The following is a 456435-nucleotide window of genomic DNA, read 5'->3' as shown; positions in this document are numbered from 1 at the left end:
TGGTCGCCGATGAAGTACGCGGCCTGGCCCAGCGCACGCAGACATCGGTGGAAGAAATTCGCCAGGTCATCGAAGGCCTGCAGCAAGGCACCCAGGATGTGGTGGACGCCATGCACGAAGGCCGACGCCAGGCCCAGGCCAGCGCCTTGGGCATGGAGCAGGCATTGCCGGCCCTGCAACGCATCGGCGAAGCGGTGGCCGTGATCAGCGACATGAACCTACAGATCGCCTCGGCAGCCGAAGAGCAGAGCGCAGTGGCCGAGGAAGTGAACCGCAACGTGGCGGGCATTCGCGACGTTACCGAATCGCTGGCCGGCCAGGCCGACGAGTCAGCGCGGATCAGCCAGGCCCTGAACCGGTTGGCCAACCAGCAGCAGGCGCTGATGGAGCAGTTCCGCGTCTAACCTGTCAGGGCCACTGCGCCTTAACGCGGGCATGCCTGCAAACAGGTCCCTACAGGCAGTACAGCATCATGGATTTTACCGAGCCCAATTTATGCAAACCCCAACCCGCCTCCCCTTCTTCGACCTCACCAGCGAACAGGGCCTGCTACGTACCTCAATCGCCGTTACCCTGTTCATCGCTCTTATCGGCATCGCTTTCGGCCTGGCCTCTGGCTCGTTCTCCATCGTCTTCGATGGCGTCTACTCGCTGGCCGACGCCAGCATGAGCGGGCTGTCACTGGTGGTGGTCAGGCTGATCACCGCGCATACCACCAGCGTGCAGATGTCGCGCAAGCTGCGCGAGCGCTTCACCATGGGGTTCTGGCACCTTGAGCCGATGGTGCTGGCGCTTAATGGCATCATCCTGAGCAGCGTGGCCATCTATGCACTGATCAATGCCGTCAGCAGCCTGCTGCAAGGCGGGCGTCACCTAGAGTTCGGTATCGCCATGGTCTACGCGCTGCTGACCGTCATCGCCTGCGTGACCATCGCCGTGGTCGAGGCCCGCGTTAACCGCAAGCTGGGCTCGGATTTCGTGCGCATGGACGTCAAGGGCTGGGTGATGTCAGCCAGTATTACCGCCGCCCTGCTGATCGCCTTCTGCTTTGGCTACGCCGTGCAAGGCACGCAATGGGAGTGGGTGTCGCCATACATCGACCCGGCGGTGCTGGCGTTGGTGTGCCTGGTGATCGTGCCGCTGCCGATGTCGGTAGTGCGCCAGGCGCTTTCGGAAATATTCCTGGTGACACCGGGCGACCTCAAGCTGCATGTGGATGAAGTGGCCAAGGCCTTCGTCGAGCGCCACGGGCTGCAGTCGTACCGCGCCTATGTAGCCAAGGTCGGGCGCTCGCGGGAAATCGAGCTGTACTTCATCGTGCCGAAGAGCATGGCAGCGAAAAGCATCGATGAATGGGATGCGTGGCGCAACGAGATCGGCGATGCGGTGGGTGGCGAAGGGCCGGACCGCTGGCTGACGGTGGTGTTTACCGGCGACCCGGAGTGGGCCGAATGAACTGCCGTGCTGCCAAAGGCCGATCATGAACCCGGGCCATTTGCTATGATCGCGCAAAACTTGGCGGAGCCGGATGCATGCTTAACCCCCTGAAAATCATCAAGGAAAATCGCTACAAGAGGTTGGTCAGGGCATCAGGCGGAAAACTTGCAGGCGGCACCGACACCTTCAGCAAGGGCGCGCAAGCCCACATCGAGGCCCCGGTCCAGCTCGGGCATATTCGTATCGAGGCGGGCAACCTGAGCATCGGCGCCCACACCTACATACGCAGTGACTGCACGCTGTCGCTGGTAGCCTCGATCGGTCGGTTCTGCTCGATCGGGTCTGGCTGCACCCTCGGCCAGGAAAAGAACACGCATCCCTCGGCCTGGGTAAGCTCCCACCCGTTCCAGTACGAAAACAATCGGCTTCGCTACGACCCGGAGATTGCCTACGCCAACATTGGCCATGACGTATGGATAGGTGCTGATGCCACCGTGCTTGAAGGCGTGACGGTGGGTACAGGCGCGATCATCGCCACACGGGCGCTGGTCACACGGGACGTGCCACCTTATGCGATCGTAGGCGGCAATCCAGCCAGGATCATCCGCTTTCGCCACCCCGACGACCTGATCGAACGGCTGCTGGCGAGCAAATGGTGGGAGCTGGAACTCGACACGCTCAAATCACTGCCGCTCGACAACCCTTCACACTTTCTGGATGCCCTCGAAAACCTCGGGCCGACAGCGCCGGCCAGCTACAAGATACTGAGGCTGAACAAACGCAGCGCGACCCAATTGTAGGTCGAGGGCTGCGTCGCAGCCCTATCGCGACACAAGGCTGCTCCAGCAGGTGGGCGTGACAAGCGACTGACCGAGTCCGGCCAACCGGAAACGAAAAAGCCCGCCACCGTTGCCGGTAGCGGGCTTTGACGTACTGCATATGGTGGGTCGTGTAGGATTCGAACCTACGACCAATTGGTTAAAAGCCAACTGCTCTACCAACTGAGCTAACGACCCGTTGGATGGCGCGTATAATACTGATTTCTAACGGGAAATCAACACCCCACCATAACTTTTTTTAAAAATATCGCGTTGGGTCTGCCACACCGGCTGCCTTGAAGCCGTCGGCACGCAGGCGGCAGCTGTCACATTTGCCGCAGGCACGGCCGTCATCGTCGGCCTGGTAGCAGGAAACGGTCAGGCTGTAGTCCACGCCACGCGCGATGCCAGCCTGCACGATCTGCGCCTTGCTCATGTTCTGCAGCGGTGCCTGGATGCGGAAGCCCTGCCCTTCGACACCGGCCTTGGTCGCCAGGTTGGCCATGCGCTCGAAGGCTTCGACGAATTCGGGGCGGCAGTCCGGGTAGCCGGAATAATCCACGGCGTTGACACCAATGAAGATGTCGCGGGCTTCCAGCACTTCTGCCCAGCCCAGTGCCAGGGACAGGAACACGGTGTTGCGCGCCGGCACGTAGGTGACCGGGATGCCTTCACTCGGGGCTTCTGGTACGTCGATGCTGCTATCGGTCAATGCCGAGCCGCCGATGCCGTTCAGGTTCAGGCCAATCACCTTGTGCTCGACCGCACCCAGGTCGCGGGCGACCCGTGCTGCGGCGTTCAGCTCGGCGCGGTGACGCTGGCCGTAGTCGAAGCTCATGGTGTAGCAGCTGTAGCCTTCGGCCTTGGCCATGGCGACCACGGTGGCCGAGTCCAGGCCACCGGACAACAGGATTACTGCGCGTTTCTCGCTCATGTGTAGTTGCTCCTCAACGTCCGGGTTCGTCGTTCCACAGCAGCTTGTGCAGCTGCAGCTGAAAGCGCACAGGCAGGTTGTCGGCGACAATCCAGTCGGCCAGCTCGCTGGCGTTCAGCTGGTGGTAGCTGGGCGAAAACAGCACCTCACCGGCACGCTCGGCCAGGTTGTACTGAATGAGTTTGGAAACCGCCCAGTCGTAGTCCTCGCGGGAACAGATGACGAACTTGACCTGGTCATTGCGGGTCAGCTGCTCGATGTTCTCGTAGCGGTTACGGTGCGACTCCGCGGAGCCAGGGGTCTTCAGGTCGAGCACACGGCTGACACGGGTGTCGGTGCCGGAAATATCCAGCGCACCGCTGGTTTCCAGGGAAACCTCGTAACCGGCGTCGCACAGGCGCTGCAACAGCGGCAAGGCATTGGGCTGGGCCAATGGCTCGCCCCCGGTGACGCAGACGTAGCGCGGCTTGAAGCTGGCGACCTGCTCAATGAGCGAATCAAGGGTGCGAAGGGTGCCGCCGCTGAAGGCGTAGGCACTGTCGCAGTACTGGCAGCGCAGGGGGCAACCGGTGAGCCGCACGAATACCGTGGGCAACCCAGCCGTTCGCGTTTCACCCTGCAAAGAGTAAAAGACTTCGGTGATGCGTAATGTGTCTTGCATGCGCGCCACGGGCGTGACAGCTAAACAGGCTGTCCGCCTCCGTCAGGCACTGTCGCGGACTCGACATAGCGTTATCCGCAACAGCGTGTTTAGTAAAAAGGGCAATGATTCTAACGAAAAAACCCGCGACTGGCGCGGGTTTATTTCAAACGGTCTGGCTCAGAGCTTCTGCAGGTCACGTTGGGCCAGCTGCGCGGCAGAAGTGCCGGGGTACTGGCTGATGACCTGCTGCAGAATGCCCTTGACCTTGTCGGTGTGCCCCATGCGACGCTCGACGTCAGCCAGCTTGTACAGCGAATCCGGCACCTTGCTGTGCTTCGGATACTTCTGGCTGACCTGGGCGAAGGCCTGGCTGGCGGCTGGCAGGTCGCCCTTGGCCAGGTTTACTTCACCCAACCAGTACTGGGCATTGCCGGCGTACTGGCTGTTGGGGTATTTGCGCAGGAAAGCGCCGAAGGCCTGGCTGGCCTTGTCGAAGTCTTTCTGCTTGATCAGGTCGAAAGCGGCATCGTAGTAGAGCTTTTCTTTCGCCGGATCACCGGGCTCGCTACTGGCGGCCGGTTGTTGTGCAGCAGCACCTGCTGCTGCATCGGGGGCGGCATTCGATGCACCACCACCGGAGGAATTGTCAGGGGTCGCGGCAGGCGCGGCGCCACTGTTGATGCGACGGTCCAGGTCCTGGTAACGCTCCAGGTTTTCCTGCTTCATGCGCGACACATCGTTCTGCAGCTCTTCGATGATGCCTTGCTGGCGGGAAAGCTGATCCTGCATCTGTTGCAACTGCATGAACAGCTGGCCCTGTGCAGAGGCAGGGGCCGAAGCCCCTGACCCGGCATAGGCGCCGCTCGTGCCATAACCCGCAGGCGGATAACTGCCTGCGTTGTCATCAACTACAGGAACCTCAGCCCAGGCCGCAAGCGGCAGGCTGAGTGCGAGGACGGTTACTACACGGCGGCCCATACGCATGAGAACTTACTTACGCAGTTCTACGCGACGGTTCTGAGCCCAGGACTGCTCGTCGTTGCCAGTGGCAACCGGACGCTCTTCACCGTAGGAAACCAGTTCCAGCTGAGCAGGGGAAACGCCCTGCAGAACCAGGTAGCGCTGAACGGCCTTGGCACGACGCTCACCCAGAGCCATGTTGTACTCGCGGGTGCCGCGCTCGTCGGTGTTACCTTCCAGAACAACGCGGTTGCCGTTGGCTTTCAGGTCCTTGGCGTGAACGTCCAGAGCGCGCATGGCTTCTGGCTTCAGGTCCGAGCTGTCGTATTCGAAGTAGAAGGTGGTGATTGCGCGCAGAGCAGCTTCTTCGCTCAGGGAGCCGTCAACAGCACCAGTGTTGGCACCGTAGCCAGCGTTCGGGTCTACAGCAGCGCCTTCGCCTGCGTTGTCACCGCCCTTCGAGGAGCAACCTACAGCTACGGCCATGGCCAGAGCCAGCGCAGCAAATTTACCAAACTTCAGCATTTCCATCGTGAAACTCCTAATGAAACCCCAGTGTGTTAAGCAAAAGTATTACGCCGCAATCAGTTCAGGTAAGGGGACCAGGACGGTTCTCTGACTTCGCCTTGAGCGGTAGGAAGTGGGAGCCTCACGCGTCCATTAAGCGACACGAGCATCAAGACTCCCCGGCCCTGCTGGCGGGTGGCGTAGATTAGCATGGTGCCGTTTGGCGCAACAGTGGGAGACTCATCAAGACTTGTCTCGGAGAGAATCTTTACACTTCCGCGCTGCAAATCCTGGGCCGCCACCTTGAAGTTGGTGAAGCCCTGCTGGCGATGGATCATCACCAGGGTCTTTTCGTCCGCCGACAGTTTCGGGTTGGCGTTGTAGTTACCGACGAAAGTTACACGCTCGGCTCCACCGCCACCGACCGACTGTTTGTAGATCTGCGGCTTGCCGCCACGGTCGGAGGTGAAATACAGGGTGTTGCCGTCCTTGCCCCAGAACGGTTCGGTGTTGATGCCCGGGCCTGCGGTGACGCGGCTGATCTGGCGCGAAGCCACGTTCATCACGTAGATGTCAGGGTTACCGTCCTTCGACAGCACGAACGCCAGGCGGGTACCGTCCGGCGACCAGGCTGGCGCGCCGTTCAGGCCTTCGAAGTTGGTGACCTGCTCACGGCGGCCGGTGTCGATGTGCTGGATGAAGATGCGTGGGCGCTTCTGCTCGAACGAGACATAGGCGATACGCTTGCCATCCGGCGCAAAGCGCGGCGACAGGATCGGTTCCCGCGATTGCAGCAGGGTAACAGCACGTGCACCGTCGTAGTCCGAACGCTGCAGGGTGTAGCGGGTGTTGTTGGTGGAGAAACGCTCGGCGGTCACGTACAGCATGCGGGTGGAGAACGCACCCTTGATGCCGGTGAGCTTCTCGAACGACTGGTCGGAAATGTAGTGGGCCATGTCGCGCAGCTGGTCGACACTGCCGGCCACGCTGCCGGTCAGCACTTGCTGCTCGGTGGCGACGTTGAACAGCGCGTACTGCACCTGCAGGCGACCACCCGACGGCACGATGCTGCCGACCATCACATACTGCGCGCCCAGTGCTTTCCAGTCCCGGAAGATCACTTCGCTGGCCTGCGACGGCTGGCTGATCATGTTCTGCCGCGGAATCGGCGAGTAGTAGCCGGAGTTGCGCAGGTCATTGCCGATGATGTCGGCCATGTCTTCCGGCAGCACGCTGCCGCCCTGCAGACCGAACGGCACTACCGCGATGGGCGTGGCCCGGTCGCTGCCGCTGGTGACCAGGATGTTCTTTTCCTCTGCCACGGCCATGCCTGCCACGCAGCACAGCATGACCAGCAGCCCTCTCAGACGTTTAATCACAACGCTAGATCCTCAGGTGTAAATGTCATCTTGAACGAACGATATTGGTTGAAATCGCTCGGCTTCATACCCTGCATTTCGGTCAGGCGACCGATGTTCTTCACCGCTGCCACCGCCCGAACTGTCGTACGGGCCGTCACCACTTGACCGGGCCACGCTGACGTTGGTGATGGTACCGTCCGGCAACATGTTGATCTGCAGGACTACCGTCATGCCCTTGCGCGCGGAAGGCGGACGTGCCCAGCCCTCAGCCGCGCGCAAGCGGATCAGGTCGTCGAAGTCGCCGGCCACCTGGTCACCCTGTTCGTCGGCCAGCGCCTGCTGCCGTTCGGTGGTGTCGGACAACAGCTCGGCCAGAGCCTGGGCCTTCTTGTCTTCCGCCGCCTTGCGGGCCGCTTCCTGTGCCTTTTTCTTCTGGGCGTCTGCAGCGGCCTTCTTCTTGGCCTCTTCAGCAGCCCTTTTCTTCGCTTCCTCGGCCGCCGCTTTCTTCTTGGCGTCCTCGGCTGCTTTCTTCTTGGCCTCTTCGGCCGCCTTTTTCTTGGCATCCTCGGCGGCTTGTTTCTTCGCCTCTTCAGCGGCCTCTTTCTTGGCCTCTTCTTCGGCTTTTTTCTTGGCTTCTTCCTCGGCCTTTTTCTTGGCGATGTCAGCCTGCTGCTTCTCGGCGGCCTTCTTCGCCTCCTCGGCCTTCTTGGCTTCGGCGGCTTTCTTGGCCTCGGCAGCCTTGGCGGCTTCGGCAGCGGCCTCGGCCTTCTTGGCTTCGGCAGCCTCGCGGGCCTCTTCGGCCTTTTGAGCGGCGTCGGCTTTCTTTTGTTCCGCGGCCTTCACGGCCTCCTGCTCGATCTTCTTCTGTTCCAGCTGCTCGACCTCGGTCTGGCGCGAAGCGGTTTTCTTCGCTTCCCCGGCAATCTTCTGATTGGTCTGGGTGGTTGCCTGGCTCTTGGACTTGAGCTGGTACAGGGTAGCCTGGACGATCGGCTTGGAGGGCGGCAGCTCGGGCGTCATGGCAAAACTGACGAACAGCAAGGCAAATACCAGCACATGCAGGCCGATGGCCCAGACACTGGGCCAGAAGTAGCTTTCCGAGGCGGATGGCTCTCGCTGTTGCATCAGGGCGCCTCGGTAATCAGGCCAACGTTACCGACACCGGCCTTCTGCAACCCGCCCATGGCACCCATGACCGCGCCATAGTCGACAGCCTTGTCGCCACGAATGAACACCTGGGTCTGCTTGCCCTGGTCACGGCCGGCGGCAATGATCTTGGTCACGGCGTCGGTCATTGCAGGCAAGGTCATGGCCTTGTCCATCTGCTTGTCGGTATCGACTTCGCTGCCGAGGTTCCAGTAATAGGTCTTGTCGGCCTTGATGGAGATGGTGAGGATCTGGACGTTGTTGTCCTGCGGCAAGGCTTCGCTGGAAACCTTGGGCAGGTCGACCTTGACGCCCTGGTTGAGCATGGGCGCCGTCACCATGAAGATGACCAGCAGCACCAGCATCACGTCGATGTAGGGCACCACGTTCATCTCGGCGACGGGCTTGCGTTTGTGGCGAACTCGGGCCATGGGCTTCTACCTGATTACTCTTCGCTGGTGTGCACTTTGCGGTGCAGGATCGCCTGGAACTCGTCGGCGAAGGTGTAGTAACGACCGATCAGCACTTCACTGCGGGCCGAGAAGCGGTTGTAGGCGATGACCGCCGGGATTGCCGCGAACAGGCCGATGGCAGTGGCGATCAGCGCTTCGGCAATACCCGGGGCGACCGTGGCCAGGGTGGCCTGCTGGGCGCTGGCCAGGCCGCGGAAGGAGTTCATGATGCCCCATACGGTACCGAACAGGCCGATGTACGGGCTGGTCGAACCGACGGTGGCCAGGAACGGCAGGCTCTGCTCGAGCTTTTCTTCCTCGCGCGAGATGGCCACGCGCATGGCCCGGGCAACGCCCTCCATGACCGCGTCCGGGTCAACCCCCGGCTGCTGGCGCAAGCGCGAGAATTCCTTGAAGCCGGCACGGAACACCTGCTCGACACCGGAATCCGGGTCCGGGTTGCTGCCTGCCTGGCGATACAGCTTGGACAGGTCGATGCCCGACCAGAAGCGCTCCTCGAAGGCATCCAGCGCACGACGACCGGCGCGCAGCATGGTGCTGCGCTGGAAGATCATGATCCATGATGTGACCGAGGCGGCCACCAGGGTCAGCATTACCAGCTGTACCAACACGCTGGCATTGCTGACCAGACTCCACATGGAGGTATGGTCGACGACGTTAGCTTCCACGCTTATTCTCCTGCATTCGATTGATTACCCGAGCCGTCCGCCGCAAAGGCGTCGCGCAGCTCCGGGGGTATGGCTCGGGGTTTGAAAGTGTCGGCGCGCACGGCGGCCACCAGGAACTGCCCTTCGCAGAGCAGCGTTTCATCCTTTTCCCGCCAGACCTGTTGCACGAAGCGCAGGCTGGCTCGATTGAGTTCAGTAACATGCGCGGTGACCCGCAGCTCGTCGTCCAGGCGCGCCGGCGCGTGGTAACGCGCTTCGCTGGAATGGACCACGAACAACAGGTTTTCCCCGGCCAGCTGCGCCTGGGAAAAGCCCAGGTGGCGCAGACGCTCGGTGCGCGCACGCTCCATGAATTTCAGGTAGTTGACGTAATACACCACGCCACCGGCATCGGTATCTTCGTAATAGACGCGACAACGGTGTGCGAACGGTTCCAGGCCATTTTGCGCGCGCATACTCTAGTGCTTACTCCTCAGCTTGCCAATCCGCTGTGGCAACTGTTTTTTCTTCATTAATGTCTTATTGCCAGCGCACCCTCGGCGTGCCAGCGCTAGGACCACGAAAAGCCGTTTTCGATCTGTCAGTCGTCGCCCGTTTCGGAAAAATCCCCACCCTCCCCCAGGCGTCCTGGCACATTCAGGCCGAAGTGCAGGTAGGCATGCCGGGTGACCACGCGGCCACGCGGGGTACGCATGATGTAGCCTTGCTGGATCAGGTACGGTTCGAGCACATCCTCGATGGTGTGGCGCTCTTCGCTGATGGCGGCGGCCAGGTTGTCCACCCCCACCGGGCCCCCATCGAACTTCTCGATCATGGTCAGCAGCAGGCGGCGGTCGGAATGGTCGAAACCGCGCTCGTCGACATCCAGCAGGTTGAGTGCCATGTCGGCTACGGCCTTGGTGATCTGACCCTTGCCGCGCACCTCGGCGTAGTCGCGCACGCGGCGCAGCAGGCGGTTGGCAATACGCGGTGTTCCACGGGCCCGGCGGGCGATCTCGTAGGCGCCCTGGTCCTCGATGGCCAGACCGAGGATGCTGGCCGAGCGACTGACAATGGTGGCCAGGTCCCTGTCGCTGTAGAACTCCAGGCGCTGGACGATACCGAAGCGGTCCCGTAGCGGGTTGGTCAGCATGCCGGCACGGGTGGTGGCGCCGACCAGGGTGAACGGTGGCAGGTCGAGCTTGATCGAGCGGGCCGCCGGCCCTTCGCCGATCATGATGTCCAGCTGGAAGTCTTCCATTGCCGGGTACAGCACTTCTTCGACGACCGGTGACAGCCGGTGGATCTCGTCGATGAACAGCACGTCGTGCGGTTCGAGGTTGGTCAGCATGGCTGCCAGGTCGCCCGGGCGCTCGAGGATCGGCCCCGAAGTGCTCTTGACCGACACGCCCATTTCCTGGGCGATGATGTTGGCCAGGGTGGTCTTGCCGAGGCCCGGCGGGCCGAAGATCAGGGTATGGTCAAGTGATTCGCTGCGGCCACGGGCGGCCTGGATGAACAGCGCCATCTGCTCGCGTACCACCGGCTGGCCGATGTACTCGTCCAGCCGCAGCGGGCGGATCGCACGGTCCTGGACTTCTTCACGGTCGCGGCCACTGGCGGCGATCAGGCGGTCGGCTTCGATCACTTGGTAATCATCCCTTTCAGGCTGCGGCGGATCAGTTCTTCACTGCTCAGGCCGGCCTTGTCCTTGATCGCCGCGATCGCCTTGCTGGCTTCCTGCGGCTTGTAGCCCAGCGAGACCAGGGCGCTGACGGCATCCGCCTCGGCCGTGGAGGTGCTGCTGACCGGCAGCGGCCCATCGGAAACCAGGGTGAACATGGCCGGCGAGGTTTCCCAGGCCTTGAAACGATCCTTGAGTTCGACCAGCAGGCGTTCGGCAGTCTTCTTGCCGACCCCGGGCACGCGTACCAGCGCCGAAGCATCCTGAGCCTGCACACAACGCACCAGCTCGTCGACTTCCAGACCGGACATCAGCGCCAGCGCCAGCTTCGGCCCCACGCCATTGAGACGGATGAGCTCACGGAACAGCTCGCGCTCGCGCTTTTCGGCAAAACCGTAGAGCAGGTGGGCGTCTTCGCGCACCACCAGGTGGGTGTGCACGGTAACGGTTTCGCCTACCTTGGGCAGACGGTACAGCGTGGTCATGGGCACTTCCAGTTCATAACCCACGCCGTTGACGTCGATAATCAGGTGCGGCGGCTGTTTCTCCGCCAGGGTGCCGCGCAAACGTCCAATCACGTTCCGATCCTTCCTCTCGGGGAGCCGGTCAACGACCGCTCAACCCTATCAGCAAATGCAGCGGGTGCATGCATCACCCGCACAAAATGTGTATCAGGGCATGAAGCGCCTACAGACGCAAGCGCCCGCCGCGTCGCCGCGCCGTGGCCAGGCCATGCGGCACCAGGCTGGAGCGGGTATGCGCATGGCACAGGGCGATGGCCAGGGCATCGGAGGCGTCGATCTGCGGCTTTTGCGTCAGTTTCAGCAGGTGCATGACCATCATCATCACCTGTTCCTTGTTGGCCCCACCGGTGCCGGCTACGGCCTGCTTGACCTGGGTGGCGCTGTATTCGGCGATTTCCAGGCCGGCTTCGGCGGCAGCGACGATGGCCGCGCCACGGGCCTGCCCGAGCTTGAGCGCCGAGTCGGCGTTACGCGCCATGAATACCCGCTCGATGCCCATGGTCACCGGGCCGTGCTGGGCGATGATTTCGCCCACGCCACGGAAAACGATCTGCAACCGCTCATGCAACTCGCCGCTGCCGGTGCGAATGCAGCCCGACGCCACGTACTCGCAACCGCGGGCGGTCTGGCGCACCACGCCATAACCGGTGATGCGCGAGCCGGGGTCGATACCAAGAATCAGAGTCATAGCGCCTGCGTGTTCAAATGTACCGGCCTATTCGCGGGCAAGCCCGCTCCCACAGGCACCGCAGCAGGTTTAAGGCCTGGTGCGGTGCCTGTGGGAGCGGGCTTGCCCGTGAATAGGCCCGAAAGGCCAAGCAAAAATCTTAGCCGAGTTTTTCCATGACCTCGTCGGAGATCTGGGCATTGGAATAGACGTTCTGCACGTCATCCAGGTCTTCGAGCATGTCGATCAGCTTGAGCACTTTCTCGGCGCCGTCCTGGTCAAGTTCGGCACTGGTGGTGGGCTGCATGACGATTTCTGCGTCAGCGGCCTTGAACCCCGCCTCTTCCAGGGCGTTGCGCACGGCGTAGAAACTGTTGAACGAGGTGAACACGTCGAACGAGCCATCGTCATTGGCCACCACGTCGTCGGCATCGGCTTCCATCGCCGCTTCCATCAGGGCGTCTTCTTCCACGCCCGGCGCGAAGCTGATCTGCCCCTTGCGCTCGAACAGGTAGGCCACCGAACCGTCGGTGCCGAGGTTGCCGCCGCACTTGGTGAACGCATGACGCACGGCGGCCGCGGTGCGGTTGCGGTTGTCGGTCATGGCCTCGACCATGATCGCCACACCGCCCGGGCCGTAGCCTTCGTAGCTGAGTTCTTCGACGTTGTCGCTTTCGTTGGTACCAGCACCACGAGCCACGGCGCGATCGATGATGTCACGGCTCATGTTGGCGCCCAGGGCCTTGTCCAGTGCCAGGCGCAGGCGCGGGTTGGAGGCCGGGTCAGGGCCGCCCTGCTTGGCAGCGACCGTCAGTTCGCGGATCCACTTGGTGAAGATCTTGCCTCTCTTGGCATCCTGGCGCTCTTTGCGGTGCTTGATGTTCGCCCACTTGGAATGACCAGCCATAACGACTCCGAATCCTTTGAATCACAAACAGCCCCGCCCCTGTACGGGGCGGGACGGGAAATTGCCTGCGCCGAAACGCAAAGGCGCATCCCTGTGGATGCGCCCGAGGACCGCTTACTCGACCTTGGCCTGTTCGCGCAGTCGGATGTGCAGCTCGCGCAGGGCCTTGGCGTCGACCAGGCCAGGGGCCTGGGTCATGACGCACGCGGCGCTCTGGGTTTTCGGGAAGGCGATCACTTCACGGATCGACTGGGCGCCGGTCATCAGCATGACCAGACGGTCCAGGCCGAAGGCCAGGCCACCGTGAGGCGGCGCACCGAACTTCAGGGCGTCGAGCAGGAAGCCGAATTTCTCTTCCTGTTCTGCTGCTTCGATGCCCAGCAGGCGGAACACGGCCTGTTGCATTTCCTTGCGGTGGATACGGATCGAACCGCCACCCAGTTCGGTACCGTTCAGGACCATGTCGTAGGCACGCGACAGGGCTGCGGCCGGGTTGGCCTCGAGCTCTTCCGGGGTGCACTTCGGCGCGGTGAACGGGTGATGCAGCGCAGTGAAGCTGCCGTCTTCGTTCTCTTCGAACATCGGGAAGTCGACCACCCACATCGGCGCCCACTCGCAGGTCAGCAGCTCGAAGTCGTGGCCCAGGCGGATACGCAGCGCGCCCAGGGCTTCGCTGACCACCTTGAACTTGTCGGCACCGAAGAACACGATGTCGCCGTCAACGGCACCAACGCGGTCGAGGATGGTATTGAGGTTGGCCTCGGGGATGTTCTTGACGATCGGCGACTGCAGGCCTTCGACGCCCTTGGCGCGCTCGTTGACCTTGATGTAGGCCAGGCCCTTGGCACCGTAGATGCCGACGAACTTGGTGTACTCGTCGATCTTGCTGCGCGGCATGCTGGCACCGCCTGGCAGACGCAGGGCGGTAACACGGCACTTCGGATCGTTGGCCGGGCCGGCGAACACCTTGAAGTCCACGTCCTTCAGCTGGTCGGCAACGTCGACCAGTTCCAGCGGAATGCGCAGGTCAGGTTTGTCGGAACCGTAGCGGCGCATGGCTTCTTCGAAGGTCATGTGCGGGAATTCGCCGAATTCCAGATCCAGCACTTCCTTGAACAGCTTGCGGATCATGCTTTCGGTCAGGCCCATGATCTCGCTTTCATCGAGGAAGCTGGTCTCGATGTCGATCTGGGTGAATTCCGGCTGGCGGTCGGCCCGCAGGTCTTCGTCACGGAAGCACTTGGCGATCTGGTAGTAGCGGTCGAAGCCAGCGACCATCAGCAGTTGCTTGAACAGCTGCGGCGACTGCGGCAGGGCGAAGAAGCTGCCGGCGTGAGTACGGCTTGGCACCAGGTAGTCACGCGCGCCTTCCGGGGTGGCGCGGGTCAGGATCGGCGTTTCGACATCGAGGAAGCCGTTTTCGTCGAGGAAGCGACGGATGCTGCTGGTGATGCGCGAGCGCAGGCGCAGCTTGTCGGCCATTTCCGGGCGACGCAGGTCGATGAAGCGGTAGCGCAGGCGGGTTTCCTCGCCGACGTCGGAATATTCGTTGAGCGGGAATGGCGGGGTTTCCGCTTCGTTGAGCACGTTCAGCTGGTAGCCGAGAATCTCGATGGCACCGGACGCCATGTTGGCATTCACCGCACCCTCAGGGCGCTTGCGCACCTTGCCGGTGATCTGCACGACGTATTCGCTGCGCACGCGGTCGGCCGCGGCGAAGGTTTCGGCGCGATCCGGGTCGAACACGACCTGGGCCATGCCTTCGCGGTCACGGATGTCGAGGAAGATCACCCCGCCGTGGTCGCGGCGACGATGGACCCAGCCGCAAAGGGTGACTTCCTGGCCGTCCAGGCTCTCGTTCAGTTGGCCGCAATAATGGCTGCGCATCATGATGGTGGTTTCGCTTCTCGTGATTCGTGTATTCGGTGGAGGCCTTGGCCGCCCGGAGGGCTAATACTGCAAGACCCGGTCACAGCATTCAACTCAGTCGGCCTTGTCGCCGCCTGCCAGATTCTTTTTCGCCCCGGTCTTGAAGTCGGTTTCGTACCAACCATTACCGCTCAGGCGGAAGCCTGGCACCGACAGCAGCTTCTTCAGCGCCGGCGCCTGGCAGGCCGGGCAATCGGTCAGCGGCGCGGCGCTGATCTTCTGCAGCACTTCCATGCGGTGCTCGCAGGATGCACATTGATAGTCATAAAGGGGCATGGGTGTCTCTCGTCAACCATAACGCTGGCTGCCGGGGCAGCAAAAAGCGCGATTATATATGGTTAGCAAGCACTGCGCAGCCCGCCAGGCGATCAGCGCACACTGGGCGGGTCCTGCAGCCAGGCGACACAGATCACCCGGATCAGCCCGCTGAAGTTGCGCACCCCACCCTGGCGCAGGTGCACTTCGCGGTCGACGTAGGACAGCACGGCGCTGACCGAACAGCGGTTGGCCGCAGCGATGCGTTCGAGAATACCCCAGTAGACGGCTTCCAGGCGCAGGCAAGTGGAAAAACCGTTGAGCCTTACCGAACGCGACACCGGCTGGGTCTGCTGCATGTCGAAATCCGCCTTGAACGGATCGATGCACTGTTTACCGGGCCAGCGCCCCTGGCCAGCCACACGCTTGCTCGCTTGCATCATGCGCCACTTCTCCTCGTCACAGGTAGCAGGTGGCCTATGAAGCGCTGACGAGCGCGGTTAGAGCAGCGGCAAAATCTTCCTGATCAGAATCACCAAGTATGCGGGATATGCAGGAGCGACTCATCGCGACAGGAGGCCGCTCCTACCCACAGCGCAACGATTACTTGCCGTCGAGCAGCACCCGCAGCATCCAGGCAGTCTTCTCATGCACCTGCATGCGCTGGGTCAGCAGGTCGGCAGTCGGTTCGTCACTGACCTTGTCCACCACCGGGAAGATGCTGCGCGCGGTACGCACCACAGCCTCCTGCCCCTGTACCAGCTGGCGGATCATCTCGTCTGCGGGTGGTACCCCTTCCTCCTCCTTGATCGAGGAGTGCCGCGCATAGAAGGCATAGGACCCCGGCGCCGGGAAGCCCAGGGCGCGAATGCGCTCGGCGATCGAGTCGACCGCCAGCGCCAGCTCGTTGTACTGCTCCTCGAACATCAGGTGCAGGGTGCGGAACGACGGGCCGGTGACGTTCCAGTGGAAGTTATGGGTTTTCAGATACAGCACATAGGTGTCCGACAACAGACGGGACAACCCATCGACGATGGACTTGCGATCTTCTTCACTGATACCGATATCGATTGCCATGAAGTTCCCCTTTCCATAAGGCTTGAGACTCAAGCGGGTGCCGACCACTTTAGCAACACTTGTCGCAGGGCGCATGCGACATGGCGCAGCACAGCGCTTGGCAGCCTGTGGTTTGAGTAGCCTGCGGCTTTACTGTTAAATAGGCAGTGTGCCACCCGTGCGGACTGCCATTGCCGGGTGCATAGGCCGGCCTGTCACGTGTTCGCGCGCCATACCTCAATGCGCACCGTGCCGCCGGCTCTTCCTGTGACCAGCCTTATCAACTGTGAGCCTACCCATGTTCAAGATCGTCCATCTGGTGACGGGCGTGGCAGCCTTGCTGCTATCGTTCATACCCAGCCTGAAAACCGATGCAAGTCCTTTCCTGCAACAACCCGACGCGGTCTACCTGGCCCTGTTCGGTCTGCTCAACCTGATTCTTGCCCCGGTGGTGCCTCTGTACTACCGGGGCGCCCGCCAGCAGTTGCAATACCTGGCTTGCGCCTTGCTGGTGGTGGCGGTGGTACTGCAGACCCTGACGGTGCTGGCACGCCCGGAAATGGGCAACCTGGCCGCGCTGGTCTGCGCAGCCCTTGCCGTGGCGGCACACCTGGCCGCAGGCCTTGCCCGCAGCGCGCGCAAGGCACGCACCAACCAGCCGGCAACGCAGGAATCGGGCAACCGTGATACCGGTACCGTCAAGTGGTTCAACACATCCAAAGGCTTCGGCTTCATCTCCCGCGATTCGGGTGATGACATCTTCGTGCACTTTCGCGCCATTCGCGGTGAAGGCCACCGCATCCTGGTCGAAGGCCAGCGCGTGGAGTTCTCGGTGATGCACCGCGACAAGGGCCTGCAGGCTGAAGACGTGGTCGCTGTCACCCGCCGCTGATCATCTGCGACGGTCACTTCCTGTGGAGGCGGGCTCGCCCGCCCCACAGGGTTGCTGCTCATCCAGCGGTATCGGCTTCAATAATGAGGCGGCGGCGCCTCCTCCCCGTCATTGCCGTACTGGCCGACCATCTCTTCGTAACGCTTGATCAGCTCGGCCATCTGCAATTGCAGCCGCTCGATAACCCGCGCCTGCTCGACCACCACATCATTCAGCGCCTGGATGGTGTCATCCTGGAATGCCTGACGGGTTTCCAGCTCGACCATTCGCATTTCCAACGACATATCAGGCCTCTACATACCCATCGAGTTTCAGTTCACGCAGACGCTGGCGTACGGCTTGTACTTGCTCGTCGGTATAGGCCACTGCCGGGCACTTGCCCCACACCGGCGCAGGCCAGGCGGCGTCGTCGCGCTGGCGCACGATTACGTGCATGTGCAACTGGCTGACCACATTACCGAGGGTGGCAACGTTCATCTTGTCGGCCTTGTAGCTCGCCTTGAGCGCCTCCGCCAGGCGGGTGGTTTCCTGCCACAACTGCTGCTGCTGCGCCGCATCCAGCTCGAACAGCTCGCTGATACCGGCGCGCTTGGGCACCAGGATGAACCACGGGTAGTTGGCGTCCTTGCTCAGTAACAACTGGCACAGCGCAAACTCTCCCAACACCAGGGCATCCTGCTGCAAACGCGAATCGAGGACGAACACGGCAAATCTCCTTCAGGCAACACCCACCCGCTACGCGCGGAGTACAAGCCTGCAAGGATACCTTGCACGTTCCCGGTAACACAGCGCTACTTTTCGCACCAAAATGAGGCCTGCCGTGCCCCGCCCACCACACTGGCCACCCCACAAATGACTCTGGTTGAACTAGTTGCGGTAACACATTCATTTTCATGACAGCTTTTTTGTTTTTAATGATTCTCGACTGCGATATGTCCGGAACCAGCCCCGCCCCGTGTTTTCGGCGCTTTCCGACCCTCGGTAGCGGGTTTTGTGAAAATTTCATGAAGTGTTGCGTATTTTGAGCACGCTTGTTGCATTCCCTTCACGCCAAGTCGGCACGACATCTGCTATGGCAGTTGAACGCGACAAATGACACAGCGGCATTGGTTACCAGGGAGTTTCCCGCGCCGGAATTGCATCAACCGATGCAAGACGACGATGGAAACAACGCTGGCGTTGTACGGCCCATAACCGGGGCGTGATTTGCGACATGGAAACACCTGAAAGCGACATGATAAAAAAGTTCCGTAAAGGATGCTTATAGCCATATCGCCAACAACAGTCAGCGTGCTATACATTTTCGCCGACATAACAAGAAAGAGCTGCACCATATAACTAGAACAGATGGCGCAGCGGTACTCTTCCTAAAAACCAAAGGAGCAAATCACGATGCGCGTGATGAAGTGGAGCATGATCGCCCTGGCCGTTGCGGCAGGGACCTCGCAGTTGGCTTTGGCCTCGTCCCAGGACGAGTCCAAAGGTTTCATCGAAGACAGCAAGCTGAACGTCAAGACCCGCATGCTGTACTTCAGCCGTGATTTCCGTAACAACGAAGGCGGCCAGAGCCGTCGCGAAGAAACCGGCCTGGGCTTCGTCGGCACCTTCGAGTCCGGCTTCACCCAAGGCACCGTAGGTGTTGGTGTCGACGCCATCGGCATGCTCGGCCTGAAACTGGACAGCGGCAGGGGCCGCGCCGGTACCGGCCTGTTCCCGACCGGCTCCGACGGCCGTTCGCAGGACGATTACTCCAAGGGCGGCGGCGCGGTCAAGTTCCGCATCTCCGACACCGTGCTGAAAGTGGGTGACCAGTTCACCGCACTGCCTGTCTTCGCCACCGACGACAGCCGCCTGCTGCCAGAAATCGCCCAGGGCACCCTGATCACCAGCAACGAGATCGAAGGCCTGACCCTGCACGCTGGTCACTTCACCAGCCTGACTGCCCAGGAGCAGACCAACCGCGACAGCTTCGGCCTGAAGGAAGCCAACGTAGTTGGTGGTACCTACGCCTTCACCGACAACCTCAGCACCAGCCTGTACTACTCGAAGGTTGAAGACTACTGGCGCAAGTACTACGCCAACGTCAACTGGGCGCTGCCAATCTCCGACAAGCAAGGCCTGGTGTTCGACTTCAACATCTATGACACCAAGAGCGAAGGCTCGGCCGAATACCGCGCCTTCGACGGTGACAAGCTGGACAACCGCGCGTTCAGCCTGTCGGGCGCCTACAACATCGGCGCTCACACCTTCACCCTGGCCTACCAGAAAGTCACCGGCGACGGCGACTATGGCTATGGTATCGACGGTGGCGGCACCATCTTCCTGGCCAACTCCGTGGCCCGTTCCGACTTCAACGCCGAAGACGAGAAATCCTGGCAGGCTCGCTACGACCTGAACTTTGCCGAATACGGCATTCCAGGCCTGACCTTCATGACCCGTTATGTACGCGGTACCGACGCCAACGTCGCCGGCACCAGCAACGGCAAGGAATGGGAACGCGACATCGACATCAAGTACGTACTGCAGGAAGGCCCGGCGAAAGACCTGAGCTTCCGCGTGCGTCAGGCCACCTACCGCTCTTCCGACGGTGTCTACTACGATTCCCCGTCGATCGACGAACTGCGCCTGATCGTGGAGTACCCGCTGAGCATCCTGTAAGCCTGGCTTGCAGTGCCCCGCAGCTGAAAAAGCCCGGCAATCACGCCGGGCTTTTTCTTGGCTGACAAGCGCCACGCCCTGGGGCATCCTGTACGCCTGCGTTTCCCCCCCGTACAATGCGGGGTCATTTCAATGTCTTAGGCAATCGACACGGCTCACCATGCGCACCAGTCAATATTTGCTCGCCACCCAGAAAGAAACCCCTGCCGACGCAGTGGTCATCAGCCATCAGCTCATGCTGCGTGCCGGCATGATCCGCAAACTGGCCTCCGGCCTGTACACCTGGCTGCCGATGGGCTTGCGGGTGATGCGCAAGGTCGAGGCCGTGGTGCGCGAGGAAATGAACGCCGCCGGCGCCCTGGAAGTGCTGATGCCCAGCATCCAGCCCGCCGAACTGTGGCAGGAATCCGGCCGCTGGGAACAGTACGGCCCCGAGCTGCTGCGCCTGAAGGACCGCCACCAGCGCGACTTCTGCGTCGGCCCGACCCACGAGGAAGTGATTACCGACCTGGCCCGCAACGAGCTGTCCAGCTATAAACAGCTGCCGCTCAACATGTACCAGATCCAGACCAAGTTCCGTGACGAGATCCGCCCGCGCTTCGGCCTGATGCGCGGCCGCGAGTTCATCATGAAGGACGCCTACTCGTTCCATGCCGACCAGGCTTCCCTGCAGGAAACCTACGATCGCATGCACCAGGCGTACACCAATATCTTCACCCGCCTGGGCCTGGACTTCCGCCCAGTGCAGGCCGACACCGGCTCCATCGGTGGCAGCTACTCGCATGAATTCCACGTGCTGGCCGAGTCCGGCGAAGACGACGTGATCTTCAGCGACAGCTCGGATTATGCCGCCAACATCGAGAAGGCCGAGGCCATCCCACGGGAAACCGTGCGCCCTGCGCCTACCGAGGAGTTGCGCCTGGTTGACACGCCGAACGCCAAGACCATCGCCCAGCTGGTGGAAAACTTCGGCCTGCCAATCGAGAAAACCGTCAAGACCCTGATCGTGCACGGCGCAGAGCCAGGCAAGCTGGTTGCGCTGATCGTTCGTGGCGACCACGAACTCAACGAAATCAAGGCCGCCAAGCTGGAACAGGTGGCCGACCCGCTGGTCATGGCCAGCGACGCCGAACTGCGCGAGGCCATCGGTGCCGGCGCCGGTTCGCTCGGCCCGCTGAACCTGCCGCTGGAAATCATCATCGACCGTTCGGTTGCCCTGATGAGCGACTTCGGCATCGGCGCCAACATCGACGACAAGCACTACTTCGGCGTGAACTGGGAGCGCGACCTGCCGGTTCCACAGGTGGCCGACCTGCGTAACGTGGTCGAAGGCGACCCAAGCCCGGACGGCCAGGGCACCCTGGTGATCAAGCGCGGTATCGAAGTGGGCCACATCTTCCAGCTGGGCACCAAGTACAGCGAGGCGCTGAAGTGCCAGGTACTCGGTGAGAACGGCAAGCCTGTCACCCTGGCCATGGGCTGCTACGGTATCGGCGTGTCCCGCGTGGTCGCCGCTGCCATCGAGCAGAACCATGACGACAAGGGCATCATCTGGAATGACGCCCTGGCCCCGTTCCAGATCGCCCTGGTACCACTGCGTTACGAAACCGACGTGGTCCGCGAGGCGACCGACAAGCTGTACGCCGAATTGACCGCCGCCGGTTACGAGGTGCTGCTGGACGACCGCGACAAGAAGACCAGCCCCGGCATCAAGTTTGCCGACATGGAGCTGATCGGCATCCCGCACCGCATCGTCGTCAGCGATCGCGGCCTGGCCGAAGGCAACCTGGAATACAAGCACCGCACCGAACAGGACGCCCAGGCATTGCCACTGGCCGAGGTGCTGAACTTCCTGCAGGCACGCGTTCGCCGCTGATAACCAATGCACGAGTGATCATGTACAAGCGAAGTACCTTTACCCTGGGGGGCGCCGCACTGTGCGGCGCCCTGCTCGTCAGCGGCTGCGCCAACCAGATGTCCCAGCGCAGCGACCATGAGGAGCGCGTCGAGCGCAAATTGCTCGAGCACACCCTGCAGATCGATGTCGGCGAGCCGAAGGTGATGGAGCTTCCGCAACGACGTGTGCGCGTGCATGAGCAGCAGCGCTTCGAAGTCACCGAGTTCGAAGTTACCCGTCGCTATGACCGCTACACGCCCTACCAGCCCTGGCGGGAGATCTACGAGATCCCGTTGGGGGCAGTGGCCGTGGTGGCAGGCGTCGGCGCCAACGTGGTCAACGTCTTCGCCCTGGGCAACCTGCCGGAAAGCATTACCCACGACTGGCTCAGCTACGGTGTGGACGGGCTCAACCCGTTCATGAACGTGCCTTCCAACGGCCGTGCCCAGCAGAACCTGGCCGGAATCAGCGAAGTGCAGAAAGGCAAGCGCGAAGAGTCCACCAGCGTGCCCTGGAGCGAGCGTCTGGTCGAGGTCAAGGCTGGCAAGGCCACCCACGAGCTGACTACCGACAGGAACGGCGTGTTGCGCCTGAACCTGCTCGACAGCCCGTTCTCCGAGCAGAATCTCAATCACATCGGCACCCTGCACCTGCAGGTGGTCGACGAGGACAACGCCGTTCGTGGCGATGCCAGCCTGCTGGTCAGCGCCACCCTGCGCAACAAGCTGCTCGAAGCCCACGAACTGATCTTCGATGACCTTGAGGACGACGACGTCAGCCAATGGGTGCATCGGGTCAAGCGCTTGTCTGAACTGGGGCTGGAAGAAGAAGCCAGCGAAATGGAACAGAGCCTGATCGAACTGACCCGCAACGATCCGGAGCTGCAGCAGGAGTTCCTGCAGTCGCTGACCAAGGCCACTGGCCGGTTGGTGGCTGATCCAGGCGTGCAATAGCCGGCACCATGCGTTGCCTTGCAGGAGCGGCCCATCGCGACACCAGGCCGCTCCTGCAAGGGACCGTACCTGATCACGGCTGCTTATCCAGGCGGGAACAGCTCCAGCTGCTCATGCGCCCCACGCAAATCGCGCAACCTCACCCCCACCCCCAGCAAGCGCACCGGCTTGCCGCCGCGGGCAAAGGCCTGCCCCAGCAACTGCCGATAACTGTCCAGGTCCCGACCGGCCCCCGCCTGCTCCAGGGTGGTCTGGCTGAAGTCATGGAACTTGACCTTGACGAAGGGTTTTTCCGGCCGGTAACTGCTGTCCATACGGGCGATGCGCTCGTTCAGGCTTTCCAGCAGCTCGGGCAGCCGTACCAGGCAGCTGGCCAGGTCCGGCAAGTCGGTGTCGTAGGTGTTTTCCACGCTGACCGACTGCCGCCGGCTGTCATTGTGTACCGCACGCTCATCGATACCGCGCGCCAGCCCCCATAACCGTTCGCCAAAACTGCCGAACTCGCGCACCAGTGCCAGACGCGACCAGCCGCGCAGCTCAAGGCAGGTCTCGATACCCAGCCGCGCCAACTTGTCTGCTGTTACCTTGCCCACCCCGTGCAACCTGGCCACCGGCAAGGCGGCAACGAATTCCTCCACTTCGCCCGGGGTTATCACGAACAGGCCATTGGGCTTGCGCCAGTCACTGGCGACCTTGGCCAGGAACTTGTTCGGTGCCACGCCAGCCGAGACGGTAATATGCAGGGTGCGGGCGACACGCCGGCGGATATCCTCGGCAATGCGCGTGGCACTGCCCGAGTACCACTGGCTGTCAGTCACATCCAGGTACGCCTCATCCAGCGACAGCGGCTCGATCAGTTCGGTGTAGTCACGGAATATCGTGTGGATTTCCCGCGAGGCCTCCCGGTAGGCCTCGAAGCGCGGCTTGACGATCAGCAGGTCGGGGCACAGCTTCAGCGCATGCCGCGAGGACATGGCCGAACGCACACCGTAGGCACGCGCCTCGTAGTTGCAAGTGGCGATCACCCCACGCTGGTCAGGTGAGCCCCCTACCGCCATGGGCCGCCCGGCCAGGCGCGGGTCGTCACGCATCTCGATCGCGGCGTAAAAGCAATCGCAGTCAACGTGAATGATCTTGCGCAAGGACATGGATGCTCGTCAGCACTGTAAATTCATACAGATAGTATCGCATGCGACTGGCAGTGTGCAGCCGGTAGGCAGCCGAGCGCGATGATCGGGCTGAAAGCCCCGCCGCGCCTGAGCTGAACCCCAATATCCGAACGCTAAGAGTTTGAACAGGAAAGGTTTTTTTTAAAAGATGCTTGACAGCCACGGTTAAATCCGTAGAATTCGATCTCACAGGCGCGGGATGGAGCAGCCTGGTAGCTCGTCGGGCTCATAACCCGAAGGTCGTCGGTTCAAATCCGGCTCCCGCAACCAGATTCGAGAAAAGGCCACTGTTCACACAGTGGCATTTTTCTTTTGCCTCGAACAAAGCGCTCGAAGAAATATCAAAAAAATCAACGACTAGCGCTTGACAGCCACTCTGGAAACTGTAGAATTCGCCCCACTGACGCGGGATGGAGCAGCCTGGTAGCTCGTCGGGCTCATAACCCGAAGGTCGTCGGTTCAAATCCGGCTCCCGCAACCATATTCGTCAGAACAAACCCCGCCTGTGTAACAGCAGCGCGGGGTTTGTTGCTTTTCCCTTCCCTGTTTTCGGCGCCCCGTATTTACCCGTCTTCCATTCAGCCCGCGCGCTTGAGAGCGCGTACCGAGGATGAACTATCTTTAACCCGCCCAGGCCGCTGCAAGCGGCTGAGGCCGGAGTAACATTGGATACGTTTTTCTAAGGGACATTCACTTGGCCACACCTTTCCCTCACCTCGCGCTGCATGCCCGGGGCAATCCATGACTTCGCACAACCCCGACAACCCGGCCGCACTCGCCTCGGCACTGCCCGGTGCCGTGCAACGTCTGCCCTTGCTCGAACGCCTGAGCCGCTATCGCCAGCCCATCGGCCTGATCGTGACCCTGGTATTGTTCACCATGGCCTTGATTGCCTGCCGCCACCTGCTGAGCGAGCTGGACATCCATGCCTTGCACGATGCCATGCTCAGCGTGCCAGCCCAGTCATTGCTGGGCGCCTTGCTGGCAACCGTGCTCGGTTTCGTGATCCTGCTGGGTTACGAATGGTCGGCCAGCCGCTATGCCGGTGTGCAATTGCCAGCACGCAGCCTGGTGCTGGGCGGTTTCAGCGCCTTTGCCATCGGCAACGCCATTGGCCTGTCGATGCTGTCCGGCGGCTCGGTGCGCTACCGCCTGTATGCGCGCCAGGGGGTAGGCGCAGGCGAAGTGGCGCGGATGACCGTGTTCGCCAGCCTGTCACTGGGCTGTGCGCTGCCGCCCCTGGCTGCCCTGGCGACCCTGAGTGACCTGCCGGCGGCCTCGGCCGCGCTGGGCCTGGCGCCTGGCTTGCTGGCGGCCATCGCCACAGTTGTGCTGGTGCTGTGTGGGGTGATGGTGGTTGGCCTGTACCGCCGTCGCCTGGCCGAGCAACCCGTGGCCGACAACCTGCTGGTACAACTGGGCCGCCGCACACTGCGTCTGCCGGGCGCCCGCCTGGCCGCCCTGCAATTGCTGATTACCGCGCTGGATGTCGCCGCTGCGGCGACCGTGTTGTATCTGCTGCTGCCCGCAGCACCACCGTTCGGCGCCTTTGTCCTGGTGTATCTGCTGGCCCTGGCCGCAGGCGTGCTCAGCCATGTGCCAGGCGGCGTCGGGGTGTTCGAAGCGATCCTGCTGGCCGCCTTTGCCGACCAGCTTGGCGCGGCACCGTTGGCAGCGGCCCTGCTGCTGTATCGGCTGATCTACGTGGTGCTACCGCTGCTGCTGGCCTGCGTGTTGCTGCTGGCCAACGAAGCCCGGCGCCTGCTGTTCACACAACAGGCCATCAAGGCGGCTTCCGGGCTGGCGGCACCGGTGCTGTCGATTCTGGTGTTCCTGTCCGGGGTGGTGCTGCTGTTCTCCGGGGCCACGCCCGAGATCGACACGCGTCTTGAGCACATGGGTTTCCTGGTGCCGCACCGTCTGATCGATGCCTCGCACTTCGGCGCCAGCCTGATCGGGGTATTGTGCCTGCTGCTGGCCCAGGGCCTGCGCCGGCGCCTGTCCGCCGCCTGGCTGCTGACCACCGTGCTGTTGCTGGTTGGCGCCCTGCTGTCGTTACTGAAGGGTTTTGACTGGGAAGAGGCCTGCCTGCTGACCTTCACCGCCGCCCTGCTTGCCCTGTTCCGACGCTCCTTCTACCGCCCCAGCCGCTTGCTGGAGCTGCCGTTCTCGCCAGTGTTCCTGGTGGCCAGCGCCTGCGTGGTCGGGGCATCGGTGTGGCTGCTGCTGTTCGCCTACCAGGATGTGCCCTACAGCCATCAGCTGTGGTGGCAGTTCACCCTCGATGCCGACGCCCCGCGTGGCCTGCGCGCCGCCATGGGCAGCGCCCTGCTGCTGGCGGCCGTGGCCCTGACCTGGCTGCTGCGCACGGCACCGCCCGTGATTCACCTGCCTGATGCACAGGAACTGCAACGGGCCAACCGCATTCTGTTGGCCTCTGACCAGCCCGATGGCGGCCTGGCCCTGACCGGCGACAAGGCGCTGCTGTTCCACCCGGGCGACAACGCCTTCCTCATGTACGCACGTCGCGGCCGTAGCCTGGTGGCCCTGTATGACCCGATCGGCCCGGCCCAGGAGCGCGCCGAGATGATCTGGCAATTCCGTGACCTGTGCGACCTGCACCACGCCCGACCGGTGTTCTACCAGGTGCGTGCTGAAAACCTGCCGTTCTACATGGACATCGGCCTGACCGCGCTGAAACTGGGCGAAGAAGCCAGGGTCGACCTGCACCGTTTCGACCTGGAAGCCAAGGGCAGGGAGATGAAGGACCTGCGCTACACCTGGAACCGCGGTGGCCGTGACGGTTTGAGCCTGGAAATCCATGAACCCGGCCATGCCCCACTGGCAGAGCTGAAGGAAATTTCCGATGCCTGGCTCGGCGGCAAGAACGTGCGCGAGAAAGGCTTCTCGCTGGGACGCTTCAGCCCCGAGTACCTGCAGCACTTCCGCATCGCCCTGATCCGCTTTCAGGGCCGCCCGGTGGCCTTTGCCAACCTGCTGGAAACCCACAGCAAGGAGCTGGCCAGCCTCGACCTGATGCGCGCACATCCCGAGGCCCCGAAGCTGACCATGGAATTCATGATGATCGGCCTGATCCTGCACTACAAAAGCCACGGCTACACCCGCTTCAGCCTGGGCATGGTACCGCTTTCCGGCCTGCAGCCGCGGCGTGGTGCGCCGCTGACCCAGCGCCTGGGTTCACTGGTGTTCCGCCGCGGTGAGCAGTTGTACAACTTCCAGGGGCTGCGACGCTTCAAGGACAAGTTCCAACCGGACTGGGAACCCCGCTACATGGCCGTGCCGGCCGGGCTCGACCCGCTGGTGGCACTGGCCGACACCGCCGCCCTGATCGCAGGCGGCTTGACTGGATTGGTGAAACGTTGATGACCCGACGCTTTTGGCTGTACCTGCTGACTCCCCTGCTGCTGGCCGCCCTGGTGGGGGCGCTGGCGTTCTGGCTGTGGACGCGCCCGGCCCCCGAGGCGCGCCTGGAGCAACTGAGCATCAATGACACCGCGATCACCCGTGTGACACCAGGCGTACACCCCAAGGCCCGGGTGGTCATAGCTGTCCCGCGGGACCAGGCACTGACCGACAAGCAGCTGCTCGACCTGGCCAAGTCCGGCGAAGCGCAACTGGTGCAGGTGTTGCTGCCGGCCAATGACTGCAGCAAGCAGCAGCAGGCCATGAGCCAGGCCCTCGCCCAGTTGCCCCAGCAGCCGACCCTGGTCGCCGGTATCGGCCCGGGCGCGGCCCAGGCCTGGCGCTGGCTGGCCAGCCAGAACGACGACAAGGCCCGGGCGATTTCGGTGGATTTCAATCTCGAACAACCCGGTTGCCAGGCCCCGCTGCCAAAATCGGCCGCCCATGGCCACTGGAATGTCGCCTGGAACGACAACCCGGATGACGCCAGCGCCGCCTTCGTGCGCGACCAGGCCAATGCCGAAACCAGCATCAGCGACTACGACATCCACCTGCCGCAGGTGCTCAGGGCGCAGCTGACCCAGGCCCTGGTCGGCCACGACGGCAACGCCCTGGCCATCCCGGTGGTCGAGGTGCCTGCCGGGCAGACCACCGACACGGTCACCCTGTTCCTCTCGGGTGACGGCGGTTGGCGCGACCTGGACCGTGACGTGGCCGGGGAAATGGCCAAGCTGGGCTACCCGGTGGTGGGCATCGACACGCTGCGCTACTACTGGCAACACAAGACCCCGGAACAAAGCGCCGCCGACCTGTCCGAGCTGATGCAGCACTATCGGCAGAAATGGGGTACCAAGCGCTTCGTGCTGACCGGCTATTCGTTCGGCGCCGACGTGTTGCCGGCGATCTACAACCGCCTGCCGGTCGAAGACCAGCAGCGCATCGACGCGGTGATGCTGCTGGCCTTTGCCCGCAGCGGCAGCTTCGAAATCGAAGTCGAGGGCTGGCTTGGCAAGGAAGGCCAGGAAGCACCGACCGGGCCGGAAATGGCCAGGTTGCCGGCATCCAAGGTGGTGTGCGTGTATGGCGTCGAGGAAACCGACGAGAGCGGCTGCACCGACAAGACGGCGGTCGGCGAGCGTCTGAAACTGCCAGGTGGGCACCACTTCGATGAAAACTACCCGGCGCTGGCCAAGCGCCTGATCGACGAGATCGAGACGCGCCAGGGCAAGTCGAGCGTGGCGGCACAGAACTGATAGCCCTGAAGGGTTCACTCGCGGGCGCGCCTGCTCACACTGCCACTGGCGCCGCGCTCACCGGTACAGCCAGTGCCAGCCACCGCACCGCCTGTTTCGCGGATAAATCCGCGAAACAGCTACATGTGAGTGCCTGCGCCTGCCCTGAAAATCAGATCTCGACCTGCGTCCCCAATTCGATCACCCGGTTCAACGGCAGGTTGAAGAAGCGCAGGTTACCGTTGGCATTCTTCAGCAGAAACGCGAACAGGTTGCCCCGCCAACGCGACATGCCCTCCAGCCGCGATGCGATCACCGTCTCGCGGCTGAGGAAGTAGGTGGTGCGCATCGGGGTGAAGTCCAGTTCGTCCAGGTGGCACAGGCGCAACGCCGCCGGTACATCCGGTTCATCCATGAAGCCGAAGTGCAGCAATACGCGGAAGAACCCTTCACCATAGGCCTCCACCTCGAAACGCTCCTGCTCCGGCACTCGCGGCCGATCCTCGTTGACCACCGTCAACAGCACCACCTGGCTGTGCAGCACCTGGTTATGCAGCATGTTGTGCAACAGCGCATGGGGTACGGCATCGGAGCGCGCCGTGAGGAACACCGCCGTGCCTTCGACCCGGTGCGGCGGCTGGATGCGGATACTGCTGATGAACAGCTGCAGCGGCAACGCGCCTTCGTCAATACGCTCCACCAGGATCTGCTTGCCGCGCTTCCAGGTGCTCATCAACAGGTACAGCACACCACCTGCCAGTACCGGGAAGGCACCGCCCTGGACGATCTTCGGCACGTTGGCGGCAAAGTACAGCCCATCGACCAGCAGGAAACCCACCAGGATCGGCACCGCCAGCACGGGCGGCCATTTCCACAGCAGCAGCATCACCGCCGAAACCAGGATGGTGGTCATCAGCATGGTACCGGTCACCGCCACGCCGTAGGCCGCCGCCAGCGCGCCGGACGACTCGAAACCGAGCACCAGCAGTACCACGCCGACCATCAGCGTCCAGTTGATCGCGCCGATGTAGATCTGCCCCTGTTCGTCGCTGGAGGTGTGCTGGATCTGCATGCGCGGGATATAGCCCAGCTGGATGGCCTGGCGGGTCAGCGAAAACGCCCCCGAGATCACCGCCTGCGAAGCGATCACCGTGGCCATGGTCGCCAGGCCGACCATCGGCAGCAGCGCCCAGCCTGGCGCCAACAGGTAGAACGGGTTGCGTGCCGCCTCCGGGTCCTGTAGCAGCAATGCGCCCTGGCCAAAGTAGTTGAGCACCAGCGCTGGCAGCACCAGGGCGAACCAGGCCCGGGCAATCGGCTTGCGGCCGAAGTGGCCCATGTCGGCATACAGCGCCTCGGCACCGGTCAGCGCCAGCACCACCGCACCGAGAATGGCAACGCCCATGCCGGGGTGAACCACGAAGAAGTTCACTGCCCAGGCCGGGTTGAACGCCTTGAGCACTTCCGGGGATTGCGCGATGCCATACACCCCCAGCGCGCCCAGCGCCACGAACCAGGTGACCATGATCGGGCCGAACAGCTTGCCGATCTTCTCGGTGCCGTGCTTCTGCACCAGGAACAGCGCTACCAGTATCACCAGCGAAATCGGCACCACCCAGTGGTCGATGCCTTCGAACGCCAGGCCCATGCCCTCCACCGCCGACAGGACCGACACGGCCGGCGTGATCATGCTGTCGCCGTAGAACAGCGAAGCGCCAATCAACCCGCACACCACCATCAGCGTCTGCAAACGCGGATAGGCCGCCGTGGCCCGCCGTGCCAGTGCGGTCAGCGCCATGGTGCCACCTTCGCCCTGGTTGTCGGCACGCAGGATGAACATCACGTACTTGAACGACACCACCCATAACAATGACCAGAGGATCAGCGACAGGATCCCGAGTACGCCGTCATGGTTGACCGGCACCCCGTAACCGCCGGTGAAGACTTCCTTGAGGGTATATAACGGGCTGGTACCGATATCGCCATAAACCACCCCGACCGCTGCCACCAGCAGGCTCAGCGACCGCGTCGCGCCCTGCTTCCCCTCGTGCCCGCCCTCGGCGTGACTGCTTGCCTGAACCATCGACCACTCCCGCAGACGGCCTTGTAGACCTTTGCCATTCATCGTTCCTGCCCAGGCTGAAATGCAACCTGACGCAATGGCGCGAAGCATAGCGCAGCGTTCGTCGCATTTCTGCTGGTCAAGCGACTCGGCGCTCGCTAGAATTGCGCACTTTTTGATCAGAGGCGCCAAAAGCGCCCGTCAAGATCGCCCCCGATTCCGGTCGGGCGACCTGTATTCGATACCGAGGTTAGTCATGTCCACCACGCCCGCCACCCCCAAGGTAGGTTTCGTAAGCCTGGGTTGCCCGAAAGCCCTGGTCGATTCCGAGCGCATCCTGACCCAGCTGCGCATGGAAGGCTATGAAGTCGTGCCCACCTATGAGGACGCCGACGTCGTGGTGGTCAACACCTGCGGCTTCATCGACAGCGCCAAGGCCGAGTCGCTGGAAGTGATCGGTGAAGCGATCAAGGAAAACGGCAAGGTCATCGTCACCGGCTGCATGGGTGTCGAGGAAGGCAGCATCCGTGACGTGCACCCGAGCGTGTTGTCGGTCACCGGCCCGCAGCAGTACGAGCAGGTGGTCAACGCCGTGCACGAAGTGGTACCGCCGCGCCAGGACCACAACCCGCTGATCGACCTGGTACCGCCACAAGGTGTCAAACTGACCCCGCGTCACTATGCGTACCTGAAAATTTCCGAAGGCTGCAACCACAGCTGCAGCTTCTGCATCATCCCGTCGATGCGCGGCAAGCTGGTCAGCCGCCCGGTGGGCGAAGTGCTGAGCGAGGCCGAGCGCCTGGTCAAGGCCGGGGTCAAGGAGATCCTGGTGATTTCCCAGGACACCAGCGCCTACGGCGTCGACGTCAAGTACAAGACCGACTTCTGGAATGGCCGCCCGGTCAAGACCCGCATGCTCGAGTTGTGCGAGGCCCTGAGCAGCCTGGGCGCCTGGGTGCGCCTGCACTATGTATACCCGTACCCGAACGTCGACGACGTGATCCCGTTGATGGCCGCCGGCAAGATCCTGCCGTATCTGGACATCCCGTTCCAGCATGCCAGCCCGAAAGTGCTCAAGGCCATGAAGCGCCCGGCGTTCGAGGACCGCACCCTGGCACGCATCAAGCACTGGCGCGAGCAATGCCCGGAGCTGGTGATCCGCTCCACCTTCATCGTCGGTTTCCCGGGCGAGACCGAGGAAGACTTCCAGTACCTGCTTGACTGGCTGACCGAAGCCCAGCTGGACCGCGTGGGCTGCTTCCAGTACTCGCCGGTGGAAGGCGCCCCGGCCAACGACCTGGGCCTGGAAGAAGTACCGGACGAGGTCAAGCAGGAGCGTTGGGATCGCTTCATGGCGCACCAGCAGGCCATCAGTGCCGCCCGCCTGCAACTGCGTATCGGCAAGGAAATCGACGTGCTGATCGATGAAGTCGAAGAACAGGGCTCGGTTGGTCGCAGCTTCTTCGACGCACCGGAAATCGACGGCAGCGTGTTCATCGACGGCGATCATGGCTTCAAGCCAGGCGACAAGGTGCGTTGCCGCGTGGTGGATGCCGACGAGTACGACCTGTGGGCTGAACCGGTCTGACCCAGCGGCAGCACGAAAAGGCCCTGTTCCGGCTGCCGGAGCAGGGCCTTTTTGCATCAGGGCAGCGGGTAAGCGCTGACTGACGGTTGGCCTGCTATGTTGTCAGGGTACCCTCGAGGAATCCTGCCCATGCATTCGACAATGACGTTGCAAACCCCGCGCTTGAGGGACTACGACGAACTGGTACAGGTGTGGGAAGACTCGGTACGCGCTACCCACGACTTTCTTCCTGAGGGCTACATCCTGTTGCTGCGCGAACACGTGCTGCGCCGCTACCTCGATGCGGTGATGCTGGTCTGCTGCAAGGACCGCCAACGCATCTGTGGCTTCGCCGGGGTCGCCAGCGGGCGCGTGGACATGCTGTTCGTCGCACCGGATTACCGCGGCAAAGGGGTTGGCAAACGCCTTCTGCACTATGCGATCGATGAGCTGAATGCCGAGCGCCTGGACGTCAATGAACAGAATTCGCAGGCCCTGGGCTTCTACCTGCATGAAGGTTTCGAGGTGATCGGCCGTTCGGCGACCGATGGCCTGGGCCAACCCTACCCTTTGCTGCACATGCGCCTGCGCAAAATGGCGTAAATGACACAGATTCCCAGCCCCTCTGGCGCGCAGGCAGGTACAATGCACGTCTTTCCCTGCCTTTGCGAAACCCCCGTCATGTCCGAACCCGTCCGCCTGTCCAAACGCCTTATCGAGCAACTCGGCTGCTCCCGCCGCGAGGCCGAGCTGTATATCGAAGGCGGCTGGGTCACGGTCGATGGCCTGGTGGTCGAACAACCGCAGTTCAAGGTCGCGCAGCAGTGCGTCGAGTTGCTGCCTGGCGCCCGCGCCGAAACGCTGGAGCCGGTTACCCTGCTGCTGAACCAGCCGGCAGGCATGAGCAGCGAAACCGCCCGCGACGAAATGAACATGAGCAACCTCAGCGAGGCCCATCGCGAAGGCGTGCGCGCCCTGCACGGGCACTTTGCCCGGCAGGCCTGCGTGGCTCCGCTGGAACCTGGTGTCAGCGGCCTGCAGGTATTCACCCAGGACTGGCGGGTAACCCGCAAGATCGACGCCGACCTGCGCCGCCTGGAGCAGGAGTTTATCATTGAAGTACGCGGCGAGACCACGCCCCAGGCGCTGGAACGCCTGGCACGCGGTGCCACCCGCAATGACCGCGAGCTGCCCAGGGCCAAGGCCAGCTGGCAGAACGAGACCCACCTGCGCATGGTCCTGAAGAACCCGCAACCAGGGCAGATTGCCGAGCTGTGCGCGTACCTGCGCCTGGAGCTGCTCAGCATGCGCCGCATCCGCCTGGGCGGTGTGTCGATGGGCAAGCTGCCGCTGGGCCAGTGGCGCTACCTGGCCGCTACCGAACGTTTCTAAGCAATACGCCGCGCCCGCAGGCGCGGCACCTGAACAGGATTCTGCAGCAATGAACCACAACGACGTCCTGCGCAGCTTGCGCTACATGCTCAAGGTGAACGACGCCAAGATGGCCGAGATCATCGGGCTAACCGGCCTCGAGGTGCATCCCCTGGTGCTGGCCACCTACCTGAAAAAGGAAGACGAGGAAGGCTTCGTGCGTTGCCCGGAGCGGGTCATGGCGCACTTTCTCGACGGCCTGGTGATCCACCGCCGTGGCAAGGACGACAGCCGCCCGCCGCAGCCGATCGAACTGCCGGTAACCAACAACCTGATCCTGAAGAAGCTGCGGGTAGCCTTCGAACTCAAGGAAGATGACCTGCATGCGATCCTCAAGTCAGTCAACTTCCCGGTCAGCAAACCCGAGCTCAGCGCACTGTTCCGCAAGGTCGGCCACGACAACTATCGCCCGTGTGGCGACCAGTTGCTGCGCAACTTCCTCAAGGGCCTGACCCTGCGCGTACGTGGCTGAGCGGTCATGCAGCATACGGTTGCTCCGGTCGGAATCGTCCGCTCCTGTTTCAAGGAGAAGTTCGCCATCCCGCGCCAGCCGCAGCTAGCACCTGCCGCTCGCGGTGTGCTCGAGCTGTTGCCGCCGTTCGACCAGGGTGATGCGGTCGCGGGCCTGGAGCAGGTCAGCCATGTCTGGCTGCTGTTCCTGTTCCACCAGGCGCTGGAAGACAAGCCACGCCTGAAGGTGCGTCCGCCGCGCCTGGGCGGCAACAAGAGCATGGGTGTGTTCGCCACCCGTGCGACGCACAGGCCCAATGGCATCGGCCAGTCGGTGGTGCGCCTCGAGGGCGTGGAGCCCGGGCGCCTGCTGCTGTCCGGGATCGACCTGCTCGATGGCACGCCGGTGCTGGACATCAAGCCCTATGTGCCCTACGCCGACAGCATCGCTGGCGCCAGCAACCAGATGGCCAGCGAAGCCCCCGCCGCGATCACCGTGCAGTGGAGCGACGCTGCCCTGCCCCAGGCCCGCGAACATGCCTTGCGCCTGGGGGAGCCGGTGGTGGAGCTGATCGAGCAATGCCTGGCGCAGGACCCACGGCCGGCCTACCAGGTGCCGGCGGCGGAGCGGGTGTATGGGGTGAAGTTCTGGGATGTGCAGGTGCGCTGGCATTACCCGCAGCCGGAGGTGATCCGGGTGCTGGAGGTGGTGCCCGCCTGATCTCGGAGCTGGCTGGACGTGGCCGCTTCTACAAAGGGGCCGCGCAGGCACGAAAAAGGCGACCCTGGGTCGCCTTTTCGTTTTACTGTACCGCGATCAACGAGCCGGGCCTTCAGCAACGCCCAGGTCGTCGGTCGGACGGTTATCGACCAGTGGCGAACCACCGGAGGCCAGCTCCGAGGCCAGCTTGTCGTTGTCCATTTCCTTGACCCACTTGGCCACGACCACGGTAGCCACAGCGTTGCCCACCAGGTTGGTCAGGGCGCGGGCCTCGGACATGAAGCGGTCGATGCCGAGGATCAGCGCCAGGCCGGCAACCGGCAGGTGGCCGACAGCCGACAGGGTGGCAGCCAGGACGATGAAGCCCGAACCGGTCACGCCGGCAGCACCTTTGGAAGCCACCAGCAGCACCAGCAGCAGGGTGATCTGGTGGGTGATGTCCATGGTGGTGTCGGTGGCCTGGGCAATGAATACCGCAGCCATGGTCAGGTAGATCGAGGTGCCGTCCAGGTTGAACGAGTAGCCGGTCGGAATGACCAGGCCAACCACCGACTTCTTGGCACCCAGGCGCTCCATCTTGGCCAGCATGCGTGGCAGGGCCGATTCCGAGGAAGAAGTACCCAGCACGATCAGCAGTTCTTCACGGATATAGCGGATCAGCTTGAGCACGCTGAAACCATGGGCGCGGCAGATGCCGCCCAGCACCACCAGCACGAACAGCAGGCAGGTGATGTAGAAGCAGGCCATCAGGTAGCCCAGCTGCACCAGCGAACCAACGCCGTACTGGCCGATGGTGAAGGCCATGGCACCGAAGGCACCGACCGGGGCCAGCTTCATGATCATGTTGATGATGTTGAACATGACATGGGCGAAGCGGTCGATCAGGTCCAGCACCGGCTTGCCGTAGCTGCCCAGGCGATGCAGGGCGAAGCCGAACAGCACGGAGAACATCAGCACCTGCAGGATATCGCCGTTGGCGAAGGCGCCGACCACGGTGTTGGGAATCACGTTGAGCAGGAAGCCGACGGTGGTCTGCTGTGCGCCGGCGGCGGCATAGGCGGCCACGCTGCTGGCGTTGAGAGTGTTGACGTCGATGTGCATGCCAGCGCCCGGCTGGACCACGTTGACCACTACCAGACCGATGATCAGGGCGATGGTGGAGACGATTTCAAAGTACAGCAGCGCGTAGCCGCCCGTCTTGCCGACCGACTTCATGCTCTGCATGCCGGCGATGCCGCTGACCACGGTACAGAAGATGATCGGGGCGATGACCATCTTGATCAGTTTGACGAAACCGTCACCCAAGGGTTTGAGGGCGACGCCGGTTTCCGGGTAATAGTGGCCGAGCAGAATGCCGATGGTGATGGCGACCAACACCTGGACATACAGGGATTTGTACAGCGGCTGACGTGTCGTCATGGCTAAATTTCCTCAAGTGTGCCGGTTCACCCTTCCCAGGGCGATGCGGCACCTGAATCGCTAACCCTCCTGCACCTGGAGGGATTTGTCGTTGTGTTCGAGCTGCCTGGGCAGGCCTCTGCGAAGATCGATAGCAAGGGTGGTGCCAAAATGCCCAGCAAGGGTGCAGGTGCCGTATTTGCTGGGGAGAAATGCCCAACGACGGGGCGATCTGGCTGAGCAAGGCTGGCGGATTTCCGCCCGGTGGCGGGATTTGTACAGGGGGAGGTGGCGGGAATCCGCCCGTTGGGGGTTGCCTGTAGCGGCCCTTTCGCGAATGAACCCGCAAAAGGGCCGCTACAGGCGAGCGCTCAATCCAGGTGGAAGGTGATCCTGAACGCCGCGCCGCCCAGTGGCGAGTCGCCCAGGCTCAACGCCGCGTCATAGCTGTCGACGATGTCCTTGACCACCGCCAACCCGATGCCCTGCCCCGGGTGCTGGCTGTCGAGCCGCTCGCCGCGCTCCAGAATACGTTCACGCTGATCGGCCGGCACCCCTGGTCCATCATCCTCGATGCACAAGGTCAACTGCCCCGGCGCCTGCTCCAGGCTCACCCGCACCTGGCCCAGGCTCAGGCGGTAGGCGTTTTCCAGCAGGTTGCCCAACAGCTCGAGCAATGCCCCCTGCTCCATCGGCACCTGCGCGGCCTCGGGCACCTGCAGGGTCACGCTCACCCGCTTGTCGCGGTACACCTTGGCCAAGGTGCTGCACAGGCTGTCGAGCAGCGGTCGCAGCAACACGCGGTGGCGCACCAGGCCGCTCTTGCGCAGGCTGGCGCGTTGCAGTTGGTAGTCGATCTGCTGGCTCATGCGCTCGATCTGGCTTTGCAGCACCCGCGCCTGCTCGCGTTCGCCGCTGCGCTGCTGCAGGCTTTCGCCCACCCCTTGCAGCACCGCCAGCGGCGTCTTCAGGCTGTGCGCCAGGTCATCGAGCGAATCGCGGTAACGCTGGCGCTGCTCGCGTTCGCTGCGCAGCAGGCGGTTCAGCGAGCCGGTCAGGCGCAACAGCTCACGCGGGTGCTCACGGCTCAGGCCATCGCGCGCACCCGCCTCCACCTCGTCCAGTTCGCGACTGAGCCGGCGCAACGAGCGCAGGCCCCAGGTCAGCCCGGCCCACAACAGCACCAGCAGCACCAGCAAGGCCGCGCCAAAACCGAGGTAGAGCTTTTCGCGCAGGCCGTCGAGGGTATGCTGGTACTCGCGCACCGGCTGCAGGGCGACAATACTGTAGGCCGCGCTCTGGCCGCCCAGCAGCTTGATCTCGACATCGTAGACGAAGAACTCCTCGCCATCGGCCTGGCGAATGCGCGCGAACTCATTGCCGCGGCCATCGTAACGCGGGTGATAGTTGACGTTCTGCGCGGCGGTGGCCCGCGACTGCCAGACCAGGTTGCCGTCGCGATCGAAGATATAGCCAAGCAACCCGGTGTACGGCAGGTTGTAGCGCTCGTCCGGCAGCAGCGTCGGCATCTGTAACTGGCCATGCTCGATGCGCGCGGCGGAAATCAACGTGGTCACATCCGAGGCCAGGCGTTGCTCGATCGATTCCTGCAGGGCCAGGCTGAAGGCCTTCTGCAAGGCCGGCAGCAGCGCCAGCATGAACAGCAGCGCCAGCACCGCAGCCGCGAGCATCAGGCGTACCCGCAGGGAACGGATCATCGGCAGCGCTCGGTGAACAGGTAACCCAGGCCGCGCACGGTGTCGATGGGCCTGAAGCCGCGCTCGCCCTCGAGCTTGCGGCGCAAGCGGCCGACCAGCACTTCGATGACATTCGGGTCACGCTCCTCGTCCCCCGGGTAAAGCTGCTCCATCAGGCGGTCCTTGGCCACCACTTGCTGGTGATGACGCATCAGGTATTCGAGGATGCGGTACTCGTATGCGGTCAGGGCCAATGGCTGGGCGTCAAGGGAGGCCTGCTTGCGGTTGAGGTCGAGCACCAGGGGGCCGGCGGCGATGGTTGACTGGGTGAAACCGCTGGAGCGACGCAGCAAGGCATTCAGGCGTGCCTCAAGCTCCTCGAACTGGAACGGTTTGACCAGGTAATCATCGGCGCCGGCGGCCAGGCCTTCAACCTTGTCTTGCCAGTTGCCACGCGCGGTGAGGATGAGAATCGGGAAGGTCTGGTCCTGGCTGCGCAGGCGGGTGATCAGCTCCAGGCCGCTGATGCCGGGCAGGCCGAGATCGATGATGGCCAGGTCGAAATGGTACTGCCCGGCCTGGTACAGCGCCTCCTCGGCATTGCCTACGGCCTCGACCACATGGCCGCTTTCGCCCAGGCGGGTAAAGAGGTGATGGCGAAGCAAGGCTTCGTCCTCGACCACCAGCAGTTTCATGTGCAGCTCCTTGTCGTATTGCCTGTGCCGGCCCTTCGCGGGCGTGCCCGCGAAGGGCCGGCACAGGATAACCCGGCTCGCCCGTCAGAACTTGTAGGAAGCCGCCAGGTAGGTCTGCGCGCTGCTGGTCAGGCGTAGGGTGCCGTCTTTCGGCCCGCCATGCGCGCCCACTTCGGTGGCGGCATTGCTGCGCAGGTAACGATAGCCCAGCTCGACCGAAGCCTTGTCGGTGATGTCCTGGATGACGCCGGCCTGCAAGCCGTAGGCGTATCCGTAGTCGGTATCGCGGCTCGCACCTGGCGAGTCCTGGGTCAGCTTGGTCACGCCCAGGCTGCCACCACCGAACAACCTGGTGGTATCGCCCACCGGCAGGAACAGGTCGTAGCTGCCCAGCAGGTTTTCCTGGCGCAGCTTGAGGCCGCTGTGCTCACCCGAGACGTTGTCGTAGGTCATGTAGTAGCGGCCCTGGTCATTGAGCTTGCCCAGGCGCACCCCCCAGGTGTCATCCTTGCCGATGATGCCGTCGGCGTCGAGGTGGTCGGTGTTGCGCTGCAGCAGGCCGGACTTGCGAACCTTGTCGCTGGTCTGGCCGTAGGTCAGGCTGGCGAAGCTGTCGTCGGCGGCCTGGGCAGAGGTGATGCCGGCGGCGCAGACGGCCATGGCGGCAAGCAGGGTATTGAAGGTTTTCATGGCTGGATACTCCAGTTGGGTGCGCTGTTTCGGTCTGGAAGCTAGAGTAAGCAGGACACCCTGAACCGCGACTGAACCCTGGCTGAACACTGGCTGAACGAACCGTTTGCAGAAACAAGGAGTAGTGACCATGCGTGTCCTGCTGGCCGTGACCCTGATGTGCAGCGCCGCCCTCGCCCAGGCGGCGGTACAAACCCGCGAGATTCCCTACCAGGACGCCGACGGCAACCGGCTGGTCGGCTACTACGCCTATGACGACGCCGTCGAAGGCAAACGCCCCGGCATTGTCGTGGTGCATGAATGGTGGGGGCTTAACGACTACGCCAAGCGCCGTGCCCGCGACCTGGCGGCGCTGGGCTACAACGCGCTGGCCATCGACATGTATGGCGATGGCAAGCACACCGAGCACCCCGCCGACGCCCAGGCATTCATGGCCGAGGCGCTGAAGGATCCGAAAGCCGCCGAACGCCGCTTCGATGCCGGGGTTGAACTGCTGAAACTGCAGCCCAATACCAACAAGCACCAGCTGGGGGCGGTAGGCTACTGCTTCGGTGGCAAGGTGGTGCTGGATGCCGCGCGGCGCGGTGAGAAGCTGGACGGCGTGGTGAGCTTCCACGGCGCGCTGGCCACGCAGACCCCGGCCAGGCCTGGCGTGGTGAGGGCGGATATCCTGGTCGAACATGGTGCGGCAGACAGCATGGTGACCCCGCAGCAGGTAGCAGCGTTCAAGGCCGAAATGGATGCGGCGAAGGTCAACTACCAGTTCGTCAGCATCGACGGGGCCAAGCACGGCTTTACCAACCCGGACGCCGACCGCTTGAGCCATGGCGAGCATGGCGGGCCGGATATCGGCTACAGCAAGGCGGCGGATGAAAGCTCCTGGGCGGACATGCAGGCGTTCTTCAAGAAGGTGTTCAAGTAAACAATACGAGGGCTGCATCGCGGCCCCCCTTACGCTCCCATCTCCCACGCTGCCGCCTCGGCTGGCACAATAGCCCCCATGAATACACTTCCTGCCTGCTGCGCCCCCCTCCAGCACCACTGGCCCCTGCCGCGCCCATTGCCTGGCGCGGCGCTGGTCAGCTGCGCCTTCGACCCCACTCGCCTGGCACCCGACGACTTCCAGCGTGCCGGGGTGGTGCCAGGCCCCAGCCTGCAGCGCTCGGTAGCCAAGCGCCAGGCCGAGTACCTGGCTGGCCGGGTCTGTGCCCGCGCTGCACTGCAGCGCCTGGACGGCCGTGACTACGTGCCCGGCACCCACGAAGACCGCTCGCCGATCTGGCCTGCCGGCATCCACGGCTCGATCACCCACGGCCAGGGCTGGGCCGCCGCCGTGGTCGCCGCCGAAGACAGCTGCCAGGGCCTGGGCCTGGACCAGGAAGCGCTGCTGGACGATGAGCGCGCCGAACGGCTGATGGGCGAGATCCTCACCCCCCCCGAACTCGAACGCCTGGACCGCCGCCAGCTCGGCCTGACCGTGACCCTGACCTTCTCGCTGAAGGAAAGCCTGTTCAAGACCCTCTACCCGCTGACCCGCCAGCGCTTCTACTTCGAACACGCCGAAGTGCTGGCGTGGTCCGCCGACGGCCTGGCCAGCCTGCGCCTGCTCACCGACCTGTCGCCGCAATGGCGGCATGGCACCAAGCTGCTGGGCCAATTCTGCCTGCAGGATGGCCACCTGCTCAGCCTGGTCAGCGTCTGATCGTTACACGGGTGGCTGCTGCCGTGGCCAGCTCAGGCTGAAGCAGGCACCGCCCAGCGCGGCACTGCGCCCAACCGTGGCCCGGCCGGCGTGCCAGTAGATGATGCGCCGCACGATCGACAGGCCCAGGCCATGCCCGCCCGAGGCCCGGGTACGGCTGTCATCGAGCCGGGTGAACGGCGTGAAGATGCGGTCCCAGAAGCCCTCCGGGATCCCCGGGCCGTCGTCCTCGACATCGATGCGGCAGCGCTGTTGCCCCAGCTGATAGCTCAAGCGCACCTCGGCCTCGGCATGGCGCATGGCGTTGCCTACCAGGTTCTGCAGAGCCCGGTGCAGGTAACGCGGCTCGGCCTCGACCCAGGCGCCTTCAGCATCGGCGCCGTGGCATTCACCGCGCAGTACGCGTATTCCAACGCGCAGCGGTGCCAGCTCTTCGATCACCCGATCTAGCAAGGCATCCAGGTCAATCCGCGCGAACTTCAGCGCAGGCGCGCCCTGCTCCAGGCGGGCGTAGGTAAGCATCTCGTCGACCAGTTTGTCGAGGTCCTGGATATCCCCGTCCATGCCCGCCAGATGCTTGGCCCGGGCCTGCTCGGTGGTGGCACCTTCGAGCATCTCCAGGCCAAAGCGCAGGCGTGCCACGGGCGTGCGCAGCTCATGGGAAACCGCGCGCACCAGCTCGCGCTGCATGGTCAGCGAGCGCTGCAGGTGCTCGGCCATGCCGTTGAACGCTGCCGCCAGGCGTCCTACCGAATCGGCATCATCGGTTGGCACGCGGGTGTCCAGGCTGCCCTGGGCAATGCGCGTGGCAGCCACCTCCAGGCCGGAAACGCGCCGCTCCAGCTGACGCACCAGCAGGTAGACCACCAGGCCGATCAGGCACAGGCCGAGGAAGGCGATCAGGATCAGCAACTGCGGCGGATATGGGTTGAGCTGGTACAAAGGGCCAATTTCCAGTACCCAGGGCGAACCGGCCAAGCCGGCGAACACGCGGATCGAGTCGCCATCCTTGCCCAGCGCCATCACCGTATCGCCCTCCTCGACCCGGCGCCGCTGGTCGTCGTCCAGGCTTACCCGCTCGATGCGCTGCAGCGCCACGCCAAAGCCAAAGCCCTTGTCGCGCTTGAGCTGCTCCAGGCGCTGCTGCTGTTCTGTCACCGGGTAACGCACCAACTCGTCGGCCAGCAGGTACAAGGTAGCCCGCGCCAGTTGCTCGCTGACCTGCTTGACCTCGGCGACCAGCAGCAAGTCCTCTTGGCCAACCTTGCGCAATATCCTTGCGGCATGCGGGCCGGTCTTCTCGACCACCACCAGGCCGCGGCCCAAACGTGCCCGCTGGCCGCCATCAAGAGGGTGCGCAGTGGTTGGCTGCAGGGCCAGCGGCACGCCGAGCAGGCGCTCCCAGATCAGCAGCGAGCGCTTGCGCTCGGTGTCGTTCTGCAATGCCAGGTTGTCGGCCATCAGGCTGAAGGTTCCCTGGGCCAGGCGCTCGCGATGCTGGGCGGCACGCACCTCGTTGACCAGGTGCAGGCTCAGCGCCCCGAGCAGGGCCACCAGCACCAGCACCGCCAGCATGCCGCCGTAGATGCGCAGGAAGATCGAGTTGTTCATGACACCTCGCCGACGAACAGGTAGCCCTTGCTGCGCAGGGTCTTGATCAGCCTTGGCTGGAGCGGGTCGTCGCCAATCTTGGGGCGGATCTTGGAAATGCGTATGTCGATGGAACGGTCCTGGCCGTCGTAGCCGACGCCGCGTAGCGCGGTGAAAATCTGCTCGCGGGTCAGCACCCGGCCGGCGTTGCTGGCCAGCAGCCAGAGCAGGTCGAATTCGGCGCCGGTCAGTTCGATCAGCTGTTCGCCCAGGTGTGCCTCCCGCAGCCGGTTGTCGATGCGCAGTGCCCCGAAGGCCAGCGCCTGGCGTTTGTTGTCCGCTGCCTCGCTGCGGCGCAGCAGCGCCTGGATATGCGCCAGCAGCAGGCGTGGGCGCACCGGCTTGCACACGTAGTCATCGGCCCCCAGGTCCAGGCCCTGCACCTGGTCGAGTTCGTCGCTGCGGGCGGTGAGCATGAGGATCGGGCCGGGGTACTGGCTGCGCACCCGCCGGCAGATGCTCAGGCCGTCTTCGCCGGGCAGCATGAGGTCGAGGATGACCAGGTCGGGCTGGCTGTCGACGATGCGCCGAGCCGCGCGGGCGCCATCGCCTTCGACACTGACCTCGAAGCCGTTGGCCTGCAGGTACTCGGCAGTGAGCTCGGCCAGGCGCTGGTCGTCTTCGACGATGAGGATGCGGGGTAGGGTTTGGTCCATGCGCAGGCCTTCTTTGTTCTTGGGATCGTGTCAGGGCGGCTGAGAGTATGACTGTAGATGTATGGGGCCTGCGAGATCGAGCGCCGCCCGCGCGGCGCTCGCTCTGACAGGCGCCAGGCAGCTACAGACATACACCTGTAGCCCGCTCGACTGAACCGTTTTTTGTGATACGGTTCGCGCCCGAAAAATTATGCGCCGGGGCGCCAGAACGCAGAAAAATACTGCAAACCACTTGGCACAAGGCCTACAGCGAATACCCACCATTCACTCACAAAGTACGCACAAGTTATCCACAAGCGATCGCCTTGCAAAGCCCCGGATACCGCATTATCTTGTATCCCGATCGCAGCGAACCACTAGATATTGGGGTTCGTGCAAAATCACACACAAAAGTCAACCCGCAAAATCAAGCGATTTTTCGGCTGAACTTCAAGTGATTCCAGCAGCCAAACCGCTCCTGCGGAGGCGACCGAGGCAAGCCCTTCCAGGGCCTTGTTCGGGTATGGGTGAGGCAGGCCAGGCCTGGCATCCATCAGCAACAGTTTTTGGGCACGGCCCAGAACCTTTGACTTCGGCCAGGGAGCGGCAAGCCATTGCCCCTTATTCCTGAGTCTGTCCCGAAGTCGGTACGCCCGTGCGGGCGGATGCGCATGCGTTTGCGCAGCCCCTGCCAGGCCATCGAGCAAGTGGACGGAACGGTGGGCGCCCAAAAGGCGCCTGAACAATATAGAAACTGTGGAGACACCCACCCATGCAAACCGATACGACTCGCGAGAACCCGCAGGCCAAGGTGCCGCAGGCCGCCGATTCCACCCAGGATCTGGCTGCCACCGCTCCCGGCCAACTGCGCGTGATCAAGCGTAACGGCACTGTCGTCCCCTACACCGACGACAAGATCACCGTGGCCATCACCAAGGCGTTCCTCGCAGTTGAAGGCGGTACCGCCGCCGCTTCGTCGCGCATCCACGATACCGTCGCGCGCCTGACCGAGCAGGTCACCGCCACGTTCAAGCGTCGCATGCCATCGGGTGGCACCATCCACATCGAAGAAATCCAGGACCAGGTCGAACTGGCCCTGATGCGCGCCGGCGAGCAGAAAGTCGCCCGTGACTACGTGATCTACCGCGAGCAGCGCGCCAAGGAGCGTGCCACCCGCGTCAACACCGAAGCCGTGGTCGAGCCGCACCCAAGCATTCGCATCACCCTGGCCGACGGCAGCCTGGCGCCGCTCGACATGGCCCGCCTGAACACCATCATCAGCGAAGCCTGCGAAGGCCTGGCCGAGGTCGATGGCGACCTGATCCAGCGCGACACCCTGAAGAACCTGTACGACGGCGTGGCCATCAAGGACGTCAACACCGCCCTGGTGATGACCGCCCGTACCCTGGTCGAGCGCGAGCCGAACTACTCGTTCGTCACCGCCCGCCTGCTGATGGACACCCTGCGCGCCGAAGGCCTGGGCTTCCTCGGCGTCGCCGAGAGCGCCACCCACCACGAAATGGCCGAGCTGTACGCCAAGGCGCTGCCGGCGTACGTCGAGAAAGGCGTCGAGTTCGAGCTGTTGGACCCGGCCCTGAAAGGCTACGACCTGGAGCGCCTGGGCAAGGCCATCGACCACGAGCGTGACCAGCAATTCACCTACCTGGGCCTGCAGACCCTGTACGACCGCTACTTCATCCACAAGGATGGCGTGCGCTTCGAGCTGCCGCAGGTATTCTTCATGCGCGTGGCCATGGGCCTGGCGCTGGCAGAGAAAGACAAGGAAGCCCGCGCGATCGAGTTCTACAACCTGTTGTCGTCCTTCGACTACATGGCCTCGACCCCGACCCTGTTCAACGCCGGTACCCTGCGCCCGCAGCTGTCCAGCTGCTACCTGACCACCGTGCCGGACGACCTGTCGGGCATCTACCACGCGATCCACGACAACGCCATGCTGTCGAAATTCGCCGGTGGCCTGGGCAACGACTGGACCCCGGTACGTGCACTGGGCTCGTACATCAAGGGCACCAACGGCAAGTCGCAGGGCGTCGTGCCGTTCCTCAAAGTGGTCAACGACACCGCCGTTGCCGTCAACCAGGGTGGCAAGCGCAAGGGCGCCGTGTGTGCCTACCTGGAAACCTGGCACCTGGACATCGAAGAATTCATCGAGCTGCGCAAGAACACCGGTGATGACCGCCGTCGTACCCACGACATGAACACCGCCAACTGGATCCCTGACCTGTTCATGAAGCGTGTCTTCGATGACGGCAAGTGGACCCTGTTCTCGCCTTCGGAAGTGCCAGACCTGCACGACCTGACCGGCAAGGCCTTCGAAGAGCGCTACGAGTACTACGAAGCCCTGACCGAGTACAACAAGATCAAGGTGTTCAAGACCGTCCAGGCCAAAGACCTGTGGCGCAAGATGCTGTCGATGCTGTTCGAGACCGGCCACCCGTGGCTGACCTTCAAGGACCCATGCAACCTGCGTTCGCCGCAGCAGCACGTGGGCGTGGTGCACAGCTCGAACCTGTGCACCGAAATCACCCTGAACACCAACAAGGACGAGATCGCGGTCTGCAACCTGGGCTCGATCAACCTGCCGAACCACATCGTCGACGGCAAGCTGGACACCGCCAAGCTGCAACGCACCGTGAACACCGCCGTGCGCATGCTCGACAACGTGATCGACATCAACTACTACTCGGTGCCGCAAGCGCGTAACTCGAACTTCAAGCACCGCCCGGTCGGCCTGGGCATCATGGGCTTCCAGGATGCGCTTTACCTGCAGCACATTCCGTACGGTTCCGATGCTGCCGTCGAGTTCGCCGACAAGTCGATGGAAGCGGTCAGCTACTATGCGATCCAGGCGTCCTGCGACCTGGCCGACGAGCGCGGTGCCTACGAGACCTTCCAGGGTTCGCTGTGGTCCAAGGGCATCCTGCCGCTGGATTCGCAACAGATCCTGATCGAGGCCCGTGGTGCCAAGTACATCGACGTCAACCTGGAAGAGTCCCTCGACTGGGGCCCGGTACGCGAGCGCGTCAAGAAAGGTATTCGTAACTCGAACATCATGGCCATCGCGCCGACCGCGACCATCGCCAACATTACCGGCGTGTCGCAGTCGATCGAGCCGACCTACCAGAACCTGTACGTGAAATCGAACCTGTCGGGCGAGTTCACCGTGATCAACCCGTACCTGGTCCGCGACCTGAAGGCCCGTGGCCTGTGGGACTCGGTCATGATCAACGACCTGAAGTACTACGACGGTTCGGTGCAGCAGATCGAGCGTATCCCGCAAGAGCTGAAGGACCTGTACGCCACCGCGTTCGAAGTCGAGACCAAGTGGATCGTCGATGCCGCCTCGCGTCGCCAGAAGTGGATCGACCAGGCCCAGTCGCTGAACCTGTACATCGCCGGCGCTTCGGGCAAGAAGCTGGACGTGACCTACCGCATGGCCTGGTACCGTGGCCTGAAGACCACCTACTACCTCCGTGCCCTGGCCGCGACCAGCACCGAGAAGTCGACCATCAACACCGGCAAGCTCAACGCCGTTTCCAGCGGCGGCGACAGCGCCCCGGTCCAGGCAGCCGGCCCAGCGCCAGTGCCGAAGGCCTGCGCGATCGACGAGCCTGACTGCGAAGCCTGCCAGTAAGGCCTGAGTGCCGCGCGGGGTGCCTACGGGTGCCCCGCGCGGCATTTTTGTATCCGCGTCCCGAAGAAACCTTGCCCTTTGCCCTGCGCTCGCGCGGTTCGGTAAAAGAACAGGACCACTCAAAAAGGACGTAACCCATGGCGCGGAAAAAAGTGGCAACTCGCAAGATCGGCCGCAATGCGGAAACCGGCCGCTTCACTTCGGTGGAACAGGCCCGCAAGCATCCCAAGACGCACATTGTCGAAACGCTGCATAACCCTCGCAGTTAACACCGCCAATGGAGCGACCTTGTGTCGCGATGGGGTGCGAAGCGTCCGGGGATGGCAGTTCCGCCACACGAATCTTCGAGGCCGCCTTGCGGACCTTATCGCGGCACAAGGCCGCTCCTACAAAGATCGCGCCAACCCCACATCCTGTGCCCGGAAAATAAATAGGCACAACATATAGTGCCTTCTACATTTTGCCGCTACACTTCCTCCCCGTACCCCATGACACCCGCTTGGTGAACGGATGCACGCCAGACCGGTCGAAAAAGTTACCCTCGCCTGCCAGACACGCGTCCCGATCGAAGGCGAATTCCGGTATACTGCGCCCCCTCTGAAAAGGGCACCTATCAATTGTCCCTGGCCCCTCCGAGAGGCCTGGCCAGGTACAAGCCAGAACACACCCGATGTAACGAGAGTCAGCCTCTCGAGCTGTCCATTCGCCGTAACGGCCTTGCGTCAGGCATCACATTCTTAACATCCAACCGGTTGCCCCGGGGCAACCCTCAAGCAGGAGCCAAACCATGCTGAGCTGGGACGAATTCGACAAGGAAGACGGCGAAGTCGCCGCCAAAGGCAATACCCCTGCGCAGGCCGCTGCCGCTGCCACCCTCGACAAGCTCGACAGCGCCGGTGGTGCTGCCGCCCTGGAAGCCCGTGCCGCCAGTGCCGACGACTCCGACGCGGTCAAACGCGCCAAGGCTGCCCTGAACGACCTCGACATCGCCGAAGGCCTGGCCGAGCTGGAAGGCTCCAGCGCCCGCGTTCGCGTTGACGAAAAGCGCATGATCAACTGCCGCGCCGACCTCAACCAGCTGGTCCCGTTCAAGTACGACTGGGCCTGGCAGAAGTACCTGGACGGCTGTGCCAACCACTGGATGCCGCAAGAGGTCAACATGACCGCCGACATCGCCCTGTGGAAGAGCATGGACGGCCTGACCGAAGACGAGCGCCGCATCGTCATGCGCAACCTCGGCTTCTTCTCCACCGCCGACTCGCTGGTGGCCAACAACCTGGCCCTGGCCGTGTACCGCCTGATCACCAACCCGGAGTGCCGCCAGTACATCCTGCGCCAGGCCTTCGAAGAGGCGATCCACACCCACGCCTACCAGTACTGCATCGAGTCGCTGGGCATGGATGAAGGCGAGATATTCAACATGTATCACGAGATCCCGTCGGTGGCGAAGAAAGCCGCCTGGGGCCTGAAGTACACCCGCGCCATCTCCGACCCGGAATTCAACACCGGCACCGTCGAAACCGACAAGGAGCTGCTGCGCAACCTGATCGCCTACTACTGCGTGCTGGAAGGCATCTTCTTCTACTGCGGCTTCACCCAGATCCTGTCCATGGGCCGCCGCAACAAGATGACCGGCGTCGCCGAGCAGTTCCAGTACATCCTGCGTGACGAGTCGATGCACCTGAACTTCGGTATCGACGTGATCAACCAGATCAAGATCGAGAACCCGCACCTGTGGGACGCGGCGATGAAGGAAGAAGCCACCCAGATGATCCTGCAAGGGACCCAGCTGGAGATCGAATACGCCCGTGACACCATGCCACGCGGCGTGTTGGGCATGAACGCCGCGATGATGGAGGACTACCTCAAGTTCATCGCTAACCGTCGCCTGACCCAGATTGGCCTGAAGGAAGAGTACCCGGGGACCACCAACCCGTTCCCGTGGATGAGCGAGATCATGGACTTGAAGAAAGAGAAGAACTTCTTCGAGACTCGTGTGATCGAGTATCAGACTGGCGGGGCGTTGAGCTGGGATTGATAATCCTAGCGAAGCATAGAGAAGGCTGCCGATTGGCAGCCTTTTTTTATTGGCAGGAAATAAAGTCGAAGAGGAAGCTTCCTGCAAGGCATGTCCCGGAGAACCGGCATTTGCGTTGGTGGCTGACGCATGAGGTGGTGGCCGTGCCACGACTGAGGATGCGGGATATGCCGGTGGTACTGGCAGGGAAGTGGAACAACTGCCGCCGGTAGAGAAGCCGAAATTGAGTTGGCGGGAATGTGCGTAGCGGGCGCTGCGGTTGCATGGGGTTTAACCGCCGGGTTTGCCTGGGCGGGCCTCTTCGCGGGTTGAACCCGCTCCCACAGGTACTGCGATGGCTTAGAGTTAACGCTGTACCTGTAGGAGCGGGCTTGCCCCGCGAACACCGGCGTAGCCGGTGCCATAGCGAGGCCTTGAGTTCATCCTCCAAGCGGTTGTTGATCGAGGCCATGGTTCAAGATGTCCGCCATTACGATACATTTGTCCCGCTACTTCCCCTCCCCAACCGGCTCCACCCGCTGCACCACGATCTGCATATGGGTCGCCATATCCGTCAGTATCACCTCCCCGTCCTTGTACTCCGGGGTGATCATCAGCGAGCGGACAAAATGCTCGTTGCCACCTTCGCGCTTTTGCACGTTCTCGAACGCCACGATGATCGTGTCGTTGCGCCAGTTGCTGATATCGAAACCGCCCGCAGCAACGAATTCGCGAATGTCGCGCTCGTCATTGAACACATTGGCCGGCAGGATCAGCAGGCGGTCCTTGAGAAACACCTGGTAATACTGGCGAGGCCCCACCGGCCAGTTCTGCTCCACCACGTGCTCGATGCGCCAGTGATGGACGTTGTTCTCATAAACCACCACGCGCTCGACCTTGTGCCCGTTGCAGGCAACGAGCAAGGGCAATAGCAAAGCAGCGAACCCGCTACGTATTCGGCGCACATTCATTCACAAGCCTCGCTAAAGCAGCGTTGAGCCATCATTTGCCGGCTTTCCCCGCCTGGCGGTTGGCCCTGCGGGTTTCCCGGTAGCCCACCAGGCGCACGCGCATTTCCCGGTAGCGCTGGGTATTGATGACCAGCAAGGCCAGCAGCCCGAACAGCAGAACCGAGACGTAACCGCCCATGTGCGGCCGGTAGCCGTAACTGGGCAACGCAGCCAATACGGCCAGCCCGTTCAGCCCGATCAGCCCCCACAAGCCCCAAGCGTAGCCACGCACCAGGGCGATATGCGAAGCGGCGCTGACCATCCCTGCCAGCGCCAACACCAGCACCGATAGCGGTCGTTCAGGACTGCGCAAATAAGTGGAGAACACCAGTGAAACACAGCCGCCAATGGCAAAGCAGGACAGCATGAACTCGGCAATGAACACGCCGAAATAACGGGAAAGGAATGCTTGCAATTCCTGGCCATGGGTCATTCGTCAATTTCCTCGTAAAGCCCCACGGCAACCGACTGCACGAAGCTACTGCTGGCAAAACCCGACAAGCCGCCAATCGAGTCCTTGATCAAGGTACGCGTGGCGTGCTGGATTTGGGTAGGGGTGAAACGCTTGATCGCGGTACCCGCCGCCTGCTTCAGCTTCAGCTGCTTGGCGGTGAGCGACGGGTGCCTGATCTGCAGAAGTTCCTCGGCCAGGGCCTTGCGCTGCTGCCGCGACAGGCTCTGGAACAGCTCTCTCCAGCCCTTGCCGGTCGCCGCCTTGCGTGCCTGCAGGAAACGCACGGTGTTCAGGCTCGATGCGCCCACACCGGCCAGCGCTACGCCGTCGAGTATGCTCATTACCGTCTGGACCGTGTCATTACTGTCGAGCCAGTCGTTCTGCCCAGGGTCGAACACTTCGTTGAACACCCGGTACCCGCCCATCATGCACTGCCCGGTCCCTGCCGCTGCGGCGGCATAACCGACTGCCGTCAATACCATGCTGGCACCGGCAGTGAAGGGTACGGCAATGGTGCCGCTGAACATGACGACCCAACCCAGATAGGCCGACAGGCAACCCAAACTGGCGTTCACGGCCTCTGCCATCACCTTGCGCTCACGTGCGCCGGTCTGCAGCTGAGTCATGAACTGTTCAGGTGACTTGTAAGGTGGCGCCTCCTGCAGGATCACGCGCTTGGGTGCGATGCTGCAGATCGGCTTGAATTCGCGCAGGACGATCACGTTGTACTGGGCATCGATGTAGACAACACCCGCGCCAACGATACCCGGGTCGGAATCGATGGCCCTGAACAACTTCTGCTGGTCGACGGTCAACAGCAGCCGCTGGCGGGCCATTTGCTGCTGGTAGCCGCCGAGGACGCCGGACATCAGGTCGGTCACGACAACTCTCCTTGATTCGAAAAGCCGCTGCGCCGGCCCACGCACGCCCCGTGCAGGTCAGGCGACCTGCCTGGGGCGGCACGTGCACCGGCGCAAGCGCAACGGAGCGTGGGTTACACGTTCGGGCAAGGCACCGGCGCCCAGTCACCCATGTCGGGGCTGCGGCACATCTTGTTGACCTGGTCGACGCCAGCATTGGCCACCTGCTGGGCCTCGGCTTTCTTGGTCGTGGCCTTCTGCAGGGTCTTCTCGGTGGCGACCGCCTCTTGCGGCACGTTCTTGTTCACCTTCACGGCCTGGGTCTTCTTCTTGCCAGTGGTGGTCTTCGGCGGTTCAGCCACGGTCGCTACGTCAGTACGGGCCACACCAACCTGCTTGAGGTCCTGCTCGTAGGCCTGGGTGTAGTTGTCGAGGTTTTCCGCGACCCGGCCGTTGACGGTGGCCAGCAGCTTGTTCGACTCCTGCAGGCCCGAGACGATCTCGGCCAGGCGCTTGCGCCCTTCGGTGTCGTTGATGCGGTTGGCCTTGCGGCCTTCGATCAGGCTGGTGAACTCACGCTGGTAGCAGGTCTGCGAAGCCTTGGCATAGGCCGTGGTGCGATCCAGGTCGGCGGCGCTCTTGTCGATGTCGGTGGCGTACGAGGCAATGCGCTGCTTGTCGTCGCTGATCTGCTTCTGGCGCTCGGTGTAGTAACCGGCCGCGCCGCCCACCAGGGCACCGCCCGCCGCACCGATGGCAGCGTTACGGCCGCGGTTGTCGCCGTCGACCAGGGCGCCGGTCAGGGCACCGCCGAGGGCGCCGATAACGGCGCCGGTCGCTACCGAGCGGGTCATGTCGCCGTCGGTGGCGCGCAGGTGCTGCACGGGCTCGTAGCAGCTCGGGTAGTATTCGACCTTGGTCGTGGCACCCACCTTGGACACGGGTGAGCTGGAGCAGCCCGCCATCAGGACAGTGCTGAAACCTGCGGCGAGCAGCAGGGCGGAACGGGCATGGGAAGCCGTGAAGATGGTCTTGAACATGTCACTCTCTCACGTGGGTGGTTAAAACGGGGGGCCTCATGCCACCCCGCGCTTGCGTCAGGCAGAAGCCACTACGAAGGCCGCGCGGCGGCCGATGCCAGGAGCTCCTTGAGGATCGTCGCCGGGTCGGCCCGCCGGTTCTGGCGGTACTCCCCAACGTGGCGAACGAACAGGGTCGCGCGGCTCACAAGGCTCTGGCCCAGGACCGGCTTGCGATTGAGTTCTTCCTTGACCCGCTGGAACTGCGCCTGGATCACCGCATCGGTGTAGCGCGTGCCGCTGGCCAGGTTGTCGATGTAGATCGCCACCGCGCCATCGAGCGCAGCGCGGCCGTTGCTGATGGCCGCGGCATACATGCGCACGCTGGTCTGGTCGCCACGCGCCTGGGCCTCGGCCTGGGTGTTGCGCAGGTTGGTCAGGCGGATGTTGTAGTTGTTGATGGTCTCGGCCACCAGGGCGGCGGACTGGATCAGGTTGCCGGCCGCCTCTTCGCGCTGGCGGCCGATCAGCGACACGCTGCGCTTGAGCTCTTCGTTGACCAGCCCCAGCTCGGCCTGCTGGCGCGGGTCGGTGGTGGCGGCGATGATGCTGTCCAGGCGCTTGGTCGGGTCCTCGGCGGCATCGATGTCGTCGGTCAGGCTGGCCAGGCGCCCTTGCTTCTGCCACTGCTCGAACAGTTCCTGGTAACGCGAACGGGGCGCCGACAGCGCCCCGATGGCCACCCGGAAGCCAGTGGTCTCGTTGCGCTGCTCGGTACCGTCAGCACCAAACAGCGGGTACTCGCGGCGCATGCCGGTGAACAGCGTGCCCTCACCTTCGAGGTAGTTGCCGCCCTTGACCACGAAGCCGCCATAGGCGCCCTGCAGGCGGCCGGCATGCACCAGCTGGAACGACTCCTGGACCATTTCCGCAGCATTGCCGATCACGTCGAACAGCCCCAGCGGGTTCGGCAACCGGGTGCCGATCGGCATCAGCCGTGCCGCCTGCCCGGTGCCGCCAGCCACCTGGTTGTACACCGCCCAGTCGCTGAGCGGCCCATCGCTGTCACTGCCCTGGACCTTGCGCGGGAACAGCCGCCCTTCCAGTTCCTGGCGGCTTACCGCAGAACCGCCACGGGCAGCGAACTCCCACTCCACTTCCGTGGGCAGGCGCACGAAGCCGATACCGCCGTCCTCGGCCTTGCCGCCCCGGCCACTGACCGGCAGCAGGTCGCGGTGATACTTGAGCAGCCAGGCGCTGTAGACCGCGACAAAGCGTTCGGCCTCGAAGCGCGACAGCTTGACCTTGGGCAGGCGCCCGGCCGCCGTGGTGTCGGGCTGGCAGGCCGGCGCCGCCTCGCCGCCGGCCAGCGCCTGGGCCTGGGCCATTACCTGGGCATACTGGCGGGCGCTGACCTCGTACTTGCCAATGAAATACATCATCGGCTTGAGCGGGCCGGCCTGGTCGAGCTTGGGCAGGCCGGGGGCAACTGCCTTCTGCCACTCGGGCGACAGGTCCTGGAGGCTGAACTGGCCATTGATGAAGTCACGCCGATAACCGGAAATGAACGACTGTTGGTAGCCGGCCTCGCCTTCGCTGAACGGGTAGCCTAGGTTGACCTCGCGGTCGTCCAGGCTGCCCTGGGCCAGTACATAGACGCTGCGCAGCACCAGTTCGCCGCCGCACGGTAGCGGCAGGCTGACGTCACCGGGCAGGGGCTTGGGGTTGTCCAGCTTGCTGGTATCGACCGCCGCTGCCGGGGCGCTGGCCGCAGCGGTGTCGACTGGCTTGGCCGGTCTGGCTGGCAGCTCCTCGGCGCCCGGCGAACAGGCCGCCAGGCCCAGCGTGGTCAGAAGCAGGGCCGCAGCCCCGAGGCGAAGTTCAGACATCACGGATTCCTTGGCTGGCATCGATGCGCGTCACTCGCCAGCCGCCCACGGCAGCAGCGGCGGCGCTGGCCAGCAGCACCGCAGACAACGCAACGAAGTAATGCATCGGCAACAGGCGGCTGGCGTACTCGCCGGGCACCTGGGTGAAGATCCGGTTGAGGCCCTGCTCGGCCAGCAGGTACAGGCCGCCGGCAGCTGCCGCCGCCAGCACGCCGCTGTACAGCGCCTGCAGCACCACGAACAGCAGCAGCGCGGCCGTACCGAACCCCAGCAGGCGCAGCACCGCCAGCTCGCGCTGCTTGCGCTGGACTGCCGCCACCGCGCCAGCGGCGATCGCGGCCACGGCGCCGGCCACGGCGAGGCTGGTGATGATCCAGAACACCAGGTCGAGGTTGCGGCTGAGGGCCTGCACCTGGGCGATCTGCGCCGCCTGGGTCGATACCAGCCATTTGCGTTCGGCAAAATAGGCGCGCAGCGGCTCGACATCGGCCAGCCCCCGGGCATACAGGCGAAACGCCGGGTAGATCCGCCCGGCATCGCTGCCTGCGGCCTCGCCAGGCCAGCCCAGCGCCGGCACAGCGCGCCCGTCGCGGTAATCCTCGACCGCTTCGAGCAGGGCCAGCGAAGCGAACAGGCCATCGCGCTCGAACGCCGCCAGCGGCAGCACCGCGGCCACCTGCAGGCGCGTCTGGCGCCACTGCACCTGGCCGGCCTGCTGGCGGCTGAAGCTGGCCTGCAACTCATCACCGGCAGCGGCACCGAGCTTCTCGGCAGCGGTGAAACTCAATACCACCTGCTGCAGGCCCTGCGGTGGCGGCACCTGTTGCAGCAAGGGGTCACCGGCAGCGGTTGGCAGCATCTCGACAGTCACCGCGCGCCCTCGGGCAGGCAGCAACAGCTCGGCGGTGGCAGCAATCTGCCGGGTTCGCGCAATGGCGAAGGCGACGTCTGGTCGCTGTGCCAGGGCGTGGATGAAATCGGCATGGAAACGGCCACCGCCCAGGGGAGTGATTTCGCGCACACTCGGGTCGCGTTGCAGCCGCTCGGTCAGGCTGCCGACCAGGCCGAACTTGAGCCCGAACAGCACCAGCAAGGGGGCGATCACCGCAACCAGTGCCAGCACGCTGCACGCCGACAGCCGCGCATCGTTGCGGTAGTCCTGCCAGGCCAGGCCGGCGATCAGCCACGGGCGCATCAGACGGCCTGCGCCAGGCTGGCAGTGACGCCGCCGTCGGCATCGCGCCGGCAGGCCATGCGCAGCACGTTCAACCCGGCCCGGCGCGCCAATGCTTCATCATGGGTGGCGAGCACGCAGGTCACCTGGCGAGCCTGGGCCTCGCGCAGCAGCAACTGCATGACCCGCTCGGCGTTCACCGGGTCCAGCGCCGCAGTAGGCTCGTCGGCCAGCAGCAACGCCGGTGCATGCGCCAGGGCCCGGGCGCAGCTGACCCGCTGGCGTTGCCCCAGCGACAACGCGGCAGGCTTCTTGGCCAGCTGGTCATGTACATCCAGCGCCTCGGCCAGGCGTTCGACACTGCCGTCCTCGCCCAGCCCCAACAGCTGCCGGGGCAGGCGGATATTGCCACGCACATCGAGGAAGCCGAGCAAGCCGCCGGCCTGCAAAACATAGCCCAGCTGGCGGCTGCGCAGCGCCGCCAGCTGGTCGAGACGGCGCTGGCGCCACAGGCCAGCCACATCGTAGCCAGCAAAGACGAAGCCCTCGGCGGCATCCGGCGCCAGCACCAGCGCCAGCAGGTCGAGCAAGGTACTCTTGCCGCAGCCGCTGGGGCCGACCAGCGCCACCCGTGCCCCAGCCGCCAGCTGCAGCCGATCGATCTGCAGGCTGTAGCGCTGGGCACCCTGCCCGCGCGTCTTGCGCACCCCGTGCAGGCTGATCATCACGGCAGCGTCGACAGCGGTACACGGTACAGGGCATCGCCCGGCTCGGCCTTGCCGAAGCGCACCCAGTTGGCCATGTCGTTGTGGAAGGTTTCGTACAGGCGGATCTTCGAGTCCAGTTCGTCGATGAAGTCCTCTTGTTCGGCCACCGACAGCGACAACCACAGGTCCTCGGTCATGCTCAGCGACTTGCTGCGGTATGGCAGGCCTTCGAGGTATTCGCCCAGGACCCCGCCCTGGGCCAGGTTGGCGCCTTTGCGCAGGGCACCCGGATCGCGGCTCATGTAGGCACTGGCACTGGCAATCTCGTTGAAGAAATCACCTGGCGAACTGCGGGTCTTGCGCGCGGCGTCGACGATCAGCTTCAGCGATTGCTGCAGGTCATTGAGCTGCAACTTGGTCAGCATCACGCACACCTGCAGGCTCGGCAGTGCCGGGTTGGTCAGGTCGCGGTCGGCGGTCCAGGCACTGACCAGCTGCGGCGCCTGGCTGGCAGCATGCCGGCCGAGGAAGTCCATGTGCATGGCGTAACCGATCGCCTGCGACTTGGCCGCCAGGCTGGCGCCCGTGGCCAACCGGGGTACCGGCTGTGGCTGCTGCTGACGCACCTGGTGCGCCAGCTCGGCGAAGGTCGAGCCGATTTCGCGCACGCGCTCGCCAAAGGCGCCTACATCGCCGCCCGGCACGCCCACGTACAGGTCGCCGATCTGCGGGTTGCTGTCGGCGGTGAGCACGCGGTACTGGCTTTCGGCCGAGCCATGGTTGTTCACCCCGGCCGGGGTGCGCAGGTGCAAGGCGTAGATCTTGATCTGCTTGCTCAGCGCGGCCTGGCGAACCTCCGCCTCGTTCATCTGGGTGCTGCTGTACGGGTCGTTCTTGCGCAGGGCGCCAGCATCGCTGACCAGCAGGACGATGCGCCCGCCATAGCCCGACCAGTCCATGCCTTCCACGGCCTGCATCACCCCGGCAAAGGCATCCTCATTGAACGAGTGGCTGGAAACGCTGGTGGCCTTGACCTGCGACGCGGCCTTGAGGAAGCGCGCCGGGTCGCGGCCCTCCTCCAGGCTGACCAGGGTCTTGCTCAGGTAGTCCAGGCCCGGGGTACGCTTGACGCTGTTGCGAAAGCCCACCAGGCCGAAGCTGACGTTGTCCAGTTCGCCACGTGCGGCCAGTTGCGCCTGCAGTTCGCTGACCACCTGGCGCACGCGGTCGATGTAGGGTTGCATCGACACCGAGGTGTCGACCACCAGGACGATGCCGGTACGGAAGCGGTTGTCCGTCGCCACCGCCGCGCCGGCAGCCGTGGCCGCCTGGCTGCGGGCGCTGCTGCCAGGGTCGATCGAGGCGACGTTGAGCAACTGCACCGGCTGGCCGTCGGCGCCGAAGCTTTCCCGGTAGTCGAAGATCGGCATCAGGTAGAACTGGTTCTGTGGCACCGCGCTGGCGGCCGGCTCCAAGGCCAGCACCTGAGGTACCTGGTCGGGCTGGTTCTGCGCCTTGAGCAGGTCGGCGCGGGCCTTGCCGGTGTCGTCGAGCAGTTGCTGCAGGTCCTCGGCCTGGCGCATGAACATCACTGGCGAACGGCCGGAACGCTCGGTGAATTTCAGCACCAGGCTTTGCTTCCAGTCGCTGGTTTGCGCCGCCGGCAACCAGCCGTCGCGCTGGCCGCTGCTGGAGGCGCCCACTTCCAGCCATGGCTGGCCGTCGATGTCCTTGCGCTGGTACACGTACAGCACCGAGAAGGCCGGCAGCGGCTCACCCGCGCTGTCGCCGGGGCGGGCCAGCAATTGCGCTTCGGGTTTGCTCAGCACGCGTTGGTACAGGGTTTTCTTGCCTGGCATCAACAATGGCCGGCCGTCTTCGCTGGCAGCTGGCGGCGGCGCGGTCGGCGCCAGCGGGTTGCTCGCGGTTTGCGCCAGCGGTGGTTGCGCAACCGGCTGCTCATTGCCAGAGCGCAACCAGAAGAAGGTCGCGCCCAGGCCCAGCGCCACGGCGATTGCCACGGCCAGCAGGGCCTTGGCCGGCTTGCCCGGGGCAGGTTGCGGCGGCGCAGCGGGCCGGGTCGGCTCCGGCTTTGGCGCAGGTGCAGGCGCAGCGACCGGCTTTGCCGTAGCCTGCGGGATATCGATGGACACCGGTGTCAGCCCACCCAGTTCTGCCTTGCCCGCCAGCGCGCCCGGCACCGGCCGAATCACCGTGCGCTCCGCGCTGTCGGCTGGCAGGCGGTCGAGGGCAGCCAGCAACGCCGCGGCATCGGCGAAGCGTAGCTCAGGGTCCTTGGCCAGCAGCCCGCGCAGGATGTCCTGATAGCGCCCATGCTCGATGGGCAGCTCCGGCAACGGCTCGGTCAGGTGGGCCAATGCCGTCGACAAGGCATCGTTGCCCCGGTACGGCAGCTCGCCGACGAGGATCTCGTACAGCACCACCCCAAGCGCATACAGGTCGGCGCGGCCGTCGATGTCCATGCCCCGCGCCTGCTCCGGGCTCATGTAGCTCGGGGTGCCGACGGCGAAGCCGGCCTGGGTGAACTGGGTGCGGTCATCCAGCGACTTGGCGATGCCGAAGTCGGAGAGCACCGCCGTGCCGTCGGCACGGAACAGGATGTTGGCCGGTTTCACGTCGCGGTGCACCAGCCCCTGGGCGTGGGCATAACCCAGCGCCTGGGCGATCTGCCGCACGTACAGCAAGCCCTGCTCAGGGGTAAGCCCGGCAGCGATGCGCTCCTTGAGGGTCCCGCTGGGCAGGTACTCCATGGCCATGTAGTACAGCTCACCGACATTACCGATGTCGTGGATGGTGGCAATGTGCGGATGCGCCAACCGCGCCAGCGTGCGCCCTTCGCGCAGGAAGCGCTCGCAGAAGGTAGGGTCGGCGGCAAGGCTCGCGGCCATTACCTTCAGCGCTACCTTGCGCTGCAGGGAGCGCTGGGTGGCCAGGTAGACACTGGCCATGGCGCCCTGGCCAATCTCGCTGTCGATGTCGAATCCGGGGATCTGCATGTTCAGGGTGCTCATCAATTCGCCTTCACCACCACCGCGGTAATGTTGTCGGGGGCGCCACGGGTCAACCCCAGGTGCACCAGGCTGCGGACCACCTGGTAGGGATCGGCGTGGCCGAGCACGTCGGCGATCTCGTGGTCTTCGGCAGTCTTGTTCAAACCGTCGCTGCACAGCAGGTAGGTATCGCCGGGTTGTACCTGCACGCTCACCGCCTGCAGTTCGAGCTGGTCTTCCACGCCGATGGCGCGGGTGACGATGTTGCCGCGCGGGTGCACGCGCGCTTCGGCCTCGTTGAGCAGGCCGCTGTCCTGCAGTTCCTGGACATAGCTATGGTCATGCGACAGGCGTTCGATGCGGCCATCGCGCAGGCGATACAGGCGGCTGTCACCGGCCCACAAGCCCACGGCCCGGTCGCCGCGTGCGGCCAGCAGCACCACCGTGCTGCCCATCATCGCCACGCCCCGGCGCAGGGTTTCGTCACGCACCACGCGGTTGACCCGGGCCAGGGTGTCGCGCAAGGCCTGGGCGAAATCTTCCAGCCCATCGATGAGCGGCAACTGGCGCAGGCTGTCCACCGCCAGGCTGCTCACGTAGTCACCGGCGGCATGCCCGCCCATGCCGTCGGCAACGGCCCACAAGCCATCCCCGGTCAGCTCCAGGCAGGCGTCTTCGTTGATCTTGCGGACCATGCCCACATGGCTGTAGCTGGCCGCGCTGTAGTGCACACGGTTCATGCGGGTTGCGCCTCGCTGCCGAGCAGGAACGCGGCGAACTGGTCGCTGCCCGGCAGGCCCTGGCTACGTAGCAGGCCAGGTGCGATTCGCTCGCTGCCCTGCCCCCACCACAGGCTCATGCCCTGGCAGGCGCATTCGGCCAGCGCCAGGGCCCGGCCCTGCGGGGTAACGCCGTCCAGCCGCTGCAACCCGCCCACGGTCACACGCGGCCCCTGCAGCAGCGGCCTGGCCTGGCTGAACGGCTGCAAGGCCGCCTCGAAACGCTCGAAGGACGCATCCGCTTCAAGCGTGCCCAGCAACGCTGCCTCGACAGCTTCGAACCACTCATCGGCACCGCCGACGATCCCTGCGATCGCCACGCCGGGTTCCAGTACCTGCGCCACGCTCAGCGGAAAGTACCGCCCGACCCGGTCGATGCTCGGCATCAGTACGCCGACCACCGCATCCGGGCCACACACCCCGGGTGCCAGGGCAAAGCGCCACAAAGGACTGACCAGGTAGGCCTGCAGCCAGCCCTCGCCAAGCGCCTGCTGGCTGGCCTGGATACCGGCGGCCAGCCACTGGTCCCAGGGCTGGATGAAGGTCTGCGGCAAGCCGCGGCTGACGAAGTCGCCGCGGCAGGCCAGTTTTCCGTAGAAACCGACGTCGTTCACAGATGCTCCGGCAGGCTGAAACCGCTGACCACTCGGCTGCGGAACGGGTTGAAGGCACTGCTGGCGCGCAGCTCGTAGGACACACTGGCACCCTCCACGCGCAAGCGCAGGTTGAAGCGCTCTGGCGAGCTGCCGGCCACCAGGTCGGACTGATCGAGCAGGCGGAACCACGCCCATGGGCCTTCCACCGTCAGCCCCGAACGGCCGCTGGCCGCTGGCGGCGCGATCGACAGGCGGACCACGCCGATGCTGTTGGGGTTGGGCCACTGCAGCGCCACCGGGCGGCTTGGGCCATGGTCGTAACTGACTTGCTGGCCGTCGAGGTCGAGCAGGAACTGGGTGATGCTCGCGTCCATCGCCACCGGCTTGAGTTCGAAACGTACGCTTGGCTGCAAGCCGTTGCCGCTGCGGAAGAAGGCATCGCGGATGCTCGCCGCGCGCTGGAAGGTATACAGCACGTTGCTGCCGATGCCCAGCTTCTGCGCCGCGCCCGGCTGCCAGCTCCATGGAGTGCTCGAGGTATTGACGTAGGGCTGCAGGTACTTGCGGAAGTAGTTGTCCATCACCCCGCCGACGCCGAAGAACTGGCCGAAGTCTTCCAGCGTGGCGTCACGGGCACTGCCGGCCACCAACGGGTAGCGGCCGCTGAGCGACTGGCGGTAGACATTCAGCACTTCGCTCGCCCAGGCAGCATTGAGCTGGTTGCGCACCCCGCCCATGACGATGCCGTGGGTCGAGCCAAGTACCGAGCTGACCAGGTTCTGTACCACCCTGGGCTGGCGTGCCGCGCCCAGGGCCACCCGTTGCGCCGCAGCCTGGGCCTGGTTCTTGGCCTCGCCGAGCAAGGCGTCGCCGCTGGCCCCGACCATGGCGCTGACCTGCACATAGAGCGCATTGAGGTCGGTGAGCAAGCCGTCGATAGCGGCGGGCTGGCCTTCGCCGCTGCCAACCAGCGTGGCCAGCTCGGCGAAGTGCGCGGTCACCGGGTCCTGCGTGCGTGCAGCGGGGCTGTCGACCGGCAGCGGCGCGTCGCCGAGCAACCCGCCAAGGCGCTGGCGCAACTGGTCGACACCGGCCTGCTGGGCCTTGTCCTGGGCCTTGTCGAGGGTGGTCGGCTGCGCCAGGTTGGTTTCACGGGCCGCCGCCTGCAGCAGCAGCTTCATCGGCGAGGTCGGCCCGGACAGCACGCGCAACACGTCAGCGGCCTGGCCGACACTGGTGATCGGCACGAAGTCCAGGTCGTCGAGCAGGGCATCCCAGTGACGGATGTAATCCTGGTAGTAGAGCTGCTGCACATCGTCGGCCAGGCGCCGGGCATCGCCCGCCTCGCCCGGCGCGCGGCCCAGTACCCAGCGCTCCTCGGCCAGGGTGGTGCTCTGCGCCAGGCTGGCGGCGAGAAATACCTGGCGGTAGCCCTGCACGGTGAACAGCCCCGACAACGGCTCGCTCAGCGGCTTGCCGCTCTTGAAACGAAACACCAGGGCGGCATCGCGCCCGGCAGCGTCGCTGACGCGGAAGTCGTCGACCCCGCCTGGCAGCTTCTGGCGCTTGACCCGGTCGTACACCCGCTGGGCTACCGGCAGTTGCTGCAACTGGCGACGGGTATCGTCGATCAGGCGCTGGTCCAGGCGTGCATTCGGCGGGCGTTTCTCGAACAGCGCCGCCAGGTGCTGCTCCAGGGCCTGACGCAGGTCAGGCGCCAGGTCGCGAGGCAACTGGCGCTCCCAATCGAGGGTGATCCAGGCCTTGATGAAGTCCGGGTCGTAGTGCTCGGCATCGGCCAGCATCAGGTAGGCCTTGAGGCCTTCGTAAAGGTAATCGGATGGCCCGCCGGCATACAGCTGCTCCTCGATGCGAGTGACCAGGCGCGGGGCGAAGATGGCGATCAGCAGCTTGCGGTACAGGCTCTGCGATTCGCTTTCGAGCATGTCGCCCTGGTACAGGCCCAGGCCCTCGGCCCAGCTGGGTGGATCGTCGGCCAGGTGGCGCACGGCGTTGAGCAGCGGCAGCACGTCGACCACGTTGCGCTGCGCGGGGCTCAGGCCTTGCACGCTTTTGCCCAGCGGCTGCAGGCGGCTGTCGACCTCGGCGATGTATTGCTGGTTGGCGCGGTAACTGAGAGTCCACAAGGTGCCGACCAGCAGCACCAGCGCCACGCTGAGGGCCAGCGCTCCCCGGGCGATCCACCGGCGCCGCTGCTCCACCTTGGGGTTGCTGCCAACCAGGCCGCGCTCGGCGAAGGCCACCGCCGTGAACAGCCGCTCGATGAAATAGCTGCGCCCGCTACCGCTCTGGCGTGCCAGGTGCGCACGGTCCAGGCCCATGCTCTGGGCCATGCTGCCGATCAGCCGGTCGATGGGGCTGCCTTCCTGGGTGCCGCTGGTGAAGTACACACCGCGCAGCAGCGCCCGCGCCTCGAAGGCGTTGGGCTTGAAGATGCCGTCGAGGAACAGCTTGAGGTTGCCACGCAGGGCGGCGAACTGCTGCACGAAGCCGTAGATCAGGTCGCGCCGGGCCGGGTCGCGTTCCTGTTGCAAGCGTTCGACCAGGCGCTCGCCGAGGCGCTGTTCGAGCAACCCGAACTCGTTATCGAACTGCGCCAAGGGGCCGTCACCGCCCTGTTCGAGGGTGTCCAGCGGGAACGTCATGCCCCACACCTGGGCCCGTTCGTCCTTGCCCAGGTTGTCGAAGAACTCCATGAAGCCCGGCACCAGGTCGAGCTTGGTCAGCATCAGGTACACGGGGAAGCGCACGCCCAGCTGGCTGTACAGTTCCTGGATGCGCGCACGGATCGCCGCGGCATGGGCGGCGCGCTCGGCATCGCTGCCCAGCAGCAGGTCGGACAGGCTGATGGCGATGAACGCGCCGTCGATCGGGCGGCGCGAGCGCTGGGTCTTGAGCAGGTCGAGAAAGCCCAGCCAGGCCGCCTTGTCGACCTGGGCGTGGCTGTCCTGGGTGGTGTAGCGGCCGGCGGTGTCGAGCAGCACGGCCTGGTCGGTGAACCACCAGTCGCAGTTGCGCGTGCCGCCGACACCACGGATGGCGCCCTCGCCCAGCTGCGCGGCCAGCGGGAAGTGCAGCCCGGAATTGACCAGCGCGGTGGTCTTGCCCGAACCGGGCGGGCCGATGATCACATACCACGGCAGCTCGTACAGATTGCGCCGTTCGTCGCCGCCCAGGCGGGCTTTCTTCAGCAGGGCCAGGGCCTCGTCCATGCGCTGGCGCAGCGCCGCCAGCTCTTCGCTGGTGGCCACGCTGGCAGGGTCGGGGGCGGTCTCTGCGGCCAGGCTCTGCATGACCTTGGCCGCCTGTCGGCGTGCCTGCACGATGCGCCAGGCGCGGTAGCCACCCCACAGGGCGAACAGCAGGATGATCAACAACCAGCGTGGCGCCGGCGGCGCCAGCATTTCCAGCAACGGCCCGACGAACCAGATGATCAGGCTGAGGGCAATCAGGCCCAGAAGCGGGATTACCCAGCGAATGACAAAACTGAAAAACGCCTTCACTCGACGCCCTCCGCCAGAACGGTGATTTCAACCCGGCGATTCTTCGCCCGGCCCTGCGCGGTGTCGTTCGACGCCAGCGGCTCGGTGTCGCTCAACCCTTGGGCACTGAAGCGCTCGGGTTGCCCGGTGCGCGCGGCGAGGATGCCCTTGACCTCTTCGGCGCGCGCCTGCGACAAGGCCCAGTTGGACGGGAAGCGCAGCGTGGCGATGCGCTGGTTGTCGCTGTGCCCGGTGACCCGGACGTTGCCCTTGACCTTGGCCAGCGCCTCGGCAATGCGCAGCATCAGCGGCTGGAAATCGCCCTTGATGCTGGCGCTGGCGCTGGCGAACAGTTCGTCGCCGCGAATGGTCACCACCGAACGGTCGACCGCGTCTTCGACGGCGACCCGGCCGGCCTTGATGTCCTCGGCGAGGAACCCGGCCAGGCGTGGGCGCTCCACCGGCTTGGGCTGCACCACCGGGCGGTCCATGGCTTGCACCGGAATTTCACCCAGCGCATGGATACCGCGGAACACCGGCTCGGCATCGGCAGCCAGCTTCAGGCGCAGGCCGAACAACAACAGCAACAGCAGCGCCACGGCCACTGCCAGGCCCACCCAGGGCGGCACGAACTGGGCCAGGCGGTCACGGCTGACCGTCACCCCGCGCCAGTGCGGCGAGAGTTCGCGCTCACGCTCGCCACGGGCACTGCGGATCGCCGCCGCGGTGCGCTCGCGCAGCGCTTCGAGCTGGGCACGGCCATCGTTCATGACCCGGTAGCGGCCTTCGAAGCCGAGGCTGGTGCACAGGTACAACAGCTCCAACAGGTTGAGGCGTTCGCGCGGGCTCTGCAGGCAGTGCTCCATCAGCTGGAACACCTTCTCACCGCCCCAGGCCTCGTTGTGCACGGTGATCAGCAAGCTCTGCCGGCTCCAGTCGCTGGCACTGCCCCACGGCGTGCTGAGCACCGCCTCGTCCAGCGCAGTACACAGCGCGTAGCGCGCCAGCAGCACCTCGTTGCGCACCACCCCAGCGGCTTCGGCGCGGGTTTCGAACTGGCGCAGATAGGCCAGCAACTGCGCGCGCAGGCTGGCCGGCGCCGAGTGCGCGATGGTGTTGCGCAGGCGGGTAAGCAAGGCCAGCAATGGCCCGGCCGCCTGCTCCAGCGGGTTGAGGCCGACGCCCTGGCCAGGCGCCAGGGGTTCGGCTGGCACCTGCAATGACGGCTGCGGCGCTGCCGCGGCAGGCTGCGGGGCCGCGCGGCCACCGGGGCGCGGCATGAACTGGGTACGGTCGTTGGCCTGCGGATCGTCCGGGTGCATCGCGGGTTATCCTCGAATGGCCCAGAAGGCCAGGCTCAGGCCGGGGAACTCACCGGCGACGTAGAAGGCAAAGCCACCCGAGTGCTGCAACTGCTTCCAGTGCTCGCTGCCCCGGTCGAGTTCGAAGTAGGTGGAACCGGCATGGAACGGAATCTGCCGTGGCGCCACTGGCAACGGCAGCAGGCCGATGCCCGGCAGTTGCAGGTTGACCAGGTCGCGGATGTGCTCCACCGAACCGATCTTGCTCTGTTGGCCGAAGCGGCTGCGCAGGGTCTCGCTGGGGACGTCGGCGCGCACCACCAGGATGAAGCTGGCGCTATCGAGCAGGCTGCGGTCGGCGAGCATGCCCACGTGGATGCCGTAGGCCTTCTCGACGATGGGAATGGCCACCGCCTTGCTGTCGATCAGCGTCGACAAGGCTTCGCGCAAGGCGGCCATCACTGGCGCGAAGGTCGCCGCCAGGTCGTCGTGCTGATAGACCGGGAAGCTGTGTGGGCGCCGGCCATCACGGGTGAAGGTGGCGAACTCGCCGGCCAGCGCCACCAGCTCGCTGTACAGCCGCTCGGGGTGCAGCGGGCTCAGCTGGTTGAGGTGTTCGACCAGCGGCTGGGCGCGGTTGACCAATTGCAGCAGCATGAAGTCGGCAATTTCCGACGCGCCGCCATTGGCCGAGGCGACTACCCTGCCAGCCAGTGCTTCGCCACGCTGGTGCAACAGGCCCAGCAACTCGCCGCAGAAACCGGACAGCTGCTGGCTGGCCGCCACGTCGAGTACCGGCGGGATGTAGCTGTCATCCACCACCAGCGCGCGGTCGGCGCGTTTTTCGCGGATGCGCAGCATGCCGAGGGCAGCGTAGTCGCTCAGGCCGTCCTCGCTGCGCAACAGGCGCAGGGCGCGGCTGCCGAGAGCCAGCGGGGCACGGTTCTCGAACGGCGCGTTGTCGTCACGCACTTCGCTGACCCGGCTGATGTAGCGGGCGCCAGCCACGGCCTCGCCTTCGTCGACGGTGTCGCGGGCCCCGGCCCGCTTGAGCGGCAGCCCCAGGTACAGCACGCCGTCGCGCAGGTCGTCGGGCACTTCCAGCGCTGCCGGCGGCAGGTCGTCGCGGGGGATGTCGAACGGCGTGCCGTCGGGCAGCAGGCCGCGAGCGCTGAGAATCGCCACCTTGCCCTGGGCCAGCAGGCCTTGGTCGAGCAGCAGTTCGGAGAAGCCCCAGGCGGCTACGTTCAACGGGCGGCTGCGGGTATCGACCAAGTGTTCGAGGTAGCGATCATGCTGTTGGAAGTGCTGGGTCGTGATGAACATGCCTTCCGACCAGACCACGCGATTGTTCCAGGACATGGGGACTCCGATTGCCTAGCGGGCAGGTTCAGGTTGGGGGGTGGCCACGGCGCTGCGCACAGCGCGCACATCGAGGCTGATCTGATAGTCGCGCGGCGGCACTGGCAACACGCTGCGCCACTGGGCCTGGTCAATCTCGCGATAGCCGACCACCAGGCCGACCTGGCGAGTGGCGGCATCGAGCGGACGCTCGAGGCGCAATTGCCCGCCCGGTTGCAGCAGCACTTCGTCCTGGTCGATCAGGTCGGCGCCGAGGGTGGCCTGGGCGCGCTCGGCCAATGCGAAGTAATCGGCACGGGCGAAGGCCGCGCTGTTCTTCAGCTCGTACAGGCGCACTCGTACCGGTGCAGGCGCGCCGCCAGGGCCCGGGTTGAGCCCGGCGGCGGCAGTGAAATACAGGGTCACGGCCTGGCTGGCCGGAGCCTTGTCGGCGACGGGGGCAACGGCCTCGTCCTTGCTGCAGGCGCCGAGCAGCATCAGGCTCAGGGCCGCGACCAGTCGTGTTGCTTTCATCCTTGTCCTCATGACGTACGGTGGTCTTCCCGGGCGTGCTCAGCTACGTTGCAAACGGCTGCTGTGGGCCTCGTAGGCGCGGGCGAATTCGCGGCCGAACAGCTCCTGGAAATCATCTTCGGCCTCGCGGGAGATTTGCCCGTAAAGCTCGGTGAACTGCTGCCAGCAGTGCGCCTGGCGCGAGCCACCGAACAGCTTGGCCAGCCCGGCCGCAGGTGCCAGGCGCTGCTCCAGGCGCGCCGGCTGGAAACAGTCGAGCAGGTGCTTGATCGCCGCCTGCACCCCCGCCATCACCGCCAGCTGGTGGGCGCGCAGGTCATCGAAGCTCTCGCGCACGGCCTGGTCCGGCGCCAGGAACGCCTGGTTGCCGTGACGCAGCAACAGCAGCAAGGCCTCGTCGGCATTGGGCGCGAATTTCAGCGGGTTGTTCTGCACCGGGGCGATGGTCGTCTGCTGCATGCGAAACTCGCCCTTCAGGCTGCTGCGCGCACGCAATACGTCGAGCAGGCCCTCGACCATCAAGCGGTAGCTGCGACCGATGGCCTCCATTTGTGCGGCGGCATCGCCGGCGTCGATGCGCAGGTGCTCGATACCAGCGCCACGCAGAAATGCCTGCAGCAACGCGTCGCTGGTCGCGGCCGCAACAGGCGCTGGCGCGCCCGCTGCGCTCGCCGTCGGCTGTGCTGGAACTGCCGGTGCGGCTGGCACCTGCGGCGCCGTCGGTATCGGTGGCAAGGTCGCTGCTGGCGCTGGCACCACGGCTGGCGCCGGTGCCGGGGTCGAGCCGAGCAGGTCCCAGTCTTCCGGGATCATCCCCGGCGCTGCCGCGGCGGCCGGCGCAGCCGGGATCACCGGGGTTGGCGGGCGGAAGTCGTGCTGCTGGGCAGGTACATGGTCAGGCTGGCTGGCTGGCGGCACGCTCGCGGGGCCAAGGAAGTCAAAAATGTCAGGTAGCGTGTCATGGTTCGACGCGCCTTGCAGAAATGCTGCCGGCGCACCGGAAATCGCCGGGGCGGGGACGACCGGGGCGGCTACCTGATTGGCCATCAGCGCTTCGAAACTGTGCGCCTGGGGCTCGCCATCGAGGCTGCCGGGCAAGCTCGCGTCGATGCGCGCCTGAATCTCGTATTCACCGATGCGGATAACTTCGCCATCCATCAGCGGTTCACTGTTACCGCGACGCAAGCGAATACCGGCGCGAATTAATTCCACACCGTTCGTACTGTCATCGGTTAAATAATAGCGCCCATCCTTGAACTGGATCACGCAATGCCTGGCCGACACCAACCGCTCCGGGTCGGGAAGTACCCAGTCGTTGTCCGCCGCACGGCCAAGCGTGATGGCACCGGTTTCCAGCCGCATCTCCGGGCATTGCCCCGGGGTAATCTTGTGGTAACTGGTTATAGTTAGGCAAAGTGCCATCATGCCTCCTTGCATCCGTTTTAAACGTCGATCCATCCATTTGAGGTATTTTCCGCAGCCACTCAAATATTGCTGCACCCCTTGATTCTCGGGGGTTTCGCGCAAAGCACCGACTATACGACGGGTATGCAACGCCACTGCCGAGGCCAGCCGAAGGGAACCGGACGAGCGGTGCTCGGTTACTGCCAACGAAGTCACAAGTGACACTCGGGGACGCGTAGCTTACCTTGACACTCGCGAATAAATAAACCATAAATGCGCAACTTCGAAGTGCCAAAACAATATCACTGTGATATCACGCCGGCACTCTTTGGAAAGTTTGTGCGCCAGTTCACACTTGCAACTTCGCACAACAACACGCCCTCACCAAGGGCCGATAGGGAGATCGAATTCTGGTGAACGCATCGCCGTTGCTCGCCGCTGTTTCCGCTGACTTCCCCTGCGGCGATGACCTCGAATATGACGCCGAGTTTCTGCAACTGGAGCGTGACGCCCAGGGCCGCCCCGAGCGCGTCATGGGCGACGCCATCCAGCCCGCCGAACCGCCACAGTGGCGCGATATCGAGCAAGCCAGCACGACCTTGCTGCAACGCAGCAAGGACCTGCGCATCACCCATTTCCTGCTGCAGGCCAACCTGGCCCTGCACGGCCTCCCGGGGCTGGCCGCCAGCCTGGAGCTGATCCGCGACCTTCTCGCCGAGTACTGGCTGCACCTGCACCCGCAACTGGACGCTGCCGACGACAACGACCCCACGGTACGGGTCAATGCCCTGGCCGGCCTCACCTGCGATACCAACATCGCGCTGCTGCGCGATGCCGTGCTGGTGCGTTCGCGCGCCTTCGGCCCGGTCACCCTGCGCGCGGCCCTGCACGCCGCAGGCGTGCAGCATTTCGCCAGCGAACAGCTCAGTGCCGAGGAACTGGCCGCCGCCCTGCGTGACGCCGACGCCGACCAGTTGCAACAGTGCCAGGAGGCGCTGCGGCTGGCCCGCGAGGCGGTGGACGCCATCGAAAGCCGGGTCAACGACCAGGTCGGGTCGGACCGTGGCATCGACCTGTCGGCCCTGCGTCAGCCGCTGCGCCAGGTGCAGCAGGTGCTGGCTGACTACTGCCCCGACGGCGCCGGCCCGGCCGCGCAAACCGTTGACGCGCCACCCGCCGGGCACGATGACCCGCAGCCGGTGATCACCAGTGCCACCCCGACCGCACGGCCCGCTGCCCGCCCTGGCGAAGTCAACAGCCGCGAAGACGTGCAGCAGAGCCTTGACCGCCTGCTGCAGTACTACGCCCGCCACGAGCCATCGAGCCCGCTGCCGGTGCTGCTGCACCGGGCGAAGAAGCTGGTCAATGCCGATTTCGCAACCATTGTTCGCGACCTGATCCCCGATGGCTGGTCGCAATTCGAGAACCTGCGCGGCCCCGAGGACAACTGACGTCCTCGGCCCGCCTCAACACCGACGCCCGCAACGAACAGCGCCGCCGCATCGGCGACCAGGAGGAACAACGTGGCGAAAGACAGCTCCCAGAAATTCATCGCGCGCAACCGTGCGCCACGGGTGCAGATCGAATATGACGTCGAACTCTACGGCGCCGAGAAGAAAGTCCAGTTGCCGTTCGTCATGGGCGTGCTTTCGGACCTGGCCGGCAAGCCGGCCGAGCCGCTGCCCGCAGTGGCCGAGCGCAAGTTCCTGGAAATCGACGTCGACAACTTCGACTCGCGCCTGAAGGCGATGAAGCCCCGCGTGGCTTTCAACGTGCCCAACGAACTGACCGGCGAAGGCAACCTGAGCCTGGACATCACCTTCGAGAGCATGGACGACTTCAGCCCGGCCGCCGTGGCACGCAAGGTCGATGCCCTGAACCAGCTGCTGGAGGCCCGCACCCAGTTGGCCAACCTGCTGACCTACATGGACGGCAAGACCGGTGCCGAGGACATCATCCTCAAGGCGATCAAGGACCCGACCCTGCTGCAGGCCCTGGCCAGCGCGCCGAAACCCGTCGACAACGAGCCCAAGGCCTGAGGAGACAGCCCATGAACGACCCACTGCGCGACGCCCAGGCCCAGCCGGCCGCTGCCACCCAGGACCCGAGCGAATTCGCCAACCTGCTGCTGCAGGAATTCAAGCCCAAGACCGAACGTGCCAAGGAAGCGGTCGAAAGCGCCGTGCGTACCCTGGCCGAGCAGGCCCTGGCGCAGACCAACCTGGTGTCCAACGATGCCATCGGCTCGATCGAGCAGATCATTGCCGCCATCGACGCCAAGCTGACTGCCCAGGTCAACCAGATCATCCATCATAACGACTTCCAGCAACTGGAAAGCGCCTGGCGTGGCCTGCATTACCTGGTCAACAACACCGAAAGCGACGAGCAGCTGAAGATCCGCGTGCTCAACGTGTCGAAGACCGACCTGCACAAGACCTTGAAGAAATTCAAGGGTACCGCCTGGGACCAGAGCCCGATCTTCAAGAAGCTGTACGAGGAAGAATACGGCCAGTTCGGCGGCGAACCCTATGGCTGCCTGGTCGGCGACTACTACTTCGACCAGTCGCCGCCCGACGTCGAGCTGCTGGGCGAGATGTCGAAGATCTGCGCCTCGATGCACGCGCCGTTCATTGCCGCCGCCTCGCCGACCGTGATGGGCATGGGCTCGTGGCAGGAACTGAGCAACCCGCGCGACCTGACCAAGATCTTCACCACTCCGGAATACGCTGGCTGGCGCTCGCTGCGTGAGTCCGAAGACTCGCGCTACATCGGCCTGACCATGCCGCGCTTCCTGGCACGTCTGCCGTACGGTGCCAAGACCGACCCGGTCGAAGCGTTCGCCTTCGAAGAAGACACCGATGGCGCCGACAGCAGCAAGTACACCTGGGCCAACGCCGCCTATGCCATGGCCGTGAACATCAACCGCTCGTTCAAGTACTACGGCTGGTGCTCGCGCATTCGTGGCGTGGAGTCGGGTGGCGAGGTGCAGGGCCTGCCGGCGCACACCTTCCCCACCGACGACGGTGGCGTGGACATGAAGTGCCCGACCGAAATCGCCATTTCCGACCGCCGCGAAGCGGAGCTGGCCAAGAATGGCTTCATGCCGCTGCTGCACAAGAAGAACACCGACTTCGCGGCGTTCATCGGCGCCCAGTCGCTGCAGAAGCCGGCCGAGTACGACGACCCGGACGCCACCGCCAACGCCAACCTGGCCGCACGCCTGCCGTACCTGTTCGCCACCTGCCGCTTCGCGCACTACCTGAAGTGCATCGTTCGCGACAAGATCGGCTCGTTCAAGGAAAAGGACGAGATGCAGCGTTGGCTGCAGGACTGGATCCTCAACTACGTCGACGGCGACCCGGCGCACTCCACCGAGACCACCAAGGCCCAGCACCCGCTGGCCGCGGCCGAAGTCGTGGTCGAGGACGTCGAAGGCAACCCGGGTTACTACAACTCGCGCTTCTACCTGCGCCCGCACTACCAGCTCGAAGGGCTGACCGTGTCGCTGCGCCTGGTATCGAAGCTGCCTTCGGCCAAAGGGGCCTGACAGCCCTCCGGGGCTGCCTGACAGCCCCAACTGCACCCAACCGCCAACCTGACGCGCAATACCGAGGACATCATGGCTGTAGATATTTTCATCAAGATCGGCGACATCAAGGGCGAGTCCCACGACAAGGGCCACAAGGACGAAATCGACGTGCTCAACTGGAGCTGGGGCATGTCCCAGTCCGGCAACATGCACATGGGTAGCGGTGGCGGTTCGGGCAAGGTCAACATCCAGGACCTGTCGATTACCAAGTACATCGACAAGTCGACCCCCAACCTGATGGCCCACTGCTCCAGCGGCAAGCACATCGACAAGGTCAAGCTGACCGTGCGCAAGGCCGGCGGCGAGAGCCAGGTCGAGTACCTGATCATCAACCTCGAAGAAGTCATCATCAGTTCGCTGAGCACCGGTGGCTCGGGCAGTGACGACCGCCTGACCGAGAACGTGACCCTGAACTTCGCCAAGGTCACCGTCGACTATCAGCCGCAGAAAGCCGACGGCACCAAGGAAGGCGGCCCGATCAAGTACGGCTGGAACATCCGTTCCAACGTCAAGATCTGACCAACCGCGCCTGCGCCGCCTTGGCTGGCGCGGGCGCCTTTTCGTACCCTCACCCGCTCACGGTGAAACCCATGGCCAAGCCTTCTTTCATCAACCTCTGGAATGCCTACCCAACCGACTCCTCGCCTTGCGACGGTGGCTGGGACAACCAGTGCGCCATTCGCATGAGCATCGCGCTCAATGGCGAACATACCATCAAGGTGAATGCCGGCACCTACAGCGACCCCCGCTGTGCCCATGGCCATGCCCGGGGCGCCGAGTCGCTGGCCAACTGGCTGTGGAGGCACCATCTCGGTGCCCCGCTGCAACTGAGTGGTAGCGCGAGCGACCGCCTCAAGCTCAGCGACAAGCGCGGCATCATCTTCTTCAAGGACTGCTTTGCCCGTGCCGGGCAGGCATTCGACAACCGTACCGGCGATCACATCGACCTGTGGGACAGAGGCCGGGTCACGGGCTATTTCGCCGACCAGGCCCATCGTTCCAAGGCCGTCTGGTTCTGGGAGCTGAAATGAACCGTGTGCGCAAAGCCCTGCCGGCCCTGCTGGTCGCGTTCGCCCTGAATGCCTGTGCGCAGGCCCCCGCTCCGTCGTCGAGCATGCCGCCTGAAGTCTCCCTTGGCGGAAAACAGCTGGCGCTGGTGAGCCACGAGGGCCGCTGCGCACTGCGCCAGGCCGACGCTTCGCTGCTGCAACTGGACATGCCCTGGCCCTGCCAGCTCAGCCCCGAGCGCGAGGGCGGCAAGCCTCGCGTGGAGCAGTTCAATGGCGCGCAGATCATCATTGTCAGCCATGTGCAGGCAGACCCGTCGCAACCCGGCCGTTGCGCTAGCCAGTACCAGGCCGTGCGCCAGCTGGGCGAGCGCCTGGAGGCATCCATCGTGGCCCATGGCGGCAGCTGTTCGAACGGCCCTGTAGACCAGAAGAACTTCGTGGGGCTGTTCGAGTGGTAGCCGATATCGCCGCCCGCGACCGTCTGCAGCCCTCGCTGCTGGACCGTCTGACCGACGACGACCCGGGCAACCCGCAGGAGGCCCCGGACAAACGCGTGCTCAGCCTGCACCAGCTCAAGGCCTCGGTCCTGCGCGACCTTGCCTGGTTGCTCAACACCACCTCGCTGCTGGACAGCGCCGCCACCCTGGGCACCCCGGCCGGTGCGTCGGTGATCAACTACGGCCTGCCGGCCCTGGCCGGCAACAGCGCCTCGAACATCGACCTGGCCGCCCTGGAGCGCATCATCCACCAGGCCATCGCCACCTACGAGCCACGTATTCTCGCCCATACCCTCAAGGTGCGTGCCCAGGCCGCCCCCGGCGAGATGAATGCCAACGCCCTGAGTTTCGAGATCGAGGGTGACCTGTGGGCCCAGCCGGCGGCCTTGCCGTTGCTGCTGCAGACCGAGGTGGACCTTGAGTCCGGCCACGTCCGCGTGGCCCCGGCCGAACGCCGGAGGCGTGCATGAACCCGCGCCTGCTGGAGCTGTACAACCAGGAACTGCAGCACATTCGCGAAAGTGCCGCGGAGTTCGCCAAGGAGTACCCGAAGATCGCCGGGCGCCTGACGCTGTCCGGGATCGAGTGTGCCGACCCTTATGTCGAGCGCCTGCTCGAAGGCTTCGCCTACCTTACCGCACGGGTGCAGCTGAAGCTGGACGCCGAGTACCCGACCTTCACCCACAACCTGCTGGAAATCGCCTACCCGCACTACCTGGCGCCGACCCCGTCGATGACCGTGGTACAACTGCAGACCGACCCCGACGAGGGCTCGCTGGCCGCCGGCTTCCGCCTGCCGCGGGACAGCGTGCTGCGCGCCAACCTGGGACGCAACTCGCAAACGCCGTGCGAGTTCCGCAGCACCCAGGACGTTACCCTGTGGCCCTTGCAGGTGGCCCGCGCCGAGTACTTCGGCAACCCCGGCGCGGTGCTCGGGCGCCTGGCCGGCAGCGTGCCACAGGCCCGCGCCGGCCTGCGCCTGACCCTGCGCAGTGGCGCCGAGCTGCCGTTCTGCAGCTTGCCGCTCAGCCATTTGCCGCTGTACCTCAATGGCGCCGACGAGACGCCGTTCCGCCTCTACGAGCAACTGCTGGGCAGCGCCTGCGCAGTGTTCGTGCGCCAACCCGGCGCCGACTGGGTAGAACGCATTCCGCTCGAACAGGCGCTGCGCCCGTGTGGCTTCGACGACCGCGAAGCAGCGTTGCCGGTGGTGCCCCAGGCCTTCCAGGGCTACCGCCTGCTGCAGGAATACTTCGCCCTGCCGCAGCGGTTTTTGTTCGTCGATTTCACCGGGCTGGAGCGGGCGGTCCAGCGCTGCACCGGGCAGACCCTGGAAGTGCTGGTGTTGTTCGAGCGTTTCGAGCAAAGCCTGGAGAGCAGCGTCGGTGCCGGCCAGTTCGTGCCGTTCTGCACCCCGGCGATCAACCTGTTCCCACGGCGCGTCGACCGTCTGCACCTGACCGATCGGGTGCATGAACACCACGTGATCGCCGACCGTACCCGGCCCACCGATTTCGAGATCCATTCGCTGCAGCGGGTTACCGGCCACGGTACCGGCCCGGACCAGGAATTCCTGCCGTTCTACGCCGTGCGCGACCCGTCGCGCTATGGCCGTGACCAGGCCTACTACATCGTGCGTCGCGAGCCGCGAGTGTTGTCCAGCGACCAGCGCCGCAACGGCACGCGCTCCAGCTACATGGGTAGCGAGACGTTCATCAGCCTGGTCGACGGCCAACAGGCGCCCTACCGCCACGACCTGCGCCAGCTGGGTATCAGCGCCTTGTGCAGCAACCGCGACCTGCCCCTGTTCATGAACGTTGGCGACGGGCGCAGCGACTTCAGTCTGGCCGACAGCGCACCGGTCGCTGGTGTGCGTTGCCTGGCCGGTCCCAGCCGGCCCAAGGCCAGCCACGCCCATGACAACCGTGCCTGGCGCCTGATCAGCCAGTTGTCGCTGAACTACCTGTCGCTGGCCGAGCACGGCCAGGGCGCCGCCGCCCTGCGCGAATTGCTGCGCCTGTACGGCGACCCGCAGGACAGCGCGCTGAACCTGCAGATCGACGGCCTGCGCGAGGTCAGCAGCAAACCCTGCACCCGACGCCTGCCGATGCCCGGGCCGATCGTTTTCGGGCGTGGCCTGGAGATTACCCTGACCTTCGACGAAAACGCCTTCCGCGGCACCGGCGTGTTCCTGCTCGGCGCGGTGTTCGAACGGTTCCTGACCCGCTATGTGTCGATCAACAGCTTCACCGAAACGGTACTGCGCACCAGTGAACGTGGCGAGATCATGCGCTGGGCGGCAAAACCGGGGCGCAGGCCGACCTTATGAATACCTTGCAGGCCATGCAGGACGAGCCGTGGGCGTACGACTTCTTCCAGGCGCTGCGCCGCCTCGAGGCGCAGTACCCCGAGCTGCCACGCTTCGGCCATTCGCTGCGCCTGGCCGACGAGCCGGTGCGCCTGGGCCAACGCCTGGACTGCGGGTTCGCCCCGGCGACCTTGGCTTCGGTAAGCGCCGACGGCGAGCAGCCGGCGCGCCTGGAGCAGTTCTTCTTCGGCCTCGGTGGCCCCAACGGGCCGTTGCCGCTGCACCTCACCGAATACATGCGCGAGCGCCAGCGCAACCATGCCGACGCGACCAGCAAGGCGTTCCTCGATGTGTTCCACCACCGCCTGCTGAGCCTGTTCTACCGCGCCTGGGCCGAAGCACGCCCGACGGTCAGCCACGATCGCCCGGGCGACGACTACTGGGCCGCGCGCCTGGCCGCGCTCAGCGGCCGTGGCCAGCCGGAACTGCAGGGCCAGGGCGCGTTGGCCGACACCGCCAAACTGCACTGGTCCGGCCACCTGAGCGCGCAAACCCGCTACCCGGACGGCCTGTGCAGCATCCTGGCCGGGTATTTCGGCGTGCCGGTGAGCCTGGAAGAATATGTCGGCCAATGGCTTGAACTGCCCGAACGCAGCCAACTCGGCGTACGCGCCAACCGCCTGGGCGTGGACCTGTGCCTGGGCCGCTACGTCTGGGACCGCCAGCACAAGTTCCGGCTGTGCCTCGGCCCGCTCAGCCTCGACCAGTACCACGCCCTGCTGCCCGGCGGGCGGGCGTTCGTCGAACTGGCGGCATGGGTCGCCGAATACCTGGGCCAGGAACTGGACTGGGATCTCAACCTGATCCTCGCGCAGGACCAGGTACCTGCGTTGCAACTCAATGCCGGCCAACGCCTGGGTTTCGATACCTGGCTCGGCCACCCTCCGCACGATGCACGCGACCTGAAGCTGGCCCGCTATTATGCCGACCAGCCGGCCGCCGCCCACCACACAAGGAACCAGGACCATGGGTGAAATCAGCCGCGCCGCGCTGTTCGGCAAACTCAACAGCATCGCCTACAAGGCCATCGAGGCCGCCACGGTGTTCTGCAAGCTGCGGGGCAATCCCTATGTCGAACTGGTGCACTGGTTGCACCAGTTGCTGCAACTGCAGGACAGCGACCTGCACCGCATCGTGCGCCAGTTCGATGTCGAGCCGGCGCGCCTGGCGCGCGACCTGACCGACGCTCTGGACCGGCTGCCACGCGGTTCGACCTCGATCACCGACCTGTCCTCGCAGGTGGAAGAGGCGGTCGAACGTGGTTGGGTATACGGCAGCCTGATGTTCGGTGAAAGCCAGGTGCGCAGCGGCTACCTGCTGGTCGGCATCCTCAAGACAGCAAGCCTGCGCCATGCCTTGCTGGGGCTGTCGGGCGAGTTCGCCAAGCTCAAGGTCGAGGCGTTGAGCGAGCGCTTCAGCGAATACGTCGGCGACTCGCCGGAGAACCATCTGGGCGCCACCGACGGCTTCAGTGCTGCGCAGCCTGGCGAGGCCAGCGGCGCCGTGGCGCCGGCAGCGATGGGCAAGCAGGAAGCGCTCAAGCGCTTTACCGTCGACCTGACCGAACAGGCCCGCAGCGGCAAGCTCGACCCGATCGTCGGCCGTGACGAGGAGATCCGCCAACTGGTCGATATCCTCATGCGCCGCCGGCAGAACAACCCGATCCTCACCGGTGAAGCCGGTGTCGGCAAGACCGCCGTGGTCGAAGGCTTCGCCTTGCGTATCGTCGCCGGCGACGTGCCGCCGGCACTCAAGGACGTCGAGCTGCGCAGCCTGGACGTCGGCCTGCTGCAGGCCGGCGCCAGCATGAAAGGCGAGTTCGAACAGCGCCTGCGCCAGGTGATCGAGGATGTGCAGGCCTCGCCCAAACCGATCATCCTGTTCATCGATGAAGCCCATACCCTGGTCGGTGCCGGTGGCGCCGCCGGCACCGGCGATGCGGCCAACCTGCTCAAGCCGGCACTTGCCCGTGGCAGCCTGCGCACGGTAGCGGCAACCACCTGGGCCGAGTACAAGAAGCACATCGAGAAAGACCCGGCCCTGACCCGCCGCTTCCAGGTTGTGCAGGTGGACGAGCCGAGCGAAGCCAAGGCCCTGCTGATGATGCGTGGGGTGGCCTCGACCATGGAACAGCACCATCAGGTGCAGATCCTCGACGAAGCCCTCGAGGCCGCGGTCAAGCTGTCGCATCGTTACATCCCGGCGCGCCAGCTGCCGGACAAGTCGGTGAGCCTGCTCGATACCGCCTGCGCACGCGTGGCCGTCAGCCTGCACGCGGTGCCGGCCGAGGTCGACGACAGCCGCCGACGCATCGAGGCACTGGAAGTCGAACAAGCGATCATCGCCCGTGAAGCCGCCATTGGCGTGCCCACCGGGCAGCGCCAGGCCCAGGCCGACAGCCTGCTGGCCGAGGAGCGCCAGCGCCTGGCCGCCCTGGAAAGCCGCTGGGCCGAGGAAAAGGCCCTGGTCGACCAGCTGCTGGCCACCCGCGCCCAACTGCGCGAGCAAGCCGGGGTGGTCGACCAGGACGCTGCCGTGCCAGGCAACCCTGAGCTGCGCGAAACGCTTGCCGACCTGCAGCAGCGCCTGAGCGCCCTGCAAGGCGAGAACCCGCTGATACTGCCGACCGTGGACTACCAGGCAGTCGCCTCGGTGGTAGCCGACTGGACCGGGATTCCGGTGGGGCGCATGGCGCGCAACGAGATCGAGACCGTGCTCAACCTCGACAGCCTGCTGGCCAAGCGCATCATCGGCCAGGACCATGCGCTGAGCATGATCGCCAAGCGCATCCAGACCTCCCGCGCCGGCCTCGACAACCCGAACAAACCAATAGGCGTGTTCATGCTCGCCGGTACCTCCGGGGTGGGCAAGACCGAAACCGCGCTGGCCCTGGCCGAGGCGTTGTACGGCGGTGAGCAGAACCTGATCACCATCAACATGAGCGAGTTCCAGGAGGCCCACACCGTCTCGACCCTCAAGGGCGCCCCACCCGGCTACGTCGGTTACGGCGAAGGCGGCGTGCTGACCGAGGCCGTGCGCCGCCGGCCGTACAGCGTGGTGCTGCTGGACGAGGTGGAAAAGGCCCACCCGGACGTGCACGAGATCTTCTTCCAGGTGTTCGACAAGGGCGTGATGGAGGATGGCGAAGGCCGCCAGATCGACTTCCGCAACACCCTGATCCTGCTCACCACCAACGCCGGCACCGAGCTGATCGCGCGCACCTGCAGCGACCCGCAGGCCCTGCCCGACCCGGAGGCGGTGGCCAGCCAGCTACGCCAGCCGCTGCTGGAGATCTTCCCGCCGGCGCTGCTCGGGCGCCTGGTGACCATTCCCTACTACCCGCTCAGCGACGCCATGCTCAAGGCCATTACCCGCCTGCAGCTGGAGCGCATTCGCAAGCGCGTGGAAGGCACGCACAAGGTCGGCTTTGCCTACGACGACGAGGTGGTGGAGCTGATCGTCTCGCGCTGTAGCGAAACCGAAAGCGGTGGCCGCATGATCGACGCCATCCTCACCAACGGCCTGCTGCCGGACATGAGCCGCGAATTCCTCACCCGCATGCTCGAAGGCAAGCCGCTGGCCAGTGTGCGCATCAGCCGCCGCGACAATGACCTGCACTATGACTTCGGCGCAGCCGACTGACAGGACCGACCATGCTGTTCACGCAGTTCACGCGCCTGGCGCAGATCAACAGCCCGTTGGGGCCGGACAAGCTGATCCTGGCCGAAATGGGCGGCAGCGACGAGCTCGGCCGCCTGTTCGACTATGAGCTGCAGCTGACCAGCGACGACCCGGCCATCGACCTCAACGCCCTGCTGGGCAAGCCGATGAGCCTCAGCGTGCAGCTGAGCCTCGGCACGTCACGTTACTTCCACGGCATCGTCGCCCGCTGCAGCCAGTCGGTGGACCGGGGCCAGTTCGCCAGCTACCGGGTCACCCTGCGCCCGTGGCTGTGGCTGCTGACCCGCACCAGCGACTGCCGCATCTTCCAGCACCTGAGCGCGCCGCAGATCATCAAGCAGGTGTTCCGCGACCTGGGCTTTTCCGACTTCGAGGATGCCCTCAGCCGTAGCTACCGCGAACGCGCATACTGCGTGCAGTACCGCGAGACCAGCTTCGACTTCGTCAGCCGGCTGATGGAAGAAGAAGGCATCTACTACTTTTTCCGCCATGAAGCGCAGCGCCACGTGCTGGTGCTGGCCGATGCCTACGGCGCGCACCCGCAGATGCCTGGCTATGAAAGCGTGCCCTACTACCCGCCGGACGGGCAGCATCGCGAGCGTGACCACATCAACGACTGGCACCTGGCCCAGGAAGTGCAGCCAGGGTCGCTGGAGCTCAACGACTACGACTTCCAGCGCCCCAGCGCGCGCATCGACGTGCGCTCGGCCATGCCGCGCCCGCACCAGGCCGGTGATTACCCGTTGTACGACTACCCCGGCGCCTACCAGCAAAGCCAGGACGGCGAGCACTACGCGCGCACGCGCCTCGAGTCGCTGCAAAGCCTGCACGAGCGGGTCGAGCTGCGCGGCAATGCCCGCGGCCTGGGCAGCGGCCACCTGTTCAGCCTCAGCGGTTTCACCCGCCAGGACCAGAACCGCGAATACCTGATCGTCGGCGCACGCTACTACGTGCATCAGGAGCGCCTGGAAAGCGGCACCGGCAGCGGCGCCGCGCAGTTCGAGAGCAACCTCAGCTGCATCGACGCCCAACAGAGTTTCCGCCCGCAGGGCAGCACCGTGCGGCCGATCGTCAAGGGCCCGCAGACCGCCGTGGTAGTCGGCCCCGCCGGCGAGGAGATCTGGACCGACCAGTATGGCCGGGTCAAGGTGCACTTCCACTGGGACCGCCACGACCAGTCCAACGAGAACAGCTCGTGCTGGATCCGCGTATCGCAGGCCTGGGCCGGCAAGAACTGGGGCTCGATGCAGATCCCGCGCATTGGCCAGGAAGTGATCGTCAGCTTCCTCGAAGGCGACCCTGACCGGCCGATCATCACTGGCCGCGTGTACAACGCCGAACAGAGCGTGCCCTACGACCTGCCTGCCAATGCCACGCAAAGCGGCATGAAGAGCCGCTCGAGCAAGGGTGGCAGCCCGGCCAACTTCAATGAAATCCGCATGGAGGACAAGAAAGGCGCCGAGCAGTTGTACATCCATGCCGAGCGCAACATGGACACCGTGGTCGAGCAGTCCGAGACACTGGCCGTCGGCATCAACCGCACCCAGACGGTGGGCATGCTGGAAACCATCACCATCGGCCAGGACCGCATCCGCGCCGTGCGCCGCGACGACATGTTGCTGGTCGGTGCCAGCAAGACCGACAGCGTCAGCACCAGCTACCTGATCGAGGTCGGGGAAAACCTGCGGCTGGTCTGTGGCAAGAGCGTGATCGAGCTCAACGCCAGCGGCCAGATCAACATCAGCTGCGAGCAGTTCAGCTTCCATGCCAGGCAGAACGGCGAGATCAATACCGACGGCACCCTCGACCTGAACGTCGGCAGCGGTGCGCAGACAGCACCCGACAACCAGGGTGTGAAAAAGACCATCGACGACTCGGTGAAGGCGATCTTCTCCGGCTCCGACCAGTAACGAGACCTGTCATGAGTTATCGCGTCAACGAATTCCGCCTGGCCCTGCCCGATGCCGCCGTGCAGGACAGCAGCATCAACATCCTGCGCTTCGAGGCCCTGGCCACCTCGCTGATCATCAGCCGCAGCCTGCTGGCCGAGGGCGAGACCCTGCAGAGCAATTTCGACGGCCAGTTGCAGCGCCTGCAGCAACAGGTCAAGGACCTGCGCATGCAGCCGGCCCAGGCCGTGCAGGTGGGTGCCGGCCAGGCGATCGCCGCCATCGAACTGAGCAGCCAGTTCAGCAAGGGCCAGGAAAAGGTCCACCAGTACCAGCTGGCGCTGGTGCTGCCCGGCACGCGCAAGATGTTTGCCCTGAGCTACGTCAAGGCCAGCCCGCTGGGCGCGGCCGAAGCGGCGCACTGGGCAGCCATCAAGCAGTCGCTCGACTTCGACAACCTGGGCTGAGCCTGAGCCATGTCCGACGCTTTGTGGGCCGCCCGCGAAGGCGACGCGCTGATGCACACCTCGATAATGGCCGACATCGTCGGCGGGGTGCTGGAAATTGCCGCCACCGTGGCCATCGGCGCCCTGGCCACTGCCGCCGTGGCAGCGGCATTCGGCCTGACCGTGGCCACCGGCGGCCTGGGCTGCTTCGTGCTGGGCGCGGTGGTCGGCCTGGTGGTCGGCGTGGTCATGGCCAAGACCGGTGCCGATACGGGTTTGAGCCGATTATGCGAGGGCATCGGCAACTTCCTGTTCCCGCCATCGGTGCAGGCCACCATCATCAGTGGCTCGTCGGACACCCGCACCAACGGCAAGCGCGCGGCGCGCGCGGCCGGCATCGTCACTGGCCCGCCGGCAGCGCTGGAGCAAGCCGGTGCGGAAGGCGCCGAGGCCCAGGAGGAAAGCTTCCTGGACATGGCCAAGGGCTTCTTCTCGCAGATGTGGCGGCCGACCGTGGCCACGCCCGCCGCCAATACCTTGCCGGTACCGGACGACAAGGTCCTGTGCAGCAAGCACCCGCCGATGCCACCGCAGTATCTGGCCGAGGGTTCCAGCAAGGTGCTGATCAATGGCCACCCGGCCTGCCGTAGCGGTGACCGCAGCACCTGCGAGGCGGTGATCGTCGATGGCGGCCTGGTGTCGAACAACGTGCGCATCGGCGGCGAGCCGATCGTGGTGCGCGAGATTCGCAGCGGCAAGACGCCCGGCATCGGCCTGGCGGTGACCGCATTGATGCTGCTGCGCGGGCGTGGCGGCAAGTTCTACAGCAAGTTCGGTTGCATGTTGGTGGGCGGCGTGAGCAGCGTGGTTACCGGCCAGGTGACCAGCGCCCTCACCCAGGCCATGGCCGGTTCGCCCAACCCGGTACATGCAGCCACCGGGGGCAAGGTCCTGTGTGGCGAGGAAGACCTCGACTTCACCGTGCAAGCCACCCTGCCGATCGCCTGGCAACGCTTCTACAACAGCCACGACGAGCGTGTCGATGGCCTGTTCGGCGCGGGTTGGAGCCTGCCCTATGAAGTTTCGGTGCAGGTCGATGCAGACGACCGCCTGGTATTGGTCGACGAGCAGGCGCGCCGGGTGGACATGGGCATCATTACCCTGGGCGATGCGGTGTTCAGCGTCGGTGAAGGGCTGAGCGTACGCCGGGCGCACAACGGCGAACTGCTGACCGAAAGCCGCGAAGGCGAGTATCGGCTGTTCCAGCCAACCCCGGGGCGGCCCGATCGACTGCGCCTGAGCCAGATCGGTGATCGCAATGACAACCGGATCTACCTGGACTACGACCAGCAGGGCCGCCTCTGCCAGTTGCGCGACACCTTCGACCAGGTGCGTGTCAGGCTCGGCTACAGCGAGCAATGGTCGCGGCGGGTGAGCCACATCGACTTCCACGCGGCGAGCGGCGAATCGCAACGGCTGGCCAGCTATGGCTACGACGCCAACGGTGACCTCGCTCAGGTACAGGATGGCGCAGGCCAGCCGCTGCGCAGCTTCGCCTACGACGCTGCCCGACGCATGATCGAACACCGTACTGGCGGCGGCCTGTGTTGCTACTACGAGTGGGCGCAGCATGAGGACGGCTGGCGGGTGGCGCGGCACTGGACCAACGGTGGCGACAGCTACGCCTTCGAATACGATGTCGCCGCCGGCATTACCCGGGTGACCGACAGCCTTGGCCGCGTTGCCGTGCGCCACTGGAACCAGCAGTACCAGATCACCGCCTATACCGATGCCCTTGAGCGCACCTGGCGCTTCGAATGGAATGACGAGCGCCAGCTGCTCGCGGCCAGCGACCCCATGGATGGCCGCTGGCAGTTCTTCTACGATGAGTCGGGCAACCTTGCCGAGACCGTCGACCCGCTGGGGCGTAGCGAGTCGACCGAATGGCTCGAACACTGGTCGCTGCCGCGCAGCCAGACGGACCCGGCAGGGCAGCGCTGGACCTTCGCCTACGACCAACGGGGCAACTGCACGCGCCAGACCGACCCGTTGGGCCAGCACACCCGCTATCGCCATGACAGCCAGGGCAACCCTGTCGAAATCATCGATGCCAACGGTTCCAGCCGCCACCTGCGCTGGAACGAACGGGGCCTGCTGGTCGAACAGCGGGACTGCTCCGGCTACCTGACCCGCCTCGCCTACGACCCCTTGGGCCATCTGCAATCGATTACCGACGCCCAGGGCGAGCGCACCGACTACCGGCATGACGACAAAGGCCGCTTGCGCAGCGTGACCTTGCCCGATGGCCGCAGCGAAACATTCGCCCTCGATGCCAGCGGCCTATTGGCCCAGCACATCGACACGGCAGGCCACGTGACCCAATACCGGCGTAACCGCCGTGGCCAGTTGCAGCTGCGCATCGATGCGCTCGGTCGACAAGTCCGCTACCACCATGACGACTATGGGCGCCTGCTTGCGCTGTACAACGAAAATGGCGAGGCCTACGGTTTCGAATGGGATGCAGGCGACCGGCTGATCGCCGAGCGCGATCTGGACGGTGGCCTGCGGCGCTACCAGTACGACCCGCTGGACAATCTTGTCCAGGTCACCTTCCTGCCTGCGCCGGGCAGCGACGAGGCACCCATCATTCACCGCATGGCCTATGACGCAGGCGGCCGCCTGCTGACCCGCCATACCGATGAGGGACGCACCGACTACTGCAACGACCCACTGGACAACGTGTTTGCGATCCGTCGTACCACTGTGGATGGCCAGGTAGAGGAACTGGGCTTCGCCTTCGATGCGCTGGGCCAGTTGCTCGAGGAACACAGCGCGCAGGGCAGCGTGCAGTACCAGTATGACCCGCTCGGCAATCTCACCCGCACGCGAGTACCCGACGGCCGCTGGATCAACCGCCTGTACTACGGCAGCGGGCACCTGCACCAGATCAACCTCGATGGCCAGGCGGTGTGCGATTTCGAGCGTGACCGTGTTCACCGGGAGACGCTGCGCCTGCAGGGCAACCTGGCGATTCAACGCCAGTACGACCGTGGCGGACGCCTGCGCACCCTGCTCCGTCGCCCGGCAGCGCAGCCCAGCCGGCTGCCGGCGCCAGACCAGCAGCGGTACCAGTTCGACGCCGCCGACCAACTGGCCGTACGCGAGGTGCAGCACCCCGGCAACGGGTATCTGCAGGTTTATCAGCATGATGGCTGCGGCCATGTCTTGGGCCGTCAGGACAGCCCCGCCGGCCAGCGCGAAGCGTTCCGCTACGACCCGGCCGGGAACCTGCTTGACCCGCTGGCGGCAGGCGCCGGGCTGGTCCGGCACAACCGCGTGCTCACCTTCGAGGACAAGCGCTATCGTTACGACGGTTTCGGCCGCCTGGTGGAAAAACGCAGCCGCCGACGCGGTACTCAGCATTTTCGCTACGACGCCGAGCACCGGCTGGTCCAGGTGCGCAACCTGCAACCTGGGCGGGAACGCATCATCGACATGCGCTACGACCCGATGGGCCGGCGCACCGAGAAGATCGAATCGACGCTCGACGGCCAAGTGGTTGGCCGCACCCGTTTCAGCTGGAGTGGCCTGCGCCTGCTCGGTGAGCAGCACAATGGCCGGCAGGCGTTGTACCTGTACGAAGACGATGGCCATGAACCGCTGGCCCGGGTGGATGGCCAGGGTGCTCATCAGCAGGTGCTGCATTACCACAATGACATCAATGGCCTGCCGGAACAGTTGACCGATGACACCGGCGAGGTCGTGTGGTCGGCGCGCTACCTGAGCTGGGGTGCAAGCTGGGATGAACAGCGGGCCAGCCGTCTGCCGGAAGATCAGAACCTGCGCTTCCAGGGCCAGTACCTGGACCGCGAAACCGGCCTGCACTACAACCTGTTCCGCTTCTACGACCCGGAGATAGGCCGCTTTACCCAGCCAGACCCAATCGGTTTGGCCGGTGGTTTGAACCTTTACGAGTATGCACCGAACCCATTCACGTGGATTGACCCATGGGGGCTGCTCAAGGAAGGCGAAACCGCAGGTTATGGTGCCAAGGCGCACCGTGGCGATGGCCTTGAAGCCCATGAAATTCTGCGTAACAAGTTCTTGCAGGATGCCGGCCTGGCACCGAAAGGACGCCGGATGCGCGGCAACCCTTCGATTGCCCTGACGCCCAAGCATCATGACCAGGTGCATGCCGCAGAGAACCGGTTGCGCAAGGCAATGGGCCTCAAGCCTAACCAGATGCTCAAAAGCGGCAAGCTTGAGATCCGCCTGATGTCCAAGGCCATCTACCAATCGCTGGTGACTCAGGGAGATGTCACAATCCAACAACTCAGAACGGCCCGGCGCTACGCCAAGTCGTTCGCCAAAAGCAAAGGGTGTTACTAGCCATGAAGAAAATCGTGTTGTCCCAACAAGACCGCGGCTTCGGCCAGATCGGTGGTGCGCCTTTGCTCAAGGACCCTTCCTTGTGGCCGGCCAACCCGCAAACCGGTGGGTTGATGACGCCCATCCTGACCCTGACCGAACAGTTCCAACCGGCCCGGTTCGTCCCGCCAGGCATGGCTATCACGGTTTTCCTCGCCGTCGAGCAACAGCAGGACGGTGGCTTCAGCCGCCCGCTCCAGCGTCGCTATACAGTCAATCAGCAGTCGGAACTGCAGAACGTCATCAACGCCGGCTTTGCCCGGGTCATCCTGCATGAGCTCGCCAGCCAGCCACTGGAGCCCAGCAATCCCCCCTTGCTGCTGGAACGAGCGTTCATCGACTTTGAAGAAATGACTGACGAGGAGCATGACGAGGAGCATGAGGACGAGGACAGCGGGATCGGCCTGAGCAAACCCAGCGGCCGCCCCTGCTGGCTGCAGGACCCGATCTACGAACCACAGCGCTACATGTTCATGATGCAACTGGTGGACGCCGACGTGGCCGAAGCCAGCCCGCAGCATGCTGGGCTGTTCGGCGAAGGCATTGGTTATCTGTTCGTGGACATGCAGGCGCGCCGTGGCAAGGAAGGCGACGACGCCGGTTTCTTCTTCATTCAGTTCACCTGAGCCATGAAGATTATATTCACCGAAGAAGACAAAGGCCTCGGGCAAGTGGGAGGCAGCGTCCGCATGGACGACCCAGGCTTGTGGCCTCTGGCGCCCGACACCCAGGAGCCGATGACGCCTCTGTGTACGGTCACGGAAAACTTCCTGCCGGCTAAAATCTTTCCGCCCGGCATGGCTGCCACGGTATTCATCACAGCTCGAAAACAGCGCGCCGGCGGCTTCAAGCAGTCTGTTGTCAACCGCTACTCACTTCATGAGCAAGCGGAGCTACCCGGTATCCACAATGGTTATGCACGGTTCATTCTCCACCGGCTGTGTGAGGAGGAGTTAACCGCCCCGCCTGGAACGCTCTTGCTGGAGCGCCGTTATATCGACTTCGAGCCAATGACCGAAGAGGAGTTCGCCGAAGAGCACGATGACGAGGACTCCGGTCTGGGCATTAGCAAGCAACTCGGTCGAGCAGCCTGGATGCAAGATCCCATTTATGTTCCAAGCCGGTACTTGCTCCTTTTGCAACTGACCGACTATGAAATCAGCCGCTGGGCTCCCGAGCAGGAAGGGGTCTTCCTGGATGGCATCGGTTACATCTATCTGGACAAGCAAGCCCGGCGGAAAAACCAAGGCGACGAAGCCGGGTTCTTTTTCGTTCAGTACGCCTGAACGGCCGGCCAGGATCAGCCGCCAGCTATGAACATCTACCATATGGACAACCTGCCAACGCCTTGGGGAGACTGGGGCGCGGTACTGCTCCAAGGCATGATTGCCTGGGATGAAGACACCGATGTGGACAGCATCAGGCGCGCCGGGCCGTACACGCCGCCTGCGTATATCCGCTCGGGCTCGCTGGTGCTCACCCAGCCGGTCAAGGAAGCCCTGGAACGAAGCGGCCTGAAAGGCATCAGTCGGTATGAGCACCTGGAAAAAACCCACATCGTGCAGCTTGACTGGCTGCACTGGGATACCCGCAAGCCCATCACCGATTACCTCGAGCTGGAAGGTGGCCCGACCTCGATCATCGACTGCCTGCCGCATGACCCGGAGCTTGCCGCACGCATGCCGGCGTATTGGCAGGCATTCGTCGTGGGCAAGCTCAACCTGCTCAAAGACCCACGGCACGAACCTGCCGACCTCGGCCAGTATCTCCAGGTGCTCAAGGCCGACGAAAAAGCCGATTTCTTCAAAGGGGATGTCTATCGCGGGTACTTCCTCAGTGAAAGAGCCAAAGCGTGGCTGGAACAGCAATGTCCTGGTTGCTTTACATTCACCCTGCTGCACGACGCGGAGCGTTGACAGCCCCGCTGGCGCTTGCTAATAATCGCCCACAGTTGTACGACAACACATAACAAAAACAACAATCCGTGGACGAACCCATGTCGGCACTCACCCCGCTGTATCCCCGTCTAATGCACCCTCCTGTTGTCCTGGCCAGCTGGCGTAGGCCTGCAAGTACCTAGCGCCCGGTAACCGCGTATCCACCCCCGGCCCTGACCGGCCCGTCACCTACCCGTCCTCGCCGCAGGCCGCTTGCGCGTGCCCGACGGACGGGTTGCCACACCCTTAGGGAGCACAACAATAATGAAAATCTGCCAAACCCTGCCCTTCGCCCTGCTGGGTGCGGGGGCCATCGCCAGCCTGCCGGGCACCAGCTTCGCCGCCGGTCTTGTCGACGATGCCAAGGCCACGCTGGGGCTGCGCAACTTCTATATCAACCGCAACTTCACCAACCCTGGCAACCCGCAGGGCAAAGCCGAGGAATGGACGCAAAGCTTCATCCTCGATGCCCGCTCTGGGTTTACCGAAGGGCCGGTCGGGTTCGGTGTGGACGTGCTGGGGCTGTGGTCGGTCAAGCTCGACGGCGGCGGTGGCACCTATGGTACGGCGCTGCTGCCACGCCATGACGATGGCAAGCCGGCAGATGACTATGGCCGCCTGGCGGTGGCGGGCAAGCTGCGGGTCTCGAAGACCGAACTGAAGGTTGGTGAATGGATGCCGGTGCTGCCGATCCTGCGCTCGGATGACGGGCGCTCGTTGCCGCAGACCTTCCGTGGCGGGCAGGTGACCTCCAACGAGATCGCCGGGCTGACCCTGTACGGCGGGCAATTTCGCGGCAACAGCCCGCGCAACGACGCCAGCATGGACGACATGAGCTACGGCGCTGGCGTGTCGGACCGCTTCAACTTTGCCGGCGGCGAATACAAGTTCAACCAGGACCGTACCCTGGTAGGGTTGTGGAACGCGGTACTCAAGGACGTCTACCAGCAGCAGTACCTGCAACTGAGCCACAGCCAGCCGCTTGGTGCCTGGACCTTGGGCGCCAACCTGGGCTACTTCCATGGCGACGAAGACGGTTCCGAACGGGCCGGCGAACTGGACAACAAGACTTACTCAGGCATGTTCTCGGCGAAGTACGCCGGCAACACCTTCTGGGTCGGCCTGCAGAAGGTCGATGGCGATACCTGGATGCGGGTCAACGGCACAAGTGGCGGGACCCTGGCCAACGACAGCTACAACTCCAGCTTCGACAATGCCAACGAGCGTTCATGGCAGGTACGCCATGACTTCAACTTCGTCACCGTGGGGGTGCCGGGGTTGACCTTGATGAACCGCTATATCAGTGGCCGCGATGTTCACAGCGGTGGCGAGACCGACGGCAAGGAATGGGTGCGCGAGACCGAGCTGGCGTATGTGATCCAGAGCGGGCCGTTCAAGGATCTGAGCGTGAAATGGCGGAACTCGTCGATTCGGCGGGATTACAGCAACAACGAGTTCGATGAGAACCGGTTGATCTTCAACTACCCGTTGTCGCTGCTGTGATGTGTGATTGACAACCACCTGAAGCAGCCACAATAATCAGCCAAGTCATACGACAACTTACAACAATCACAAAAAGAGCCGGCCATGACCACCACTCCCTTCAATCGCCTGCTGCTCACCGGAGCGGCAGGCGGCCTGGGCAAGGTCCTTCGCGAACGCCTGCAAGGCTACGCCGAGGTCCTGCGCCTTTCCGATATCAAGCCCATGGCACCCGCTGCGGGCCCGCATGAAGAAGTCATCGTCTGTGACCTGGCCGACAAAGCGGCAGTGCATGCCCTGGTCGAGGGCGTGGATGCCATCCTGCACTTTGGCGGCGTTTCCACCGAGCATGCTTTCGAAGACATCCTCGGCCCGAACATCTGCGGCGTGTTCCACGTGTACGAGGCAGCCCGCAAGCACGGCGTCAGGCGCATCATCTTCGCCAGTTCCAACCACACCATCGGTTTCTACCGCCAGGACCAACGCATCGACGCGCATTCGCCGCGCCGTCCCGACAGCTACTACGGGCTGTCCAAGTGCTACGGCGAAGACCTGGCCAGTTTCTATTTCGACCGCTACGGCATCGAGACGGTCAGCATCCGCATCGGCTCCTCGTTCCCTCAGCCACAGAACCCGCGCATGCTCTGCACCTGGCTGAGCTATGACGACCTGGTGCAACTGATCGGGCGCGGTCTGTTCACGCCCGATGTTGGCCACACCATCGTCTACGGCGCATCCGACAACCGCACCGTATGGTGGGATAACCGTCATGCCGCGCACCTGGGCTACCAGCCCAAGGACAGTTCCGAAACCTTCCGCAGCGCCGTGGAAGCCCAGCCGGCGCCTGCCGCCGATGACCCGAGCATGGTCTATCAGGGCGGTGCCTTCACCGCGGCAGGCCCGTTCGACTGACCCTACGCATGCCAGGAGGCAAGGCCATGAACTGCGAACTGATCGTCGACGCCCGCAATGGCACCGGCGAAAGCCCCGTGTGGCACCCCGACGAACAGGCCCTGTACTGGGTCGATATTCCTGCACGCCAGTTGCACCGCTGGCAGGCGGCCGATGACGTGCATCAGGTCTGGCAAGCCGATGAGATGCTCGCCTGCATCGCCCGCAACGGCCAAGGCTGGGTGGCCGGCATGGAAACCGGCATCTTTGCGCTGCGGGCGAAGGCTGACGGCAGCCTGGACAAGCGCCTGCTCGGCGGTGTGCAGCACGCCCAGGCCGGGATGCGCTTCAACGATGGCCGCTGTGACCGCCAGGGCCGCTTCTGGGCCGGCAGCATGCTACTGGACATGCAGCAAGGCGCCCATGTCGGCGCCTTGTACCGGCTTGACGGCGAAGGCCGGCTACACCTGCAGCAGGACGGCATGATCGTGCCCAATGGCCTGGCGTTCAGCCCTGATGGCCGGCGCATGTACCTGTCCGACTCGCACCCCAGCGTGCAGAAGATCTGGGTGTTCGACTACGACATCGACAGCGGCACGCCACATGGCAAACGGCTGTTCGTCGACATGCGCGGCTACCCCGGCCGCCCTGATGGCGCCGCGATCGACCAGGATGGTTGCTACTGGATCTGCGGCAATGACGCCGGCCAGATCCACCGTTTCACCCCCGACGGCCGCCTCGACCGCTCACTCAGCGTACCGGTGAAAAAGCCGTCGATGTGCGCCTTTGGCGGCGCCAACCTGGACACCCTGTACGTCACCTCGATACGCCCCACCGACATCGACCTCAGCGACCAGCCCCTGGCTGGTGGGGTGTTTGCCCTCAGCCCTGGCACCAAGGGCCTGGAGGAGCCTGCCTACCGGGGCTGAGCCCCATGCCGCCCGATACTTGCACGCCCGAAACCGGATAATAAAAACCACGGAGTTTCACCATGACGTTCAAACGCAAACTGCTGCTCGCGGTACTCCCTCTCGCCTTCAGCCTGCCCCTGCCCGCCTCGGCGCTGGACATCAAGTTCGCCGAGATCCACCCGGCCGGTTACCCGACCGTGGTCGCCGAGCAGAACATGGGCGACAAGCTGGAGCAGGCCAGCAATGGCGAGATCACCTTCAAGATGTTCGCCGGCGGTGTGCTGGGTTCGGAAAAGGAGGTCATCGAACAGGCGCAGATCGGCGCCGTGCAGATGACCCGCGTCAGCCTGGGGATCGTCGGCCCGGTGGTGCCGGACGTGAACGTGTTCAACATGCCGTTCGTGTTCCGAGACCATGAGCACATGCGCAAGGTCATCGACGGCGAGATCGGCCAGGAAATCCTCGACAAGATCACCAACTCCGACTTCAACCTGGTGGCCTTGGCCTGGATGGACGGCGGCTCGCGCAGCATCTACACGAAAAAGCCGGTGCGCAGCCTGGAAGACCTCAAGGGCATGAAGATTCGCGTGCAGGGCAACCCGCTGTTCATCGACATGATGAACGCCATGGGCGGCAACGGCATCGCCATGGACACCGGCGAAATCTTCAGCGCGCTGCAGACCGGGGTGATCGACGGCGCCGAGAACAACCCGCCGACCCTGCTCGAACACAACCATTACCAGAACGCCAAATACTACACCCTGACCGGCCACCTGATCCTGCCGGAGCCGGTGGTGATGTCGAAGACCACCTGGAACAAGCTCACCCCCGAGCAGCAGGCATTGGTGAAGAAGGTGGCACGCGAGGCGCAGATGGAAGAGCGCGTTCTGTGGGACGCCAAGTCCGCTGCCAGCGAAGAGAAGCTCAAGGCCGCCGGTGTCGAGTTCATCAGCGTGGACAAGAAGCCGTTCTACGACGCCACCGCGTCGGTACGCGAAAAATACGGCGCGCAGTATGCCGACCTGATGAAGCGTATCGACGCCGTCCAGTAACCGCGGCCCTTCCCGAACGACTTCGGCAGTGCGGGCCCCGCCCTGCCGCTTTGGTGATGCCCATGAAAAACCTTGTCCTGCGTGTGAACGACACGCTGTACCGCAGCTGCATCTGGGTCGCCGGCCTGTCGATCCTGGCCATGTCGCTGATCATCCCCTGGGGCATCTTCGCCCGTTACGTACTGGGCACCGGCTCGAGTTGGCCCGAGCCGGTAGCCATCCTGCTGATGGTGGTATTCACCTTCGTCGGTGCCGCCGCCAGCTACCGGGCCGGGGCGCACATGGCAGTGGGCATGATCACCGAGCGCCTGCCGCCAGTGCCGCGTCAACTGGTCGCGCTGCTGGTGCAGGTGCTGATGATCCTGGTGTGCGTGTTCATGGCGTACTACGGCTTCAAGCTGTGTATCACCACCTGGAACCAGTTTATGGCGTCGTTGCCGGGTGTGCGGGTGGGCATGACCTACGCGCCGATCCCGATTGGCGGGGTGCTGACCCTGGTGTTCGTGGTGGAAAAACTTCTATTGGGCGATCAGAGCCACCGCAAGGTGGTGCGCTTCGAGCAGCTTGAAGAAAACGAAGGAGCGGCATAGATGGATGCGTTGATTCTGTTGGGCAGTTTCGTAGCGCTCATCCTGCTCGGCATGCCGGTGGCCTACGCCCTGGGCCTGTCAGCGCTGATCGGCGCCTGGTGGATCGACATACCGCTGCAGGCGATGATGATCCAGGTGGCCAGCGGGGTGAACAAATTCTCGCTGCTGGCCATTCCGTTCTTCGTGCTGGCCGGTGCGATCATGGCCGAGGGCGGCATGTCGCGACGGCTGGTAGCCTTCGCCGGGGTGCTGGTGGGCTTCGTGCGCGGTGGGCTGTCATTGGTCAATATCATGGCCTCGACGTTCTTCGGGGCGATTTCCGGCTCGTCGGTGGCGGACACGGCGTCGGTGGGCTCGGTGCTGATTCCGGAAATGGAGCGCAAGGGCTACCCGCGTGAATTCTCCACGGCGGTTACCGTCAGTGGCTCGGTGCAGGCGCTGCTGACACCGCCCAGCCACAACTCGGTGCTGTACTCGCTGGCTGCCGGCGGCTCGGTGTCGATCGCCTCGCTGTTCATGGCCGGGGTGATGCCGGGGCTGCTGCTGAGTGCGGTGATGATGGGCCTGTGCCTGTTGTTCGCGAAAAAGCGCAACTACCCGAAGGGTGAAGTCATACCGCTGCGCCAGGCGCTGAAGATTGCCGGTGAGGCGCTGTGGGGGCTGATGGCCATGGTGATCATCCTCGGTGGCATTCTGACGGGCGTGTTCACCGCGACCGAGTCGGCGGCTGTGGCAGTGGTGTGGTCGTTCTTTGTGACCATGTTCATCTACCGCGACTACAAGTGGCGCGACCTGCCCAAGCTGATGCACCGCACGGTACGGACCATCTCTATCGTGATGATCCTGATCGGCTTCGCTGCCAGCTTCGGCTACGTGATGACGCTGATGCAGATCCCGTCGAAGATCACCACGGCATTCCTGACCCTGTCGGACAACCGTTACGTGATCCTCATGTGCATCAACTTCATGCTGTTGCTGCTAGGCACGGTGATGGACATGGCACCGCTGATCCTGATCCTCACGCCGATTTTGCTGCCAGTGATCACCGGCATCGGCGTGGACCCGGTGCACTTCGGCATGATCATGCTGGTCAACCTGGGCATCGGCTTGATCACGCCGCCGGTAGGGGCTGTGCTGTTCGTCGGCTCGGCCATCGGCAAGGTGAGCATCGAGTCGACGGTGAAGGCCCTGCTGCCGTTCTACCTGGCGCTGTTCCTGGTGCTGATGGCAGTGACCTACATTCCGGCCATTTCGCTGTGGCTGCCAGGTGTGGTGCTGTGACCGGAAAGCGGGCAAGGAGCCTTGCATGGGTGTGACCGAAGTGCATCTGCACGACCGCCTGACCCGCCTGAGCCTGGCCCCGGAACTGGGCGCCAGCCTGGTCAACTGGCAAGTGAAGGCGACCGGCCAGGCATTGCTGCGCCATTCTGATTGCGACGCGCTGGCCAGCGGTTCCCCACGCCGCCTGGCCTGCTACCCGCTGGCGCCTTGGTCCAACCGCGTCGGCGAGGGTGGCTTTGCCCGGCCCGGGGGCTGGCAGGCATTGGCGCCGAATACCACGCATGATCCCTACCCGATCCATGGCAGTGCCTGGCAGCAGGCCTGGCAGGTAGCCCGGCACAGCGAACGGCATGCGCGGCTGACGCTGCGCAGCGCAGTACCCTTTGCCTACCAGGCAGCGCTGGACATTCATCTGGATGAAGGCGCCCTGCAGCTGGACCTGCAGGTTACCCATCTGGATACGCAGGCGACCTGGTATGGGTTGGGGCTGCATCCATACTTTCCCCGATACCCCGACACCAGGCTGTATGCGCCAGCGCATAAGGTGTGGCTGGCAGACATGGGACGCTTGCCTTCGTATCAGGCGCCGGTACCTCATCGATGGTGTTTCAATACGATGGGGGTTTTGCCGGAGGCGATCGTTGACCACGCCTTCAGTGGCTGGCCGGGAGAATGCGTGATCGAACAACCCAGCGCCGGCTACCGACTGGCGTGCCGTGCCAGCGGCGCGCAGCACTTCCTGTTGTTCTGCCCGCAAGGGCAAGGTTTTTTCTGCTTCGAACCGGTCAGCCATCCGGTCAATGCGCACCACCTGCCGGGGCGGCCGGGGTTACGCCTGTTGCAGCACGGAGAGGCGATGAGCCTGACATTCACAATGCAGTACCAGGCGCTGTAGGGGTGCTGGGGTATCAATCCAGCTGCTGAGCCCTCAGCGCCTGCGCCAGCATGTCGATGAACGCCCGGACCTTGGCCGAACCGTACTTGCTCTCCCGGTGCAACACATGGATCGGCCAAGGCGCCTCCTCGTACTCGGCCAGGAGCACCTGCAGCTGCCCACTGGCCAGTTCGTCCGCGACCTGGTACGACAGCAGGCGGGCAATGCCCAACCCGCCACTGGCGGCGGCGATCGCCCCGTCATTGCTGGTAACGGTCAAGCGGGGCTTCACGCGCACCAAGGTCGGTTCCTCGGCCACCCCGAAGCGCCAGCCGGCGCGTGGCGACAGGTTGGTGGTGCCGATCACCGCATGCCCGGCCAGGTCGGACGGGTGCTTCGGCACGCCATGGCGCGCCAGGTATTCGGGAGAGGCACACAGCATGCGCCGGACCCTGCCCACCCGCAGCGCTTTCAACCCGGAGTCGGGCAAGGGGCCGATGCGAACGGCCACATCCATGCCTTCTTCGACCATGTTGACGATGCGGTCGAGGAAGTACGCGGATACATCCACTTCAGGGTACTGCTGCAGGTAACGGACGATACACGGCATGACGAATTTCTTGCCGAACAGGATGGGCGCGGTGACGGCCAGGTCGCCCTTGGGCGTCGAGTTGATGCCGGCGGCAGCTTCGTTGGCCTCGTGGATGCTGGCGAGGATATGCCGGGTGTCTTCCAGGTAGCGGCTACCGGCTTCGGTCAAGCGGACGCTGCGGGTGGTGCGCAGCAGCAACTTGACTCCGAGCTGTTCTTCCAGGGCGCTGACGGCGCGAGTGACCGCAGCCGGGGAAATGTCCAGGCGCCGAGCAGCGGCGGCGAAGCTTTCCAGTTCGCCGGTGGCGACGAACACCTTCATCAGGTGGATCTGGTCCATGCGGGCTCCTGGTGGGCATGAGGTGCCGGGATTATCTTTCATCTGGGCGTTTTCTGCTGCCTGTTGCGGCCACGGGCCGCGCCTGCAACAGCCCGCGGAAGAAGCAGGCGAATCAGGCATCCAATATCAACGCTTGCCCGCCTTCTTCCACCTTCGCCGGCACGGCACAACAGATCAGCACCGAACCGGCTTCCGGCAATTCGGCCGGCGGGTTCGGGTAATGCACCTGGCCACTCACCAGCCGGGTCTTGCAGGTACCGCACGATCCGCCTCGGCAACTGAATTCCGGGGCCAATCCGCGTGCCTCGGCCAGCTCCAGCAGCGTGCCGCTACCGGGCGCCCAGCGCGCCTCCTTGGCCGAAGCGGCAAAGTATACTGGCACCGGCTCGCTGGCCGCAGGCGGCTGCTGCAGGCTGGGCTGGCCCGCGTCGGTGTGCCGCCGAAGCGTCGAAGGGCCGAAGGCTTCGGCGTGGATCCGCGCATCCGGTACATGCACCCCGCGCAGCCCCTCATACAACTGCTGGGTAAAACTGCCCGGGCCGCACAGGTAGAAATCGTAGTCGCCCAGCGCCAGCGTTGCCTTGACCTGCTCGATCCCCAGCCGACCAGCGAACTGGTAATCACGGCCGATCAGCGCGTGCTCTTCCGGCTGGCTAAGGGCACGGTGCACCTGAAGCAGGCCGCCGGCTTGCTGTCGCAAGCGTGCCAGTTCCTCAGCAAACGGCAGGTCAGCCAGGCTGCGCGCGCCATGGAACAAGTGGACGGGCCGTGCCTGCCCCTTGCTCAGCTGCTCGCGCAGCATGGCCAGTAATGGCGTGATTCCCACTCCCGCGCCAATCAGCACCAGCGGCCGGGTGCTGTGCGGGTCCAGCACGAAGCTGCCCATCGGCGCGCGTACATTCAGCACATCGCCGGCGCCAATGCGCTCATGCAAGTGCCGCGACGCCGGGCCCTGGGCTTTGACGCTGATGCGCAGGTAGCGGTCGGAAGGCGCGCTGGACAAACTGTAGGTGCGGATCAGCGGTGCCTCGCCAGCGAACTGCAATTGCACCGGCACATGCTGCCCCGCGGCAAAGGTCACCTTGCTGCCGGCAGGCGGTTCCAAGTAGAACGATCGGATATCGCGGCTTTCCTGTTCTACCCGCAGCACACGCCACGGCTGCCATTGGCGCTGCTGCTGACGTTGTTGCAGGCGCGCTTCGGCCTCTTCCCAGGTGCCGGTCGCCAGGCTGGTCGGCGCATATTCCTTGAATGCCCAGCGCAGAGACACGGCAGCCGGGCGCCACACCACCTGCTCGACATCCAGCGTCCACAAGCGCTCGGCGCCCTCGAACGCCTGGCTGGCGGGGTTGTCCAGGAGGATTTCGGTGCGTCCGTAGAGCTGCAACACATTGCCCTTAGCGAAGTCGATGAACAGCAACCCTGCGCGTGGGTTCACCAGCAGGTTGCCCAACGTGTTGAAATGCAGGTTGCCGGCATAGTCGGGAATGGTCAGGCGGTTGCCTTCGACCTTGATGAAGCCAGGCCGGCCGCCACGGTGGGAGACATCCACCGAACGCTGGCCATCGCCATGCTCGATATAGCTGGCGACAAAAAAAGTGTCGGCTGCCCGGATCATGCCGACAGCCGCTGCATCCAGCATCGCCGCATCGACACGCCCCTGGGCGGGCTCGACGACGCGCGTGTACTCGCGCAACTGGATGTACTGCGGGCAGTTGCCGAACGACTGCTCGACCGTAACCTGCAGTGGGCCGTTGCCACCTTGGTGGATCTGCCCGTTGAGGCGGTTGCGCCGACGGGTGTGCAGTTCGATCCCCAGCAGGCCGACTGCTTGCCCGGCACTCAGCCCGGCGCTAGCGGGGTCGTCTGCCGGCAACTGGGTGTCGATCGTCAGCTGCCGAGGGTCCGGCGAGCTGACGAAGCCTTCCGGCCCTTCCAGCACGGTCGCCCAAGGGCGGCCCTGGGCATCCACGCTGGCGGCGATCATGAACGGCAGCTGATGATAGAAGGTACGATGCTGCTCGGGCATGTAGTCGCGAATCACCTTCTGCCCGAACGCCTCCATGCGCTCCGCGACACCGACCTTTTCCTGCAGGGTTTTCTCGCCCGCGTGCCAGGGCGAGGGGCGGTGGTCCGGGTTCTGTTGCATGGCGGCGTTCCTCGTCGTGGCGAAGTGTCAGGCGCTGGTCTGCAAGCCGATCACGGTACGCGGCATCGGTACGAAGCCCGGCAGCGCCTCGACCCTTGCCAGCCAGTTGCGTACGTTGGCATAGGGCTCCAGCGACACGTTGCCTTCTGGTGCGTGGGCGATGTACGAGTAGTTGGCGATGTCTGCGATGGTCGGGGTATTACCCGCCAGGAAGGGTGCCTTGGCCAGTTCGGCGTCGATCACCTTGAGCAAGGTGTGGGCGCGGGTAATCACTTCATCGGTATTGAATGAAGCACCGAATACCGTCACCAGGCGGGCGGCGGCAGGGCCGAATGCCAGCGGGCCGGCAGCCACCGACAACCAGCGTTGTACGCGGGCGGCGGCGGCAGGCTCCTCGGGCAGCCAGGTGCCATTGCCATACTTCTTCGCCAGGTAGACAAGGATGGCGTTGGAATCGGCAATCACCGTGCCGTTGTCATCAATGACCGGCACCTGGCCGAACGGGTTCAGCGCAAGGAAGTCGGGCTGTTTGTGCGCACCTTTGGCCAGGTCGACGAGGACCAGTTCGGTAGGCAGGTTCAGCAGCGAAAGCATCAGCTCGATGCGGTGGGCGTGGCCGGACTTGGGGAAGTTGTAAAGCTTGATCGGGTTCGACATGGGCTTGGCTCCTGGTCAGCTCCGGGGTGGGCTGATGGAGCACATGCTGCACGGGTTCGCCTGGCAACAGAATCAGTGCGCCAGGGAAACCATAATTTCGCCTGGCGGAATAATCGTGGCACAGGCGCCGACCAGAGCCCCCGCAAGCATCCGCCTCAGGGCACCCGCTGGATTCAGTGCAGCTTGAAGTACCGGAATAGCCCGCGTGCAGCCTCGACCACCTGCGGTACGCAGGCCTGGATGTCGTCTTCGCTCATCTGGTCCAGCAGCTCGAAGTTATCCTCCAGCCCATGCAGCGAAATGGCCTTGAGCAACTGGTCCTGCTCCGCAGGCAGCGGCTTCCAGCCAGCGACCTGAGTGCCGCGCATGTAGCCAAAGCACCACTCCTCCATCACGATCACCATGCCCTGCTCGCCTTCGCTTTCCTCGAACAGCGGCTCGAACCGATCGATGTCATCACCCAGTTCTTCCGCCACCTGGTTGGCGTAGCGCAGCATCAACGCCGTATAGGCCTCTTCGTGCGCCGGTTTCTTGAATTTCGGCACCTTGCCACCTGCCACCACGGGCAGCCATTGCTCCGGGGTGACGGTGACCGGTGAGCTGGCCAGTGCGGTGAAAAAACCATTGAGCTCGGCCAGGTTCAACACCGAGTAATCGTTGCCGTAGGTGATCAGCAGGTCTTCAAGGCGGTCGAGTTCTTTTTCGCTGAGGGCGGGTAGCATGGGTGGACATCCTGGGAAGCAAAAGTGTGTGCACCCTAGCACAGAACCGCCCAAGGGCTGCCCGCGGTTGTCGTCCCGCGGGCAGTTTGGTCAGCCTGGCAACAGGCTGTGCAGCAGGTGCTGCCTGCCGCTACCGATCAGCAACCACAAGAGAATGCGACACTTGCGCGGGCAAAGCTGCCCGGCCATGTGTACACCTTTGCCTTGCAGGTCGACCTCGCCTCCGGCAAAGCCATAGGTGGCGCGGGCTGTAGGGCCGCTGCCTGTGCGGGTGGCGACGAGCACCGGCAAGGCGGGCACCAGCGTATCCAGCACCTGGGCCCAACAAGCGGAAACATGCCCTGCGCCAAATCCGGCAATGACCAGCCCCTCGTAACCGAGCGTGGCAACCGCCTGTAACAACGCCGTATCCGCGTCCAGGCAGGCTTCCAGCAGTGCAACGCGATGTTCGGTGCGTTGCGGTAGCGGCAGTACCTCCCGCCGTGTAGCCGGTTGGCGATAGACCACCGCGCCCTCGACGACATCGCCCAGCGCGCCACCACCGGGCGACTCGAATGCAGCCATCGACAGGCTGGCGGTCTTGCGCACCCTTGCGGCGCTGTGGACCTGTTCATTCATCAACACCAATACGCCGCGCCCACGGCTGCCCGCCGCCAGGGCAACTTGCGCCGCACCCAGCAGGTTGGCCGGGCCGTCGCAGCCCGGCTGGCTGGCCGCGCGCATGGCACCGGTCATCACGACTGGTGCATCGAACGGCCACAGCAGATCGAGGAAATACGCCGTTTCCTCAAGGCTGTCGGTTCCTTGGGTCAGAATTACCGCCTGCGCTCCACGCTCTACCTCTGCGTGCGCCCAGGCCAGCACCTCAAGCAGCGCCGCAAAGCCCAGCGAGGCACTGGGCAGCAGGCCCAGCGTGACCATTTCAAGCTCGGCCATCTCGCGCAGTTGCGGCACGCTTGCCAGCAATGCGTCGCAACCAAGCCTGGGCACCACCGCGCAGCCATGGGCGCTTGCCTGCATGCTTGCCGTGCCCCCCAGGCTGGCAATCGACAGCTTGGGCAGATGCGTTTGCTCGCTCATGCTGCACCTCCCGCAAACCAGCCAACCAGCGGCACGATCCCCAGCGTACTGATGGCCATCGACAGCACATTTCCAATGTAGCCATGCATGTAGGCCGGCAAACGCTGGGTAATGGCCGCTGCCAATGGCGGAGCTACCAGCGCGCCCAGCACTGCGCTGCCCACCACTACTTGCCAGCTACCGCCATGGGTGAGCACGGCGGCCGGGACGATCGAGACGATGGGGATGTAAGTGGGATACCAACCGCGCGCCTGCCATTGACCATGCCAGAGCAGAACCCCGACCAATGATGCCAATGCCTGGCCGGCAACCATTGGTATCAGCAGCAGCGACCCGTAGGCCGGCGCTGCCGGGGCCAGCAGGTAAGCCAGAAGCACGCCCAGCAGCAGCCCGAGACTGGCCAGCTCATTACCGAAGAATGGCGCTTCGCTGAAATCGGCCAAAACCCGTCGCAAGGTCCAGACAACGCCGTAATCGGGTTGCGCAGCAACGGGGTCGCGTACTGCAGGCTTGTGGCTGTGCCGCACCCATGACGGAAAGCGCCGGCACAGCATGAACGCCACCAGGCTTGCCAACGCCATGCCACTGACGTTGCCGATTACCACCGGCAGCTGCAGCGGATAACACAGGTAGTTGACCATCAACAGACTGGCCGGGGTGACCAGCAACGCTCCCAGCAGTGCGCCGCTGAGCGTGACCCGCCAGCCCGCGCCGTACAGCAGCACCATGGCTGCCGGCAACGATACGAAGGCAACGAAGGTCGGCTGCCAGGTGCCACTGGCCAAGGTCCAGCCCCAGAACGCGTGGCTGAGCAGCAGGCCCAACAGCGAGCTGGTAAACACCCATGGCCATAGTCCGCTGCCATAGCAGATGGCAAAACCCTGCCAGCGATATCCGTGCACATGGGCCAGGTGCGCCAGGCAAGCCCCCAGCAGCAAGCCCAGGGCGGGCAGTTCGTGCTTGTAGAACGCCACCTCACTGATATCACCGACGATCCAGCGCAGCCGGCTCAGTGGCTGATCGACTGTCGCCGCCAGTTGCGTGTAGTCCGGCCATTGGCCGTGGGCGAGGCTGGCAGCCAGTGCCCCCAGCAGGCTGACGAACAGCACCAGGGGCAAATGCTTCCGATCCAGAGCATGCAAGGTTTTCATGTGCCACCTCCTCAACGCGGCATTGCGGCATGCAGGCGGTAACCAAGGGTCGCGTCATAGAGATCGGTACGGCGGTCCCGAGGCAGGTCGTTGAGGCTGTTCCAGATCGGTGCCGAGCGGGCATTGCTGAGGTCGACATCGGCGAAGACAATGCTCTCCTCTTCGGCACTGGCCACCTCGCCGATGGGCCAGCCATTGCTACCGGCAATCAACGAACAACCGAGGAAGCGCCCACCCCGCTCATGGCCTATGCGGTTGGCTGCGGCAATGTAGAGGTTGTTGACGTGTGCCGCGGTCATGGTCAGGTAGGAAGCCATGCAGCGCCCCGTGTCATCGAACAACGGTGGTGGGGTCCACACCCAGTTGTTCAGGCTGCAGATGATATCGGCACCTTGTGCTGCCATCAGCCGTGGCACTTCAGGGAACCAGATGTCCCAGCAGATCAGCAGGCCGATACGCCCGAGCGGTGTCTCGAATACCGGAAAACCCAGGTTGCCAGGGGTGAACCAGAGCTTCTCCTGATTCCATAGGTGGGCCTTGCGGTAATGGCCTAGCAGGCCTTCAGGGCCGAACAGTACGGCACTGTCGTAGAGCTTCAGCCCGTCGCGTTCGGCAAAACCTGCGGCCAGGTAGACCTGATATTCCCTGGCAAAATCCGCCCAGGCGTTCAGGCTGATACCTGCCTCTAGCGTTTCGGCGTGGGCATAGGCTTCTGCGCGGGTGTGGAAGGTGTAGCCGGTGTTGGCCAGCTCAGGTAGCACGATCAGGTTGGCGCCTTCTTGCGCGGCGCGACGGGCCAATGCCAGGCCTTTGCTCAGGTTGCCGTCGCAATGCTCAAGCCCGACCTGCGGGTCGTATTGAATGACGGCGATGCGAACTGGACTGACGGCGGGACAGTGTGCAGACATGGCAGCTTCCTTCTTGTGGTTGTTTTGGAAGGACGCCAGTAAAACGGGGCTGGGCTGGGGAGCGACAGTCAGGACACTCCCACCAGCTCGAAGGAAAGGAAGAGAGACATTGTAGGAATGGCCCTACAATCAACACGCTAACAGCCTTGGATCCTGACTTGATAATGCGGGTAATGGTCCAGGGTGAAACCACCGTGAAACTGTGCTGATGTTCTATCGCAAAGGTTGATCACGACATCCACAGCCGTTCGTAAACACGGCTCGGTCCAGCCGGCGTCAACAGAGAAGGACTCTCCAGCCAGATACAGGCCTGACAGGGCGCTGAAATCGCGGTTGTATTTCATCAGGTTTACCGCATCGTAATAAGTGCCTGCCCGGTACAGCTTTGCACATCCCAAGGCGTTCTTATCTGTCATCCACCGTTGTATGCGGATGTTGCGAGTGTCAATGTAGGGTGATATGGCCTCGCCTATGTTGCTACACCGCAGCAGAATTCGATCAAGCTCGTTCACGCATTTCTGCCCCAACTGCGCGTCGGAAAACGCGGCCAGCTTCGTTGCATCGTCCTCCCAGGTATAACTCAGCAGGATGCAGTCCTCTGGATAATTATCGTTGTATCGATAGGCATACACGTCGTGGACAAAACTGTCGGTTACCAGGATCTGGGGCAAAGCCGACTTACGGTCGAGGAAGCGCTTGCTCAGCGGAGCATAGACCTTGCAGCTGGTCTCCCAATGGGCATGCTTCCAGGCATCCACGATTGTCTGCGGCAGGATCTGTCGATTGAAACCGTCAAGCCGGATGTTGGTTTCGATCAACCACGACGGGGTAGTCAGGATCACACTGTCGAAGTCTTCGTAGTGGAGGCTTTCTTCAAGCGGATCGCTGCAGTGCCAACGATAACCGACCCGCAACTGACCATTCTCCAGTTTCTGCAACGAACAGACCGAGGTGTCGGTGAGTAGCCCATCCTCTCGTTGCAACAGGTGGTCGTACAGCGAGGTGCCGCTCAGTCCGATGTCTAGAAACATAAGACTTTCATCCAGCGCCGCGAGCCCGATATAGGCTGGCCCCTGAAACATCAACCCTCTGCTGTCCGGGACACGGCTGGCTTCGAGGTGCGGTGCCGCATAGGGCACGCCCTCTTGATCAACACGCCCATGTACCAACTGCAAGTGGCTACTGAAGCCAAAGATTGCTGTACGCAGCGGATACAGGCAACAGACGTCATAGAACGCTCCCCAACTGCCATCTCCAATGCCGATCGCATAGAAGATTGCCGATTCGTCGCTGCTCATGCCCAACCCACCAAAGTCTCCAGGCTTTGCTGGATCCCAAGCCGCAAGGGCGGGTAGATGCACCAGTTCTCTAAACGATAACCGGTGATAGCGTTCAACGATGGCCGACCACATCGACTCCCAGCCACAAGTGCCATAAACCGTAGCGATACGCTCGGCGAAACGCGTCGCAAAATGGTGCCACTTGTCATAGACCTGTTGAAGTATCGGGGTGGGTGGGGGTGTATTGCCTTCCGGGTTACGCCAGATCAGCAACGCAGGATCGCCACCACCCTCCAACTGGCCATCACGAAGGTATATCCCCGTGGCATTGACCCACGGCGTCCCCGGATTCGGAAAATCGGAAATGCGCAGGTCGAACAGCTTGGCGTAGTAGGCCATAAGCGAGTGCCCGTCTTTTGGGGCTTCACCAGTCCTGTTGAAAAACGGCATGCGCATGGCCCCCATTTCGAAAGGGGTTGCCGGCTGCTTGTGATTTCCTGTGCTGTTCACCAAGGTCAGGTGACGCCCACCCACACGCTGGGACTGCTCGATCAAGGAGACCCGGGTAAAGCCGCAGCGCAATAGTTCTCGAGCCGCAGTCAGCCCGGTAATACCAGCACCGACGATGCAGATTCGGTGGTCTGGCTGGGTGGCTCGTGCAACGCCTCCTTCCTGTTCGATCAGACGGCGGTAGTCAAAGCAGAGATCAGGAGGGTTGGGGTAACGTGCGGCCCACGGTTGCATGGGCAGGGAGGGCTCGATGGCGAGGTCTGCAGGATGGTTGTGTGTTGAACCGATGGTCATGTTCGTGTGCTCTTCATGGGTTGAAGAACCGAGCATGAAAAATTACCCAATGGGTAAAGGGGTTATTGATTACCACCAGCCGGCAGCCACAGGATCGGAGATATCTGTGGCTGCCGGAGAGCCATCAACTGGACTGTTACGCTTTACACCGCCAGCGCGCGCTCACGCAGCTCGCTGTTGAGAATGCGGTCGTTTTCGCTGTAGTCGACCGGGCAGTCGATCACGTGCACGCCCGGGGTCTTGATGCAGTGCTCGAGCAGCGGCAGCAGGCCGTCGGCGCTTTCCACGCGGTGGCCGTTGGCACCGTAGGCTTCGGCGTACTTGACGAAGTCCGGGTTGCCGTAGTCCAGGCCGAAATCGGTGAAGCCCATGTTGGCCTGTTTCCAGCGGATCATGCCATAGCCGTCGTCACGCAGGATCACCACGGTGATGTGCATGCCCAGGCGTACTGCCGTTTCCAGCTCCTGGCTGTTCATCATGAAGCCACCGTCGCCGCACACCGAAATCACCGGGCGGTCCGGGTGCACCAGGTGCGCCGCCATCGCCGATGGCAGGCCGGCGCCCATGGTCGCCAGGGCGTTGTCCAGCAGCACGGTGTTAGGCTTGTGCGCCTTGTAGTTGCGGGCGAACCAGATCTTGTAGATACCGTTGTCCAAGGCCACGATGCCTTCGGACGGCAGCACACGACGGATGTCGGCCACCAGGCGCTGCGGGTAGACCGGGAAGCGGTTGTCGTCGGCGCCTTCGGCGATCTGCGCTTCGTTGGCTTCGCGGATAGCCATCAGGCGGGTGAAGTCCCAGTGCGAGGTGTCGTTCAGCGCTTCGCCGATCTGCCAGACGGCGTTGGCGATGTCACCGATCACTTCCACCTGTGGGAAGTACACGGCATCGACTTCGGCAGAGCGGAAGTTGATGTGGATGACTTCGGTGCCGCCACGCACCATGAAGAATGGCGGCTTCTCGATCACGTCGTGACCGATGTTGACGATCAGGTCGGCGGCCTCGATCGCGCGGTGAACGAAGTCGCCGGACGACAGCGCAGCGTTGCCGAGGAAGCGCGGGTGGCGCTCGTCGACCACACCTTTACCCATTTGCGTGGTGATGAACGGGATGCCGGTCTTGTCGATCAGTTGCTTGAGGACCTTGGCGGTCATCTTGCGGTTGGCGCCGGCGCCGATCACCAGGATCGGGTTGCGCGCGTTCAGCAGCTTCTGCACGGCCGCCTCGACGGCCTTGTGCTCGGCCAGTGGTCTACGGTGCAGGCTCGGTGGGATCGGCAGGCTGTCGGTCTGCTCGGCAGCGATGTCTTCCGGCAGCTCCAGGTGCACCGCACCCGGCTTTTCTTCTTCAGCCAGGCGGAACGCTTCGCGCATGCGCGCAGGGATATTGTCAGCCGAGGCGAACTGGTGAGTGTACTTGGTGATGGGGTCCATCATGCCGCACACGTCGATGATCTGGAAACGGCCCTGCTTGGACTTCTTGATCGGTTTCTGGCCGGTGATCATCATCATCGGCATGCCGCCCAGGAAGGCGTAGGCGCTGGCGGTAACCAGGTTGGTCGCCCCGGGGCCGAGGGTGGACAGGCTGACGCCGGTCTTGCCGGTCAGGCGGCCGTAGGTGGCAGCCATGAAACCTGCGGACTGCTCGTGACGGGTCAGGACCAGCTTGATCTTCGACTTGCGCAGGGATTCCAGCAGGTCGAGGTTTTCTTCACCGGGAATGCCGAATACATACTCGACACCTTCGTTTTCCAGGCATTGCACAACGACATCGGCGGCCTTGGCCATCTTGCTTGCTACCTCAAGTGATGGGACGGTGGAAGTCCGGAAATGCGCAGCACGGTACGCTGGCATCGCTTGGCTCAGGGCCAGAAGTACCCCGAATCAAAGTCTTGACGAAGGGTCGGTGCGGAAAAGTCACGCTGATGTGGCAGGAATGTTGTCGAGCACTGGAGGAGCGCGTCTTTTTTGCGCCACAAAGACAAAACCCCACCTGCATACGCAGATAGGGGTTTTGCGAAATGAATCTTGACGATGACCTACTCTCACATGGGGAAGCCCCACACTACCATCGGCGATGCATCGTTTCACTGCTGAGTTCGGGATGGGATCAGGTGGTTCCAATGCTCTATGGTCGTCAAGAAATTCTGTTGCCAGAAGGTCCTGGTAGACACTCCAGCGAATCCGGATATGTGATGTTCGTGGTTCGTTGCGAACTTTCGGTTCGTATCATCTTCACCACCGCAATCTGCGTCGGCAAATTGCTTGGGTGTTATATGGTCAAGCCTCACGGGCAATTAGTATTGGTTAGCTCAACGCCTCACAGCGCTTACACACCCAACCTATCAACGTCGTAGTCTTCGACGGCCCTTCAGGGAACTCAAGGTTCCAGTGAGATCTCATCTTGAGGCAAGTTTCCCGCTTAGATGCTTTCAGCGGTTATCTCTTCCGAACATAGCTACCCGGCAATGCCACTGGCGTGACAACCGGAACACCAGAGGTTCGTCCACTCCGGTCCTCTCGTACTAGGAGCAGCCCCTCTCAAATCTCAAACGTCCACGGCAGATAGGGACCGAACTGTCTCACGACGTTCTAAACCCAGCTCGCGTACCACTTTAAATGGCGAACAGCCATACCCTTGGGACCGGCTTCAGCCCCAGGATGTGATGAGCCGACATCGAGGTGCCAAACACCGCCGTCGATATGAACTCTTGGGCGGTATCAGCCTGTTATCCCCGGAGTACCTTTTATCCGTTGAGCGATGGCCCTTCCATACAGAACCACCGGATCACTAAGACCTACTTTCGTACCTGCTCGACGTGTTTGTCTCGCAGTCAAGCGCGCTTTTGCCTTTATACTCTACGACCGATTTCCGACCGGTCTGAGCGCACCTTCGTACTCCTCCGTTACTCTTTGGGAGGAGACCGCCCCAGTCAAACTACCCACCATACACTGTCCTCGATCCGGATAACGGACCTGAGTTAGAACCTCAAAGTTGCCAGGGTGGTATTTCAAGGATGGCTCCATGAGAACTGGCGTCCCCACTTCAAAGCCTCCCACCTATCCTACACAAGCAAATTCAAAGTCCAGTGCAAAGCTATAGTAAAGGTTCACGGGGTCTTTCCGTCTAGCCGCGGATACACTGCATCTTCACAGCGATTTCAATTTCACTGAGTCTCGGGTGGAGACAGCGCCGCCATCGTTACGCCATTCGTGCAGGTCGGAACTTACCCGACAAGGAATTTCGCTACCTTAGGACCGTTATAGTTACGGCCGCCGTTTACCGGGGCTTCGATCAAGAGCTTCGCTTGCGCTAACCCCATCAATTAACCTTCCGGCACCGGGCAGGCGTCACACCCTATACGTCCACTTTCGTGTTTGCAGAGTGCTGTGTTTTTAATAAACAGTCGCAGCGGCCTGGTATCTTCGACCGGCATGGGCTTACGGAGCAAGTCCTTCACCCTCGCCGGCGCACCTTCTCCCGAAGTTACGGTGCCATTTTGCCTAGTTCCTTCACCCGAGTTCTCTCAAGCGCCTTGGTATTCTCTACCTAACCACCTGTGTCGGTTTGGGGTACGGTTCCCAGTTATCTGAAGCTTAGGAGCTTTTCTTGGAAGCATGGTATCAACCACTTCGTCGCCTAGAGGCAACTCGTCATCAGCTCTCGGCCTTGAAATCCCGGATTTGCCTAAGATTCCAGCCTACCACCTTAAACCTGGACAACCAACGCCAGGCTGGCCTAACCTTCTCCGTCCCTCCATCGCAATAACTGGAAGTACAGGAATATTAACCTGTTTTCCATCGACTACGCTTTTCAGCCTCGCCTTAGGGACCGACTAACCCTGCGTCGATTAACGTTGCGCAGGAAACCTTGGTCTTTCGGCGTGCGAGTTTTTCACTCGCATTGTCGTTACTCATGTCAGCATTCGCACTTCTGATACCTCCAGCAAGCTTCTCAACTCACCTTCACAGGCTTACAGAACGCTCCTCTACCGCGTCATCAAAGATGACACCCGTAGCTTCGGTGCATGGTTTGAGCCCCGTTACATCTTCCGCGCAGGCCGACTCGACTAGTGAGCTATTACGCTTTCTTTAAAGGGTGGCTGCTTCTAAGCCAACCTCCTAGCTGTCTAAGCCTTCCCACATCGTTTCCCACTTAACCATGACTTTGGGACCTTAGCTGACGGTCTGGGTTGTTTCCCTTTTCACGACGGACGTTAGCACCCGCCGTGTGTCTCCCATGCTCGGCACTTCCAGGTATTCGGAGTTTGCATCGGTTTGGTAAGTCGGGATGACCCCCTAGCCGAAACAGTGCTCTACCCCCTGGAGTGATACATGAGGCGCTACCTAAATAGCTTTCGAGGAGAACCAGCTATCTCCGAGCTTGATTAGCCTTTCACTCCGATCCACAGGTCATCCGCTAACTTTTCAACGGTAGTCGGTTCGGTCCTCCAGTCAGTGTTACCTAACCTTCAACCTGCCCATGGATAGATCGCCCGGTTTCGGGTCTATACCCAGCGACTAAACGCCCTATTAAGACTCGCTTTCGCTACGCCTCCCCTATTCGGTTAAGCTCGCCACTGAATATAAGTCGCTGACCCATTATACAAAAGGTACGCAGTCACCTAACAAAGTAGGCTCCCACTGCTTGTACGCATACGGTTTCAGGTTCTATTTCACTCCCCTCTCCGGGGTTCTTTTCGCCTTTCCCTCACGGTACTGGTTCACTATCGGTCAGTCAGTAGTATTTAGCCTTGGAGGATGGTCCCCCCATGTTCAGACAAAGTTTCTCGTGCTCCGTCCTACTCGATTTCATTGACAAGAGATTTTCGTGTACGGGGCTATCACCCACTATGGCCGCACTTTCCAGAGCGTTCCACTAATCTCAAACCAACTTAAGGGCTGGTCCCCGTTCGCTCGCCACTACTAAGGGAATCTCGGTTGATTTCTTTTCCTCAGGGTACTTAGATGTTTCAGTTCCCCTGGTTCGCCTCTTGCACCTATGTATTCAGTACAAGATACTCAGCTTGTGCTGAGTGGGTTCCCCCATTCAGAGATCTCTGGATCACAGTCTGTTTGCCGACTCCCCAAAGCTTATCGCAGGCTACCACGTCTTTCATCGCCTCTGACTGCCAAGGCATCCACCGTATGCGCTTCTTCACTTGACCATATAACCCCAAGCAATCTGGTTATACTGTGAAGACGACATTCGCCGAAAATTCGCATGTTGCTCTTTCGAGCAGAACTCACAAATTTTACCTTAGCCTGATAACCAGCAGTGAAACTGGTCATCAGTCTATATCTATCACATATCCGAATTTTTAAAGAACGATCTGACAAAAGCCAGAAATCAACATTCGATGCGAATGTTCATTTCTGAGTTTGATCAAGTGCAACAATTTCACAACAGCAGAAAGTGGTGGAGCCAAGCGGGATCGAACCGCTGACCTCCTGCGTGCAAGGCAGGCGCTCTCCCAGCTGAGCTATGGCCCCGTATTCTACGGCTGAACCATGTAATGGTAGGTCTGGGCAGATTTGAACTGCCGACCTCACCCTTATCAGGGGTGCGCTCTAACCAACTGAGCTACAGACCTATAACAGGGTCACGTGCAACATCGTCTTTTACAATGAATCAAGCAATTCGTGTGGGAGCTCATCAGCAGGCTGATGTCGTCGATTAAGGAGGTGATCCAGCCGCAGGTTCCCCTACGGCTACCTTGTTACGACTTCACCCCAGTCATGAATCACACCGTGGTAACCGTCCCCCCGAAGGTTAGACTAGCTACTTCTGGTGCAACCCACTCCCATGGTGTGACGGGCGGTGTGTACAAGGCCCGGGAACGTATTCACCGCGACATTCTGATTCGCGATTACTAGCGATTCCGACTTCACGCAGTCGAGTTGCAGACTGCGATCCGGACTACGATCGGTTTTGTGAGATTAGCTCCACCTCGCGGCTTGGCAACCCTCTGTACCGACCATTGTAGCACGTGTGTAGCCCAGGCCGTAAGGGCCATGATGACTTGACGTCATCCCCACCTTCCTCCGGTTTGTCACCGGCAGTCTCCTTAGAGTGCCCACCATGACGTGCTGGTAACTAAGGACAAGGGTTGCGCTCGTTACGGGACTTAACCCAACATCTCACGACACGAGCTGACGACAGCCATGCAGCACCTGTGTCAGAGTTCCCGAAGGCACCAATCCATCTCTGGAAAGTTCTCTGCATGTCAAGGCCTGGTAAGGTTCTTCGCGTTGCTTCGAATTAAACCACATGCTCCACCGCTTGTGCGGGCCCCCGTCAATTCATTTGAGTTTTAACCTTGCGGCCGTACTCCCCAGGCGGTCAACTTAATGCGTTAGCTGCGCCACTAAAATCTCAAGGATTCCAACGGCTAGTTGACATCGTTTACGGCGTGGACTACCAGGGTATCTAATCCTGTTTGCTCCCCACGCTTTCGCACCTCAGTGTCAGTATCAGTCCAGGTGGTCGCCTTCGCCACTGGTGTTCCTTCCTATATCTACGCATTTCACCGCTACACAGGAAATTCCACCACCCTCTACCGTACTCTAGCTCGCCAGTTTTGGATGCAGTTCCCAGGTTGAGCCCGGGGCTTTCACATCCAACTTAACGAACCACCTACGCGCGCTTTACGCCCAGTAATTCCGATTAACGCTTGCACCCTCTGTATTACCGCGGCTGCTGGCACAGAGTTAGCCGGTGCTTATTCTGTCGGTAACGTCAAAACAGCAAGGTATTAGCTTACTGCCCTTCCTCCCAACTTAAAGTGCTTTACAATCCGAAGACCTTCTTCACACACGCGGCATGGCTGGATCAGGCTTTCGCCCATTGTCCAATATTCCCCACTGCTGCCTCCCGTAGGAGTCTGGACCGTGTCTCAGTTCCAGTGTGACTGATCATCCTCTCAGACCAGTTACGGATCGTCGCCTTGGTGAGCCATTACCTCACCAACTAGCTAATCCGACCTAGGCTCATCTGATAGCGCAAGGCCCGAAGGTCCCCTGCTTTCTCCCGTAGGACGTATGCGGTATTAGCGTTCCTTTCGAAACGTTGTCCCCCACTACCAGGCAGATTCCTAGGCATTACTCACCCGTCCGCCGCTGAATCAAGGAGCAAGCTCCCGTCATCCGCTCGACTTGCATGTGTTAGGCCTGCCGCCAGCGTTCAATCTGAGCCATGATCAAACTCTTCAGTTCAATACTGCTTGGGTTTTTAAGAAACCCTAAACTTGGCTCAGCAATCTCAAATGACTATGTGATTTCTCGCATGGCCACTTGTGATGCTGATAATCTTTGTGACTATCAGTCCGTACTCACAAGCACCCACACGAATTGCTTGATTCGATTTGTTAAAGAGCGTTTGGTCAAGAGCGTTTCGTCTCAACCGAGGCGCGCATTCTACGCTTTCCTCACTGGCTGTCAAGCGTTTATTTTGAAGTTTTTTACATCCGGTTTCTTTCGAAACCTTTTAACTTCAACAGCTTACCGCCTACCCCGAAGCGTTCATCGCTGCGAGGAGGCGAATAATACGCGCTTTGAAATCAGAGTCAACACCTTGATCTAAAAACTTTTTTGCAGCGCCGGCGGCATGCCGGCAACTAATGGAAGCGCCGCGAATCTGTAGAGGAACACCCCAACGGAGCGGAGCGGCCATGAGCGATGCGCAAAGCGAGAAAACCCCGGGCCTGTCGGCGGATGAAGAGCAGGAAGTCAGCCTGAACCAACCGCCGCGCGCAGCAGTGTTGCACGAGATCATTCGTTACCAGGGCGATCAGGAACTGGAGCGTACCCTCGCAGCACTATGGTGGTCAGCCCTCGCTGCCGGATTGTCCATGGGACTCTCGCTCATGGCCATGGGCCTCTTCTACGCCCGGCTTCCGCAAGGTGAAAGTTCTCAGGTGGTCGCCAGTATTGGCTACAGCGCCGGCTTCCTGGCCGTGATCCTGGCACGTCAGCAACTGTTCACGGAAAACACTCTGACCGCCGTCCTGCCCGTCATGACCGCCCCTACCCTGGCCAACTTCGGGCGCCTGTTGCGGCTGTGGAGCGTGGTACTGCTTGGCAACCTGGCCGGCACCCTGCTGGTGGCCTGGGTCATGCTGGAACTGCCGATCTTCGACAGCAAGACCGACGTTGCCTTCCTCGAGGTAGGCCGCAAGGTCATGCAGAACGACATCAGCCAGATGTTCGCCAAAGGCATCGTGTCGGGCTGGATGATCGCCACCATGGTGTGGATGATTCCGTCGATGGAACACGCCAAGATCTGGATCATCCTGATGATTACCTACCTGATGGCCCTTGGCGACTTCACCCATATCGTGGTCGGCTCGGTCGAAGTGTCCTACCTGGTGTGGGCCGGCGATGAAACCTGGCGCAGCTTCTGGCTGGAGTTCGCCCTGCCAACCCTGGCCGGAAACATCATCGGTGGCAGCTTCATCTTCGGTTTGATCAGCCATGCGCAGGTGCGCAGCGACAGCGGCAAGTCGCCTTCGCGCTTACTGGAAGACAACCCGGCAGGCGCCCGTCACCGCAAGAACGGCCAGCAATGAGCCGAAACGCGCTCGTTCACCAGGTTGCCTGCAATTTTGCCGGCAGCCAGCTGCCGCGCTCAAGCTGGCGCGGCAGGACAGCGGTTTCCGCCTGAACGGCTTGCACGTGGAAAAGCGTGATGCAGGACCACGAGCATCTGCACATCGACCTCGGCCACATCGGCTTCCAGCTGGAGCAATCCGCTGCCGGGTCACCAGTTGTTGCATGCGGTGCCGCCGCCGCTGGCCGGGGCTTTGCTGATACTGCGCCTGGTCATGTTGTACCTGTTTCGCCATGTCGCGCAGTCCGCGGGCGATCGCCCGCCCCGTGTAACGCGGTCGCTACGGGCGTTTCAGCAAGGTTGTTGCAGGCTGCGCTCGGCGACGATCTCCGGCAGGTCGCGGCGGCGCATGTAGGCACGCAGCGGCTCACCGATGTTCAAGCGGTCATCCATATGTTGTTCAAACAACAGCGCCAGCCGTTCGCGGCACAGCGCCATGCGCTGCCCCTGCGTGGGTCGCCAGACAAACTCGCCACAAGGTGTGATGCTGGCATCGGCCACGTCCATGCCGAACGCGTCTTCGGAAAAACGCACGATATGCACGCCACGCTTGCCGTTGTACCCGACAAAGCCCTTGAGCTGGTCGGCAGCGTTGCAGATGTCCTGGGAAGTGATGGCCATGACGTAACCTCGCAATCAAATTGAAAGATACGCACGCCTGGCGGGGAAGAGTCGCCTCTGCGGGCGACTGGTGGGCGAAAGCCTAACGCAAGCCGCCACACGGCTGCCATGGTTTTTAACCAATCAGTGGCCGCCATCGACCTGCGAGTGCAGCACCTCGCCCAGCCATTGCATGAATACCTGCACCCGGCGCGGCACGTGCCGTTGCCGGGCATACAGCAGTGATACCGGCATGGCCGGGGCCTGCCAGTCTTCCAGCACAGAAACCAGCTCGCCGCGCTTCAGGTGCTCGGCCACGCCCACCGCCGGCACCTGGATCAGCCCCAGCCCGGCCAGGCAGGCGGCCGAATACGCCTCGGCATTGTTGACCGTCACCACACCGGCCATGGCCTGGTAGCGAAGCTCATTGCCATGCTGGTATTCGAAACCGGCACTGCGCCCGCCCAGGTTGCGCACATAGTGCACCAGCTGGTGCCCGGCCAGGTCCTGCAGTGTGCGGGGCACGCCGTAGCGGGCCAGGTAGGCGGGGCTGACACAGTTGCGCATGCTCAGTTGCCCGACCGGCCGCGCCGCTACATCCAGATCATGCAGGGCGCCGATACGCATCACGCAGTCGAAGCCTTCGCGCAGCAGATCGACCTGGCGATCGGTGCAACTGAGCTCCACCTCCAGGCGCGCAAAGCGCTGTAGAAATTGCGGCAGCTGCGGGATGATGACCCGACGCGCCATCATGGTCGGCAGGTCGATGCGCAGGCGCCCGGCCAGCTCGGCATCGTCAGCGCAGAACAGGCTTTCGATCTCCTCCATGCCCGACAGCAAGTCCTTGCTGCGTTCGTACAGCAAGGCACCATCCTGGGTCGTTCGTACCCGCCGTGTGGTCCGGTTGAGTAGCTGCGTACCCAGCATGCGTTCCAGCATCCTCACCTGCTCCGACACGGTCGAACGCGGCAGCCCCAGGCTTTCCGCCGCCAAGGTGAAACTACTGACTTCACTGACCCGCACAAAGGTACGCAACAGCTCCAGCTTGTTCACTTAAACCTCCAACTATCCGGTTTTACCGAACAGTATTTCCATATTTGCTGGATTTAACAGCAATCGGCTGACCAATAACCTGTGCTCATCCACCCACAGGAGGTTTTCGCCATGACCCGCAAGATCGCCCTCATCACTGGCGCCAGCCGCGGCCTCGGCCGCAATGCCGCCGAACACCTGGCCGCACGCGGTATCGACGTGATCGGCACCTACCACAGCAAGGCGGAGGAAGCGCAGGGCGTGGCCGCCCGCCTGGAACAGGCAGGAGTCAAGGCAGCCATGTTGCAGCTGGACGTTGGTGACAGTAGCAGTTTCGCCGACTTCGCCCAGCGTCTGGAAAGCACTCTGCAACAGCAGTTTGGTCGCGAGCGTTTCGACTTTCTGCTGAACAATGCCGGCATCGGTCTGAATGTGCCGTACACCGAGACCAGCGAGGCGCAGTTCGACCAGTTACTGAACATTCAATTGAAAGGCCCGTTCTTCCTTACCCAGCGCCTGTTGCCGCTGTTGGTGGATAATGGCCGCATCATCAACATCTCCACCGGCCTGGCGCGCTTTGCCCTGCCGGGGTATGCCGCCTACGCCGCGATGAAGGGGGCGATGGAAGTGCTGACCCGCTACCAGGCCAAGGAACTTGGCGCACGCGGCATTCGGGTGAACATTCTGGCGCCGGGGGCAATCGAGACCGATTTCGGCGGGGGCGTGGTAAGGGACAACCGCCAGGTGAATGAATACATTGCTGGCAACACGGCGCTCGGGCGGGTGGGCTTGCCGGATGATATCGGCGCGGCGATTGCGCTGTTGCTGGAGGACGGGAATGGCTGGATAACCGGGCAGCGGCTGGAGGTGTCGGGCGGAATGTTCCTCTGAAACGGGAAATTGGGGGCCGCGTTGCGGCCCATCGCGACGCCAGCCCGCTTCTGCAGCAATACGAAAACCACTGCGCAACGGCCTCGGGGCCTACTTCTGCTCCTCATGCACCTGCACACTCGCCGTCATCCCGGCACTCAGTGCTACGCCCTGCGGTACTTGGTCCAGGCGAATACGTACCGGGATGCGCTGCGCCAGCCGCACCCAGTTGAAGGTCGGCTCCACCTCCGGCAGCAGCTGGCTGTCCGGATTGCTGTTGCGGTCGGTGATGCCGCGGCTGATGCTTTGCACATGCCCTTGCATCGGTTCGCCCGCCCCCATCAGCCAGACTTTCACCGTGTCCCCTACGCGAATGCGCGGTAGCTTGGTTTCCTCGAAATAGGCCTGGATATAGAAGGTTGAATCATCCACCAGCGCCATCACCGACTCCCCGGCGTTCACATAGTTGCCTTGGGCCAGCCGCAGGTTGGTGATATGCCCGCTGCGAGGTGCGCGCACCTCACTGCGCGCCAGGTTGATCCTGGCAATCTGCAACTGTGCCTCGGCTTCGTGCAATTCGCCACGTGCGATGGCCGCGTTGATCTGGGCGTTCTCGCGTAGCTCGGCACTGATCGCCTCTGGCCCAAGGGCAGTCCGCCGGGCAGCCTCACGTTCGCGCAAGCGCAACTGTTGGGCGCGGGTCTCGGTCACTGCGCTGGCCTGGTCGAAAGCCGCCTGGAAGCGTTCGCGGTCGATGGTCATCAGCAGGTCACCTGCCTTGACCTGTTGGTTGTCATGCACCTTGAGCTCGCGTACCCAGCCCGATACGTCGGGGGCAATCACCACCACATCGGCGCGCACCCGGGCGTCACGCGTCCAGGGCGTGAGCATGTAGTACTGCCACAGCTGGTAGCCGGCGAACACGGCCAGGGCCACCACACACAAGGTCACCAGAATACGTACGGCCGCACGCATCGAAACACTCCTTTTATAGAGTTCCCAGCAGTCGCACCACCAGGAACAACACACAAACGAACAACGCCGCATCGAACAGCGCTTCATGCCAGATCCAGCGCCCCAGCGGCGTGGCCTGCACCACCAGGCGCAGCACGCCGGTGAGCACCAGCGCCAGCAACACATAGACCAGGAACGGGCTGAACAGCACGCCGCCGACTTCCCATTCACGCAATCCCATGGGCTTCCTCCTGCCAGTGGCACCACTTGCGCCAGCTTTTCTGCAATTGCAACACTGCCCCTTCGGCCAACCGCAGCGGGTCGCTCGAGGGTTGCCGGCGCAGAGCACCTATGAATGCCTCACTGGTGGCGTCCAGATTATGACCACGCCCGGGCGCCGGCCCCTTGGCCAGCACCGCTTCCAGCTGCTGCAGATAGTCGCGCTCGGCCTGGCCCAACGGGGCCTGGGCAACGGCCAGGCACATGCGCAGATGTACCAGCTCATCACCGATATCCAGCCCGTGCAGGCCGTCATCCCAGCGCTTGCGCTCGCTATCGGGCAGTTCGCCGGCATGCCGCGCCAGCTGCATCAGACGGTCGGCCATACGCCCACCGAACCAGGTGTCGGCACCGCGCAGGTCGCGCCGGGTCAGGCGCGCCAGGTCACTCTGGGTCGCTGCACGCAGGCGCCGGCCCAGCCAGGCAGGGTGGCGAAATACCAGCAAGCGGAAGGCCATTACCGCGGCTGACACACCGACCAGCATGGCCAGCGCGCTGTTGAGCAACGTGGCCACACCGAACTGCATGGCATTAAGCGGCGAAACCAGCACGATGAAGTGCAGGCAATAGGAGGTAGCGGTGGCCCCGGTGCGTGGATGCGCCATGCCCAGGGCACCCAGAAACAGCGGCACGCCCATGCCCAGGCAGAGCATCGCGAAGCTGCTCCATTGCGGTAACAGTATCTGCCCGACCAGAAACGCGGCAGGAATCGCCAGAAAGATTCCGCGCAAAAAGCTCAGGCCGATCTGGGCGCCATTCTCGCGGCTGGCGAACAGGCTGCACACAACACAGGTCAGCACCAGCCCTCCCGGTGCTGATGGCCACGCCGTGGCCAGCCAGAAGCCGCTCATTACCAGAAAGGCCAGCGCACTGCGTGAGCCGAACAGCAAGGCCAGCGACCAGTCACGATGCACTGCCAGGCCCTGGGCCACATCTTTCGGCGCCCTGCCCGCCTCCACATCCTCCAGTGCCTGGCTGGCGGCCATGGCGTAGTCCAGCAGCAAGGCCATGCGCGCCAGACAGTAGTGCTCGGTCGAACTGATCTGTTCATCGTGGGCTGCATCCCAGAGGCGCTGACGCAGCACCAGCAGGCTGGGCGAGTCGGGCTTGCCGAGCAACGCCCGCACCTGCTCCAGCCAAGGCGCCAGGCGTCCGGCCTCGTGTTCGTCAAGTTGTCGCCATTGTCGGCGCACCGAGCGGGAAATGCGCAGCAGTACCATCAGTTTCTGGCTCAGGCCACGAATGGCGCGGGCACGCTGGCGGCCACGGCTGCCTTCGAACCAGGCGTGTTCGCGCTGGCTGTCGATGGCAACGATACGCCCCAGGCTCTCCAGCAAGCCTTTGCGCGCCTCATCCTCACCGCCCAGCATGGCACTCGCAGCCTGCAGGCCATTCTGCCAGGCCTGGCGGGCCTGCCCGCTCAGTTGCTGTTCGACGCGCATGGGCCAGAGCAGAGCACTGCTGGCGGTGGCACAGAAGATTCCCAGGCAGATCTCGGTGCAGCGTGCGACGGCCTGGTCGAACACCTGCAACGGGTGGTCAATGGCCGGCAAGGCGATGATCGCGGCGGTGTAACCGGCCAGCACGAAGGCATAGGCCCAGGCGCTACGCAATTGGGTGGAAGCGGCGGTGCACAGGGCCAGCCACAGCGCCAGGGTAAGCAGGAACAGCCACGGGGCCTGGGCGAACAGGCCGATGAACAGCACCGACATGAGCGTACCGACCAAGGTCCCCGCCAGCCGCGCCAGGCCCTTCTGCACCACCATGCCCGACAGCGGTTGGGCGACGATGAAGGCGGTCATCAATGCCCAGGCCGGTTGTTCCAGGCCCCAGCGCATCGCCAGCCACAATGCCAGGCCGCCACCAAACAGGGTCTTGATGGCGAACTTCAGGGCGAGGCTGCTGGGGGCGAACAGGGCCTGGAGGGTGATAGGCACGAGGCGGACCTTGCGGGGATGACTTGTTCAAAGATAGACAACGAGAGAAAGAATAAAGCGAAACCTATTAATTAGCTAGCTAATCATCTTTGTGGTTAAAAGCTTTTCCGCTTCGGCCTTTTCCAGAACCAGCCAACTCTCACGGACTCGCGCCCCTGGTGGCGCCAAATCGCAGGCAAAAAAATGGGCGACCGAAGTCGCCCCAAATGCCTTGCGTGCTCGTGTACCTGGAAGGTCAGCGCGGCTTGCGCTTGTGCGAGTCCTTCCAGATGAAAATGCCCAGACCGGCAAAGAATGCAAACATCAACCCGACCGTTACCACCCCGGCGATAACCACATTGTCGAAGAACATGCTGGCCTCCCCATTCGTCTGCCGTTATCCGATGGGTGCACGTTAACCAATGTCAGGGGCGGAAAAATTGATCGGTGTCAATAGTGCCCGGGGCCGGGCACGCAAGGCGGGTGCAAGGTTGACCTGCATCAAGTTTCAGCGCTTCTTCGGCTTGCCCTTGGGTTTCTTTTTCTTGCTGGTGCTCAATGGCAGGGCCTGTTCGAATGCGTTGCGCATTTCGTTCAGGCGCTTTTCCTTGAGGTCATGGACGCGCTTGGCGCGTTCGGCATCGAAATCGATGAGGTTGTCTTGGCTCATGGGTGGGCTCGACGATCAACTGAGGCTTGCATGATGAAGCCAGGCGCAGACGCTGACCAGCCCCACGTCAGACTTCGATATCCACCAGCAGCCCCTGGCGTTCATGCTCGCCCATCAACGGCGCTACCGGCACGGTGTTGTCGGCGTTGACCTCATCACCCGGCATCGCGCTGTAGCGCTCGTCGCTGCCCTTGTGCCGGCGTTGCTGGCGACGCTGCTCTTCGCGCAGCAGCAGCGCCTGCTCCTGCGGGTCCCGCTGGCGCTTGAGGTCGATGGCACTTTCCCCGGATGCAGGCTGCGCCGGTACCACCGGTTTGATATCGGGGGTCGGCTTGACCGGATCCTGTTGTGAAGTCACCGGAGCGGCGCTGAGCGGAATGATCGGTGGCAACATGGACGTTCTCCTATGCCCTCTGTATCGGCAGGCGCAGACTTACCTTGAAGACATGGACAAGTTTTATTCAGCTTCGTCGTCAGGGTCGTCGTCGGCTGGTGCGCTGACCTCGCTCCAGGGCCGCTTGTACACCTGCTGCCAGACCTTGTCCAAGTGCTCGCGCAGCACCTGCGGTGCTGCCTTGAGCGAGGCGCTGTCCGCACGTTCACCGCCGATCGGCTCTTCACCTGCCGGGGTGATCAGCGACTGGCCGGTGATGGTGTAACTGGCCTGCCCTTCGCGCATTTCGATGGCGATGTCGTGCGGGTCGATGCCGCCGCCGCAGAAGGCATGGCTGGCGACCGTAACCTCGGCGACACCGTCCTTGTTCAGGTCGCTGACATCGCTGACGTCGTTATAGAAATCCACATCCAGATCCAGGCCCGGGCAGCTGGTTTCCTGTTCGATCTGCCAGCGCGCCTTGAACGCGTCGTTTTCGGCACTACGCCCGTACAACGTGGCCTTGAGTACTACTTTGTCCACTTCCTGTTCGCTTTCCGGGTCGCTGGCCTGGCCATCGCTACGGCTCAGCACCAGCAGGCCTTCACCGTTGCGGTCACGAAAATGCACGCTCTTGATCGGCGTCTGCACGCCCAGCACTTCGAGCTGCTCCATCGGGATGGCAGGCAGGGGCTCGAAGTTTTTCTGCTCGCAGGCGACCAGCAGCACCAGGCTGCCCACGGCTATCGAAGTACGCAACCAGCGGTGCTTGGCAGACATGGCGATCCGAAGCCCTCTTCAGCAACACGGTATGGGCGATGAAACGACTAGACTGTTGCATGGCCTGTGGAGGCCTGTTGCGGCATTTGCGCATCTTTCGGTGCGCTCGGCACTTTGGTCCGACCGGCCGATCCGTTAACATAATCGGCTTTTTCATCGCGGGAGTTCAGGCAGTATGGCGCAGCAGTATCAACCGGGGCAACGCTGGATCAGCGACAGCGAAGCCGAGCTCGGCCTGGGTACCATCCTGGCGCAGGATGGCCGTCTGTTGACCGTGCTCTACCCGGCCACTGGCGACACCCGTCAGTATTCCCTGCGCAATGCGCCGCTGACCCGCGTACGTTTCTCGCCCGGTGACCAGATCACCCACTTCGAAGGCTGGAAGCTCACCGTGCGCGAGGTCGAGGACGTCGACGGGCTGATGGTCTACCACGGTCTGGACGGGCAGAACCAGCCGCGCACCCTGCCGGAAACCCAGCTGTCGAACTTTATCCAGTTCCGCCTGGCCAGCGACCGCCTGTTCGCCGGGCAAATCGACCCGCTGTCGTGGTTCAGCCTGCGTTACAACACCCTGCAGCACACCAGCAAGCAGATGCAATCGGCGCTGTGGGGCCTGGGCGGCTGCCGCGCCCAGCCCATCGCCCACCAGTTGCACATCGCCCGCGAGGTGGCCGACCGCAGCGCGCCACGTGTCCTGCTGGCCGACGAAGTGGGCCTGGGCAAGACCATCGAGGCCGGCCTGGTGATCCACCGCCAGCTGCTGTCGGGCCGCGCCAGCCGCGTGCTGATCCTGGTGCCGGAAAACCTCCAGCACCAGTGGTTGGTGGAAATGCGCCGTCGCTTCAACCTGCAGGTGGCGCTGTTCGACGCCGAACGTTTCATCGAAAGCGATGCCAGCAACCCGTTCGAAGATGCCCAATTGGCGCTGGTGGCCCTGGAATGGCTGGTCGACGACGAAAAGGCCCAGGACGCGCTGTTCGCCGCCGGCTGGGACCTGATGGTGGTCGACGAAGCCCACCACCTGGTCTGGCACGAAGATCAGGTCAGTACCGAATACGGCCTGGTCGAACAATTGGCGCAGGTGATCCCGGGCGTTCTGCTGCTCACTGCCACCCCCGAACAGCTCGGCCAGGACAGTCACTTCGCCCGCCTGCGCCTGCTCGACCCCAACCGGTTCCATGACCTGGCGGCCTTCCGCGCCGAGAGTGAACACTATCGCCCGGTGGCTGAAGCCGTTCAGGAACTGCTCGACGAAGGCCGCCTGTCACCCACGGCCCACGCCACCATCCAGGGCTTCCTCGGCGCCGAAGGCGAGGCCCTGCTGGCCGCCGTCAGCGACGGCGATACCCAGGCCAGCGCGCGCCTGATCCGCGAGCTGCTCGACCGCCACGGCACCGGCCGCGTGCTGTTCCGCAACACCCGTGCGGCCATCCAGGGTTTCCCGGAGCGTCAGCTGCACCCTTACCCGCTGGCTACGCCCGAGCAGTACCGCGACCTGCCAGCCGGCGAGCATGCCGAGCTGTACCCGGAAGTCGCCTTCCAGGCCCAGGGCGAGGTGGCCGACGACGAGCGCTGGTGGCGTTTCGACCCACGCGTCGACTGGCTGATCGACACCCTGAAGATGCTCAAACGCACCAAGGTGCTGGTGATCTGCGCCCATGCCGAGACCGCGATGGACCTGGAAGACGCCCTGCGCGTGCGCTCCGGCATCCCGGCCTCGGTGTTCCATGAAGGCATGAGCATCCTCGAACGTGACCGGGCCGCTGCCTACTTTGCCGACGAAGAGTTCGGCGCGCAGGTGCTGATCTGTTCCGAAATCGGCAGCGAAGGCCGCAACTTCCAGTTCGCCCATCACCTGGTGATGTTCGACCTGCCAGCGCATCCGGACCTGCTGGAACAGCGCATCGGCCGCCTCGACCGTATCGGCCAAAAGCACACCATCCAGTTGCATGTCCCTTACCTTCAAGGCAGCCCACAGGAACGCCTGTTCCAGTGGTACCACGAAGGCCTCAACGCCTTCCTCAATACCTGCCCGACCGGCAACGCCCTGCAGCACCAGTTCGGCCCACGCCTGTTGCCGCTGCTCGAAACCGGCGAAAGCAAGGCCTGGGATGCACTGGTGGCCGATGCCCGCAGTGAGCGCGAACGTCTGGAAGCCGAACTGCATACTGGCCGTGACCGCCTGCTGGAGCTGAACTCCGGCGGTGGCGGTGAAGGCCAGGCACTGGTCGAGGCCATTCTCGAACAGGATGACCAGTTCGCCCTGCCGATCTACATGGAAACCCTGTTCGACGCCTTCGGCATCGACAGCGAAGACCATTCCGAGAACGCTCTGATCCTCAAGCCGAGCGAGAAGATGCTCGACGCCAGCTTCCCGCTGGGTGACGACGAAGGCGTGACCATTACCTACGACCGTGGCCAGGCGCTGTCACGCGAGGACATGCAGTTCCTCACCTGGGAACACCCGATGGTGCAAGGCGGCATGGACCTGGTGCTGTCCGGCTCGATGGGCAACACCGCCGTGGCGCTGATCAAGAACAAGGCGCTCAAGCCGGGTACCGTGCTGCTTGAACTGCTGTTCGTCAGTGAGGTGGTGGCGCCGCGCAGCCTGCAACTGGGCCGTTACCTGCCACCGGCTGCTTTGCGTTGCCTGCTCGATGCCAACGGCAACGACCTGGCTTCCCGCGTGGCCTTCGAAACCCTCAACGACCAGCTCGAAAGCGTACCGCGCGCCAGCGCCAACAAGTTTGTCCAGGCCCAGCGCGACGTGCTGGCCAAGCGCATCAGCAGTGGTGAGGCCAAGATCCTGCCGGCCCACGTCGAGCGCGTGGCCGAAGCCCAGCGCCGCCTGGCGGCGGAAGCCGACGAAGAGCTGGCCCGCCTGGTCGCGCTGCAAGCGGTCAACCCGAGCGTGCGCGACAGTGAGATCGAGGCGCTGCGCAAGCAGCGTGAAGAAGGCCTGGCGATGTTGGAAAAAGCGGCCCTGCGCCTGGAAGCCATCCGCGTGCTGGTGGCAGGCTAGCCTGCCAGGTCACCCAGCGGGGTGATCAACCCTTGCTGCGGTACAGTTCGACCAGGGTCGCCGGGTCTTTTTCCTGGTAGCCCTGGCTTGCATGCAAACGCATCAGTTGGGCAGCGAGGCCACTGAGTGGCGTCGCCGAGCCTTGCTCGCGGGATAGCTTCACCGCACCATCAAGATCCTTGAGCAGCGTACGCACGTGCCATTTGATCGGCTCGAAGCGGCTTTCGGCCATCTGTGGCGCGAGGATCTGCAGTGGCCTGGAATCGGCAAAACCGCCAGCCAGTGCTTCGGCAATCAGGGTCGCATCCACCCCCGACCGTTCGGCCAATGCCACCACTTCGGCGATGACCAGGGCATTGCAGGCCACGATCATCTGGTTGCAGGCCTTGGTTACCTGGCCTGCCCCCACCGCGCCCATGTGCGTCACGCGCTGGCCCAGTACCTGCAGCACAGGGCGCGCGCGTTCCAGGTCGGCCGCCGCGCCACCGACCATGATCGCCAAGCTACCGGCTTCGGCACCAGGTGTGCCGCCAGATACTGGCGCATCCAGCCACGCCATGCCGCACAGCGCCGCCAGCTCGGCGGCCATCTCCCGCGTCGCGGTCGGATCAAGGCTGGAGAAATCGACCAGTAACTGGCCGCTGTGCCCGCCCAGGGCAATGCCTTGTTCACCGAACACTACCTCGCGCACGACAGCGGTGTCGGCCAGGCACAGCAACACCATATCGCTGTTGCGGCACAGTTCGGCTGGGCTGCTGGCCAGGCGCGCACCAGCGGCGACCAGGGCGGCGCACTTGTCCGGGCTGCGATTCCACACCGTCAGCGTGTAGCCTGCGGCGAGCAGGCGCCGGCACATGGGCAACCCCATCAGGCCGATCCCGGCGAACCCAAGCGAAGGTAGTTCAGTGCTCATCATCACTCCTGGCTAGTTCGAAGATTATCCTGGCTACACGGTTGCGCTTCACCTGGCAGACTGGTGCGCATTACGCATCCCGTAAACTGTTACCGCCACGCCGAATTGTTACTTACCTCTACCCGTGCTGAGCGCCTTCGAGCACCATAACGGAGCTGCTGCGCATTTTCGCGCACCAAAAATGATCACGCGTTGGCCGGACGCTTCACCTGGATCACGATGAACGGCGAAACCACCACCGCCCAGATCTCTGGGTCGCGGCTTTGCAGGTCCTGAGCCTGCTCGGCAGTCACCAGGCCGACAGTGCCATCACTACGCCACTTGGCGAAGATCTCGCTGCGATTCTCGGCCATCGCCTCGGCAACGGTGATCAGGTCCAGGCTTGGGTCGACCCAAATCAGGTCACCTTTGGCCCAAAAACGCTCCAGTGCTTTCCACTCGATGGTTGCCGTCTCGCCAAGCAGTTTGGCATAGAGGGTGCTTGTGTGATCAGTCATGGGCCGTTTCCGCAAAAGTCGATCAATAAAAAGGCCGGCATTTTTGCAGAAAAACCCGGTTTCAAATATGTAATTTGGTCGATCGATCCCGATTTTATGGGGCGGGATCATAGATACAGGCAGATTGATGGCGCCTTTTTGTATCTTTATGTCGACCAAGCGACAACCCAGGAAACAGGCACTTTTCGAACGCTTTTCAAGCGCTTGAACAGCGCTCTACACTGTACCGGTACAGTTCCGGGACATGTTCCGGGGGAAGGTGGGCTTGCGCGTTGGCATGGCCAGCCGCGAATCCCGCCCGGTCTGTAGCCCTGGCCGCCAGGACTATAAGAATTACAACAGAATGAGTGGAGCACTATGATCAAGATTTCCAAGCTGTTCGCCGCAATGGTCCTGGCCGGGGTAGCCAGCCATTCGTTTGCCGCCGATACCATCAAGATCGGGATTGCAGGTCCCAAGACCGGCCCTGTGACCCAGTACGGCGACATGCAGTTCATCGGCGCCAAGCAAGCCATCAAGGATATCAACGCCAAGGGCGGCGTCGATGGCAAGATGCTCGAAGCCAAGGAATACGACGACGCCTGCGACCCCAAACAGGCCGTGGCAGTCGCCAACAAAGTGGTCAACGACGGCGTCAAGTTCGTCATCGGCCACCTGTGCTCCAGTTCTACCCAACCGGCGTCCGACATCTACGAAGACGAAGGCGTGATCATGATCACCCCGGCCGCCACCTCGCCGGAAATCACCGCCCGTGGCTACAAGCTGATCTTCCGCACCATCGGCCTGGACAGCGCCCAGGGCCCGGCCGCCGGGAACTACATCGCCGACCACGTCAAGCCGAAGGTGGTCGCGGTGCTGCACGACAAGCAACAGTACGGTGAAGGCATCGCCACCGCGGTCAAGCAGACCCTCGAGCAGAAAGGCACCAAGGTTGCCGTGTTCGAAGGCCTGAACGCCGGTGACAAGGATTTCTCCTCGATCATCCAGAAGCTCAAGCAGAACAACGTCGATTTCGTCTACTACGGCGGCTACCACCCGGAGCTGGGCCTGATCCTGCGCCAGGCTCAGGAAAAAGGCCTGAAAGCCAAGTTCATGGGCCCGGAAGGTGTGGGTAACGACTCCATCTCGCAGATCGCCCAGAACGCCTCCGAAGGCTTGCTGGTGACCCTGCCGAAGTCGTTCGACGCCGACCCCGAGAACAAGGCCATCGTCGATGCCATCAAGGCTGACGGCAAGGACCCAAGCGGCCCGTTCGTGTTCCCGGCCTACTCGGCTGTGGAGCTGATCGCCCAGGGTATCAAGCAAGCCAAGTCCGAAGACGCCGAGAAGGTGGCAGAGGCCATCCACGCCGGTTCCTTCAAGACCCCGACCGGTACCCTGTCGTTCGACGACAAAGGCGACCTGAAAGACTTCAAGTTCGTGGTCTACGAATGGCACTTCGGCAAGCCGAAGACCGAAGTCTCCCCTCAGTAACTGCGTGACTAATAGCTGACCTAGGAGCCCACTGTGCGAGCAGTGGGCTTTGTTTTACGAGGTTCATGGGCCTGATCCCCGCGATCCGGGGGCGGGTTCACCTGAAAATCTTAAAACCGTCACCCGCGGTTTCCTGGCCGTACCCGCGCCAGCGAAATGCAAATCAGGTTTTTAGGAGCGCTGTAATGCCTGAGATCTACCATTTCTTCCAACAACTGGTTAATGGATTGACCATTGGCAGCACCTATGCCTTGATCGCCATCGGCTACACCATGGTGTACGGCATCATCGGCATGATCAACTTCGCCCACGGCGAGGTGTACATGATCGGTTCCTACGTGGCTTTCATTGCCCTGGCGGGCCTGGCCATGATGGGTATCCATTCGCTGCCGATCCTGATGACCGTCGCCTTCGTCGCGACGATCTTCGTCACCAGTGCCTATGGCTACAGCATCGAACGGGTTGCCTACCGCCCCCTGCGCAACAGCAACCGCCTGATCCCGCTGATTTCCGCCATTGGCATGTCGATCTTCCTGCAGAACACCGTCTTGCTGTCGCAGGACTCCAAGGACAAGTCCATCCCCAACCTGATCCCCGGAAGCTTCTCCTTCGGGCCAGGCGGTGCTGAAGAAGTACTGATCAGCTACATGCAGATCCTTGTGTTCGTGGTCACCCTGGTGGCCATGACCTGCCTCACCCTGTTCATCTCCCGTTCCCGCCTGGGCCGCGCCTGCCGCGCCTGCGCCGAGGACATCAAGATGGCCAACCTGCTGGGCATCAACACCAACAACATCATCGCCCTCACCTTCGTCATCGGTGCCGCCCTGGCGGCGGTGGCGGCTGTGCTGCTGAGCATGCAGTACGGGGTGATCAACCCCAACGCCGGTTTCCTGGTGGGCCTGAAGGCCTTCACCGCGGCGGTGCTGGGTGGCATCGGCAGCATCCCGGGCGCCATGCTCGGCGGGCTGGTGCTGGGCGTGGCCGAAGCGTTCGGTGCCGATATCTTCGGCGACCAGTACAAGGACGTAGTGGCATTCGGCTTGTTGGTTCTTGTCCTGCTATTCCGGCCGACCGGCATCCTGGGCCGCCCGGAGGTTGAAAAAGTATGAACAGAAATCTCAAACAGGCGTTCTTCAGCGCCTTGCTGGTCTGGGCCGTGGCCTTCCCGGTGCTGGGCCTGAAACTGAGCATCGACGGCATCAGCCTGGCGGTGCACAGCCAGGGTTCGTTCACCATCAGTATCATCGCCGTGTGTTCGGTGTTGATGTTCCTGCGCGTGCTGTTCGACAAGCAGTGGAGCGCGGTGATGGGCCGCCGTTCGGATCGCAAGCTGATCCCGCCGGCCGTCAGCAACTACCTGACCCTGCCGAAGACCCAGCGCTACGTCATCCTGGGCCTGATCGTCGCCGCGCTGGTGTGGCCGTTCTTCGGTTCGCGCGGTGCGGTCGACATTGCCACGCTGATCCTGATCTACGTGTTGCTGGGCCTGGGCCTGAACATCGTGGTCGGCCTGGCGGGCCTGCTCGACCTCGGCTACGTCGGTTTCTACGCCGTCGGTGCCTACAGCTACGCGATGCTCTCGCACTACCTGGGCTGGAGCTTCTGGGTGTGCCTGCCGATCGCCGGTCTGATGGCCGCTACCTTCGGCTTCCTGCTCGGCTTCCCGGTGCTGCGCCTGCGCGGTGACTACCTGGCGATCGTGACCCTCGGTTTCGGCGAGATCATCCGCCTGTTCCTGCGTAACCTCACCGACTGGACCGGCGGCCCCAACGGCATCAGCAACATCCCCAAGCCGGAGTTCTTCGGCCTGACCTTCGAACGCCGTGCCGCCGAGGGCATGCAGACCTTCCATGAGTTCTTCGGGCTGGAATACAACTCGATCAACAAGGTCATCTTCCTCTATCTGGTGGCCCTGCTGCTGGCCCTGCTGGCGCTGTTCGTGATCAACCGCCTGCTGCGCATGCCGATCGGCCGCGCCTGGGAAGCCCTGCGCGAAGACGAGATCGCCTGCCGTGCGTTGGGCCTGAACCCAACCGTGATCAAGCTTTCGGCGTTCACCCTGGGTGCCTGCTTCGCCGGTTTCGCCGGCAGCTTCTTCGCCGCGCGCCAAGGTCTGGTGACCCCGGAGTCGTTCACCTTCATCGAGTCGGCGATCATCCTCGCCATCGTCGTGCTCGGCGGCATGGGCTCGCAGCTGGGCGTGATTCTCGCGGCCATCGTGATGATCCTGCTGCCCGAGCTGATGCGTGAGTTCAGCGAATACCGGATGCTGATGTTCGGTGCGCTGATGGTGTTGATGATGATCTGGCGTCCGCAAGGCTTGCTGCCTATGCAACGACCACACATGGAGCTGCATCGATGAGCCGTGAAATTCTGCAAGTCAGCGGCCTGAGCATGCGCTTCGGCGGCTTGTTGGCGGTCAACGGCGTGGGCCTGACCGTCAAGGAGAAACAGGTGGTGGCACTGATCGGCCCGAACGGTGCCGGCAAGACCACTGTGTTCAACTGCCTGACCGGCTTCTACAAGCCCAGCGGCGGCACCATCCTGCTCGATGGCCAGCCGATCCAGGGCCTGGCCGGCCACCAGATCGCCCGCAAGGGCGTGGTGCGGACCTTCCAGAACGTGCGCCTGTTCAAGGAAATGACCGCACTGGAAAATCTGCTGATCGCCCAGCACCGCCACCTGAACACCAACTTCTTCGCCGGCCTGTTCAAGACCCCGAGCTTCCGCCGCAGCGAGAAGGAGGCCATGGAACGCGCACAGTACTGGCTGGAAAAGGTCGCCTTGACCGAATTCGCCAACCGTACCGCCGGCACCCTCGCCTACGGCCAGCAACGCCGCCTGGAAATCGCCCGCTGCATGATGACCCAGCCGCGCATCATCATGCTCGACGAACCGGCAGCGGGCCTGAACCCGAAGGAAACCGAAGACCTCAAGGCTCTGATCGCCTACCTGCGTGAGTCGCACAACGTCACCGTGCTGCTGATCGAGCACGACATGAAACTGGTGATGAGCATTTCCGACCATATCGTGGTGATCAACCAGGGCACCCCCCTGGCCCATGGCACGCCGGAAGAGATCCGCGACAACCCTGATGTGATCAAAGCCTACCTGGGGGAAGCGTAAATGCTGAAGTTCGAGAACGTTTCCACCTTCTACGGCAAGATCCAGGCGCTGCACAGCGTCAATGTGGAAATCAACCAGGGCGAGATCGTCACCCTGATCGGTGCCAACGGTGCCGGCAAGTCGACCTTGCTGATGACTCTGTGCGGCTCGCCGCAGGCGCACAGCGGCAGCATCAAGTACCTGGGCGAAGAACTGGTCGGCCAGCCGTCCTCGCACATCATGCGCAAGAGCATCGCGGTGGTGCCGGAAGGCCGCCGCGTGTTCTCGCGCCTGACTGTCGAGGAAAACCTGGCGATGGGTGGATTCTTCACCGACAAGGGCGATTACCAGGAGCAGCTGGACAAAGTGTTGCAACTGTTCCCGCGCCTGAAGGAGCGTTATATCCAGCGGGGCGGCACCATGTCCGGTGGCGAGCAGCAGATGCTCGCCATTGGCCGGGCACTGATGAGCAAGCCCAAGCTGCTGCTGCTTGACGAGCCTTCGCTGGGCCTTGCGCCAATCATCATCCAACAGATCTTCGACATCATCGAACAGCTGCGCCGTGATGGCGTGACCGTGTTCCTGGTGGAGCAGAACGCCAACCAAGCGCTGAAGATCGCAGACCGGGCGTACGTGCTGGAAAACGGCCGAGTGGTGATGCAGGGGACCGGTGAAGCACTGCTGACCGACCCGAAGGTGCGCGACGCGTACCTGGGGGGATGATCGAAAAAAGGGCCTTCGGGCCCTTTTTCATGCCTGCCAGGCATGTAATGCCTGCATCCGCAAGAGGCCGGCACAGGCAACCATTAGCTTGAGATCAGCCGCCAGCCTGAGTAACGTGGCCAGCTCTTTGGCAAAGATTCTGCGGAGCCCGTCCCATGCGCCTCACCCCTACCCTGCTGCTCAGTGCCCTGCTGCCCCTGTTCGGTGGTTGCCAGTTCATGGCCGCCGCCCCCAGCGACCCGAACATCGGCACCACACGCATGCAGGGTGAACTGCGCGCCGCCGGTGGCCAGTTGCTGTTCAAACCATGCACTGAAAACCGTACCTTCGTGATCAACGACGTTGCTGCTACCGGTATCCTGCAAGAGGCTGCAAACCTGGCCAAGGACGCCAACGACAAGCTGTTCGCCGACGTCCGTGGGCGCCTCACCGGCAGCAAGCAGGCGAGCAACGACGGCCAGCTCGAAGTGCGCCAACTGTATCGCCTGGAACCTTCCACCCGCGCCTGTGAAGACCCCAACTTCAAGCAGCTGACGCTGCGCGCCACCGGCCACGAACCGGAATGGGACATCAAGGCCAGCGGCAAGGGCATGGTGCTCAACCGCGTCGGCAAGGACCCGCTGCCCCTGCCATTCCTCGAAGAAGAAGTGCCCGGCGGCGGCCTGACCCTGACGAGTGAAGCCAACAGCCAGCACGTTGAACTGTGGGTCGCCCCGCAACGCTGCCTCGATGGCGCCACTGGCGCCGTGCGTCACCTGCGCGCCGAATTGCGCATCGACGGCCAGACCCTGCGCGGCTGCGGTTACTTCGGTGGTGCGCGCGACAACTGATCGCCGGGTGCTTTTATCCTGCCAGTCGGGGCGGCGAACAGCTTATACTTGGCGGTTTGTGTAAAGCCGCCGGCCGCCCATGGCCGGGATACTGGACCCTGCCATGCTACGAATCACCGAACTGAAGCTGCCCCTGGACCATCCCGACGAAGCCCTGCGTGAAGCCATCGTCCAGCGCCTGGGCATCCGCGACGAGCAACTGCTCAGCTTCAACCTGTTCAAGCGCAGCTACGATGCGCGCAAGAAGAACAGCGAACTGCTGTTCATCTACACCATCGACCTGGAAGCCAGCAACGAAGCCGAACTGCTCAACAAGTTCGCCGACGATCGCAACATTGGCCCGGCGCCTGACGTGACCTACAAGTTCGTCGGCCAGGCCCCGGCCAACCTGCAGGAGCGCCCGATCGTGGTCGGCTTCGGCCCATGCGGCATCTTCGCCGGCCTGCTGCTGGCCCAGATGGGCTTCAAGCCGATCATCCTCGAACGCGGCAAGGAAGTGCGCCAACGCACCAAGGACACCTGGGGCCTGTGGCGCAAGAGCGTGCTCAACCCCGAGTCCAACGTGCAGTTCGGCGAAGGCGGCGCCGGCACCTTCTCCGATGGCAAGCTGTACAGCCAGATCAAGGACCCGCAACACCATGGCCGCAAAGTGCTGGAAGAATTCGTCAAGGCCGGTGCGCCGGACGAAATCCTGTACATCAACAAGCCGCACATCGGCACCTTCCGCCTGACCGGCATGGTCGAGCAGATGCGCCAGGACATGATCGCCCTGGGCGCTGAAGTACGCTTTCAGCAGAAGGTCACCGACCTGCTGATCGAAGATGGCCAACTGACCGGCGTGGTGCTGGAAAGCGGCGAGCAGTTGCACTCACGCCACGTGGTGCTGGCCCTGGGTCACAGTGCCCGCGATACCTTCCGCATGCTGCACGCCAAGGGCGTGTACATGGAAGCCAAGCCGTTTTCGGTGGGCTTCCGTATCGAGCACCCGCAAACGCTGATCGACAAGGCGCGCCTGGGCAAATACGCCGGTCACCCGAAACTCGGCGCCGCCGATTACAAGTTGGTCTATCACGCCAGCAATGGCCGCTCGGTGTACAGCTTCTGCATGTGCCCAGGTGGCACCGTGGTCGCTGCCACCAGCGAGCCAGGCCGGGTGGTGACCAACGGCATGAGCCAGTACTCGCGTAACGAGCGCAACGCCAACTCCGGGATCGTCGTTGGTATCGACCCTGAGCGCGACTACCCCGGCGGCCCGCTGGCCGGCATCGAGCTGCAGGAGCGCCTGGAAGCCCACGCCTATGTGATGGGCGGCAGCAACTATCAGGCCCCGGCGCAACTGGTGGGTGACTTCGTCGCCGGCCGGCCATCGACTGCGCTGGGCAGTGTCGAGCCATCCTACAAGCCGGGCGTGACCCTGGGCGACCTGGCGCCGAGCCTGCCGGCCTTCGCCATCGAAGCGATCCGCGAGGCATTGCCGGCATTCGACCGGCAGATCAAGGGCTACAACCTGCACGATGCGGTGTTGACCGGGATCGAGACACGCACCTCGTCGCCGTTGCGCATCACTCGCGGTGATGACTTCCAGAGCCTGAACCTCAAGGGTCTGTTCCCGGCGGGTGAAGGGGCCGGGTATGCGGGTGGGATCCTGTCGGCAGGTGTCGATGGTATTCGCATTGCCGAGGCGGTGGCGCGGGATATGCTCGGCCTCTGACCACTCCCGGCCTACGAGGGCGTTTTCTCAGGCAAACCGCGAAAACGCCCTCATAAACGCCAGAGAAATCCGAAAACCATCAGATTTCCCCTACTCCATCTTTCCCATTCTGCATCTAGGCTTGCTCCAGCCCAGCCCAGCCCAGCCCAGCAACAACATATAACAAAAAAGAATATAGTTTTTGTTTGAAAGCATATCTTCACAGGCTAGGGTGTACGCCCGTTCCATCCGTAACTGCCCATGGAGAGCCCATAGCCCGTGCGTAGCCTGTTAACCCGTTTCCTGCAGCTCGAAGCCGCCAGCGGCCTGCTGCTGATCGCCGCGGCCGTACTGGCCCTGATCATCAACAACTCGCCGCTGTCCTACCTGTACAGCGGCCTGCTCGACGTGCCCGTCGCCGTTCAGGTCGGCGCTTTGCAGATCGCCAAGCCGCTGCTGTTGTGGATCAACGACGGCCTGATGGCGCTGTTCTTCCTGCTCATTGGCCTGGAGGTCAAGCGCGAAGTGGTCGACGGCCACCTGTCCAGACCGTCCCAGGTGATCCTGCCGGCTACCGCCGCCGTGGGCGGCATGGTGGTACCGGCATTGATCTACTGGTTCATCAACCGTGATAACCCGCCAGCAGTGGCCGGTTGGGCAATCCCCACCGCTACCGACATCGCCTTCGCTCTTGGTGTGCTGGCCCTGCTGGGCAAGCGCGTGCCGGTATCGCTGAAACTGTTCCTGATGACCTTGGCAATCATCGATGACCTGGGTGCGATCATCGTTATCGCGCTGTTCTATTCGGGCACCCTGTCGAGCGTGTCGCTGCTGCTGGCAGCGGCGTGCCTGGTGGTATTGGTGGCGATGAACCGGCTTGGCGTGGTCAAGCTGGGGCCTTACATGATCGTGGGTCTGGTCCTGTGGGTCTGCGTGCTCAAGAGCGGCGTGCACGCCACGCTGGCTGGCGTTGCCCTGGCGCTGTGCATCCCGCTGCGCACTGGCCATGGCGAACGCTCGCCATCGCACGCTCTGGAACATGCCCTGCACCCGTGGGTCGCCTATGCCATCCTGCCATTGTTCGCCTTTGCCAATGCCGGTGTTTCGCTGGCTGGCATGACCGTAGACAGCTTCACCCACCCGGTGCCGCTGGGCATTGCCGTCGGGTTGCTGCTGGGCAAGACCGTCGGGGTCTTCGGCCTGACCTGGGTCGCCGTCAAACTGCGCCTGGCTGCGTTGCCAGCAGGCGCCGGTTGGGGGCAGTTGCTGGGCGTGGCGATCCTGTGCGGCATCGGCTTCACCATGAGCCTGTTCGTTGGTTCCCTGGCCTTCGTGCCAGGCAGCAGTGAATACGCCGGAATGGACCGCATGGGTATTCTTACCGGTTCGTTCCTTGCTGCCGTGCTCGGCTACGCCGTAACCGCCATGGCCAGCCGCAAGCCCAGCGCAGGCTGACCTGGCCACTACATGAAAAACCCCGACTGGCGTGCAGCCATGTCGGGGTTTTCGTTGCTGCGCGAAATCAGTGCGTGACGCGGCTGGTACCGTCGACAGTCATGATGCGCACGCGGTCGCCAACGCGGAAGATTTCGTTCTCCTGCACGGCCTGGACATAGGCACGCATGCTGCCGTCGTCCTCACGTACGGTGATTTCCACGCCCTGGGTGCGGGTCAGGCCTTCTTCGGCTGCAGAACCGGCCAGGCCACCGGCTACAGCACCGATCACGGCGGCGACGATGCTGCCACGGCCACCACCCACGGCACTACCGGCCACGCCACCAACGATGGCGCCAGCACCACCGCCGATCGGGGTTTTGGTACCCTCGATCTTGACCGGGCGCAGGGATTCGATGGTGCCCATACGCACGGTCTGCACGCGGCGGGCCTCATCACGGGAGTAGCTGTCACCGGTCAGGCTAGAGGCACAGCCACCCAGCAACAACGACATGGTGGTGAAGGTCGCCACCAGCAAAGCGGATTTACGCATGGGTAATGTCTCCATAAGTCAGGTGCTCATTAGACGCTGCACGTTGACGACTGTCACGGTACAAGCGCAATAAAATTGTTTTTATTCAGCCGAGGTACAGCCAGCGTGGCTGTGCCAATGCCTTTTCAAGTGAGACCAAGGATAGCCATGGATTACTTCATCGTCGTGGTCACCACCCTTGCAGGGTTGTATTTCCACGGATGGTTGTATGTGCGCATGCGCCGCTGGATAGAGCGTGACCTGGCGTTGTCGCTGGCCGGGGCGGACCCTGGCAAGCGGGCGTACATGTTGCAAAAGCTGGAACAGGCACGGAGCGAGAAGGTTGGGCGCAAGCAGTTGGCGGTGTGGCTGCAGCGCGAGGCGGCGGAGTATACGGGGTAGCCTGATTGATTGGCGGGGCTGCTGCGCAGCCCATGGCCGCACAAGGCCGCCCCTGCAGGGAACAGTAAGGGAGGCGATACCGGCCGGTGGCCTGAAAGGCCGCAAGGCGGCCCCGGAATGTCAGGGTGCCAGGCGCTCGCGCAGCCATTGCCCATCAACCAGCCGGTAGTTCAGCCGGTCATGCAACCGGCTGGCCCGGCCCTGCCAGAACTCGATTCGCCCAGGCAGCAAGCGGTAGCCACCCCAGTGTTCCGGGCAATGCGGCTGGGTGTCGGAGAAGCGTGCCTCGGTAGCCTTGACCAGACCTTCCAGTTCCTCACGCCCGGCAATCACCCGGCTCTGCGGCGAAGCCCAGGCCCCCAGGCGGCTACCCAGAGGGCGTACCTGGTAGTAGGCGTCCGATTCCTCGGCTGTGACCTTTTCCACCCGCCCTTCGATGCGCACCTGACGTTCCAACGCCGGCCAGAAGAAGGTCATGGCGGCGTAGGGGTTTGCCAACAATTGCTGGCCCTTGGCGCTGTCGTAGTTGGTAAAGAAGGTGAAACCATGCTCATCGAGCCCCTTGAGCAGCAACACGCGGCAATGGGGGCGGCCGTCGGCATCGACGGTGGCCAGAGTCATGGCATTGGCTTCCACCGGGGCCTGCTCGGTTTTCACCGCATCGGCGAACCACTGGTGGAACAGGGCGAACGGCTCCCCCGGGGCCTGGGCTTCGGCCAGGCCATCACGGGTGTAGTCGCGGCGCATATCAGCCAGGGATTGGGTCATTGCTGCGTTCCTTGACGATCAGTTGGTCTTCGCAGGGCTGTTGACAGCTACTTTCTTGTCAGCGGTAGCTTTCTTGGCCGCAGGCTTGGTTGCCGCGGCCTTTTTCTTGGCGGTGGTCTTGGCTGGCGTCTTGGCCTTGGCCTTGGCTACAGGCTTCTTCGCCGCAGCCTTGGCCGCCGGCTTGCTGTCAGCAGCCTTGGCGGCTGGCGCCTTGGTATCCTGCACCGCCACCATCGACGCGGGTACCGGGGCCGGCGCCGCCTGCTGGTACTTGGCCAACAGGGCAACCATGGTGTTCTGCGGGGTCAGCAGCATTTCCACACGGCGGTTCAAGGCGCGGCCCTCGGCACTGTCGTTGGCGGCGCGCGGCATGACCGAACCCATGCCCTTGAGGTTCAGGCGGTCACGCTGCAGGCCGCTGAGGCGGAAGATCGCCGACACCGAAGCGGCGCGCTCCAGGCTGAGCTTCTGGTTGGCGGCAGCGACACCGCTGCTGTCGGCATGGCCGAGCACCAGAACGGCGGTCTTGGCGTCGCCTTCGACGGTCTTGGCCACGCGGGTAATCGGGCCCAGTGTCATCGGCAGCAGCATGTTCGGGCGGTCAGGGTTGTACGAGCCGTCCACCGGAATGGTCACGGCCAGCACGTTGTCACGACGCTCGAGCTCCAGCTTGCTGCCCTTGATCGCTTCCCGCAGCTTGGGCTCGTATTCGTCGAGCCAGGCCTGGGTGGCCTTCTCGTCGATCTTCGGTACTACCGGGCCCTTGGTCTGCTTCTCTTCAGCACCGAATGGCCACCACCAACGGCTGGCACTTTCGGACTTGGCGTCGGCCTTGGCGACGTCTTCAGTCACGGCTTGCTTCACTTCCTGCTCGGCAACCTTGTCCGAACCGAAGGGCCACCAGCTCGAGCCGCTGTCCTTCGAGGCGTCCTGGGAGTGACTGGCGCAGCCGGTAACGGCGGTCAGGCACAGGGCGAGTGCTAAGGTTTTATGTGAAGACATCAGCGATACACCATGAAATAGAAAGAAATTTTGCCTACACACTTCAGGCGTTGGCATTGAGGATAGTCAAAGGCATGAGGCAACACCCGCATTACCCGATCAAAGGCAACTTGCAAGTACACGCACCAGATGCTGGGCTCGCGGGTCCATCAGCACGTAAGGGCCAAGGGTATTGACCACGAAGCCGAAGGCCACGTCGTGCTCCGGGTCGGCGAAACCGACCGAACCGCCGGCGCCAGGGTGGCCGAAGGCACGAGCGCCGAGACCAAAGGTGGCATTGGCCACCTGGGGCTGGTCGAGCATGCAGCCCAGGCCGAAACGGGTCTGGGTGAGCAAGGTGCGGTCCTGGCCGAGGCTGTGTTCGCGGGTCAGTTCATCGAGCAGTTCGGATTCGAGCAGGCTGCCATCCAGCAGCCCGGCATAGAAGCCCGCCAGGCTGCGCGCGTTGCCATGGCCATTGGCCGCCGGCTGTTGCATGCGCCGCCATTCCGGCTTGTTGGTGCTGGTCAGGATCGCCGGTGGGTTGGTAAAGGCACGTGTCGACAGCGCCTCGGGCTCACGCATGGTGACCTGCAGCAGGCGCTGCGCCGCTGCATCCCCGGGGTTGCCCTTGCCACGGGCGATATGCGCCACGCGGTGGAACTCCTCGTCCGCCAGCCCGACATGGAAATCCAGCCCCAGCGGGCGCGCGGTACGGGCCACGATCGAGTCACCAGGGCCACGGCCGTCGGCACGACGGATCAGCTCGCCGATCAGCCAGCCGTAAGTAATGGCGGCATAGCCATGCTCGGTGCCAGGCACCCACCAGGGCGTCTCGGCAGCGAGGGCATCGACCATGGTTTGCCAGTCGTACAGGGCCTCGGCTGGCAGCAACTCGCGGATGGCCGGCAGGCCGGCGCGGTGGCTGAGCAGTTGGCGCAGGGTAATCGCCTGTTTGCCAGCCTGGGCGAACTCGGGCCAGTAGTTGGCCACCGGAACATCCAGGGCCAGCTTGCCCTCGCCGACAAGCTGCAGGGCGGTTACAGCGGTGAAGGTCTTGGTGCAGGAAAACAGGTTGGCGATGGTGTCGCTGTGCCAGGCCTGCTGGCCATCCTTGTCGGCACTGCCGGCCCACAGGTCGACAACGGTTTCGCCACCGACCCGGATGCACAGCGCGGCGCCACGCTCCTGGGGATCATCGAACAGCGCAGCGAACGCTTCACGCACCGCTTCGAACTTCAGCTCATAGTGACCCTGGATCTGCACCCGCTGTTCTCCGTACGACCATTTCCGAAAAATGGTGTGCATTGTTTCAGTAGTTTGGCGTTTTGCAAACTGGCTTGGGCTGGGTGGTCGCGACGAATGGTGCAACGCACCACGCCCCCGCAGGAGCGGCCTCGTGTCGCGATGGGCTGCGTAGCAGCACCGGGATGAAGCGTTGGCGCGGAGAGTGGCTGGACCGCTTTGCGGCCCTTTCACCACCCAAGGCCGCAACTGCCCAGGCCTGGCCGACCTATGGGGCAGGCTTTTCCAACTCGGCGCGCAGCTTGTCCATGGCCTGCAGGTTGCTCTTGCGCACGGCCTCGACAAATCCCGGATACGGCATATCGGTGATTGCCACCAGGCCGAGGTGACCGTTTTCACCGTCGATCAGCCGCCCGCTGGCCGGCTGATCGAGGTACTGGAACCAGTGCGCGCCGACAATCATCGGCTGCGCCAGCGCCGCCTTGAGGAAATTGCCGTAGGCCGGGCCACGGTCTTCTTCCCGCGCCAGTTCCAGCGGCCCCGGCCAGAATGGGCCGCGATCACGCGAGCCGAACTGGAATTCGGACACCAGCACCGGCTTGTCCAGCTCGACCAGGCTGGCGAAGTCGTAGCCATCCTGCGGCTTGAGGGTATAGAAGTTGAAGCTGAGCACATCGCAGAATTCGGCGCAGGCCTTGATTGCCTCGGGCGTGCTGACGGCATAACGGCCACCCAGTAGCAAGTGATTCGGCGCATGCCACCTCAGCGAGTCGGCAATGGTCTTGAAGTAGGTATCGGCAAATACCTTCTGGAAATATTGGTAGTCGCGCTCGATCTCCGGGTGCTCGGGGTTCGGCAGCGGTGCTTCGAAGCCTGGGTCCTCCATCAGTTCCCAGGCGGTCAGTTCGATACCCCAGGCTCTGGACAGGCCTTCCTGGTTGCGATACTTGTCGCGCAGCTGCTTGAGGAAAGCGCGCTTGGCTGGCACATCGGTAGTCAGGCGCAACGTGCCGTAAGCCAGCCCGTAACGGGCCTTGGGGTCACTGCCAGGGGCGGCCCACGCCAGTTCATTGTCGGCGAAATAGCCGATCAGCCATGGGTCGTCACGGTGATCGCGGGCGGCAATAGCCACGGCACGCTCGGTGGCCATGGCAAAACGCGGGTCGAACGGGTCGGGCATGCGCCCCCACCAGTCCATGCCGGTGCTGATGCTGGCGTAGTCGCCCACGATCGACAGCGGCAAGGTGTACGGCATGCGCCTGGCCTGGCCCAGGGCCGGCTCGCTCCAGTTGCCGAGCGTGTTGAAACCCCAGGCTTGCAGGCGATCGAGCGCGTGCCCCTGCCAACGGGCGGCATCCAGCACCAGCGGTGGGCAATTGGCCGGTTGCCCGTCTGTTGCGGACGGGCAGGGTTTGCCATAGGTGCGTTGCAGGTTGGCAGCATAGAAGTCGAACCAGCGCCCCTGCTTGAAGTTGCGCCCTTGCGACGAGGCATTGCCGTCGTCGTTGTTGCCTTCGCCATAAAAGGCGGCCAGCGCATCACCTGTACCCGGCAACGCCTTGAACATGCCCTCACGCCCGGTGATGTAGGTGCGCCCGCCATCGGCGGCGACGGCATTCACCCCCAACGAGTAGAAGGGGTGCCCGTCCGGTGTTACCAGGTACCAGCGGCCATCGCGTTTTTCGGTGCGGAAGAAGCCTTTGGCCTCGAACGCCGGCCCGGCCAGCAAGCCACCGTAGGCATCCAGTTGCTGCTTGCCACGGTCTGCCAGCCAGCCCTTGAGCTGTTGCTGCTCGCGCGCGTCAGCCGCCTTGAGCTGTTCGTCATTGACAACCTTTTCTGGCCAGTTGCCACGAGTGGACTGGCCATAGGCGTCGATCAGCTCATGGTAGGCCGCCTGGTAAGCCCGGTCGTCATCCTGGATGCCCACCCGCTCGATCAACAAGCTTTGCGCCACCTTGGGGCTGGGGATGCTCAAGCTGACCGAGGCCACTTGCTTGAGGTCTACAGCACCGGCGCTGCTGGCCAGCAACAGGCGCTGGCCATCATGGTTCCAGGGCATTGGTGGGCCGGCGCGCATGCCCTGACTGAGCGGCGAGCTGGCCATCAACGGTACCATCACGGTCTGGGCGGGGCCGGCCGGCAAGTCGATGCGGCTGGTCAAGGTGCGGCCATCACTGCCCTGCACCGTGACGTCCAGGGTCAGCGCCCAATCCATTGCGCTTTGCAGGCGCATGGTCAGGAACTGCCCAGCGGACCAGTCCCACACCCCGCTTTGCGGGCTCAGGCGCAGCGTCGGCCGCTGGGCCGGGTTGAACACCACACGCCGCAATACCTCGCCTTCAGCCGTCTGCTCCGCATTGTACTGCGGCAGGCCGGCATCCTCGGTCAGCACATTGACCACCGAGGCCGGGCGCACGAAGCTGAATAGCGTCTGCTGCCCCGCCAGCAAGGGTGAGCTGAACAACAGGGCGAGAACGGCGGGCAGGGTGCGGCTGGCCATAAGGCTTGGGCTCTCCTTCAGGGCCCTCATGGCCCACGACTGAGGAATGGACAACGCGCCGGAGCAACTGCTCCGGCAGTCAGGAAATCTCCCGCCGGAACGGCGGCAGCGCATTGAGAATAGCCTTGCCGTAGCGCTGGGTGACCAGGCGCCGATCAAGCAAGGTGATAATGCCGCGATCCTGTTCGGTTCGCAGCAGACGGCCGCAGGCCTGGATCAGCCGCAGCGAGGCATCGGGCACGGCAATTTCCATGAACGGGTTGCCACCGCGGGCCTCGATCCATTCCGCCAATGCTGCTTCGACCGGGTCGTCGGGAACGGCGAAGGGAATCTTGGCAATCACCACGTGTTCGCAATACGCCCCCGGCAGGTCGACCCCTTCGGCAAAGCTGGCGAGGCCGAACAGTACGCTGTGCTGGCCGTCGTCGACCCGCGCCTTGTGCTTGTTCAGGGTTTCCTGCTTGGACAGGTTGCCCTGGATCAGCACCAGTTTGCGCCAGTCACGGTCCAGCCCATCGAAAACGTCCTGCATCTGCTTGCGTGAGGAGAACAGCACCAGCGCGCCACGGGCCTCTTCCACGATATTCGGCAATTCGCGGATGATTGCCGCGGTATGCGCCGCTGCATCGCGCGGGTCGGCCTTGAGGTCGGGTACCCGCAGCAGGCCGGCATCGCCATGCACGAACGGGCTGGGTACCACGCAGGTGACTGCGTCACGCGGCAAGCCCGAGCGCATGCGGAAGCGGTCGAACTTGCCCAGCGCGGTCAGCGTCGCTGAGGTCACCAACGCGCCGTGGGCAACGTTCCACAGGCTACGACGAAGCATGTCGGCGGCCAGGATGGGGCTGGCGTTGACCTCGATATCAAACAGTGCCCCGCTCTCGGCCAGGGTCAGCCAGCGCGCCATGGGCGGGCTGTCTTCCGGGTCTTCGGCGGTAAAGGCCGTCCATAGCTCCCAGTTGCCCTGGGCACGGGTTACCAGGCTGCCGAACAGCGGGTACCACTCCTCAGCCTGGTGGCTGGCGATGCCGATGTTGACCTCACCGTCCATGCCTTCCTTGAGCAGGTCGGCCAGGCGGGTGAACAGGTCGTTGAGACGGGCAAAGCCCTTTTTCAGCTCGATGCCCACTTCGCGGATCTGCTCCGGCACCACACCGCCTTCGAAACGGTAGCGCGGGCGCTCACGGCCTTCGTTGTCCTCGCCGGGGCGGAAATCGGCGACCTGCTCGCACAGGGTGAACATGAACTGCTGCTGGGTACGCACTTCCCGCGCCAGCTCGGGCACCTGCTCGATGTACTTGCCCAGGTCGCCGGGCAGCGGGTGCTGGGCCAGCAGCTTGGTCAGGTTCTTGGCGGTCTGCTCCAGCCAGTCGGCAGTGGAGCGCAGGCGTGAATAGTGGGCGAAATGGCCGATGGCCTTGTCTGGCAGGTGGTGGCCTTCATCGAAGACATACATGGTGTCGCGCGGGTCGGGGAGCACCGCACCGCCGCCCAGCGCCAGGTCGGCCAGGACCATGTCGTGGTTGGTGACGATCACGTCGACCTTGCCCATGCCTTCGCGCGCCTTGTAGAAAACGCACTGCTGGAAGTTCGGACAATGGCGGCCGGTGCACTGGCTGTGGTCGGTGGTCAGTCGCGCCCAGTCCTTGTCTTCCAGGGCTTCGGGCCAGCTGTCGCGGTCACCGTCCCAGCGGTTGCCGGCAAGCTTCTCGATCATGCTGTTGAACAGCTTCTGGCTGCGCTCGTCGACTTCGATGTGGAAGCCTTCCTCCTCGAACAGCTGGGCGGTGGCCGACTGAGCGTGGCCCTCCTGCAGCAGGATGTCGAGCTTGGACAGACACAGGTAGCGGCCCCGTCCCTTGGCAAGGGCGAAGCTGAAGTTCAGGCCGCTGCTGCGCATAAGGTCGGGCAGGTCCTTGAAGACGATCTGCTCCTGCAGCGCCACGGTGGCGGTAGCGATCACCAGGCGCTTGCCGGCGGCCTTGGCGGCCGGAATGGCAGCCAAGCTGTAGGCCACCGTCTTGCCAGTACCGGTGCCCGCCTCCACTGCCACCACGGCAGGCTCGCCGGCACGGCGGCCTTCGTCATCGCACGCGATGTCGCCGAGCACCTTGGCCACTTCGGCGATCATCAGGCGCTGGCCATAGCGTGGCTTGAGGCTCTTGGCTTCGAGAAAACGCGTGTAGGCGCCCTGGATGGTGGCTTTGAGTTCGTTGCTGATCATGGTCTGCAGGCGCCCGGCGGGCTGGATATATTTTCAGTGTTTCGCATGGGGCGGCTATCATACCCCGCTATTGCCCTTTATGCCGCATGGAGATCCGGATGCTCGCCTTTGCCCTGCCCTACACATTGCATGTCCTGGCCGCCCTGGTGTGGGTGGGCGGCATGTTTTTCGCCTGGCTGGTATTACGCCCGGCAACGGTTGCAGCCCTTGAAGGGCCTGCCCGGCTGCGCTTGTGGGTGGAAGTTTTCCGACGCTTCTTCGCTTGGGTCTGGCTGGCGGTGGCGATTTTGGCGATAAGTGGTATCGGCATGTTGCACATGCGCTTCAGCGGCTTCGAGACTGCACCGAAGTATGTGCAGGTGATGATCGGCGGGGGCATCGCCATGTTTGCCCTGTTCATGCGCATCCAGGCGTTGCTGCTGCCGGAACTGAGGGCGGCGGTGCAGGTCGAGGACTGGCCGGCGGGTGCGGCAGTGCTGGGGCGGATTCGGCGGATGGTGGGGATCAACCTGCTGCTAGGCCTGGTGGTGGTAGCTGTGGCCAGTTCGCGGCTGATGATCTGAGACTCTGCGCTACCCTGCAGAAGCGGCCTTGCGCAGCCCCTCGCGACGCAAGGCCCCTCCTACAAGGGAATACGGTGAGGCTTCACAGGCGCTGCAGGATCAGTTCGTGCGGTACACCAGGCAACCAGCACCAGACTACGCGTTTCGCGGCGCCTCCTGCACACGGGGAATGGACATGACATGGAAGATACCCGTCAACAGGATCTGCAGGCGATCGAACCAGCGGTGGCTGCGCCCGCGCAGGCTGCCATTGAAGAACAGCACTTCGAGCAGATGCAGGCCCAGCAACGTGATGCCGGCCGCGTTGATCAGCAGATTGAAGGGCAAGGGTTGCGGCATCAACTGATTGAACAGCACAACGCCCCAGAAAGCGACAGTCAGGAACTTGCCCAAGCCCAGGATGAACCTCATATCCCGCCCCCATGGATTGTTGTTATGTCAAGCCGGCCCGTCCGAGCGGACCGTGCGGACCGTGCGGACCGTGCGGACCGTGCGGACCGTGCGGACCGTGCGGACCGTGCGGCCAACATTAACCGCAATATCAAGACAGGCGCCAGCACCACTCAGTCGAGGTGCAGTTCCACCCGTCGGTTGCGGGCGCGGCCCTGCTCGCTTTCGTTGTCGGTGAGCGGCTCACTCTCACCGCGCCCCTGGCTGGTGACCTTGCCCGCCTCCAGCCCTTGGCTGATCAGGTAAACGGCCACGCTGCCGGCGCGGCGTTCGGAAAGTGCCTGGTTGTAGCTGTCGGAGCCTACGTTGTCGGTATGCCCGACCACGCTGACTCTGGCCACCGTCGGTGAACCGAGTTCAGCCACCAGGCCTTGCAGGCGCTGCTGGGCCGCCGGGGTCAGCTCGGCGGAATCGAAGGCGAACATCACCGCGCCGTTGTCATCCAGGATGATCACCTCCGGCGAGGGTTCAGGTTCAGTGGCAGGTGGCGATGCGTGGTACACCTTCAACGGACAACCCATGTGGTCGACCGCAGTGTTTGCCGAGGTATCGCGGCAACGATCGCGGCGGTCGAAAATGCCGTCGCCATCTTCGTCGCCATCCTGGGCGTAACAGATCAGCCCCCCGGCAATGGCGCCAAGGGCACCACCACCCGCCGCCCAGCTCGAACTTTCGATGGCGCCCAGGCCACCACCGACCAGGCCGCCGAGCAGGCTGCAGAGGGGCCAGGTATTCTGGTTGAGCGGCGCGCGGCCATCGCTGTGGGTGGCACAGCCCGCAAGCAGGCTGGCAGCCAGCAACAGCGGCAGCGCCGCCTTCGACGTCACACTCATGCTGAATGCTCCAGTGTCATTGGCCACCGACGGCTGACCGCCGTTGAAGGCATGCCCGTGCCACTGCTCAAGGCACGGGCGCATACCGCCCTACCGCTGGATCTTGATCTCGGTACGGCGGTTCATGGCACGCCCCTCGGCCGTGGCGTTGTCTGCCACCGGCTGGGTTTCACCGGCGCCCGCAACCGACACGAAGCTGCTGCGCGGCACGCCGCTCTGGACCAGGTAATCGGTGACCGAGTGGGCGCGGCGCTCGGACAGTTTCTGGTTGTAGTTGTCGGAACCGACGCTATCGGTATGGCCGCTGACGCTCAGGCGGGCGGACGGTGCTTCCTGTTTCAGGCGGGTGGCAATGGTATTGAGGCGCTCCTTGTCGCTGGCGGTCAGGCGCGCGGAATCGAATTCGAAGTGCACATCGCGGATGACGATGACTTCTTCCTTCTGCACCACCACTTCCTCGACCACTGGCGCCGGCTCAGGCGGGCAACCATTGGCGTCCACCTGCACGCCGCGCGGGGTGCCGGGGCACTTGTCGCGGCTGTCCGGCACGCCATCGCCATCCTCGTCGCCATCGCCATGGGCCCAGCAGTAGCCTGCCGCCAGGCCACCGCCCAGCAATGCGCCCCAGCCAGCCCAGCTGGAACTTTCGATAGCGCCCAGGGCGGCGCCGCTTACACCCCCGACGGCGGCACATTTCGGCCAGTCGGTCTTTTGCAAACCTGCACAACCAGTCAACACACTGGTGAGCAGGACCAGGGGTATCGCTGTGCGTACTATGCTCATTTCATTGCTTCTCCTAGGGGGAATCGGCATAAGGCCGATCTCTCGGAGTAAAGACCGCGCATTCGATCCCTGCCAGCAATAAGCCACGACGCGGTCACATGCCTCTTTGCCCACACGCTGTGGCCCGCTAGTCTTGGACGACTTGAAGAGGACTTGCAATGAACGACCGCTTTTCCCAGCGCACCCCGCAGCAGGCCCTGGCCGCCCTGCTCGAGCGCTTCACCCCGCAACGCCTGCTGCTGGTGGGCACGCGCTTTCCGGCGCTGGACGCCTTCGCCCAGGCGCACCCTCAGGTGACCATCGCCACCGCAGCCCCTGGCCCGCTGCCGGTCGAACTCGCGGCCCAGCGCTTCGACCTGGCGCTGCTGGTGGACTGCCTGGAGCATCTACCCAAGCGCACGGGCCTGGAACTGCTCGGCGGAGTGCGCAATCTCAATGCCAGCCGGGTTGCAGTGCTGGCCGACCTGGCAGCCTGTGGCTGGCAGGACACCGACTTTTTCGCCCTGGCCATGTCGGCCAGCGAGAAATTCTGCCGTGACGAGCAGGTCTTGAGCCTGTTCACCTATGATCTACATGACTACAAGCAGGTACCGGACTGGCTCAACGCCAAGTTCTGGGCCAACCCTGAAAACTTTGGCAAGTACTGGTGGTGAAGATGAGTGTCTCGGTCTGCCCTTGCGGCAGTGGCAACCTGCTCGACGCCTGTTGCGGGCACTACCATGCCGGCACCCCGGCGCCCGATGCCCAGGCGCTGATGCGCTCGCGCTACAGTGCCTATGTGCTGGGCCTGGTCGACTACCTGGTGGCCACCACCCTACCGGCCCAGCAAGCCGACCTGGACCGTGCCGCCATGGCCGCCTGGAGTGCCCAGAGCACCTGGCTCGGCCTTGAGGTCGAAACGGCGGAAGTGTTGGGTGGCCAGCCTGAGCATGCCTTTGTGACCTTCACCGCACGCTGGCACGATCACGAGGGCGATCACCAGCACCGCGAACGCTCGGCCTTCGTCCAGCATGCCGGGCGCTGGTACTTCATCGACCCTACAGTCGGGCTCAAGGCCGGGCGCAATGACCCCTGCCCCTGCGCCAGTGGCCAGAAGTTCAAGAAATGCTGCGCCAGCTACGTGGGTAGCTGACCATGATCGCCCGCGTCCGCCTGCTGCTCGGCCCGCTGCTCGCCTGCCTGGCACTGCTGGCGGGTTGCAGCAGCTGGGGTGGCGGCGATTGGCGCGAACCCGAGGTACGCCTGGTCGAGGTCGAGACGGTGAAGGCCCGGTTGCTGGAGCAGGAGTTCGTGCTGCACCTGCAAGTCGACAACCCCAATGACAGCCGTCTGTTCATCCGCAACCTGTCGTACGCCATACGTCTCAACGACCTGCTGCTGGTGCAGGATGAAGCCAGCCTGTGGCGCAGTGTCGGCGGGCATGGCCGACGGACTTTCAAGATCACCGCGCGAACCAACCTGTGGCAGCACCTGAAACCTTTGGCCAAGCTGCTCAAGAGCGGGCAGCCGCTGCATTACAGCCTGCAGGGTGAACTGGCTACCGGGTTGCTCCTGCATCGGGACCTGCACTTGTCGCGCAGTGGTGAGATAATCCCCGGCGATCATCACCCGGAGTAACCCCGCAATGTCCCAGCAACCCCACGTCCATGGCCCTGACTGCAACCATGATCATGATCACCACCACGATCATGGCCACGTCCACGGCCCGCACTGCAACCACGGCCACCAGGAACCAGTACGCAACGCCCTGAAGGACGTTGGCCGTAACGACCCCTGCCCGTGCGGTAGCCAGAAAAAGTTCAAGAAGTGCCACGGCGCCTGACCTGAACTGCCGCTGCGCGCCCCGGCTCCGGGCCGCGCAGTACGTAGCCGACGGCCATGAGCAGCACCATGCACAGTGCCATGCAGATGGCATTGGTCGCGTCCCAGCCGACCGTGTCCAGCAACAACGACGGGCTGAAAGCGCCAACGGTCGCGAACAGGGCAATGGCCAGGTCGTTCTTTCCCTGCATCTGCATGGCTGTCGGGCTGTTCTGCAGCGCTTGCGCCAGCAACGCCCCGCCGCCCACGTAGGTCAGGTTCCAGCCCAGGCCAAGGGCGATCAACGACAAGGTCATCATGGCGTAGCTGTGCGACCACAGGTTCATGGCCGCGCAGCCGATCAACAGCCCCAGGCCGGCGCTGATGGTCGCCCTGATCCCAACCTTGTGGATGATCGCGCCCGTGAAGAACGAGGGTGCGAACATGGCAACCACATGCCACTGAATTGCCAGGCGCACGTCGGAGAAGTCCTCCCGCATGTGTTCCATGTGCAGGGAAGCCTGGATCATCAGCAGATTCATGATCCCGTATCCCAGCGCGGCGACTGCCATGGCCAGGGCCAGCACCGGGCCGAGCGGTGCGGCATTTGCGCCGGCCGGTTTTTCCACCTGCTCCAGGCTGGCCCGTGCGGCATCGCCGGGCAGGCAGGCCGCGACCAGCAAGGACATTGCCGCGAGGCCAAGCAAGGCGGCGTAACACAGCGCAAACAGTGGATAGCCGCCAACGTCGCGGAGCCATTGGGTGAGTGCCGGCCCGACCACGGCGGCGATCACCCCGCCCGCCACAACCAGGGAAAGCGCTTTGGGCTTCAGCTGTTGCGCCAGGTCGTCGGTAGCGGCGAAGCGGTTGAAGTTGGCGAACGCAATGTAGATACCCAGCGCCGAATGGCTGATCACCAGCGTCGCGAAGTGCTGTTCCTGCACGGCCAGGTAACCGCTGATACCGGATACAGCCAGCGGTATCGAGCCCAGCATGAATGCCCGCTTGCGACCGATACGGCTCATCAGCCTGGAGACCGGGTAAGTGGCCAGCATCATGCACAGGAACTGGAAGCCGTAAGGCACGGTGGACCAGGTGCTGGCAGGCGCCAGCGCTGCCCCGACAGTGGCGGCCATGGTCACCGACATGACCGCAGTCGTCAGGTTGATCGATTGCGCCGTGAAATACAGGTAAGTGCGCCGCGGAAGTGTGCTCGACATGGCATGTGCTCAGGTAGGTGGACGGTCGCTTATCCGGCACCCTGCTACGGCGCCGACGGGTGCATGGTGGCACCTGCCGGGCCCTGAGATGCAAACAGCAGACGCACTTTTGGGTTAACTGTTAGACTGTTTTTTCTAACAGCCGGCGGACACGCCATGCGCCCGAACAACCTGCATGACCAACTGAAACAGCGTCTCGAAGCCGGTGAGTGGCTGCCTGGCCAGCGCATGCCGTCCATCCGCAAGCTGAGCGCGGCGGCCGACTGCAGTTACCACGATGTCGTCTCCAGCTATGCCAGGCTGGTCAGCGAAGGTGTGCTGACCGCCATCCCAGGCCGCGGCTACTATGTCGCCTGCGGCAGCCGGCAGCCTGGTGCATCAGAGACTGGCCCTGCCGAGTCCCCGGCAAGCATGGCCGACGACCCATTGTTCACGCTGCTGCAAAGTGACCGGCGCTACACCAAGCTCGGCAGCGGCTGGCTGCCACCGGCCTGGCGGGACACCGAGCTGCTGGCCAAGGCGATACGCCGCACCGCGCGGCTGGAGCAGAGTTCGCTGGCGGAATATGGCGACATCCAGGGCTACTTGCCCATGCGCAGACAACTGTGCATGCACCTGCAGCGCCTGACCCGTATCGAGGCCCGGCCAAGCCAGTTGCTGACCACGTTGGGTGCCACGCAAGCGCTGGACCTGGTCGCGCGGTTGCTGATCAAGCCAGGCGACGCTGTATTGGTCGACGAGCCCGGCAATGGCAACCTGATCAAGCTGATCCAGCTGGCAGGTGGCCATGTGCTCGGCGTGCGGCGTACCCAGGACGGGCCGGACGTGGCGGAAATGGAAGCCCACCTGGGCCGGCACAAGGTCAAGGCGTTCTTCTGCAACAGCAACTTCCATAACCCGACCGGCGGCAACATCAGCCCGCACATTGCCTTCCACATTCTGCGCCTGGCCACCGAGCACGACTTCCTGATAGTCGAGGACGACGTGTATGGCGACTTCAGTCCCGGCGTACGCCAGACTCTTGCCGAACTGGATAACCTCGAGCGGGTGATCTACATCGGCAGTTTCTCCAAGTGCCTGTCCGCTTCGCTGCGCGTAGGCTACATCGCCTGTTCGGCTGCGCTGATCGAACCCCTGACGCGCCTGAAGCTGCTGACCTGCGTTGCCGTGCCGGCGTTCTGCGAACGCTTCGTCAACACCATCCTCTCCGATGGCACCTACGCCCGGCACATGAAAGACCTGCAGCAGCGCCTGATCCGGCAGCAGGCCCAAACCCAGCAGTTGTTGCGGGCGCGTGGCTGGCAGTTCGACGTAACGCCACAGGGCGGCATGTTCCTGTGGGTCTATCACCCCGCCGTGGCCGACCTGCAACCTTTCATGCAACGCCTCGAGCAACACAAGGTGATGTTGATGCCAGGCTCGGCATTTGCCGTCAGCCGGGCCTATCAAGGCCATGCGCGCATCAATTGCACGCATTTTTCCGACGCTGTGGCCCTGCATTTCAAGGTTTCAGCCGCCCCTGGCAAATAAAGCGCCCGGGGACCTTGCACGGCGCCTGCGCGCTTACTACCTTAGCGCCTTTCCAAACCCGCCACGCCTGCAGGAGCCCTTGTCATGGCCGCCCCCGCCTTTCCTTCCTTCCGCCCGCGGTTCGCAACCGCTGCCACGCTGCTCGGCATGCTCGGGCTGGCCGGCTGCCAGACGGGCGGCTATCAGGACAGCGTACCACCGGCCAGCGGTGTGCAGCCGCTCAAGGGCCTGGCACAGAACGTCTCGGTACGGCGCAACGCCATGGGTGCGCCTTTGATCGAAAGCAGCAGCTTCCATGACGCCCTGTTCAGCCTGGGCTACGTGCACGCCGGTGACCGCATCGAACAGATGGTTGCCATGCGCCTGCTCGCCCAAGGCCGCCTGGCCGAGCTGGCCGGCAGCGACGCGCTGGACATAGACCGGCTGATGCGCGCCGCCAACCTCAAACAGAGCGCCGCTCAGCAGTACGCCGAAGCGTCACCACGGCTCAAACGCTTTTTCGAGGTGTATGCACGCGGGGTCAACGCTTACCTGTTCCGCTACCGCGACAGGCTGCCCGCCAGCCTGGCCAGCAGTGGTTATCGCCCGGAATACTGGAAGCCCGAGGATTCGGCACTGATCTTCAGCCTGTACGCCTTCAGCCAGTCGGTGAACCTGCAGGAAGAACTGAGCGCCCTGGTCCTGGCGCAGAAAGCCGGCAGCGACAAGCTGGCCTGGCTGTTGCCCGGTGCCCCGGACGAGCCGTTGGCCGAAGCCGAGCTGGACAAGCTCAAGGGCCTGAACCTGGCCAGCCAGTTGCCCGGCCTGCCAGCCTTGGCCGCCGCCAGCCAGAAGCTGGCCGACCTCGGCCTGCTGGGCAGCCCCGGCTCGGCCAACCTGGCCCTGGCGCCGCAACGCAGCCGCAGTGGCAAGAGCCTGCTGGCCAGCGACAGCCGCGCCGCCTGGGCCCTGAGCCCGGTGCAGATCCATACCGGCAAGTACCAGGTCGCCGGGCTGTCGTTGCCCGGCCTGCCAATCGTGCTGGCCGGATACAACGGCAAGCTGGCCTGGAGCAGCAGCGCGGTCATGGCCGACAACCAGGACCTGTATCTGGAGCAACTGCGCCACCAGGGCAGCCAGGTGAGCTATCTGGCCGACGGCAAATGGCTACCGGCCCGCGCTCGTAGCGAAACCTTCTTCGTTCGCGGCCAGCGCCCACTGCGCGAAGTCCTGTACGACACCCGCCACGGCACCCTGCTGGCGCAACCGGGCAATGCCAGCCTGGGCCTGGCGCTGAACCTGCCGCAGTTCAAGGAGGATCGCAGCCTCGACGCGCTGTTCGACCTGACCCGCGCCCAGAACGTGGAGCGCGCCTTCGACAGTACCCGTGAAGTGACTGCCGCCGCCCTCAACTTCGTCTTCGCCGAGCCCGAGCACATCGGCTGGCAAGTCAGCGGCCGCTACCCCAACCGCCGCGAAGGCCAGGGGCTGTTGCCATCGCCGGGCTGGGACGCACGCTACGACTGGGACGGCTTTGCCGACCCGATGCTGCACCCTTACGACCAGGACCCGCCAGCCGGCTGGATCGGCCACGCCAACCAGCGCAGCCTGCCGCGCGGCTATGGCATGCAACTGTCCAGCACCTGGTACTACCCCGAGCGGGCCGAACGCCTGGCGCAGTTGGCCGGCAATGGCCGCCATGACAGCCGCAGCCTGATGGCCCTGCAGAACGACCAGGTCACCCTGCTGGCCGACAAGCTCAAGCAGGTGTTCGACGCCCCTGGCATGGCCCAGCCGCTGAAGCAGGCGATCGATGCCCTCCCCGCCGCACAGCGTGACAAGGCCCGCGAAGCACTGGCTCGGCTCAAGGCCTTCGATGGCCGCCTGAGCCCGGTGTCGGCCGATGCCGCACTGTACCAACTGTTCCTTCAGGAAGTGGCGCGACAGACCTTCCTCGACGACCTCGGCCCGGAGTCCGGCGCGGCCTGGCAGGCCTTCGTCAGCAATGCGCGGATGTCATTCTCGGCGCAAGCCGACCACCTGCTGGGGCGCGACGACAGCCCGCTGTGGGACGACCGCAACACCCCGCAGAAAGAAGACAAGCCGGCCATCCTGGCCCGAAGCCTGGCCGGCGCCATCGATGCCGGCACCACGCAACTGGGGGCCGATCGCCGCGCCTGGCAGTGGGGCAAGCTGCACCAGTACCGCTGGCCAGCACCGACCTACCATGGCCTGGGCGATGCCATCCACCGTTCGCCGCAGCCCGCCGGTGGTGACTTCACCACCCTGGCCTTGACGCCCTACGCCTGGGGCAGCGACTTCGATGCCCGCCTGCCGGCCTCGGCACGGATGATCGTCGACTTCGGCCAGGCCGAGCCGTTACAGGTGCTGACCAGCAGCGGACAGTCCGGCAACCCGGCCAGTGCCCATTACGGTGACGGGCTGGATGCCTGGTTCAAGGGGCACTTCATGAGCCTGCCGCTGCAGCAGCGGAACTTCGGGCAGGCGTATGGCAACCAGCGTTTGACGCTGGTGCCCGGTCGCTAGGGAGCAGTTCCCGCTTACCCGCAGCAACCCAGCTACCTAGCATCCTCGGTGTCGCACTGTTCCCGGACAGCTGCGGCAGTTTTTCCATCAAGAGGATGACCAACATGACTACAGAAACCCTGAAAATCGAGATTTCCTGGCCTGATACCCTCAAAGTTCCTGCTGGCGCCACCGTCAATGCCCAACTTTGGGTAGGTACCGCCAACGCCGACTACTGCATGATCAGCGACGGAGATGCCAGCGCCCCTGCGGTTACTTCACCAGCCACCCTGGAAATCTCTTATGACACCAAGGACCTGCTGCCAGGCAGCGCCGAGACCACATGGGATTACTTCCGTACTGCCCCCTACCTGATGCATGATGGCAAACGCCTGAACATCTCCCGCATTGCCAAGATCACTATCGAAGAAGCCCGAAAATCAGGCTGGAAGATCGCTATTGCCTGACGCGGTACGGGCAGCCCTCCAGAGGGCTGCCTCACACATCGAACTTGCCGCGGCCCTCGGCACTCTGAGCTAGCAAGCCCTATTGCAGACGTTGAGCCATGGACCTCGTCATCGCCCGCCCCGAAGGCCTGTACTGCCCGCCCGGTGATTTCTACATCGACCCGTGGCGGCCCGTGGACCGAGCTGTGATCACCCATGGCCACGGCGACCACGCCCGCATCGGCAATGGCCATTACCTGGCCGCCAGCCCTGGCGCCGGCATCCTGCGCAGCCGCCTCGGCCAGGACATCAACTTGCAGACCCTGCCCTACGGCGAACGCCTGCTGCACCATGGCGTTACCCTGAGCCTGCACCCGGCCGGGCATGTCCTGGGCTCGGCGCAGGTGCGTCTGGAGTACCAGGGCGAGGTCTGGGTCGCCTCCGGTGACTACAAAGTGGAGCCGGACGGCACCTGCGCACCGTTCGAACCGGTGCCCTGCCACACCTTCATCACCGAATCGACCTTCGGCCTGCCCATCTACCGCTGGCCCAGCCAAGGCGAAATTTTCTCCGGGATCAATGCCTGGTGGCGCGCCAACTGCGCACAGGGCAAGGCCAGCGTGCTGTTCTGCTACGCCTTCGGCAAGGCCCAGCGGATCCTCCACGGGCTGGACGCCAGCATTGCCCCGATCCTTGTGCATGGCGCCGTCGAGCCGCTCAACCGGGTATATCGGGAAGCTGGCGTCTACTTGCCAGAGACCCGCTACGCCGGTGATATCCCGCGCAACGACCCGCTGCTGCGCCAGGCGTTGGTCCTGGCCCCACCATCGGCCGGTGGCAGCAGCTGGATGCGCCGTTTCGGTGATTACAGCGATGCCTTCGCCAGTGGCTGGATGCTGTTGCGTGGCACCCGCCGACGGCGCGGGGTGGACCGTGGCTTCGTACTCTCGGACCATGCCGATTGGCCGGGGTTGCTATGGGCCATCGGCCAGACCGGCGCGGAACGGGTAATGGTCACCCACGGGTCAGTCAACGTACTGGTGCGCTACTTGAACGAACAAGGCCTCGATGCTCGGGCCTTCGCAACCGAATACGGCGAGGAAGATGACGCTGTCGCCACGGAGCCAGGCGCATGAAAGCGTTTGCCGACCTGTACCTGAGGCTGGATGCAACCACCTCCAGCGCCGCCAAGCTGCAGGCCTTGCGTGACTACTTCAGCAACGCCCCGGCTGAGGATGCCGCCTGGGCCGTATACTTCCTGGCCGGTGGTCGCCCTCGCCAGCTCGTGCCAACCCGGGTGTTGCGCGAGCTGGCCAGTGCATTGGCGGGGCTGCCGGACTGGCTGTTCGAGGAAAGCTACCAGGCCGTTGGCGACCTGGCCGAAACCATTTCCCTGCTGGTGCCGGAAAGCCACCACGTGAGCGACGATGGCCTGGCCTATTGGGTCGAACAGCATCTGCTGCCATTACGTGGTCTGCCAGTCGAACAGCTCCAGCAACGCCTGCCACCGCTGTGGGCAAAGCTGGACCGCCCCAGCCTGATGCTGTGCCTGAAGCTTATCACGGGGAGCTTTCGCGTTGGCGTATCGAAGCTGCTGGTCACCCGTGCCCTGGCACAACTGGCCGGGCTGGATGCCAAACGCGTGGCCCAGCGCCTGGTCGGCTACACCGACATCAGCCACCGCCCCTCCGCCGCCAGCTACCAGCATCTGGTCGCCCCGGCATCAGACGATGAACATGGCCAGCGTGGTGGCCAGCCCTACCCGTTCTTTCTGGCTCACCCGCTGCAAGTGCCGAGCGAACAGTTCGATACGCTGCTCGGCCCACCGAGCGAATGGCAGATCGAATGGAAGTGGGACGGCATTCGTGCCCAGGTGGTCAAGCGCGAAGGCCAGCTATGGGTCTGGTCGCGTGGCGAGGAACTGGTCACCGAGCGCTTCCCCGAGCTGCACAGCCTGGCGCAGACACTACCCGACGGGGTCGTGCTCGATGGCGAGATTCTGGTGTGGAAGCCGGGCAGTTCGGCGGATGAACTGGCGGTACAGCCCTTTGCCCTGTTGCAGCAGCGCCTGGGCCGCAAGACCCTGGGCAAGAAACTGCTGAGCGATGCGCCGGTAGTGCTACAGGCCTACGACCTGCTGGAATGGCAGGGCGAGGACTGGCGCAGCCGGCCGCAGCACGCGCGCCGCCGCCAGTTGGAGCAGGTGCTTGAGGAGCACCCATTGGCACCCGTGGTGCTCTCTCCCCTGCTCGAGGGCGCGGACTGGGCCGACCTTGCCCGCCAGCGCGAACAGTCACGCAGCCTGGGGGTGGAAGGCTTGATGCTGAAGCAGCGCGAGGCCTTGTATGGCGTAGGGCGAACCAAGGACATGGGCACCTGGTGGAAGTGGAAGATCGACCCGTTCAGCGTCGATGCCGTGCTGATCTATGCCCAGCGCGGCCATGGCCGGCGGGCCAGCCTGTACAGCGATTACACCTTCGCCGTGTGGGACGCGCCGGCCGGCACGCCGGGGCGGGCGCTGGTACCTTTTGCCAAGGCCTACTCAGGGCTCAGTGATGAAGAGATGCGCAAGGTCGACGCCATCATCCGCAAGACCACGGTCGAAACCTTTGGCCCGGTGCGCAGCGTGACGCCGACGCTGGTATTCGAATTGGGCTTCGAGGGCATCGCCCTGTCCCGCAGGCACAAGAGCGGCATTGCCGTGCGCTTTCCGCGGATGCTGCGCTGGCGGCTGGACAAGCCAGTCGAAGAGGCGGATGACCTGGCGACCCTGCAGGCACTGCTGGCTTGAGACGATTCGGACCGCGAAAAAGCCCGCGCGCTCACCCTGCAGGTAGCGGATGAGGCGCAGTCACGGAATCTATGCTTCTATCTGTGTGCCGACCCGTGTCGCAGACCGTTTTCGCCACGCAATCAGGACGACCATGCACCATTCAACCCACGACCTGCTCTCCCCCGTTCCGGGTATCACCCGCCAGTTGCACAGCTTCCACTACGGCCCCCGTGGTGGCGGCAAGGTGTATATCCAGGCCTCGCTGCATGCCGACGAACTGCCCGGCATGCTGGTGGCCTGGCACCTCAAGCGCCGCCTGGCCGAACTGGAACAGCAAGGCCGCCTGCTACAGGAGATCATTCTGGTGCCGGTGGCCAACCCGGTCGGCCTGGAACAGGTACTGCTGGATGCACCGCTGGGGCGTTTCGAACTGCAAAGCGGCGAGAACTTCAACCGCAATTTCGTCGACCTGTCGGACAGCATCGGCGACCAGATCGAAGAACACCTGACTCAAGACCCGGCCCATAACCTCGCCCTGATCCGCGAGTACCTGCGCCGCGGGCTGGACGCACACCCGGCGCGCACACCGCTGCAGGCCCAGCGCCTGATCTTGCAGCGCCTGGCCTGCGATGCCGACATGGTGCTGGACCTGCACTGTGACTTCGAGGCCGTGGAGCATCTGTACACCACGCCAGACGCCTGGCCGCAGATCGAACCGCTGGCGCGCTACCTGGGCGCGCAGGCCAGCCTGCTGGCCACCGACTCGGGCGGGCAGTCGTTCGATGAATGCTTCAGCCTGGTCTGGTGGCAGTTGCAGCAGCGCTTCGGCAAGCGCTTCCCGATCCCGCTGGGCTGCTGCTCGGTGACGGTCGAGTTGCGTGGCCAGGCCGATGTCAGCCATGAGCTGGCCAGCAAGGACTGCCAGGCGCTTCTCGATTTCCTGACCCACACGGGGGTCATCGAAGGTGCCGCCACTGCTCTGCCTGCCTTGCGCAACCCTGCTACGCCACTGGCCGCGGTCGAGCCTGTGATAGCGCCGTTGGGCGGGCTGCTGGTGTACCACGCAAAGCCTGGGCAAACCCTCGAGGCTGGCCAACTGATTGCCGAAGTCATCGACCCGCTCAGCGACCGGGTGACTGCCGTGCGCAACCACCAGCCAGGCCTGCTGTATGCGCGCAGCGTACGGCGCATGGCTACCGCTGGCATGGTCATCGCCCACGTGGCCGGCGCGCAGGTGTGCCGCAGCGGCTACCTGCTGGCTAACTGACCGGGTAAAACCATTGCAGCTGGCGGGTTGTCTGTAGAGACACAGCCCGCCAAGGACCCATGCCCCATGCCCGCCGCCACCGACCTCGCCAACGCCTGGTTCGCCAAGCGTGGCTGGAAGCCGTTCGCTTTCCAGCGCCGTGTCTGGGCCGCCGTGGCACGCGGCGAATCCGGCCTGCTGCATGCCAGTACCGGCGCCGGCAAGACCTACGCGGTATGGCTTGCCGCGCTGCGTGCCTTCAAGGCCGAAGCCCAGGGGCGACAGGCTGCGCCGTTGCAGGTGCTGTGGGTGACGCCGATGCGAGCCTTGGCCGCCGATACCGCCCGTGCCCTGCAGGCGCCGCTGGACGAGCTCGGCTTGCCGTGGAGCGTGGGCGTGCGCAGCGGCGATACCGGCAGTGCCGAACGTGCCCGCCAGGCGCGGCGCCTGCCCAGCGTGCTGGTCACGACACCCGAAAGCCTGACCCTGCTGCTGACCCGCGCACAAGCCCACAACGACTTCGCCACATTGCGCCTGGTAGTAGTGGACGAATGGCACGAACTGCTGGGCAACAAGCGCGGGGTACAACTGCAACTGGCCTTGGCACGCCTGCGCCGCTGGCGCCCGGGCCTGCCCACCTGGGGCCTGTCCGCGACCCTTGGCAACCTGCAGCATGCACTGGATGTATTGCTGCCTCAGGGTGGTTTGCTGGTACAAGGCCGGCAGGACAAACCGCTGCTGGTCGATACTCTGCTACCAACCGCCATCGAACGCTTCCCGTGGGCCGGGCACATGGGTTTGAAAATGCTCGACCAGGTCAGCCGGGAGATCGATGCCAGCAGCAGTTGCCTGGTGTTCACCAACACCCGGGCCCAGGCCGAACTCTGGTACCAGGCCCTGCTCGAAGCCCGCCCCGACTGGGCCGGGCTGATCGCCCTGCACCATGCCTCACTGGCCCGTGAAACGCGTGACTGGGTCGAGCGCAGCCTCAAGCAGGGCAGCCTGAAAGCGGTAGTCTGCACCTCCAGCCTGGACCTGGGCGTGGACTTTCTACCAGTCGAGCGCGTGCTGCAGATCGGTTCGGCCAAGGGCATTGCCCGCCTGATGCAGCGGGCCGGGCGCTCCGGCCATGCACCGGGGCGACGCTCGCGGGTTACCCTGGTGCCTACTCACAGCCTGGAACTGGTAGAGGCAGCCGCCGCCAGGCGGGCCCTGGCCGCCGGGCACATCGAGGCCCGCCATTCGCCACGCCTGTGCATGGACGTGCTGGTGCAGCACCTGGTCAGCATGGCCCTGGGCAGTGGCTTTCAGGCCGAACTGCTGCTCGAAGAGGTACGCAGCACCTGGGCATTTCGAGCGTTACGCGACAGCCAGTGGCAATGGGCGCTGGACTTCGTCTGCCATGGTGGCAGCTCGCTCAGCGCCTACCCCGACTACCAGCGCGTCGAGCGCCAGGCCGACGGCGTTTACCAGGTTGCCAGCGAACGCCTGGCTCGCCGTCACCGCATGAGTATCGGCACCATCGTCAGCGACGCCAGCCTGCAGCTCAAGTACTGGAGCAAGGGCGGCGGCGGCAAGGCGCTGGGCAGCGTCGAAGAAGCGTTCATCGCCCGTTTGCGCCCTGGCGATACCTTGGTGTTCGCCGGGCGTGTGCTGGAACTGGTGCGAGTGGAGAACATGACCGCCTACGTGCGCCGCAGCAGCGCACGCAAGGCGGCGGTTGCCCGCTGGAATGGCGGCCGCATGCCGCTTTCCAGCGAACTGGCCGACGCCCTGGTCGAGCAACTCGATGCAGCAGCGCACGGGCACTTCGATGGCCCGGAGATGCGTGCAGCACGGCCGCTGCTGGCCTTGCAGGCCCAATGGTCGGCGCTGCCTTCCGTCGACACCTTGCTGGCCGAAACCTTCAGATCCCGCCAGGGCTGGCATCTGTTCCTGTATCCGTTTGCCGGGCGCATGGCCAACCTGGGTCTGGCCAACCTGATTGCCTGGCGGGTGAGCCGCTTACAGCCGCTGTCGGTTTCGATCGCCGTCAACGACTATGGGTTCGAACTGCTCAGCCCCAGCCAGGTGGATTGGGCGACCCATCTGCCGCAGGCGCTGGCTACCGAGCACCTGCTGGACGATGTGCTGGCCAGCCTCAACGCGGGAGAAATGGCATTGCGGCGTTTCCGCGAGATTGCCCAGATTGCCGGGCTGGTATTTGGCGGCTACCCGGCGGCTCAGAAAAGCCTGCGGCAGATCCAGGCTTCCAGCGGACTGTTCTACGAGGTTTTCCGCAAGCATGACGCTGGCAACTTGCTGCTGGGCCAGGCGCGGGACGAAGTGTTGAATGAAGAACTGGAGATCGAGCGCCTGCATCGGCAATTGTTGAAAATGGGGCGGTTGCGGCTCGACCTGCAATTGCTGAAGCGGCCGGGGCCGTTGGCGTTTGCCTTGCTGGTGGAGGGCATGCGCGAAACCCTGAGCACGGAGAAACTGGCGGACCGGATTGCACGGATGGTCGCCGAACTGGAAAGTGCAGCGGGTGCTGGTGAATGACCGGTCTACTACCCATCGAGCACTGTGGCCAGCAGCTCTGGCTGCTTCCCGACAAGGCCATCTACTGGCCAGCACGCCGCGCCCTGCTGGTGGCGGACCTGCACATCGGCAAGGCCGCAAGCTATCGCGCCTTGCATCAACCGGTACCGCGTGGCACCACCACAGCGACGCTTGCCCGTCTGGATGCGTTGTTGGCCGCACATGCATGCGAGCAACTGATCGTCCTGGGCGACTTCCTGCATGCGCGTGCAGCGCGAGCGCCAGCGACGCTGGCCAGGCTACAGGCGTGGCGCGAACGACACCGGACGCTGAGGATCGTGCTGATACGCGGCAACCATGACCACAACGCCGGCGATCCACCCGCTTCGCTCGGTATCGAAGTGATGGACGAACCCTGGCTGCTGGAACCCTTCGCGCTACAGCACGAACCGCGACCTCACCCGACCCACCCGGTACTGGCAGGCCATGTCCACCCGGTCTTCGTCCTGCGCGGCAAGGCGCGGCAGCGCCTGCGCCTGCCGTGCTTCCTGGTCGATGGCCAGGTGAGCCTGCTGCCGGCGTTCGGTGAATTCACCGGGGGCTGGGAAATCGCCGCCCCTGCCACCAGCCGCGTGTTCCTGGCCGGTGCAGGGCGTGTCTGGGCGCTTTAGCGACGTTCAGGCGACGGGCCCCGGAGGCGGTTCGTCAGGCAGGGTCGGCTCGCCCGGCTCCATGGGCTGGGTCTCGCCCGGCCCCGGCGGCTGTGGTGTATCGGGGTCAGGCTGGTGGGGTACGCCCCCCGCCTGCATCGGCAGCGGGTGCGCCAGCAGTGACCAGGACAACAACCCCACCTGGTTGGGCTGCAGGACTGCCAGCTTGGCACTGATTGCGGGATGGAGTTTCATTGGCTGCTCCTGACAAGGCCGCTGCGCATCGTGCGCACCGGCATTACCTGTTGGAGTGCCAAAGGCGCGGGTAATTCCCCGCGCCTGTCGGCTCAGGTACGCGGCAGGGTGACGCCACGCTGGCCCTGGTACTTGCCGCCGCGGTCCTTGTACGACACCTCACATTCTTCGTCGGACTGCAGGAACAGCATCTGCGCCACGCCTTCATTGGCGTAGATCTTCGCCGGCAGCGTGGTGGTATTGGAGAACTCCAGCGTCACGTGGCCTTCCCACTCGGGCTCCAGCGGGGTGACGTTGACGATGATGCCGCAGCGCGCGTAGGTGCTTTTGCCCAGGCAGATGGTCAGCACGTCACGTGGAATGCGGAAGTATTCGACGGTGCGCGCCAGGGCGAACGAGTTCGGCGGGATGATGCAGACGTCGCTCTTGATGTCGACGAAGCTACCGGCATCGAAGTTCTTCGGGTCGACGGTGGCCGAATTGATGTTGGTGAACACCTTGAATTCGTCGGCGCAGCGTACGTCGTAGCCGTAGCTGGAGACGCCGAAGGAAATCACCCGGTTGTCCTGTTCGCCGCGCACCTGGCGCTCGACGAACGGTTCGATCATGCCGTGTTCCTGCGCCATGCGGCGAATCCACTTGTCCGATTTGATGCTCATGGCGGGGTGTCCTAGAAGGGTTGCGAGGGGGAAAAACCAGACGCGCATCTTACCGGTCCCTGCGCCCAGGTTAAAGTTCCACGCCTCATCCCGCGTCGGGCGGGGGTTGCGCCGCCGTCGATCCGAATTCGCCTAAAGCGCCTTCTGACCATTGGCAGGTTGCGGAAAGTGGGGTAAGGTGACGCCACTGTGCTGCACGTGACACCGAGAATCTCTAGTTTGATGCACGATCCTGATCGGCCCATCGCTGAATTTTCTGCTCTCTTTGCGCTCAGTCCCGGGCAGGGTTTTTCCTGACCGTTATCAAATTGTCCAAGGAGACAGAAAAATGTCCAACCGTCAATCCGGTGTTGTTAAGTGGTTCAACGATGAGAAAGGCTACGGCTTCATCACCCCTCAGTCGGGCGATGACCTGTTCGTGCACTTCAAAGCCATCCAAGCTGACGGCTTCAAAACCCTGAAAGAAGGCCAGGCTGTTACTTTCGTCGCTACTCGCGGCCAGAAAGGCATGCAGGCTGAAGAAGTTCAGATCGCCTAAGTCGATCGAAGCTTTCTGGCTTTCAAAAAACCCGCCTTCTGGCGGGTTTTTTCATGCCTGAAAAACAGACCGAGGCGCCTGGCCTCGGTCTGGCAGGTCAATCCTCGCTGACGGTAATGCTCGGCATCGCGGGTGCAGCCGCTTCCTGCAGCACGATCCGCGCCCCTACCTGGCGCGCCAGTTCCTGGTAGACCATGGCGATCTGGCTTTCCGGTTCGGCGATGGCGGTCGGCTTGCCATTGTCCGCCTGCTCGCGGATGAGCATCGACAGCGGCAATGATGCCAGCAGGTCGACGCCATATTGGCTGGCCAGCTTCTCGCCACCGCCTGCGCCGAACAGGTGCTCGGCATGGCCACAGTTCGAGCAGATGTGCACGGCCATGTTTTCCACCACCCCCAGCACCGGGATATTGACCTTGCGGAACATCTCCACGCCCTTCCTGGCATCCAGCAGGGCCAGGTCCTGCGGGGTAGTGACGATGACCGAGCCTGCCACCGGCACCTTCTGCGCCAGGGTCAGCTGGATATCACCGGTACCCGGCGGCATGTCGATCACCAGGTAGTCCAGGTCGTCCCAGGCGGTCTGGGTCACCAGTTGCAGCAGCGCACCGGAAACCATCGGCCCGCGCCAGACCATCGGTGTGTTGTCGTCGGTAAGAAACGCCATGGACATCACTTCCACGCCATGCGCCTTGATCGGCACGAACCACTTCTGGTCACGAATCTGCGGGCGGGTGCCTTCGGCGATACCGAACATCACGCCCTGGCTGGGGCCGTAGATGTCGGCATCGAGAATACCCACCCGCGCACCTTCGCGGGCCAGGGCCAGGGCCAGGTTGGCCGCGGTGGTCGACTTGCCCACCCCGCCTTTGCCCGACGCCACGGCGATGATGTTCTTGACGTTGGCCATGGCCGGTACCTGGGCCTGGGCCTTGTGCGCGGCGACCACGCAGTCGATCGACACCAGGGCACCGCTGACGCCCTCGAGGTTGCCGATGGCGGTCTGCAGCACCTGGGCCCAGCCATTCTTGAACAGCCCTGCGGCATAACCCAGCTGCAACTGCACGCTGACCTGCCCGCCCTGGATATCGATGGCGCGCACGCAGCCGGCGCTGACCGGGTCCTGGTTCAGGTAGGGGTCGGTGTACTGGCGAAGCACGCCTTCGACGGCGGCACGGGTGACGGCACTCATGGAGACTCCCATTGGCAAACTGAATGTCAAACAGGCGCCTATCCTAACCCGTCAATCGTCAGCAGATGTGCATGCGGGGTGAAATATCTTCGCCAGCCCTTTATAGTGGCCGATCAACCTCATTTTTACCCCGTCGCCAGATAAGTAGCCGAGCCACCATGTCCGAGCCACGTCAGATTCTCGTCACCAGCGCCTTGCCCTATGCCAACGGATCGATCCACCTTGGCCATATGCTCGAGTACATCCAGACAGACATGTGGGTCCGCTTCCAGAAGCTGCGTGGCAACCAGTGCATCTATGTCTGCGCCGATGACGCCCACGGTTCGGCCATCATGCTGCGCGCCGAGAAGGAAGGCATCACTGCGGAACAGCTGATCGCCAACGTCCAGGCCGAGCACAGCAGCGACTTCGCCGACTTCCTGGTCGATTTCGACAACTTCCATTCCACTCACAGCGAAGAGAACCGTGAGCTGTCGAGCCTGATCTACACGCGCCTGCGTGAAGCCGGGCACATCGCCACCCGCTCGGTGACCCAGTACTTCGACCCGGAAAAGGGCATGTTCCTGGCCGACCGCTTCATCAAGGGCACTTGCCCCAAGTGCGCGGCAGAAGACCAGTACGGCGACAACTGCGAAAAGTGCGGCGCTACCTACGCCCCGACCGAACTGAAGAACCCCAAGTCGGCCATCTCCGGAGCCACCCCGGTACTGCGTGATTCCCAGCACTTCTTCTTCAAGCTGCCGGACTTCCAGGCCATGCTGCAACAGTGGACCCGCAGCGGTACCCTGCAGGACGCGGTGGCCAACAAGCTGGCCGAATGGCTGGACTCGGGCCTGCAGGAGTGGGACATCTCCCGTGACGCGCCGTATTTCGGCTTTGAGATCCCGGGCGAGCCGGGCAAGTACTTCTACGTGTGGCTGGATGCACCGATCGGCTACATGGCCAGCTTCAAGAACCTCTGCGCACGCCGCCCGGAGCTGGACTTCGATGCCTTCTGGAACGAGGGCTCCAAGGCCGAGCTGTATCACTTCATCGGCAAGGACATCGTCAACTTCCACGCCCTGTTCTGGCCGGCCATGCTCGAAGGCGCGGGTTTCCGCAAGCCGACTGCTGTCAACGTCCATGGCTACCTGACGGTGAACGGCGCCAAGATGTCCAAGTCGCGTGGCACCTTCATCAAGGCCCGCACCTACCTCGACCACCTGCAGCCCGAATACCTGCGTTACTACTACGCGGCGAAGCTGGGCCGTGGCGTCGATGACCTGGACCTGAACCTGGAAGACTTCGTGCAGAAGGTCAACTCGGACCTGGTCGGCAAGGTGGTCAACATTGCCAGCCGCTGCGCCGGTTTCATTCACAAGGGCAATGCAGGGGTGATGGTGGCTGGCGATGCCGCACCGGAGCTGACCGAAGCCTTCCTGGCGGCCGCCCCGTCGATCGCCGAGGCCTATGAAGGCCGCGACTTCGGCCGTGCCATGCGCGAGATCATGGCGCTGGCCGACCGCGCCAACGCCTGGATCGCCGAGAAGGCGCCGTGGTCGCTGGCCAAACAGGAAGGCAGGCAGGATGAGGTACAGGCCATCTGCGCACAGGGCATCAACCTGTTCCGCCAGCTGGTCATTTTCCTCAAGCCGGTACTGCCGGTGCTGGCTGCCGACGCCGAAGCCTTCCTCAACGTGGCTCCGCTGACCTGGAACGACCACCTGTCGCGCCTGGAAAACCACCAGCTGAACCCGTTCAAGGCGCTGATGAGCCGCATCGAACCCGCCAAGGTCGAAGCCATGGTCGCCGCCAGCAAGGAAGACTTGCTGGCCGCCGAAACCAAGGCCCCGGCCGGCAACGGCGAACTGGCCAAGGACCCGCTGTCGGCGGAAATCGAATTCGATACCTTCGCTGCCGTCGACCTGCGCGTGGCCCTTATCGTCAAGGCCGAAGCCGTACCGGGTGCCGACAAGCTGCTGCAACTGACCCTGGACATCGGCGACGAGCGCCGCAACGTGTTCTCGGGCATCAAGTCGGCCTACCCTGACCCGTCCCAGCTGGAAGGTCGCCTGACCATGATGGTGGCCAACCTCAAGCCACGGAAGATGCGCTTTGGCGTCTCCGAGGGCATGGTCATGGCGGCGGGCCCTGGCGGTGAAGAAATCTACCTGCTGAGCCCGGACAGCGGCGCCAAGCCAGGCCAGCGCATCAAGTAACCGCACCTGCCGGGGCTGCTGTCCAGCCCATCGCGACACAAGGCCGCCCCTCCAGGAGGTCACGTTTCCCTGAAGGAGCGGCCAGTGTCGCGATGGGCCGCAAAGCGGCACCCACAGCGCTCCACCCAACCCGGACAATCGCCACGATTCCCGCTATCGTCATGTCATGAGCGATTACCTTCTGGTCCTGATCAGTGCCTCGCTGGTCAATCACCTGTGCCGGTCACCCAGGCCGTGCTCCAGGCTGCATCTGCATGTACATGGCCTTGCCTGCGCTCTGTGCATCGCCCTGGGTGTGCTCGGTGCGCGGCTATTGATGCCGCTGCTGGTTGGAGACCTTGAGCTGTTCCTGCTGTTGCCCTGGATGGCGCTGCTCGCCTGGGGGTTGCCCTGGCTACTGGCACGCTGGCAACCCGCCTGGCCAGTGGTGCAGCTTCCCGCGCTGCTGTCGAGCAATGCGGTAGTGCTCGGGCTGATCCTGCAACAGGCAAACGCCGAATACACAGTGTTCGCCACCTTGCTGCAAGGGCTGCTGGCCGGCGGCAGCTTCTGGCTGGCACTCGTGATGTTCGCCGACCTGCGCCAGCGCTGCAGCCATGCCGCGATCCCGGGCATCCTGCGCGGCCTGCCAGTCGAACTGCTCGCTGTCGGGGTAATGACCCTGGCATTTTCCGGCTTCAACGGGTTGTTCAGCCAATGAGCGTCAGGCCTGATCCACGGCTGCGCACCAGCATGGGCCTGGTGTTGCTGGCATGCGTACCGGGCTTGCTGGTTCTGACGTGGCTGCACGGCTGGGGGCTGCTGCTGAACATGGGGCTGTGTGCCGGTGCTGCACTGCTGTGCGAAGCACTCCTGGTGTTGCTGCGCGGGCAACCGCCGGGCACGGCGCTGAGCGACGGCAGCGCTCTGGTGACTGCCGTACTGCTGGCTGCCGCCCTGCCCAGCCTGGCGCCGTGGTGGCTACCGGTGACTGCCGCCAGCGTGGCCATCGGTATCGGCAAGCAGGCCTTCGGTGGGGTCGGGCACAACCCGTTCAACCCGGCCATGGTCGGCTATGCCTTCGTGCTGCTGAGCTTCCCGTTGCAAATGAACCATTGGCCCGGACCGGCACCCGGCCTGCTCGACAGCCTGCAACAGGTCTTCACCGCTGGCGACCAGATCGATGCCTGGGCCCGACCAACACTGCTCGACGGCCTGCGCCACAACCGCAGCCTGACCATCGATGAGCTGTTCGCCAGCCATCCAGGCTTTGGCAGCATGGGTGGGCGAGGCAACGAATGGGTAAACCTGGCGTTCCTGCTCGGCGGCCTGTTCCTGCTGCAGCGCAAGGTAATCAGCTGGCATGCGCCGGCCGGCTTGCTGGCAGGCCTGTTTCTGTTCAGCCTGCTGGCCTGGAACGGGTCGGGCTCGGACTCAAACGGGTCCCCCTTGCTGCACCTGTTTTCCGGCTCGACCATGATAGCGGCGTTTTTCATTGCCACCGAACCTGTGTCCGGCCCACGACATGAGCGGGCCAGACTGCTGTTCGGCGTCGGCGCGGGGGTGTTGATCTACCTGATTCGCACCTGGGGCAGCTATCCGGATGGCACGGCGTTCGCCATCCTGTTGATGAACCTTCTGGCGCCCAGCCTCGAACGCCTGGCGGCGCGACGCCAGCAGGCTGCCCCATGAGTCGCCTGGTTCGTGATGCCGGGCTGTTGCTGATGGTTGCAGCACTGGCGTTGTCGGCTACCTTGGCCTGGCGGCACTGGACCAGCCCGACCATCGTCGACGCTGCAAAACAGCTGCAGAGCCGTGAACAGCTGGCGGTGCTCCCTGACGGTAGCTACGACAACCAGCCACTGGACCACCCGCTGCCGACGCCCGTCGCACAACGGCCAACCAGCCGTATCCTGGCAGCGTATCGGGCCGAGCTGGCGGGAACCCCGACCGCCATCATTGTCATCACGCGGACTCAAGGCTATGCCGGCCCGATCGTGCTGAGCATCGCCATTGCCACAGACGGTCGGCTGATCGGCAGCCAGGTGGTCGAACAACAGGAAAGCCCCGGGCTGGGCGCTCGCCTGGGGGACGCGCAAGTAAATTGGCTGCAGCAGTTCGCGAATCGGCATTTGGGCAACCATTGGGCCCTGCGACGTGATCACGGTGACTTCGACCAGTTGAGCGGCGCAACCGTGACTTCTCGGGCCGTGATCAGCGCGCTGCAGGAGGCTTTGAGTTATTTCGACGAGCAGCGCAGCGTGCTGCTGGAGGGCACCACGCATGAATAGGTTCCATCTGTTGGGCGCAAGCCTGGTGCCGCTGCTGGGTGCCAGCCGGACACTGAGCGAAGGCGCCACCATTGGCGTGTGCGCGGTGCTGATGGGCGGCCTGCACCAGTTAATGCTGACGCCCCTGCGCCACAGGCTGGCCAGCTGGGCGTTCACGCTGGCCAGCCTGCTGCTGCTGGCAGCCCTGGCCAGCTGCTTGCAACTGGCGCTGCGGGCATGGTGGCTACCAATGGCACTCGCCCTCGGCTACTACCCCGCTCTGCTCTGCCTGCAATGCCTGGCCACTGATCACATGCTGCCCAACCACGGGCGCTGGCGCCTGCTTGCAAGGTACCTTGCCGCGGTGCTGGGCGCCTGCCTGCTGCTCGGTGCCGGCCGGCAATGGCTAGGCGAAGTTGCTGGCCTGCACCTGGCCAGCCTGGCACCCGGTGCGCTGATACTGCTCGGACTGCTGTTGGCCTTGTACAATCGTCTGCGTACGGGCCCTGCCCACCCACGTCGTCAAGGAACGCCCTGATTTCATGAATGCCGCCAAACGCCTGGAGATCTTTCGCAGGCTGCACGAAGACAACCCCGAGCCGAAGACCGAACTGGCCTACACCACGCCATTCGAGCTGTTGGTTGCCGTCACTCTGTCCGCGCAAGCCACTGACGTGGGTGTCAACAAGGCCACTGCCCGCCTGTTTCCGGTCGCCAACACCCCCGAAGCCATCCATGCCCTGGGGGTCGAAGGCCTGAGCGAGTACATCAAGACCATCGGCCTGTATAACAGCAAGGCGAAAAACGTCATCGAGGCCTGCCGGCTGCTGATCGAGCGCCATGGCAGCCAGGTGCCGCAAACGCGCGAAGCCCTGGAGGCGCTGCCCGGAGTGGGCCGCAAGACCGCCAACGTGGTGCTCAATACCGCGTTCCGCCAGCCGACCATGGCGGTGGACACGCATATCTTCCGGGTCAGTAACCGTACCGGCATCGCGCCGGGCAAGACGGTGCTGGAGGTGGAGAAAAAGCTCATCAAGTTCGTCCCGAAGGAATATTTGCTCGACGCCCACCACTGGCTGATCCTGCACGGTCGCTACGTGTGCCAGGCCCGAAAGCCACGCTGCGGTAGCTGCCGGATCGAGGATTTGTGCGAGTACAAGCACAAGACTTCCGACGATTGATTCGATAGGCGAAAACCACCCTTAACGATTGAAAAAATCTTTTTTACCAGCGTCTGCTTTCTGGTTATAAGGACGGCCAATGGCCCCTTGGCTTGGAGCGACTCATGAGTAGCGATAAAGACGACCTGTCGATCGAAGATGATTTTGTTGCCGCAGAGGATGAAGCGGAGCCCGTGGTGGAAATTGCGAAGACCAACCTCAGCAAACGCCGCACCATCGATAACATGCTGGAAGAAAGGCGCCTGCAGAAACAGCTGGCCGATTTCGACTACGACCTGTAGGTCCAAGGCCTTCAGCGCTGGCAAAGCCTCCTGGCTGGAGGCTTTACGGCCTGGCGATCAATTCAGGCCCTGACGTTGCGCCAGTTCGATAAGGTCGACGAGCGAGCGCGCATTCAGCTTCAGCAACAGGCGTGACTTGTAGGTACTGACCGTCTTGTTGCTGAGGAACATGCTATCGGCAATCTCCTTGTTCGTACGCCCTCGTGCCAACTGTTGCAACACAGTCATCTCGCGCGCCGAGAGGCGGTTGACCATATCGGTCTCGCTTCCTCCTCCCTTGCCACGTGACGCATGCAGAGCCTGGTTGGGGAAGTAGCTGTAGCCCGACAATACGGCCTTGATGGCGCTCAACAGCTCCGTGAGTTCCTGCTGCTTGCATACATACCCTGCCGCCCCTGCCTGCATGCAACGCATCGAGAAGTTGCCAGGTGCCTGCGATGTCAGCACCAGCACCTTGCTGCCCGGGCTGAAGGTTGTCATGCGGGTGATCACCTCCAGGCCGTCCAGTTTGGGAATGCCGATATCCAGCACCACGATATCCGGCAGGTGTTGCCGCGTCAGCTGCAGTGCAGCCACGCCGTTGTCAGTCTCCGCGACGACGTCATAACCATGCCGCTCCATCAGCATGCGTACGGCCAGGCGTATGACCGGGTGATCATCCACGATAAGCACTTTATTCATGCGATATCCATTCATTGTTCTGCTTTGGCACGCCACGATAACCGACAGAACGCCGGATGGCGCGACGAATTGCCGAAGAAACAGATGAACAGATAAAACCTACAACACTTACAGAAATTTCCTACACATAACTACTACGCCTGTAACAACAAACTTCCTGAACCAGGAAGTAACTACTATTGGCCATCTTTCAACGCACGCCTATTCACGGCAACGCTTCCCTTTGAAGTTTCAATCCGGGCCTTGAAAAATCCTCGCCACCGCGCGGGACAGCGCTGATTCGTCGCCTGGGAAACAGTCCAGTCTTTAGTTGAGCGGCATAGTAAGGCAACAATGGGGTGAAAACGCCGGAGACAGCCCTCATGCCCGAAAGACAACCTGTCGCCCCGCTGACGATCATTGCCATCTTCGCGGGCATCATCGAATCCTCCGCACTTGCTACCTTGCCGTTTCTCAGCGAAGCCAGCCAGAACCTCTATACGTGGTTTCTGGTTGGATTTCCGTTTTTTCTGACAGCACTGTTTTTTCTGACACTCAACTTCAACTACAAGTCGTTCTACAACCCGTCGTCGGATAACACGGCAAGCGATACTCCATCTACGCAAAGTACCAGAAGCACGCCAAGCGCACCTCACAAGCTCAGCGAGGCCGAACATGGCGAACCTGTCACGATCATGTTTTCCGGGCCCGATGCTTACCGGTTGATGGAACAACAACTGCTGCGTGCACTGGCCCAACCGCTGCAAACACCCAGGACATGGCGCTTTTGCAACCTGGATAAACGCCAGTGTGCACAATTGTCGGTCAGCCCGCTGGAGGAAGATGCCACGCCCCAGGGCGAATGAGCGCAGCAGGTTTCCATCAGGCAAAAAAAACCCCGGCTGGGCCGGGGCTTCCGTGGCATACGCCAGCAATCAGAGCAGCGAACGGCCCTTGTTGGCGGCAATGCGCATACGCAGTGCGTTGAGTTTGATGAAGCCGGCAGCGTCCGCCTGGTTGTAAGCGCCGCCATCTTCCTCGAAGGTGGCGATGTTGGCGTCGAACAGCGAATCGTCCGACTTGCGGCCAACCACTGTGACGTTGCCCTTGTACAGCTTCAGGCGCACCACGCCGTTCACGTTGACCTGCGAGGCGTCGATCATCTGCTGCAGCATCAGGCGCTCCGGGCTCCACCAGTAACCGGTATAGATCAGGCTGGCATACTTCGGCATCAGCTCATCCTTCAGGTGAGCGACTTCGCGATCCAGGGTGATCGACTCGATGGCACGGTGGGCCTTGAGCATGATGGTGCCGCCAGGGGTCTCGTAGCAACCACGCGACTTCATGCCGACGTAACGGTTCTCGACGATGTCCAGGCGGCCGATGCCGTTGGCACCACCGATGCGGTTCAGGTCGGCCAGCACGGTGGCCGGGGTTTTCTCGACGCCATCGATGGCAACGATGTCACCGTTGCGGTAGGTAAGCTCGATGTAGGTCGCCTGGTCCGGGGCGTTCTCTGGCGAAACGCTCCAGCGCCACATGTCTTCCTCGTGCTCGGTCCAGGTATCTTCCAGGACCCCGCCTTCGTAGGAGATGTGCAGCAGGTTGGCGTCCATCGAGTACGGCGACTTCTTCTTGCCGTGGCGTTCGATCGGGATACCGTGCTTCTCGGCATAGTCCATCAGCTTCTCGCGGGACAGCAGGTCCCACTCGCGCCATGGGGCGATGACCTTGACGCCTGGTTTCAGGGCGTAGGCGCCCAGCTCGAAACGTACCTGGTCGTTGCCTTTGCCGGTTGCGCCGTGGGAGATGGCGTCAGCGCCGGTTTCATTGGCAATTTCAATCAGGCGCTTGGCGATCAGCGGGCGGGCGATGGAGGTACCCAGCAGGTACTCGCCTTCGTAGACGGTGTTGGCGCGGAACATCGGGAACACGAAATCACGCACGAACTCTTCGCGCAGGTCGTCGATGTAGATCTCTTTGACGCCCATTGCCTGGGCCTTGGCGCGGGCCGGCTCGACCTCTTCACCCTGCCCCAGGTCTGCGGTGAAGGTCACCACTTCGCAGTTGTAGGTATCCTGCAGCCACTTGAGAATCACCGAAGTATCAAGGCCGCCGGAATACGCCAGTACGACCTTTTTTACGTCCGCCATGCCATCACTCCACGGGGTTGTACGGAAAAGCGTCGATTCTAACGACCTTGCGAGTAAATTTACAGTGGGGCGACAGCTTCTGACGACAAAGCGACAGGAACTGTCGGAAGGGCGACGGCATATGCGACAGGAAATGTCAGGGAGCCTTTGTGCCCGCCGCCGGGCTGGTTGGTGCCGGGGCCGGAGCCACGGCTTGCGGTGTCGGCTCAGCCGGCTTTTCCACCGGTTTCTCGACCACCGCGACCCGATCCAGTTCAATGTTCACGCGACGGTTACGCGCCCGGTTCGCCGCGCTGTTGTTTTTTGCCAACGGATAACGCTCGCCATGGAAGCGCACACTGATCTGCTCTTCCGGCACGCCATTGGCCTTGAGGTAATCAGCCACCGCCAGTGCGCGGCGGCGCGACATGTCACGGTTGGTCAGGCGGTTGCCGCTGTTGTCAGAATGGCCGTTGAGCTCGACATGGTTCACTGTCGGGTCGGCCTTCATGTAGTCGAGGATCACATCCAGCCGTGCCTTGGCCGATTGATCCAGTTCAAAACCGCCGCCAGGGAAGCCGACCTGGGTCTGGCGCACCTGGTCATAGTTCATTGGCAGCAGCTTGCCGGCACAGGCCTGGTAGTCGCTGTAGGCCTTGGCAAAGCTGACCGGCAACACTCGCACTTCCATCGGCCTGCCCGCCTCGCCGGCATAGTTGCGCACCACGGTGCTGCGGCCGTCGAGCAGACCATTGATCAGCCGGCTGGCCTGGCCCTGCGACGAGCTGAACAACACGCCAGTGCGGGCCATGCGCACGCTGCCCAGGTTGATGTCGCTGCGCCCGGGTTGCCACGGTGCAGCGGCTGCCAGCAAGGTAGCGGTGCCGGCGCCCAGCGCGTTGCTGTCCGAACGCAGCTGGAACACCGGCTGTTCGCCCGCTCGGCGCACGAACTCACCAGTGCCAAAGCCGTCGATCGGCTGCACCAGCCGACACTCGAACTGGTCACCCTCGACCTTCCAGGCGATATTTTCCATGCGCGTCTGGAAGGTCAGCGCACCAGCCGGCAGACTGGCGAACAGGGTCAATAGGGCTAGGTAACGCTGGCGCACGGGCGGCTCCACAAATTCTGACGGCTTACCTGCAGGCTATCGGACGCCAGCCGGAAAACTTGATAGCCGTGCTCCACCCAGGGATTTCCGGTAGCATTGGGGCTTGAGTTCGACCCGCCTGGAATCCCCAATGTCCGATCGCCTGACCCTCCTGCGTCCCGACGACTGGCACATCCATCTGCGCGATGGTGCCGTCCTGCCCCATACCGTTGGCGACGTGGCGCGTACCTTCGCCCGTGCCATCATCATGCCCAACCTGGTTCCACCGGTTCGCAATGCCGTCGAAGCCGGCGCCTACCGTGAGCGCATCCTGGCCGCCCGGCCGGCCGGCAGCCGCTTCGAACCGCTGATGGTGCTGTACCTTACCGACCGCACCAGCCCTGAGGACATCCGCATGGCCAAGGCCAGCGGCTTCGTGTACGCCGCCAAGCTGTACCCGGCCGGCGCTACCACCAACTCCGACTCGGGCGTGACCAGCATCGATAATATCTTCCCGGCCATCGAGGCGCTGGCGGAAGTCGGCATGCCTCTGCTCGTGCACGGCGAAGTGACCCGCAGCGAGATCGACGTGTTCGACCGCGAGAAGCGCTTCATCGACGAACACATGCGCCGTGTGGTCGAACGCTTCCCGACGCTGAAGGTAGTATTCGAGCACATCACCACCAGCGATGCCGCCCAGTTCGTCACCGAGGCCCCGGCCAACGTCGGCGCGACCATCACCGCGCAACACTTGCTGTACAACCGCAACCACATGCTGGTCGGCGGCATTCGCCCGCACTTCTACTGCCTGCCGATCCTAAAGCGCAACACCCACCAGGTGGCGTTGCTGGACGCTGCCACCAGCGGCAACCCGAAGTTCTTCCTGGGTACCGACTCGGCCCCGCATGCCCGCCATGCCAAGGAAGCTGCCTGCGGTTGCGCCGGATGCTACACCGCCTACGCGGCCATCGAGATGTACGCCGAAGCGTTCGAACAGCGTAACGCGCTGGACAAGCTGGAAGGCTTTGCCAGCCTGCACGGCCCGGCTTTCTACGGCCTGCCGGCGAACACCGACACCATCACCCTGGTTCGCGAAGAATGGACTGCCCCGGACAGCCTGCCGTTTGGCGAGCAAACCGTAGTCCCGCTGCGCGCCGGCGAAAAACTGCGCTGGCGCCTGCTGGAGGAGAACGCGTGAGCGAAGACCTGTACGAAGACGAACTCGATACCCAGGGCAGCAGCGGGTCGCGTCACCCGATGGCCGAGCGCTTCCGCGGCTACCTGCCGGTAGTGGTGGATGTGGAGACCGGTGGCTTCAACAGCGCTACCGACGCCCTGCTGGAAATTGCCGCAGTCACCATCGGCATGGACGAAAAGGGCTTCCTGTTCCCCGAGCACACCTACTTCCACCGGGTGGAACCGTTCGAAGGCGCCAACATCGAGCCAGCCGCACTGGAGTTCACCGGGATCAAGCTGGATCACCCGCTGCGCATGGCGGTGAGTGAAGAAAGCGCGCTGACCGACATCTTCCGCGGCGTCCGCAAGGCGCTCAAGGCCAATGGCTGCAAGCGGGCAATCCTGGTCGGCCACAACAGCAGCTTCGACCTTGGCTTTCTCAATGCAGCGGTGATGCGCAACGACCTCAAGCGCAACCCGTTCCACCCGTTCTCCAGCTTCGACACCGCTACCCTGGCAGGCCTGGCCTATGGCCAGACCGTACTGGCGCGGGCCTGCCAGAGCGCCGACATCGACTTCGACGGGCGTGAGGCGCACTCGGCGCGTTACGATACAGAGAAGACCGCTGAGTTGTTCTGCGGCATCGTCAACCGCTGGAAAGAGATGGGCGGCTGGCGCGACTTCAACGATTGAGCCCGTAATCGCGGGAACCCCGCGAAGAGTCCGGCACAGCACGGCAAAAAAAACCGGCCACCAAAGGGCCGGTTTTTCATGCGCGCGGCAATTACAGCTTGCCAGCGTTCTCGCTCAGGTAAGCAGCAACGCCTTCTGGCGAAGCGCTCATGCCCTTGTCGCCTTTCTTCCAGTTGGCAGGGCAGACTTCGCCGTGCTCCTCGTGGAACTGCAGGGCGTCGACCAGACGCAGCAGCTCGTCCATGTTACGGCCCAGTGGCAGGTCGTTGACGATCTGCGAACGGACAACACCGTTGGTGTCGATCAGGAAGGCGCCACGGAAGGCCACGCCGCCTTCGGACTCGACATCATAGGCTTTGCAGATTTCGTGGGTCATGTCGGCAGCCAGGGTGTACTTGACCTGGCCGATACCGCCGTTGTTGACCGGGGTGTTACGCCAGGCGTTGTGAGTGAAGTGCGAGTCGATCGACACACCGATCACTTCGACGTTGCGCGCCTGGAAATCAGGGATGCGGTTGTCCAGGGCGATCAGCTCGGACGGGCAGACGAAGGTGAAGTCCAGCGGGTAGAAGAACACCAGGCCGTACTTGCCCTTGATGGCCGAAGCCAGGTTGAAGCTGTCGACGATTTCGCCATTGCCCAGCACAGCCGGCACGGTGAAATCGGGGGCTTTCTTACCAACGAGTACGCTCATTGTAATCTCCTGATGAGGGTGAAAAACGTTTGCCGGGGCCAGACGGGCCTGCCCGACATCCAACAAAGGCCAACCATCATACACGGCTTCTGGTGACAGGCCGACTCCAACGACGAAGTAACCGCCGGTCGCTCAAGCGCAGGCGTTCCAGAAACTCCTTTGACAAGCATTCTCATTAGCATTAAGCTCCACCCCATCGAGCCCAGCAACGATGGTCAGCCTCTATGTATGTGTGTCTTTGTGTCGGCGTTACCGACGGACAGATCCGCGATGCGATCTACGAAGGATGCTGCAGTTACAAGGAAGTGCGAGCCGCGACCAATGTCGCCAGCCAATGTGGCAAATGCGCCTGCGTGGCAAAGCAGGTGGTGCGCGAAACCCTCACCGAGCTTCAGGTCAGCCAGGCCGCCCTGCCCTACCCGGTAGAATTTACCGCCGCCTGAAACCCAGAATTCGAAGAACCGGACCTAGTGTCCGGTTTTTTTATGCCTGAAATTCAATAGGTTAGCGTTCCAACGCGGTTCACAAACATTCTTATTCCTATTAATTTTCATTTATTATTCAACAACTTAGGTTTGACACACCTGGGTATCAGGCTCAAACTTCAGTGTATTGGCACACTTCTACAGGGCAGGAACCCGACATGAAAGGCGACGTAAGCGTCATCCAGCATCTCAACAAGATCCTCGGAAACGAGCTGGTCGCGATCAACCAGTACTTCCTGCACGCACGCATGTACGAAGATTGGGGCCTGAACAAACTCGGCAAGCATGAGTACAAGGAATCCATCGACGAGATGAAGCACGCTGACAAATTGATCAAGCGTATTCTTTTCCTCGAAGGAATCCCCAACGTCCAGGACCTGGGCAAGCTGCTGATCGGCGAGCACACCAAAGAGATGCTCGAATGCGACCTGAAGATCGAACAGAAAGGTTTGGCCGATCTCAAGGCAGCCATCGCACACTGCGAAACCGCTGGCGACTTCGGTTCGCGTGACTTGCTCGAAGATATCCTCGAGTCCGAGGAAGAACACATCGACTGGCTGGAAACCCAGTTGGGGCTGATCGACAAGATCGGTATCGAAAACTACCTGCAGTCGCAGATGGGCGAAGAATAAATAATTCGGCGCATGAAAAAACCCGCAATCAGCGGGTTTTTTCATGCTTGCGGAATATCAGGCTTCAGAAGCCTTGGCCTTGGCAGCCGCTTCCTTGATCAGGGTCTGCAGCTCACCCTTCTCGAACATTTCCAGCATGATGTCGCTGCCACCAACCAGCTCACCGGCCACCCACAGTTGCGGGAAAGTCGGCCAGTTGGCGTATTTGGGCAGGTTGGCGCGAATTTCCGGGTTCTGCAGGATGTCGACGTAGGCGAACTTCTCGCCACAACCCATCACGGCCTGCGATGCACGCGCAGAGAAGCCACACTGCGGGGCGTTCGGCGAGCCTTTCATGTAAAGCAGAATGGTGTTGTTGGCAATCTGCTCTTTGATCGTTTCGATGATATCCATGTAGCACCTCGGCTTAACTTTCCGACGCGGTCGTCGGCACGGTGAGGCATTGTAACGGAAAGCCGAGCAGCATGCTCGGCCTTACCGTCCCCTACGCGGCCTCTATCTGCACCGGTACGCCATTGAGCGCGGCATTGCCGGAAACAGGGTCACGCAGGCGCTCGTCGGTGAGGTCGTTTGCGCTCACGCCCGGTTGCGCCCGGGCCACCTGCAGCTGCACGCCATGGCGCGCATGGCCAAAACCGTGGGGCAGGCTGACTACGCCAGGCATGATGTCGTCACAAGCCTGTACTTCGACCTCCAGCGTGCCAGTGCGCGAGCGAATACGTACCCGCTGGCCATCCTGCAGCTGCCGCTGCTGCAAGTCTTGCGGGTGCATCAGCAACTGGTGGCGCGGCTTGCCCTTCACCAGACGGTGGAAGTTGTGCATCCACGAATTGTTGCTGCGCACGTGGCGGCGGCCTATCAGCAGCAGTTGGTCTGGCTCCGGTGCGGGCTGCTGCGCCAGGCGCTGCAGGTCATCCAGGAGCACCTGCGGCGCCACCTCGACTGCCTTGCTGGCAGTCTTCAGGCGCCTGACGAGGTTGCCACGCAATGGCCCCAGGTCAAGGCCGTGCGGGTGCTGGTCGAGGGTATCCAAGGAAAGCTGCCAGGGGGTTGTTTCGCCATATGGCCCCTTGCGCAAGGCCAGGTCGATCATCTGCGCCGGTGCCAGGGTTGGCTTCAATTCAAGTTCGGCGCGCCTGGCAAAGGCCTGCGCCAGGCCGACGAAGATCTCCCAGTCGTGCAATGCCCCTTCCGGCTTGGCCAGGATCGCGCGATTGAAACGGGTCACATTGCGCACTGCCAGCAGGTTGAACGTGGTGTCGTAGTGGTCGTTCTCCAGCGCCGAAGTCGAAGGCAGGATCAGGTCGGCATGGCGGGTCGTCTCGTTGATGTACAAGTCGATGCAGAGCATGAACTCCAGCTGCTGCAGCGCGTCATCCAGCTGGCGGCCGTTAGGCGTGGACAACACCGGGTTGCCGGCGACCGTCACCAGCGCACGCACCTGCCCATCGCCTGGAGTGAGGATTTCTTCGGCCAGGGCCGCCACCGGCAGCTCGCCGGCGTATTCCGGCAAGCCCGACACACGGCTTTGCCAGGCGTTGAAATGGCCACCGGAGGTAGTCGCCACCAGATCGACTGCAGGTTCGGTGCACAACGCACCGCCTTGACGGTCAAGGTTGCCGGTCACCAGATTGATCAATTGCACCAGCCAGTGGCAGAGGCTGCCGAAAGCCTGGGTCGAGATGCCCATGCGGCCGTAGCACACGGCCTTGTCGGCGGCGGCGAAATCCCGAGCCAGTTGGCGGATGACTGGCGCAGCGATGCCACAGTGCGCGCTCATGGCCTCGGCGCTGAAGGGTGCGATCGCTTCGCGCACTTGTTGCAGCCCCGCGACCGGCAAATGCGAGCCGCGGGCCAGGTCCTCTTCGAACAGGGTATTGAGCAAGCCGCACAACAGCGCCGCATCCCCGCCCGGGCGGATGAACAGGTGCTGGTCGGCCATGGCCGCGGTTTCGCTGCGCCGCGGGTCCACGACCACCAGGCGCCCGCCACGGGCCTGCAGGGCCTTCAGGCGTTTTTCCACATCCGGCACGGTCATGATGCTGCCATTGGAGGCGAGCGGATTGCCGCCGAGGATCAGCATGAAGCCGGTACGGTCGATGTCCGGGATCGGCAACAGCAGGCCATGGCCATACATGAGATGGCTGACCAGGTGCTGCGGCAGCTGGTCCACAGAGGTAGCAGAAAAGCGGTTACGGGTTTTAAGCAAACCGAGGAAGTAGTTGCTGTGGGTCATCAAACCGTAGTTGTGCACGCTCGGGTTGCCCTGGTACACCGCCACGGCATTGCGCCCGTGAGCCTGCTGGACCGCCCACAGCCTGTCGGCGGCGAAGGCGAAGGCCTCTTCCCAGCCGATGGCCTGCCAGCGCTCGCCTACCCGCTTGTGCGGCTGGCGCAACCGGTCAGGGTCGTTCTGGATATCCTGCAAGGCAACCGCCTTGGGGCAGACATGGCCGCGGCTGAACGGGTCCAGGGGGTCGCCCTTGATCGAACTGATCAGCGCCTGCCCACCTTCCTCATGGCTGACCTCGATGTTCAGCCCGCAGATCGCTTCGCACAGGTGACAGGCACGGTGATGCAGGGTCTTGGTCATGGCCGCCTCTGCCTTGTTGTGATGGACGAACCGCGACTATGCGCCTGGGCCCGGTTCCCGACCAGCGCACTTCGCGGCATGAATCCACCGACATCATGCACACGATTTGCGACAGCCATTTGCCAACCTGCCAGCAAGCCGTGTACAACCCTCTGTAGCAAATAAAAAACAGCACTGCCCGTCGGCCAATACACTCCTGGCAACACCCTTGGCCACCGAGCGACTGTTTCCCCTCTTGGCTTCAGGCGACATTTACTTATAGTATTGCGCCTTTCCCTATTTCGTCCGCCTCCGTGCGGCTTACGCCGCAGGTCACTCCCGTTGTCAAAAAAAACCATACGGTCGACCTGCATACCGTTGCAGATAAGGTAGTCAATCATGAGCGCTAGGCACTTTCTCTCCCTGCTGGACTTCACCACCGACGAATTGCTCGGGGTGATCCGCCGCGGCATCGAGCTGAAGGACCTGCGCAAGCGCGGCGTGCTGTTCGAGCCCCTGAAGAACCGCGTGCTGGGCATGATTTTTGAAAAATCCTCGACACGCACCCGGGTGTCGTTCGAGGCCGGCATGATCCAGCTCGGCGGCCAGGCCATCTTCCTGTCCCCGCGCGACACCCAGCTGGGCCGCGGCGAGCCGATCGCCGACAGCGCCATCGTGCTGTCGAGCATGCTCGACGTGGTGATGATTCGTACCCATGCCCACAGTACCCTTACCGAGTTCGCCGCGAATTCGCGCGTGCCGGTGATCAACGCCCTGTCCGATGAGTCGCACCCCTGCCAGCTGCTGGCCGACATGCAAACCTTCCTCGAACAGCGCGGGGCGATCCAGGGCAAGACCGTGGCCTGGATCGGCGACGGCTTCAACATGTGCAACTCGTATATCGAGGCGGCCAGGCAGTTCGACTTCCAGCTGCGCATCGCCTGCCCACAAGGTTACGAGCCGGACCCACGCTTCATGGCCATCGGCGGCGACCGCGTGCAGATCGTTCGCGACCCCAAGGAAGCCGTGCGCGGCGCCCACCTGGTGACCACGGATGTCTGGACTTCGATGGGCCAGGAGGAGGAAACTGCACGGCGCCTGGCGCATTTCGCGCCTTACCAGGTCACTCGCGAACTGCTCGACCTGGCGGCACCCGACGCCCTGTTCATGCACTGCCTGCCAGCCCATCGTGGTGAGGAAATCAGCCATGACCTGCTCGACGACCCACGTTCGGTCGCCTGGGCCCAGGCTGAAAACCGCTTGCATGCACAGAAGGCCCTTCTCGAATTCCTTGTCGAACCGGCTTACCACCACGCATGAGTCAACCCCTACTGCTCAACCTGCGCAACCTCGCCTGCGGCTATGGCGACCAGCGCATCGTCCAGAACCTCAACCTGCACCTGAACGCAGGCGACATCGGTTGCCTGCTGGGGTCCTCCGGTTGCGGCAAGACCACCACCCTGCGCGCAATCGCCGGTTTCGAGCCGGTGCACGAAGGCGAGATCCAGTTGGCCGGCGAGGTCATTTCCCGGGCCGGCTTCACCCTGGCCCCGGAAAAGCGCCGCATCGGCATGGTGTTCCAGGATTACGCACTGTTCCCGCACCTGACCGTGGCGCAGAACATTGCCTTCGGCATCGCCAAGCACCCGCGCCAGGCTGAAGTCATCGACGAGATGCTCGAACTGGTCAAGCTGGGTGGCCTGGGTGGGCGCTACCCGCATGAACTGTCCGGTGGGCAACAGCAACGGGTCGCACTGGCCCGCGCACTGGCCCCAGAGCCACAATTGCTGCTCCTCGACGAGCCGTTTTCCAACCTTGATGTCGAGCTGCGCCGGCGCCTGAGCCATGAAGTTCGCGACATCCTAAAGAGCCGTGGCACCAGCGCCATCCTGGTTACCCATGACCAGGAAGAAGCCTTTGCCGTCAGCGATCAGGTCGGCGTGTTCAAGGAAGGCCGCCTGGAGCAATGGGATACCCCCTACAACCTCTACCACGAGCCGCAGACGCCGTTCGTGGCCAGTTTCATCGGCCAGGGTTATTTCATCCGTGGGCAGATGAGCAGCCACGAGGCGGTCAATACCGAACTGGGTGAACTGCGCGGCAACCGGGCCTACATCATGGCCCCGGGCAGCTGGGTGGATGTACTGCTGCGCCCTGACGACATCGTTCATGCACCTGGCAGCCCATTGCAAGCCAATATCGTCGGCAAGAGTTTTCTCGGGGCATCGACCCTCTACCGCCTGCAACTGCCCACCGGCAGCCAGCTGGAAGCGATATTCCCCAGCCATAGCGACCATCAGGTCGGTGACGATGTAGGGATTGCGGTGAAGGCCGACCACCTGGTGCTGTTCCCGGTACCGGGCAGTGTGGCGGCACAGTTGCCGCAGCAGGAGAATGGTGTTCGTCGGTACAGTTCGGCGACCTGATACAGCGTTTGGGGCCGCCTTGCGGCCCCAGGTTTCTCAGCCCCGACCAATACCGGCAAACTGGCCCCGGGTATATTCGGCCAATACCGCCGCCGCCAGCTCTACCTCCAACCCACGCCGCCCAGCACTGACATGGATGGTTGCAAACTGCCGCGCCGAATCGTCGATAAAGGTGCGCAGGCGCTTCTTCTGCCCCAACGGGCTGATGCCACCCACCAGGTACCCGGTAGCCCGCTGTGCCACCGCCGGGTCGGCCATCTCGCACTTCTTCACCCCGGCAGCATGGGCCAGGGCCTTGAGGTCCAGCGTGCCGACCACCGGCACCACCGCCACCAGCAACTCGCCCTTCTCGCTGCTTGCCAGCAGGGTCTTGAACACCTGCTGCGGATCGAGTCCTAGTTTTTCCGCCGCCTCCAGGCCGTACGACGTCGACTTGGGGTCATGTTCGTAACTGTGCACACGGTGTTCCGCGCGGTGTTTCTTCAACAGGTCTAGGGCGGGGGTCATGCAGGGGCTCCGGTCAGAACGGCTCGGCGGCTACTTTAGGGTAATTCCCGCAGCGCAGCCAGCGTATGGCAAACGCGCCCGTCTAGCACGGCATCCGCACCTCAAACAATCAGCCATATCGTGACCGACCGTTCACTTTCGACCTTTGACATCAGCGTTTCTTGTCTATATTTTTTCGTTTCTGAATAAATGATGCCCTTTTAAGGTGCGTTTCCCACATCAGCCTGGGTTCAATGGGGATAGACTCCGGGCTTTGCTGTCGAGCGCCACGCGCCTCACAACAAAACAAAAACGAGGTCATACATGACGACTGCTCTACGCCAACCCACGCTGTCCAGCCAGTGCCTGGCCGAATTCCTCGGCACCGCCCTGCTCATCTTCTTCGGTACCGGCTGCGTCGCAGCGCTCAAGGTCGCGGGCGCCAGCTTCGGCCTGTGGGAAATCAGTATCATCTGGGGTGTAGGCGTCAGCATGGCGATCTACCTTACCGCCGGCATTTCCGGCGCACACCTGAACCCGGCAGTGAGCATTGCCCTTACCCTGTTCGCCGGTTTCGACAAGCGCAAGCTGCCCTTCTACATGTTGGCCCAGGTGTGCGGCGCATTCTGTGGCGCGGCGCTGGTCTACACCCTGTACAGCAACCTGTTCTTCGATTTCGAACAGGCCCACGCCATGTTGCGCGGCAGCGAAGCCAGCCTCGAACTGGCCTCGGTATTCTCCACCTACCCGCATCCGTCACTGTCCACTGGCCAGGCGTTCCTCGTCGAAGTGATCATCACCGCCGTGCTGATGGCCGTGATCATGGCCTTGACCGACGACAACAACGGCCTGCCGCGTGGCGCCATGGCTCCCTTGCTGATTGGCCTGTTGATCGCCGTGATCGGCAGCGCCATGGGCCCGCTGACCGGCTTCGCCATGAACCCGGCCCGTGACTTCGGGCCAAAACTCATGACCTTCCTGGCCGGCTGGGGCGAAATCGCCTTCACCGGCGGTCGGGACATGCCTTATTTCCTGGTTCCGGTGTTCGCACCGATAATTGGCGCCTGCCTGGGTGCCGCGACCTATCGCGGCCTGATCGCCCGGAACCTGCCGACAGCAGCCGCCATGGAAGCTGAGACAAACGACAATCGCCAGGGCGATACTCAAGTCAACTGATGCCGGCACCATGCCCGCCCTGACCCCCCAATTGCGCAAGGCCTACGACCATGAAAGACACCCAGGATAAGAACTACATCATCGCCCTGGACCAGGGCACCACCAGTTCACGAGCGATCATTTTCGACCGTGACGCCAACGTGGTGGGCACCTCCCAGCGTGAGTTCGCCCAGCACTACCCGCAGGCGGGCTGGGTCGAGCACGACCCGATGGAAATCTTTGCCACGCAGAGCGCAACCATGGTCGAGGCGCTGGCCCAGGCAGGCATCAGCCATGCCCAGGTGGCTGCGCTGGGTATCACCAACCAACGCGAAACCACCGTCGTGTGGGACAAGGAAACCGGCCGCCCGGTGTACAACGCGATCGTCTGGCAGTGCCGCCGCAGTACCGAGATCTGTGCCCAACTCAAGCGTGACGGCCATGAAGCCTACATCCGCGAGGCCACCGGCCTGGTCACCGACCCGTACTTCTCCGGTACCAAGCTGAAGTGGATCCTCGACAACGTCGAAGGTGCACGCGAACGTGCCGAGCGCGGCGAACTGCTGTTCGGCACGGTCGATACCTGGCTGATCTGGAAATTCTCCGGTGGCAAGGTACATGTGACCGACTACACCAACGCCTCGCGCACGCTGATGTTCAACATCCACAGCCTGCAGTGGGATGAGCGGCTTCTGGAGATCCTCGGCATCCCGCGGCAGATGCTGCCCGAAGTGCGCCCGTCCTCCGAGGTGTACGGCCACACGAAAAGCGGTATTGCCATCGCCGGTATTGCCGGCGACCAGCAATCGGCGCTGTTCGGCCAGATGTGCGTCGAACCGGGCCAGGCCAAAAACACCTATGGCACCGGCTGCTTCCTGCTGATGAACACCGGCGACCAGGCGGTAAAGTCGTCCCATGGCCTGCTTACCACCATCGCCTGTGGTCCGCGCGGCGAGGTGGCCTACGCCCTGGAGGGCGCGGTGTTCAACGGCGGCTCCACCGTGCAGTGGCTGCGTGACGAGCTGAAGATCGTCAACGATGCGCTGGATACCGAATATTTCGCCAGCAAGGTCAAGGACAGCAATGGCGTGTACCTGGTGCCGGCCTTCACCGGCCTGGGTGCACCGTACTGGGACCCGTATGCCCGCGGCGCGCTGTTCGGTCTGACCCGTGGCGTGAAGGTGGACCACATCATCCGCGCCGCGCTGGAGTCGATCGCCTACCAGACCCGCGACGTGCTTGATGCCATGCAGCAGGATTGCGGCCAGCGCCTTTCCGAGCTGCGCGTGGATGGCGGCGCAGTGGCCAACAACTTCCTCATGCAGTTCCAGGCCGACATCCTGGGCACTTGCGTGGAACGCCCGAAAATGCGCGAAACCACTGCGTTGGGTGCGGCCTACCTGGCGGGCCTGGCCTGTGGATTCTGGAGCGGCCTGGACGAGTTGCGCGACAAGGCCATCATTGAGCGCGAGTTCAGTCCGCAGCTGGATGAAGCGCAGAAGGAGAAGCTGTATGCCGGCTGGAAAAAGGCGGTCGAGCGCACGCGCGACTGGGAAGACCACGAGGCTTGATTGCCCATCAACAGGATGACGCGGTCTCTGTAGCAGCGGGTCTGGTGTCGCGATAGGGCCGCGCAGCGGCCCCGCCCTTTCAGCTTTGCAGCTATGCTCCACGGCCAGCCCGACAGTCCACTGGCCGTAGTTCGCGTCCTGCGGCATCATTGCAGCATTTGTCCGGCAGCCCCAAAGGACCGCCCATGAATCTGCCCCCTCGCCAACAACAAATTCTCGAACTGGTACGCGAACGCGGTTACGTCAGTATCGAGGAAATGGCGCAGCTGTTCGTCGTCACTCCGCAGACTATCCGCCGTGATATCAACCAGCTTGCCGAACTCAACCTGCTACGCCGTTACCACGGCGGCGCCGCCTATGATTCGAGCATCGAGAACACCGCCTACGCCATGCGCGCCGACCAGATGCGCGACGAGAAGCAACGCATCGCCGAAGCCGTGGCTCGGCAGATTCCCGACCATGCCTCGCTGTTCATCAACATCGGCACCACCACCGAATCCATCGCCCGCGCACTGCTCAACCACAACCACCTGAAAGTCATCACCAACAACCTGCATGTCGCCGCCATACTTGCCGCCAAGGATGATTTCGAAGTTCTGGTGGCGGGGGGCACGGTGCGTCGCGATGGCGGCGTGGTCGGCCAGGCCAGTGTCGACTTCATCAACCAGTTCAAGGTCGACTTTGCCCTGGTGGGCATCAGCGGCATCGACGAAGACGGCAGCCTGCTCGACTTCGATTATCAGGAAGTGCGGGTTTCCCAGGCCATCATCGCCAATGCCCGGCAAGTGATTCTCGCCGCCGACTCCAGCAAGTTCGGGCGCAATGCCATGGTACGCCTGGGCTCGATCAGCCTGGTCGACTGCCTGGTGACCGACCAGGCGCCAACCCCCGCGCTGACGCAACTGCTGAACCAGTACAAGATCCGCCTCGAGGTGGTGTGAGGGCCACTGAGCGCATGCCATGAGCCTTTATGTCGCCTGTTAGTGCGAACGCCGCCCGCGCGGCGCTTGTTTTTACAGGCGCTGCAAAACCCAAACCGATCGCCAACATCTTCGTAAATGTTCACTTTATTGTCATCTGATCAGTTTTTTCTATAAAGACTGACTGGCGACCGCCTTTCCATTGCGCTAGTATTTTCGAAAACGAACATCAATGTTCATATTCGATGTGAACAGTGCCCAGGAGGCCTTGCCCGTGTCCCAGCCCGTTTCGTCCCAGCCCCCGCTCGCCGACTGCTATGACCTCGCCGTGATCGGCGGCGGCATCAATGGCGTGGGCATCGCTGCCGACGCCGCCGGGCGCGGCCTCAAGGTATTCCTCTGCGAGAAGGACGACCTGGCCCGGCACACCTCCTCGGCCAGCAGCAAATTGATCCACGGCGGCTTGCGCTACCTGGAGCACTATGAATTCCGCCTGGTGCGCGAAGCATTGGCCGAACGCGAAGTGCTGCTGGGCAAAGCCCCGCACATCGTCAAGCCGATGCGCTTCGTGCTGCCGCACCGCCCGCACCTGCGGCCGACCTGGATGATCCGCGCCGGCCTGTTCCTCTACGACCACCTGGGTAAGCGCAAGCGCCTGGGTGCATCGCGCAGCCTGCGCTTCGCCCCGGGCTATCCGCTCAAGCCGGCTATCACCCGCGGCTTCGAGTACGCCGACTGTGCGGTCGATGACGCCCGCCTGGTGGTGCTCAACGCCATGGCGGCGCGCGAACACGGCGCGCATATCCACACCCGTACCCGCTGCTTGCGCGCCGAACGCGTGGACGGCCTGTGGCAGGTGCAACTGCAACATGCCGATGGCAGCCTGCAGAGCATTCATGCCCGCGCCCTGGTCAACGCCGCTGGCCCATGGGTAGCCAGTTTCATCAAGGACGACCTCAAGCTCGATGCTCCTTACGGCATCCGCCTGATCCAGGGCAGCCACATCATCGTGCCGCGCCTGTATGACGGCGAGCATGCCTATATCCTGCAGAACGAAGATCAACGTATTGTCTTCTGCATTCCATACCTGGAGCGCTTCACCCTGATCGGCACCACCGACCGCGAGTACAGCGGTGACCCGGCCAAGGTAGCGATCACCGAGGAAGAAACCGACTACCTGCTCAAGGTCGTCAACGAACATTTCAACCAGCCGTTGAACCGTTCCGACATCCTGCACACTTACTCGGGGGTGCGCCCGTTGTGCAACGACGAGTCGGACAACCCGTCGGCGGTGACCCGCGACTACACCTTGGCGTTGTCGGCCAGCCCTGGCCAGGCACCGCTGTTGTCGGTATTCGGTGGCAAGCTGACTACTTACCGCAAGCTGGCCGAATCGGCCATGGCCGAGCTGAAGCCGTTCTTCGAAAAAATGCGGGGCAGCTGGACAGCCACAGCACCGCTGCCGGGCGGCGAGCAAATGAGTACAGCGCAAGCACTGGTAGACCAGCTGTTGGCCCGCCACGGCTGGCTGGCGGTGGATATCGCCAAGCGCTGGGCGGTCACTTACGGCAGCCGCGTGTGGCAATTGCTCGATGGCGTCAACGGCCCCGAAGACCTCGGCCAGGCGATCGGGGGCGGCTTGTTCGGCCGCGAAGTCGACTACCTGTGCGAGGTCGAATGGGCCACGGAGGCCGACGATATTCTCTGGCGCCGGACCAAGCTTGGGTTGTTCACCAGCGAGGCCGAACAACGGGCATTGCGCGAATACCTTCAGCTCAGCCAGGCGCAGGGCGGCCAAGGCCGCGCCGCTTGAGGGACTGCTGCCGGAAGTTCAGTCTTCCGGCAACCCATGGGCGGCACGGGCCAATGTGCGAATCAGCCGCCGTTCAGCTTCAAGCAGCTCATCCCGGAGCTCATTGCTGCCCATCAGATAAACCAACTCGCCAGTGTCCTCGGCACGCGCTTCGAGCTGCGCCAGGCGTTCATAAAAGGGCTCTACCAAGCGCTCGAACCGATCAGCGTGGCGCCGCCTCACATGCGCCTCCCAGAAGTCCTGGGTAGCCAACGCTTCGCTGAGCGCCGTGGGGTTTTCGGCCCGCCTCACCTGGATACGCGCTGCGTTGAGGTCGGCATTGCTTACACCGCTGTGGCTGCGGTAGTGCATCGAGCGCGGTTGCGGTGGTAATTGCAACGTGTCGGCCAGATTCACCCGGTATGTCAGGTAAACTTCAAGTTCATCGACGAACAACCCGGGCTCAGCGGTCATTCGCTGCACGTGGCGGGCTGCGATCCGATCGAGCTGATCCAGGCGGTACAGGGAACGCCCGAGCCGAACCAGGGCAGCCTGTGCACCTTCGTCAGGCAAGTCGCGGGTCAGCTTGACCACCGAAGCACGTGTTTCGAGCTGGCTGAGCGTCCACAGCAGGCGATCCTCACACGTACGCGGCCCACTGGCTTGTGCAAACAGCACGCTACGCACGTCAGTATCGTATGCACAGGCTTCGATAATTTCCCACACCCGCGCCCGATAATAACCAGGGTGACGTGCCAGATCGGAGGAATGAGCGAGATCAGCGAGAAAGCGGAAAAAGTCACGGGCTCCCGGCTCCTCCTGCAGCCCGGTCCAAAGTGCCTCGCGGTGAGCGCGCAGCGCCCCGGTGGCGCCTGCCAGCCATTGCTGGCGGATTGTCTCGTCAACCAGCGCATGGCGGTAGGACAGCCCTCGCCCCCCTTCCTGCGACGACGCTGAGCTATCGCTGAGTTCCGACTCGTTGAAATCCTCCAGCGCGTTGTCGTGCAAGGCCATGCGCCGAATGCGCTCGCGCAAGCCAACGAGCTCCACGCGCAACTGGCGCAACTGGTTATCTCGAAAATCAGTAAAACCGCGCCATGGAGTCTGCACCCTCGCAGGCAGATCCTCCAGGCCAGTGTTGCGCAACGACAGCTCGCGCAACCTCGGCAGCCCACTGACAGTGGGTGCCTGGCCAAGCGGATTGTTATCCAGATGCAAGCGCTCCAGGCGCGTCAGGGCCGATAGACGTGCGTCACCCTGCGCATCAAGGACGATTCGATTGTGGCTCAGACGTAACTCACGCAGCTTGACAAGCCCCTCCACCCCAACAGGAATCATCGACAGCCGATTGCCGCGCAAGTCCAGTTCAACCACGTTGGGGAAGCGGCTGACAAAGGCTTGCTGCAATTCTTCAAGCCCCAGGCCTCGCAAGGTCAGCTGGGTGACATGAGAAAAATCCAGGCCAGGTGGCAGCTCGGGCAAGCTGCCCACTCGGGCGCCTTCGACATGCAGAATATAGCCATCCTCTGTGCCCATATTGCTTTTGCGCCGCCAGCAACGACGCAGCCGGCTAGCCAGGCGTCTGCGGCGCAAGCGATCCAGTGGTCCGCCTGCCTGCTGCTCCCAACGGCGCAAGCTTTCCCGCAAGGCCGCCAATTGTGTACGCAGCGCAGCGAAGTGCCCCCAGGGCTCTATGCCACGCGCGCGCAGGTCTGCAAGGAACCTGTCGTATTGCGCATCGCTCATGGTTGGATAGATCTGCCGTATCCCCCGCCGCAACGCTTGGCCAGAGCTCTCGGCGCGTCCGCTCAGCGGGTAGCCCGCACGTCCGTCACCCAGTCGCACCAGAGGCCGAACTCGACCTAACGGTGGTGCCAGGCCGATCATGGCCGCGGTGCTGTCGCGCGATTGCGCCGCTTGGCGGGCCAGGTCCATGTGCCATTGTCCGGCTGCGTCGGTTTCGCTGTGCGCCCCCTCGACCAAGGCTTGCAAGGTTGCCAGCAGATCGCCCGGAGCTTGGCCTGACTGTTCAATTCGATATCGGTCGGCCTGCTTGACGATGACTAGCAGTCGCGATGCATCAGGCTCGCCGCTGGATGCGAGCTTTACCCCACTACCATGTGCCTCGCGGATTTCCACGCGGGTGTCTGCAGGCCATTTGCCGCTTCTGTAGCAAAGCGCCAACGCCAGACGCTCGCAGTCGTCGTTGACTGCTTGCGCCTGTAGCAATCCTGCACAGGCACGGTCCAGCCGGCTATCTCGCACAGCCCAACGTGCCTGCTCGGCAAGTGCCAACGGCACACGTTTTCGCTCGATCAGGCGCTCTACCAGGGCGTCGTCCGCCAGTTCGAGCAGCTCATTGGCGCAGCGCGAGGTCAGCCCGGGAAAATCCCGCATGAGCAGGAGCGCGCCCTCTTGCGCGTGCGGTTGACGTAGCGCAAAGAGCTCCTCGAAGGCAGCGCCTTTGACCCTTGGAAATTGCTCGTGCAGACGAAACCGCAGCAGGGCGTCAAGCAGGCGTGCTGGAGGCTTTGCGCCTTCCAGGTGCAAGCGTCTCAGGCGCGCCTGATCATGACCGGTGATCAACGACAACTTCTCGGCAAGCTCGTCCGGTACCTCGGCCAAGGCACTGCCCAGGCGGCGCAGCAGATGCCCGCTACCTTGCCAATGGTGAGGGCTCTCCAGGTCATGCCGCCAGCCTCCGACCTCGTTGTGCTCCAACACGATCGGCTGCGCTTCGCTACGCGACGGGTGGCACAGCACCCAACCTTCGGCGCGTTCCTCGACGACATAGGTGGCGTCATGCAGGCGCATGCGCTGTACGCCCTCCAACGTCTCGCGCTGGCCAATTCCCAGGTCGCTGTCGGGCAAGGCATACCCTGGTAAGTCCGTTTGACACAAACGTATCGCACCATCGGATGTGCACACCGGCGTCAGGGCGTCGACAGCCGCTACACGCCTGAGCGCATTGCCTGCCAGTTCAGCGCCCGCAGCGAACACAGCGCCGCCGACCACGACTTCGGCGACCGCAAACATATGCTCCAGCGCTGCCTGGCGATCACCGATCTGCCAATCCTTGTATCCCTCATAGATATCTTCCACGACCTGCTCGGCTGTGAGGGCAAGCATCATCCAGCCCAGTGCAGGCACGAACAGGCCGGCAAGGCCGAGCAGGTCGAGGCCAAACTGTTTGTATGCGGTCAAGCGTCGACGGCGGTCCAGTTCATCCACCGCTTCGGTGGGTACCGCCAGCACCGCTGCATCGTCAAACCATTTTGCCAACTGCTGACTGCGCAAATGGGCGAACAATGGCGTATCCAGCGCCAGGTTCCGGCCATCGAGCTCAGAAGCTTCGGGCCCGGCTGCGTGGCGTTTTTTCAATGAATAACTGAATTCAACCCGGTCGCGCTCGCCGATAAAGCGACTGAAATAACGAGCGTAGTCCTGGCTTCGCAGCTTTTGGCACAGCGCCTGGTACAACGAAGCCCAGCCGTCATGGCGTTGCACCGGCGTCTGTGGCTCATTTGGCAGCCAGGCGATGACGCTGTCGACCTCTTCCATCCCGGAAAGCCGGACTTCAACAGTCACCACTCCCTGGACAGGCTTACCCAGCAGGTACAATTGCCGTGGAATCACTGTGGCCGTATCTGCCGGCACGATCGGTTTGGCAGCGCACAGTGGCAACATGCGCAGGTAGCTGCGCTCGTCAATATGCCCCTTCAGCAGCGCAAGGCGCACGGCGACCTCCAACCGTGCGCGCAACGATTCTTCCAGCAGCCTGTCGACCGATTCCCGTGCTGCATCCGGGTTGCCAGGTTGCAGCTTCTGGCGCAGCAAAGCCTGGTAACGCTGGCCGATGTCCAGCTGCCGACAAAGATGAGCGAAGCGCTCGAAACTCATATTCAACGGTGCTTTGTCGGGCCCTAGTAGCCTTGCCTCGCGAAAGATGCTGGGCGTTGTCTCGCTTTCGTGAAAGTTCTGCAGGGCTGCCGACAGCAGATCATGGGCCATCACCTGTTTCACCTGGGGGGGCGGCAACCTCGGCGAGGCGGTGGGCAGCGTGATCAACGTGACGACCTTCAATGTCGACTTGTTCACGTCGATACCGTTCAAAGGCGTCCCTGCCAGTGCCTGCTGCAGCAGCCCGCTGGCGAACGTGTCGAGAGAGGGAATGGCATGCCGCAACTGGGCGACCTGATGGTCAATGGCCTGTTCGTGCAACATGGCACGACGGAGTGCGAGCAAGTGGTCTTGCGAGGCCGCGCAGATCCAGGCTGGCAGGCCACGGGCGATCAGGGCGTCAACGGAGTCGGAGCGAATCAACTGAGGCATTGGTGGATCTCTTGACAAAAGAAGCCCAGCAGAGCACCCACGCGCCGCAACCAAACGGTAATTAAGTCTTGCTGCCGGCCATTCCCTTTGCGCACCCAATCGGATTACCGAACGAGACGTTTCAACCCATACGGATTTCCGAACGCATGGTTACGCCTCAGCTCGCCTAAAAAGGTTCATCCGCTTGTTTTATCAAGGGGTATGATCGATATCGGGAGCTTGGCACGACTCATGCTCTACACTTGGAGCCGAATGCACTCGCTTCTTGCTGTATTCGTTGAACGAAGAGTCCGCCAACGGCTCCATAAAAAAAACAAACACGTCGAGGAAAATTTGATGCGCATCGTTCGTCAATTGCTGGGCGCCGCCATCGCGGCTGCCGTGATCGCTTCGCCGGCCATGGCCGAAGAGCTGACCGGCACCCTGAAGAAGATCAAGGACTCGGGCACCATCACCCTGGGCCACCGCGACTCCTCCATCCCGTTTTCCTACCTGGCCGGCAAACCCGAGCCTGTGGGCTACTCGCATGACATCCAGCTGGCTGTCGTCGAGGCCCTGAAGAAGCAACTGGGTACGGACATCAAGGTCCGCTACAACCTCGTCACCTCCCAGACCCGCATCCCGCTGGTGCAGAACGGCACTGTGGACCTCGAGTGCGGCTCTACCACCAACAACGTCGAGCGCCAGCAGCAAGTCGGCTTCTCGGTCGGCATCTTCGAAGTCGGTACCCGTCTGCTGACCAAGGTCAAGGATGGTCAGCCAGCCTACAAGGACTTCGCGGACCTGGCCGGCAAGAACGTGGTGACCACCGCCGGTACCACCTCCGAACGCATCCTCAAGGCGATGAACGCCGACAAGCAGATGAAGATGAACGTGATTTCCGCCAAGGACCACGGTGAAGCCTTCAACATGCTGGAAAGCGGCCGTGCCGTAGCCTTCATGATGGACGACGCCCTGCTCGCCGGCGAAATGGCCAAGGCGCGCAAGCCGTCGGACTGGGTCATCACCGGTACCCCTCAGTCGTACGAAATCTATGGCTGCATGGTGCGCAAGGATGACGCAGCGTTCAAGAAAGCGGTGGATGACGCCATCATCGCTTACTTCAAGTCGGGCGAAGTCAACAAGAGCTACGACAAGTGGTTCCAGCAGCCGATCCCGCCAAAGGGCCTGAACCTGCAGTTCCCGATGAGCGAAGAGCTGAAGAAACTGATCGCCGAGCCGACCGACAAAGCCGCCGACGAGAAGAAATCCTGACCCCCAGCCTGTGGCCTGTAGCGCTGCAAAGCGCGAATTAAACCGGCAGGCCACCCGTTAGTGTCTAACCTTTCATCCGAGGGCGGTGTGCCCTCGGATGTTGGAAGGTGCCCGTGAAACAACCGTCTGAGGGGAAATCCCGATGAATTACAACTGGGACTGGGGCGTGTTCTTCAAGTCCACCGGCGTGGGCAGCGAAACCTATCTGGACTGGTACATCACCGGTCTGGGCTGGACCATCGCCATTGCCATCTCTGCCTGGATCATCGCCTTGCTGCTGGGTTCGATCCTGGGCGTCATGCGTACCGTGCCGAACCGTCTGGTATCAGGCATCGCCACCGCCTATGTCGAACTGTTCCGCAACGTGCCGCTGCTGGTGCAACTGTTCATCTGGTACTTCCTGGTGCCAGACCTGCTGCCAGAGGGCCTGCAGGAATGGTTCAAGCAGGACCTCAACCCGACCACTTCGGCGTTGATCAGCGTAGTCATCTGCCTGGGCCTGTTCACCGCCGCCCGTGTCTGCGAACAAGTGCGAACCGGTATCCAGGCGCTGCCCCGCGGCCAGGAAGCCGCTGCCCGCGCGATGGGCTTCAGCCTGCCGCAGATCTACACCAATGTGCTGCTGCCGCAAGCCTACCGGATCATCATTCCGCCGCTGACCTCGGAATTCCTGAACGTGTTCAAGAACTCCTCGGTGGCGTCCCTGATCGGCCTGATGGAGCTGCTGGCACAAACCAAGCAGACCGCCGAATTCTCGGCCAACCTGTTCGAGGCCTTCACCCTGGCCACGCTGATCTACTTCACCCTGAACATGGGCCTGATGCTGCTGATGCGCATGGTCGAGAAGAAAGTCTCGGTGCCCGGCCTGATTTCCGTAGGGGGCAAATAAATGGACATGGATTTCAGCGAAATCATCCCGGCCCTGCCCGCCCTGTGGGAAGGCATGGTCATGACCCTGCAATTGATGATCATGGGCGTGATCGGCGGCATCGTGCTGGGAACCATACTGGCCCTGATGCGCCTGTCGTCGAACAAGCTGCTGTCGAACCTGGCCGGTGCCTACGTCAACTACTTCCGCTCGATCCCGTTGCTGCTGGTCATCACCTGGTTCTACCTGGCGGTACCGTTCGTGCTGCGCTGGATCACCGGCGAGGACACCCCGGTCGGGGCCTTCACCTCGTGCGTGGTGGCATTCATGATGTTCGAGGCCGCGTACTTCTGCGAAATCGTCCGTGCCGGCGTGCAGTCGATCTCCAAGGGCCAGATGGGCGCGGCCCAGGCACTGGGCATGACCTACGGCCAGACCATGCGCCTGATCATCCTGCCCCAGGCCTTCCGCAAGATGACCCCGCTGCTGCTGCAGCAGAGCATCATCCTGTTCCAGGACACCTCGCTGGTATATACCGTGGGCCTGGTGGACTTCCTCAACTCGGCACGCTCCAACGGTGACATCATCGGGCGCTCCCATGAGTTCCTCATCTTCGCCGGGGTCGTGTATTTCCTCATCAGCTTCTCCGCTTCGTGGCTGGTCAAGCGCCTGCAAAAAAGGATCGCCGTATGATTTCCATCAAGAACGTCAACAAGTGGTACGGGGACTTCCAGGTACTGACCGACTGCAGCACCGAGGTCAAGAAAGGTGAAGTGGTGGTAGTCTGCGGCCCGTCGGGCTCGGGCAAGTCCACCCTGATCAAGTGCGTCAACGCCCTGGAGCCGTTCCAGAAAGGTGACATCGTGGTCGACGGCACCTCGATCGCCGACCCCAAGACCAACCTGCCCAAGCTGCGTTCACGGGTTGGCATGGTGTTCCAGCATTTCGAGCTGTTCCCGCACCTGTCGATCACCGAGAACCTGACCATCGCCCAGCGCAAGGTGCTTGGCCGCAGCGAGGCGGAAGCGACCAAGAAGGGCCTGGCCCTGCTCGACCGCGTCGGCCTCGGTGCCCACGCCAAGAAGCACCCCGGCCAGCTTTCCGGTGGCCAGCAACAGCGCGTGGCGATCGCCCGCGCCCTGTCGATGGACCCGATCGTCATGCTGTTCGACGAGCCGACCTCGGCGCTGGACCCGGAAATGGTCAACGAAGTACTGGACGTGATGGTCGAGTTGGCCCATGAGGGCATGACCATGATGTGCGTGACCCACGAAATGGGCTTCGCCCGCAAAGTGGCCAACCGCGTGATCTTCATGGACAAGGGCAACATCATCGAGGACTGCCAGAAGGAAGACTTCTTCGGTAACCCGAGCGCCCGCCACGAGCGTACCCAGCACTTCCTCAGCAAGATCCTGCAGCATTGATTTTGCTTCATTGAACCGGTCGGCGCCGCTGCCCTTTCCGGCAGTGGCGCTGGTCGTGACAAGGCCACTGTGATGAAATGCGATCCTTCGCTTCTTCTCCCTGCCAAGCCTGCCGTGAAATCCCGCCTGCTTCGTCAATTGCTGTTGCCGCCGCTGATCATCCTGTTGATGGTCGGCCTGGGGTTGGCTGGCTACCTGATCAGCGAGAGCAACGGCATCCGCATCCTCAGCGAAAATGGCGAGCGCCAGCTGGAGCTGCACGCACGCACGGTCGAAAGCGAAATCAGCAAGTACACTTACCTGCCGAGCCTGCTCGAACTGGAAGACAGCGTCTCGCAGTTGCTCACCGACCCTGACGGCGGTTCGCGTCAGACCGTCAACGAATACCTCGAAGGCCTGAACCGGCGCAGCCGCAGTCGGGCTATCTTCGTGCTCGACACCAATGGCCGGGTGCAGGCCACCAGCAACTGGCGTGATGCCGACTCGTTCCTCGGCGAGGACCTGTCGTTCCGCGCCTATTTCCAGACTGCCGTACGCGGCGAGCCCGGGCGCTTCTACGGCATCGGCAGCACCACCGGCGAAGCCGGCTACTACTTGGCCCATGGCCTGGAAGAGCACGGCAAGATCATTGGCGTGGCCGTGATCAAGGTGCGCCTGGATACTCTCGAAGAGCGCTGGCAACGTGCCCGCCTGGAAGCGTTCGTCAGCGACGAGAACGGCATCATCATCCTTTCCAGCGACCCGGCGCGGCGCCTGAAGTCGGTGCGCCCGCTGACCCCACAGATCAAGGAGCGGCTGGCGCGCAGCCTGCAATACTACTGGTGGCCGCTGAACGAGTTGCAACCGCTGGCCCGGGAAATCCTGGCCGATGGCGTGGAAAAACTGACCTTCCCGGCCAACAGCGAAACCGCACAGGGCAAGACCCGCGAGATGGCCTACCTGGCCCAGACCCGGCGCCTGGCCGATACACCCTGGCACTTCACCCTGCTGACCCCGTTGCAGGACCTGCGCCGCGAATCCATGGTGCAGGGTATCCTGGTGGGCGTGGCGTTCGCCCTGCTGGCGATCCTCGGCATTGCCTGGAACGAGCGACGCAAGGTGATCGCCACCCGCCTGGCAGCCCGCGAGGCGCTGCAGGAAGCCAACAGCCAGCTGGAGCGACGGATTGCCGAGCGCACCGCCGACTTGCGCGCCAGCAACGAACGCCTGAAGGGCCAGATTCGCGAGCGCCGGCATGCCGAGCAGACCCTGCGCCACGCCCAGGATGAACTGGTACAGGCTGGCAAGCTGGCCGCCATCGGGCAGATGTCCACCAGCATTGCCCATGAACTGAACCAGCCGCTGGCGGCGCTGCGCACCTTGTCCGGCAACACCGTGCGCTTCCTCGAGCGCGGGGCGCTGGAAACCGCGAGCACCAACCTGCGCACCATGAACGACCTGATCGACCGCATGGGCCGCATCACCGCCAGCCTGCGCTCGTTTGCCCGACGCAGCGACGACAGTGGCCAGGCCTCGCTGGCCAAGGCGGTCGACGCCACCCTGCAAGTGCTGGCCAACCGCATCAGCGCCTGCCACCTGCAGGTGCACAGCCAGTTCGAGGATCAGCAACTGGCGATTGACCAGACCCGCCTGGAACAGATACTGGTCAACCTGATCGGTAATGCCCTGGATGCCATGGCGGCGCAGCCATTGCCGCAATTGTGGCTCGAAGGTGAACTGCAGGGTGACAAGTACCGTTTACAGGTGCGCGACAACGGCCATGGCATCGACAGCGAGGCGCGCAAGCACCTGTTCGAACCTTTCTTCACCACCAAACCGGGCGAACACGGCCTGGGCCTGGGCCTGACCCTGTCGGCGAGCCTCGCCGCCGCCGCCAAGGGCAGTCTCAACGTCGAGCATCCCGCCAGCGGCGGTACGGCCTTCATCCTGGCCCTGCCACTGGTCTCCCCCCCTAGCGAACCGGCAGAGCACCCATGAACCAAGCGCCCCTTACCGTCCTGATCGTCGAAGACGACCCGCATGTGCTGCTCGGCTGCCAGCAGGCGCTGGCCCTGGAAGACATCGCCTGTGAAGGCGTAGGCAGCGCCGAGCAGGCGCTGGAACGCATCGGCGACGACTTCGCCGGCATCGTCGTCAGCGATATCCGCCTGCCGGGCATAGATGGCCTGGAGCTACTCAACCGTCTCAAGGCCCGCGACCGCAGCCTGCCGGTGGTGCTGATCACCGGCCACGGCGATATCGACATGGCCGTCGGTGCCATGCGCAACGGTGCCTACGACTTCATGGAGAAGCCATTTTCTCCCGAGCGGCTGGTCGACGTGGTGCGCCGCGCCCTCGAACAGCGCGGGCTGTCGCGTGAAGTGGTGGCGCTGCGTCGCCAGCTGGCGGAGCAAAGCAGCCTCGAGGGGCGCATCATCGGCCGCTCGCCGGCCATGCAACAGCTGCGCGAGCTGATTGCCAACGTGGCCGATACCTCGGCCAACGTGCTGATCGAAGGCGAAACCGGCACCGGCAAGGAACTGGTCGCCCGCTGCCTGCACGATTTCAGCCGCCGCCACGGCCAGCCGTTCGTGGCCCTGAACTGTGGTGGACTGCCGGAGAACCTGTTTGAAAGCGAGATTTTCGGCCACGAGGCCAACGCCTTCACCGGTGCCGGCAAACGGCGCATCGGCAAGATCGAACACGCCAATGGTGGCACGCTGTTCCTCGACGAAGTGGAAAGCATGCCGATCAACCTGCAGATCAAGCTGCTGCGCGTGCTGCAGGAACGCACCCTGGAGCGGCTGGGTTCGAACCAGAGCATTGCGGTGGATTGCCGGGTGATCGCTGCGACCAAGTCCGACCTGGATGCCATGGGCCAGAGCGGCCAGTTCCGCAGCGACCTGTACTACCGGCTGAACGTGGTGACCCTGGAGTTGCCGCCGTTGCGCGAGCGCCGCGAAGATATCCTGCAACTGTTCGAACACTTCCTGCAGCAGTCGGCCCTGCGTTTCGACCGTGAGATACCGACGCTGGACAGCCAGACCCTGTCGCGCCTGATGGCGCACGACTGGCCGGGCAATGTGCGCGAGTTGCGCAACGTGGCCGAACGCTATGCCCTTGGCCTGCCGGCGTTCAAGAAGGGCCCCAGCGGCGGCGCCAGCCAGGGCTTGGGCTTTGCCGAGGCGGTGGAAGCGTTCGAGCGCAACCTGCTCAGCGATGCGCTGCAACGTACAGGCGGCAACCTCAGCCAGGCCAGCCAGGAGCTGGGCATGGCCAAGACCACGCTGTTCGACAAAGTGAAGAAATACGGCCTCGGCTGACCTCAAACCGCAACGGGAAAGACAACGTGGATCTGCTTTTCAAGGCCGCACTCGGTGCGGGTGTGGTAGTGCTGCTGGCAGTGCTGTCAAAAACGCGCAACTACTACATCGCCGGGCTGGTACCGCTGTTTCCCACCTTTGCCCTGATCGCCCATTACATCGTCGGCAAGGGGCGCAGTATCGCCGACCTGAAGACCACCATCCTGTTTGGCATGTGGTCGATCATTCCGGACTTCGTGTACCTGGCGACCTTGTATGTACTGGTCGACCGCATGCGCCTGGAGGCCTCGCTGGCCCTGGCCACGATAGCCTGGCTGATGGCCGCGACCGTGCTGGTGACCTTGTGGGTGCGGATGCACTGACGCAGGCCTTGCAGGAGCGCACCAGCATTGAAGGATGGAAATTCACAGCCCTGCGATGTGCGTGACATCCTGCCGGTGCGCCTGCAGGTAGGGCAACACCGCCCCCAGCAACGGCGCCTTGAACGGCTCCTGGAAGCGGTGCGCCAATCCTGGTATCAAACGCAACTGGCTACCTTGAATATGTGCCGCCAGATGCACGCCATGCATCACTGGCAGCAGTGGATCGGCGGTGCCGTGCACCACCAAAGTAGGCAGCCGTAGCTGGTTGAGCAGCTCGACACGGCTCGGCTCGGCCAGTATCGCCATGATCTGACGCTTGGCCCCCTCGGGGTTGAAGGCGCGGTCGTAGGCCTCCGCCGCCTGTTGCAGCAAGGCGGCACGGTCATCTGCCACCTCAGGGCTGCCCAACGCAGCCAGCAGGTCGGCCTGCTGCTCGATGGCCACTTCGCGGCTCGCTGCGCTGCGCCGGGCCAGCAGTTGCACCAACGCCGGAGCCGGCGCCGGCAACCCCGCCGCCCCGGAACTGGACATAACCAGCGTCAGGCTGCGTACACGCCCCGGCGCCATGGCTGCCAGGTGCTGGGCGATCATGCCACCCATGCTGACCCCCAACACATGGAACTGGCGCACCCCCAGTGCGTCCATCAGGTGCAAGCCGTCGTCCGCCATGTCGCTCAGGGTATAGGGCGCAGCCACCGGTAGCCCCAGCTTGTAACGCAGCAGTTCGACCGTGAGGTTGGCCGACGCTGGCAGCTGGTTCCAGCGTGACAGGCCGACATCGCGGTTGTCGTAGCGAATCACCCGAAAACCCTGGCGGCACAACGCCTCGACCACGTCGTCCGGCCAATGGATGAGCTGCCCGCCCAGGCCCATGACCAGCAGCAAGGCAGGGTCGCGGGGCGCGCCGACGCTCTGGTAGACCAGGCTCACCGCCCCCAGCTCGGCGCGCTGCACCGGCACCCGGGCATCACAGTGCTGCTCGGCGAAGCCAGCAGGTACGCCGAGCACGAAGAAAACAAATAGCCAAAAAGCCCGCATGAAAGAAATACCAGAATGCAGATCCCCAGTAGAGCGCGATTCTGATGAATTCTGTTCGGGCGCGCTGCCACAGTTCGGTGACAGTTTGATGACGCCCGCCAGGCGGTGTGACCAATCGCCCGGTCGACAGCGTTTGCAACATGAGGGAAACTCAACTCATACCTTGTCTTCCCAAATAGAATCACCGGAGTCGGCTGTGCTGGAGATCCGTCACCTGAAAACCCTTCATGCCCTGCGCGAGGCCGACAGCCTGGTGGAGGCGGCCGAACGCCTGCATCTGACGCAGTCCGCACTTTCGCACCAGTTCAAGGAGCTGGAAGAGCGCCTGGGCATGCCGCTGTTCGTGCGCAAGACCAAGCCGATCCGCTTCACCAGCGCCGGGCTGCGCCTGCTGCAACTGGCCGATGCCACCCTGCCGCTGCTGCGTGGCGCCGAACGGGACATCGCCCGCCTGGCCGGCGGCACCGCCGGGCGCCTGCACATGGCCATCGAATGCCACAGCTGCTTCCAGTGGCTGATGCCGACCATCGACCAGTTCCGGGATGCCTGGCCGGAAGTGGAACTGGACCTCGCCTCCGGCTTTGCCTTCGCCCCGCTGCCGGCCCTGGCCCGTGGCGACCTCGACCTGGTGGTGACCTCCGACCCGGTGGACCTGGCGGGTATCACCTACGTGCCACTGTTCACCTACGAGGCGATGCTGGCGGTGGCCAACCAGCATCCATTGGCCAGCAAGCCCTATATCGTGCCGCAGGACCTGCTCGACCAGACGCTGATCACCTACCCGGTAGAGCGTGACCGCCTGGATATCTTCACCCGCTTTCTGGAGCCAGCCGACATCGAGCCGGCCGCCGTACGCACCTCGGAGCTGACGGTGATGATGATGCAACTGGTGGCCAGCGGCCGGGGCGTGTGTGGCATGCCGCACTGGGCGCTGCACGAATACAGCTCGCGCGGCTACGTCAAGGGCAAGCGCCTGGGCGAAAAAGGCCTGTTCGCCACGCTTTATGCCGCGGTGCGCACCGACATGCTCGATGCGCCGTACATGCGTGACTTCCTGTTGACCGCCAAGGACACCTCGTTCGCCACCCTCGATGGCGTCAGCGCGGTGCGTTGAGCGCCTGGTGGTACATCGGCAGGATCAGGTCGCGGGTCAAGGGGGCCAGCGGCATGGTGGGTGTCTGGTCAGCGGCCAGCCATGCCACCTCTTCGATTTCTGCAGCCGGGACCACGGCTGCGGCGCTGTCGACACGGAACAGTTCGGCCTGCACCTCGAAGCCGGGCTCGTTGGCGGCTGGGGCGCTGAACTGGCCCAGGTGCACCGCCTGGGCCGGGTCGATGCGCAGGCCCAGTTCCTCATGCAGCTCGCGCACCAGGGCCTGAACCGGGGTTTCGCCAGCATCGATCTTGCCGCCGGGTTGCATGAAGGCCTGGGTGCCGCGCTTGCGTACCAGCAGGGTACGGCCCTGGGGGTCGATGAGCAGGGCGGCGGCGATGCGGATGGTGTTGGGCATGGGTTCGGCTCACTTGAATCAGGGGCCGGGGAGAATCCCATGGGGCGGTTGTACTGACAAGGCCAAGGTTTCCTCTACCGGCCTGACGAACGGCCCCTTGCCAACCCGCCCCGCACCCGCCATAACCACCACATGAACCTGCCCGCCAAACACCACCCGGTGCTCGAACGGTTCCACCCCGCCGTGCGCACCTGGTTCCGTCGTCACTTCGCCACGGTGACCGATGCCCAGGCACAGGCCTGGCCGTTGATCCATGCAGGCCAGTCAATGCTGCTGGCGGCGCCGACCGGCTCAGGCAAGACCCTCAGCGCATTCCTGGCCGTGCTCGACGAACTGTTCCGCCAGGGCCTGGAGCACCAGGGCGGGCTGCCTGCACAGACCCAGGTGGTTTACGTTTCGCCCCTGAAGGCGCTGTCCAACGATATCCGCCTGAACCTGCAGGCCCCGCTCGAAGGCATCAGCCAGGCCCTTGTCGAACAGGGCCTCAGCGCCCCGCGCATCACCACGGCCGTGCGCACCGGCGATACGCCACAAAAGGAACGCGCCGCCATGCGCAGGCTGGCACCGCACATCCTGGTGACCACACCCGAATCGCTCTACGTGCTGATGGGCTCGGCTTCGGGCCGCGAGGGCCTGGCCAGCGTGCACACGGTGATCGTCGATGAGATCCACGCCTTGGCTGGCAACAAGCGCGGCGCCCACCTGGCATTGACCCTGGAGCGTATGCAGGCCCTGTGCCGGCGACCACTGCGGCGCATCGGCCTGTCGGCCACGCAACGCCCGGTCGAGCGGGTGGCGCAATTCCTGGTCGGCACCGGGCGTCCCTGCGCACTCGTCGATGTTGGCCATGCACGGCAGCGCGACCTGGCCATCGAAGTGCCTCCGGTACCGCTTGGCGCGGTAATGGCCACCGATGTCTGGGGTCTGGTCTACGACCGCCTGGCCGCGCTGGCACGGCAGCACCGTACCACCCTGGTGTTCGTCAATACCCGGCGCCTGGCCGAACGCATCACTCGCCACCTCAGCGATCGGCTAGGCAAGGAGGCGGTGGCCGCGCACCACGGCAGCCTGGCCAAGGAGCTGCGCCTGGATGCGGAGCAACGCTTGAAACGTGGCCAGTTGCAGGTGCTGGTGGCCACCGCGTCGCTGGAGCTTGGCATTGACATCGGCGACATCGACCTGGTCTGCCAGATCGCCTCGCCAGGCTCGATCGCGGCCTTCCTGCAGCGGGTTGGCCGCGCCGGCCACCAGGTTGATGGCGTGCCCAAGGGGCGACTGTTCCCGACCTCGCGCGATGACCTGATCGAATGCGTAGCCCTGCTCGACTGCGTCCGCCGCGGCGAGCTGGACGAACTCCATATTCCCCGGGCGCCACTGGACGTACTCGCCCAGCAGATCGTTGCCGAGGCCAGCAACCAGGCGTGGCACGAACAGGCCTTGTACGACTGCCTGCGCCAGGCCACGCCCTACGCCGAACTTGACCTGCAACACTACCAGGGCCTGCTGCGCATGCTCGCCGAAGGCTATAACGGCCGTCAGGGCGTACGCAGCGCCTACCTGCACCGCGACGCGGTCAGCGGCACCTTGCGCGGTCGCCGTGGCAGCCAGCTGACCGCTCTGACCAGTGGCGGCACCATCCCCGACAATGCCGACTACGCCGTGTTGCTCGAGCCACAGGCGCTGAACATCGGCAGCGTCAACGAAGACTTTGCCGTGGAAAGCATCGCCGGCGATATCTTCCAGCTCGGTAACGCCTCCTATCGCATCTTGCGCGTGGAACCGGGCCGGGTGCGGGTGGAAGATGCGCAAGGCCTGCCGCCGACCATTCCGTTCTGGCTGGGCGAGGCGCCCGGGCGAAGTGACGAGCTGTCTGCCGCAGTGGCACGGCTGCAGGCGCAGATCGACCAGCGCCTGGCGCAGGCCGGCGGCAACCTGGCCGCAGTGCTGGCGTGGTTGCAGGAAACCTTCGACCTGGGCGAGGACTGCGCCAGCCAGCTGCTGGACTACCTGGCCCGCACCCGTGAAGTGCTGGGTGCCTTGCCCTCGCAGGAGACGCTGGTGATGGAGCGCTTCTTCGATGAATCCGGCGGTACCCAGCTGATCATCCATTCCCCCTATGGCAGCCGCATCAACCGCGCCTGGGGCCTGGCGCTGCGCAAGCGCTTCTGCCGTACTTTCAACTTCGAGTTGCAGGCAGCCGCCAGCGAGGACGCCATCGTGCTGTCGCTGTCCACCAGCCACAGTTTCGAGCTGGACGAGGTGTGGCGTTACCTGAACAGCCGCAGCGCCGAACCGATCCTCGTCCAGGCCCTGCTCGATGCGCCGTTGTTCGGCGTACGCTGGCGCTGGAACGCCAGCGTGGCCATGGCCTTGCCGCGCTTCGTCGGCGGCCGCAAGGTGGCGCCACAGATCCAGCGGATAAAGAGCGAAGACCTGGTAGCCGCCGTGTTCCCCGACCAGATCGCCTGCCTGGAAAACATCGCCGGCGAGCGGCAGATTCCCGATCACCCGCTGGTCGAGCAAACCCTGGATGACTGCCTGCACGAAGCGATGGACAGCGAAGGCTGGCTGGCACTGCTACGGCGCATGGAAAGCGGCTCGGTGCGCCTGCTGTGCCGCGACCTGCCGGCGCCTTCGCCGCTGGCTTCGGCCATTCTCAATGCCCGGCCCTATGCCTTCCTGGATGACGCCCCGCTGGAAGAACGGCGTACCCAGGCCGTGCTCAGTCGGCGCTGGAACGAGGTACACAGCGGCGACGACCTGGGCGCGCTGGATGCCGAGGCGATTGCTGCGGTGGCCGCGGAGGCTTGGCCGCAGCCCGCTAATGCCGACGAAATGCATGAAGCGTTGATGGGGCTGGGCGCCATCAGCCAGGACGAAGTGCGGGAAAACGCCAGTTGGGACATGCTATTGCGCCAGTTGGCCAGAGCCGGGCGGGCCATGCGCCTGGTAGAAGAAGGGCTGTGGCTGGCGCGCGAACGCTTGAGCCTGTTGCACACGCTGTACCCCGGTGCCCGGCTGGAGCCGGCGCTGGCGGTTTTACCCGGCTTCGCTCAGGCTACCGACGCGGACGACGCGCTTGCCGAACTGCTGCGCGCCCGTCTCAGCGGCCACGGCCCGCTGACCCAGGCACAGATCGCCGCACCGCTGGGCAAGCCGGCGCAGGCCATCGAACAGGCCCTGGCCCGTCTGGAAGCCGAAGGCTATGTACTGCGCGGCCATTTCAGCCCGGGCACAAGCGACCTGCAGTGGTGCGAGCGCCATTTGCTGGCGCGCATCCACCGCTACACGGTCAAACGCCTGCGCCGGGAAATCGAGCCGGTCAGCCTGCAGGACTTCATGCGCTTTCTGTTCGACTGGCAGCACATGGCCGATGGCCACCGCCTGCGCGGACCGGCCGCCGTTGCCGAGGTGCTGGGCCAGCTGCAAGGCTTTCCGAGCGCGGCTGGCGCCTGGGAGGCTGAACTGCTGCCGGCCCGCATCGAGGACTACAGCCCGCACTGGCTCGACGATGCCTGCCGCAGCGGGCAGTTTGCCTGGAGCCGCCTGGCGACGACGGTGTCGAGCAGTACCTTGTCCAGCACGCCGCTGGTGCTGCTACCACGCCAGCACCTGAACGTATGGCGCAGCCTCGCCCCGGTGCCCGCCCTGGAAAGCCTCGGCGCGCGGGCGCAACGCGTGCACGAAGTATTGCAGGCACACGGCGCGCTGTTCTTCGAGGAACTGATCCAGGATGCCCACCTGCTGCCCAGCGAACTCGAGACGGCCCTGCAGGAGCTGGTGGGCGCCGGTCTAGCCGGGGCAGACAGCTTCACCGGCCTGCGCAGCCTGATCACCCCGGCGGCGAAGCGCACATCCCGCAACAGCCGACGTGGCCACCCGCCGCTGTCCAGCAGCATGTCCGATGCCGGGCGCTGGGCCTTGTTGCGCCGCGGTGAAGTGGAAGAAAGCCAGCGCCTGGAGCACATCGCCCGGGCCCTGTTGAGACGCTATGGTGTGGTCTGCTGGCGCCTGCTGGACCGCGAAAGCGACGTGCTGCCGCCATGGCGCGAGCTGCTGCGTTGCTACCACCGGCTCGAGGCGCGCGGCGAGATTCGTGGCGGGCGCTTCATCGCCGGGCTGGCGGGGGAACAGTTCGCCTTGCCGGAGGCGGTAGCGCAGCTGCGCCAGGTACGCCGCCGCGAGCAGGACGGGGCGCTGGTAGCAGTGAGTGCCAGTGACCCGTTGAACCTGATCGGGTCATTGTTGCCGGGGGCGAAGGTGCCGGCGGTCACTGGCAACCGCCTGCTGTATCGCGATGGGGTAGCGGTGGCAGTACGGGTGGCCGGACGCTATTCGTTCCTGGTCGAGGCGCCAGCCCAGGAGCAGGAAAGCTGGCGGCAGAAACTGCTGCGCGCCCCGCGTTGAAGCGTTGCCAGGACCAATCTGCAGCGACGCGGGAATGCTTCTCGCTACCTCGATTTAATTTTGCACAGCCTTGCAACTTGGCTATGGTCGGGGTTTGCCCAGGCCCCGAGCCTGACCGCGCCATCGCAAGGACCCTGTATGAGCCTGTCACTTCTCAGCCGCTATGCCTTTTTCGCCGCCTGTGTGCTGTTCACCCTGGCGAGCCTGCCGTTCATCCACCATGAATGGTTGTGGCCACTCACCCTGACCAGCGCCGTCCTCAGCCTGATCGGCCTGTTCGACCTGCTGCAGCAACGCCATGCGGTGCGTCGCAACTACCCGATCCTGGGCAACATCCGCTACCTGGTCGAGGCCATTCGCCCGGAGATCCGCCAGTACCTGCTGGAGGCCGACAGCGATGCCCTGCCGTTCTCGCGTGCCCAGCGCTCGCTGGTGTATGCGCGGGCGAAGAACGAAGCCTCGGACAAACCCTTCGGTACCCTGATCGACGTGTACGCGTCCGGATTCGAGTTCATCGGCCACTCCATGCGCCCGGCGCCACTGGCCGACCCGGCAAGCTTCCGCGTTGTGGTCGGCGGGCCGCAGTGCAGCCAGCCGTATTCGGCGTCGATCTTCAACATTTCGGCCATGAGCTTCGGCTCGCTCAGTGCCAACGCCATTCGCGCGCTCAACCAGGGCGCCAAGCTAGGCAATTTTCACCATGACACCGGCGAAGGCAGCATCAGCCCCTATCATCGCGAACACGGTGGCGACCTGGTCTGGGAACTGGGCAGCGGCTACTTCGGCTGCCGCACGCCGGATGGGCGCTTCGACCCCGAACGTTTCGCCGCCCAGGCACGCAGCCCGCAGGTGCGGATGATCGAGATCAAGATGAGCCAGGGTGCCAAGCCCGGCCACGGCGGCATCCTGCCCAAGCACAAGGTGACCCGGGAAATCGCCGAGACCCGTGGTGTACTGATGGGCGAAGACTGCATTTCACCGTCACGTCACAGCGCCTTCTCCACCCCCATCGAGATGATGCAGTTCATCGCCCGGCTGCGTGAACTGTCTGGCGGAAAACCAGTGGGCTTCAAGTTCTGCCTGGGCCACCCATGGGAGTTCATGGGCATCGCCAAAGCCATGCTGGAAACCGGCATCCTGCCCGACTTCATCGTCGTCGATGGCAAGGAGGGCGGCACCGGCGCCGCGCCGGTGGAGTTCACCGACCACATCGGCGTACCGTTGCGCGAAGGCCTGCTGTTCGTGCACAACACGCTGGTCGGCCTGAACCTGCGCGACAAGATCAAGCTTGGCGCCAGCGGCAAGATTGTCAGCGCCTTTGACATCGCCAGCGTGCTGGCCATCGGTGCCGACTGGGCCAACTCGGCGCGCGGCTTCATGTTCGCCATCGGCTGTATCCAGTCGCAGAGCTGCCACACCAACAAGTGCCCGACCGGCGTGGCCACGCAAGACCCGCTGCGCCAGCGCGCGCTGGTGGTGCCGGACAAGGCCCAGCGGGTATTCAATTTCCACCACAACACCTTGCGTGCGCTGGCCGAGATGCTCGCGGCAGCGGGCCTGGAGCATCCAGCACAGCTGGAAGCCAAGCACCTGGTGCGGCGCATCTCCGCTACCGAGATCAAGCTGTTCTCGCAGATGCATGTGTTCCTGAAACCGGGTGAACTGCTGACCGGCGAGGTGAATGGCCAGTTCTATTCGCGCATGTGGCAGCTGGCGCGCGCGGACAGCTTTGAACCGAACAGTGAAATGGCGGCCTGATGGGTTCCTGGGGCCGCAAAGCGCCCCCAGGAACCCTGGATCAGGAAACCGTGCCTGCCGCGCCCTGCGCTTCTTTCGGCGCCAGGCGCAAGGCGTAGTACAGCACCGTCAGCAGCACCAGGAACGCCGGGCCGATATACAGCGCCACGCGGGTATCCTCGAAGTACGCCATCAGGCCAACCACCAGCACCAGGAAGGCCAGGGCCAGGTAGGAGCTAAGCGGCCATAGCCACATACGGTATTGCAGTGCGTTGCGCTCGGCGCTGCCGAGGCCGGCGCGGAACTTCAATTGCGCCAGCAGAATCATGACCCAGGTCCAGATCGCACCAAAGGTGGCGATCGAAGTCACCCAGACGAAGACCTTCTCCGGCACCAGGTAGTTGGCCAGCACGCCCAGCAGCAGCGCGCCGATCGACAGCAGCAGCGCATTGCGCGGCACGCCGTTCTTCGAGGTACGGGCGAAGGCGGCCGGGGCCTGGCCGTTCTGCGCCAGGCTGTAGAGCATGCGCCCGGTGCTGAAGATGCCGCCGTTGCACGAGGACAGCGCGGCGGTAATCACCACGAAGTTGATGATGCCGGCGGCGGTCTTGATGCCGAGGCGTTCGAAGGTCATGACGAACGGGCTGCCCTGGCTGCCGATTTCGTTCCACGGGTAGATCGACAGGATCACGAACAGCGCACCGACGTAGAACAGCAGGATGCGCCAGAACACCGAGCCGATGGCGTGCGGAATGGTCTTCTGCGGGTTGCGTGCTTCACCAGCGGTCAGGCCGATCATTTCCACGCCCAGATAGGCGAACATCACCATCTGCAGCGACATCAGCACGCCGGTCACGCCGTTGGGCATGAAGCCGCCGTTGCTCCACAGGTTGGAGATACCCACCGCTACGCCGTCATTGCCCAGGCCGAAGGCAATGATGCCAATGCCACCAAGGACCATGGCGATGATGGTGACGATCTTGATCAAAGCGAACCAGAACTCGAATTCACCGAACGCCTTGACCGCCACCAGGTTGACCGCGCCCATGCTGCCCAGCGCCGCCAGGGCCCAGATCCAGCGCGGTACGTCGGGGAACCAGATGCCCATATAGATGGCTACCGCGGTAATCTCCGCCACGCAGGTCACCAGCCACAGGAACCAGTAGTTCCAGCCGGTAAGGAAGCCCGCCAGCGGGCCGAGGTAGTCCTGGGCATAGCGGCTGAACGAACCGGCGACGGGATTGTGCACGGCCATTTCACCAAGGGCGCGCATGATCACCAGAATGGCCAAGCCACCGATGATATAGGACAGCATGATGGCGGGGCCGGCCATTTCGATGGCTTTGGCCGAACCGAGGAAAAGACCGACGCCGATACAGGCGCCCAGCGCCATCAGACGGATGTGCCGTTCGCCCAGTTCACGCTTGAGCGGGCCGCCATCAGTGGCCTGGCCGTGGGCAGGGTGGTTGCCGACTGGCATAGCAATACAACCTCGTTTTGTTATTGGATTTGACCTTCGTGCAGCACCGGCCAGGCCGATAGGCCGAGCGTTGGCTTGCCGAACTGGCCTTGTGGGCCGGCTCGAGTGCCGGAATAGAGCGTCCGGCAGGTCGAAGGGGCAAGCAGTATAGGAACACCGCTGTAGGGATTTTCGCTATATATACCGAAATAATCAGCGAGTTTTCCGGGGCATACGGCGGTCTTGGACATCGCCGCCTGGCACCATAGCAACATCGTCCGACGAAGAAACCCACACCAAAGCCGCATAGTCCCAATGCACTTTTCTCGGCTTCCTACAAATTTTTCACCTGCCCCGCTCAACGTCTAAGCTTCAGACAAGCAAGACGAAAACACTTGGCCGGATAGAAGACTATGGGCGCACTGTGGCAATCGGAACCAACCAGAACGGAAGCACCCGACCTACCTCCGGCCGAGACGCCACAACCCAAGTCCCCCCGTCAACGCCGGCTATGGTGGCGGCTGATCATTCTTATCCTGCTGGTGGCGCTGGTGGCCATTGGCTTCGCTGCGTACGACGAGTTCCGCACCTCCAACCTGCAGTCGCGGGAATTCAGCAAGCTGGCCACTACCCTCACCTATTCGCTGCAGCCAGGCCCCAGCGATGCCATCGTCTACCCTGGTGAAGGCCCGTTTGACAAACGCCTGGGCTACAGCGCCCTGGGGGAGTTCCTGCCGCGCCTGCTCAAGCGCGACTACCTGATCAGCGAGCAGGTGCGGTTCTCGCCGGCGCTGATGAACTACGTCGAGCATGGTTTGTTCGCCCCTTACATCGAGAAGATCCAGGCCGGGCTATCGATTACCGACTGCCGCGGCGACACGCTGTACCAGTACAAGTACCCGCAATACCTGTATCCGGACTTTGCCGCGATACCGCCGGTAATGGTCAACAGCCTGCTGTTCATCGAAAACCGCGACCTGCTCGACACCAAGGACCCACGCAACAACCCGGCCGTGGACTGGCCGCGCTTCGCCAAGGCTGCCTATAGCCAGGTGGCCAAGTACCTGGCCTTGCCCGGCCAGTCCGCGGGTGGCAGCACCCTGGCTACGCAGCTGGAAAAGTACCGACATTCACCGGACGGCCTGACCGTCTCGGGCGCCGAAAAGATTCGCCAGATGATTTCTGCCAGCGTGCGAGCCTACCAGGGTGGCCCCGACACCACCGAGGCACGCCAGCGTATCGTGCGTGACTACCTCAACAGTGTGCCGTTGTCGGCAGTGCCAGGGCATGGCGAAGTGCATGGCATGGCCGAAGGCCTGCGGGTGTGGTACGGCGCCGATTTCGACCAGGTCAACCAGGCCCTGATGTCCACCGCCAGTGACCCCGAAAGCATGGCCGCGCGCGGTCTGGCGCTGCGCCAGGTACTGTCATTGATGATTGCCCAGCGCCGCCCCTCGCACTACCTGTCCAAGGGGCGGATCGAGCTGGCGGAGCTGACCGATGCGCACATTCGCGTACTGGCTGCCAACAAGGTCATCGAACAGCCGCTGGCCAACGCCGCACTGGCCAGCAAGGTGGTTTACCGCGACTGGGTAGCGCAACCGACCATCGTGCCGATCGTCACCAACAAGGGCATCAGCCTGGCGCGCAACCGCCTGGCGGCCATGCTCAACCGCCCGTTGTACGACCTTGACCGCCTCGACCTGTCGGCCACCAGCACCCTGCAGGCTGACCTCCAGGTACAGGTCAGCCAATACCTGAAGAACCTTGCCGACCCCGCGTTCGCCGCACAGATTGGCCTGATTGGTGAGCGCCTGCTGACGACCAAGACCACCGACCAGGTGAGCTACAGCTTCACTTTGTTCGAGCGCACTGCCGATGGCTCGCGGGTGCGGGTGCAAACCGACAGCACCGACCAGCCTTTCGACATCAACGAAGGCAGCAAGCTGGAGCTGGGCTCCACCGCCAAGCTGCGCGTGCTCACCACCTACCTGGAAATCATCGCCGAGCTGCACGACAAATACGCCGGCAAACCTGCCGCCGAGTTGAAGAAAGTCGAAGTCGCCGAACTCGACCGCATCACCCAGTGGTCGCTGGAATGGCTCGCGCAGAACAGCAAGAACCAGAGCCTGGACGCCATGCTCGATGCCGCGCTGGAACGCAAGTATTCGGCCAACACCGGCGAAGCCTTCTTCACCGGTGGGGGTATGCATGTATTCAACAACTTCCGCAAGGAAGACAACAGCCGCAACCCGACCCTCAAGGACGCGTTGCGCGAATCGATCAACCTGCCGTTCATCCGCCTGATGCGCGACCTGGTGCGTTACGTGACCTACCAGCAGCCATACAACCGCCTGCCGTTGCTCAAGGACGACAGCGACCCGCGCCGCCAGGAATACCTGGCCCGTTTCGCCGACAAGGAAGGCACCAACTACCTGATGCGCTTCTGGAAGAAATACCAGCGCAAGACCTCGCAACAACGCCTGGACACCTTCCTCGACAGCATGCGCGTCACCCCGCAACGGCTGGCTGCGGTGCACCGCTACCTGTTCCCCGAGGCCGGGCAGGAAACCTTCAACGCCTTCGTCCGCGCCCACCTCAAGGGTGACAAGGCCGCCCTGGGCAAACTGACCGACGGCCGGCTGTCGGAGATGTACGACGCCTACGGGCCGGGCAAGTATGACTTGCCTGACCAGGGCTACATCGCCAAGGTGCACCCCCTGGACTTGTGGCTGCTCGGCTACCTGCTGAAGAACCCCAGCTCGACCTTGACTGAAATGGTCAATGCCAGCCGCTTCGAACGCCAGGAGGTGTACGGCTGGTTGTTCAAGAGCCGCCACCAGGGGGCCCGCGACAGCCGCATTCGCACCATGGTGGAAATCGAAGCATTCCTCGACATTCACCAGCGCTGGAAGCGTGTGGGCTATCCCTTCGACCACCTGGTGCCCTCGCTGGCCACTGCGATCGGTAGCTCGGGCGACCGCCCCGCCGCCCTCTCCGAACTGGTAGGCATCATCCAGAACGACGGTGTACGCCTGCCGACCTTGCGCATCGACACCCTGCATTTCGCCGCCAACACGCCGTACGAGACCAAGCTGATCACCGACCCGGACCGGGGCGTGCGGATCTTGCCGGTGGAAGTGGCGCGCGCCCTCAAAGGCGCCATGTCACAAGTGGTGGATGCAGGCACTGCGCGGCGTATTTCCGGCAGCTTCAAGTTGCAGGACGGTACGCCGCTGGTCATGGGCGGCAAGACCGGTACCGGTGACAACCGCATCGAAAGTTTCGGCGCCGGTGGCCGCCTGATCGGCTCGCGTTCGCTCAACCGTACCGCCACGTTCGTGTTCTTCCTGGGCGACAACCACTTCGGCACCTTGACCGCGTTCGTGCCCGGGCGCTCGGCGGAAGCATTCACGTTCACTTCGGCACTGCCGGTGCAGGTGCTCAAGGGCATGGCCCCCATCCTCCTGCCATACCTGCAACCAGGTAATCCGAACGAGTGCAGAGTGCCGCAGGTGGCAGCGCAGCGCGGCCAGTCGGACAAAAGCACATCGAATAATTAGATGATAATCATCCGCAGTTATGGCTTGTCTTCAGATATATCTTGAGTAATATCTTACGATATATCGCAAACGACGGAGCCCAGCCCCCATGCGCGAACATTCCCCCCACGACCTGTTCGAGCGACGCCCCGGCCGCGGCGAACGCGGCCCACGCGTATTCGCCCCTGGCGACCTCAAACTGTTGATGCTGGCCCTGCTTGCCGAGCAGCCCGGCCACGGCTACGACCTGATCCGCCAGATCGAGAATCTGTTCGATGGCAGCTACAGTCCAAGCCCCGGTGTGATCTACCCAACGCTGAATTTCCTCGAGGAGGCCGAGCTGATCGCCGGCCAGGTGCAGGGCAGCAAACGTCTCTATGCCATCACCGATGCCGGCCGCACCGCCTTGGCCGAACAGGCTGTTGCCCTGGATGGCGTACGCATGCGCATCGAGGTCAGCAAACGCGCCCTGCGCGGCCACGACCGCCCGCCCGAGATCCACGAAGCGGTCGGCAACCTGCGCCATGCACTGCACATGCACAGTGGCCGCTGGACACCGGAAGAAATCGAGCGGGTCCGCGAGCTGCTCAACCACGCCGCCAAAGCCATCGCCTCCGGGCCGACCGAGCCTGTCAGGGAGACACCCCATGAGTGACACCATCTATCGCGTCAATCACGAGATCCGCCAACGCCGCCTGCAGGTATTGCGGGTCACCGAACTGACCCCACGCATGCGCCGTATCACCTTGGGCGGGGCCGAGCTGCAGGGCTTCACCAGCGTGGGCAGCGATGACCACATCAAACTGCTGTTCGCCGAAACGCCCGAGCAAGCGCAGAGCATCGAGGCCCGTAGCCTCGGCAAGGACGGCGGCGCACGGCCGACCATGCGCGAGTACACGCCCCGGCGCGTCGACCTGGTGGCCAACGAACTGGACATCGATTTCGTGTTGCACGGCGACGGCCCTGCCTCGACCTGGGCCGCTCAGGCCGCACCCGGGCATACGCTGGACATCGCCGGGCCGCGGGCGTCGATGGTGGTGCCGGATATGTTCGACAGCTACTTGCTGATCGGGGACGAAACCGCTATTCCGGCCATTGCCCGCCGGTTGGAGGAATTGCCCGCAGGTCGCCAGGTGCTGGCGCTCATCCAGATCGAGGACGAACAGGAACGCCAGCCACTGCCGAGCAAGGCACAGGTGGAGGTGATTTGGGTACGTCGGCACCAGGAGGACCTGCTGGCCCTGGTGAAGAACCTGAGCTTGCCGCCAGGCCGGTTGTACGGCTGGGTGGCACTTGAGAAAACCCTGACCCGCCAGGCCAAGGCGCTGTTGCTGGAAAAGGGGGTACCTGAAAATGCACTGAAGGCCGCGGCCTACTGGCGTGCCGATGGGACTGTGGACGACGACTGAAGGGTTGTCGCCGGTCCTGGCGTCTTCGCGGGCAAGCCCCCATGCGCACGCGCAAGCCTTGGCTCCTGCGCTTTTCCTTCAGGAGCGGGCTTACCCGACTGATGGCCGGCGCACGCCGATCCACCGATCCAGCCCCAACACCACAAGCCCGATGCCCCAGAACCCCGCCAACACGCCGAGGGCGTTGAGCAGCACCTGCGCATATCCCAGGCCCGCCACATCGATGAACGGGTAGGCGTACACGCCAATCTCGCTGCCGCGCCACAACGCATAGGCAAAATATACCGCCGGGTACAATGCCCAAGCCGCAAGGTGCCATAATCGCAGCGTGCCCTTGGGCGTCTCAACCCACCAGTACAAGGCAAACAGCGCCGGCATCACGTCGTGCAGCAACTCGTCCGCCAGCCACTGCCAACCCTGCGGTTGCCACAAGTGGCGCAGCAACACGCTGTAAGCCAGCGCCACCAGGACGATACTGGTGACCACCGCCGAACTCACTGACGGCGAGAGGAAAAAGCGTTTGCCAGCCCCTTCGCGACCAAACGCTGCGTAACTCAGCACCGTCGCCACCAAGGTATTGGTCAATACAGTGAAGTAGCCGAATACGTTGATCAGGCCGCCAATCAGGCTGGCCTGTTCCTGCCAACGCGCCAGCAGCACCAGGTACACCTGCACGGTCAGGCCGAACCAGCCCAGCACGGCCATGCCGGTCAGCCAGGGACGGCGCGGCATGTCAGGCGTTGCGCTGCAGTTTCACGTACAGCTGCTCCACTTTTTCCCGCGCCCAGGGGGTCTTGCGCAGGAAGGTCAGGCTCGACTTGATGCTCGGGTTGCTCTTGAAACAACGCACATCGACGCGCTCGGCCAGGCCCTGCCATTGGTAGTGCGCCACCAGTTCAGTGAGGATCTGTTCAAGGGTCTTGCCGTGCAGCGCGTTGTGTTGGGCCGTGCTCATGCCAGTGCTCCGTGGGAAAGATGCGCACCTTACACGAGTGTAGTGGCGGGCGGGATCAGTCGTATCAACTGAAAAACCGCTGGCCAGGGACAAAAGCGGTGTGCTGAAATTAACATGTTATGTTGTAACATTACATAAGCACTCGCCAAGGAACGCCCCATCCCATGCTGTACACACCGCTTCGCCTCTCGCCCCTCGCCGTCGCCCTCTGGCTGGCCGCCTCGCCCGGCCAGGCCGTCGAACTCGAACCTCAGGTCATTACCGCCAACCCGCTTGGCAACCGACAACTGGCCGCCCCCGCCACCGTGCTTGAAGGTGACGACCTGCTGCAACAGCAGCACGGCAGCCTCGGTGAAACCCTGAACAAGCAGCCTGGTGTCGCTTCGACCTGGTTTGGCCCTGGCGCCAGTCGCCCGGTAATCCGAGGCCTGGACGGCGATCGCATTCGCATCCTGCGCAATGGCGTCGGCGCCCTAGACGCTTCGTCGTTGTCCTACGACCACGCCGTACCGCTGGACCCTGTCACCGTCGATCGGGTCGAGATCGTGCGCGGTCCGGCCGCCCTGCTCTACGGCGGTAACGCAATCGGTGGCGTGGTCAACACGTTCGACAACCGCATCCCGGACGCCCCCATCGATGGCATCCACGGTGCCGGCGAACTGCGCTACGGTGGCGCCGACACCACCCGCAGCAGCGCCGGCAAGCTTGAGGCTGGCAACGGTGCCTTCGCCCTGCACCTGGATGCCAATAGCCGCCAGTTCAATGACCTGCGAATCCCCGGTTACGCCCGCAGCTCCAAGGTGCGTGACATGGACGAGCCGGGCAGCAAACATCGCCTGGAAAACAGCGACGGCCGCCAGGACGGTGGTGCGGTGGGTGGCGCCTACCATTGGGACCACGGTTATGCAGGCCTGTCGTACAGCCGTTACGACAGCAACTATGGCTCGGTGGCCGAGCCTGGCGTGCGCCTGGACATGCAGCAGGATCACTATGCCTTCGCCAGCGAACTGCGCGACCTCGACGGCCCGTTCAGTTCGGTCAAGGTCGATGCTGGCTACACCGATTACGAACACCGCGAAGTTGAACAAGGCGAGGTCCATACCACCTTCAGGAACCGGGGCTACGAAGCACGCATCGAAGCCCGCCACCAGCCGCTCGGGCCGGTGCAAGGCGTGGTCGGCGCACAGGTCAGCCGCAACCAGTTCTCCGCCCTGGGTGAGGAGGCTTTCGTCCCGCACACCGACACCGACAGCCTGGCGCTGTTCATGCTGGAGCAGTGGCAAGCCACCGAGCGCCTGAACCTGAGCTTGGGCGCCCGCATGGAGCACACCCGCGTGGACCCGGACGCCAAGGGCAACGAGAACTTCCTGGCAGCCGACAGCGCCAGCAGTTTCAACGCATTCAGCCTGTCTTCAGGGGCGGTGTACCAGCTCGACCCGGTCTGGTCGCTGGCCGCCAACCTTGGCTACACCGAACGCGCCCCGACCTTCTACGAGCTGTACGCCAATGGCGCCCACGTGGCGACGGGTGCCTTCGAAGTCGGCGATGCCGGCCTGAACAAGGAAAAAGCCATTTCCACGGACCTGGCACTGCGCTTCGACAATGGTACCCACAAGGGTAGCGTCGGGCTGTTCTACAGCCACTTCCGCAACTACATCGGCCTGATCGGTACCGGTAACCTGCGCGAGGGTCATGATCATGACCATGACGAAGATGACCATGACCACGATCATGGCCACGACGGCTTACCGGAATACCAGTATCAAGGCGTGCGGGCGCGCTTCTATGGCATCGAGGCCCAGGACCGTTGGCAACTGCTGGAAAACCGTTACGGCAGCTTCGCACTGGAACTGTCGGGCGACTATACGCGGGCGAAGAACCTGGACAGTGGCGAGCCGCTGCCCCGCATCGCCCCACTGCGCCTGAACAGCGGCCTGGTCTGGGAGCTGGACCGCTGGCAGGCGCGAGTGGACGTGCAGCACGCCGCATCGCAGCATCGCAAGCCGGCCAACGAAACCAGCACCGATGGCTACACCACGTTGGCGGCGAGTGTCGGCTACCGCTTCGACATCGGCCAGAGCCAATGGCTGGCGTTCATCCGCGGCGAGAACCTGACCGACCAGACCGTGCGCTATGCCAGCTCGATCCTGCGGGATATCGCGCCGGCCCCTGGGCGTAGCGTGCAAGTCGGGCTGCGTACCTCCTTCTGAAATAGCGGGGCGCCTTGCGCCCCGATCGCCGGCAGAGCCCCTCCGCCGTCAATTGTTACCGGCAGCGGAATAATCCACTGCGACAATTTGTCTTTTTTTCTTGCAACTTCCCCTATATCCTCCGCGCCGCAAGCTGAAACGCTTCATTTGACTGATCCTGTCGCCATTTCCATCGAGGGCCCTGCCCTTCGATGCGCTTGCCGTTTATTCGATAATCAGAAGATAGCGCTATCTCATGTTCCAACTGCCCAAAACCTGTTACATCGGCCTTGCCCTCAGTGCCTTGGCAATCCCCGCCACTGCCAGCGATATGTTCGCCAGCGACTCCCCATGGATGCTCGGCGACTGGGGCGGTAGCCGCAACGAATTGCTGGAAAAAGGCTATGACTTCACCCTCGGCTACACCGGCGAGATGGGCAGCAACCTGCACGGCGGCTACGACCACGATCGCACCGCGCGCTACAGCGACCAGTTCACCTTCGGCAGCCATCTGGACCTGGAGAAGATCCTCGGCTGGCACGACAGCGAATTCCAGCTGACCATCACCGAGCGTTACGGCGACAACATCAGCAACGACCGTATCAACGACCCACGCGTCGGCGGTTTCACCTCGGCCCAGGAAGTCTGGGGCCGTGGCGAAACCTGGCGGTTGACCCAGATGTGGATCAAGCAGAAGTACTTCGACGGCGCGCTGGACGTGAAATTCGGCCGTTTCGGCGAAGGCGAGGACTTCAACAGCTTCCCCTGCGACTTCCAGAACCTGGCCTTCTGCGGCTCTCAGGTAGGCAACTGGGTCGGTGGCATCTGGTACAACTGGCCGGTCAGCCAATGGGCCCTGCGCGTACGCTACAACTTCAGCGACGCCCTCTACGCCCAGGTCGGCGTGTTCGAGCAGAACCCCTCCAACCTCGAATCGGGCAACGGCTTCAAGCTCAGCGGCAGCGGCACCCAGGGTGCGGTGATGCCGATCGAACTGGTGTGGAGCCCACGGGTCAATGGCCTTGAAGGGGAATATCGCGCCGGCTACTACTACAGTAATGCCAAGGCACAGGATGTTCTCAAGGACAACAACGGCCAGCCGGCAGCGCTCAGCGGCGCCAGCTACCGCAGCAGCTCGAGCAAGCACGGCTTGTGGCTCGGTGCGCAGCAGCAGGTGACTTCGCTGGCGTCCGACCAGTCGCGTGGCCTGAGCCTGTTCGCCAATGCCACGGTACACGACAAGAAGACCAATGCCATCGACAACTATGTGCAGGCTGGACTGGTATTCAAAGGGCCCTTCGACGCCCGCGCCAAGGACGACATCGGTTTCGCCCTGGCCCGTGTGCACGTCAACCCGGGCTACCGCAAGAACGCCCGCCTGGCCAACCAGGCCGCCGGCCTCGATGACTACGACAACCCTGGTTTCCTGCCCGTACAGGACACCGAGTACAGCGCCGAACTGTACTACGGCATCCATCTGGCCGACTGGCTCACGGTACGCCCCAACCTGCAGTACATCCGCCACCCGGGCGGGGTGTCGCAGGTCGATGACGCCCTGATCGGCGGCCTGAAGATCCAGAGCACTTTCTAACCCCCTTTTTGACCTGACGGAGAACCTGAGATGAGCACTGAAGGTGCCAACACTGGAAGCCGCTGGCTACCGCGCCTGATTGGCGCGCTGCTGTTGCTGATGGGCCTGGCCTTGCTGGCCGGCGGCATCAAGCTGAGCCAGCTGGGCGGATCGCTGTACTACCTGATCGCCGGTATCGGCTTTGCCCTGGCGGGCATCCTGCTGCTGGCCCAGCGCCGCATCGCCCTGGGCCTGTACGGCCTGATACTGCTGGGCAGCACCGTGTGGGCCCTGCTCGAAGTGGGCCTGGACTGGTGGCAACTGGTACCGCGCCTGGCCATCTGGTTTGCCATCGGCGTGGTGCTGCTGCTGCCTTGGGCACGACGCCCGTTGATCGGCCCGGCCAACAAGGCCAATACCGCGTTGCTCAGCGTTGCCGTGGTGGCTTCCGGCGCTTGCGCCCTGGCCAGCCAGTTCACTCACCCGGGCGAAGTGTTCGGTGAACTGGGCCGCGACAGCAGCGAAATGGCCAGCGCCGCACCGGCCATGCCTGATGGCGAATGGCAGGCCTATGGCCGTACCGAGCATGGCGACCGCTATTCGCCGCTGCGCCAGATCACCCCGCAGAATGCTTACCGCCTGGAAGAGGCCTGGCGTATTCGCACGGGTGACTTGCCAACCGAAAACGACCCGGTGGAGCTGACCAACCAGAATACCCCGCTGAAGGTCAACGGCATGCTCTACGCCTGCACGGCGCACAGCCGCCTGCTGGCCCTGGACCCGGACACCGGCGCGGAAATCTGGCGCTACGACCCGCAGGTCAAGAGCCCGGTCGGCACCTTCAAGGGCTTTGCCCACATGACCTGCCGTGGCGTTTCGTACTATGACGAAAACCGCTATGTCAGCCGCGATGGCAGCCCGGCCCCGAAAATCTCCGACGCCGGCCAGGCCGTGGCCCAGGCCTGCCCACGCCGTCTGTACCTGCCCACGGCGGATGCCCGCCTGATCGCCATCAACGCCGACAACGGCAAGGTCTGTGAAGGCTTTGCCAACCAGGGCGTGATCGACCTGACCACCGGCATCGGCCCGTTCACCGCTGGCGGCTACTACTCCACTTCGCCGGCCGCAATCACCCGCGACCTGGTGATCATCGGTGGCCACGTCACCGACAACGAGTCGACCAACGAGCCGTCCGGCGTGATCCGCGCCTACGACGTGCATGATGGCCATCTGGTGTGGAACTGGGACAGCAACAACCCGGACGACACCAAGCCCCTGGCCCCCGGCAAGATGTACAGCCGCAACTCGGCGAACATGTGGTCGATTGCCAGCGTCGACGAAGACCTCGGCATGATCTACCTGCCGCTGGGCAACCAGACTCCGGACCAGTGGGGCGCCAACCGTACCCCAGGCGCGGAGAAGTACAGCGCCGGCGTGGTCGCCCTCGACCTGGCCACCGGCAAGGCCCGCTGGAACTACCAGTTCACCCATCACGACCTGTGGGACATGGACGTCGGTAGCCAGCCGACCCTGGTCCACCTGAAGACCGATGACGGCGTGAAACCGGCGATCATCGTGCCGACCAAGCAAGGCAGCCTGTACGTGCTCGACCGTCGTGACGGTACGCCGATCGTACCGATCCGCGAAATCCCTACCCCGCAGGGCGCGGTCAAGGGCGACCACACCTCGCCGACCCAGGCCCGCTCCGATCTCAACCTGCTCGGCCCTGAGCTGACCGAACAGGCCATGTGGGGCGCCACGCCGTTCGACCAGATGCTGTGCCGTATCCAGTTCCGCGAGCTGCGTTACGAAGGCCAGTACACCCCGCCATCCGAGCAAGGGTCGCTGGTCTACCCAGGTAACGTCGGCGTGTTCAACTGGGGCAGCGTGTCGGTCGACCCGGTGCGGCAACTGCTGTTCACCTCGCCCAACTACATGGCCTTCGTGTCGAAGATGGTCCCGCGTGAGCAGGTGGCCGCAGGCAGCAAGCGCGAAAGCGAGACCAGCGGCGTGCAGCCGAACACCGGCGCTCCTTACGCAGTGATCATGCACCCGTTCATGTCGCCGCTTGGCGTACCGTGCCAGGCCCCGGCCTGGGGCTATGTTGCCGCCATCGACCTGTTCACCAACAAAGTGGTGTGGAAGCACAAGAACGGCACCACCCGCGACAGTACTCCGGTACCGATCGGCCTGCCGGTGGGCGTGCCAAGCATGGGCGGCTCGATCGTTACCGCCGGTGGCGTCGGCTTCCTCAGCGGTACCCTCGACCAGTACCTGCGCGCCTATGACGTGAACAACGGCAAGGAACTGTGGAAAGCCCGCCTGCCAGCGGGTGGCCAGGCCACGCCGATGACCTACACCGGCAAGGATGGCAAACAGTACGTGCTGGTGACCGCCGGCGGACACGGCTCGCTGGGCACCCGCATGGGCGATTACATCATCGCTTACAAACTCGCCGACTAAGCTTCAAGGCGGCAAGCTACGAACGAAAGCGGGGCCTGTGCGGTCCCGCTTTTTTCCTGCCACTGCACACGTGACGCTTGAAGCTTGAAACCCCTTCTTTCCCGCCCCATCTAAGCACCATAGTCATTCACGCAGGTGCCCCATGAGCGACCAGCAGGATTTCCCGGAACATCCCGACGAACACAGCGAAGTCGAACACACCACTCACCAGGCCGAAACCAGCCACGGCCACGCCCTCGCCCTGCCCGGCCAGCAGCTGCCGGACAAGGTCTACTTGATCCCGATCCACAATCGCCCGTTCTTCCCGGCCCAGGTACTGCCGGTCATCGTCAATGAAGAGCCTTGGGCAGAAACCCTCGACCTGGTGGCCAAGTCGCCAGACCATTGCCTGGCCCTGTTCTTCATGGACACCCCGCCAGAAGACCACCGCCATTTCGACACCTCGGCCCTGCCGGAGTACGGCACGCTGGTGAAGGTGCACCATGCCAGCCGCGAGAACGGCAAGCTGCAGTTCGTCGCCCAGGGCTTGAGCCGGGTACGCATCCGCACCTGGCTCAAGCACCACCGCCCGCCCTACCTGGTCGAGGTCGAGTACCCGCGCCAACCCGCCGAGCCGACCGACGAGGTCAAGGCCTACGGCATGGCGCTGATCAACGCGATCAAGGAACTGCTGCCGCTCAACCCGCTGTACAGCGAAGAGCTGAAGAACTATCTCAACCGCTTCAGCCCCAACGACCCGTCGCCGCTCACCGACTTCGCCGCCGCCCTTACCTCGGCCACCGGCAGCCAGCTGCAGGAAGTGCTCGATTGCGTGCCCATGCTCAAACGCATGGAAAAGGTCCTGCCAATGCTGCGCAAGGAAGTCGAAGTCGCGCGCCTGCAGAACGAGATCTCGGCCGAGGTCAACCGGCAAATCGGCGAACACCAGCGCGAGTTCTTCCTCAAGGAGCAGTTGAAGGTCATCCAGCAGGAGCTGGGCCTGACCAAGGATGACCGCAGCGCCGACCTCGAGCAATTCGAACAGCGCCTGGAAGGCAAGACCCTGCCGGACCAGGCACGCCGGCGCATTGATGAAGAGATGGGCAAGCTGGCCATCCTCGAAACCGGTTCGCCCGAGTACGCCGTCACCCGCAACTACCTGGACTGGGCCACCGCCCTGCCCTGGGGCATCTATGGCAAGGACAAGCTCGACCTGAAGCACGCGCGCAAAGTCCTTGACCAGCACCACGCCGGCCTCGACGACATCAAGGAGCGCATCCTCGAGTTCCTCGCCGTGGGGGCCTGGAAAGGCGAGATCAGTGGCTCGATCGTGCTGCTGGTGGGGCCGCCCGGGGTGGGCAAGACCAGTATCGGCAAGTCCATCGCCGAATCGCTGGGTCGACCGTTCTACCGCTTCAGCGTCGGCGGCATGCGCGACGAAGCCGAGATCAAGGGCCACCGCCGCACCTACATCGGCGCCCAGCCCGGCAAGCTGGTGCAGGCGCTGAAGGACGTCGAAGTGATGAACCCTGTCATCATGCTCGATGAAATCGACAAGATGGGCCAGAGCTACCAGGGCGACCCGGCGTCGGCCCTGCTGGAAACCCTCGACCCGGAGCAGAACGTCGACTTCCTCGACCACTACCTCGATTTGCGCCTGGACCTGTCCAAAGTGCTGTTCGTGTGCACCGCCAATACCCTCGACTCGATCCCGGGGCCGTTGCTCGACCGCATGGAAGTGATCCGCCTGTCCGGCTATATCACCGAGGAGAAGCTGGCCATTGCCAAGCGCCACCTGTGGCCCAAGCAACTGGACAAGGCCGGTGTGGCCAAGACCAGCCTCGCCATCAGCGACAGCGCCCTGCGCACGGTCATCGAAGGCTATGCCCGCGAGGCCGGTGTACGCCAGCTGGAGAAGCAACTGGGCAAGCTGGTGCGCAAGGCGGTGGTCAAGCTGCTGGAAAACCCCGAGGCCAAGCTGAAGATCGGTACCAAGGACCTGGAAGCCGCCCTCGGCATGCCGGTGTTCCGTAGCGAGCAGGTGCTGGCTGGCAAAGGCGTGATCACCGGGCTGGCCTGGACCAGCATGGGTGGTGCCACGCTGCCGATCGAAGCCACCCGCATCCACACGCTCAACCGCGGTTTCAAGCTGACCGGCAAACTGGGTGACGTGATGAAGGAATCCGCCGAAATCGCTTATAGCTACGTCAGCTCCAACCTCAAGCAGTTTGGCGGCGACCCGGGCTTCTTCAATGAAGCCTTCATTCACCTGCATGTGCCCGAAGGGGCTACCCCCAAAGACGGTCCGAGTGCCGGCATCACCATGGCCAGTGCCTTGCTGTCGCTGGCCCGGGACCAGGCACCGAAGAAAGGCGTGGCCATGACTGGCGAGCTGACGCTGACCGGGCAGGTGCTGCCGATTGGCGGGGTGCGCGAGAAGGTGATAGCGGCGCGGCGGCAGAAGATCTTCGAGCTGATCCTGCCGGAGCCTAACCGGGGTGACTTCGAAGAGCTACCGGACTACCTGCGTGAGGGCCTGACGGTGCATTTCGCCAAGCGCTTTGCCGACGTGGCAAAAGTGTTGTTCTGAGCTGTTCCGGCCTCTTTGCGGCTAGAACCGCGAAGCGGCCGGTGCAGGTAACACAAATCTCCTCGATCATCGGTTATCCTCAGGCCATCGTCAGCCTCCGGAGCCAACATGACCAACCCCCGTCTGCTCGTTCCCCTGAGCTTCGCCCTGCTTTCTGCCTGTGCCCAACAGCCCACACAGCCCATCGAACTGAACGCCGAAAGCGAATGCCCGACACGCCTTCAGGTGGGCCAGACCCTGACCCTGACCCTGCCCAGCAATCCGTCCACCGGCTATCGCTGGCGGGTCGAGAACCCCGCCGCCAACGTGCTGCGCAGCCTCGGCCCGGAGGTGTACAGCGCCCCTGAAGAAGAGGATGTGGTTGGCAGCGCCGGCGTCTCCACCTGGCGCTACCAGGCCAACAGTGCAGGTGAAGCCCGATTGGTGCTGGTCTATCAGCAACCCTGGGCGCCGGAGGTATCGCCCGTGCAAACATTTGATTGTGCCATCAAGGTGAGATAATCACTCTTCACGCCATTTCAAAGCGGCGGCGCAAGGCAGCCAGATAGTCGCGAGCGGTCTCCAGAGCTGCCTGCAACTCGGTTAGCTGGACAGCTGCAGCAATCGCGCTGGAAATCTTTTGCCAGTGGCAGACAAACTTGTCCGCCTGCTCCACCCAGGGCGAACGCTTCCCGAGCAGTTCCTCGGCATGATTGAACTGGCCGCTTTTAGCCTGCTCCTCGTCCAGTTGCCTTTGCACTGTGCGCAACGTCTGCGTTTGCTGGTTCAAAACGCTGACGAGCTGCTCACGAGCGGCGACAATATTGGCAAACTCGCGCCCCTGCTCCAGCAAATCAGCGTTCCTATTTAGTTTTACCAAAGCCGCTTTGACCAGCTCCGGACTTGCAATAGGTTTCTTGATCGAAGCAAATACGCTGTCGATATCCTTCTCTTGAGGAATGACGTTACGCAGCGCAGCGCGCACAGAAGGCTGGTTCAAGGTCTTGAGCAGTCCATCGGCTTCAGCGATACGAGCCTGCTTCTCTGCCACTAACTGTTCGAGCTGCGTCACCGCACTGCGGAGCTTCACGACGACCTCTTCCTGATCTTGCCTGAGTTTCGCGACTTCCGGGGCACGGAAACCCGAGACCTGCGCGACAGCCGTGGCAATGTTCTCCATATCAGCCTGCAAACCTTGGCGAAGACGCAATAGATCTTCCTCGTCCAAACCGGCTGCACTGTTATCCAGATCAAGGTTCAATGCAACCAAGCTGGAGAGCACGTTTTCCCGAAGGGTATCGTTTCCTGCCTTGACCAAGCTGGTCAAATCGAGCAATCGTTCGCGCAAAGATGGGAGCAAACCGGTGGTGCTGTCGTAATAGAGCTCTGCCATGCTTGCCTCGATCGCTAACAGAACCTTGACATCAGGCAAGTTTTCACTGTCATTCCTTGCATTCATAATACGTCCTCTCAATATTCATTCAATACGTCATTGAAAAGCCTGGATATATTGCTCGAGATCCCAAGGATATTTTCCCACGGCGAAATAACACGCTGGAATCGGTCAACAAATTTCTTGAGTTCCAACCGCGTAGAAACACTATCAACGCGCTTGCTTGAGTTCTTGGCATAGGCCTCCATCAACACCCAAACGTCTTCCAGGTTCTTGATAGCCGTCCCGACATCGACCAGGCGAAACTGCATATCAACAATATGCGTCCTGATAATCTCAAAGTCCGACTGGCCGCCGAGCAACGCTGCTCTATTTGCCGCCAGTTCCTGTCTCTCACTAATCAATTTGTTTTTTTCTGCCCGCACCTTTTCGGCTTGAAAGCCATATATGCCTCCGGTAATCGCCAGCCCCAACGCTCCAAAAACCAGTCCGTAAAAAGCAGTACCGACAAGTCCATTATATTCAGCCAGTTTTTTCTCGATCTGGGTATCCAACACTTCGATATCTGCCTCCACCTTCGCCAATGCTTCAGAGACTTGCCCATCGCCGATGCGATTCAGCAAAGATTTGGCCATGGGGTGGAGAATTTCGGTGATATCATCGCCAAACCGGTCAATCAGCGCTTTCACAGTTCTGATACCCGTGAGTTTCTCTTGGATATCTTCCGTGATTACACTCAGGTGAACGTCAACTGTTTCGCGGAATGTGCGCGTTTCGTCTTCAGAAAGCACTGCACTGTCACCATCATCAGCGCCACTGGCTGCAGCCTCCCAGGCGTCCATGGTCTTGATCGTGCCTATCAAACTTTCCGCTTCGCGAATCAGGTCTTCAGCAAAAACCTGCAGATCGGCGCCCATGGTCTTGCATGCATCTTCAACGCGATCCCAAGAGTTGACATGCTTCCGAAGATTCTCAAAAAAAACATTGACATCCGCTACGTCCAGACCGAATGCAGCAAACGTCTCACTCAGCTTGTCTTGGTAGTCATGTGGCAACTGCCGAACAGCATCTTCATAGCGTTTGATTGTTCGTAGATTGTCCCGACTAAAGATGAAGGCCGGCTCATTTTTCTTCAGTTCAAAAATCTGACCCGGTACAAGTTCAATACGTTGATCTTCAGTAAGCTTATCGAATGGCAACGCTTCGGGCGCAGCGACATCATTTCCCATATAATACCTCCCATTATCAAACCTATGGCACGACGTTGCTGGCCACTTTAGTGTCTGCAGCGCATTAAAAGAGTCAGGACTTTATCGACAAGCTCATAGAAATATCTGCAGCAGGTGCCAGACCTATGAGTACGGGAAACGCCCCCTCTGTTACGCTGGTGACATTTCGGCCCGACAAATAGGCAACTGTGGCCCGGTTTGGTTAGAATATGGCCCCGTTTTCCCGGCCCGAGCCCTCCCCGTGAGCAAACAACCCGATCGCCTCTTCGCCCAGCCCCTGGAGCAGGTGCCCGACTTCGTCTTCAATGAGGACGTGGTGCGGGTATTCCCGGACATGATCAAGCGCTCGGTGCCGGGCTACCCGACCATTGTCGAGAACCTCGGCGTGCTGGCCGCACGCTTCGCCCAGCCGCACACCGCGCTGTACGACCTGGGCGCATCGCTGGGTGCTGTCACCCAGTCGTTGCGACGCCATGTGCGCAGCGACGGCTGCCGGGTGATTGCCGTGGACAATTCCGCTGCCATGGTCGAACGCTGCCGCCAGTACCTCACCGCCCAGGACTCGATGTTCCAGGAGCTGCTGCCGGTGCAAGTGCTGGAGGCCGATATCCTGGCCCTGCCGCTCGAGCCTGCCTCGGTGGTGGCGATGAACTTCACCCTGCAGTTCATCGCCCCCGACCAACGTCTGGAGTTGCTGGGCCGCATCCGCCAGGCGCTGCTGCCTGGCGGCGCGCTGATCCTCTCGGAGAAGCTGCGCTTCGCCGATGAGCAAGAGCATGCCCTGCTTAATGAACTGCACCTGGACTTCAAGCGGGCCAACGGCTACAGCGAACTGGAAATCGCCCAGAAGCGCAGCGCCATTGAAAACGTGATGCGCCCCGACACCCTCGAAGCCCATCAACAACGTCTGCGCGCCGCCGGCTTCTCGAAAGTCGTGCCCTGGTTCCAGTGCCTTAACTTCGCCTCGTTGATAGCCCTGCCATGATCGATCTGTCCCCCCTCGTCCGCCGCCTGGCGGGCACGCCCCTGGCTTCCTGGTCGCAAGGCCTGCAAGCACAACTGGAAGCCAAGCTGGAGAAGGGCCACGGTGACCTCGACCGCTGGCGAGGTGCGCTCGATGCATTGCCCGCCTTGCGGCCAAGTGAAGTCGACCTGATCAATGGGCTGCGCCTGGATTGCGAGTGCGACGACGCGACCCGTGCGCAGATGCGCCAGGCGCTGATGGGGCTGTCGCCCTGGCGCAAGGGGCCGTTCGACCTGTTCGGCGTGCATGTTGAAACCGAATGGCGTTCCGACTGGAAATGGTCCCGGGTCGGGCCACACCTGGACCTTAAGGGCAAGCGCGTACTGGATGTGGGTTGCGGCAACGGCTACTACCAGTGGCGCATGCTCGGTGCTGGGGCGGACATGGTCATCGGTGTCGACCCCAACTGGCTGTTCTTCTGCCAGTTCCAGGCCGTGCAGCAGTACTTGCCTGAGTTGCCCGCCTGGCACTTGCCGTTCGCCCTGGAAGACCTGCCGGCCAACCTCGAAGGCTTCGACACAGTGTTCTCGATGGGTGTGTTCTACCATCGTCGTTCACCCATCGAACACTTGCTTGCGCTCAAGGACTGCCTGGTCAAAGGCGGCGAACTGGTGCTGGAAACCCTGGTGATCGAGGGCGACGCAAACCAGGTGCTGGTACCGGAAGACCGCTACGCGCAGATGCGCAACGTCTGGTTCCTGCCGTCGGTACCCGCCCTGGAGCGCTGGCTGCGCCGTGCCGGTTTCAATGATGTGCGTTGTGTCGATGTCAGCGTGACCAGCGTCGAGGAACAGCGCAGCACCGAGTGGATGCGCTACCAATCCCTCAGCGACTTCCTCGACCCGAACGACCACAGCAAGACCATCGAAGGTCTGCCGGCTCCACGCCGCGCCACCCTGCTGGCGCGCAAATAAAAAAGGCGCCCGGTCGGGCGCCCGAAGGCACTTGCGGCGAGGAGCTTTCACGCCGCCGGTGCTATTGCTTCAGTCCTTGGCCAGCTCGCGGGCCTTTTCCTGCGCCTTGCGTTCGCGCTCGGCAACAGCCTGCTGCCTGTCACCCTGCAGGCGCTGCTGCTCCTCGCGAAACGCTTGCCAGAACTGTCTGGAGCGCTCCGCACCGCCTTCGGCGTAAACACTTGCGCTGCCCAAGGCAAGGATGGCCAGCAGCAGGTATTTGGTCAGGTTCATCGTGTTTGCCTCGTGATAACCGATCAGACGGGCCCATCCTAGCGAGTGCTGGCTAACGACAAGGTGAGGCTGAGATTACAGTCTTGCAATGCGGTCTTCCGTTGCTCGTCACGGCCTCCGCCGCAGCTGCCTCCAGCTGCAGGGTGACCCTGCGGGAGCGGTTTCCACCCGCGAAAAGGCCGGGACAGACAGGCAGATGACAGCAGAATTACAAATCCGTCATCTGCACCGCATGTCCTTCCTCATGAAGTAACATCCTGCCGCTTGACCCTGATCTCACTACAGGGTCGACAATCGCCCCTTCATCAAACCGAGCCCGCTCATGCGCCTACTGATCATCGAGGACGAACTGCGTACCGCCGACTATCTGCAACAAGGCCTGCGCGAGAACGGTTACATTGTCGACTGCGCCCACACGGGCACCGACGGCCTGTACCTGGCTCGCCAGCAGCCTTACGATTTGCTCATCCTCGACGTCAACCTGCCCGAACTCGATGGCTGGACCGTGTTACAGCGGCTGCGTGCCGAATCGGCCACACGCATCATGATGCTCACGGCTCACGGTCGCCTGGCTGACCGGGTCAAGGGCCTGGACCTCGGCGCTGACGATTACCTGCTCAAACCCTTCGAGTTCCCGGAACTGCTGGCGCGCATTCGCAGCCTGCTACGGCGCAACGACCAGCAACTGCAGCCCAGCACCCTGCGCGTCGCCGACCTGGAGCTGGACCCCGGTCGCCACCGCGCCTACCGCGCCGGGCAGCGTATCGACCTGACCGCCAAGGAATTCGCCCTGCTGCACCTGCTGATGCGCCAGACCGGCGAGGTGCTTTCGCGCACCCAGATCATCTCTCTGGTGTGGGACATGAACTTCGATTGCGACACCAACGTGGTCGAGGTTTCAATCCGCCGCCTGCGGGCGAAGATCGACGACCCGTTCGACAACAAGCTGATCCACACCCTGCGGGGTGTCGGCTACGTGCTCGAGGCGCGCTTTTGAACAACGCCAGCCTGTCATTGCGCCTGGGCCTGGGCGTGACGCTGATGGGCGCCGCGCTGGTGTTGCTGCTGGCCTGCCTGGCCGTGTTCGCCCTGGATCACGAGCTGGACAGCCGCGCACGCAAGGACCTGACGCGCAAGATGCTGCAGGTCGAGCACAATTTGCGCGTCGACCTGCGCAACGAAGACCTGGGCACGCGCGCCCATCCGCTGCTCGACCTGGTGATGGGGCATGACAACCTCAGCCTCAGCGTGCTGGCCATCGAGGGGCGCCACCCACACCTGCTGAGCCTCGGCCCGGCTCTGGAATCGCGTATGGGCGAGCTGCGTACCGGCAACCGCCTGGCCTTCCACGCCTGGCGCGACAGCAGCGGCAACCAGCTGCTCACCGCGACCCGGCTGATGCGCCTGCGTGACGACACCCCGGTCAAGGTGATGATGACACTCGACCGCGCCGACGATAACGCCCTGCTGCAGGCCTACCTGCGCTCCACCTTGTTCGCGCTACCGATACTGCTGTTGCTGATCGGCGCGGGTGCCTGGTGGCTCATGCAACGCGGCCTGAAGCCGTTGCGGCACTTTCGACGGATTGCCGGGCAAGTGTCGGCCCAGGACCTGCAGCATCGCTTGCCTGCCAGCGGTCTGCCGCTGGAACTGGCAGAGCTGGCCCGCAGCATCAACGTGATGCTCGACCGGCTCGATCAGGGCGTGAGCCAGCTTTCGCAGTTTTCCGACGACCTGGCCCATGAACTGCGCACCCCGCTAGGCAACCTGATGGGCAAGGCGCAGGTGACCCTGGCGCGTGAACGGGACAACGCCAATTACCGCGAAGTGCTGGAAGACAGCATTGAAGAGCTGACCCGGCTCAACCGCATCATCAACGACATGCTGTTTCTCGCCCAGGTCAGCCAGCCCCAGGCCCAGATCGCGCTCAAGCCCATGGCCCTGGCCGACGAAACAGCGCGGGTGGTCGAACTGTTCGCCTTCAGCGCCGAGCTGAAAGAGGTTGAATTACGCGTCCAGGGCTGGGGCACGGCGATGGCGGATCGGCTGATGTTTCAACGGGCATTGTCGAACCTGCTGAGCAATGCCATTCGCCACTGCCCCAAGGGTACCGCCGTGGAACTGCACATCGAACGGCTGGGTGGTGAAGTTCGACTGTCGGTGGAGAACCAGGGGCCTGGCATTGCGGCAGAACACCTGCCGCGCCTGTTCGAGCGGTTCTACCGGGTGGGCTCGGGGCGCTCGCGGCTGGAGGGCGGAACAGGGTTGGGGCTGGCGATCGTGAAGTCGATCATGCATCTGCATGGAGGACGAGTCGAAGTCAGCAGCAGTCCCTCGGGGCCTAGCCGCTTTACGCTGGTGTTTCCTGGCGAATAATCGGCTGCCCGTGCCGGCCTCTTTGCGGGCAAGCGCACCAAGAGGCCGTTACAGGTTGCCCTGTGGATCAGCGCGAAGCCGCCACGATCAGCGCCTTCATCTCGGCGACCGCGGCCTTGAACCCAACGAACAGGGCGTGCGCCACCAGCGCATGGCCGATGTTGAGTTCATTGATACCCTTGATCGCCGCCACGGCTTCGACATTGTGGTAATGCAGCCCGTGGCCGGCATTGACGATCAACCCTTGGCTCACGCCAAACGCCACGCCATCGGCAATACGCTTGAGCTCTTCGGCCACTGCGGTCGGAGTTTGGGCGTCGGCGTAACGCCCGGTGTGCAGCTCGATGGCTGGTGCCCCCACTCGGCGCGAAGCCTCGATCTGCCGCTCATCAGCATCGATGAACAGCGATACTTCGGCACCGGTACGTGCCAGGCGCTCCACCGCTGCCTTGATTCGCGCCTCCTGGCCCGCCACGTCCAGGCCACCTTCGGTGGTCAGCTCCTGGCGGGTTTCGGGTACCAGGCAGATATGTGCCGGGCGAATCTTCTCGGCAAAGGCCATCATCTCCTCGGTGACGCCCATCTCGAAATTCATGCGGGTCTGCAGCACATCCTTGAGCAGCAGCACGTCACGCTCCTGGATATGTCGGCGATCTTCCCGCAAATGCACGGTGATGCCATCGGCGCCCGCTTCCTCGGCATCCAGGGCAGCCTTGACCGGGTCAGGGTAACGCGTGCCCCGGGCCTGGCGCAGGGTCGCCACGTGGTCGATGTTTACGCCGAGAAGCATGCGGTTGCTGTGAGTCACGAAAGGCTCTCCTGAAGATTGAGCCCAACAGCATACGTCGTGATCAGCGCTTGCGAAACAGTTCCCGGCTGACCAGCGGTTTTGTTCCCAGATGCACCGCCAGCGCCTGGCGCATCAGACGCTTGGCGGCGAGTAATGCACCGGGGGCGTCCCAGTCAGCTTCGGCCAGGGCCAGTAACTCGGCACCGTGAAACAATCCCGGTTGCGCCAGTTCAACCCGCTCCAGGCCTGCATCCACGCGCAGACGGTACAGGCCATCGGCTGCAATCGGCTGGTCATTGACATCATGCTGCAACGAAAAGGCATAACCGAGCTCGTCCAGCAGCCGCCATTCGAATGCGCGTAACAGTGGCTCCAGCGGACGCCCGGCGGCCAAGGCTTGCAGGGTCAGGCTGTAGTGCTCGAACAATGCCGGGTAAGGCGCTTCGGCAGGCAGCAGGCGCATGAGCAATTCATTGAGATACAACCCGCTGAACAAGGCGTCACCGTGCAACCAGGCGGCGATGCCGGCGCTGTCCATTCGCCCCACATTCTTCAGCTCACCGCGCCCGCGCAGTTCCAGCTCCAGCGGCACGAACGGGCGCACCAGGCTGCCGCCCTTGCCGCGCGCCCGGCGCAACACGGCACGCACGCGACCCTGTGGGGTAAAGAAGTCCACCAGCGCACTGGTTTCCTTGTAGGCACGGCTGTGCAGTACGTAGGCTGGCTGGCCGACAGGTTGTTCCATAAACGATCTCTAGAAGCCCCAAACAACTGTGGGAGCGGGTTTACCCGCGAATACGGTGGTGACCCACTGACGCATTCGCGGGTAAACCCGCTCCCACAGAGTAGCCTGAGCCGGCAGGCAGATTTACAGGTCGCCGTAGCCTAGCGAGCGCAGGGCGCGCTCGTCGTCGGACCAGCCGCCCTTGACCTTGACCCACAGGTTGAGCATCACCTTGGCGTCGAACAGCACTTCCATGTCCTTGCGCGCGTCAGAGCCAATGCGCTTGATGCGCTCGCCCTTGTCGCCAATGATGATCTTCTTCTGGCCGTCACGCTCAACCAGGATCAGCGCATGGATGTGCAGCACATGGCCCTGCTGCTTGAACTCCTCGATCTCCACGGTGATCTGGTACGGCAGCTCCGCGCCCAGCTGGCGCATGATCTTCTCGCGTACCAGCTCGGCGGCCAGGAAACGGCTGCTGCGGTCGGTGATCTGGTCTTCCGGGAAGAAGTGTTCGTTTTCCGGCAGGTGCTTGGCGATCAGCGCTTCCAGCGATTCCAGGTTGTGCCCCTGCTGCGCGGAAATCGGCACGATCTCGGCATTCGGCAGTTGTGTCTGCAGCCACTGCAGGTGCGGAATCAGTTCGGCTTTCTCGTCCATACGGTCGGTCTTGTTGACCGCCAGGATCACCGGGCCGCTCACGTACTGCACGCGCTCCAGCACCAGCTGGTCTTCGTCGGTCCAGCGGGTGCGGTCAACCACGAAGATCACCACGTCGACGTCCTTCAGGGCCGCCGAGGCGTTGCGGTTCATGTAGCGGTTCAGGGCCTTGTCGTTGGCCTTGTGCATACCGGGCGTATCGACATAGATTGCCTGCACATCACCCTCGGTCTTGATGCCAAGCATGTTGTGGCGGGTGGTCTGAGGTTTGCGCGACGTGATCGCCAGCTTCTGGCCGAGGATGTGGTTGAGCAGGGTCGACTTGCCGACGTTGGGGCGGCCGACAATGGCTACGTAGCCGCAGCGGGTCGGGTTGCTATCAGTCATTGCCATTCTCCACGCCCAGGGCGATCAGTGCAGACGCGGCGGCGACTTGCTCGGCAATACGCCGGCTGACGCCCTGGCCACGGCTCTTGTTGTTCAGCAGCACCACTTCGCATTCGACGAAGAAGGTCCGGCAGTGCGGTTCGCCCTGGATATCCACCACTTCGTAGCGCGGCAGTTCGCAGCTGCGTGACTGCAGGAACTCCTGCAAGCGGGTTTTCGGATCCTTGTTGGTATCGACCAGGGTCAGGCCTTCGAACTCATCGGCCAGCCAGGCCAACACGCGTTCCCGAGCCGTTTCCATGTCCGCGTCCAGGTAAATGGCGCCAATCAGCGCCTCCAGGGCGTCGGCGAGGATCGACTCTCGGCGGAAGCCACCGCTCTTGAGCTCGCCGGAGCCCAGGCGCAGGTGGTCACCCAGGTCGAAACCACGGGCCAGTCGGGCCAGGGTCTCACCCTTGACCAGGCGCGCGCGCAAACGCGACAGCTGGCCTTCGCGGGCCTGCGGGAAGCGCTCGAACAGCGCCTCGCCGGCGACGAAGTTGAGAATGGCGTCACCGAGGAACTCCAGGCGCTCGTTGTTGCGCCCAGCGTAGCTGCGATGCGTCAGCGCCAGGAGCATCTGGTCCTGGTTCTTGAAGGTGTAACCGAGCTTTCGCTCCAGACGGGCAAGGGGAGCACTCATGCAACCACCCGTTCGTTGTTCAACGCGTTGTTCAAATCAACATCCTGAAAGACTGTTTGGCTGTGGCCCGTCGCAACGTGCGACGAATCTCCCGATCCTTGAGAACACAGCCTATGTCAGAAATGCATTCGGCGCTGCCTGCTGGCCAGCGCCGATGGGTATCAATGGATCAGACCGACCCGCGACAGGTTGGGCAGGTGGCTGAGCTTGGGCTCTGGCCAGCTCATCCACACTGCAAATGCCTTGCCGACAATGTTCCGGTCCGGAACCATGCCGTGCAGTTCCCTGGGAATGTTCGGGTCATCCCAGTAACGGCTGTCGTTGGAATTGTCGCGGTTGTCACCCATCATGAAGTAATGGCCCGCCGGCACGGTCCATTGCTGGTCCGGTGGCATGCGGTAACGGCTCATTTCCTTGCGGATCAGGTGTTCGGCCTCGCCGAGCTTTTCCTTGTACAGCTGGGCGCTGCCCAGGGTGCCCGGCTCGGTGCCCACCAGTTGTTCGGCAATCGGCTGGCCGTTGACGAACAACCGCTTGTCGTTGGTATAGCGGATCTGGTCGCCCGGCAAGCCGACCACCCGTTTGATGTAGTTGACGTTCGGGTCGCTCGGGTAGCGGAACACCATTACATCACCGCGTTGCGGGTCCCCCACCTCGATGACCTTCTTGTCGATCACCGGCAGGCGGATGCCGTACGAGAACTTGTTCACCAGGATGAAGTCGCCCACTTCCAGGGTCGGTTTCATCGACCCCGAAGGAATCTGGAATGGTTCGACCAGGAACGAGCGCAGCACCAGCACGATGAACAGCACCGGGAAGAACGACTTGCCGTATTCGACCAGCAATGGCTCCTTGCCAAGGCGCTCGACCACCGCCATTTCGGGCTGGCTGACGCTGCCCTGGTAGTTGGCGATTGCCGCCCGCCGGCGCGGGGCCAGGAACAGCAGGTCGATCAAGCCCAGCAGACCGCAGACGAAGACAGCGATGACTAGCAACAGCGGGAAATTTAGCGACATAGGACCTAGCTATCCAACCTGAGCACGGCGAGGAAGGCTTCCTGTGGAATCTCCACGTTGCCCACCTGTTTCATGCGTTTCTTACCGGCCTTCTGCTTCTCCAGCAGTTTCTTCTTACGGCTGACGTCACCACCGTAGCACTTGGCCAGTACGTTCTTTCTGAGTGCCTTGACGGTTGTACGTGCGATGATCTGGCCGCCGATAGCTGCCTGGATCGCCACATCGAACATCTGCCGAGGGATCAGTTCCTTCATCTTTTCGGTCAACGCACGGCCTTTGTAGGCCGCGTTGTCGCGGTGCACGATCAGGGCCAGGGCATCGACCTTGTCGCCGTTGATCAGTACATCCAGCTTGACCAGGTTGGCCGACTGGTAGCGATCGAAATGATAATCCAGCGAAGCATAGCCGCGGCTGGTGGACTTGAGGCGGTCGAAGAAGTCCAATACCACTTCGTTCATCGGCAAGTCGTAGCGCACCTGCACCTGGCTGCCGAGGAACTGCATGTCGCGCTGCACGCCACGCTTTTCGATGCACAGGGTGATGACGTTACCCAGGTGCTCCTGCGGCACCAGGATGGTGGCGGTAACGATCGGCTCACGGAAATCGGCGACCGCCGAGACGTCTGGCAGCTTCGACGGGTTGTCGACGGTAATGGTTTCGCCGGTTTTCAGTTCGAGCTCGTAGATCACGCTTGGCGCGGTGGTGATCAGGTCCAGGTCGTATTCGCGCTCCAGGCGCTCCTGGATGATCTCCATGTGCAGCATGCCGAGGAAGCCGCAACGGAAGCCGAAGCCCAGTGCATCGGAGCTTTCCGGCATGTATTGCAGCGACGAGTCGTTCAGGGTCAGCTTCTGCAGGGCATCGCGGAAATCCTCGAAGTCGTCGGAGCTGACCGGGAACAGGCCGGCGTAGACCTGCGGCTGGATTTTCTTGAAGCCTGGCAGCACTTCGACTTCAGGGGTCGAGGACAAGGTCAGGGTGTCACCAACCGGGGCACCGTGGATGTCCTTGATGCTGGCGATGATGAAGCCCACCTCACCGGCCTTCAGGTCGGCGGTCTGGGTGTGTTTCGGGGTGAATACGCCGACGCTGTCGACCAGGTGCACCTTGCCGGTGGACTTGACCAGGATCTTGTCACCTTTCTTGACGCGGCCATGGCGCACGCGCACCAGCGAGACCACGCCCAGGTAGTTGTCGAACCAGGAGTCGATGATCAGCGCCTGCAGCGGCGCCTCGATATCGCCTTCCGGCGCGGGGATGGTCTGCACCAGACGCTCGAGCACCTCGTCCACGCCCATGCCGCTCTTGGCACTGCAGGCCACGGCGTCGGTGGCGTCGATACCGATGATCTTCTCGATCTCGTCCTTGACGCGGTCCGGGTCAGCCTGGGGCAGGTCCATCTTGTTCAGCACCGGCATGACTTCCAGGCCCTGCTCGATGGCGGTGTAGCAGTTGGCCACGGACTGCGCCTCGACGCCCTGGCCGGCGTCAACCACCAGCAGCGCACCCTCACAGGCCGCCAGCGAGCGCGAGACTTCGTAGGTGAAGTCGACGTGGCCGGGGGTATCGATGAAGTTCAGCTGGTAGACCTTGCCGTCCTGCGCCTTGTAGTTGAGCGTGACGCTGTGGGCCTTGATGGTGATACCGCGCTCGCGCTCCAGGTCCATGGAATCGAGCACCTGGGCTTCCATTTCGCGTGCCGACAGGCCACCGCACATCTGGATGAAACGGTCGGCCAGCGTCGACTTGCCATGGTCGATGTGGGCGATGATGGAGAAATTGCGGATATGACTCAAATCACTCACGGGTCAACACTCGAAAAGGCTGCGAGCCGGACGCCCGCCGAAAAATAGCCGGGAATTGTACCTTAAGCCGCAGCAGGCCGCCACGACCACTGACCGACCAAACCATACGCACCCTGTACGGCTACCGCTGCAACCTATCAGTTCTGTCAGTAGAGCCCCCTTGCCACGCCCTCCTAGAATGGAGGCCCAGACAACCCGAGGGCTAGCCAATGAAACGGGTACGACAAGCCGGCGCATTGAATCCTGAGTTTGGCATCGGAGGCATTGCAGTACTCCCTTCCTTCAATGGCTGGACCGACAGGCACAGCACCGGCATGACAGTCCAAGGATCCAGAATCCTGGTAGGAGCGCGGGCATTCCTGGCCCCGTGGGAAAACTACGCCATGGCACGCTTCGGTGCAGACGGAAAGCCTGATCTGACGTTCGGAAAAGATGGAGCGGTTGCAGGTCAGTTTTCCCATGGTGCGCTTTCCAGTTGCGAAGACATCACCAGCTCGCCCAGAGATAGCGATGCAATCTGGCTTCTCGGGCGCGCGCAACCGGACCCTTTCACTCCCGGACGGCTTTTGCTGGCAAAATTCGATCGCGACGGCAAAGCCTCGCCCGTCGAGCACACGCTGGAAGTCGAAGAAGGTGCGTCGCCTCTGAGGCAACAATCCCGCCTGACCCTGCACGACGATAACCTCCTGGTTTCCGCCAATTTCGACGTCGGGCTGCCCCGCATCTACAAGCTGGATGCCCACGGCAATCCCGGCTTCAGAGGCAAGCAGTACATCCAGATCAAATTCGCAACGGATGAAGTCAGAATTGCCGCCCTGGCCGTCAGCGGCGAGGCCTTCCTGGCCAGCGGCTCGCTGAAAAAACCAGACGGCAGCCACGCCGGCTTCGTGGCGCGCTTCCATCCGGACGGCACACTCGACACGCAGTTCGGCAATCAGGCAGGGTTTCTTGTGCTCAAAGCAAACGAGAATAATACCTGGAGCCACGGACTGGTGGTCCAACCATCGGGGCAGTTGACCGTAGTTGGCCAATCACACGACGCCACAACCGAGGCGAAACGAGCGCTGATCTGGCAATTCACTGCGCAAGGGGCAATCGACCCCAGCTTCAACCAAGGCCAACCACTGCTGATCGGCTTCGACGAAGGCAATGACGATGGCTGGTATTCGGCCGTTACCCAGCAAGATGGGAAATTGCTGGCGCTTGGTCGTTCAGTAACTGATACGGTTTACGCCATGCGCTTCAACGCTGATGGCAGCGTGGATAACTCTTTCAAACTGGCAGAAACCTTGAGCGCAACGGACCGGATTGCATCCCTCGGGCGCCTGGAGGATATCCTGCTTGCCGTAAATGCCACTGGCCCCGCCGGGCCGACCGGCATGGTGTTCAGTTTCCTGAACGCATAAAAAACCCGGCGCATCATGCGCCGGGTTTTCACTGATGCGACAAGCCGTTTATTCAGCGAGCTTGAAGGTAATGAAGCTCGCACGCCCCTGGCGCAGCACACGCATCGACACCGAACGGTTTTTCGGCAGCTCCTTGGCAATTTCGGTGAATTCCTTGGCCGAGCCGATGGCCTGGTTGTTCAGGTGGCTGATGATGTCACCTGGACGCAGGCCGATCATTGCGGCGGGGCCATCCTGGACTTCCTTGATTACCACCCCGCCTTTGAGCTCCAGGGATTTCTTCTGCTCGGCGGTCAGGTCGGCCACCGATACGCCCAGGCGGTTGCTGCTACGCTCAGCACTGCCTTCGGCGCCAGTGGTGATGTCGGCGTCGTCGTCCGGCAAGGCCCCGACACTGATGTCCAGGGTCTGGCGCTTGCCATTGCGGATGATTTCCAGCTTGGCCTTTTCGCCATCCTTGAGGCTGCCCACCAGGTGCGGCAGGTCTGCCGACATGATGATCGGCTGGCCGTTCATGCTCAGGATCACGTCACCGACCTGCAGGCCGCCTTTGGCTGCCGGACCGTTTTCCAGCACCTGGGCGACCAGCGCGCCGGCCGGCTTGTCGAGACCGAAGGACTCGGCCAGGTCCTTGTTGACCTCCTGGATCACCACGCCAAGCCAGCCACGGCTGACCTTGCCATCTTTCTTCAGCTGGTTGGAAACATCGATCGCTACATCGATCGGGATGGCGAACGACAAGCCCATGAACCCACCGGAACGGGTGAAGATCTGCGAGTTGATACCCACCACCTCACCGTTCATGTTGAACAGCGGGCCACCGGAGTTGCCCGGGTTGATGGCCACGTCGGTCTGGATGAACGGCACATAGGTGTCGTTGGGCAGGGTACGGCCCTTGGCACTGACGATGCCTTTGGTCACCGAGTGGTCGAAGCCGAACGGCGAACCGATGGCCAGCACCCACTCGCCCACTTTCAGTTTCTCCGAATCCCCCAGCTTCACGGTCGGCAGGTTCTTGCCCTCGACCTTGAGCAGGGCCACGTCGGTGCGCGGGTCGGTGCCGACCAGCTTGGCCTGCAGCTCGCTGCGGTCCGACAGGCGGACGATGATCTCGTCGGCATCGGCGACCACGTGGTTGTTGGTCAATACGTAGCCATCGCTGGAAATGATGAAGCCCGAACCCAGCGATTGAGCCTCGCGCTGGCGGTCACCGCGTGGCGAGCGTGGCTGCTGCGGCATGTTGCGCTCGAAGAACTCGCGGAACATCGGCGGCAGGCCTTCCAGGTCAGGCATCTCCCCGGCGGCCATGCGGCGGTCCGGCAGCTTCTGCTTGGTACTGATGTTGACCACGGCTGGCGAGGCCTGCTCGACCAGGGTGGTGAAGTCCGGCAGGGCTTCCTCGGCCTGGGCGGTGAGCACCTGGCCGAGCATCAGCACGGCGGCGAACATCGATAGGTAGGATTTCAAGCGTGGTATTGACATACGGCTCCCGTCACAACGAGCGGTAGTTTAGAAAGGCCCTGCCCAAAGCAGGAAAGGCCAGGCTCCAAGAAGCCTGACCTATAGAAAATTTGCCGAAAGATTGCAAATGACAATGCTTTAATTTCATTTCAGGCACATGTCCGCTGCTTGGACACAGCCAGCAAAGGCGCGCAATTACTGGCGCGCCTGAGCGTCCTGGGGACGCATGGACAGGGCCACACGCTCTGCAGTACCCAGCGGAATTTCGCCGACCACGGTGACCATCACCTTGCCCTTGGGCGTGTTCAGGCGCCGCGACACTGCCGACGTGGGGCCAAGCTGGGTACGCACGTCATTGCCACCGTCATCGTTCACCTGCTCGAGGAACACCGAGAAGCGTGCCAGGCCATCGTCATACATCAGGCTGCTGACCGCACCACCCTGCTTCGGATCACGGCGCACCGAACTGTTGACCAGCTCGAACCCTGGCGGCAGCCAGTCCGAACGCCAACCGGCGACCTTGTCATTGCTGGCAGCGGCCACATGCTGCACGGGCTTGCAGGCAGCACTGGCACGCAGGTCTTCGTCGCTGGGCACTTCAGCATCGAGACGGGTCATCTGGAAGCGCTCCAGCAACTGCCCCTTGTCATTGACCATCAACGAGCGCAGCGGTAACCCGGTTGCTCGATCCAGGTGCAATTCAAAGGCATAGCGGTGCTGGTCACGTGGGGTGAGCGTCACGATCACGGCATCGCGGTCGGCGACCCGCGACTTGCCCGCCACGCTCAAATTGTACCAACCCATCAGTTTCAGGGGATCCAGCAGGCGCTGGGGGGCATCCGTAGGTAGCGTCACGCCACCGGCCAAAGCACCGCTGGCGCATTCTACCCTGCCATCCACGCGCACGATTTCCTGGGCGGCGCCATCGAGCTGCAACAGCCGCTCGCTGACCTTGCCGTCTTCGACCTTGTGCCAGATCTCGTGGGAGGAGAAACTGCCGTTACGTTCGTAGACAAAAGAGCCTTGGTAGCTCTGCTTTTGCTCGGCCTGTGCCAGCTTGTTCAACCACTCGCCCGCCTCGGGCGAGGAATTGGCCGCCAATGCTGGCACCGTCATGCAGCTGCCAATCAGCAGCGACAGGAGAGGTAGCGCGCGCATGATCCTCCTTACTTAACGGTTTTCCAGGCTGGCGGCGCGGGCATACGGCAATGCGGTTTCAGTGCCCTTCAGCGCAGATTCCTGGGCATGCTGGCGCAGATAGCCTGGCAGACGCTGATCCCAGCCGGCCTGGTTCTGCAGCACGCCGTTGGCCATCGGCCCGGTCGGTTGCTCACCGCTTTCACTATAGCCTGCCAAAACGGCAGGGCCCTGTGCTTGTGGCACAGTCAGCCCCTGCTGGGCAGGTTGCTGGGCAGCAAGCTCGGCGCCAGTGATCTCGTCCTGGTTGTACATGCGTACACCGGCCAGCACCGCAACGGTGACCGAAGCAGCTACCGCCAGGCGGCCGATGCTGCGCCATGGCCCCTTCTTGACCTTGGCCGGCACGGCCTCGTCAGCCAGGGCGGCAGAAACCGCCGAAGCGATATCCAGGTTCGGCAGCAGCAGCTCCTTGTGCATGGCTGCGCGGGCAACCTGGTAACGCGACCAGGTGGCACGGGTTTCAGCATCGTCGACGGCATTCAATACCCGACGCAGTTCAAGCTCGTCCGCTTCGTTATCCATTACCGCGGACAGCGATTCCTGCAAAGCTTCACGACTCATGGCGGTTCCTCTCTTGGCTGTCGCCGCTGTCTCAGGTTTCCTGCAGCAAAGGTTGCAGGGCTTTGTCTATGGCCTCCCGAGCGCGGAAGATTCGAGAGCGCACGGTACCCACCGGACATTGCATGACACTGGCAATGTCTTCGTAACTCAGTCCGTCGAACTCGCGCAGGGTCAGGGCCGTGCGCAGGTCTTCCGGCAGTTGCTGGATGGTGCGATGGACAGTGCCTTCGATTTCATCCCGCAACAACGAGCGCTCTGGGGACTCGAGATCCTTGAGACCATGATCGCCGTCGTAAAACTCCGCATCCTCAGAGCTCACATCGCTGTCTGGTGGCCGTCTTCCACGGGACACCAGGTAGTTCTTCGCCGTGTTGATGGCGATGCGGTAAAGCCACGTATAAAACGCACTGTCTCCGCGGAAATTGCCAAGCGCACGGTAGGCCTTGATGAAGGCTTCCTGTGCTACATCCTGGGCCTCGTGGGTATCGTGAACGAACCGCACGATCAACCCGAGAATCTTGTGCTGATACTTCAGCACCAACAGATCGAACGCTCGCCTGTCGCCGCGCTGAACACGCTCGACAAGCTGCTGATCCTCTTCCTGGGTTAGCATGAACACTCCTCAGTGAACTCGAAGGAGCGTTGCAGCAGCCATCGTTCAGGCTTGCAACCATAGACTCGGGCTTTTCGCAAAAGTTCTCCCCTCCAAGCAAGTTTCCTGCAGCCCTTGGTCGGCTTGCACGGAAGACGCTGCACGGTCACGGCCGGCTACGTCGATAATCAAGGTTTCGAGTACGCAGGGACAGCCTGGACAGGCCTGCCGCCCTGCGTCGCCGCGGCAAATTGTGGCGTACGGGCAGCCTTCATAGGATTTCCGGCCGTATCGGAAAGTTCCCACAAAGGTTGTCGCGACCAGGCAAGTGGCATGGAAATTGGCCACCTTGGGCTGCTATAAAGGCAACCCGGCCAGCTTTAACGATAGTTTCACAATGCCATCGGCGCGTGACTATTGTGCCGCGCCCCTTCCGAAGATTACTAGTGTCCCGACATGAGCCAACAATTCCAACATGATGTCCTGGTGATCGGCAGCGGTGCCGCCGGTCTCAGCCTGGCACTGAACCTGCCCAGTCACCTGCGCGTCGCCGTGCTCAGCAAGGGCGACCTGGCCAACGGCTCGACCTTCTGGGCCCAAGGCGGGGTCGCAGCGGTGCTGGACAATAGCGATACCGTGCAGTCGCATGTCGAGGACACCCTCAACGCCGGCGGTGGCCTGTGCCATGAACAGGCGGTGCGCTTTACCGTCGAGCACAGCCGGGAAGCCATCGAATGGCTGATCGAGCAAGGCGTGCCTTTTACCCGCGATGAGCACTACAGCGTCGACGATGGTGGCTTCGAGTTCCACCTGACCCGCGAAGGCGGCCACAGCCACCGGCGCATCATCCATGCGGCCGACGCCACCGGCGCCGCCATTTTCACCACGCTGCTGGCCCAGGCCCGCCTGCGCCCGAACATCCAGTTGCTGGAGCAGCGCGTGGCTATCGACCTGATTACCGAACGCCGCCTCGGCCTGCCCGGCGAGCGCTGCCTGGGTGCCTATGTGCTTGACCGCAATACCGGCGAAGTCGACACCTTCGGTGCGCGCTTCACCGTGCTGGCCACGGGCGGCGCGGCCAAGGTCTACCTGTACACCAGCAACCCCGATGGTGCCTGCGGCGACGGCATCGCCATGGCCTGGCGGGCCGGTTGTCGGGTGGCGAACCTGGAATTCAACCAGTTCCACCCGACCTGCCTGTACCACCCGCAAGCCAAGAGTTTCCTGATCACCGAGGCTCTGCGCGGCGAAGGCGCCCTGCTGCGCCTGCCCAATGGCGAACGCTTCATGCCACGCTTCGACCCTCGCGAAGAGCTGGCCCCGCGTGACATCGTGGCCCGCGCCATCGACCATGAAATGAAGCGCCTGGGTGTGGACTGCGTCTACCTGGACATCACCCACAAGCCGGCCGACTTCATCAAAAACCACTTCCCCACGGTATATGAGCGCTGCCTGACCTTTGGCATCGACATCACCCGCCAGCCGATCCCGGTGGTACCGGCGGCACACTACACCTGTGGCGGGGTCATGGTGGACGACCGCGGCCACACCGATGTGCCGGGGCTGTATGCCATCGGCGAAACCAGCTTCACCGGCCTGCACGGCGCCAACCGCATGGCCAGCAATTCGCTGCTGGAATGCTTCGTCTACGGTCGCGCTGCCGCGGCCGACATCCAGGCGCACCTGGATGAAGTGGTCATGCCCAAGGCCCTGCCCGGCTGGGACGCCAGCCAGGTAACCGACTCGGACGAAGACGTGATCATCGCGCACAACTGGGATGAATTGCGGCGCTTCATGTGGGACTACGTCGGCATCGTGCGCACCAGCAAGCGCCTGCAGCGGGCCCAGCACCGCATTCGCCTGCTACTGGACGAAATCGACGAGTTCTACAGCAACTACAAGGTCAGCCGCGACCTGATCGAGCTGCGCAACCTGGCGCAGGTGGCCGAGCTGATGATCCTCTCGGCCATGCAGCGCAAGGAAAGCCGCGGGCTGCATTATACACTGGACTACCCAGGGATGCTGCCCGAGGCCAAGGACACCATCCTCAGCCCGGTCTGAGGCCGGCGTCGCCTTCTTCGCGGGTTCGCCCGCGAAGAAGGCAATTCGGCCCCGATCTATGCCCGGCTGCTATCAGCCCAGCGCCGCCGACTGAACTTCAACCGCACCCGCAAGCGCCGGTGTTCATCAACCCCCAGCGCATCCCGCGGCACACACTGGCTCTCCCCCACCCATTGCCCCGCCCGCTCGAAGCGCAGCACCACCAGTGCCGGCAACGCCACGCTGTCCCGGCACAGACGCACCGGCTGCCAGCCACGGGCACGGCTGAACACGTACCAGCCGTGCGCATCACGGCGCAGGCCAGTCACGGCATGCTCATGGGTCAGCAGGATACGTCGGGGAATGACCCAGCCAGCATGGGCGATACAGGTGGCGACAACGGCAAGGGCCTGCCACCCGGGCAGCGGGCTTGTCCAAACGGCGAGCCACGCCAGCACCTGGCAACCCAGGTAGGCCGTCAGCAGCCGGCGCGAGCCGTGCCAGCGGCACTCGAAACACTCACTTGGGCTGGACACGGTCCAGGATGATGCGGACCATGCGTTGCAGCTCCGGGTCTTCAGACTCGGTGCGCTCCATGAACCAGCCGAACATGTCCTGATCTTCGCAGCTCAACAGGCGCACGTAGAGTTCGCGGTCTGTCTGGTTGAGCGTGGGGTAGACTTCCTGGGTGAAAGGTACCAGCAGGACGTCCAGTTCCAGCATGCCGCGGCGGCTGTGCCAGAAAAGCCGGTTGAGTTCAGTTTGTTCGACCATGGGGCCCTCCTCGAATGGCCCGCCAGTATACAGCCAGGCGAGCGAAGCGACACCGGGCGTTGGTCTAGTCACCTACCTATTTTGTTACCGGCGTTCTATGATGGCCGCCAGTCTTTAAGCCACCGCGATGACCCATGGCCGATTCCGCTTTCTTCTGCCCCCTGTCCCACGAGGGTATCCTCGCCGTCCGCGGCTCCGATGCAGGCAAGTTCCTGCAAGGCCAGCTGACCTGCAACATCAACTACCTCAGCCCGGAACACGCCAGCCTCGGCGCCCGCTGCATGGTCAAGGGGCGCATGCAGTCAAGCTTCCGCATCCTGCCCGAAGGCAATGGCTACCTGATGGCCATGGCCAGCGAGTTGCTCGAGCCGCAGTTGGCCGACCTGAAGAAATACGCCGTGTTTTCCAAGGCCACACTGACCGATGAAAGTAACGCCTGGGCACGCTTCGGCCTGCAGGGTGGCGATATGGCATTGCAGACGCTGGGGCTCGATGTGCCCGCTGCCGCTGGCAGCACCGTTCGCCATGAAGGCCTGGTGGCCGTCGCCGTTTCCGCAGGACGCGTGGAGCTGTGGGTGCCAGCCGACAACGCCGGAAAGGTACGCCAGGCGCTGGCCGCGGCGCTGCCCGAAGGCAGTCTCAACGACTGGCTGCTGGGGCAGATCCGTGCCGGTATCGGCCAGGTCATGGGGCCGACCCGTGAGCTGTTCATTCCGCAGATGATCAACCTGCAGGCCGTCGACGGCGTCAGCTTCAAGAAGGGCTGCTACACCGGGCAGGAAATCGTTGCCCGCATGCAGTACCTGGGCAAGCTGAAGCGCCGCCAGTACCGCCTGGCCCTGGACCAGCGAGACATTCCGGCTCCGGGTGAGGAGATTTTCTCGCCCACCCATGGTTCGTCGGTCGGTGAGGTGGTCCTTGCCGCCAGCACGGGTTCGGGCTGCGAGCTGCTCGCGGTGCTCAGCGCCGAAGCAGTGGACGATGACAACCTGCACCTGGGCAGCCTCGGCGGCCCGCGCCTGCGGGTACTGACCCTGCCCTACGAACTGGACCGCGACCGGGAAATCCAGCGCTGACCAGCCTGCCCCGCCCCGTGGCGGGGCCGCACCACCACTGCGGTAGACACGCCCATGAACAAGCTGGCCGAGATGGTTCAAGCACAATTGCTCGATGCCATCGAAAAGGATGACCTGGTCCTGCCAACCCTGCCCGAGGTTGCCTTGAGCATCCGCGAGGCAGCGGAAGACAGCGAAATCAGCGTAGCGGCCCTGAGCAAGGTGATCAGTCGCGATGCGGCGCTTTCAGCGCGCCTGATCAAGGTTGTCAACAGCCCGCTGCTGCGCGCGGCGGTCGAAGTCACCGACTTGCACACTGCCATCACGCGGCTGGGCATCAACTACAGCTGCAACCTGGCCATTGGCCTGGTGATCGAGCAGATCTTTCACGCCCGCGCTCCGGCGGTTGAGCAGAAGCTCCGTGATATCTGGGCCAACAGCCTGGATGTGGCGGGTATCAGCTACGAGATCTGCCGGCGCTTCACGCAGCTCAAGCCCGACCAGGCCACCCTCGGCGGGCTGGTCAACCAGATCGGCGCGTTACCGGTACTGATCTATGCCGAAGAGCACAACGAACTGCTGTCCGACCCGGTGTGCCTGCATTACGTGATCGAACACATCCAGCCAGTGCTGGGCGACAAGATCCTCAAGGCCTGGGATTTCCCTGAGCAACTGGTCAACCTGCCAAGCCAGGTACAGGACCTGGACCGGCAGACCGACCGGATCGACTATATCGACATCGTGCAGATCGCCCGTTGCATCAGCCAGCGCGGTCGCCACCGGCCGTTGGCGGCGCTGCCGGCGTATCGCCACCTGGGCCTGCCGTTCGGCACCGAGCTGGAGGTGGATGAACTGATCGATGCGCGGAGCATGCTGCGCTGACCGGCGCCAGCCAGTGCCGGCCTCTTCGCGGGTAAACCCGCTCCCACAGGTATGACGTAGCCTTCTGCAGCGGCGCGGTCCCTGTGGGAGCGGGTTCACCCGCGAAAAGGCCGGTACAGGCAACACATCAATCCGCGATGAAACTCACCCGCACCCGCAAGCCGCCCTTGGCGCCATCATGCAGGCTCACCTGCGCCAGGTGCGCCCGGCAGATTTCACCGACAATGGCCAAGCCCAGCCCGCTCCCCTGCGCACTGCGCCGATAGAAGCGCTCGAACACCCGCTCACGCTCGGCCTCGGGAATCCCCGGCCCGTCGTCTTCCACTTCCAGCACCGCCGGCGCCAGCACCCGCAGGATCACGTTGCCGCCCGCAGGCGTATGCGCCAGCGCATTGTCCACCAGGTTGCTCAACAGTTCGTTGAGCAGCGTCGGCTCCCCTTTCAGCCACACCGGGGCTTCGGCTTCCAGGGCCAGCGCCACTCCACGCTTGTGCGCCAGCGGGGCCATGGCCATGCCCAGTTCGCGCGCCAACTGGCTCAGGTCCAGGCGCTGCGCGCCGCCTTCGGCAATCGCCCGCGCGCCGTTCTCGACCCGCGCCAGCGACAACAGCTGGTTGGCCAGGTGGGTCAGCCGATCGGTACCCTGGGCCGCGGATTCCAGGGTCTGTCGCCATTCCTGTGGCTCCGATGAGCGCAAGCCCAGCTCGACCCGCGCCTTGAGCGCGGCCAACGGCGTGCGCAATTCGTGAGCAGCGTCAGCAATGAATTGCGCCTGGCGCTCGAATTGGCCGCGCAAGCGCTCGGTGAAGTGGTTCAAGGCCCGTACCAGCGGGCCCAGCTCGTGTTGCACCTGCACCACTGGCAAAGCCCGCAGGTCGTCCGGCTGGCGTTCCTCCACCGCCGTACGCAAGCGCTCCAGCGGCCGCAGCGCGGCGCTCACGGCAAACCACACCAGCACCAGCGCACCCAGCGCCAGCATGCCCAGGCGCAACAGGGTATCGGCCATCAAGCCGCGGGCCATGCGCACCCGGGCTTCCTCGGTCTCGGCCACGCGGATTTCCGCCATGCCGTTCATGTTGGGTTCGCTCACTGGCTTCAACAGGCTGACCACGCGTACGTCCTGGCCCAGGTAAGTGGCGTTGTAGAACCGCGCCAGTGCTGGGTAGTCATCGGTTCGCGGCGTGCCGGGCGGCGGCGCAGGCAGGTTCTCGTAGCCGGAGATCAACCGCTGCTGGATGTCCAGCACCTGGTAATAGATGCGTCCGGCACTGTCGTAGGCGAAGGTGTCCAAGGCCACATACGGCACGTCCGCGCTGAGCGAGCCGTCGCGCTGGGACAGGCCTGCGGCAATGGTCCGCGCCGAGGCCAGCAAGGTGCGGTCATAGGCCGTGTCGGCGGCCTCGCGGCCGTTCCAGTAGGCGCTCAGGCCGCTGGCCAGCATCAGCACCACCAGGAGCAAGGCCAGGTTGCCGAGCAAGCGCCCGCGCAGGCTGCCGTTGTCACGCATCGCGGTGCTCGAGCAGGTAGCCCAGGCCGCGGAAGGTGACGATGGCAACCGGGTGACCGTCGAGCTTCTTGCGCAGGCGGTGGATGTAGATCTCGATGGCGTCGGGGCTGGCCTCTTCGTCCAGGCCGAACACCTGGGCGGCCAGTTGCTCCTTGCTCATCACCCGCCCCGGCCGCGCGATCAACGCTTCGAGCACACTCTGTTCGCGCGAAGTCAGGGTCAGGTTGTCGCTGCCCAGGGCGAAGCGCCGGGTGTCCAGGTCGTACACCAGCGGCCCGCAGCGTTGCTGGCGTTCGCCGCCGAGTACGCTGCGACGCAGCAGGGCCTTGACCCGGGCTTCCAGTTCGGTCAGCTCGAACGGCTTGGCCAGGTAGTCGTCGGCGCCCAGATTCAGGCCGTGGACACGGTCCTTGACGTCGCTGCGCGCGGTCAGCATCAGCACTGGCAAGGTCTTGCCGCGACCGCGCAGGCGCGCCAGCACCTCGAAACCGTCCATGCGTGGCAAGCCAACGTCCAGCACGGCCACGGCGTACTCCTCGCTGGCCAGGGCCAGGTCGGCGGCCACGCCGTCGTGCAGCACGTCCACGGTCAGGCCATGGCTCTTCAAGGCCTGGGCCACGCTTTCGGCCAGTTGCAGGTGGTCTTCGACCAGCAGCACACGCATCGGTTTCTCCCTGCTCGGGTGGGTCGGTGGCGCGGAGTGTACCGCTGTCGGCAGGCCTGTGAAGCCCTGTCGACAAACCTTTCACGCTGAAAGGTTAGCGAAAGGTTGATTACCTAGCATCGCACCACGGTCGCCCTTCGCGCCGAACAAAAGCACCAGCAAGGTGCAACCAATAAGAACAATAATCGGAGCCAACAGTGATGCTGTCATTGCAGCCGCAGGCGTTCACGCCTCCCCGTTCCTTTGCCGCACGCCCCTCTGCCATCGCCAGCGCCCTTGCGCTTGCCGGTGTCGCCCCGATCAGCCAGGCCGCCTTTTTCGAAGACAGCACGGCAACCTTCGAAACCCGCAACATGTACTTCAACCGCGACTTCCGCGACGGCACCAGTGCCCAGCAATCCAAGCGCGACGAATGGGCCCAGGGCTTCATTGTCAACTTCGAGTCCGGCTATACCGATGGCACCGTGGGCTTCGGCCTGGATGCGCTGGGCATGCTCGGCATCAAGCTCGACTCCAGCCCCGACCGCACCGATACCGGCCTGCTGCCCACCCATGATGACGGCAAGGCTGCCGACGAGTATTCCAAGCTGGGCCTGACCGGCAAGGTGAAGGTGTCGCAGAGTGAACTGAAGATCGGCACCCTTATCCCGGAACTGCCGACCCTGCAACCCAACGACGGGCGCATCCTGCCGCAAACCTTCGAAGGTGGCCTGCTCACCTCGAAGGAGATCAAGGGCCTGACCTTCACCGGCGGCCGCCTGGACAAAGCCAAGGATCGCAACGACACCAACTGGGAAGACCTGGCCCTGAACAACAAGAACGGCCGCTTCGGTGGCTCGTTCAGTGCCGACAACCTGGACCTGGCCGGCCTCGACTACCAGTTCACCGACCGCATCACCGGCAGCTACCATTTCGCCCAGCTGGATGACATCTACCGCCAGCATTTCATCGGCCTGCTCGCCACCCAGCCATGGGGCCCGGGCACCTTCGGCGCCGACCTGCGCCTGGCCGTGAGTGACGATGCCGGTGCCGCCAAGGCCGGCAACATCGACAACACCACCGTCAACGGCATGCTCAGCTACGCCCTGGGTGGGCACAAGATCAGCGCCGCCTGGCAGCAGCTGTCCGGCGACAGCGCCTTCCCCTATGTCGATGGAGCCGACCCGTACCTGGTCAACTTCGTCCAGATCAACGACTTCGCCAACGCCGACGAGCGTTCCTGGCAGGCGCGTTACGACTACAACTTCGCCGCGCTCGGCGTGCCTGGCCTGACCTTCATGACCCGCTACATCAGCGGTGACAATGTCAGCCGCGCCGCTGGTGGCGAGGGCAAGGAATGGGAACGCGATACCGAAATGAAGTACGTGGTGCAAAGCGGCCCGTTGAAAAACGTCGCCGTACGCCTGCGCAACGCCACCTTCCGCTCCAATTTCGCCCGTGATGCCGACGAAGTCCGGCTGCTGGTGAGCTACAGCGTGGCGCTGTGGTAAGCCTTCGCGACAACCCAACAGCGGTAAACCGATAACAACAACGCTTACGGAGATAACCGATGACCTTTTCACTGCGCCGCCTCGTCCTCGCTACCGGCTGCCTGCTGCTGGCCGGCAACGCCCTGGCTGGCGAACCGAAACGCCCTGAATGCATCGCCCCCGCCTCACCCGGCGGCGGCTTCGACCTGACCTGCAAACTGGTGCAAAGCGCCCTGGTGGAGGAAAAGATCCTCAGCAAGCCGATGCGCGTCACCTACATGCCAGGTGGTGTCGGCGCAGTGGCCTACAACGCCGTGGTAGCCCAACGGCCGGCCGATGCCGGAACCCTGGTCGCCTGGTCCAGCGGCTCGTTGCTGAACCTGGCCCAGGGCAAGTTCGGCCGCTTTGATGAAAATGCGGTGAAATGGCTGGCCGCCGTCGGCACCAGCTATGGCGCCATCGCGGTGAAGAGCGACTCACCCTACAAGACCCTCGACGACCTGGTCGCGGCGCTGAAGAAAGACCCGAGCAAGGTAGTGATCGGCTCGGGCGGTACCGTCGGCAGCCAGGACTGGATGCAGACCGCATTGATCGCCAAGGCGGCAGGCATCAATCCGCGCGACCTGCGCTACGTGGCCCTGGAGGGCGGTGGCGAAATCGCCACGGCACTGCTGGGCGGGCATATCCAGGTGGGCTCGACCGACATCTCCGACTCCATGCCACACATCCAGAGCGGCAACATGCGCATTCTCGCGGTGTTCTCGGAAAACCGCCTGGACGAGCCGGAAATGAAAGACATTCCCACCGCCAGGGAACAGGGCTACGACATCGTCTGGCCAGTGGTGCGCGGCTTCTACCTCGGGCCAAAGGTGAGCGACGAAGACTACGCCTGGTGGAAGCAGTCGTTCGACAAGATGCTGGCCTCGGAAGACTTCGCCAAGCTGCGTGACCAGCGCGAGCTGTTCCCGTTCGCCATGACCGGCGAAGAGCTGGACGGTTATGTGAAGAAGCAGGTGGCTGACTACAAGACCCTGGCCAAGGAATTCGGCCTGATCCAGTAAGCCACCACGACCTTCTACAGCCCCCTGTGGGAGCGGGTTTACCCGCCAATGCGTCAGCTCGGACAGCACCGTTTTGGCGCCTGACGCTTGCGCGGGTAACCCCGCTCCCACGAACGAGGATTCCTTCATGATCCTGCAACGCATCTTTGCCCTGGTCCTGCTGGCAGTGTGCGCAGCCCTGGCCGTCATGGCCTGGCCCTATCAGGCGGCATTTTCCTATGAACCGGTAGGCCCGCGCGCCTATCCGCTGCTGATGCTCGGCCTGATGGCTCTGGGCCTGCTGTACCTGGTGTTCCGCCCCACCCCCATCGTGCGCAAGGACGACGAGCCGGAGCTGGACCGCGAAACCCTGACCAAGATCAGCGCCTGCGTCGGCCTGCTGATCGTATTCGCCAGCACCTTCGAAGCCCTGGGCTTCATCCTCAGTAGCATCCTGATCGGTGTACCCATGGCCCGCCTGTACGGCGGCCGCTGGCTGCACAGTTTCATCGTGGTGGCAGGCATGAGCCTGTTCCTCTACTGGTTGTTCGACCGCGTGATGGACGTGCCCTTGCCCCTTGGCCTGCTGAGCGTACTGGAGAACTGACACATGGATACCTTGAGCTACCTGGGCCAGGGCTTCGGCGTCGCCCTGTCCCCCTATAACCTGGTCACCGCCCTCACCGGTACGCTGATCGGCACCGTGGTCGGCCTGCTGCCTGGCCTCGGCCCGATCAACGGCGTGGCCTTGCTGATCCCCATCGCGTTTGCCCTCGGCCTGCCGCCGGAGTCGGCGCTGATCCTGCTTGCAGCGGTGTACCTGGGCTGTGAATACGGCGGGCGGATCAGCTCGATCCTGCTGAACATCCCGGGCGAGGCCTCGACCGTGATGACCACCCTCGATGGTTACCCGATGGCCCGCAATGGCCTGGCTGGCGTGGCGCTGTCACTGTCGGCATGGAGTTCGTTCATCGGTGCCTTGATCGCCACCTGCGGCATGGTGTTGTTCGCACCGCTGCTGGCAAAATGGGCGATTGCCTTCGGCCCGGCGGAATACTTCGTGCTGATGGTGTTCGCCATCGTCGCCCTTGGCGGGATGGCCGGTGACAAACCGTTGAAGACCTTCATCGCCGCACTGATCGGCCTGTTCCTGTCGGCCGTCGGCATCGACGCCAACAGTGGCGTGTACCGGTTCACCGGCGACAGCGTGCACCTGGCCGACGGCATCCAGTTCGTGGTGCTGGTGCTGGGCCTGTTCTCCATCAGCGAGATCCTCCTGCTGCTGGAAAAAACCCATCATGGTCACCAGGCGGTCAAGGCTACCGGGCGCATGCTGTTCAACCTCAAGGAAGCCGCCTCGGTGTTCGTGGTCAACATCCGCTGCGGCCTGCTGGGCTTCGTCATGGGCGTGCTGCCAGGCGCCGGCGCAACCCTGGCCAGCGCCGTGGCGTACATGACCGAGAAACGCATGGCGGGCGAAAAAGGCAATTTCGGCAAGGGTGATGCCCGCGGCCTGGCGGCCCCGGAAACCGCCATCGGCGCCTCCTGCTGCGGTGCCTTGGTACCCATGCTGACCTTGGGCGTACCTGGCTCGGGTACCACGGCGGTAATGATCGGTGCACTGACCCTGTACAACATCACCCCCGGCCCACTGTTGTTCGAACAGCAGCCGGACATCGTCTGGGGCCTGATCGCTTCGTTGTTCGTCGCCAACATCATGCTGGTGATCCTCAACATTCCGATGATCCGCATCTTTACCCGTATCCTGGCCGTACCGAACTGGGCACTGGTGCCGGTGATCGCCATCATCACCGCGATCGGCGTGTATGCCGTGCATGCCACCACCTTCGACCTGTTCCTGATGGTCGGCATCGGCATCATGGGCTACATCCTGCGCAAGCTGGACTTCCCGCTGTCGCCGATCCTGCTCGGTTTCATCCTTGGCGGGCTGATGGAACAGAACCTGCGCCGCGCCCTGTCGATCTCCAACGGTGAACTGGGCATCCTCTGGTCGAGCACGATCAGCCTGTCGGTATGGGTACTGACCATCTGCATGCTGACCCTGCCGCTGCTGCGCAGCTGGCGCAAGCGTAGCCTGCAGCGCCGTGCGATGGCCGATGCCTGATCGTTCCTCGCCGCTGTTTGTCGCGACCGGGCTGGTCGGCCTTGCCGGTGGTTTTGCCGCCAGCCAGGTCGGCTGGCCGTTGCCGTGGATGGTCGGCTCCCTGCTGGCGATCATCCTGGTGCGCTGCCTGACGCCCTGGCAACTGCCGGAAATCCCCAATGGCCGCAAATGCGGGCAGTGGATCATCGGCATCGGCATCGGACTGCACTTCACCCCGGCGGTGATCGAGCAGGCGGCCAGCCATTTCGCGCTGATCTTCTTCGGCGCACTGTTCACCACCGTGTCCAGCGTGCTCAGCGTATGGCTGCTGCGACGTACCGGTGAAGACCGCGCCACTGCGTTCTTCGCCAGCATGCCTGGTGGTTCGGGTGAGATGGTCAACCTTGGCGCTCGCAATGGCGCAGTGCTCAGCCAGGTGGCAGCGGCGCAGAGCCTGCGCGTGCTCGCGGTGGTGCTGTGTGTACCCGCGCTGTTCAAGTTCCTGCTGGGTGAAGGGGTGCCGTTGAATCATGCCGGCAGCGTGAGTTGGGGCTGGCTGGCAATGATTGCTCCGCTGGGCATTGCCGTTGCGTTGCTCTGGCAACGCTTGCGCCAACCCAATCCATGGTTGTTCGGGCCGTTGCTGGTAGCCGCCACGGTGAGCCTGGCGGCCAACCTGCAGATTGGCCTGCCCAATGGCGCCAGCCAGATCGGCCAGTGGCTGATCGGCAGCGGCCTGGCCTGTCACTTCAACCGCGCGTTCTTCCGCCGTGCGCCTTCGTTCCTCATGCGCACCCTGGTCGCAACGGCGTTATGCATGGCGATCGCCGCCAGCGCGGCCTGGGTGCTGAGCGTGATGACCGCGCTGGACCTGCGGTCGCTGACGTTGGGCATGATGCCCGGGGGAATTGCCGAGATGAGCCTGACCGCCGAGACCTTGCAGCTATCGGTGCCGCTGGTGACAGCGCTGCAGGTAATGCGGCTGCTGCTGGTGCTGTTCCTGGCAGAGCCGCTGTTCCGGCTATGGAATGCCAAGCCGGAATGATCGTGTCGCGTTCTGCGCGGTCTGTCAGGCCATCACAGCGGTGGCAATGCCCAGTTGATCGGCGCCAGCCCGCGCTGCTCGAGGAAGCTGTTGGCCCGGCTGAAATGGCCACAACCCAGGAAGCCCCGATAAGCTGACAACGGCGACGGATGTACCGATTTCAGCACCAGGTGCCGGGTCCCGTCGATCAGCTTCTGCTTGCTTTGTGCATGCGAGCCCCATAGCAGGAACACCACGTTCGGGCATTGCTCGCTGACTACCTGGATGATCCGGTCGGTAAACAACTCCCAGCCCTTCTTGGCATGCGATGCCGCATTCGCGCGCTCCACGGTCATGGTCGTGTTGAGCAACAGCACGCCCTGCTCGGCCCAGCTCTGCAGGTAGCCATGGTTGGGGATCGGGATATTCAGGTCACGCTGCAATTCCTTGTAGATGTTGACCAGCGACGGTGGCGCAGCCACGCCCGGCTGCACCGAGAAGCACAGGCCATGGGCCTGGCCCGGCCCGTGATACGGGTCCTGGCCGAGTATGACCACCTTCACCTGGTCCAGCGGCGTCGAATTCAGCGCATTGAAGATCAGCGGTCCTGGCGGATAGATCTCCTTGCCGGCGGCATATTCGCTGCGCAGGAACTCACGCAACTGATGCATGTAGGGCTGGTCGAATTCGGCGCGCAAGGCGGCTTTCCAGCTGGGTTCGAGTTTGATGCGATCGTCGTCAGTCATGGGGCCTTCCGTAAACAATGGCGCGACACTAGGTAAGCCCCGTGCGCTTGTCAAACGATCCGACCGACGACCGGCATGTTCGGCCAGGCAAGCCATACTTGTGCGATGACTTGCGCGAGGTAGCCCATGGCCATTCATTGCGAGGTACTCACCGGCGCCTGTGGCGCCCGCATCGGCATTGCCACCCTGGATGCGCCGAAGGCGATGAACGCCCTGAACCTGCCGATGATCGAGGTACTGGGCGAGCAACTGCACAGCTGGGCCCGTGATCCCGGGATCGTCTGCGTGCTACTGCGCGGCAGCGGTAGCAAGGCGTTCTGTGCAGGGGGCGATGTGCGAGCGCTGGTGGAGGCTTGCCGCGACCAGCCCGGCAGTGTACCTCCGCTGGCCGCCACCTTCTTCGCCGCCGAATACCGTCTGGACTACGCCCTGCACACCTACCCCAAGCCGCTGCTGTGCTGGGGGCACGGGCATGTGCTGGGTGGTGGCATGGGTCTGCTGCAAGGCGCCAACGTGCGCATCGTCACCCCCAGCAGTCGGCTGGCCATGCCGGAAATCAGCATCGGCCTGTACCCGGATGTGGGCGCCAGCTGGTTCCTGGCCCGCCTGCCGGGCAAGCTGGGCTTGTTCCTCGGCCTGACAGGCGCGCCGATCAATGCCCACGACGCCCTTGACCTGGGCTTGGCCGACCGCTTCCTGGGCGAGAACCAGCAGGAAGCGCTGATCGAGGAACTGCTGCAACTGAACTGGCAGGAGCAGACCGCACTGCAACTGAACAGCCTGCTCAAGGCCGAACAGCGCCGTGCCTGCGCCGAGCTGCCCGAGGCCCAATGGTTGCCGCGGCGGCCAGCGATCGATCAATTGCTCGATGTGGCCGATGCTGCCGCTGCGTGGCGTGCACTGGAAGGGCTCAAGCAGGACGACGACCCGCTGCTGGCAGAGGCCGGCCAGCGCTTGCATGAAGGCTGCCCGCTGACGGCACACCTGGTGTGGGAGCAGATCCACCGTGCTCGCCATTTGTCTTTGGCGCAGGTGTTCCAGATGGAATACAGCATGAGCCTGAACTGCTGTCGCCATCCGGAATTCAGCGAAGGGGTACGCGCCCGGCTGCTGGACAAGGACAACCAGCCGCGCTGGCACTGGCCCGACGTAACGCAGGTACCGGCGGCGGTGGTCGAGGCGCATTTTGCCAAGGTCTGGGAAGGGCGCCACCCGCTGGCTGATATGGGTTAGCGGCGAGAGCGCGCGTTTTGCACGCCCGTGGTGAAAAGGGGCGCAATGCGCCCCCGCTTCAATCCACCTACCGCTGCCAGTTCCCCCCCTGCCCACGCCGCCCATCCCAGCGACGGCCACCATCCCCTCGCCTGTCTGAATGCCATCGATCTTGCTGGTAGCGCTGGCTACCACCGCGATAGTCATGGCGGTCCCGGTCGCGCCCATAGTCGTAGCGCTGGCGGTTGCCATAGTCATAGCGTGGGTTGCCATGCCACTGCCGCATCGCTGGCGGCGGCGGCGAGCGGTAATACGGCGCTGGCGCCGAGCGGTAGTAGTAACGCGGCGCCGGCTGGTAGTAATAGCGCGGTTGTGGCGTCACGTAATAACGGTCATGACGGTAATAACCGGGCGATACGTAACGGTCGGTGTAGTAGTGATCCGAGCGATGGTAGCCCCCGCTCTCGTAGTACGGAACGCAGCCGGCAGTCATCAGCCCCAGCAGGGCGATCAACAGGATTCGATAGGACATGGCGGCCTCCTGGACCGCTGGAGTGCCCGAACAGCGGCGCTGGCGAGCGTCGACACGAAATGCGATCATCGACATGTGATAAGACCGTGGCGCCGAGGTGCAGTGCCATTTCTGCAACAATTTGACACAGCTGAGCGGCAGCCATGCCTGATACCCAACACTGCCCCGCCTGTGGCGCGTCCAACCAGTGCGCCCTTGCCGACCCGCGCCGCGCTACCCAGGCCTGCTGGTGCTACGCCGTGACCATCGACCCGGCCGTGCTTCAGGCGCTGCCCGCCGAACTGCGCGACAAAGCCTGCCTTTGCCCGCGCTGCGCGGCTGTTGAAGAACAACTTCGATCATCCGCCGACTGACAGTCCCCAATGCGTCTCGACCGCTTCCTTGCCAACCTGCCCAGCTACAACCGCCAGCAAGTGCGTCTGATGCTGGCGCAACGCCGCGTGCGTGTGGACGGCCAGACGACCAGCGACCCGCTGACCGAGGTTCGCGAGTTCAGCCGCGTCGAGCTGGACCAGCAGTTGCTGCAAGCCGGCCGCCCGGCGCGCTACCTGATGCTGCACAAGCCTGCGGGCTGCGTCAGTGCCACCCAGGACCCGCAGCATCGCACCGTGCTTAACCTGCTACCCGCTGCGCTGCGTGGAGACCTGCACATAGCTGGGCGCCTGGACTTCAACACTACGGGCCTGATGATCCTGACCAACGATGGCCAATGGTCACGGCGGCTTACCCAGCCCGCGACCAAGTTGCCCAAACACTACCTGGTGGAAACCGAGGACGAGATCGGCGAGCACTATGTGGCCAAATTCCGCGAGGGCTTCTACTTCGCCTTCGAGGATCTGACTACGCAACCTGCCCGGCTGGATATCCTGGGCCCGCGTCAGGCGCGGCTGGCGATCGTCGAAGGGCGTTATCACCAGGTCAAGCGCATGTTCGGCCATTTCGACAACAAGGTGGTGGGGTTGCACCGTGAGCGCATGGGCGCCATCCACCTGGACCCGGGGTTGGCACCAGGGGCGTTTCGCGAGCTGACGGCGGATGAAATAGCCACGGTCTAGGCTGCGACAGGCAGTCCAGCATCGCCACACGACCGCTCAGCGAGAAAAGTCACATTTCCCCCCGAACGGCACTTGCAGGATCCGCTACCCGCTGCTTGAATCGAAAACGTCAGTCTGCACGTGACTACCAAGTCACACTTGTGGACGAAGACGCCTTTTGCCGGCCACCCAGAGCCTCGATGCCTTGGGGCACGGCAAATTGCCCGCCAAAAAACAACACCCGTCGACACACGTGCCAAGGATCGACACAGGGCCCCGGTTTCTCTTCAGGCAAATGCCTACCTGTCATAAAGAACGTGCACCCTAGGTGACGCGAATACCCTTTTTGCGCCAGGAGTCGATGAGATGAGGCCAGAAATTGCTGTACTTGATATCCAAGGTCAGTATCGGGTTTACACGGAGTTCTATCGCGCTGACGCGGCCGAAAAAACGATCATCCTGATCAACGGCTCGCTGGCCACCACCGCATCGTTCGCCCAGACGGTACGTAACCTGCACCCGCAGTTCAACGTGGTACTGTTCGACCAGCCCTACGCTGGCAAGTCCAAGCCGCACAACCGTCACGAACGCCTGATCAGCAAAGAGACCGAAGCGCATATCCTGCTGGAGCTGATCGAGCACTTCCAGGCAGACCACGTGATGTCATTCTCGTGGGGTGGCGCAAGTACGTTGCTGGCGCTGGCGCACCGGCCGCGGCAGGTCAGGAAAGCGGTGGTGAGTTCGTTCTCGCCCGTGATCAACGAACCGATGCGCGACTATCTGGAGCGGGGCTGCCAGTACCTGGCCGCCTGTGATCGCTATCAGGTCGGCAACCTGGTCAACGACACCATTGGCAAGTACCTGCCGTCGCTGTTCAAGCGTTTCAACTACCGGCACGTCAGCAGCCTGGACAGCCACGAGTACGCGCAGATGCACTTCCACATCAATGAAGTGCTGCAGCATGACCTGGAACGGGCCCTGAACGGCGCGCGCCATATCGACATTCCGGTGCTGTTCATCAACGGCGAACGCGACGAGTACACCACCGTCGAAGATGCCCGGCAGTTCAGCAAGCATGTAGGCAGGAGCCAGTTCAGCGTGATACGTGAAGCTGGCCATTTCCTCGACATGGAACACAAGGCCGCTTCCGAAGACACCCGCAGTGTCCTGCTCAACTTCCTCAAGCCGACCATGCGCGAACCGCGTCAACACTACCAGCCGGTACAACAGGGGCAACATGCATTTGCCATTTGAGCGCCTTCGGCGCCCTGTAGCCGATACCCGCAGCTATGGGGTGCCGACAAGCTTTTTTATAACTCGGGCTTCTAATTCGTGGAGGGTTCTGGTAAAAAGCTCTGCGCAGACGCGGGTATAGTTTAGTGGCAAAACGAAAGCTTCCCAAGCTTTAGTTGAGGGTTCTTACTGGACAACCGCTTTTGTGAGCGAGCTTTACTAGCAAGACATGCGGGTATAGTTGAATGGTACAACTATTGCTTCCCAAGCAATCGGTGAGGGTTCGATTCCCTCTACCCGCTCCACCTTCAGGCCAGTAGTTCTGGGCCTTCCAGGGGAATCCCCCGCCCCGAGGCTACTCAAGGCCTCCTAGCGCCCCTCTCGAATCAAGCTCGCCCAGACGCCTTCCAAAGAGTCACCAGATTTGGTGCACCGTCAGCTTCCTCCTGAGCTACGCCAAAAGCCCGATGCCCCCCAACGGCACTCAATATTTCCCTAAAAGCGCTTTTCACTCCTACCCACGAATCGTCTCCACGCTCGTCATCCTAACCATCGAAAGGCGATCCAAATTTTCGAAAGGGAGTGAGCAGCCGGCCTACCCTTCCCCCTTCAAAAATCACCCTGAGATCGATCGGGTGCCAATCGCGATCACGATTGCAATCGCAACCTCAATTACCACCAGAATCACGATCTCGACCGATCACGCTCCCGCTGCCGATAGCGCTTCACGAAGCTGGCGTCGATCAGGTCATTGAATCGCCCCTGGTGTCTACGAAACCAGGGGCGATTCATTGAGTTATGTTTGAGCTCAGCTACTCTTGATCGCAATTGGCCACTTCTCGGGTGATGGATGCGCGTTGAGCAGTTGACTGTAAAGAATTTCAGGGGCATCAAGCATCTCGAATGGAAGCTGATGGGACAGTCCATTTGTTGCCTGATCGGCGTGGGCGATAGCGCGAAAACAACCGTGCTGGACGCCGTGGAGGCAGCCTTATCCCCACGGTGGATGACCTTCAACGAAGCCGACTTCCACCATGCAAACACCGCCGACGACATCGAAGTGGAAGTCACGATCGGCGAATTGTCCCGCGCTCTGCTCTCAGATGGTCGCTTCGGCCTGTATCTTCGTGGCCTCTCCCCTACGGGCGAGCTCAACGATGAACCTGAGGATGCCGACACCCCAGTCCTGACAGTAAGACTTTCGGTCGATGCGACCATGGAACCCGTTTGGTCTCTGGTCTGCGATCGCTATCCAGTTCCAAGAATCCTTTCGAACAGGGACAGGGCTATGTTCTGCCTTGTCCGGCTGGCCGGTGACGAGGCACGCCATCTGACCTGGGCCCAAGGGTCAGTACTCTCCAAGATGACTGAGGCCAACGATGAAACCGCGCAGATGCTGGCTCATGCTTATCGTTCTGCCCGTCATAGTGCCAACCTGAGCTCCATCCCAGAGTTAGCCCAAGCTGCCTCCTATGCCGAAACGGCTGCCCGCTCACTCGGCGCCTACATCAACCAAGCCTACTGCCCCGACCTTGAGCTAGGGCGAGGTGGATTCAATTCCAGCTCGATCGCGTTGCATGACGGCTCGGTACCATTGCGATTGGCAGGCCTTGGAACCAGGCGTTTGGCGACATTGGCTGTTCAACGTTCAGCCATCAGCGAAGGCGCCATCGTGCTCGTTGATGAGCTGGAGCAAGGCCTAGAGCCACACCGCGTCCTTGGCGCAATGGCGCAGCTAAAAAAATGGCAACAGGAGGCAGAGAAAGCGCATCTGGCTAAAGGCCAAATTCTCATGACCACTCATTCCGATGTCGTCCTAGCTGAGCTGCCTCCACCTTCTCTGTTCATCGTTTCCCGCTCACCCGAGGCGGTTGCAGACATCAAACATGCCCAGGCAAGCGGAGATATTTCCCGAGTTTTGAAGGGGGCTCCACGGGCTCTATTCGCCCGGAAAATTTTGCTCTGTGAAGGCGCAACAGAACTGGGGATGATGCTTGGATTGAGGGAGCGCTACCCCGACAGACACGATGGCGTTCCGATCGAGCAGCTCGGCGCGGCCATTATTGATGGCGGCGGATCAGCGGCCCCCCCCCTGGCGCTCGCGCTCCGGGCGCTCGGATACGAAGTGGGTCTGTTCAGAGATTCAGATCGAAAACTGGACGCCCACTTTGCTGCCAAACTACAAGCTCAAAGCGTGCGCGTCATCGAGTATGGGGGTGGTCTGAACACGGAGCGGGCGGTGTTCCAATCAGCCACTGATGCCCAAATTGACGGCCTGCTCGACCTGGTAATTGGCTTCATCAGTGAGCCCACGTTAGTGGATCACTTAGAAAAAACCTTCAAAGGCCTTGATGTCGATGCCTGTTTTTGTGATTGGGATCTGGTTGGTTCCAGCCCAGAGCTCCGGCTACGCTTAAGCGATCTAGCCGCCGAAAAAAGCTGGTTCAAAAATGCTGAGCGCGGTCGCGCTATATCCGCTCTCGTGATGCAAATAATCGACAACCCACATGTGTCGCCCATAGGCATATGCCTCCGCACCGTCGAGAGCTGGCTTTATGGTAACGCCTGAGTCCATTCTCACGCTCAGCCGTCGGGCCGTCGTGGCTCCAGCAGGCCATGGGAAAACGGAACTGATCGCCAAGGTGGCCGCCCTAGGGCACCGAACCTTAGTACTGACTCACACACACGCAGGCGTTCATGCAATCCGGGCTCGGCTCCAACGAATGCACGTGCCCAGCGACAAGGTTGTCGTAGACACCATTGCATCGTGGGCTCGCCAGTATGTCCAGGCGTTCCCAGGTCGTTCAGGAAGGCCTGCATTGCATCCCAACAAGCCCAATTGGGATGACGTCTACCTTGGCGCGGTTTCGATCCTGCAAAGCCCAGTCGTCCAGGAGGTCATCAAGGCCTCCTACGACCGCGTGCTGATAGACGAATATCAAGACTGCGAGCAGTACCAGCATTTGATTGCTGGCTGGCTCTCCAGCATTGTTCCGACCGTTATTTTCGGGGATCCCATGCAGGGCATTTTTGAATTCGTCGAAACCAAAATCGGCTGGAGCGACTCTGTCGCCAGTTACTTCACCCACGCTTATGAACTTCAAATACCCCACCGCTGGGCCAAAGCAAATACCGCGCTGGGTCAATGGATTGCGGAAACTCGGCAGAAGCTGATGATAGGGGAACCAATCGATCTTCGAGAGGGGCCCATTAACTACATCCAGAGCAATAATGCATTTGATATGTCGCTGTTCTTTGATGAGTTCAACTCCAGAACCGGTTCGACGGCAGCGATAAACTGCTGGAGAAACACTTGCAACGACTTAGCCAAGAGCACCAGGGGAGCTTTTCAATCGATTGAAGAAATAGCGGCGAAGCGTTTGATGGATTTTGCAGAAATCTGGGATATGTCAGTGTCCGCCCCACAAGCACGCGCCGATGGGTTGAGATCACTTATTGATGATGCGATCACTCGTGCTCCGGCTGCGCCAGGGCATCCATCCGATGCCATCCTCGATATCGAAATTTCTGCCGCCTGGGCGATACTGTCGATTAATGGTTCAGCTGAAAGTGCTCTGGAGGTATTGAAACTGGAGAGGAGTCACCCCCTGTCGAGAACATTCCGAGGGGAGCTCATCGGTGATACCAGGCGGGCATTAAGTGAAATCATGGATGGCAGGCATCAGAGCCTTGTCGCTGCGTCGGAAGCAGTAAGGCAGCGCCTAAGCAGGACAGGAAGAGCACCGGTGGCCAGGACAATATCAACCCCCCTGCTCCTCAAAGGGCTGGAGTTCGACCACGTATTGATTCCCGACGCGATCCACTACACCAGGCAAAAATCTGCAGCTGCCAAGTCTTTCTACGTCGCCATTTCCAGAGCCAAGCATACCCTCACGATCTCTAGCAAAACTCCCATTCTGGAATTCCCTCTGCCAAACCTTTAGCGGATACAACCAATAGCGCTCCCCAAGAGCGCTACCCATGATATGTAGGGGAGTAGTATGGAAGAAACACTCTATGACGGTCGGGGTCGACCAGTAGCGTACATTGCCGACGACAACGAGATGTCTATTTATCTTTGGTCAGGCCATGCAGTGGCATATGTTGTTGAAGAAAACCTTTATGGCTGGAACGGCCAGCACATTGGCTGGTTCGTTGATGGGGTGCTTTATAACCGACGAGGGCAACGGGCGGGATCAATCGGCGGCCAGTGCCCTTACGCGCTGTATGCTGCTCCAGCCAAGTACGCCAAGTACGCAAAATATGCCAAGTACGCTCGCTATGCTGCTTACGCTCGGCCAGGCCTCAGCAGCAGCTATAGCCAAGAACCCTTGGAGGACTTCTTAAAAAGTGGGGCTGTTGGGCGGGTGTAGGGCGATCAAAAAGTGCGCCTCATGGCTGTGCTTTGAGCTATGGAGCACAGCCACGAACGGGTGTAGACATTCCACCCGTTTCAGGACGAAGACGTTTTCGGTGGCGCTCGGAGATCGGGAATGGTGAAAAGCTTATCGCCAAATCCCCAAGGAAGACATCCGGCAAGGCCGCAAACCTCAGCCAGATGACGTGCGTCAAATCCTCACTCGCAACCTCAACCTGGCCGAAGCAGTAGAGCTGTTTGGAATCAAAATCCAGCCCGAGCGCATGGCTCAGAAGATGGTTCTGGCGGAGAAATGAAAGCGGTGGCCTTAGTCAGGAACCTGCAGTCGCATGGGGTTAGCGTGATGGAACAGTGCATGTGCGAGATTGAGCGGTTTTCGAGGGTTACGGGCGCTGGGACTTTGCATCGGATTGCGCCGTTGGTTGAGTGACCTCGAATGATTGTCTCTGGCGGAGGTAAGGACGGTCTGTGCAAGGCCTGCAACTGATCAACCCACCTGATAGCTTTTGAACGACTCGTCTTAAACAAGCTTGGGCCACTCACCCGGCGTGAATCTTGCTCAAAATTTCCGGGATGTCGCCATACTCCTCGTACCAGATGACGCTCACCCCTAGCTCACGCATAAGCTCTTCGTTGGTGGCATGGTGTCTTTCAAGGAAGCGCTCAACCACAGCATTTGAGATTTTGAGAGGCTTGCCACTCGCCCCTTCCATGAATTTCTTGGAGGTTAAACGCCGCATAAAAGCGAAGTGTTTGGGCTCCTCGATCGATTTGGACGCGATCTCCAATAGCCGGCGCAGATTCGGATCGGTCAGTGAAAGACCGATCATAAGGCACGAGCTTTCCTTGAAGCTGTTCAACTGAACCAAATTTGACCAGTGATAGGCGTCACGGTAAATCTGATGGTAGCCTTCCTCAGAGAAAACTAAGGTGCATCGATCCAGATTGGAGTAGCGCTGCCTATCCTCCGGTAAAAAACCATGCACATGGTATACAGGCAGTTCTTCAGCGCTTGGTGTTTCAAACTCTTCGAACACGCTTTTATGTACCAACGAGCGCGAGAGCAGCGCCCTCTCAATGAAATCATCAAAGTTATAGGTCAAAATAGATTTTACGTTGGCACCGGTTCGAGTCGGGGTACATAGCTTCGCGATAGAAGAAATCAGCTCTGATTCAACTGGGAATTTTTTGTCACGCAAAGAATAAAGCTGATGGGTGATTGCATCAACAAACCCTTGCTGCTCTACAGGTGATCCCACAGCAAGCCCTTTTCGGATATACCTTGCTAACATCAATGTGGACGGCCCATCTACTTCCATTAGCCTGGCGACGATTTCAGATACCTTAACCGGATCGCCGTGGGGGCCGGCGAAATTTTCCTGCGATAGCATAGAAACAAATAAGGAATTCAGCAGAGTATTCCAATCAGGCAATCCAGCGCTACTGGATACTCCAGCGCCAAGAATTAAAGAAAACCTGCCTGCTCGGTATTTTTCAGCAACTGCTTTTACTAACTGATCACGATCTTCCTTCCACGACCTGACAGTACGCTCCGCAGCCATTTTTAAACGCAGAGAAAACAAATTAGAGGTGAGCGCTTCTACAGCCTCCTTATGCTTCTGCATCAGTTCGTTGACTTCCTTCCCACCCCATAGGTAGACAAGATTGTCCGCTTGTGGGTTTTCTTCATTGATATAAATACTTTTCTTCAGATCTGATATTTTTGGAGCAATGATCAGCAAACTGTAACCGCGACTAGAATGCCCTCTAAATTTTTCAACGGTAGCATCGAGCTTTGACCGGGAAACAGAAAATACGATTTCCACAACCAGCGGTGAAGAAATTTCACCGATACCACTTGGAGCAATGGCGTCAAAAGCTGAAACATGGCTGTCTTGACCTTCAACCTTCTGCCCTAACTGCTGTCCCTCGACCTGAAGGAGTTTGATAATGAATGCTTCTAAGAAAAGATATCCGCCCGATCCATAGTCCGCCAGGCGCTCTTCCAGAGTGTTGAAATCCATTGACTCAAATCCTAGTTCATGACATCGATTTGACTACTTTGAAGGCAAAGACACGGACTAGCCGCCATACCAAAGCCGCCGGGAGGGGCTCACGCTACCACAGATTCAGACGCCATTTATAGCCATTAGCCATCTCCTCGTCGCGCTGCTTTTGGTGCCTCTGGCACCTCTGATTGGAAGGACAATTTACGTCGAATTCACAGGTTGGAGCCGCCGACCAAAAACGCGACATGAGCTCCGGATCGGACGACCCTAGGCGAGTATTGCGTTGCAATTGGCTCCGGGGATACTGTGGGATGACGGTGCACCGTGGTGCACGGTGGAGAAAACGGCTATCTCCCCATAAAGAGGGGGCTTGGGGACGAGAGATCACTACACGGATACACGCTTTAAGCCGGAAATATCCAATAAGAGTTCGATTCCCTCTACCCGCTCCACATCGCGTTTCCGCATGCCGTTCCAGCAACGTCATCGCTGTCAAAAGGGGCCTCGGCTCCTTTTTTCGTTTCTGCTCTTCCTTGACTTGCACCATGGCCATTTGCCCGCTGATCCGCTTCAATGCGCAGAGGGTTCCGTGGAACATTTCGAAAGGACGACGCATGTTTCTCTCCCGCTGGCTACCGGGCCTTGCCAACCTGCTGCACTACCGCCGCGAGTGGTTCCACGCCGACCTGCAGGCCGGCCTGTCGGTGGCCGCGATCCAGATCCCGATCGCCATCGCCTACGCGCAGATCGTCGGCCTGCCGCCGCAGTACGGCCTGTACGCCTGTGTGCTGCCGATGATGGTCTACGCCCTGATCGGCAGCTCGCGCCAGTTGATGGTCGGCCCCGATGCCGCCACCTGCGCCATGATCGCCGGCGCCGTGGCACCATTGGCCATGGGCGAGCCGCAGCGGATTGCCGAGCTGTCGGTGATCGTCACCCTGCTGGTCGGGGTGATGCTGATTGCCGCAGGCGTGGCCCGGGCCGGGTTCATCGCCAGCTTCTTCTCGCGACCGATCCTGATCGGCTACCTCAACGGCATCGGCCTGAGCCTGATCGCCGGGCAACTGTCCAAGGTGGTGGGGTTCACGATCGAAGGCGACGGATTCATTCTCAGCGTGATCGACTTTTTCCAACGCCTGGGGGAAATCCACTGGGTAACGCTCTTCATCGGCCTGAGCGCGCTGGGCCTGCTGATATGGCTGCCACGACGCTACCCGCGCCTGCCGGCGGCACTTACCGTCGTGGTGCTGTTCATGCTGCTGGTCGGCGCGTTCGGCCTCGACCGCTTCGGTGTCGCCATCCTAGGCCCGGTGCCCGCCGGCATGCCGCAACTGGCCTGGCCACACAGTAACCTGGCAGAAATGAAAAGCCTGCTGCGCGACGCCTTGGGTATCGCCACCGTCAGTTTCTGCAGCGCCATGCTCACTGCACGCAGCTTTGCCGCCCGGCATGGCTACGCCATCAATGCCAACCACGAATTCGTCGCCCTGGGCGTCAGTAACCTGGCTGCCGGAATGTCCCAGGGTTTCGCCATCAGCGGCGCCGACTCGCGTACCGCCGTCAACGACATGGTCGGTGGCAAAAGCCAGCTGGTGGGTATCATCGCCGCGCTGGTCATCGCCCTGATCCTGCTGCTGTTCACCGCGCCGATGGCGTGGATCCCGCAGGCCGCGCTGGGTGCCGTGTTGCTGATGGCCGGCTGGGGGTTGATCGACATCAGGTCGCTGGGGCACATCCGCCGCCTCAGCCGCTTCGAGTTCTGGCTGTGCCTGCTGACCACGGTGGGCGTGCTGGGCCTGGGCGTGCTGCCCGGCATCGTGTTTGCCGTGACCCTGGCGATCCTGCGCCTGCTGTACAGCATCTACCAACCCACCGACGCGGTGCTGGGCTGGCTGCCGGGCACCGAAGGCCAGGTGGACATCCGCAAGCACAAGGATGCGCGCACCGTGCCAGGCCTGGTGGTATACCGCTTCGACGACGCGATCCTGTTCTTCAACGCCGACTACTTCAAGATGCGCTTGCTCGAAGCCGTGCAAAGCCAGGCACACCCCAAGGCCGTGCTGTTCGATGCCGAAGCGGTCACCAGCATTGATGTCAGCGGCATCGCCGCCCTGCGTGAGGTACGCGACACCCTGGCAGCCCAGGGCATCCTGTTTGCGATCGCCAGGGCCCGCGGCACCTTCCTGCGCATGCTGGTGCGCTCGGGAATGGCACGGGAGATGGAAGACCAGCTGCTGTTCGGTTCGGTCCGGGCGGGCATCCGCGCGTACAGGGTGTGGCGTAACCGCAATCGCCGTGTGCAGGTGGCTGCGCAAGGTTGAACCGTCGAGTGGCTGCTGCCGGCGACAGGGCCGGTACAAGCTACACAGCGTGCAGGACATGCTAAAGTCGCCCCCGTTCCCGCTCCACCCAACGGACCCCAGCATGCCCGCACTCGACGCCGCCCTCACCCCCTGGCCAGCCCTCGCCGCCCGCCATCCCTGTGACGCCCTGCTGCTGGGCAATGGCCTCAGCCGGGCGCTGTGGAAGCCGTTCGGCTACTTCTCGCTGTTCGAGGAAGCGCAGCGCGCCGGCCGCAAGAAAGGTCTGGCCGTCAGCGACCAGGCCCTGTTCAAGTCGTTGGGCACGGAACTGTTCGAGCCCGTGCTCAGCACCCTCAACACCACAGTACGGGCCAATGCCGCGCTGGCCATCAATTCCACTGCGCCGCTGAACCGCTACTACTCGATCAAGGAAGCGCTGATCCACGCCGTTCGCACCGTCCATCTGCCGTGGCCACGCATGCCGGTCGCCACCCTGGCAGCGCTCAACCTGGCCCTGCGCGGCTACCGCAGCATCTATACCAGCAACTACGACCTGCTGCTGCCATGGGCCGTGCAACACGCACCTGACGGCTTCGCCGAACTGTTCGACGAGCAAGGTTTCTTCGACGTGCGTTGCACCCACAGTGAGGGTCCCCGGCTGCTGTACCTGCACGGCGGCCTGCACCTGCTCAAGCTGCCCGACGGCAGCACCCGCCAGCGCAGCGCCGACAGCGCCGAACTGCTCGAAGGCTTTGCCGTGAACATCCCCGGCGAAGTACCGCTGTTCGTCAACGAAGACCGCAGCGACGAGAAACTGCGCGCCATCCGCAACTCGGACTACCTGAGCTGGTGCCTGGGGCAACTGGCCCGTGAAAGTCAGGGGCTATGCCTGTTCGGGCAGCATCTGGACAGTACTGACCAGCACCTGCTCGAAGCCATTCGGCAAGCCCGGCCAAAGCAGCTGGCGGTGGCAATACGGCCATTGAGCGAGGCTTCGGTGATCAACCAGAAGCAGCATTTCGTCGATCGGTTGGGGGATTTGCCTGGCACGGATCTGCATTTCTTCGATGCCGGTACGCATCCGTTGGGTGACGCGGAATTGGCGACAGGGTTGCCGCCAACCCGCTGACCACACGCCCCTCAGGGCGCCGATGCGGTCGTCACCTGCACCACCGGGCCCACCGCAACGGGCTCTGCCACTGCTGCATTGCCGCCCAACTGGCGAATCTGCCGCACCTGCTGGACCCTGTTCAGGTTCTCCCAGGCGACGGCATAGTGCCCGGGCGACTGTTCGATCGCGCTGCGGAAAAACTGCTCGGCGATATCCAGCTTGCCTTCCACCAGGCAGACGTAGCCGACGTCATTGCTGGCTTCGGCACGTTTTTCGACTTGCTCGAAGGCAGACACGGCCTCCTCATAGCGCGCCATGCGGGCCAGCAGCAAGCCATAGTTGCGCCAAAGCGGTTTGTAGGTACCGTCGTAGCTCACCCCACGTTTGTAGCGCTGCTCGGCTTCGCCCCATTGCCCGGCCATGTAGTAGGAGTAGCCCAGGCTGTTCTGCACGAACGCGGAACGTGGCTCGATGAGCTCGGCCAGGCGGTAGTAGGTCTGGGCCTCGGCGAAGTTGTCATCCAGGTCGGCGAGCACCCCCAGCCCGTTGTACGCCTTCAGCGGCGACTTGCTGTCCACCCTGAGTGCGGCCGCCCCAGCCGGGGTGTTGTTCGGGTCCTTGGCGAAACGTTTCTGATCCACGGCGACGGCTTTCAACAGCAGCGCCTTGGCTTGTTCATATTTACGCAACGACAGGTTCAGCAGGCCCAGTTCCGTCAGGGCATCGGGGTTTTCAGGCGCCTTGGCCAGCACTTCGTTTAAGGCCATCTCGGCAAGCTGGTTATTGCCACGCTCACGGTGAATACGGCCCACCCAGACCAGCGCCTCATAGCGTTCCGGGGCCAGCTCGAGGACGCGCAAGTACTGGTACAGTGCCTGGTCGAGGTCCCCGGCCTGGTAGGCCATTGCCGCAACCTGCATCGCCTGGTCGGGCGAGTTGCTCTGTGTCTGCACCTGGTAGAGCACCGAATTGCCCGCCGAATAGACCGAACGTACACCGTTCACCTCTGGCCCCATGCTCTGGCACCCCGACAGCACGGCTATCACGGGCAATAACAAACCGATCCTGTTCATGTCATGGCTTCCCGAACGTTTTGATTATCCCGATGATCACCGGGCCGATGGCTACCAGAAAAAAGCTTGGCCACAGACAGAAAATTAGCGGAAAAACCAGCTTCGTTCCGATTTTCGCGCCCATTTCCTCGGCGGCCTGCATACGCCGGTCGCGAAACTCCTCGGCATAGATTCGCAAGGTAGCTGCGACGCTGGTACCGAAGCGGATACTCTGCGCCAGCAGGCTGACCAGGCCCTGGATGTCTTCCAGGCCAGTGCGGTCTGCCAGTTGCCTGAGCGCTTCGGTACTGGAGATACCCGCGCGGATCTGCGCGTTGACCAAGGCCAGTTCCTCGGCCAGCTCAGCCTGGCTGACCGCCATTTCCTCAGCCACCCGCTCGATAGCCTGGGGTAACGCCAGGCCCGATTCCACGCACACCACCAGCAAGTCCAAGGCGTCGGGGAAAGCTGCGCGCAACCGCCCCTGTCGCGCCTTCTTGCGCTTGTCGACATACACCGCCGGCAGCAGCCACCCGGCGGCAACCCCGGTCAGCACCACGCCCAGACCGGTCAGCTGGGAAAGGTTCGGCACCATGGGCAACACCAGCAGCGACACGCCCAGCAGTGTCAGTGGCAACAGCAGGCGTACGGCCCAATAAACCTGAACCGACGACGCCGAGCCATAACCGGCATGGGTCAACAGGGTGCGGGTGGCTGACACCTTGTCGGCGGCAGACGGAGCAACGCGCCGACCGACCCGCTCCAGTAACAACTGCAGGTTGCCGGGTGCCTCGCGCCCGGGCGCGACGCTGGAATGGTCACGCTTGATCAAGGCAAGACGGCGTTGCAGCGGGCTCTGCAACCCCAGCACCAGCAACGTCACGGTGACCACCGCAATGACCGTGCTCACCCCGATCGCACCAACGATCAGCAGGCGCGCCAATGCCTCGCTGTCCGTCACCCCACTCAACAAACCGAGCAAATAGTCCATGACCAACGCTCCCCCTGCGAGAATCGCCTAGATCTCGATACGGATAATTCGGCGAATCCAGAAAATCCCCACCACCATGGAGCCGAAAGCCCCCATGACGAACATTTGCCCGGTAGGGTCCTTGATCAGCAACGTCAGGTAATCCGGGCTGGTGACGATGATCGCCGCCGCCAGCACGAAGGGTATGGCCACCAGCACCCAGGCCGACATCCGCCCTTCGGCCGACATGGTCCTGACCTTGCGCTGAAAACGAAAACGCCCACGGATCAGGCTGCTCAGGCGCTCCAGCACTTCGGTCAGGTTGCCGCCGGTCTCGCGGTGGATGAGGATCGAAGTGACCAGCATCATCACCGTCATGCTGGGCATGCGCTCCAGCAGGCCGAGCATGGCCCGGCGTACATCGTTGCCGTAGTTGATGTCGGCGAAGGTCAGGCCGAATTCCTGTGCCACCGGCCCCTTGTGCTCATCCGCCACCAGGCGCAGGGTTTCGTTGAACGGGTGCCCGGCCCGCAACGCCCGGCACATGGCCTCCAGTGCATCCGGCAAGCCTTCCTCGAACTTGGCAAAACGCTTGCCACGGTCGCGCATGATTTTCAGCAGCGGCAACCAGAACGCGACGAACGCAGCCAGCAACGCCAACCACCAGTAAGGGAAGAACAGCCAGGCCAGCATGCCGGCTGCGGCTGCCAGCACGAGCCCGGTCAACAACACCCGATAGGCCCGGTATTCATGCCCGGCCTGCTCGATCATCTGCGTCAGCGTCGCCATGAACGGCAACTGCTCGAGCCATGCCTCCAGCGGCGACAGACGTGTCAGGTACTTCTGCCGCAACACGGTCTGCATGTTTGGCAGATGGCTCGCCCGCTCCAGGATCAGCAAGCGGCCGCGGATACGCTTGCGCACCTTGCCCGCCTCGCCGAACACCGGCACCACCAGGCCCTGGCTGAGCAGGAACACGGCAATGAACACCATGCCGAGAAACACCAGGATGTATTCGCCGGGTATCTGGCTCATGGCTGACGAGCCTCCATCCATTCAGGCCTGAACATCGCCAAGGGCAATTCGATACCGCGCTTGGCCAGCGCATCGCGAAAGCCCGGGACCATGCCGCTCGGGCGGAAGTCGCCCAGCACCTGGCCCTGCTCACCCACACCATGGCGGACGAAAGAGAAGATCTCGGTCATGGTGATGATCTCGCCTTCCATGCCGTTGACTTCCTGCACGCTGACCAGGCGCCGCTTGCCGTCTTCCTGCCGTTCCAGCTGGATCACCACATCGATGGCGGATGCGATCTGCTGGCGCATGGCCTTGATCGGGAACGTGGCGCCCGACATCAGCACCATGTTCTCGATCCGGCCCAGGGCATCGCGTGCCGTGTTGGCGTGGATGGTGGTCAGCGAGCCATCGTGGCCGGTGTTCATCGCCGTCAGCATGTCCAGCGCCTCGGCGCCACGCACCTCGCCGATCACGATCCGGTCCGGGCGCATCCGCAGGCTGTTGCGCACCAGCTCGCGCTGGCCGACTTCGCCGCGCCCCTCGATGTTCGCCGGCCGGGTCTCCAGGCGTACCACGTGTGGCTGTTGCAGTTGCAGCTCGGCGGAGTCTTCGATGGTGACAATCCGTTCGTTGTGCGGAATGAAACTGGACAGCACGTTGAGCATGGTGGTCTTGCCGCAGCCGGTGCCGCCGGAAATCAACACGTTCAGCCGTCCCCGCACGATCGCCTTGAGCAGCAGGGCGATGGCCGGTGTCAGGGCGCCGGTCTGGATCAGGCTGTCGGTATTGAGCAGGTCCACCGCAAAGCGGCGGATCGAGATACTGGGCCCATCGATGGCCAGTGGCGGGATGATTGCGTTGACCCGCGAGCCGTCCTTGAGCCGGGCGTCGACCAGCGGCGAGGACTCGTCGATGCGCCGGCCCAGGCTGGAGACGATGCGATCGATGATGTTCAGCAGGTGCTGGTCATCGCGAAAGCGCACGTCGGTGCGTTGCAACTTGCCGAAGCGTTCGACGTACACCGAGTCATGGCCGTTCACCAGGATGTCCGACACCGTATGGTCGGCCAGCAGCGGCTCCAGCGGGCCAAGGCCAAGCACTTCGTCGGTGATCTGCTTGATGATCAACTGGCGGCTGGCCGAACTGACCGGCGCCGAATGCTCGTCGAGCAGGCGTTGGCAGATATCGCGGATCTGGCGCACGGCCTCGGCCTGCCCCAGCGAGTCGAGCAAGGACAGGTCCATCATTTTCAGCAGCTGCTGATAGGTCTTCTCGCGCCACTCGGCTTCCACCTGGGTGACCTGGCTTCTGGTTTCGAACAGCACATCGGGTGCGGAGTGCTCCCATGCCATCAGTGCCTCTGCCGGAGCCTTGGCGCCGCCACTCTGCTGGGGCGGCGAGGCGACCTCCGGGGTGCCAGCCTGTTTGCGCAAACGGTTACGGAAATCGCTAAGCATGGTTCACCCCCGAAAGACACGCTTGAAGGCGCGCGTGAACAACCCGTTGTCAGTGGCCACCTGCGTGCCGGCAAGTTCCTCGGCCAGCCCACGCAGGGCCTGGGCGATCGCGGAACGCGGTGCTTGCAGACCTAATGGCACACCGGTGTTCTGGCTCTGGTTGATGACGTTGAAGTCATTGGGCAGTTTGACGATATGGGCACAGCGCAGCGCCTCGCCGATGTCCTTGAGGCTGACCGGCGCCGCCTTGTCGTAACGGTTGACCACCACCTCGAGCTGGTTGCCACGCACGCCCAGGTCATCGCGCAGAATGCGCGCCAGGGCACTGGCGTCCCGCAGGTGGTTGACGCTCTGCTGCATGACCACGAAAACCCGATCCGCCTGCTCCAGCACCGAAGCAGTGATGTGGTCGATCTGCCGCGGCAGGTCGGCCACGACCCAGTCATAGTTGGAACGCGCCAGCTGCAGCAGCGCATCGAGTTGTTCGGCCTGGACATCCTGTGGCAGGCACAGCTCATTGCTGCGGCTGCCGAGCACATGCAGGGAGGGGCTGAAATGGTTGCAAAAGCCGCGCAGCGCAACACCATCCATGTCTTTTATCTGCTGCAGCACGTCCAGTTGGCTGTGCGACTGTGCGACATCCAGATGGTGCGACACACTGCCAAACTGCAGGTCCAGGTCGAGCAACAGGGCGTTGCCCTTGAGGCTTAGCTGATGCGCCAGGTTGCAGGCCAGTACCGTGCCGCCGGAGCCCCCCTTGGCATTCATCACCGCGACCAGTTTCCCTGCCGACTCGCTGCTGTTCTGGGTCTCTGTGACCATCCGGCTCAATGCGGCGATCAGCTCCGAGGCCACGATCGGCTCCGGCAGAAAATCGCGGGCGCCGGCCTGCATTGCCAGGCGCATGCCTTCCCGGTCGTCCAGCTGGCCGCACAGCAACAGCGGCGGGCGCTCATGGGCCGGACGTTGCAACAGGGCCGCCAGTTCTTCGCGCCACGACTGGCCGACGCGCAACAGCAACAGGTCGGGCATCCGGTCCAAGCCGAAAAGCGGGTCGCAATGGCCGTTGCCCACCTGACGGACATTGACCTCAAGCGCCGGAATGCGCTGGCAGATTTCCTGCAGATGACGCAAGGCCAAGGCATCCGAGCTGCTGATCAGCAGGCGCTTCCTGGACTTGCTGGAAGTTGCCGATACAGAGGGTTCACTTAGATTCAGCATGGCGTGATCTCCGGTGCGACGTCCGCCTTGGGATGACGGCCCAGGCTTTCGCGAGGCAGGGTCGCCTTGAATGCGGGCAAGGTTATGGATGCCCCGATACCTGGAATGAACAGGCTGAACTGAAAGTTCTGCAGGGTCAGCTGGACATAGCGGATAGCGGCAAACCCGCTGGCACTCGCCAGGTCACCGGGGCTGGCCACCAGCGCGCCGTTCTGGTCCAGGTAGCGCAGGGTCAGGTCGCCGGTGTCAAGGTCGGCCAACAGGCTGCTGGCGCCACTGTCGCCGGCGCTGTTGAAGATCGCCCGGCGCAGCACGACCGGGTCGCTGATATTGCACACCGCCGCCAGGCGTGCGCCGCGCCGCACGGACTCGTTCAGTACGTTGACGGTGAAATACAGCCGGCCCATTTCCAGCACCCCGAACAACAGGGTGAACAGCAATACGCTGACGAAGGCGAACTCCACCACGTATACCCCGCGCATGCCCCTGCGTTTCATCACAGCGCCCTCATCACGGTGGTGGCGACCAGCGGGAAGTTCAGCGCCACGCTGTTGCCGACAAAGGCCGGCAGGCCGCTGGCGACCAGCGGCGAAAACAGGTAGTTGACGGTCACTTGCACGTGGTCGTTGGTGCCGGCCACCTTGGCCACCTGCACGGTAGTGTTGGCCGGCATCCCGGCCAGGCTGCAGGGGGGTGTCGACGGGGCGCCATACACCGCCACGTATTTGGTCATGCACTCGAGGTCGGGGCTTACCTCGACCTTGCCCAGGGTCGCGTTCCACGCTCTGCTGGCAACAAACCGCGCAGCATCACGGCTGCCCTGCAACAGGCTGTTGTACTGGTAAAGCATGCGACCGAGTTCGCCAAAGGCCAGCAATGTCAGCAACAACAAGGGCAGGGCCAGCGTGAACTCGACGATTGCCACCCCTTGCTGGCGCTGCGCGCGCTTGCACCGGTGAAGTTCCATGACACGCTCCTAGGAGTCGATGCTCGGTGTGCCACTGCCATTGATGAAGGTTTTGTAGAGCTGGATGATCTGTGGGCCTGAATCGTCTTGCGGCGTGGGCCCAGGTACGTTGTCGCCACCGCACTGCCTGACGAACTGGCCGAAGATCTGCGAATCCCCGCCCTTGTTTTCGGCTGGCTGGAGCACGTAGAAGCAACCGAAACCGATGACCGGAATCGATGACGCCCCGGCGTTCTTGCCCGAGCAGTCGCCCACCACGATCCTCAGTATCCTGCGTTCGAAAACCCCGCTCGCCTGGCACCCGCTTCCCGCGCCTGCGACGCAAGCGGCGGCACGCGACGCATAGTCGTTGTAGTCGAACAACTGGGTGCCACCGGCAGACAAGTTGCCATTGCTCGACGCGACAGCTTGGCCCTGGTATTCCACCCGCGCCGGTGTGGCGGCGTCGTTGTACTGGATCAGCGGGTTGTCATAGGTGGTCACCAGGTCAGGCGGGTAGTCGGTGCCCTTGAATGACCCGGTGTAGTCGCCGAAGCGCGTGTTCAGGCCCTGGACGGAAGGGCCGACGGTGTTGCCAGGCTTGGTATCGACGCTGTCGCCGACGTTACGGCAGACCGAGCCGCCGCCTGCCATGAGTTCGCCAACGTCCTTGCCGCCCGCACCAAAGTCGAGCAGCTGAAAATTGCCGGGGCCAATCGGGTCGCTGTTCTTCGCGGCAGACTTCAATACCTCCAGGTCACCAAAGCGATAGCCCCAGAACATGCCGGCATCCGGGTTGTATTTTGCCGGGTCGCCACACACCAGCAGCGGCGCCAGGTTGCAGGGGCTGGTCGGGCTCGGCCCGGCGGTGGCGATCGCTGCCAGGCTCTTGGTCCCGACAGTGCCGGGGCCGACTGACTGGGCGATGTTCCAGAAAAAGCCTGCCAGCGAGTAGTTGGGCACCGATACCCGCACATAACTGGCATTGGTCGGCCCGGGGAAGGAAAACGGCCCGTAGACATTGTCTGCCAGCTCCACCACGGCAAATGTGCCAAGGTTGCCAGCGATGGCCGTCAACAGTTCCTGGTTGCCCGCAGCCTTGGCATTTTCGTTCAGGGTAAACAGCGCGGCATCCCGTGTAGCAGTCGCGGCGTTGCCAGCGCCCATCACCTGGCTCAGCGTCTTGGCGCCACTCAGGGCAGCGGCATCCACGGCGTTCTGCAGGCGTGTCTTGTTCAACAGCATATGGCCGCCATCGAGTACCAACGCCGCCATCATCAAGATCGCAACCAGGGCGATCACGATAATGATGGTGACTGCGCCCCGCTGCCGGCCTGGCCATGCGGTGAACACACGTTGGGCTCGAGGAGTCATCGTCACGCCCTCAATCGTTGCTGAACTTGATCTGGATCGGCTGGCCAATCTGCTGAGCTTCGCCGGTCGCGCCCCGGTAGCCATTGACCACTTCTTCCAGCAACGGGCCATCGACGCCTGCGGCCGGCAATTCGGTACCGGGGTGGGCAGCAACCTCCTTGTTGGCAATCTGCTGGTAGTGGGTCTGATAGACGCTGTAGCCCAGCGGCCCTACCCGGCCTTCGTCGTAAGCCATGCACCCGGACAACCCTGCTACAAGCGCGCAACACACGATCACGGTTCTCATGCTGGTTCTCTCCGATCAGTTCAGGTCATGGCCAAAGTTGCCGCCGCTGACGCCTAGGCTGACGGGCACCGAACGGCCGGGCTCGCTGCCTTTGGTCTTGCCGAGCAGGTAGAAGTCGAGGTCACTGGGTTCGACGAATTTCTCGGTAGGCAGGCGCACCGCCCTGGCATCCACGGGCTTGGCCAGGTGTGGTGTCACCAGAATCACCAGTTCGGTTTCACCATTGATGAACGACTGGCTGCGGAACAGGTGCCCGAGTACGGGTATATCCCCCAGCCCCGGGAAGCGGCTGACAAAGTCGCGGGTGTTTTCGCTGATCAGACCGGCGATGGCGATCGTCTGGCCATTGCCCAGTTCGACCGTGGACTCGGCGCTGCGCTTGGTCAGCGACGGAATCACCTGCGCCACACCGTCGCCCAGGATGCTGCTGAGGCCCGTGTCGAGCACCAGCGAATTGACGTTGGAAAGCTCGCTCACCGAGACATTCAGGTTGAGGTTGATGCGCCCGGAATCGAGCACCACTGGCATGAACTTCACCCCCACCCCGAATTCCTTGTACTCGACGGTAATGCCATCGTCCTCGGTGATCGGCACCGGGAATTCACCACCGGAAATGAACTCTGCCTGTTGCCCGCTCAGGGTGGTGAGGGTGGGTTCGGCCAGCACCTTGGCAGAACCGTTGTCCTTGGACGCCTCCAGAACCACGTTGAACAGGAAGTCGTCGGACAGGAACTGGGCGAACAGGCCCTTGCCGCCACCGATCAGCGAGCCGGGCGAGAGGATCGAGCCGCCACCCGGCGTCAGGCCCAGCCCCTGTCCATTGTTGAAGCCGCCGCCGCTCCAGTTGCCGCCAGAGCCAAGGGCATTGAAGCGCACGTTGAGGTTCTTGATCAGGCTGCGCTGCATCTCGGCCACCTTGACCTCCAGCATCACCTGCTGGCTGCCGCCGACGCTGAGCAGGTTGATCACCTCCAGTGACTGGGCCGGTGCCGCTGCGGCAGCCTCGCCCTTGCCTTGCACCACGCTGGAGGTCTGCGCGGCATAGGTCTTGGCCACCTTCATCGCCGTGTCCATGGCCGCAGCACTACGCACCTGGCCGCGCAGCACCAGCGCGCCCTGGGCGCTGAACACTTCGATGTTCTCCTCGGGCAGCAACTGGTGCAGTTTGGTCTTGAGCCCGGTGAGGTCGTGCACGACTTCCACATCGAAGGTCTCGATCAGGCGGTTGCTGGCGTCCCACAGCAGCACGTTGGTCGTGCCCAGGGAACGCCCGAGCAGGTAGAGCTGGGTCGGGCTGGTAATGAGGATATCGGCTATCTCAGGGTTGCCGACCGAGATTTTCCTGACCGCTGTACGACTGCTGATCGTGCGCGACTTGAAGATCGGTACCTGAATCGCATTGCCGTTGGCCGCTGGCAGGGAACTGTATTCAGACCCCAAGCCTTCAGCCTGGGTAACGCCAGCGAACAGCAGCTGCGTACCCAGCCCGCACAACAGGTACAGCCCTACTCTCTGCCAAGTGTTCATCTACGACTCCTTGCGAGGTGATCTTGATCCCGCCGAAGGTTGGCCATCGGACGACAGCTACGTTAAAACCGTGTTTTCGCTATCTCGATTTCAGTTCCCCGGATGATCGTGACCGCACCACCGACCGTGCTGCGGTTGACCACCGGTTTCGGCTGCGGGCTGGCTACTGGCGGCGCAACCTTGACCGGCTCGGCAGCGGCAATGGCTGGAGCGGGTTTCTGCGCATCCAGCGGGTTACGCAGGGCCAGTTGCAGCTTCCCTTCGGATTGCGCCTTGACCAGGACCTCGGCTTCCTTGGCCGACATTTCCAGGGTGACGGCACGCACCACCACCGGTTGTGTCTTGTCAGTCCCCGCCGTCTGGTCCACGGCCAATACCCGCAGGTTCTGCAGGATGGTCTGGGACTCGGCCTGGTTACTGCTGCCATTGCTCTGCCGGGTCGCCAGCACATCGACCCGGTTACCCGGCAGAAGGAACCCGCCCACCCCGACCACATCGTCCACGCGTACCGAAATGGCCCGTTTGTCAGGGGCGATCAACGACGCCAGGGTACTGCCACCCAGGTGCTCGGCGACGCGTGCACTGCGCAGCACATCGCCGCGCAGCAGGGCGAAGGTGGCGATCTTGCCTTGCACCTTTTCACTGCTGTCGAAGGCATCGTCCGGCACGGTATCCCTGGGCATGCGCACCAGGGTCACCTGCTGGGCCTCGATCATCTGCCCGAACGGGATCTCCACCGTGGCGACCACCACGTTCTTCATGTTGTCATCGGGGGTACCTTTGAGCCGCCCGTTCAGCCAGTTGTTGGCCATCCAGGCGGCGCCAAGCCCCAAGGTCAGGGAAACGGCAACCAGGGTCAGCGTACGGGCACTCATGTGTGCATCTCCTTAGCCAAGGAAGTTGATCTGGACGAAGTAGCTTTGCCAGGCCCATTTCAGTTCCTGCACCGACAACGGCCCCTCGGCGCCCAGATAACGCTGGCGGTCGAGCGCCATGCTCAGCAGGTCGCGCGGGTGGCAGGGCACCAGCGGCACACCTTCGGCCTCGTACAGTGCCTGTAGCGCGTAGCGCAACAGCACCGGGTCGTAAGCCAGCCCCAGGCGTTCGCACTCCTGGCGCCAGATGCGCTCGTACTCATCGACTTTCAGGTAGCTGAACTGCAGCTTGTAGCCAATGCGCCGCAGGAAGGCCTCATCGGCCAGTTCCAGCGGGTTGAGGTTGGTGGAGAACACCAGCACCAGGTCGAACGGCAGCTCGCAATGGCGCCCGCCCCCCAGGTTGAGGAAGTCGCGCTTCTCTTCCATCGGCACGATCCAGCGATTGAGCAGTTCGGCCGGCGCCATGCGCTGGCGCCCCATGTCGTCAATGATGAACAGGCCATTGCTCGCCTTGAGCTGCAGGGAAGCCTGGTACTGGCGGCTGCTCGGGTCGAAACGGACATCCAGTTGCTCCATGCCCAGTTCGCCACCGGTGATGACCAAAGGGCGTTTGCAACGCACCAGCCGACGGTCGATGCCTTCGTTGAGCAACAAGCTGTTCTGTTGGCCCTGTTCCTCCAGGGGGTGATGTATCTGGGGGTCAAAGACCTCGATAACCGACTCGTTGATCTCGATCGCGCGGGGGACCCAGATGGACTCCTCGAACAGTCGGATCAGGCGGCTGCTGACGTAGGTCTTGCCGGTGCCCGCCGGGCCGTAAATCATGATGGCGCGCCCGGAATTCAGGGCAACGCCCAGTTGATCGAGCATACCTTCGGGAAGCACGACGCCGGCGAAGGCGGTTTGCATGTTCTGGGTGTTGATGCAGCCATGGTGGATGGTCTGCAGCTTGAGCAGTTCCCGATAGACACCTACCGGGAAGGGCGCAGCGCCGATATAGCCGCTGCGCGACAGTGCGTCACGGGCACTGCTGCGGCCACGTTCGGTCAGGCCGTAGCGCAGCGCCTGCCCGCCCGCTTGCACACCGACCTGGCCCAGCACCTCGACGCGGCCGTCCTTGCGCAGGAACGCCAGCACTTCTTCCACCACCGCACCGGTCAGTGCCAGGCGCTCCACCAGACGCGACAGATCCAGCGTGCCGGCGTCATGCAGATGCTTGCACAGCAAATCACCGAGAAAGCTTTCGGCCAGGCCGGTCTCGCGAACCGTACGCGGCTGAGGTGCCAGGCTTTGCACTGCTTCCTTGGCACAGGCGCAGGCACCACTGTCTCTGAGTGCGTACATCGTTAGCCTCCCAGGCTATTATTGGCCGAGCGGTTGCCAAAAAAGGCTGAAAAGGGTGCCAGACAGGATTGCAACCGAATAAGGAAAAGGCTTGCCCGCCACTTCATCCGCCACCGGCGCAAAATAGGCCTGGGCCGTCAACATCAACCAGTAGCGTTGCAAGGTCTGTTTCAACTGTCCGCGTATGAACACTATCGACATCCCACATATACCGCCGGCAATCAGGCTAAGAAGTGCAGCCGAAAGTGCTTGATGCGGTGTAAGAAAGGTACCGACCATGGCCATCAACTTAACGTCGCCGGCTGCCATGCCCCCCAGCGCGTACATCGGGATAAACACTGCAAAACCAATGAACATACCCAGCACGCCAGCACCCAGCCCGGCAACTTCCGATGCTTGAACCTGGCCCGCCAAGCCCAACCCGACCCCCAGCAGAATCAACAGGTTGGGAATGCGATGGCGGCGAAGATCACCCACCACCGCAATGCCCAACAGCCCTAGCAGCACGACAATGGCGGACAGAGATTCTGCTGACATTGCTGCATCCCCCCTGGGGCCCTGGTCATGACTCAGTTCAAGGTGCAGCAGTACCGCCAAGGGCGGTAATCAGCCCGTTTATCTTTACCTTGGCTGCGGCGCCCAGGTTGGTGAAAGCAGTCACCAGGACAAGTGCAATCAACCCACCGGCTACCGCATATTCGACGACGGTCAGGCCGTCTTCATCTTGGACAAACTTCGTGACCGAAGCCTTGATTGTTTGAAGAGTCATTTCGCTCACCTCGCTAAGGACAATGTTCTTCTTCCCGGGCAGTGGTGGTTTGCACTACCTGTTGGGAATCCTAGTCAGCGGGTGAAGGTAGTTGTTAGGAGTTTTTTGCGAATCGCTAGGACTTTTTTGCGGCTTTTTGCCATCACCTGAGAACAATGCAAGGCCGATGCAAACAAGCGGCGCAAGTCTATGCGAGACGCGTTTTCGTATGCACTTGCTGGCAACCCGGATACGCATCCGACAATTTCGAGACATGCCGACAAACGGTTGCCCTGGTCATATAGGCAAAACCGGGCGGAGAGCGTCTGGTATCAGTGCTTTAGCCGCGGTATAGAACCCGATGAAAAAAATTGAACTAGCCTGATAACCAATCATTCGGCAGGTCGTGAGTCTATTGTCGATACTGCAACACGTAGGGACACCCGCCAGGAGCAGGTTAAGTCATGATGTCTAACTTGGGCAGAAAGCCGCTGTTGCTGTGGTTCGATCTGACCCGAGATCGGTCCACGGAAGCGTTGATGGCAAAGTTCACCCATGTCTGTGATTGCAAGCTGGCAAAAACCGTCGCGCATGCCGAGCGCCAGCAGGCGGACATGATCTGCATGCATTTCGATCGCCCAGACACCCTCAACCTCAATCTGCTGCTGGAAGTGAAGCGCAACTCACCTTCCGTGCCGATCACCATGTTCACGGTGCAGCATTCCGAAGAACTGGCGGTGTGGGCCATGCGTTCGCGGGTGTGGGAATACCTGGTCCTGCCGCTGACCAGCAGCGAGATGAGTCGTTACCTTGATGTCCTGAAGCAGCTTTGCGAGGTTCGTCGCGTTGCCAACCATCAGGCCAATGAAAAGCACATCGATCACCTGCCGTCCCTGCCAGACAGCATTCGCCTGACCAATGAACACCACAAGCACAGGGCGCTCGGCAAGGTCATGCCCTACATCGACCAGCATTTTCGCGAATGTATCGACCAGAAGGACCTCGCCCAGCGCTGCGGCATGACCACGGCGCGCTTCAGCCGCCTGTTCAAGGAGGTCAATGGTCTTGGTTTCATGGATTACATTCTGAGCAAGCGCATGAGCCTGGCCATGGACCTGCTGGCCAACAGTCAGATGCCGATCACCAGCATCGGCTATGAGGCCGGCTTCAAGGACCCATCCTATTTCGCCCGCGCCTTCAAGCAGTTCACCAACTGCACGCCCAGCGAGTATCGCCAGGCCAGCCAGCTCGGCGAGGCGGTCAGCGAAGCCGATCCGTTGAACAACGCACTTGCGCGGGTGTTGGACAGCGGATTACCGAATGCAGCGTTCCACAAGACCCGCTGATCGATCATGTGCCCGGCAGTAACCCATCCGCCCGCAACAAGGTCTCCAGGCAGTGCTCCTGCACCCCATAGAACGCCTTGAGCTGGCCGATCTTCTCCAGCAATGCCGTGTTTTCCGCCACCTGCCGCCGCTTCACCGCAAGAATCATCTTGTTCTTGTTGGTGTGCTCCAGCGAGATGAACTCGAACACCTTGGTTTCATAGCCGCAGGCTTCCAGGTACAGCGCGCGCAGGCTGTCGGTCAGCATTTCGGCCTGCTGGCCTAGGTGCAGACCGTACTGCAGCATCGGTTGCAACAACCCCGGGCTGTGCAGCTGCGGGCGGATCTGCTTGTGGCAGCACGGCGAGCACATGATGATCGCGGCGTCACAGCGAATGCCGGTATGGATGGCGTAGTCGGTGGCAATGTCGCAGGCATGCAGGGCGATCATCACGTCGATGGCCTCCGGCACCACGCTGCGGACATCGCCACACTGGAACTCCAGGCCGGGATGTTCCAGGCGCGAGGCGGCGGCATTGCACAGGTCGACCATGTCCTGGCGCAGTTCAACCCCGGTCACCTGGGCTTCGCGGCCCAGGCTGTTGCGCAGGTAATCGTGCATGGCGAAGGTCAGGTAGCCCTTGCCAGAACCGAAATCGGCCACCCGCAGCGCCTGCTCTGCGGCGACCGGCGCGCTGGCCAGGGCATGGTCGAAGACCTCGATGAACTTGTTGATCTGCTTCCACTTGCGCGACATGGACGGAATCAGCGCGCCTTGCCCGTCGGTCACGCCCAGGTCACGCAGAAATGGCCGCGACAGCTCCAGGTAGCGCTTCTTCTCGCGGTCATGGCCGCTGCTGGCCGCCTCGCGTGGCGCCTGCGCGCCGTGGCGCTGGAGCATGGCTTTGCCCTTCTTGCTGAAGGTCAGCTGCACTTCGCCGTCGCCGTCGAACAGGTGGGCGTTGCGGAAGCTGCCCGGCAGCAGTTCGGCAACCAGTGCCTGGGCCTGCTCCAGCGCCAGGTTACGGGTGATGTCACGGGTCTGGTGGCGATAGACCAGCGACAGGCACGCCTGGCCCTTGACCTGCAGCGGCTTGGCAATGATCCGTTGCAGGGTCTGGTCGGTACCGACATGCCGCGCCAGCACCAGTTTGACCAGGGTCTTGCCCTGCAGGGCGGTGTTCAGCAGGTCGAGAAACTGGGCGCGGGCATCCGGCGCGGCGGGGGAGGAAGGACTGGCGGACATGGGAAAGCGGTGCCTCGGATAGCGGGAAGCGCAGGGCGCAATGCGCGCATTCTACAGGGTGGTACCGATCCTGTGGGAACACGGACTGGCGGCGAGTCCCCCATCAATCGAGAATCACCAGGCGATTAGGCAGCTCATTGCGTGCATGGGTCGGCGGCACATGTTCGCTGAGCAGTTCGCCGCACGCGTCGATGCACTCGACAAAGCCCTGCAAAGTCCGCCCCTGGCGCACCTGCTCGGCAAGCCGGGCGACGATGGCCGCGCGGGCCGTGGCATCCAGGCAGTGCTCGATACCGCGGTCGACCAGGATCTCGACATGCCGCTCCGCTTCGCAGACGAAGATCAGCACCCCCGTCGCACCTGCCGTGCGCTGCAGGTTCTGTTCGCGAAACTGCTGTCGGGCCAGGCGCGACGCTCGCCAACGGCGCAGCGCGCGGGGGATCAGCCAGCCGGCCAGGCGCGGGTTACGCAGCAACAGGCACAAGCCGACGAACAGCACCACGTTGGCCACCAGCAAGCCGCGCCCCCCGGGCCAGCCCAGCAGCCAGTGCAGCAGGCCCGGCACGACCAGCGCCAGCACCGCCGCCCAGAACAGAGGCCAATAGGCGTAATCGTCGGCACGCCGGGCCAGCACCGTCACCAGTTCGGCATCGGTGCGCCTTTCGGCACGGGCAATGGCTTCGGCAACCAGCCGCTGATGGTATTCGTCAAGGGGAGTCATGCCGTCGGTCTCTTGCGCATTCTTATAGTTGTTGTCCCGGCATTCGGGGCTTCGTCCGCTGGCGACAGATTCAGGCATAATCCGCCGCAGGAAAATATGCTTGCGAATCGTACAACAATAGCCGCCTGAAAACCTCGGCCGCGCGCGTATCACTGTCGATACGGCAGAGGCCCCAAAACGGAATTGATGATGAAACTGTCTTTGCTGGGCCTGGCCATGGGCCTTGCCAGTCAGGCGGCCCTCGCCGCCCCCTCCGCTCCGCCCCTGCAGGACAAGCAGGCGTTCATCGACCATCTGATCAGCCAGATGACCGAAGCCGAGAAAATCGGCCAGTTGCGTCTGATCAGCATTGGTCCGGAAATGCCCAGGGAGAAGATCCGCGAGGAAATTGCCGCCGGGCGCATCGGCGGTACCTTCAACTCGCGCACCGCACCGGAAAACCGCCCCATGCAGGACGCGGCCATGCGCAGCCGGCTGAAGATCCCGATGTTCTTCGCCTACGACACCGTCCACGGCGAGCGCACCATTTTCCCGATCGGCCTGGGCATGGCCGCGACCTGGGACATGGACGCCGTGGCCAAGGTAGGCCGCACGGCCGCTATCGAAGCAGCGGCCGACGCCCTCGACATGACCTTTGCACCGATGGTCGACATCGCCCGCGACCCACGCTGGGGCCGCACCAGCGAAGGCTTTGGCGAGGACACCTACCTGACTTCGAAGATCGGCCAGGTAATGGTCCGCTCGTTCCAGGGCAGCAGCCCGGCCAACCCCGACAGCATCATGGCCATCGTCAAGCACTTCGCCCTGTACGGCGCCGTGGAAGGCGGGCGCGACTACAACACGGTCGATATGAGCCTGCCGAAGATGTACAACGATTACCTGCCGCCCTACCGCGCCGCGCTGGACGCCGGTGCTGGCGGGGTGATGGTGGCGCTGAACTCGATCAACGGCGTGCCAGCCACCTCCAACACCTGGCTGATGAATGACCTGCTGCGCAAGGAGTGGGGCTTCAAGGGTGTGACCATCAGCGACCACGGCGCCATCGAGGAGCTGATTCGCCACGGCGTCGCCCGCGACGGTCGCGAAGCCGCCAAGCTGGCGATCAAGGCCGGCGTCGACATGAGCATGAACGACACGCTGTACGGTGAAGAGCTGCCAGGCTTGTTGAAGTCCGGCGAGGTGACCCAGCGCGAACTCGACCAGGCGGTGCGCGAAGTGCTGGGTGCCAAGTACGACATGGGCCTGTTCAAGGACCCATACGTGCGCATCGGCAAGGCCGAAAGCGACCTCAAGGACTATTACGGCAACGACCGCCTGCACCGCGAAGCCGCGCGTGACGTGGCGCGTCGCAGCCTGGTGCTGCTGGAAAACCGCAACCAGACCCTGCCGCTGAAAAAGGCCGGCACCATTGCCCTGGTCGGCCCATTGGCCGATGCGCCGATCGACATGATGGGCAGCTGGGCAGCTGACGGCCAACCCAAGCACTCGGTGACCGTACGCGAAGGCCTGCGCCGCGCCGTCGAAGGCAAGGCCAGGCTGGTCTATGCCAAGGGTTCCAACATCACCGGCGACAAGGCGATATTCGATTACCTGAACTTCCTCAACTTCGATGCCCCGGAAATCGTCGATGACCCACGGCCGCCTGCGGTGCTGATCGACGAAGCGGTGAAGGCGGCGCAGCAGTCCGACGTGGTAATCGCAGTAGTCGGCGAATCGCGCGGCATGTCCCACGAGTCGTCGAGCCGCACCACCCTGGAAATCCCGGCCAGCCAGCGTGAGCTGATCAAGGCCCTGAAAGCCACCGGCAAACCGCTGGTGCTGGTGCTGATGAACGGCCGTCCGCTGTCGATCAGCTGGGAGCGTGAGCAGGCTGATGCAATTCTCGAAACCTGGTTCGCCGGTACCGAAGGCGGCAATGCGATTGCCGACGTGCTGTTCGGTGACTACAACCCGTCCGGCAAACTGGCCATCACCTTCCCGCGCTCGGTCGGGCAGATCCCGATGTACTACAACCACACCCGTATCGGCCGCCCCTTCACCCCGGGCAAGCCCGGCAACTATACCTCGCAGTACTTCGAGGAACCCAACGGGCCACTGTATCCCTTCGGTTATGGCCTGAGCTACAGCAGCTTCGAGCTGTCGGGCCTGAAGCTGTCGAGCAAGGACCTCAAGCGTGGCGACACGCTGCAGGCCCAGGTGACGGTGAAGAACACTGGCAAGCTGGCAGGCGAGACCGTGGTGCAGCTGTACCTGCAGGATGTGTCGGCGTCGATGAGCCGGCCGGTCAAGGAGCTGAAGAACTTCCAGAAACTCATGCTCAAGCCGGGCGAGTCGCGCACCTTGAGCTTCCGCATCAGCGAGGAAGACCTGAAGTTCTACAATGGCCAGCTGCAGCGGGTGGCCGAGCCAGGCGAGTTCAATGTCCAGGTGGGGCTGGACTCCCAGGCGGTGCAGCAGCAGAGTTTTCAACTGCTGTAACTGAGTCGCCTGTGCCGGCCCTTTCGCGGGTAACCCCGCGAAACGGGCCGGCCCCGATATCCAATCACCCGGATCCACCCCATGCCCTTTTCCTTTCGCGCCCTGCGTCTGGGGCTGATCACGCTGCTGATCGTGCTGGGCACCGCCCTCAGCGCCGGCTGGGCCATGCACCAGGCCAAGCGCCAGGCCATGGCCGCCGACGCGCGGCGCGCCAGCCAGCAGCTGGGCCTGTATGCCAATGCCCTGCACACCCTGATTGACCGTTATCGCGCGTTGCCCGCCGTGCTTGCGCTGGACCCGGAGCTGATCGCCGCCCTGCAGGGCCCGGTCAGCGAACCGCTGCAGCACGCCCTGAACCGCAAGCTCGAGCGTATCAATGGCGCGGCCAACTCCTCCACCCTCGAACTGCTCGACCGCACCGGCCTGGCCATCGCTGCCAGCAACTGGCGCCTGCCCAGCAGCTACGTGGGTTCCAACTACGGCTTCCGGCCCTACTTCAAGCAAGCCCGCAGCCAGGGCAGTGGCCGCTTCTACGCCGTCGGGGTGACCAGCGGAGTACCGGGCTACTTCCTCGCCAGCGCAGTGAATGATGAGCACGGCCGCTTCCTTGGCGCGATGGTGGTGAAGCTGGAGTTTCCCGAACTGGAACGCGAGTGGCGCCAGGGCAGCGACATCCTGCTGGTCAGCGACGCCCGCGGCATCACTTTCATCGCCAACCAGGACGGCTGGCGCTACCGCGAGCTGCAGCCGCTTGGCGGCGCCGATCGCGCCGAGCTGGCCGAAACCCGTCAGTACGACAAGCAACCCCTGGTGCCGCTACAGCATGAGGTGCTGACCCGCTTTGCCGAAAACAGCACCCTCAGCCGCGTGCACGGCCCGGCGGGCACTGGTGAATACCTGTGGGAAAGCCTGCCGCTGGGCAGTGAGGCCTGGACCTTGCACCTGCTGCGCAAGCCACAGGTAGTGGCCGACGGCCGTAATGCGGCGCTGGCCGCCGCCGCCGTGTGGCTGAGCCTGGTTTTCGCCGCGCTGTTCCTCAGCCAGCGCCTGCGCCTGGCTCGCCTGCGCCAGCGCAGCCGGGAAGAACTCAAGCGTCAGGTCGAAGAACGCACCCGCGAGCTGCGCACGGCCCAGGAGGGCCTGGTGCAGTCGGCCAAGCTGGCCGCCCTGGGGCAGATGTCGGCGGCCATGGCCCATGAGATCAACCAGCCGCTGACCACCCAGCGCATGCAACTGGAAACCCTGCGCCTGCTGCTCGATCATGGCCGCTACGACGAAGCGCGCCGAGCCCTGGAACCGCTGGAGCAGATGCTCACGCGCATGGCTGCGCTCACCGGCCACCTGAAAACCTTCGCCCGCAATAGCCCGGTCGGGCTGCGCGAGCGCCTCGACCTTGCCACCGTGGTCGACCAGGCTCTGCACCTGCTGGACGCGCGAATGCGCAGCGAAGCTGTGGAAGTGGCCCTGTACCTGGCGCGCCCGGCCTGGGTACGCGGTGATGCCATTCGCCTCGAGCAGGTGCTGATCAACCTGCTGCGCAACGCCCTCGACGCCATGGCCGACAAACGCTACAAACGCCTGGAGATCCGCATCGAGCCCGACGGCGAGCTGTGGCGCCTGAGCGTGCTGGATTCCGGCGGCGGCATTGACGAGGCCAACCTGGCCAAGGTCTTCGACCCATTCTTCACCACCAAGCCGGTGGGTGAAGGCCTGGGACTCGGCCTGGCCATTTCCTATGGCATCGTCCACGAGGCAGGTGGCCAACTGCAGGCCGAAAACCTGCCCGGCGGTGCGCGCCTCAGCCTTACCCTGCCCCGAGACCTGGAGCCTGTATGTTGAATTCGGTGATGGTTGTCGACGATGAAGCCAGTATCCGCACGGCGGTCGAACAATGGCTGAGCCTGTCCGGCTTCAGCGTGCAGTTGTTCGCCCGCGCCGAAGGATGCCTGGCACACCTGCCACGGCACTTTCCCGGGGTGGTCGTCAGCGATGTGCGCATGCCCGGCATGGATGGCCTGCAACTGCTCGAACGCCTGCAGGCCGACGACCCCGACCTGCCGGTAATCCTGCTGACCGGCCACGGCGACGTGCCCATGGCAGTGGAAGCCATGCGCAGCGGGGCCTACGACTTTCTGGAAAAACCCTTCACCCCGCAACACCTGCTGGGCAGCCTGCGCCGGGCCCTGGAAAAACGCCAGCTGGTGCTGGAGAACCGCAGGCTGCACGAGCAGGCCGACCTCAAGTCACGCCTGGAAGGCACGCTGCTGGGGATGTCCCAGGGCCTGCAACAGCTGCGTCGGCAAGTGCTGGACCTGGCCAACCTGCCAGTCAATGTACTGATCCGTGGCGAAACCGGCAGCGGCAAGGAGCGCGTGGCCCGTTGCCTGCACGATTTCGGCCCACGCGCGGACAAGCCGTTCGTAGCCCTCAATTGCGCGGCCATCCCCGAAACGCTGTTCGAAGCCGAACTGTTCGGCCATGAAAGCGGCGCCTTCACCGGTGCCCAGGGCAAACGCATCGGTAAACTGGAATACGCCAACGGTGGCACCGTATTCCTCGACGAAATCGAGAGCATGCCACTGGCGCAGCAGGCCAAGCTGTTGCGGGTCATCCAGGAGCAGAAGCTGGAGCGGCTCGGGGCCAACCAGAGCATCACCGTGGATTTGCGCATCATCGCCGCGACCAAGCCCGACCTGCTTGAGGAAGCCCGCGCCGGGCGTTTCCGGGAAGACCTGGCCTATCGCCTGAACGTGGCCGAGCTGCGCCTGGCGCCGCTGCGTGAGCGGCGTGAGGATATCCCACTGCTGTTCGAGCACTTTGCCCGTGCCGCCGCGGAAAAACTTGGCCGTGTGACGCCGCCCTTGTCGGGCGGGCAACTGGCGCAGTTGCTGGCGCATGACTGGCCGGGCAATGTGCGCGAACTGGCCAATGCGGCGGAACGCCACGCCTTGGGGCTGGGCTCGCCGAGCAGCGAGGCGGCGCCGGCCGGGCAATCGTTGAACGCGCAGATGGAGGCGTTCGAGGCGCAATGCCTGCGGGCGGCGCTGCGCCAGCATGGCGGCGAGATCAAGGCAGTGATGGAGGCGTTGCAGCTGCCCCGGCGCACCCTTAACGAGAAGATGCAGCGGCACGGGTTGGTGCGTGAGGACTTTATCGGGCGGGAATGAGCGGAAATCCGCTTATCGACTTGTGCGCATAAGCAAAAAACCGCTCACGGCGAGTTGTTTTTGCGGCTGCGTTGCAGCCCTTGATGAGCCCGCCCGCGTCCACATGAAAAACGCGCACCCAAGCGTGACGCGGTCTTCGCAGGAGCGGGCAGGCCCGCGAAGGGCCAAGCGCCCCGATCTGGATCAGCACGCCCCCATTTGGCACACCTTCTGCAATTGCCTGTGCAAGTCGCGTTTCGGCGCGCTCCACAAAAACAACGAGAAGGTATCCCCTGATGGATAACGCCACCACCCTGCCCGCCGGGGCGGCCACTGCGCCCGCCGCGGAAAAAACCACCGCCAGCCGCCTGAAGTCGATCTTCAGCGGTTCCATCGGCAACATGGTCGAATGGTACGACTGGTACGTCTACGCAGCATTCTCGCTGTACTTCGCCAAGGCCTTCTTCCCGGCCGGCGACGCCACCGCACAACTGCTCAATACCGCCGCGATCTTCGCCGTGGGCTTCCTCATGCGCCCGATCGGTGGCTGGCTGATGGGCCTGTACGCCGACCGCAAAGGCCGCAAGGCCGCGCTGATGGCCTCGGTGCTGCTGATGTGTGCCGGCTCGCTGGTCATCGCCCTTACCCCGGGCTACGAAACCATTGGTGTCGCCGCGCCAATCCTGCTGGTCGTCGCACGTCTGATGCAGGGCCTGTCGGTGGGCGGCGAATACGGCACCTCGGCCACCTACCTCAGCGAGATGGCCAGCAAGAACCGCCGTGGCTTCTTCTCCAGCTTCCAGTACGTGACGCTGATCTCCGGCCAGCTCATCGCCCTGGCGGTACTGATCGTCCTGCAGCAGACCCTGACCACCGAGCAACTGTATGCCTGGGGCTGGCGCGTACCCTTCGTGATCGGTGCGCTGTGCGCCGTGGTGGCCCTGTACCTGCGTCGCGGCATGGAAGAAACCGCCTCCTTCACCAAGAAGGAAAAGGCCAAGGAAAGCCTGATGCGCACCCTGCTGCGGCATCCCAAGGAGCTGATGACCGTGGTCGGCCTGACCATGGGCGGCACCCTGGCCTTCTACACCTATACCACCTACATGCAGAAATACCTGGTCAACACCGTGGGCATGAGTATCAGCGACTCGACCACCATCTCGGCCGCCACGCTGTTCCTGTTCATGTGCTTGCAGCCGGTGATCGGCGGGCTGTCCGACAAGATCGGCCGTCGCCCGATCCTGATCGCCTTCGGGGTACTCGGCACCCTGTTCACCGTACCGATCCTCAGCACCCTGCACACCATCCAGACCTGGTGGGGCGCGTTCTTCCTGATCATGGCCGCACTGATCATCGTCAGCGGTTATACCTCGATCAACGCCGTGGTCAAAGCCGAGCTGTTCCCCACCGAAATCCGCGCCCTGGGCGTGGGCCTGCCGTACGCCCTGACCGTGTCGATCTTCGGCGGCACCGCCGAGTACGTGGCCCTGTGGTTCAAGAGCATTGGCATGGAAAGCGGCTTCTACTGGTATGTCACCGCCTGCATCGCCTGCTCGCTGCTGGTATACGCAACCATGAAAGACACCAAGCAGCACTCGCGGATTACCACCGAATGAGCGTGAGCTTGCCGTAATGAAGAAGGGCGCACCGTTGGCGGGGCGCCCTTCTTCGTTCGTCACTCACCATGCACCGACCTTTCATCACCCAGTTCTGCACATCTCCAACGCCTGACGCGGTACACGGCGCTGACCATCGAGCGCTGGCGCTGCGGATCAGCAGGGCGCCGTCGGCCAAGCCGAGCTTCGAATCGTCTGCCAGGTAATCGCCCAAGGCAGTACCAGCCCGGTAGAACAGCTCGCCCTTGCTGATGCGGGTGGCGTCCAGCGGGTTACCGCTCAGGCGCCGGGCCAGGCGCTTTTCTTTTTTAACGTCCCATTAATTCTTCCCTTCCAAGCTGCAATGGCTGCCAAGGCGTTGCCGCGAAGACAGCGCCTCAAGGGGGCATGAACACTGCCTGCTCACACTGTGCGCACCTCAATACATCGGATAAGTAGATACTTGAACGCTATTTTTTGCGCTTTTTTATCTAATTAGTAGGCGTAGCATTAACCCTATGGAAACAACCAACTTCTCGAACCCACTGGAGCAACGATCATGAAAAACCAACTGATTCTCTCCCTGGCCCTCTCGGTTTTCGCTGCTGGCGCCTTCGCCGAAGATGGCTTTGACCGCACCAGCGCTCACACCTTCGCAGCGGCACAGAGCCAATCCGCGACCTACGCTGAAGATGGTTTCGACCGTACTGGTGGCCAGCGCTTCGCCGAAGATGGTTTCGACCGCACTGGCGGCCAGCGCTTTGCCGAAGATGGTTTCGACCGCACTGGCGGCCAGCGCTTTGCCGAAGATGGTTTCGACCGCACTGGTGGCCAGCGCTTCGCCGAAGATGGTTTCGACCGCACCAACGCCCACCGCATCAGCTGATCCCCTGATACGCGCTACCAGCCCGGCTTCGGCCGGGCTTGATCATTTGCAGGCGAGCGCAGGCTTGGCACACTAGGCGTCTTTTCCACCAGGAGGTAGGGCCAGCAAGCCCAGCACAGATGTACTACTACGAACCCGCCAAAGGCCACGGCCTGCCCCACGACCCGTTCAACGCCATCGTCGGCCCGCGCCCTATCGGCTGGATTTCCTCACAGGACCGCGAAGGCCGCCTGAACCTGGCACCCTACAGCTTTTTCAACGCTTTCAATTACATTCCACCGATCATCGGCTTCTGCAGCGTGGGGCGCAAAGACAGCCTGAACAACATCGAGCAGACCGGCGAATTCGTCTGGAACCTGGCCACCCGTCCGTTGGCCGCACAGATGAACCAGAGCTGTGCGCCGGTGGCCGCCGAAATCAACGAATTCGAATTGAGTGGCCTCACCGCCACGCCGTCGCGCATCGTCAGCGTGCCGCGTGTCGGAGAAACGCCGGTGGCCTTCGAGTGCAAGGTCAGCCAGATCGTCCAGCTCAAGCGGGCCGACCAGGAACTGGTGCCCAGCTGGCTGATCCTCGGTGAAGTGGTGGCGGTGCACATTGCCGAGCACCTGTTGAACAACGGCATCTACGATACCGCTGCCGCCGAACCGATCCTGCGTGGCGGTGGCCCGGCGGACTATTTCGAGCTGGGCAACCTGTTCAAGATGGCCCGGCCACCGGCCTGATCACCAGATCAGTTCACCTTCGTCGCTGACGCCCTGCAGGCGTTGCAGCTCGGCGCTGGCCGCTTCGTCGGCGGCCACGGCGCCCTTGAATACCTGGCCGTCGAGGACCTTGTGAAAACGCGGCGCGCCGCCCACGCGCAGGGCCTTGACCGCAATCGCGGCGTGGTAACCGCCTTCCACCGGGACCATCGCCGAAACCGCTTCGAAATGCGGGAACTCCCTACGTGCCATGTTGCTATCCGCCTGGTTGATCGAGGGCCGGTATTTTACCTTATTCCTCTGTACCGGCCCTATCGCCGGCACAGGCGACACCTCAATCAAAGGTATGCAGGTCCAGGCTGCTGACTACCTGAGCCTGCACCAGCTCACCAAACACTTCCAGCGTCAGCGAAGCAAAGTACCCGCTCATCGCCTGTTGGTTCTGCCAACTACCACTGAGCAGCCACAGGTCGGCATCGGCCTGCGACCGCTGCACGGTGAAACTCAGGCAACCCGGTGCCCGCAACGAGGGTTCGAGCAAGTCACGCAGGCGCGCGCCCAGCTCTGCCGAGCGCCCGCTGCTGGCACGGATGAAAGCAAGGTGGGTGACCGGTCGTGTCGGGGTCATTGCACAATCTCCTTGGAGCAAGCGGACGGAAAACCAGGCTGCCAAGGTTAGGGCCTGTGCCGCGCGACGCGTTAGGCCATTACTGCCTGCCGATTGCCTGATCCTGCAGCGCGGCAGGATCAGGCAATCGGCAGGCAGCTTTCGACTAGCGTCCGCCATTGCCCAAACCTATGCTGCGTCGGTCAGCAGAGGAAAGCCATCATGACCATTGCCACGTCCATCGACCCCACCCTGGAACTGCAACGCCAGGAACTGGCCGAGCTGATCCAACGCCACGCCGGTGAGCCCTACGGCCCGCCCTCGGCCATCGATGACCTGTACCTGGTGCGTTACACCGAGAATGTCCGCTCGGTGCCGACCCTGGCACAACCCGCCCTGTGTATCCTTGCCCAAGGCAGCAAGAGCCTGTTCCTCGGAGACGAACAGTACGCCTACGACCCGCTGCACTACATGGTGGTGTCGGTGACCTTGCCGCTGAGCGGCGTGCGCCTCGACGCCAGCCCCGAGCACCCCAGCCTGGGGCTGCGCCTGGACCTGGACCCGGCCGAGATCAGCCAGTTGATCGCCGAAAGCGGGCCGATGCTGGTGCCCAACCGGCCCTCGGGCCGTGGCCTGTATGTGGAACGAACCGACGCCGCGTTGCTCGACGCCCTGTTGCGGCTGATCCGGCTGCTGGATACACCACGCGACATCGCGATGCTGGCGCCGCTGTTCCGCCGGGAAATTCTCTACCGCCTGTTGCGTGGCCCGCAGGGCTACCGGTTGTATGAAATCGCCCTGGCCAACAGCCAGACCCACCGGGTGTGCCAGGCCATTACCTGGCTCAACCAGAACTACCAGTTACCCCTGCGCATCGAGGATCTGGCGCGGGTAGTGAACCTCAGTACCTCGACCTTGCACCACCGGTTCAAGGCAGTAACCTCGATGAGCCCCTTGCAGTACCAGAAGCAACTGCGCTTGCAGGAAGCCCGACGGTTGATGTTGAACGACGGGCTCGAAGCGGCGGTGGCGGCCTATAGGGTGGGCTATGAAAGCCCGTCGCAGTTCAGCCGGGAATACAGCCGGCTGTATGGCGCGCCGCCGATCCGGGATGTGGCGCGGTTGCGGGCCACTGCCGGCTGAGTTCGCTTTTGTCTGCGCCGGCTTCTTCGTGTGCCTGCCACTCCCACAGGTGCCGCGCTGCCTTCAGCAATAGGGTAAAACCTGGGGGAATGGGTTCAACCGCGAAGAGACCGGGACAGGCAATAGCCCTGCTTCACTCCGCCACGGCTGCCTGCCACTGACTCTGGTCAACCTGGATCAGGGTTGGGCCCTTGCGCGCCACCGCCTGCATCAGCGCCGATTGCAACTGTGTGATATCTGCCACATGTTCCGCCGCGGCCCCAAGTGCCCGCGCCACGCCAAGGAAATCCGGGGTGTGGATATCCACCCCAACCGGCTCGATGGCGCGGTTGACCATGTACTTCCTGATCTCCTCGTACCCCTGGTTATTCCACAGCAGCACGACCAACGGCACCTGTGCTTCCACCGCACTGGCAAGCTCCGGCAAGGTGAACTGCAAACCGCCATCACCGATCAGGCACACCGCTGGTGCCCGCTCGCCCGCCTGCTCCGCGCTACCCAGCCAGGCGCCCATGGCTGCCGGCAAGGCGTAACCCAGGGTGCCGTAGCCGGTCGAGGCATTGAACCAGCGGCGTGGCTGGTCCATGTCCAAGGTCAGGTTGCCGGTGTACACCGGCTGGGTCGAATCACCCACCAGAACGGCATTCGGCAAACATTCGAGAATGGCCAGCAACAGGCGCGTCTGGCTCAAGGTTGGCTGGTCCCAACCGGCCGTCAGTGCCTGGCGCAGTTTGGCCACGCGGGCAGCCCCCCAGCTACCTTCACGCACAGGCTGCGGCTGCGCCTGCACGGCAACGAGCAACGCCTCGGCTGCCAGTTCGGCATCTGCCACCAGCGCCAGCTCGGGTAGATAGTTGCGCACGGTCTGGTCCGGGTCGATGTCGATGCGCAACAGAGCGCCGGGGATCGCGAACCCGCCTTTGAAGGTCACGTCATAATCGGTTTCGCCCAGCTCGGTGCCTATTGCGAGCACTACATCAGCTTCGGCCACCAGGGCACGTGTGGCCGGCAGTGACTGGGTCGAACCGATCTGCAGCGGATGGCGGGACGGCAGCAAGCCCTTGGCATTGATGGTCAGCGCCACCGGGGCCTGCAAGTGTTCGGCCAGGCGTGCCAGCGCAGTCCCCGCTGCCAGCGCCCCGCCCCCGGCCAGGATCAGCGGCCGCCGTGCGCTGGCCAGGCGTTCGGCCATCAGCGCCACCGCCTGCGGCGCCGCCCCTGCCCGGCTAGCACGTACCGGGCGCCCAGGCAGCAGGTGATCAGCCGGTTCGACCAGCACATCGAGCGGGATCTCGATATGCACCGGGCGTGGCCGCGCGCCCTCGAACACGGCGTACGCCCGCGCCAACACCTGGGGCAGGTCATCGGCACTCATCAGGGTGTGGGAGAACGCCGCCACACCCGACACCAGCGCCGCCTGGTCAGGCAACTCGTGCAGCTTGCCGCGGCCTCCGCCGAGTTGATTGCGGCACTGCACGCTGGAGATGACCAGCATCGGGATCGAGTCGGCATAGGCCTGGCCCATGGCGGTGGTGATGTTGGTCATGCCGGGACCGGTGATGATGAAACACACCCCGGGCTTGCCACGCGTCCGCGCATAGCCGTCAGCCATGAACCCGGCACCCTGTTCATGGCGCGGGGTGATATGGCGGATGAACGATCCCGCCAAGCCGCGGTAGAGCTCCACGGTATGTACGCCAGGAATACCGAAGACATGGTCCACGCCATAGCCTTCAAGGAGTTTGACCAATACTTCGCCGCAAGTTGCCATTCGGGTTTCACCTTGAATCTCGTTGGGTTACGGCCTTATTGAACCCAAGCCACGACTACTACGACAATGCAAAAGAACGCATACTAGCCATGTCCTGAGATCATGGCTAAACACAATGAAACGCCTTCCGCCGCTGCCGGCCCTGCACACCTTCCTGGTCACCGCCCAGCACTGCAATTTCACCCGTGCCGGGCAGCAGTTGCACATTACCCAAGGCGCCGTCAGCCGGCAGATCGCAGCCCTTGAGGAGCACCTGGGTTATGCCTTGTTCCAGCGTCAGGCTCGCGGGCTGAGCCTGACGCGTGAAGGCCAGGACTGGCTGCCACGGGTGCAGCAGGTCTTTGCGCTGGTCGAGCAAGGGGTGCGTGAAGTGGGTGAGCGTAGCGCCACCTTGCAACTCAAGGCGCCGACCTGCGTGATGCGCTGGCTGCTTCCGCGCCTGATGGAATGGCAGGCGCTGCGTCCTGATGTGCCGGTGGAACTGACCACCACGGTACAGCATGGTGTGGACTTCCGTCGCGAGGGCTTCGACGCGGCGGTGGTCTATGGTGAAGCGCCGAACCATGGGTTGCGCGTGCGCAAGCTGTTCGACGAGCAGCTGACCCCGGTGTGTGCGCCTTCATTGCGCGAGGGGCCGCTGCCGCTGCAGCAGGTTGAGGACCTGGCCCGGCACATGTTGCTGCACCCGTCGCGGGATGAACATGACTGGCGCCTGTGGTTGCAGGCGGCCGGAGTGGTGCTGGCCAGCCACGGGCCGAAACAGCATTTCGAAACGCTGGACATGGCAATGGCCATGGCTTCGCAGGGCACAGGGGTGGCCATCGGCGACTGGTCGCTGATCGGTGACGATTTGCGCGGGGGGCGATTGTGCATGCCGTTTGCGCTGAAGGTGATGACCGGCAAGGGGTATTACCTGGTGAGCCAGGCCAAGGGTTTGCCACCGGGGCTGGTGCAGTTGCTGAACTGGCTGGAGGGCCAGGCCGGTCTGTGATGCCCCTTTCGCGGATAAACCCGTTTCCACAAGGGTTGCGCAGGCTTCAAGAGCTGCGATGCCTCTGTTGGAGCGAGTTCAACCGCAAACGGGGGGCCGCTCAATAGCCGACTGTGAAGCGTTGCCGCGAATGCTGCGGCTTTTCCAGCTCGTCGAGCATGGCAATCGCGTAATCGGCAAAACTGATCCAGCTCCTGCCGTCCGCGCCGATCAGCAACTGGTCCTTGCCAAGCGTGTAATGCCCGCTGCGCTCACCTTCGACGAACTCGGCCGATGGCGAGAGGAAAGTCCAGTCCAGGTTCCGCTCCTGTTGTAGCGTTTGCAGGAAATGCACCCCGGCCGTGGCCTCGGCCTTGTACGCCTCCGGGAAGTCCGGGCTGTCGATCACCCGTTGCCCCGAAGGCAGCAGCAGGCTGCCGGCCCCGCCCACCACCAGCAGGCGCCCGACCCCGGCCCGCTTGACTGGTTCGATGATGGCGTGCGGCTCGATGGTCGCAAAGTGGGCCGCGCTCAATACCGCATCGACACCGCCTAGCGCCGTTTGCAGGGCCGCGCTGTCCCTGACGTCAAGCGCCTTGACGGTCAACCCTTCACGCCCCTGCAAGCGCGAAGGGTCACGGGCGATGGCCAGCACACTGTGGCCACGGCGCAGGGCTTCTTCCAGCAACTGGCTGCCAGCACGGCCAGTGGCACCAATTATCGCAATCTTCATGGGATACTCTCCATCCAGTACGGAATTACCACTTCATCTCACCCTTGGCGACCTTGGCCCCCAACTCCAGCGAGCTCTCATCGGCCAGACCTGGGTAACGTCGCTTCATCGCCTCGATCAACGTACCGGCATCTTTCGCCTTGGCGGTCTCGGCATCGAAATCACGAATGTAGTTCGCCGTGAAACGCACGGCCTGCAGCGACCGACTGCTGTCCCCCAGGTAGTGCCCGGGGATGACCGTGCGCGGCGCCAGCGCTTCTATATGCGCCAGGGTGGCGAGCCAGTCAGCGTGCGACTTGGCCGATGCGGTATCGGCCATCCACACATGGATGTGCTCGGACACCACCACGCCACCGACCACCGCCTTGATCGACGGGATCCATACGAAACTGCGATCGGGCTGCGGGCCGTCCAGGCCAACCACCTCGAGAGCCTGCCCCTCCAGCATCAGCCGGTCGCCGTCGAGCACCTGCGGCAGCACCAGCCGCATCGGCTTGTCCGCGCCCATCTGCGGCCCCCAGTAGGCCAGCTTGGCCGCCATGGTCTGGCGGATATGGGCAACCGTGGCGGCCGAGGCCAGTACCTTGGCGTCGGGGAAGGCCCGGGTCAGGGTATCCAGGCCAAAGTAGTAGTCCGGGTCACCATGGCTGATATAGATGCTGGTCAGGTGCTTGCCGCCAGCCCGCAATCGCTGCACCAGCTGCTCGGCCTGGGTCTTGCCGAACTGGGCATCGACCAGCACGGCGTCGTGTTCGCCGCTGATGATCACCGAGCTGACCGGGAAAATCGCTGCATGGCCGGGGTTGTAGACCTCCAGCTGCAAGGGCTGGGCAGCCAGCGCCGGGCCGGCCAGGGTAACGCAGGCCAGTAGCAGCCCACGCAAGGTGGTAACAAGAGGCATTGGAAACGCTCGTCAGATGAACAATGCCCAACAGCTTAATTGCCCGATCCATGCCAAAAAATGCGATCCTTGCACATAGTTTGTTTCTGAAATCGGGCAGATCATGGACCGCCTAAACGCCATGCGTGTTTTCGTCACCGTCGTCGACCTCGGCAGTCAGTCAGCAGCGGCGGATCATCTGCAGCTTTCCCGGCCAGTGGTGTCGCGCTACCTGGCAGAGTTGGAGGACTGGGTTGGCGCGCGGTTGATGCAGCGCACCACGCGCAGGCTCAGTCTCACTGCCGCCGGCCAGGAAACCCTGCCCCGTTGCCGGCAACTGCTGGAACTGGCTGACGACCTGCAAGCCGCGGTGCAGCAACCGAATGACGCCCCCAAAGGCGCGCTGCGCATCAGCGTAAGCACCTCATTCGGCCAGGCCCAGCTGGTGGATGCGGTCGCTGCCTACGTTCGGCGCTACCCGGGAGTGAAGGTGGAGCTGCAAATGCTCGATCGTACGGTCAACCTGGTGGACGAACGCATCGACCTGGCGATCCGCACCAGCAACGACCTGGACCCCAACCTGATCGCCCGGCGCCTGAGCGTGTGCCGCTCGGCAGTCTGCGCGGCGCCGGCCTACCTGCGCGAACACGGCACGCCAAAACGGGTCGACGACCTGAGCCGGCATAATTGCCTCACTCATGCCTATTTCGGCCACAGCTTGTGGCATTTCGAGGTGGCTGGGCAGCAGGTCGCCGTGCCCGTGGCGGGGAATATCAGCGCCAACGAGGCAATGACCCTGCAGAAGGCCGCGCTGGCTGGCGCCGGCATCGCCATGCTGCCGACCTACCAGGCGGCCGAGGCCCTGCGCCGTGGCGAGCTGGTGCGCCTGCTGCCCGAGGCAAAGCCGCGCGAGCTGAACCTGAATGCGGTGTATACCTCGCGCAAGCACATGCCGGCGACCTTGCGCAGCATGCTGGACTTCCTGGTGCAGCGCTTCAGCGACGAACCGGAATGGGACAGGGACCTGTGACGCCGTTGCGGGAGCGCTGTCACTCCTCGACGCTCATGTACTCCTTGGCCCAGCGGATGTAGTCCTCAGGCTGGGTGTAGGTGTGCGACAGCTCGGTGGCGCTGAGGTTTTCCGACTTGTTCTGCTGGCCGCGCTGCAGGCGCAGGCAGTCGTAGGTGGCCTTGATCGCGGCGAAGTAGGCGGCGTGGCCATCGACCACGATGCGTACCCCGAGGCGCGCCAGGCGTTCGTCATCGCGCAGGTTCGGGTTGCCATAGGTGACCAGCATCAACGGTACCGTCAGGTGCTCGGCAATCTGCTCGAGCTGCTCGAAGTCCTTCACCCCGACCATGCAGATTCCGTCGGCACCGGCCTTCTGGTAGCTCTGGGTACGCACGATGATCTCTTCGGTGGAAAGCACGCCGGCATTGGTCCGGGCGATTATCGACAACGAGGAATCGACCCGTGCCTCCAGTGCCGCGCGGATCTTGCCGACGCCCTCCTCGACCGATATCAGGTCGGTGGACTTGCGCCCGAATTGCGCTGGCAGCAGGGTGTCCTCGATGGTCAACGCGGCCACGCCGGCACGCTCCAGCTCGATGACCGTGCGCATGACATTCAGCGCGTTGCCATAGCCGTGGTCCGCGTCAGCCAGCACCGGCAGTTGCGCCACGCGGCCGATACGGGTGGCCTGCTCGACGAACTCGCTGAGGGTGATCAGGGCGAAGTCCGGTGCGGCCAGCACCTGCAGGGAAGCGACGGAACCGCCGAGGATGCCGACCTCGAAACCCAGGTCTGCGGCAATGCGTGCCGACATCGGGTCGAACACCGATGCGGTGTGGTAACAGGCACCTGAAGCGAGCAGCTCGCGGAAGGCAAAACGCAGATCTTGATGGGAAGCCTTGGGCATGATCACTCCGCAAAATTAGTTGAAATTCGAACGGTAACTACCGACCCCTGTAATCGGGTCTACCTGACCTGTTCCAACCGTCGCCATCTGGGCGGTCATGCTCGACATGCAGGCAGAGGAATAAAAGGTGTGGGAGACAAAGGCGCAAAACAGCTGCGGCAAAATGTTGCACCAAGCTGGTGCAAGCCGCGGTTTTCAGCCTCTGTGGCATACCAACGATATCACGCAGCCATGCAGCACTGGATGAATGCGCCAATGCCGATCTTGCATAGGGGATGCAGATAGTACATAGGAAGCTACCTAACTCAGGTTACAATCCGCTGGCCTTTGCGGTGGAACCCACGCAGGGGCTGTTACAGACACATAGGTATTCCCGTGACCGCCGCCCTGCCCCCCACTACGTTGCGCAATGTGCTCACCGCCCTGATGCTGGCGATCTTCCTTGGTGCGCTGGACCAGACCATTGTCGCTGTCTCGCTGCCGGCGATCTCGGCACAATTCAACGACGTCGGCCTGCTGGCATGGGTCATCTCCGGCTATATGGTGGCGATGACTGTGGCGGTGCCGATCTACGGCAAGCTGGGCGACCTGTACGGACGGCGGCGAATGATCCTCACCGGCATCAGCCTGTTCACCCTGGCCTCGGTCGCCTGCGCCCTGGCCAAGGACATGCCGCAACTGGTACTGGCCCGAGTGCTGCAAGGCATCGGCGCGGGCGGCATGGTCTCGGTGAGCCAGGCGATCATCGGCGACTTCGTACCTCCGCGCGAGCGTGGTCGCTACCAAGGTTATTTCAGCAGCATGTACGCACTGGCGAGCGTCGCCGGGCCGGTGCTGGGCGGCTGGCTGACCACATACCTGTCGTGGCGCTGGGTGTTCTGGATCAACCTGCCACTGGGGCTGGTCGCGCTGTGGACGATCCGCCGCGCCCTCGTCGGCATGCCGACGCAGCGCCGCAAGGCGCAAGTGGATTACCTCGGTGCCGTGCTGCTGGTTCTCGGCCTGGGCAGCCTTTTGCTGGGCATCACCCTGGTCGGCCAGGGTCGCGCCTGGCTCGACACCGCCGTGCTGGCCCTGTTCGCCTGCGCTGCGCTGGGCCTGTTGCTGTTCATTGCCCATGAACGCCGCAGCCCCGAGCCGCTGCTGCCGCTCAGCCTGTTCGGCAACCGCGTCGCGGTGCTTTGCTGGGGCGTGATCTTCTTCGCCAGCTTCCAGTCGATTTCCCTGACCATGCTCATGCCGTTGCGCTTTCAGGGCATCACAGGTGCCGCTGCCGACAGCGCCGCCCTGCATCTGCTACCGCTGGTGATGGGCTTGCCCATGGGAGCCTTTACCGGCGGCCGCCTGACCAGCCGGACCGGGCGCTACAAGCCACAGATCCTGGCCGGTGCGCTGCTGATGCCAGTGGCCATTTTCGCCATGGCGCTGACCCCGCCACAGTCGGGCTGGCTGAGCGCGCTGTTCATGCTGCTGGCCGGCATTGCCTGCGGGCTGCAGTTTCCGACCTCGCTGGTGGGCACGCAAAGCGCGGTGGACAGCAAGGACATCGGTGTCGCTACCAGCACCACCAACCTGTTTCGCTCGTTGGGCGGAGCCCTGGGCGTGGCGTGTATGTCCAGCCTGCTGCTGGCGCTGCTGCAACAAGGCGGGTTCGCCTCGCTGGGCAACCCCTTGCTGGGCAGCCTGAAGGCCGGTGAAATGGACCTGGTGACGCAGGGGCGCTTGCTGGAAACGTTCCGGCAGCTGTTGATGGTGAGCGCAGGGGTGGCTGTGCTGGGACTGTTTGCCGCCGCGGCATTGCCAGACCGGCAATTACGAGGCCACTGAAAATTGCGCAGCATTAATCCTCTCTTAATACAAAGAGGAAACACTCCCTCACAATCCTTAACAAAGTGTCATTTGCGCAAAGCCGGGCTCAAGCGCAGCATATCCAGCCCGGTGTCAACCCACTTTTCGACATCTTGCACCAGGTCGACACTGTCAGGCAGCAACAGCCAGCGCCCGATCAGGCCATCGACATAAGCAAACATGGCCACCGCCGCGCGCTCGACATCCAGCTCGCCTGGCAACTGGCCCCGGCGCGCGGCGTTGGCCAACGCCAGGGTGATGCCCTTGTGGCAATCCAGCACCGCGTTCTGGCGCTGCTGGCGAATTTCACACATGTCATCGGTGAACTCGCACTTGTGATGCAGGATTTCATTGATACGCCGGGTTCGGGCGTCGAGCACCAGCTCGTTGAATACTTGCAGCAACAGCTTGCGCATGCAGCCAAGCGGGTCGACCTCGTCCTCGCTTTCGCTGGCCCGCGCCAGGTGATCATGGGTTTCGTGCACGCTGTCAAGCAGCGCCTGCACCAGCTCGGCCTTGTTGTTGAAGTGCCAGTAGATGGCCCCGCGCGTCACACCCGCCTGCTCGGCGATGTCGGCCAGGGTGGTTCGCGCAACCCCGCGCTTGTAGAAGGCCCTTTCTGCCGCCTCGATGATCTGGGCGCGGGTTTCCTGGGCTTCCTCTTTGGTTCGACGGACCATGGCAGTACCAACCTCGTCTGGCCCGAACGCGTGGCGCGTACGGGAAATGCTCCGCAGCACCTCTGCTGGGTGCATCGCGGATGAGCTAATCAGGGGCTGTGGCAGTACCCGAGTACAACCCAGCGGTATTTACAAACAACCATGAATGTAAGTATATTCCTTAGCAAGCTATTTATCCACCGGATAGCAATTTTTCCAGATCAAGATTCTTCCATTACTCTTGAGCGTCTCCCTGCTCCAGCGACCCGAGGATCCTCATGCAATTCAAGCCAGCCGTTACCGCTCTGGTTTCCGCCGTCGCCCTGGCATCCCTGCTCAGTGGCTGCAAGAAAGAAGAAGCAGCGCCCGTGGCGCAGGCTCCTCTGGTCGGCGTCGTGACCATCCAGCCCCAAGCCTTCACCCTGACCTCGGAACTGCCAGGGCGCACCAGTGCGTACCGTGTCGCCGAGGTGCGTCCGCAGGTCAATGGCATCATCCTCAAGCGCCTGTTCAAGGAAGGCAGCGAGGTCAAGGAAGGCCAGCAGCTGTACCAGATCGACCCTGCCGTGTATGAGGCCAACCTGGCCAATGCCCAGGCCAACCTGCAGGCCACCCGTTCGCTGGCCGAACGCTACAAGCAACTGATCGACGAACAGGCGGTGTCCAAGCAGGAATACGACGACGCCAATGCCAAACGATTGCAGGCCGAGGCTTCGCTCAAGAGCGCACAGATCGACCTGCGCTACACCAAGGTGCTGGCACCGATCAGCGGCCGTATCGGCCGTTCGGCGTTCACCGAGGGTGCGCTGGTGAGCAATGGCCAGGCCAACGCCATGGCGACCATCCAGCAACTCGACCCGATCTACGTCGACGTCACCCAGTCCACGGCCGAGCTGCTCAAGCTGCGCCGCGACCTGGAAAGCGGCCAGTTGCAGAAGGCCGGCGACAACGCCGCCTCGGTGCAACTGGTGCTGGAAGACGGCAGCCTGTTCAAGCAGGAAGGTCGCCTGGAATTCTCCGAAGTCGCGGTCGACGAGACCACCGGTTCGGTCACCCTGCGCGCGCTGTTCCCCAACCCTGACCACACCCTGCTGCCGGGCATGTTCGTGCATGCACGGCTCAAGGCCGGGGTCAACGCCAATGCCATCCTGGCGCCGCAACAGGGCGTGACCCGCGATCTGAAAGGCGCGCCGACCGCGCTGGTGGTCAACCAGGAAAACAAGGTCGAGCTGCGCCAGCTCAAGGCCAGCCGTACCCTGGGCAGCGACTGGCTGATCGAAGAAGGCCTGAACCCGGGTGACCGTCTGATCACCGAAGGGCTGCAGTACGTGCGCCCGGGCGTCGAGGTCAAGGTCAGCGAAGCCACCAACGTCAAGAAGCCCGCCGGCCCTGATCAGGCCAACGCGGCGAAAGCAGACGCCAAAGCGGAGTAAACCATGTCGAAGTTCTTTATCGATCGCCCGATCTTCGCCTGGGTGATCGCCTTGGTGATCATGCTGGTCGGCGCCTTGTCGATCCTGAAGCTGCCGATCAACCAGTACCCCAGCATCGCGCCGCCGGCCATCGCCATCGCCGTGACCTACCCGGGCGCCTCGGCGCAAACCGTGCAGGACACCGTGGTGCAGGTTATCGAGCAGCAGCTCAACGGTATCGACCACCTGCGTTATGTGTCGTCGGAAAGCAACTCCGACGGCAGCATGACCATTACCGCCACCTTCGAGCAGGGCACCAACCCCGACACCGCGCAGGTGCAGGTACAGAACAAGCTGAACCTGGCCACCCCGCTGCTGCCGCAGGAAGTGCAACAGCAAGGTATCCGCGTCACCAAGGCAGTGAAGAACTTCCTGCTGGTGATCGGCCTGGTGTCCGAAGACGGCAGCATGTCCAAGGACGACCTGGCCAACTACATCGTCTCCAACATGCAGGACCCGATCTCGCGTACTGCAGGCGTGGGTGACTTCCAGGTGTTCGGTGCCCAGTACGCCATGCGTATCTGGCTCGATCCGGCCAAGCTGAACAAGTTCCAGCTGACCCCGGTCGACGTCAAGACCGCGGTAGCCGCGCAGAACGTACAGGTGTCCTCCGGCCAGCTCGGCGGCCTGCCTGCCATGCCGGGTACCCAGCTGAACGCCACCATCATCGGCAAGACCCGCCTGCAGACCGCCGAGCAGTTCGAGAAGATCCTGCTCAAGGTCAACAGCGATGGCTCGCAGGTGCGCCTGGGTGATGTCGCCCAGGTTGGCCTGGGCGGTGAAAACTACGCAGTCAGCGCCCAGTTCAACGGCAAGCCGGCCTCCGGCCTTGCGGTAAAACTGGCAACCGGCGCCAACGCCCTGGACACCGCCAAGGCTCTGCGCCAGACCATCGCCGACCTGGAACCGTTCTTCCCGCCCGGGGTGAAAGCGGTATTCCCGTACGACACCACCCCGGTGGTCACCGAGTCGATCAGCGGCGTGATCCACACCCTGATCGAAGCCGTGGTCCTGGTGTTCCTGGTGATGTACCTGTTCCTGCAGAACTTCCGCGCCACCATCATCACCACCATGACCGTACCGGTGGTGTTGCTGGGTACCTTCGGCATCCTCGCCGCAGCGGGCTTCAGCATCAACACCCTGACCATGTTCGCCATGGTCCTGGCCATCGGCTTGCTGGTGGACGACGCCATCGTCGTGGTGGAAAACGTCGAGCGGGTGATGTCCGAGGAAGGCTTGCCACCAAAGGAAGCTACCAAGCGCTCGATGGAGCAGATCCAGGGTGCCTTGGTGGGTATCGCCCTGGTGCTGTCGGCAGTGCTGCTGCCCATGGCATTCTTCGGCGGCTCCACCGGTGTGATCTACCGGCAGTTCTCCATCACCATCGTCTCGGCCATGGGTCTGTCGGTGCTGGTCGCGCTGGTCTTCACCCCGGCCCTGTGCGCCACCATGCTCAAGCCGCTGAAAAAAGGCGAGCACCACGTGGCCAAGCGCGGTTTCTTCGGCTGGTTCAACCGCAACTTCGACCGCAGTGTTAACGGCTATGAGCGCAGCGTGGGCACCATCCTGCGCAACAAGGCGCCGTTCCTGCTCGCCTACGCGCTGATCGTGGTCGGCATGATCTGGCTGTTCGCCCGCATCCCCACCGCGTTCCTGCCGGAAGAAGACCAGGGCGTACTGTTCGCCCAGGTGCAGACCCCGGCCGGCTCCAGTGCCGAGCGCACCCAGGTGGTGGTCGATCAGATGCGTGAGTACCTGCTGACGGAAGAGGCCGACACCGTTGCTTCGGTGTTCACCGTCAACGGTTTCAACTTCGCCGGCCGTGGCCAGAGCTCGGGTATGGCATTCATCATGCTCAAGCCATGGGGTGAACGTTCCAAGGAGAACAGCGTGTTCGCCCTGGCCCAACGCGCCCAGCAGCACTTCTTCACCTTCCGCGATGCGATGGTGTTCGCCTTCGCCCCGCCTGCGGTGCTGGAACTGGGTAACGCCACCGGCTTCGACGTGTTCCTGCAGGACCGCGGCGGTGTCGGCCATGCCAAGCTGATGGAAGCACGCAACCAGTTCCTGGCCAAGGCCGCGCAGAGCAAAGTCCTCAGCGCCGTGCGCCCGAACGGCCTGAACGACGAGCCGCAATACCAGCTGACCATCGATGATGAACGTGCCAGCGCCCTGGGCGTGACCATCGCCGACATCAACAACACCCTGTCGATTGCCCTGGGTGCCAGCTACGTCAACGACTTCATCGACCGTGGCCGGGTCAAGAAGGTGTACATCCAGGGCCAACCGAACGCTCGGATGAGCCCGGAAGACCTGCAGAAGTGGTACGTGCGCAATGGCGCCGGTGAAATGGTGCCGTTCTCCTCCTTCGCCAAGGGTGAATGGAGCTACGGCTCGCCCAAGCTGTCGCGTTACAACGGTGTCGAAGCCATGGAAATCCTCGGTGCACCGGCACCGGGCTACAGTACCGGTGAAGCCATGGCCGAGGTCGAGCGCATCGCCGGCGAGCTGCCTAGCGGTATCGGCTACTCCTGGACCGGCATGTCCTACGAGGAAAAACTCTCCGGTTCGCAGATGCCGGCACTGTTCGCCCTCTCGGTACTGTTCGTGTTCCTGTGCCTGGCAGCCCTGTATGAAAGCTGGTCGATCCCGATCGCCGTGGTGCTGGTCGTGCCTCTGGGCATCATCGGTGCACTGATTGCCACCAGCCTGCGCGGGTTGTCCAATGACGTGTACTTCCTGGTCGGCCTGCTGACCACCATCGGCCTGGCGGCGAAAAACGCCATTCTGATCGTCGAATTCGCCAAGGAATTGCACGAGCAAGGCCGCAGCCTGTACGACGCGGCGATCGAGGCGTGTCGCATGCGTCTGCGTCCGATCATCATGACCTCGCTGGCATTCATCCTCGGCGTGGTACCGTTGACCATCGCCAATGGCGCTGGCGCCGGCAGCCAGCACGCCATCGGTACTGGTGTGATCGGCGGCATGATCAGTGCGACCATTCTGGCAATCTTCTGGGTACCGCTGTTCTTCGTCGCAGTGTCGTCGCTGTTCGGCAGCAAGCAGCCGGAAAAGGACGTCACCCCTGAAACTCCACGTTATGAGGCTGGGCAATGACCAAGTCTTTGTTGTCCCTGGCGGTAACCGCTTTCATTCTTGGCGGCTGCTCGCTCATTCCTGACTACCAGGCCCCGGAGTCGCCGGTGGCTGCGCAGTGGCCGCAAGGCCCGGCATACTCGCCAACGCAGTCGGCAGACGTTGCTGCCGCCGAGCAGGGCTGGCGCCAGTTCTTCCACGACCCGGCGCTACAGCAACTGATCCAGACCGCGCTGGTGAACAACCGCGACCTGCGCGTAGCGGCGCTGAACATCGACGCCTACCGCGCGCAATACCGTATCCAGCGGGCCGACCTGTTCCCGGCGGTCTCGGCCAATGGCAGCGGCAGCCGCCAGCGGGTACCGGCGAACATGTCGCAAACCGGCGAGGCCGGCATCACCAGCCAGTATTCCGCCACGTTGGGGGTCAGTGCCTACGAGCTGGACCTGTTCGGCCGCGTACGCAGCCTGACCGAACAGGCCCTGGAAACCTACCTGTCCAGCGAGCAGGCACGCCGCTCCACGCAGATCAGCCTGGTTGCCAGCGTGGCCAACGCCTATTACACCTGGCAGGCCGACCAGGCGCTGTTCAAGCTGACCGAAGAAACGCTGAAGACCTACGAGGAAAGCTACAACCTCACCCGTCGCAGCAACGAAGTCGGTGTAGCCTCGGCACTCGACGTCAGCCAGGCGCGCACCGCCGTGGAAGGCGCCCGGGTCAAATACTCGCAGTACCAGCGCCTGGTCGCCCAGGACGTCAACAGCCTGACCGTGCTGCTGGGCACCGGCATTCCCGCCGACCTGCCCAAGCCGCTGGAGCTCAATGCCGACCAGCTGGCCGAAGTACCAGCCGGCCTGCCGTCGGACATCCTCCAGCGTCGTCCGGACATCCAGGAAGCCGAGCACCTGCTCAAGGCCGCCAATGCCAACATCGGTGCAGCCCGGGCGGCGTTCTTCCCGAGCATCAGCCTGACCGCCAACGCCGGCAGCCTGAGCCCGGACATGGGCCACCTGTTCTCGGGCGGCCAAGGCACCTGGCTGTTCCAGCCGCAGATCAACCTGCCGATCTTCAACGCCGGCAGCCTGAAGGCCAGCCTGGACTACTCGAAGATCCAGAAGGACATCAACGTCGCCAAGTACGAAAAGACCATTCAGACGGCTTTCCAGGAAGTCTCCGATGGCCTGGCGGCGCGCAAGACCTTCGAGGAGCAGCTACAGGCGCAACGCGACCTGGTGCAAGCGAACCAGGACTACTACCGCTTGGCAGAACGCCGCTACCGTATCGGTATCGACAGCAACCTGACCTTCCTCGATGCCCAGCGCAACCTGTTCAGCGCCCAGCAGGCCCTGATCGGCGACCGCCTGTCGCAGCTGACCAGCGAGGTCAATCTGTACAAGGCGCTTGGCGGTGGCTGGTACGAGCAGACCGGGCAGGCCAATCAGCAGGCCTCGGTGGAAACGCCGAAAGGCTGATTGAGACAGCAACAGCAGCAAGCCCACCCTCGCGGTGGGCTTCTTGTTTCCGTTGCCTGCTCTGGGCTCTCGCGGTAAACCCGCTGGTACCGGTGCGGCGCAGAAAATAAATTAACCAACCGGAACATACCGTTCGATTATCGCCCGCTTCCGTTTGCGGCGAATTGCCTCACCCACGCCCCACCCCGCACCATCCTTTCCACGCAACGTTGCCCCGGTTCATCCCGAAGACCCGCACCTGCAGGCCGCATCCTGCAGCACACCGGCTCGCCCATAAAAACAAGAGATCCACGACAGATGAGCACTTTGCAACCCGCACGCCAGCTGCTGCCCGGCCTGTTGGCCATGTCCTGCGCCTTTCCGCTGTACGCCGCCGAGCGTGGCTTCATGGAGGACGCCAAGGCCACCCTCAACCTGCGCAATTTCTATATCAACCGCAACTTCGTCGACCCGGCCCACCCGCAGGCCAAGGCCGAGGAATGGACGCAGAGCTTCATCCTCGACGCCCGCTCCGGTTTTACCCAGGGTACCGTCGGTTTCGGCGTGGACGTACTGGGCCTGTACTCGGTCAAGCTCGACGGCGGCAAAGGCACCACCAACACCCACCTGTTGCCGGTGCACGACGATGGCCGCCCCGCCGATGACTTCGGCCGCCTGGGCGTGGCGCTGAAAGCCAGGCTGTCTGAAACCGAACTGAAAGTGGGTGAATGGATGCCGGTATTGCCTATCCTGCGTTCGGACGACGGCCGCTCGTTGCCACAGACCTTCCGTGGCGGCCAGCTGACCTCGAAGGAAATCGCCGGCCTGACCTTGTACGCCGGCCAGTTCCGCGGCAACAGCCCGCGCAACGATGCCAGCATGGAAGACATGTCGTTGAACGGCAAGGCGGCGTTCACTTCCGACCGCTTCAACTTTGCCGGCGGCGAGTACACCTTCAACGACAAGCGCACCATGATCGGCCTGTGGGACGCGCAGCTCAAGGACATCTACCGCCAGCAGTACCTCAACCTGGTGCACAGCCAGCCGCTGGGCGACTGGACCCTCGGCGCCAACCTGGGCTACTTCACCGGCAAGGAAGACGGCGCCGAACGCGCCGGCGAACTGGACAACCGCACCTCCTCGGCGCTGCTTTCGGCACGCTACCAGGGCCACACCTTCTATGTCGGCCTGCAGAAGGTCAGCGGCGACGACGCCTGGATGCGAGTCAACGGCACCAGCGGTGGCACCTTGGCCAACGACAGCTACAACTCCAGCTTCGACAATGCCAAGGAACGCTCCTGGCAGGTGCGCTATGACTTCAACTTCGCCACCATCGGCATACCCGGCCTGACCCTGATGAACCGTTACATCAAGGGTGACAACGTTACCGCGGGCGCCGTGGACGACGGCAAGGAATGGGCGCGGGAGACCGAACTGGCCTACGTGGTGCAATCGGGCAGCCTCAAGGACCTGTCGCTGAAGTGGCGCAACTCCACCATGCGCCGGGACTTCAGCACCAACGCGTTCGATGAGAACCGGTTGATCGTAAGCTACCCGCTGAACCTGCTTTGAGCCGCTGGATATGGCAGTGCAGGCCGCTGCCATTCGCCTGGCTGATGATGGTAGTGGCGACGGTCTATCCTGAGCTATATCGATTGCAGCACCGGCTTCCTTGCCGGTGCCAGCAAAACACCTCGATCCGGCAAACCAGGGAGGCACAACATGAAGAACCTCGTCGACCACCTGAGCCAATACGCCAGTTACCATCGCGACCCACGCAACATCGCCACCCACTTCGTGGGCATTCCCTTGATCGTACTGGCGGTCACCATCCTGCTGTCACGCCCAGGCTGGGACGTGGCCGGCATGTGGTGCTCCCCGGCATTGCTGGCAGCCGCGGCCTCGGTATGGTTCTACCTGCGCCTGGACGTACGCTTCGGGCTGGTGATGGGCCTGTTGCTGGGGCTTTGCCTGTGGGTCGGCCAGGTGCTGGCAGTACAGTCCACGGCACTGTGGCTTGGCAGTGGTCTGGCGGCGTTCGTGGTGGGCTGGATCATCCAGTTCGTCGGTCACTACTATGAAGGCCGCAAACCGGCATTCGTCGACGACGTCAGCGGCTTGATCATCGGGCCGCTGTTCGTGGTGGCAGAAGCAGCGTTCATGCTGGGCCTGTGCCCGGCCCTGAAGCAGGCCGTCGAGCGCAACGCCGGCCCGGTTGTGGCGCGCTCGTTGTAGGAGCGGCCTTGCGCCCTATCGCGACGCAAGGCGGCTCCTGAACAGACCGTGCAGGGTCAGCTGCGTGATTCCACACCCAGTTCATCCCACACCGATTCCGCCAGGTGGAAGGTGGCATTGGCCGCCGGAATGCCGCAATAGATCGCGCTCTGCATCAGCACTTCCTTGATTTCATCACGGGTCACGCCGTTGTTGGCAGCCGCGCGCAAGTGCAGCTTCAGTTCATCATTGCGGTTCATGCCGATCAGCATGGCGATGGTGATCAGGCTGCGTGTGTGCCGCGGTAGCCCCGGCCGGGTCCAGATGTCACCCCAGGCGTGGCGGGTGATCATTTCCTGGAACTCGCCGTTGAAATCGTTGAGTTTTTCCAGGCTGCGGTCCACATGGGCATCGCCAAGCACTGCGCGGCGTACTTGCATGCCGGCGTCGTAACGTTGTTTCTCGTCCATGGCAATAGCCTCAGTGAGCCAGCAGGAAGTCGAGCAAGCGGCGACTGAACGGCTCGCCGACCTCGACGTTGGACAGGTGCGCAGCCGGGAACTCGATGTACTCGGCTCCGTTGATCGCGGCTTGCATGAAGCGGCCATGTTCCGGCGTGGTCACCACGTCCTCGGTACCGGCCACTATCAGCGTCGGCACCTGGATCCGGCCCAGCTGCTCGCGGTAGTCGGCATCGCGCACCGCCGCGCAATTGCTGGCATAGCCTTGCGGGCTGGTCTGCGCCAGCATCTGGCAGATGCGCTGGGCCTGGGCTGGCTGGGCCTTGGCGAACGTCGGGGTAAACCAGCGGGCGATGGAGGTATCGCGCAGGTCGACCATGGCCTGCTGGCCGCCCTTGAGCACGGTGTCGATCCGGCTGTTCCATACTTCGTCGTTGGCTATCTTGGCAGCAGTGTTGCACAGCGTCAGGCTGTGCAGGCGCTGGCCGGCATTGATGCCCAGCCACTGGCCGATCAGGCCGCCCATCGACAGGCCGACGAAGTGCGCCTTGGCGATGTCCAGAGCGTCGAGCAGGGCCAAGACGTCACGACCCAGCTGCTCGATGGTGTATGGGCCTTCAGTGACCAGTGAGGCGCCGTGGCCACGGGTGTCGTAGCGCAGCACCCGCAGGTGCTGGCTCCACAAGGGGACCTGCGTGTCCCACATGCCCAGGTCGGTGCCCAACGAGTTGGACAGGACCAGCACCGGGGCGTTTTCCGGACCATCGATCTGGTAATTCAAAACGCCATCGGCCAGTTGCAAATGCGCCACAGCGGTCTCCTTCAGGCAGTAAAACGTTGATGTTCGGATACGGCGCGTGCCACCCAGACACGCGCCTGGCCCAGGTAATGGGCAGGGTCGAGCAAGCGGTCGAGCTCTTCGCCAGACAGTTCGGCACTGACCTGCGGTTCTTCTCCCAGCACCGCACGCAAGTGCCGCCGCTCGGCCACGGCGCGCTGGCAGCATTGCTCCAGCAGGTGGTGGGCGCGGTCGCGGCCCAACCGCTGGGCGAGTACGATGCTCACCGCCTCGGCCAGTACCAGCCCCTGGGTCAGGTCGAGGTTGGTGCGCATGCGCGCGGCATCCACCTCCATGCCCTCGGCAATCACCTGGGCCTGGCGCAACGCACCGGAAACCAGGCAGCAGATATCCGGCAGGGTTTCCCATTCGGCATGCCACAGGCCGAGGCTGCGTTCGTGCTCCTGGGGCATGGCGGCAAACAGCGTCGAGACCAGGCCCGGCACGCGGGTCGCCGCACCGATCAGCACAGCGGCTCCCACCGGGTTGCGTTTGTGCGGCATGGTCGAGGAGCCGCCCTTGCCTGGCGCGGAAGGCTCGAACAGCTCCCCGGCCTCGGTCTGCATCAGCAGGCTGACATCGCGGCCAAACTTGCCCAGGCTGCCAGCGATCAGGCCCAGCACTGCAGCGAACTCCACCAGGCGGTCACGCTGGGTGTGCCAGGGCTGCTCGGGCAGGCTCAGCTGAAGCTGAGCGGCCAGGGCTTCGGCGACCGGCATTGCCTTGCTGCCGAGGGCGGCCAGGCTACCCGAGGCGCCACCGAACTGCAGCACCAGCAGGCGTGGGCGCAGTTCCTGCAGGCGGTGCCGGTGACGGGTCACGGCCCCCAGCACACCGGCCAGTTTCATGCCCAGGGTCACCGGCGTGGCGTGTTGCAGCCAGGTGCGTCCCACCAGCGGCGTGTCGGCGTGCTGCAAGGCCTGGCGGGACAGGGTATCGGCCAGCCCGGCAAGGTCGGCCTCGATCAGGTCGAGGGCTGCGCGCAACTGCAGGACCAGGCCGGTATCCATCGCATCCTGGCTGGTGGCACCAAGGTGCACGTAGCGCTCGGCCTCGGGCACGCCACTGGCAATCACCTTGCCCAACGCCTTCACCAGGGGGATGGCCGAGTTGCCAGCGCTGGCAATCGCGTCGGCCAGCGCGCGCACGTCGTAGCGCTCGGCGTGGCAGGCCGCCTCGATTGCCGCGACGGCGCTGTGCGGAACCAGCCCGGCCGCAGCTTCGGCGCGTGCCAGCGCCGCTTCGAAATCGAGCATGCCTTGCAGCCGGCCGCGGTCGGAAAATATCTCGCGCATGGCCGGCGCGGTGAAGTAGGCGTCGAACAGTTGGTTGGTCATGCCACGTCCTTAATCATCGTGGTGCAGGTACGCCGCCTGCTTCGGCAGGCGCAGGCTGAACAGGAAAGCAATCGCCATCATCGCCGTCACGTACCAGTAGAAAGTGTTTTCCATGCCCAGGGACTTCAGGCCCAGGGCCACGTATTCGGCCGAACCGCCGAACGCCGCGTTGGCCACCGCATAGGCCAGGCCCACACCCAACGCGCGCACTTGCGGCGGGAACATCTCGGCCTTCACCAGGCCGCTGATCGAGGTGTAGAAACTGACGATACACAGCGCCAGGGTAATCAGCACGAAGGCCATGAACGGGCTGGTCACGGTTTTCAACGCCATCAGCAACGGCACCGTGAACAGCGTCCCCAGGGCGCCGAACAGCAGCATCGAATTGCGCCGGCCGATACGGTCGGAGAGCATGCCGAAGAACGGCTGCAGCACCATGAACAGGAACAGCGCACCGGTCATCACGTAGCTGGCGTTTTTCGCCGTCATGCCAGCCGTGTTGACCAGGTATTTCTGCATGTAGGTGGTGAAGGTGTAGAAGATCAGCGAGCCACCGGCGGTATAGCCGAGCACAGTGATGAAAGCTGCCGCGTGGTTACTGAACAGCCCCTTGATAGTGCCGGCCTCCTTGCTCTGGCGGACTTCGGCGCTACTGGTCTCGTGCAGCGAGCGGCGCAGCATCAGCGAAATCAGCGCGGCGATGGCGCCGACCACGAACGGAATGCGCCAGCCCCAGGCGCGCAGCTCGTCCTCGGTGAGCAACTGCTGCAGGATCACCACCACCAGCACCGCCAGCAACTGGCCACCGATCAGGGTGACGTACTGGAACGAAGCAAAGAAACCGCGCTGGCCACGCAGGGCCACTTCACTCATGTAGGTGGCGGTGGTGCCGTACTCGCCGCCAACCGACAGGCCCTGGATCAGGCGGGCCAGCAATAGCAGTGCCGGGGCCCAGGTGCCGATGCTGGCATAGGTGGGCAGGCAGGCGATCATCAGTGAGCCAAAGCACATCATCAGCACCGAGATCATCAGGGAGTTCTTGCGTCCATGGCGGTCCGCGAGGCGGCCGAAGATCCAGCCCCCGATGGGGCGCATCAGAAAGCCTGCGGCGAACACGCCCGCCGTGTTCAGCAACTGCACGGTCGGGTCGTCGGAGGGAAAGAAAGCCGGGGCAAAGTAAATGGCACAGAAGGCGTAGACATAGAAGTCGAACCATTCCACCAGGTTGCCCGAGGAGGCACCGACGATAGCGAAGATGCGTTTGCTGCGTTCTTCGCCGGTGTAATAGATTGAGGTCATGGTGAGTTCACTCCTGGAGGGTCGCAGGTAATTCTAGACACACCTGGTAACACGCTCGTTCCGCCTTGGCCTTGCGTCCAAGGTTCGGCCTCTTCGCCAACAGGCCCCCACAGCAGGAGGCGTGGTCCCTCCTGTGGCAAAGGACGTGCCCAGCGAGGAGGCCGGTACAGGTCAAACCCGCTCGATGGCCAATGCCAGACCTTGACCAACGCCTACGCACATGGTCGCCAGGCCTTTACGCCCACCGCTCTTCTCCAGCTGGTGCAGCGCAGTCAGTACCAGGCGCGCACCACTCATGCCCAGCGGGTGGCCCAGGGCGATCGCACCGCCGTTGGGGTTCACCTGCGGCGCATCGTCGGCTATGCCAAGCTCGCGCAGCACGGCCAAACCTTGGCTGGCAAAGGCTTCGTTGAGCTCGATCACATCGAAGTCGTTCACTGCGATACCCAGGCGCTCGGTCAGCTTGCGCACCGCCGGCACCGGGCCGATGCCCATCACCCGCGGCGCGACACCGGCACTGGCCATGCCCAGCACCCGTGCGCGTGGGGTCAGGCCGTGCTTCTGCACCGCTTCGGCCGAGGCCAGGATCAGCGCCGCAGCGCCGTCATTCACGCCCGAAGCGTTGCCCGCGGTGACGGTCTTGTCGGGGCCGTTGACCGGCTTGAGCCGGGCCAGCGCCTCCAGGGTCGTCTCCGGGCGCAGGTGCTCATCATGCTCGACGACAGTTTCGCCTTTCTTGTGGGCGATACGCACCGGCACGATCTCTTCGGCAAAGAAACCGGCGGCCTGGGCAGCGGCGGCCTTCTGCTGGCTGCGCAGGGCGAAGGCGTCCTGGTCGGCACGCGCAACCTGGTAATCATCAGCTACGTTGTCGGCGGTTTCCGGCATCGAATCCACACCGTACTGGCTCTTCATCAGCGGGTTGATGAAACGCCAGCCAATGGTGGTGTCTTCGAGTTTCATGTTGCGCGAGTAGCCGCTCTCGGCCTTGCCCATGACGAACGGGGCACGCGACATCGACTCGACGCCGCCGGCGACCGCCAGCTCCATTTCGCCGCTGGCGATGGCGCGGAACGCGGTGCCGATGGCATCCATGCCCGAAGCACACAGGCGGTTCAGGGTGACGCCGGGGATGCTCTGCGGCAGGCCGGCCAGCAACAGGGCCATGCGTGCCACGTTGCGGTTGTCTTCACCGGCCTGGTTGGCGCAGCCGAAGAACACTTCGTCCAGCTGCTCCCATTGCACGCTGGGGTTGCGCTCGATCAGCGCCTTCAGCGGAACGGCGGCCAGGTCGTCGGCACGCACGCCGGCCAGCGCGCCGCCGAAGCGGCCGATCGGGGTACGGATGGCGTCACAGATGAATACGTCGCGCATCAGGCTTCTCCTGCCACCTGGCCATGGGCCGCGGCGGTGCGGGCTTCGAGGTCGCGCAAGGCGGACAGCTCGACTGCGGTGGGTTCGGCAGTGGTCTGCACGTCGTCGGCAAAGCGGATCGCCCAGCCGGTGGCAGCGATGATCTGTTCACGGGTCACCCCCGGGTGGATGGCGGTGACGACGAACTCGTTGGTGCCAGCTTCCGGCTCCATGATGCACAGGTCAGTGATGATGCCGACCGGGCCGTCGCCTGGCAGGCCAAGGCGCTTGCGCGAATCGCCGCCTTCGCCGTGGCCGACCGAGGTGATGAAATCCAGCTTGTCGACGAAGGCACGCGGCGACTGCTTGAGGATGATCAACACCTGTTTGGCGGAACCGGCGATCTCCGGTGCGCCACCGGCGCCTGGCAGGCGGGTTTTCGGGGCGTGGTAGTCACCGACCACGGTGGTGTTGATGTTGCCGAAGCGGTCGACCTGCGCGGCGCCAAGGAAGCCGACATCGATGCGACCACCCTGCAGCCAGTAGCGGAATATCTCGCCGGTCGGCACCACGGTGTCGGCGGTCTCGGCCAGCTCGCCGTCGCCGATCGACAGCGGCAGCACGCTTGGCTTGGCGCCGATCGGGCCGGACTCGTAGATCAGCACCACGTCAGGCGACGAGGTCAGGCGCGCCAGGTTGGCGGCCTTGGACGGCAGGCCGATGCCGACGAAGCATACAGCACCATTGCGCAGGCGACGGGCTGCGGCGACGGTCATCATTTCGGAAGTGGAGTAGCTCATTGTGCGGCCTCCGCAGTGCTGGCCAGCCTGGCCTTGAATTCGTTGAAATCGGCAGTGCCGCGGATGTAGGTGTCGATCCAGGCGGTGAATGTTTCGCGGTTACGCGCGATCGGGTCCCAGGCCTGGTAGAAGCGGTTGTCACGCTCGTAGTAGCCGTGGGCGTAGGACGGGTGCGCGCCACCCGGCACCAGGCATACTGCGCTCAGAGCCCAGGTCGGCAGCACGCAGGCGTTCATCGGTGCCTGCAAATCGTCGACGATTTCCTCGACGGTGACGATGCAACGCTTGGCGGCCAGGGCAGCCTCCTTCTGTACACCGAGAATGCCCCACAGCAGCACGTTTCCCTTGCGGTCAGCCTTCTGCGCATGGATCACGGTCACGTCCGGGCGCACCGACGGCACCGCAGCCAGCACTTCACCGGTGAACGGGCAGGTCACGCTCTTGATCAGTGGGTTGACTTTCGGCAGGTCGGAACCGGCATAGGCACGCAGTACGGCGAATGGCAGGCCCGAGGCACCCGCGACGTATGCGTTGGCCAGGTCGGCGTGGCTATGCTCTTCGATCTCGATAGCGTGCGGCCATTGCTTTTCGACGGCATCACGCAGGCGGTGCAGCGAGCCGACACCCGGGTTGCCGCCCCAGGAGAAGATCAGCTTGCTGGCGCAACCAGCGCCGATCAGCTGGTCATAGATCAGGTCCGGGGTCATGCGCACCAGGGTCAGGTCGCGCTTGCCCTGGCGGATGATTTCGTGGCCGGCGGCAGTCGGGATCAGGTGGGTGAAACCTTCCAGGGCGACGGTATCGCCATCCTGGATGAACTGCTTCACGGCTTCGTGAAGCGAGAGAATTGCGGCCATTTGGAGACTCCTGGTCAGGATGCTTCGGTAAGCTCAGATTAAGGAGACTGGAGGGGGCCTTACAATCCGATAATCGACTATTTGTGCGATTATCGAACCAATTATTGCATCCCTACCAATCTCTTTTCGTTACCTTTACCGGCGTCCTCGCCTGCACATCAGGTCGCGTCAGCGTGGCTCACCAGCCCTTTCACGATCACCCCCACGGTCGCCAGCCCTGCCGGTACCAGCAGCGCCGTCAGCACCTGCTCGAAACTCCAGCCCAGGCCCAGCAGTGTCGCGCCACTCCAGGCACCGAGAATCGCTCCGAAGCGGCCAATACCCAGCATCCACGATACCCCCGTGGCCCTGCCCTGGGTCGGGTAGAAGCGTGCCGCCAGCGACGGCATGGCCGACTGCGCCCCGTTCACGCACATGCCGGCAACCAGCACCAGCGTGGCCAACAGCGTGATGTTGCCCAGGCTCTGCCCCACGGCGTAGGCGAACACTCCGGCCAGCAGGTAGAAAATGCCGATCACCTTGTGCGGGTTGAAGCGGTCCATGGCCCAGCCCACGCCAACGGCACTCAGGACGCCACCGAACTGGAACAGCGCGCCGATGAAAGCAGCCTGCTCCATGCTCGCGCCACTGTCGCGCATCAGCGTAGGCAGCCAGCTGGTCAGCAGATAGACGATGACCAGGCCCATGAAATAGGTCAGCCACAACAGCACGGTGCCCAGGCCATAAGTACCGGAGAAGATCACCGCGAACACGTTGCGTGCGGCCACGGCCTTCTGTTCCGGCACACTGAAGCTGCCGGCCTCGGCCACCAACCGCGGCGCGATGGGCGACAGGGCCTTGCGCACCTTGTCGCTGCCACGGTTGCGCACCACCAGGAACCGCGCCGACTCCGGCAGCCAGGCGATCAGTACCAGCGCCAGCAGCAACGGCAGCACGCCACCGATGACCAACAGACTATGCCAGCCGTAGGCCGGGATCATCTTTGCAGAAATGAAGCCGCCGCCAGCCATGCCAAGGTTGAAACCGCAGAACATGCTGGTCACCAGCAGCGACTTGAGCCGCTCGGGGGTGTATTCGGACAGCAGCGTGGTGGCGTTTGGCATGCCTGCACCAAGGCCCAGGCCGGTCAGGAAACGCAGCACCAGCAACTGGTCGACATTGGTGGCATAGGCCGATGCCAGGCTGAAGCCGCCGAACACCAGCACCGCCCCGACCAACACACCCTTGCGGCCAAACCGATCAGCCAGCGGGCCGGAGCCCAGGGCACCGAACACCATGCCGATCAGTGCGGCACTCATGACCGGGCCGAGGCTGGCGCGGTCGATCCCCCACTCCTGCGACAGGGCCGGGGCGATGAAGCCCATGGCGGCGGTGTCGAGGCCATCGAGGAAGACGATCAGGAAGCACAGCAGCACCACGCGCCATTGATAGCGGGACAGCGGCTGCTGATTGATGAACGACTGGACGTCGAGGCTTTTGCCGACGTTGGTTTGCGCTTGGTTCATTATTGTTATCCAGAATGAGGGCACAGCCAGGCCACTGCACGCGGTCAACCGGCACAGGGGGCATCAGTGGGGTGAGAACGGCTCGTGTCAGCCTGGATACAACGGGACTGCGCGCGAGTGCGGCCGCGCCAGCGCAGGGACAGTAGTCATGGTAAGTGCCTCTTGTATTTTTCTTGTTCGGTCAGCGCAGCCGACCGCTGCGAGAGACATTAATCAGCAGGCCGAAGTGAAGCAATTCGCCGCGAACGACACTGTGCGTTTATCGCACAGGAAACGGTTTTGCCTGTTCTCAATTTGAAAGGGGCGGCATGCGCCCCATGACTGCTCAGCCAAACAGCTGATGGCAAAGGTCCCGGCTGGCGGTCAGCAGAATCGGCAGGAAGCGCTGCTCCAGCTCGCTGCGCGTCACCCGCCCGACATGCGTACTCACGTTCAACGCCGCCAGCACCTGACCCGAAGCGTCATACACCGGCACCGCAATCGAGCGCAGCCCCTGCTCCAGTTCCTGGTCCACCACGCACCAGCCCTGGGCACGCACCTGCTGGATACAGGCGAACAGCGACTCGGGGTCGTGCAAGGTACGGCTGGTGCGGGCCTTCAGGTCTGCACGCTCCAGGTACTCGCGCAGGCTGGTGTCGTCCATCGCCGCCAGCAGGATACGCCCCATCGACGTGCAATAGGCCGGCAGGCGCCCGCCCACCGACAGGTCGACCGAGATCAGCCGCTCCACCGTGGCTGAACGGGCTATATAAAGAATATCGTCACCCTCGAGGGTGGCCATGTTGGCGGCCTCGTGCAACTGGTCGCTGATACGGTCCAGGTAAGGCTGGGCGGATATCGCCAACGGCGTTGATGACAGGTACGCATGGCCCAGCGTCAAGACTTTGGGCAATAACGAATAGGTGCGCCCGTCGGTAGTGGCATAGCCCAGCTTGATCAGCGTGTGCAGGCAACGGCGCACAGCTGCCCGGGGAATTTCGGTGCGGTGGCTGATCTGGGCGATGGTCAGGTGACGCTTGCGTTCCTGGAAGGCCTGTATCACGGCCAGGCCACGCGCCAGGGAGGTCATGAAGTCCGGATCGCCGGTAAAGGCCTGGATACGCTTGGCCGGCGACGCCACGATCGGCGGTGCCAGCGCTGTCGAGGCAGATCGTTCCTGCTCTGGAATGGCCGGGTCTGGATTGTCGGAATCGTTGGCCAGCTTTTCGTCACTCATTGCATACCTCAAAAAAAACACCCGCTCGTGCGATTATCGAACAAACGGCCGATAATCGCAATTGACCGCTGACACTTTTACTTATACCTTTCTCTCGCCACTTGTGGCTTCTTTGGAGAGACTGGTCAGGTACCCACCGTAGAAGTCCCAGGCAACGGCCTCGCCTTTCAGGCGAGGCCGTTTTTCATTCCACAGCCAGTCGAAAACCTCTATCCGCTCCGGCGACGAACTTTTTCCCGCCTTGCTTTTCGAACTTGCAGGAAGGTACGCACCGTTGTCGGACGCATCGTTACTTGTGTCGGAATATCAGAGCCGGTAAATAACGATGTTCATCTAAATAACGATTGCTATAATCGACCAGGCAGGCCGCAGCGCTGCAGCGGCAACGAGCCTTCAGCCGTATGACGCAGGCTGTACTGCACATGAAACAAACAGTCTTCAAACTTAATTCAGGTAATGCATGTGACGAAAGATGAACTGCGCGCAGAGTTGGAGCGCCAGGCTGAACGTTACAAGGAAGTCTATGGTGGTGAGGTAACTACTTACGCCGCACAACCGGATCCAGAACGCAAACCTTGGCGCAAGCGTGCCAGCGTGCGTGACCAGGCCTTCAGCCAGGAACTGGAGCGTATGGAAAAGGAACTGCGTAGCGACAACGCCTGAAGCCGGAACTCGCCAGGATCGCCGCCCCGCCTGCCCGGGCGGCCTCGATCTTTACCGCCAGGCCGAAGATGAAATGGAATCACACAAATTTCATACGGCCGTTTGAACGGTAGCGAGGCGACTTTTTAGCCGGATTTTTATCGATTTTCGTCGTGTTTTTCGCGTTTTGGCCGACATTTTCCTGACCGCTGGCACCGCCGTGCACTGCGCTCGGGACGTTGGAAGATTGCCATCGGTCTGTCGCAAATGCATCGATTGCCGCGGTTTTCTGGCATAATCCCGCCCCCCTATGACCGCCAGACAACCTTCATGATCGAATTATTCAGCGGACTGGATGCCTGGGTACTGGTGAGCCTGCTGCTCGCCCTGACCTTCGTACTCGCCTTCGAGTTCATCAATGGCTTTCATGACACCGCCAACGCGGTAGCCACCGTCATCTATACCAAAGCCATGCCGCCGCACCTCGCCGTGTTCTTCTCCGGCGTGTTCAACTTCCTTGGCGTTCTGCTCGGCGGTGTGGGGGTGGCCTATGCCATCGTGCACCTGCTGCCGGTAGAGCTGCTGATCAATGTGAACACCGGACACGGCCTGGCCATGGTCTTCTCGTTGCTGGCTGCGGCCATCACCTGGAACCTCGGCACCTGGTACTTCGGTATCCCGGCCTCCAGCTCGCACACGCTGATCGGCTCCATTCTTGGCGTCGGCCTGGCCAACGCGCTGATCAACGACATCCCGCTGGGCGACGGCGTCAACTGGCAGAAGGCGATCGACATCGCCATGTCGCTGGTGGTCTCGCCAATGGCCGGCTTCGCCGTCGCAGCCCTGGTGCTCATCGGCCTGAAGTGGTGGCGTCCGCTGTCGAAGATGCACAAGACCCCCGAGCAGCGTCGCAAGCTCGACGACAAGAAGCACCCGCCGTTCTGGAACCGCCTGGTACTGGTGGTTTCGGCCATGGGCGTGAGCTTCGTGCACGGTTCCAACGACGGCCAGAAAGGCATTGGCCTGATCATGCTGGTGCTGATCGGTATCGTCCCGGCCAAGTTCGTCCTCGACCTGAACAGCACCACCTACCAGATCGAGCGGACCCGCGACGCTACCCTGCACATGAGCCAGTTCTACCAGCGCAACGCCGCTACCCTGGGCGAGTTCCTGGCGCTGGGCAAGGCCAATGCCAGCGACCTGCCGGAGCGGTTCAGCTGCAACCCGAAGCAGACCGAACCGACCATTGCCGCGCTGCAATCTTCGCTGCAAGGCGTAACCGACTACCACAGCCTGGATGCGGAAAAGCGCGTTGAAGTACGTCGCTACCTGCTGTGCCTGGACGACACGGCGAAAAAGGTCGGCAAGCTACCAGGCCTGGAAGCCCGTGAAAAGGCCGACCTGGAAAAGCTGCGCAAGGACCTGACTGCCACCACCGAATACGCCCCGTTCTGGGTCATCGTTGCCGTCGCCCTGGCCTTGGGCCTGGGCACCATGGTTGGCTGGAAACGCGTGGTACTGACCGTTGGCGAGAAGATCGGCAAGCAGGGCATGACCTATGCCCAGGGCATGTCGGCACAGATCACCGCAGCCTGTGCCATCGGCATGGCCAACGTGTTCGCCCTGCCGGTATCGACCACCCACGTACTGTCGTCCGGCGTAGCCGGCACCATGGTCGCCAACAAGAGCGGCCTGCAAGGCGGCACCGTGAAGACCATCCTGCTGGCCTGGGTACTGACCCTGCCGGCGTCGATGGGCCTGGCGGCTGGCCTGTTCTGGCTGGCGTCGAAAGCCATTGGCTGAGTGACACCGCAATGAAAAAGGCGCCCTTGCAGGCGCCTTTTCAATATCCGCGTGGGTGCGGGTTTATCCGCGAAGGCGCCGTTACAGGCAACCTACCTTTTCCTGCCTCCCAGCAACGACCCCATCAGCCCCCGCACCAATTGCCGACCTAACTGGTTGGCCGCCTGGCGCACCGCCGACTTGATTGCCTGCCCCGCCGCACTTTGCAGGAACTCACCGGCCTTGTCGGCAAAACTTTCCTCGTCGGCCTGGGGCTGTGGTGCCGGCTCTACCGGCTCGCCCTTGCGCTGGCTGAGCATTTCATAGGCCGATTCACGGTCCACCGGCTTGTCATACCGCCCTGCCAGCGGGGAGGCAGCAGTCAGTGCACTACGCTCGGCGGCACTCAGCGGCCCGATACGCGACTGCGGTGGTGCAATCAACACGCGCTGCACCATTGCCGGTGTGCCCTTTTCTTCCAGCGTCCCCACCAGCGCCTCGCCAATGCCCAGCTCGGTCAGCACTGCCAGGGTGTCGAACGCCGGATTTGGGCGGAAACCATCTGCCACCGCGCGCAGCGACTTCTGTTCCCTGGCGGTGAACGCCCGCAGGCCATGCTGGATACGCAAGCCCAGTTGCGCCAGCACCGCATCCGGCAAATCCCCTGGCGACTGGGTGACAAAGTACACCCCAACCCCCTTGGAGCGAATCAGTCGCACCACCTGCTCCAGGCGGTCCTGCAACGCCTTGGGCGTATCGTTGAACAGCAAATGCGCTTCATCGAAGAACAACGCCAGCACCGGTTTGTCGGCATCACCGCGCTCGGGCAACTGCTCGAACAGTTCGGCCAGCAACCACAACAGGAAGGTCGCATACACCTTGGGCGCCTCGTGCACCAGGCGGCTGGCGTCCAGCAGGTGGATACGCCCGCGGCCATCCGGGTTTGCTCGCAGCAGGTCCTCGAGCTGCAACGCCGGCTCACCGAACAGCGCCTCGGCGCCCTGCTGTTCCAGGGTAGCCAGCCTGCGCAGCAGTGCCTGGGTGGAAGCCGCAGTCATCAGCGCGCTGTCTTCACCCAGCAGTTGCGGGTTGTCTTTCAGGTGCGTGAGCAGGGCCTTGAGGTCCTTGAGGTCCAGCAGCAGCAAGCCTTCACGGTCAGCCACCTTGAACGCCGCATACAGCGCCGCCTGCTGGCTGTCGCTCAGCTCCAGCAAGTTGCCCAGCAGCAACGGCCCCATCTCGCTGAGGGTGGTGCGCAACGGGTGACCGGACTGCCCGGCGATGTCCCACAAGCTCACCGGGTAGGCTTGCGGCCTGTGGCTTAGCCAGGGCATGCCGGCTATGCGCTCGGCCACCTTGCCCTGCGGCGCACCGGCAGCGCCCAGGCCGCACAGGTCGCCTTTGACATCGGCGGCAAACACCGCCACGCCCGCGTCACTGAATGCCTCCGCCAGGTGCTGCAGGGTGACGGTCTTGCCCGTACCGGTGGCGCCAGCCACCAGGCCATGGCGGTTGGCCAGCCTCATCGCCTGTCCGACTGGCAAGCCATCCGGGCCTGCACCTACAACAATGGTCGAAAATTCCGACATCTCTTTAATCCTCTGCTCAAGCTTTACCTGAATTCGGCCGATACCTGTGGGTGATATTTGCCTTGATAGAGAGGGACAACCGAAAAGGGACTTTTCGGGATCTTGCACGGCTGCGATGCCTTGCGTGCAAACGCCTGATACAAACCTTAGCGGAACCGATTACGCCATGAACAAAAGCCTTCGTTTCAGCCACAAGATTCTCTTGGCCGCATCACTGATCGTGATACTCGCCTTCAGCCTTTTTACGCTCTACAACGATTACCTCCAGCGTAATGCGATCCGCGAAGACCTGGAAAACTATCTGGCAGAAATGGGCGATTCCACTTCGAACAATATTCGCAACCTGTTCGAAGGCCGCATCAAGCTGGTGGAAAACCTGGCACAGAACATAGCCCAGGAGCCGGCCAGCGCCGACACCCTGCTGGGCCAGAACGCGCTGATCTCCAGCTTCCTCACGGTCTACGTTGGCAAGGTCGATGGCGGCTTCAGCGTGCGCCCCGATACCAAGATGCCCGACGGCTACGACCCGCGCACCCGCCCATGGTACAAGGACGGCCTGAATGCCGCCGGCACCATCCTCACCGAGCCGTACATCGACATGGCCACCAACAAGATGGTCATCGGCATCATCAGCAAGGTCGCCGGCAATGTCGGGGTTGTCGGTGGCGACCTGGCCCTCGACGGCCTGGTACAGATCATCAACTCGCTGAACTTCGGCGGCATGGGCTACGCCTTCCTGGTCAACGACCAGGGCAAGATCCTGGTGCACCCGGACAAGGGCCTGGTGATGAAGTCGCTGTCGGACTTGTTCCCGCAGCACACGCCAAAACTGACCGGTGAGCTGACCGAAGTGCAGAGCGATGGCCAGACCCGCCTGCTGACCTTCACCCCGATCACCGGCTTGCCGTCGGCAAACTGGTACATCGGCCTGTCGGTAGACAAGGACAAGGCCTTCGCGATGCTCAGCACCTTCCGCACCTCGGCAGTGATCGCCACGCTGGTGGCGGTGGTGATCATCATCGGCCTGCTCGGCCTGCTGATCCGCGTGCTGATGCAACCGCTGCACACCATGACCCGCGCGATGGAGGACATCGCCGAAGGCGAAGGTGACCTGACCAAGCGCCTGCGTATCCACAACCACGACGAATTCGGCGTCCTGGGCAGCGCATTCAACCGCTTCGTCGAGCGTATCCACAGTTCGATCCGCGAAGTGTCCTCGGCTACCGAGCAGGTCAACGAAGTGGCCCTGCGGGTGATCAGCGCTTCCAACTCGTCCATGACCAACTCCGACGAGCAGGCCAACCGCACCAACAGCGTGGCCGCCGCCATCAACGAACTGGGTGCCGCTGCCCAGGAAATTGCCGGCAACGCGGCCCAGGCTTCGCAGCATGCCAGCTCGGCGCGCCTGCTGGCCGAAGAGGGGCAGCAGGTGGTAGAGCGCAACATTGCGGCGATGAATCGCCTGTCCGACCTGATTGTCACCTCCAGCGCGCACATCGAGACGCTGAACAGCAAGACCGTCAACATCGGCCAGATCCTCGAAGTGATTACCAGCATTTCCCAGCAGACCAACCTGCTGGCACTGAATGCGGCCATCGAAGCGGCCCGTGCCGGTGAGGCCGGACGTGGTTTTGCCGTGGTTGCCGATGAAGTGCGCAACCTGGCGCACCGCACCCAGGAATCGGCGCAGCAGGTGCAGACCATGATCGAAGAACTGCAAGTCGGCGCCCGCGAGTCGGTCGAGACCATGGACCAGAGCCAGCGCCACAGCCAGGACAGCATGCAGATCGCCAACCAGGCCGGCGAACGCCTGGACAGCGTGACCGTGCGCATCGGCGAGATCGACGGCATGAACCAGTCGGTGGCCACCGCCACCGAAGAGCAGACCGCGGTGGTGGAGGCGATCAACATGGACATCAACGAGATCAACATGCTCAACCAGGAGGGCGTGGAGAACCTGCAGGCCACCCTGCGCGCCTGCTCCGACCTGGAACAGCAGGCCAGCCGCCTGAAGCAACTGGTGGGCAGCTTCCGTATCTGATTCCAGACTGCATCTGGCTTCTTCGCGGACATGCCCGCGAAGAAGCCGACACCGCTATTCCGTATTACCCCCGCCCAACCCCGATCGAACAAACTATCCTTCTGAAAGGTCAACTTTAAGGCGCGTCATCGCCGGCTTTGTACCGCCGGATGACAGACCCGAAGACGATCCCGGAGGGATGCTGATCGTGCACATCGCCGACATCACCATGTTCTACGCCCCCGCCAGCGGCGGCGTACGTACCTATCTTGATGCCAAACACCACCGCCTCGACGCCATCCACGGCGTGCGCCACAGCCTGCTGATACCCGGCGCCAGCGCACAACATGCCGATGGTATCTACCAGGTGCCTGCACCGCCCCTGCCGTTCGGCAATGGCTACCGCTTCCCGGTGCGCCTGGCCCCTTGGTGCAACGTACTGCGCAAGCTCAAGCCTGACCTGATCGAAGTCGGCGATCCCTACCTGACTGCCTGGGCTGCGCTGGAAGCACGGCGCCAGCTGAATGTGCCGGTAATCGGCTTCTACCATTCCGACCTGCCATTGCTGGTCAGCAACCGCATGGGCAACTGGTTCACACCCAACGTCGAAGCCTATGTCAGCAAGCTGTACGGCAACTTCGACCGGGTCCTGGCCCCTAGCCAGGTCATGGCCGACAAGCTGCGCCGCCTGGGCGTGCGGGACGTGCACGTGCAGCGCCTGGGCGTCGACCTGGGCACCTTCCACCCCAGCCGACGCGACCCGCAGCTGCGTGCCGAACTGGGCATTGCCGATACCAGCCGCCTGCTGATCTATGCCGGCCGTGGCTCGCGGGAGAAGAACCTGCCGGTACTGCTCGACTGCATGCAGCACCTTGGTCGCCCCTACCACCTGTTGCTGGTGGGTTCGAACATGCCGGCCAACGTGCCGCACAATGTCAGCGTGATCAACCACTTCTGCCCTGCCCCGGAAGTCGCCAGGCTGATGGCCAGCGCTGACCTGCTGGTGCATGCCGGCGACCAGGAAACCTTCGGTCTGGTCATACTCGAAGCCATGGCCAGCGCCACGCCGGTGGTGGCCGTACGTGCCGGTGCATTCGGCGAGATCGTCAACGACCACTGCGGGCGCCTGTGCCGACCGAACGATGGCCAGGCCATGGCAAGCGCGGTGCGCGAGGTATTCGAGGCCGGTGTACGCAAACTGGGTGCGCAGGCCCGCCGCCATGTCGAACAGAACTACTCCTGGGACAACGTGGTTGCCGGCCTGCTACAGCACTACCAGGCCGTGCTCGGCCACCAGCCGCAGGCACGCGCCCATGGTTGAGCCATTGCCGGGTGCGCGCAGCCTGATGCTGGTGTTGCACGATGTGGCCCCCGAGACCTGGCCAGACTACCAGCCCTTTGTCCAGGCGGTCGACGCCATGGGCGGCGTGCCCATGACCTGGCTGGTGGTACCGGACTTTCATCAGCGCAACCCACTGCTGCACTCGCCCGCTTTCTGCCGCCTGCTCGAACGGCGCCTGGCACAGGGCGACGAATTGGCCCTGCACGGCTATTACCATGCCGATGACAGCCCGCCACCGCGTACGCCCCGCGAATACTTCATGCGCCGCATCTATACCCATGAAGGCGAGTTCTACGCGCTCGACCAGCAACAGGCCCTGCAGCGCCTGCAACACGGCCTGGCCGTGTTCGGCCAGCAGGGCTGGCCCGTAGCCGGGTTTGTCGCCCCCGCCTGGCTGATGAGCGAAGGTACACGCCAGGCGTTGCGTCATCTGCCGCTGCGCTACACCAGCACACCACAGCACCTGTATCGCTTGCCTGAATTCACCGCGGTCGAGGCCCCAGGCCTGGTGTGGAGTGCCCGCAGCGCCTGGCGGCGCGGGCTGTCACGGCTGGTCTGCGACTGGCAATGTCGGCGTTGGCGCAATGCTGAAACCCTGCGCCTTGGCCTGCACCCGGTGGACATGCGTCATCGCAGCTCCCGCGAATACTGGCTGACCACCTTGCGCAAGCTCCTCGCACAGGGCCGCGAACCTCTGACCAAGTCGGCCTGGCTGGACCGCAAGGTCGGCTCATGAACCGCCTGGCATGGCTGGGTCTGGCGCTGCTCGGCGCGGTGCTGGTGCCGGCCTTGCTCGGTGGCAGCGGGCTGCTGCCCCGACTGCAGCGCTTCGACCCCAGCCTGCTACTGACCCTGCTTGGCATGATCCTGCTGTGCTGGGTCATCAACACCGTACGCCTGCGCCTGCTGCTCGGCCAGCAAGGTGCAAGGCTCGGGCGCCTGCGCAGCCTGGGCGTGGTGATGGCTACCGAGTTTGCCATCTGCACCACGCCCGGCGGTAGTGGCGGGCCCTTGACCCTGATGGCGCTGCTGGCGCGCGATCGCATCGGCCCGGCGCGCAGCGGCGCGGTGTTCGCCATGGACCAGTTGAACGACCTGGTGTTCTTCTTCTGCGCCATGCTGGCGATTGCCGGTTACGCCCTGTTCCACAGCCTGGGGCGTAGCCAGCAAGGCATGTTGCTGGGCAGCGCGCTGCTATTGTGCACGGCATTGGCCGCAGTGCTCGGGCTGTTGCGCTACCGCCGCACGGTGATGCGCCTGAATGGCCGCCTGTTGCGCCGCCTGGGCATCAGCCAGCAGCGTAAACGCCGCTGGGCGCGCAAACTGCTGCACTTCATCGATGCACTGGCGCAAACCTGGCGTCTGCCAAAACGCACGCTGATCCTGGTTTTCACCCTGACCTGCGTGCATTGGGGGCTGCGCTACAGCGTGTTGTACCTGGTGTTGCAGGGGCTGGGCGTCAACCTGGCGTGGATACCTAGCTTCCTGGTGCAGATGCTGTCACTCAGTGCCGGCCAGTTCAGCCTGCTGCCGGGCGGTGCCGGTGCCGCCGAGCTGACCTCGGCGAGCCTGTTGACGCCACTGGTGGGCAGTTCGACCGCGGCGGCAGCGATCGTGATATGGCGGGCGGTTACCTACTATTTCTACCTGTTGGCGGGTGGGCCGGTATTTGTGTTTCTGCTGGCGCGGCCGATGCTTGAGCGCTGGCGGCGTCAGGCGGGTTGAGCTGCTGCCAGAGTTCGGCGGCGCCCGGGAACTCGGTACCGTCGGTGACGGCCAGGGCGGCCGGGTCGTAGCGGGCCAGGCAGCCTTCGCCGAGGGTGGGCGGGGCGGCGGCGGTGGGTTGGTTGCGCTGCTTGGTCATTGCTGTTCCCTTCAGGATTGCCGGGGGCGCCCAGCGCCCCCTCGCGACACAAGGCCGCCCCTACAAGCTATCGCGTTCTGCCATGGCGTCGCGCAGCTCACAGCCAACCCGATCCGTCAGTCGAAGACCACGGTCTTGTTGCCATGCACCAGCACGCGGTCTTCTAGGTGATAGCGCAGGCCACGGGCCAGCACCATCTTCTCCACGTCACGGCCAAAGCGGACCATGTCATCGATGCTGTCGGCATGGCTGACCCGCACCACATCCTGCTCGATAATCGGGCCGGCATCGAGTTCCTCGGTGACGTAGTGGCAGGTCGCGCCGATCAGCTTCACGCCGCGCAGTGCAGCCTGGTGGTAAGGCTTGGCGCCGACGAACGACGGCAGGAAGCTGTGGTGGATGTTGATCACCTTTTCGGCATAGTCCTGGCACAGTTGCGGCGGCAGGATCTGCATGTAACGAGCCAGCACCACCACGTCGGCAGCGTGCTCCTGCACCAGGCGCGACACCTCGGCGAATGCCGGAGCCTTGTCCTTGGGGTCGACCGGTACATGGAAGAACGGAATGCCGTGCCACTCGACCATGCTGCGCAGGTCGTTGTGGTTGGAAATCACGCAAGGGATTTCACAATCCAGTTCATCGGTGTGCCAGCGGTGCAGCAGGTCGGCCAGGCAATGCGATTCGCGGCTGGCCATCAGCACCACGCGTTTTTTTTGCGCCGAGTCGGTAATGCGCCAGGTCATGGAAAACTCTTCGGCAATTGGTGCAAAGGCCTCGCGAAACGCCTCGATACCGAACGGCAGCGATTCGGCGCGAATTTCATGGCGCATGAAGAACCAGCCGCTCTGCTCATCGGAGTGATGGCTGGCTTCGTTGATCCAGCCATTGTACAAGGCCAGGAAATTACTGACTTTCGCCACGATGCCAACACGGTCGGGGCAGGCGATCACCAGACGATAGGTGCGCATGAATGAGACTCCAGAACTTCGCAAAGGCGCTCATTCTAGCGACCCGCCAGCAAAAACGCAGTATTGATCGCAACCGCCCGGGCTCGTGCAGCTCACCTTGTACGGCGCGCGCGGCATCTGGCAGACCGGACAAATGCACGGGTTAAATGTAAATTTTTGTTCACTTGGAGAAATGTTGTCACAGCTTAATTAACAGTTATTCGCCCAATAATATATTTACTTGAGCGTATCGCCTGTCTATTATTGGCCCACACATTTCTGAACACGCATTAAGGAACACTCCATGTCCCTGATCAACGAGTACCGCGCCACCGAAGAGGCCATCAAGGAACTTCAAGCTCGCCTGGCCAATCTGTCGCAGGATGACAAGCTGAAGAAAGAACTGGAGTTCGAAGGCAAATTGCGCAACCTGATGGGCGAATACTCCAAGTCGCTGCGCGACGTGATTGCCCTGCTCGACCCCGATTCGAAACTGAGCAAGGCGCCGCGTGGTGCAGTCAAGCCTACCGCGACCAAGCGTGCGCGCAAGGTCAAGCAATACAAGAACCCTCACAACAATGAAGTGATCGAAACCAAAGGCGGCAACCACAAGACTCTGAAAGAGTGGAAAGCCAAATGGGGTGGCGATGTGGTTGAAAGCTGGGCGACTCTGCTGGACTGATTGTCCGTCTGCACCTGTTGCTTATCGCATCAAGAACGCCGGCTCATTGCCGGCGTTTTTGTTTGCCTGCGTTTCCCTTGGCACTTAGCCAATTGCGAACCGTACCTGCAACTGCCGGGCATGTTCCCGCCAGGCCTCGAGCACGCGCCGCCCCGCCTCGTCAGCGCCCGTCCAGGCCTGCTGGCGCGCCTGTTCAAAGTCGCCAAGGGTATTCGGCGCCCCCCATTTCGGGTCGCTCAGGCGCTGCTGACAGAAGCTGAACCAGCGCTGCCGCTCTTCGCTGCTCAAGGTGTCGGGGAAGTTGCGCGCGCGGTAGCGGAATAACAGTTCCGGCAAGCGCGAGTCGTCGAACATCCAGTGCCCACGGCTCAACTGCGCCGGCTCCAGCGCACGAACTTGCTCGCATAAACGGCGGTCACGGTCCCCGAGAAAACCGTCATACAACTGTTGTTCCGGGTCGTCACTCGGGGCGAAGTCTTCCTTGCCGTAGATGTGTTCCAGCTTGTCTTGCCATTGCGCTTGTTGCCTGGCCAGTTCTTCGCCGCGCACTTGTAACAGCGTCAAGTCCAGGCCCAGTCGTTGTTGATCGACCGGGCGCAATACCGACAGCGGCGCCAATACCGGGCAGCGGTTGATCTGTACCAGTTTCAACGGCACGGGTAGTTCGCCCTCGGCCAGTTGTTCATGGCGGGTATACAAGCGCTGACGCAGAACTTCAGCACTTTCCCGTAGTAAAGGTAGGGTTTCCTGGTGCAAGTCGCAAACCACCAGAGCATTGCGATTACGTGGGTGCCACGCCAGTGGCAATACGACACCCAGGTAGTTGCGGGCCGCCGAAAAGCGCCCGGATATATGTACCAGAGGCTGCAGCAAACGGACCTGTTCCATGACTTTATGCTTGCTGCGCAACTGGAACAGCCATTCATACAACTTCGGTTGTTTCTGCCGTATGAGCCGGGCCAGGGCGATGGTTGCCCGTACGTCGGAGAGCGCTTCGTGAGCATGACCGTGGTCGATGCCATTGGCCTTGCTCAGCAATTCCAGGCGCAGGCTGACACGCCCATCCTGTTGCGGCCATTCGATACCGTCAGGGCGCAAGGCGTAGGCCGTGCGCACGATGTCGATAAGGTCCCAGCGGCTATTGCCGCCCTGCCATTCACGGGCATAGGGGTCAAAAAAGTTACGGTACAAGCTGTAGCGGGTCACTTCGTCATCGAAGCGCAAGGTGTTGTATCCCGCACCACAGGTGCCTGGCTGGGCCAGTTGCTCATGCACCCGGGTCATGAACTCGGCTTCGCACAGCCCTTGTTCAGCCAGTTGCCGCGGCGTGATGCCGGTCACCAGGCAGGCAGCGGGATGCGGCAGGATGTCGTCGGAGGGTCGGCAGTAAAGGCTGATCGGCTCGTCGATCTCGTTAAGGTCGAAATCGGTGCGCACGCCGGCCACCTGCAACGGCCGGTCGCAGCGGGGGTTGATGCCAGTGGTTTCGTAGTCGTGCCAGAAAATGCTGGAGGTCACGGGGTCGTCCTGTATCGAGGTCGACCGATTCTAACGCAGCCTCAGACTGAAGCGTCGACTGGAAGAAAACTGAAAAAGTCACGCAGCGAACCGACAAATTCGTCGTACTCGCGGGGCACTTGCAACAACATGAAGCCCGAATCGTAGTGGCCGGGGGTCTGGTCTTCGCGACACCACAGGCAACTGGCGGTCAGGTTGACGAACTGATGCCCGCCGCCGGTCAACGGCAGGCGCAACTGCAGTTCGTAGTCGGGCCCTACCAGCACAGGCAGTTGGCTGATCAGCATCAGCCCGTCTTCGGAGGCGTTGCCCAACTGGCCGATGGCCTGGCCGGTCAAGCGGTTGTACACCTTGAGGACACAAGGCAGTTGGTGGCGTTCTATGTGGCGCTTGTTGAACATGATCGCAGTGCAATCCGTATCCAGGTGCCAGGAATACGATGAACTGGCGGTTGTTGTAACAGCTGATTTACAGATTAGCGCAGCCCGCGCAGCAAATCGCGTGAAATGAATCACTACCTTGGTGTTAACGCCAAGGTGCGGCCTGCACAGGGCTGGTCACGGCCGCTTCGCCGCGCAGATGGCCCAGTTTTTCCAGGGTCTGCAGGCGCGCCCGGGCGCGATAGGCGTATTCGTTGCCCGGGTATTGCTGGATCAGGTACTGATAGGTCTGCGCAGCATCCACGTACAATGCCTGGCGCTCCAGACACTGGCCACGCAGCAGCGACACTTCGGGGTGGATGAACGGTCGCGCGCGGCTGGTGCGGTCGACCTGCGACAACTCGAGCATGACCCGCTGGCAGTCGCCACGGTCGTAGGCACGGTAGGCATTGTTCAGGTGGTGGTCCATCGACCAGCGGGTGCAGCCGACGACGCTGGCAGCCAGGGCAAAAACGATCAGGGCGCGCATGGGGATCTCCTTTGATGGCAAGTATATCGGCCGGGATCGGGTTTTCTTCAGTTGCAGTGGAATCAGCGCCCGTGCCGCTCACGCCTCGATCTGCAGCTTGCAGCTGCCCTACCCCGGAAGTCACAGGTAGTGCAACGGAACAATGACTACAGCGAGATTCAGGAGTAGCCTTTCGCTGCGCTTCACTATAGGAGTCTGTGCATGACCATCCGCCGTACCAAAATCGTCGCCACCCTTGGCCCCGCCAGCAATTCGCCGGAAGTGATCGAACAGCTGATCCTCGCCGGCCTGGACGTGGCACGCCTGAACTTCTCCCACGGCACCCCGGACGAGCACAAGGCCCGCGCCCGCCTGATTCGTGAGATCGCCGCCAAGAACGGCCGCCACGTCGCGCTGCTGGGTGACCTGCAGGGTCCGAAGATCCGCATCGCCAAGTTCGCCAACAAGCGCATCGAATTGAAGATCGGTGACAAGTTCACCTTCTCCACCGCCCACCCGCTGACCGAAGGCAACCAGGACATCGTCGGTATCGACTACCCCGACCTGGTCAAGGACTGCGGCGTCGGTGACGAACTGCTGCTTGACGATGGCCGCGTGGTCATGCGCGTCGAAACCGCCACCGCCGACGCCCTGCACTGCGTGGTGATCATCGGCGGCCCGCTGTCGGACCACAAGGGTATCAACCGCAAAGGTGGTGGCCTGACCGCACCGGCCCTGACCGAAAAGGACAAGGCCGACATCAAGCTGGCCGCGGAAATGGACCTCGACTACCTGGCGGTGTCCTTCCCGCGTGACGCCAGCGACATGGAGTATGCGCGCAAGCTGCGTGACGAAGCCGGCGGCAACGCCTGGCTGGTGGCCAAGATCGAACGTGCCGAAGCCGTTGCCGACGACGAGACCCTCGACAAGCTGATCGCCGCCTCCGACGCGGTGATGGTCGCCCGTGGTGACCTGGGCGTGGAAATCGGCGACGCCGAGCTGATCGCCATTCAGAAAAAGATCATCCAGCACGCCCGCCGCAACAACAAAGCGGTGATCGTGGCGACCCAGATGATGGAGTCGATGATCCAGAACCCGATGCCGACCCGTGCCGAAGTGTCCGATGTGGCCAATGCCGTGCTGGACAACACCGACGCAGTCATGCTGTCGGCGGAAAGTGCCGCCGGTGCTTATCCGATCGAAGCCGTCCAGGCCATGGCCCGCATCTGCCTGGGTGCCGAAAAGCACCCGACCAGCCAGAAGTCCAGCCACCGCCTGCACACCACCTTCGAGCGCTGCGACGAAAGCATCGCCCTGGCGGCCATGTACACCGCCAACCACTTTCCCGGCGTGAAGGCGATCATCGCCCTGACTGAAAGTGGCTACACCCCGCTGATCATGTCGCGCCTGCGTTCGCACGTGCCGATCTTCGCCCTGTCGCCGCACCGCGCCACCCAGGCTCGCGCCTCGATGTTCCGTGGTGTGTACCCGATCGCCTTCGACCCGGCCTCGCTGCCGGCCGACAAGGTCAGCCAGGCGGCGGTCGACGAACTGCTCAAGCGTGGCCTGGTGGAACAAGGTGACTGGGTGATCCTGACCAAGGGTGACAGCTACCACACCATCGGTGGCACCAACGGCATGAAGATCCTCCATGTAGGTGATCCGCTGGTCGGTTGATAGCCTTTGCGGCCTCATCGCGACCTGCGGTCGCTCCTACAGGAAATCGCAATCCCCCGTAGGAGCGACCGAAGGTCGCGATGAGGCCAGCACAAGCAACACATACGCCTCAGGCATGTTCAACAAACACATCAGCAAACACCTGCCCCCGCGGCACCCCGGCAATGAACAGCCGCCGGGCAAAGCGCTCGACACTCGCCGGCGCCCCGCACAGCAGCGCCAGCGTCTGCCGTGATGACGGCCGCAAGCCGGCCAGTACCTCCTCCAGCTGCTCCGCCAGCACCAGCTCGACCTCAACCCCTGGCAACTTCCGCAGCGGCTCCGCCAAATAGTGCCCTGCCTGATCCCGCGCCACATGCAGCAACCGAATCTCGCCCCGATGCCCCTGCCGCAACGCTTCGCGCAGGATGCCCCACAACGGCGCCAGCCCGGTGCCCGCCGCCAGCAACCACAGCGGCCGGTCCTGCCAGTCCGGGTCGTAATGCAAGGCGCCGCCCCGGAATTCCCCCAGGCGCAACACATCACCCGGCTGCAGGCCGCGGGCCTTGTCACAAAAGGCGCCAGGGCGCTGGCAGTCGATATGGAACTCGAGGAAATCGTCCTCCCCCGGCAGGCTGGCCAGCGAATAGGGCCGCGCGACCGCAGCATACCACAGCACCACATGCTGCCCGGCCTGGTAACGCAACGCCCGCTCGGGCCGCAAGCGCAAACGCAACACATCGCCGTGCCAATCCAGCGCACAGACCTCGGCCGCTACGCCATCCTGCTGCGGGTCGAACAGCGCCACACGCAGGTCCTCGACCACCTGGCACTGGCACGCCAGGCGCCAACCCTGGGCCTGCTTGTCCAGCGCCAGGGCCTCGGGCCGGGCATCCAGCGGTTGCCCGGCCAGACAATGCACCAGGCACGCATGGCAACTGCCTGCGCGGCAGCTGAAGGGCACATTCAAGCCTGCATCGTTCAGGGCATCGAGCAGGTTACTGCCGGTGGGCACCGTCCAGCGGCGCTCGCCCACACAAAGTTCGGGCATGGTCACAGATCTCCGGGGTAGGCGCACACTTTAAGCCAAGCGCTCATGTGCTGCACGAATGGCAACGTCCCTGGCAGTTTGTTCAATGACTACAAGTCAACTGGCATTACTGACAGTTTACAAGCACTGTTCAAGAGCGATGATGGGGCTACTGAACAGCGGAGCACTCACGCATGAAGCATTCAACACTACTGGACCCCTCTTATGGCGAGCGAGGAGTTTCCCGCCCCGACAAACGCCTTATTTCAATCAATGCTTCGATAAGAAGCGGTGGAGGTCGAATAGCTGTAGGCCAAGCCAGAATTGATGGTGGCTGGGGCTATGTGGTATTGCGCGTCGATAACGCGGGTAAACTGGATACCGGGTTTGGCGACGGAGGCATGACCATTGGGCGCTTCAAGGCGGGGTTCAATTCGACAGCCGGTAACGTCCATATTTATGACCAGCACATTATTATCACAGGAAGTTACTATGACGAGGCGACGTTGAGCGACATGCCCGCCCTGGCGCGCTTCGACCTGGATGGAAAACCCGACATCGGATTCGGCGATAATGGCAATAAAATCATTGAGTTACCGGAAAAACCGTTATCCTCTAAAGCGCCCCGGTCAGCCAACGACGTTGTCACCAGCAGTACGCTAGGTGAAGGAGGAATTTTCCTCAGCTATCAATACCCTTGGTCACATAGCGTCGTCATGAAACTCGACGTCAACGGCGAATACGACAAGCGTTTCAATGGGACGGGCTATAAGTTTCTGAAACCACTGGAGTCTACCAGTAGCTCAGGCCGTGTGAGATTGATCGTTGATGGCAGAGTTTATGTTACCGGGGGCACCACTATCAATGGAAGCTCCGCCTCCTACATAGCCTGCTTGAAAGACACTGGCGAGGAGGAGGAAACGTTCGGCAAAAGGGGCTATCTGCTAACTGAACTGCCAAGCAACCTAATGTTTGCTGACCTGGCGAAATTGGACCACAACGGCAACTTCGTTTGCATCGGTTCCGTGGGCACGAGCGAAGGGTTCATCACAGCGTTCACCCCCGCCGGAGAAAAACTATCTGGTTTCAAAAAGAGTACCACCCGTTTTGGCGACGACGACGGACAGTGGACGGGGGGACATGTTTGTACTTTAACGGGGAAGATCATCGCCATCGGCACGACGTTAGGGGGTGACGAAGCAGATGTGGTGGTGGGGCGCTTTACACTCGATGGGGCACCTGATACCACATTCGGCGAGCATCAAGGTTGGGGACGGATAGCATTGGGTAACAGTATCGATCTGGCCATGAGCTCCAGCCTCGAAGAGGACGGCAAGACGCTCATCGTGGGCAGCGACTTTGAAAATGACTCACCGCGTCAAGGCTTCTTGCTCCGTTGCATGACAGACAGTTGAGTTTGTGCCCCTGTGGAAGGGACGACCACGCCATACGCGTGGTCGTCCCTTTTTCAATCAGGTCATCACGCCTCGTTACATCGCCAATGGTCCAGGGTTGGTAGAAAAACGCAGAAAGCACCTTGGATCCCCCTCTCTTACCAAGGTCTAGCGGCTGTCCAGGTGTTTCGCCGCCACAGCCGCGCTATACTGCCGCGCCTTTTTGCGTCGGCCATGCCGCCGGCGCGCCTTTGCAAGGCGTTTCGACATGCTGGTCGGCACCGTCGAGCGTCTCTATGAATGTTCCCGTCTTTAAGAGGAGCGCGCTGCATGACCGTGATCAAGCAAGACGACCTGATTCAGAGCGTCGCCGACGCCCTGCAATTCATTTCGTACTACCACCCCGTCGATTTCATCCAGGCCATGCACGAGGCCTATCTGCGTGAAGAATCGCCTGCCGCGCGCGACTCCATCGCCCAGATCCTGATCAACTCGCGCATGTGCGCCACTGGCCACCGCCCGATCTGCCAGGACACCGGTATCGTCACCGTGTTCATCCGCGTGGGCATGGACGTGCGCTGGGACGGCGCCACCATGAGCGTCGACGACATGATCAACGAAGGTGTGCGTCGCGCCTACAACCTGCCTGAAAACGTGCTGCGCGCGTCGATCCTGGCCGACCCGGCCGGCGCCCGCAAGAACACCAAGGACAACACTCCGGCAGTGATCCACTACTCCATCGTCCCCGGCGACAAGGTCGAGGTCGATGTCGCAGCCAAGGGCGGCGGTTCGGAGAACAAGTCGAAGATGGCCATGCTCAACCCGTCCGACTCGATCGTCGACTGGGTGCTGAAGACCGTGCCGACCATGGGCGCTGGCTGGTGCCCGCCGGGCATGCTCGGCATCGGCATCGGCGGTACCGCCGAGAAGGCTGCGGTGATGGCCAAGGAAGTGTTGATGGAGTCCATCGACATCCACGAACTGAAAGCCCGTGGCCCGCAGAACCGTCTGGAAGAAATCCGCCTGGAGCTGTTCGAGAAGGTCAACCAGCTGGGCATCGGTGCCCAGGGCCTGGGTGGCCTGACCACCGTGCTCGACGTCAAGATCATGGATTACCCGACCCACGCCGCTTCGCTGCCGGTGTGCATGATCCCCAACTGCGCCGCCACCCGCCACGCTCATTTCGTGCTCGATGGTTCCGGCCCGGCCGAGCTGGAAGCGCCGTCGCTGGACGCCTACCCGGAAATTGTCTGGGAAGCCGGCCCGAGCGCCCGTCGCGTCAACCTCGACGCCATCACCCCGGAAGAAGTTGCCAGCTGGAAGCCGGGCGAGACCATCCTGCTCAACGGCAAGATGCTCACCGGCCGCGATGCCGCGCACAAGCGCATGGTCGAGATGCTCAACCGTGGCGAAGAGCTGCCGGTAGACCTGAAAGGCCGCTTCATCTACTACGTCGGCCCGGTCGACCCGGTGGGTGACGAAGTGGTAGGCCCAGCCGGCCCGACCACCGCGACCCGCATGGACAAGTTCACCCGCCAGATCCTCGAGCAGACCGGCCTGCTGGGCATGATCGGCAAGTCCGAGCGCGGCCCGGCCGCCATCGAGGCGATCAAGGACAACAAGGCCGTGTACCTGATGGCCGTCGGCGGCGCCGCCTACCTGGTGGCCCAGGCCATCCGCAAGTCGAAGGTCCTGGCCTTCGCCGAGCTGGGCATGGAAGCGATCTACGAGTTCGAGGTCAAGGACATGCCGGTGACCGTCGCCGTGGACAGCAACGGTGAGTCGGTGCATATCACTGGCCCTGCCCTGTGGCAGAGCAAGATTGCCGAGAGCCTGGCAGTCGAAGTGAAGTAAGCCTGATGTAAACGTATCGGCATCCTCGCGGGCTCGCCCGCGAAGATGCCGATACCGTTTTCATAGAATTCTGTCAAATTGCTCCGGCCAGTCCCTGCGGGTAAACACCTGCCCTTCCCGCCTCACCCGCCGCACTTCTTCCAGGTCCACCTCACACAGCAGCCACTGGCTACGCGCCGGATTCAGTTGCTCACTCAACGCAATCACGCCGTCGCCCGGCAGGCCATGATCCGGTGGCACGAACAACCCGGCCCGGCCGATATTCTCGTCCAGCGCCGGCGACCAGGCCGCCAGCCCGACCGTGGGGCTCTGCAATACTGCAATCTGATTCTCCAGTGCCCGCGCCTGCGCACCAATGCGCACCCGGTGATAGCCCGCCTCGGTGTCGGTACAGCTCGGTGCCAGGATCAGGTCGACCCCTTCCTCGGCCAGGCGCCGGGCCAGCATCGGGAATTCATTGTCATAGCAGATCAGGATACCCAGGCGCCCCAGTTCGGTGTCGAACACCTGCAGCCCCTGGCCTGGGGCGATGTCCCACTGCTCGCGCTCGAAACGGGTCATCATCAGCTTGTCCTGGTAACCGAGCACGCCCTCGGGGCCGAACAGCCAGGCACGGTTGCGGTACTGACCGTCGCCATCCTGCACCGGCAGGCTGCCGGGCTGCAGGTAGATTCCCCAGCGTCGAGCAATGCCCTCACAGAGCACCAGCCACGGCTCGACCAGCGGCTGGATACCGGCAATCGAGGCCTTCAGGTCGCCGCGCTGCCCGGCCGGCAACTGCCCGCTGAGCACCAGCCCAGCGTACTCCGGCAACAGCAGCAGGCGCGCGCCAGCCGCCGCGGCCTCGGCGCACAGGCCTTGCAGGTGCGCGGCGTAGGTGTCCCAGGTTTCATGTAGCTCAATCGCATACTGGCAGGCCGCCAGGCGGATCATATCGGCAGTTCCTTGAGCCAGAACGACATCAGTTTGTCGGAGCTTTCCGCCTCGTCGAGGTCACGCCAGGCGTAGCGGGTGCGCAGCGACGGGTCGTGCAGGAAGCCACGATTACGCCAGAAGCCATGCAGGGGTTTGTAGTCTGCAGGGCGCCGTGGATGCACGCCGGGCCGCTCCACCGCGCAGAACGCGCAGTAATCGAACTCGGCCAGTTTGTGCGCGTAGGATTCGCGCTCGATGAAAAAGCGCACGCCCAGGCCTTGGCCACGGTACTCGGGCAATACCACCGATTCACCGAAATAGTAGACGCTGGCCGGGGTCGCGCCCCTGGGCCAGGAATGGCTGCTGGAATTCGGCGCCGACGTCCACCAGCGGCAGGCCGGTAGAGGCGCCGACCACCTTGCCGTCGTCCAGCGCCAGCACTACCAGGCTGCGCCCGGACCGGGCATAGGTGGCCAGGTAGTCGGCCTCGTACTCCGGGGTGCCGTCGTAAAGGTAGGGAAACTCGCGAAACACGGTCAGGCGCAGGCGAGCGAGGTCATCGATGTAAGGCGCGATAGCGGCGCCGTGCAACAGGCGTATTTCCATGCTTGGCGGTCGTTTTGTCGTTGTGGATGACGCGCTCGGCTAAGCCGGGCTTGAGGGGAAACCCTATCATCCGTACCCACGACCCGCCTTTTCCCTCAACGACAGGTATTGTTCCATGACCGCTACCGAACTGGTAAATGCGTACTACGCGGCTTTCAACGCCGGCGACATGCCGGCCTTTCTTGCCCTGCTCAGCGAGGACGTGATTCACGACGTCAACCAGGGCGAGCGGCAGATGGGCAAGGCCCGGTTTGCCGCATTCATGGACAAGATGAACCGCTGCTACCGCGAACGCCTGGCCGACATCGTGGTGATGCAGAATGCCGATGGCAGCCGGGCGGCGGCGGAATTCACCGTGCATGGCGAGTACCTGGCCGATGACGAAGGCCTGCCGCCGGCCAACGGCCAGACCTACGTGCTGCCAGCGGGGGCGTTCTTCTACATTCATTGTGGCAAGATTGCCCGGGTGACCAACTACTACAACCTCAATGACTGGATCGAGCAGGTCGGCTGAGGGTCACGGCTCCAGCAGCGGCTATCAGGAAGCCGGGCCCGATCAGGCGATGCGGGTGCCGAGTACCTTGAGAAATGCCGCCAGCCACGCCGGGTGCGCCGGCCAGGCGGGTGCGGTAACCAGGTTACCGTCGACATGCGCCTGGTCTATGGCGATATCGATGAAGGTGCCGCCGGCCAACCGCACCTCCGGTGCACACGCCGGATAAGCGCTGCATTCACGCCCTTCCAGCACACCGGCCGCGGCCAGCAGCTGGGCGCCGTGGCACACCGCGGCGATCGGCTTGCCAGCCTGGTCGAATGCCCGCACCAGCTCAAGCACCCGCTCATCCAGGCGCAGGTACTCCGGCGCACGGCCACCGGGAATCAGCAACGCGTCATAACCCTCGGGCCGCACCCGCACGAAATCGTGGTTCAGGGCAAAGTTGTGCCCGGGCTTTTCGCTGTAGGTCTGGTCACCCTCGAAATCATGGATGGCCGTGCGCACGGTCTGCCCCGCGACTTTTTCCGGACAAACTGCATGCACCGTATGCCCAAGCATGCCCAAGGCCTGGAATGGCACCATGACCTCGTAATCTTCAACGAAGTCGCCGACCAACATGAGAATCTTCTTAGCCGTCATCGCACCCACTCCTTCAATTGCCTAGAGACAGTCACTGCACGATAGCCGGTCTCAGTCGCGACGGTCGAGCAAGTTGACCACCAGGCGGTCCAACCAGCCCCACAGCCGTTGCTTCACCCGGCGCCAGAGCGGGCGCGCATGCCAATGACTGAGGTCGACCACCTCGCTCAAGGCGAAGTCACGCTCGAAGCTGGCTTGTACGGCAGCCGTCAACGGCGGGTCGAGCGCCTCGATATTGGCCTCGAGGTTGAAGCGCAGGTTCCAATGGTCGAAGTTGCACGAGCCGATACTGACCCAGTCGTCGATCAGGACCATCTTGAGGTGCAGGAAACACGGTTGGTATTCGTAGATGCGCACCCCGGCGCGCAGCAGCCGGGGATAATAACGGTGCCCTGCGTAACGCACCGATGGATGGTCGGTGCGCGGGCCGGTCAGCAGCAGGCGCACATCGACACCCTTGCCAGCGGCTCGGCGCAGCGAGCGGCGCACGCTCCAGGTCGGCAGGAAGTAGGGGGTGGCCAACCACACCCGGCGCTTGCCGCTGTTGATCGCGCGCACCAGCGAATGCAGGATGTCCTGGTGCTGGCGGGCGTCAGCATAGGCCACCCGGCCCATGCCTTGCCCCTGCGCCGGGACCTTGGGCAGGCGTGGCAGGCCAAAGTCCTCGGCGGGACGCCAGGCGGTACGGCGGTTGTTGGCGTGCCACTGGCGGTCGAACAGCAATTGCCAGTCGTTCACCACCGGCCCCTGCATCTGTACCATCACCTCGTGCCATTCACTGGTCGCCTCGCCCGGCGTCCAGAACTCATCGGTGACACCGGTGCCGCCCACCACTGCCCAGCGCTGGTCAACCAGCAGCAGCTTGCGGTGATCGCGGTACAGGTTGCGCAGGCCACGCTTCCAGCGCAGTCGGTTGTACCAGCGCAGGTACACGCCGGCATCCAGCAGGCGCTGGCGCAATGCGCTGTTGAAGGCCAGCGAACCATAGTCGTCGAACAGGCAACGCACCCGCACACCACGAAGCGCCGCCCGTTCAAGCGCCTCGACTACCGTATCCGCGCAGTTGCCGGCCTCGACCAGATACAGTTCCAGGTCGACCTGAAACTCGGCGCGCATGATCGCCAGGAGCATGCGCGGAAAGAACTCGGGCCCGTCAATCAGCAGTTCGAAGTGGTTGCCATCCCGCCAGGGGAAGACTGGCCCGGCCATGTCAGCGGGCGGTAAAGATCAGCACCGCACTCACCGGTACCGATGGGTTGATGGACTTGAGCCCAGCGAACTTGCGCAGGCGCTGCAGCCCGGGCAGCAGGCCGAAGTCCGCTGCGCGCAGCACCAGCGGCTCGAGGGTCACCACCTGGAAGCGCCGCTCGTCGAGGCGGGTGGCGAGCAGCAAGGCGTTGTAGCTGTGGGACTGGCCATGCAAGGTTACGGTCAGTGGCAGGCGCAGCTCGACCTGGGCACCATTGGCCAGGTCGTTTATCGGCCGCAGGTCCAGTTGTGCCTGCACCTTGGCTTCAGCAAAACGCTCGACGTCGAACAGATCCTCGCGCATGCGTTCGTCACGCTGGGGAATGCCGCTGCTCACCGAATCCATCTCGATGCTCAACCCGGCCGCGCCCTTGCGGTCGACCGTGCCATGCAACACCAGAAAACGATGCACTTCGGCGGTGTCACCGTTCTTGCCAGTGATGAATGACAGGCGCGACGACTCGCCATCGAGGTGCCAGTTGGCGTGGGCAGGCAGGCACAAAGCCAGCAGCAAGGCGGGTAGCAGGCGGGGCAACTTGAACATGACGGATCTCGTGAAACCAGGCCGCCAACCTTACCCGCCCGCCTTCATGGCAGCAAGCGGCAGCCCTCGCGCGGGCCTTGCCAGGCAGCCTGGTGGCGCCGCCCCAGGCCTTCGGCGGTTACCAGCCGCTGCTGGCGGTCTTCCTCCAGCAGGCTCAGCGCCAGCCATTGTTTCACGTAGCCCTGGCAATACTCCGGCTCGAACCCCATGACGAAGCGGCACGAGCAGTACTCCTTGGCCGAGTAGGCCGAAAGGATGCCGGGAAAATCAGCCAGGGCCTGGCGCTCTTGCCACGCCCAGTACGACAGCCCCAGCAAGAGCAGCAGCATGACCCGCTTCATGCCCCCTCCCCGGCCAGCACCGCGAGTACCCGCCTGAGCAGTTCGTCGTGCTGGTAGCTGCCGTCGCGGTCATCGGCATAACGCACGATCACCAGCTTCTGCGTGGGCAGCACGTACAGCGCCTGCCCCCAATGGCCGAGGGCCGCATAGGTGTCTGCGGGAGCACTCGGCCAGGGCCGTGGCGCCCCGGCCAACGGCTGGTTGAGCCACCAGTGGCCACCGGGGTTGGCCTCGCCGGGCATGGCGTCGGCTTGGGCAAACGGCCTGCGATTGAAGGCCACCCAGGCTTCGGGCAGCAGTTGCAGGCCGTGCCAGCGCCCGTCGCGCTGCATCAGCAGACCGATGCGTGCCAGGTCGCGCGCCGTAAGGTACAGGTAGGAAGAGCCGACATAGATGCCGGCCTGGTCACGTTCCCACACCGCGCTGGTGATGCCCAGCGGGGTGAACAGCGCGAGCCAGGGGTATTGCGGGTATTGTTCGGCGCCGAGCATGCCGCGCAGGGCGGCGGCCAGCAGGTTGCTGTCGCCACTGGAATAGAGAAAGCGCTGGCCAGGGTTGGCGGCCGAGCCTCGCGCCGCGGTATAGGCCGCCATGTCGGCGCGGCCGCGGGTGTAGAGCATGGCCACCACTGTGGATTTCAGCGGAGCGTATTCGTAGTCTTCCTGCCAGTCCAGACCGCTGGCCCAGTACAGCAGGTCGGCCATGCGCACGCCGGGGTGAGCGCGCATGGGCGGGTAGAAGCGGCTGACCGGGTCTTGCAGCTGGAAGCGCCCCTGGCCCTGCGCGACGCCCAGCACCGTGGCGAGCACGCTTTTGCTGATCGACCAGGTGAGGTGGGCAGTGGCTGCGGTGGTGGGCGCCGTATAGCGTTCGTACAGGATACGACCGTCACGGATGATCAGCAGGGCGTCGGTACGAATACCGGTGCGCTCCGGGGTGGGGCGGACGGGGAAGGCGTAGGCGTCGACAGCCTGCCAGTCGTGAGTGGCGTCATCGATCGGCCAGTCGGGTTGGGGCCAGCCCTCGGCCCAGGCACACCCTGTAACCAGTGCCAGAATGACGAACAATGCCTTCATCGGGATTGCCTTTTTTCGGGGCCACTGTGCGGCCCCGGGTTTCATGCAATCACACAAACCTAACAGGCATTCATGACAATCCCACAGCCGCCCATGCCTTGTTCAACCGCTTCTCCCGCGCTGCAGCCGCCAGCGCCATCACGCCCTGGTCGCGCTGCCAGAGCTGCGCCCAATGCGCCGGCCCGGCTGCCAATGCCGCCTCGATTTCCCCCCGTAGCGCCTGGAACTGCGCAAACAAGCCACCCAGCAACAAATGACAAGCGACGGTATCGGCACACTGCCGGCTACCTTCGGCACACCCGGCCAGCAGCCCGAGCAACTGCAGGCGCAAGGCCTGCGGCCAGGCACACGCCTGGCCGACGCCATACAGCCAGGCCGTCAGTGCGGCGAGCACATACAAGTCCTCCAGCGAGCGGAACGGTTTCACATAGGCATCCCAGCCATCCCCCGCCAGCAATTCGCAGGCTGCATGCTGCAGTACCAGTCGTCCATGGCCCACCTCCGGCATCAGCGGCAGGGTCGGCAGCGCTTCCAGCGTCACCCCCGGCTCGCCGGGGTAGACCACCGCCAGGTTCAATTGCGCTGCCGCACCCATCGCCTCGCTGCGCGCCGCGACCAGCAACCACTCCGCCTCCAGGCCGGCGGTGACGAAGTCCTTGCTGCCGGTCAAGCGCAGGCCGTCCAGGCGCGTACGCATGTCCGCCGGCCGCACGCTGTGCCGTTCGCTGGCGCACAGGGCGCCGAGGCTCGGCGGAGCACTGGGCCAAAGCACGCGCAAGGCGGCCTGGTAACCGACCAGGAACGCCAGGCCCGGCGTGGCCATCGCCCGCCCGCCCAGAACCGCCAGTTCGAACGGGGTAACCGGGCCAAGGCGCTCGAGCAGCGCGGCATAGGTTTCGCCAAGGGTGCCCGCCAGTGCTTGGCGAAGCGGGTCGTTGAGTCGTTGCAACCAGGCCATGGAGCGGCTCCTTGCAGGGGGCTTTCGGCTAAGGCCGTGGGATGTCACGCAAGCATCACCAAAGCTTCACAGGGGTGACACCGCGTCTACCTAGGCTGACTTTGCACAACAAAGCCGACCGGCCGCAACCCTTCATGGCTGGCTTATGGAGACTCGTAATGACTCGGATCGCTCACGCTGGCGACAACAGCACCGAACGCCGTCTGCAAGCCGAACGCCTGGTTGGCGCCACGGCCCTGCACGAGGCCCAGGCCCTGCGCTACAAGGTGTTCAGCGCCGAATTCAAGGCCCGCCTCAAAGGTGCCGAGCACGGCTTGGACATGGATGACTACGACGTGCACTGCCGACACATCGGTGTGCGCGACCTGAGTACCGGCGAGCTGGTTGCCACCACGCGCCTGCTCGACCACCAGGCTGCCAGCAGCCTCGGCCGCTTCTACAGCGAAGAAGAATTCAACCTGCATGGCTTGTTACAGTTACAGGGTCCGATCCTCGAGCTGGGCCGCACCTGCGTGGCCCCCGACTACCGCAACGGCGGCACCATTGCGGTACTGTGGAGCGAACTGGCGGAAATCCTCAATGAAGGCTGCTACAGCTATCTGATGGGCTGCGCCAGCATCCCCATGCAGGATGGCGGAATACAGGCCCATGCGGTGATGCAGCGCCTGCGCGACCGTTACCTGTGCACCGAGCACCTGCGCGCCGAACCGAAAAAACCGCTGCCCAAGCTGGCCCTGCCGAACAACGTGATTGCCGAAATGCCTCCCCTGCTCAAGGCCTATATGCGCCTGGGCGCGAAAATTTGCGGCGAGCCATGCTGGGACGAAGACTTCCAAGTCGCCGACGTGTTCATCCTGCTCAAGCGCGACGAGTTGTGCCCGCGCTATGCCCGCCACTTCAAGGCAGCGGTGTGATGCCGAAGCTGCGGGTATCGGCCCGCCTGACGCGACTGCTGCTGGTCCTGCTGCTGGGCATGCTGCTGGCCAGCGTGGTCTCCCTCGGCGAGCGCCTGGGCTTCAAGCCCTCGCTGGAACGCCGCCAGCGCTGGACCTGCCTGTTCATGAAACGCCTGGTCGCGGCGCTGCCGTTCGACGTCCGGGTGCTCGGCGAGCTGCCGCAGCGGCCAATGCTGTGGGTCAGCAACCACGTTTCCTGGACCGACATCCCTTTGCTCGGCATGCTGCTGCCACTGTCCTTCCTGTCCAAGGCCGAAGTGCGCCACTGGCCGGTGGCCGGCTGGCTGGCGGAGAAGGCCGGCACGCTGTTCATCCGCCGGGGCGGCGGTGACAGCCAGCGCCTGCGTGAACAGATTGCCGGGCAATTAGGCCTGGCCCGTCCGCTTTTGATCTTCCCCGAAGGTACCACCACCAGCGGGCGGACCCTGCGCACCTTCCATGGCCGCCTGCTGGCGGGCGCCATCGACCGTGGGGTGGCGATACAACCGGTGGCCATCCAGTACCTGCGCAATGGCCAGATCGACCCGATTGCGCCATTCATTGGTGAGGATGACCTGGTGTCGCACTTGCTGCGCCTGTTCGCCCAGCCGCGGAGTGAAGTGTGCATCCACTTGCTGCAGCCGATCGGCAGCGTCGGCAAGGAACGGGCGATGCTCGCATTGCAGGCGCAGCAGGCGATTCAGCGGGCGTTGTTCGGGGCTGTGGAAGTTGAAGTTGTGGCTCGGCGGCAGGCGCGGGCCGCCTGAGCTTGTGCTTTTCAGGACCGGCGTCTTCGCGGGTGTGCCTGCGAAGACTCCGGCACAGGCCTAACTGCCTGACATCCGCCCCGCCGCCGCGTACGCCTGCAATTGCGGATAGAATTCACGAAAATCCGCCAGCAACGGCTCGTATAGCCGTTCCAGCTCTCCCATTACCCCCAGCATCCCCTCCGGCCGCGACAGCCGTCGGGCAATGCCGTTGAACACCTGTTCCAGCGTGGCGAAATCACCATACGCGCCCAGCCAGTCATCCGCCGCCATCAACGGTGCAATCCGCGCCAGCCGCCCGGGCAGCTCGGGTTCCGCCAACAGCACTCGATAAAACGCCTCAGTGAACTGCTCCAGCGGTTGCTCGGCATAATCCTGCCAATGCCGGGCCAGGCAGTGATCGAAGAACACATCCACAACGATGCCGGCAAAGCGCCGCCGCTCAGGTGGAAAACGTGCCAGTGCCGCGAGTACCAACGGATGCTGGTCGGTATAGCTGTCGATTCGACGGTGCAGCCGGATGGCCGCCTCCAGCGCAGGCGGGAAGCGCCCTTCCAGCGGGCCTTTGACAAAATCGCCATACAGGCTGCCAAGCAGTTGTTGCGGCGCCGGGCCGCCCAGATGAAGGTGTGCGAGGTAGTTCATGGGCGCAGTCTAGCACCGTCTGCGCCTATATCGTTATAACGCGATATATCGATTCGTACGCCACTCAGAACGTCTTCGTATTTGTATATCGGTAGTTCACGATTTACATTTCGGCCTATCGCGATATACCGCTACAACGAGCCTCAACCCATGCCTCTCGATCTCGACGAAATCATAAAAGCGCTGGCCCACCCAGTCAGACGAGAAATCCTCGGCTGGCTGAAAGACCCGGCAGGGCACTTCCCGGACCAATACCACAGCACCGAGAACGGCGTCTGTGCCGGGCAGATCGATCAACGCTGCGGCCTGTCGCAATCAACCGTCTCTGCCCACCTGGCCACCCTGCAGCGCGCCGGGTTGGTCAGCAGCCAGAAGATCGGCCAGTGGCATTTCTTCAAACGCAACGAAACCACCATCCAGGCGTTTCTCGAACAATTGCGCCAAGCACTCTGAACAGGCAGGTAACCTTCATGACCACGCTTTTCGATCCGATTACCCTGGGCGACCTGCAATTGCCCAACCGCATCATCATGGCCCCGCTCACCCGCTGCCGCGCCGATGAAGGCCGCGTGCCCAATGCGCTGATGGCCGAGTACTACGTGCAGCGCGCCAGTGCCGGGCTGATCCTCAGCGAGGCGACCTCGGTCAGCCCCATGGGTGTCGGCTACCCGGATACCCCCGGCATCTGGAACGACGAGCAGGTACGTGGCTGGAACAATGTGACCAAGGCCGTGCATGCAGCGGGCGGGCGCATTTTCCTGCAGCTGTGGCACGTCGGTCGCATCTCCCACCCTAGCTACCTGAACGGCGAACTGCCGGTAGCCCCCAGTGCAATCCAGCCCAAGGGCCATGTGAGCCTGGTACGCCCGCTCAGTGACTACCCCACCCCGCGCGCGTTGGAAACAGAGGAAATCGCCGACATCGTCGAGGCCTACCGCAGCGGTGCCGAGAATGCCAAGGCCGCAGGCTTCGATGGCGTAGAAATTCATGGTGCCAACGGCTACCTGCTCGACCAGTTCCTGCAAAGCAGCACCAACCAGCGCACCGACCGCTACGGCGGCTCGCTGGAAAACCGTGCGCGCCTGCTGCTGGAGGTCACCGACGCGGCCATCGAGGTATGGGGGGCGAACCGTGTCGGCGTGCACCTGGCGCCACGCGCCGATGCCCATGACATGGGCGATGCCGACCGCGCCGAAACCTTCACCTATGTCGCCCGCGAGCTGGGCAAACGGGGCATTGCCTTCATCTGCTCACGCGAGCGGGAGGCCGATGACAGCATCGGACCGTTGATCAAGCAAGCGTTCGGCGGCCCGTACATCGTCAACGAGCGCTTCGACAAGGCCAGCGCCAATGCGGCCCTGGCCAGTGGCAAGGCGGATGCGGTGGCGTTCGGCGTGCCGTTCATCGCCAACCCGGACCTGCCGGCACGGCTGGCGGCGGATGCGCCGTTGAATGAAGCGCGGCCGGAGACCTTCTATGGCAAGGGGCCGGTGGGTTACATCGACTATCCACGGTTGTAACCGGGATTGCCGGGGCCGCTTTGCGGCCCTGTGTCGCGAAAGGAGGGCAACGCCCTCCCCGGCCCTGTCACGGCCGGGCGTTGATCTGCTGCTGCAGGTTCTGGATCTGGCTCTGCAAGGTATTCAGGTTGCGGGTCGTCTGCGCACGGAAGGCATCGAACTCCTGCACCGAAGCACCACTGGCAGCCGCCGCCGGACGATTGTCGATCTGGCTCTTGAGCACCAACATGTCCTGCTCCAGGTCCTGGATAGCCGCGCTCGGGTTACCCTGCTTCTTCAGCGCCGCCACCTCGCCGCTCAGGCTCTTGAGCTGACCATCCAGCTTGCCATTGTCGGCCTGTGCGGCCTTCAGTGCGGCAACCTGTTCACCAAGGCCCTTGAGCTGGGCATCCAGTTTGCCCCCATCGACCTGGCCCGAGCGCAACGCGGCCAGTTCGCCGTTCACTTGCTTCAGTTGCGCCTGCAACTGGCTCTGCAGCTCGGTCACGGCCTTCTGCTGTTCACGGGTATCGGCCAGCACCTGCTCCAGGCGCTTGCCCAGGTCACCGGTCTGCCCGGCCACCCCCTTCTGCAACTGACGAAGCTGCAGTTTCAAGGCCTCGCTATTGGTAGTGGCCCCCGACTCGCTGGCCGCGACCTTGCCGCTGATGGCCTGCAGGCGCCCGGCCGCTTCCTCGCTGATGCGGGCAAAGCTTTCCTGGGTCGCCACCAGTTGCTGTTCCATCAGGGAAATCTGCTGGAAGCTCCACCAGCCGAGGCCCGCCAAGGCGATGAACGAGGCCCCGAGCAAGGCCCAAAGAGGCGCCGTACTGGCCCCGCGGGCGGCTTTCTGGCGGCTGCGCACCACGTGCGCGGGCATCAGTTCGTCATCGTCATGCGTGCCGGCCCGCAGGGTAGGCACGTCATCGTAGTCATCATGAGCATGGTTACGCATGGATACATTCAACCGCGGTAGTCGCAAAGAGGCACGAGTATAAACCGCCAGCGCGGCGCGTTGATGACCATCGTCGGCCCGTCGGCCTCATGGTCCTGGCGGCTGGTGCTGCCACCAGGCGCAGAATTCATCCAGCGCCGTCCACAGGCTGACCTTGGGATGGTAGTCCAGATACTGCCGGGCGCGGCTGATATCCAGGGTGAAATCGCGGCTCATTACCTGCATGCCCAGGCGTGACAGGGTCGGTTGCGGGCGTCCCGGCCATAGCAGGCAGGCCGCCTCGTTCAGCGCAGCCAGGCTGTAGGCCAGGCCGTAGGAACGGTAGCGGGTGACTTGCGGCAACTGCATCTTGCGCATCACGTAATTGACCACATCCCATAGCGGCAATGGCTGGCCGTTGCTGATGTTGTAGGCCTGGCCCAGCGCCCGGTCGGCGGCGAACAAGGCACTGAACAGCGCCTCGTTGAGGTTGTGCACACTGGTGAAATCCACCTTGTTCAGGCCGTTGCCGACGATTGCCATGCGGCCCTTGCGCTGCATTTGCATCAGCCGCGGAAAAATACTGGCGTCGCCGGCCCCGGTGACAAAACGTGGGCGCAGCGCCAGCACCTCGAGGCCGAACTCCCGGGCACCGAACACCTTCTGCTCGGCCAGGTACTTGGTCTGCCCATAGTGGTCGTGGAAGCGACGCGGCACCTGGTCTTCGCGGATATCCAGGCGCGAGCGGCCGTTGAAGTAGATGGACGGCGACGACAGGTGCACCAGGCGGCGCACGTGCTCCTTGAGGCAGCCCTCGACCACGTTCTCGGTGACCACCACGTTGCCTTGGTAGAAGTCCTGGTAGCGCCCCCAGTTGCCCACCGCGCCGGCGCAGTGCACCACGGCCTCGACGCCCTGGCAGAGGCGACGGGCCAGCTCGGCATCGCCGAGGTCGCCGGGGATGAACTGGGCGCCGCGCTTGACCAGGTGCTCGACCCCTTCCGCGCGGCGGCCGCTGACCCGCACGTCCAGGCCCTGCTCAAGGGCAAAGCGCGCAAAGCGCCCGCCAATGAAGCCGCTCGCGCCGGTGACCAGAATTCGCATGTAAGACTCCGTCTTGCCAGATTTCAGATGCAACTGACGCCAGCCGTGGCTACAAGGGCACCAGCCATTGCCGTGCGCAGTGGCGCAGATGCTCGGTCAGTTGCGCGAGCAGTTGCCCGCCGTTGCGCCAATGATGCCAGTACAACGGCACATCGATGGGGGTATCGCTGCAGATTTCCACCAATTGCCCGCCAGCCAGTTGATCACGGGCTTGCAGTTCGGGCACCAGGCCCCAACCCAGGCCGGCTTCGGTCATGCGCAGGAAACCTTCCGAGGACGGGCACAGGTGGTGCAGGAAACCACCGTCGATGCCCAGCGATGCCAGGTAACGGTGCTGCAGGAAGTCGTCCGGGCCGTAGACGATCGCCGGCGTACGGGCCAGGCGGCCCGCAGCGAAACCCTGGGGAAAATGCCGCGCCATGAACCCGGGGCTGGCCAGTGCCCGGTAACGCATGGCGCCCAGTGGCAGGCTACGCGCTCCGGCCACCGGGCGCTCGCTGGCGCACAGACAGGCTGCCACTTCGCCGGCACGCATGCGCTTCAGGCCTACTTCCTGGTCTTCCACCACCAGGTCGGTCAGCACCTTGTGCTGCGCGCAGAAATTGCCCACCGCAGCGGCCCACCAGGTGGCCAGGCTGTCGGCGTTGAGGGCGATGCGCAGGCGCTCCGGCATGCCGCCCTCGTCCAGCGCCGGCACCTGGCGTTGCAGGTCGCGTTCGAGCAGGCGCACCTGTTGCACATGGTTGAGCAACTGACGACCGACTTCGGTCGTGCCTGGCGGTGTGGCTCGTACCAGCACCGGCTGGCCGACCCGCGCCTCGAGCAGCTTGATGCGCTGGGATATGGCCGACTGCGACAGGCCCAGCACCTGCGCCGCGCGCTCGAAACCACCTTGTTCGATCACCGCCGCGAGGGCGGCCAGCAGTTTGTAGTCGAACATCGATTTTCCTAATGCCTGATCAGCGTTATTTGTTTTTCTTATATAACCCGTTTGCGCACAATGGCCAGCATCTTTTCTCGACACTCCTGGAGATCTGGCCATGTGGCAGAGCTATCTCAACGGCATGCTGGTGGCCTTCGGCCTGATCATGGCCATCGGCGCCCAGAACGCCTTCGTTCTCGCCCAGAGCCTGCGCCGCGAGCATCACCTGCCGGTGGCAGCGCTATGTATTCTCTGTGACGCGGTCCTGGTGGCAGCCGGGGTGTTCGGCCTGGCCACCGTGCTGGCGCACAACCCGACCTTGCTGGCGGTCGCCCGTTGGGGCGGCGCGGTATTCCTGATCTGGTACGGCACCAAGGCGTTGCGCAGCGCCTGCTCCCGGCAGAGCCTGCAGCATCAGCAGGGCCAAGGCGCACGCTCACGCCGCGCGGTGCTGCTCAGCGCCCTGGCGGTGACCCTGCTGAACCCGCACGTGTATCTCGACACGGTGTTGCTGATCGGCTCGCTGGGGGCCCAGCAGAGCGCGCCTGGGGCCTATGTGGCCGGGGCTGCCAGCGCCTCGCTGGTGTGGTTTTCGACCCTGGCGATTGGCGCAGCCTGGCTGGCGCCGTGGCTGGCACGGCCAGCGACCTGGCGCATGCTGGACCTGATGGTCGCGGTCATGATGTTCGCGGTGGCGGCGCAGTTGGTCTTCAGCTGAACACCGGTTTTCCGCTTCGCAGCCCAGCGTGCCGGGCCGCGCGGCTCCCCTGGTGTGAGGCAGGCCGCGGGTACAGGGGTTTCCGTACACGCGCCTGCCTGCAAACGACCACCACTGATCGCCACCCGCCAACCGCTCTGGAACCTCTATTCCCTATCTTTGTTGCGTGGTTATGCGCCGGGCCCGGTGCTATGATCCAGCCCTTGCGTCGCAAAGAGTACAATCTCGCTGACGCTGATCGGGCCGCCCGTGATCGGCCTTGCGCAAACCGCAAACAGACCTGAATCAGGAGATCCACCATGGCTTTTGAATTGCCGCCGCTGCCGTACGCCCACGATGCCCTGCAGCCGCACATCTCCAAGGAAACCCTGGAGTATCACCACGACAAGCACCACAACACCTATGTCGTGAACCTGAACAACCTGGTCCCAGGCACCGAATTCGAAGGCAAGACCCTGGAAGAGATCGTCAAGAGCTCTTCGGGCGGTATCTTCAACAACGCCGCTCAAGTCTGGAACCACACCTTCTACTGGAACTGCCTGTCGCCAAACGGCGGCGGCCAGCCGACCGGTGCCCTGGCTGATGCCATCAACGCCGCTTTCGGTTCCTTCGACAAGTTCAAGGAAGAGTTCACCAAGACGTCGGTTGGCACCTTCGGTTCCGGCTGGGGCTGGCTGGTGAAGAAGGCTGACGGTTCCCTGGCCCTGGCCAGCACCATCGGCGCCGGCTGCCCGCTGACCAGCGGCGACACCCCGCTGCTGACCTGCGACGTCTGGGAACACGCCTACTACATCGACTACCGCAACCTGCGTCCGAAGTACGTCGAGGCGTTCTGGAACCTGGTCAACTGGGCCTTCGTTGCCGAACAGTTCGAAGGCAAGACCTTCAAGGCCTGAGTCGTTCAGCCTCGAGCAGGAAGCCCGGCCACCCCGGGCCTCTTGCCAAAAATCCGATGCCAGCCCCCTGGCATCGGATTTTTTTTCAGGGCATTTGCCCAGGGTCGGCACGCAAGGCGTTCATGAGACGTATCGTTCAAGCCAGCCGAGGCTATCGGCAGTAGACCCCGCAGGCCGGTATTCACACCCGATCCACCCCGTATAGCCGCGCTGCTCCAGCGCCGTGAACAGTCCTGCAATGTCCATCTGCCCTGTCCCAGGCTGATGCCGCCCCGGGCAATCGGCCACCTGCACATGCACCGTGCGCTCTCGAAGAACTGCGCCAGCACATCGTCCGCATTTCCGCAGTGCCAACTGTAAATAAGCTTTCCCCCGCCCTGCCCCGCAACAATTTGATAACGCTTTCATCCGCAGTGCCTGCCTGATGGCGGATGCTGTGCTCGTCTGCATGCGTAGCCGGGTATCACTTTGTATTGCGAGGAGCCACCGTTTCTCCAACGGCGTGGCAAACCAGGTCCGCTCCACAGGCCTTCTGCACGAAGAGTGTGCCACGCCTGTGGCAGCGGCCCTCGCCCGCAAAGCAACCCGCCCGCTTGTCACCTGCGCCCGCCCCGCAAAACGCTTGCTCAGCCCGCATACCGCGCTAACATCAAACCTTTGGAAGATTGCTACAGCGCATTCAAGTTGCGGGGTAAGGCAACCGATACACTGCTCATGGCCGGCCGGTAGTGTATCGTCATCGTTGATGGCAAAATGATGCCATGCGCATGGATTAAGGAAACCCCATTGAAGCTGGAATTGCGGAACAGCTTGTCGGTCAAGTTGCTCAGGGTCGTGCTGCTGTCGGCGCTGGTGGTCGGCGTCGTGCTCAGCTGTGCGCAAATCATCTACGACACCTACAAGACCCGCCAGGCCGTGAACAACGATGCCCAGCGCATCCTCGACATGTTCCGCGACCCTTCGACCCAGGCGGTGTACAGCCTCGACCGGGAAATGGGCATGCAAGTGATGGAAGGCCTGTTCCAGGATGAGTCGGTGCGCATGGCCTCCATCGGCCACCCCAACGAAACCATGCTGGCAGAAAAATCCCGTCCGCTGCGGGACACGACCATGCGCTGGCTGACCGACCTTATCCTCGGCCAGGAACGCACCTACACCACGCAACTGGTCGGCCGCGGCCCCTACAGCGAATACTACGGCGACCTGAACATCACTCTCGACACCTCGGCCTACGGCGAGGACTTCCTGATCAACGCCGTGATCATCTTCATTTCCGGCGTACTACGGGCCCTGGCCATGGGCATGGTGCTGTATCTGGTCTACCACTGGTTATTGACCAAGCCACTGTCGAAGATCATCGAGCACCTCACCCAGATCAACCCCGACCGCCCCAGCCAGCACCAGTTGCCACTGCTCAAGGGCCACGAAAAGAACGAACTGGGCCTTTGGGTGAATACCGCCAACCAGTTGCTGGCCTCGATCGAGCGCAACACCCACTTGCGCCACGAGGCAGAAAACAGCCTGCAACGCATGGCCCAGTACGACTTTCTCACTGGCCTGCCCAACCGCCAGCAGCTGCAACAGCAGCTGGACAAGATCCTCATCGACGGCGGCCGCCTGCAACACCGGGTGGCGGTACTGTGCCTGGGGCTCGACGATTTCAAGGGCATCAACGAGCAATTCAGCTACCAGGTCGGTGACCAGCTGCTGCTGGCCCTGGCCGACCGCCTGCGCGCCCACAGTAGCCGCCTGGGTGCCCTGGCCCGGCTGGGCGGCGACCAGTTCGCCCTGGTGCAGGCCAATATCGAGCAACCCTACGAGGCGGCCGAACTGGCGCAAAGCATCCTCGATGACCTGGAAGTGCCGTTCGACCTCGACCACCACCGACAGATCCGACTGCGCGCCACCATCGGCATCACCCTGTTCCCGGAGGACGGCGACAGCACCGAGAAACTGCTACAGAAAGCCGAACAGACCATGACCCTGGCCAAGGCCCGGTCGCGTAACCGCTACCAGTTCTATATCGCCAGCGTCGACAGCGAGATGCGTCGCCGCCGCGAGTTGGAAAAAGACCTGCGCGAAGCCCTGCCGCGCAACCAGTTGTACCTGGTGTACCAGCCGCAGGTCAGCTACCGCGACCACCGAGTGGTCGGTGTCGAGGCGTTGCTGCGCTGGCAGCACCCGGAACTGGGCATGGTACCGCCGGACCAGTTCATCCCCCTCGCCGAACAGAACGGCAGCATCATCGCCATTGGCGAGTGGGTACTCGACCAGGCCTGCCGGCAACTGCGCGAATGGCATGACATGGGCTTCAGCGACCTGCGCATGGCAGTCAACCTGTCCACCGTGCAGTTGCACCACAACGAACTGCCGCGGGTGGTCAACAACCTGCTGCAGGCCTACCGCCTGCCCCCGCGCAGCCTGGAGCTGGAGGTGACCGAAACCGGCCTGATGGAAGACATCAGCACCGCCGCCCAGCACCTGCTGAGCCTGCGCCGCTCCGGGGCGCTGATTGCCATCGACGACTTTGGCACCGGCTACTCTTCGCTCAGTTACCTGAAATCGCTGCCGCTGGACAAGATCAAGATCGACAAGAGCTTCGTCCAGGACCTGCTGGACGACGATGACGACGCCACCATCGTTCGCGCGATCATCCAGCTGGGCAAGAGCCTGGGCATGCAGGTGATCGCCGAAGGCGTGGAAACCGTCGAACAGGAAACGTATATCATTGCCCAGGGTTGCCACGAGGGCCAGGGCTACCACTACAGCAAGCCGTTGCCAGCCCGCGAGCTGACCAACTTCCTCAAACAGGCGCAGCGCAACCAGGTGTCGATGACCTGAAGCACCCCAGCAGCCGCTGGGCGTAGCCGCCGCCGGCATAATTTGCATAGCGCCCCTTTACAGCAAATGCAAATCTTTCGCATGATGTTGTCGTTTCGCGTGCCACGGCGCACGGTCTCCCCCTTGGTCCAACCACACGACGCAGGAAAACCAATAATGATTCGAATGCCTCTGGCCTCCGCCAGTCTGCTGGCCATTGCCATCGCTCTCGCCGGTTGCGGTGAAGGCAAGGACGACAAGGCCGCCGCGCCGCAAGCCCAGGCACCGGCTGCCGCCAGCACCACCACTGCAGCGCCCGGGGCTGTCGACGAGGCTGCCGGCAAAGCCGTAGTCAAGCATTACGCCGAGCTGGTGCATGCCGTGTACAGCGACTCCCTGAGCACTGCCAAGACCCTGCAGAACGCAGTCGACGCGTTCCTGGCCAAGCCCAACGACGAAACCCTGAAGGCCGCCCGGGACGCCTGGGTCGCCTCGCGCGTACCGTACCTGCAGAGCGAAGTGTTCCGCTTCGGCAACACCATCATCGACGACTGGGAAGGCCAGGTGAACGCCTGGCCGCTGGATGAAGGCCTGATCGACTACGTCGACAAGAGCTACGAGCATGCCCTGGGCAACCCGGCAGCCAGCGCCAACATCATCGCCAACAGCGAGATCCAGGTCGGCGAAGAGAAGATCGACGTCAAGCAGATCACCCCCGAGAAACTCGCCAGCCTGAACGAGCTGGGCGGTTCCGAGGCCAACGTCGCTACCGGCTACCACGCCATCGAGTTCCTGCTCTGGGGCCAGGACCTGAATGGCACCGGCCCGGGCGCAGGCAACCGCCCGGCCTCGGACTACCTGGAAGGCAAGGGCGCCACCGGCGGCCACAACGACCGCCGTCGCGCCTACCTGAAAGCGGTCACCGACCTGCTGGTCAAGGACCTCGAAGAAATGGTCGGCAACTGGGCTCCGAACGTTGCCGACAACTACCGCGCCAAGCTGGAAGCCGAGCCGGTAAACGACGGCCTGCGCAAGATGCTGTTCGGCATGGGCAGCCTGTCGCTGGGCGAACTGGCGGGCGAGCGCATGAAGGTTTCGCTGGAAGCCAACTCGCCGGAAGACGAGCACGATTGCTTCAGCGACAACACCCACTATTCGCACTTCTATGACGCCAAGGGCATCCGCAACGTCTACCTGGGCGAGTACACCCGCCCGGACGGCAGCAAGGTGACCGGCCCAAGCCTGTCGTCGCTGGTGGCCAAGGTCGACCCGGCTGCCGACGCCACCCTCAAGGCCGATCTGGAAGCCACCGAAGCCAAGATCCAGGTGATCGTCGACCACGCCCTCAAGGGTGAGCACTACGACCAGCTGATCGCCGCCGACAACGCTGCCGGCAACCAGATCGTGCGTGACGCCATCGCCGCCCTGGTCAAACAGACTGGTGCGATCGAACAGGCTGCGGGCAAGCTGGGTATTGCCAACCTGAACCCGGATACTGCGGATCACGAGTTCTGATCTGCTAACGGCGCTTCAACCAGACGCCCGGCCTTGTGCCGGGCGTTTTCGTTTGCCCGGCAGGGGCAACGCTTCCCGCTGGCCACTGGTTGGCTTGACGCCCATGCTGGCGACCTTCTTGGAATCCCATACAGGAGGTACCGTGCTGCAGATTCTGGATGTGTGGGGGGAAGGCCGCATCGTGCAACGCATGAATGGGTACGACCTGGTTACCGGCTTCAACAATGCCTACAACCTGAACAAGGCTGGCCAACTCGTTTCCAACGGCCCCGACACTGGCAAGCGTATCCCCAACCTGATCATCGTCTACGAATACGACGCACCCGATTTCCCGCTCGACTCCTACCAGATTCCGCATGTCACCCTGATGGGTGCCCCAATCACGCAGCACGTCGCCGAGGAGATGTGCCGGGTGGTTGCACGCCCCGGCAAGATCTACCTGTACGACCCCAACGAAACCGACCGACGCAGGTTCGAGTCAGTCGCCTTCGCGCAGGGCCTGCAACTGCTGGGGCGCTTTGCCCCCGCCAGACTCGAGCCCCCCTTCAACGAAATCACCTTGCTCGCGGCCTATGTCTATCGCGCCCCGAGCGGCCCGTTGCCACGACCGGACATCCACCAAGAGGAAATGCCCCATGGCTAGCGTGACCTACCTGCGTTCCATCGCCAACAACACCCCCTACACCCTGACCCTGATCGACGGTGAAAACCGCAGCCATAGCCTGGCAATCGGCGCCCAGCACGTCTGGAATGGCTCGCTGGCCATACCCTGGATCGGTAAATCGGAAGAAAACAACAAAGCCATGCGGCTGATCCTTGGCCCGGCTGCCAAGACCAGTATCTGGATCTTCCAGGATTACTGGGAACCCGCCCACAAGGATGCGATCAAGTTCCTCAGCGCCTCGGCGATGGATTACACCAGCCTGGAAATCGAAGAGGTGGCAGGTGACAATCGCCATGGCGGCAACAAGAACCTGATCGTCAGCCTGGTCAACCGGCAATTCGAGCTGTACATGGCCTGAGCTGTTCCTGGTAGCGACGATTTCATCAGGCAAACGCAAATTGCTCTTATTCAAAGATCCTGGGCCTGCTAAGCTTGCACGCCGGTTTTTCGCTCACGCCCAGGATTCTCGATGTCCTCGTCGCTGTTTCGACTCTCCCCCCTGCTGCTGGCCTTTGCCCTCGCCGCTTGTGACGACGCGCCGCGTTTCACCCAGGCCGAGCCCGGCGAAGCGTTGTCGGCTGGCACGGCGACCGTGCAACGCAATGACCGCAACGCCTATTCCCTGCCCTCGGCCAACCTCTCGCCAGAGCGGCGCCTGGATTTCGCCGTGGGCAACAGTTTCTTTCGCAACCCTTGGGTGATCGCCCCGTCCACCACCACGGCACGTGACGGCCTGGGCCCATTGTTCAACACCAATGCCTGCCAGAACTGCCACGTGCGCGACGGCCGCGGCCACCCGCCAGAGCCGGGCGACAGCAACGCAGTGTCGATGCTGGTGCGCCTGTCGATCCCCGACCAGCCCTACCTGGCCAAGGTGGTCGAGCGCCTCGGCGTGGTGCCGGAGCCGGTCTATGGCACCCAGTTGCAGGACATGGCCATCCCCGGCGTGGCACCGGAAGGCAAGGTACGGGTCAGCTATACCCAGGAAACGCTGACGTTCAAGGATGGTTACCAGGTCGAGCTGCGCAAGCCGGCCCTGCAGATCACCCAGCTCGGCTATGGCGCGATGCACCCCGACACGCGTTTTTCGGCGCGGGTGGCGCCGCCGATGATCGGCCTGGGCCTGCTCGAAGCCATCCCCGAAGCCGACCTGCTGGCCAACGAAGACCCGGACGACCGCAACCACGACGGTATCCGCGGGCGCGCCAACCGGGTATGGGACGACGCCCTGGGCAAGACCGTGGTCGGCCGCTTCGGCTGGAAGGCCGGGCAGCCCAACGTCAACCAGCAGAACGTGCACGCCCTTGCCGGCGACATGGGCCTGACCACCACCCTGCAACCCAATGACGATTGCACGCCGGCCCAGGCCGCCTGCCTGGCCGCCCCCAACGGTGACGGTGCCGATGGCGAGAAGGAAGTCAGCGACAACATCCTGCGCCTGGTCACCTTCTACACCCGCAACCTGGCCGTGCCGGCGCGCCGTGACGTGGGCGCGCCAGAGGTACTGGCCGGCAAGAACCTGTTCTACCAGGCCGGCTGCCAGGGCTGCCACACACCGCAGTTCACCACGGCCGCCAATGCCACCGAGCCGGAGCTGGCCAACCAGCTGATTCGCCCCTACAGCGACCTGCTGCTGCATGACATGGGCCCGGGCCTGGCTGACGAACGCACCGAATTCGCCGCCAACGGCCAGGACTGGCGTACCCCGCCATTGTGGGGCATCGGCCTGAGCGAAACGGTCAGCGGCCACAGCCAGTTCCTGCACGATGGCCGCGCCCGCAACCTGCTCGAAGCCGTGCTCTGGCACGGCGGCGAAGCAGAGGCAGCGCGCAATGTCGTGCTCACTTTCGATGCCGGGCAGCGCGCCGCGTTGCTGGCTTTCCTGAACTCACTTTGAAACGCGCATAGGAGCCGGCATGTTCCGACCCAAACTGTTGTTCACCAGCCTCGCCGCACTCGCCCTCGGTGCCTGCTCGCCGCAGGACCCGCAAGCCGTGACCTCCGCTGCAATTGCCAAGCAGGTGATCCTGCCCACCTACAGCCGCTGGGTCGAAGCCGACCGCATGCTGGCCGCCAGCGCCCTGGCCTATTGCGAAGGCAAGGAAACCCTGGACAAGGCCCGTGCCGACTTCCTCAACGCGCAAAAGGCCTGGGCCGAGCTGCAACCGCTGCTGGTCGGCCCGCTGGCTGAAGGCAATCGCGCCTGGCAGGTACAGTTCTGGCCCGACAAGAAAAACCTGGTCGGTCGCCAGGTCGAGCAACTGGTCAGCGCCGACACACCGGTCGATGCCGAGGCCTTGGGCAAGGCCAGTGTCGTGGTGCGTGGCCTTTCGGCCTACGAATACATCCTGTTTGACAGCAAGCCGGACATCGCCACGGCCGAGCAGAAGGCCCGCTACTGCCCGCTGTTGGTCGCTATCGGTGAACACCAGAAGGCGCTGGCCGAAGATATCCTCAAGCGCTGGAACAGCACCGACGGCATGCTGTCGCAGATGACCAAGTTCCCCAACCAGCGCTACGCCGACTCTCATGAGGCGATCGCCGACCTGCTGCGTGCCCAGGTCACTGCGCTGGACAGCCTGAAGAAGAAGCTCGGCGCGCCGATGGGGCGCCAGAGCAAGGGCATCCCGCAGCCGCTGCAGGCCGAAGCCTGGCGCAGCCACAACTCGCTGAACAGCCTGCAGGCCAGCCTCAAGGCCGCCGAAGCGGTGTGGGTCGGGGTCGACAACCAGGGCCTGCGCGGCCTGCTACCCAGCGACCAGAAAGCCCTGGCGGACAAGATCGACGATGCCTACGCGAGCGCGCTCAAACTGCTGGCCGACAACCACAAGACCCTGGGTGAACTGCTGGCCGACGAGGCCGGCCAGCAAACCCTCAACCAGATCTACGACAGCCTCAACGTCGTCCATCGCCTGCATGAAGGCGAGTTGGCCAAGGCGTTGAACATCCAGCTGGGCTTCAATGCCAACGACGGTGACTGATCATGCTGCGACGCCAGGCCCTCAAACTCGGTAGCGTATTGCTCAGCGCCCTCACCCTGGGCGGCTGGAGCCTGTTCCGCAACAAAGGCAGCGAACCGCTGCTGCTGTCGGCGCGTGACGACGGCGACGGCAAGCACTACGCGGTCGGGTTCCGCCTGGACGGTACCCAGGTATTCAGCACCCAGGTCGCCCAGCGTTGCCATGCCATCATCCATCACCCGCAACTGCCGATCGCCCTGTTCGTCGCCCGCCGCCCCGGCACCGAAAGCTACCTGGTAGACCTGCGCGACGGGCGCCTGTTGCAAACCGTACACTCGCAACCGAACCGGCATTTCTACGGCCATGCGGTGGTGCACAAGAGTGGCGAATGGCTATACGCCACCGAGAACGACACCACCGACCCCGGGCGTGGCGTGCTCGGCGTGTACCGCTTCGCGGGTGAACGCCTGGTGCACAGCGGCGAACTGCCGACCCACGGCATCGGCCCGCACGAGCTGGCCTGGTTGCCAGACGGCGAGACACTGGTGGTGGCCAACGGCGGTATCCGCACCGAAGCCGAAAGCCGGGTGGAGATGAACCTCGACGCCATGCAGCCGAGCCTGGTGCTGATGCAGCGCGACGGTACCCTGCTGAGCAAGGAAACCCTGGCCCAGCAGATGAACAGCGTACGCCACCTGGCGGTGGGCAGCGACGGCACCATCGCCGCCTGCCAGCAATTCATGGGGGCTGCCGACGAGACCGCCGAGCTGCTGGCGATCAAGCGTCCGGGCGAGCCATTCAAAGCCTTCCCGGTGCCGCAGCAGCAGTTGCAGGCCATGGCGCAGTACACCGCCAGTGTCGCCATCCACAGCGAGTTGCGGCTGGTCGCGCTGACCGCGCCACGGGCCAACCGCCTGTTCATCTGGCACCTGGACACCGGCGCGGTGCGGCTGGACGCACCGATGCCTGATTGCGCCGGGGTTGGCGCGGTACAGGATGGTTTCGTGGTTACCTCCGGGCAAGGCCGTTGCCGCTTCTATGACTGCCGCAAGACCGAACTGGTCGGGCAGCCGCTGAACCTGCCGTCCGGTTTCTGGGATAATCACCTGCACCTGGTCTGATCTTCGGGTTGGCCGTACTGACCATATCGCGGCTGAAGCCGCCCCTACAGGGACCGCACAAGCCGCCGACCACGCGCCCCCTGTAGGAGCGGCTTCAGCCGCGAAGGGGCGGCACAGGCAAGCCACTCCCCTTCCCGCAAAAAACAGTCGATAATTCCCTCATCCACACGTGGGCAGGATCGCCCGTTGTCGTGTCCAAACAAAAAACAATTGCATCCAAGGAAACGGACCTATGCTGCGCCGCCGCATGCTCATCATGTTGGCCGTGGTTCTGCTGATCGTGCTGGCCTTGGGGGGCTACAAAGCCTTCTCGATCTACCAGCGGATCAAGCTATTCACTGCCCCACGGCCGCCCATCACCGTGGCGGCCACCCTGGCCGAGCAGCGCCCGTGGCAAGAGCGCCTGCCCGCCGTTGGCAGCCTCAAGGCGCTCCAGGGGGTGGAACTGAGCCTGGAGGTGGAAGGCATCGTCAAGGCCCTGCACTTCGACTCCGGCCAGCAGGTCAAGGCCGGGCAACTGCTGTTGCAACTCAATGACGACCAGGAAACCGCCTTGCTCGGCACCGCCCTGGCCGACCTCGGCCTGGCCAAGGTCGATTTCGGCCGCGGCAGCCAACTAGTGGGTGACGCGGCCATCTCCCGCGGCGAGTTCGATCGCCTCACCGCCCAGTACCGGCGCAACCAGGCACTGGTCGAGCAACTCAAGGCATCGAAGACCAAGAAGAGCATCAGCGCCCCGTTCAGCGGCACTATCGGCATACGCCAGGTGGATGTCGGCGACTATTTGGCCGCCGGTACGGTGATCGCCACCCTGCAGGACCTGTCCAGCCTCTATGTCGACTTCAACGTGCCGGAACAGGCCCTGCCGCGCCTGAGCGTGGGCCAGCAGGTGCTGGTGCAGGTGCCGGCCTACCCCGGCCAGACCTTTCCCGCCAGCCTGAGCGCGATCAACCCCAAGGTCGATGAAGCCACGCGCAACCTGCTGGTGCGCGCGACCATGGCCAACCCGGACGGCAAGCTGCTGCCGGGCATGTTCGCCAGCCTGCTGATCCTGTTGCCCAACCCGCAGCCACAAGTGGTGGTGCCGGAAAGCGCCATCACCTACACCCTGTATGGCAACTCGGTGTACATCGCCACGCCGAAAAAGGACAAGGACGGCAAGCCGCTGAACGACGACAAGGGCCAGCCGCAGCTCACCGCCGAGCAGCGCACGGTGCAGACCGGCGAGCGCCGTGACGGTGTGGTGGTGGTCAGCAAGGGCCTGCAGGCCGGGGACCAGGTGGTCACCGCCGGTCAACTGAAACTGACCCCAGGGGCCGCAATCCGCATCGGCGAGGACCAAGCCCTCAAGCCCGAAGCGGGCGCGCCGGGCAATTGACAGGAGGCTGGCATGGCATTCACCGACCCGTTCATCCGCCGCCCGGTGCTGGCCAGCGTGGTCAGCCTGCTGATCCTGTTGCTGGGTTTCCAGGCTTGGAGCAAGCTGCAGATCCGCCAGTATCCGCAAATGGAAAACGCCCTGATCACGGTCACTACCGCCTACCCCGGCGCCAACGCCGAAACCATCCAGGGCTACATCACCCAGCCCTTGCAGCAAAGCCTGGCCAGCGCCGAAGGCATCGACTACATGACCTCGGTGAGCCGGCAGAACTTCTCGATCATTTCCATCTACGCGCGCATCGGTGCCGACAGCGACCGGTTGTTCACCGAACTGCTGGCCAAGGCCAACGAAGTGCGCAACAAGTTGCCCCAGGATGCCGAGGACCCGGTCCTGAGCAAGGAAGCCGCCGATGCGTCGGCACTGATGTACATCAGCTTCTACAGCAAGGAGATGAGCAACCCGCAGATTACCGACTACCTGTCGCGGGTCATCCAGCCCAAGCTGGCCACCCTGCCGGGCATGGCCGAGGCGGAGATTCTCGGCAACCAGGTGTTCGCCATGCGCATCTGGCTCGACCCGGTAAAACTGGCCGGCCATGGCCTGTCGGCCAGCGACGTGACCACTGCCGTGCGCCGCTACAACTTCCTCTCCGCCGCCGGCGAGGTGAAGGGCGAATACGTGGTCACCAGCATCAACGCCAGCACCGAGCTGAAGTCGGCCGAGGCCTTCGCTGCCCTGCCGGTCAAGACCAGCGGTGACAGCCGCGTGCTGCTCGGCGATGTGGCCCGGGTCGAGATGGGGGCGGAAAACTACGACACGGTCAGCTCGTTCGACGGTACCCCGTCGGTGTACATCGGCATCAAGGCCACCCCGGCGGCCAACCCGCTGGACGTGATCAAGGAAGTGCGGCGCATTATGCCCGAGCTGGAAAGCCAGCTGCCCTCGGCGTTGAAGGTGTCGATCGCCTACGACGCCACGCTGTTCATCCAGGCCTCCATCGACGAAGTGATCAAGACCCTCGGCGAAGCGGTGCTGATCGTCATTGTCGTGGTGTTCCTGTTCCTCGGTGCCCTGCGTTCGGTGCTGATCCCGGTGGTGACCATTCCGCTATCGATGATCGGCGTGCTGTTTTTCATGCAGATGATGGGCTACTCGCTCAACCTGCTGACGCTGCTGGCCATGGTGCTGGCCATCGGCCTGGTGGTGGATGATGCGATTGTCGTGGTAGAGAACATCCACCGGCACATGGAAGAGGGCAAGTCGCCGTTCGATGCCGCCCTCGAAGGTGCTCGCGAAATCGCCATGCCCGTGGTGTCGATGACCATCACGCTGGCAGCGGTGTATGCACCGATCGGTTTCCTTACCGGGCTCACCGGCGCGCTGTTCAAGGAATTTGCCCTGACCCTGGCCGGTGCAGTGATCATCTCCGGCGTCGTGGCACTCACCCTGTCACCGATGATGTGTGCCCTGCTGTTGCGCCAGGAGCAGAACCCCAGCGGCCTGGCACACCGCCTGGACATGCTGTTCGAACGCCTGAAACTGCGCTACCAACGCCTGCTGCACGCCACCCTCGACAGCCGTCCGGTGGTACTGGTATTCGCCGTGATCATCCTCTGCCTGATCCCGGTGTTGCTGAAATTCACCCAGAACGAACTGGCGCCCAACGAGGACCAGGGGGTGATCTTCATGATGAGCAGCTCGCCGCAAACGGCGAACCTGGATTACCTGAACGCCTATACCGACACGTTCACCCCGCTGTTCAAGACCTTCCCCGAGTACTACTCCTCGTTCCAGATCAACGGCTTCAACGGCGTGCAGACCGGCATCGGTGGCTTCCTGCTCAAACCCTGGAACGAGCGCGAACGCACGCAAATGGAATTGCTGCCGCTGGTGCAAGCCAAGCTCGAGGAAATCGGCGGCCTGCAGATCTTCGGCTTCAACCTGCCATCGCTGCCCGGTACTGGCGAAGGCCTGCCGTTCCAGTTCGTGATCAACAGTGCCGGTGACTACCCTGCCCTGCTGGAAGTCGCCCAGCGCATCAAGGCCCGCGCCCAGGAGTCCGGCAAGTTCGCCTTCCTCGATATCGACCTGGCGTTCGACAAACCCGAGGTGGTGGTGGATATCGACCGTGCCAAGGCAGCGCAGATGGGGGTATCGATGGATACCCTGGGCGGCACCCTGGCTACCTTGCTGGGCGAAGGGGAAATCAACCGCTTCACCCTCGAAGGCCGCAGCTACAAGGTGATTGCCCAAGTTGAAAGGCCCTACCGCGACAACCCAGGCTGGCTGAACAACTACTACGTGAAGAACGACCAGGGCCAGCTGCTGCCCTTGTCGACGCTGATTACCCTCAGCGACCGCGCTCGCCCCCGCCAGCTCAACCAGTTCCAGCAACTGAACTCGGCGATCATCCAGGGGGTGCCGATGGTCAGCCTCGGCGAGGCGCTGCAGACCGTGCAGGGCATCGCCAGCGAGGAAGCCCCGGAGGGCTTCGCCTTCGACTATGCCGGGGCGGCTCGCCAATACGTGCAGGAAGGTAGCGCACTCTGGGTAACCTTCGGCCTGGCGTTGGCGATCATCTTCCTGGTGCTGGCGGCGCAGTTCGAAAGTTTCCGCGACCCGCTGGTGATCCTGGTGACGGTACCGTTGTCGATCTGCGGCGCGTTGCTGCCGTTGTTCCTCGATGTATCAAGCATGAACATCTACACCCAGGTCGGGCTGGTGACGCTGATCGGCCTGATCAGCAAGCATGGCATCCTGATCGTCGAGTTCGCCAACCAGTTGCGCGAGGAACAGGGCCTGAGCGTGCGTGAGGCGATCGAGGAAGCGGCGGCGATTCGCTTGCGGCCAGTGCTGATGACCACCGCAGCGATGGTGTTTGGCATGGTCCCGCTGATTCTGGCGACCGGGGCGGGGGCGGTCAGCCGTTTTGACATTGGTACGGTGATCGCTACCGGCATGTCGATCGGCACGCTGTTCACCCTGTTCGTATTGCCCTGCATCTATACCTTGCTGGCGCACAAGGAGGTGGCCAGGCAGACAGCGGTGGGCTTGAACCGGCGTCTTCGCGGGTAAACCCAGGAAGGGGCCGGCAAGGCAGACGCAAAAATGCAGAGGCCCCGCAATCGCGAGGCCTCTGGCATTTCCATCTGGCGCCGGGTTCAACCAAACGGCCGCAACCCCTGGCGCATGCCGAACAGGAACAACAGCAGGTCCTGATCAGGCGCAACCTTGGCCTGTTGCTGCGGTTTCACTTCCCGCGGCAACGCGCACTGGTCGGCCATATCGGCTCTGCTGAACACTGTCGGCTTCGGCTCTTCCCACGCAGCCACCGCCACGGTGGTCACCGCCAGGCCAGCTACCAGGAACAAAGCTCGAGCTATTTCTAGTTTCATTGCCCTAACCCTTTGACAGCGCTGCCAAACGCCATCTGGTAAAAATAGAGCAATGTTTGCCATTCCGCGTCGTTCAACGACGAATGGCGGCGCAACTGGCGCAGGTCATTGCCCGCCGCACGCTGGCAACTGATACGTCGCCGGCACTTTTCCAGGTCCAGCAGCGCGACCTCGACCTCGGCCTGCTCACCTTCGCCAATCACCTTGATGAAGACATGCTTGCCATACAGGCAGCCGTGCTGCCAGTGGCCCAGGTGCATGCGCGCCAGGTTGTCGGCCAGGTCCTTGAGCATGCGCTCGTGCACCACCTGCGGATAACGTTCGCGGGCACCTTCGGCATGCCAGGTATCGAGTTCGACGAAACCGTCGAGCGCTTCGCTAACCAGCAGCGCACGCCATTGACGATCGGCATCACGCTCGGCACCACAGAAGACGATGCGCGGCACGCGCACGCCCAACTGCTCGAAACTGTTCAAAGCATCGAGTTCTCGCAATACGGTCGGCCGACCGAAAGGGTGCAGCAGGCTACGGTAGATGTGCCCGACCTGGCGCTTGGCATACAGCAGCTTGCCATTGGCATCGTTCAGGCGTTGCACGCCACTCTCGCCACCGCGACGCTGGTTTGGCTCCTCGACCCACTCGCCCTGCTGGCGCCAGTAAAAATCGAACCGCGACTCCCCTTTCCGGGCTACAGCCATCAAACACTACCCCTTACGCAATACATAGACCCGCCACATGGCATAGAACGGCAGGAAGTCGAGGCGTTCCTGGATTCTGAAGCCGGCGGCCCTGAATTCTTCTTCCACCGTTTCAGCCGGTAACACGAAACGGTTCTGGTAATTGTCCTGCGCGGCTTTGCGAGCGTTGCGGCGTTGCTCCAGCTTCTTCCGCCGCCAAGCCTTGAAATTGCCATCCACCCACAATGACAGGATCACACTATCACGGCTAACTCGCTGAAATTCCGAAAGAATGGTCTTTCGGTGGGCAGCTTCGCCAATGTGATGGAAAAGCCGCATGCAGAAGATGCTGTCCACCGAATTGTCCGGCAGGTCGATGGCAAAAGCCGAAGTCTGCAAGGGACGTACCCGCGCCACCACCTCTGGCGGTTGTGCTGCACAGGCTGTCTCGATCATCGCCTCGGAGTTGTCGGCGCCAATGATCACCCGGTTGGGTTTCTCTGCGAGCAACGGCCAGAAGCGGCCAGCGCCGCATGGCAGGTCGAGGACCAGGCCAGGCTCTCCTGCCAATGCCAGGGCGCGACGCGCCAGTTGCTCATCTCGCTTGTGGGAAAGACGTCGCGCCAGGCCATCCTGGTGCTTGAGAAAGTACTCACGGGCATGTTCTTTGTCGTACTTCTCGGAAAATTCAAGCTTGATGGGACTACGCATTGGGCATCTCCTGATTCCATTCCACCCACAGTAGGCAAGCAGGCGTTGGAATCAGGTCATGCTGGTGTGAAAAAAACGTCATCGCCCCAGCAACCTGTAACAGCAGTTTACTCTGCCTCAGGATCGCCCTTGGTCGCGGTATTGCTCAGGTCGACGTGGAAACGGCAGCCGTGCGGCTGGGTTGAGGTCAGGGTCACATGCCAACCCTGGTCGTCGCAGATTCGCTGCACCAACGACAGGCCCAAGCCCAGGCCTTCGCCACGCCGTTCATCACCGCGCACGAATGGCCGGAACATGGCCTCGCGCTGCTCTTCGGGAATACCCACGCCACTGTCTTCGACACTGAAACCGTTAGCCTCGAGGCTCAGGCGGATGTAGCCGCTGTCGGTATAGTGCGCGGCATTGCGCAACAGGTTGCCCATCACCGATTGCAGGAAGGTAGCGTTGTACAGCACTGTACTGGCACTGACGCGGCCGTCGAAATACAAGGCCAGGCCTTTCTGCTCGATGGTGTCACGCCATACGCCGACCAGTTCGTCTGCCACTTCCCGCAGGGTGGCGCGCGAGGCCACCGCGCCCTCGTCGCGTTGTGCCCGGGCCAGCATCAGGAAGGTCTTGACCAGCTCGCGCATCTCCTCCGTAGCCCTTGCCACACGCTCCACCTGGCTGCGCGAGCGGGCATCGAGGTTGGGGTTTTCCATCAGCAGTTCACATGAGGTGGCCAGCACCATCAATGGCGTGCGAAGTTCGTGGCTGACGTCGCTGGTGAACAGCCTTTCCCGGGTCAATGCGTCACGCAGGCGGCCCAAGGTATCGTCGAATGCTACCGCCAGCTGGCCGACTTCGTCCGCCGCATAGTCCGGCGCCAGCGGCGGCGCCAGGCCCAGCAACTGGTCACGATGGCGCACCTGTCGCGCCAGGCGGATAACCGGTGCCATCACCCGGCGCGCTACCAGCCAACCGAGGATCACTGCCAGCACCAGGCTGAGCACGAAGCCCACCACCACTACCGCAAACAGCAGGCGCTCGCGTTCTTCGAAGTCGCTCTGGTCCTGCAGCAGGACGTAGCGGCGGCCATCGACGATCTCGACCATGGCGTGGTACGACAGCTGGTCGCGGAACACCTCGTGGAAGCCCCGGTCGAGGTGGCGCAGGTCCTTGGGCAGTTCGAAGTCGTCGCGCCCGCCGCTGAAGTAGAACAACTGGTCGGGGCGCGGCCGGTGGCTCCAGTCGCTGACACTGTCCATGCGCAGCAGGCGCTGCAGGTCACCGCCCAGTACGGAGGAAATCAGCCTTTCCTCGACCAGGTGCACAGTACCGACGATGCCAAAGGCGAAGGCCCCGGCCACCAGCGCGCTCATCAGAGCAAAGGCGATGATGATGCGCTGGGCAAGGCTTTGCTTAAACTCCATCGCGGCCCTCGGCGAGGCGGTAGCCGACGCCATGGACGGTGTGCAGCAGCGGTTTTTCGAACGGTTTGTCGATCACCTGGCGCAACTGATGCACGTGGCTGCGCAGGCTGTCGCTGTCAGGGCAATCATCGCCCCACAGGGCTTCTTCGAGTACTTCGCGGCGCAACACGTGCGGGCTCTTCTGCATCAATACCGCAAGCAGCTTGAGGCCGACCGGGTTGAGCTTGAGCAGGCGTCCCTGGCGGGTAACCTCGAGGGTATCCAGGTCGTAGCTGAGATCAGCTACTTGCAGGGTGCGGCGCCCGCCCCCCTGGGCACGGCGCAGCACCGCTTCGATGCGCGCAGCCAGCTCCGACAAGGCGAAGGGTTTCAGCAGGTAATCGTCGGCCCCGGAGCGGAAGCCCTGCAGGCGGTCATCGAGCTGGTCGCGGGCAGTGAGCATGATCACCGGCGTGTCGCGGCGGGCGTCTTCGCGCAAGCGCTTGCACAGGGTGTAGCCATCTATGCCAGGCAGCATGATGTCGAGCACGATCAGGTCGTAGTGCTCGGTAGCGGCCAGGTGCAGGCCGGACAGGCCATCCTGGGCGCAGTCTACGGTGTAGCCCTTCATGCCCAGGTAATCGGCCAGGTTGGCCAGAATATCGCGGTTGTCTTCAACCAAAAGAATGCGCATCGGTTTCTCCTGTGCGGCGCTTCTCGCTGTAGCGCGGCAGGCGCAGCTTAAGGCCTATGCCTGCAGGGTGCCAGCCCCGGGCAAAATTCATCGGACCTGACGGTTTTTTCACTGTTCCTTCACGGACACAGGATAGCGGGCAGCCGACAATGCCCGATCTTTTCCGCGTCCTTGGAGCCGTCATGCAGCTAGCAACCCGACCCCGCCCGATCAATTTCTGGCTGTACCTGGGGATTCCCCTGGCGACCGCTTTGGGCTTGATCCTGCTGGAACTGACCTCGGTCGACATGGACATCGCCAAACTGTTTTTCGACCCCGCGGCGGGCCAGTTCATCGGCCGCCACAGCTATTTGCTGGAGAACATCCTGCATGACCGGGTCAAGCAGGGGGTGATCCTGCTTGGGGTATTGTCGCTGCTGACCTTTGCCGCAAGCTTCTTCTGCAAGCGCCTGTTCGGCTGGCGCCGCGAGCTGGGTTGCCTGGTGCTGGCACTGGGCCTGTCCACGGCGTTAGTCACGCCGCTAAAGAAGGTGACCCAGGTGCAATGCCCGTGGAGCCTGACCCAGTTCGGCGGCAGCGAAACCTACAGCAAGCTGCTGGAACCACGCCCGGCTACCGACAAACCCGGGCTGTGCTGGCCGGGCGGGCATGCGGCGACCGGTTTCTGCCTGTTCGGACTGTTCTTCATGCTGCGAGACCGCAAACCGCGCCTGGCACGGGCAGCATTGGCGCTGGCGTTCGTTGCCGGGTCGGTACTGTCGCTGGGGCGGATGATGCAAGGGGCGCATTTCCTGTCACACAACGTCTGGACGGCGGTGTTCTGCTGGTTGATCGGCTTGGGCTCGTATTACCTGGTTCTGTATCGGTGGGGAATGGCTGAGGTACCTGCCGCTGAGCGTAGCGTCGCCTGAACGGGGGGCGCTTCGCGGTCGTTCCGCCGGAAGATGGAGTCAAGGCTGCCAGGTGCCTGCCTTGGGTTTCGAGGTGGTGCGTAGATCGAGCGCCGCCCGCGCGGCGCTCGATCTCACAGGCGCCCTGCAACCCACGCCAGGCACAAAAAAGCCCCGGTTCTAGCGAACCGGGGCTTTCTGTTGGTGCAGGGGGTAAGGCTGGCTTACATCATGCCGCCCATGCCGCCCATGCCGCCCATGTCAGGCATGCCAGCAGCTGGCTTGTCTTCCGGCAGGTCGGCAACCATCGCTTCGGTGGTGATCATCAGACCGCCAATCGAAGCAGCAGCTTGCAGCGCCGAGCGGGTGACCTTGGCTGGGTCCAGGATACCCATCTCGATCATGTCGCCGTATTCGCCGGTAGCAGCGTTGTAACCGAAGTTACCCGAACCTTGCTTGACCTTGTCAGCGACAACGCTTGGCTCGTCGCCGGCGTTGGCAGTGATCTGGCGCAGCGGCGCTTCGACAGCGCGACGCAGCAGGGCAATACCGACGTTCTGGTCTTCGTTGTCGCCTTTGAGGTTGGCAATGGCCGCCAGCGAGCGCACCAGGGCCACACCACCGCCAGGCACCACGCCTTCTTCAACGGCTGCACGGGTAGCGTGCAGGGCGTCTTCAACGCGGGCTTTCTTCTCTTTCATTTCAACTTCGGTGCCGGCACCCACCTTGATCACGGCAACACCACCGGCCAGTTTGGCCAGGCGCTCTTGCAGCTTCTCACGGTCGTAGTCCGAGGAAGTTTCTTCGATCTGGGCACGGATCTGCTTGACGCGTGCTTCGATCTCGCCGTCGGCACCAGCGCCGTCGATGATGGTGGTGTTTTCCTTGGACAGGATGACGCGCTTGGCGTTACCCAGGTGCTCCAGGGTGGCGGTTTCCAGGGACAGGCCGATTTCTTCGGAGATGACCTGGCCGCCGGTCAGGACGGCGATGTCCTGCAGCATGGCCTTGCGGCGGTCGCCGAAGCCCGGTGCCTTGACCGCAGCAACCTTGACGATGCCGCGCATGTTGTTGACCACCAGGGTAGCCAGCGCTTCGCCTTCGACGTCCTCGGCAACGATCAGCAGCGGGCGGCCGGCCTTGGCAACGGCTTCCAGCACTGGCAGCAGCTCACGGATGTTGGAGATCTTCTTGTCGACCAGCAGCAGCAGCGGGCTTTCCAGCTCGGCAACCATGGTGTCCGGCTTGTTCACGAAGTACGGCGACAGGTAGCCACGGTCGAACTGCATGCCTTCCACGACGGACAGTTCGTTTTCCAGGCCCGAGCCTTCTTCAACGGTGATCACGCCTTCTTTACCGACTTTTTCCATGGCTTCGGCGATGATTTCACCGATGGAGCTGTCGGAGTTGGCGGAGATGGTACCGACCTGAGCGATGGCCTTGGAGTCGGCGCATGGCTTGGACAGGTTCTTCAGTTCGGCAACGACGGCAGCAGTGGCCTTGTCGATACCGCGCTTCAGGTCCATCGGGTTCATGCCGGCAGCGACGGCCTTCAGCCCTTCGTTGACGATGGCCTGGGCCAGGACGGTAGCGGTGGTGGTACCGTCACCGGCTGCGTCGTTGGCCTTGGAAGCGACTTCCTTGACCAGCTGGGCGCCCATGTTCTCGAAGGCGTCCTTCAGCTCGATTTCCTTGGCGACGGAAACGCCGTCCTTGGTGATGGTCGGCGCGCCGAAGCTCTTGGCCAGGACCACGTTGCGGCCTTTCGGGCCCAGGGTCGCTTTTACGGCGTCAGCCAGAACGTTGACACCAACGAGCATTTTCTTACGGGCGGAATCACCAAATTTTACGTCTTTAGCAGCCATGATCGTTTAATCCTTTGGAATTCTTTGGAGTAACGGGAAGTCGGGGAAATCAGCCTTCGATTACGGCGAGGATTTCGTTCTCGGCCATGACCAGCAGGTCTTCGCCATCGACTTTCACGGTGTTGCTGCCCGAGTAAGGGCCGAAAACCACTTTGTCACCCACTTTCACTGCCAACGCGCGCACTTCGCCGTTGTCCAGGATGCGACCGGTGCCGACGGCGACTACTTCGCCGCGGTTTGGCTTTTCAGCGGCCGAACCCGGCAGGACGATACCGCCAGCGGTTTTCGATTCTTCTTCGCTGCGACGGATAACGACGCGGTCATGCAGAGGACGAAGCTTCATTGTCGATCTCTCCCAAATTGTGGTTTTCATCGGCCGGTGTCGACACCGGCGGGTTGATGCTGTCCGGCGTAGCCGGAAGGCCGCTCGCGCTGGGCGAACCGCCTGAGTCATGTCTGGTGTCGCCACCAGAAACCTTGCGGTGACCACATACATGAGGCCTTCATATTCAATTACAAGGCTTGCTTCAGAATTTTTTTCATCAGCCGGTTGGTCCCGGCAAAACACAGGGGCCGCTGCGCGCCCCTTTCGCCACAAAAGGCCGCCTGCCTCCCGTGTGGGAGCGGCCTTGTATCGCGAAAAGGGCCGCAAAGCGGCCCCCGATCTTTACTTGTCTCGACGCTCGTACTCGCCTTCGATCACATTCGGGCGGTGGCCGCCATCACGCGGCTGCGGCTGGAACGGGTCGTCGCGGAATGCCCGCTGGCGCACGGCCTGTGCCTCGGCACGCTCACGCATCTTGCGGGCGGCCAGGTGACGGGTGAATGGCAGCAGGCACAGCAGGCCCAACACGTCGCTGATGAAACCTGGCAGCAACAGCAGGCCACCACCGACGGCGAGCATCAGGCCCTGGAACATGTCCTCGGCGGGCAGTTCGCCACGCTGCAGGCTTTCCCGGGCACGCAGCGCGGTGGCCAGCCCGGCCACCCGCATCACCAGCACACCCAGCGCGGAGCCGGCGATGATCAACAGCAGCGCCGGGAAGAAACCGATGGCGGCGCTGACCTTCACGAAGACGAACAGCTCCAGCACGGGAAACAGGAGAAACAACAGTAGAAAAGCACGCATCAAAGCATTCCTCGTCGGAAGAAAACCTTCCTGTAAGACCCACAGATGGATGCGTGCGCTCGGCTTTTCAAGCCTCGACCTTGGCCACGGCCGGCCATTGGTCGGCGCGCGCCAGCAAAACCAGGGCTTCACGGACTTGTGTCGGCGTATTGCAAGTATGTGGGAAAGGCAACCAGTGCACCGCCTGACTGATACGCAGGTGCATGCCCTCGCTGTCCACCCCGACCAGTTGCGCGGGCGCATGCCGTGGCAAATCGGCCAGTTCGACGTAGTGGGCGATGGCGTTGGCATGGTCACTGTTCATGTGCTCGACCATGCTCGCCTCGGCCTTGCCGGCGAACGGGTTGGCCAGGGTCACCTGGTCAAGCCAGTGGATCGCACCAAAGCCGCCGATGTAACGGTGGCGTACAGGTTGCAGCACCCAGAAGTCGAAGTCGTGAGCCTTGTGGTAGTTGGCGGCGTCCGGGAAATAGCGGTAGTAGCGTTCGGCGGCGGCGTCGATGGCAGCCCCGTCCACCAGCCTGTGCGCTTCGGCCATTACCGTCAGGCGTCCTACGGCTTGCACGTCCTCGGCCTCACGCTCACCGACCAGCAGCGAGCACTTGGGGTCTTTCTGCAGGTTGTGGGTGTGCTGGGCGATGCGGCTGATCAGGATCAGCGGGTTGCCTTGGGCGTCCAGACAATATGGCACGACCGAGCCGAACGGGTAGCCGGGCATCGACCGCGAATGGGTCGAGAGTACGCCGCGGTATTCCTTGAGCAACAGTTCCCGGGCGGGGCGGATGGCGGTGGTACTCACTGGGCGGGCTCTTGGCGGCAGACTGGGTGGCCACACGATAGCATTTTCGGGTCCAATGCCAATGGGGCCGCTGCGCGCCCCCCCGGCGGTTTACCAGGTAACGCCAAACCCAGCGGTATAGCGGGTCTTGTCCAGGTCACTCTCACGCGTACCGGTGATGATGTCCTTCTCTGCCTTGAGGTTGAGCGAGGCCCACTCGGTCACCTTGTAGCGCAGGCCAACCTCGGCATCCAGCGCGTAGTCGGCCACCCCACCCAGCGGCTTGGCGAACTCGCCGTTGGTGAACAGTTGCACGTTCTTGCCGATCAGGTAACGGGTGTAGTCCCACTTCAGTGCCGCGGAATAGAAGTTATCCTTGGCCCCGTCCTGGTATTCGAAGTCGGTGCGGTTGATCAACGAACCCAGCGAGAACGCACCCAGTTCATCATCCCAGAACTGGTAACCCGGGCCGGTACCCACGGTGCGCTGGCGGGCCAGATCTTCGACGTGGTCGCGCTTGTATTCCATGCGCCCCTGCCAGAACCACTTCTCGGTGAGGAAGCGGTCCAGGGCGTACTCGGCGCTCCAGTTGTTGGTGGTGGTGACGTCGTCCTTGGTCTCGCGGTTGTAGTCGCCTTCGGCGTTGTGCCGCCAGCGCCCGTGGCGGGCGCTGGTCTTGAAGCCGACGTCATAGTCGTCGGTATCGTTCTCGGCACGCTTGTAGTCCAGCGCCACGTCGACGTTGCCCTTCCACACGAAGTCCTCGACCAGCGGCTTGGGCTTCATGATCTGCTCGATGCTGGCCAATTCCACGGTCTTCGGCGTCTCACCGTTGGCCAGGGTCACCTTGCCAGGCTCGGCAGCCTTCAGCGACTTGGCTCGCTCACCGCTGTAGGCGTCCTGCTTGACCAGCAGCTCCTGGTCACTCTCCAGGGTCTGGACTTCTTTCCAATCCAGGGCGATGGAACCGCCATACGGGGTTTCCAGCAGCAGCTTGCCGCCGTCGAAGACTTTGATCTTGCCGCTGAGCCGGTCACCGTTCTTCATCCACACGGTGTCGGCGAACACCGGCGAGGCGCACAGGGAAACAGCCAGCAGACACAACAAGGATCTAGAATACATAAACGCACTACGGGTTCGATTTGACGAAAAAGCCGGGCATTATCCAGATACCGACGACCAGAGCAAGGACAGACCGGAAGCATGCCGTTGAGTTCAACTCTCATTCGCCGAACCGTTGGTCCGGTTTCATCTGCAGCCCAGAGGGGGCCTGATGTCCGTTGCCCATGAGCACGTCCTCGACAACGCCGAGGGCCGACGAACGGCGCTATATTCGGTACTCGGTCAGGTGCCGTCCGGCCAGGTGGTGAGCTATGGCCAGCTGGCCGAGCTGGCGGGTCTTGGCCGGGCGGCCCGCTGGGTCGGACGCACCCTCGGGCAACTGCCTGCAGACACCCGCCTGCCTTGGCACCGGGTGCTCGGTGCAGGCGGCAGGCTGAGCCTGGCGTCAGGTACCCCGTCGGGGGATGAACAACGGGCGCGGCTGCGCGCGGAGGGCGTGAATGTAACCAATAATCGTGTGGATATGACGCGCCATGGCTGGCGCCCGATGGAGCACAGCGGTTAGAGTGCGCGCTTTGTTTTCGCAAACTTGAGGCAGATGTTGGCCCATGCCCCGTAAAACCTGGCGCGCTGCGCTTGCTGCCTATGCCAGCCCGTCAACCTTGGTACTTTTGCTGCTCGGTTTCGCCGCCGGCCTGCCCTACATGCTGGTGTTCTCCACCCTCTCGGTGTGGTTGCGCGAAGCGGGCGTAGCCCGCGAAACCATTGGTTACGCCAGCCTGATCGGCCTGGCCTACGCCTTCAAGTGGGTGTGGTCGCCGCTGCTCGACCAATGGCGCCTGCCCCTGCTCGGTAGCCTGGGGCGCCGTCGGTCCTGGCTGTTGCTGTCACAATCGCTGGTGGTGATCGGGCTGGTCGGCATGAGCCTGTGCGATCCACAACAGCACCTGTCCTGGCTGATTGCCCTCGCAGTACTGGTGGCCTTCGCTTCGGCGACCCAGGACATCGCCGTCGACGCCTACCGCCTGGAAATCGCCGATGACCAGCGCCAGGCCGCGCTGGCCGCCAGCTACATGGCCGGCTACCGGGTAGCGGCCCTGCTGGCGACAGCAGGTGCCCTGTTCTTCGCCGAGTGGTTCGGCTCCACCGGCTTCAGCTACCTGCACAAGGCCTGGGCCGGCACCTACGTGATGTTCGCGGTGATGATGCTGCCCGCAGTGTTCACCACCCTGATCATGCGCGAGCCGCCCGTCCCCATGCGGACCCAGCTGTCGGCGGCGCGCTATGGGCTGGCGCACCAGCTGGCCTCGGTGTTCGTGCTGATCATTCTGCTGGTGTCGGTACCGGCCAGCTTCACCCAGATGTTCAATACCGGCTGGTCCAGCGTCATCTCCGGTGATGCCACGCCCCTTGACCTGCTGCTGGAAGACCGCGCCTTCCTGCGCCTGATCCTCTATGTGCTGCTGACCTGGGCCTGCCTGTCGAGCCTGGGCCGTCGCGGCCTGGCCCCGGTACTGACGCCGGTGAACGACTTCATTGCCCGCTACCGCTGGCAGGCCCTGCTGCTGCTCGGCCTGATCGCCACCTATCGCATGTCGGACACGGTGATGGGCGTGATGGCCAACGTGTTCTATATCGACATGGGTTTCACCAAGGACCAGATCGCCAGTGTCAGCAAGATCTTCGGCCTGATCATGACCCTGGTCGGCGCCGGGGCTGGCGGCCTGCTGATCGTGCGCTTCGGCATCATGCCGATCCTGTTCATCGGCGGCGCGGCCTCGGCGGGTACCAACATCCTGTTCCTGATGCTGGCCGACATGGGCCCGAACCTGCAGATGCTGGTGGTGACCATTTCGCTGGACAACTTCAGCTCCGGGCTGGCCACCTCGGCCTTCGTCGCCTACCTGTCGAGCCTGACCAACCTGAAGTTCTCCGCGACCCAGTATGCGTTGCTCAGCTCGATCATGCTGCTGTTGCCGCGTCTTATCGGCGGCTATTCAGGGGTCATGGTGGAGAAGTTCGGTTATCACGACTTCTTCCTGATCACCGCCTTGCTGGGCGTGCCGACCCTGATCCTGATTGCCCTGCAGTGGCGCCAGGAGGCCGGGCCGGGCAAACCGGTGGCAGCGGAACACTCGGCAGGCGAGCGACCCTGAGAGATCCCTGCTGCCTGAACCGGCCTGTTCGCGGGCTTGCCCGCGAACAGGCCGGTTCAGGCAAGAAAGATCATTCGGCAACAGCACCTTCCCCAGGTCGCTGCCCCACCACGAACCACAACGGCCACAGCGCCAGCGCCCCCGCCACACCTGCCGCCAGGGCAAAATGCAGTAAGCTGGCACCGGCACCAATCATCGCCAGCAGTGCGCCGCCCAGCCCCAGCAGGGCGATGGTGATCATCCCCAGCATGGCCGAGACCAGGCCTTTGCTCTGTTCACTGGCGAACAGCGTCATGCGGTACAGCACCGCATTGGCCACGCCAAGCCCCAGCGCATACAGCGACATGCCCGCCACCACACTGGTCACGCTCGGCCGATACCAGGTCGCGAGCACCATCAGGCCCAGGCCGGCCAGGTACGGCCACAGCGCGCCACGTACCAGGGATGGCAGCGGGTAGCGCTCGGCGATACGATTGATGATCAGGTTGCCCAGGATCAGCCCGCCAAATACCGGCAGTTGCCACAAGGCGTATTCCAGGGTGCTCAGCCCCTCATCGTGGATCAGCAGCACTGGCGACAGGCCAATCCAGGCAATCAACGGCAGGCCGACCAGGCCCAGCGCCGCGCTGCCAGCGACAAAGCGCCGGTTGACCAGCAACTGGCCATAGCCGGCCAGCAACGGCAACAGGTGAATCGGCGTGAATGCCAGGCGCGAACCGTCCCGGCGTTCCACCCCCAGGGTTTCCGGCATCAGCCGGTACAGCAACAGCCAGGCCAGGACCGCGCCCACGGCAAAGGCCACGAACAACCAGCGCCAATCCAGCCACTGCAGCATCAAGGTACCTACCAGCGGCCCGAGCAGGGGCGACAGCAACGCGATATTGGCCAGCAGCGCCATCATGCGCACGGCGTCTGCCTCGCTGAAGGCTTCGTTCAAGGCCGGGTAGCTGACCGTGACCACAAAGCCCAGGCCGATGCCCTGCAGCAGGCGCAACAGGTTGAACAGGCCGATGTTATCGACCCAGAAGGTTGCCAGGCAGGCAAGCCCGAAACAGGCACAGCCGGTCAGCAGTAGCGGGCGCCGGCCATAGCGGTCGGCCAGCGGACCGATCAGCCACTGCAGTACCACGCCACCCAGCAGGTACAGGTTGAGCGCGTGGGGAATGTACTCGGGGCTGGCGTTCAGGTCGCCGACCACCACCGGCATGGCCGGCATGACCGCGTCGCTGGCCAGATAGGTGAGCAGCTCGAACAGGGCCAGGGTAAGGCCGAACAACAAGGCACGCAGGGGTGTGATGTACAACAGTGGTTTCATGATGGCGTATCGGGCATGGCAGGTGGGGTCAGGCTATATGCCAGAATTGCCGGGATATTGCTGTGAACAAGTGTAAAAAAAGCCGGGGCTGCAGCTTGCCCCGGCTTTATGCGGTATTACTGCGTTGCAGTCTCCTGCACCACACGAATCACCCGCTGCGGGAACGGGATATCGATCCCTTCGGCCTTCAACCGGTCGCGCGCATGCTCGTTGAGCATGAACATCACGTCCCAGTAATCGGCGGTCTTGGTCCACAGGCGCAACGACACGGTAATGGCGCTGTCGCCCAGGGTGGCTACCACCGCCTGCGGCGCAGGGTCTTGCAGCACGCGTGGGTCCTGCGCCAGCTCCAGTAACACGTTGCGCGCCTGCTGCAGGTCGGCCTCGTAATCCACGCCCACATCGAACACCACCTTGCGCGTCGGCTGGCGGTTGGTGTTGGTGATGATGCCGTTGGACAGGCTGCCGTTAGGCATGATCACGGTCTTGTTGTCACCGGTGCGCAGCACGGTGTGGAAGATCTGGATACTGTCGACGGTGCCGGCCACGCCCTGCGCCTCGATCCAGTCACCGATGCGGAACGGACGGAACATCAGAATCAGCACGCCCCCGGCGAAGTTCGCCAGGCTGCCCTGCAAGGCCAGGCCAATGGCCAGGCCGGCGGCACCGATGGCGGCAACGAACGAGGTGGTCTCGATACCGATCATCGACGCCACGCTGACCAGCAGCAGCACCTTCAGCACGATGTTCGACAGGGTGCTGATGAAGCCTTGCAGCGCCAGGTCGGCGTTGCGCAGGCCGACCAGCTTGCCCAGGCGGGCGCTGACCTTGTTGATGATCCACCAGCCGACCGCCAGGGTCAGCAATGCCAGCAGCACGCGACTGCCGTATTCCATGATCAAGGGAATCCAGGTCTGCGATTGGCGGACCAGCTGATCGACTTCAGCGTTCAAATCCATATTCATCTCCTGATGCCGAGCGGCAAGTACACGGTAGAACAGGCCGCGCATGTTTGCGCAGCCCGGGGCCCATGGACATCATTTTGCCATGCGGGTTCCGGTTGGCTCCTGCATCAGTCGCGGAAGTTGTTGAACTGCAGCGGCATGTCGAATTCCTTGGTGCGCAGCAGGGCAATGGCTTCCTGCAGGTCGTCGCGCTTCTTGCCGGTAACACGTACCTGCTCACCCTGGATCGCAGCCTGGACCTTGAGCTTGCCGTCCTTGATGGTGGCGACGATCTTCTTGGCCAGGTCCTTGTCGATGCCTTCGCGGAACTTGGCTTCCTGTTTCTTTTCCTTGCCCGAGGCGTACGGGTCCTTGGTTTCCAGGCACTTCACGTCGATCTTGCGCTTGACCAGCGCCAGGCGCAGGATTTCCAGCATCGCTTCGAGCTGGAACTCCTCCTCGGCGGTGAGCACCACGGTCTGCTCCTTGTCCTTGAACTCGAAGCTGCCCTTGCCCTTGAGGTCGTAGCGGCGGTCCAGGTCCTTGATGGCGTTGTCGACCGCGTTCTGCACTTCGTGCTTGTCCAGTTCCGATACCACGTCGAACGAAGGCATGGTTGTTCTCCCAAAATAAAAGCGCGCTCAGGCTGAAGATGGAGCGCGCTGGGTTTGACGGTTAAAATGCGGGCTCATTATAACGGGTTGCGAAACGCATATGAGCAGCACCTGGCATATTCTCGGCGCCGGTAGCCTGGGCAGCCTGTGGGCCTGCCGCCTGGCGCGTGCAGGCAAGGCAGTGCGCCTGATCCTGCGCGACGGGCAGCGCTTGCAGGCCTACCAGCAGGCCGGCGGCCTGACCTTGGTGGAACAGGACCAGCAACACCACTACGCCATCCCTGCCGAAACCGCGCAGGCTCACGGCCCTGTCCACCGCCTGCTGGTGGCCTGCAAGGCCTACGACGCCGCCCCGGCGATAGCCGGGGTGGCAGCGCGGCTGGCCGATGACGCCGAGGTAGTGCTGTTGCAGAATGGCCTGGGCAGCCAGGACGAGGTGGCCGATCTGGTCCCCCACGCGCGGTGCATCTTCGCCTCCAGTACCGAAGGTGCGTTTCGCGAGGGCGACTGGCAGGTACGGTTTGCCGGCCACGGTTTCAACTGGCTGGGCGACCCGCGCAACCCCGCGGTCCCGGCCTGGTTCGATGACCTGCACGAAGCCGCCATCCCTGCCAGATGGACGGTGGACATTGTCACCCGCCTGTGGCGCAAACTGGCACTCAATTGCGCCATCAACCCGCTGACCGTACTGCACGACTGCCAGAACGGCGGCCTGCTGGGGCACCTGGGCGAAGTGGACGCAGTGTGCGCCGAGCTGGCCCGGCTGCTGCGCCACTGCGGCCAGCCGGAGGCGGCGGTTGAACTGAACGAGGAAGTCCAGCGGGTGATCGTCGCCACCGCAGCCAACTACTCTTCCATGTACCAGGACGTTCGCGCCGGCCGCCGCACCGAGGTGCATTACCTGCTCGGCCACGCCTGCCGCGCCGCTGGCCGTCATCGCCTGCAATTGCCAGCGCTGGAACACCTGCAGCAGCGCCTGGTCGATAACCTGCGCATGCGTGGCTTGCCCTGCGACTGACGCGGCCCTTTCAACCGGATAAGGACATTGCCTCGCCCATGACCTTGCGCCAACGCCTGGAAAACCTCCCGGTCGGGCAGAAGCTGCTGGCGGCCCTGCTGGTACTACTGGTGACCATCCTGCTGGTGGCCAACCTCACTTTCATCAGCGCCGCCTACTGGATCACCCAGGAGAGCATGGCGCCACAGGCGCTGCACACCATCGGCCGGCTGGTGGCCAACCCGCAGCTGGCAGCCCGCGCCGGCGACAACCCGGACGCCGCCAGCGCCCTGCTCAAGGAGTTGGACAGCTACACGCCGCTGCGCGCCGCCGCCGTCTACGGTGGCGACGGCCGCATGCTGGCGCAGTTGCAGCATGGCGAGCCGCTGCCCCTGCCCAAGCGTTTTCGCAACATCGATGGCTGGCGCCTGATGGAATTTCGCAGTACCCAGCTGATCCGCATGCCGCGCGAGGCCAACCCGCCGGCCCACCTGCTGCTGGTGGCCAGCAGCGAGCTGCCTACTGCCTTCTACACCGGCACTCTCAGCGCCAGCCTGGCCATTCTGGTGTTCAGCATCCTGCTGTGGATCTTCATTGCCCGGCAGATAAAACGCCTGATCACCCAGCCGATCAACCAGCTCGAGGAACTCAGCCGCCAGGTCACCCGCGAAGAAAGCTACTCCCTGCGCGCCCAGCGTGGCAACGACGACGAAATCGGCAGCCTCGCCGAAGCGTTCAACACCATGCTTTCACGCATCGAAGCCCGCGAACAGCAGCTCAAGCGCACCCGCGACGAGTTTCAGGAAGCCTATGACCAGGCCCAGGGCCTGGCTGAGGAAACCCGCCACACCAACCGCAAGCTGGAGCTGGAAGTCCAGGTGCGCAGCAAGATCGAGAAAAAGCTCACCGGTTTCCAGAACTACCTCAACAGCATCATCGACTCGATGCCCTCGGCGCTGATCGCCCTTGACGAGCAGCTCTACGTGACCCAGTGGAACCATGAAGCCACGGTGCTTTCCGGCACGCCACTGGACGAGGCGCTGAACCAGCCGATCTTCATTGCCTTCGAACCGCTCAAGCCGTTCCTGCCGCAACTGAAGGAAACCGTGGAAAAGCACCGGGTGGCGAAGATCGAGCGGGTCACCTGGCCCAAGGGCGACGACCTGCGCCACTATGCCCTGACCTTCTACCCATTGACCGGCGGCGGTGGCCGTGGCGTGGTCATCCGCATCGACGACATCACCCAGCGCCTGTCGCTGGAAGAAATGATGGTGCAATCGGAGAAAATGCTTTCGGTCGGCGGCCTGGCCGCCGGCATGGCCCACGAGATCAACAACCCGTTGGGCGCGATCCTGCATAATGTGCAGAACATCCGCCGGCGCCTGTCGCCAGAGTTGCCGCGCAACCTCGAGCAGGCCGAAGAGCTGGGCATCGACCTGGTTACGGTAAACCGCTACCTGGACAGCCGCGATGTACCGCAATTGCTTGACGGCATCCAGCAGGCCGGCGCCCGGGCGGCGAAAATCGTCACCCACATGCTCAGCTTCAGCCGCCGCAGCAACCGCCAACTGGCGCCGTGCGACCTGCCGGCACTGATCGACCAGGCGGTAGAGATTGCCGGCAACGACTTCGACCTGGCCATCGGCTTCGACTTCAAGGGCACGGCCATCGTACGCCAGTTCGACCCGGAACTGGGCCCGGTGCCATGCACCGCCAACGAACTGGAGCAGGTGCTGCTCAACCTGCTGAAGAACGCCGCCCAGGCCATCCACCAGCGGCCGAAGCCGAGCGAGCCCGGGCGTATCATCCTGCGCACCCGGCTTAACCCGCCGTGGGCGGAAATCCAGGTCGAGGACAACGGCGTCGGCATGCCAGAAGGGGTGCGCAAGCGTACCTTCGAGCCTTTCTTCACCACCAAGGACATCGGCCAGGGCACCGGGCTGGGCCTGTCGGTTTCGTACTTCATCATCACCAATAACCACAAGGGGCAGATGGAAGTGCAGTCAACGCCCGGCCAGGGCACCTGCTTCACCCTGCGTCTGCCCCTTGCCCAGCCGGCCGCGATTGCGCCGGCCACAACGGAGGCATGACATGGGCTATCGCCTGTCAAAGATCTATACGCGCACTGGCGACAAGGGCGAGACCGGGCTGGGCGATGGCCGCCGCGTAGCCAAGGACCACCCGCGGATCGAGGCGATCGGCGAGGTGGACAGCCTGAACAGCCAATTGGGGTTGCTGCTGGCAGGGCTGGCCGAACAAGGGTTGGACGAAGTGAGCCAGGTGCTAGCGCCCTGCCAGCATCGCTTGTTCGACCTGGGGGGTGAGCTGGCCATGCCCAGTTACCAGGCACTGGACACGGCGGAGGTGGAACGCCTGGAAGCCGCGATCGATGTGTGGAACGAAGAACTGGGGCCGCTGAAGAACTTCATCCTGCCCAGTGGCTCGGCCCTGGTGGCACAGGCGCATGTGTGCCGGAGCCTGGCGCGCAGCGCGGAGCGGCGGTGTCAGCATTTGAATGCCGAGGAGCCATTGGCGGGGGTTGGGTTGGCGTATATCAACCGGCTATCCGACCTGCTGTTCGTGGCGGCACGGATCATCGGGCGGCGCCAGGGGGTTGCCGAAGTGTTGTGGCAGCCTGCGGCCAAATCTGGAGGCTGAGATGGTGGGGCTGCTTTGCAGCCCCAGTTACCGGCGGCTCAAATTTCCGGCCAGAACGCTCGAATCCCGGCCACACCCTGCGCCCCGGCAGCCCAGGCCTGCTCCCGCTCACCTGGCCCAACCCCACCCAGCAGGTAGACCGGCTTGTTGAACCCGGCAACCATCCGCTGCGCTTCGTCCCACCCCAGCGGCACGGCGTCAGGGTGAGTCTGGGTCGCCTGCACTGGCGACAAGGTCACGAAGTCGACACCCATCTGTTCCGCCAGCGCCAGCTCTTCAGCGCTATGGCAGGAAGCAGCCAGCCAACGCTCACGGGGGAACGGCCGGCCATTGGGCGCATACTTGCGCAATTGTGCGGCGGTCAGGTGCCAGCCCGCCGAAGGAAAGTCGCCCAGCCATTCCAGTGGCCCCTTGAGCATCAGCTGTGCCTTGCCGGCGCACAGCCCGACCGCGTCCACCGCCACGTCGCGGTACTTGGGGTCGTACATGTCCGGCGCACGCAACTGGATCAGGCGCATGCCACCGGCCACGGCCTTCTGGATACCCTTGAGCAACTGCGGCACTTCCAGGCCATCCGGGGTGATCAGGTACTGGTCCGGCAGGCGTGCGGCGGCAACGATCGGCTTGTTGGCCTCGGGGAATTCGTATTGCGCCAGATCGCGCGGGGCAACCCAAGCCAGCGGCTGACCCTCGGCGCCATGCGGTTCACCGGTAAACGCCTCGACTTCACGAACGTCCAGCAGCACCTGTTTGTCCGGGTAATCGTGGCTGACCTTGATCAGCGCGCGCGAGCGGCTCACCTCGATGCCCAGCTCTTCGCGCAACTCACGGGACAGCGCCGCCTCGACGCCTTCGCCCTCCTCCACCTTGCCACCGGGGAACTCCCACAATCCGCCCTGATGCTGGGTATCGGCGCGGCGCGCGATCAGGATGCGGCCATCGCTACCGCGAATGACGGCTGCTACAACATGAATCCGTTTCACCCTTCACGCTCCGCCAGGCCAGCCCGTTGCCAGGCCTGGAAGGCCGGCCATTGATAAATGGTCTCGATATAGGCCGCCGCCTCGGCGGGCACTTCCACGCGGTAGGTGCGCAGGCGCACGGCCACCGGGGCGAAGAAAGCATCGGCCAGGCTCGGCTTGCCGAACAGGAACGGGCCGCTTTCCTTGGCTACCAAGCGGCATTCGGACCACAGCGCAACGACACGGTCGATATCGATTTGTACCTCCAGCGGCACGCTGTCCAGCGCCTGGTCGCGCGAAAGGTCGAACGGCATGGCACTGCGCAGGGCGAGGAAGCCGCTATGCATCTGCGCGCAGGCCGAGCGGGCCTGCGCCCGGGCAGCCATGTCGGCAGGCCACAGCTGGGCCTCGGGGTGGCGTTCGTTGAGGTATTCGGCGATGGCCAGCGAGTCGGCGATCACCCCGTGCTCGGTCTTCAGCAGCGGCACCTTGCCGGTGGAGGAGAATGCCAGGATGCGCTGACGGGTGTCAGGCTGCTTGAGCCTGATCAGGGTTTCTTCGTAGGGCACGCCAGCCAGTTCGAGGGCGAGTGCGCCGCGCAGCGACCAGGAGGAATACAGCTTGTCGCCGATAATCAATTGATAGCTCATGGTTCGGCTCCATGTATCTGGGGATTCTGGGGCTGTTTTGCCGCCTTTTCGCGGGTAAATCTGATACAAGGACCGTAAAGCCCCTGTACGAGCGGATTTGCCCGCGAAAGGGCCGCAAAGCGGCCCCATTTACATCAGGTACGGTATTCGGCGTTGATTTTCACGTACTCGTGGGACAGGTCGGTGGTCCAGATGGTTTCGCTGCACTGCCCGCGCCCCAGCTCGATGCGGATGGTGATTTCTTCCTGGGCCATGACCCTGGCGCCCTGGTCTTCGGTATAGCTCGGGCTGCGCCCGCCTTTGCTGGCGATGCAGACGTTGTCCAGGTACACATCGATCAGGTTCACATCCAGCTCCGGCACGCCGGCACGGCCGACGGCGGCAAGGATGCGGCCCCAGTTCGGGTCGGAGGCAAACAGCGCAGTCTTGATCAGCGGCGAGTGGGCCACGGCGTAACCGACATCCAGGCATTCCTGGTGGTTGCCGCCGCCGTTGACCTGCACGGTCACGAACTTGGTGGCACCTTCGCCGTCACGGACGATGGCCTGGGCCACTTCCATGCACACTTCGAACACCGCCTTCTTCAGCGCTTCGAACAGCGCGCCGCTGGCTTCGGTGACTTCCGGCAGGTTGGCCTTGCCGGTGGCAATCAGCATGCAGCAGTCGTTGGTCGAGGTGTCGCCATCGATGGTGATGCGGTTGAACGACTTGTTGGCGCCGTCGAGGATCAGGTCCTTGAGCACCGCCGGGGCAACCTTGGCATCCGTGGCGATATAGCCGAGCATGGTGGCCATGTTCGGGCGGATCATGCCGGCACCCTTGCTGATGCCGGTCACGGTAACGGTCACGCCATCGTGCTGGAACTGGCGGCTGGCGCCCTTGGGCAGGGTGTCGGTGGTCATGATGCCGGTGGCGGCTTCGGCCCAGTGGTTTTCCGACAGGTCGTCGAGGGCGGCCTGCAGCGCGCCTTCGATCTTCTCCACCGGCAACGGTTCGCCGATCACGCCCGTGGAGAACGGCAGTACCGACTCGGCCGGTACGCCGGCCAGTTCGGCCAGCTTGGCGCAGGTGCGCTCGGCGGCAGCCAGGCCTGGCGCGCCGGTACCGGCGTTGGCGTTGCCGGTGTTGGTCAGCAGGTAGCGCACGGTGCCCTGTACACGCTGCTTGGACAGGATCACCGGTGCTGCGCAGAAGGCATTGAGGGTGAATACGCCCGCCACGCTGGAACCTTCGGCACAGCGCATCACCACCACGTCCTTGCGCCCCGGGCGCTTGATACCGGCAGAAGCGATACCGAGTTCAAAACCCGGTACCGGGTGCAGGGTGGGCAAAGGACCAAGACCAACAGCCATTAGAGCGCTCCTAGAAAATACGGTGGACAGGTGATGGAAGAGCTGGGCCGCTTCGCGCCCCATTCGCGGCACGAGGCCGCTCCTACAAGGACACCGCAACCATTGGCGCGCGCGATCCCGGCAGGAGCGGCCTCGTGCCGCGAACGGGGCGCAAAGCGGCCCCGGATGTTTCAGGTTACAACAACCTGGTCAGATCATTCGATCTGCCCGTGGCAATGCTTGAACTTCTTGCCCGAACCGCACCAGCAAGGCTCGTTGCGGCCCAGCTTCTGGTCGTTGCGTACCGGCGTCGGGGCGACCGCCACTTCGGCGCCCTCTTCGCTCAGTTGCTCGCTTTCCAGGCCCGGGGCAGCGGCGTGCTGGAACTGCATGCGGCTGGCCAGTTCCTCTGCCTCGCGACGCAGGCGGGCTTCCTCTTCGGCCGGGTCTTCGCGGCGCACCTGAACGTGCGACAGCACGCGGATGGTGTCGCGCTTGATCGACTCGAGCAGCTCCTGGAACAGGCTGAAGGACTCGCGCTTGTACTCCTGCTTCGGGTTCTTCTGCGCATAACCACGCAGGTGGATACCGTGACGCAGGTGGTCCATGGTCGACAGGTGGTCTTTCCACAGGTCGTCCAGCACACGCAGCAGAATCTGCTTCTCGAAGGTACGCAGGGCCTCGATACCGGCCTGGTCTTCCTTCTCGGTGTACGCAGTGGTGATCTCGTTCAGCAGCTTCTCGCGCAGGGTCTCCTCGTAGAGGTGATCGTCCTCGTCGAGCCACTGCTGGATCGGCAGCTTGATGGCGAAATCGCTGGCCAGCGAAGCTTCCAGGCCGGCCACGTCCCACTGCTCGGGCAGCGACTGCGGCGGAATGTGCTGGCTGATGGTAGCGTCCAGTACTTCCTTGCGGAACTCGACGATGGTGTCGCCGATGTTCTCGGCGGCCAGCAGGCTGTTGCGCATGTGGTAGATCACCTTGCGCTGCTCGTTGGCCACGTCGTCGTATTCGAGCAATTGCTTGCGGATGTCGAAGTTGCGGCCTTCGACCTTGCGCTGGGCCTTTTCGATGGCGTTGGTGACCATGCGGTGTTCGATCGCCTCGCCCGACTGCATGCCCAGCGCCTTCATGAAGTTCTTCACCCGGTCAGAGGCGAAGATACGCATCAGGCTGTCTTCCAGCGACAGGTAGAAGCGGCTGGAACCCGGGTCGCCCTGACGACCGGAACGGCCACGCAACTGGTTGTCGATGCGGCGCGATTCGTGACGCTCGGAGGCGATCACGTGCAGGCCACCCGACTCGATCACCTGCTGATGACGCTTCTGCCAGTCGGCCTTGATCTGGGCGATCTGCTCGGCGGTGGGGTTTTCCAGGGCGGCTACTTCGGCCTCCCAGTTGCCGCCCAACAGGATGTCGGTACCACGGCCGGCCATGTTGGTGGCGATGGTCAGGGCGCCTGGCGCACCCGCCTGGGCGATGATCTCGGCTTCCTTCTCGTGGTACTTGGCGTTGAGCACCTTGTGCTCGATACCTTCCTTTTTCAGGAGGTTGGACATGTGCTCCGACGTTTCGATGGTCGCCGTACCGACCAGTACCGGGCGGCCCTGCTTCATGCTTTCCTTGATGTCGGCGATGATCGCGGCGTATTTCTCGTCGGCGGTCAGGTACACCAGGTCGTTGAAGTCTTTACGCGCCAACGGCTTGTTCGGCGGAATGACCATCACGTTGAGGCCGTAGATCGACTGGAACTCGAACGCTTCGGTGTCGGCGGTACCGGTCATGCCGGACAACTTGGTGTACAGGCGGAAGTAGTTCTGGAAGGTGGTCGAAGCCAGGGTCTGGCTCTCGGCCTGGATGTTCAGGTTCTCTTTCGCTTCGATGGCCTGGTGCAGGCCTTCGGACAGACGACGCCCCGGCATGGTACGGCCGGTGTGCTCGTCGATCAGCAGAACCTGGCCATCCTGGACGATGTATTCGATGTTGCGGTGGAACAGCTTGTGCGCGCGCAGGCCGGCATAGACGTGGGTCAGCAGGCTCAGGTTGTGCGCCGAGTACAGGCTCTCGCCCTCGGCCAGCAGGCCGGCCTGGGTGAGCATCTCTTCGATGAACTGGTGACCGGCTTCGTTCAGCTCGACCTGGCGGCTCTTCTCGTCGATGGTGAAGTGGCCTTCCTGGGTGACCTGGCCTTCCACTTCCTCGATATGCTGCTTCAGGCGCGGAATCAGGCGGTTGATCTCGATGTACAGCTTGGAGCTGTCCTCGGCCTGGCCGGAAATGATCAGCGGGGTGCGCGCTTCGTCGATGAGGATGGAGTCGACTTCGTCGATCACGGCGAAGTTCAGTTCACGCTGGAACTTCTCTTCCTGGCTGAACGCCATGTTGTCGCGCAGGTAGTCGAAACCGAATTCGTTGTTGGTACCGTAGGTGATGTCGGCCGCGTAGGCCGCGCGCTTTTCTTCCGGCGGCTGGAAGGCCGAAACAATACCCACGGACAGGCCGAGGAATTCGTACAGCGGGCGCATCCAGTTGGCGTCACGGCGGGCCAGGTAGTCGTTGACGGTAACCACGTGCACGCCCTTGCCGGACAATGCGTTGAGGTACACGGCCAGGGTACCGACCAAGGTCTTGCCTTCACCGGTACGCATTTCTGCGATCATGCCCTCGTGCAGGGTCATGCCGCCGATCAGCTGCACGTCGAAGTGGCGCATGCCCATCACGCGCTTGCCGGCCTCACGGGCCACGGCGAAGGCTTCCGGCAGCAACTGGTCCAGTGTCTCGCCTTTGGCCAGGCGCTCCTTGAACTCTGCGGTCTTGCCCCGCAGTTGCTCGTCGGAGAGGGCCACCATCTTCTCTTCGAGAGCATTGACGATGTTCACCGTCTTGAGCATGCGTTTCACTTCACGCTCGTTCTTGCTTCCAAAAAGTTTCTTTAACAAAGGCGCAAACATATCGGCAGGATCTTCCACACGTAGGGATGGAGGGCGGCCCCATGAGTCGCCCGTGCAGCCCTGAGGCCGCATGCGAACGAGCATTCTACCCGGAAACGATGGTGAGGAAAGTGGTGGATTTCCACGATGCTGGCACAGCGCTTTGGCGGGGGCCTGTTTTAGATAGGGGTATTTTCCCTGAGTTCAAGGTTCGGGAAGATGAAACGTATCGAGAATGAGTCTTGTGATATCCGTGCCGGCCTCTTCGCGGATACACCCGCGAAGAGGCCAGTGCAGGCTATAGAGATGTTAGACTGCGGACCATGTAACCTCATGCGTAACCCCATGGCCTACAAACCCTCCCCCGCCCAGCCGCCCTCGGCCCTGCTGCGCCAGGTCCGCCCGTTGCGCCTGCTGCTGAACCAGGCCGAGCGCCTGGAACACCTGCAACGCCTGCTGGAAAGCCAGCTGCAACCGGCCGCACGCGAGCACTGCCATGTCGCGTCATGGCGCGATGGCACCTTGTTGCTGGTCGTCACCGACGGCCATTGGGCGACCCGCCTGCGCTACCAGCAGAAGCGCCTGCAGCGCCAGCTGCAAGCCATGGAGGCGTTCGGCAACCTCACCCGGATCCTGTTCAAGGTGCAACCGCCTCTGGTGCCTGCCAAACGCGGAACACACGCCGCGGAGCTGTCGCCCCGTGCTGCCGAGAGCCTGCGCGACACCGCCGAGGGCATCACCGACCCCAGGCTGCGCGCAGCGCTGGAACGTTTGGCTGCCCACGCGGAAGACAAGCAATAAAAAAGGCCACCCGAAGGTGGCCTTAGAACTAGAGAGTGTTCGAACTTACACGGCCGCAACAGGGCGCATGTAGGAGATCGGTGCCGTGCTGGCATCTTCGAAGGTGACCACTTCCCAGGCATCGGTTTCGGCAATCAGCTTGCGCAACAGCTGGTTGTTCAGCGCGTGGCCGGACTTGAAGCCCTTGAACTCGCCGATCAGGCTGTTGCCCAGCAGGTAGAGGTCGCCGATGGCGTCGAGGATCTTGTGCTTGACGAATTCGTCTTCGTAACGAAGGCCGTCTTCGTTGAGCACGCCGTCCTCATCGACCACGATGGCGTTCTCGACACTGCCACCCAGCGCAAGGTTGTGCTTGCGCAGGTATTCGATGTCACGCATGAAACCGAAAGTACGCGCGCGGCTGACTTCCTTCACGAAGGAGGTGCTGGAAAAGTCGACACTGGCGCTCTGGGTCCGGTTGCGAAGCACTGGGTGATCGAAGTCGATCTCGAAGCTCACCTTGAACCCGTCGAAAGGCAGGAAAGTGGCGCGCTTGTCGCCCTCTTCCACGGTAACTTCCCGCAGGATACGGATGAACTTCTTGGCTGCGTCCTGTTCTTCCAGGCCGGCAGACTGAATCAGGAATACAAAGGGTCCGGCGCTGCCATCCATGATCGGCACTTCCGAGGCGGAGAGCTCGACGTAGGCGTTATCGATGCCCAGGCCCGCCATGGCGGAGAGCAGGTGCTCGACCGTATCGACCTTGACGTCACCGTTGACCAGCGTCGTCGACATGGTTGTCTCGCCGACGTTGGCCGCGCGCGCCGGGATTTCGACCACAGGGTCGAGGTCGGCGCGGCGGAAGACGATGCCGGTGTCAACAGGTGCAGGCTTGAGGGTCAGGTAAACCTTCTCCCCGGAGTGCAGACCGACACCTGTGGCACGGATGGTATTCTTCAGGGTGCGTTGTTTAATCATGGCATTGGCCGCTTCAGCGCAAATTGCGAACAGGTATCAACAAAGGCTGGGGATGATAACAGACCCAACCTTTGATGAATACCAATCACCTTTATACCCCTGATAAATTCCATTAATCAGCCTGACGACGCAGAAATGCCGGGATATCGAGGTAGTCCAGGTCATCCTGCGGGTTGAGTTTAGCCGCTGCAGCAGCACCTGCATGGGCCTGGTTGCGCATCACGGTCGGGCGCTCCAGGTCGCGGTAGTTGACCGCAGGCTGCTCCTGGCGAACCGGCGCCGGGTTGGATGCTTCATACGCCTGCTGGGCAGTCTGCAGGGTGTTGTCGACCACCTTCACAGGCTTCTCGATGCGCGCGCCCAGGCCAGTGGCCACCACGGTCACGTGCAGTTCGTCACGCATGTCCGGGTCGATCACGGTGCCGACCTTGACCATGGCGTGGTCGGAGGCGAAGGCTTCGATGATGCTACCCACGTCGGAGTACTCACCCAGCGACAGGTCCGGGCCGGCGGTGATGTTCACCAGGATGCCGCGGGCGCCCTGCAGGTTGACGTCTTCCAGCAGCGGGTTACGAATGGCCGCTTCGGTTGCTTCTCGCGCACGGTTCGGGCCGCTGGCGCAACCGGTACCCATCATGGCCATGCCCATTTCGCCCATCACGGTGCGTACGTCGGCAAAGTCGACGTTGATCATGCCCGGGCGCTTGATGATGTCGGAAATACCGCGCACCGCACCGGCGAGTACGTCGTCAGCCTTGGCGAAGGCGGACAGCAGGCTGGCATCCTTGCCCAGGATGGTCAGCAGCTTCTCGTTGGGGATGGTGATCAGCGAGTCGACGCTCTCGGCCAGCATGCGAATGCCTTCATCGGCGATCTGCATGCGCTTGCGGCCTTCGAACGGGAACGGACGGGTCACCACGGCAACGGTGAGAATGCCCATTTCCTTGGCCACTTCGGCAATGATCGGCGCAGCACCGGTACCGGTACCGCCGCCCATGCCAGTGGTGATGAACACCATGTTGGTGCCCTGCAGCACTTCAGCGATGCGCTCACGGTCTTCCAGCGCGGCCTGGCGGCCGACTTCCGGGTTGGCACCGGCACCCAGGCCCTTGGTCACGCCAGTGCCCAATTGCAGGATGGTGCGCGCGCCGATATTTTTCAGCGCCTGGGCATCGGTGTTGGCGCAGATGAACTCCACGCCTTCGATGCTGCTCTTGACCATGTGGTTGACGGCGTTGCCGCCACCACCGCCAACGCCGATCACCTTGATGACCGGGCTTTGCGGGACGTTGTCTACGAGCTCGAACATTTTCCCTCTCCTTACAGTTCTCTAGTTGTCGCGCCTACCACTACTGCTTTGAAACTTAGAAGTTGCCCTGAACCCAGCGCTTGAAGCGTTCAAGCACCGGGGCCTTCGGTTCCTCGCCATAGCTGTTGTTGCTGCTGTTACCGGTCAGGGGCAGGTCTTCGGTCTGCTTCTGCAGGCCGTAGGTGAGCAAGCCCACGCCAGTGGAATAGATCGGGTTGCGAACCACGTCGCTCAGCCCCCGGACGCTGTGCGGCACGCCTAGGCGTACCGGCATGTGGAAGATTTCCTCGGCCAGTTCCACGGCGCCTTCCATCTTCGCGGTGCCGCCGGTAAGGACGATGCCGGCCGGCACCAGGTCCTCATAGCCGCTGCGGCGCAGCTCGGCCTGGATCAGGGTGAAGAGCTCGTCGTAACGCGGCTCCACCACCTCGGCCAGGGCCTGGCGCGACAGCTCGCGCGGTGGGCGGTCGCCCACGCTCGGCACCTTGATGGTCTCGCCGGCACCGGCCAGCTTGGCCAGGGCGCAGGCGTAGCGGATCTTGATTTCTTCGGCGTACTGGGTCGGCGTGCGCAGGGCCATGGCGATGTCGTTGGTCACCTGGTCGCCAGCGATCGGGATCACTGCGGTGTGACGAATCGCGCCCTCGGTGAAGATGGCGATATCGGTGGTGCCACCGCCGATGTCCACCAGGCACACGCCCAGTTCTTTTTCATCGTCGGTCAGCACCGAGTAGGCCGAGGCCAGCTGCTCGAGGATGATATCGTCGATCTCCAGGCCGCAGCGGCGTACGCATTTCTCGATGTTCTGCGCCGCGTTGACCGCGCAGGTGACTACATGGACCTTGGCTTCCAGACGTACGCCAGACATGCCCAGCGGCTCGCGCACGCCTTCCTGGTTGTCGATCACGTAGTCCTGCGGCAGGGTGTGCAGCACCCGCTGGTCAGCCGGGATGGCGACGGCCTGGGCGGCATCGAGCACGCGCTCCAGGTCAGCCAGGCTGACTTCGCGGTCGCGGATGGCGACGATGCCGTGGGAGTTCAGGCTGCGGATGTGGTTGCCGGCCACGCCGACGAACGCCGAGTGGATGCGGCAGCCGGCCATCAGCTGCGCTTCTTCGACAGCGCGCTGGATCGACTGGACGGTGGACTCGATGTTCACCACCACGCCTTTTTTCAGACCGCGGGACGGATGGGTGCCGATCCCGACGATTTCCAGGGTGCCGTCCTCGCCCACTTCGCCCACCAGCGCCACCACCTTGGAGGTGCCGATGTCCAGCCCGACGATCATTTTGCCGCTATGCGCGTTTGCCATGGTCCTGCCTCTCTCTAATTCTTCGCAACGGCGGGTTGGGCCGTCGTCGGTGCAATCGGTTCCCGCCATCCAACGGCAAGTCCGTTGGCGTATCGCAGATCGATGCGGGCGATGTTGGTGATCTGCTCTTTAAGCGTCTTGTCGTAAATGGCAATGAAACGGCGCATCTTCTCCACCAGATGGTCGCGCCCCAGCAGCAGCTCGATACCCGGCCCGGCGCTGCTCGCACCGGTGGTCAGGAACCAGCTGCCTCGCTCGCGCAGCTCCAGGCGAGCGATGGAAAAGCCCAAGGGGCGCAGCATCTGGCTCAATACCTGATACTGCTGCATGACTTGTTGCTGCGCACGCTGCGGCCCGGCCAGCTGCGGCAGGTGCTCGTAGTTGGCCAGTTCGCGCGGGGTGAAGGCCTGGCCCTGGTTGTTGAGCAAGGCCTCGTCACCCCAGCGTGCTACCGGCAACTGTTCTTCCAGGTGGATCACCACCTCGTCGGGCCACACCCGGCGCACTTCGGCATGGGCGATCCACGGCATCTGCTCGAGCTCGGCACGCATCGCCGGCAGGTCGACACTGAAGAAGCTTGCCGCGACGTACGGCGCAATGCGTTGTTGCACCGACTGCTGGCTGATGTAGCTGAGGTCGCCCTGCACATCGATCTTGGTGATCGGCCGATCGGCGTACGGCATCAGGCGAATGGCGCCTTCATAGGCACCAAAGCCGGCCGCCACCAGCACCACCGGCCACAGCAGGCGCTTGAGGCCGCCCAGGCTGGGCCGCGGCAGGCGCGCCGATACGGGCTCGTCGGCCACCAGCCGGCTGGCACCACGCGGCACCGGCTTGCTACGGCCGGTAACGGGTTGCTGCTGACGTATCATCGCGCCTTGCATGGTTGTTAACCTCGCGTCGCCACGCTTTCGGCCAGGATCGCCAGCACCAGTTGCTGGAAGTCCAGGCCGGCCGCGCGAGCCGCCATGGGCACCAGGCTATGGTCGGTCATGCCGGGTGCGGTGTTGACTTCGAGCAGCCAGAACCGGCCCTGCTCGTCCTGCATCACGTCCAGCCGCCCCCAGCCTTCGATGCCGATGGCATCGCAGGCGCGCGCGGTCAGGTCGATCAGTTCCTGTTCCTTGACACTGTCCAGGCCGCACGGGATGCGGTACTGGGTATCGTTGGCGATGTACTTGGCGTCGTAGTCGTAGAACACGTGCGGCGTACCCAGGGCGATCGGCGGCAGCACCTGGCCGCGCAATACCGCGACGGTGAACTCCGGGCCGTGGATCCACTGCTCCACCAGTACCTGCGAATCGTAATTGGCGGCATCCTGCCAGGCGGCGACCAGCTCCTCGGCGCTGTTCACCTTGGCCATGCCGATGCTGGAACCTTCATGGGCAGGTTTGACGATCAGCGGGAAGCCCAGTTCCGTGGCGGCCACGCGGCAATCCTCTTCGCTAGCCAGCACGGCATGGCGTGGGGTCGGAATGCCCAGGCTCTGCCACACCTGCTTGGTGCGCAGCTTGTCCATGGCCAACGCCGAGGCAAGGATGCCGCTGCCGGTGTAAGGGATGCCCAGGCACTCGAGCAGGCCCTGCATGCTACCGTCTTCACCGCCACGGCCGTGGAGGATGATGAAGGCGCGGTCGATCTTCTCGCTTTGCAGGCGCTCGAGCAGGTCGTCACCCACGTCGATGGCGATCACGTCGACTCCGGCGGTGGTCAGCGCGTCGATCACCGCGGCGCCGGACTTCAGCGACACTTCACGCTCGGCACTCTTGCCGCCGTACAGCACCGCGACGCGGCCGAACGCCTTGACGTCCAGGGTCGAGTGCAGTTTTGCGTAGGCGCTGGTCATTTCGACTTCTCCTGCTTGGCGCCTGCGAACAGCGGGCTTTTCATCAATTGCGGGGCCAGCCCGCCGACATCACCGGCACCCTGGCAGATCAGGATGTCGCCAGCGCGCAGCAGTGGCTTGACCAGCGGCGCCAGCTCGACGCCACGTTCGATGTAGATCGGGTCCAGCTTGCCGCGCTGGCGGATGCTGTGGCACAGCTGGCGGCTGTCGGCACCGGGAATCGGCTCTTCGCCCGCCGGGTAGACTTCCATCAGCAGCAGCACGTTGGCATCGCCCAGCACCTGGACGAAATCGTCGTACAGGTCGCGGGTGCGGCTGTAGCGGTGCGGCTGGTAGACGATCACCAGGCGGCGGCTTGGCCAGCCACCGCGCACGGCCTTGATCACCGCCGCCACTTCGGTCGGGTGGTGGCCGTAGTCGTCGACCAGCATCACGCTGCCGCCTTCGACCGGCAGTTCGCCGTACACCTGGAAGCGTCGACCGACCCCCTGGAAGCCGGACAGGCCCTGGACGATGGCCTCGTCGGTGATGCCCTCGTCAGTGGCGATGGCGATGGTGGCCAAGGCATTGAGCACGTTGTGGTTGCCGGGCATGTTCACCGACACTTCCAGCGGCTCGCGGTCCCGCCGCAGCACGGTAAAATGGGTCTGCATGCCCTGCTGGCGCACGTTGATGGCGCGTACGTCGGCTTCTTCGCTGAAACCGTAGGTCACGGTCGGGCGCTTGACCTGCGGCAGGATCTCGCGCACCACCGGGTCGTCCAGGCACATCACGGCCAGGCCGTAGAACGGCAGGTTGTGGAGGAACTCGACGAAGGTTTTCTTCAGCTTGTTGAAGTCGCCTTCGTAGGTCGCCATGTGGTCGGCGTCAATGTTGGTGACCACCGCCACCATCGGCTGCAGGTGCAGGAAGCTGGCGTCGCTTTCGTCTGCTTCGGCGATCAGGTAGCGGCTGGTGCCCAACTGGGCATTGGTCCCGGCAGCCGTCAGGCGGCCACCGATGACGAAGGTCGGGTCCAGGCCGCCGGCGGCGAATACCGAGGCCAGCAGGCTGGTGGTAGTGGTCTTGCCGTGGGTACCGGCAACGGCGACGCCATGGCGGTAACGCATCAGCTCGGCGAGCATTTCGGCACGCGGCACCACCGGAATGCGCCGTTCCAGCGCGGTGGCGACCTCCGGGTTGGCCGGGTTGATCGCGCTGGACACCACCAGCACGTCGGCGGTGGCGGCGTTCTCGGCGCGATGCCCGACGAAGATCTCGGCGCCGAACGATTCCAGACGCTCGGTAACCGGCGAGGCTTTCAGGTCGGAACCGGACACTTCATAGCCCAGGTTCAGCAACACTTCGGCGATGCCGCACATGCCCACACCGCCTATACCGACGAAGTGAATACGGCGGATGCGGCCCATTTTCGGCTGGGGCATGGCTTTCTGGCTCTCAACCATGGGCCACCTCCAGGCAGATATCGACCACGGTGCTGGTTGCAGCAGGTTTGGCCAGGCGCCGCGCGGTGCCTGCCATGACGTTGAGTTTCTCGGGTTGCATCAGCACCTCGTTCAGGCGTTCAGCGAGCTGCGCTGCGCCAGTTGTTGCTTGTGGCATCAGGAAGGCAGCACCTTCCCGGGCCAGATATTGGGCGTTGTGGGTCTGGTGGTCGTCGATGGCGTGGGGCAACGGCACCAGCAGCGAAGGCAGGCCTGCTGCCGCCAGCTCGCTGACGGTCAGGGCACCGGCCCGGCACACCACCATGTCGGCCCAGCCATAGGCCTGGGCCATGTCCTTGATGAAGGGTTCTACCTGAGCCTCGACACCGGCCTCGCGATAACGCTCGGCGGTAATCGGTGCATGTTGCTTGCCGGCCTGGTGGAACACCTCTGGCCGCAGCGCAGCGGGCACTTCGGACAGGGCCTTAGGCAACAATTTGTTCAATGGTTCCGCACCCAGGCTGCCACCGAGCACCAACAGGCGGGCGCGGCGCTCGGCCAGGGGCGCGCGTTGCGCGTCCATGAACAGCTCCGGGCGTACCGGGTTGCCGGTGGTGCGACGTTTGTCGCTGGCCTCGAAGGTGTCCGGGAAAGCTTCGCAGACCCGCGCCGAGAGTGGCACCAGCAACCGATTGGCGGTACCGGCACGGGCATTCTGCTCGTGGATCACCAGCGGCACACCGCACAGCCGCGCGGCCACGCCGCCGGGGCCGGTGACGTAGCCGCCAAAGCCCAGCACGCACACTGGTTCGAGCTGGCGGATGATGCGCCGGGCCTGCAGCACGGCCTTGACCAGGGTGAACGGCGCCTTGAGCAACGACAGCTTGCCCTTGCCGCGCAGGCCGCTGACCTGGATCAGGTGCAACGGCAGGCCAGCCTGGGGCACCAGCTCGTTCTCGATGCCACGCGGGGTGCCCAGCCAGTGCACGCGGTAACCGCGGGCCTGGAACTCACGGGCGCAGGCCAGCGCGGGGAACACGTGGCCCCCGGTGCCGCCAGCCATGATCAGTACGTTCTTGCCGTCAGCGGCCATGACTGGTCTCCTCGGCAAAATCGCTTTCGCTGAATTCGTGCTCCTCGCTACCCAGGTGCGTGCGGCTTTCCCATTCGATGCGCAGCAACAGGCCGACGCAGGCACAGCAGATCACCAGCGAGCTGCCCCCGTAGCTGAGGAACGGCAGGGTCAAGCCCTTGGTCGGCAGCAGGCCGACGTTCACACCGATGTTGATCAGGAACTGGCCAATCCACAGGAAGGCCAGCCCGAACGCGACATAGGCGGCAAAGAACTGTTTGGCCTTTTCGGCCCACAGGCCGATGTACAGGGCCCGTACGGTGACGAACACGAACAGTGCGACGGTCAGCAACGAACCGACCACACCGAGCTCCTCGGCGAGGACCGAAAACACGAAGTCGGTGTGCGCTTCCGGCAGGTAGAACTGCTTCTGCACGCTGTTGCCCAGGCCAACACCCAGCCACTCACCACGGCCGAAGGCAATCAGCGCCTGGGTCAGCTGGTAACCCGAGCCGAACTGATCCGACCACGGGTCGGTGAAGGTGATCAGGCGCGCCATGCGGTAAGGCTGCGCCTGTACCAGGACGAACACCGCGACCACCGCCAGCACCACCATCAGGCTGAAGCGGAACAGCCCGACACCGCCGAGGAACAGCATGGCAGCCGCCGCGCCCATCATTACCACGGTGGCGCCGAAATCCGGCTCCATCAGCAGCAGGGCAGCCATGGGTAGCAGCACGATGAACGGTTTGAAGAAGCCCATCCAGGTTTCACGCACCTCGGTCTGCCGGCGTACCAGGTAGCCCGCCAGGTACACGACCACGAACACCTTGGCAATTTCCGAAGGCTGCACGTTGAAGAAGCTGAAACCGATCCAGCGCATGGAACCGTTCACTTCACGGCCGATACCCGGCACCAGCACCAGTACCAGCAAGCCGAAGGCGCCCAGCAGCATGGTGAAGCCCATGCGCTGCCAGGTGGCGATCGGCACCATCATGGTCGCGCCACAGGCCACCAGGCCGAGGAACACGTACACCAGGTGGCGGAACATGTGATAAAGCGGATTGCCCGACTGCACCGCAGCCACTTCCGAAGAGGCCGAGGTGATCATGACCAGGCCCAGGCCCAGCAATGCCAGGCAGCCGGCAAGCATCGGGAAGTCCAGGTCGATGCCCCGGCCACTGATCAGCGGCGATGGGTACGGCTTGAGGATGCCGAAGATCATGCGAGGCCTCCTGCTGCCTGGGCGAACAGGCGCCCGCGTTCTTCGAAGTTGCGGAACATGTCGAGGCTGGCGCAGGCCGGCGACAGCAGCACGGCATCGCCAGCCTGGGCCAGTTCGGCGCATTGCTGCACGGCCTCGTCGAGAGTCCCGACCCGCACCAGCGGCACGCCATCGCCCAGGGCCTGGGCCAGGCGCTCGGCGTCACGGCCAAGCAGGACCACGGCGCGGCAGAAGCGCTGGACCGGCTCGCGCAGTGCGGTGAAATCGGCACCCTTGCCATCACCACCGGCAATCAGCACCAGCCTGCCCTCGATATCGGCGCCCAGGCCTTCGATGGCAGCCAGGGCAGCACCGACGTTGGTGGCCTTGGAATCGTCGTACCAGTTCACCCCGTTACGCTCGCGTACCCACTGGCAACGGTGGGCCAGGCCGGTGAACTCGCGCAGGGCTTCGAGCATGGGTTCGAACGACAGGCCGGCAGCATGCCCCAGGGCCAGCGCCGCCAGCGCGTTGCTCTGGTTGTGGGCGCCACGAATCTTCAGCTCACGCACCGGCATCAGCAGCTGAAACTCGAATGCCAGGTATTTCTCGCCGTCGACTTCGCGCAGGCCAAAGGCCTTGAAGTCCGGCTGGTTGAGACCAAAGGTCCAGCATGGTCGGCCTTCCACCGGCAGCGGCCGGCTCAGCGCGTCCTGGCGGTTGACCACGACCTGGCGCGCCCCACGGAAGATCCGGTGCTTGGCCAGGTGGTAGGCCGGCAGGCCGCTGTAGCGGTCCATGTGGTCTTCGCTGATGTTCAGCACGGTCGCCACTTCAGCGTTGAGCTGGTCGGTGGTTTCCAGCTGGAAGCTGGACAGTTCAAGTACGTACAGCTCGACGTCGTCGGCCAGCAGGTCCAGCGCCGGGGTACCGAGGTTGCCGCCGACCGCGACGCGCTTGCCGGCCTTGGCGGCCATGTCGCCGACCAGGGTGGTCACGGTGCTCTTGGCATTGGAACCACTGATGGCAACGATCGGCGCCTTGGCATGGCGGGCGAACAGTTCGATGTCACCCGACAGCTTCACGCCACGCGCCGCCGCCTGCTGCAGCGCCGGGGTAGCCAGGGCCAGGCCGGGGCTCACGTACAGCTCGTTGGCGCGGCACAGGAAGTCCACGTCCAGCTCACCACAGCGCACTTCCACCTGCGGGTAATCACGGCGCAGGGTGTCCAGTTCCGGCGGTTGCTCGCGGGTATCGGCGACCGCAAAGGCAATGCCCCGGCTCGCCAGGAAGCGAACCAGGGACATGCCGCTCTTGCCGAGGCCGACAACGATGCGGAATTGGTCGGAAGCGATCAGAGACACGCTCATCTACCTCAGTTTCAGGGTTGCAAGGCCGATCAGCACCAGGATCACGGTGATGATCCAGAAGCGGACGATCACCCGTGGTTCCGGCCAGCCCTTGAGTTCAAAATGGTGGTGGATCGGCGCCATGCGGAACACGCGTTTGCCGGTCAGCTTGAAGGAGGCGACCTGGATCACCACCGACAGGGTTTCCATGACGAACACGCCGCCCATGATGAACAGCACGATTTCCTGGCGGACGATCACGGCGATGGTGCCCAGCGCGGCGCCCAGCGCCAGTGCGCCGACGTCCCCCATGAACACCTGGGCCGGGTAGGTGTTGAACCACAGGAAGCCCAGGCCGGCACCGATCAGTGCGCCGCAGAACACGATCAGCTCGCCGGAGCCCGGCACGTAGGGGATCAGCAGGTATTCGGCGAACTTCACGTTACCCGACAGGTAGCAGAAGATGCCCAGGGCGCCGCCGACCATGACCGTCGGCATGATCGCCAGACCGTCGAGGCCATCGGTGAGGTTGACCGCGTTGCTCGAGCCGACGATGACGAAGTAGGTCAGCACGACGAAGCCGATGCCCAGTGGAATGGTGACGTCCTTGATGAACGGCAGGATCAGCGTGGTCTCGACGCTGGTCGGCGCAGTCTTGTACAGGAACACGGCTGCAGCCAGGCCAAACACCGACTGCCAGAAATACTTCCAGCGGCTTGGCAGGCCCCGCGAGTTCTTCTCGATCACCTTGCGGTAGTCGTCGACCCAGCCGATGGCACCGAAGGCCAGGGTCACGATCAGCACCACCCACACATAACGGTTGGTCAGGTCGGCCCACAGCAGGGTGCTGACGGCAATGGCGGACAGGATCAGCGCGCCACCCATGGTCGGGGTACCGGATTTGGACAGGTGCGATTGCGGGCCGTCGTTACGTACGGCCTGGCCGATCTGGCGAATTTGCAGGGTACGGATCATCCACGGCCCCAGCCACAGCGCCAGCGACAACGCGGTCAGTACACCAAGGATCCCGCGCAGGGACAGGTACTGGAAGACCGCGAAGCCTTTGTGGAACTGTTGCAGATACTCGGCCAACAGCAGCAGCATTAATGTTTCTCCCCGCTGGCACCGCACAATGCCGCCACGACGTTTTCCATCGCAGCGCTGCGCGAGCCCTTGATCAAGATAGTGGTGTCGCTGGCATTCTCGGCCCTGACGGCGTCGATCAGCTCAGCTTGAGTAGCGAAATGGTGCCCATTGGCGCCGAATGCCTTTACCGCATGGGCCATGTTGGCCCCCACTGCATAAAGGACGTCGACCTTGCCTCGCGCGTAATCGCCCACCTGACGGTGGCCTTCTTCCGCCCATTGCCCCAGTTCGCCGATATCCCCAAGCACCAGAACGGTGCGCCCGGAAAAGCCGGCGAGTATATCAATGGCCGCGCACATGGAGGTGGGATTTGCGTTGTAACTGTCGTCGATCACCCGCACACCGTTCGCTGCAATCTGCGCTACGGTACGGCCCTTGACCGGTTGAACGGCAGCCAGGCCGGCGGCGATACCGCTCAGGCTCAGACCAACGGCATGCGCTGCGGCGGCAGCGGCGAGTGCGTTGCTGACGTTATGCGTGCCCAGCAGGTTCAGTTGCACCGGCACGCTGCCGTCCGGCCCGTGCAAGGTGAACGATGGGCAGCCACGGGCGTCACGACCGATGTCGCTGGCGTGGAAGTCGGCCTGCGGGTTGTCCAGGGCAAAGCTGACAATCCGGTGGTTGCCGGCGCGCTTGCGCCAGATATCGAACGCCTTGTCCGCCAGGTTGAGGATCGCAGTACCGCCATCGCCCAGGCCTTCGAGGATTTCGCCCTTGGCTTCGACGATCTTCTCCGGGCCGCCGAACTCGCCGACGTGGGCGGTACCGGCGTTGTTGATGATGACCACCTGGGGCTGGGTCAGACCGACGGTGTAGCGGATCTCGCCAATCCGCGAAGCGCCCAGCTCGATCACTGCGGCGCTGTGCTCGGGGGCAATTTCCAGCAGGGTCAGCGGCGCGCCGAGGTCGTTGTTGAGGTTGCCCCGGGTTGCGTGTACCAGGCCACGGGTACGCAGGATGCTGGCCAGCATCTCCTTGACCGTGGTCTTGCCGCTGGAACCGGTAATGGCCACCACCGGCTTGTCGAAGCCTGCACGGTTCAGCGCGCCAAGCCGGCCAAGGGCCAGGCGGCAGTCGGCGACCAGTAGCTGCGGCAGGTCGACATCGGCCACTTCGCGCTCGACCAGCGCCGCCACGGCGCCCTTGGCCTTCACATCGGCCAGGTAGTCATGGCCATCGAAACGCGGGCCGGCCAGGGCGACGAACAGTTGCCCGACGCTGACACTACGGCTGTCGATACTGACGCCGGTGAACGTCGCGTCTGCACCCATTTGCTGACCACCCAGTGCTGTGGCCAGCTGGCTGAGTGACATCGGCTTAAGCATGTGGCGCCTCCCAGGCTGCAAGTGCCTTCTCGGCTTCGATCAGGTCGGAGAACGCATGGCGCTGGCCATTGATCTCCTGGTAATCCTCGTGCCCCTTGCCCGCCAGCACGAGCACGTCGTCGGCAGCCGCCGTGGCGATCAGGTGCGCGATGGCTTCGCCACGACCGGCAATGAACTCGACTGCGCCTGGCTTGGCAAAACCGGGGCGGATGTCGTCGAAGATACGCAGCGGGTCTTCGCTGCGCGGGTTGTCATCGGTGACCAGCACGCGGTCGGCCAGGCGCTCGGCCACTTCGGCCATCAGCGGGCGCTTGCCGCGGTCACGGTCACCACCGCAGCCGAACAGGCACAGCAGCTTGCCGTGCGCGTGCGGGCGCAGGGCTTCAAGCACTTTCTCCAGGGCGTCCGGCGTGTGCGCGTAGTCAACCACCACCAGCGGCTTGTCACCACCGCCCAGGCGTTGCATGCGGCCTACCGGCCCCTGCAGTTGCGGGGTAACCTTGAGGATTTCGTCCAGCGCATAGTCCAGCGCCAGCAGGGTGGCCACGGCGGCGAGCATGTTGCTGAGGTTGAAGCGGCCCAGCAGCTGGCTGCGCAAGGTACGCTCGCCCTGGGCAGTGACCAGGGTGGCCCGCACGCCATCGTCAGTGAACAGCGCTTCCCGGCAGAACAGCGAGGCGTCCGGGTTTTCCAGGCTGTAACTGAGCAAGCGGGTCTCGATATGGTCGAAACTCGACCGCCGGGCAAAGTCGTCGGCCAACCGGCGGCCGAAGGCGTCGTCCAGGTTGACCACCTGGCAGCGCAGGCTTGGCCAGGCGAACAACTTGGCCTTGGCGGCCTCGTAGGCCTCCATGCTGCCGTGGTAGTCGAGGTGGTCGCGGGACAGATTGGTCATCACCGCGATGTCGAACTCCAGCGCGGCGACACGGCCCTGCTCCAGGGCGTGGGAGGAAACCTCCATGGCCACAGCCTTGGCACCAGCCTTTTTCAGGTCGTTGAGCGTCGACTGCACGGCGATCGGGTCCGGCGTGGTCAGGCGACCGCTCTGCAGTTCACCGTAGAAGCCGGTACCCAGGGTGCCGATCAGGCCGCATCGCTGGCCGAGCAGGTCAAGGGCCTGGGCCACCAGCTGGGTGACGCTGGTCTTGCCGTTAGTGCCGGTCACGCCCACCAGGTCCAGCTGGCGGCTCGGTTCGCCATAGAAGCGACCGGCGATGTCCGACAGCTGGGCGATCAGGCCTTTGACCGGAATCAGCGGCACCTCGGTCAGCGGCAGCACGTTGGCGCCCTGCTCCTCATAGGCCACGGCGGCAGCGCCACGGGCCAGGGCATCAGCGATATGCTCGCGGCCATCGACCTTGGCCCCCGGCACAGCCAGGAACAGGTCACCTGGGCGCACGTTGCGGCTGTCCAGGGTCAATTCACGGATCAGCGGGTCACGGCTGGCGTGGGCGAAAAGCTTGCTCAATGGCATTGTCATCATCCACGCCCTCCCTTGGCGGCTGCTGCGGCAGTGACTTGCGGTTGTTCGACGGGGGCTGGTGGCGGCAGGTTGTCCGGCGGCACGTTCATCAGGCGCAGGGTGCCGGACATGACCTTGCTGAACACCGGCGCCGAAACCAGGCCACCGAAGTAGCCGCCCTTGCCCGGTTCGTCGATGACCACGACGATCGCGTAGCGTGGGTCGCTCATCGGCCCGAAGCCAGCGAACAGCGAGCGGTAGGCGTTCTCGGTGTAACCCTTGGAACCCACGGTCGCCTTGCGCGCGGTACCGGACTTGCCGGCCACGTGGTAGAACGGCACCTGGGCGCGGAACACGCCGCGCGGCGCTTCGATCACCTGCTGCAGCATGCCCTGGATGGTTTCGGCGGTTTCCTTCGGAATGGCCTGCACAGCTTCCGGCGCCTTGTCGACCTTGAGGATCGACAGCGGCACCATCTTGCCGTCGTTGGCCAGCGCCGCGTAGGCATGCACCAGTTGCAGGGCGGTTACCGACACGCCATAGCCATAGGACAGGGTCGCGGTCTCGGCCTTGCGCCACTCACGGTGGTTGGGCAGGTTGCCGACGCGCTCGCCAGGGAAGCCAAGGCCTGTGTACTGGCCCAGGCCGACCTGGGACATGACCCGGTAGATAGCCTCGCCACCGATGTCGAAGGCGATCTTGCTCATGCCGACGTTACTGGAGTTGATCAGGATGCCGGTCAGGTCGAGGATCGGCCCCTCGCTCTTGGACACGTCCTTGATGGTGTAGCGACCGATCTGCAGGCTGCCCGGGTATACCTCGACCTTGTCGGTCGGTTTCCAGCGGCCACTCTGCAGCGCCGCACTCATGGAAATCGGCTTGACCGTGGAGCCCGGTTCGAACACGTCGATGATCGCCCGGTTACGCATGGCGGCCGGGAACATGCTGCGGCGGTTGTTAGGGTTGTAGGTTGGCTGGTTGACCATGGCCAGGACCTCGCCGGTCTTCACGTCCATGATCACCAGGCTGCCGGCCTTGGCGTCCTGCTCGGCAATGGCATTGCGCAATTCGCGAGTGGCCAGGTACTGCAGGCGCAGGTCTATCGACAACGCCAAGGTCTTTCCGGCCTTGGCGTTCTTGGTTACCTGGATGTCCTTGATCAGCCGGCCGCGCCGGTCCTTGATCACTTGCCGTTTGCCGGGCACTCCAGCCAGCCACTCGTCATAGGCCAGCTCCACCCCTTCACGACCGTGGTCGTCGAGGTCGGTGAAGCCGACCATATGGGCAGTGACATCACCGGCCGGATAGAAGCGGCGGAATTCCTCCAGGCCGTACACGCCCGGTACTTTCAGGTCGAGCACGTGCTGGCCCTGCTCCGGAGTCAGGCCCCGGACCAGGTAGATGAACTCTTTGCTGGCCTGCTGGGTCAGGCGCTGGGCCAGTTGTTGCGGGTTCTGGCCCAATGCAGCGGCCAGCTGTGGCCAGCGATCCTTGGAGGCCTGCATTTCCTTGGGGTTGGCCCACAGGGTGGTGACCGGAGTACTGACCGCCAGTGGTTCGCCGTTACGGTCGGTGATCAGGCCGCGGTGTGCCGGGATGGGAATATGACGCAGGCTGCGTGCGTCGCCCTGGCCCTTGAGGAAGTCACGGTCGACCACCTGCAGGTCGATGATGCGCCAGCAGATGGCACCGACCATAATCGCCAGCAAGCCGATCACCACGCGGAAGCGCCACGGGTACAGTGCGCCTTCGAGCTTCATCATGGCGCCACCATCCGTACTTCGTCAGCGGAGGGCACGCGCATCTTCAGCTGTTCGGAAGCCAGGCTTTCGATACGGCTGGCAGCCGTCCAAGTACTTTGCTCGAGGATTAGCCGGCCCCACTCGGCCTGCGCCTTGTCGCGCTCGTTCAGCTCGCCGTACAGGGTATTGAGCAACTGACGGTTCCAATGCGCGCTGTAGGACACGGCGATGGCCGAAATCAGCACGGCAACGAACAGCAGAAGCATCAGGAAGCTTCCGCCTGGCAAGGGTTTGGCAAACAACCTGCTCACCGCAGCTTCTCCGCCACCCGCATGACGGCGCTACGCGCCCGCGGGTTGGCCTTGAGCTCGGCGTCGGAGGCGAACTGGGCCTTGCCGATGAGCCTGATTTTCGGTTCGAAGACCTTGTGCTGCACCGGCAGGTTGCGCGGCAGGTTGTCGGCCTCGCCCTTGGCCAGCTTGCGCATGAACAGTTTGACGATGCGGTCTTCCAGCGAATGGAAGCTGATCACCGCCAGGCGGCCGCCCACTTCCAGCGCATCGATCGCGGCCTCCAGGCCTGCCTCGAGGTCACCGAGTTCGTTATTGACGTGAATGCGCAGGCCCTGGAATGCGCGGGTCGCCGGGTTCTTGCCCTTCTCCCAGGCCGGGTTGGCCACTTTCAGCACTTCGGCGAGATCGCCGGTGCGGGTAAACGGCTGCTGTTCGCGGCGCAGTACCACGGCGCGGGCCATGCGTTTGGCGAAACGCTCTTCGCCGTATTCCTTGAATACCCGGGCAATTTCTTCTTCAGGTGCCGTGGCGATGAATTCGGCAGCGCTGATGCCCTGGTCCGGGTTCATGCGCATGTCCAGCGGGCCATCATTGAGGAAGCTGAAGCCGCGCTCGGGGTCATCCAGCTGCGGCGATGACACGCCCAGGTCCAGCAAAACGCCGCTGACCTTGCCATGCAGGCCGCGCTCGGCCACTTCCGCGCCCAGCTCGGCAAAGCTGCGCTGCACAATGACAAAGCGGCCGTCTTCGGCCGCCAGCGCTTGCCCGGTGGCAATCGCCTGTGGATCCTTGTCGAACCCCAGCAGCCGCCCTTGCGGCCCGAGCTTGCTGAGAATCAGCCGGCTGTGTCCGCCACGGCCGAAAGTGCCGTCCAGATAGCAACCGTCGGCGCGCAGGGCCAATGCCTCGACAGCCTCGTCGAGCAGGACGGTAATGTGGTTGAAGCCGCTATCTATGGTCACAGGATCAGGTCACGCAATTCGTCGGGCATGGCGCCCGGTTGTTGAATAGCTGCAAGGTCGGCTGCCGAAACCGCGTTCCAGGCATCTTCATCCCACAGCTGGAATTTGTTCAGTTGCCCCACCAGCATCGCCTTCTTGTCGAGCCTGGCGTACTCACGCAAACGGGGCGGCACCAGGAAACGCCCGCTGCCATCGAGCTCCAGGTCAACCGCGTTACCGATCAGCAAACGCTGCAGGCGGCGGTTTTCCTCACGCAACGATGGCAAGGCACGCAACTTGGCTTCTATCTGTTCCCACTCATCGAGGGGATAAACACACAAGCAGGGGTCAACGGCGTCGATGGTCACGATCAGCTGACCATTGCAACGCGAATCGAGCTCGTCACGGTACCGGCTCGGCATGGCGAGACGTCCCTTGGCATCGAGGCTGACGGCGTTGGCTCCGCGGAACACGGCTGCGATTCCCCACAATGTTATCTTTTTTGTGCCAGAAAACCCACTTCATCCCACTTTCTGCCACTTGCGCACACTATAGGAATCCGCCCGCAGCACCGTCAAGGCACGTTCGGAAGGAAAAGCCTTACAGGACCGAGATTTAGCGCATTAAAGGAAGGGGGAACGACTGCCGAGGAGAAAAAAACACAAGAAAAATCAAACCCACACAAACCCATGGAGTTCGAAGTTAAAGTAATTTATGAAGAGTAAGATCTTTTCGGTATTACCAGAGAGCGTCTGCTATCGAATCAAGCAGGGAAGGAAGGTGGAGAGTCGATCTGTAAGCCGGGTTTTGTCGAGGACAGTCATTCCTCTACGACGGCCATCGCTGGACGCCTCTAGCAACCTACCCGGTTCCGACGCGGGCCACGCCTGATGGAACCCTATTTGGTCTTGCTCCGAGTGGGGTTTACCTAGCCACGTACTGTTGCCAGCCGTGCGGTGCGCTCTTACCGCACCTTTTCACCCTTACCGGCACCGAAGTGCTTAGGCGGTTATTTTCTGTGGCACTTTCCGTAGGCTCGCGCCTCCCAGGCGTTACCTGGCACTCTGCCCTGTGGAGCCCGGACTTTCCTCCCCCTGCTCTTGCGGAACAAAAACAGGCAGCGACTGTCCGATCGACTCTCCGCCGTCAAGATTAACGGCACGCGCGCCCAAGAACAAGCAATACCGGCACTTATATCAAAGCGCCACTACTCAGCCTTCTGCTTTTCCAGGGCAAATTGATACAGCAGGTTCTTGCGCACCCCGGTTATTTCCGCAGCCAGCGCCGCCGCCCGCTTGAGCGGCAACTCGGCCAGCAGCAGCCCAAGCACGCGCTGCGCCTCGGCACTGATCGCCTGCTCACCCTCCGGCGCACTCCAACCCCCGACCAGCACCACGCACTCGCCGCGCTGCTGGTTGCCGTCGCCGGCCACGAACGCCCGCAGCTCGGCCAGGGGCAAGCCCTTGAGCGTCTCGAAGGTCTTGGTCAGCTCGCGCGCCAGCAACGCCGGGCGCTCGCCACCGAATACCGCCTCCATGTCCTCAAGGCATTCCAGAATACGGTGCGGGGCCTCATAGAAGATCAGCGTGCGCGGCTCTTCCTTTACTTGCTCCAGGCGCGCCCGGCGCCCCGCCGCCTTGGCCGGCAGGAAGCCTTCGAAGATGAAGCGGTCCGACGGCAGGCCGGCGGCCGACAATGCGGCGATCAGCGCGCAGGCGCCCGGTACCGGCACCACGTTCACCCCTGCCGCGCGCGCCTGGCGCACCAGGTGATAGCCGGGGTCGGAAATCAGCGGGGTACCCGCATCGGAAACCAGTGCCACATTCTCGCCGGCCAGCAGCTTGGCGAGAAAACGCCCGCCCTCGTCGCGCTCGTTGTGTTCATGGCAGGCCGCCAGCGGCGTGTCGATGCCGAAGTGCTGCAGCAGGCGAATCGAATGACGGGTATCTTCGGCCGCGATCAGGGCCACGTCCGCCAGCACTTTCAGCGCCCGGGCGCTCATGTCGTCGAGGTTGCCGATGGGGGTTGCGACCACATAAAGCGTCCCCACGGTGGATTTCGAAGCCCCTGCCACATCAGTCACTGCGCACACCTGTCGTCCGGATCAAAGCCGCCATTGTAGCCCGAGCGCCTGCAACAGGGCGCAAAGAACTTCGCCGGCGGCCGTTGGCTGGGCGCCTATAGTGAAGGATCGACACGGCGACATCGCGCCCCGGCCAACGCTTGGGTACAATTGCCGGCCACCTTGATCGAGTAACAGGACCTTTACATGATCGCTTGCCTGCGGCTGTTCACAGCCCTCTGCCTTGCTGCCCTGCTGGCAGCCTGCGCCAGCTCGCCCTCATCCAGCCTGGGCGAACTGCCACGCACCCCGGACGCCAGCATCGAGCAACTGCTCGAAAAGGCCGCTTCCAGCAAGTCCGCGGAAGACGCAGCTCTGTTGCGCCTGAGCGCGGCGGACCTGGCCTACAAGCAGAAGGACTTCCCACGCGCCGCACGCATCCTCGAGCAGGTGCCACTGGACACACTCAAACCGGCCCAGCAGGTATTTGCCAGTACCCTCGGCGCCGAGCTGGCCATGAGCCGCAACCAGCCCAAGGCCGCCCTTGCAGCCCTGGCCCACCCCAGCCTGCAGCGCGTCGCCGAGCTGCCGGAAGAACAACAAGTGCGCACCTACAGTGTGCACGCCGCCGCCCTGGAAGCCGATGGCCAGGCCCTGGCCGCCGCGCAGCAGCGCGTGCTGCTGGCGCCGCTGCTCAGCGGCCAGGCCGCCAGCGCCAACCACGACGCCATCTGGGCCCTGGTCGCTTCGCTGCCGGCAGAGCAACTGCAGCAGCCAGGCAATGACCAGACCCTGGCCGGCTGGGCCAGCCTGGCCTTCGCGGTGAAAAGCGCCGGCACCCTGGAACAGCAACAGGCCGCTATCGACACCTGGGTCAAGCAGCACCCGGGCCACCCTGCCGCGCAGCAACTGCCACTGGCGCTGACCAAGCTCAAGGAGCTGGCCAGCCAGCCGCTGACCAAGATCGCCCTGCTGCTGCCCCAGGATGGCCCGCTGGCCGGTGTCGCCCGCGCCCTGCGTGACGGCTTCATGGCGGCGCACTTCCAGGCCCAGCAAGCCGGCCAGCCAGCACCGACGGTGCAGGTGTTCGACAGCTCGCGCATCGGCTCGCTCGACGACTTCTACCGCCAGGCCCAGGCCGCTGGTGTACAACTGGTCATCGGCCCGCTGGAAAAGCCGCTGGTCAAGCAACTGGCCAGCAAACCGCAACTGCCGATCACCACCCTGGCGCTGAACTACGCCGACGCCGGGCAAAAGGCGCCGCCGCAGCTGTTCCAGTTCGGCCTGGCGGCTGAAGACGAAGCCCGCGAAGTGGCACGCCGCGCCCGCGCCGATGGCATGATGCGCGCCGTGGCCCTGGTACCGAGCGGCGAATGGGGTGACCGCGTCCTGGCCGCCTTCCGCCAGGAATGGGAAGGCAACGGCGGCACCCTGCTTGCCGCCGAGCGCATCGCCCAGCCAGTCGCACTGGCCCAGCAGATTGCCGACCTGTTCCAGCTGCGTCAGAGCGAAGGCCGCGCCAAGAGCCTGCAAAGCACGATAGGGGGCAGCATTGCTGCACAACCGTCGCGCCGTCAGGACATCGACTTCATCTTCCTCGCCTCGACCCCGCAACAGGCGCAGCAGATCAAGCCGACGCTGAACTTCCAGTACGCCGGTGACGTGCCGGTCTACGCCACCTCGAACCTGTACAGCGCCAGCGGCGACGTCAACCAGTACAACGACATGAACGGCATCCGCTTCTGCGAAACGCCGTGGTTGCTCGACACCAGCAACAGCCTGCGCCAGCAGGTGGTGCAGCAGTGGCCGCAAGCTGCCGGCAGCCTGGGTCGTCTGTATGCCATGGGCGTCGATGCCTACAGCCTGGCGCCGCGCCTGGGCCAGCTGAAAGCACTGCCGGACAACCGGGTTATGGGCCTTTCGGGCAGCCTGAGCATGAACGCCAACCAGCGTGTCGAGCGTCAGCTGCCTTGGGCCGAGTTTGCCGGTGGCCAGGTCAAGCGCCTGCCTGACACCCCTCGCTGATGGCTGCAGCATCGCCCACCAGCGCCGGTCAGGCGGCAGAAACCCAGGCCCTTGAGTACCTTCAAGGGCAGGGTCTGCAACTGCTGGCGCGTAACTGGCGATGCAAAGGCGGTGAGCTTGATCTGGTCATGCTCGACGCCGATACAGTAGTATTCGTCGAAGTCCGCTACCGGTTGCACGCGGGCTTCGGTGGCGCCCTCGGCAGTATCGACGGGCGCAAGCAGAAACGGTTGGTGCTCGCCGCCAGCCTGTTCCTGCAGCAGGAGGCCCACTGGGGCAACCAGCCCTGCCGCTTCGATGTAGTCGCCCTGCAGGGTAGCCACCACGCAGGCACGCCGCTGCAATGGCTGAAAAACGCCTTCGAATGCTGAACCCACTTCGTTTTTTTTGCTCTATGTTTCGCGGGCTGGTCCTTGTTGCGCGTCGCGCCGGCCACCGCCCTACTTAAGGTCACCAGATGGACATGCAATCCCGAATTCGCCGGCTGTTCCAGGCCAGCATCGATACCAAGCAACAGGCAATGGACATCCTGGCACCGCACATCGAGCAGGCCAGCCTGGTCATGGTCAACGCGCTGCTCAACGAGGGCAAGATGCTCGCTTGCGGGAACGGCGGCTCGGCCGGTGATGCCCAGCACTTTTCCTCGGAGCTGCTCAACCGTTTCGAGCGCGAGCGCCCGAGCCTGCCGGCGATCGCGCTGACCACCGACAGCTCGACCCTGACCTCGATTGCCAACGACTACAGCTATAACGAGGTCTTTTCCAAGCAGATCCGCGCCCTGGGCCAGCCCGGCGACGTTCTGCTGGCAATCTCTACCAGCGGCAACTCGGCCAACGTGATCCAGGCGATCCAGGCCGCACATGACCGCGAGATGATTGTCGTAGCATTGACTGGCCGCGACGGCGGCGGCATGGCTTCGCTGCTGCTGCCCGAGGACGTGGAAATCCGTGTACCTTCTACGGTTACCGCGCGTATCCAGGAAGTCCACCTGCTGGCGATCCATTGCCTGTGTGACCTGATCGACAGCCAACTGTTCGGGAGTGAAGAATGACCCCTATGCGCCTCGGCCTGATGGCCCTGACCCTGTGCCTGAGCATTACCGGTTGCAGCTCGGTACTGACCTCTGCCCGCAATTCGCCGATTGAAGACGACCGCGGCACGCGCACCATCGGCAGCAAGATCGACGATTCGCTGATCGAAACCAAGGCCTCGGTCAACATCGCCAAGGCCAGCCCCGACCTGGACAAGGGCTCGCACATCGTCGTCACCAGCTACAACGGCATCGTCCTGTTGGCAGGCCAGACCCCGCGCGCCGACCTCAAGAGCCTCGCCGAGCAAACCGCCAGCCAGGTCCAGCGGGTGAAGAAAGTGCACAACGAGCTGCAGGTGATGCAGCCCTCCTCCATCCTGGCGCGCAACAATGACGCCTGGCTGACTACCAAGATCAAGGCCCAGATGCTGACCGACAATGCCGTGCCCAGCTCGCGCATCAAGGTCATTACCGAAAACGGTATCGTCTACCTGCTCGGCCTGGTCACCCAGCAGGAGGCCAACTCGGCCACCGCCGTGGTGCAGGGCGTGTCGGGCGTGCAGAAGATCGTCAAGCTGTTCGAGTACATCGACTGATTCATTGCCTGCCATGGCCCTGTTCGTTGGCACGCCTGCGATTGGGCCATGGCAGGCAACCATGCTCCACCCCTTTCAGATATCCAGGAAACACCGCATGAAAAAGCTTCTGCTGCCTGCCTTGCTGATCGCCACCTTCGCCACCCTGGCCGGCTGCTCAACCCCAAGCCAGATCACCCTCAACGACGGCCGGGAAATCCAGACGGTCGACGTACCGGAATACGACGCCGATACCGGTTTCTACGAGTTCCAGCAGCTCGACGGCAAGCGCACCCGCATCAACAAGGACCAGGTTCGCACCATCAGCGACCTGTAATCCGTTATCGGCGGCAAAAAAAAGGCGACCTGGACAGGTCGCCTTTTTCATTACTTGACCACTTTGAGGCTTGGCCGGCCGCTCGGGCGCGGTGGTTGCCCGCCCCCCTCCGGTGGGCCGTCATCATCCGGTTGCACATCATCCTCGTCGTCGAGCATGTCATCCTGCGACGGCTCCAGTTCGAAGACCATGCCCTGGCCATTCTCTCGGGCATAGATGCCCAGGATGGCGCCAGACGGCACGAACAACGAATGGGACACGCCACTGAAACGGCCTTCGAAGCTGACAGCGTCATTGTCCATGTGCAGGTTGCGCACGGCGTTCGGTGAGATATTCAGGACAATCTGGCCATCACTGGCGAAACCGTCTGGCACCTGGACTTTCGGGTATTCGGCGTTTACCAGCATATGGGGGGTGCAATCGTTGTCGACGATCCACTCGTACAGTGCTCGAACCAGATAGGGGCGACTGGAGTTCATCAACGGCTCCTTAAAGCTTGCGCATTTCACGTTCTACGGAGGACAGGCTCGCCTGGAAAGGCTCGCGGGCGAACTGCCGCTCCATGTAATCCAGCAACGGCTTGGCTTGCCGCGGCAACTCGATACCCAAAACCGGCAAACGCCAGAGTATGGGCAATAGACAACAATCGACCAGGCTTTGCTCCTCGCTCATGAAGCAGGCGAACTCGCCGAACAACGGCGAGACCCCGGTCAGGCTTTCGCGCAAGGCCTTGCGCGCCTCGGCACGGGCAGCCTCGCTGCTGCGCGGATCGAGCACGGTATCGGCCAGGGCGCACCAGTCGCGCTGTATGCGGTGCATCAGCAAACGGCTGTTGCCGCGCGCCACCGGGTATACCGGCATCAGCGGCGGATGCGGGTAACGCTCCTCGAGGTATTCCATCACAACGCTCGATTCGTACAACGCCAAGTCACGGTCGACCAGGGTCGGCACGCTTGCGTAGGGGTTCACCTCGACCAGCTTGGGCGGCAGGCGGCCAGGATCGACATCGATGACCTGCACGCTGATACCCTTCTCGGCCAGCACGAGGCGTACCCGATGAGAATAGTGATCAGCGGGGTCGGAATAGCAGGCTAACCTGTTGGTTGCGCCCATGTAGCGCCTCCTCGCACGGGATGCTTGTGGAACTGTAAATGAAAACGCGCCCGTGGAGGCCAGGCAGTTCTGCCTGGCCTCCACGGGCGCGTTCAACAACCAGAAACTACTGCGTGATCAGTGCACGTCCTTCCAGTATTCACGCTTGAGCAAATAGGCGAATACGAAGAAGAAAGCCAGGTACAGCAACACGTAGGTACCGATGCGCTGGCTTTCCAGTTTGACCGGGTTGGCCGAATAGGCCAGGAAGGTCACCAGGTTCTTGACCTTCTCGTCGAACTGCTCGGTCGTCAGGGTACCGGAATTCGGCGTAATGGTCAGCTGGTCGCAGGCTTCATGGGTGATCGGGCTGCCGGTCAACGGGTCGAACTGCTTCTTGCCATCGGTCATGGTCTGCACCTGCTTGCAACCGATCACCTGGTTTCCTTGCAGGCCGACCAGCACGTTGGGCATGCCCACGTTCGGGAACACCTTGTTGTTCACCCCGTACGGCCGCGACGGGTCCTCATAGAAGCTGCGCAGGTAAGTGTACAGCCAGTCGGTGCCACGCACCCGGGCCACCAGGGTCAGGTCGGGCGGTGCGGCACCGAACCAGGTCTTGGCGTCACTGGGCTTCATGCCAATCTGCATGTGGTCACCAATCTTGGCACCGGTGAACACCAGCTTCTCGAGCATCAGTTCGTGGGGGATGCCCAAGTCATCGGCGACTCGCTCGTAACGTTGGAACTTGGCACTGTGGCAACCCATGCAATAGTTGGCGAAGGTCCGCGCACCATCCTGCATGGCGGCCTTGTCGCTCAGGTCGATGTCGACCTTGTCCAGCTCCAGGCCGGTTTCGGCCGCGAAGGAAAAGGCAGGCATCACTGCCAGCAAAAATACTGCAATCAACTTTTTCATCAGCCAGTCACCCTTTCCGGAACCGGTTTGGTCTTCTCGAGCCTTGTATAGAACGGCATCAGCAGGAAGTAGGCGAAGTACAACACTGTGCACACCTGCGACAGCAAGGTACGCCCAGGTGTCGGCGCCAGTACGCCCAGCACGCCGAGGATGACGAAGGCTATGCAGAACACCAGCAGGAAGAGCTTGCTGATCCAGCCCTTGTAGCGCATGGAGCGCACCGGGCTGCGGTCGAGCCAGGGCAGCACGAACAACACGGCAATGGCCGCGCCCATGGCGATTACGCCCATCAGCTTGTCAGGCACTGCACGCAGGATCGCGTAGAACGGCGTGAAGTACCACACAGGCGCAATGTGCTCAGGGGTCTTGAAGGCGTTGGCCTGCTCGAAGTTTGGTTTCTCCAGGAAATAACCGCCCATTTCCGGGAAGAAGAACACCACGGCGCAGAACACGAAGAGGAATACCACCACGCCGACAATGTCCTTGACGGTGTAGTAAGGGTGGAACGGAATGCCGTCCAGCGGGATGCCGTTTTCATCTTTCTTCTTCTTGATGTCGACGCCATCGGGGTTGTTCGAGCCCACTTCGTGCAAGGCCAGAATATGCAACACCACCAGGCCGAGGATCACGATCGGCAGGGCGACGACGTGCAGGGCGAAGAAGCGGTTCAGGGTAATGCCGGAAATCAGGTAGTCACCGCGGATCCATTGGGTGAGGTCGTCACCGATCACCGGGATGGCACCGAACAGCGAGATGATCACCTGGGCGCCCCAGTAGGACATCTGGCCCCACGGCAGCAAGTAACCCATGAAGGCTTCAGCCATCAATGCCAGGTAGATCAGCATGCCGAACAGCCATACCAGCTCGCGCGGCTTCTGGTAGGAGCCGTAGAGCAGGCCGCGGAACATGTGCAGGTAGACCACGATGAAGAACGCCGAGGCACCGGTGGAGTGCAGGTAGCGCAGGATCCAGCCGTATTCCACGTCACGCATGATGTACTCGACCGAGGCGAATGCCTCTTCCGCCGAGGGGGTGAAACTCATGGTCAGCCACACACCAGTGACGATCTGGTTGACCAGCACCAGCAACGCGAGGGAGCCAAAGAAGTACAGGAAGTTGAAGTTCTTGGGTGCGTAATACTTGCTCAGGTGGTCTTCCCACATCTTGGTGGCAGGGAAGCGAGCATCAATCCAGTCCATGAACTTGCTCATCATGCGTTCTCCTGGTCAACGCCGATGACGACGATCTCGTCCGACTCGTAAGAGTGCGGTGGCACGGGCAGGTTGAGAGGTGCCGGCTGCGACTTGTAGACACGACCAGCCAGGTCATAGTGGGAGCCGTGGCATGGGCAGAAATAGCCACCAACCCATTTCGGGCCAAGGTCTGCAGGCGCGACTTCCGGGCGGAAGGTCGGTGAGCAGCCGAGGTGTGTACACAAACCGACGAGGATAAGGATTTCCGGCTTGATCGAACGAACCTGCGGGTCAACGTAGGTCGGCTGCACCGAAGCCTTGGACTCAGGGTCGGCGAGATCACCGGCAACTTTTTTCAGGTTGCCGAGGATTTCCTCCGTTCGCCGCACGATGAATACCGGCTGCCCCCGCCACTCGGCCACCATCTGCTGCCCGGCCTCGACCTTGGCAATATTGACCTTCACCGGTGCACCTGCGGCTTTCGCCTTGGCACTGGGAAACCATGACCCCACGAACGGTACCGCAGCCCCCACTGCCCCCGCCGCCCCGACTACGGATGTCGCGGCTACGAGGAAGCGGCGCCGGCCTGCGTTGACGCCGTCATTGCTCATTCAGTCCTCTCCCATCAGCTTGCTTGGCCTGTTGAACCAGACCTGTACTTAGGTTGTGTCAGTGGCACTAAAAATTGGCCGCCATGGTAAGAAACAAATCCACACACTGACAAGGTGATTACCTCGGCCCGGTGCGACTACCCACGCTTTGCTTGATCTGTGTCTATGCGACAAGTGGTCACTGACATGCTGACAGGTTAGTTCAAGACATAAAAAAAGCCCGGTTCCAAGGAACCGGGCTTTTTTCGACTGCCGAAGCGGTATTAACGCTTGGAGTACTGAGGACGCTTACGCGCTTTACGCAGACCCACTTTCTTACGCTCGACTTCACGAGCGTCGCGGGTGACGTAGCCAGCACGACGCAGAGCGCCACGCAGGGTTTCGTCGTATTCCATCAGAGCGCGGGTGATACCGTGACGGATCGCACCGGCCTGACCGCTGACACCACCACCGGAAACGGTGACGTAGATGTCGAACTTCTCGACGGTTTCGGTCAGCTCGAGCGGCTGACGAACAACCATGCGAGCGGTTTCACGACCGAAGAACACGTCCAGAGAACGGTTGTTGATGGAAATGTTACCAGTACCCGGACGCAGGAATACGCGAGCGGTTGCGGTCTTGCGACGGCCAGTGCCGTAGTTTTGAGTCGCCGACATAATGAACTATCCCGTTAGATCTTCAGTTCTTGAGGCTGCTGAGCAGTGTGTGGGTGAGCAGCACCCGCGTACACTTTCAGCTTGCGGTACATGTCGCGACCCAGCGGGTTCTTCGGCAGCATGCCTTTGACCGCAGTTTCGATAACACGCTCAGGGGCCTTGGCGATCAACTTCTCGAAGTTGATTTCCTTGATACCGCCCGGGAAACCGGAGTGGGAGTAGTACATCTTGTCGGAAGACTTGGCACCAGTCACACGAACCTGCTCGGCGTTGATAACGACGATGTAGTCGCCGGTGTCAACGTGAGGGGTGTATTCTGGCTTGTGTTTGCCACGCAGACGGCTAGCGATTTCGGTAGCCAGACGACCCAGGGTCTGGCCAGCGGCGTCGACTACGAACCACTCGCGCTTTACTGTTTCCGGTTTAGCAGTAAAAGTTTTCATTCTCTAAAGCCTCAGAGGCCGCCCAGCGAAAAATAGACGGCGAATCTTACTGGATAGTGCACAGCTTGCCAAGGGCAAGCGCGCAGCCGAACACTGACGCTTTTGGGGGCTCGGGTCAGGCACGCCAACGTTCGACGGGGTTCTTCCTGCGTGGTGGTGCATCACTTCCGCCACACGGAGAGGGGCCGAATTATCCAGATTGCGCGAAATTTTTCAACCTGCTTTGATGAGCTTTCATTGCCAAGGAGTGTCTACCCGATGGAATACCGCCAGCTCGGCCGTACCGACCTCAACGTCAGCGCCCTGTGCCTGGGCACCATGACCTGGGGCGAACAGAATGACCAGGCCGAGGCCTTCGAGCAGATCGCCCGGGCCAAGGCCGCCGGGGTCAACTTCATCGACACCGCCGAAATGTACCCGGTGCCGCCCCGCCCCGAAACCTACGCCGCTACCGAGCGCATCATCGGCAACTGGTTCCGCGCCAGGGGCGATCGCGACGACTGGGTGCTGGCCAGCAAGGTTGCGGGCCCGGGCAACGGCATCAGCCACATTCGCGACGGCCAGCTCAAGCACAACCGCCAGCACATCGTCGCGGCGCTGGACGAGAGCCTCAAGCGCCTGCACACCGACCGCATCGACCTGTACCAGTTGCACTGGCCGGAGCGCAGCACCAACTTCTTCGGCAAGCTGGGCTACCAGCACCTGCCACAGGACCACTTCACCCCGCTGGAAGAAACCCTCGAGGTGCTCGACGAGCAGGTGCGCGCCGGCAAGATCCGCCACATCGGCCTGTCCAACGAAACACCGTGGGGTACCATGAAGTTCCTGCAGTTGGCCGAAAGCCGTGGCTGGCCGCGGGCGGTGTCGATCCAGAACCCGTACAACCTGCTCAACCGCAGTTTCGAAGTGGGCCTGGCGGAAGTGGCTATCCGCGAGCAGTGCGGCCTGCTGGCCTACTCGCCGCTGGCCTTCGGCATGCTCTCGGGCAAGTACGAGAACGGTGCGCGGCCAGCCAATGCACGCCTGACCCTGTTCAGCCGCTTTGCCCGCTATTCCAACCCGCAGACCGTGGCCGCCTGTAGCCGTTATGTGCAGCTGGCCGACGAGCACGGCCTGGACCCGGCGCAGATGGCCCTGGCATTCGTCACCCGGCAGCCATTCGTGACCAGTAACATCATTGGCGCGACCAACCTCGCGCAGCTGGACAGCAACCTGGCGAGCCTGGAGCTGAAGCTGAGCGATGAGCTGCTGGCGGCGATCGAGGCAATTCACCAGCAGCAGCCGAACCCGGCGCCTTGAGGGTAAACCTGTACCGCCTCCTTCGTGGGTTAGCCCGCGAAGAACCAGCGCGGTGCATCGGGCTGGACACCATCGCCAAAAAATAAGACGATCCAGCCGGTGATTGACCACTCTACCCTATAAGAACAATGACAATGATGTTTACCCAACCCTCCGCGTCGCTGCGGCGCGTCAGCATCCTGGCCATTGACAAGGTGTTCGCTTCGACCTTGATGCAGGCCAAGGACTTCTTCCACCTCGCCAGCCTGCGCTACGGCAAGCAGCTTGGCCTGGGCCTGCAGCCCATGTTCGAGATCCGTCTGGTGAGCCCGGACGGCCAGTCCGTGGACAGCTTCAGCAACGTGCAACTGCCGGTCGATGGTGGCCTGGACGATGCCGACGTGATCATCCTGCCGGCCTTCTGGGACGATTTCGACAACTTGCTGCAGCGTTATCCACAGGTGCTGCCATGGCTGCGCGAGCAACATGCACGTGGCGCGGTGCTGTGCGCCGAGGCCAGTGGCGTGTTCTGGCTGGCCGAGTCAGGCCTGCTCGACGGCAAGGAGGCCACCACCTACTGGCGCTTCTTCAACAGCTTTGCCGAACGCTTCCCGAAGATCCGCCTGAACCAGGACAAGCACCTGACCGACGCCGACAACCTGTATTGCGCAGGCGGCACCACCTCGGCCTGCGACCTGTACATCTACCTGATCGAACGCTTCTGCGGCGCCAACGTGGCCCGCGCCGTGTCCCGCGACATCCTCTACGAGGTGCAGCGCAACTACACCCCGGGGCGCATGGGTTTTGGCGGCCAGAAGCTGCATCAGGACCTGGTCATCCTGCAGATCCAGCACTGGCTGGAAGAACACTTCGCCGACAAGTTCCGCTTCGAGGACGTGGCCCGCAACCACGGCATGAGCATCCGCAACTTCATGCGCCGCTTCCAGGGAGCGACCGGCGACAAGCCGCTGCATTACCTGCAACGGCTGCGGATCGAGACGGCGAAGGGCTTGCTGTCGAGTACGCGCAAGAGCATCAAGACCATCAGCTACGAGGTCGGTTACGACGACGCCAGTTTCTTTGCGCGGTTGTTTCGCCAGCACACGGAATTGTCGCCGAACCAGTATCGACAGCAGTTCATGCAGGAGGCTTGAGGGCCTGGGGGCTGCTTTGCAGCCCCTGGCATGTTATGGCTTGTGTGCGCGAGACAGGAATTCGTGCGACTGCATCTCCAGCAACCGGCTCAGGGTACGCTGGAACTCGAAGGCCAGGCGCCCGCCGGTATACAGGTCCTTCAGCTCAACCTCGGCCGAGATGATCAGCTTGACGTTGCGGTCGTAGAACTCGTCCACCATGTTGATGAAGCGGCGGGCGATGTCGTCGGTGGTGACGCCCATCTGCTCCACGTTGCTCAGCAGCACGGCATGGAAGATCTTGCCCAGCTCGATGTAGTCGTTCTGGCTACGCGGGCCATCGCACAGGGCGCGGAAGTCGAACCAGGCCACGTCGTCACAGGTCAGCAGGGCCTGGATCGGGCGATTCTCGATCATCAGCACGTCGTTCTCGACCGCCTGGGTGCACTCAGGGGTCAATGCCTTGAAGCTGGCGCGCAGGCTCTGGTGCGCCGCCTCATCGAGCGGGTAGTGGTACAGTTCGGCCTGCTCCAGATGCCGCAGGCGATAGTCGACCCCGCTGTCGACGTTCACCACGTCGGTGTACTGCTTGATCATGGCGATGGCCGGCAGGAAGCGCGCGCGCTGCAAGCCGTCCTTGTACAGGCCGTCCGGCACGATGTTGGAGGTCGCCACCAGCGATACGCCGTTCTTGAACAGCTCTTCCATCAGGGTGCCGAGGATCATCGCGTCGGTGATGTCGGAGACGAAGAATTCGTCGAAGCAGATCACCCTGGCTTCATCGCTGAAGCGTTTGGCAATGATGGTCAGCGGGTTCTTCTCGCCCTTGAGGGTTTTCATTTCCTCGTGCACACGCTTCATGAAGCGGTGGAAGTGCGTACGCATCTTCTGCTTGAACGGCAGCGCCTCGAAGAAGGTATCGACCAGGTAGGTCTTGCCGCGCCCCACCCCACCCCAGAAGTACAGGCCCTTGACCGGTGTCTGCTCCTTCCTGCCGAACAGCTTGCCGAACACGCCCGGCTTGTTGTTCTGCGCGTGCACGAGGTCGTCGTACAGGCGCTGCAGGTGACGCACCGCAGTTTCCTGCGCCGCGTCATGAAAGAAGTCGGGACGTTTCAGATCTGCTTGATATCGTTCTAGGGGCGTCATGATTCGTTAGCGGGGCAACAAAAAAACGGGCCGTCACTGTAGCGACAGGCCCGCTTAATGGCAATCAGACTTGCGTCAATATGCCTCAGTCCGATTGTGGCTGAAGTGCTACACGCAGGCTTTCGATAGCCGCATCACGTGCCTCGGCGTTGTCGAACTGCGGCCCGTCGGCGACCTGTTCGCCATTCAGCCACAGACCGAAGCCCAGGCCCTCCAGGCGCACGTCCGCCTCGCCACCCTGCTGCAATTGCTTGCTCACGGCACCGGCGCTCTTGCCGTCGGCGAAGCTGCGCGACAGCAGCAACTGTTCACCGTCGGCGCCGAGCAGGCGGAAGCGGAAGCTGCCGTCTTCATCACGGAAGCTGACGAAACGCGCGCTCCGGGCGGCCTTTTTCTTCACTTCGGTGCTGGCCTGCACACTGGTGCGGAACGAACGCAGGCCAACGGCTTCGCGCAGCTGTTCGAGGAACGGCGTGGCGATCTTGCGCGCCTTGGCGGCGCCGGCCAGCAGAATGTCCTCCAGGTCTGCTGGGCGGGCAATCAACTGGTGGTAGTACTCGCGCTTTTCCGCAAGCTGACCGTCCAGCAGCTGGAACAGGCGCTGCTTGGCCTCGCCCCAGCCCAGGCCCTGCAGCAGCTCCTCGCGGAACTCGGCGCACTGCGCTGGCGACGAGAAGGCCTGGAACAGGGTGAACAGGTGGGCGTTGTCGGGGTCTTTCGCTTCGCCGGGTGCGCGCGAGTCGGTGACGATGCGCGAAATGGCGTCCTTCATTTCCTTGGCGCTGGTGAACAGTGGGATGGTGTTGTCGTAGCTCTTGGACATCTTGCGCCCGTCTAGGCCCGGCAGGGTCGCCACGCTTTCCTCGATCACCGCCTCCGGCAAGGCAAAGAAGTCCTTGCCCTGGCCGAACAGGTGGTTGAAGCGCTGGCCGATGTCGCGGGCCATTTCCACATGCTGGATCTGGTCACGCCCGACCGGCACCTTGTTGGCGTTGAACATCAGGATGTCGGCAGCCATCAGCACCGGATAGCTGTACAGGCCCATGGTCACGCCGGCGTCCGGGTCTTCGCCGTTTTCCAGGTTCTTGTCCACCGAGGCCTTGTAGGCGTGCGCTCGGTTGAGCAGGCCCTTGGCGCTGACGCAGGTCAGCAGCCAGGTCAGTTCGGGGATTTCCGGGATATCTGACTGGCGGTAGAAGGTCACCTTGTCCGGGTCGAGGCCACCGGCCAGCCAGGTGGCGGCGATTTCCAGGCGCGAACGCTGGATGCGCAGCGGGTCGTCGCACTTGATCAGCGCGTGGTAGTCAGCCAGGAAGTAGAACGAGTCGACACCAGGCTGCTGGCTGGCAAGGATGGCCGGGCGGATGGCACCGGCATAGTTGCCCAGGTGCGGAGTGCCGGTGGTGGTGATACCGGTAAGGATGCGCGTGGTCATGGGTGTTCGCTTATTCAGGCTTGGCTCAGTTCGAAAGGCGCGGCAGCAGCAGATCCTTCAGATCGGTCAGCTTGCCATGGAAGAAGTGTCCGCATTCTGCCACTTTCAGCAGCTCATGGGTGCGCGACAGGCTGTCAGACCATTCGTATACCAGTTGTGGCGCGACGACTTCGTCAGCGTCCGGCTGCACCACGGTGATCAGGCACTGCTGCGGCAGCGGGAATTCCGGCGTCAGGCGCATAACTGCCGGGGCGATCATGAACAGCTGCTGCAGCTCTACCCCGGCGGCTTCCAGGCGGCCGGCCAGGCTGGCGGCGACGAAGCCGCCGAACGAGAAGCCCATCAGCACCAGGGGCAGGCCTGGATGCTTTTCGCGCAGCCAGGCCGCGGCAGCATCGGCATCGGCCACCTCGCCAGCGCCCATGTCATGGCTGCCGGCGCTCTGGCCAACACCACGGTAGTTGAAACGCAGGGTCACATAGCCGGCATCGCGGGCGGTGCGTTGCAGGGTCGAGACCACCTTGTTGAGCATGGTGCCGCCCTGGACCGGGTTGGGGTGGCAGATCAGCACCGCGCCGCGGGCATCGGCCACGTCCAGATACAGGGCTTCCAGCTGGCCGCTGGGGCCATCGATGAACAAGGGGGTTTCGCGGACAAGCAAGGCACTACTCCGTGACCTCGAAAGGGGTCGATTCGTCTAGGTGAGGAATTCTGTTCTGATTTGCGATCGCTCGCGGTATACAGCGCAGGTCTGAGCCGTTAACGTAAAGCAAAGCCGTTTATAGAGGAAGGACTCGTGGAACTCTCGCTCCTTGTTTGGTTGTTGCCGACCCTGGCCCTGGTCATCGGCGTGGTGGTCGGTTTCGTCGTCGCTCGCCTGCTGCCCAATGCAGCGCCGAGCAGCACCCAACGTCAACTGGATGATATCCAGAAGCGCTTCGACAGCTATCAGAACGAAGTGGTAACTCATTTCAACAGCACTGCCGTACTGGTCAAGAAACTGACCCAGAGCTATCAGGACGTGCAGGACCACCTGGCCGAAGGCGCCAACAGCCTGGCCCTCGACGACGTCACTCGCCAACGCCTGCTGGCGGCCCTGCACTCCGAGGCAGCGCAAGGTCCACGCGACCGCCTGACCCCGCCGAAGGACGCCGAAGTGCCACGTGACTACGCACCGAAAGCGCCGAATTCGCCGGGCATGCTTGACGAGAGCTACGGGCTCAAGCGCTGATCTGCAGAAAATGACAAAGGCCTCGCTAGAGGCCTTTTTTGTGGGCTGGATTCACTGGCCTCTTCGCGGGCACGCCCGCTCCCACAGGTACACCACAGCATTTGCAATCCGTGGGATACCTGAAGGAGCGGGCGTGCCCGCGAAGAGGACGGCCCAGGCAACCTAGCTGCAAGCCTGCAATGCCTGCTCGACATCCGCCAGCAGGTCCTCCACATCCTCCAGCCCCACCGACAAGCGCACCAGCCCCTCCGAGATCCCGTGGTGCGCCCGCTCCTTCGCGGTATAGCTGGAATGCGTCATGCTCGCTGGGTGCTGCGCCAGCGACTCGGCATCGCCCAGGCTCACTGCCCGGGCAAACAGTTGCAAGGCATTCATGAAGCTCCGCCCCGCCTCGATACCGCCCTTGAGTTCGAAGGCAATCATCCCGCCCGGCAAACGCATCTGCCGCTGCGCCAGTTCGTACTGGGCAAACGACGGCAACCCCGGATAGTGAATCAACTCCACCTGCGGCTGCCGGGCCAGAAACTCCGCCACCTGCCGGGCATTGGCGCAATGGCGGTCCATGCGCAGGGCCAGGGTCTTGATCCCGCGCATCAGCAGCGCTGCGTCATGCGCCGACAGCACCGCCCCGGTCATGTCCTTCAGCCCTTCCAGGCGAATGCGGTCGATCAGCGCCTTGCGCCCCACCACCAGGCCGGCGGTGATATCGCCGTGGCCACTGAGGTACTTGGTTGCCGAATGCACTACCAGGTCAGCCCCCAGCTCCAGTGGACGTTGTAGATAGGGTGTGCAGTAGGTGTTGTCGACCACCACATGTACATCGTGCCCGCGTACGGCCTCGGCAACCGCAGCGATATCCACCAGTTGCATGTTGGGGTTGGCCGGGGTTTCGAAGTAGATCATCCGCGTCTTGCTGTTGATCGCCGCTTTCAGTGCCTTGCCGTCATTCAGGTCGACATGGCGGATCTTCACCCCGAATTCGCCAATGCCATGGTGCAGGAAGGCGAAGGTGCAGCCATACAACGTGCGCCCGACGATCAGCTCGTCGCCAGGGCGCAGCAGGGTCCAGATCGTCGAGGTGATGGCTCCCATGCCCGACGCCAATGCCAGCCCCGCCTCGCCGCCCTCCAGCGAGGCCATGCGCTGCTCCAGCAGGGCCAGGGTCGGGTTGGAGATGCGGCTGTAGAAATGCCCCGGCTCCTCGCCAGCGAAGCACGCAGCGCCGTATTCGACGGTTGGGAAGGCATAGGTAGCGGTCTGGTACACCGGTGGCACCAAGGCGCCACCGTGGGAAAGCGGGTCGTAGCCATGATGAATGGCCCGTGTGGAAAAACCGGTGTTGTTATCGGAGCCGCGCATGGCAACAGCCTCTTGTGGTTTGTTATAAGCTTATGCCACCGGGCTGCCCGATTTTTTCCAAATTGGCCCACATATCCGTGCGCTTGTTGGAATGAAAACAACAATTACCGGACAAGGAGGGTAAAAAATGCCTTCAAGCCTCGACCGTACCGACCGCGCCCTGCTCGCCGCCCTGCAGGACAACGCCCGCCTCACCATTGCCGAACTGGCCGACCAGGTGGCACTGACCACCTCGCCCTGCTGGCGCCGGGTAAAGCTGCTGGAAGACCACGGCTACATCACCGGCTACCAGGCGATCCTTTCGCCCAAGTCGCTGGGTTTCGGTGTGACCGCGTTCGTCAGCATCATGATGGATTCGCACACCAAGGACATGGCGTTGGCATTCGAGCGGCGGCTGATGGAGATTCCAGAGATCGTCGCCTGCCACAACATTTCCGGGCGCTACGATTTTTTGCTGGAAATCCTGGCGCGAGACCTGGAGTCGTTCGGCGAATTCACCCGCGAAGTACTGCAGCGATTGCCAGGGGTGAAGGAGATCTATTCGAGTTTTTCCTACAAGGCTGTGAAGGAACGCCGAATAATACCGGTGTCGGAAAAACATATCTAAGCCAGACCTTACCGAGCGGTGGAAATGGCCTTACCGATTGAAAGGCTGCGGCTGACAGTAGCCAGAGCAGAGTGACGCCAACACCCCGTTCACACGGGTGTTCTCTATTTATCCTGCCAGAGCGGGCAAGCCTGCGGCGACGAGAAACAGAAAACCCCGCCGACGCGGGGTTTTCTGATAAACCAATGCTTAGATCGCGCCACGCTGACGCAGTACGTCCAGCACCTGTTTCACGCCCTCGTCCACGCTGGTGGTCTGGGTGTCAATTACCAGGTCGGCGTCCAGCGGCACATCGTACGGGAAGCTTTCACCCGGGATGTTATCGCCACCGGCAGCGTACAGACCTTGCGGGTCACGCTCGCGGCAGGCGATAGGCGAGGCCTGGACGTAAACAGTCACCAGGCGCTCCTTGCCGATCAACGCCTTGGCTTGTTCGCGGCCTTCGGCATCCGGGGCCACGAACGCAGCCAGGGTCAGCAGGCCGGCTTCGTTGAACTGGCGCGCCACATGGGCGGCGCGGCGCCAGTTCTCGGTGCGGCCGGCGCGGTCCTGCGGCAGGCCCTTGTTCAGGTCATGGCGCAGGTTCTGGCCGTCGAGCACATACACCGCACGGCCCATGTCGAACAATTTGCGCTCCACGGCATAGGCCAGGGTGCTCTTGCCAGCGCCGGACAAACCACTGAACAGCACGGTGGCGGGTTGCTGGCCGAAGCGCAGGGCACGCTCTTCGGTAGAAACGTGGGCCTGCTTGCCGTGATGGCCGGTGCCGCCGTGCGGCAGCACCGGCGGGGCGATGATCATGCCGGCGCCGACAGTGCCGTTGGTCAGGCGGTCGATGACGATGAACGCACCGGTGGTGCGGTTGCTGTCATAGCCATCCAGGGCGATCGGGGCATCCAGGGATACCTTGACCCGACCGATCTCGTTCAGTTGCAGGGCGCTGGCAGCGCCCTGCTCCAGGGTATTCACATCGACCTTGTGGGTGATGCTGGCAATCGAGCCCGGCACGTAGCTGGTGGCGCGCTTGATGTCGTATTTCTTGCCTGGGAGCATCGGCTCCTCGGCCATCCACACCAGCATGGCGTCGAACTGGTCGGTGACCGGCGGGACGTTGTCGGCATGCACCAGCAGGTCGCCACGGGAGATGTCGATCTCGTCTTCCATGGTCAGGGTCACGGCCTGGCCGGGGCCGGCGTTTTCCAGCTCACCTTCGTAGGTGACGATGGACTTGACCCGGCTGCTCTTGCCCGACGGCAGCACGACGATTTCGTCGCCCTTGTGCACCACGCCGCTGGCGATGGTGCCGGCGAAACCACGGAAGTTCAGGTTCGGGCGGTTGACGTACTGCACCGGGAAACGCAGGTCGGTGAAGTTGCGGTCGGCCGAAACCTCCACGGTTTCGAGGATTTCCATCAGCGTCGGGCCGGTGTACCACGGCGAACGCTCGCTGTGGTTGACCACATTGTCGCCCTTGAGCGCCGACATCGGCACGAAGTGCAGGCTGCTCGGCACCAGGTTGATGGCTTCGGCAAATTTCAGGTAGTCGGCCTTGATCGACTCGAACACACCCTGGTCGAAGCCCTTGAGGTCCATCTTGTTGACCGCCACGACGATGTGCTTGATGCCCAGCAACGAGGCGATATAGCTGTGGCGGCGGGTCTGGGTCTGCACGCCGTAGCGGGCGTCGACCAGGATGATCGCCAGGTCGCAGGTGGACGCGCCGGTGGCCATGTTGCGGGTGTACTGCTCGTGGCCCGGGGTGTCGGCGATGATGAACTTGCGCTTGGCGGTGGAGAAGTAGCGGTAGGCGACATCGATGGTGATGCCCTGCTCGCGCTCGGCCTGCAGGCCGTCGACCAGCAGCGCCAGGTCGACCTCTTCGCCGGTGGTGCCGACCTTCTTCGAATCACGGGTGATGGCCTCGAGGTGGTCCTCGTAGATCATCTTCGAGTCGTGCAGCAAGCGCCCGATCAGGGTGCTCTTGCCGTCGTCGACGTTGCCGCAGGTCAGGAAACGCAGCAGTTCCTTGCGCTCGTGCTGGGCCAGGTAGGCGAGGATGTCCTCGCTGATCAGATCAGATTGGTGCGACATGGAGTAACCCTGAAATTAGAAGTAGCCTTGGCGTTTCTTGTCTTCCATGGAGCCGGCGCCATCGTGGTCGATGACACGGCCCTGGCGTTCGGACGTACGGGTCAGGAGCATTTCCTGGATGATGTCCGTCAGGGTCTCGGCTTGCGACTCGACAGCGCCCGTCAAGGGGTAGCAGCCAAGGGTACGGAAGCGCACCTTCTTCTTGACGATGCGGGCCTTCTCTTCATCGGTGAGATGCTCGAGGATGCGCTCGTCGTCGATCATGATCAGGGTGCCGTTCTTCTCGATGACCTCACGCTCGGCGGCGAAGTACAGCGGCACGATCGGAATGCCTTCGAGGTAGATGTACTGCCAGATGTCCAGCTCGGTCCAGTTCGACAGCGGGAAGACCCGGATCGACTCGCCCTTGTTGACCTTGCCGTTGTACACGTTCCACAGCTCGGGGCGCTGGTTCTTCGGGTCCCAGCGGTGCTTGCTGTCACGGAACGAGTAAACACGCTCCTTGGCCCGCGACTTCTCTTCGTCGCGGCGCGCGCCACCGAAGGCGGCATCAAAGCCATATTTGTCCAGCGCCTGCTTCAGGCCCTGGGTCTTCATGATGTCGGTGTGCTTGGAGCTGCCATGGGTGAACGGGTTGATACCCTGCGCCACACCTTCCGGGTTGACGTGGGTGATCAGCTCCAGGCCCATTTCCTCGACCATCTTGTCGCGGAAGCGGTACATCTCCTGGAATTTCCACTGGGTGTCGACATGCATGACCGGGAACGGCAGCTTGCCCGGGAAGAAGGCCTTGCGCGCCAGGTGCAGCATCACGGCGGAATCCTTGCCGATCGAGTACAGCATCACCGGGTTGTCGAACTCGGCGGCCACCTCGCGGATGATGTGGATGCTCTCCGCCTCCAGCTGTTTCAAGTGCGTCAGTTTGTCGACCATGGCTACTCACGAAAAACGATCTTATGGACGGCCTGCGGGCCGTGTTCGAGCGAGCCACTTTATCACAGCGAGTGCTTCTATTTAGGAGGCCGGCTAGATCGAAAAAGTCTAACCATATGACTGAAGTTTCGAGCTGGCAGGTCCGGCCTGTTCGCGGCCACGCCCGCGAAAAAGCCATACCACTGTCAGATAGGATTCGGGCAATCGATGAACAGATGTTCGACGGCAAACCGCCGTGCCAGATAGTCGCCCAGCGCCTGCACCCCATAGCGTTCGGTAGCGTGGTGCCCGGCAGCAATGAAGCTGATACCGTTCTCGCGCGCACTGTGATAGGTCTGCTCGGAGGCTTCCCCGGTCAGGTACAGGTCGACCCCGGCCGCAATCGCGGTGTCGATATAGCCCTGCCCGCCGCCGGTGCACCAACCGACCCGGCGGATCATCTGTTCGCCCTCGACCAGCAACGGCTCGCGCCCCAGCACCTCCTGCACACGACGGGCGAAGTCACGCGCGGTGAGCGGTTCGGCCAGCGAACCGACCAGCCCGACCACCTTGGGGTTTTCCGGGTCCAGCGGACCTTCGACAGTAATGTCCAGTTGCCGCGCCAACTGCACGTTGTTGCCCACGTCCGGGTGCACATCCAGCGGCAGATGGAACGCCAGCAGGCTGATATCGTTGTTCAGCAGGGTCTTCAGCCGGCGCTGGCGGATGCCGGTGACGCACGGGTTTTCGCCCTTCCAGAAATAACCATGGTGCACCAGCACCAGGTCGGCCTCGGCCTCGACCGCCGCATCCAGCAGCGCCTGGCTGGCAGTGACTCCACTGACGATGCGGCTGACCTGCGGCCGGCCCTCGACCTGCAGGCCATTGGGGCAGTAATCCTGGATCTTCGCGCTGCCCAGGTAACGCTCGGCTTCCTCGACCAGGGTGTTCAGTGCGACGGCCATGAAAATCTCCTCGAATCTGCATTTTTATCGGGCACAACGCCCATGCAACGCCCGTATAATGCCGGCCATTATGGGCCGTCGCGGGCACTGGGGGAACCGGTGTATGATCGCGCGCGCTCATTCTCCACCGCGCGCCCACCGGTCTTCGCTCTTTCCAGGATTCGTTCATGTTCAAGGCTTTGCGTTACTTTGGCTGGCCCCTGCTTACCGGCGTACTGGTCGCCATGCTGATCATCCAGCGTTTTCCGGAATGGGTCGGCCTGCCCAGCCAGGACGTCAACCTGCAACAGGCACCGCAGACTTCGCGGATCATGCAGGGCCCCATGTCCTATGCCGACGCCGTGACCCTGGCCGCCCCGGCGGTCGCCAACCTGTACACCACCAAGGTGGTGAACAAGAGCTCGCATCCGCTGTTCGAAGACCCGCAGTTCCGCCGCTTCTTCGGGGACAACCTGCCCAAACAGCGCCGCTGGGAATCAAGCCTGGGCTCAGCCGTGATCATGAGCCCCGAAGGCTACCTGCTGACCAACAACCACGTGACCAGCGGCGCCGACCAGATCGTGGTGGCCCTGAAGGACGGTCGCGAGACCTTGGCCCGGGTCATCGGCAGCGACCCGGAAACCGACCTGGCGGTGCTGAAGATCGACCTGAAGAACCTGCCGGCGATCACCATCGGCCGCTCCGACACCATTCACATCGGCGACGTGTCGCTAGCCATCGGCAACCCGTTCGGAGTCGGCCAGACCGTGACCATGGGCATCATCAGCGCCACTGGGCGTAACCAGCTGGGGCTGAACAACTACGAAGATTTCATCCAGACCGACGCCGCGATCAACCCGGGCAACTCCGGCGGTGCGCTGGTGGATGCCAACGGCAACCTGATCGGCATCAACACGGCGATCTTCTCCAAGTCCGGCGGTTCGCAGGGCATCGGCTTCGCGATCCCGGTGAAACTGGCCCTGGAGGTAATGAAGTCGATCGTCGAGCACGGCCAGGTGATCCGTGGCTGGCTGGGCATCGAAGTGCAGCCGCTGAGCCAGGAACTGGCCGAATCGTTCGGCATGAAGGACCGCCCGGGCATCGTCGTGGCGGGTATCTTCCGCGAGGGGCCGGCGGCGAAGGCCGGGTTGCAGCTGGGTGACGTGATCCTGAGCATCAACGGCGAGCCGGCCGGCGACGGACGCAAGTCGATGAACCAGGTGGCGCGGATCAAACCCAACGAGAAAATCACCATCGAAGTTATGCGCAACGGGCAACAGCTGAAGCTGGTTGCCGAGGTTGGGCTGCGGCCGCCGCCAGCGCCAGCGGTGGCCAAGGAAGAGAAGTAGGAATGGGGCCGCTTTGCGGCCCCTTTTGCGTCAGTGCAGGATCTGGCTCAGGAACAACTTGGTCCGGTCACTGCGCGGCCGGTCGAAGAAGTCATCCGGCGACGCCTGCTCGACGATCTCGCCCTTGTCCATGAAGATCACCCGGTTCGCCACGGTCCGGGCAAAGCCCATCTCGTGAGTCACGCAAAGCATGGTCATGCCATCCTCGGCCAGGCCCACCATGGTATCGAGCACTTCCTTGACCATTTCCGGGTCCAGCGCCGAGGTCGGTTCGTCGAACAGCATGATCTTCGGTTTCATGCACAACGCACGGGCAATCGCCACGCGCTGCTGCTGGCCACCGGACAACTGCCCCGGGTACTTGTGCGCCTGCTCCGGAATGCGCACGCGCTCCAGGTAGTGCATGGCAATTTCCTCGGCCTTGCGCCGCGGCATCTTGCGCACCCACATCGGCGCCAAGGTGCAGTTCTCCAGGATGCTCAGGTGCGGGAACAGGTTGAAGTGCTGGAACACCATGCCCACTTCACGGCGGATGGCCTCGATCTGCTTGAGGTCGTTGGTCAGCTCGACACCATCGACCACGATGCGCCCCTGCTGGTGCTCTTCCAGGCGGTTGAGGCAGCGGATGGTAGTGGACTTGCCCGAGCCCGATGGCCCGCACAACACGATGCGCTCGCCCTGGCGCACGTTCAGGTTGATGTCCTTGAGCACATGGAACTGGCCGTACCACTTGTTCACGCCCTGCATCTGGATGATGCCTTCGGGGCCGGCAGGCTGCTTGATCGCTTCACTCATTTCGAAACTCCTAACGCTTGTGGCCAGTGTCCAGCTTGCGCTCCAGGTGCATGGAGTAGCGGGACATACCGAAACAGAAAATCCAGAACACCAGGGCCGCGAACACGTAGCCTTCGGTGGCCATGCCCAGCCAGGCGGGGTCGGCGGCGGCTTGCTTGACGCTGTTCAGCAGGTCGAACAGGCCGATGATGATCACCAGGCTGGTGTCCTTGAACAGGGCAATGAAAGTGTTGACGATGCCGGGGATCACCAGCTTGAGCGCCTGCGGCAGGATCACCAGGCCCATCGCCCGCCAGTAGCCCAGGCCCATGGCCGCGGCCGCTTCGTACTGGCCCTTGGGGATGGCCTGCAGGCCGCCACGCACCACTTCGGCTATGTATGCCGACTGGAACAGGATCACGCCGATCATCGCCCGCAGCAGTTTGTCGAAGCTCATGCCTTCGGGCAGGAACAACGGCAGCATCACCGATGACATGAACAGCACGGTGATCAGCGGCACGCCGCGCCAGAACTCGATGAAGGTGACGCATACCACCTTCACCGCCGGCATCTTCGAGCGCCGCCCGAGGGCCAGCAGGATGCCCAGCGGCAAGGCACCGACGATACCCACGGTGGCGATCACCAGGGTCAGCATCAGCCCGCCCCACTGGCTGGTCGGTACATTCTCCAGGCCCAGCACGCCGCCGTGCAGCAGGGTGTAGGCCAGGATCGGGTACAGCACCAGGAAACCCAGGCCATAGACAGCCTTGCGCGGGAAACGCTTGATGAACAATGGCGCGGCGCCAAGCACGGCAAGCCACACGGTCAGGTCCACGCGCCAGCGCAGTTCGGCCGGGTAGTAGCCATACATGAACTGGCCGAAACGTTGCTGCACGAACACCCAGCAGGCGCCCTCCTTGGTGCAGTCGGCGCGGGTGGTACCGACCCAGTTGGCATCGAGCAACGCCCACTGCAGCATCGGCGGCACGATCAACCACACAAGGTAGATGGCGAACAGGGTCAGCAGCGTGTTAAGCCAGCTGGAGAAGAGATTGGCCCGCATCCATGCGAGCACGCCGACGGTTTTCACCGGTGGCGGCATGTCGGGTTTGAAAACATGGGCATTCACTGGCGTATCCTCACCGCTCGATCAACGCAATGCGCTTGTTGTACCAGTTCATCAGCAGCGAAATGCTGATGCTGATGGCGAGATAGACACTCATGGTGATGGCAATCACCTCGATGGCCTGGCCGGTCTGGTTGAGTACGGTACCGGCGAACAGCGAGACCATCTCCGGGTAGCCGATACCGGCCGCCAGTGACGAGTTCTTCGCCAGGTTCAGGTACTGGCTGGTCAGCGGCGGAATGATCACCCGCAGTGCCTGGGGGATGATCACCTTGCGCAGGGTCGGGCCCTCGCGCAGGCCCAGCGAGCGCGCGGCCTCGGTCTGGCCATGGCTGACCGAACGGATACCGGAACGTACGATCTCGGCAATGAACGCGGCGGTATAGATGGTCAACGCCAGGGTCAGCGCCAGCAACTCGGGAATCAGCACCCAGCCACCGACGAAGTTGAATCCTTTCAATTGCGGCACTTCCCAGTGCACCGGGTCGCCGAACAGCAGTACACAGGCACCCGGAATGGCGATGAACAGTGCCAGCCCCACCCAGAACTTGTGGAATGGCTCGCCGGTTTCATCGAAGCGCTTGTTGGCATAGCGCACCATCGCGACGATGGCCAGTACGGCCAGGCCCAGGGCAATGACGAACGGCCAGAAGCCGTCGGCCATGGACGCACCAGGCATGTTCAGGCCACGGTTGCTGATGAAGAAGGTGTCCTGGAAGTTGATGCTGCCGCGCGGCCCTGGCAGGGTCAGGAACACGGCGAAGTACCAGAACAGGATCTGCAGCAACGGCGGGATGTTGCGGAAGGTTTCCACGTACACGGTCGCCAGCTTGTTGATCATCCAGTTCGGCGACAGCCGTGCCACGCCGATGATGAAGCCGAGGATGGTCGCCAGGACCACGCCGATGAAGGTCACCAGCAGGGTGTTGAGCAGGCCGATGACGAACACCCGCGCATAGCTGTCGGATTCCACGTAGGGGATCAGGTGCTGGGCGATGCCGAAGCCGGCACTGCGTTCGAGGAAGTCGAAGCCCGAGGTGATACCTCGGTGTTGCAGGTTGGTCTGGGTATTGTGGAACAGGTACCAGCCCAGACCGACCACGAAGGCTATCGTGAGGATCTGGAACAGCCACGCACGCACACGTGGATCGCTCAGGGATAACCCCTTTTGTGCGCCAATTCGATTTTGCATGAAGTGCCCCGGAAAGTAGGGTTCCGAACAACCTGCGGCGGCAGGATGCCGCCGCAGGGTGCAGCCATCAGCGCACCGGTGGTGCGTACTGGATGCCGCCGTTGTTCCACAGGGCGTTCATGCCACGGTCGATCTTCAGGTCGGTACCCTGGCCCAGGTTCTTCTCGAACACTTCGCCGTAGTTGCCGACTTGCTTGACGATCTGCACTACCCAGTCCCTGGGCAGCTTGAGGTCCTTGCCATACTCGCCGTCCGCACCCAGCAGGCGGGCGACGTCCGGGTTCTTCGTGGCCTTGGCCTCGGCTTCGACGTTCTTCGAGGTGATGCCGGCCTCTTCGGCGTTGAGCATGGCGAACAAGGTCCACTTGACGATGCTGAACCATTCTTCGTCGCCTTTACGCACCACCGGGCCCAGCGGCTCCTTGGAGATGGTTTCCGGCAGCACCACGTAGTCGCCCGGCGCGGCCAGCTTGGAGCGCTGGGCGAACAGTTGCGACTTGTCCGAGGTCAGCACGTCGCAACGGCCGGACTCCAGCGACTTGGCGCTTTCGTCGGAGGTGTCGAAGGTGATCGGGGTGTATTTCAAGCCATTGGCGCGGAAGAAGTCCGATACGTTCAGTTCGGTGGTGGTACCAGCCTGGATGCAGATGGTCGCGCCATCGAGTTCCTTGGCGCTGGAAACGCCCAGCTTCTTGTTGACCAGGAAGCCGACGCCGTCGTAATAGGTGACACCGGCGAACACCAGGCCCATGCCGGCATCGCGCGAGCTGGTCCAGGTGGTATTGCGTGACAGCACGTCGACTTCGCCCGACTGCAGCGCGGTGAAGCGTTCCTTGGCGTTGAGCTGGCTGAACTTGACTTTGGTCGCGTCGCCGAACACGGCAGCGGCGACGGCACGGCACACATCGGCGTCGATACCAACGATCTTGCCCTGCGCATCAGGTACCGAGAAGCCTGGAAGACCGTCGCTCACGCCACACTGGACGAAGCCCTTCTTCTTCACCGCATCGAGGGTGGCGCCGGCCTGGGCATTGCTCACGGCGCCCAGTGCAGCGGCAGCGGTCAGGACTGCCAGGGTGGTTTTCAACATCTTCATTCACAACCTCCAAATCGCTCTTGTTGTATCGAGCCGGAATTGCACCGCACCCTTTTGAGGCGTATCCGACCCGTATTGGCTTGTTATTGGGTCAATTGGCGCAATGGGCTGTTCTATGACAGCCTTCGCGTGCAAAGGGTGTTACCGTCACGGCCTGCCCTTTGCATCGGAGGTTGAATTGCAAAGCGCGTACCAGATTGTCTGGCTGTAGCGATTAAGCGCTCGTCAAGTAGGGAAAGTTGTATCGTTGCGACATTCTTTTTCAGACAATCATTTCCAGCGCCTTCTTTTCACGCACGCCACAACGAGACCCGCACACTTTCGGAGCAGTCATGACCAACCCGCTGATTCTCGAACCGCAGAAAACCGCAGACGCTTGTGTGATCTGGTTGCACGGTCTGGGTGCCGACCGTTACGACTTCCTACCAGTCGCCGAATTCATGCAGGAGCGCCTGCTCAGTACCCGCTTCATCATGCCCCAGGCCCCCACCCGCCCGGTGACCATCAACGGCGGCTATGCCATGCCCAGCTGGTACGACATCAAGGCCATGACCCCTGCCCGTGCCATCGACGAGGCACAGCTGGAGGAGTCGACCGAACAAGTGATTGCCCTGATCAAGGCCGAGCAAGCCAAAGGTGTCAGCCTGTCGCGAATTTTCCTTGCCGGTTTTTCCCAGGGCGGCGCAGTGGTGCTGCACACTGCCTATATAAAGTGGCAGGAAGCCCTGGGTGGCGTGATTGCCCTGTCGACCTATGCGCCGACCTTCAATGACCAGCATCAGCTGAGCGCCTGCCAGCAACGCACCCCCGCCCTGTGTCTGCATGGCGTGCACGACCCGGTGGTGATCCCGTCCATGGGCCGCACCGCTTTCGAGTACCTGGATACCTGGGGCGTTGCCGCCCGCTGGCATGAATACCCGATGGAGCACGAAGTGGTGGTAGAAGAGCTGGGCGATATCCACGACTGGTTGGCCAAGCAACTGCAATAAGCAGAAGCCATCTGTAGTTGTAAGCCCAAGCCACTACGCCGCGCCCGAATCTTGCTTTACACTGCCGGCGTACATTCCTTAACCAGTTGATGAGACGATCGTGCTCAAGGCACTCAAGAAAATATTCGGCAAGGGAGACGCCGCGCCACAGGCCGCCGCTCCTGCTGCCAGCGTGGCGGCGCCTGCGCCTGCCAGCGAGGCCCGGCCGGCGGCAAAAACGCCCGCCCCTCGCGCCAACCCTACGCCCAAGGCTGAACAGCCTGCTGTCGTTGCGCCGGCCGCCGACAAGCCGGCCAAGGACAAACCGCGCCGCGAGCGCAAGCCCAAGCCACAGGCCAGCCTGTGGAAACCGGAAGACTTCGTGGTCGAGCCGCAGGAAGGCAAGACCCGCTTCCACGACTTCAAGCTGTCCAACGAACTGATGCACGCCATCCACGACCTGGGCTTCCCGTACTGCACGCCGATCCAGGCGCAGGTGCTGGGTTATACCCTGCGTGGCCAGGACGCGATTGGCCGGGCCCAGACCGGTACCGGCAAGACTGCTGCGTTCCTGATCTCGATCATCTCCCAGTTGCAGCAGACGCCTCCGCCCAAGGAACGCTACATGGGTGAACCGCGCGCGCTGATCATCGCCCCCACCCGCGAACTGGTGGTACAGATCGCCAAGGACGCCGTTGCACTGACCAAGTACACCGGCCTCAACGTCATGAGCTTCGTCGGCGGCATGGACTTCGACAAGCAGCTCAAGGCCTTGGAAGCGCGCCACTGCGACATCCTGGTTGCTACGCCCGGCCGCCTGCTGGACTTCAACCAGCGTGGCGAGGTGCACCTGGACATGGTCGAGGTCATGGTGCTGGACGAAGCCGACCGCATGCTCGACATGGGCTTCATCCCCCAGGTTCGCCAGATCATTCGTCAGACCCCGCCGAAAAGCGAGCGCCAGACCTTGCTGTTCTCCGCCACCTTCACCGACGACGTGATGAACCTGGCTAAACAGTGGACCACCAACCCGGCCATCGTCGAGATCGAGCCGGAGAACGTGGCCAGCGAAACGGTGGAGCAGCACGTTTATGCGGTGGCCGGCAGCGACAAATACAAGCTGCTGTACAATCTGGTGACCCAGAACAGGTGGGAACGGGTGATGGTATTCGCCAACCGCAAGGACGAAGTGCGGCGCATCGAGGAAAAACTGGTGCGCGACGGCATCAACGCCGCCCAGTTGTCGGGCGACGTGCCACAGCACAAGCGAATCCGTACCCTTGAGAATTTCCGCGAAGGGCGCATTACCGTGCTGGTGGCTACCGACGTCGCCGGGCGTGGCATTCACATCGACGGCATCAGCCACGTGATCAATTTCACCCTGCCGGAAGACCCGGACGACTACGTGCACCGCATTGGCCGCACCGGCCGTGCCGGTACCAGTGGTGTGTCGATCAGCTTTGCCGGTGAGGATGATTCCTACCAGTTGCCGGCGATCGAAGCTTTGCTGGGACGCAAGATCAAGTGCGAGATGCCGCCGGATGAGCTGTTGAAGCCGGTGCCGCGCAAGCACCACTGACCTGTACCGGCCTTTTCGCGGGGAAACCCGCTCCCACAGGTACTGCATAGCTTTCGGACCTGTGCAATACCTGTGGGAGCGGGTTCACCCGCGAACCGGGGCTCCGCCCCGGCCATCAAACAAGGATCTACCAGCGCCCGGCAGCATCCTGGTCACTCTGCCTCCCTTCGACCCAACGCGGCCCCTCCTGGGTGTTCTCCTTCTTCCAGAACGGCGCCCGGGTTTTCAGGTAGTCCATGATGAAGTTGCACGCATCGAACGCCGCCTGACGGTGGGCACTGGCCACGCCGACGAAGACGATCGGCTCACCCGGTTCCAGCGCACCGATGCGGTGCAGCACCTCGACCTTGAGCAACGGCCAACGCTGCTCGGCCTCGACCACGATCTTGCCCAGGGCCTTTTCGGTCATGCCCGGGTAGTGCTCAAGGAACATCCCCGCCACTTCCCGGCCATCGTTGAAGTCCCGTACATAGCCGACAAAGGCAACCACCGCGCCCACACCGACATTGGCCGCATGCATGGCATTGGTTTCGGTACCTGGGTCGAACGCGCCCTCCTGCACTCGCACTGCCATGTTCAGCCTCCGGTCACCGGCGGGAAGAACGCTACCTCATCGCCCTCTTCCAGCGGTTCATCAAGCTTGCACAGCTCTTCGTTGCGCGCGCACATCAGGTTTTGCTCGGCCAGCACCTGGTATTGCCCACCTTTGGCCACCAAGGCCTGGCGCACATCGTCCAGCACCTTGAACGCGCCCTCCACCCGCTCGACATCCAGGCCCAGCAGTTCGCGGTAACGGGCGAAGTACATCACCTTGACCTTCATCACGCCTCCACCTTGTAGTGGCCGCTCTTGCCACCGAGTTTTTCCAGCAGGCGCACCTGCTCGATGACCATGCCCTTGTCCACAGCCTTGCACATGTCGTAAATCGTCAGCGCGGCTACGCTGGCAGCGGTCAGCGCTTCCATCTCCACGCCGGTCTGCCCGGCCAGCTTGCAGCGGGCAACGATGCGCACGGCATCCTGCCCCTCGGCGTTGAGTTCCACCTTTACGCTGGTCAGCATCAGCGGGTGGCACAACGGAATCAGGTCGCTGGTCTTCTTCGCCGCCTGGATCCCGGCAATGCGCGCTACCGCGAACACGTCGCCCTTGGGGTGTTCGCCGTCGACGATCATCTGCAAGGTCTGCGGCAACATGCGCACCCGTGCTTCGGCGCTGGCCTCGCGCTCGGTCACGGCCTTTTCAGTGACGTCGACCATGTTGGCCCGCCCCTGGGAATCAAGATGTGTCAGCACTGCTCTGCTCCTGTGAAGGGAACTGGCAGTGTAAACCTGTGGGTCAGGTTTGAGCAGGGGGCTGCACCAACTGGATCGGCCTCTCCGCCGGAGCGCCCATGAAAAGGCCGGGCAGCGAACTGCCCGGGCGCATGGCTTTACAAGTGCGACTCGGCGTACTCGGCCAGCACCGAGCGGGGCACGCCCTGCAGGGTGATGTGCACGCCATGAGGGAAGTCCTTGAAGCGCTCGGTCAGGTAGGTCAGGCCCGAGCTGGTGGCGGACAGATAGGGGGTGTCGATCTGCGCCAGGTTGCCCAGGCAGACCACCTTGGAACCGGAGCCGGCACGGGTGATGATGGTTTTCATCTGGTGCGGCGTCAGGTTCTGGCACTCGTCGATCAGGATCAGGCTTTGCTGGAAGCTGCGACCACGGATGTAGTTCAGCGACTTGAACTGCAACGGCACACGCTCAAGGATGTACTCGACACTGCCATGGGTGCTTTCGTCATCCATGTGCAAGGCTTCGAGGTTATCGGTAATGGCGCCCAGCCAGGGCTCCATCTTCTCCGCCTCGGTGCCCGGCAGGAAGCCGATCTCCTGGTCCAGCCCCTGCACGCTGCGGGTGGCGATGATGCGCCGGTAGCGCTTGCTGACCATGGTCTGCTCGATGGCCGCGGCCAGCGCCAGGATGGTCTTGCCAGAACCGGCGGCGCCGGTCAGGTTGACCAGGTGGATATCCGGGTCGAGCAAGGCGAACAGCGCCAGGCTCTGGTGGATATCGCGCGGTTTCAGGCCCCACGCCTCCTGGTGCAGCAGCGGCTCCTGGTGCAGGTCGAGCAACAGCAGCTCGTCGTTGCGGATGCCCTTGATCCAGCCGACGAAGCCCTGTTCGTCGATGATGAACTCGTTGACATGCACCGCCGGCAGGTTGTCGGTCAGTTGCACCCGGTGCCAGGTGCGGCCACGCTCCTGGCGGGTATCGACCTTGCTCACCCGGTCCCAGAACGAACCGCTGACCGAATGGTAGCCCTTGGATAGCAAGGATACGTCATCGACCAACTGGTCGGTGCTGTAGTCCTCGGCCGCGATGCCACAGGCACGTGCCTTCAGGCGCATGTTGATGTCTTTGGTGACCAGCACCACGTCCAGGTCGGTGCGCCGGGCCCGTACTTCGAGCAGCTGGTTGATGATGATGTTGTCGTTGAGGTTTTCCGGGAGCAGCTTGTTGGGCTCGTTGCGCGGGGTCATCAGGATCGACAGGAAGCCCTTGGGCCCGCTTTTGCCACGCTGGATCGGCACGCCCTGCTCGACATCGCTGGGCGAAGCGTCACCGAGGGTCTGGTCGATCAGGCGAATGGCCTGGCGGCATTCGGCAGCGATGCTCTGTTTGCCGGCCTTGAGCTTGTCGAGTTCCTCCAGCACCGTCATCGGGATGGCGACATGGTGCTCCTCGAAGTTGAGTAACGCGTTGGGGTCGTGAATCAGGACGTTGGTATCGAGCACATACAGGATTGGCTTGCTGGAGGAAGGGTTGCGTCCTTGGTCATCCATACTCGGTCACCTTATGTCGAAGCCACACGGCGTGCTCTGTTACGCCGCAAAGTGACTGCCGTTCTCCCCGTATCCGCGTTGTTACGGGCGGGAAGCGAACCTGGCTAGGTGGGCCTGGATGACGCCACCTGTGCTGCAGGAATCGGCTGTCTGGTTTCTTCATACCGCAAAAACCATGACTGGAAAAAGCGTTTTTACGACTTTTTGAAGTTTATTTTGCCGAATGACGAAGGGGCCTTGGCGGCAGCGCCAGAGGGGACTACAGTCAGAAGTCACACTCCCGGTTCGCGGTACCCATACTCGCGGCAGCCTTCCCAGCCGATACCGCTCTGCGCGGTATTGCGCAGCAACCAGTCCACTGCCGGCTGCGCCTTGGGCAGGCTGTCATGGAACTGGATCACCCCCTTGCGCCACAGCAGCATCAAGGTCAGCACCCGCTGCGCCGAGGCTTGCGCCGTCAGTGCTCCATCATCCTGAGCATCGATATCCCACAACGATACCCGCAGTTGCTGGCTGGCCATGAACGTCTCGCCGTCGGCGCGGCGCTGCCCATAAGGTGGCCGGAACAACGGCACGTACTGTTGCGGCAGGTCGGCCTGCACCCGCGCCTGGCTGCGCCGCAGCGAGTCCTGCCAGCCCGTCCACTGTGCATGGGAGCGATATTCCCAGCCCTGGATGCCCACGCACTGGCCACCATAAAGCTGGCGCAAGGCGGTCGCCGCGCCGGCGTCGCGGCGTTGCTGCAGGCGGTTGCCGAGCACGAAAAACGTCCCTGCAAGCTTCTGTCGACGCAGGTAATCGGTGAGCTGGTCGGTCGTGCCGCCCTGCGGCCCGGGCCCACCGACGAAGGTCAGCAGGAACATGCGGTCATTCAGTTCATCACCATTGCGCTCGCGCGCCGACAGCCGCTCCACCTCACTGCTGGTCTGTGGCAGCAAGGCAGCCTTGCGCAATTGTTCGTCGAGGTACTGAACATGGAACTGGTGGCTGGGCTCGACCCAACCAGTGTAGAACGTGCCTACATCGGCAGCGAACGTCGCCGCTTGGGTGCGTAATTCCGCCATCGAGCTAACCGGGTAGCAGAACGATGCGTCCTGCTCGCAACTGCGCTGCGCCTGTTGATAGCCTTGCCACAAGCGCTGCCACATGCGCGCCCTTACAAGGCGCACCTTCTGCATGTTTATCTGCCGCAGCCCCAACCGGGTCGTCAATGCCGCGTCGTCCAGCAGTTCGCTCTCGTGCAGCACCTGGGCGAACGAAAGGATTTCCGCCCGCGAAGCCACATCGAACAGCGCCGGGCTGTCCAGCTGCTCGGGCCACAGGCTGCGGTCCAGGCTTACCTGGGGTGATGGGGCGGCTTGCACGGTCAGGCTCAGCAGGCCGGCCAGCAAGGCAGAGGCAATGCGCACGGTTGAAGGCTCCGCAACGGCGAAACGCGCACTATAGCGCCTGCACCGGGCATGGTCTGTGACTATCGTCGCCATAGTTTGGACTTGTACCGCCCAGCCCGTAGAATTCCCGGCCAACGATGCCAGGAGCCGACCCGATGCTGACGGTGATTTCCCCCGCCAAGACCCTCGACTACGACACCCCACCGGTGACCGAGCGTTACACCCTGCCGCAATACCTGGACGACTCCCAGGAACTGATTCGGCAACTGCGCGAGCTGTCGCCAGCGCAGATCAGCGAACTGATGCATTTGTCCGACAAGCTCGCCGGCCTGAATGCCGCACGCTTTGGCAGCTGGACTCCGGACTTCACCCCGGCCAATGCCAAGCAGGCACTGCTGGCGTTCAAGGGTGACGTGTACACCGGCCTCGATGCCGAGAGCCTGGGCGAGGACGATTTCAACTACGCGCAGGAGCACCTGCGCATGCTCTCGGGCCTGTACGGCCTGCTGCGCCCGCTGGACCTGATGCAGCCTTATCGCCTGGAAATGGGCACCAAGCTGGCCAATGCCCGCGGCAAGGACCTGTACGCGTTCTGGGGCACGCGCATCAGCGAATGGTTGAACCAGGCCCTGGCCGAGCAGGGCGACGACGTGCTGCTCAACCTCGCCAGCAATGAATACTTCAGCGCGGTGAAACGCAGCGCATTGAAGGCGCGGGTGATCAACGTCGATTTCAAGGACTGGAAGAACGGCCAGTACAAGATCATCAGTTTCTACGCCAAGAAGGCACGGGGGATGATGAGCCGCTTCGTGATCCAGCGGCGCATCAGCGACCCGGAACAACTCAAGCAGTTCGATGTGCAGGGCTACTACTACAGTGCCGAGCAGTCGAAAGCGGACCACCTGGTGTTCCTGCGCGATCATCCTTCCGAGTGATCCTGTAACGGCCGTCTCGAGGTTGAACCCGCCCCCACCGGTACTGCGCTGCACACAAGGTCGAAGCAACAGGTTTACCCGCGAAAAGGGCCGCACGGCGGGCCTACGGTAGCAGTACAAACCCTGCCTCCAGCCCGTCCACCTGCAGCCCCTGCACCACCGCCCTTGCCGACCTGACCACAACCCTGCGCGGCTTCTGTTGCGCAGACTGACGATAAACCACGTATTGCCTGCCCGCTTCATCCTCCTGCAAAGCCTCGGCAGGCACCACCATCGCAGCGTCTTCGCGATGTATCAGCACCGCCAAGCGGGCACTCATGCCCAGGCGCAAGCGCTGCTGTGTGGCGCCTTCAGGCAGTTGCAGGTCAACCCGTACGTCGTACCATGCCGTTTGTCCGGTATCGTCACGTGCCTGCAGGCCAATCTGCGCCAGGCGCCCGGCAAGCAGGTGACCTGCAATGAAGGCTTGCACCTCCATGCCCTCGCGCAGTTCGCCAAGGTCGCTTTCTGCCACCTTGGCAGCCACCTGCAAATGCTCAAGACCACTCAACGTCAGCAGTGGCATCCCCTGAACAAGCGCCTGGCCCTCCTGAAGTGGGCCAGGCGTGGCTGCGCTGCCGGCGGCACGGGCCAGCAGGCCGGCAAACGGCGCCTTTACCACCTTCAGATCATGCCTTGCGCGCAACGCCCGCCACTGTGCTTCGGCGTTTGCCAGTTCCATTTCGGCAATCTTCAACGCATCCCCCTGGCCCCGGGCCTGGGTCAGTTGCAGCTCCTGCTGCGCGTCCAGCACCGCCTGCCGCTGTGCTTGCTGCAACTGTTCCAGGCTCTCAACTTCCATACGGGCAACGATACCTCGGTCCAGCAGCCGTCGGGTTTCATCCAGCGCCGTCTGGCCAGCCGCCAACGTGGCGCGTGCCACCGCCAGCGTACGTAGGCTACGAGCGACCTCCGGGCCAGCCTGCCAGCCGCGCAACTGGCTGACCAATGCCTTGGCCTTCAGGCGCTCGGCCTCGGCCTGGCGCAGCTGTATATCGAGCTGCGTGGTGTCCAGCTGCATCAATGGCTGCCCGGCGACCACCTGCTGCCCCTCAGCTACCAGCAGCGAAGCCAGCACGCCATCGAAGGGGGCACTGAGGGTCATCTGGCGGCCTGCCTGAAGCCGGCCAACCAAACCCAGATGCACCTCCAGCGGCTGCGGCTCGACCTGCACCCAGCGTTGCGCGTCCCTTGCGGAGGTATTCGGCCACGCCTGCAGAAGCAGCGCTACCAGCATGCCTGTGCTGCCCCCCAGCACCCACCACCACCGCCTAGTCATTGAGCGCCACGTTCCAGCTGTCGAGCGTCGCTCCCAACACCTGGTCCAGTACCACCTGGGCTTCGAGGTAATCGAGGAGGGCATCCAGGCGGGTACTTTGCGCGTAGCGCAGATCCCCTTCGAAGCTCAGCACCTGGAAATTGCTGGAGCGGCCCGCGGTCAACTTCTCCTGCTCGATCTCGAGCTTGCGTTGCGACAAGGCCAACGCGCGCTCGGCGATTTCCACCTGGCGCCAGCGCACCTGCAGATCCCGCACAGCTGTGCTCACTTCGCGCTGGAGCTGCTGGCGGCTTTCGGCCAGGTTCAGGTTCTGCCGAGCCATGGCCACTTGGGCCCGCATCCAGGCCTGGCGCCGGTCGAGGTCACCAATGGGCACTTCCAGTTCAAGCCCGAGATAGCGTTCGCCGGAGGTGCCGTTACCTGGCCGCTCGCGCAGTTGACTGACCCCGGCGACCAAAGACAGGTCCCACCACTGGGCGTTATCCGCCACCTGCAGGTCGAGCGCAGCCTGCTCGACAGCCAGCTGCTGCATCAGGTATGCCGGTTGTCGCACTTCTGCACGAGCCAGTGCCTGGCGGGCGTCCACCTGCCGACGCTCGACACGCAGCGACTCCACGGCTCTCAACGGCGTCGACAGGTCTATCGCCAACAGCTGTGCCAACGCCTGACGACTCTGCTGCAACTGGTTGCGGCTGCTTTCGCGCGCCATCTCCTGGTTGGCGACTTCGGCCTGCGCCTGGACGATATCGAACGCTGCCATGCGCCCGGCAACGATCAGCGCCCGGTTTACCTTCACCAACTGGCGTGACCGCGCCAGGCCATCTTCGGCGATACGCAGCTGTTCCTGAGCGCGCAGCAGCGCGCGGTACAGCATGATCGTGCGGGTAATGACCGCAGAAATCTCGTCCTTGAGTGCCAGGCGGTTGAGTTGTTCGACCAGGCGCGCCTGTCGCAGCGGCGCACTGGCGATGTCGCGCCCGGCACCACGCAACAAGGGCTGGATGATCGTCAGGTTCGCCCCGTCGCTGTAGCGTCGCCCGGCACCATCGGCACGGGTGTGGCCACGAGCCCAGTCAAGGCTCAAACGCGTGCCGTAGGGTGTCAGCAGGCTGGCTGTCGGGGCCAGCCGTGCTTCCCGATAGCGATCGGCGTGGTTGCGATTAGCCAGGTAGCGGGCTTTGAGTGCCAACTGCGGGGCAAACCGGTCCTGTGCCACCCGTAGCTCGAACTTCTGTGCGATGCGCTCGAGGTAAGCGCCCCGGACCGCGCGGTTGTCGCGCAACGCCAGGGCAATCGCATCGGCCAGTTCGATATCCACAGGTTCGCCGTGCAGGGCCGACAAGGCACTTACCGATGGCACTTGCTGCACAGTCGGGCGCGACGGCTGCAGGCCGTCTTCAGCCAGGGCCAGCAGCGGCGACAGGAGGACCAGCGCCCACCACCTAGTCATCCCGTAACGCCAGCACCGGTTGCAGCCGCGCTGCAGCCAAGGCAGGTTGCAGGCCGAACGCCAGCGCCAGCGCCAGCGACGCGCCCATGCTTGCCGGCAGCGACCCGACATGCAGGGCAAAGCGCCACCCGGCAGCCAGCGCGAACAACCAGGCAGCGGCCAAGCCGAGCACGACGCCAAGCAGCGCACCGGCTGCCCCTAGCAACAGTGCTTCGAGCAGGAACAACCAGGCAATGTCGCGTCCCCGTGCGCCCAAGGCAACGCGCACACCTATTTCCCGACGGCGCTGCGCCACATTCATCACCATGACATTCATCACCCCGACCCCGCCAAGCACCAGGGCGATGGCAGCGGTGCTCGCTAGCATCCAGCCCATCATCCGCGACTGGCCGGCCATGCTCTCCAGCATTTGCCTGGGCAACTGGACATCCACCTCATGCCCCGGCAAACGTGCTTGCAGAAAGTGCGACAGCGAAGTGCCAACCTGGGTCAGGCCCATTCTGGCGTCACCCAGCGCGACAAGCGTTCCGACCTGTGGCGCGGGGCTCAGGCGATGCATGCCGGCCAGGGGCATCAATACTGCGTCGTCGAAGTTCACCGGCAGCATGGGGTTGTAGCCACGGCCTCGCAGCACCCCGACCACGTCGAACAGGTAACTGCCCAACTGCAAGCGATCCCCCACCCGGGCCCGCAACTGTCTTGCCAGCGAAGCCCCCAGCAGCAGATGCGCAGCCTGGTCATCGTAGCGGGACAGCAATCGCCCCTGGCCAACTTCAAGGTCCAGAACCTCGGCCAGGTGCGCGGTGCTGCCTGCGACCATGACCTCGATGCTTGTTCTATCGACTTGCAGCGCCTGCACTGCGGTTGCCAAAGGTGCCGCCGCTCGAATGCCAGATGGCCAAGGCTCTGCTTCCAGACCCAAAGTACCGCCCGGCGCGGTAGCACCTTCAAGGCTCACCACCAGCAAGTCGCTGCCCAACCCCTGGAACATCTGCTGGACATGCTGCGCGGCGCCATGGCCGATGTTCATCAAAGCCACCAGCGCGGCGCAGCCAATCGCTATGCCCGACAGTGCCAACCAGGCTCTGGCGCCCAGTTGCCGCAAGCTACCCAATGCCTCGCCGATGCGTTGCGGCCAGCTTGGCCCATAGGCCTCAGGCATCGAAGACGCCACCGTCACGTACCAGCAGGCGCCGCTGCATGCGCTGCGCCATGGCCGGGTCGTGGGTGACCATGAGCAAGGTCATGCCCTGCTCATGGTTCAGCCTGCAGAGCAGCCCGATGATCGCCTGGGCCGTTTCGCAGTCAAGGTTTCCGGTGGGCTCATCGGCCAGCAGAATTCGCGGCGCGGTGACCAGCGCCCTGGCGATTGCAACACGCTGGCGCTGGCCACCGGAGAGATCTGCGGGCCGGTTCCGGGCACGTTGGGCCAGACCGACTTTTTCCAGCTGCAGCGTCGCAGCCCGCCTTGCCGAGGCCAGACCAATGCCCCGGTAACTCAGCGGCAGCGCGACATTGTCGAGAATGGTCAGACGAGGTAGCAGGTTGAAGCTCTGGAACACGAAACCCAGCAGGCGGTTTCGGGTGATCGCGCGTTGATCAGCATTGGCATGCGTCATGTCGCAACCGTCCAGTACCAGCCGCCCCCGGCAGGGCTGGTCGAGCAGGCCGATCAGGTTTAGTAGCGTGCTTTTGCCTGAACCGGAGGGGCCCATGATGGCGCAGGATTGGCCTGCGTGAAGTGAAAACGACACATCACGCAAAATACCTTCGTTGCCTATCCAGCGTGTAATGCCTTGCATAACGATACTTGGCGTCACTCTGTCGCGCCCTCCTCGGCAGCGCCTTCCTCCATCCGCTCGAACGGCTCGAGCGGTATCTTTTCTCTGCCTCCCCATTCATTTGCGATCATATTGACCAATGAAGTATCAAATTCTGGCCACTCCACCTCATGCATGGACAGTTGCATCATGATCTGGGCCTCATAGTTTCCATACTCTGCTACTTCAATGGGTGGCAACGAGTTATAGAAATCTAGTATTTCGCGCAATCCGCTATCATTTCGCCTCGTCTGCTGATATTCCACGTTCATCTTCTCGATCATGTGTTGCGCCCACCGGTTATGCAGCTCTGTCTTCTCTGCCAACGCGGCGCGACGTTCACTGACGGTAAAGGCACCGCTTTCGTCATATACAATGAGGCTGAGTTGCTCGCGGGAGAATCCCTTAAAGGGGTTCTCTGCTTTTCCCCTGGCAAAATCATTGGCCTGACGGGCACGCTCAAGCCACTCAAGATCCTGCGTATCAGGTAATTGCGAATCGTAAAAATCCTTTGCCAATGAGTAGGTTAGACCTCCCAGCTTGTCGATGATACTGGCAGCCAATTCTGCCAGTCCATTGCGTGAATGGCGGCTATCGCGCTGCGCTGCCAGCTCGGCAGCAATACTCAGTTTTTTTGCCAAACCAGACAGATATTCATCCTCGATTTGTTCTTGGCTACCCGCGACTGACGGCTGTTCGGCATTAATACCATCTTCCATTTTCCGAATACGCGCCACAGCGCCAAATGCATTACCAGCAATGACCCGCCCATTGATCATGTCCATGATGACACCTCATTTCCCTGGGTAAATTGAGATAACAGCCTTCCCAAACTGCACTTCCAGGCTTGTCCCCAGGAAATGCAGTCATTTGTGGACCGCCTACTTCAGGGTAAACTCAACTTTCCATGAATAATCCGCAGCGGTTCCGGTGATAGAAGCCGTGCAAATTGCGCGACCGCTCGGAGTCGCAGTCTTGGTCCAAACGGGCTGTTTGATACCAGTCGCTGACGTTTTCAGCTGGAATGTCGTGCCAAATGCGCACGTTTTTCCGCCTATGGTGTATCGGATCATGGCGGCGTTCACATCTGGGCTGATGACGCGCTGGACCCGCATGAAGGTCGAGGCGCCCGGTTGGATGGTCTTCGACGGTTGGGGGTTGGCAATCTGGTAGGTAGAACTCTCATTGGAGGTCACCAAGGTCATGGTCGCGGGTTGTGAACCAAGATTCTTGATGGTCACCTCTACGGGAGGCCCCGCCTGCACCATGCCAGCCAGCAACAAGGAACCGCTGGCGATCAGGATTTGCGATGTCTTCTTCATTTGGCGTTCTCTCGTCTCTTCCATGTGATAAATGGATGAGACGCCCTCGGTGGCCAGTGGCCCGAGGCTGCCCAAGACGCTCCTTCGTTCATGAACAGCTCCGCAGAGCGTCCAGAGGGGGTAACGGCCAACGCGACAAAAGCCTTAGCTTTCATGTGGCCATAATGTGTATCGGTATGTGTTGACGCGCCGCCTCGGTCCACAGTCAGCTTCACATTGCCAGCATGTCATTTGTTCGACGTCAAAAAACCATCACCCGCAGTGGAATCGCCAACCGCCATAAGACCGTTCGTACCTTTTTTGACGAATTTTGAAAATTTTTTTCGATGCTGGCAAAAAAATATCTCGCAACAGTTTCGCCCTTTATATATCGGGGCGAAACACCTGCGTGCTATCAGATTGAAATCTACCCGCCACTGAAAAAATATTTAGAAATCTTTCATCCGGTCCAAACCGACCCGGAACTTCTGCTACGCCTAATCGCTCATAGTGCCGTAACGATTTTCCCGCCCCCGGGCTGTACGAGATGACTTACAGATGACAACGGCAGGTATCCACTACCCGCCCTAATAACTTCGACAGGTACAACGGGCACACCCCGAGCCCCCTGTCCATGCAGGAGAGACGCGTCCCTTACAATTCGTCCTAGTGGTTGATTTCAAAGGATTTATCCACTTGAAAAAACAAGCACAGCAACGCGCCATGTAGCGCATTGCAATAAAGACGGCTGCATTCCAGGGCACGTTTTTTAATTAATGGCTTTTTACTGCCACATTTGAGTGCATGACTTTTTGCGCTCCGGATTTATTTTGCCTGCGCTCGGCGAAGTGTGCATTCGCCATGTATCCGTGCGCCTGAAAACTGTTGTTAATCAACCCAGTCCGGCTCTCTGCGGAGATGTCGACGTGATAAACACATGAGGTGATAGCGATGCGTATCAGCATCTTTGGTTTGGGTTATGTGGGTGCAGTCTGTGCAGGCTGCCTGACGGCGCGAGGCCATGAAGTGATCGGTGTGGACGTGTCCAGCACCAAGATCGACCTGATCAATCAGGGCAAGTCGCCCATCGTCGAACCTGGCCTGGAAGCACTGCTGCAACAAGGCATCGCCAATGGCCGCCTGCGCGGC

The 456435-nt window shown here is 63.0% G+C and carries 409 protein-coding genes, 6 tRNA genes, 3 rRNA genes, 1 other RNA gene and 4 pseudogenes (2 of these 423 only partly in view); 193 read left to right on the top strand and 230 right to left on the bottom strand.

What is annotated here, in order from left to right; genetic code table 11:
* From ACVWZT_RS15225 to ACVWZT_RS15215, 3 genes are all read left to right on the top strand, one after another.
* Positions 1-404, top strand: the 3' portion of a protein-coding gene (locus ACVWZT_RS15225) for a methyl-accepting chemotaxis protein (protein ID WP_457472080.1). It extends 352 nt beyond the left edge of the window; only the last 404 of its 756 coding nucleotides appear in the window; its start codon lies beyond the left edge, outside the window; it ends in the stop codon at positions 402-404.
* A gap of 91 nt (positions 405-495) precedes the next feature.
* A complete protein-coding gene (locus ACVWZT_RS15220; RefSeq protein WP_457470088.1) occupies positions 496-1455 on the top strand; it encodes a cation diffusion facilitator family transporter in 960 nt (319 codons plus the stop codon).
* Between the two features lie 77 nt (positions 1456-1532).
* On the top strand, positions 1533-2237 hold the full coding sequence (locus tag ACVWZT_RS15215) for a CatB-related O-acetyltransferase (RefSeq protein ID WP_457470086.1): 705 nt from the start codon (positions 1533-1535) through the stop codon (positions 2235-2237).
* Positions 2238-2377: 140 nt separating this feature from the next.
* Here the strand turns inward: ACVWZT_RS15215 and ACVWZT_RS15210 are convergent.
* The 18 genes and pseudogenes from ACVWZT_RS15210 to ACVWZT_RS15125 form a co-directional block, all read right to left on the bottom strand.
* Positions 2378-2453 (bottom strand) — tRNA-Lys (locus tag ACVWZT_RS15210).
* A gap of 61 nt (positions 2454-2514) precedes the next feature.
* Entirely contained in the window at positions 2515-3189 is a 675-nt protein-coding gene (gene queC / locus ACVWZT_RS15205; RefSeq protein ID WP_457470084.1) for a 7-cyano-7-deazaguanine synthase QueC, read from the bottom strand.
* 13 nt (positions 3190-3202) lie between these two features.
* Entirely contained in the window at positions 3203-3850 is a 648-nt protein-coding gene (gene queE / locus ACVWZT_RS15200; protein ID WP_296234772.1) for a 7-carboxy-7-deazaguanine synthase QueE, read from the bottom strand.
* Between the two features lie 159 nt (positions 3851-4009).
* On the bottom strand, positions 4010-4816 hold the full coding sequence (gene ybgF, locus ACVWZT_RS15195; RefSeq protein WP_296234770.1) for a tol-pal system protein YbgF: 807 nt from the start codon (positions 4814-4816) through the stop codon (positions 4010-4012).
* Between the two features lie 6 nt (positions 4817-4822).
* Positions 4823-5323: a peptidoglycan-associated lipoprotein Pal gene (gene pal / locus ACVWZT_RS15190; RefSeq protein ID WP_003254755.1), complete on the bottom strand. Its 501-nt coding sequence runs from the start codon at positions 5321-5323 to the stop codon at positions 4823-4825.
* A gap of 53 nt (positions 5324-5376) precedes the next feature.
* The gene (gene tolB, locus ACVWZT_RS15185; protein WP_189665511.1) at positions 5377-6648 is read right to left on the bottom strand and encodes a Tol-Pal system beta propeller repeat protein TolB; all 1272 of its coding nucleotides are present in this window, start codon (positions 6646-6648) and stop codon (positions 5377-5379) included.
* Between the two features lie 26 nt (positions 6649-6674).
* Positions 6675-7785, bottom strand: a pseudogene (gene tolA, locus ACVWZT_RS15180) (cell envelope integrity protein TolA).
* Complete coding sequence (gene tolR, locus ACVWZT_RS15175; RefSeq protein WP_003254760.1) at positions 7785-8237, bottom strand: protein TolR; 453 nt, start codon at positions 8235-8237, stop codon at positions 7785-7787. Before tolR ends, tolA begins: the two are co-directional and overlap by 1 nt.
* Before the next feature lie 14 nt (positions 8238-8251).
* On the bottom strand, positions 8252-8947 hold the full coding sequence (gene tolQ / locus ACVWZT_RS15170; RefSeq protein ID WP_139657458.1) for a protein TolQ: 696 nt from the start codon (positions 8945-8947) through the stop codon (positions 8252-8254).
* 2 nt (positions 8948-8949) lie between these two features.
* Positions 8950-9402: a tol-pal system-associated acyl-CoA thioesterase gene (gene ybgC, locus ACVWZT_RS15165; protein WP_170031559.1), complete on the bottom strand. Its 453-nt coding sequence runs from the start codon at positions 9400-9402 to the stop codon at positions 8950-8952.
* A gap of 125 nt (positions 9403-9527) precedes the next feature.
* Positions 9528-10574 (bottom strand): Holliday junction branch migration DNA helicase RuvB, encoded by a 1047-nt coding sequence (gene ruvB, locus ACVWZT_RS15160; RefSeq protein WP_457470080.1) that lies wholly within the window; start codon positions 10572-10574, stop codon positions 9528-9530.
* On the bottom strand, positions 10571-11188 hold the full coding sequence (ruvA, locus tag ACVWZT_RS15155; protein ID WP_296234759.1) for a Holliday junction branch migration protein RuvA: 618 nt from the start codon (positions 11186-11188) through the stop codon (positions 10571-10573). Before ruvA ends, ruvB begins: the two co-directional genes overlap by 4 nt.
* A 109-nt stretch (positions 11189-11297) precedes the next feature.
* Positions 11298-11822, bottom strand: a complete 525-nt coding sequence (gene ruvC / locus ACVWZT_RS15150) for a crossover junction endodeoxyribonuclease RuvC (RefSeq protein ID WP_004375291.1) — start codon at positions 11820-11822, stop codon at positions 11298-11300.
* 139 nt (positions 11823-11961) lie between these two features.
* Positions 11962-12708, bottom strand: a complete 747-nt coding sequence (locus tag ACVWZT_RS15145) for a YebC/PmpR family DNA-binding transcriptional regulator (protein ID WP_289131114.1) — start codon at positions 12706-12708, stop codon at positions 11962-11964.
* Between the two features lie 114 nt (positions 12709-12822).
* A complete protein-coding gene (gene aspS, locus ACVWZT_RS15140; protein WP_296235255.1) occupies positions 12823-14598 on the bottom strand; it encodes an aspartate--tRNA ligase in 1776 nt (591 codons plus the stop codon).
* 93 nt (positions 14599-14691) lie between these two features.
* Positions 14692-14913, bottom strand: a complete 222-nt coding sequence (locus ACVWZT_RS15135) for an FmdB family zinc ribbon protein (RefSeq protein ID WP_003254776.1) — start codon at positions 14911-14913, stop codon at positions 14692-14694.
* 92 nt (positions 14914-15005) lie between these two features.
* The gene (locus tag ACVWZT_RS15130; protein ID WP_170031570.1) at positions 15006-15335 is read right to left on the bottom strand and encodes a ribbon-helix-helix domain-containing protein; all 330 of its coding nucleotides are present in this window, start codon (positions 15333-15335) and stop codon (positions 15006-15008) included.
* A gap of 160 nt (positions 15336-15495) precedes the next feature.
* On the bottom strand, positions 15496-15969 hold the full coding sequence (locus ACVWZT_RS15125; RefSeq protein WP_003254783.1) for a Dps family protein: 474 nt from the start codon (positions 15967-15969) through the stop codon (positions 15496-15498).
* A gap of 277 nt (positions 15970-16246) precedes the next feature.
* Here ACVWZT_RS15125 and ACVWZT_RS15120 point away from each other — a divergent pair, with 277 nt between their 5' ends.
* Positions 16247-16840: a cold-shock protein gene (locus tag ACVWZT_RS15120; protein ID WP_296235256.1), complete on the top strand. Its 594-nt coding sequence runs from the start codon at positions 16247-16249 to the stop codon at positions 16838-16840.
* A gap of 77 nt (positions 16841-16917) precedes the next feature.
* Here ACVWZT_RS15120 and ACVWZT_RS15115 read toward each other — a convergent pair whose 3' ends face one another.
* Positions 16918-17124, bottom strand: a complete 207-nt coding sequence (locus tag ACVWZT_RS15115) for a SlyX family protein (RefSeq protein ID WP_225778872.1) — start codon at positions 17122-17124, stop codon at positions 16918-16920.
* 1 nt (position 17125) lies between these two features.
* Positions 17126-17545, bottom strand: a complete 420-nt coding sequence (locus ACVWZT_RS15110) for an HIT family protein (protein WP_296235257.1) — start codon at positions 17543-17545, stop codon at positions 17126-17128.
* A 687-nt stretch (positions 17546-18232) separates the two neighbouring features.
* Between ACVWZT_RS15110 and ACVWZT_RS15105 the strand changes: the two genes are divergently transcribed.
* From ACVWZT_RS15105 to ACVWZT_RS15095, 3 genes are all read left to right on the top strand, one after another.
* Positions 18233-19498, top strand: coding sequence for an OprD family porin (locus tag ACVWZT_RS15105; RefSeq protein ID WP_296235258.1), 1266 nt, complete (start codon positions 18233-18235; stop codon positions 19496-19498).
* Between the two features lie 160 nt (positions 19499-19658).
* Positions 19659-21374: a proline--tRNA ligase gene (locus tag ACVWZT_RS15100; RefSeq protein WP_457470075.1), complete on the top strand. Its 1716-nt coding sequence runs from the start codon at positions 19659-19661 to the stop codon at positions 21372-21374.
* Positions 21375-21394: 20 nt separating this feature from the next.
* Positions 21395-22348: a hypothetical protein gene (locus ACVWZT_RS15095; RefSeq protein WP_296235260.1), complete on the top strand. Its 954-nt coding sequence runs from the start codon at positions 21395-21397 to the stop codon at positions 22346-22348.
* A gap of 83 nt (positions 22349-22431) precedes the next feature.
* Here ACVWZT_RS15095 and dinB read toward each other — a convergent pair whose 3' ends face one another.
* Positions 22432-23490, bottom strand: a complete 1059-nt coding sequence (dinB, locus tag ACVWZT_RS15090; RefSeq protein ID WP_457472077.1) for a DNA polymerase IV — start codon at positions 23488-23490, stop codon at positions 22432-22434.
* 220 nt (positions 23491-23710) lie between these two features.
* Here dinB and ACVWZT_RS15085 point away from each other — a divergent pair.
* The 4 genes from ACVWZT_RS15085 (at position 23711) to ACVWZT_RS15070 (ending at position 28193) form a co-directional block, all read left to right on the top strand.
* Positions 23711-23787, top strand: a tRNA-Met gene (locus tag ACVWZT_RS15085).
* Between the two features lie 134 nt (positions 23788-23921).
* Positions 23922-23998: transfer RNA gene (locus ACVWZT_RS15080), tRNA-Met, on the top strand.
* A gap of 260 nt (positions 23999-24258) precedes the next feature.
* Positions 24259-26901 (top strand): bifunctional lysylphosphatidylglycerol flippase/synthetase MprF, encoded by a 2643-nt coding sequence (gene mprF / locus ACVWZT_RS15075; protein WP_296235261.1) that lies wholly within the window; start codon positions 24259-24261, stop codon positions 26899-26901.
* On the top strand, positions 26901-28193 hold the full coding sequence (locus tag ACVWZT_RS15070; protein WP_457470072.1) for a virulence factor family protein: 1293 nt from the start codon (positions 26901-26903) through the stop codon (positions 28191-28193). The genes mprF and ACVWZT_RS15070 overlap by 1 nt, the downstream gene beginning before the upstream one ends.
* A gap of 151 nt (positions 28194-28344) precedes the next feature.
* Here ACVWZT_RS15070 and ACVWZT_RS15065 read toward each other — a convergent pair whose 3' ends face one another.
* On the bottom strand, positions 28345-30255 hold the full coding sequence (locus ACVWZT_RS15065) for a potassium transporter Kup (protein ID WP_296235263.1): 1911 nt from the start codon (positions 30253-30255) through the stop codon (positions 28345-28347).
* Positions 30256-30490: 235 nt separating this feature from the next.
* Between ACVWZT_RS15065 and rimO the strand changes: the two genes are divergently transcribed.
* The 5 genes from rimO to tsaA all read left to right on the top strand — a co-directional run bounded on the left by rimO (position 30491) and on the right by tsaA (position 34403).
* Positions 30491-31822: a 30S ribosomal protein S12 methylthiotransferase RimO gene (gene rimO / locus ACVWZT_RS15060; RefSeq protein WP_296235264.1), complete on the top strand. Its 1332-nt coding sequence runs from the start codon at positions 30491-30493 to the stop codon at positions 31820-31822.
* Between the two features lie 129 nt (positions 31823-31951).
* Entirely contained in the window at positions 31952-32404 is a 453-nt protein-coding gene (locus ACVWZT_RS15055) for a GNAT family N-acetyltransferase (RefSeq protein WP_296235265.1), read from the top strand.
* A 78-nt stretch (positions 32405-32482) separates the two neighbouring features.
* Positions 32483-33193, top strand: coding sequence for an rRNA pseudouridine synthase (locus ACVWZT_RS15050; protein WP_296235266.1), 711 nt, complete (start codon positions 32483-32485; stop codon positions 33191-33193).
* Between the two features lie 49 nt (positions 33194-33242).
* The gene (locus tag ACVWZT_RS15045) at positions 33243-33704 is read left to right on the top strand and encodes a DUF1456 family protein (protein ID WP_440808657.1); all 462 of its coding nucleotides are present in this window, start codon (positions 33243-33245) and stop codon (positions 33702-33704) included.
* A gap of 6 nt (positions 33705-33710) precedes the next feature.
* Positions 33711-34403, top strand: coding sequence for a tRNA (N6-threonylcarbamoyladenosine(37)-N6)-methyltransferase TrmO (tsaA, locus tag ACVWZT_RS15040; protein ID WP_296235268.1), 693 nt, complete (start codon positions 33711-33713; stop codon positions 34401-34403).
* Between the two features lie 96 nt (positions 34404-34499).
* Here the strand turns inward: tsaA and ACVWZT_RS15035 are convergent, their stop codons facing one another.
* The 4 genes from ACVWZT_RS15035 to ACVWZT_RS15020 form a co-directional block, all read right to left on the bottom strand.
* Positions 34500-35822 carry a dicarboxylate/amino acid:cation symporter gene (locus tag ACVWZT_RS15035; protein ID WP_225778889.1) on the bottom strand — a complete coding sequence of 441 codons (1323 nt, stop codon included), beginning with the start codon at positions 35820-35822 and terminating at the stop codon, positions 34500-34502.
* Between the two features lie 350 nt (positions 35823-36172).
* Complete coding sequence (locus ACVWZT_RS15030; protein WP_457470068.1) at positions 36173-37519, bottom strand: ATP-binding protein; 1347 nt, start codon at positions 37517-37519, stop codon at positions 36173-36175.
* Positions 37516-38193: a response regulator gene (locus ACVWZT_RS15025; protein WP_225778891.1), complete on the bottom strand. Its 678-nt coding sequence runs from the start codon at positions 38191-38193 to the stop codon at positions 37516-37518. The genes ACVWZT_RS15030 and ACVWZT_RS15025 overlap by 4 nt, the downstream gene beginning before the upstream one ends.
* Before the next feature lie 84 nt (positions 38194-38277).
* Positions 38278-38883: an outer membrane beta-barrel protein gene (locus tag ACVWZT_RS15020; RefSeq protein ID WP_296230064.1), complete on the bottom strand. Its 606-nt coding sequence runs from the start codon at positions 38881-38883 to the stop codon at positions 38278-38280.
* A 130-nt stretch (positions 38884-39013) separates the two neighbouring features.
* Here ACVWZT_RS15020 and ACVWZT_RS15015 point away from each other — a divergent pair, with 130 nt between their 5' ends.
* The gene (locus ACVWZT_RS15015) at positions 39014-39805 is read left to right on the top strand and encodes a dienelactone hydrolase family protein (protein WP_457470065.1); all 792 of its coding nucleotides are present in this window, start codon (positions 39014-39016) and stop codon (positions 39803-39805) included.
* Between the two features lie 78 nt (positions 39806-39883).
* Complete coding sequence (locus ACVWZT_RS15010) at positions 39884-40585, top strand: 4'-phosphopantetheinyl transferase family protein (protein ID WP_457470063.1); 702 nt, start codon at positions 39884-39886, stop codon at positions 40583-40585.
* A gap of 3 nt (positions 40586-40588) precedes the next feature.
* On the opposite strand, the gene ACVWZT_RS15005 is transcribed toward ACVWZT_RS15010, so the two are convergent.
* Both ACVWZT_RS15005 and ACVWZT_RS15000 read right to left on the bottom strand, forming a co-directional pair.
* Positions 40589-42196, bottom strand: a complete 1608-nt coding sequence (locus ACVWZT_RS15005) for an ATP-binding protein (protein ID WP_457470061.1) — start codon at positions 42194-42196, stop codon at positions 40589-40591.
* Positions 42193-42891, bottom strand: a complete 699-nt coding sequence (locus ACVWZT_RS15000) for a response regulator (RefSeq protein WP_457470059.1) — start codon at positions 42889-42891, stop codon at positions 42193-42195. The genes ACVWZT_RS15005 and ACVWZT_RS15000 overlap by 4 nt, the downstream gene beginning before the upstream one ends.
* 751 nt (positions 42892-43642) lie before the next feature.
* Here ACVWZT_RS15000 and ACVWZT_RS14995 point away from each other — a divergent pair.
* The 3 genes from ACVWZT_RS14995 to ACVWZT_RS14985 all read left to right on the top strand — a co-directional run bounded on the left by ACVWZT_RS14995 (position 43643) and on the right by ACVWZT_RS14985 (position 48560).
* Positions 43643-46522, top strand: a complete 2880-nt coding sequence (locus ACVWZT_RS14995; RefSeq protein ID WP_170031639.1) for a ribonucleoside-diphosphate reductase subunit alpha — start codon at positions 43643-43645, stop codon at positions 46520-46522.
* A 137-nt stretch (positions 46523-46659) separates the two neighbouring features.
* On the top strand, positions 46660-46791 hold the full coding sequence (locus ACVWZT_RS14990) for a hypothetical protein (protein WP_256665967.1): 132 nt from the start codon (positions 46660-46662) through the stop codon (positions 46789-46791).
* A 518-nt stretch (positions 46792-47309) separates the two neighbouring features.
* Positions 47310-48560, top strand: coding sequence for a ribonucleotide-diphosphate reductase subunit beta (locus ACVWZT_RS14985; RefSeq protein WP_170031641.1), 1251 nt, complete (start codon positions 47310-47312; stop codon positions 48558-48560).
* Between the two features lie 488 nt (positions 48561-49048).
* Here the strand turns inward: ACVWZT_RS14985 and ACVWZT_RS14980 are convergent, their stop codons facing one another.
* The 15 genes from ACVWZT_RS14980 to tagH all read right to left on the bottom strand — a co-directional run bounded on the left by ACVWZT_RS14980 (position 49049) and on the right by tagH (position 68139).
* The gene (locus tag ACVWZT_RS14980; protein ID WP_457470056.1) at positions 49049-49510 is read right to left on the bottom strand and encodes a hypothetical protein; all 462 of its coding nucleotides are present in this window, start codon (positions 49508-49510) and stop codon (positions 49049-49051) included.
* 31 nt (positions 49511-49541) lie between these two features.
* On the bottom strand, positions 49542-49982 hold the full coding sequence (locus tag ACVWZT_RS14975) for a hypothetical protein (protein ID WP_457470054.1): 441 nt from the start codon (positions 49980-49982) through the stop codon (positions 49542-49544).
* Entirely contained in the window at positions 49979-50872 is an 894-nt protein-coding gene (locus ACVWZT_RS14970; protein WP_457472075.1) for an NAD synthetase, read from the bottom strand. Before ACVWZT_RS14970 ends, ACVWZT_RS14975 begins: the two co-directional genes overlap by 4 nt.
* 125 nt (positions 50873-50997) lie before the next feature.
* Positions 50998-51903 (bottom strand): type VI secretion system-associated lipoprotein TagQ, encoded by a 906-nt coding sequence (gene tagQ / locus ACVWZT_RS14965; protein WP_457470052.1) that lies wholly within the window; start codon positions 51901-51903, stop codon positions 50998-51000.
* Positions 51904-51974: 71 nt separating this feature from the next.
* Positions 51975-53771, bottom strand: a complete 1797-nt coding sequence (locus ACVWZT_RS14960; protein WP_457470050.1) for a formylglycine-generating enzyme family protein — start codon at positions 53769-53771, stop codon at positions 51975-51977.
* The gene (locus tag ACVWZT_RS14955) at positions 53764-54966 is read right to left on the bottom strand and encodes an ABC transporter permease (protein ID WP_457470048.1); all 1203 of its coding nucleotides are present in this window, start codon (positions 54964-54966) and stop codon (positions 53764-53766) included. The genes ACVWZT_RS14960 and ACVWZT_RS14955 overlap by 8 nt, the downstream gene beginning before the upstream one ends.
* Positions 54966-55670: an ATP-binding cassette domain-containing protein gene (locus ACVWZT_RS14950; RefSeq protein ID WP_457470046.1), complete on the bottom strand. Its 705-nt coding sequence runs from the start codon at positions 55668-55670 to the stop codon at positions 54966-54968. Before ACVWZT_RS14950 ends, ACVWZT_RS14955 begins: the two co-directional genes overlap by 1 nt.
* Complete coding sequence (locus ACVWZT_RS14945; protein WP_457472073.1) at positions 55670-58675, bottom strand: serine/threonine-protein kinase; 3006 nt, start codon at positions 58673-58675, stop codon at positions 55670-55672. Before ACVWZT_RS14945 ends, ACVWZT_RS14950 begins: the two co-directional genes overlap by 1 nt.
* An 8-nt stretch (positions 58676-58683) precedes the next feature.
* Positions 58684-59403, bottom strand: coding sequence for a PP2C family protein-serine/threonine phosphatase (locus tag ACVWZT_RS14940; protein ID WP_296234020.1), 720 nt, complete (start codon positions 59401-59403; stop codon positions 58684-58686).
* Positions 59400-60056, bottom strand: a complete 657-nt coding sequence (gene tagF / locus ACVWZT_RS14935; protein WP_296234019.1) for a type VI secretion system-associated protein TagF — start codon at positions 60054-60056, stop codon at positions 59400-59402. The genes ACVWZT_RS14940 and tagF overlap by 4 nt, the downstream gene beginning before the upstream one ends.
* Positions 60053-63562 (bottom strand): type VI secretion system membrane subunit TssM, encoded by a 3510-nt coding sequence (gene tssM, locus ACVWZT_RS14930; RefSeq protein WP_296234018.1) that lies wholly within the window; start codon positions 63560-63562, stop codon positions 60053-60055. The genes tagF and tssM overlap by 4 nt, the downstream gene beginning before the upstream one ends.
* Complete coding sequence (locus ACVWZT_RS14925; RefSeq protein ID WP_457470043.1) at positions 63559-64863, bottom strand: DotU family type VI secretion system protein; 1305 nt, start codon at positions 64861-64863, stop codon at positions 63559-63561. The genes tssM and ACVWZT_RS14925 overlap by 4 nt, the downstream gene beginning before the upstream one ends.
* Before the next feature lie 6 nt (positions 64864-64869).
* Entirely contained in the window at positions 64870-66204 is a 1335-nt protein-coding gene (gene tssK, locus ACVWZT_RS14920; RefSeq protein WP_457470041.1) for a type VI secretion system baseplate subunit TssK, read from the bottom strand.
* A 15-nt stretch (positions 66205-66219) separates the two neighbouring features.
* On the bottom strand, positions 66220-66717 hold the full coding sequence (tssJ, locus tag ACVWZT_RS14915) for a type VI secretion system lipoprotein TssJ (protein WP_296234012.1): 498 nt from the start codon (positions 66715-66717) through the stop codon (positions 66220-66222).
* A gap of 39 nt (positions 66718-66756) precedes the next feature.
* Complete coding sequence (gene tagH, locus ACVWZT_RS14910; RefSeq protein ID WP_457470038.1) at positions 66757-68139, bottom strand: type VI secretion system-associated FHA domain protein TagH; 1383 nt, start codon at positions 68137-68139, stop codon at positions 66757-66759.
* A 395-nt stretch (positions 68140-68534) separates the two neighbouring features.
* On the opposite strand from tagH, the gene tssA reads away from it, so the two are divergent.
* The 23 genes from tssA (at position 68535) to ACVWZT_RS14795 (ending at position 95068) form a co-directional block, all read left to right on the top strand.
* A complete protein-coding gene (tssA, locus tag ACVWZT_RS14905) occupies positions 68535-69572 on the top strand; it encodes a type VI secretion system protein TssA (protein WP_457470036.1) in 1038 nt (345 codons plus the stop codon).
* Positions 69573-69644: 72 nt separating this feature from the next.
* A complete protein-coding gene (gene tssB, locus ACVWZT_RS14900) occupies positions 69645-70160 on the top strand; it encodes a type VI secretion system contractile sheath small subunit (RefSeq protein WP_170031684.1) in 516 nt (171 codons plus the stop codon).
* Between the two features lie 11 nt (positions 70161-70171).
* Positions 70172-71668, top strand: a complete 1497-nt coding sequence (tssC, locus tag ACVWZT_RS14895; protein WP_170031687.1) for a type VI secretion system contractile sheath large subunit — start codon at positions 70172-70174, stop codon at positions 71666-71668.
* A gap of 72 nt (positions 71669-71740) precedes the next feature.
* Positions 71741-72229 carry an Hcp family type VI secretion system effector gene (locus tag ACVWZT_RS14890; protein WP_200627376.1) on the top strand — a complete coding sequence of 163 codons (489 nt, stop codon included), beginning with the start codon at positions 71741-71743 and terminating at the stop codon, positions 72227-72229.
* A gap of 71 nt (positions 72230-72300) precedes the next feature.
* The gene (locus ACVWZT_RS14885; RefSeq protein ID WP_296234005.1) at positions 72301-72741 is read left to right on the top strand and encodes a type VI secretion system amidase effector protein Tae4; all 441 of its coding nucleotides are present in this window, start codon (positions 72301-72303) and stop codon (positions 72739-72741) included.
* Entirely contained in the window at positions 72738-73178 is a 441-nt protein-coding gene (locus ACVWZT_RS14880) for a hypothetical protein (RefSeq protein ID WP_457470033.1), read from the top strand. Before ACVWZT_RS14885 ends, ACVWZT_RS14880 begins: the two co-directional genes overlap by 4 nt.
* Positions 73172-73687 carry a type VI secretion system baseplate subunit TssE gene (tssE, locus tag ACVWZT_RS14875; RefSeq protein WP_170031699.1) on the top strand — a complete coding sequence of 172 codons (516 nt, stop codon included), beginning with the start codon at positions 73172-73174 and terminating at the stop codon, positions 73685-73687. Before ACVWZT_RS14880 ends, tssE begins: the two co-directional genes overlap by 7 nt.
* Entirely contained in the window at positions 73684-75546 is a 1863-nt protein-coding gene (gene tssF, locus ACVWZT_RS14870; protein ID WP_296234000.1) for a type VI secretion system baseplate subunit TssF, read from the top strand. Before tssE ends, tssF begins: the two co-directional genes overlap by 4 nt.
* Positions 75543-76559 carry a type VI secretion system baseplate subunit TssG gene (tssG, locus tag ACVWZT_RS14865; RefSeq protein WP_296233998.1) on the top strand — a complete coding sequence of 339 codons (1017 nt, stop codon included), beginning with the start codon at positions 75543-75545 and terminating at the stop codon, positions 76557-76559. Before tssF ends, tssG begins: the two co-directional genes overlap by 4 nt.
* On the top strand, positions 76552-79227 hold the full coding sequence (gene tssH / locus ACVWZT_RS14860; protein ID WP_457470030.1) for a type VI secretion system ATPase TssH: 2676 nt from the start codon (positions 76552-76554) through the stop codon (positions 79225-79227). Before tssG ends, tssH begins: the two co-directional genes overlap by 8 nt.
* 11 nt (positions 79228-79238) lie before the next feature.
* On the top strand, positions 79239-81176 hold the full coding sequence (locus ACVWZT_RS14855; RefSeq protein ID WP_457470028.1) for a type VI secretion system Vgr family protein: 1938 nt from the start codon (positions 79239-79241) through the stop codon (positions 81174-81176).
* A gap of 11 nt (positions 81177-81187) precedes the next feature.
* Positions 81188-81622 (top strand): DcrB-related protein, encoded by a 435-nt coding sequence (locus ACVWZT_RS14850; RefSeq protein ID WP_186688096.1) that lies wholly within the window; start codon positions 81188-81190, stop codon positions 81620-81622.
* Positions 81623-81631: 9 nt separating this feature from the next.
* Positions 81632-85990 (top strand): RHS repeat-associated core domain-containing protein, encoded by a 4359-nt coding sequence (locus ACVWZT_RS14845; protein WP_457470026.1) that lies wholly within the window; start codon positions 81632-81634, stop codon positions 85988-85990.
* A gap of 2 nt (positions 85991-85992) precedes the next feature.
* On the top strand, positions 85993-86655 hold the full coding sequence (locus tag ACVWZT_RS14840; RefSeq protein ID WP_296233989.1) for a hypothetical protein: 663 nt from the start codon (positions 85993-85995) through the stop codon (positions 86653-86655).
* A 3-nt stretch (positions 86656-86658) separates the two neighbouring features.
* Positions 86659-87315: a hypothetical protein gene (locus ACVWZT_RS14835; protein ID WP_296233987.1), complete on the top strand. Its 657-nt coding sequence runs from the start codon at positions 86659-86661 to the stop codon at positions 87313-87315.
* Between the two features lie 27 nt (positions 87316-87342).
* Positions 87343-87945 carry a hypothetical protein gene (locus ACVWZT_RS14830; RefSeq protein ID WP_457470024.1) on the top strand — a complete coding sequence of 201 codons (603 nt, stop codon included), beginning with the start codon at positions 87343-87345 and terminating at the stop codon, positions 87943-87945.
* Positions 87946-88230: 285 nt separating this feature from the next.
* The gene (locus tag ACVWZT_RS14825; protein WP_457470022.1) at positions 88231-89469 is read left to right on the top strand and encodes an OprD family porin; all 1239 of its coding nucleotides are present in this window, start codon (positions 88231-88233) and stop codon (positions 89467-89469) included.
* An 84-nt stretch (positions 89470-89553) separates the two neighbouring features.
* Positions 89554-90360, top strand: coding sequence for an NAD-dependent epimerase/dehydratase family protein (locus ACVWZT_RS14820; RefSeq protein ID WP_296233984.1), 807 nt, complete (start codon positions 89554-89556; stop codon positions 90358-90360).
* A gap of 26 nt (positions 90361-90386) precedes the next feature.
* Positions 90387-91268: a glucurono-1,5-lactonase gene (locus ACVWZT_RS14815; RefSeq protein WP_457470020.1), complete on the top strand. Its 882-nt coding sequence runs from the start codon at positions 90387-90389 to the stop codon at positions 91266-91268.
* 62 nt (positions 91269-91330) lie between these two features.
* Positions 91331-92302 carry a TRAP transporter substrate-binding protein gene (locus ACVWZT_RS14810; protein ID WP_296233982.1) on the top strand — a complete coding sequence of 324 codons (972 nt, stop codon included), beginning with the start codon at positions 91331-91333 and terminating at the stop codon, positions 92300-92302.
* Between the two features lie 62 nt (positions 92303-92364).
* Entirely contained in the window at positions 92365-92892 is a 528-nt protein-coding gene (locus ACVWZT_RS14805) for a TRAP transporter small permease (RefSeq protein ID WP_296233981.1), read from the top strand.
* A complete protein-coding gene (locus tag ACVWZT_RS14800) occupies positions 92893-94173 on the top strand; it encodes a TRAP transporter large permease (RefSeq protein ID WP_457470017.1) in 1281 nt (426 codons plus the stop codon).
* 25 nt (positions 94174-94198) lie between these two features.
* On the top strand, positions 94199-95068 hold the full coding sequence (locus ACVWZT_RS14795; protein ID WP_457470015.1) for an aldose 1-epimerase: 870 nt from the start codon (positions 94199-94201) through the stop codon (positions 95066-95068).
* 13 nt (positions 95069-95081) lie between these two features.
* Here the strand turns inward: ACVWZT_RS14795 and ACVWZT_RS14790 are convergent, their stop codons facing one another.
* The 14 genes from ACVWZT_RS14790 to ACVWZT_RS14725 form a co-directional block, all read right to left on the bottom strand.
* Positions 95082-95978, bottom strand: coding sequence for a LysR family transcriptional regulator (locus ACVWZT_RS14790; protein WP_296233978.1), 897 nt, complete (start codon positions 95976-95978; stop codon positions 95082-95084).
* 112 nt (positions 95979-96090) lie between these two features.
* Positions 96091-98127, bottom strand: coding sequence for a pyridoxamine 5'-phosphate oxidase family protein (locus ACVWZT_RS14785; protein WP_457470013.1), 2037 nt, complete (start codon positions 98125-98127; stop codon positions 96091-96093).
* A gap of 27 nt (positions 98128-98154) precedes the next feature.
* Positions 98155-98784, bottom strand: coding sequence for a glutathione S-transferase family protein (locus tag ACVWZT_RS14780; protein WP_296233976.1), 630 nt, complete (start codon positions 98782-98784; stop codon positions 98155-98157).
* A 173-nt stretch (positions 98785-98957) separates the two neighbouring features.
* Positions 98958-99506 (bottom strand): UPF0149 family protein, encoded by a 549-nt coding sequence (locus ACVWZT_RS14775; protein ID WP_457470011.1) that lies wholly within the window; start codon positions 99504-99506, stop codon positions 98958-98960.
* 90 nt (positions 99507-99596) lie between these two features.
* Positions 99597-100586, bottom strand: coding sequence for an asparaginase (locus ACVWZT_RS14770; protein ID WP_457470009.1), 990 nt, complete (start codon positions 100584-100586; stop codon positions 99597-99599).
* Positions 100583-101737: a hypothetical protein gene (locus tag ACVWZT_RS14765; RefSeq protein ID WP_457470007.1), complete on the bottom strand. Its 1155-nt coding sequence runs from the start codon at positions 101735-101737 to the stop codon at positions 100583-100585. The genes ACVWZT_RS14770 and ACVWZT_RS14765 overlap by 4 nt, the downstream gene beginning before the upstream one ends.
* A gap of 11 nt (positions 101738-101748) precedes the next feature.
* Positions 101749-102645 (bottom strand): nitrilase family protein, encoded by an 897-nt coding sequence (locus ACVWZT_RS14760; RefSeq protein ID WP_457470005.1) that lies wholly within the window; start codon positions 102643-102645, stop codon positions 101749-101751.
* A gap of 137 nt (positions 102646-102782) precedes the next feature.
* Positions 102783-104729: a flavin monoamine oxidase family protein gene (locus tag ACVWZT_RS14755; RefSeq protein WP_457470003.1), complete on the bottom strand. Its 1947-nt coding sequence runs from the start codon at positions 104727-104729 to the stop codon at positions 102783-102785.
* A gap of 143 nt (positions 104730-104872) precedes the next feature.
* Positions 104873-106516 carry an acetolactate synthase large subunit gene (locus tag ACVWZT_RS14750; RefSeq protein ID WP_457470001.1) on the bottom strand — a complete coding sequence of 548 codons (1644 nt, stop codon included), beginning with the start codon at positions 106514-106516 and terminating at the stop codon, positions 104873-104875.
* A 238-nt stretch (positions 106517-106754) separates the two neighbouring features.
* Positions 106755-106870, bottom strand: a 5S ribosomal RNA gene (rrf, locus tag ACVWZT_RS14745).
* 134 nt (positions 106871-107004) lie between these two features.
* A 23S ribosomal RNA gene (locus ACVWZT_RS14740) occupies positions 107005-109896 on the bottom strand.
* Between the two features lie 249 nt (positions 109897-110145).
* Positions 110146-110221, bottom strand: a tRNA-Ala gene (locus tag ACVWZT_RS14735).
* A gap of 24 nt (positions 110222-110245) precedes the next feature.
* Positions 110246-110322: transfer RNA gene (locus ACVWZT_RS14730), tRNA-Ile, on the bottom strand.
* Positions 110323-110406: 84 nt separating this feature from the next.
* A 16S ribosomal RNA gene (locus ACVWZT_RS14725) occupies positions 110407-111943 on the bottom strand.
* The 16S, 23S and 5S rRNA genes sit together here with 2 tRNA genes alongside, the layout of an rRNA operon.
* Before the next feature lie 455 nt (positions 111944-112398).
* Between ACVWZT_RS14725 and ACVWZT_RS14720 the strand changes: the two genes are divergently transcribed.
* Positions 112399-113295, top strand: coding sequence for a formate/nitrite transporter family protein (locus ACVWZT_RS14720; protein ID WP_296230055.1), 897 nt, complete (start codon positions 112399-112401; stop codon positions 113293-113295).
* A 332-nt stretch (positions 113296-113627) separates the two neighbouring features.
* Here the strand turns inward: ACVWZT_RS14720 and ACVWZT_RS14715 are convergent, their stop codons facing one another.
* Complete coding sequence (locus tag ACVWZT_RS14715; protein ID WP_296230054.1) at positions 113628-113957, bottom strand: DUF2025 family protein; 330 nt, start codon at positions 113955-113957, stop codon at positions 113628-113630.
* 123 nt (positions 113958-114080) lie between these two features.
* Complete coding sequence (locus ACVWZT_RS14710; protein WP_457469998.1) at positions 114081-114989, bottom strand: LysR family transcriptional regulator; 909 nt, start codon at positions 114987-114989, stop codon at positions 114081-114083.
* Between the two features lie 111 nt (positions 114990-115100).
* Here ACVWZT_RS14710 and ACVWZT_RS14705 point away from each other — a divergent pair, with 111 nt between their 5' ends.
* Entirely contained in the window at positions 115101-115859 is a 759-nt protein-coding gene (locus tag ACVWZT_RS14705; RefSeq protein WP_457469996.1) for an SDR family NAD(P)-dependent oxidoreductase, read from the top strand.
* 90 nt (positions 115860-115949) lie between these two features.
* Here the strand turns inward: ACVWZT_RS14705 and ACVWZT_RS14700 are convergent, their stop codons facing one another.
* The 7 genes from ACVWZT_RS14700 to ACVWZT_RS14670 all read right to left on the bottom strand — a co-directional run bounded on the left by ACVWZT_RS14700 (position 115950) and on the right by ACVWZT_RS14670 (position 120810).
* Positions 115950-116813 carry an efflux RND transporter periplasmic adaptor subunit gene (locus ACVWZT_RS14700; protein ID WP_457469994.1) on the bottom strand — a complete coding sequence of 288 codons (864 nt, stop codon included), beginning with the start codon at positions 116811-116813 and terminating at the stop codon, positions 115950-115952.
* A gap of 13 nt (positions 116814-116826) precedes the next feature.
* Positions 116827-117033, bottom strand: a complete 207-nt coding sequence (locus ACVWZT_RS14695) for a DUF1656 domain-containing protein (protein ID WP_296230050.1) — start codon at positions 117031-117033, stop codon at positions 116827-116829.
* A complete protein-coding gene (locus ACVWZT_RS14690; protein WP_296230048.1) occupies positions 117020-119008 on the bottom strand; it encodes an FUSC family protein in 1989 nt (662 codons plus the stop codon). The genes ACVWZT_RS14695 and ACVWZT_RS14690 overlap by 14 nt, the downstream gene beginning before the upstream one ends.
* A gap of 235 nt (positions 119009-119243) precedes the next feature.
* On the bottom strand, positions 119244-119360 hold the full coding sequence (ccoM, locus tag ACVWZT_RS14685) for a cytochrome c oxidase subunit CcoM (protein ID WP_027918924.1): 117 nt from the start codon (positions 119358-119360) through the stop codon (positions 119244-119246).
* Between the two features lie 135 nt (positions 119361-119495).
* Entirely contained in the window at positions 119496-119657 is a 162-nt protein-coding gene (locus ACVWZT_RS14680) for a hypothetical protein (RefSeq protein WP_003254864.1), read from the bottom strand.
* 67 nt (positions 119658-119724) lie between these two features.
* On the bottom strand, positions 119725-120051 hold the full coding sequence (locus ACVWZT_RS14675) for an aspartate-semialdehyde dehydrogenase (protein WP_296230044.1): 327 nt from the start codon (positions 120049-120051) through the stop codon (positions 119725-119727).
* Positions 120052-120114: 63 nt separating this feature from the next.
* On the bottom strand, positions 120115-120810 hold the full coding sequence (locus ACVWZT_RS14670; RefSeq protein ID WP_296230043.1) for a M949_RS01915 family surface polysaccharide biosynthesis protein: 696 nt from the start codon (positions 120808-120810) through the stop codon (positions 120115-120117).
* Positions 120811-120985: 175 nt separating this feature from the next.
* On the opposite strand from ACVWZT_RS14670, the gene rapA reads away from it, so the two are divergent.
* Positions 120986-123832: an RNA polymerase-associated protein RapA gene (gene rapA / locus ACVWZT_RS14665; protein ID WP_296230041.1), complete on the top strand. Its 2847-nt coding sequence runs from the start codon at positions 120986-120988 to the stop codon at positions 123830-123832.
* Positions 123833-123857: 25 nt separating this feature from the next.
* Here the strand turns inward: rapA and ACVWZT_RS14660 are convergent, their stop codons facing one another.
* Positions 123858-124745, bottom strand: a complete 888-nt coding sequence (locus ACVWZT_RS14660; RefSeq protein WP_457469989.1) for an NAD(P)-dependent oxidoreductase — start codon at positions 124743-124745, stop codon at positions 123858-123860.
* Positions 124746-124930: 185 nt separating this feature from the next.
* On the bottom strand, positions 124931-125242 hold the full coding sequence (locus ACVWZT_RS14655) for a DUF2288 domain-containing protein (protein ID WP_457469987.1): 312 nt from the start codon (positions 125240-125242) through the stop codon (positions 124931-124933).
* A gap of 357 nt (positions 125243-125599) precedes the next feature.
* On the opposite strand from ACVWZT_RS14655, the gene ACVWZT_RS14650 reads away from it, so the two are divergent.
* The 8 genes from ACVWZT_RS14650 (at position 125600) to nhaA (ending at position 134518) form a co-directional block, all read left to right on the top strand.
* Positions 125600-126715: a branched-chain amino acid ABC transporter substrate-binding protein gene (locus tag ACVWZT_RS14650; protein WP_296230037.1), complete on the top strand. Its 1116-nt coding sequence runs from the start codon at positions 125600-125602 to the stop codon at positions 126713-126715.
* A 185-nt stretch (positions 126716-126900) separates the two neighbouring features.
* Entirely contained in the window at positions 126901-127824 is a 924-nt protein-coding gene (livH, locus tag ACVWZT_RS14645) for a high-affinity branched-chain amino acid ABC transporter permease LivH (RefSeq protein ID WP_025340356.1), read from the top strand.
* A complete protein-coding gene (locus ACVWZT_RS14640) occupies positions 127821-129077 on the top strand; it encodes a high-affinity branched-chain amino acid ABC transporter permease LivM (protein WP_289130253.1) in 1257 nt (418 codons plus the stop codon). The genes livH and ACVWZT_RS14640 overlap by 4 nt, the downstream gene beginning before the upstream one ends.
* Positions 129074-129841 carry a high-affinity branched-chain amino acid ABC transporter ATP-binding protein LivG gene (livG, locus tag ACVWZT_RS14635; protein ID WP_170031819.1) on the top strand — a complete coding sequence of 256 codons (768 nt, stop codon included), beginning with the start codon at positions 129074-129076 and terminating at the stop codon, positions 129839-129841. Before ACVWZT_RS14640 ends, livG begins: the two co-directional genes overlap by 4 nt.
* Complete coding sequence (locus ACVWZT_RS14630) at positions 129842-130543, top strand: ABC transporter ATP-binding protein (protein ID WP_013973921.1); 702 nt, start codon at positions 129842-129844, stop codon at positions 130541-130543.
* A gap of 155 nt (positions 130544-130698) precedes the next feature.
* Complete coding sequence (locus ACVWZT_RS14625; RefSeq protein ID WP_457469984.1) at positions 130699-131373, top strand: COG3650 family protein; 675 nt, start codon at positions 130699-130701, stop codon at positions 131371-131373.
* Positions 131374-131476: 103 nt separating this feature from the next.
* Entirely contained in the window at positions 131477-133084 is a 1608-nt protein-coding gene (locus ACVWZT_RS14620; protein ID WP_296230032.1) for an NAD(P)/FAD-dependent oxidoreductase, read from the top strand.
* Positions 133085-133342: 258 nt separating this feature from the next.
* Positions 133343-134518 carry a Na+/H+ antiporter NhaA gene (nhaA, locus tag ACVWZT_RS14615; RefSeq protein WP_457469981.1) on the top strand — a complete coding sequence of 392 codons (1176 nt, stop codon included), beginning with the start codon at positions 133343-133345 and terminating at the stop codon, positions 134516-134518.
* A gap of 67 nt (positions 134519-134585) precedes the next feature.
* Here nhaA and ACVWZT_RS14610 read toward each other — a convergent pair whose 3' ends face one another.
* The gene (locus tag ACVWZT_RS14610; protein ID WP_144170910.1) at positions 134586-135050 is read right to left on the bottom strand and encodes an outer membrane lipoprotein; all 465 of its coding nucleotides are present in this window, start codon (positions 135048-135050) and stop codon (positions 134586-134588) included.
* Between the two features lie 147 nt (positions 135051-135197).
* Between ACVWZT_RS14610 and ACVWZT_RS14605 the strand changes: the two genes are divergently transcribed.
* Positions 135198-135431, top strand: a complete 234-nt coding sequence (locus tag ACVWZT_RS14605; protein WP_296230029.1) for a hypothetical protein — start codon at positions 135198-135200, stop codon at positions 135429-135431.
* A 120-nt stretch (positions 135432-135551) separates the two neighbouring features.
* On the opposite strand, the gene pdxH is transcribed toward ACVWZT_RS14605, so the two are convergent.
* The 5 genes from pdxH to dinG all read right to left on the bottom strand — a co-directional run bounded on the left by pdxH (position 135552) and on the right by dinG (position 143152).
* On the bottom strand, positions 135552-136199 hold the full coding sequence (pdxH, locus tag ACVWZT_RS14600) for a pyridoxamine 5'-phosphate oxidase (protein WP_457469978.1): 648 nt from the start codon (positions 136197-136199) through the stop codon (positions 135552-135554).
* An 18-nt stretch (positions 136200-136217) separates the two neighbouring features.
* Positions 136218-137201 (bottom strand): OmpA family protein, encoded by a 984-nt coding sequence (locus ACVWZT_RS14595; protein ID WP_296230027.1) that lies wholly within the window; start codon positions 137199-137201, stop codon positions 136218-136220.
* 99 nt (positions 137202-137300) lie between these two features.
* Positions 137301-138446 (bottom strand): serine hydrolase domain-containing protein, encoded by a 1146-nt coding sequence (locus ACVWZT_RS14590; RefSeq protein ID WP_296230026.1) that lies wholly within the window; start codon positions 138444-138446, stop codon positions 137301-137303.
* 247 nt (positions 138447-138693) lie between these two features.
* Complete coding sequence (locus tag ACVWZT_RS14585) at positions 138694-140928, bottom strand: beta-agarase (RefSeq protein ID WP_457469975.1); 2235 nt, start codon at positions 140926-140928, stop codon at positions 138694-138696.
* Positions 140929-141007: 79 nt separating this feature from the next.
* A complete protein-coding gene (gene dinG, locus ACVWZT_RS14580) occupies positions 141008-143152 on the bottom strand; it encodes an ATP-dependent DNA helicase DinG (protein ID WP_457469973.1) in 2145 nt (714 codons plus the stop codon).
* 98 nt (positions 143153-143250) lie between these two features.
* Between dinG and ACVWZT_RS14575 the strand changes: the two genes are divergently transcribed.
* Positions 143251-143715, top strand: coding sequence for a CopD family protein (locus tag ACVWZT_RS14575; RefSeq protein ID WP_296230023.1), 465 nt, complete (start codon positions 143251-143253; stop codon positions 143713-143715).
* Positions 143716-143850: 135 nt separating this feature from the next.
* Here the strand turns inward: ACVWZT_RS14575 and ACVWZT_RS14570 are convergent, their stop codons facing one another.
* From ACVWZT_RS14570 to ACVWZT_RS14560, 3 genes are all read right to left on the bottom strand, one after another.
* Positions 143851-144126, bottom strand: a complete 276-nt coding sequence (locus ACVWZT_RS14570) for a DUF1145 domain-containing protein (protein WP_296230021.1) — start codon at positions 144124-144126, stop codon at positions 143851-143853.
* A gap of 152 nt (positions 144127-144278) precedes the next feature.
* On the bottom strand, positions 144279-144998 hold the full coding sequence (locus tag ACVWZT_RS14565) for an OmpA family protein (RefSeq protein ID WP_457469970.1): 720 nt from the start codon (positions 144996-144998) through the stop codon (positions 144279-144281).
* A 90-nt stretch (positions 144999-145088) separates the two neighbouring features.
* Positions 145089-145781, bottom strand: a complete 693-nt coding sequence (locus tag ACVWZT_RS14560) for an OmpA family protein (RefSeq protein WP_296230020.1) — start codon at positions 145779-145781, stop codon at positions 145089-145091.
* A 158-nt stretch (positions 145782-145939) separates the two neighbouring features.
* Between ACVWZT_RS14560 and ACVWZT_RS14555 the strand changes: the two genes are divergently transcribed.
* From ACVWZT_RS14555 to ACVWZT_RS14540, 4 genes are read left to right on the top strand one after another with little or no spacing between them, the layout of a single operon-like run.
* Entirely contained in the window at positions 145940-146434 is a 495-nt protein-coding gene (locus tag ACVWZT_RS14555; RefSeq protein WP_296230019.1) for a DUF6231 family protein, read from the top strand.
* 2 nt (positions 146435-146436) lie between these two features.
* Entirely contained in the window at positions 146437-146913 is a 477-nt protein-coding gene (locus ACVWZT_RS14550; RefSeq protein WP_457469968.1) for a YchJ family protein, read from the top strand.
* A 2-nt stretch (positions 146914-146915) separates the two neighbouring features.
* On the top strand, positions 146916-147398 hold the full coding sequence (locus ACVWZT_RS14545) for an LEA type 2 family protein (RefSeq protein WP_296230017.1): 483 nt from the start codon (positions 146916-146918) through the stop codon (positions 147396-147398).
* Between the two features lie 7 nt (positions 147399-147405).
* Entirely contained in the window at positions 147406-147603 is a 198-nt protein-coding gene (locus ACVWZT_RS14540; protein WP_003258907.1) for an SEC-C metal-binding domain-containing protein, read from the top strand.
* Here the strand turns inward: ACVWZT_RS14540 and ACVWZT_RS14535 are convergent.
* On the bottom strand, positions 147581-148801 hold the full coding sequence (locus ACVWZT_RS14535) for an MFS transporter (protein WP_296230014.1): 1221 nt from the start codon (positions 148799-148801) through the stop codon (positions 147581-147583). The two genes, ACVWZT_RS14540 and ACVWZT_RS14535, sit on opposite strands and share 23 nt — an antisense overlap.
* A 156-nt stretch (positions 148802-148957) precedes the next feature.
* Between ACVWZT_RS14535 and ACVWZT_RS14530 the strand changes: the two genes are divergently transcribed.
* From ACVWZT_RS14530 to pdeM, 8 genes are all read left to right on the top strand, one after another.
* On the top strand, positions 148958-150331 hold the full coding sequence (locus ACVWZT_RS14530) for an aminotransferase-like domain-containing protein (protein ID WP_457469965.1): 1374 nt from the start codon (positions 148958-148960) through the stop codon (positions 150329-150331).
* Positions 150332-150415: 84 nt separating this feature from the next.
* Positions 150416-152857, top strand: a complete 2442-nt coding sequence (locus ACVWZT_RS14525) for a penicillin acylase family protein (protein WP_457469963.1) — start codon at positions 150416-150418, stop codon at positions 152855-152857.
* Between the two features lie 104 nt (positions 152858-152961).
* Positions 152962-153303, top strand: coding sequence for a hypothetical protein (locus tag ACVWZT_RS14520; protein ID WP_296230009.1), 342 nt, complete (start codon positions 152962-152964; stop codon positions 153301-153303).
* A 98-nt stretch (positions 153304-153401) separates the two neighbouring features.
* The gene (locus tag ACVWZT_RS14515) at positions 153402-154418 is read left to right on the top strand and encodes a ligase-associated DNA damage response exonuclease (RefSeq protein ID WP_457469961.1); all 1017 of its coding nucleotides are present in this window, start codon (positions 153402-153404) and stop codon (positions 154416-154418) included.
* A complete protein-coding gene (locus tag ACVWZT_RS14510; RefSeq protein ID WP_296230007.1) occupies positions 154415-156073 on the top strand; it encodes an ATP-dependent DNA ligase in 1659 nt (552 codons plus the stop codon). The genes ACVWZT_RS14515 and ACVWZT_RS14510 overlap by 4 nt, the downstream gene beginning before the upstream one ends.
* Before the next feature lie 133 nt (positions 156074-156206).
* On the top strand, positions 156207-157322 hold the full coding sequence (locus tag ACVWZT_RS14505) for a succinylglutamate desuccinylase/aspartoacylase family protein (RefSeq protein ID WP_457469959.1): 1116 nt from the start codon (positions 156207-156209) through the stop codon (positions 157320-157322).
* Between the two features lie 66 nt (positions 157323-157388).
* Positions 157389-159842 carry a ligase-associated DNA damage response DEXH box helicase gene (locus tag ACVWZT_RS14500; protein ID WP_457469957.1) on the top strand — a complete coding sequence of 818 codons (2454 nt, stop codon included), beginning with the start codon at positions 157389-157391 and terminating at the stop codon, positions 159840-159842.
* A complete protein-coding gene (gene pdeM / locus ACVWZT_RS14495; RefSeq protein ID WP_457469955.1) occupies positions 159839-160492 on the top strand; it encodes a ligase-associated DNA damage response endonuclease PdeM in 654 nt (217 codons plus the stop codon). Before ACVWZT_RS14500 ends, pdeM begins: the two co-directional genes overlap by 4 nt.
* Before the next feature lie 6 nt (positions 160493-160498).
* Here the strand turns inward: pdeM and ACVWZT_RS14490 are convergent, their stop codons facing one another.
* Together ACVWZT_RS14490 and dcd are read right to left on the bottom strand one after the other, a co-directional pair.
* Complete coding sequence (locus ACVWZT_RS14490) at positions 160499-160726, bottom strand: hypothetical protein (protein ID WP_296230002.1); 228 nt, start codon at positions 160724-160726, stop codon at positions 160499-160501.
* Positions 160727-160818: 92 nt separating this feature from the next.
* A complete protein-coding gene (gene dcd / locus ACVWZT_RS14485; protein WP_003254920.1) occupies positions 160819-161385 on the bottom strand; it encodes a dCTP deaminase in 567 nt (188 codons plus the stop codon).
* A 328-nt stretch (positions 161386-161713) separates the two neighbouring features.
* On the opposite strand from dcd, the gene ACVWZT_RS14480 reads away from it, so the two are divergent.
* Complete coding sequence (locus tag ACVWZT_RS14480; protein ID WP_003254922.1) at positions 161714-161923, top strand: cold-shock protein; 210 nt, start codon at positions 161714-161716, stop codon at positions 161921-161923.
* Positions 161924-162020: 97 nt separating this feature from the next.
* On the opposite strand, the gene apbC is transcribed toward ACVWZT_RS14480, so the two are convergent.
* On the bottom strand, positions 162021-163115 hold the full coding sequence (gene apbC, locus ACVWZT_RS14475) for an iron-sulfur cluster carrier protein ApbC (RefSeq protein WP_296230001.1): 1095 nt from the start codon (positions 163113-163115) through the stop codon (positions 162021-162023).
* A gap of 158 nt (positions 163116-163273) precedes the next feature.
* Between apbC and metG the strand changes: the two genes are divergently transcribed.
* The 7 genes from metG to ACVWZT_RS14440 all read left to right on the top strand — a co-directional run bounded on the left by metG (position 163274) and on the right by ACVWZT_RS14440 (position 169024).
* Complete coding sequence (gene metG / locus ACVWZT_RS14470) at positions 163274-165313, top strand: methionine--tRNA ligase (RefSeq protein WP_457469952.1); 2040 nt, start codon at positions 163274-163276, stop codon at positions 165311-165313.
* A 166-nt stretch (positions 165314-165479) separates the two neighbouring features.
* Complete coding sequence (locus ACVWZT_RS14465; RefSeq protein ID WP_296229999.1) at positions 165480-166013, top strand: Rnf-Nqr domain containing protein; 534 nt, start codon at positions 165480-165482, stop codon at positions 166011-166013.
* Complete coding sequence (locus tag ACVWZT_RS14460; RefSeq protein WP_457469949.1) at positions 166010-166984, top strand: RnfABCDGE type electron transport complex subunit D; 975 nt, start codon at positions 166010-166012, stop codon at positions 166982-166984. Before ACVWZT_RS14465 ends, ACVWZT_RS14460 begins: the two co-directional genes overlap by 4 nt.
* Positions 166981-167583, top strand: coding sequence for an RnfABCDGE type electron transport complex subunit G (locus ACVWZT_RS14455; RefSeq protein WP_296229997.1), 603 nt, complete (start codon positions 166981-166983; stop codon positions 167581-167583). The genes ACVWZT_RS14460 and ACVWZT_RS14455 overlap by 4 nt, the downstream gene beginning before the upstream one ends.
* Positions 167576-168100 (top strand): Rnf-Nqr domain containing protein, encoded by a 525-nt coding sequence (locus tag ACVWZT_RS14450; protein WP_457469947.1) that lies wholly within the window; start codon positions 167576-167578, stop codon positions 168098-168100. The genes ACVWZT_RS14455 and ACVWZT_RS14450 overlap by 8 nt, the downstream gene beginning before the upstream one ends.
* Before the next feature lie 4 nt (positions 168101-168104).
* Positions 168105-168743, top strand: coding sequence for an endonuclease III (gene nth / locus ACVWZT_RS14445; RefSeq protein WP_225778989.1), 639 nt, complete (start codon positions 168105-168107; stop codon positions 168741-168743).
* 104 nt (positions 168744-168847) lie between these two features.
* Complete coding sequence (locus ACVWZT_RS14440; protein ID WP_225778990.1) at positions 168848-169024, top strand: PA3496 family putative envelope integrity protein; 177 nt, start codon at positions 168848-168850, stop codon at positions 169022-169024.
* Between the two features lie 57 nt (positions 169025-169081).
* Here the strand turns inward: ACVWZT_RS14440 and ACVWZT_RS14435 are convergent, their stop codons facing one another.
* Positions 169082-169705, bottom strand: coding sequence for a response regulator transcription factor (locus ACVWZT_RS14435; RefSeq protein WP_296229995.1), 624 nt, complete (start codon positions 169703-169705; stop codon positions 169082-169084).
* 362 nt (positions 169706-170067) lie between these two features.
* Between ACVWZT_RS14435 and ACVWZT_RS14430 the strand changes: the two genes are divergently transcribed.
* On the top strand, positions 170068-170550 hold the full coding sequence (locus ACVWZT_RS14430; protein ID WP_296229994.1) for a hypothetical protein: 483 nt from the start codon (positions 170068-170070) through the stop codon (positions 170548-170550).
* Positions 170551-170619: 69 nt separating this feature from the next.
* Here ACVWZT_RS14430 and ACVWZT_RS14425 read toward each other — a convergent pair whose 3' ends face one another.
* Complete coding sequence (locus ACVWZT_RS14425) at positions 170620-171837, bottom strand: argininosuccinate synthase (RefSeq protein ID WP_013973956.1); 1218 nt, start codon at positions 171835-171837, stop codon at positions 170620-170622.
* Between the two features lie 136 nt (positions 171838-171973).
* Entirely contained in the window at positions 171974-172927 is a 954-nt protein-coding gene (locus ACVWZT_RS14420; protein WP_457469943.1) for a flagellar protein MotY, read from the bottom strand.
* 130 nt (positions 172928-173057) lie between these two features.
* On the opposite strand from ACVWZT_RS14420, the gene pyrC reads away from it, so the two are divergent.
* Together pyrC and rnt are read left to right on the top strand one after the other, a co-directional pair.
* A complete protein-coding gene (gene pyrC / locus ACVWZT_RS14415; protein ID WP_296229991.1) occupies positions 173058-174104 on the top strand; it encodes a dihydroorotase in 1047 nt (348 codons plus the stop codon).
* Positions 174101-174775: a ribonuclease T gene (rnt, locus tag ACVWZT_RS14410; RefSeq protein WP_296229990.1), complete on the top strand. Its 675-nt coding sequence runs from the start codon at positions 174101-174103 to the stop codon at positions 174773-174775. The genes pyrC and rnt overlap by 4 nt, the downstream gene beginning before the upstream one ends.
* A 91-nt stretch (positions 174776-174866) precedes the next feature.
* Here the strand turns inward: rnt and ACVWZT_RS14405 are convergent, their stop codons facing one another.
* Entirely contained in the window at positions 174867-175469 is a 603-nt protein-coding gene (locus ACVWZT_RS14405; protein WP_051100332.1) for a peroxiredoxin, read from the bottom strand.
* A gap of 224 nt (positions 175470-175693) precedes the next feature.
* Here ACVWZT_RS14405 and ACVWZT_RS14400 point away from each other — a divergent pair, with 224 nt between their 5' ends.
* Both ACVWZT_RS14400 and bfr read left to right on the top strand, forming a co-directional pair.
* On the top strand, positions 175694-175912 hold the full coding sequence (locus tag ACVWZT_RS14400) for a bacterioferritin-associated ferredoxin (RefSeq protein ID WP_003254947.1): 219 nt from the start codon (positions 175694-175696) through the stop codon (positions 175910-175912).
* Between the two features lie 200 nt (positions 175913-176112).
* Positions 176113-176586, top strand: coding sequence for a bacterioferritin (gene bfr / locus ACVWZT_RS14395; RefSeq protein ID WP_296229989.1), 474 nt, complete (start codon positions 176113-176115; stop codon positions 176584-176586).
* 57 nt (positions 176587-176643) lie between these two features.
* Here the strand turns inward: bfr and grxD are convergent, their stop codons facing one another.
* Both grxD and ACVWZT_RS14385 read right to left on the bottom strand, forming a co-directional pair.
* Complete coding sequence (gene grxD, locus ACVWZT_RS14390; RefSeq protein ID WP_003254949.1) at positions 176644-176979, bottom strand: Grx4 family monothiol glutaredoxin; 336 nt, start codon at positions 176977-176979, stop codon at positions 176644-176646.
* A gap of 91 nt (positions 176980-177070) precedes the next feature.
* Positions 177071-179179: a molybdopterin-dependent oxidoreductase gene (locus tag ACVWZT_RS14385; RefSeq protein WP_457469939.1), complete on the bottom strand. Its 2109-nt coding sequence runs from the start codon at positions 179177-179179 to the stop codon at positions 177071-177073.
* Between the two features lie 378 nt (positions 179180-179557).
* Between ACVWZT_RS14385 and argF the strand changes: the two genes are divergently transcribed.
* Both argF and ACVWZT_RS14375 read left to right on the top strand, forming a co-directional pair.
* A complete protein-coding gene (gene argF, locus ACVWZT_RS14380) occupies positions 179558-180478 on the top strand; it encodes an ornithine carbamoyltransferase (protein WP_296229987.1) in 921 nt (306 codons plus the stop codon).
* Positions 180475-181584: an ABC transporter ATP-binding protein gene (locus tag ACVWZT_RS14375; RefSeq protein WP_296229986.1), complete on the top strand. Its 1110-nt coding sequence runs from the start codon at positions 180475-180477 to the stop codon at positions 181582-181584. Before argF ends, ACVWZT_RS14375 begins: the two co-directional genes overlap by 4 nt.
* Before the next feature lie 36 nt (positions 181585-181620).
* Here ACVWZT_RS14375 and ybaK read toward each other — a convergent pair whose 3' ends face one another.
* Positions 181621-182091 (bottom strand): Cys-tRNA(Pro) deacylase, encoded by a 471-nt coding sequence (gene ybaK / locus ACVWZT_RS14370; protein ID WP_457469937.1) that lies wholly within the window; start codon positions 182089-182091, stop codon positions 181621-181623.
* 303 nt (positions 182092-182394) lie between these two features.
* Between ybaK and ACVWZT_RS14365 the strand changes: the two genes are divergently transcribed.
* The 4 genes from ACVWZT_RS14365 (at position 182395) to glpD (ending at position 187529) form a co-directional block, all read left to right on the top strand.
* Positions 182395-183246: an MIP/aquaporin family protein gene (locus ACVWZT_RS14365; protein ID WP_457469935.1), complete on the top strand. Its 852-nt coding sequence runs from the start codon at positions 182395-182397 to the stop codon at positions 183244-183246.
* Between the two features lie 50 nt (positions 183247-183296).
* A complete protein-coding gene (gene glpK / locus ACVWZT_RS14360) occupies positions 183297-184796 on the top strand; it encodes a glycerol kinase GlpK (protein WP_296229981.1) in 1500 nt (499 codons plus the stop codon).
* Between the two features lie 185 nt (positions 184797-184981).
* Complete coding sequence (glpR, locus tag ACVWZT_RS14355; RefSeq protein WP_186685127.1) at positions 184982-185737, top strand: DNA-binding transcriptional repressor GlpR; 756 nt, start codon at positions 184982-184984, stop codon at positions 185735-185737.
* Between the two features lie 253 nt (positions 185738-185990).
* Positions 185991-187529 (top strand): glycerol-3-phosphate dehydrogenase, encoded by a 1539-nt coding sequence (gene glpD / locus ACVWZT_RS14350; RefSeq protein WP_457469933.1) that lies wholly within the window; start codon positions 185991-185993, stop codon positions 187527-187529.
* An 18-nt stretch (positions 187530-187547) separates the two neighbouring features.
* Here glpD and ACVWZT_RS14345 read toward each other — a convergent pair whose 3' ends face one another.
* Entirely contained in the window at positions 187548-191732 is a 4185-nt protein-coding gene (locus tag ACVWZT_RS14345) for an NEL-type E3 ubiquitin ligase domain-containing protein (RefSeq protein WP_457469931.1), read from the bottom strand.
* 444 nt (positions 191733-192176) lie between these two features.
* Here ACVWZT_RS14345 and ACVWZT_RS14340 point away from each other — a divergent pair, with 444 nt between their 5' ends.
* From ACVWZT_RS14340 to ACVWZT_RS14310, 7 genes are all read left to right on the top strand, one after another.
* Positions 192177-193094 carry a glutamate/aspartate ABC transporter substrate-binding protein gene (locus tag ACVWZT_RS14340; protein WP_296229977.1) on the top strand — a complete coding sequence of 306 codons (918 nt, stop codon included), beginning with the start codon at positions 192177-192179 and terminating at the stop codon, positions 193092-193094.
* 142 nt (positions 193095-193236) lie between these two features.
* The gene (locus tag ACVWZT_RS14335; RefSeq protein WP_296229976.1) at positions 193237-193983 is read left to right on the top strand and encodes an amino acid ABC transporter permease; all 747 of its coding nucleotides are present in this window, start codon (positions 193237-193239) and stop codon (positions 193981-193983) included.
* Positions 193984-194655 (top strand): amino acid ABC transporter permease, encoded by a 672-nt coding sequence (locus ACVWZT_RS14330; RefSeq protein WP_296229975.1) that lies wholly within the window; start codon positions 193984-193986, stop codon positions 194653-194655.
* Positions 194652-195386 carry an amino acid ABC transporter ATP-binding protein gene (locus ACVWZT_RS14325; protein WP_003258023.1) on the top strand — a complete coding sequence of 245 codons (735 nt, stop codon included), beginning with the start codon at positions 194652-194654 and terminating at the stop codon, positions 195384-195386. The genes ACVWZT_RS14330 and ACVWZT_RS14325 overlap by 4 nt, the downstream gene beginning before the upstream one ends.
* A gap of 72 nt (positions 195387-195458) precedes the next feature.
* Positions 195459-197363 carry a two-component sensor histidine kinase AauS gene (gene aauS / locus ACVWZT_RS14320; protein WP_296229973.1) on the top strand — a complete coding sequence of 635 codons (1905 nt, stop codon included), beginning with the start codon at positions 195459-195461 and terminating at the stop codon, positions 197361-197363.
* Positions 197360-198688: a two-component response regulator AauR gene (gene aauR, locus ACVWZT_RS14315; RefSeq protein ID WP_296229971.1), complete on the top strand. Its 1329-nt coding sequence runs from the start codon at positions 197360-197362 to the stop codon at positions 198686-198688. The genes aauS and aauR overlap by 4 nt, the downstream gene beginning before the upstream one ends.
* A gap of 26 nt (positions 198689-198714) precedes the next feature.
* Positions 198715-199050 (top strand): GlpM family protein, encoded by a 336-nt coding sequence (locus ACVWZT_RS14310; protein ID WP_457469926.1) that lies wholly within the window; start codon positions 198715-198717, stop codon positions 199048-199050.
* A gap of 42 nt (positions 199051-199092) precedes the next feature.
* Here the strand turns inward: ACVWZT_RS14310 and ACVWZT_RS14305 are convergent, their stop codons facing one another.
* Positions 199093-200088, bottom strand: coding sequence for an alpha/beta fold hydrolase (locus tag ACVWZT_RS14305; RefSeq protein ID WP_296229967.1), 996 nt, complete (start codon positions 200086-200088; stop codon positions 199093-199095).
* Between the two features lie 196 nt (positions 200089-200284).
* Here ACVWZT_RS14305 and metR point away from each other — a divergent pair, with 196 nt between their 5' ends.
* Positions 200285-201202, top strand: coding sequence for a transcriptional regulator MetR (gene metR / locus ACVWZT_RS14300; protein ID WP_225779011.1), 918 nt, complete (start codon positions 200285-200287; stop codon positions 201200-201202).
* Here metR and ACVWZT_RS14295 read toward each other — a convergent pair.
* Positions 201186-201599, bottom strand: a complete 414-nt coding sequence (locus tag ACVWZT_RS14295) for an NUDIX hydrolase (protein ID WP_296229964.1) — start codon at positions 201597-201599, stop codon at positions 201186-201188. The genes metR and ACVWZT_RS14295 overlap by 17 nt on opposite strands.
* 132 nt (positions 201600-201731) lie before the next feature.
* Here ACVWZT_RS14295 and ACVWZT_RS14290 point away from each other — a divergent pair, with 132 nt between their 5' ends.
* The gene (locus ACVWZT_RS14290) at positions 201732-206006 is read left to right on the top strand and encodes an Lhr family helicase (protein WP_457469923.1); all 4275 of its coding nucleotides are present in this window, start codon (positions 201732-201734) and stop codon (positions 206004-206006) included.
* 138 nt (positions 206007-206144) lie between these two features.
* A complete protein-coding gene (locus tag ACVWZT_RS14285; RefSeq protein WP_457469921.1) occupies positions 206145-207764 on the top strand; it encodes an FMN-binding glutamate synthase family protein in 1620 nt (539 codons plus the stop codon).
* Between the two features lie 40 nt (positions 207765-207804).
* On the opposite strand, the gene ACVWZT_RS14280 is transcribed toward ACVWZT_RS14285, so the two are convergent.
* Together ACVWZT_RS14280 and ACVWZT_RS14275 are read right to left on the bottom strand one after the other, a co-directional pair.
* Entirely contained in the window at positions 207805-209223 is a 1419-nt protein-coding gene (locus ACVWZT_RS14280; RefSeq protein ID WP_457469919.1) for an amino acid permease, read from the bottom strand.
* A 20-nt stretch (positions 209224-209243) separates the two neighbouring features.
* On the bottom strand, positions 209244-209453 hold the full coding sequence (locus ACVWZT_RS14275; RefSeq protein ID WP_296229958.1) for a hypothetical protein: 210 nt from the start codon (positions 209451-209453) through the stop codon (positions 209244-209246).
* A gap of 162 nt (positions 209454-209615) precedes the next feature.
* Between ACVWZT_RS14275 and ACVWZT_RS14270 the strand changes: the two genes are divergently transcribed.
* The 3 genes from ACVWZT_RS14270 (at position 209616) to ACVWZT_RS14260 (ending at position 214153) form a co-directional block, all read left to right on the top strand.
* Positions 209616-212765 (top strand): transglycosylase domain-containing protein, encoded by a 3150-nt coding sequence (locus ACVWZT_RS14270; protein ID WP_296229957.1) that lies wholly within the window; start codon positions 209616-209618, stop codon positions 212763-212765.
* 88 nt (positions 212766-212853) lie between these two features.
* Positions 212854-213399, top strand: a complete 546-nt coding sequence (locus ACVWZT_RS14265; protein ID WP_457469916.1) for a PadR family transcriptional regulator — start codon at positions 212854-212856, stop codon at positions 213397-213399.
* On the top strand, positions 213392-214153 hold the full coding sequence (locus tag ACVWZT_RS14260) for a siderophore-interacting protein (RefSeq protein ID WP_457469914.1): 762 nt from the start codon (positions 213392-213394) through the stop codon (positions 214151-214153). The genes ACVWZT_RS14265 and ACVWZT_RS14260 overlap by 8 nt, the downstream gene beginning before the upstream one ends.
* A gap of 90 nt (positions 214154-214243) precedes the next feature.
* On the opposite strand, the gene ACVWZT_RS14255 is transcribed toward ACVWZT_RS14260, so the two are convergent.
* Together ACVWZT_RS14255 and ACVWZT_RS14250 are read right to left on the bottom strand one after the other, a co-directional pair.
* Entirely contained in the window at positions 214244-214885 is a 642-nt protein-coding gene (locus ACVWZT_RS14255) for a Pr6Pr family membrane protein (RefSeq protein ID WP_457469913.1), read from the bottom strand.
* A 1-nt stretch (position 214886) separates the two neighbouring features.
* Positions 214887-215108, bottom strand: a complete 222-nt coding sequence (locus ACVWZT_RS14250; protein WP_133332077.1) for a VF530 family protein — start codon at positions 215106-215108, stop codon at positions 214887-214889.
* A 164-nt stretch (positions 215109-215272) separates the two neighbouring features.
* On the opposite strand from ACVWZT_RS14250, the gene ACVWZT_RS14245 reads away from it, so the two are divergent.
* From ACVWZT_RS14245 to ACVWZT_RS14225, 5 genes are all read left to right on the top strand, one after another.
* A complete protein-coding gene (locus tag ACVWZT_RS14245; protein ID WP_457469911.1) occupies positions 215273-217318 on the top strand; it encodes a TonB-dependent receptor in 2046 nt (681 codons plus the stop codon).
* 235 nt (positions 217319-217553) lie between these two features.
* Entirely contained in the window at positions 217554-218888 is a 1335-nt protein-coding gene (locus ACVWZT_RS14240) for a carbohydrate porin (RefSeq protein ID WP_457469909.1), read from the top strand.
* Between the two features lie 30 nt (positions 218889-218918).
* Complete coding sequence (locus ACVWZT_RS14235; protein WP_296229950.1) at positions 218919-221330, top strand: glucose/quinate/shikimate family membrane-bound PQQ-dependent dehydrogenase; 2412 nt, start codon at positions 218919-218921, stop codon at positions 221328-221330.
* 142 nt (positions 221331-221472) lie between these two features.
* Entirely contained in the window at positions 221473-223899 is a 2427-nt protein-coding gene (lon, locus tag ACVWZT_RS14230) for an endopeptidase La (RefSeq protein ID WP_296229949.1), read from the top strand.
* A gap of 108 nt (positions 223900-224007) precedes the next feature.
* Positions 224008-224400, top strand: coding sequence for a protease inhibitor I42 family protein (locus tag ACVWZT_RS14225; protein ID WP_296229948.1), 393 nt, complete (start codon positions 224008-224010; stop codon positions 224398-224400).
* Positions 224401-224407: 7 nt separating this feature from the next.
* Here the strand turns inward: ACVWZT_RS14225 and ACVWZT_RS14220 are convergent, their stop codons facing one another.
* Positions 224408-225337, bottom strand: coding sequence for an alpha-xenorhabdolysin family binary toxin subunit B (locus ACVWZT_RS14220; RefSeq protein WP_457469906.1), 930 nt, complete (start codon positions 225335-225337; stop codon positions 224408-224410).
* A gap of 11 nt (positions 225338-225348) precedes the next feature.
* Positions 225349-226500: an alpha-xenorhabdolysin family binary toxin subunit A gene (locus ACVWZT_RS14215; protein WP_457469904.1), complete on the bottom strand. Its 1152-nt coding sequence runs from the start codon at positions 226498-226500 to the stop codon at positions 225349-225351.
* 241 nt (positions 226501-226741) lie between these two features.
* On the opposite strand from ACVWZT_RS14215, the gene cmoA reads away from it, so the two are divergent.
* Both cmoA and cmoB read left to right on the top strand, forming a co-directional pair.
* A complete protein-coding gene (gene cmoA, locus ACVWZT_RS14210; protein WP_296229945.1) occupies positions 226742-227485 on the top strand; it encodes a carboxy-S-adenosyl-L-methionine synthase CmoA in 744 nt (247 codons plus the stop codon).
* Positions 227482-228438, top strand: coding sequence for a tRNA 5-methoxyuridine(34)/uridine 5-oxyacetic acid(34) synthase CmoB (gene cmoB, locus ACVWZT_RS14205; RefSeq protein WP_457469902.1), 957 nt, complete (start codon positions 227482-227484; stop codon positions 228436-228438). Before cmoA ends, cmoB begins: the two co-directional genes overlap by 4 nt.
* Positions 228439-228507: 69 nt before the next feature.
* Here the strand turns inward: cmoB and ACVWZT_RS14200 are convergent, their stop codons facing one another.
* Positions 228508-228711, bottom strand: coding sequence for a hypothetical protein (locus tag ACVWZT_RS14200; RefSeq protein ID WP_296229943.1), 204 nt, complete (start codon positions 228709-228711; stop codon positions 228508-228510).
* A gap of 322 nt (positions 228712-229033) precedes the next feature.
* Here ACVWZT_RS14200 and ACVWZT_RS14195 point away from each other — a divergent pair, with 322 nt between their 5' ends.
* A complete protein-coding gene (locus tag ACVWZT_RS14195) occupies positions 229034-229708 on the top strand; it encodes a heavy metal response regulator transcription factor (RefSeq protein ID WP_457469900.1) in 675 nt (224 codons plus the stop codon).
* On the top strand, positions 229705-231087 hold the full coding sequence (locus ACVWZT_RS14190) for a heavy metal sensor histidine kinase (protein ID WP_457469898.1): 1383 nt from the start codon (positions 229705-229707) through the stop codon (positions 231085-231087). The genes ACVWZT_RS14195 and ACVWZT_RS14190 overlap by 4 nt, the downstream gene beginning before the upstream one ends.
* Positions 231088-231154: 67 nt before the next feature.
* Here ACVWZT_RS14190 and pdxJ read toward each other — a convergent pair whose 3' ends face one another.
* The 6 genes from pdxJ to lepA all read right to left on the bottom strand — a co-directional run bounded on the left by pdxJ (position 231155) and on the right by lepA (position 237151).
* A complete protein-coding gene (gene pdxJ / locus ACVWZT_RS14185) occupies positions 231155-231877 on the bottom strand; it encodes a pyridoxine 5'-phosphate synthase (RefSeq protein WP_414707147.1) in 723 nt (240 codons plus the stop codon).
* A gap of 61 nt (positions 231878-231938) precedes the next feature.
* Positions 231939-232622 carry a DNA repair protein RecO gene (gene recO / locus ACVWZT_RS14180; RefSeq protein WP_296229939.1) on the bottom strand — a complete coding sequence of 228 codons (684 nt, stop codon included), beginning with the start codon at positions 232620-232622 and terminating at the stop codon, positions 231939-231941.
* A 123-nt stretch (positions 232623-232745) separates the two neighbouring features.
* Entirely contained in the window at positions 232746-233648 is a 903-nt protein-coding gene (gene era, locus ACVWZT_RS14175) for a GTPase Era (RefSeq protein ID WP_296229938.1), read from the bottom strand.
* The gene (gene rnc, locus ACVWZT_RS14170; RefSeq protein WP_003258487.1) at positions 233641-234330 is read right to left on the bottom strand and encodes a ribonuclease III; all 690 of its coding nucleotides are present in this window, start codon (positions 234328-234330) and stop codon (positions 233641-233643) included. The genes era and rnc overlap by 8 nt, the downstream gene beginning before the upstream one ends.
* A 161-nt stretch (positions 234331-234491) precedes the next feature.
* Positions 234492-235346, bottom strand: coding sequence for a signal peptidase I (gene lepB, locus ACVWZT_RS14165; RefSeq protein ID WP_457469895.1), 855 nt, complete (start codon positions 235344-235346; stop codon positions 234492-234494).
* Positions 235347-235351: 5 nt separating this feature from the next.
* Positions 235352-237151 carry a translation elongation factor 4 gene (gene lepA / locus ACVWZT_RS14160; RefSeq protein ID WP_025340425.1) on the bottom strand — a complete coding sequence of 600 codons (1800 nt, stop codon included), beginning with the start codon at positions 237149-237151 and terminating at the stop codon, positions 235352-235354.
* 209 nt (positions 237152-237360) lie between these two features.
* Here lepA and ACVWZT_RS14155 point away from each other — a divergent pair, with 209 nt between their 5' ends.
* Entirely contained in the window at positions 237361-238557 is a 1197-nt protein-coding gene (locus tag ACVWZT_RS14155; RefSeq protein WP_457469892.1) for a delta-60 repeat domain-containing protein, read from the top strand.
* Positions 238558-238605: 48 nt separating this feature from the next.
* Here ACVWZT_RS14155 and ACVWZT_RS14150 read toward each other — a convergent pair whose 3' ends face one another.
* The 4 genes from ACVWZT_RS14150 to rpoE form a co-directional block, all read right to left on the bottom strand.
* Positions 238606-240006, bottom strand: coding sequence for a DegQ family serine endoprotease (locus ACVWZT_RS14150; protein ID WP_414707146.1), 1401 nt, complete (start codon positions 240004-240006; stop codon positions 238606-238608).
* 207 nt (positions 240007-240213) lie between these two features.
* Positions 240214-241176, bottom strand: a complete 963-nt coding sequence (locus tag ACVWZT_RS14145) for a MucB/RseB C-terminal domain-containing protein (protein WP_457469890.1) — start codon at positions 241174-241176, stop codon at positions 240214-240216.
* A gap of 12 nt (positions 241177-241188) precedes the next feature.
* Positions 241189-241779, bottom strand: coding sequence for a sigma-E factor negative regulatory protein (locus ACVWZT_RS14140; protein WP_457469888.1), 591 nt, complete (start codon positions 241777-241779; stop codon positions 241189-241191).
* Positions 241780-241810: 31 nt separating this feature from the next.
* Positions 241811-242392, bottom strand: coding sequence for an RNA polymerase sigma factor RpoE (rpoE, locus tag ACVWZT_RS14135; RefSeq protein WP_003252049.1), 582 nt, complete (start codon positions 242390-242392; stop codon positions 241811-241813).
* A gap of 435 nt (positions 242393-242827) precedes the next feature.
* Between rpoE and nadB the strand changes: the two genes are divergently transcribed.
* Complete coding sequence (nadB, locus tag ACVWZT_RS14130) at positions 242828-244432, top strand: L-aspartate oxidase (protein WP_457469886.1); 1605 nt, start codon at positions 242828-242830, stop codon at positions 244430-244432.
* A 56-nt stretch (positions 244433-244488) separates the two neighbouring features.
* Here the strand turns inward: nadB and ACVWZT_RS14125 are convergent, their stop codons facing one another.
* Together ACVWZT_RS14125 and ACVWZT_RS14120 are read right to left on the bottom strand one after the other, a co-directional pair.
* Positions 244489-244947 (bottom strand): protein YgfX, encoded by a 459-nt coding sequence (locus ACVWZT_RS14125; RefSeq protein WP_457469884.1) that lies wholly within the window; start codon positions 244945-244947, stop codon positions 244489-244491.
* Positions 244931-245185: an FAD assembly factor SdhE gene (locus tag ACVWZT_RS14120; RefSeq protein WP_296229928.1), complete on the bottom strand. Its 255-nt coding sequence runs from the start codon at positions 245183-245185 to the stop codon at positions 244931-244933. The genes ACVWZT_RS14125 and ACVWZT_RS14120 overlap by 17 nt, the downstream gene beginning before the upstream one ends.
* Before the next feature lie 134 nt (positions 245186-245319).
* Here ACVWZT_RS14120 and ygfZ point away from each other — a divergent pair, with 134 nt between their 5' ends.
* Together ygfZ and ACVWZT_RS14110 are read left to right on the top strand one after the other, a co-directional pair.
* A complete protein-coding gene (ygfZ, locus tag ACVWZT_RS14115; protein WP_457469881.1) occupies positions 245320-246261 on the top strand; it encodes a CAF17-like 4Fe-4S cluster assembly/insertion protein YgfZ in 942 nt (313 codons plus the stop codon).
* A gap of 54 nt (positions 246262-246315) precedes the next feature.
* Positions 246316-247122, top strand: a complete 807-nt coding sequence (locus ACVWZT_RS14110; RefSeq protein ID WP_225779044.1) for an HDOD domain-containing protein — start codon at positions 246316-246318, stop codon at positions 247120-247122.
* Positions 247123-247249: 127 nt separating this feature from the next.
* On the opposite strand, the gene ACVWZT_RS14105 is transcribed toward ACVWZT_RS14110, so the two are convergent.
* The gene (locus ACVWZT_RS14105; protein ID WP_225779045.1) at positions 247250-248629 is read right to left on the bottom strand and encodes a sensor histidine kinase; all 1380 of its coding nucleotides are present in this window, start codon (positions 248627-248629) and stop codon (positions 247250-247252) included.
* Positions 248622-249293 (bottom strand): response regulator, encoded by a 672-nt coding sequence (locus ACVWZT_RS14100; RefSeq protein WP_289130462.1) that lies wholly within the window; start codon positions 249291-249293, stop codon positions 248622-248624. The genes ACVWZT_RS14105 and ACVWZT_RS14100 overlap by 8 nt, the downstream gene beginning before the upstream one ends.
* A gap of 200 nt (positions 249294-249493) precedes the next feature.
* On the opposite strand from ACVWZT_RS14100, the gene ACVWZT_RS14095 reads away from it, so the two are divergent.
* The 5 genes from ACVWZT_RS14095 to ACVWZT_RS14075 all read left to right on the top strand — a co-directional run bounded on the left by ACVWZT_RS14095 (position 249494) and on the right by ACVWZT_RS14075 (position 254951).
* Positions 249494-250783: an OprD family porin gene (locus ACVWZT_RS14095; RefSeq protein ID WP_457469878.1), complete on the top strand. Its 1290-nt coding sequence runs from the start codon at positions 249494-249496 to the stop codon at positions 250781-250783.
* Between the two features lie 59 nt (positions 250784-250842).
* Positions 250843-251823 (top strand): Bug family tripartite tricarboxylate transporter substrate binding protein, encoded by a 981-nt coding sequence (locus ACVWZT_RS14090; RefSeq protein WP_296229923.1) that lies wholly within the window; start codon positions 250843-250845, stop codon positions 251821-251823.
* Between the two features lie 127 nt (positions 251824-251950).
* Complete coding sequence (locus ACVWZT_RS14085) at positions 251951-252409, top strand: tripartite tricarboxylate transporter TctB family protein (protein ID WP_296229922.1); 459 nt, start codon at positions 251951-251953, stop codon at positions 252407-252409.
* Between the two features lie 3 nt (positions 252410-252412).
* On the top strand, positions 252413-253927 hold the full coding sequence (locus ACVWZT_RS14080; RefSeq protein WP_296229921.1) for a tripartite tricarboxylate transporter permease: 1515 nt from the start codon (positions 252413-252415) through the stop codon (positions 253925-253927).
* The gene (locus ACVWZT_RS14075; RefSeq protein WP_457469875.1) at positions 253920-254951 is read left to right on the top strand and encodes an AbrB family transcriptional regulator; all 1032 of its coding nucleotides are present in this window, start codon (positions 253920-253922) and stop codon (positions 254949-254951) included. The genes ACVWZT_RS14080 and ACVWZT_RS14075 overlap by 8 nt, the downstream gene beginning before the upstream one ends.
* 32 nt (positions 254952-254983) lie before the next feature.
* Here ACVWZT_RS14075 and ung read toward each other — a convergent pair whose 3' ends face one another.
* Positions 254984-255676, bottom strand: a complete 693-nt coding sequence (gene ung / locus ACVWZT_RS14070) for a uracil-DNA glycosylase (RefSeq protein ID WP_296229918.1) — start codon at positions 255674-255676, stop codon at positions 254984-254986.
* 126 nt (positions 255677-255802) lie between these two features.
* Between ung and ACVWZT_RS14065 the strand changes: the two genes are divergently transcribed.
* Positions 255803-256909, top strand: coding sequence for an enoyl-CoA hydratase/isomerase family protein (locus ACVWZT_RS14065; protein ID WP_457469873.1), 1107 nt, complete (start codon positions 255803-255805; stop codon positions 256907-256909).
* A 67-nt stretch (positions 256910-256976) separates the two neighbouring features.
* Here the strand turns inward: ACVWZT_RS14065 and ACVWZT_RS14060 are convergent, their stop codons facing one another.
* Positions 256977-257420 (bottom strand): hypothetical protein, encoded by a 444-nt coding sequence (locus tag ACVWZT_RS14060; protein ID WP_296229915.1) that lies wholly within the window; start codon positions 257418-257420, stop codon positions 256977-256979.
* A 143-nt stretch (positions 257421-257563) separates the two neighbouring features.
* On the opposite strand from ACVWZT_RS14060, the gene ACVWZT_RS14055 reads away from it, so the two are divergent.
* The 7 genes from ACVWZT_RS14055 (at position 257564) to ACVWZT_RS14025 (ending at position 264060) form a co-directional block, all read left to right on the top strand.
* Positions 257564-257773, top strand: a complete 210-nt coding sequence (locus ACVWZT_RS14055; protein WP_296229913.1) for a cysteine-rich CWC family protein — start codon at positions 257564-257566, stop codon at positions 257771-257773.
* Positions 257774-257782: 9 nt separating this feature from the next.
* The gene (locus ACVWZT_RS14050; RefSeq protein WP_457469871.1) at positions 257783-258475 is read left to right on the top strand and encodes a pseudouridine synthase; all 693 of its coding nucleotides are present in this window, start codon (positions 257783-257785) and stop codon (positions 258473-258475) included.
* Between the two features lie 345 nt (positions 258476-258820).
* Positions 258821-259708 carry an alpha/beta fold hydrolase gene (locus ACVWZT_RS14045; protein ID WP_296229911.1) on the top strand — a complete coding sequence of 296 codons (888 nt, stop codon included), beginning with the start codon at positions 258821-258823 and terminating at the stop codon, positions 259706-259708.
* Positions 259709-259918: 210 nt separating this feature from the next.
* Positions 259919-259992, top strand: a tRNA-Gly gene (locus ACVWZT_RS14040).
* A gap of 545 nt (positions 259993-260537) precedes the next feature.
* Positions 260538-262256 carry an ATP-dependent nuclease gene (locus ACVWZT_RS14035; RefSeq protein ID WP_457469868.1) on the top strand — a complete coding sequence of 573 codons (1719 nt, stop codon included), beginning with the start codon at positions 260538-260540 and terminating at the stop codon, positions 262254-262256.
* Positions 262257-262410: 154 nt separating this feature from the next.
* Positions 262411-263631: a UvrD-helicase domain-containing protein gene (locus ACVWZT_RS14030; protein ID WP_457469866.1), complete on the top strand. Its 1221-nt coding sequence runs from the start codon at positions 262411-262413 to the stop codon at positions 263629-263631.
* 57 nt (positions 263632-263688) lie between these two features.
* Positions 263689-264060: a 4-fold beta flower protein gene (locus ACVWZT_RS14025; RefSeq protein ID WP_457469864.1), complete on the top strand. Its 372-nt coding sequence runs from the start codon at positions 263689-263691 to the stop codon at positions 264058-264060.
* A gap of 544 nt (positions 264061-264604) precedes the next feature.
* Here ACVWZT_RS14025 and ACVWZT_RS14020 read toward each other — a convergent pair.
* The gene (locus ACVWZT_RS14020) at positions 264605-266089 is read right to left on the bottom strand and encodes an SIR2 family protein (protein ID WP_457469862.1); all 1485 of its coding nucleotides are present in this window, start codon (positions 266087-266089) and stop codon (positions 264605-264607) included.
* A 599-nt stretch (positions 266090-266688) separates the two neighbouring features.
* Between ACVWZT_RS14020 and ACVWZT_RS14015 the strand changes: the two genes are divergently transcribed.
* Positions 266689-268395 (top strand): SulP family inorganic anion transporter, encoded by a 1707-nt coding sequence (locus ACVWZT_RS14015; protein WP_457469861.1) that lies wholly within the window; start codon positions 266689-266691, stop codon positions 268393-268395.
* 103 nt (positions 268396-268498) lie between these two features.
* Entirely contained in the window at positions 268499-269506 is a 1008-nt protein-coding gene (locus ACVWZT_RS14010) for a DUF4917 family protein (RefSeq protein WP_457469859.1), read from the top strand.
* An 11-nt stretch (positions 269507-269517) separates the two neighbouring features.
* On the opposite strand, the gene ACVWZT_RS14005 is transcribed toward ACVWZT_RS14010, so the two are convergent.
* The 14 genes from ACVWZT_RS14005 to ACVWZT_RS13940 form a co-directional block, all read right to left on the bottom strand.
* On the bottom strand, positions 269518-270561 hold the full coding sequence (locus tag ACVWZT_RS14005; RefSeq protein ID WP_457469857.1) for a tetratricopeptide repeat protein: 1044 nt from the start codon (positions 270559-270561) through the stop codon (positions 269518-269520).
* Between the two features lies 1 nt (position 270562).
* The gene (locus tag ACVWZT_RS14000) at positions 270563-271531 is read right to left on the bottom strand and encodes a type II secretion system F family protein (protein WP_457469855.1); all 969 of its coding nucleotides are present in this window, start codon (positions 271529-271531) and stop codon (positions 270563-270565) included.
* Between the two features lie 27 nt (positions 271532-271558).
* Positions 271559-272545 (bottom strand): type II secretion system F family protein, encoded by a 987-nt coding sequence (locus ACVWZT_RS13995; RefSeq protein ID WP_457469853.1) that lies wholly within the window; start codon positions 272543-272545, stop codon positions 271559-271561.
* Positions 272542-273984 carry a CpaF family protein gene (locus ACVWZT_RS13990; RefSeq protein WP_457469851.1) on the bottom strand — a complete coding sequence of 481 codons (1443 nt, stop codon included), beginning with the start codon at positions 273982-273984 and terminating at the stop codon, positions 272542-272544. Before ACVWZT_RS13990 ends, ACVWZT_RS13995 begins: the two co-directional genes overlap by 4 nt.
* A 3-nt stretch (positions 273985-273987) precedes the next feature.
* Positions 273988-275205, bottom strand: a complete 1218-nt coding sequence (locus ACVWZT_RS13985) for an AAA family ATPase (protein ID WP_457469849.1) — start codon at positions 275203-275205, stop codon at positions 273988-273990.
* Entirely contained in the window at positions 275199-275702 is a 504-nt protein-coding gene (locus tag ACVWZT_RS13980) for a TadE/TadG family type IV pilus assembly protein (RefSeq protein WP_457469847.1), read from the bottom strand. The genes ACVWZT_RS13985 and ACVWZT_RS13980 overlap by 7 nt, the downstream gene beginning before the upstream one ends.
* Complete coding sequence (locus ACVWZT_RS13975) at positions 275702-276172, bottom strand: TadE/TadG family type IV pilus assembly protein (protein ID WP_457469845.1); 471 nt, start codon at positions 276170-276172, stop codon at positions 275702-275704. Before ACVWZT_RS13975 ends, ACVWZT_RS13980 begins: the two co-directional genes overlap by 1 nt.
* A 9-nt stretch (positions 276173-276181) precedes the next feature.
* Positions 276182-277525, bottom strand: a complete 1344-nt coding sequence (locus ACVWZT_RS13970) for a Tad domain-containing protein (protein WP_457469843.1) — start codon at positions 277523-277525, stop codon at positions 276182-276184.
* 10 nt (positions 277526-277535) lie between these two features.
* Positions 277536-277811, bottom strand: coding sequence for a hypothetical protein (locus tag ACVWZT_RS13965; RefSeq protein WP_457469842.1), 276 nt, complete (start codon positions 277809-277811; stop codon positions 277536-277538).
* Between the two features lie 15 nt (positions 277812-277826).
* Complete coding sequence (locus ACVWZT_RS13960; RefSeq protein ID WP_457469840.1) at positions 277827-279338, bottom strand: type II and III secretion system protein family protein; 1512 nt, start codon at positions 279336-279338, stop codon at positions 277827-277829.
* 62 nt (positions 279339-279400) lie between these two features.
* The gene (cpaB, locus tag ACVWZT_RS13955; RefSeq protein ID WP_457469838.1) at positions 279401-280213 is read right to left on the bottom strand and encodes a Flp pilus assembly protein CpaB; all 813 of its coding nucleotides are present in this window, start codon (positions 280211-280213) and stop codon (positions 279401-279403) included.
* Positions 280214-280225: 12 nt separating this feature from the next.
* Entirely contained in the window at positions 280226-281560 is a 1335-nt protein-coding gene (locus ACVWZT_RS13950; RefSeq protein WP_457469836.1) for an AAA family ATPase, read from the bottom strand.
* An 18-nt stretch (positions 281561-281578) separates the two neighbouring features.
* Positions 281579-282097 carry an A24 family peptidase gene (locus ACVWZT_RS13945; protein WP_457469834.1) on the bottom strand — a complete coding sequence of 173 codons (519 nt, stop codon included), beginning with the start codon at positions 282095-282097 and terminating at the stop codon, positions 281579-281581.
* 37 nt (positions 282098-282134) lie between these two features.
* Entirely contained in the window at positions 282135-282329 is a 195-nt protein-coding gene (locus tag ACVWZT_RS13940; RefSeq protein ID WP_457469832.1) for a Flp family type IVb pilin, read from the bottom strand.
* A gap of 443 nt (positions 282330-282772) precedes the next feature.
* On the opposite strand from ACVWZT_RS13940, the gene ACVWZT_RS13935 reads away from it, so the two are divergent.
* Positions 282773-283654 carry a helix-turn-helix domain-containing protein gene (locus ACVWZT_RS13935; protein WP_457469830.1) on the top strand — a complete coding sequence of 294 codons (882 nt, stop codon included), beginning with the start codon at positions 282773-282775 and terminating at the stop codon, positions 283652-283654.
* Positions 283655-283658: 4 nt separating this feature from the next.
* Here ACVWZT_RS13935 and ACVWZT_RS13930 read toward each other — a convergent pair whose 3' ends face one another.
* Positions 283659-284879, bottom strand: a complete 1221-nt coding sequence (locus ACVWZT_RS13930) for a class I SAM-dependent methyltransferase (RefSeq protein WP_457469828.1) — start codon at positions 284877-284879, stop codon at positions 283659-283661.
* Positions 284880-284982: 103 nt separating this feature from the next.
* The gene (locus tag ACVWZT_RS13925) at positions 284983-285600 is read right to left on the bottom strand and encodes a TPM domain-containing protein (RefSeq protein WP_296229901.1); all 618 of its coding nucleotides are present in this window, start codon (positions 285598-285600) and stop codon (positions 284983-284985) included.
* A gap of 186 nt (positions 285601-285786) precedes the next feature.
* Between ACVWZT_RS13925 and bglX the strand changes: the two genes are divergently transcribed.
* The 6 genes from bglX to ACVWZT_RS13895 all read left to right on the top strand — a co-directional run bounded on the left by bglX (position 285787) and on the right by ACVWZT_RS13895 (position 294430).
* Entirely contained in the window at positions 285787-288078 is a 2292-nt protein-coding gene (gene bglX / locus ACVWZT_RS13920; RefSeq protein ID WP_296229900.1) for a beta-glucosidase BglX, read from the top strand.
* An 81-nt stretch (positions 288079-288159) separates the two neighbouring features.
* Positions 288160-289917: an ATP-binding protein gene (locus ACVWZT_RS13915; protein WP_296229899.1), complete on the top strand. Its 1758-nt coding sequence runs from the start codon at positions 288160-288162 to the stop codon at positions 289915-289917.
* Positions 289911-291245: a sigma-54-dependent transcriptional regulator gene (locus ACVWZT_RS13910; RefSeq protein WP_457469825.1), complete on the top strand. Its 1335-nt coding sequence runs from the start codon at positions 289911-289913 to the stop codon at positions 291243-291245. The genes ACVWZT_RS13915 and ACVWZT_RS13910 overlap by 7 nt, the downstream gene beginning before the upstream one ends.
* 275 nt (positions 291246-291520) lie before the next feature.
* Positions 291521-292840, top strand: coding sequence for an MFS transporter (locus ACVWZT_RS13905; protein WP_296229896.1), 1320 nt, complete (start codon positions 291521-291523; stop codon positions 292838-292840).
* Between the two features lie 538 nt (positions 292841-293378).
* Complete coding sequence (locus tag ACVWZT_RS13900) at positions 293379-293705, top strand: hypothetical protein (RefSeq protein ID WP_457469823.1); 327 nt, start codon at positions 293379-293381, stop codon at positions 293703-293705.
* 119 nt (positions 293706-293824) lie between these two features.
* Positions 293825-294430 (top strand): flavin reductase family protein, encoded by a 606-nt coding sequence (locus ACVWZT_RS13895; protein WP_296234039.1) that lies wholly within the window; start codon positions 293825-293827, stop codon positions 294428-294430.
* Here the strand turns inward: ACVWZT_RS13895 and ACVWZT_RS13890 are convergent, their stop codons facing one another.
* Together ACVWZT_RS13890 and ACVWZT_RS13885 are read right to left on the bottom strand one after the other, a co-directional pair.
* Complete coding sequence (locus tag ACVWZT_RS13890; RefSeq protein ID WP_457469821.1) at positions 294431-294661, bottom strand: hypothetical protein; 231 nt, start codon at positions 294659-294661, stop codon at positions 294431-294433.
* Between the two features lie 82 nt (positions 294662-294743).
* Positions 294744-295037, bottom strand: a complete 294-nt coding sequence (locus ACVWZT_RS13885) for a putative quinol monooxygenase (RefSeq protein ID WP_457469819.1) — start codon at positions 295035-295037, stop codon at positions 294744-294746.
* 201 nt (positions 295038-295238) lie between these two features.
* Between ACVWZT_RS13885 and ACVWZT_RS13880 the strand changes: the two genes are divergently transcribed.
* Positions 295239-296159: an AraC family transcriptional regulator gene (locus ACVWZT_RS13880; RefSeq protein WP_296234043.1), complete on the top strand. Its 921-nt coding sequence runs from the start codon at positions 295239-295241 to the stop codon at positions 296157-296159.
* 133 nt (positions 296160-296292) lie between these two features.
* On the opposite strand, the gene ACVWZT_RS13875 is transcribed toward ACVWZT_RS13880, so the two are convergent.
* Positions 296293-297930 carry a 5-guanidino-2-oxopentanoate decarboxylase gene (locus tag ACVWZT_RS13875; protein WP_457469816.1) on the bottom strand — a complete coding sequence of 546 codons (1638 nt, stop codon included), beginning with the start codon at positions 297928-297930 and terminating at the stop codon, positions 296293-296295.
* A 115-nt stretch (positions 297931-298045) separates the two neighbouring features.
* Between ACVWZT_RS13875 and ACVWZT_RS13870 the strand changes: the two genes are divergently transcribed.
* Entirely contained in the window at positions 298046-298921 is an 876-nt protein-coding gene (locus ACVWZT_RS13870) for a LysR substrate-binding domain-containing protein (RefSeq protein WP_296234046.1), read from the top strand.
* A gap of 100 nt (positions 298922-299021) precedes the next feature.
* On the opposite strand, the gene ACVWZT_RS13865 is transcribed toward ACVWZT_RS13870, so the two are convergent.
* Both ACVWZT_RS13865 and ACVWZT_RS13860 read right to left on the bottom strand, forming a co-directional pair.
* A complete protein-coding gene (locus ACVWZT_RS13865; RefSeq protein ID WP_457469814.1) occupies positions 299022-299633 on the bottom strand; it encodes an NAD(P)-dependent oxidoreductase in 612 nt (203 codons plus the stop codon).
* Between the two features lie 25 nt (positions 299634-299658).
* Positions 299659-300534 (bottom strand): MBL fold metallo-hydrolase, encoded by an 876-nt coding sequence (locus ACVWZT_RS13860; protein ID WP_457469812.1) that lies wholly within the window; start codon positions 300532-300534, stop codon positions 299659-299661.
* 103 nt (positions 300535-300637) lie between these two features.
* Between ACVWZT_RS13860 and ACVWZT_RS13855 the strand changes: the two genes are divergently transcribed.
* Positions 300638-301543, top strand: coding sequence for a LysR family transcriptional regulator (locus ACVWZT_RS13855; RefSeq protein WP_457469810.1), 906 nt, complete (start codon positions 300638-300640; stop codon positions 301541-301543).
* Between the two features lie 19 nt (positions 301544-301562).
* Here ACVWZT_RS13855 and ACVWZT_RS13850 read toward each other — a convergent pair whose 3' ends face one another.
* Entirely contained in the window at positions 301563-302432 is an 870-nt protein-coding gene (locus ACVWZT_RS13850; RefSeq protein WP_296234054.1) for an isocitrate lyase/PEP mutase family protein, read from the bottom strand.
* 375 nt (positions 302433-302807) lie between these two features.
* On the opposite strand from ACVWZT_RS13850, the gene ACVWZT_RS13845 reads away from it, so the two are divergent.
* Positions 302808-304259: an MDR family MFS transporter gene (locus tag ACVWZT_RS13845; protein WP_457469808.1), complete on the top strand. Its 1452-nt coding sequence runs from the start codon at positions 302808-302810 to the stop codon at positions 304257-304259.
* A 68-nt stretch (positions 304260-304327) separates the two neighbouring features.
* Here the strand turns inward: ACVWZT_RS13845 and ttgR are convergent, their stop codons facing one another.
* Positions 304328-304960, bottom strand: a complete 633-nt coding sequence (gene ttgR / locus ACVWZT_RS13840) for an efflux transport transcriptional regulator TtgR (RefSeq protein ID WP_457469806.1) — start codon at positions 304958-304960, stop codon at positions 304328-304330.
* 257 nt (positions 304961-305217) lie between these two features.
* Between ttgR and ttgA the strand changes: the two genes are divergently transcribed.
* The 5 genes from ttgA to ACVWZT_RS13815 all read left to right on the top strand — a co-directional run bounded on the left by ttgA (position 305218) and on the right by ACVWZT_RS13815 (position 313193).
* Positions 305218-306372, top strand: coding sequence for a toluene efflux RND transporter periplasmic adaptor subunit TtgA (gene ttgA / locus ACVWZT_RS13835; RefSeq protein ID WP_296234058.1), 1155 nt, complete (start codon positions 305218-305220; stop codon positions 306370-306372).
* A gap of 3 nt (positions 306373-306375) precedes the next feature.
* Entirely contained in the window at positions 306376-309528 is a 3153-nt protein-coding gene (ttgB, locus tag ACVWZT_RS13830; RefSeq protein WP_296234059.1) for a multidrug efflux RND transporter permease subunit TtgB, read from the top strand.
* Entirely contained in the window at positions 309525-310979 is a 1455-nt protein-coding gene (locus ACVWZT_RS13825) for an AdeC/AdeK/OprM family multidrug efflux complex outer membrane factor (protein WP_296234060.1), read from the top strand. Before ttgB ends, ACVWZT_RS13825 begins: the two co-directional genes overlap by 4 nt.
* Positions 310980-311276: 297 nt before the next feature.
* Complete coding sequence (locus ACVWZT_RS13820; RefSeq protein ID WP_457469803.1) at positions 311277-312530, top strand: OprD family porin; 1254 nt, start codon at positions 311277-311279, stop codon at positions 312528-312530.
* A 150-nt stretch (positions 312531-312680) separates the two neighbouring features.
* Positions 312681-313193, top strand: a complete 513-nt coding sequence (locus tag ACVWZT_RS13815) for an Mpo1 family 2-hydroxy fatty acid dioxygenase (protein WP_296234062.1) — start codon at positions 312681-312683, stop codon at positions 313191-313193.
* Positions 313194-313249: 56 nt separating this feature from the next.
* Here ACVWZT_RS13815 and pcaC read toward each other — a convergent pair whose 3' ends face one another.
* From pcaC to pcaR, 9 genes are all read right to left on the bottom strand, one after another.
* A complete protein-coding gene (pcaC, locus tag ACVWZT_RS13810) occupies positions 313250-313642 on the bottom strand; it encodes a 4-carboxymuconolactone decarboxylase (RefSeq protein WP_047583944.1) in 393 nt (130 codons plus the stop codon).
* 10 nt (positions 313643-313652) lie between these two features.
* Positions 313653-314444, bottom strand: coding sequence for a 3-oxoadipate enol-lactonase (gene pcaD / locus ACVWZT_RS13805; RefSeq protein ID WP_457469800.1), 792 nt, complete (start codon positions 314442-314444; stop codon positions 313653-313655).
* A gap of 11 nt (positions 314445-314455) precedes the next feature.
* Positions 314456-315808 (bottom strand): 3-carboxy-cis,cis-muconate cycloisomerase, encoded by a 1353-nt coding sequence (locus ACVWZT_RS13800; RefSeq protein ID WP_296234064.1) that lies wholly within the window; start codon positions 315806-315808, stop codon positions 314456-314458.
* A 9-nt stretch (positions 315809-315817) separates the two neighbouring features.
* Positions 315818-317107: an MFS family transporter gene (locus ACVWZT_RS13795; protein ID WP_296234065.1), complete on the bottom strand. Its 1290-nt coding sequence runs from the start codon at positions 317105-317107 to the stop codon at positions 315818-315820.
* A 171-nt stretch (positions 317108-317278) separates the two neighbouring features.
* On the bottom strand, positions 317279-318484 hold the full coding sequence (pcaF, locus tag ACVWZT_RS13790) for a 3-oxoadipyl-CoA thiolase (protein WP_296234194.1): 1206 nt from the start codon (positions 318482-318484) through the stop codon (positions 317279-317281).
* A complete protein-coding gene (locus ACVWZT_RS13785; RefSeq protein ID WP_225779102.1) occupies positions 318481-319260 on the bottom strand; it encodes a CoA-transferase subunit beta in 780 nt (259 codons plus the stop codon). Before ACVWZT_RS13785 ends, pcaF begins: the two co-directional genes overlap by 4 nt.
* Complete coding sequence (locus ACVWZT_RS13780) at positions 319257-320117, bottom strand: CoA transferase subunit A (RefSeq protein WP_296234066.1); 861 nt, start codon at positions 320115-320117, stop codon at positions 319257-319259. The genes ACVWZT_RS13785 and ACVWZT_RS13780 overlap by 4 nt, the downstream gene beginning before the upstream one ends.
* A 158-nt stretch (positions 320118-320275) precedes the next feature.
* Positions 320276-321622, bottom strand: a complete 1347-nt coding sequence (locus ACVWZT_RS13775) for an aromatic acid/H+ symport family MFS transporter (RefSeq protein WP_457469797.1) — start codon at positions 321620-321622, stop codon at positions 320276-320278.
* A gap of 325 nt (positions 321623-321947) precedes the next feature.
* On the bottom strand, positions 321948-322838 hold the full coding sequence (gene pcaR / locus ACVWZT_RS13770; RefSeq protein WP_296234071.1) for a pca regulon transcriptional regulator PcaR: 891 nt from the start codon (positions 322836-322838) through the stop codon (positions 321948-321950).
* Between the two features lie 462 nt (positions 322839-323300).
* Here pcaR and ACVWZT_RS13765 point away from each other — a divergent pair, with 462 nt between their 5' ends.
* Positions 323301-323501 carry a hypothetical protein gene (locus tag ACVWZT_RS13765; RefSeq protein ID WP_296234072.1) on the top strand — a complete coding sequence of 67 codons (201 nt, stop codon included), beginning with the start codon at positions 323301-323303 and terminating at the stop codon, positions 323499-323501.
* Positions 323502-323810: 309 nt separating this feature from the next.
* Entirely contained in the window at positions 323811-325283 is a 1473-nt protein-coding gene (locus ACVWZT_RS13760) for an inorganic phosphate transporter (protein WP_296234075.1), read from the top strand.
* 92 nt (positions 325284-325375) lie between these two features.
* Here ACVWZT_RS13760 and ACVWZT_RS13755 read toward each other — a convergent pair whose 3' ends face one another.
* The gene (locus tag ACVWZT_RS13755) at positions 325376-326851 is read right to left on the bottom strand and encodes a helicase HerA-like domain-containing protein (RefSeq protein ID WP_457469794.1); all 1476 of its coding nucleotides are present in this window, start codon (positions 326849-326851) and stop codon (positions 325376-325378) included.
* 115 nt (positions 326852-326966) lie between these two features.
* Between ACVWZT_RS13755 and ACVWZT_RS13750 the strand changes: the two are divergent.
* The 5 genes and pseudogenes from ACVWZT_RS13750 to ACVWZT_RS13730 all read left to right on the top strand — a co-directional run.
* Positions 326967-328034: pseudogene (locus ACVWZT_RS13750) on the top strand (cache domain-containing protein); the annotation flags it as partial.
* A gap of 93 nt (positions 328035-328127) precedes the next feature.
* Positions 328128-328892, top strand: coding sequence for a methyl-accepting chemotaxis protein (locus tag ACVWZT_RS13745; RefSeq protein WP_406822286.1), 765 nt, complete (start codon positions 328128-328130; stop codon positions 328890-328892).
* Between the two features lie 178 nt (positions 328893-329070).
* Positions 329071-330192: a glycosyltransferase family 4 protein gene (locus ACVWZT_RS13740; RefSeq protein WP_296234080.1), complete on the top strand. Its 1122-nt coding sequence runs from the start codon at positions 329071-329073 to the stop codon at positions 330190-330192.
* Positions 330185-330949 (top strand): DUF2334 domain-containing protein, encoded by a 765-nt coding sequence (locus ACVWZT_RS13735; protein ID WP_457469792.1) that lies wholly within the window; start codon positions 330185-330187, stop codon positions 330947-330949. The genes ACVWZT_RS13740 and ACVWZT_RS13735 overlap by 8 nt, the downstream gene beginning before the upstream one ends.
* Entirely contained in the window at positions 330946-331938 is a 993-nt protein-coding gene (locus ACVWZT_RS13730) for a lysylphosphatidylglycerol synthase transmembrane domain-containing protein (RefSeq protein WP_296234083.1), read from the top strand. The genes ACVWZT_RS13735 and ACVWZT_RS13730 overlap by 4 nt, the downstream gene beginning before the upstream one ends.
* Positions 331939-332193: 255 nt before the next feature.
* On the opposite strand, the gene purU is transcribed toward ACVWZT_RS13730, so the two are convergent.
* Positions 332194-333045, bottom strand: coding sequence for a formyltetrahydrofolate deformylase (purU, locus tag ACVWZT_RS13725; protein ID WP_023662871.1), 852 nt, complete (start codon positions 333043-333045; stop codon positions 332194-332196).
* Positions 333046-333328: 283 nt separating this feature from the next.
* Here purU and mvaT point away from each other — a divergent pair, with 283 nt between their 5' ends.
* Positions 333329-333706, top strand: coding sequence for a histone-like nucleoid-structuring protein MvaT (gene mvaT / locus ACVWZT_RS13720; protein WP_296234086.1), 378 nt, complete (start codon positions 333329-333331; stop codon positions 333704-333706).
* Between the two features lie 84 nt (positions 333707-333790).
* Here the strand turns inward: mvaT and sbcB are convergent, their stop codons facing one another.
* From sbcB to ACVWZT_RS13705, 3 genes are all read right to left on the bottom strand, one after another.
* Positions 333791-335224 carry an exodeoxyribonuclease I gene (gene sbcB / locus ACVWZT_RS13715; RefSeq protein ID WP_457469789.1) on the bottom strand — a complete coding sequence of 478 codons (1434 nt, stop codon included), beginning with the start codon at positions 335222-335224 and terminating at the stop codon, positions 333791-333793.
* A 41-nt stretch (positions 335225-335265) separates the two neighbouring features.
* Positions 335266-335625: a PilZ domain-containing protein gene (locus tag ACVWZT_RS13710; protein ID WP_457469787.1), complete on the bottom strand. Its 360-nt coding sequence runs from the start codon at positions 335623-335625 to the stop codon at positions 335266-335268.
* Positions 335626-335749: 124 nt separating this feature from the next.
* Complete coding sequence (locus tag ACVWZT_RS13705; RefSeq protein WP_296234090.1) at positions 335750-336133, bottom strand: tol-pal system YbgF family protein; 384 nt, start codon at positions 336131-336133, stop codon at positions 335750-335752.
* 201 nt (positions 336134-336334) lie between these two features.
* On the opposite strand from ACVWZT_RS13705, the gene pyk reads away from it, so the two are divergent.
* The gene (gene pyk, locus ACVWZT_RS13700; RefSeq protein WP_296234092.1) at positions 336335-337789 is read left to right on the top strand and encodes a pyruvate kinase; all 1455 of its coding nucleotides are present in this window, start codon (positions 336335-336337) and stop codon (positions 337787-337789) included.
* A 109-nt stretch (positions 337790-337898) separates the two neighbouring features.
* On the opposite strand, the gene ACVWZT_RS13695 is transcribed toward pyk, so the two are convergent.
* Entirely contained in the window at positions 337899-338819 is a 921-nt protein-coding gene (locus ACVWZT_RS13695) for an iron-sulfur-binding ferredoxin reductase (RefSeq protein ID WP_457469784.1), read from the bottom strand.
* A gap of 173 nt (positions 338820-338992) precedes the next feature.
* Here ACVWZT_RS13695 and ACVWZT_RS13690 point away from each other — a divergent pair, with 173 nt between their 5' ends.
* Both ACVWZT_RS13690 and ACVWZT_RS13685 read left to right on the top strand, forming a co-directional pair.
* On the top strand, positions 338993-340213 hold the full coding sequence (locus ACVWZT_RS13690) for a hypothetical protein (RefSeq protein ID WP_457469782.1): 1221 nt from the start codon (positions 338993-338995) through the stop codon (positions 340211-340213).
* Between the two features lie 309 nt (positions 340214-340522).
* A complete protein-coding gene (locus ACVWZT_RS13685) occupies positions 340523-342046 on the top strand; it encodes a fumarate hydratase (RefSeq protein ID WP_225779118.1) in 1524 nt (507 codons plus the stop codon).
* A 60-nt stretch (positions 342047-342106) separates the two neighbouring features.
* Here ACVWZT_RS13685 and ACVWZT_RS13680 read toward each other — a convergent pair whose 3' ends face one another.
* Together ACVWZT_RS13680 and ACVWZT_RS13675 are read right to left on the bottom strand one after the other, a co-directional pair.
* Positions 342107-342979 (bottom strand): carbon-nitrogen hydrolase family protein, encoded by an 873-nt coding sequence (locus tag ACVWZT_RS13680; protein ID WP_457469780.1) that lies wholly within the window; start codon positions 342977-342979, stop codon positions 342107-342109.
* Positions 342976-343567: pseudogene (locus tag ACVWZT_RS13675) on the bottom strand (GNAT family N-acetyltransferase). The gene ACVWZT_RS13680 and the pseudogene ACVWZT_RS13675 overlap by 4 nt, the downstream one beginning before the upstream one ends.
* A 115-nt stretch (positions 343568-343682) precedes the next feature.
* Here ACVWZT_RS13675 and ACVWZT_RS13670 point away from each other — a divergent pair.
* Entirely contained in the window at positions 343683-344081 is a 399-nt protein-coding gene (locus tag ACVWZT_RS13670) for a nuclear transport factor 2 family protein (RefSeq protein WP_296234098.1), read from the top strand.
* Positions 344082-344123: 42 nt separating this feature from the next.
* Here the strand turns inward: ACVWZT_RS13670 and ACVWZT_RS13665 are convergent, their stop codons facing one another.
* The 6 genes from ACVWZT_RS13665 to ACVWZT_RS13640 all read right to left on the bottom strand — a co-directional run bounded on the left by ACVWZT_RS13665 (position 344124) and on the right by ACVWZT_RS13640 (position 348869).
* Positions 344124-344702 (bottom strand): DJ-1/PfpI family protein, encoded by a 579-nt coding sequence (locus ACVWZT_RS13665; RefSeq protein ID WP_296234099.1) that lies wholly within the window; start codon positions 344700-344702, stop codon positions 344124-344126.
* Positions 344703-344753: 51 nt separating this feature from the next.
* Positions 344754-345911: a phospholipase D-like domain-containing protein gene (locus ACVWZT_RS13660; RefSeq protein ID WP_296234101.1), complete on the bottom strand. Its 1158-nt coding sequence runs from the start codon at positions 345909-345911 to the stop codon at positions 344754-344756.
* Between the two features lies 1 nt (position 345912).
* Positions 345913-346494, bottom strand: a complete 582-nt coding sequence (locus ACVWZT_RS13655) for a YceI family protein (RefSeq protein ID WP_457469777.1) — start codon at positions 346492-346494, stop codon at positions 345913-345915.
* A 44-nt stretch (positions 346495-346538) separates the two neighbouring features.
* Positions 346539-346835 (bottom strand): amidase, encoded by a 297-nt coding sequence (locus ACVWZT_RS13650; RefSeq protein WP_457469775.1) that lies wholly within the window; start codon positions 346833-346835, stop codon positions 346539-346541.
* Positions 346832-347911: a serine hydrolase domain-containing protein gene (locus ACVWZT_RS13645; RefSeq protein ID WP_457469773.1), complete on the bottom strand. Its 1080-nt coding sequence runs from the start codon at positions 347909-347911 to the stop codon at positions 346832-346834. Before ACVWZT_RS13645 ends, ACVWZT_RS13650 begins: the two co-directional genes overlap by 4 nt.
* Before the next feature lie 70 nt (positions 347912-347981).
* Complete coding sequence (locus ACVWZT_RS13640; protein WP_457469771.1) at positions 347982-348869, bottom strand: acyl-CoA dehydrogenase; 888 nt, start codon at positions 348867-348869, stop codon at positions 347982-347984.
* A gap of 158 nt (positions 348870-349027) precedes the next feature.
* Between ACVWZT_RS13640 and olsB the strand changes: the two genes are divergently transcribed.
* Together olsB and ACVWZT_RS13630 are read left to right on the top strand one after the other, a co-directional pair.
* On the top strand, positions 349028-349783 hold the full coding sequence (olsB, locus tag ACVWZT_RS13635) for an L-ornithine N(alpha)-acyltransferase (protein WP_296234107.1): 756 nt from the start codon (positions 349028-349030) through the stop codon (positions 349781-349783).
* A complete protein-coding gene (locus ACVWZT_RS13630; RefSeq protein ID WP_457472070.1) occupies positions 349783-350571 on the top strand; it encodes a lysophospholipid acyltransferase family protein in 789 nt (262 codons plus the stop codon). The genes olsB and ACVWZT_RS13630 overlap by 1 nt, the downstream gene beginning before the upstream one ends.
* Positions 350572-350631: 60 nt before the next feature.
* On the opposite strand, the gene ACVWZT_RS13625 is transcribed toward ACVWZT_RS13630, so the two are convergent.
* Complete coding sequence (locus ACVWZT_RS13625) at positions 350632-351216, bottom strand: acyl carrier protein phosphodiesterase (protein ID WP_457469769.1); 585 nt, start codon at positions 351214-351216, stop codon at positions 350632-350634.
* A gap of 150 nt (positions 351217-351366) precedes the next feature.
* Between ACVWZT_RS13625 and ACVWZT_RS13620 the strand changes: the two genes are divergently transcribed.
* Both ACVWZT_RS13620 and ACVWZT_RS13615 read left to right on the top strand, forming a co-directional pair.
* Positions 351367-351669, top strand: a complete 303-nt coding sequence (locus ACVWZT_RS13620; RefSeq protein WP_296234111.1) for an ArsR/SmtB family transcription factor — start codon at positions 351367-351369, stop codon at positions 351667-351669.
* A gap of 17 nt (positions 351670-351686) precedes the next feature.
* Positions 351687-352736: an alkene reductase gene (locus ACVWZT_RS13615; RefSeq protein WP_457469767.1), complete on the top strand. Its 1050-nt coding sequence runs from the start codon at positions 351687-351689 to the stop codon at positions 352734-352736.
* A gap of 67 nt (positions 352737-352803) precedes the next feature.
* Here ACVWZT_RS13615 and ACVWZT_RS13610 read toward each other — a convergent pair whose 3' ends face one another.
* The 3 genes from ACVWZT_RS13610 to ACVWZT_RS13600 all read right to left on the bottom strand — a co-directional run bounded on the left by ACVWZT_RS13610 (position 352804) and on the right by ACVWZT_RS13600 (position 355693).
* On the bottom strand, positions 352804-353670 hold the full coding sequence (locus ACVWZT_RS13610) for an ATPase (protein WP_296234114.1): 867 nt from the start codon (positions 353668-353670) through the stop codon (positions 352804-352806).
* Between the two features lie 87 nt (positions 353671-353757).
* Positions 353758-354753 (bottom strand): NAD-dependent epimerase/dehydratase family protein, encoded by a 996-nt coding sequence (locus ACVWZT_RS13605; protein WP_457469764.1) that lies wholly within the window; start codon positions 354751-354753, stop codon positions 353758-353760.
* Between the two features lie 49 nt (positions 354754-354802).
* The gene (locus ACVWZT_RS13600; protein ID WP_296234116.1) at positions 354803-355693 is read right to left on the bottom strand and encodes a LysR family transcriptional regulator ArgP; all 891 of its coding nucleotides are present in this window, start codon (positions 355691-355693) and stop codon (positions 354803-354805) included.
* Between the two features lie 100 nt (positions 355694-355793).
* On the opposite strand from ACVWZT_RS13600, the gene ACVWZT_RS13595 reads away from it, so the two are divergent.
* Positions 355794-356393 carry a LysE/ArgO family amino acid transporter gene (locus ACVWZT_RS13595; RefSeq protein WP_296234117.1) on the top strand — a complete coding sequence of 200 codons (600 nt, stop codon included), beginning with the start codon at positions 355794-355796 and terminating at the stop codon, positions 356391-356393.
* A gap of 299 nt (positions 356394-356692) precedes the next feature.
* Positions 356693-357289, top strand: a complete 597-nt coding sequence (locus ACVWZT_RS13590) for a superoxide dismutase (RefSeq protein ID WP_003255187.1) — start codon at positions 356693-356695, stop codon at positions 357287-357289.
* Between the two features lie 120 nt (positions 357290-357409).
* On the opposite strand, the pseudogene ACVWZT_RS13585 reads toward ACVWZT_RS13590, so the two are convergent.
* Positions 357410-357633: pseudogene (locus ACVWZT_RS13585) on the bottom strand (TIM barrel protein); the annotation flags it as partial.
* Positions 357634-358075: 442 nt separating this feature from the next.
* On the opposite strand from ACVWZT_RS13585, the gene ACVWZT_RS13580 reads away from it, so the two are divergent.
* From ACVWZT_RS13580 to ACVWZT_RS13540, 9 genes are all read left to right on the top strand, one after another.
* Complete coding sequence (locus ACVWZT_RS13580) at positions 358076-360130, top strand: putative bifunctional diguanylate cyclase/phosphodiesterase (protein ID WP_296234118.1); 2055 nt, start codon at positions 358076-358078, stop codon at positions 360128-360130.
* A gap of 156 nt (positions 360131-360286) precedes the next feature.
* Positions 360287-361624, top strand: a complete 1338-nt coding sequence (locus ACVWZT_RS13575; protein ID WP_457469761.1) for an imelysin family protein — start codon at positions 360287-360289, stop codon at positions 361622-361624.
* Between the two features lie 142 nt (positions 361625-361766).
* Positions 361767-362267 (top strand): hypothetical protein, encoded by a 501-nt coding sequence (locus ACVWZT_RS13570; RefSeq protein ID WP_457469759.1) that lies wholly within the window; start codon positions 361767-361769, stop codon positions 362265-362267.
* Positions 362260-362646, top strand: coding sequence for a hypothetical protein (locus tag ACVWZT_RS13565; RefSeq protein WP_296234122.1), 387 nt, complete (start codon positions 362260-362262; stop codon positions 362644-362646). Before ACVWZT_RS13570 ends, ACVWZT_RS13565 begins: the two co-directional genes overlap by 8 nt.
* A 111-nt stretch (positions 362647-362757) precedes the next feature.
* Entirely contained in the window at positions 362758-364185 is a 1428-nt protein-coding gene (locus tag ACVWZT_RS13560) for a di-heme oxidoreductase family protein (RefSeq protein WP_457469757.1), read from the top strand.
* Positions 364186-364204: 19 nt separating this feature from the next.
* Positions 364205-365269, top strand: a complete 1065-nt coding sequence (locus tag ACVWZT_RS13555; RefSeq protein ID WP_296234126.1) for an imelysin family protein — start codon at positions 364205-364207, stop codon at positions 365267-365269.
* Between the two features lie 2 nt (positions 365270-365271).
* Positions 365272-366369: a DUF1513 domain-containing protein gene (locus tag ACVWZT_RS13550; protein ID WP_296234128.1), complete on the top strand. Its 1098-nt coding sequence runs from the start codon at positions 365272-365274 to the stop codon at positions 366367-366369.
* 232 nt (positions 366370-366601) lie between these two features.
* Positions 366602-367747 carry an efflux RND transporter periplasmic adaptor subunit gene (locus tag ACVWZT_RS13545; protein ID WP_457469754.1) on the top strand — a complete coding sequence of 382 codons (1146 nt, stop codon included), beginning with the start codon at positions 366602-366604 and terminating at the stop codon, positions 367745-367747.
* Positions 367748-367759: 12 nt separating this feature from the next.
* A complete protein-coding gene (locus ACVWZT_RS13540; protein ID WP_457469752.1) occupies positions 367760-370825 on the top strand; it encodes a multidrug efflux RND transporter permease subunit in 3066 nt (1021 codons plus the stop codon).
* A gap of 86 nt (positions 370826-370911) precedes the next feature.
* Here the strand turns inward: ACVWZT_RS13540 and ACVWZT_RS13535 are convergent, their stop codons facing one another.
* The 5 genes from ACVWZT_RS13535 to colR all read right to left on the bottom strand — a co-directional run bounded on the left by ACVWZT_RS13535 (position 370912) and on the right by colR (position 374618).
* Positions 370912-371145, bottom strand: coding sequence for a hypothetical protein (locus tag ACVWZT_RS13535; RefSeq protein ID WP_457469750.1), 234 nt, complete (start codon positions 371143-371145; stop codon positions 370912-370914).
* A complete protein-coding gene (locus ACVWZT_RS13530) occupies positions 371142-371843 on the bottom strand; it encodes a lipopolysaccharide kinase InaA family protein (RefSeq protein WP_457469748.1) in 702 nt (233 codons plus the stop codon). Before ACVWZT_RS13530 ends, ACVWZT_RS13535 begins: the two co-directional genes overlap by 4 nt.
* Before the next feature lie 6 nt (positions 371844-371849).
* Positions 371850-372533 (bottom strand): class I SAM-dependent methyltransferase, encoded by a 684-nt coding sequence (locus ACVWZT_RS13525; protein ID WP_296234134.1) that lies wholly within the window; start codon positions 372531-372533, stop codon positions 371850-371852.
* 107 nt (positions 372534-372640) lie between these two features.
* Entirely contained in the window at positions 372641-373945 is a 1305-nt protein-coding gene (locus ACVWZT_RS13520; RefSeq protein WP_457469746.1) for a sensor histidine kinase, read from the bottom strand.
* Positions 373935-374618, bottom strand: a complete 684-nt coding sequence (gene colR, locus ACVWZT_RS13515) for a two-component system response regulator ColR (RefSeq protein ID WP_003255215.1) — start codon at positions 374616-374618, stop codon at positions 373935-373937. The genes ACVWZT_RS13520 and colR overlap by 11 nt, the downstream gene beginning before the upstream one ends.
* Before the next feature lie 182 nt (positions 374619-374800).
* Between colR and ACVWZT_RS13510 the strand changes: the two genes are divergently transcribed.
* A complete protein-coding gene (locus tag ACVWZT_RS13510; protein ID WP_457469744.1) occupies positions 374801-375529 on the top strand; it encodes a phosphatase PAP2 family protein in 729 nt (242 codons plus the stop codon).
* A 203-nt stretch (positions 375530-375732) separates the two neighbouring features.
* Here the strand turns inward: ACVWZT_RS13510 and groL are convergent, their stop codons facing one another.
* The 5 genes from groL to ACVWZT_RS13485 all read right to left on the bottom strand — a co-directional run bounded on the left by groL (position 375733) and on the right by ACVWZT_RS13485 (position 380402).
* Positions 375733-377373 (bottom strand): chaperonin GroEL, encoded by a 1641-nt coding sequence (groL, locus tag ACVWZT_RS13505; protein ID WP_296234138.1) that lies wholly within the window; start codon positions 377371-377373, stop codon positions 375733-375735.
* 49 nt (positions 377374-377422) lie between these two features.
* Complete coding sequence (locus ACVWZT_RS13500) at positions 377423-377716, bottom strand: co-chaperone GroES (protein ID WP_003260750.1); 294 nt, start codon at positions 377714-377716, stop codon at positions 377423-377425.
* 324 nt (positions 377717-378040) lie between these two features.
* The gene (locus ACVWZT_RS13495; RefSeq protein WP_296234146.1) at positions 378041-378502 is read right to left on the bottom strand and encodes an FxsA family protein; all 462 of its coding nucleotides are present in this window, start codon (positions 378500-378502) and stop codon (positions 378041-378043) included.
* 67 nt (positions 378503-378569) lie between these two features.
* Positions 378570-379301 carry a HugZ family pyridoxamine 5'-phosphate oxidase gene (locus tag ACVWZT_RS13490; protein WP_457469741.1) on the bottom strand — a complete coding sequence of 244 codons (732 nt, stop codon included), beginning with the start codon at positions 379299-379301 and terminating at the stop codon, positions 378570-378572.
* A 90-nt stretch (positions 379302-379391) separates the two neighbouring features.
* Complete coding sequence (locus ACVWZT_RS13485) at positions 379392-380402, bottom strand: DUF481 domain-containing protein (protein WP_296234148.1); 1011 nt, start codon at positions 380400-380402, stop codon at positions 379392-379394.
* 151 nt (positions 380403-380553) lie between these two features.
* On the opposite strand from ACVWZT_RS13485, the gene ACVWZT_RS13480 reads away from it, so the two are divergent.
* Positions 380554-380907, top strand: a complete 354-nt coding sequence (locus ACVWZT_RS13480; RefSeq protein ID WP_457469739.1) for an MGMT family protein — start codon at positions 380554-380556, stop codon at positions 380905-380907.
* A gap of 43 nt (positions 380908-380950) precedes the next feature.
* A complete protein-coding gene (locus tag ACVWZT_RS13475; protein WP_296234151.1) occupies positions 380951-382498 on the top strand; it encodes an AmpG family muropeptide MFS transporter in 1548 nt (515 codons plus the stop codon).
* 70 nt (positions 382499-382568) lie between these two features.
* On the opposite strand, the gene ACVWZT_RS13470 is transcribed toward ACVWZT_RS13475, so the two are convergent.
* The 3 genes from ACVWZT_RS13470 to ACVWZT_RS13460 form a co-directional block, all read right to left on the bottom strand.
* Entirely contained in the window at positions 382569-383813 is a 1245-nt protein-coding gene (locus tag ACVWZT_RS13470; protein WP_457469737.1) for an MFS transporter, read from the bottom strand.
* A gap of 116 nt (positions 383814-383929) precedes the next feature.
* A complete protein-coding gene (locus tag ACVWZT_RS13465; RefSeq protein WP_457469735.1) occupies positions 383930-384772 on the bottom strand; it encodes a mechanosensitive ion channel family protein in 843 nt (280 codons plus the stop codon).
* Between the two features lie 113 nt (positions 384773-384885).
* Complete coding sequence (locus ACVWZT_RS13460; RefSeq protein ID WP_054884610.1) at positions 384886-385371, bottom strand: YajQ family cyclic di-GMP-binding protein; 486 nt, start codon at positions 385369-385371, stop codon at positions 384886-384888.
* 100 nt (positions 385372-385471) lie between these two features.
* Between ACVWZT_RS13460 and ACVWZT_RS13455 the strand changes: the two genes are divergently transcribed.
* From ACVWZT_RS13455 to ACVWZT_RS13445, 3 genes are read left to right on the top strand one after another with little or no spacing between them, the layout of a single operon-like run.
* Positions 385472-386389, top strand: a complete 918-nt coding sequence (locus tag ACVWZT_RS13455) for a putative 2-dehydropantoate 2-reductase (RefSeq protein WP_457469732.1) — start codon at positions 385472-385474, stop codon at positions 386387-386389.
* Between the two features lie 38 nt (positions 386390-386427).
* Positions 386428-388458 carry a sensor histidine kinase gene (locus tag ACVWZT_RS13450; protein WP_457469730.1) on the top strand — a complete coding sequence of 677 codons (2031 nt, stop codon included), beginning with the start codon at positions 386428-386430 and terminating at the stop codon, positions 388456-388458.
* A gap of 1 nt (position 388459) precedes the next feature.
* Complete coding sequence (locus ACVWZT_RS13445; protein ID WP_457469728.1) at positions 388460-389026, top strand: cob(I)yrinic acid a,c-diamide adenosyltransferase; 567 nt, start codon at positions 388460-388462, stop codon at positions 389024-389026.
* A gap of 38 nt (positions 389027-389064) precedes the next feature.
* Here the strand turns inward: ACVWZT_RS13445 and ACVWZT_RS13440 are convergent, their stop codons facing one another.
* The 4 genes from ACVWZT_RS13440 to secA all read right to left on the bottom strand — a co-directional run bounded on the left by ACVWZT_RS13440 (position 389065) and on the right by secA (position 394920).
* The gene (locus tag ACVWZT_RS13440) at positions 389065-390009 is read right to left on the bottom strand and encodes a Nudix family hydrolase (protein WP_457469726.1); all 945 of its coding nucleotides are present in this window, start codon (positions 390007-390009) and stop codon (positions 389065-389067) included.
* On the bottom strand, positions 390006-390638 hold the full coding sequence (locus tag ACVWZT_RS13435; protein ID WP_457469724.1) for a glutathione S-transferase family protein: 633 nt from the start codon (positions 390636-390638) through the stop codon (positions 390006-390008). Before ACVWZT_RS13435 ends, ACVWZT_RS13440 begins: the two co-directional genes overlap by 4 nt.
* Positions 390639-390772: 134 nt before the next feature.
* Entirely contained in the window at positions 390773-391990 is a 1218-nt protein-coding gene (gene argJ / locus ACVWZT_RS13430) for a bifunctional glutamate N-acetyltransferase/amino-acid acetyltransferase ArgJ (protein ID WP_457469722.1), read from the bottom strand.
* 194 nt (positions 391991-392184) lie between these two features.
* Positions 392185-394920 (bottom strand): preprotein translocase subunit SecA, encoded by a 2736-nt coding sequence (gene secA / locus ACVWZT_RS13425; protein WP_296234168.1) that lies wholly within the window; start codon positions 394918-394920, stop codon positions 392185-392187.
* A gap of 324 nt (positions 394921-395244) precedes the next feature.
* Here secA and ACVWZT_RS13420 point away from each other — a divergent pair, with 324 nt between their 5' ends.
* A complete protein-coding gene (locus tag ACVWZT_RS13420) occupies positions 395245-395700 on the top strand; it encodes a DUF721 domain-containing protein (RefSeq protein WP_225780738.1) in 456 nt (151 codons plus the stop codon).
* A gap of 45 nt (positions 395701-395745) precedes the next feature.
* On the opposite strand, the gene lpxC is transcribed toward ACVWZT_RS13420, so the two are convergent.
* From lpxC to rsmI, 18 genes are all read right to left on the bottom strand, one after another.
* Positions 395746-396657, bottom strand: a complete 912-nt coding sequence (gene lpxC / locus ACVWZT_RS13415; RefSeq protein ID WP_112250319.1) for a UDP-3-O-acyl-N-acetylglucosamine deacetylase — start codon at positions 396655-396657, stop codon at positions 395746-395748.
* 112 nt (positions 396658-396769) lie between these two features.
* Positions 396770-397966: a cell division protein FtsZ gene (gene ftsZ / locus ACVWZT_RS13410; RefSeq protein ID WP_003251871.1), complete on the bottom strand. Its 1197-nt coding sequence runs from the start codon at positions 397964-397966 to the stop codon at positions 396770-396772.
* Positions 397967-398021: 55 nt separating this feature from the next.
* Positions 398022-399278 (bottom strand): cell division protein FtsA, encoded by a 1257-nt coding sequence (ftsA, locus tag ACVWZT_RS13405; protein WP_296234170.1) that lies wholly within the window; start codon positions 399276-399278, stop codon positions 398022-398024.
* A gap of 14 nt (positions 399279-399292) precedes the next feature.
* Positions 399293-400162 (bottom strand): cell division protein FtsQ/DivIB, encoded by an 870-nt coding sequence (locus ACVWZT_RS13400; RefSeq protein WP_186675142.1) that lies wholly within the window; start codon positions 400160-400162, stop codon positions 399293-399295.
* Between the two features lie 5 nt (positions 400163-400167).
* Positions 400168-401124 carry a D-alanine--D-alanine ligase gene (locus ACVWZT_RS13395; protein WP_457469719.1) on the bottom strand — a complete coding sequence of 319 codons (957 nt, stop codon included), beginning with the start codon at positions 401122-401124 and terminating at the stop codon, positions 400168-400170.
* On the bottom strand, positions 401121-402569 hold the full coding sequence (gene murC, locus ACVWZT_RS13390; RefSeq protein ID WP_225779162.1) for a UDP-N-acetylmuramate--L-alanine ligase: 1449 nt from the start codon (positions 402567-402569) through the stop codon (positions 401121-401123). Before murC ends, ACVWZT_RS13395 begins: the two co-directional genes overlap by 4 nt.
* Positions 402562-403641, bottom strand: coding sequence for an undecaprenyldiphospho-muramoylpentapeptide beta-N-acetylglucosaminyltransferase (gene murG, locus ACVWZT_RS13385; RefSeq protein ID WP_296234175.1), 1080 nt, complete (start codon positions 403639-403641; stop codon positions 402562-402564). Before murG ends, murC begins: the two co-directional genes overlap by 8 nt.
* A complete protein-coding gene (ftsW, locus tag ACVWZT_RS13380; RefSeq protein ID WP_414707213.1) occupies positions 403631-404845 on the bottom strand; it encodes a putative lipid II flippase FtsW in 1215 nt (404 codons plus the stop codon). The genes murG and ftsW overlap by 11 nt, the downstream gene beginning before the upstream one ends.
* Positions 404842-406188, bottom strand: coding sequence for a UDP-N-acetylmuramoyl-L-alanine--D-glutamate ligase (murD, locus tag ACVWZT_RS13375; protein ID WP_296234178.1), 1347 nt, complete (start codon positions 406186-406188; stop codon positions 404842-404844). Before murD ends, ftsW begins: the two co-directional genes overlap by 4 nt.
* A gap of 6 nt (positions 406189-406194) precedes the next feature.
* Positions 406195-407277, bottom strand: a complete 1083-nt coding sequence (gene mraY / locus ACVWZT_RS13370; RefSeq protein ID WP_015271711.1) for a phospho-N-acetylmuramoyl-pentapeptide-transferase — start codon at positions 407275-407277, stop codon at positions 406195-406197.
* Positions 407277-408644, bottom strand: coding sequence for a UDP-N-acetylmuramoyl-tripeptide--D-alanyl-D-alanine ligase (locus tag ACVWZT_RS13365; RefSeq protein ID WP_296234180.1), 1368 nt, complete (start codon positions 408642-408644; stop codon positions 407277-407279). Before ACVWZT_RS13365 ends, mraY begins: the two co-directional genes overlap by 1 nt.
* Positions 408637-410127, bottom strand: a complete 1491-nt coding sequence (locus tag ACVWZT_RS13360; protein ID WP_414707214.1) for a UDP-N-acetylmuramoyl-L-alanyl-D-glutamate--2,6-diaminopimelate ligase — start codon at positions 410125-410127, stop codon at positions 408637-408639. The genes ACVWZT_RS13365 and ACVWZT_RS13360 overlap by 8 nt, the downstream gene beginning before the upstream one ends.
* On the bottom strand, positions 410124-411866 hold the full coding sequence (locus tag ACVWZT_RS13355; RefSeq protein WP_296234201.1) for a peptidoglycan D,D-transpeptidase FtsI family protein: 1743 nt from the start codon (positions 411864-411866) through the stop codon (positions 410124-410126). Before ACVWZT_RS13355 ends, ACVWZT_RS13360 begins: the two co-directional genes overlap by 4 nt.
* A complete protein-coding gene (gene ftsL, locus ACVWZT_RS13350) occupies positions 411866-412159 on the bottom strand; it encodes a cell division protein FtsL (RefSeq protein ID WP_144171173.1) in 294 nt (97 codons plus the stop codon). The genes ACVWZT_RS13355 and ftsL overlap by 1 nt, the downstream gene beginning before the upstream one ends.
* On the bottom strand, positions 412156-413103 hold the full coding sequence (rsmH, locus tag ACVWZT_RS13345; RefSeq protein ID WP_414707215.1) for a 16S rRNA (cytosine(1402)-N(4))-methyltransferase RsmH: 948 nt from the start codon (positions 413101-413103) through the stop codon (positions 412156-412158). Before rsmH ends, ftsL begins: the two co-directional genes overlap by 4 nt.
* Positions 413100-413555, bottom strand: coding sequence for a division/cell wall cluster transcriptional repressor MraZ (gene mraZ / locus ACVWZT_RS13340; RefSeq protein ID WP_029612140.1), 456 nt, complete (start codon positions 413553-413555; stop codon positions 413100-413102). Before mraZ ends, rsmH begins: the two co-directional genes overlap by 4 nt.
* A 307-nt stretch (positions 413556-413862) precedes the next feature.
* An RNA gene (gene rnpB, locus ACVWZT_RS13335) (RNase P RNA component class A) lies at positions 413863-414222 on the bottom strand.
* Between the two features lie 67 nt (positions 414223-414289).
* Positions 414290-415165, bottom strand: a complete 876-nt coding sequence (gene rsmI / locus ACVWZT_RS13330) for a 16S rRNA (cytidine(1402)-2'-O)-methyltransferase (protein ID WP_457469714.1) — start codon at positions 415163-415165, stop codon at positions 414290-414292.
* A gap of 186 nt (positions 415166-415351) precedes the next feature.
* Here rsmI and ACVWZT_RS13325 point away from each other — a divergent pair, with 186 nt between their 5' ends.
* The 5 genes from ACVWZT_RS13325 to ACVWZT_RS13305 all read left to right on the top strand — a co-directional run bounded on the left by ACVWZT_RS13325 (position 415352) and on the right by ACVWZT_RS13305 (position 419111).
* On the top strand, positions 415352-417169 hold the full coding sequence (locus ACVWZT_RS13325; protein ID WP_296234185.1) for a penicillin-binding protein activator: 1818 nt from the start codon (positions 415352-415354) through the stop codon (positions 417167-417169).
* Positions 417169-417540 carry a YraN family protein gene (locus tag ACVWZT_RS13320; RefSeq protein WP_457469712.1) on the top strand — a complete coding sequence of 124 codons (372 nt, stop codon included), beginning with the start codon at positions 417169-417171 and terminating at the stop codon, positions 417538-417540. Before ACVWZT_RS13325 ends, ACVWZT_RS13320 begins: the two co-directional genes overlap by 1 nt.
* Before the next feature lie 86 nt (positions 417541-417626).
* Positions 417627-418220, top strand: coding sequence for a phosphoheptose isomerase (locus ACVWZT_RS13315; RefSeq protein WP_012274070.1), 594 nt, complete (start codon positions 417627-417629; stop codon positions 418218-418220).
* Positions 418217-418795, top strand: a complete 579-nt coding sequence (locus ACVWZT_RS13310; RefSeq protein ID WP_296234191.1) for a BON domain-containing protein — start codon at positions 418217-418219, stop codon at positions 418793-418795. Before ACVWZT_RS13315 ends, ACVWZT_RS13310 begins: the two co-directional genes overlap by 4 nt.
* A 97-nt stretch (positions 418796-418892) precedes the next feature.
* Positions 418893-419111, top strand: coding sequence for a YgdI/YgdR family lipoprotein (locus ACVWZT_RS13305; RefSeq protein ID WP_457469710.1), 219 nt, complete (start codon positions 418893-418895; stop codon positions 419109-419111).
* A gap of 50 nt (positions 419112-419161) precedes the next feature.
* Here ACVWZT_RS13305 and ACVWZT_RS13300 read toward each other — a convergent pair whose 3' ends face one another.
* From ACVWZT_RS13300 to rplM, 7 genes are all read right to left on the bottom strand, one after another.
* Positions 419162-419590 carry a ClpXP protease specificity-enhancing factor gene (locus ACVWZT_RS13300; protein ID WP_296234192.1) on the bottom strand — a complete coding sequence of 143 codons (429 nt, stop codon included), beginning with the start codon at positions 419588-419590 and terminating at the stop codon, positions 419162-419164.
* A 10-nt stretch (positions 419591-419600) separates the two neighbouring features.
* The gene (locus tag ACVWZT_RS13295) at positions 419601-420224 is read right to left on the bottom strand and encodes a glutathione S-transferase N-terminal domain-containing protein (protein ID WP_296234193.1); all 624 of its coding nucleotides are present in this window, start codon (positions 420222-420224) and stop codon (positions 419601-419603) included.
* Between the two features lie 117 nt (positions 420225-420341).
* Positions 420342-421121 carry a cytochrome c1 gene (locus tag ACVWZT_RS13290; protein WP_296233284.1) on the bottom strand — a complete coding sequence of 260 codons (780 nt, stop codon included), beginning with the start codon at positions 421119-421121 and terminating at the stop codon, positions 420342-420344.
* On the bottom strand, positions 421121-422332 hold the full coding sequence (locus ACVWZT_RS13285) for a cytochrome b (protein ID WP_296233286.1): 1212 nt from the start codon (positions 422330-422332) through the stop codon (positions 421121-421123). The genes ACVWZT_RS13290 and ACVWZT_RS13285 overlap by 1 nt, the downstream gene beginning before the upstream one ends.
* Positions 422332-422925, bottom strand: a complete 594-nt coding sequence (gene petA, locus ACVWZT_RS13280; RefSeq protein WP_225779171.1) for a ubiquinol-cytochrome c reductase iron-sulfur subunit — start codon at positions 422923-422925, stop codon at positions 422332-422334. Before petA ends, ACVWZT_RS13285 begins: the two co-directional genes overlap by 1 nt.
* A gap of 263 nt (positions 422926-423188) precedes the next feature.
* A complete protein-coding gene (gene rpsI / locus ACVWZT_RS13275; protein WP_003260797.1) occupies positions 423189-423581 on the bottom strand; it encodes a 30S ribosomal protein S9 in 393 nt (130 codons plus the stop codon).
* A gap of 14 nt (positions 423582-423595) precedes the next feature.
* Positions 423596-424024, bottom strand: a complete 429-nt coding sequence (rplM, locus tag ACVWZT_RS13270; RefSeq protein WP_003260798.1) for a 50S ribosomal protein L13 — start codon at positions 424022-424024, stop codon at positions 423596-423598.
* A 258-nt stretch (positions 424025-424282) separates the two neighbouring features.
* Here rplM and ACVWZT_RS13265 point away from each other — a divergent pair, with 258 nt between their 5' ends.
* On the top strand, positions 424283-425323 hold the full coding sequence (locus tag ACVWZT_RS13265; RefSeq protein WP_457469708.1) for an NADP(H)-dependent aldo-keto reductase: 1041 nt from the start codon (positions 424283-424285) through the stop codon (positions 425321-425323).
* A gap of 212 nt (positions 425324-425535) precedes the next feature.
* Positions 425536-426456: a GlxA family transcriptional regulator gene (locus ACVWZT_RS13260; RefSeq protein WP_296233285.1), complete on the top strand. Its 921-nt coding sequence runs from the start codon at positions 425536-425538 to the stop codon at positions 426454-426456.
* A 33-nt stretch (positions 426457-426489) separates the two neighbouring features.
* Here ACVWZT_RS13260 and zapE read toward each other — a convergent pair whose 3' ends face one another.
* The 3 genes from zapE to ACVWZT_RS13245 form a co-directional block, all read right to left on the bottom strand.
* Complete coding sequence (gene zapE / locus ACVWZT_RS13255; protein ID WP_457469706.1) at positions 426490-427584, bottom strand: cell division protein ZapE; 1095 nt, start codon at positions 427582-427584, stop codon at positions 426490-426492.
* A gap of 85 nt (positions 427585-427669) precedes the next feature.
* Positions 427670-429019 (bottom strand): tryptophan--tRNA ligase, encoded by a 1350-nt coding sequence (locus ACVWZT_RS13250; protein WP_457469704.1) that lies wholly within the window; start codon positions 429017-429019, stop codon positions 427670-427672.
* A gap of 25 nt (positions 429020-429044) precedes the next feature.
* Positions 429045-429680 (bottom strand): alpha/beta hydrolase, encoded by a 636-nt coding sequence (locus tag ACVWZT_RS13245; RefSeq protein WP_457469702.1) that lies wholly within the window; start codon positions 429678-429680, stop codon positions 429045-429047.
* A gap of 135 nt (positions 429681-429815) precedes the next feature.
* Here ACVWZT_RS13245 and ACVWZT_RS13240 point away from each other — a divergent pair, with 135 nt between their 5' ends.
* Complete coding sequence (locus ACVWZT_RS13240) at positions 429816-430250, top strand: YhcB family protein (RefSeq protein WP_003257164.1); 435 nt, start codon at positions 429816-429818, stop codon at positions 430248-430250.
* A 162-nt stretch (positions 430251-430412) separates the two neighbouring features.
* Here the strand turns inward: ACVWZT_RS13240 and ACVWZT_RS13235 are convergent, their stop codons facing one another.
* Positions 430413-431609 carry a methionine gamma-lyase gene (locus ACVWZT_RS13235; protein WP_457469699.1) on the bottom strand — a complete coding sequence of 399 codons (1197 nt, stop codon included), beginning with the start codon at positions 431607-431609 and terminating at the stop codon, positions 430413-430415.
* Positions 431610-431736: 127 nt separating this feature from the next.
* Here ACVWZT_RS13235 and ACVWZT_RS13230 point away from each other — a divergent pair, with 127 nt between their 5' ends.
* A complete protein-coding gene (locus ACVWZT_RS13230) occupies positions 431737-432216 on the top strand; it encodes an Lrp/AsnC family transcriptional regulator (protein ID WP_296233273.1) in 480 nt (159 codons plus the stop codon).
* Positions 432217-432405: 189 nt separating this feature from the next.
* On the opposite strand, the gene cysN is transcribed toward ACVWZT_RS13230, so the two are convergent.
* The 3 genes from cysN to ACVWZT_RS13215 all read right to left on the bottom strand — a co-directional run bounded on the left by cysN (position 432406) and on the right by ACVWZT_RS13215 (position 436184).
* Positions 432406-434307 (bottom strand): sulfate adenylyltransferase subunit CysN, encoded by a 1902-nt coding sequence (gene cysN, locus ACVWZT_RS13225; protein ID WP_457469698.1) that lies wholly within the window; start codon positions 434305-434307, stop codon positions 432406-432408.
* A 15-nt stretch (positions 434308-434322) separates the two neighbouring features.
* Positions 434323-435240 (bottom strand): sulfate adenylyltransferase subunit CysD, encoded by a 918-nt coding sequence (gene cysD / locus ACVWZT_RS13220; protein WP_186685362.1) that lies wholly within the window; start codon positions 435238-435240, stop codon positions 434323-434325.
* A gap of 185 nt (positions 435241-435425) precedes the next feature.
* Positions 435426-436184 (bottom strand): Nif3-like dinuclear metal center hexameric protein, encoded by a 759-nt coding sequence (locus tag ACVWZT_RS13215; protein WP_296230586.1) that lies wholly within the window; start codon positions 436182-436184, stop codon positions 435426-435428.
* Positions 436185-436351: 167 nt separating this feature from the next.
* Between ACVWZT_RS13215 and algW the strand changes: the two genes are divergently transcribed.
* Entirely contained in the window at positions 436352-437512 is a 1161-nt protein-coding gene (gene algW / locus ACVWZT_RS13210) for a Do family serine endopeptidase AlgW (protein ID WP_457469695.1), read from the top strand.
* A gap of 30 nt (positions 437513-437542) precedes the next feature.
* On the opposite strand, the gene ACVWZT_RS13205 is transcribed toward algW, so the two are convergent.
* The 4 genes from ACVWZT_RS13205 to ACVWZT_RS13190 all read right to left on the bottom strand — a co-directional run bounded on the left by ACVWZT_RS13205 (position 437543) and on the right by ACVWZT_RS13190 (position 441700).
* Positions 437543-438307 (bottom strand): amino acid ABC transporter ATP-binding protein, encoded by a 765-nt coding sequence (locus tag ACVWZT_RS13205; RefSeq protein WP_170032466.1) that lies wholly within the window; start codon positions 438305-438307, stop codon positions 437543-437545.
* Positions 438308-438317: 10 nt separating this feature from the next.
* Entirely contained in the window at positions 438318-439415 is a 1098-nt protein-coding gene (locus ACVWZT_RS13200) for an amino acid ABC transporter permease (protein ID WP_296230584.1), read from the bottom strand.
* A gap of 10 nt (positions 439416-439425) precedes the next feature.
* Positions 439426-440604, bottom strand: coding sequence for an amino acid ABC transporter permease (locus ACVWZT_RS13195; protein ID WP_457469693.1), 1179 nt, complete (start codon positions 440602-440604; stop codon positions 439426-439428).
* Positions 440605-440671: 67 nt separating this feature from the next.
* Positions 440672-441700 (bottom strand): amino acid ABC transporter substrate-binding protein, encoded by a 1029-nt coding sequence (locus ACVWZT_RS13190; protein WP_457469691.1) that lies wholly within the window; start codon positions 441698-441700, stop codon positions 440672-440674.
* Positions 441701-442032: 332 nt separating this feature from the next.
* Between ACVWZT_RS13190 and ACVWZT_RS13185 the strand changes: the two genes are divergently transcribed.
* Together ACVWZT_RS13185 and rhlB are read left to right on the top strand one after the other, a co-directional pair.
* Entirely contained in the window at positions 442033-442689 is a 657-nt protein-coding gene (locus ACVWZT_RS13185) for an alpha/beta hydrolase (RefSeq protein ID WP_457469690.1), read from the top strand.
* A gap of 100 nt (positions 442690-442789) precedes the next feature.
* Positions 442790-444247, top strand: a complete 1458-nt coding sequence (gene rhlB, locus ACVWZT_RS13180; protein WP_457469689.1) for an ATP-dependent RNA helicase RhlB — start codon at positions 442790-442792, stop codon at positions 444245-444247.
* Positions 444248-444374: 127 nt separating this feature from the next.
* Here rhlB and moaE read toward each other — a convergent pair whose 3' ends face one another.
* The 5 genes from moaE to ACVWZT_RS13155 all read right to left on the bottom strand — a co-directional run bounded on the left by moaE (position 444375) and on the right by ACVWZT_RS13155 (position 448480).
* Positions 444375-444821, bottom strand: coding sequence for a molybdopterin synthase catalytic subunit MoaE (moaE, locus tag ACVWZT_RS13175; RefSeq protein ID WP_457469688.1), 447 nt, complete (start codon positions 444819-444821; stop codon positions 444375-444377).
* A 2-nt stretch (positions 444822-444823) separates the two neighbouring features.
* A complete protein-coding gene (locus tag ACVWZT_RS13170) occupies positions 444824-445069 on the bottom strand; it encodes a MoaD/ThiS family protein (protein ID WP_296230601.1) in 246 nt (81 codons plus the stop codon).
* Complete coding sequence (gene moaC / locus ACVWZT_RS13165; RefSeq protein WP_296230578.1) at positions 445069-445539, bottom strand: cyclic pyranopterin monophosphate synthase MoaC; 471 nt, start codon at positions 445537-445539, stop codon at positions 445069-445071. Before moaC ends, ACVWZT_RS13170 begins: the two co-directional genes overlap by 1 nt.
* 137 nt (positions 445540-445676) lie before the next feature.
* On the bottom strand, positions 445677-447071 hold the full coding sequence (locus ACVWZT_RS13160) for a PhoH family protein (protein WP_114170545.1): 1395 nt from the start codon (positions 447069-447071) through the stop codon (positions 445677-445679).
* 272 nt (positions 447072-447343) lie between these two features.
* Entirely contained in the window at positions 447344-448480 is a 1137-nt protein-coding gene (locus tag ACVWZT_RS13155) for a polysaccharide deacetylase family protein (RefSeq protein WP_457469685.1), read from the bottom strand.
* A gap of 137 nt (positions 448481-448617) precedes the next feature.
* Here ACVWZT_RS13155 and yaaA point away from each other — a divergent pair, with 137 nt between their 5' ends.
* Positions 448618-449397 carry a peroxide stress protein YaaA gene (gene yaaA / locus ACVWZT_RS13150; protein ID WP_296230576.1) on the top strand — a complete coding sequence of 260 codons (780 nt, stop codon included), beginning with the start codon at positions 448618-448620 and terminating at the stop codon, positions 449395-449397.
* Positions 449398-449500: 103 nt separating this feature from the next.
* Here the strand turns inward: yaaA and ACVWZT_RS13145 are convergent, their stop codons facing one another.
* The 6 genes from ACVWZT_RS13145 to ACVWZT_RS13120 all read right to left on the bottom strand — a co-directional run bounded on the left by ACVWZT_RS13145 (position 449501) and on the right by ACVWZT_RS13120 (position 455307).
* Positions 449501-450715 (bottom strand): efflux RND transporter periplasmic adaptor subunit, encoded by a 1215-nt coding sequence (locus ACVWZT_RS13145; protein ID WP_457469683.1) that lies wholly within the window; start codon positions 450713-450715, stop codon positions 449501-449503.
* Positions 450708-452165: a TolC family protein gene (locus tag ACVWZT_RS13140; protein WP_457469681.1), complete on the bottom strand. Its 1458-nt coding sequence runs from the start codon at positions 452163-452165 to the stop codon at positions 450708-450710. The genes ACVWZT_RS13145 and ACVWZT_RS13140 overlap by 8 nt, the downstream gene beginning before the upstream one ends.
* The gene (locus ACVWZT_RS13135) at positions 452158-453327 is read right to left on the bottom strand and encodes an ABC transporter permease (protein WP_457469679.1); all 1170 of its coding nucleotides are present in this window, start codon (positions 453325-453327) and stop codon (positions 452158-452160) included. The genes ACVWZT_RS13140 and ACVWZT_RS13135 overlap by 8 nt, the downstream gene beginning before the upstream one ends.
* On the bottom strand, positions 453320-453967 hold the full coding sequence (locus ACVWZT_RS13130; RefSeq protein ID WP_457469678.1) for an ABC transporter ATP-binding protein: 648 nt from the start codon (positions 453965-453967) through the stop codon (positions 453320-453322). The genes ACVWZT_RS13135 and ACVWZT_RS13130 overlap by 8 nt, the downstream gene beginning before the upstream one ends.
* 14 nt (positions 453968-453981) lie before the next feature.
* Positions 453982-454770 carry a hypothetical protein gene (locus tag ACVWZT_RS13125; RefSeq protein ID WP_457469676.1) on the bottom strand — a complete coding sequence of 263 codons (789 nt, stop codon included), beginning with the start codon at positions 454768-454770 and terminating at the stop codon, positions 453982-453984.
* A gap of 96 nt (positions 454771-454866) precedes the next feature.
* Entirely contained in the window at positions 454867-455307 is a 441-nt protein-coding gene (locus tag ACVWZT_RS13120) for a hypothetical protein (RefSeq protein ID WP_457469674.1), read from the bottom strand.
* Between the two features lie 930 nt (positions 455308-456237).
* On the opposite strand from ACVWZT_RS13120, the gene ACVWZT_RS13115 reads away from it, so the two are divergent.
* Positions 456238-456435, top strand: the 5' end (the start) of a protein-coding gene (locus ACVWZT_RS13115) for a nucleotide sugar dehydrogenase (protein WP_296230571.1). Its footprint extends 1119 nt past the window's final position; the window shows 198 of its 1317 coding nt (coding positions 1-198); its start codon is at positions 456238-456240; its stop codon lies off the right edge, out of view.

The organism is Pseudomonas sp. TE21394 (genome assembly GCF_054057835.1).
The sequence above is the reverse complement of the archived record's forward strand: the minus strand, read 5'-3'. Positions and strand labels throughout refer to the sequence as shown.

Excerpts from the sequence above, each read along its gene's own strand:
- ACVWZT_RS15220 (WP_457470088.1), top strand. The coding sequence starts at position 496 with ATGCAAACCCCAACCCGCCTCCCCTTCTTCGACCTCACCAGCGAACAG.
- ACVWZT_RS15215 (WP_457470086.1), top strand. The coding sequence starts at position 1,533 with ATGCTTAACCCCCTGAAAATCATCAAGGAAAATCGCTACAAGAGGTTG.
- queC (WP_457470084.1), bottom strand. The coding sequence starts at position 3,189 with ATGAGCGAGAAACGCGCAGTAATCCTGTTGTCCGGTGGCCTGGACTCG.
- queE (WP_296234772.1), bottom strand. The coding sequence starts at position 3,850 with ATGCAAGACACATTACGCATCACCGAAGTCTTTTACTCTTTGCAGGGT.
- ybgF (WP_296234770.1), bottom strand. The coding sequence starts at position 4,816 with ATGCGTATGGGCCGCCGTGTAGTAACCGTCCTCGCACTCAGCCTGCCG.
- pal (WP_003254755.1), bottom strand. The coding sequence starts at position 5,323 with ATGGAAATGCTGAAGTTTGGTAAATTTGCTGCGCTGGCTCTGGCCATG.
- tolB (WP_189665511.1), bottom strand. The coding sequence starts at position 6,648 with ATGCTGTGCTGCGTGGCAGGCATGGCCGTGGCAGAGGAAAAGAACATC.
- tolR (WP_003254760.1), bottom strand. The coding sequence starts at position 8,237 with ATGGCCCGAGTTCGCCACAAACGCAAGCCCGTCGCCGAGATGAACGTG.
- ybgC (WP_170031559.1), bottom strand. The coding sequence starts at position 9,402 with ATGCGCGCGCAAAATGGCCTGGAACCGTTCGCACACCGTTGTCGCGTC.
- ruvC (WP_004375291.1), bottom strand. The coding sequence starts at position 11,822 with ATGACTCTGATTCTTGGTATCGACCCCGGCTCGCGCATCACCGGTTAT.
- ACVWZT_RS15145 (WP_289131114.1), bottom strand. The coding sequence starts at position 12,708 with ATGGCTGGTCATTCCAAGTGGGCGAACATCAAGCACCGCAAAGAGCGC.
- aspS (WP_296235255.1), bottom strand. The coding sequence starts at position 14,598 with ATGATGCGCAGCCATTATTGCGGCCAACTGAACGAGAGCCTGGACGGC.
- ACVWZT_RS15135 (WP_003254776.1), bottom strand. The coding sequence starts at position 14,913 with ATGCCCCTTTATGACTATCAATGTGCATCCTGCGAGCACCGCATGGAA.
- ACVWZT_RS15130 (WP_170031570.1), bottom strand. The coding sequence starts at position 15,335 with ATGATGCAAGCGAGCAAGCGTGTGGCTGGCCAGGGGCGCTGGCCCGGT.
- ACVWZT_RS15125 (WP_003254783.1), bottom strand. The coding sequence starts at position 15,969 with ATGGCAATCGATATCGGTATCAGTGAAGAAGATCGCAAGTCCATCGTC.
- ACVWZT_RS15120 (WP_296235256.1), top strand. The coding sequence starts at position 16,247 with ATGTTCAAGATCGTCCATCTGGTGACGGGCGTGGCAGCCTTGCTGCTA.
- ACVWZT_RS15115 (WP_225778872.1), bottom strand. The coding sequence starts at position 17,124 with ATGTCGTTGGAAATGCGAATGGTCGAGCTGGAAACCCGTCAGGCATTC.
- ACVWZT_RS15105 (WP_296235258.1), top strand. The coding sequence starts at position 18,233 with ATGCGCGTGATGAAGTGGAGCATGATCGCCCTGGCCGTTGCGGCAGGG.
- ACVWZT_RS15100 (WP_457470075.1), top strand. The coding sequence starts at position 19,659 with ATGCGCACCAGTCAATATTTGCTCGCCACCCAGAAAGAAACCCCTGCC.
- ACVWZT_RS15095 (WP_296235260.1), top strand. The coding sequence starts at position 21,395 with ATGTACAAGCGAAGTACCTTTACCCTGGGGGGCGCCGCACTGTGCGGC.
- mprF (WP_296235261.1), top strand. The coding sequence starts at position 24,259 with ATGACTTCGCACAACCCCGACAACCCGGCCGCACTCGCCTCGGCACTG.
- ACVWZT_RS15070 (WP_457470072.1), top strand. The coding sequence starts at position 26,901 with ATGACCCGACGCTTTTGGCTGTACCTGCTGACTCCCCTGCTGCTGGCC.
- ACVWZT_RS15065 (WP_296235263.1), bottom strand. The coding sequence starts at position 30,255 with ATGGTTCAGGCAAGCAGTCACGCCGAGGGCGGGCACGAGGGGAAGCAG.
- rimO (WP_296235264.1), top strand. The coding sequence starts at position 30,491 with ATGTCCACCACGCCCGCCACCCCCAAGGTAGGTTTCGTAAGCCTGGGT.
- ACVWZT_RS15055 (WP_296235265.1), top strand. The coding sequence starts at position 31,952 with ATGCATTCGACAATGACGTTGCAAACCCCGCGCTTGAGGGACTACGAC.
- ACVWZT_RS15050 (WP_296235266.1), top strand. The coding sequence starts at position 32,483 with ATGTCCGAACCCGTCCGCCTGTCCAAACGCCTTATCGAGCAACTCGGC.
- ACVWZT_RS15045 (WP_440808657.1), top strand. The coding sequence starts at position 33,243 with ATGAACCACAACGACGTCCTGCGCAGCTTGCGCTACATGCTCAAGGTG.
- tsaA (WP_296235268.1), top strand. The coding sequence starts at position 33,711 with ATGCAGCATACGGTTGCTCCGGTCGGAATCGTCCGCTCCTGTTTCAAG.
- ACVWZT_RS15035 (WP_225778889.1), bottom strand. The coding sequence starts at position 35,822 with ATGACGACACGTCAGCCGCTGTACAAATCCCTGTATGTCCAGGTGTTG.
- ACVWZT_RS15030 (WP_457470068.1), bottom strand. The coding sequence starts at position 37,519 with ATGATCCGTTCCCTGCGGGTACGCCTGATGCTCGCGGCTGCGGTGCTG.
- ACVWZT_RS15025 (WP_225778891.1), bottom strand. The coding sequence starts at position 38,193 with ATGAAACTGCTGGTGGTCGAGGACGAAGCCTTGCTTCGCCATCACCTC.
- ACVWZT_RS15020 (WP_296230064.1), bottom strand. The coding sequence starts at position 38,883 with ATGAAAACCTTCAATACCCTGCTTGCCGCCATGGCCGTCTGCGCCGCC.
- ACVWZT_RS15015 (WP_457470065.1), top strand. The coding sequence starts at position 39,014 with ATGCGTGTCCTGCTGGCCGTGACCCTGATGTGCAGCGCCGCCCTCGCC.
- ACVWZT_RS15010 (WP_457470063.1), top strand. The coding sequence starts at position 39,884 with ATGAATACACTTCCTGCCTGCTGCGCCCCCCTCCAGCACCACTGGCCC.
- ACVWZT_RS15005 (WP_457470061.1), bottom strand. The coding sequence starts at position 42,196 with ATGAACAACTCGATCTTCCTGCGCATCTACGGCGGCATGCTGGCGGTG.
- ACVWZT_RS15000 (WP_457470059.1), bottom strand. The coding sequence starts at position 42,891 with ATGGACCAAACCCTACCCCGCATCCTCATCGTCGAAGACGACCAGCGC.
- ACVWZT_RS14995 (WP_170031639.1), top strand. The coding sequence starts at position 43,643 with ATGCAAACCGATACGACTCGCGAGAACCCGCAGGCCAAGGTGCCGCAG.
- ACVWZT_RS14990 (WP_256665967.1), top strand. The coding sequence starts at position 46,660 with ATGGCGCGGAAAAAAGTGGCAACTCGCAAGATCGGCCGCAATGCGGAA.
- ACVWZT_RS14985 (WP_170031641.1), top strand. The coding sequence starts at position 47,310 with ATGCTGAGCTGGGACGAATTCGACAAGGAAGACGGCGAAGTCGCCGCC.
- ACVWZT_RS14980 (WP_457470056.1), bottom strand. The coding sequence starts at position 49,510 with ATGAATGTGCGCCGAATACGTAGCGGGTTCGCTGCTTTGCTATTGCCC.
- ACVWZT_RS14975 (WP_457470054.1), bottom strand. The coding sequence starts at position 49,982 with ATGACCCATGGCCAGGAATTGCAAGCATTCCTTTCCCGTTATTTCGGC.
- ACVWZT_RS14970 (WP_457472075.1), bottom strand. The coding sequence starts at position 50,872 with ATGTCCGGCGTCCTCGGCGGCTACCAGCAGCAAATGGCCCGCCAGCGG.
- tagQ (WP_457470052.1), bottom strand. The coding sequence starts at position 51,903 with ATGTTCAAGACCATCTTCACGGCTTCCCATGCCCGTTCCGCCCTGCTG.
- ACVWZT_RS14960 (WP_457470050.1), bottom strand. The coding sequence starts at position 53,771 with ATGTCTGAACTTCGCCTCGGGGCTGCGGCCCTGCTTCTGACCACGCTG.
- ACVWZT_RS14955 (WP_457470048.1), bottom strand. The coding sequence starts at position 54,966 with ATGCGCCCGTGGCTGATCGCCGGCCTGGCCTGGCAGGACTACCGCAAC.
- ACVWZT_RS14950 (WP_457470046.1), bottom strand. The coding sequence starts at position 55,670 with ATGATCAGCCTGCACGGGGTGCGCAAGACGCGCGGGCAGGGTGCCCAG.
- ACVWZT_RS14940 (WP_296234020.1), bottom strand. The coding sequence starts at position 59,403 with ATGAACCGTGTGCACTACAGCGCGGCCAGCTACAGCCATGTGGGCATG.
- ACVWZT_RS14925 (WP_457470043.1), bottom strand. The coding sequence starts at position 64,863 with ATGCACCCGGACGATCCGCAGGCCAACGACCGTACCCAGTTCATGCCG.
- tssK (WP_457470041.1), bottom strand. The coding sequence starts at position 66,204 with ATGTCCTGGAACAATCGCGTGGTCTGGTCGGAAGGCATGTTCATCACG.
- tssJ (WP_296234012.1), bottom strand. The coding sequence starts at position 66,717 with ATGAAAGCAACACGACTGGTCGCGGCCCTGAGCCTGATGCTGCTCGGC.
- tagH (WP_457470038.1), bottom strand. The coding sequence starts at position 68,139 with ATGGCACTTTGCCTAACTATAACCAGTTACCACAAGATTACCCCGGGG.
- tssC (WP_170031687.1), top strand. The coding sequence starts at position 70,172 with ATGAACGACCCACTGCGCGACGCCCAGGCCCAGCCGGCCGCTGCCACC.
- ACVWZT_RS14890 (WP_200627376.1), top strand. The coding sequence starts at position 71,741 with ATGGCTGTAGATATTTTCATCAAGATCGGCGACATCAAGGGCGAGTCC.
- ACVWZT_RS14885 (WP_296234005.1), top strand. The coding sequence starts at position 72,301 with ATGGCCAAGCCTTCTTTCATCAACCTCTGGAATGCCTACCCAACCGAC.
- ACVWZT_RS14880 (WP_457470033.1), top strand. The coding sequence starts at position 72,738 with ATGAACCGTGTGCGCAAAGCCCTGCCGGCCCTGCTGGTCGCGTTCGCC.
- tssF (WP_296234000.1), top strand. The coding sequence starts at position 73,684 with ATGAACCCGCGCCTGCTGGAGCTGTACAACCAGGAACTGCAGCACATT.
- tssG (WP_296233998.1), top strand. The coding sequence starts at position 75,543 with ATGAATACCTTGCAGGCCATGCAGGACGAGCCGTGGGCGTACGACTTC.
- tssH (WP_457470030.1), top strand. The coding sequence starts at position 76,552 with ATGGGTGAAATCAGCCGCGCCGCGCTGTTCGGCAAACTCAACAGCATC.
- ACVWZT_RS14855 (WP_457470028.1), top strand. The coding sequence starts at position 79,239 with ATGCTGTTCACGCAGTTCACGCGCCTGGCGCAGATCAACAGCCCGTTG.
- ACVWZT_RS14850 (WP_186688096.1), top strand. The coding sequence starts at position 81,188 with ATGAGTTATCGCGTCAACGAATTCCGCCTGGCCCTGCCCGATGCCGCC.
- ACVWZT_RS14845 (WP_457470026.1), top strand. The coding sequence starts at position 81,632 with ATGTCCGACGCTTTGTGGGCCGCCCGCGAAGGCGACGCGCTGATGCAC.
- ACVWZT_RS14840 (WP_296233989.1), top strand. The coding sequence starts at position 85,993 with ATGAAGAAAATCGTGTTGTCCCAACAAGACCGCGGCTTCGGCCAGATC.
- ACVWZT_RS14835 (WP_296233987.1), top strand. The coding sequence starts at position 86,659 with ATGAAGATTATATTCACCGAAGAAGACAAAGGCCTCGGGCAAGTGGGA.
- ACVWZT_RS14830 (WP_457470024.1), top strand. The coding sequence starts at position 87,343 with ATGAACATCTACCATATGGACAACCTGCCAACGCCTTGGGGAGACTGG.
- ACVWZT_RS14825 (WP_457470022.1), top strand. The coding sequence starts at position 88,231 with ATGAAAATCTGCCAAACCCTGCCCTTCGCCCTGCTGGGTGCGGGGGCC.
- ACVWZT_RS14820 (WP_296233984.1), top strand. The coding sequence starts at position 89,554 with ATGACCACCACTCCCTTCAATCGCCTGCTGCTCACCGGAGCGGCAGGC.
- ACVWZT_RS14815 (WP_457470020.1), top strand. The coding sequence starts at position 90,387 with ATGAACTGCGAACTGATCGTCGACGCCCGCAATGGCACCGGCGAAAGC.
- ACVWZT_RS14810 (WP_296233982.1), top strand. The coding sequence starts at position 91,331 with ATGACGTTCAAACGCAAACTGCTGCTCGCGGTACTCCCTCTCGCCTTC.
- ACVWZT_RS14805 (WP_296233981.1), top strand. The coding sequence starts at position 92,365 with ATGAAAAACCTTGTCCTGCGTGTGAACGACACGCTGTACCGCAGCTGC.
- ACVWZT_RS14800 (WP_457470017.1), top strand. The coding sequence starts at position 92,893 with ATGGATGCGTTGATTCTGTTGGGCAGTTTCGTAGCGCTCATCCTGCTC.
- ACVWZT_RS14795 (WP_457470015.1), top strand. The coding sequence starts at position 94,199 with ATGGGTGTGACCGAAGTGCATCTGCACGACCGCCTGACCCGCCTGAGC.
- ACVWZT_RS14790 (WP_296233978.1), bottom strand. The coding sequence starts at position 95,978 with ATGGACCAGATCCACCTGATGAAGGTGTTCGTCGCCACCGGCGAACTG.
- ACVWZT_RS14785 (WP_457470013.1), bottom strand. The coding sequence starts at position 98,127 with ATGCAACAGAACCCGGACCACCGCCCCTCGCCCTGGCACGCGGGCGAG.
- ACVWZT_RS14780 (WP_296233976.1), bottom strand. The coding sequence starts at position 98,784 with ATGTCGAACCCGATCAAGCTTTACAACTTCCCCAAGTCCGGCCACGCC.
- ACVWZT_RS14775 (WP_457470011.1), bottom strand. The coding sequence starts at position 99,506 with ATGCTACCCGCCCTCAGCGAAAAAGAACTCGACCGCCTTGAAGACCTG.
- ACVWZT_RS14770 (WP_457470009.1), bottom strand. The coding sequence starts at position 100,586 with ATGAGCGAGCAAACGCATCTGCCCAAGCTGTCGATTGCCAGCCTGGGG.
- ACVWZT_RS14765 (WP_457470007.1), bottom strand. The coding sequence starts at position 101,737 with ATGAAAACCTTGCATGCTCTGGATCGGAAGCATTTGCCCCTGGTGCTG.
- ACVWZT_RS14760 (WP_457470005.1), bottom strand. The coding sequence starts at position 102,645 with ATGTCTGCACACTGTCCCGCCGTCAGTCCAGTTCGCATCGCCGTCATT.
- ACVWZT_RS14755 (WP_457470003.1), bottom strand. The coding sequence starts at position 104,729 with ATGACCATCGGTTCAACACACAACCATCCTGCAGACCTCGCCATCGAG.
- ACVWZT_RS14750 (WP_457470001.1), bottom strand. The coding sequence starts at position 106,516 with ATGGCCAAGGCCGCCGATGTCGTTGTGCAATGCCTGGAAAACGAAGGT.
- ACVWZT_RS14720 (WP_296230055.1), top strand. The coding sequence starts at position 112,399 with ATGAGCGATGCGCAAAGCGAGAAAACCCCGGGCCTGTCGGCGGATGAA.
- ACVWZT_RS14715 (WP_296230054.1), bottom strand. The coding sequence starts at position 113,957 with ATGGCCATCACTTCCCAGGACATCTGCAACGCTGCCGACCAGCTCAAG.
- ACVWZT_RS14705 (WP_457469996.1), top strand. The coding sequence starts at position 115,101 with ATGACCCGCAAGATCGCCCTCATCACTGGCGCCAGCCGCGGCCTCGGC.
- ACVWZT_RS14700 (WP_457469994.1), bottom strand. The coding sequence starts at position 116,813 with ATGCGTGCGGCCGTACGTATTCTGGTGACCTTGTGTGTGGTGGCCCTG.
- ACVWZT_RS14695 (WP_296230050.1), bottom strand. The coding sequence starts at position 117,033 with ATGGGATTGCGTGAATGGGAAGTCGGCGGCGTGCTGTTCAGCCCGTTC.
- ccoM (WP_027918924.1), bottom strand. The coding sequence starts at position 119,360 with ATGTTCTTCGACAATGTGGTTATCGCCGGGGTGGTAACGGTCGGGTTG.
- ACVWZT_RS14680 (WP_003254864.1), bottom strand. The coding sequence starts at position 119,657 with ATGAGCCAAGACAACCTCATCGATTTCGATGCCGAACGCGCCAAGCGC.
- ACVWZT_RS14675 (WP_296230044.1), bottom strand. The coding sequence starts at position 120,051 with ATGTTGCCACCGATCATTCCGCTCAGCGCCGCTCCGGTGACTTCACAA.
- ACVWZT_RS14670 (WP_296230043.1), bottom strand. The coding sequence starts at position 120,810 with ATGTCTGCCAAGCACCGCTGGTTGCGTACTTCGATAGCCGTGGGCAGC.
- rapA (WP_296230041.1), top strand. The coding sequence starts at position 120,986 with ATGGCGCAGCAGTATCAACCGGGGCAACGCTGGATCAGCGACAGCGAA.
- ACVWZT_RS14660 (WP_457469989.1), bottom strand. The coding sequence starts at position 124,745 with ATGAGCACTGAACTACCTTCGCTTGGGTTCGCCGGGATCGGCCTGATG.
- ACVWZT_RS14655 (WP_457469987.1), bottom strand. The coding sequence starts at position 125,242 with ATGACTGATCACACAAGCACCCTCTATGCCAAACTGCTTGGCGAGACG.
- ACVWZT_RS14650 (WP_296230037.1), top strand. The coding sequence starts at position 125,600 with ATGATCAAGATTTCCAAGCTGTTCGCCGCAATGGTCCTGGCCGGGGTA.
- livH (WP_025340356.1), top strand. The coding sequence starts at position 126,901 with ATGCCTGAGATCTACCATTTCTTCCAACAACTGGTTAATGGATTGACC.
- ACVWZT_RS14640 (WP_289130253.1), top strand. The coding sequence starts at position 127,821 with ATGAACAGAAATCTCAAACAGGCGTTCTTCAGCGCCTTGCTGGTCTGG.
- livG (WP_170031819.1), top strand. The coding sequence starts at position 129,074 with ATGAGCCGTGAAATTCTGCAAGTCAGCGGCCTGAGCATGCGCTTCGGC.
- ACVWZT_RS14630 (WP_013973921.1), top strand. The coding sequence starts at position 129,842 with ATGCTGAAGTTCGAGAACGTTTCCACCTTCTACGGCAAGATCCAGGCG.
- ACVWZT_RS14625 (WP_457469984.1), top strand. The coding sequence starts at position 130,699 with ATGCGCCTCACCCCTACCCTGCTGCTCAGTGCCCTGCTGCCCCTGTTC.
- ACVWZT_RS14620 (WP_296230032.1), top strand. The coding sequence starts at position 131,477 with ATGCTACGAATCACCGAACTGAAGCTGCCCCTGGACCATCCCGACGAA.
- ACVWZT_RS14610 (WP_144170910.1), bottom strand. The coding sequence starts at position 135,050 with ATGCGTAAATCCGCTTTGCTGGTGGCGACCTTCACCACCATGTCGTTG.
- ACVWZT_RS14605 (WP_296230029.1), top strand. The coding sequence starts at position 135,198 with ATGGATTACTTCATCGTCGTGGTCACCACCCTTGCAGGGTTGTATTTC.
- pdxH (WP_457469978.1), bottom strand. The coding sequence starts at position 136,199 with ATGACCCAATCCCTGGCTGATATGCGCCGCGACTACACCCGTGATGGC.
- ACVWZT_RS14595 (WP_296230027.1), bottom strand. The coding sequence starts at position 137,201 with ATGTCTTCACATAAAACCTTAGCACTCGCCCTGTGCCTGACCGCCGTT.
- ACVWZT_RS14585 (WP_457469975.1), bottom strand. The coding sequence starts at position 140,928 with ATGGCCAGCCGCACCCTGCCCGCCGTTCTCGCCCTGTTGTTCAGCTCA.
- dinG (WP_457469973.1), bottom strand. The coding sequence starts at position 143,152 with ATGATCAGCAACGAACTCAAAGCCACCATCCAGGGCGCCTACACGCGT.
- ACVWZT_RS14575 (WP_296230023.1), top strand. The coding sequence starts at position 143,251 with ATGCTCGCCTTTGCCCTGCCCTACACATTGCATGTCCTGGCCGCCCTG.
- ACVWZT_RS14570 (WP_296230021.1), bottom strand. The coding sequence starts at position 144,126 with ATGAGGTTCATCCTGGGCTTGGGCAAGTTCCTGACTGTCGCTTTCTGG.
- ACVWZT_RS14565 (WP_457469970.1), bottom strand. The coding sequence starts at position 144,998 with ATGAGTGTGACGTCGAAGGCGGCGCTGCCGCTGTTGCTGGCTGCCAGC.
- ACVWZT_RS14560 (WP_296230020.1), bottom strand. The coding sequence starts at position 145,781 with ATGAGCATAGTACGCACAGCGATACCCCTGGTCCTGCTCACCAGTGTG.
- ACVWZT_RS14555 (WP_296230019.1), top strand. The coding sequence starts at position 145,940 with ATGAACGACCGCTTTTCCCAGCGCACCCCGCAGCAGGCCCTGGCCGCC.
- ACVWZT_RS14550 (WP_457469968.1), top strand. The coding sequence starts at position 146,437 with ATGAGTGTCTCGGTCTGCCCTTGCGGCAGTGGCAACCTGCTCGACGCC.
- ACVWZT_RS14545 (WP_296230017.1), top strand. The coding sequence starts at position 146,916 with ATGATCGCCCGCGTCCGCCTGCTGCTCGGCCCGCTGCTCGCCTGCCTG.
- ACVWZT_RS14540 (WP_003258907.1), top strand. The coding sequence starts at position 147,406 with ATGTCCCAGCAACCCCACGTCCATGGCCCTGACTGCAACCATGATCAT.
- ACVWZT_RS14535 (WP_296230014.1), bottom strand. The coding sequence starts at position 148,801 with ATGTCGAGCACACTTCCGCGGCGCACTTACCTGTATTTCACGGCGCAA.
- ACVWZT_RS14530 (WP_457469965.1), top strand. The coding sequence starts at position 148,958 with ATGCGCCCGAACAACCTGCATGACCAACTGAAACAGCGTCTCGAAGCC.
- ACVWZT_RS14525 (WP_457469963.1), top strand. The coding sequence starts at position 150,416 with ATGGCCGCCCCCGCCTTTCCTTCCTTCCGCCCGCGGTTCGCAACCGCT.
- ACVWZT_RS14520 (WP_296230009.1), top strand. The coding sequence starts at position 152,962 with ATGACTACAGAAACCCTGAAAATCGAGATTTCCTGGCCTGATACCCTC.
- ACVWZT_RS14515 (WP_457469961.1), top strand. The coding sequence starts at position 153,402 with ATGGACCTCGTCATCGCCCGCCCCGAAGGCCTGTACTGCCCGCCCGGT.
- ACVWZT_RS14510 (WP_296230007.1), top strand. The coding sequence starts at position 154,415 with ATGAAAGCGTTTGCCGACCTGTACCTGAGGCTGGATGCAACCACCTCC.
- ACVWZT_RS14505 (WP_457469959.1), top strand. The coding sequence starts at position 156,207 with ATGCACCATTCAACCCACGACCTGCTCTCCCCCGTTCCGGGTATCACC.
- ACVWZT_RS14500 (WP_457469957.1), top strand. The coding sequence starts at position 157,389 with ATGCCCGCCGCCACCGACCTCGCCAACGCCTGGTTCGCCAAGCGTGGC.
- pdeM (WP_457469955.1), top strand. The coding sequence starts at position 159,839 with ATGACCGGTCTACTACCCATCGAGCACTGTGGCCAGCAGCTCTGGCTG.
- ACVWZT_RS14490 (WP_296230002.1), bottom strand. The coding sequence starts at position 160,726 with ATGAAACTCCATCCCGCAATCAGTGCCAAGCTGGCAGTCCTGCAGCCC.
- dcd (WP_003254920.1), bottom strand. The coding sequence starts at position 161,385 with ATGAGCATCAAATCGGACAAGTGGATTCGCCGCATGGCGCAGGAACAC.
- ACVWZT_RS14480 (WP_003254922.1), top strand. The coding sequence starts at position 161,714 with ATGTCCAACCGTCAATCCGGTGTTGTTAAGTGGTTCAACGATGAGAAA.
- apbC (WP_296230001.1), bottom strand. The coding sequence starts at position 163,115 with ATGAGTGCCGTCACCCGTGCCGCCGTCGAAGGCGTGCTTCGCCAGTAC.
- metG (WP_457469952.1), top strand. The coding sequence starts at position 163,274 with ATGTCCGAGCCACGTCAGATTCTCGTCACCAGCGCCTTGCCCTATGCC.
- ACVWZT_RS14465 (WP_296229999.1), top strand. The coding sequence starts at position 165,480 with ATGAGCGATTACCTTCTGGTCCTGATCAGTGCCTCGCTGGTCAATCAC.
- ACVWZT_RS14460 (WP_457469949.1), top strand. The coding sequence starts at position 166,010 with ATGAGCGTCAGGCCTGATCCACGGCTGCGCACCAGCATGGGCCTGGTG.
- ACVWZT_RS14455 (WP_296229997.1), top strand. The coding sequence starts at position 166,981 with ATGAGTCGCCTGGTTCGTGATGCCGGGCTGTTGCTGATGGTTGCAGCA.
- ACVWZT_RS14450 (WP_457469947.1), top strand. The coding sequence starts at position 167,576 with ATGAATAGGTTCCATCTGTTGGGCGCAAGCCTGGTGCCGCTGCTGGGT.
- nth (WP_225778989.1), top strand. The coding sequence starts at position 168,105 with ATGAATGCCGCCAAACGCCTGGAGATCTTTCGCAGGCTGCACGAAGAC.
- ACVWZT_RS14440 (WP_225778990.1), top strand. The coding sequence starts at position 168,848 with ATGAGTAGCGATAAAGACGACCTGTCGATCGAAGATGATTTTGTTGCC.
- ACVWZT_RS14435 (WP_296229995.1), bottom strand. The coding sequence starts at position 169,705 with ATGAATAAAGTGCTTATCGTGGATGATCACCCGGTCATACGCCTGGCC.
- ACVWZT_RS14430 (WP_296229994.1), top strand. The coding sequence starts at position 170,068 with ATGCCCGAAAGACAACCTGTCGCCCCGCTGACGATCATTGCCATCTTC.
- ACVWZT_RS14425 (WP_013973956.1), bottom strand. The coding sequence starts at position 171,837 with ATGGCGGACGTAAAAAAGGTCGTACTGGCGTATTCCGGCGGCCTTGAT.
- pyrC (WP_296229991.1), top strand. The coding sequence starts at position 173,058 with ATGTCCGATCGCCTGACCCTCCTGCGTCCCGACGACTGGCACATCCAT.
- ACVWZT_RS14405 (WP_051100332.1), bottom strand. The coding sequence starts at position 175,469 with ATGAGCGTACTCGTTGGTAAGAAAGCCCCCGATTTCACCGTGCCGGCT.
- ACVWZT_RS14400 (WP_003254947.1), top strand. The coding sequence starts at position 175,694 with ATGTATGTGTGTCTTTGTGTCGGCGTTACCGACGGACAGATCCGCGAT.
- bfr (WP_296229989.1), top strand. The coding sequence starts at position 176,113 with ATGAAAGGCGACGTAAGCGTCATCCAGCATCTCAACAAGATCCTCGGA.
- grxD (WP_003254949.1), bottom strand. The coding sequence starts at position 176,979 with ATGGATATCATCGAAACGATCAAAGAGCAGATTGCCAACAACACCATT.
- ACVWZT_RS14385 (WP_457469939.1), bottom strand. The coding sequence starts at position 179,179 with ATGACCAAGACCCTGCATCACCGTGCCTGTCACCTGTGCGAAGCGATC.
- argF (WP_296229987.1), top strand. The coding sequence starts at position 179,558 with ATGAGCGCTAGGCACTTTCTCTCCCTGCTGGACTTCACCACCGACGAA.
- ACVWZT_RS14375 (WP_296229986.1), top strand. The coding sequence starts at position 180,475 with ATGAGTCAACCCCTACTGCTCAACCTGCGCAACCTCGCCTGCGGCTAT.
- ybaK (WP_457469937.1), bottom strand. The coding sequence starts at position 182,091 with ATGACCCCCGCCCTAGACCTGTTGAAGAAACACCGCGCGGAACACCGT.
- ACVWZT_RS14365 (WP_457469935.1), top strand. The coding sequence starts at position 182,395 with ATGACGACTGCTCTACGCCAACCCACGCTGTCCAGCCAGTGCCTGGCC.
- glpK (WP_296229981.1), top strand. The coding sequence starts at position 183,297 with ATGAAAGACACCCAGGATAAGAACTACATCATCGCCCTGGACCAGGGC.
- glpR (WP_186685127.1), top strand. The coding sequence starts at position 184,982 with ATGAATCTGCCCCCTCGCCAACAACAAATTCTCGAACTGGTACGCGAA.
- ACVWZT_RS14345 (WP_457469931.1), bottom strand. The coding sequence starts at position 191,732 with ATGTTGCACGAACAGGCCATTGACCATCAGGTCGCCCAGTTGCGGCAT.
- ACVWZT_RS14340 (WP_296229977.1), top strand. The coding sequence starts at position 192,177 with ATGCGCATCGTTCGTCAATTGCTGGGCGCCGCCATCGCGGCTGCCGTG.
- ACVWZT_RS14335 (WP_296229976.1), top strand. The coding sequence starts at position 193,237 with ATGAATTACAACTGGGACTGGGGCGTGTTCTTCAAGTCCACCGGCGTG.
- ACVWZT_RS14330 (WP_296229975.1), top strand. The coding sequence starts at position 193,984 with ATGGACATGGATTTCAGCGAAATCATCCCGGCCCTGCCCGCCCTGTGG.
- ACVWZT_RS14325 (WP_003258023.1), top strand. The coding sequence starts at position 194,652 with ATGATTTCCATCAAGAACGTCAACAAGTGGTACGGGGACTTCCAGGTA.
- aauS (WP_296229973.1), top strand. The coding sequence starts at position 195,459 with ATGAAATGCGATCCTTCGCTTCTTCTCCCTGCCAAGCCTGCCGTGAAA.
- aauR (WP_296229971.1), top strand. The coding sequence starts at position 197,360 with ATGAACCAAGCGCCCCTTACCGTCCTGATCGTCGAAGACGACCCGCAT.
- ACVWZT_RS14305 (WP_296229967.1), bottom strand. The coding sequence starts at position 200,088 with ATGCGGGCTTTTTGGCTATTTGTTTTCTTCGTGCTCGGCGTACCTGCT.
- ACVWZT_RS14295 (WP_296229964.1), bottom strand. The coding sequence starts at position 201,599 with ATGCCCAACACCATCCGCATCGCCGCCGCCCTGCTCATCGACCCCCAG.
- ACVWZT_RS14290 (WP_457469923.1), top strand. The coding sequence starts at position 201,732 with ATGAACCTGCCCGCCAAACACCACCCGGTGCTCGAACGGTTCCACCCC.
- ACVWZT_RS14285 (WP_457469921.1), top strand. The coding sequence starts at position 206,145 with ATGAGCCTGTCACTTCTCAGCCGCTATGCCTTTTTCGCCGCCTGTGTG.
- ACVWZT_RS14280 (WP_457469919.1), bottom strand. The coding sequence starts at position 209,223 with ATGCCAGTCGGCAACCACCCTGCCCACGGCCAGGCCACTGATGGCGGC.
- ACVWZT_RS14275 (WP_296229958.1), bottom strand. The coding sequence starts at position 209,453 with ATGTCCAAGACCGCCGTATGCCCCGGAAAACTCGCTGATTATTTCGGT.
- ACVWZT_RS14270 (WP_296229957.1), top strand. The coding sequence starts at position 209,616 with ATGGGCGCACTGTGGCAATCGGAACCAACCAGAACGGAAGCACCCGAC.
- ACVWZT_RS14265 (WP_457469916.1), top strand. The coding sequence starts at position 212,854 with ATGCGCGAACATTCCCCCCACGACCTGTTCGAGCGACGCCCCGGCCGC.
- ACVWZT_RS14260 (WP_457469914.1), top strand. The coding sequence starts at position 213,392 with ATGAGTGACACCATCTATCGCGTCAATCACGAGATCCGCCAACGCCGC.
- ACVWZT_RS14255 (WP_457469913.1), bottom strand. The coding sequence starts at position 214,885 with ATGCCGCGCCGTCCCTGGCTGACCGGCATGGCCGTGCTGGGCTGGTTC.
- ACVWZT_RS14250 (WP_133332077.1), bottom strand. The coding sequence starts at position 215,108 with ATGAGCACGGCCCAACACAACGCGCTGCACGGCAAGACCCTTGAACAG.
- ACVWZT_RS14245 (WP_457469911.1), top strand. The coding sequence starts at position 215,273 with ATGCTGTACACACCGCTTCGCCTCTCGCCCCTCGCCGTCGCCCTCTGG.
- ACVWZT_RS14240 (WP_457469909.1), top strand. The coding sequence starts at position 217,554 with ATGTTCCAACTGCCCAAAACCTGTTACATCGGCCTTGCCCTCAGTGCC.
- ACVWZT_RS14235 (WP_296229950.1), top strand. The coding sequence starts at position 218,919 with ATGAGCACTGAAGGTGCCAACACTGGAAGCCGCTGGCTACCGCGCCTG.
- lon (WP_296229949.1), top strand. The coding sequence starts at position 221,473 with ATGAGCGACCAGCAGGATTTCCCGGAACATCCCGACGAACACAGCGAA.
- ACVWZT_RS14225 (WP_296229948.1), top strand. The coding sequence starts at position 224,008 with ATGACCAACCCCCGTCTGCTCGTTCCCCTGAGCTTCGCCCTGCTTTCT.
- ACVWZT_RS14220 (WP_457469906.1), bottom strand. The coding sequence starts at position 225,337 with ATGAATGCAAGGAATGACAGTGAAAACTTGCCTGATGTCAAGGTTCTG.
- ACVWZT_RS14215 (WP_457469904.1), bottom strand. The coding sequence starts at position 226,500 with ATGGGAAATGATGTCGCTGCGCCCGAAGCGTTGCCATTCGATAAGCTT.
- cmoB (WP_457469902.1), top strand. The coding sequence starts at position 227,482 with ATGATCGATCTGTCCCCCCTCGTCCGCCGCCTGGCGGGCACGCCCCTG.
- ACVWZT_RS14200 (WP_296229943.1), bottom strand. The coding sequence starts at position 228,711 with ATGAACCTGACCAAATACCTGCTGCTGGCCATCCTTGCCTTGGGCAGC.
- ACVWZT_RS14195 (WP_457469900.1), top strand. The coding sequence starts at position 229,034 with ATGCGCCTACTGATCATCGAGGACGAACTGCGTACCGCCGACTATCTG.
- pdxJ (WP_414707147.1), bottom strand. The coding sequence starts at position 231,877 with ATGCTTCTCGGCGTAAACATCGACCACGTGGCGACCCTGCGCCAGGCC.
- recO (WP_296229939.1), bottom strand. The coding sequence starts at position 232,622 with ATGGAACAACCTGTCGGCCAGCCAGCCTACGTACTGCACAGCCGTGCC.
- era (WP_296229938.1), bottom strand. The coding sequence starts at position 233,648 with ATGACTGATAGCAACCCGACCCGCTGCGGCTACGTAGCCATTGTCGGC.
- rnc (WP_003258487.1), bottom strand. The coding sequence starts at position 234,330 with ATGAGTGCTCCCCTTGCCCGTCTGGAGCGAAAGCTCGGTTACACCTTC.
- lepB (WP_457469895.1), bottom strand. The coding sequence starts at position 235,346 with ATGTCGCTAAATTTCCCGCTGTTGCTAGTCATCGCTGTCTTCGTCTGC.
- ACVWZT_RS14155 (WP_457469892.1), top strand. The coding sequence starts at position 237,361 with ATGAAACGGGTACGACAAGCCGGCGCATTGAATCCTGAGTTTGGCATC.
- ACVWZT_RS14150 (WP_414707146.1), bottom strand. The coding sequence starts at position 240,006 with ATGTTCGCCGCCGTGCTGATGCTCGGCCAGGTGCTCACCGCCCAGGCC.
- ACVWZT_RS14145 (WP_457469890.1), bottom strand. The coding sequence starts at position 241,176 with ATGCGCGCGCTACCTCTCCTGTCGCTGCTGATTGGCAGCTGCATGACG.
- ACVWZT_RS14140 (WP_457469888.1), bottom strand. The coding sequence starts at position 241,779 with ATGAGTCGTGAAGCTTTGCAGGAATCGCTGTCCGCGGTAATGGATAAC.
- rpoE (WP_003252049.1), bottom strand. The coding sequence starts at position 242,392 with ATGCTAACCCAGGAAGAGGATCAGCAGCTTGTCGAGCGTGTTCAGCGC.
- nadB (WP_457469886.1), top strand. The coding sequence starts at position 242,828 with ATGAGCCAACAATTCCAACATGATGTCCTGGTGATCGGCAGCGGTGCC.
- ACVWZT_RS14120 (WP_296229928.1), bottom strand. The coding sequence starts at position 245,185 with ATGGTCGAACAAACTGAACTCAACCGGCTTTTCTGGCACAGCCGCCGC.
- ygfZ (WP_457469881.1), top strand. The coding sequence starts at position 245,320 with ATGGCCGATTCCGCTTTCTTCTGCCCCCTGTCCCACGAGGGTATCCTC.
- ACVWZT_RS14110 (WP_225779044.1), top strand. The coding sequence starts at position 246,316 with ATGAACAAGCTGGCCGAGATGGTTCAAGCACAATTGCTCGATGCCATC.
- ACVWZT_RS14105 (WP_225779045.1), bottom strand. The coding sequence starts at position 248,629 with ATGCGTGACAACGGCAGCCTGCGCGGGCGCTTGCTCGGCAACCTGGCC.
- ACVWZT_RS14100 (WP_289130462.1), bottom strand. The coding sequence starts at position 249,293 with ATGCGTGTGCTGCTGGTCGAAGACCACCTGCAACTGGCCGAAAGCGTG.
- ACVWZT_RS14095 (WP_457469878.1), top strand. The coding sequence starts at position 249,494 with ATGCTGTCATTGCAGCCGCAGGCGTTCACGCCTCCCCGTTCCTTTGCC.
- ACVWZT_RS14090 (WP_296229923.1), top strand. The coding sequence starts at position 250,843 with ATGACCTTTTCACTGCGCCGCCTCGTCCTCGCTACCGGCTGCCTGCTG.
- ACVWZT_RS14085 (WP_296229922.1), top strand. The coding sequence starts at position 251,951 with ATGATCCTGCAACGCATCTTTGCCCTGGTCCTGCTGGCAGTGTGCGCA.
- ACVWZT_RS14080 (WP_296229921.1), top strand. The coding sequence starts at position 252,413 with ATGGATACCTTGAGCTACCTGGGCCAGGGCTTCGGCGTCGCCCTGTCC.
- ACVWZT_RS14075 (WP_457469875.1), top strand. The coding sequence starts at position 253,920 with ATGCCTGATCGTTCCTCGCCGCTGTTTGTCGCGACCGGGCTGGTCGGC.
- ung (WP_296229918.1), bottom strand. The coding sequence starts at position 255,676 with ATGACTGACGACGATCGCATCAAACTCGAACCCAGCTGGAAAGCCGCC.
- ACVWZT_RS14065 (WP_457469873.1), top strand. The coding sequence starts at position 255,803 with ATGGCCATTCATTGCGAGGTACTCACCGGCGCCTGTGGCGCCCGCATC.
- ACVWZT_RS14060 (WP_296229915.1), bottom strand. The coding sequence starts at position 257,420 with ATGTCCTATCGAATCCTGTTGATCGCCCTGCTGGGGCTGATGACTGCC.
- ACVWZT_RS14055 (WP_296229913.1), top strand. The coding sequence starts at position 257,564 with ATGCCTGATACCCAACACTGCCCCGCCTGTGGCGCGTCCAACCAGTGC.
- ACVWZT_RS14050 (WP_457469871.1), top strand. The coding sequence starts at position 257,783 with ATGCGTCTCGACCGCTTCCTTGCCAACCTGCCCAGCTACAACCGCCAG.
- ACVWZT_RS14045 (WP_296229911.1), top strand. The coding sequence starts at position 258,821 with ATGAGGCCAGAAATTGCTGTACTTGATATCCAAGGTCAGTATCGGGTT.
- ACVWZT_RS14035 (WP_457469868.1), top strand. The coding sequence starts at position 260,538 with ATGCGCGTTGAGCAGTTGACTGTAAAGAATTTCAGGGGCATCAAGCAT.
- ACVWZT_RS14030 (WP_457469866.1), top strand. The coding sequence starts at position 262,411 with ATGCACGTGCCCAGCGACAAGGTTGTCGTAGACACCATTGCATCGTGG.
- ACVWZT_RS14025 (WP_457469864.1), top strand. The coding sequence starts at position 263,689 with ATGGAAGAAACACTCTATGACGGTCGGGGTCGACCAGTAGCGTACATT.
- ACVWZT_RS14020 (WP_457469862.1), bottom strand. The coding sequence starts at position 266,089 with ATGGATTTCAACACTCTGGAAGAGCGCCTGGCGGACTATGGATCGGGC.
- ACVWZT_RS14015 (WP_457469861.1), top strand. The coding sequence starts at position 266,689 with ATGTTTCTCTCCCGCTGGCTACCGGGCCTTGCCAACCTGCTGCACTAC.
- ACVWZT_RS14010 (WP_457469859.1), top strand. The coding sequence starts at position 268,499 with ATGCCCGCACTCGACGCCGCCCTCACCCCCTGGCCAGCCCTCGCCGCC.
- ACVWZT_RS14005 (WP_457469857.1), bottom strand. The coding sequence starts at position 270,561 with ATGAACAGGATCGGTTTGTTATTGCCCGTGATAGCCGTGCTGTCGGGG.
- ACVWZT_RS14000 (WP_457469855.1), bottom strand. The coding sequence starts at position 271,531 with ATGGACTATTTGCTCGGTTTGTTGAGTGGGGTGACGGACAGCGAGGCA.
- ACVWZT_RS13995 (WP_457469853.1), bottom strand. The coding sequence starts at position 272,545 with ATGAGCCAGATACCCGGCGAATACATCCTGGTGTTTCTCGGCATGGTG.
- ACVWZT_RS13990 (WP_457469851.1), bottom strand. The coding sequence starts at position 273,984 with ATGCTTAGCGATTTCCGTAACCGTTTGCGCAAACAGGCTGGCACCCCG.
- ACVWZT_RS13985 (WP_457469849.1), bottom strand. The coding sequence starts at position 275,205 with ATGCTGAATCTAAGTGAACCCTCTGTATCGGCAACTTCCAGCAAGTCC.
- ACVWZT_RS13980 (WP_457469847.1), bottom strand. The coding sequence starts at position 275,702 with ATGAAACGCAGGGGCATGCGCGGGGTATACGTGGTGGAGTTCGCCTTC.
- ACVWZT_RS13975 (WP_457469845.1), bottom strand. The coding sequence starts at position 276,172 with ATGGAACTTCACCGGTGCAAGCGCGCGCAGCGCCAGCAAGGGGTGGCA.
- ACVWZT_RS13970 (WP_457469843.1), bottom strand. The coding sequence starts at position 277,525 with ATGACTCCTCGAGCCCAACGTGTGTTCACCGCATGGCCAGGCCGGCAG.
- ACVWZT_RS13965 (WP_457469842.1), bottom strand. The coding sequence starts at position 277,811 with ATGAGAACCGTGATCGTGTGTTGCGCGCTTGTAGCAGGGTTGTCCGGG.
- ACVWZT_RS13960 (WP_457469840.1), bottom strand. The coding sequence starts at position 279,338 with ATGAACACTTGGCAGAGAGTAGGGCTGTACCTGTTGTGCGGGCTGGGT.
- cpaB (WP_457469838.1), bottom strand. The coding sequence starts at position 280,213 with ATGAGTGCCCGTACGCTGACCCTGGTTGCCGTTTCCCTGACCTTGGGG.
- ACVWZT_RS13950 (WP_457469836.1), bottom strand. The coding sequence starts at position 281,560 with ATGTACGCACTCAGAGACAGTGGTGCCTGCGCCTGTGCCAAGGAAGCA.
- ACVWZT_RS13945 (WP_457469834.1), bottom strand. The coding sequence starts at position 282,097 with ATGTCAGCAGAATCTCTGTCCGCCATTGTCGTGCTGCTAGGGCTGTTG.
- ACVWZT_RS13940 (WP_457469832.1), bottom strand. The coding sequence starts at position 282,329 with ATGACTCTTCAAACAATCAAGGCTTCGGTCACGAAGTTTGTCCAAGAT.
- ACVWZT_RS13935 (WP_457469830.1), top strand. The coding sequence starts at position 282,773 with ATGATGTCTAACTTGGGCAGAAAGCCGCTGTTGCTGTGGTTCGATCTG.
- ACVWZT_RS13930 (WP_457469828.1), bottom strand. The coding sequence starts at position 284,879 with ATGTCCGCCAGTCCTTCCTCCCCCGCCGCGCCGGATGCCCGCGCCCAG.
- ACVWZT_RS13925 (WP_296229901.1), bottom strand. The coding sequence starts at position 285,600 with ATGACTCCCCTTGACGAATACCATCAGCGGCTGGTTGCCGAAGCCATT.
- bglX (WP_296229900.1), top strand. The coding sequence starts at position 285,787 with ATGATGAAACTGTCTTTGCTGGGCCTGGCCATGGGCCTTGCCAGTCAG.
- ACVWZT_RS13915 (WP_296229899.1), top strand. The coding sequence starts at position 288,160 with ATGCCCTTTTCCTTTCGCGCCCTGCGTCTGGGGCTGATCACGCTGCTG.
- ACVWZT_RS13910 (WP_457469825.1), top strand. The coding sequence starts at position 289,911 with ATGTTGAATTCGGTGATGGTTGTCGACGATGAAGCCAGTATCCGCACG.
- ACVWZT_RS13905 (WP_296229896.1), top strand. The coding sequence starts at position 291,521 with ATGGATAACGCCACCACCCTGCCCGCCGGGGCGGCCACTGCGCCCGCC.
- ACVWZT_RS13900 (WP_457469823.1), top strand. The coding sequence starts at position 293,379 with ATGAAAAACCAACTGATTCTCTCCCTGGCCCTCTCGGTTTTCGCTGCT.
- ACVWZT_RS13895 (WP_296234039.1), top strand. The coding sequence starts at position 293,825 with ATGTACTACTACGAACCCGCCAAAGGCCACGGCCTGCCCCACGACCCG.
- ACVWZT_RS13890 (WP_457469821.1), bottom strand. The coding sequence starts at position 294,661 with ATGGCACGTAGGGAGTTCCCGCATTTCGAAGCGGTTTCGGCGATGGTC.
- ACVWZT_RS13885 (WP_457469819.1), bottom strand. The coding sequence starts at position 295,037 with ATGACCCCGACACGACCGGTCACCCACCTTGCTTTCATCCGTGCCAGC.
- ACVWZT_RS13880 (WP_296234043.1), top strand. The coding sequence starts at position 295,239 with ATGACCATTGCCACGTCCATCGACCCCACCCTGGAACTGCAACGCCAG.
- ACVWZT_RS13875 (WP_457469816.1), bottom strand. The coding sequence starts at position 297,930 with ATGGCAACTTGCGGCGAAGTATTGGTCAAACTCCTTGAAGGCTATGGC.
- ACVWZT_RS13870 (WP_296234046.1), top strand. The coding sequence starts at position 298,046 with ATGAAACGCCTTCCGCCGCTGCCGGCCCTGCACACCTTCCTGGTCACC.
- ACVWZT_RS13865 (WP_457469814.1), bottom strand. The coding sequence starts at position 299,633 with ATGAAGATTGCGATAATTGGTGCCACTGGCCGTGCTGGCAGCCAGTTG.
- ACVWZT_RS13860 (WP_457469812.1), bottom strand. The coding sequence starts at position 300,534 with ATGCCTCTTGTTACCACCTTGCGTGGGCTGCTACTGGCCTGCGTTACC.
- ACVWZT_RS13855 (WP_457469810.1), top strand. The coding sequence starts at position 300,638 with ATGGACCGCCTAAACGCCATGCGTGTTTTCGTCACCGTCGTCGACCTC.
- ACVWZT_RS13850 (WP_296234054.1), bottom strand. The coding sequence starts at position 302,432 with ATGCCCAAGGCTTCCCATCAAGATCTGCGTTTTGCCTTCCGCGAGCTG.
- ttgR (WP_457469806.1), bottom strand. The coding sequence starts at position 304,960 with ATGGTCCGTCGAACCAAAGAGGAAGCCCAGGAAACCCGCGCCCAGATC.
- ttgA (WP_296234058.1), top strand. The coding sequence starts at position 305,218 with ATGCAATTCAAGCCAGCCGTTACCGCTCTGGTTTCCGCCGTCGCCCTG.
- ttgB (WP_296234059.1), top strand. The coding sequence starts at position 306,376 with ATGTCGAAGTTCTTTATCGATCGCCCGATCTTCGCCTGGGTGATCGCC.
- ACVWZT_RS13825 (WP_296234060.1), top strand. The coding sequence starts at position 309,525 with ATGACCAAGTCTTTGTTGTCCCTGGCGGTAACCGCTTTCATTCTTGGC.
- ACVWZT_RS13820 (WP_457469803.1), top strand. The coding sequence starts at position 311,277 with ATGAGCACTTTGCAACCCGCACGCCAGCTGCTGCCCGGCCTGTTGGCC.
- ACVWZT_RS13815 (WP_296234062.1), top strand. The coding sequence starts at position 312,681 with ATGAAGAACCTCGTCGACCACCTGAGCCAATACGCCAGTTACCATCGC.
- pcaC (WP_047583944.1), bottom strand. The coding sequence starts at position 313,642 with ATGGACGAGAAACAACGTTACGACGCCGGCATGCAAGTACGCCGCGCA.
- ACVWZT_RS13800 (WP_296234064.1), bottom strand. The coding sequence starts at position 315,808 with ATGACCAACCAACTGTTCGACGCCTACTTCACCGCGCCGGCCATGCGC.
- ACVWZT_RS13795 (WP_296234065.1), bottom strand. The coding sequence starts at position 317,107 with ATGACCTCAATCTATTACACCGGCGAAGAACGCAGCAAACGCATCTTC.
- ACVWZT_RS13785 (WP_225779102.1), bottom strand. The coding sequence starts at position 319,260 with ATGAGCTACTCCACTTCCGAAATGATGACCGTCGCCGCAGCCCGTCGC.
- ACVWZT_RS13780 (WP_296234066.1), bottom strand. The coding sequence starts at position 320,117 with ATGGCCGCAATTCTCTCGCTTCACGAAGCCGTGAAGCAGTTCATCCAG.
- ACVWZT_RS13775 (WP_457469797.1), bottom strand. The coding sequence starts at position 321,622 with ATGAACCAAGCGCAAACCAACGTCGGCAAAAGCCTCGACGTCCAGTCG.
- pcaR (WP_296234071.1), bottom strand. The coding sequence starts at position 322,838 with ATGAGTGACGAAAAGCTGGCCAACGATTCCGACAATCCAGACCCGGCC.
- ACVWZT_RS13760 (WP_296234075.1), top strand. The coding sequence starts at position 323,811 with ATGATCGAATTATTCAGCGGACTGGATGCCTGGGTACTGGTGAGCCTG.
- ACVWZT_RS13755 (WP_457469794.1), bottom strand. The coding sequence starts at position 326,851 with ATGTCGGAATTTTCGACCATTGTTGTAGGTGCAGGCCCGGATGGCTTG.
- ACVWZT_RS13745 (WP_406822286.1), top strand. The coding sequence starts at position 328,128 with ATGACCAACTCCGACGAGCAGGCCAACCGCACCAACAGCGTGGCCGCC.
- ACVWZT_RS13740 (WP_296234080.1), top strand. The coding sequence starts at position 329,071 with ATGCTGATCGTGCACATCGCCGACATCACCATGTTCTACGCCCCCGCC.
- ACVWZT_RS13735 (WP_457469792.1), top strand. The coding sequence starts at position 330,185 with ATGGTTGAGCCATTGCCGGGTGCGCGCAGCCTGATGCTGGTGTTGCAC.
- ACVWZT_RS13730 (WP_296234083.1), top strand. The coding sequence starts at position 330,946 with ATGAACCGCCTGGCATGGCTGGGTCTGGCGCTGCTCGGCGCGGTGCTG.
- purU (WP_023662871.1), bottom strand. The coding sequence starts at position 333,045 with ATGCGCACCTATCGTCTGGTGATCGCCTGCCCCGACCGTGTTGGCATC.
- mvaT (WP_296234086.1), top strand. The coding sequence starts at position 333,329 with ATGTCCCTGATCAACGAGTACCGCGCCACCGAAGAGGCCATCAAGGAA.
- ACVWZT_RS13710 (WP_457469787.1), bottom strand. The coding sequence starts at position 335,625 with ATGTTCAACAAGCGCCACATAGAACGCCACCAACTGCCTTGTGTCCTC.
- ACVWZT_RS13705 (WP_296234090.1), bottom strand. The coding sequence starts at position 336,133 with ATGCGCGCCCTGATCGTTTTTGCCCTGGCTGCCAGCGTCGTCGGCTGC.
- pyk (WP_296234092.1), top strand. The coding sequence starts at position 336,335 with ATGACCATCCGCCGTACCAAAATCGTCGCCACCCTTGGCCCCGCCAGC.
- ACVWZT_RS13695 (WP_457469784.1), bottom strand. The coding sequence starts at position 338,819 with ATGCCCGAACTTTGTGTGGGCGAGCGCCGCTGGACGGTGCCCACCGGC.
- ACVWZT_RS13690 (WP_457469782.1), top strand. The coding sequence starts at position 338,993 with ATGAAGCATTCAACACTACTGGACCCCTCTTATGGCGAGCGAGGAGTT.
- ACVWZT_RS13685 (WP_225779118.1), top strand. The coding sequence starts at position 340,523 with ATGACCGTGATCAAGCAAGACGACCTGATTCAGAGCGTCGCCGACGCC.
- ACVWZT_RS13680 (WP_457469780.1), bottom strand. The coding sequence starts at position 342,979 with ATGATCCGCCTGGCGGCCTGCCAGTATGCGATTGAGCTACATGAAACC.
- ACVWZT_RS13670 (WP_296234098.1), top strand. The coding sequence starts at position 343,683 with ATGACCGCTACCGAACTGGTAAATGCGTACTACGCGGCTTTCAACGCC.
- ACVWZT_RS13665 (WP_296234099.1), bottom strand. The coding sequence starts at position 344,702 with ATGACGGCTAAGAAGATTCTCATGTTGGTCGGCGACTTCGTTGAAGAT.
- ACVWZT_RS13660 (WP_296234101.1), bottom strand. The coding sequence starts at position 345,911 with ATGGCCGGGCCAGTCTTCCCCTGGCGGGATGGCAACCACTTCGAACTG.
- ACVWZT_RS13655 (WP_457469777.1), bottom strand. The coding sequence starts at position 346,494 with ATGTTCAAGTTGCCCCGCCTGCTACCCGCCTTGCTGCTGGCTTTGTGC.
- ACVWZT_RS13650 (WP_457469775.1), bottom strand. The coding sequence starts at position 346,835 with ATGAAGCGGGTCATGCTGCTGCTCTTGCTGGGGCTGTCGTACTGGGCG.
- ACVWZT_RS13645 (WP_457469773.1), bottom strand. The coding sequence starts at position 347,911 with ATGAAGGCATTGTTCGTCATTCTGGCACTGGTTACAGGGTGTGCCTGG.
- ACVWZT_RS13640 (WP_457469771.1), bottom strand. The coding sequence starts at position 348,869 with ATGGCCTGGTTGCAACGACTCAACGACCCGCTTCGCCAAGCACTGGCG.
- olsB (WP_296234107.1), top strand. The coding sequence starts at position 349,028 with ATGACTCGGATCGCTCACGCTGGCGACAACAGCACCGAACGCCGTCTG.
- ACVWZT_RS13630 (WP_457472070.1), top strand. The coding sequence starts at position 349,783 with ATGCCGAAGCTGCGGGTATCGGCCCGCCTGACGCGACTGCTGCTGGTC.
- ACVWZT_RS13625 (WP_457469769.1), bottom strand. The coding sequence starts at position 351,216 with ATGAACTACCTCGCACACCTTCATCTGGGCGGCCCGGCGCCGCAACAA.
- ACVWZT_RS13620 (WP_296234111.1), top strand. The coding sequence starts at position 351,367 with ATGCCTCTCGATCTCGACGAAATCATAAAAGCGCTGGCCCACCCAGTC.
- ACVWZT_RS13615 (WP_457469767.1), top strand. The coding sequence starts at position 351,687 with ATGACCACGCTTTTCGATCCGATTACCCTGGGCGACCTGCAATTGCCC.
- ACVWZT_RS13610 (WP_296234114.1), bottom strand. The coding sequence starts at position 353,670 with ATGCGTAACCATGCTCATGATGACTACGATGACGTGCCTACCCTGCGG.
- ACVWZT_RS13605 (WP_457469764.1), bottom strand. The coding sequence starts at position 354,753 with ATGCGAATTCTGGTCACCGGCGCGAGCGGCTTCATTGGCGGGCGCTTT.
- ACVWZT_RS13600 (WP_296234116.1), bottom strand. The coding sequence starts at position 355,693 with ATGTTCGACTACAAACTGCTGGCCGCCCTCGCGGCGGTGATCGAACAA.
- ACVWZT_RS13595 (WP_296234117.1), top strand. The coding sequence starts at position 355,794 with ATGTGGCAGAGCTATCTCAACGGCATGCTGGTGGCCTTCGGCCTGATC.
- ACVWZT_RS13590 (WP_003255187.1), top strand. The coding sequence starts at position 356,693 with ATGGCTTTTGAATTGCCGCCGCTGCCGTACGCCCACGATGCCCTGCAG.
- ACVWZT_RS13575 (WP_457469761.1), top strand. The coding sequence starts at position 360,287 with ATGATTCGAATGCCTCTGGCCTCCGCCAGTCTGCTGGCCATTGCCATC.
- ACVWZT_RS13565 (WP_296234122.1), top strand. The coding sequence starts at position 362,260 with ATGGCTAGCGTGACCTACCTGCGTTCCATCGCCAACAACACCCCCTAC.
- ACVWZT_RS13560 (WP_457469757.1), top strand. The coding sequence starts at position 362,758 with ATGTCCTCGTCGCTGTTTCGACTCTCCCCCCTGCTGCTGGCCTTTGCC.
- ACVWZT_RS13555 (WP_296234126.1), top strand. The coding sequence starts at position 364,205 with ATGTTCCGACCCAAACTGTTGTTCACCAGCCTCGCCGCACTCGCCCTC.
- ACVWZT_RS13550 (WP_296234128.1), top strand. The coding sequence starts at position 365,272 with ATGCTGCGACGCCAGGCCCTCAAACTCGGTAGCGTATTGCTCAGCGCC.
- ACVWZT_RS13545 (WP_457469754.1), top strand. The coding sequence starts at position 366,602 with ATGCTGCGCCGCCGCATGCTCATCATGTTGGCCGTGGTTCTGCTGATC.
- ACVWZT_RS13540 (WP_457469752.1), top strand. The coding sequence starts at position 367,760 with ATGGCATTCACCGACCCGTTCATCCGCCGCCCGGTGCTGGCCAGCGTG.
- ACVWZT_RS13535 (WP_457469750.1), bottom strand. The coding sequence starts at position 371,145 with ATGAAACTAGAAATAGCTCGAGCTTTGTTCCTGGTAGCTGGCCTGGCG.
- ACVWZT_RS13530 (WP_457469748.1), bottom strand. The coding sequence starts at position 371,843 with ATGGCTGTAGCCCGGAAAGGGGAGTCGCGGTTCGATTTTTACTGGCGC.
- ACVWZT_RS13525 (WP_296234134.1), bottom strand. The coding sequence starts at position 372,533 with ATGCGTAGTCCCATCAAGCTTGAATTTTCCGAGAAGTACGACAAAGAA.
- ACVWZT_RS13520 (WP_457469746.1), bottom strand. The coding sequence starts at position 373,945 with ATGGAGTTTAAGCAAAGCCTTGCCCAGCGCATCATCATCGCCTTTGCT.
- colR (WP_003255215.1), bottom strand. The coding sequence starts at position 374,618 with ATGCGCATTCTTTTGGTTGAAGACAACCGCGATATTCTGGCCAACCTG.
- ACVWZT_RS13510 (WP_457469744.1), top strand. The coding sequence starts at position 374,801 with ATGCAGCTAGCAACCCGACCCCGCCCGATCAATTTCTGGCTGTACCTG.
- groL (WP_296234138.1), bottom strand. The coding sequence starts at position 377,373 with ATGGCTGCTAAAGACGTAAAATTTGGTGATTCCGCCCGTAAGAAAATG.
- ACVWZT_RS13500 (WP_003260750.1), bottom strand. The coding sequence starts at position 377,716 with ATGAAGCTTCGTCCTCTGCATGACCGCGTCGTTATCCGTCGCAGCGAA.
- ACVWZT_RS13495 (WP_296234146.1), bottom strand. The coding sequence starts at position 378,502 with ATGCGTGCTTTTCTACTGTTGTTTCTCCTGTTTCCCGTGCTGGAGCTG.
- ACVWZT_RS13485 (WP_296234148.1), bottom strand. The coding sequence starts at position 380,402 with ATGTATTCTAGATCCTTGTTGTGTCTGCTGGCTGTTTCCCTGTGCGCC.
- ACVWZT_RS13480 (WP_457469739.1), top strand. The coding sequence starts at position 380,554 with ATGTCCGTTGCCCATGAGCACGTCCTCGACAACGCCGAGGGCCGACGA.
- ACVWZT_RS13475 (WP_296234151.1), top strand. The coding sequence starts at position 380,951 with ATGCCCCGTAAAACCTGGCGCGCTGCGCTTGCTGCCTATGCCAGCCCG.
- ACVWZT_RS13470 (WP_457469737.1), bottom strand. The coding sequence starts at position 383,813 with ATGAAACCACTGTTGTACATCACACCCCTGCGTGCCTTGTTGTTCGGC.
- ACVWZT_RS13465 (WP_457469735.1), bottom strand. The coding sequence starts at position 384,772 with ATGGATTTGAACGCTGAAGTCGATCAGCTGGTCCGCCAATCGCAGACC.
- ACVWZT_RS13460 (WP_054884610.1), bottom strand. The coding sequence starts at position 385,371 with ATGCCTTCGTTCGACGTGGTATCGGAACTGGACAAGCACGAAGTGCAG.
- ACVWZT_RS13455 (WP_457469732.1), top strand. The coding sequence starts at position 385,472 with ATGAGCAGCACCTGGCATATTCTCGGCGCCGGTAGCCTGGGCAGCCTG.
- ACVWZT_RS13450 (WP_457469730.1), top strand. The coding sequence starts at position 386,428 with ATGACCTTGCGCCAACGCCTGGAAAACCTCCCGGTCGGGCAGAAGCTG.
- ACVWZT_RS13445 (WP_457469728.1), top strand. The coding sequence starts at position 388,460 with ATGGGCTATCGCCTGTCAAAGATCTATACGCGCACTGGCGACAAGGGC.
- ACVWZT_RS13435 (WP_457469724.1), bottom strand. The coding sequence starts at position 390,638 with ATGAGCTATCAATTGATTATCGGCGACAAGCTGTATTCCTCCTGGTCG.
- argJ (WP_457469722.1), bottom strand. The coding sequence starts at position 391,990 with ATGGCTGTTGGTCTTGGTCCTTTGCCCACCCTGCACCCGGTACCGGGT.
- secA (WP_296234168.1), bottom strand. The coding sequence starts at position 394,920 with ATGTTTGCGCCTTTGTTAAAGAAACTTTTTGGAAGCAAGAACGAGCGT.
- ACVWZT_RS13420 (WP_225780738.1), top strand. The coding sequence starts at position 395,245 with ATGGCCTACAAACCCTCCCCCGCCCAGCCGCCCTCGGCCCTGCTGCGC.
- lpxC (WP_112250319.1), bottom strand. The coding sequence starts at position 396,657 with ATGATTAAACAACGCACCCTGAAGAATACCATCCGTGCCACAGGTGTC.
- ftsZ (WP_003251871.1), bottom strand. The coding sequence starts at position 397,966 with ATGTTCGAGCTCGTAGACAACGTCCCGCAAAGCCCGGTCATCAAGGTG.
- ftsA (WP_296234170.1), bottom strand. The coding sequence starts at position 399,278 with ATGGCAAACGCGCATAGCGGCAAAATGATCGTCGGGCTGGACATCGGC.
- ACVWZT_RS13400 (WP_186675142.1), bottom strand. The coding sequence starts at position 400,162 with ATGCAAGGCGCGATGATACGTCAGCAGCAACCCGTTACCGGCCGTAGC.
- ACVWZT_RS13395 (WP_457469719.1), bottom strand. The coding sequence starts at position 401,124 with ATGACCAGCGCCTACGCAAAACTGCACTCGACCCTGGACGTCAAGGCG.
- murC (WP_225779162.1), bottom strand. The coding sequence starts at position 402,569 with ATGGTTGAGAGCCAGAAAGCCATGCCCCAGCCGAAAATGGGCCGCATC.
- murG (WP_296234175.1), bottom strand. The coding sequence starts at position 403,641 with ATGGCCGCTGACGGCAAGAACGTACTGATCATGGCTGGCGGCACCGGG.
- ftsW (WP_414707213.1), bottom strand. The coding sequence starts at position 404,845 with ATGATCTTCGGCATCCTCAAGCCGTACCCATCGCCGCTGATCAGTGGC.
- mraY (WP_015271711.1), bottom strand. The coding sequence starts at position 407,277 with ATGCTGCTGCTGTTGGCCGAGTATCTGCAACAGTTCCACAAAGGCTTC.
- ACVWZT_RS13365 (WP_296234180.1), bottom strand. The coding sequence starts at position 408,644 with ATGCTTAAGCCGATGTCACTCAGCCAGCTGGCCACAGCACTGGGTGGT.
- ACVWZT_RS13360 (WP_414707214.1), bottom strand. The coding sequence starts at position 410,127 with ATGATGACAATGCCATTGAGCAAGCTTTTCGCCCACGCCAGCCGTGAC.
- ACVWZT_RS13355 (WP_296234201.1), bottom strand. The coding sequence starts at position 411,866 with ATGAAGCTCGAAGGCGCACTGTACCCGTGGCGCTTCCGCGTGGTGATC.
- ACVWZT_RS13325 (WP_296234185.1), top strand. The coding sequence starts at position 415,352 with ATGATCGCTTGCCTGCGGCTGTTCACAGCCCTCTGCCTTGCTGCCCTG.
- ACVWZT_RS13320 (WP_457469712.1), top strand. The coding sequence starts at position 417,169 with ATGGCTGCAGCATCGCCCACCAGCGCCGGTCAGGCGGCAGAAACCCAG.
- ACVWZT_RS13315 (WP_012274070.1), top strand. The coding sequence starts at position 417,627 with ATGGACATGCAATCCCGAATTCGCCGGCTGTTCCAGGCCAGCATCGAT.
- ACVWZT_RS13310 (WP_296234191.1), top strand. The coding sequence starts at position 418,217 with ATGACCCCTATGCGCCTCGGCCTGATGGCCCTGACCCTGTGCCTGAGC.
- ACVWZT_RS13305 (WP_457469710.1), top strand. The coding sequence starts at position 418,893 with ATGAAAAAGCTTCTGCTGCCTGCCTTGCTGATCGCCACCTTCGCCACC.
- ACVWZT_RS13300 (WP_296234192.1), bottom strand. The coding sequence starts at position 419,590 with ATGAACTCCAGTCGCCCCTATCTGGTTCGAGCACTGTACGAGTGGATC.
- ACVWZT_RS13295 (WP_296234193.1), bottom strand. The coding sequence starts at position 420,224 with ATGGGCGCAACCAACAGGTTAGCCTGCTATTCCGACCCCGCTGATCAC.
- ACVWZT_RS13290 (WP_296233284.1), bottom strand. The coding sequence starts at position 421,121 with ATGAAAAAGTTGATTGCAGTATTTTTGCTGGCAGTGATGCCTGCCTTT.
- ACVWZT_RS13285 (WP_296233286.1), bottom strand. The coding sequence starts at position 422,332 with ATGAGCAAGTTCATGGACTGGATTGATGCTCGCTTCCCTGCCACCAAG.
- petA (WP_225779171.1), bottom strand. The coding sequence starts at position 422,925 with ATGAGCAATGACGGCGTCAACGCAGGCCGGCGCCGCTTCCTCGTAGCC.
- rpsI (WP_003260797.1), bottom strand. The coding sequence starts at position 423,581 with ATGTCGGCGACTCAAAACTACGGCACTGGCCGTCGCAAGACCGCAACC.
- rplM (WP_003260798.1), bottom strand. The coding sequence starts at position 424,024 with ATGAAAACTTTTACTGCTAAACCGGAAACAGTAAAGCGCGAGTGGTTC.
- ACVWZT_RS13265 (WP_457469708.1), top strand. The coding sequence starts at position 424,283 with ATGGAATACCGCCAGCTCGGCCGTACCGACCTCAACGTCAGCGCCCTG.
- ACVWZT_RS13260 (WP_296233285.1), top strand. The coding sequence starts at position 425,536 with ATGCAGGCCAAGGACTTCTTCCACCTCGCCAGCCTGCGCTACGGCAAG.
- zapE (WP_457469706.1), bottom strand. The coding sequence starts at position 427,584 with ATGACGCCCCTAGAACGATATCAAGCAGATCTGAAACGTCCCGACTTC.
- ACVWZT_RS13250 (WP_457469704.1), bottom strand. The coding sequence starts at position 429,019 with ATGACCACGCGCATCCTTACCGGTATCACCACCACCGGCACTCCGCAC.
- ACVWZT_RS13235 (WP_457469699.1), bottom strand. The coding sequence starts at position 431,609 with ATGCGCGGCTCCGATAACAACACCGGTTTTTCCACACGGGCCATTCAT.
- ACVWZT_RS13230 (WP_296233273.1), top strand. The coding sequence starts at position 431,737 with ATGCCTTCAAGCCTCGACCGTACCGACCGCGCCCTGCTCGCCGCCCTG.
- cysN (WP_457469698.1), bottom strand. The coding sequence starts at position 434,307 with ATGTCGCACCAATCTGATCTGATCAGCGAGGACATCCTCGCCTACCTG.
- cysD (WP_186685362.1), bottom strand. The coding sequence starts at position 435,240 with ATGGTCGACAAACTGACGCACTTGAAACAGCTGGAGGCGGAGAGCATC.
- ACVWZT_RS13215 (WP_296230586.1), bottom strand. The coding sequence starts at position 436,184 with ATGGCCGTCGCACTGAACACCCTGGTCGAGGAAGCCGAGCGTTACCTG.
- algW (WP_457469695.1), top strand. The coding sequence starts at position 436,352 with ATGTTCAAGGCTTTGCGTTACTTTGGCTGGCCCCTGCTTACCGGCGTA.
- ACVWZT_RS13205 (WP_170032466.1), bottom strand. The coding sequence starts at position 438,307 with ATGAGTGAAGCGATCAAGCAGCCTGCCGGCCCCGAAGGCATCATCCAG.
- ACVWZT_RS13195 (WP_457469693.1), bottom strand. The coding sequence starts at position 440,604 with ATGCAAAATCGAATTGGCGCACAAAAGGGGTTATCCCTGAGCGATCCA.
- ACVWZT_RS13190 (WP_457469691.1), bottom strand. The coding sequence starts at position 441,700 with ATGAAGATGTTGAAAACCACCCTGGCAGTCCTGACCGCTGCCGCTGCA.
- ACVWZT_RS13185 (WP_457469690.1), top strand. The coding sequence starts at position 442,033 with ATGACCAACCCGCTGATTCTCGAACCGCAGAAAACCGCAGACGCTTGT.
- moaE (WP_457469688.1), bottom strand. The coding sequence starts at position 444,821 with ATGGCAGTGCGAGTGCAGGAGGGCGCGTTCGACCCAGGTACCGAAACC.
- ACVWZT_RS13170 (WP_296230601.1), bottom strand. The coding sequence starts at position 445,069 with ATGAAGGTCAAGGTGATGTACTTCGCCCGTTACCGCGAACTGCTGGGC.
- ACVWZT_RS13160 (WP_114170545.1), bottom strand. The coding sequence starts at position 447,071 with ATGGATGACCAAGGACGCAACCCTTCCTCCAGCAAGCCAATCCTGTAT.
- yaaA (WP_296230576.1), top strand. The coding sequence starts at position 448,618 with ATGCTGACGGTGATTTCCCCCGCCAAGACCCTCGACTACGACACCCCA.
- ACVWZT_RS13145 (WP_457469683.1), bottom strand. The coding sequence starts at position 450,715 with ATGACTAGGCGGTGGTGGTGGGTGCTGGGGGGCAGCACAGGCATGCTG.
- ACVWZT_RS13140 (WP_457469681.1), bottom strand. The coding sequence starts at position 452,165 with ATGACTAGGTGGTGGGCGCTGGTCCTCCTGTCGCCGCTGCTGGCCCTG.
- ACVWZT_RS13135 (WP_457469679.1), bottom strand. The coding sequence starts at position 453,327 with ATGCCTGAGGCCTATGGGCCAAGCTGGCCGCAACGCATCGGCGAGGCA.
- ACVWZT_RS13130 (WP_457469678.1), bottom strand. The coding sequence starts at position 453,967 with ATGCAAGGCATTACACGCTGGATAGGCAACGAAGGTATTTTGCGTGAT.
- ACVWZT_RS13125 (WP_457469676.1), bottom strand. The coding sequence starts at position 454,770 with ATGGACATGATCAATGGGCGGGTCATTGCTGGTAATGCATTTGGCGCT.
- ACVWZT_RS13120 (WP_457469674.1), bottom strand. The coding sequence starts at position 455,307 with ATGAAGAAGACATCGCAAATCCTGATCGCCAGCGGTTCCTTGTTGCTG.